We start from the raw sequence: 452,342 nt of genomic DNA on the forward strand, positions 1-452,342 counted from the left end.
TCGCCGGCGCGATGGTCCCGGCGCCTTTGGTCGATCGCGCGCAGAAATTCCGCCGCTGGTATCGCGCAAAGGTGCTCGAACTGTTCAAGTCGGTGGACGTGATTATCGCCCCGGCCACGCCCTGCATCGCGCCCAAGCTCGGTCAGGTGAATTTCGTGCTCGACGGCGTCGAACTCCCCGTGCGCGCCAATATCGGCATCCACACCCAGCCGATTTCGTTCATCGGCCTGCCCGTCGTCGCGGTGCCGGTGCCGCTGGAGCCGATGCCGATCGGCGTGCAGATTATCGCCGCGCCCTGGCGGGAGGATATCGCGTTGCGGGTTGCGCATGCGCTGGAACGTATGGGCGTTGCCGCGGCTCCAGCCCCGAGAGGATTATGACGATGAAGATCGATCTTCCCGACGTACTGGCCGAAGTCACCGCGCAATTCGCGCGCTACGAGAAGGCGCTGGTGTCGAACGACGTGGCCGTGCTCGACGAACTGTTCCGCAACGATTCCCGCACGCTGCGCTACGGCATTGGTGAAAATCTCTACGGCTACGAGGCGATCATGGCGTTCCGCGCCGCGCGCTCGCCGGTCGGGCTGATGCGGCGGACCGACAAGACCGTGATCACCACCTATGGCCGTGACGCGGCGGTCGCCTCGACGCTGTTCTATCGCGAGGGCGCGCCGGGCAAAGTCGGACGGCAGATGCAGACCTGGGTGCGTTTTCCGGAAGGCTGGAGGATTGTCGCGGCCCATGTCAGCATCATCAATGATCCCGACGCTCCCAAGGTGGATTCGAAGTCATGAGTCTTGACGATCTTCGCACGCCAACGCCGCCATCCGGCGCGGAGGCCGAGACGCCGGTCCGGCGCGTCGATCGGCCTTCGTCGCTGCGGGACAAGGTCACGCGCGCGGAAGAGCTGCGGCTGCAGTTGGCCGACGAGATCGTGCGCGGCGTGCTGGCGCCGGGATCGGCGCTCGACGAGACCGATATTGCGCGGCGCTTTTCGGTGTCGCGCACGCCGGTTCGCGAGGCGCTGCGGCAACTGGTGGCGAGCGGGCTGGTCGAAGCCCGCGCCCACCGCGGCGCCGTCGTCGCGCAGCCTTCGCTGGATCGTTTGACTGAAATGTTCGAGGCGATGGCGGAACTGGAAGCGCTGTGCGCCGGGCTCGCGGCGGAGCGGATGCCGCCGGGGGATCGCCAGAAGCTGGAAGCGGTCCACGAGGAATTGCGGGTGCTGAGCCACGCCGGCAATCCCGAACGCTTTCACGAGGTCAACGAGCGTTTCCACAACGCGATCTATGCCGGCTCGCAGAACAGCTATATCGCCGAGATGACGCTGGCGACGCGGGTGCGGGTGCAGCCGTTCCGCCGCGCCCAATTCCGCAACCTCGGGCGGCTGGCGAAATCGCACGCCGAGCACGACCGCGTCGTGGTCGCGATCATGCGCGGCGACAAGGCGGGTGCAGCGGCCGCGATGCGCGCCCATATCGAACTGGTGCGCGGGGAGTATGAGATTTACGCGGTGTCGGTGTAAGGCTTTCGCCGCTTGCCCACCCTACGAAACGACGGCTAGACGCCCGCTTTCTCCGCCATGAACGCGCGCCAGCCACCGTAGGCCGAAATATCGCGTGCGCCATTGATCGCGGCGGGTTCGACGACAAAGCCCTTCACACCTCTTCCATCTGCGAGCCGTACCGTCCCAATCCCGAGCGGCGGCGGGATCGCGGCGACGAACTTGCCGAAGGCTGCGGCCGACAGCGCCCATAGCTCCAGCTTGATCGAACTGCCCGCGCCTGTGCCCGCGCGCAGCATGCCAGGCTTTGGCGGCGTGGTGTCGAGCGCATAGAGTTTGTAATCGGGCGCGGTGGTGGCCTCTTCGAGCAGGCGTCCGCCGAGCACCTGCAGTTCGCCGTTGAGCGCCATGCCGGAGAGATGCGCGCCGACCACGGCGATGGTGATTTCATCGTTGCTGGTGCCGGCCGGCAATGGCGCGAGCGCGGGCTGCGTCAGGCCCTTGGCCCCCATCTTCAGTTTGGTGTCGGCATGAAACACCCGTCCGATGCTGGCGAGCGCTGCGTCGCGTCCGGCGGGCGCAAGCAGCGTGATGCCGAATGGAATGCCGTCCGCGCGCATCGCGGCCGGCAAGGCAAGGCCGCAGAGGTCGAGCAAATTCACAAAATTGGTGTAGGTGCCGAGCCTCGAGTTGAGCTCGACCGGATTGGCCAGCACCTGCGCGGTCGAATAGGCAGTCGGCGCCGTCGGCAGCACCATCGCGTCGAAATGGGCGAAGCTGCGCTCGGCGACACGTCGCAGCGCCTGCAGCCGGTAGAGCGAGGCAAAGGTGTCGGCGGCGGTCAGCCGAGCGCCGGCCGCCGTGATCTCGCGCGTCACCGGATGGATCGAATCCGGCGCGGATGCCAGCAGGTCGCGAATGACGAGATAACGTTCGGCGACCCACGGTCCCTCATAGAGCAGTCGCGCGGTCTCATAAAACGGCTCCAGATCGAATTCGACCAGCGTGGCGCCGAGCGATGTCCAGCGCGCAAGCGCTTCGCCATAGGCTTTCTCCGCGGCGCGGTCGCCGAAGAAGATCAGTTGGCCGTTGCGCGGCACGCCCAATCGCAATTGGCCGGGAAACGCGGACACTGCTCCCAGCGGCCGGTCGCGCGAAAACGGGTCGGCGCCATCAGGGCCGGCCATCGCCGCCAGTGCGGTCATCGCGTCGTCGACGGTGAGCGAGAACACCGAAATGCAGTCCAGCGTCCGGCACGCCGGAACGACCCCGGCGTTGGAGATCAGCCCGAGGCTCGGCTTAAGTCCAACGATGTTGTTGAGCATCGCCGGCACGCGGCCCGAACCGGCGGTATCGGTGCCGAGCGCGAGCGGCACCAGGCCTGCGGAAACCGCGACCGCCGATCCCGAACTCGATCCGCCTGGAATCAGATCGGCGCGGATCGGATTGACGGGAATGCCGTAGGGCGAGCGAACGCCGACCAGGCCGGTCGCGAACTGGTCGAGATTGGTCTTGCCGATGATGATGGCGCCGGCCGCCCGCAGTTTTGCGACCGCCGTCGAATCCTGCGCGGGCAAATAGGAGAAGGCCGGGCAGGCGGCCGTGGTCGGCAAACCCTGCGCGTCGATATTGTCTTTCACTGCGACCGGGACGCCGAGCAGCGGAAGCGATGCCGCATCCTTCGAGGCCAGCGCTTCGGCATCCGCCAGCGCCTCCTTCTCGTCGCGCAGGCTGATGAACACGGCCGGATCGTTATAGGCGCGGATGCGCTGATAGAAGCGGGCGATGGTTTGCGCCGGGGTCATGGTCGCGGCGCGGTGCGCGGCGACGATGGCGGCAACGGTTTCAGGCGCGTCAGACTCCATGGCGAGCAAAACTCCAGCGAGCAAAGGTTACCGCGAATGAAGCAAGCGATGTGCCATTGTGTACAATCGTTGGATGGCGCCAGCCTTAAACGATAGGTACGTAATATCAGGTGTTTAGGACACGAGCATGCACGCGCTGCGTGCCCGGCGCGGCCGAGTATATGCCTAAAATCTGAGCGGTGAGGCCTAAGGCGAGGCTGCGGCCCCGCTCAGGTGAACGCGGACAGGATTTGCAGCAGCCGCTCGCGGTTTTCCTTGCCGATTTTATCGGCCACATGGCGCTCATGTTCGGCGGCGAGCCGCCTGAACTGCGCCAGTGCGGTCCTGCCTCGCGCGGTCAGGTGCAGGGCGTGGGAGCGCCGGTCGGTGGCCGATTGGATGCGGCTGACGAGGTTGCGATGTTCGAGACTGTCCAGCAGATGCACCAGCCTGGCGCGCTCGATCCCGAGCCGCTTGGCGACCGCCATCTGGCTCAGGCCGGGATTGGCACCGATCACCGTCATGACGGAGTATTGCGTGGGACGGATGTCGACGGCGGCGAGCGTGCGGATAAAATCCTGAAAAATCCAGATCTGGAAGCGCCGTACCGCATAGCCGGCGTGGCCCGCCAGCGCGTCGAGGGCGATCCCGTCATTCATGACGTTGCTTTGCGTGCTGCCGTTTCCGGCTTGCTTGCGGCCGGAACGCGGTCGCGCGCTTGCGCGCGATTTGGCCGTTCTGGGCATGTGACTGTTTCCCGCCATCGCCTCTCCTTCTAACGCTTCGCGCACTTCAAGGGAAGATTGTTGTTGACGACAACAATTGTTGTGCTCAACATTAGGGCCAAGCAGCCCTTCGAGCTGCACGCCGGCATGACGCACGGCAATCCCGTAACCAGCCGGGACAGGAGGAAACCATGACCCTCGCCGCCGCAAGCGGTGACAATTCCCGCAGCCTGTTCGCGATGCCCGCGATTGTCGCCGACCGCCGCGCCGACGGCAGCATTCTGGTGCGGTCGACCGTGCCGCTGCAGCCGGGCGCGCGTTGCATCGGCGACTGGCTGGAGCATTGGGCGCGGCAGGCGCCGGAGCGGGTTTTTCTCGCCGATCGTACGAGCGCCGATACGCCGTGGTCGACGGTCACCTACCAGGACGCGCTGATGCAGGTTCGCGCGAGCGCCGCGTGGATCCTCGCGCAAGGGCTGAGCGCCGAGCGGCCGCTGGTGATCCTGTCCGACAACAGCGTCGAGCACGCGCTGTTCGCGCTCGCGGCCCAGCACGTCGGCGTGCCATCGGCCGCGATCTCGCCGGCCTATTCGCTGATGTCGAAAGACTTCGACAAGCTCCGGAGCATGATCACGCTGCTTCGGCCCGGCGCGATCTATGTTTCCGGCACGAAACCGTTCGCGGCGGCGCTGGCGGCGATCAAGCCGCTGCATTCGGCCGCGATCGTCAGCGGCAGCGCTGGGGACACCGACGCCATCTCGTTTCGCAACATTGCGGCCACGCCGGAAACGCCCGACGTCGAAAAAGCCTTTGCCGCGATCGCGCCCGACACGATCGCAAAATTCCTGTTCACGTCAGGCTCGACCGGCACGCCAAAGGCCGTCATCAACACCCAGCGCATGCTGACCTCGAGCCAAGAGGCCAAGGCGCAGACATGGACGTTCCTCGAAAATAGCGGCGAGGATCTCGTCATCCTCGACTGGCTGCCGTGGAGCCATACTTTCGGCGCCAACCACAATTTCAATCTGGTGCTGCGCAACGGCGGCACGCTCTATGTCGACGGCGGCAAGCCGGCGCCCGGGCTGTTCGCGACTTCGCTGGCCAACCTGCGCAGCGTGATGCCGACAGTCTATTTCAACGTGCCGCGCGGTTTTGACATGCTGATCGTGGCGCTGCGAAGCGATGAGGAGCTGCGGCAAAAATTCTTCAGCGAGGTAAAATTCGCCTTCTATGCGGGCGCGGCGCTGCCGCAGAATCTCTGGGACGCGTTGGAGGAGCTCTCGATCAAGACCGTCGGCCGCGCGATGCCGATGGTGTCGGCGTGGGGCTCGACCGAAACCTCGCCGCTCGCGACCGATTGTCACTTCCAGGCCAAGCGCTCCGGCAATATCGGCGTGCCGATCCCGGGGACTGAACTGAAGCTGGTGCCGTCGGGCGACAAGCTGGAGGTGCGCGTGCGCGGCCCGAACGTCACGCCCGGCTACTGGAAGGCGCCGGAATTGACCGCGCAGGCGTTCGACGCGGAAGGCTTTTACCTGATCGGCGACGCCGTGACTTTCGCCGATCCGGCGCGTCCCGAACTCGGCCTGTTTTTCGACGGCCGCGTCGCCGAGGACTTCAAGCTCAATTCCGGCACCTGGGTCAGCGTCGGAACGCTGCGCGTTGCGGGCATCGCCGCGCTGGCGCCGCTGGCGCAGGACATTGTCGTCACCGGCCATGGCGGCGATGAGGTCCGCTTTCTGGTATTTCCAAACATCGCGGCCTGCCGGGCCCATGCCGGCCTGCCTGATAATGCCGACGTGAACGGCGTGATCGGTCACGACAAGGTGCGGGCTACAATCGCGCAGGGCCTCGCCAAACTGAAGGCGCAGAGCGGCAATTCGTCCGGCCATGCCACGCGGGCGCTGCTGCTGGCCGAGTTCGCGTCCGTCGACGGTGGCGAGATCACCGACAAGGGCTACATCAACCAGCGCGCGGTGCTGACGCGGCGCGCGGCCGCGGTGGCGACGCTGGGCGATGATTCCTCGGCTGAATGGGTCGGCTGCGCCGGCTGAGACGCAGGCGCCTTAAAATCCGTTCTTGTGCGCTTCGACCAGCCGCACCAGCATCTGGAGAAAGGCGGTCTGCTCGGGCTTGCTGAGTGCGGAAAGCGTCTGTGCATTGAAACGTTCGCCGAGCCGGCTGGCCTCGTCGGCGCGCCGCTCGCCCGCCGCGCTGAGGCTGAGCTCGACCGCCCGCTTGTCCCGCGTGGACCGCTTGCGTTTCAAGACGCCGGTCTCCTCCATCCGCGACAGGATTTTTACCAAATTGGGCAGTTGCATTTTCAGCACGCCGGCAAGTTCGCTCTGCGTCACCGTCCTGTTGTCGCGCACCGCGACGAGGATGGCGTATTCGAGCGGCGAGAGTTTTAGCGCGTCGAAATACGGATAAAACGCCTCGAAGTTCTGCAACTGCAGGATCCGGATCATGAATCCCGGGGTCTGCCGTAGCGCGGTGAGATCGAGCTCTCGGCCCGCACCCGGCTCGGCCGGTCTGGCGGCCCCGTTGCCCTTGCGCGTCGAAACTTTGGCGATTCTTCCCATGGGCAATAGCTCGCACGGCACCACGTGAATTGACAATCCTCAAAATACTTATAAGTTATAAGTAATTTCGAAGTGGTCGCGAAGGCCGCCGTTTCCATAGAGGGAGGGAATGTATGCGACAGTTGTTTCGCACAGGAATGCTCGTTGCCGCGCTCGGCGGCATGCTTGCTAGTACGGCCCACGGCCAGGAGCGCGTCCGGATCGGCGTGCTCAACGACCAGTCGGGCGTGTTTTCGACCTATCAGGGCGTAGGCTCGGTCATATCAGCGCAAATGGCCGTGGAGGATTATGGCGGCAAGGCCGCCGGCAAGCCCGTCGAAGTCATCACCGCCGATCATCAGAACAAGACCGATGTCGGCGTCGGCATCGCGCGGCGCTGGTATGACACCGAAAGCATCGACGCCATTTTCGACCTGCCGAACTCGGCGATCGCGCTCGCGGTCGCCAATATGAGCGAGCAGAAGAACAAGGTCTTCATCGGTTCGGGCGCCGGAACCGCGCTTCTCACCGGCGAAAAGTGCACGCCGAATACCGTGCACTGGACCTACGACACCTACGCCTATGGCCGCGGCCTCGGCAAAGCCGTGGTCGCGCAGGGCGGCAAGAAATGGTTCTTCCTGACCGCCGATTACGCCTTCGGCCACGATCTGGAGAGGCAGGCCGCCGAAGGCGTCAAGGCCTCCGGGGGCGAAGTGCTCGGCGCCGTGCGCCATCCGCTCGGCACCGCCGACTATGCGTCCTTCCTGCTGCAGGCGCAGGCCTCGGGCGCCGATATCGTCGGAGTGGCCAATGCGGGCGACGACACCATCACCTCGATCAAGCAGGCGGCAGAGTTCGGGCTGACGAAGAAGCAGAAGCTGGTCGGGCTGATTCTCGGCATGAACGGCATTCCCGCGCTCGGCCTGAAGGCGGCGCAGGGCGCGCAGATCATGAATCCGTTCTACTGGGATTTGAACGACGGCACGCGCGCCTTCGCCAAGCGGTTCGCCGAACGCCATCCGCAGAAGAATTATCCGAACGACATGCAGGCCGGCGTCTACGCGTCCGTGCTGCATTACCTGAAAGCGGTCGACAAGATCGGCGGCGCCGCCGACGGCAAGGCCGTGGTCGCGGCGATGAAGGCGATGCCGACCGATGACCCGCTGTTCGGCAAGGGAACCATCCGGAGCGATGGCCGCAAGATTCACCCGTTCTATCTGCTGGAGGTGAAGAAGCCCGACGAGTCCACGTCGAAGTGGGACCTGCTCAAGGTCGTTGCGACAATTCCGGGCGATCAGGCGTTTCGCCCCGAAAGCGAGGGCAACTGCCCGCTGGTCAAGAAATGACCTGATCAGCCTGCTGCCGGCAGGAACCGGCGGCGGCCGAAAATCGATCGTCGAGGCCTGCCGTTTATGTTGCCAAGGCAACTAATTTGTGCGAGCCTGTTTTCGACAAGCGGCCGATCGCAGAGCGCAGAGAGTGCCGGGCCGCGCAGGGAGAAACGGATGTTTGGGCGTGTCGGATCGTCACGACACAGTGCGGTACTGCGCGCGCAGCACGATGGCGTCGTCGTCGTTCAGCGCGGCGTGGCCGACGCGTTCCGCTCAGTCCCGGTCGTTGATTTCGCCCGCGCCTTTTACGGCATCGAGATTGCCGTGAACCCGCAGCAGCAGCCCGATCAGGGTTTCCCGCTCCGGCTTGCTCAGGCAGGAGAGCAGGCGGCGTTCGCGCTCGAGCGCGACCGCGATGACCTGGTCGTGGGTGGTAAATCCCTTCGCGGTCAGCGAGATCGAATGGGTGCGTCCGTCCTGCCGGTCGGCCCTGATGCTGACCAGCCCGCGCTCCTCCATTCCTGCCAAGGTTCTGCTGACCGGTCCCTTGTCGAAACCGATGACGTGGCAGATGCGCGCCGCCGAAATTTCCGGCTCGATCGCCAGCAGCGACAGAATCCGCCATTCCGTGACGTTGACGCCAAAGCGCTTCTGATAGACCACGGTCGCGCTGCGCGACAATTTGTTGGCGATGAAGGTGATGAGCGCGGGAACGTAGCGGTCGAGGTCGAGCACCTGTTCGGCGCGTCCGCTCCTGCCTGCCGTGCCCGCGCGGGGCGCGCGCGCCTGTTTGTTCCTGCTCATGCTCTTCCGAAGCCGCTCCAGCATTCCAGACATAGAGACAGGGCACACCGTTCCGCAAGAACAATATGCAGGAGACCCACATGAGCGCGACCTCCCGCACAGATTCTGCAACCCCGGCGCGGGCGGCGCCGGCCGGTGTGCCAAGCCTGGACGTAGACCCGTTCTCGAACGAGTTTTTCGAGGATCCGCACGCGATCCACGACACCCTCCGCGAGGCCGGGCCGCTGGTATGGCTCGACAAATGGGGCGTCTATGGCGTGGCGCGTTATGCCGAGGTGCATGCCGTCCTCAACGATCCCCTGACGTTCTGTTCGAGCCGCGGCGTGGGCCTGAGCGATTTCGCCAAGGAAAAGCCGTGGCGCCCGCAGAGCATCATTCTTGAGGCCGACCCTCCGGCGCATACCAGGACGCGCACGGTGCTCGCCCAGGTGCTGTCGCCGACGGCGATGAAAGGGGTGCGCGAACATTTCACGGCGATGGCCGCCGCCAAGGTCGACGAATTGCTGGCGCGTGGAAGTTTCGACGCGGTTGCCGATCTTGCGGAGGCCTATCCGCTCTCGGTGTTTCCCGATGCGATGGGCCTGAAGCAGGAGGGGCGCGAGAACCTGCTGCCTTACGCGAGCCTGGTGTTCAACTCCTTCGGGCCGCCGAACCAGTTGCGCCAGGAGGCGATCGAACGCTCGGCGCCGCACCAGGCCTATGTCGCCGCGCAGTGCCAGCGCGAAAATCTCGCGCCCGGCGGATTCGGCGCCTGTGTCCATGCACGCGCCGATGCGGGCGACATCACCGCGGAAGAGGCGCCGCTGTTGGTGCGCTCGCTGCTTTCGGCGGGCCTCGACACGACCGTCAACGGCATCGGCGCCGCGATCTATTGCCTGGCGCGCTTTCCCGATCAACTCGCGCGGCTGCGCAGCGATCCGACGCTGGCGCGCAATGCGTTCGAGGAGGCGATCCGCTACGAAAGCCCGGTGCAGACCTTCTTCCGCACCACGACGCGGGAAGTCGAACTCACCGGCCACCGCATCGGTGAAGGCGAGAAGGTGCTGATGTTCCTCGGCGCCGCCAACCGCGATCCGCGGCGCTGGGAAAACCCTGATAGCTACGACGTCACCCGCCGTACCTCGGGCCATGTCGGGTTCGGTTCGGGCATCCATATGTGCGTCGGCCAGCTTCTCGCGCGTGTCGAAGGCGAGGTAATGCTGGCGGCGATTGCACGCAAAGTTGCGACCATCGCGATCACCGGTCCGGTGAAGCGCCGCTACAACAACACGCTGCGCGGCCTCGAAAGCCTCCCCATTACGATTTCTCCGGCCTGACGGACCGCTCATGCCAAGCATCACCTTCATCCATCCCGACGGCCGCCGGCAGAACATCGAGGCAAGCGCGGGCGAAAGCGCCATGCAGGCCGCGACGCGGCAGGACATCAACGGAATCCTGGCGGAATGCGGCGGCAACGCCATGTGCGCCACCTGCCACGTCTATGTCGACGAGGCCTGGCTTGCGCGCCTGCCGGCCATGGGTGGCGACGAGGACGCGCTGCTGGACGGCGCCGCCGCCGAACGGCGGACCAACAGCCGCCTGTCCTGCCAGATCAAGTTCGCCGCCGATCTCGATGGTTTGGTCCTCAGCCTGCCGGACCGGCAATTGTAACGGCGCCATCGTCCGATATCGCGCGGTGAAATCAAACCCGGCGAAGTCCGGGAAACTCAAAATCGAATTCCAAAGGGAGAGAACAATGAAGGTTTGCAGGTTCGGTCTGGCGCTTGCTTTGTCATGCGCGACGTGGGGCGCGGCGCGCGCGGAGATTTCCGACAACGTCGTGCGCGTCGGCGTGCTCAACGACATCTCCGGCATCTTCCAGGACACCAACGGCATGGGTTCGGTGGAAGCCGCGCGCATGGCGGCGGAGGATTTCAACGGCGGCGGAAAGAACATCAAGGTCGAGATCGTCTACGCCGATCACCAGAACAAGGCCGACGTGGGTTCGGCGATCGTGCGCAAATGGCTTGATGTTGACGGTGTCGACGCCGTGGTCGACGTGCCGAACTCGGCGGTCGGCCTCACCATCAATTCGCTGCTGCGCGACAGCCGCATGACGTTTCTGGCATCGTCGACCGCCAGCTCCGACCTGACCGGCAAGGCCTGTTCGCCCAACACCATCCAGTGGGTCAACGACGCCTGGGCGACCGGCAACTCCACCGCGGCGGCGATGATGGCGCGCGGCGGCAAGGAATGGTACTTCATCACGGTGAATTTCGCGCTCGGCCAGGGCATCGAGGCCGAGGCCACCAACTACATCGAAAAGCACGGCGGCAAGGTGCTGGGCTCGGCCAAGCATCCGCTCAACACGGCGGATTTTGCTTCGCTGTTGCTGCAGGCGCAGAATTCCAAGGCCAAGGTGATCGGGCTTGCTAATGCCGGCGGCGATACCGTCAACGCGGTGAAGCAGGCGGCGGAGTTCGGCCTCCAGCAAAGCGGCCAGACCATGGTGGCGTTCCTGCTGTTCATCAACGACGTCCACGGCATGGGGCTGAAGGTCGGCCAGGGCCTGCAATTGTTCGAGGCGTTCTACTGGGACATGGATGACGACACCCGCGCGTTTGCAAAACGCTTCGCGGCACGGCCGGGCGTGAACGGCAAGATGCCGAGCGGCAATCAGGCCGGTGTCTATGCTTCCACGCTCGCCTATCTCAACGCGGTGGCGGCCACCGGCAGCGACCATGCCAAGGATGCGGTGCCGCAGATGAAGAAGTTCAAGGGCAAGGACAAATTGTTCGGCGACGTCACCATCCGCCAGGACGGTCGCGTCATTCACCCGATGTATCTGTTCGAGGTGAAGAAGCCGGCAGAGTCGAGATATCCTTACGATTACTACAAGCTGGTCTCGACCATTCCGGCCGACCAGGCGTTCCGCCCGCTTGCGGACGGCGGCTGTTCGCTGGTGAAGTGAGGCTTATTTCGATTGACGTCTGCGTGGCGCAAACCATTGTAGGCCTGACGGCCGGCCAAAACGCGGCTGCAAGACGATAGCGGGGGAAACGATGCAACACTTCAAGTTCGATCTGCGCGCGTGGACTCAGTTGGCCTCGTTGCTCGTGGCGACATCGCTCATTAGTACGGATGCGATGGCCGCGAAGATGACCGGCGATCCGGCCGCGACCTGCAGCGGCCTCATCCGACCGGCCGATAATGCCGTCCGGATCGACTCCGCCTCCATGATCGCGCCTACTCCGCTCGCGGTCGCCGAAAGGGGGCCGACGCCGGCCGCGCGCGTCACGCCGGCCAATCCGGAATTCTGCAAGGTGCTCGGCCAGATCGCACCGTCCGATCCCAAGGCGCCGCCGATCAAATTCCAGGTAAACCTCCCGATCGAGTGGAACGGCCGCTCGCTGCAATATGGCGGCGGCGGCTTCAACGGCGTGCTGATCACCGGCCTCGCGTTACCGCCGGCCTATCCGTTCGGCACGCCTTCGCCGCTGGCGCGCGGCTTTGTCACCTACGGCACGGATTCCGGCCACGAGACCAAGCCGGGCGAGCCGCCGCAGGTGTTTGCGCTCAACGACGAGGCGTTCGAGAATTTCGCGCATCGATCCTACAAACGCGTGCGGGATGCCGCCGTCGCCCTGATGGTGCGCGCCTACGGCAACCCTCCCGCCAAACTGTACTTCATGGGATCGTCGGAAGGCGGCCGCGAGGCGCTGACGATGGCGCAGCGCTATCCCGATGATTTTGACGGCATCTTTGCCCGCGTGCCCGTCATCAATTGGGTTGGCTTGCAGCATGCCGGCACGCGGTCGGGCTTGGCGACGATGGGCGAAGGCTGGATCCGTCCTGCGCAAGTAGAACTCGTGGCCAAGGCGGTGCTGCAGGCTTGCGATAAGGCCGACGGCGTAGAGGATCTGCTTGTTCTGGATCCGGTCGGCTGCAAGGCGAAATTCCAGCCGGACTCACTGCACTGCACGGAGGGCAAAAACGGCGACCAGTGTTTGAGCGAGCCGCAGATCGCGGCGATCAAGACGCTGCATTCGACCTACAAGTTCTCCTTCCCGTTAGAGAACGGCCTTGATGATTATCCGGGCTGGGGCGTCTCAGGCGAAAACACCCCAGCCTTCGGTCCGACCGGCGGCTGGGGCGCCTGGTGGCTCGGCAAGGCGGCGCCGGCGCAGCCGCCAGTACCGGCCAACGGCATCGCCTGGATCTACGGTGCGGGCGGCATCCAGTATGTCTTCGCGCGCGACCCGAAACTCGACGTCACGACCTACAAGCCTGACGATCACAAGGAGCGGTTGCTTCAGGTATCCAAGCTGATGGACTCGACCAATCCGGACCTCAGCCGCTTTGCCGCGCGCGGCGGCAGGCTCGTGATTCTCGAGAACATGGCCGACTACGCCCAGAGCCCCTATGCGGGGATACGCTACTTCGAAAACGTGCAGCGCAAGCTGGGCAAGGAGAAGACGGCGGAGTTCGCCCGACTCTACACGGCGCCCGGCGTCGATCACGTCGGCTCCGGTGCGCCCGCCAATGTCGACATGCTGGCTGTGCTGGTCGACTGGGTCGAGAATGGCAAGGCGCCCGGCGATCTCGAGGTGACCGAGCAGAAGGTCGAAGCGCCGGGGTTCGAAACGATGCGCGCGCTTCCCTTGTGCCAGTGGCCGGCATGGCCGCATTACAAATCGGGAGAGGTCAATCGCGCGGCGAGTTTTGCCTGCGCGCCGTGAGCTTTATCCCGTGACCTTGCTCGAGCCTTGCGTGATCAGCCGGGCGGCGCGTTGATCGCGGGCGTGGATCCACAGCCAGCTCAGCGCGACGCTGAGCCGGTTGCGCAGGCCGATCAGGAAGTAGATGTGGGCGATGCCCCAGATCCACCAGGCGAGATTGCCACGCAGCTTGATACGGCCGAAATCGATCACCGCTTTTTTCTTGCCGATCTGCGCGAGGCTGCCGGCATGCTTGTAGCGGAACGGCGGCAGCGTGCCGCCGTTCAAGCGCGCCTTGATCAGCGCCGCCACGTAGCGTCCCTGCTGTTTCGCCGCCGGCGCGATACCCGGCACCGGATTGCCGTCGGGGCCGGCGATGGTCACGGTGTCGCCGACGGCAAAGATGTCGGGATGGCCGGGCACGGTCAAATCTGGCTCGACCTTCAAACGGTAGGCGCGGTCGGCGGGCGCGTTCAGCCATTCCGCCGCGCGCGAGGCCCGCACACCGGCGGCCCAGACGATGGTTCTGGCCTCCAGTCTGTTGCCGCCATAGACGACACCGTCGATCGCGCATTCGGTGACGGGCTGTCCCAGCACCACCTCGACGCCGAGCTCCTCCAGCGAACGCTGCGCATAGGCCGAGAGGTCCTCGGGAAAACCGGCGAGCACGCGTGGGCCGGCCTCGACCAAGACGACGCGGGTCTTGTGGGTGTCGATGTTGCGAAAATCCGGCGGCAGCGTGTCCCTGGCGAGGTCGGCGATGGTTCCGGCCATTTCGACGCCGGTCGGCCCGGCGCCGATGATGACGAAGGTCAATAGCGCCGCGCGCCGCACTGGGTCGGTCTCGCGCTCGGCGCGCTCGAAGGCGACCAGGATGCGCCGCCGCAGCGTGGTGGCGTCCTCCAGCGTTTTGAGGCCCGGCGCGAACGGCTCCCACTCGTCGTGGCCGAAATAGGCGTGGCGGGCGCCGGTGGCGAGCACCAGCGTGTCATAGGGCAGCGCATCGCCGTCATCGAGCAGCACGCGCTTTCCCGCGGCATCGACGCCGCTGACATTTGCGAACAGCGTCGTCACCTCCTTGCGTCCGCGCAGCAAATAGCGGATCGGCCAGGCGATTTCCGACGTCGCCAGCGAAGCGGTTGCGACCTGGTAGAGCAGCGGCTGGAACAGATGATGGTTGCGGCGGTCGATCAGCGTGATCCTGACCGGCGCACCGGCGAGGCCGAAGGCGGTCTCCAGGCCGCCGAAACCGGCGCCGACGATCACCGCGTGATGGGGCTGTTTCGGCGCTGTCGTCATGGCATGCAACCCCGGTTTCGGATGTCTCAACACATGGATTATGTAGCCATTTCTCTCACCGGTCCAAGGCGCCTTTGCTAATCGGTCGATAGCGAATGCGTATCGCGCGAAGGGGCGAAAAGATTTTTTCGGGACCGCATCCTTTGGCTGGTTCCAAACGTCCTTGGGATCGAAGCGCTGCCTTTGCAGCCGCCAACGAGGAGAAGCCCATGCGACGGACCGTGGTAAGATACAGGACAAAGCCGGAAATGACCAACAGGAATGCCGAACTGGTCGCGGCGGTGTTTGCGGAACTGAAGGCGGCGCAGCCGGAAGGCTTCCGTTATATGTCGCTGCGGCTGGAGGATGACACCTTCATCCATTTGGTCGAGAGCGCGGCCGATGACGGCTCCAGCCCGTTGCCGAAGCTGGCGGCATTCGCCGCGTTCCAGAGCAGCATTCGGGACCGTTGCGTCGAACCGCCGCTGCCCAAGGGCGCCGCCATCGTCGGCAACTATCGCATGCTGGGCGAGAACTGAACCCCGATTGCCGGAGGCAGAATGACAGTTGTGCCCGAGTCGTCCGCCGCCTTCGACCTCGAACGCCTGCTGGTAGCGATGCGGCCAAGGCTGCATCGCTATTGCGCGCGCATGGTCGGCTCTGTCATCGACGGCGAGGACGTGCTGCAGGACGCGCTGATCAAGGCGGTGGAGGCGCATGCCGCCGCCGGCAACATCGGCAATCCCGAGGGCTGGCTGTTCCGGATCGCGCACAACACGGCGCTGGATTTCCTGCGCCGGCGCAACCGCCAGGAGGCGCTGCGCTCGGGTGAGGAGGTGGAAATGATCGTTGACCAGCTCGATGCCGTGGAGAGCCGCCAGATCGCCGCCACCTCCTTGCGCACCTTCATGCGCCTGCCGGTGGCGCAGCGCTCAAGCGTGATCCTGATGGACGTGCTCGGCTGCTCGCTCAACGAGATCTGCGAGGTGATGGATTGCAGCCTGCCCGCAGCCAAGGCCGCGCTGCATCGCGGCCGCGCGCAGTTGCGGGAAATCGCCGATGAGCCGGACGACGCGCCGCAACAGCGATTATCGGATGCCGACCGCGCGCGGCTTGGCGCCTACGTCGCCCACTTCAACGCGCGCGATTTCGACGCGATCCGCGCCATGATCGCAGACGACGTCAGGCTCGATCTCGTCAGCAAGTCCCGCCTGAACGGCAAGGCCGAAGTGTCCCGCTATTTCGGCAATTACGCCAAGGTGAGCGACTGGCGTCTCGTGCCGGGTCTGGTGGAGGGACATCCCGCTATTCTGGTGTTCGACCCGAACGAGCTTGATGGGGCCCCGAAATACTTCATGCTGCTGGGATGGGCGGCCGGCAAGGTCGCGACCATCCGTGATTTCCGCCATGCGGCGTACGCGATCGACGGCGCGGAATATTCGGTCTGAACCGCTCGCCACGTGCGACAATTGTTGCCTCGGCAACCGGAACTATAGTTCTTGCCATCCCTACCATCCGCGAATTATGGTGCAGGCCATCGGCGGCATGAGCCGAAGGTCCAAAGCCGGGCCGGCGGTTCATGCTTGCCGCAGACCAGCGATTTCGCGCACAAAATACCTCACCTGATAATGAGGCGTGCGAGACAAGCCCGGTCGCCCGGTCGACCGGGTCTGGTTCGATAACGAGGAGGGGAGTGATTATGAAAAAGGCATTCTGGCTGGCGGGCGCAACCGTTTTGGCGCTGACGCAGACGGCGTTCGCAGGCGATACCATCAAGATCGGCTTTGTTTCGACCTTCAGTGGCCCGACCGCTGTAATCGGCAACGACATGCGCAACTCGTTCGAGCTGGCGCTGGACCATCTCGGCCGCAAGATGGGCGGCAAACCCGTCGAGGTGATCTATGAGGACGACGGCCAGAAGCCTGATGTGGGCAAGCAGAAGACCGAAAAGCTGATCCAGTCCGACAAGGTCGATTTCATCGCCGGCTATATCTGGTCGAACGTGCTGCTGGCCTCGCTCAAGACCGCGGTCGATTCAAAAACCTTCCTGATCTCGGCCAATGCCGGGCCCTCGCAGCTCGCCGGCGAACTCTGCTCGCCCTACGTGTTCTCGACCTCCTGGCAGAACGATCAGACCCCGCAGGCGGTCGGCACCTACATGAACCAGAAGGGCGTCAAGTCGGTGTTCCTGATCGGCCCGAACTACGCGGCGGGCAAGGACATGCTGGCCGGCGTGAAGAGCACGTTCAAGGGCCAGGTCGTGGGCGAGGAATACACGGTGTGGCCGAGCCAGCTCGACTTCTCCGCCGAACTCACCAAGGCCAAGAACTCCAAGGCCGAGTCGATCTTCGTGTTCTATCCGGGCGCTGCCGGCGTGCAGTTCCTCAATCAGTATGCGCAGGCCGGCATCAAGGCGCAGATCCCGCTCTATACGGCCTTCACCATCGACGAACTGTCATTGCCGCTGCAAAAGGAAAACGCGCTCGGCGTTCCCGGCGCGCAGCAATGGGTCAACGATTTGCCGAACGCCGAGAACAAGAAGTTCGTCGAAGACTATCGCAAGAAGTATACCGGCCTGCGCCCGACCTTCTACGGCGCGCAGTCCTATGACGCCGCGAACCTGATCAACAGCGCGATTATCGCCGTAAAGGGCGATACCTCGAAGAAGGACGAGATGAAGGCCGAGATGGAGAAGGCCAACTTCAAGTCGGTGCGCGGTCCGTTCAAGTACGGCAACAACCACATCCCGATCCAGAACTTCTACCTGCAGGACGTGGTCAAGGACGCCGACGGCCAGCTCGCGCTCAAGACGGTGGCGACCATCGTCAAGGACGACCAGGACCGTTTCGCCGACAAATGTCCGATGAAGAAGTGATGGTTGGCATGGCCGGTGCATGATCTCGCGGATACGCCCTCGGGCTTGACCCGGGGGTGGTTTGCGACAGATCATCCGCCCAAGAAGAAAATGGCGGCGGCGCAGATGTGCTGCCGCTGTTTTGTTAGGCCTAGAGTTTAAGGATCCATGCTCGTCCTCGTAGAACAATCGCTGAACGGCCTGCAGTTCGGCCTGCTGCTGTTTCTGCTGGCAGCCGGTCTGACGCTGGTGTTCGGCATCATGGATTTCGTCAATCTGGCGCACGGCTCGCTCTACATGATGGGCGCCTATTTCGCCGCCACCTTCGTGGCCTGGACGAACAGTTTTGTGCTCGGCATCCTGCTGGCGCTCGGCGCCACGTTGCTGCTGGGCATCGCGCTCGAATTCATCGCGCTCCGGCATCTCTACGGCCGCGACCATCTCGACCAGGTGCTGGCGACCTTCGGGCTGATTCTTTTCTTCAACGACGCGGTACGGCTGATCTGGGGCCCGGCCGGCCTGTCGCTGCCGCTGCCGGCCTGGCTGACCGTGCCGGTGCAGATCGTCCCCGGCGTGTTCTATCCGGCCTATCGGCTGTCGATCATCGTGGTCGCGCTGGCGGTCGCGGCGCTGCTTTATATCGTCGTAATGCGGACCCGCATCGGCATGCTGATCCGCGCCGGCGCCTCCAACCGCGAAATGATCGGCGCGCTCGGCATCAATATCAAGCTGCTGTTTACGCTGGTGTTCGGGCTCGGCGCGGCGCTCGCAGGCCTTGCCGGGTTGATGCAGGCGCCGATCCTCACCGTGCAGATCGGCATGGGCGAGAACATCCTCATCCTTGCCTTCGTCATCATCGTCATCGGCGGCATCGGCTCGATCCGCGGCGCCTTCCTTGCTGCGATCTTCGTCGGCATGATCGATACGCTCGGCCGCGCCTTCCTGCCTGATTTGCTGCGCATGGTGTTGAGTTCCGCCGCAGCCTCCACCGCGGCACCCGCATTGTCCTCGATGCTGATCTATCTGCTGATGGCGATTGTGCTCGTCGTGCGGCCGGAGGGGCTGTTTCCGGCCGCCAAGCGATGAAATCTCAACTCAACGTCCGTAACGTCGTCGTGGCGCTCGTCGCGCTTGGCTTGCTGCTGCTGCCGCTTTATTCCGCGCTGACCGGCAACATCTTCATCCTGACGCTGTTCACCCGCATCGTCATCTTTGCGCTCGCCGCCGCCAGCCTCAACCTCATCATGGGCTATGGCGGCATGATGAGCTTTGGCCATGCCGCCTATCTCGGCATCGGCGGCTATGCGGTGGGCATCCTCGCCTATGAGGGCATCGGCTCCGGCTTCATCCAGTGGCCAGTGGCGCTGGCGGCATCGGCGCTGTATGCGCTCGTGATCGGCGCGCTCAGTCTGCGTACCCGCGGCGTCTATTTCATCATGATCACGCTCGCCTTCGCGCAGATGGCCTATTACATCGCCTCGGGTCTTTCTCGATATGGCGGTGACGACGGCCTCACCATCTACAAGCGCAGCACTTTCGGCGGCCTGATCGACCTGTCGAACCGCGTGCAGTTCTATTACCTCTGCCTCGGCTGCCTGTTCGGCGGCGTCTACCTGATCTGGCGCATCATCAATTCCCGCTTCGGCATGGTGGTGCAGGGCGTGCGTTCCAACGAGCAGCGCATGCAGGCGATCGGCTTTCATGCCAACCGCTACCGGCTGGTCTGTTTCGTCATCTCCGGCACGATCTGCGGCCTCGCCGGCGCACTTCTTGCCAACAATACCGACTTCATCAGCCCGGCCGGGATGTACTGGACCCGCTCCGGCGAACTCATGGTGATGGTGGTGTTCGGCGGCATGGGCTCGCTGTTCGGTCCTGTCCTGGGCACCATCGTGTTTCTCCTGCTGGAAGAAGTCCTGTCGCAATTCACCGAATACTGGGCGTTGATCATGGGCCCGCTGTTGCTGCTGATCGTGCTGTTCGCGCGCGGCGGCATCATGGGCGTGCTCGGGAGGTTGAGCCGTGGCTGATTCTTTGGCTGATCCCTTGCTCCGCGTCGAAAACCTGGTCCGGCGCTTCGGCGGCATTCTTGCTACCGACAACCTGTCGCTCGACGTCGTGCCGGGCGAACTGCACGCCATCATCGGTCCAAACGGCGCCGGCAAGACCACGCTGATCAGCCAGTTGACCGGGCAATTGATGCCGAATTCCGGCACGGTTCATTTTGCCGGCCGCGACGTCACCCGGCTGCCGTCCTATCAACGTAGCCGGCTCGGCCTGGCGCGCTCGTTCCAGATCACCTCGCTGCTGCCGGACTTCACGGCCGCCGACAATGTTGCGCTCGCAGCCCAGGCGCACGACGGGCACTCGTTCCGATTCTGGGGCAGCGCGCGCAAGGAGAGGCATCTGCGCGACGCCGCGCAGGCGGCGCTAACGCGGGTAGGGCTTGCGAAACGGGCCGACGTGCCAGTGTCCGAATTAAGCCACGGCGAACAGCGCGAGCTGGAGCTCGCGGTGGCGCTTGCCACAAAACCGCAATTGCTGCTGCTCGACGAGCCGATGGCCGGCCTCGGCGTCACCGAATCCGCGCGCATGGTGGCGCTGTTGAAGGAACTGCGGAAGGAAGTCACCATCGTGCTGGTCGAGCACGACATGGAAGCGGTGTTCGCGCTCGCCGACCGCATCACCGTGCTGGTTTATGGCCGCGTGATCGCGTCCGGCGATCCCGACGCGATCCGGAGCAATGAGGAAGTGAAGCGCGCCTATCTCGGCGACCAGCATGTGGTGGTCGGTCATGGCTGAAACCTTGTTGGAAATCGACGGCATCGAGACCTGCTACGGCCTCAGCCAGGTGCTGTTCGGCCTCTCGCTGAAGGTCCAATCGGGCGAGATGGTTGCCCTGATGGGCCGCAACGGCATGGGCAAGACCACGACTATCCGCTCTATCATGGGCATGACGCCGGCCCGATCAGGCAAGGTCCGCTTCGCCGGCGAGGAAGTGCGCAGCCTGCCGTCGTATAAAATTGCAAAACTCGGCATCGGCCTGGTGCCGGAAGGCCGCCAGATCTTTCCGAACCTCACGGTGTACGAAAATCTGGTCGCAGCCTCCGGCAACCGTCAGGGCAATCCCGATCCCTGGACCATCGACAAAATCCATGCGCTGTTTCCGCGGCTCGCCGAGCGCAGCAGCAACATGGGCGTGACCCTGTCGGGCGGCGAGCAGCAGATGCTGGCGATCGGCCGCGCGCTGATGACCAATCCGAAGCTGTTGATCCTCGATGAAGCCACCGAAGGCCTCGCGCCCCTGATCCGCGAGGAAATCTGGAATTGCCTGTCGATGCTGAAGGGCCGCGGGCAGTCGGTGCTCGTGATCGACAAGAACGTCGCCAACCTCTCCCGCATCGCCGACCGCCACTACATCATCGAGCGCGGGCGGACGGTGTGGACGGGGACGAGCGAGCAGTTGATCGCCGAGCCGGATCTGCAGCACAGGTACCTGGGGATTTGAGGCATCTCTATCGTCGTCCCTGCGAACGCAGGGACCCATACCGCGTGATCTATCGATTTAAGGATGCTGTTCGACGACCTGTCGTAACCATAAAAATTTGTGGTTATGGGTCCCTGCGTTCGCAGGGACGACGAGAGAGCGCACCTTGCCTCCTCAAAACATCTCGAAATATTCGCGGTGCTCCCAGTCCGACACTTCGGCCTGAAACCGCTCGATCTCCGCGTTCTTGATATGCACGTAATAATCCACGAACTCCGCCCCCAGCGCCTGCCGAAAGAACGGATCGTCCTGCAGCGCGAACACCGCCTCGCGAAGACTCTTCGGCAGCAGCGCGGCCTTCGTCTCATACGGCGTATCCGCCGACGGACCGGGATCCAGCTTGCGGTCGACGCCATCAAGTCCTGAGAGAATCTGCGAGGCCATGTAGAGATAGGGATTGGCCGCGGGCTCGCCGATGCGGTTTTCCAGCCGCGTTGCGCTATCGCCCGGGCCGCCGAGCACGCGGATCATGACGCCGCGGTTGTCGCGGCCCCAGATCGCGCGGTCCGGCGCAAGCGAGTAGGAGCGGTAGCGCTTGTAGCCGTTGATGGTGGGTGTCGTGAACACGGTTGACGCACGCGCATGCTCCAGTAGTCCTGCGAGATAGAAACGGCCGAACGGGCTCAGCGCTTCGCCGTCGTCCCTGGTCATGAACGCGTTCTCGTCGTTTGCGCGCGACACCAGCGATTGATGCAGGTGCCAGCCGGAGGCAAATACATTCGGCAGTTTCGGCCGGCACATGAAAGTGGCGTGATAACCGTGGCGGCGGGCGATCTGCTTCACGGCGGACCGAAACAGCACCATGTTGTCGGCGGGCGTCAGCCCCTTGGTCGGCTGGAAGGTGAATTCGCACTGGCTTGGGCCGAACTCCACCTCGACCGACCGCAGGGGCAGGCCGAGCGCCAGCACGTCGCGGCGGATGATTTCCAGCGCCGGCTCCATCTGGTCGTAGCGCTGCTCGGTCAGGTATTGATAGCCGTGCGACAGCAGGCTGACCGATGGCGGCCGCCCGGGCTGGCCGGCATCTTCAGGGGCCATATGCGCGTCTTCGAGCTTGAAGAGGTGGAATTCGACCTCGAGCCCCGCGATGAAATCGTAACCACGGCTTTCCAGTTGATCGAGCACCTTGCGATAGAGGTGCCGCGTGGCGAACGGCACCGGACGGCCGTCGCTGAAGTAGAGGTCGCACAGCAGCCATCCCGTGGTCGGCGCCCAGGGCAGCGCGCGGAACGTCGTCGGGTCCGCGACCATCAGGACGTCGGCGGCGCCTTCCATCTCCTTCATGCCGAAGCCGCCGCCGGCCGTGAATACCGGGAACACCGTCTTGTGCGAGGTGTCCTTGGCCAGCATCGTCGTGGTGATGGAGCAGCCGCTTTCCAGCGAAGCAATTGCTTCGGCTGCGACCAGCGTCTTGCCGCGCAAAATGCCGTGCTGATCGGGGAATGAAAGCCTGATGACTTCGAGCTTCTGCTCTTCAACGATCTTGCGCAGGCGGCCGGCCGCTTCCTGCTGTTCTCCAGACCACAGCCCGTGACGTTCCACGAAACTCAACGCGTCACTCCCCGGTTCGAGGCCGAAGCGCAGCGGCTTACTTCTCCCTCGCCCCGCACTTGCGGGGAGAGGGTCGGGGTGAGGGGCTCTCTCCACCCAGTTGATGTCAGTTGATAGACCTGTACCCCCGGATCGCAGGCGCGATCCGACCTCTCCCCGCAAGCGGGGAGAGGTAACGCGAACATCGGTGCTCGGGAAAACATTCTTACTCCGCCGCCGACAAATGCCGGATCTTGCCGGCGATTTCCGTCGGCACCGGTGCCGCCCATGGCGCGCCGCGGCGGCGTTTGACGTCGACTTCCATCCAGTAGATTTCCCAGCCGCGCGTCGGCCCGATGCCGTCCATGGTCGCCGGGCCCTGGATGCTGCGGGCATGCGCGGCGTCCAGGAACATGAACGGCTTCTCGCCGCCGATCACCTTTTCGATCTCCTGCCGCAGCAGGCGGCGATACTGCACGATCGCCTTGTCCGAGGTGCCCAAATGCTCGTTGGTGCGGTCCTGGATCGCGCCCATCGATTCCACCGCCCACTGGTCGTGGACGTTGATGTCGGCCCCCATGCCGGTATAGGTCTCGGTCGCCTGTTCGTGCGGATCGAAACCGTAATCGTTGCTCTTGTTCTTGCGCGATTTGTAATCCGGCAGCTCGTACAATTCGAGCCGCTGGTCGCGCATCTTCTTCTTGTCGACCGGCGCGGAATAGCTCGTGAAGATCGCATACCAGTAGCAGTTCTCGTCATCGACCGGCACGTGCCACTGCGTGATCGTCATCTCCTGGCTCATCGGAATCACGAAGCCGTGCGGGAAGAGCTGGTTGGTGACGCGCACATGCGTCCGCTCTTCGTCGATCTCGCGCAGCGCGATCAGGCGCAGCCCGTATTCGGTGTGCTCGACATTGATGATCGGGTTGTCGTATTCGCGCAAAATCTTTGTCATCGGCATGTCGCTTCCGGCGGAAGCGCCGCGGAACTGCTTGCCATAGGCAGTGGAAGTGTCCTCGTCCTCGAAGAAGCGATGCAGGAACGAGGCGTGCGCCGGATCGATGCCGACTTCCAGCGCCTGCAGCCAGTTGCAATTGATGTGGCCCTTGAACGCAAAGGTATGGCTGTCGGGCGCGACGAAGCAGTCGATCTCCGGAAATGCCGGTGGTTCGCCTTCGCCCAGATAAGCCCAGAGGATGCCGCTCTTCTCGACCACCGGATAAGAGCGCTGCTTGATGCCCTGGCACAGTTTTGAGTCCTTCGGCTCCGCAGGCGTTTCCAGGCATTGGCCTGAGACGTCGAACAGCCAGCCATGAAAGGCACAACGCAGCCCGCCATTCTCCAGCCGGCCGAAGGCGAGGTCGGCGCCGCGATGCGCGCAGTGGCGATCGATCAGGCCGTAGTGGCCTCCCTCGTCGCGAAACAGCACGAGGTTTTCGCCGAGCAGTTTGACCGGCCGAACCGGCCGCGGACCCTGCAGCTCATCCACCAGCGCCGCCGGCTGCCAGTACATCCGCATCAGCTTGCCGCAGGGGTCCTTGCGCCCGGTGCGGGTAATCAGGTCGTTCGCTTCCTGGCTCATCATGGCGAGAGGTCTCCGGGAGATTGTTCGCCTATTGAACTTCTGTGCGATTTTAGCGTAGGCTGAGCGTTAGGCAAGCGGATTATGGAGGCAGCGATGCCGAAGCTTAAGCGCGTGGGGGACGCAGACAACCGCGGCGCGACCGATTTCATCGAAAGCCTCGACCGCGGCCTGCGCGTGCTGGAGGTGTTCGGCGGCAGCCGGCAGCCCATGACGCTGAGCGACCTTGCCAAGGCCGCCGACCTGCCGCGCGCGACGGCGCGGCGGATTCTCTTCACGCTCGAACGCGCCGGCTTTGTCGCCACCGACGGCAAGCTGTTCCGCCTGATGCCGCGCGTGCTGGTGCTGGCCTCCAGCTATCTCGCTTCCAACCATGTCGTCTCGGTGCTGCAGCCTGCGCTCGACCGGCTGTCGGGCGAGGCGCAGGAAATTTCGTCGATGGCTATCCTCGACGGCGACGACGTCGTCTTCATCGCGCGCGCCAGCCCGACGCGGATATTTTCCGCGGGCATCGATATCGGCTACCGGCTGCCGGCGTTCTGCACCTCGGTCGGCCGCGTGCTGCTGTCGCGATTGCCCGACGACGAACTGGCCGTGGCGCTCGACAAGATGGACCTTGCGCCGCTGACGCCTTTCACGGTGACCGACAAGAAGCTGCTGCTGAAAACGATCATTGCCGATCGTGCCCAGGGCTATTCGCTGGTCGATCGCGAAGCCGAGCCCGGATTCCGCTCGATCTCCGTCCCGGTCCGCCGCTATGACGGTACGATCGTCGCCGCCATCAACATGGGCGCGCATGTCGACCGCGTGTCATCCGCCGAGATGACCGAACGCTTCCTGCCGCGATTGCGCGAGGCGGCGGCCTCGGTGAAATCGATGCTGGTGTGACGGGATGATTATCCGGTCTGAAGCACAAGGCGATTTTGCGGCCATCCGTATTCCTCCAATCCGCCGTAGACGCCAGAACCGGCTGCCGTCAAGCCTTGAACCCTCCGCTACGCCGGGCGCTTCCATTCCGGTTTGAGCAAGGACATCAGGCACATGGACCGGAAGGTGCCCTCCGCGTCCCGGTGGATGTCCCGTACGACGCCTTCCTCGACGAAGCCGTTCTTCAGATAGGCGCGATGGGCCCGGTCGTTGTCTTCGAATACGAACAACTCGACGCGATGGGCGTCCAGCTCGTCGAAGCAGATTTTCAGGACAGAGCGCAGCAAGCGCGATCCGGTGCCGCGCCCGGCATGCTGGACGGCAATGCGGCGGAGCCGCACGCACCGATTCTCGCTTCCGACATTCTCCAGGATCGCAAATCCGGCAATATCGTCTTCCTCGCGCGCCAGATAATATCTGCAGGACGGGTTTTCGATCGCAGCCGCATGTTGCGCGGCCTCCCACCGGCCGACGAGGCGCGCATAGCCCTCGCCGCGCTCGATGCGCATCATGGCCGGGATGTCAGATTTGGACGCGGGTTCGATTTTCATATTCTCATCGCCATGCAGGGTGTGTCAGGGCAAAACGTCCAGCCTGAAATGACCGACGATGTTTTTCGCGGTCACTTCCGCCGGATTCACCCCGGTATCCAGCTTGATGCAATCGGGCCGCGGCACGGCGGTGAGGTCGTAGCGGTCGAGATCCCGGGTCAGGTGGTCCCCTGAAATTATCTTGCGCCGCGCCACCCGGTCGGGATTGCCGACCCTGCGCAAGGCTTCTTCGCGCGAACAGTGCAGGAAGACCGGAAGCAATTTTGCGCCGCGCCGTTGCACGATCTCCTCGAATTGCCCGAATTGCACACGGTCGTCAGGTTCGGCATAGCAGAAGGTTGTGACCAGCAGCGGCACGCGATGTTCGGCGGCAGCATCAATGGCCGAACATCTGACGTCATGGACAAGCTCCCAGAAGCCGGGCGCGCCGAAGTCGAAGATCGTGAGCGCCAGATCGATGGCGGCGTGATTGTCCATCAGCCGCCCCGGCACGATCCGGAGCAGCGCCTTTGCAACCGTCAGCTTGCCGACCGCGGGCGCCCCATGGAGAAAAAGCAGTTTCATGCGCCATCAGTATCGCGAAAGTCCGGTCCACGGGAACCGGTAATGAAAGATGCCGTGAAACAATTCTTGGGCGGTCATGAACGCGGCTACGGCGCGGGCAAGCGCTTGAGCGCGGCTTCGATTGCCTCGAACTGGGCGACGATCTGCGGGGTCACGGCATAGCGAAGGATGCCGGCGACCGACAGGCCGACGACCATCGTGACGATCGTGTACTGCGCCATCAACGCCAGCAATATCGAACGCAGCCGGCGCCGCCGGTCTTTCGGCGCGCTGGCGACGGCAAGGAGGAGGGCGTCTTCGCCTTCAACCGCACTCATGCGGTCCGACCGGACATGGCCGCACTCAGTATTCGGAAAGGAGCTGATCGAGGCGGGATTGGAGCCGCCTGTTGGCCCGCTCGCTGGCGCGCAGCTTGCGCGCCCAGGCCAGCGGAACGACGCCGCTGTCCTCATGCACATTGGCGAACACCAGGCCAGCCGCATCGTGGCTGCGCCAGACCATGCGCGCCGCACACGAGATTGCCTTGCGCTCGATTTCGAAGTCCACCTCGTCGGGGACGAGGGCCGCGCCCTCAAATTCGATCTTCGCGCCAAGCATGCTGAAGTTGCGCACGGCGCAGGCGATCGTCGAATTGCGGCCATTGAAGGTAACGAGGCCGCCGTAATAGACGCGGTTTCTGGGTAGTTGACGGCGCTCGAGCATGGTTCCTCTCCATTCGATTAACGGATTGGTAACACAATTCAAAGGTGTGTTGCTGCACGAAACCCCTACCGTGGTTAACCGCGGTCACGCGGTTACGAGCCGAGCCCGCCCCTACAGGCGGTAGTGTTATTGCAGGGAGATCAGGATGCCGCGCTGTGCAGGCCGAACGCGTGCTTGTCCCGCAGCACCGGCGCCACCGCATCGCTCAGCCGCGCCGCTGCCGCATCGACCGAAAGCCCTGCGGTATCGACCACGGCGGAGGCGCGGGCGTAGAGCGGCTCGCGGCTGACCAGGATGTTGCGCAGCTCCGCCATTGCGGAGCGATCATCCGCCATCGGGCGCAAATCGCCCTGGCCGCGGACGCGGGCCATGTGCTCTTCCGGCTCGGCCTTGAGCCAGATGGTGTAGAACGACGACAGGATCAGGTCGAACGTCAACGGCTCGGAGACGATGCCGCCGCCGGTCGCCAGCACCATCAGCTCTTTGCGCGCCAGTAGCTGCGTCAGCGCCGCCTGCTCCATGCGGCGAAAGCCTTCCTGGCCGTAGAGCGCGATGATCTCGGCGACGGATAGTCCGTTCTGCGCCTCGACCTCCTTGTTCAGTTCGACGAACTTCCAGCCGATCTTCTTCGCCAGCATCCGGCCGAGGGTGGATTTGCCGGCGCCGCGCAAGCCGATCAGGGCGATGCCGGCGAAGGAGATCCGCCGCTGTGCCGATATGCCGCCGCCGGCAAGCGCGTCCTTGGCCTGCGCGATCTGGGCGGGCGTCGCCTTGCGCAAGAGGTCGCGGATGATGGCCCAGTCGGGCGCCGGCTCGGTTGCGGGGATGAGGTCTTCGAGATGCGCGCCCATCGCGTTCGACACCCGCCGCAGCAGCACGATCGAGACATTGCCCTTGCCGCTTTCGAGCTGCGCGATATAGCGCTCGAGAAATTCCCGACACCTTGGCGAGCACTTTTCGCGACATGCCGCGTAGCGCCCGCATGGTGCGCACACGCTGGCCGAGCTGCTCGAGAAAGCCGGTTTCGGGGTCGCTGGCCTCGGTCATTTCCCTCGTTCGGCTTTACCTGCTGGTGAACGGATTTCGGAAACATAGTGCCGATGAGGATTGACAGCAAGCGCAGCCGGTGTCTTTGTATGAATTATAATTCTTAAAACATGGGGAGAAGCGTCGTGGGCGGCATGTCCGGTTCGTACAATGCGGTGACCTGGCTGCTCGATCGCAATATCGACGAGGGCCGCGGGGCCAAGCTCGCCTTTACCGATACCGTCTCCGAGCTCACCTATGGCGACCTGCAGCGGCAGACCCGCCGCGCAGCCAACATGCTGCGCCGGCTCGGTGTCCGCCGCGAAGAGCGCGTGGCGATGATCATGCTCGACACGGTGGATTTTCCTTCCGTGTTCCTCGGCGCGATCCGCGCCGGCATCGTGCCGGTGCCGCTCAACACGCTGCTGACCTCGGAGCAATATGCCTATGTGCTGGCCGATTGCCGCGCGCGCGTGCTGTTCATTTCAGAAGCGCTGCTGCCTGTGGTGAAGGACGTGATCGGGCGGCTGCCCGATCTCGAGCACGTCGTCGTGTCGGGCAGGGACGCGCACGGCCACAAGAAGCTCGCAGACGGGCTGGCGCGCGAGAGCGACACATTCGCGACCGCCGCGACGCATCCCGATGAGCCTGCGTTCTGGCTCTATTCATCCGGTTCGACCGGCATGCCGAAGGGCGTGCGCCACCTGCATTCCAATCTCGCTGCGACGGCGGATACCTACGCCAGACAGGTGCTCGGCATCCGCGAGAACGATGTCTGTCTCTCGGCGGCAAAGCTGTTCTTCGCCTATGGCCTCGGCAATGCGCTGACGTTTCCGATGTCGGTCGGCGCCACCACGGTCCTGCACAGCGACCGGCCGACGCCGGCGGCGATGTTCGGGCTGATACATATGAACAAATATAACCCGACCATCTTCTACGGCGTGCCGACGTTATTTGCCGCGATGCTCAACGACGAGACGATGAAGGACGCCCGCGCCGGCAACCGGCTTCGCATCTGCACCTCCGCCGGCGAAGCGCTGCCGGAATCGGTCGGCAATGCCTGGAAGGCGCGCTTCGGCGTCGACATTCTCGATGGCGTCGGCTCGACCGAGCTATTGCACATCTTCCTTTCCAACGCGCCCGGCGACATCAAATACGGCTGCTCCGGCCGCCCGGTGCCGGGCTACAAGGTGCGGCTGGTCAATGAAGCAGGCGTTGAGGTGTCTGACGGCGAGGTCGGCGAGTTGCTGGTCGATGCGCCCTCGGCCGGTGAGGGCTACTGGAACCAGCGCGCCAAGAGCCGTTCGACCTTCGAAGGCCACTGGACCCGCACCGGCGACAAATATATCCGCGACGCCGACGGCCGTTACACGTTCTGTGGCCGCAGCGATGACATGTTCAAGGTCTCCGGCATCTGGGTCTCGCCGTTCGAGGTCGAGAGCGCGCTGATCACCCACCCGGCCGTGCTCGAGGCCGCCGTCGTACCCGAAGCCGACCCGGAAGGGCTGTTGAAGCCGAAAGCCTTTGTCGTGCTGCGCGCCGACGCCAGGACCGATGATCTGCATGAGGCGCTGAAGGAGCACGTCAAGCAGAAGATCGGCCCGTGGAAATATCCGCGCTGGATCGACGTGGTCGACAGTCTGCCGAAGACGGCGACGGGAAAGATTCAGAGATTCAAGTTGCGGGATGGGGCATCGTAACCTCCGGGCGTCGTCCCTGCGAACGCAGGGACCCATACGCCGCGGCCTCTACTGATTAAAGAAGGTGTCGGCCATCCTGCCCATACGAGAAGCCGCGGAGTATGGGTCCCGGCGCAAGGCCGGGACGACCAGCTTGAGGATGCGATGTCTGGATCACTTTCGGAAAACCTAGAACATGACCACCCTTTCCCCTTCAGGCTTCCTCACCGTCGGCGCCTCGCATCTCGAATACCGCATGATCGGCCCGTCGCCCGAGAGCGCGCCTGTTATCGTGATGCTGCATGAAGGCCTTGGATCGACCGGGCTGTGGGGCGACTTTCCCGAAAAACTTCAGGACGCGACCGGCGCGGGCGTGTTCGTGTATTCACGCGCGGGCTACGGCGCATCGACACCGGTGAAACTGCCGCGGCCGCTCGACTACATGCATGTCGAAGCGCTCGACGTGCTGCCAAAGCTGCTCGACAAGATCGGCTTCCGCCGCGGCCTCCTGCTCGGACATTCCGACGGCGCCTCGATCGCGACGATCTATGCGGGCTCGCGTCAGGATCACCGCGTTGAAGGCCTCGCGCTGATCGCTCCGCATTTCATCGTCGAGGATATTTCCGTCGCCTCGATTGCGCAGATCCAGAACGCCTACGAGACCACGAACCTGAAGGGGAAGCTGTCGCGCTGGCACAGGGATGTCGACAATGCCTTCTATGGCTGGAACGGCGCCTGGCTCGATCCGGATTTCCGCAACTGGGACATTTCGGAATACCTCGCCTATATCCGCGTCCCGGTGGCGATCCTGCAGGGTGTGGACGACCAGTATGGAACCATGCGCCAGGTCGAGATCGCGCAGGAAGAGTGCTACTGTCCGGTCGATGTGACTGTGATTCCGGGAGCGGGACATCAGCCGCATCGCGAAGCCCCGGGGGCGACGCTCGATGCGATTTCGGAATTCGCAAACGCGGTGTTGCACGTCGATGACGGCTCGCACGGACGGGCCGCGTAACGCTTTTCTTTTTTCCGGGGCCGCGCTCCGATGACCACGCCGCCGCCAGCCACGGGCAATCTGCCGCTGCCGCGATGGGCCTATGTGCCCGGCGAGCCCGAGAAATCCAGCGCCGATTACGAAACGCTGGCGCAGATCACAGCTCTGGTGCCGCCGCGCTTTGGCGGCTACGTGCCGGCGCGCCATCCGGCGCTGCGCTACGGCCTCATGCTCAATGACCACGGCTACTTCTGGGAGGCGCAGGAGATCCTGGAGGCGGTGTGGGCGGCGGCGCCGCAGGGCGGCCGCGAGCGGATTCTGTTGCGCGCCTGTATCCGGATTGCGACCGCGAATCTGCGGCTGCGCATGCAGAAGGCGCACGTCGCGGCACGGTTGCTCGGCGAGGCGCTCAGCGAGCTCGAGGCGTTGGGCATGCGCAGTGCCGGCGGCGACGGTTTTGCCGACAGCTTTCCGGTCGGGGCGCTGGTGGCGCTCATTAAGGCCAAGCTGGCCCGCCAACCGCTTGGCAAGGCCGATTTGGTGGCTTTTGCGGCCGCCGGCCGAACATGAAACAAAATGCATGTTCTGGCGTTTTAGGCTAGACTTGCTCAAAAACATGCACTATTGTGCATCTAACGAACCAAGCAAATCCTGAGAAAACGACAGAGGGTGGCTCATGGCCGGTGAAGATCGCGTCCTCGCAGGCGGCGCGAAATACATCGATTTTCAAACCGATCCGCAGCGCTACCGGCACTGGAAGCTCGGCGTGGAGGGCGACGTCGCAACGCTGACCATGGACGTCGACGAGAATGGCGGCCTGTTCGAAGGCTATCAGCTCAAGCTGAACTCCTACGATCTCGGCGTCGACATCGAACTCGCCGATGCCGTGCAGCGGCTGCGCTTCGAGCATCCCGAAGTGAAGGCGGTGGTGATGCGATCGGCTAAGAACCGCGTGTTCTGCGCCGGCGCCAATATCCGCATGCTGGCGGGCGCCACCCACGCCCACAAGGTCAATTTCTGCAAATTCACCAACGAGACCCGTAACGGCCTGGAAGATTCATCGGAAAATTCCGGACAGCGCTTCATCACCGTCGTCAACGGCACCGCGGCCGGCGGCGGCTACGAACTGGCGCTGGCGACCGATCACATCATGTTGGCTGATGACGGCGCCGCCGCCGTGTCGCTGCCGGAAGTGCCGCTGCTCGCGGTGCTGCCGGGCACCGGCGGGCTAACGCGCGTGGTCGACAAGCGCAAGGTGCGGCGCGACCATGCCGACTTCTTCTGCACCATCGAGGAAGGCATCAAGGGCAAGCGCGCGGTCGCATGGCGGCTGGTCGACGAGATCGTGCCCAACAGCAAGCTCGAAGGCAAAGTCGCCGATCGCGCCAAAGAATTTGCCGCCGCCTCGAAGCGCAACGGCAACGGCAAGGGCATCACCCTTTCGCCGCTCACCCGCACCATCGACGACAGCGGCATCCGCTACGGTTTTGTCAATGTCGATATCGATCGCGCGGCGCGGATTGCCACTATTTCGATCCAGGCTCCGGAGTCCGCTCCGCCCGCCGATATCGACGGCCTGATCGCGCAAGGCGCGTCGTTCTGGCCGCTGCAGGTGGCGCGCGAGCTTGATGACGCGATCCTTCATCTGCGCATCAACGAGCTCGAAATCGCGATGCTGGTGTTCAAGTCGCATGGCGACGCCGCCAATGTGGTGGCCTGCGACACCTTCCTCGAAGCCAACAAGGCGCACTGGCTGGTCAACGAAATCAGGCACTACTGGAAGCGGGTGTTGAAGCGCATCGACGTCACCTCGCGCACGCTGGTGACGCTGGTCGAGCCCGGCTCCTGCTTCGCGGGCACGCTCGCCGAACTCGTGTTCGCCGCCGACCGCTCCTACATGCTGATCGGCTCGCGGCAGGGCGACAACCGCGCGCCTCCGGCGATCCAGCTCACCGCGATGAATTTCGGCCCCTATCCGATGTGCCACGGCCTGACCCGGCTGCAATCGCGCTTCCAGGCCGATCCGTCCGATCTGGAGCGCGCGGAAGCTACCATCGGCACGTCGCTCGATGCGGAGGGCGCCGAAGAGCTCGGCCTCGTCACCTTCGCGCTCGACGACATCGACTGGGACGACGAGGTGCGGGTGTTCCTGGAAGAACGCACGTCCTTCTCGCCTGACGGCCTCACCGGCATGGAAGCGAATTTGCGCTTCGTCGGCCCTGAGACCATGGAATCGAAAATCTTCTCGCGCCTCACGGCGTGGCAGAACTGGATCTTCCAGCGCCCCAACGCGGTCGGCGAAGACGGCGCGCTGCGCCGCTACGGCACCGGCCAGAAGGCGCAATTCGATATGACGCGGGTTTAGACAGGTATTGCTGCGTCATGGCCGGGCTCGTCCCGGCCATCCACGTCTTCTTTTCATCAGCAAGAAAAGACGTGGATGCCCGGCACAAGGCCGGGCATGACGGCAAATGTGCACAAAGGAGCACGGCCATGAACTTCATGAACGTCGACTATTCGACCAAGATTCCCAACAACGTGAATCTCAGCGAGGATCGCCAGGTGCTGAAAGCGCTGGAGGGCTGGCATCCCGGTTACATGGACTGGTGGGGCGACATGGGCCCGGAAGGCTTTCAGCAGTCGCTGGTATATTTGCGCACCGCCTATTCGGTTGATCCGCGCGGCTGGGCCAAGTTCGATTACGTCAAGATGCCGGAATATCGCTGGGGCATTCTTCTGGCGCCGCAGGAAGAGAACCGCGTCATTCCCTTCGGCGAGAATTACGGCAAGCCGGCCTGGCAGGAAGTCCCCGGCGAACACCGCGCCACGCTGCGCCGCCTGATCGTGATCCAGGGTGACACCGAGCCCGCTTCCGTGGAGCAGCAGCGCCATCTCGGCAAGACCGCGCCCTCGCTCTATGATTTGCGCAATTTGTTCCAGGTCAATGTCGAGGAAGGCCGCCATCTCTGGGCGATGGTCTATCTCTTGCAGAAATATTTCGGCCGCGACGGCCGCGAGGAGGCGGACGATTTGTTGCGCCGCCGCTCGGGCGACGCGGACTCGCCGCGCATGCTCGGCGCCTTCAACGAGGCGACGCCGGACTGGCTGTCGTTCTTCATGTTCACCTACTTCACCGACCGCGACGGCAAGATGCAGTTGCACTCGCTGGCGCAGTCCGGCTTCGATCCGCTGTCGCGCACCTGCCGCTTCATGCTGACCGAAGAGGCGCATCACATGTTCGTCGGCGAAACCGGCATCAGCCGCGTCGTGCAGCGCACCTGCGAGGCGATGAGGGAGGCCGGCATCACCGATCCCACCGATATCGCCAAGGTGCGTGCCTTGGGCGTGATCGACCTGCCGACCATCCAGAAGAAGCTGCATCTGCATTATTCGCTGTCGCTTGATCTGTTCGGTTCGGAAGTCTCGACCAACGCGGCGAATGCCTTCAACGCCGGCATCAAGGGCCGCTACAAAGAGACCCAGATCGACGACGACCACCAGCTCAAGAACGCCACCTATCCGGTGCTCAAGCTGGTCGACGGCGTGATCAAGCGCGTCGACGAGCCGGCGCTGACCGCGCTCAACATGCGCCTGCGCGACGACTACACGCAGGATTGCGTCAAGGGCATGCTGCGCTGGAACAAGATCATTTCGCTCGCCGGCTATCAGTACAAGCTGACGCTGCCGAACGTCGCGTTCCATCGGCACATCGGCGAGTTCAAGGATATCAATGCCACGCCGGAAGGCGTCCTGATCGACGACGCCACCTGGAACCAACGCAAGGGCGAATGGTTGCCTTCGACGCAGGACGGCGACTTCATCGCCTCGCTGATGAAGCCGGTGACCGACGTCGGCGTCTACGCCAACTGGATCTCGCCGCCGAAAGTCGGCATCGACAACAAGCCCGGCGATTTCGAGTACGTGAAAATCGAGACCTGAAACGCCCCGCAATCGGGGAGCAGTAACATGGACCCCGACCGCGACCTCGAAGCACTGAACCGCGACCAACTGGTCGCGGAGGTGAAGCGTCTCAGGGCGGGCATCCGCGCGCATCGCGACAGCACCGGTCACGACCTGTGCTGGCACCATCCCGATCTCTGGGGCCTGCTGCCCGAGCGGGTGACGCCCGAAGTGGCGGTGCCACCCTGGCCGAAATTTTTGCGCGGGTGTCTGCGATATCGCGAGGCGCTGGAGCGCGAGTTGCCTGACGCGCCCAGGGCGGATTTCGAATACGGGAAAGATTGACAAGTAAGAGGTCTTAACCTCGCCCCGCTTGCGGGGAGAGGTCGACGCGCTTCGCGCGGCGGGCGAGGGGGTACAGGTCTATCGTTAGATCACGCTGGTGGAGAGAGCCCCTCACCCTGACCCTCTAAGAGCGAGCTTCGCTCGTCTCGACCCCGCGAAGAGCGGGGCGAGGGAGCGCGCCACCGCCGCCGCACTACCCCGCGATCTCCAGCCCGGCGTTCGCGTAGACCACGCCGCCATCGACGGCGATGGTGTTGCCGACCACGTAATCGCCCGCGCGCGAGGCGAGGTAGATCGCCACCCCCGCCATATCCTCGTCGGTACCGATACGCTTCGCCGGAATGCGCTTTGCGACTTCGTCCGAGTGGTCGCGCGCGGCCCGGTTCATGTCCGACTTGAATGCCCCCGGCGCGATCGCAGTGACATTGATATTGTCCTTGACCAGCTTCGTCGCCATGCGCCGCGTCAGATGAATCACGGCGGCCTTGCTCGCGGCGTAGGAATAGGTCTCGCTCGGATTGACGAAAATGCCGTCGACGGACGCGATGTTGATGACCTTGGCCGGCCGTTCGTGCGAGGCCGCCGCGCGCAGCGGTTTCGCCAGCGCCTTGGTCAGGAAGAACAGCGACTTGACGTTGAGGTCCATGACCTTGTCCCAGCCGCTTTCGGGGAATTCGTCGAACTCCGCGCCCCAGGCCGCGCCTGCATTGTTGACGAGGATGTCGAGCTTCGGCTCCAGCTTGATGATTTCGCCTGCCAGCCTGTCGCAGCCTTTGACCGTGGAGATATCGATCGGCAGCGCGATGCATTCGCCGTCATAGGCGGCGGAGAGTTCTTTCGCGGTCGACTCGCAGGGCCCTGCCTTGCGTGCGGTGATGTAGACCTTCGCCGCGCCCTGCGCGAGAAAGCCGGCCGCGATCATCTTGCCGATGCCGCGCGAGCCGCCCGTCACCAGCGCGACGCGGCCGTTAAGCGAAAACAGATCCTTGAACATGCGTTCCTCCATTGGCTTTGCCGCCGGTTTTGAGCGGGGGAGGGCGGCAAGTCAAGGAAGCTCACCTTGGTCGTCCCTGCGAACGCAGGGACCCATACGCCGCGGCCGGCGTGACGGGGCGCGCGGGGAGACGGCTTCTCTGAACAAATTCACGGTCGCAGTTCGGCGACGCAAAGCGTCAAGCATCGCGCTTCACCGATAGATCACGCGGTATGGGTCCCTGCGTTCGCAGGGACAACTCGTGGAGAAACCCTACGCCGCGTCGATGCGGCGAAAGCCGCTCCACATGGCGGTGGCGGCGCCGGAGGTCAGGACCGGGAGGATGCGCGCATCCTGGTAATTGCCGTTGAGCGAAACCCGTTGCAGCGCGGTCATATGCTCGGCGCTTTCCGGAAAAATCATGCCCGGCCGCGTCGTGACCGCGGTCTTGAATCCGGCGGCCTTCGCCAGGGCAAATTCGCGCTGGCCCGCCGCGATCCGGTCGCCATAGGGATAGGCGAGATGAAGCACCGGCCGCTGCAACACAGCTTCGATTCGCGCGCGGCTGGTGGCCAGTTCGAACGAGGCGGTCTCCTCGCTCTGCCGCGCCAGATTGCAATGCGTGATCGTATGCGCGCCGATCGTCACCAGGGGATCATCAGCGAATCCCTTCAATTCCTCCCAGGACATGCAGAACTCGCGGGCGATCGGAGTCTCGTCCACGTCATACCGGGTGCATAGCGCGGAGATTTCACGCTGCATGTCGTGTTCGGTCGGCAGCGCGCGCAGCCATTCGTGCATGCGGTCGAAGGCCGCCTGCTTGGCGGCCGGCGTCGAGGTATCGAGGCGGGTAGCTGTGCCGCCGATCGGGATTTCGATCGAGGATGCCTTGGCGATCGCCCGCTCGAGCGCGACCCACCACAACCTCCCGGTGCCTTCGGCAAAATCGCTTGTCACGTAGACGGTGAGGGGCGCGTCAAATTCGCGCATCACCGGCAAAGCGAAATCGCGGTTGTCGCGATAGCCGTCGTCGAGGGTGAAGCAGGCGAAGCGCCGCGCGAATTTGCGCTGCTGGAGCCGCTGATGCACCTCGTCCAAGGTGACGATGTCGACGTCGAGGTTACGAAGATGCGCCAGCATCGCCCGCAAGAACTCTGGCTCGACCTCGAGATGATAATTGGGCTGAAACCCGTCGTCGCGGCCGGGGCGGACGTGATGCAGCATGAAAATGACGCCGACACCTGCGAAGATTGGTCGCAGCAGGTAATGCGCTCCGGAGAAGTACAGCGCTTCCAGTCCGGCGCGGATGACGGTGTTGCGAAGCAGTTTCATCGAGATGCAGGGCTGCCCGGTTATTTACGGAGCGAAATTAGCGAAAGACCGCTGAAGAAACAGTTAGCCTGACCAATTTCAGAGCGTTTCGGCCCTCACGACATTTCGGGTTTGACAGCCCCGCAAGGGTTTGTTTTCTCTCCGTTCCGGACCCCGGCGGGAACTCGAATGCACGGACTTTTCAGGTGGAGTGGCAAATGGTGGCCGGGCGTCATTCCTTTGGTCATGTTTTGGGCTATCGCGGGTTGGACGAGTACCGAACCGCTTGAAGCCGACCTGGCGCAGCGTTCGACCGCCGCCCTCAAGGACACCATCCTCGACAAACGGCGAATCTCGGTCGCAGGCCGCGACGTGAGCCTTGCGGCGGATGCTTTCTCGGAAGACGGCCGGCAGAGTGCGGTGGCGTCGGTGGAAACCGTGCCGGGTGTGCGCCTGGTTAACGATGAAACCCGGCTCGTTCCCGAAGCCAAGCCGTTTGTCTGGTCGGCCGAACGCGACGTCCTGCGGGTGACGCTGTCTGGCAGTTCGCCGCTGCCGGCGAGCAAGGGCCGCTTGATGGAGGCGGCCCGCGCCAGCCTCGGCGGCGTCGAAGTGGTCGACCGGATGAATCTGTCGCGTGGGGCGCCGCCGCGTTTCGACAATGCCGCGCTGTTGCTGCTCGAGCAGGTCGGCAAGCTGAAGGATGGCAAGATCACGCTGTCGGACACCAAGGTCAGCCTGTCCGGCATGGCGCGCGAACTCGGCGGCCGGGAAGCCATCGCCGCCGCGCTGAAAAATCTGCCCGAGGGCTTTTCGGTCGCGGCCAACGAGGTCAAGGCGCCGCCTTACATCTTGCAGGCCTACAAGGATCCGGTCGCGGTGACGCTGACGCTGACCGGCAACGTGCCTGACAACAACGCCCACACCGCGCTGGTGGCGGCGGCGGGACGCAAGTTCTTCAGCGAAAAGGTCGTCGACAACCTCAAGGCGAGCGTCGGCGCCCCCGTGGGCTTTGCCGCCGCGGTGGTGCCCGCGCTCGGCGCGCTGTCGCGGCTGTCGACCGGCACGCTCGTCATCTCCGACCGGGAGGTCAAGCTGTCGGGCGATGCGCTTTATGAAGCCGCCGCCGTTCAGATCCGCGCCGGCCTCGGCAAGGACTTTCCGCAGGGCTGGCAGTTCAAGCCGGAAATCTCCGTCAAGCCGCCCGCGGCGCCGGTGGATGCGACCGTCTGCCAGCAATTATTCTCCGAACTGCTCGGCAAGGCCCGGATCCGCTTCGAGCCCGGCAAGGCCGATATCGTCGCAGATTCCGCCGGCCTGCTCGACCGCCTGATCGAAACCGCGTTGCGCTGTCCGACCGCCAATATCGAGATATCAGGACATAGCGATACCAACGGCGAGGAGGCGGCCAACCAGGCCCTGTCCGAGAAGCGTGCCCAGGCGGTTGCCGACTATTTGGTCAAGGCGGGATTGCCGGCCAACCGGTTCAGCGCGGTCGGCTATGGTTCGACGCAGCCGATTGCGGCTAACGATACCGACCAGGGCAAGGCGCAGAACCGCCGCATCGATTTCGTGGTGAAGTGAGCATGGCCTATCTGACCACATTCTACTGGGGCTGGTTGCTGGCATCGGTGCTGCTCGGCTTCGCCATGGGCTGGATTTCAGTGGTTCAGCACGGCAAAGGTGTCCCGCGGAAGCTGCGCTGGGCGCTTTCCGCCCTGGTCGCGGCGCTGATTGGAGCTGCGCTGGCGCGCGTCGTGCCCGGCCGCTTCGGCTACTGGCTCGACCTCGGGCTGATCATGTTCGCGTTTTATCTCTGCGGCTGTGCGGTCGGGTCATGGTTGCGCGACTGGGTGGTCTCGCGCAGTGCGCCGTCGGCCTGACCGCAGCATGAGCCGGCCAGCTTCACCGCCGTCGTTGTCACAGGTTGTTGACCGGCGCCGGCTATGGTCCCGAATCGCCGTCGGGCGGCGGGATTGCTGCAAAACCGTACTTCTACCGTCGTCAACTGGCGCCTAATATGTTGAAGAAGCGTGTTTTATTCTCGTCAGGCGAATTCCACTCCGGCTCAAAACGCGCTACCAGAGGGGCAGGGGAGCAGCGTAGCGTAGGCGGGGTTCAGGCCATTGCCGTCGTCGCATAAGCGCAATTCGAGGTGTAGATGCTGGAAGCAATACGCAGGGCGATGTCGTTTCTGCGCCAGAAGCAGGTCCTGCACAAGCTCGGGGTCTTGATCAGCATCACGGTGATCGCCGTTGCGTGCTACGTGCTCTATCACATGCTTCGCGGCATCGACACCGATGAGGTGATCGACGCCATCAAAGGCACCGAGCCGCGCCAGATCGCGCTGGCGGCCCTGTTCGTGGCGGCGGGCTATTTCACGCTGACCTTCTATGACTGGTTCGCGGTCCGCGCGATCGGCCAGGGCCACATTCCCTACCGCGTCAACGCGCTGGCCGCCTTCACCTCCTATTCGATCGGACACAATGTCGGCGCCAGCGTCTTCACCGGCGGCGCCGTGCGCTACCGGATCTATTCGGCTTGGGGGCTGAACGCGATCGATGTCGCCAAGATCTGTTTCCTCGCCGGGCTGACCTTCTGGCTCGGCAATGCCGCGGTGCTGGGACTGGGCATCGCCTATCACCCGGAAGCCGCCGCCTCGATCGATCAGTTGCCGGTCTGGCTCAACCGCGTGGCGGCGTTCGGCATCCTGCTCGGACTGGTTGGCTATGTAGCCTGGGTCTGGGCCGCGCCGCGCGGCGTCGGCCGCGGGCCGTGGACGGTCACGCTGCCGGGCGGGCCGCTGACGCTGCTGCAGATCGCCATTGGCATTATCGACCTCGGCTTCTGTGCGCTGGCGATGTATGTGCTGGTGCCGGACGAACCCAATCTGGGCTTTGTCGTCGTCGCGGTGATCTTCGTCTCGGCCACGCTGCTGGGGTTCGCCAGCCATTCCCCGGGCGGGCTCGGCGTTTTCGATGCCGCCATGCTGGTCGGCCTCTGGCAGATGGACCGGGAGGAACTGCTCGCCGGCATGCTGCTGTTCCGCGTCCTCTATTATATCGGGCCGTTTGTCATATCTGTAATCTTGCTGACGCTTCGGGAGATTATCCTCGGCGCGCGATCGAAGCGCCTGCGCCAGTTGGCGGCGGGCGCCGACGCCGAGCCGACGAGGCATGAGGCCGCCGTCTATGTGCGCGAGCGTGGCGACACGGGCGCCTGATGATGCGGCGGGGGCTTCGCGAATAGAGGAAAAGCCTGCGCCATGGCGATCGACGATTCCAGCTCTGCCTCCTTCTTTGCACCGTGGCCAGACCGGTTGCGCCATTCGGCGATCATCCTGCTCGCCGCCGGGCTCGCGCTTTGCGCGCTGGTGGTGCTGGCCGATCTTTCGCTGGCGCGCGCCGTGGCCGTTTTCATCTGTATCGCCGCCGCAGCGCTGGTGCCGTGGCGGCTGCATCATGTGGCGGCCTCCCGTGACGACGTCCGCGCCGTCAGCCCGGTGGAGTCTGCCGCCGTCAGCGCCGTCGTTGCCGGCATGCCGGATCCGGCCGTGTTGCTCGACCGCGCCGGCCGCGTCATCCATCTCAACGCAGCGGCCGCCCAGCTCGCGCCTGCGCTGCGCAAGAACGAGCTCGCCCAGTTCGCGCTGCGCTCGCCCGAAATCATCACCGCGCTGCGCGAGGCGATCGCGACCACCGAACCGCGCCGGGCGAGCTACCACGACCAGGTGCCGGTCGACCGCTGGATGGAACTGATCATCACGCCGGTGCCGGTGCCGACGCTGTTCGGCGGCACCGAGAAATGCATGCTGATGACCTTCCACGACCAGACGCCGCTGCGGCGGGTCGAGGAAATGCGTGCCGATTTCGTCGCCAATGCCAGCCACGAACTGCGGACGCCGCTCGCGGCGCTGTCCGGCTTCATCGATACGCTGCAGGGTCCTGCCAAGGAGGACGCCAAGGCGCGCGAACGCTTCCTGTCGATCATGCATACGCAGGCGACGCGAATGGCGCGGCTGATCGACGATCTGCTTTCGCTGTCGCGGGTCGAATTGTCGGCCCATGTCCGGCCCGACGCGTCAGTCGATATCGTGCCGATTATTCGCCAGGTCGCCGACGGGCTGGAGCCGCTCGCCCGGGAGCGTCAGGTCGCGATCGAGATCGACCTGCCGGAAGCGCCGGTGACCATCGCGGGCGACCGCGAGGAACTGCTGCGGCTGTTCGAAAACCTGATCGAGAACGCGCTCAAATATGGCGCGTCCGGTGGGCGGGTGATCGTCTCCCTGACCCAGGCCACGTCCAGCGAGGGCGCGCCGGAAGTACGTATCATGGTCCGGGATTTCGGCCCCGGCATCGCCCCGGAACACCTGCCGCGGCTGACCGAGCGCTTCTACCGGGTCGATGTCGGCGACAGCCGCGCGCAGGGCGGAACCGGGCTCGGTTTATCCTTGGTGAAACATATTCTTAACCGTCATCGCGGCCGGCTTTTAATCGAAAGCGTGCCCAAAAACGGCGCGGTCTTTACCGCCTGTTTTCCCCAGACCAAGACCCCGTCAGCGTCATAAATCCAAGCAATTTCAATTGCTTGGTTGTGTCATCCAACTGTCATCGAACCTTCGTAAAAGCTCTATCGACTGCTCCTAGATGAGCGGCACGTGAGCGCGATCGGGCGCAACAGGCGCTTCGCTCACCAGATGGAGACCACCATGAATTTCCTCAGGACAATCGTCGCTGCCGGCCTGGTCGCCGCTTCGACGTCGGCCTTCGCTGCCGATATCACCGGCGCGGGCGCCACCTTCCCCTTCCCGATCTATTCGAAGTGGGCGGACGCCTACAAGAAGGAGACCGGCAACGGTCTGAACTACCAGTCGATCGGCTCCGGCGCCGGCATCAAGCAGATCCAGGCCAAGACCGTGACCTTCGGCGCTACCGACGCGCCGCTCAAGCATGAGCAGCTCGAGAAGGACGGCCTGGTGCAGTGGCCGATGGTGATGGGCGCTATCGTGCCGGTCGTGAACCTCGAAGGCATCAAGCCGGGCGAACTCGTGCTCTCGGGCGAAGTGCTCGGCGACATCTATCTCGGCAAGATCAAGAAGTGGGACGATGCTGCGATCGCAAAACTCAATCCGAAGCTGAAGCTGCCGGCTGACGCCATCACCGTGGTGCGCCGCTCCGACGGTTCGGGCACCACCTTCAACTTCACCGACTACCTCTCGAAGTCGAGCGCCGACTGGAAAGCCAAGGTCGGCATGGGCACCGCGGTCGAATGGCCGACCGGCGTCGGCGCCAAGGGCAATGAAGGCGTTGCCGGCAATGTCGGCCAGACCAAGAACGCGATCGGTTATGTCGAATATGCCTACGCCAAGCAGAACAAGCTGACCTATGCGGCGATGATCAACAAGGCCGGCAAGACCGTGCAGCCGACCATCGCAGCGTTCCAGGCGGCCGCCTCCAACGCCGACTGGGCCAAGGCGCCCGGCTACTACGTGATCCTTACCGACCAGCCCGGCGAAGCCTCCTGGCCGATCACCGCAGCGACCTTCATCCTGATGCACAAGGCTGCAACCGACAAGGCAGCGTCCCAGGAAGCCATCAAGTTCTTCAAATGGTCGTTCGAGAAGGGCGCCAAGATGGCCGAAGAACTCGACTACATCCCGATGCCGGAATCGGTCGTCAAGCTGATCGAAAAGACCTGGTCGGCCGAGATCAAGAGCTGATCGGGCCTGCGCCTCGCAACACGATCGCTCAACCCGGGGTGTCCGGGTTGAGCACCCCTCTCGGGACAGGAGAGGCAAGAACAATGCGCGAGCCGAAAAAGCCGTGCACCGAAGTCCGGGTCGTTGGGCTATAGTAAAGGGGATTGGGCGTGGCAGAAATGGCGGTTGATAGCGACGCAATGGAGGCTGCCGGACCTTATGATCGCGCAAGGGCTCTCAGCGCGTTCAAGCTCGGCGACGTCACCTTCTATTGGATCACGCGCGCCTGCGCGATCTCGGTTCTCCTCATCCTGGGCGGCATCATCATTTCGCTGATCGTCGGCGCTTGGCCCGCCATCCGCGAATATGGCGTAGCCTTCCTGTGGACGCAGCGCTGGGCGCCGTCGGCCGATCCGCCTGTTCTCGGCGCGCTCGGCCCGATCTACGGCACGCTGATCACCTCCGTGATCGCGATGATGATCGCCATTCCCGTCGGCCTCGGCATCGCGATTTTCCTCACCGAGATCTGCCCGATCTGGCTGCGCCGCCCCATTGGACTTGCGGTCGAACTGCTCGCCGGCATTCCCTCGATCATCTACGGCATGTGGGGCTTCTTCATATTGGGCCCGTTCCTGGCCAACACCTTCCAGCCCTTCATGATCAGCGTGTTCGACGGCGTCCCCGTGCTGGGCACGATCTTCGCGGGTCCCCCTTCCTATCTCAGCCTGTTCAACGCTGCGCTTATTCTCGCGATCATGGTGCTGCCCTTCATCACCGCAATCTCGGTCGACGTCTTCAAGACGGTGCCGCCGGTATTGAAGGAAGCGGCCTATGGCGTCGGCTGCACCACCTGGGAAGTCGTCCGCAACGTCGTCATCCCCTACACAAGGGTCGGCGTGATCGGCGGCATCATGCTGGCGCTTGGCCGCGCGCTCGGCGAGACGATGGCGGTCACCTTCATCATCGGCAACTCGTTCAAGATCCAGTCCTCGATCTTCGCGCCGGGCACCACGATCTCAGCCGCCATCGCGTCCGAATTCGCCGAGAGCGACGGGCTGCATCAATCCGGCCTGATCCTGCTTGGTCTCTTGCTGTTCGTTCTGACGTTCTTCGTGCTCGCAGCCGCGCGGCTGATGCTGATGCGGCTGGAAAAGAAGGCGGGGAACTAGCACCATGAACCCGATTTACGCATCCCGCCGCCGCAACAATATCATCATCAAGTTCCTGTGCCTGGGAGCTGCGCTGTTCGGCGTGACCTGGCTGGCGCTGATCCTGTTCACGCTGTTCTACAACGGCCTTGCCGGCTTGAATCTTGCCGTCTTCACCCAGGATACGCCGCCGCCGGGTTCGACCGATGGCGGCCTGCGCAACGCCATCATCGGCTCGATCATGATGACCGTGATCGGGGTCGGCATCGGCGCGCCGCTCGGCCTGTTCGCCGGCACGTACCTCGCCGAATACGGCAAGCACGACAGGCTCACCTCGGTGATCCGCTTCATCAACGACATCCTGCTGAGCGCGCCGTCGATCATTATCGGCCTGTTCATCTACGGCGCCATCGTGGTGCCGATGGGCGGCTTCTCGGCCTTTGCCGGCTGTCTGGCGCTCGCCGTGATCGTGATCCCCGTCGTGGTGCGCACCACCGAGGACATGCTGGGGCTGGTGCCCAATCCGCTGCGCGAGGCGGCCTCCGCGCTCGGCCTGCCGCGCTCGCTGGTGATCCGGCGGATCGCCTATCGTGCGGCCCGCTCAGGCCTGATCACCGGCGTGCTGCTCGCCACCGCCCGCGTCGCCGGTGAAACCGCGCCGCTGCTGTTCACCGCGCTTTCGAACCAGTTCTTCAGCCTGGACATGACCAAGACGATGGCCAACCTGCCGGTCACCATCAACAACTTCGTGCAGAGCCCCTATGTCTACTGGAAACAGCTCGCCTGGAGCGGGGCGCTCTTGATCACGCTCACCGTACTTGCCCTGAATATTGGCGCGCGCATTCTCGGCGCCGAGAGGACATCCAAATGACCGATCTCTCCGTATCCGTGAGTTCCGCGAGCGGGCCCGTTCCGCAGGTGGCGCTGCCCGAGGCCGCGCCCAAGGTGACCGCCCGCGGCCTGAACTTTTACTATGGCGACCATCACGCGCTGAAGAACATCAACCTGACGCTCGGCACCCACCGCGTCACCGCCTTCATCGGCCCGTCCGGCTGCGGCAAGTCCACGCTGCTGCGGATCTTCAACCGGATGTACGATCTCTATCCCGGCCAGAAGGCGACCGGGCAATTGATGCTCGACCAGACCAACATCCTCGACCCCAAGCTCGACCTCAATCTGCTGCGGGCCCGCGTCGGCATGGTGTTCCAGAAGCCGACGCCGTTCCCGATGACGATCTACGAAAACATCGCCTTCGGCATCCGCCTCTATGAGAAGATCTCCAAGTCCGAGATGGATGGCCGGGTCGAGAAGGCGCTGCGCGGCGGCGCGCTGTGGAACGAGGTCAAGGACAAGCTGAACGCCTCGGGCCTCTCACTGTCCGGCGGCCAGCAGCAGCGGCTCTGCATCGCGCGCACGGTCGCGGTGCGGCCCGAGGTGATTTTGTTTGACGAGCCGTGCTCGGCGCTGGACCCGATTTCGACCGCCAAGATCGAGGAATTGATCCAGGAGCTGGCGGAGGACTACACCATCGCCATCGTCACCCATAACATGCAGCAGGCGGCCCGCGTCTCGGACAAGACCGCCTTCATGTATCTCGGTGAGCTGATCGAGTTCGACGACACCAACAAGATTTTCACCTCGCCGAGCGATCGACGCACCCAGGACTACATCACCGGCCGGTTCGGTTGAGGAGATAACACATGGCTTCTGAACACACCGCCAAGGCATTTGACAGCGATCTTCAGGAATTGACCCGCCTGGTCGCCGAGATGGGCGGCCTGGTCGAACGCATGATCACCGAATCCGTCGATGCGCTGATCCGCCGCGACGTCGCGCTCGGCAAGCGCGTTGTCGCTGCCGACGTTGAAATCGACCGCCTGCAGCATGCAATCGAGGAACGCGCGGTGCTGACCATCGCGCGGCGCCAGCCGATGGCGATCGACCTGCGCGAAATCGTCGGCGCCATGCGGGTTGCCACCGATCTGGAGCGGATCGGCGACCTCGCCAAGAACATGGGCAAGCGGGTTGCCGCGCTGGAGAACGATTTCCAGCCACTGAAGCTGATCCGCGGCCTCGAGCACATGACCGATCTGGTGCAGTCGCAGGTCAAGTCGGTGCTGGATGCCTATGCGGCGCACGACCTGCCGGCGGCGATGGCGGTCTGGAAGGGCGACGAGGAAGTCGACGCCATCTGCACCTCGCTGTTCCGCGAACTTCTCACCTACATGATGGAAGATCCGCGCAACATCTCGTTCTGCATTCATTTGATGTTCTGCGCCAAGAACATCGAACGGATCGGCGACCACGCCACCAACATCGCCGAAACCGTATTCTACATGATCGAGGGACAGCAGATGCTCGACCAGCGCCCCAAGGGCGACATGACGACGTTTGCGACCACGATACCGAATAGCTGAGGGATACAAGAATGAGCGCGCGCATAATGGTGGTCGAGGACGAGGAAGCGCTGACCACGCTGTTGCGCTACAACCTCGACGCTGAAGGCTATGACGTCGAAACCGTCGCCCGCGGCGACGACGCCGATACGCGGCTGAAGGAGCGCGTGCCGGATCTCGTCGTGCTCGACTGGATGCTGCCGGGGCTGTCAGGCATCGAACTCTGCCGCCGCCTGCGCGCCCGGCCGGAGACCAAGCAATTGCCGATCATCATGCTCACGGCACGCGGCGAGGAGAGCGAGCGGGTGCGGGGCCTGGCGACCGGCGCCGACGATTACATCGTCAAGCCGTTCTCGGTGCCGGAGCTGCTGGCGCGGGTGAAGGGCCTGTTGCGGCGGGCAAGTCCCGAGCGGCTCGCCACCGTGCTCACCTATGGCGACATCGAACTCGACCGCGAAAAACGCCGCGTCGCGCGTTCGGGCCGCTCCATCGATCTCGGCCCGACCGAGTATCGCCTGCTGGAATTTTTTCTCGAGCATCCCGGCCGCGTCTTCAGCCGCGAGCAGTTGCTCGACAGCGTCTGGGGCCGCGACATCTATATCGACGAGCGCACCGTCGACGTCCACATCGGCCGCCTGCGCAAACTGCTCAACCCGGGCCGCGAACAGGACCCGATCCGCACCGTGCGCGGCGCGGGGTATGCGCTGGATGACAGGTTTGCGAAGGTGGAGTAGGGCGCGACCGAAGTCAGCCCCGCGCAAGAACGATATCGAAATTCAGAACGCGATGGTCTGCTCCATCTTCCGATGGAAGTGGCTCTGCAATCAGCAGATCGGGACGCAGCGCAGCGTTGAGCAGCCTGTCGCAGGCATTGAGCGGCTCGCCGGGAAAATACATCTGGGTGATCAGCCGCTCGAATCGGCCGTGAACTTCGAAGTGGATATGAGGCGGGCGCATCCAATCTGGACCTGCGGGATAAGCTCCAGGCTTGACGGTTTTGATCCGATAGACGCCGTCGTTATCAGATAGAATGCCGACGCAACCGACAAAGCGTGGATCGAGCGGCGCGGGATTGAGGTCGTTGGCATGCACGTAGCGGCCAAAAGTGTTGGCCTGCCAGATCGTGACGGGTACCCCGCGAACGGGTTCGCCGTCGAGATTGAGCACCCTCCCTGTGACCTCGATGATTTCTCCCTGCGCACACCCTTCGAAACCCCTGACCGAGGTCAGGTCGGCTTGTGAGGCTGGCGTCTGCCCGGTCGGGAAGTAGGGACCGAGAATCTGGTCCGGTGTCCGGTGCAGCCGCGTGCCCGTTGAGTTGTCCATGACCCCCTCAATCTTCTGGCGTAAAGCCGGAGGCCTGGACGATTGGGCCCCAGCGGTCGAAATCGGATTTGATCAGTTGCGCAAATTCCTTCGGCGTTTGGCCGGCGGGATCTACGGAAAGCTTGGCCAAGGCCGTTTTGAAGGCGTCGGTGTTCACCACCGCGCGGATCGCCTCATTGAGGCGGTTCACCGTTCCGGCAGGCGTATTTGCCGGAACGAAGACGCCAAACCACTCGTTGGCTTCCAGCGCGGAATATCCGGCCTCCCGAACCGTCGGCACATCGAGAAGCAGCGGGGATCGTTGCGATCCAGTTGTCGCCAGTGCCCTTATGGCGCCGGATTGCACATGCGGCAGTGCAGTGCCGATTGGATAGATCGTAGCGGCGATTTGACCGCCGATCAGATCCTGAATGCCGCCGGGGCCGCCATAGGGCAGATGCACGAATTCGAACCTGCCCGCTTTGGCCAGGCTCACGCCGGTGAAGTGCAGCATCGACCCGGCCGCCGCCGTACCGTAGGTGGCTTGCTTGGGATTAGCCGCGCACCATTTCACGAAATCGGCCAGCGTCCTGACGTCGGCAGGCACCATCGGACCGATGGTGATCAGAAATGGAAAGGAGCAGACTGTAGTGACGGGAGCGAAATCCTTGAACGCATCATAGCCCAGCGACTTGTAGACGTGGGGAAAAACGGCGAAGCTGGAGGCGGGCGTCAGGATCATCGCCGTGCCATCGGCCGGGCCGCTTTTCAGCGCGCCGAGCGCCAGACGCCCGCCGGCGCCGGGACGATTGTCGACGATGAATGAAAGTGATTGATCCTTCATTCCCTCAACGAGCCTCCTCGCAATCACGTCGATCGTGCCCCCCGCACCGAACCCCACCAGCATCCGCGAAGCTGTCTGGGCGCTCGCCATGCGGATCGCGTCGGGGACAATGGCGGCGAGGCCGCCCGCGCACGCCATCGATACGAATCTTCGCTTCGTGATCATGTGATCGTCCTTCTCCAGCGAATTTGTCCGGTCGGTCATCATCGAACCGCCGCCAACTCTGGTCCGCCGGGGCATTATCTGGTAGACCGAAAATTGCGGCATCCCTGTAACCGCTGGGTTAAGCCCGAATGGACTGGTCGGATCGAATTGGCCGCCGCATCAAGTTGCGGGACCTTCATATTGTGATGGCGGTTGCCGACACCGGCAGCATGGCGAAGGCGGCTGCCAGGCTCAGAATTTCACATCCTGCCGTCTCCAAGGCGGTATCCGAAATTGAAGGCACGCTCGGCGTGCGATTGTTCGATCGAGGCTCGCAGGGCGCCGAACTCACGGCCTATGGCGAGGTGTTGCTTCGATGCGGCATCAATGTCTTCGACGAGATGCAACAAGGCCTTCGCTCGCTCCAACATTTGTCCGATCCAAACTCGGGCGAGGTGAGGGTGGGATGCACCGACATCATTCTGCACAGCCTGGTGCCGGCTATCGTGCGGGAATTTTCCAAGGCACATCCCGGCGTTCAGCTTGACGTGAAGCTGACCAATCCGGGTGGACATCAAATTCAGGAACTGCGCGAGCGCAAAATTGATCTGCTGATTACGAGAGCCACGGGACAGCACGAGGACTTCCATTCCGAAGTCCTGTTCGATGAACCCTTTGTCTTCGTTGTGGGGGCGCAAAGTGAATTGGCGCGAAAGCGCCGAATTGACCTCACGGACATCATTAAGGGCAATTGGGTCCTGCCACCCTATGACAGCGCGCCAGGCGCGCTCGTTGGCGAGGTATTTCGAGCGAATGGCTTTTCGCCACCGAAGCCGTTGGTCAAAACGATAGCTATTCAGCTCACCGTGTCGCTTATTGCGAGCGGAGAATTTGTAGGAATTCTTCCCATGTCCGTCGCGGCATTAAGCGCGCATCAAGCCGCTTTGAGGGTTTTGCCGTTAAAATCGGCGGGCCCACGGATTTCGGCCGAAATCGTATTTTTGAAGAATCGAACGCTTGGCCCTGCGGTCGCGTCGTTTATCGATTGCACGCGGGAAGTCACGAAATCGCTTGTCCGCGTGCGGCGTTGATTGTTGAAACGGGCTGGCGCACCAGCCAAACCTGACCACGAACGTCTGTGGTTATGGGTCCCGGCTCAAGGCCGGGACGATAGCAACTACCGCGTCGGCTTCGGCTGCTGCCTGCGCCGGTCGGCAGCCGGCTGATACGCAACGCGCGAGTGATGCGCGCAATAGGGCAGGCCCGCGAGTGCCTTGCCGCCGCAGAAGAAAAATTCCGGGCTTGAGGGATCGCCGACCGGCCAGTGGCAGGTGGCTTCGTTCAGTTCGAGCAGCGACAGCCGCTGGCTCATAGGCACCACATTGTCGACGGCGATCGGATCCGGCTCCATCTCGACCTCGAAGGCATGCGCCAGCGCGGTGTTGCCGCGCGAGACCGGGCGCGACACCCGCATCATCTGCTGGGCCGGACGCGCCTTGCGCTGCCGCGGGGCGGCCGAGGAGGGGCTCTTGGCGCGGCCGGACAAGCCCAGCCGGTGCACTTTGCCGATCACTGCGTTTCGCGTCACATTTCCGAGTTCCGCGGCGATCTGGCTGGCCGATAATCCGGCTTCCCAGAGCTTTTTCAGCTGCTCGACGCGATCGTCGGACCAGGTCAATACCGTCATCGTATTCTTCCCTTCGCATCGCGCCGGCCGATCAGGGGCAGCGCTGGCGACGTCATTCGTCTCTAAAATCCCTGCGGTCAGAATCCCTTAGCCCTCGCCGGGCGCGGAAACCGGCCCGAACGTCTACGCTGTACAAAATGGACTCTTGGGATCAGAACTGCCGCACGAGATGTCGTACCCGACAGCCCAAAAGCTACAATATGGCGTGACTCCGGCGCAAGAGTCCGGGCCCGCGCGTCCACATGTTCCGACATCTAGGCATTGCACTGCGTGTTTTCCACCACACCGCAATCCTACGGATTCCCCCATCTTGCAGTGCAGGAAAGGCGGCTTCGTGGCGTGTTGACAGCGCCCCCCGCCCACATAGAATGCCTCCCACGTGCCGCCCTTAAGAGGCGGCACGTTTCGTTTTCGCAAGACCGGCCGTTGCCGCCTTCGCGCCACTGCACGCGTGTGCTCCGCGGCAGGTCTTGAAAGCGGGTCTCAAACCTTCAGTGCAAACCATTTGTGATCGCCATGACCAATAGCGCCACGTCGCATCTGCTCCCCGTCTTCGCCAGGGTCGATCTCGGCTTCGAACGCGGCGAGGGCTGCTGGCTGACCGCAACCAATGGCGAGCGCTATCTCGACTTCACCTCGGGCGTTGCGGTGAACGCGCTGGGTCATTGCCATCCGCACCTGATCAAGGCGCTGCAGGAACAGTCGACAAAACTCTGGCACATGTCGAACCTATTCAAGAGCCCGGATGGCGATAAGCTTGCCGCGCGGCTCTGCGAGCAGAGCTTTGCCGACCTGGTGTTCTTCTGCAATTCCGGCGCCGAGGCGATGGAAGGCGTGATCAAGGTCGTGCGCCGCTATCAATTCTCCAAGGGGCATCCCGAGCGCTATCGGCTCGTCACGTTCGAGGGCGCGTTCCATGGCCGCACGCTCGGCACGCTCGCCGCCACCGGCTCCGCCAAATATCTCGAAGGCTTTGGCCCGCCAATGGACGGCTTCGACCAGGTGCCGCATGGCGATCTCGAAGCGGTGAAGAAGGCGATCGGGCCGCACACCGCGGGTATCCTGATCGAGCCGGTGCAGGGCGAGGGCGGTGTGCGCTCCGCGCCGCAGGCTTTCTTCAAGGCGCTGCGCCAGCTCTGTGACGAGCACGGCCTGCTGCTGGCGTTCGACGAGGTGCAGACCGGCATGGGCCGCACCGGCGATCTCTTTGCCTACAAGCGCGTCGGCGTGACGCCGGACGTGATGTCCCTGGCGAAAGCGCTCGGCGGCGGCTTTCCGATCGGCGCGGTGCTGGCCACCGCCGAGGCCGCCTCCGGCATGACGCCGGGCTCGCACGGCTCGACCTTCGGCGGCAATCCGCTGGCGATCGCTGCCGCCAATGCCGTGCTCGACGTGATGCTGAAGCCCGGCTTCTTCGACCATGTACAGAAGATGTCGCTGCTGCTGAAACAGAAACTCGCCTCCGTGGTCGATCGCTATCCCGCCGTGCTCTCGGAAGTGCGCGGCGAGGGGCTCCTGGTCGGCGTCAAGGCCGTGGTGCCCTCAGGCGATCTCGTCAATGCGTTGCGCGGCGAGAAATTGCTCACCGTCGGCGCCGGCGACAATGTGGTGCGGTTCCTGGCGCCGCTGATCGTGACCGAGGCCGAGATCGACGAGTCCGTTCAGATGCTCGAGCGCGCCTGCGTCGCGCTGTCGAGTGCGCAGTTGAAGAAGGCGGCGGGATGATGAGCAAATCCGTCCGTCACTTCCTCGACATCAACGAATTGCCGCCGAAGGAGTTGCGCAACATGCTGGCGCTGAGCGCCGACATGAAGGCGAAGCTCAAGGCACATGACAAGGGCAAGAAGCCGCTCGAAGGCAAAACGCTGGCGATGATCTTCGAACGTCCCTCGACGCGCACGCGGGTGTCGTTCGACGTCGGCATGCGCCAACTCGGCGGCGAGTCGATCATGCTGACCGGGGCCGAAATGCAGCTCGGCCGCGGCGAGACCATCGCCGACACCGCGCGCGTGCTGTCGCGCTATGTCGATGCGATCATGATTCGCATCCTCAATCACGACGCGCTTTTGGAACTGGCCGCGCACGCCACCGTGCCCGTCATCAACGGGCTGACGCGGCGCTCGCATCCCTGCCAGGTGATGGCCGATCTGATGACCTTCGAGGAGCATCGCGGGCCGATCGAGGGCAAGACCGTGGCCTGGACCGGCGACGACAACAACGTGCTGGCGTCGTGGGCGCATGCGGCGGAGCGTTTCAAGTTCCAGCTCAATGTCGCGACCCCGCCGCAGCTCGCGCCGAACAAGGCGATGAAGGACTGGATCAAGGCGACGCAAGCGCCCATCGTGCTCGGCAACGATCCCGAGGCCGCCGTCCGCGGCGCCGACTGTGTCGTCACGGATACGTGGGTGTCGATGGGCGACAAGGACGGCGAACATCGCCACAACGTGCTCAAGCCCTATCAGGTCAATGAGAAGCTGATGTCGCTGGCGAAGAGTGATGCGATCTTCATGCATTGCCTGCCCGCGCATCGCGGCGAGGAAGTCACCGACGAAGTGATCGACGGTCCGCAATCGGTGGTGTTCGACGAAGCGGAAAATCGCCTGCACGCGCAAAAGGGCATATTGGCCTGGTGTTTTAACGAAGTGGCGTAGCTCTCTCCGTCGTCCCTGCCTAGTGCGCAATTGCGCAATAGGCGCAGCGACCTAGTTCGTAGCCCGGATGGAGCGAAGCGAAATCCGGGAAAGTGCAAGCGGCGTGAGCGGTCCCGGATTGCGCGGAGCCTGTCATCGGGCGCGCATTCGCGCGACCCGTTGGCTCCATCCGGGCTACGGACCTGCGGCCCAACGACGCCGGTGGTCATGGTCTGCGTTCGCAGGGACGACGTGTGGAGATAGTTTCGCCGCTCTTCAACCCCTTTCGTTTTGCATGTTCCGACCCCAGATAAGGCTCCATGGATTCACAATCAGATATCAAAATCACGACCGAGGCGCCCGTTCGCGCGCCCTCGTCCGTTCCCGTCGATGACGCGGTGCTGCCGTTCGAGGTCGCAGAACTCGATCTGCGCGGGCGGCTGACCCGGCTCGGCCCCGCGCTCGACGACATTCTGACCAAGCACGATTATCCGCCTGCTGTCGGCAAGCTGCTTGGGGAAGCGATCGTGCTGGCGACGCTGCTCGGCACGGCGCTGAAATTCGACGGCCGCTTCATCCTGCAGACCCAGACGGACGGCCCGGTCTCGTTCCTGATCGTGGATTTCCAGTCGCCGGATCGCCTGCGCGCCTATGCGCGCTATGACGCGAGGCGGCTGAAGGAAGGCCAGGATTCTGGCCAACTGCTCGGCAAGGGCCATCTGGCGATGACCATCGACCAAGGACAGGACATGAGCCGCTACCAGGGCCTGGTGGCGCTCGACGGTGGCAGTCTCGAGGACGCCGCGCATGAATATTTCCTGCGCTCCGAGCAGATCCCGACCCGCGTGCGGCTCGCGGTCGGCGAGGAATGGCGCGGCGGCGACGGTAGCGGCCCGAAGCACCGCTGGCGCGCCGGCGGCATGCTGCTGCAGTTTCTGCCCAAGGCGCCGGAGCGCGCGCGGCAGGCCGATTTGCATCCCGGCGATGCACCTGATGGCGCGGTGACGCATTCCGTTGCCGAGGATGATGCCTGGGTCGAGGGCCAGTCGCTGATCGGCACCGTCGAGGATGTCGAGCTGATCGATCCCGATCTGTCGGGCGAGCGCCTGCTGTATCGGCTGTTTCACGAACGCGGCGTGCGCGTGTTCACGCCGCTGCCGTTGCGCGCGCAATGCTCCTGCTCGCGCGAGGCGGTCTCTGCGATGCTGAAAAGCTTTGCGCCGAAAGACCGCGCCGAGATGGTGAAAGACGACAAGGTAGTGGTGACCTGCGAGTTCTGCTCCTCGGTCTACCAGTTCACCCCGCATGAAGCGGGCGTGGAGGAGTAGGCGACCGTTTCGCCGTCATTGCTGTCGATGTTCACTAATTCGCTGATTGGATCGCGGTGGCCTTGGTAGCGGCGAAGGCCTTGGGAGTTTGCCCTGCCAAGGCCTGATGGGGCCTGTGGTTGTTGTAGTAGATCAGGTACTCGAACAGTTCGTTGGCGAAGTGGTCGAGATTGTCGAAGGTGGCGCCCTCGATGACGTCCTCATCGAGGGCGCCAGAAGCGTTCGACCTTGCCGTTGGTCTGCGGCCGATAGGGCCTGGTGTAGCGGTGTTTGATGCCGAGCTCGAGCAGCATGGCCTCGAACGGATGCTCGTCCGGCTTGGTGCGGGCGGCGAACTCGGCGCCGTTGTCGGACAGGATTTCGGTAAAGACGAGCCCGTAGGTGACGTTGAGGGTGTTGATCATTTTCAGGGTCTTGAACATGACCGGCAGCGCCTTCTTGGAGGTCAGGACCTCGGCCCAGGCCAGCCGCGAGCAACTGTCGATCAGGCTGACGATGTAGGCCGTGGCCGGGGGTGGCGCGAGAAAACATATCGCGCGGCAATTGATGCAGATCGACGTGGCCGAGCTCTCCGAGCTTGTCCTTGATAATGCGGCGTTTCTCCTCGCGCATCGCCGGCGTGCGGCGGTTCAGCCCATAGCGTGTCAGCACCCGATAGATGGTCGAGGGCGAGGGTATCGTGTCGCGCCGCTCGCGCAAGACGGCATGGATCTCGTAGCGGTTCATACCCTTCTGCCGGCATGCAACGATCTCCGCCTCGATGCCCTCTGGCTCGCGCCGTTCCCGCCATTTGGGTCCACGGCGGCGCGGCAACAAATCTGCCTCATCGCCGCTCTGCAGATAGCGGTTGTAATACTTGCGGAACGTCTGCGAGCAGGTTCCGTGGTGGCGGTAGAAATCCCCAACCCGCTTGAACAGCTTCGACCGGCCCGCCTTTACCGCCTCGTACTCCGGGATCAGGAACCGCCACTTCTGCAGGTAATTGCGTTCAATCGTCCGGTCATAGCTGTTATCGCGCATTGGATCGTCCTCCAGAGGAGCGATCCAATCAGCGAATTAGTGAACATGCACAATTGCGAGCGAAGCGAAGCAATCCACGTCTCCGCAAGCCGCGCTATGGATTGCTTCGCTTCGCTCGCAATGAAGGGGCCGGAACGATGCCCCTGAAATCCGTCGGAATCCGTGGCCCGGATGGAGCCAACGGGTCGCGCGAATGCGCGCCCGATGACAGGCTCCGCGCAATCCGGGATTCTCACCGCCGGCCAAACCTGTCCCGGATTGCGCTGCGCTCCATCCGGGCTACGAAGGAAGGCACGTTGCCCCTAATTCAACACCCGCTTGTTATCCGGGCTATCCAGCGAGAACGTCGGCACATCGACCTCGAACCGCTCGCCGCTTGCGCTGACCATCTGGTAGCGCCCGGTCATGAAGCCCGACGCGGTCGGCAGCGGCACGCCGCTCGTGTATTCGAAGCGCTCGCCCGGCGCCAGCACAGGCTGCTCACCGACCACGCCTTCGCCGCGGACGTCCTGCTTGTGGCCGGTGGCGTCGGTGATGATCCAGTGCCGGGTGCGGAGCTGCACGGTCTCGGCGCCGGTATTGGTGATGACGATGGTGTAGGACCAGAAATATTGGCCGCGATCGACCGACGAGCGCTCGGGGAGGAAGTTCGGCTCGACGGTAACTTCGATCTGGCGGGTGACGGCGCGGTACATGCGGGCAAGCTTTCGGAAATCCTGTTCCGTATCATAGCCAAGAATGCCGGGGGAACAATCTCCGGTCAGCCGGGTTTGCCGCTTGTTTGATCGCGGTTTCAACATAGTTCCGTTCTAGAGCGCACCCGCGCGGTCCGGCTCCGTATCTGTTTGCGTATCTTGTGTGCAAGTTGCGGGCCGATATTATCTTTCCCGGACAGTGCACGCGTAAATCTCAATTAGCGGTGCCAGATGTCGTCCATTGCCGATCCAGTTGCCGGAAGGCCTATCAGCGATACCAAGGCCGCGGTGGCTTCTGCGCCGGCGATCACGCTGCCCGTTGCCGGCGAGCGCGAATTGCGGCTCGACCTGTTTCGCGGGTTGGCGCTGTGGCTGATCTTCATCGACCATCTGCCGACCAACATTCTGACCTGGTTCACCATCCGCAATTACGGATTTTCCGACGCCGCCGAGATCTTCATCTTCATCTCCGGCTACACCGCCGCCTTCGTCTACGGCCGCGCGATGCTGCAGGCCGGCTTCGTGGTGGCCACCGCGCGCATCATGCGCCGGGTCTGGCAGATCTACGTCGCCCATGTGTTCCTGTTCGTGATCTTCCTCGCCGAAATTTCCTACGTCGCCACCCGTTTCGAGAACCCGCTCTACAGCGAGGAAATGGGCATCATGGATTTTCTCAAGCAGCCGGATGTCACTATCATCCAGGCGCTGCTGTTGCGCTTCCGTCCCGTCAATATGGACGTGCTGCCGCTCTACATCGTGCTGATGCTGTTTCTGCCTGTCATCCTGTGGCTGATGAAGTGGCGGGCCGACGTCGCGCTCGGCCTGTCGGTGCTGCTGTATGCGTTGACCTGGCAGTTCGACTGGTATCTGACGGCCTATCCGAGCGGCTTCTGGATTTTCAATCCGTTCTGCTGGCAGTTGCTGTTCGTGTTCGGCGCGTGGTGCGCGCTGGGCGGCGCCGCACGGATGTCGCGAGTCCTGTCGTCGCCGGTGACGATGTGGATTTGCATTGTCTATGTCACGTTCGCATTCTTCGTCACCTTGACCTGGCACATCCCGCAGCTCAACTTCCTGATGCCGAAGCGGCTCGAACAGTGGATGTATCCGATCACCAAGACGGATCTGGACGTGCTGCGGTTTGCCCATTTCCTGGCGCTGGCTGCGCTCACCGTGCGCATCCTGCCCAAGGATTGGTCGGGTCTGAAATCGCGCTGGCTGCGACCATTGATCCTGTGTGGTCAGCATTCGCTTGAGATATTCTGCCTCGGCGTCTTCCTGGCCTTCGCAGGGCACTTCGTGCTGGCCGAAGTTGGCGGGGGTGCTGTCACGCACGCCCTGGTCAGCCTTGCCGGAATCCTCATCATGTGGGGCGTCGCGTGGGTGATTTCGTGGTACAAGCATTCGGCCGACAAAGATGCGTCCAGGACCAAGCGCACGGGCGGCAATGCCGATATGGCTGGAGGGAGCGTATGAGGCCCGGTTCTGGTGCCGTACTAGCCCTGTCCCTGCTCGCCGGCCTTGCGGTTACCGGTTTGGCGCGGGCCGAGGATGCCACCTGCGAGGTGCCGGCCTATCTGCTGAGCACCGAAAGCCTGCTGCCGAAGGTCACCGAGGCCGTCAAGAACGGCCGGCCGCTGACCATCCTCGTGGTGGGTAGTCGTTCCTCGACCATCGCCGCTTCGGCCGACAGCGCCTATCCCGCCCAACTGCAGGCCGCCCTCAAGGAGAAGCTGCCCTCGATCCAGATCAACCTATCCGTAGAACTACAGCCCGGGAAAACTGCGGAGGAGACTGACACCACCCTCGTTAAGCTGGTGGAAGCAAAAAGGCCTACTTTGGTCATCTGGCAGACCGGAACCGTCGATGCTATGCGATCCGTCGATCCCGACGATTTTCGCGGCGCCGTCGGGGACGGGGTTGCTGCGCTGCAAAATGCGGGAGCCGATGTGGTTCTGATTAATCCGCAATACAGCCCGCGCACGGAGACGATGATTTCTGCGCCGCCATACCTAGATAATATGCGCGTGGTGGCGCAGCAGCTTAATGTTCCGCTGTTTGACCGGTTTGCCATCATGCGTCACTGGAATGATGCCGGAGATTTCGACCTGTTCAGTACTTTTCACGGCACCGACATGGCCAAACGGGTTCATGGCTGCCTCGGCCGCGCGCTGTCGAAATTTGTGCTCGATGCGGCTCGCCTCGATCAGGCGCAGCAGAATTAGGGAACTAGCGTTAATGAGTCGTTACTACCCTTTTTGTTTGTCGACATTGCCGACCGTCTTTGCCGCGAGCCTGGCGCTATTGATGCCCGCCTCGGTGCTTCCGCTGCTTGCCCAGACGGCCCCGCAACAGACCGCCCAGCAGGCGGCGCTGTCCGATAACGCCAAAGCTGACAACAAGGCTGAAAAAAAGCCTTCGGCTGAAAGCGCCCCGCCGCAGGCCGTTCCCTCGGCCGCCGTCAATCCGGCGGCGCAGAAGGGCATCACCGGCAAGGCGATCGACAAGGTGAAGGAGGTTGCGAAATCGGCCGGTGACATCTTCAGCCGTGTTCCGTGCCTGCCGCCGAAGGGCGCCTCCAAATCGATGGGGTCGCTGCCGCGCGTCGCGAGCAAGCTCGTCGCGGGGCAGCCGGTGGTGATCGTCGCGTTCGGATCGTCGTCGACCGCCGGTTTTGGTGCGACCTCGCCGGATTTCAACTATCCCAACCGGCTCGCCGCGCAATTGCGCCGGCAATATCCGACGGCCGACATCTCCGTCATCAATGCCGGCAAGGGCGGCGAGGATGCGCCGGAAATGATGAAGCGGCTGCAGACCGCCGTCATCGACCTGCATCCGGACCTGGTGATCTGGCAGGTCGGCACCAATGCGGTGCTGCGCAATCTCGATCCGGCGGAGACCGCGAAACTCGTCGAAGATGGCATTACGCGCATTCAGGCGGTTGGCGCCGACGTCGTGCTGATCGATCCGCAATATTCGCCGCGGGTCAACGAACACGCCGAAAGCGCCGGCAAGATGATGACGCTGCTGAACAAGACCGCCGAGCTTCGCAAGGTCGGCTTGTTTCCGCGCTTCGCTGTCATGAAAGACTGGCACGAAAAGCAAGCGATCCCGATCGAGAACTTCGTGATCGCCGACGGCCTGCACATGAGCGACTGGGGCTACGCCTGCTTCGCCCAACTGCTCGGCGACGACATCATCAAGTCGGTCGGCCAGATCAAGCTCGGCGTCAACGTGCCCGCGGACGTGCGGGCGTATAGGCCGATGTGAGATGCTGCCGAGGCGCGCTCAGAGTTCGTAGGGTGGGCAAAGGCGCGCTAGCGTCGTGCCCACCATTCTAGCCGAATGCACGATGTGAGATGGTGGGCACGCTTCGCTTTGCCCACCCTACCATCGTCCGATCACGCCTTCTCCAGCGCCGCCGCAAAATCCTCGATCAGATCATCGGCATGCTCAAGCCCGGCCGAGAAACGAATGAAGCCTTCGCTGATGCCGAGCTCCGTGCGCGCCTCCGGCGTCAGCCGTTGATGCGTCGTCGTCGCGGGATGGGTGACGAGGCTCTTGGAGTCGCCGAGATTGTTGGAGATGCGCGCGATCCGCAGCGCGTTGAGGCAGCGGAATGCGGCCTGCTTGCCGCCCTTGACCTCGAAGCCGACCAGCGTCGAGCCGGCGCGCATCTGCTTCTTCACCAGCTCGGCCTGCGGGTGATCGGCGCGGCCGGGATAGATCAGCCGCGAAATCTTCGGGTGCGACGCCAGCGCGTCGGCGACCTTGCCTGCCGTCTCGGTCTGCGCGCGCACGCGCACGCCAAGCGTCTCCAGGCCCTTGAGCAGGGCCCAGGCGTTGAACGGCGAGAGCGATGGCCCGGTCTGGCGCATGAAGTTGTGGATGTGCTCGGCGATGAAAGCTTCCGACGACAGGATGATGCCGCCCAGGCAGCGGCCCTGGCCGTCGATATGCTTGGTCGCGGAGTAGACCACGACGTCGGCGCCAAGCGAAAGCGGGCTCTGCCAGATCGGCGTGGCGAAGACGTTATCGACGATCAGCCGTGCGCCGCCACTGTGCGCGATCTCGGCAATCGCCGGGATGTCGAGCACGTCGAGCGTCGGATTGGTCGGGCTCTCCAGGAAGAAGGACTTGGTGTTCGGCCGCAATGCGCGCTGCCACTGGTCGAGATCAAGACCGTCGACCAGCGTCGTCTCGATGCCGTAGCGCGGCAGGAGGTCCTGCACCACGTAAAGGCACGAGCCGAACAGAGCTCTCGAAGCAACCACGTGGTCGCCGGCCCGGAGCGGTGCGAGGATCGCGGTCGTTACCGCGGCCATGCCGGTCGCGGTCGAGCGCGCGGCTTCCGCACCCTCGAGTTCGATCATGCGGCGCTCGAACATATCAATCGTCGGATTGGAATAGCGCGAATAGATAAAGCCTGGCTCCTGGCCCTTGAATCGGGCCTCGCATTGCTCCGCGCTGTCGTAGACGTAGCCTTGGGTGAGGAACAACGCCTCCGACGTCTCGCCGAATTGCGAGCGCAGCGTGCCGCCATGGACAAGGCGGGTTTCGGGACGATAGCGCTTGGTAGAACCAGTCTCAGACATGTGACCTCCGTCGTGACCATCCTTGAAAATGGTCACAAAAAACCGGCCTGGAAAAATTTCCACAGGCCGGGATCACACGTGTCCCCGGCCTGTTTAGCGATTTATTTAACGTGGCTGCAAGCCGGCCGGCTCAAATCACCACGGGATAAGTCATGCTGATATTACCTCGCGCCCTTCCCGTCAAGGCGGCCATCGGATAACCCCTAAAAGCCCATATTTACGAGGTTGGGATGACATTTGGGCCGTATTGAGGATCGCGCCGTGCCGTTCACGCTTCCGCCCGACGCCAACGGAATTCTGCCCGACCGCATGATCGCGGCGATGGCGGATGCGGGCCTGATCCTGCCGGAATATCCCTTTGTCGAAAGCCAGATCCAGCCGGCAAGCCTCGATCTGCGGCTGGGTAACATCGCCTACCGGGTGCGCGCGAGCTTCCTGCCCGGTCCCGGCGCCACGGTTGCCGAGCGCATCGACGAGTTGAAGCTGCACGAAATCGACCTCTCCGACGGCGCGGTGCTGGAGACCAACTGCGTCTACATCGTGCCGCTGCTGGAGAGCCTCGCGCTGCCGCCGTCAATCGTGGCCGCCGCCAATCCAAAGAGCTCCACCGGGCGGCTCGACGTCTTCACGCGCGTGATCGCCGACGGCACCCGCCGCTTCGACATGATCGGCGCGGGCTATCACGGCCCGCTCTATGCCGAGATCAGCCCGAAGACGTTTCCCGTTCTGCTGCGCGAGGGCTCGCGGCTCAGCCAGGTGCGCTTCCGCACTGGAGATGCCATTCTCAACGCCGACGAACTCGACGCACTGCACGGCGCCGAGCGGCTGGTCGATATCGACGACGCAGATTTGGCCAATGGCGTGGCGCTGTCAGTCGATCTCTCCGGCGAAAACACATCAGGCTTCGTCGGCTACCGCGCCAAGCGCCACACCGGCGTGGTCGATATCGACCGCCGTGGCGGCTATGCCGTCGATGAGTTCTGGGAGCCGATCCCGGCCCGCCCGGACGGCAGCCTCATCCTCGATCCCGGCGAATTCTACATCCTAGCCTCGAAGGAAGCCGTGCAGGTGCCGCCGGATTACGCCGCCGAGATGGTGCCGTTCGATCCCTTGGTCGGCGAATTCCGCGTGCACTACGCGGGATTTTTCGATCCCGGCTTCGGCTATGCCGGCGCCGGCGGGCAGGGCGCGCGCGCCGTGCTCGAAGTGCGCTCGCGCGAGGTGCCGTTCATCCTCGAGCACGGCCAGATCGTCGGCCGCCTGGTCTATGAGAAAATGCTGTCGCGGCCCCACTCCTTGTACGGCCAGCGCATCGGCTCAAACTACCAGGCGCAGGGGTTGAAGCTAAGCAAGCATTTCCGGGTGTGACTCGTCATTGCGAGCGAAGCGAAGCAATCCATCGCGCCGCAAGCTGAGGAATGGATTGCTTCGCTTCGCTCGCAATGACGGTGCATCTACCGCGATGCTGACTTAGCCGCCGGCGTTACGCGCCAGATCGTGTTGCCGACGTCGTCGGCGACCAACAGCGCGCCCTGCTTGTCGAGCCGCACGCCGACGGGGCGGCCCTGCGCTTCGCCCTTGTCGTTGAGGAAACCGGTCAGCACGTCCTGCGGCGCCCCCGAAGGCTTGCCGTCCTTGAACGGAACGAAGATCACCTTGTAGCCGGCGCGAGGCTTGCGATTCCACGAACCGTGCTGGCCGATGAAGGCGCCGCCTTCCATCTCGGGCGGAAACAGATTGCCGGTGTTGAAGGCGAGCCCAAGCGAGGCCGTATGCGCGCCGAGCGCATAGTCCGGGGTCATCGCCTTCTGCACCAGGTCGGGCCGTTGCGGCTCGACGCGCGTGTCGACGTGATCGCCATAATAGCTGTACGGCCAGCCATAGAACGCGCCTGATTTCACCGAGGTCATGTAATCGGGAACGAGATCGTTGCCGAGTTCGTCGCGCTCGTTGACGACGACCCAGAGCTCGCCGGTCTTCGGATTCCAGGCCGGGCCGTTCGGATTGCGTAAGCCCGAGGCGAACACCCGCCATTGGCCGCTGGCGCGATCGACTTCCAGCACCGCGGCACGGTCCTTCTCGGCGTCCATGCCGTTCTCGCCAATGTTGCTGTTGGAGCCGACGGTCGCATAGAGCTTCGTGCCATCCGGGCTTGCCGTAAGATCCTTGGTCCAGTGGTGATTGAGCGTGCCCGCAGGCAAGTCCGCCAGCTTGACGCCGGGTGCGCTGATTTTGGTGTCTCCGGTCGAGTAAGGAAATTTCACGATCGCATCGGCATTGGCGACATAGAAATCTTCGCCGACCAGCACCATGCCGAACGGCGAATTCAGCCCGCTGAGGAATGTGCTTCTCGTTTCGGCAACGCCATCGCCATCGGCATCGCGCAGCAGTGTGATGCGGTTGGCGCTCGGAACCCCTGCGCCCGCCCGGCTCTGTGCCAACCCGTAGATGAAGCCCTTGATGCTCATGCCGCTCTGCTTCGGCGGCGCGTTGCTCTCGGCGACCAGCACGTCGCCGTTCGGCAGCACATAGACCGTGCGGGGATGATCGAGCCCGGTCGCGAAAGCACTGACCGCCATCCCGTTGGCGGCGATCGGCTTGGCGCCGTCGGGCCAGCGGTTGACGGACGCGATATCGACCGTCGGGATCCACGAATGTTCCGGCGGTGGCAGGTTGGGCGAAGGACCATAGCTCTGCGCCACGGTTGCGGTGTCCTTGGGGTCGTTACAGGCGGCCAGCGGCAGCGCCAGCGCGCCGATGCATACTGCCTGGAGAAGGAGGTTGTTACGCATGGCGGGTTCCTCGGCAGGTTGATCGTACAATGCGGTCCCCGCCGGAACGTTCGCGTGGTCCGGCATGAATTTCGCGTGAAATGGGCTGCCGGCGACGCCTCGCCTGCAATCGCGCAGGCCCCCATTGCGCCTTTCGCACGCGGAATCATCCCCTGCCATGCTAGGAAAGCCGCGCCGCGGCTACCCAAGTCCGCGCGCGGGGAGCAGAAATGTCCGATATCGGCGTTGCCGAAATTCCTGTCGACGAGAAGGAACGCCTGCTTCCGCCGCCTGAAGCGCCCGTGAAGAATGCGTTGCTTGACGGCCCGATCCTGCGCACGCTGCTCTGGCTGGCCTGGCCGAACGTGATCGCGCTGACCGCCGGCACCTGCGTCGTGATCGCGGAGACCTCCTATATCGGGCGTCTCGGCGTGGAATCGCTGGCGGCGATGGCGCTGGTGTTTCCGATCGTGATCCTGACCATGACCATGTCGGGCGGGGCCATGGGCGGCGGCGTGGCCTCGGCGATCGCGCGTGCGCTCGGCGCCGGCGATATCGACCGCGCCTCGACGCTGGCGGCGCATGCGCTCCTGATCGGGCTCTGCTTCGGCTTGACCTTCATGCTGGGCATGCTGATCTTCGGCCCTGCGCTGCTGGAATTGCTCGGCGGGCGCGGCAATGTGCTGGCGCAGGCGGTGGCCTATACGCAGATCTTCTTCGGCGGCGCGGTGGTGCCGTGGCTGATGAATACGATGTCGGGCATTTTGCGTGGCACCGGCAACATGAAGCTGCCGTCGCTCATGATGCTCTCGTCGGCCATTTGCCAGATCATTCTCGGCGGCACGCTGGGCTTGGGCCTCGGCCCGATCCCGCAATTCGGCATGCGCGGCGTCGCCGCCGGTTCGCTGATCGCCTACATGATCAGCATCTCCGTGATGTCCTGGTATCTGTTCTCGGGCCGCGCGCGCGTCATTCCCAAAATTCGCGGCCTTCGCATTCGCATGCCGATGTTCATCGACATTCTGAAAGTCGGCGCCATCTCCTGCTTCTCGCCGCTGCAATCGGTTTTGACCATCAGCATCTTCACCCACATGCTGGCGAGTTTCGGCACCGAAATCCTCGCCGGCTACGGCATCGGCGCGCGGCTCGAATTCATGCTGACGTCGATTTCATTTGCGGTTGGCATCGCCTCGGTGCCGATGGTCGGCATGGCGATCGGCGCGGAACGTATCGCGCGGGCCCGCAGGATCTGCTGGATCGCGGGGGTCGTTGCATTCGTTTCGCTCGGCGCGGTTGCGAGTGTCATTGCTGTATTCCCCGACATCTGGGTCAATCTCTTTACCGATGATGCGAGCGTACGCGCCGCCAGCCGGCAGTATTTGTCCACGGCGGCGCCGATGTATGCTTTCATCGGCCTTGCCACAACGTGTTATTTTTCATCGCAAGGTGCCGCCAAGATGATCGGCCCGGTGCTGGCGCAGACCGCGCGCCTGTTGTTTATCGGCACCGGCGGCTGGTGGCTGTCCGCGCACGATGCGACCGCGCAGGACTTCTTCAAGCTGGCGGCGGCCTCGATGGTGCTGCTCGGCGTGCTGTCGTGCGTCAGCGTGATGCTGACCCGCTGGGGGCCGAAGCAGCGTGCCGTCCCCACCGTGCGGCCGGCGCTGCCGTGATATCCGCTACTAACAAAGACCGTCATTCCGGGATGGTGCGTTAGCACCAGACCTCAGGTGTGCAATTGCACACCGGGGAATCTCGAGATTCGGGGTTCGATGCCTCGCATCGCCCCGGAATGACGGGATCCTTACCGCCGCCGGTGACGCCGGCCGTGGCGGCCGCCGCCAACATTGGCCATGCGCATCAGTTGCGGGACCATGCTCATCAGCTCGCCACCGCCGCCGCCGCCGAGCATGCCCATGACATCTCCGCCGCCCGTGCTGCCGAAATTCATGCCGCCGGTGCCCACGCCATAACCCTCGGGGACGTAGCCGCCGCCGGCTGAAATTCCGCCCATCATGCCACCAAAGCCACCGCCGCCGCCTTCCATCATGCGGCTCATCATCGGGCCCATGGTCTGCATCATCATGGCGAAGCGGCGCTTGCCCATTTTCGCCTTCATCATTTCAAGCATCGGCGCCATCTGCGTCATCATGTCTCCGCCGCCGCCGGCGAATTGCGCCTTGGCCGGCGTCGCAGTCAGGGTGAACAGCAAAAGCAGCGTGGCCGCCTGACAGACTACCTTGTCAGCTCCAGTCATGGTTCGACTCCTCATGCGCGGGCGGCCGCGGGCGCGGCGCCATTCGGACGCACGCGCCGAGGCTAGGAGCGGGCAGGGAACCGATCTGTGCGAAAGATCACGCTTTCCTGCGGCGGGCGGTGAACTCGGTGACGACGCGCCATGTTGCACCCGCATCCGCCGAGACTTCGCCGCGCCAGAGGAACGAGTTGGCGGTGATGTCTCTAAAACTCCAGCGGGCCAACTGGCCGTCCGGCCGCGTGCCCATCTGCTCGATGTCGCGGCCTTCCGCCCGGCCGATCATCTGCAGGAAAGTCCGCGTGACTGGATCGGTCCATTGAATCCGCCAGGCGTCGATATCAGGATCGTAGACCCGCAGCGTGGTGCCGTACGAATTGAAATTGGCCGCGGCATCGCGGTTGCGCAGTTCGCCGCGTGGCGGCACGATCCAGACATCCTGGATCGCGCGCCCCTCCAGCGCCCAGCCAAAATGCCATTCGCCGGCGCGGCGGCGTTCGCGGCCATCTTCGGAAAAATGCCTGACATCGAGATCCCAGGAACCGACGAAGCGGCCGTAGAGATCCATCTTGCCGGCGCGGTCGGCCGAGGGGCCGTCCGCGCCGAGGGCGTCGAGAAACGCTGACGTCATGCCGCGCTGCGTCCCAATGCCTTCTGCATGGCCTGTGTGCCGAGATTCATCTGCGCGTCCATATAGGGCGCGATCTCGTTCGGCAACACATCCGCAATCCACACGAAGCGGGTGCGGCCGTCGCTTTCGGCAAAAACCTGTGCCGAGGCGCTATGCTGCCTGATGCGCTCGCTGACGATGGCATAGACCAGTCGCCGCTTCGTGTCGTCGCAGTCAACCAGGATTTCGCGTGCGACCGTGCCGTTCGAAAACGTGACGATGCGCGCGTCGCCGTCGAGCTGGGTGTCGGTCACGAAGCCGGGCACCAGCCGCGTATGCAGTGCGCCGAAATCGCGCAGCGCGTCCCAGACGTCGTCGGGAGAGGCGTCGATGATGATTTCTTTCTGGATGGAGGCCATGTGTTTTCCCTTTTGCAGATCGGCGTAGGGTGGGAAAAGGCGCGTTAGCGCCGTGCCCACCATCCAACCGGGTTTTCAATTTTCATCGGTGGGCACGCTTCGCTTTGCCCACCCTACGGGTTCGTTCCTCGCGATGACGTTCCGGCACTACGTGCAAACCGCCTCGACATTGTTGCCGTCGGGATCGATCAAAAACGCCGCGTAATAGGTCGGGCTGTAATCGGCGCGCGGTCCGGCGCTGCCATTGTCGCGGCCGCCGGCCTTCATGCCCTCGGCATGGAATTGCTTGATCGCCGCATGATCCTTGGCGCGGAACGCGACATGCGCCGCTGACCCCGCCGATCCCTTGTGCAAATGCAGCCAGAGCGCGGGCGCGCCCTTCGGGCCGAAGCCTGCGCCGGCATCGTCGCGCGAGCACAGCACGAAGCCGAGCGGCGCGAGCACCGCCGTATAGAAGCGCACGCTGGCGTCGAGGTTGCCGACGCGTAATCCGATGTGGTCGTACATGAGTTTCTCCAGTTGGAAGCGCTGCGAAGTCGCGCGGCCTGGAGAAAGCCTAGTCAGTGGAGGGCCAGCCGTTCTTGGAAAATCTTGCGGTCACCCCGCGAGGCCTGGCGGAATTTTAGCGGCGAGGCGCCGGCGGCGCGGCCAAACGTGCGCACGAAACTTGGACAAGTCCGCAAAGCCGACATCATAGGCGATATCGGTGACCGGGCTGTCGTCATCGGCGAGCCGCCGCGCCGCATGGCGCAGCCGCGAGCGCAGCAGATATTGGTGGGGCGTCACGCCGAGCACATCCGAGAACAGCCGCAGGAAATGGAACGGGCTGATTCCGGCCTGATCGGCGGCGTCTTCCAGAGTGATTGGCCGGTGCGAATGGGCATCGATCCACAGCGCGGTTTCTACCGCGCGGCGGCGGTCGCGCGCCGCATCGGGGCCCTGTTTGCGCGGCTTGCCGGAAACCACCTCGACAAAGCGGCTCGCCAGCACCTGACCGATCTCGTCGAGCCCGATATCGCTGCTGCCATCTGCTGCCGATTGCGCCAGTTCCCCAAGCACCACCAGTTCCGGCAGCGGCGGTGCGGAGCCGATCTGCCAGGGGATCTGGCTGTCGCCTATCGCTTCCACCAGCTCGGGCGCGAGGAAGAACGACAGGCACTCGTCGCCGCAGACGTGCTCGTGGGTGCAGGTATATTCATCGCCGGGATGGCCGATCAAAACCGATCCCGCCACCAGTTCGCTGAACTTGCCGCGGCAATGCAAGCCGAAACTGCCCTTGCGCACATAGGAAATCGAATAACGGCTATGCTGCTCCGCAAACGGCTTGTCGCCGGGCCCCGCGGTGCAGCGAAAGTCGGAAACCGAAATGGATTTGCGTTCGAGAAGCGTGGTCGCCGTCATCCGGCAGATTTAGGGATGCGCGCGCGGCGGTGCAACCGGCAGCAGCACGTCGAACAGCGTCTTGCTGGCGGTCGGGCTCGCGCCCTCGATAGAGAGCAGCCGCCGCTTGGAGATCACCCCGCCGTGCGGCGAGATCTTGTCGGCATAGTTGCCGGCTTCGAGCACGCGGTGGCAGGGCACGATGATCATGAAAGGGTTGCGGCCGATCGCCTGCGCCACCGAATAGACCGCGCCGGATGCGCGCAAGGCCGAGGCTATTTCCGCATAGGTCCGGGTCTCCCCGCGCGGGATCTCGCGCGCATAGGCGTAGACGCGCTGGCTGAAGGCCGGAATGCCGGCCATATCCAGCGCGACCTCGGCGAAATCGCACGCCGCCCCGCGCAGCAGCGCTGTGATGCCTTCGATTGCAACCTGGACATTCGGGGGAGGGCGATGTTCGCGCGCATCCGGATAGAGCTGAAACAGCCGCCGCCGCGTATCGATCTCGCGCACCTCCGGAAGCTGCACGCCGATAATGCCCGACGGCCCCCACGCGATGCCGCAGCGACCGATTCCCGTGTCGAAAATAGTGTAGCCACGCCCCGTCATACACTCACCAAGCCCCGAAGGGATCATAACATCGGCCTGACGAAGTGCATCCAGAATTTCGGGGAAGTTAACAGTGACGCGAAACGGAGCACGGAACAGCTTGGCGGATCGCGCGAGGTCGGCTAATCATGGGGCGCGACCCGCGGGCGTAGTTCAATGGTAGAACGGCAGCTTCCCAAGCTGCATACGAGGGTTCGATTCCCTTCGCCCGCTCCAATGCTGTTCGCCGCGTGGGGCAGCTGGTTTCGCGACGGCGTGGGCCGTGGTCCGGGATCGACGGAACGGCCGGCTAGGGTCACGGCTGTGCGCTCACTGCCGCTTGACATAAACATACTCGATGGCGAGGAACTCGCTGCCGCCTGGCGGCGTCCAGAATTGACGTACGACGTTGCGACGATCGCCCTCGACGATGATCTCGCGCCGTTGTTTCATGGCCTGTCCGACGAACTCCGTTCCCCAACCAGGGTGGGTAAACGCTTCGATGAATACCTCAATGATGCGGTCGCGATGCGCGCGCTCGGCGTCGAAGCTCGTTTCATACATCGTCCTGGGATAGCGCGTATCGAGGCTCACATACTCATAGCGCCGATCGACATTGTTGAATGACAGGTAGGCATGGCGGGCGAATGGCTCCTGCTCGCTGCCGGGCGCCGGTTTCATGATCTCCTGAAGAAAGGCCTCGCCGATCAGCCGTCGCTCCGCAACCATGGGAGCCAAGGCAATAGGCTCTGCCCCCGGCCCAGGCCATACCCGCTGCTGCACACTCCAGTCGCCTTCCAGTGCGCGGATCAGGTCATACTCCGGACCAGGCACCATCATCCGAGCGATTGCAGACGGCGCATTCTGCTCCGCCGCCGCCCTATCCGCACCACTGAGCATCGCTGCAACCGCGAGCACAGCCGTTACCAGCAAGATCAGAGCGTTTCGCATGCGGAATAAGTCGCCGTCGACAATGACGTTCCCATGGCGCACGATCCTTTTGGTGCGGCGACGACAGGCGTGCGCGCGTGGTTCCATGGTAGAACGGCAGGTTCCCAAGCTGCATACGAGGGTTCGATTTCCTTCGCCCGCTCCACTCCATTGTGCATCCCTATCCCTGCATCGGTTTCATCGCCTCGACCGTTGTCTGTTGCAGAACCGCGCCGCATCACCCGCCTGAATGCGGATGCCGAAGACGGGGTCGCGTATCTGCTGTTGCCGCGCCTCACACTGTGCCTGCGTTTCAACGCGCACTTTGCCGGCGGCCTGCACGGATCCGCCCGATGGGGACCCGTCGGCCCTCGTTTGCGCCTGTGCGCCAATCGCAATGTAAGCGTGATTGCGACGATGAGTGCAGTCCGCATTTCAGCCCCCCGTGTTTCTACGGTTGAGAGCTCGCTCGACGGCCAACCGATGCCCTGACGAAGAACGCCGAAAGCTTCTTTGCTGCAGTGGCAGGACCTTCGACTTCGTTCCGCGCGAACAGGAAAGCAACAGTCTTGTCTGAAAAAGCTGGCCGCTCAGAAAATGGGCTCCCATTCTTTTTTGGAATCTGGCCTCCTTAATTGCCGGGAGTTCGTGTGATTCGCGAATTGATGACAGTCCACAATGGAGGCTGCCATGAAAGCATTCGGTCGCGTACTAACGATGTTCGGTATTCTCCTTCTGGCGTCCTTTCGTGCTGACGCTCACGATGCGTCGATGCCGCACCACGAGTGGTTCAACAGACAGGAAATGAACCCTGCCGCCCAACACCGGCTCGGTGTTCCCTGGAAATCGTGTTGCGACAACGGCGATGTATTCAAAACACGCTTTCGCGTCGCAGACGACCATTCGGACCAGTGGCAATACCTCAAAGACGGCCAATGGAAAGTCATCCCACCCGACATCATCAAGTCTGAAGACACGCCAGATCATTTGCCCGTGCTGTTCATAAACAGGAGGACCGGCGACGAGCTCTGCTTCTTCTTGCCGAAGGGTGGATTGTGATGCTTTAGGCCTGTCGCCAGCTCGACTCGTCGACTACGGGCAACAGAAGCCTATCTTTCGCTTTCGATCGCGCGTAGGGTCGCTTCGTCGCAAGACGATGGCGCTGAACCTTAGAGTGGACTGCGGGCAGACCCGGGGGCAGTACCCGGCGCCTCCACCTTAGCAGCTTGAGCTTAAAGGTCTCATCTCGGTGAGATCGATTCTGCCGAAAGGCCGAATCCCAGGGCTGCTAGGGCGGGGGCGAACCAGGATCGATGGTCGCAAAGAAGCTCTGAATTGTGCTCGGCATGATACCGCCGTTATCGGGTCAAAAACCTAAATGCAAACGATAACGTTGCATTGAACGAAGTGCGCCTCGCGGCGTAACCTGTTCGGGGTTGGTCCACCTGGCAACAGAACGGCCATCGCCGCGTCAGCCTTCGGGTTGGCGCGGCTTTTATTTGCGGCCCGGCCCGCTCCTCGCGCGTTGTCTTCAATTTCCGTCGCTGCCGTGTTAGGCATGAGGCGTGTCGCAAAAGAGGAGTGCGCGTTGACCCAGGCGATCACTTCCGCCGACACCTCCCGCAACAATCTGCTGATGGTCGTCGCCGGTGGCATCATCTCCGGCATCCTCACGCCGCTGTTGCCAGCGCTGATCGACAACATCGTCGGCTTGTCCGGCCAGCTTCGCATTTCGCTGATCGCGGTGCCGTTCGCCGTGCTCGTTTTGATACTGGTGCGGCGCTTCAGCGCCAATCCGCGGTGGGCCGCAGGGCTCGCGGCGATCATCACCATGATCGCGTTCGTCTGCGCGGTGAACGCGGCGATCTTTATCGAGGGACAGACCGCGGGCGCGGCCACGGTCATGCGCTATCTGCTCGCCGGATTGACCGGCGGCCTCGTCGGCACGGCAGTGATGGCGCTCGGAATCGCGCTGCTGCCGGCGGGGCCGCGCAATGCCGCCGCATGGTGGCCGATGCTGATCACGGGGACGCTCGCAGGTACGTTGCTGGCGCTCGACAATGCGCTCGGCCTCGACCGGACCTCGTTGCTCTATCCGGTCTGGCAGGCGGCGGTCGCGCTGCGGCTAGTGATGGTGCTGCGGTCGTGACGGCCCCGAGCCACGTGCAGCCCCGTAGTTCTACCGCCCTGCACTAAAGCCTGCATTAAGGCTGCCTTAGCCCAGTTCCGCCTACGTTGACCGCTCCCTCATGCAGCGGAATCACAACATGCGGATCGGTCGACTCTTTGCGGTATCGATGCTCTCGGTGACGGTCCTGGCGGTCATCCTTGGCGCCGGGGTTCTCGTCCCGCAATATCGTACCTTTGCCAGCAAGACCGAAGCGATCAAGGCGGTAGAGGCCTATGGCACGGTGCTTGCGGTTGGCCAGCAGGTTGCCGCCTACCGCGCGCCCTATGTCGGTCCGTTGTTTCAGGAAGGCGCCGCGACGCAGACCCAGCTCGATGTGGCGGCGAAGGCCGTGCAGACCGCAGATGCCGCGTTCGCAAAGGCGCGAACCGCCGTCGGCGCGCTCAGCGATGGCGCGGCGCTCGTCCAGGGCCTCAATCAGGCGGCGGCCAAACTGGCCGAGGTTCGCGCAGCGAGCGATCGCGCGATGGCCTTGCCAATGAGCGCGCGCGATCAGGCCGCGATCAAGGGCTTCCTTCCGGGCATTGCCGGGGTAGTCGGGATTCTCGAACCGCTGTTGAACCGCCTTGAAAATCAGGTCGCGATGGCGGACGCGTCGTTGACGGCGCTGCTAAATGTCGCCCGCACGTCGCAGGATCTGCGGATCTCGGCCGGCGGCCGGGCTGCTACGGTGTCGCTTGCGATCAGCACCCGCCGTGCGCTGACGGCGGCTGAAATTTCCAGCATGGACCGCGCCCAGGGCCGCGTCGATCTCGACCGCGAACGGATCGAGGCCGGCGTGGATCAGATCGGCAGCCCGCCGCGTCTTGCGAAAGCGATGAACGACGCGATCGAGGCCTATTTCGGAAAGGCCGCGCCATGGCTTGAAAAGGAAATGGCGGCCGGACGCAACGATGGCAAATACGCCATCGGCTCCGATCAACTCGCCAGCACGATCGTGCCGGCGGTGCAGGCCTTCTTCGCCGTGCGCGATGCCGCGTTGGCGGAAGCGGGAGAACGTGTGGGCGCCGCGCGCGACGTGGCTTTGACGATGCTGGCGCTGGCCGGCCTTGCCGTTATGGCGCTGCTCGGCGTGCTCGCCGGCGTCACCGTGATGCTGCGCCGGCGCGTGATCACGCCGCTGGCGACCTTGACCGGCGCGGTCGGCGATCTCGCCGCTGGCCGGCACGACGTCACGATCCCGACCGTCGAGCGTGCTGATGAAATCGGCGCGATGGCCGGCTCGCTGCAGGTTTTCAAGGACGCCCTGATCGCCAAGAAGGCTGCCGACGAGGCGGCAGCGGTGGAGGCCGACGCAAAGATCAGGCGCGGCCAGCGCGTCGACCGGATCACTGGCGATTTCGAAGCGATGATCGGCCAGATTGTCGAGATCGTGTCACAGGCCTCGACCGAGCTGGAAGCCTCCGCTGGCACGCTGACGGCGACCGCGGAGCGTTCGGAGGAGCTTGCCACCATGGTTGCGGCGGCATCCGAGGAAGCCTCCACCAATGTGCAGTCGGTCGCATCCGCCACCGAAGAGATGGCGTCGTCAGTCAACGAGATCAGCCGGCAGGTCCAGGGCTCGGCGCGGATCGCCGGTGAAGCGGTGGAGCAGGCGCAGAAGACCAACGACCGCGTCGCCGAACTCGCCAAGGCGGCCGCCCGGATCGGCGACGTGGTGGAGCTGATCAACACCATTGCGGGCCAAACCAACCTGCTGGCGCTCAACGCCACCATCGAGGCGGCGCGGGCCGGCGAGGCCGGGCGCGGCTTTGCGGTGGTCGCGTCCGAGGTGAAGGCGCTGGCCGAACAGACGGCCAAAGCAACGGGCGAGATCAGCCAGCAGATATCGGGCATCCAGGCCGCGACGCAGGAATCGGTCGGCGCCATCAAGGAGATCGGCGATACCATCGGACGGATGTCGGAGATCGCTTCCACCATCGCGGCCGCCGTCGAGGAGCAGGGCGCGGCGACCCAGGAAATTTCCCGCAACGTGCAGCAGGCCGCGCACGGCACGCAGCAGGTTTCCTCCAACATCGCCGACGTGCAGCGTGGCGCCAGCGAGACCGGGTCCGCCTCGGCCCAGGTGCTTGGCGCGGCAAAATCATTGTCCGGCGAAAGCGACCGGCTCAAGCGCGAGGTCGGCAAGTTCCTCAGCTCGGTGCGGGCGGCCTGAGCCGCCCCCATCGCAAAAGCGGACGCTGTTAGGGCGCGATCGTCAGCACCGCCTTCATGTTCGGATGGTACCGGCAGTAATACTCGACGACGCCGGCCTTCTTCAGCACTGACGTCACGGTCCTCTTCGGCGGCATGTTGACGTCGAAGTCGCCATTGCGGGCGGTCGCGGTGTGGACGAACACGTCCGTGTTGATCCATTCGATGGTATCGCCAACCTTGGCCGAAACTTCGGCCGGCGCGAACACCAGGTCGGTCGTCGTAATCTGGATCGTCGCCACCTGCGCCGGGACGGCCATGGCGCCGAACAGCAGGGCGGCCATGGCAAGTAGACAGCGTCCCGGACGCATGGCGGGCTCCCTACTTCAGCTTGGCGGCGACCTGTTCGGCGTGCTGCTGGTGGCCCTGAAAAATCTTCAGGCCGGTCTGCAGCAGGCTTTTCAACTCGGCATTGCTGGCCGACGGAATCAGCTGCGTCTCCAGCGCGCCGTTGACGGCCTTGTGGTAGGCGACCTCGTTGGCGACATAGGCCTTGTCGTATTCGGCGCCCTTCAGCCTGGCGAGTTCGTTAAGCTTCTCGGTGGCCTGCTTCGACAGCGCCTTGCTGGTGTCGTTGTCCTCCGGCGTCACGTTCAGCTTCTTGACGAGGTCGAGCGCCTGCTTGTTCACGGCCTCATGGTCGCGCACCATGTCCTGCGCGAACGCCTTGACGTCCTTGTTGCCGGCCTTTTCGATCGCCTGCTTGGCGGCAGCGATGTCGATGACCCCTGCGGTGTAGGCGATATGCGCGATCTGGGGATCGGTAGGTTTTGCGCCCTGCGCCAGCGCAGCGCTGCTTAGGATGCTCAATGCGGCGATCGCCGCACTCAATCGAACGAACATGTCTGACACTCCTGTGGCGCGGCGCTGAGGCCGCGCGTTGTTGATGCACAGGAGTTGGATGGTCGTGGAGTGCAGAGGTTCCCGGAAAAATTAACCGTACCCTAGTCGCTTCAGCACCGTGTCCGTCAGCCGCTCGCAGCGCTTGCCGGCAAATGGGAACGCTTCCATCACCACGGGACCAATTTTCTTCTCGACGATGTCGCGCAGCATCGTGCGGGCGCGGTGCAGCCGGCTCTTCACGGTCTCGGGCTTGAGCGAGAGGATCTCGGCAGTCTCTTCCACATTCATCCCTTCGATGACGCGGGTGATGAAGACGAGACGAAACGCTTCCGGCAATTCATCGATGGCATGTTCGACGACGGCTTGGATTTCACGTTGGGCCATTGATTTTTCCGGATCGGCGGCGGCGAGGGGGAACTGGATGATTTCGGCTTCGAGCGCGCCTTGCGGCAAGGAGTCCAGTTCCACCGCGGGCCGACGGCGGCGCAGCCGGCCCAGTGCCTCGTTGATCGCGATCCGCGACAGCCAGGTCGACAGGCTGCAATCGCCGCGAAAGCTTTCCAGATGTGTGAAGGCGCGGACGTAGGCTTCCTGCACCACATCCTCGGCCTCGCCATCGTTGCGCAGGATGCCGCGGGCGAGCCGGTAGAGCCGGCGGTTGTTCGCCTGCATGATCGCGCGCACCGCCGCCTCCTCGCGGGCCAGCGCACGCCGCACTAGCTCGATGTCGCCGGTGTCGAGCGGCGCGATATTCGGGACAGGGACCTGACGCATGATGTCCACCAATAACAGGGTATTGGGATTGGATGCGGGAGGATAAAAAGGTTCCTGGAATATTTCGGAGCCGTAGGGTGGGCAAAGGCGCGTCTGCGCCGTGCCCACCATCTCTCATTCGCGAAATGGATGGTGGGCACGCTTCGCTTTGCCCACCCTACATGTCCGTCAAGCCGCCGGCACCTGATCGAGGAACCCGATGATGCTGCGGATGCGTCCATCGCGGAGCACTGCGAAATCGGTTCCCTTGATCGGGCTGTCGCCGCCATCGGGTCCCAGTCCCCAGGAAAAGCGGACATGATCGCCAAAGCCATTGGGCTCGCCGATCAGCCTGAACCTGAAATCCGGAAACCGCTGCTGCACGCCCGATATCAGCGCGTCCACGCCGTCATGGCCGTCGCCCGACATTAGGGGGTCAACATATCGGGCGTCGCTGGTCCAGTTCGCAGCCAGCATTTCGCGGCGGCGGCCGGGCGTTCGCTCGTTCCACAGATCGATGTAGTTGCGGGCAATCTTGTTGATGTCGGTCATCGTGCTCTCCTTCGCATGTGCCGAATGGGCCGGCTGACCGACTATTGGAAATTCGCCCGCGCTAATCGATTACCTCCGAGGTCAAGGGTTTGACCTCGGAGGTCTGGGGATTCGAGGTGATGATCAATCGGGCTAGGGCCCGCGCCGGATTTGGCGTAAAAGCACGATCTCGACCTCGTTGGTTCCTGATCAGGAGCAAAGCTGGGCGTGACAGAGAAGACAAAGCCGGAGCAGCATGCGGGCGCCGACTGGGCGCAACAGGTATGGCTGTGGCCGCTGCAAGCCACGAAGCTGGCGCTCGACAGCTACGCGCAATGGTTCGCCGATCCCAAGCCCGCGCCTTCCCGTGCGCCCGAGCAAGCGCCGCTCGCCTGGACCACGCCAAATACGGTGACCCTGCAACTTCCATCGATGCGCTTACGGCAATTCTTGCAAGGGAAGGCGGAGCAACAGCCGGTTCTCGTCTGCGCGCCCTATGCGCTGCATAGCGCGCTGGTCGCGGACTTTGCGCCGGGCCACAGTTTGGTCGAGGCGCTGCACAAGGGCGGCATCGACCGCGTCTATGTCTCTGACTGGTGCTCGGCCACGGCCGACATGCGCCAGATGTCGATCGACAATTATCTTGCCGAGCTCAATGTGGCGATCGACGAGATCGGCGCCCCGGTCGATCTTGTCGGTCTGTGTCAGGGCGGATGGCTGTCGCTGATCTATGCCGCCCGTTTTCCGGGCAAGGTGCGGCGGCTGGTGCTCGCCGGCGCCCCGGTCGATGTTTCCACGCCGTCAGAACTCTCGAAGATGGTGGCCGCACTTCCGCAGTCGGCGTTCGAGCAGATGGTGCAGCAGGGCGACGGCGTCGTCAGCGGCGAGCACATGCTCCGGTTCTGGAACATTCCGTTCAGCCAGCACGACGTGGAAGCCGCGCTGCAACGGGGGCTTGGTGACGGATCGGACGAGGCGCTGATGCTGCTGGATCGCTTCGAGCGCTGGGATCGCGACACGCTGGATCTGCCGGGGACCTACTATCTCGAGGTGACCGAGCGGGTGTTTCGCCGGAATCAGATCGCGCGCGGGCGCTTCGTTGCGCTCGGCCGCAGGATCGATCTCGCCGAGGTGCATGTGCCGGTCTTCCTGCTGGCGGCAGAGAATGACATCGTCGTGCCGCGCGATCAGGCGTTCGCCACCGCACGGCTACTCGGCACGCAAGCCGCGTGGCTGGAACGCGCCTGCGAGCCGGGCGGTCATCTCGGCCTGTTCATGGGAAGCAAGGCGTTGAGCCACTCCTGGCGCCGGATCGCCCGCTGGCTTCAGGCCGACATCGGCGACGTCGCGGGTGCAAGGATCAGCGCGTGAGGCGCAGAATGAAAATGCCCCGGATCGCATCTGCAATCCGGGGCATTCGAAATATCGTGGAGCGATGGGGCCTTACTTTGCCGCGACCACCATGATCTCGACATTGTACTGCGGCGCGGCGAGCTTGGCCTCGACGGTGGCGCGCGCCGGCGTGTTGCCCGCCGACACCCAGCCGTCCCACGCCGCGTTCATTTCGGGAAACGTCTTCATGTCGGTGATGTAGATCGTGGCGGACAAGAGCTTCGACTTGTCGGTGCCGGCCTTGGCGAGATGGCCGTCGATGATCGCGAGGATGTCTTGCGTCTGCTCGGTCACGCTCTTGCCGGCCGCCTTGCCGGCGACGACGCCCGCGAGATAGACGGTGTTGCCGTGGACGACGACCTGGCTCATGCGAGGTCCGGTTTCGAAGCGCTGGATGGTCATGTTTTTCTCCTGATAAGGGGCGGCGGCTTCTTAGCGCGCTCACGCCTCGAGGACTACTGCGTTATTTGCATCGAACCTCGGCACAGGCGAGCGGAAGCGACGCCGTCCTTCAGGCGGCTATGCCAGGCCTTGACGGGAAGGCGTTTCACCCCGCCGCCTTTGCCGCCGCGCGTCCCGCATTTCGCCCTGAGAACAGGCATCCTCCCAGGAAAGTGCCTTCCAGCGAACGGTAGCCGTGCACGCCGCCGCCGCCGAAGCCGGCGGCTTCGCCTGCGGCATAAAGTCCCCGGATGACCTCGCCGCTCGTGCCGAACACGCGCGAGTCCAGATCGGTCTCGAAGCCGCCCAGCGTCTTGCGCGTCAGGATGTTGAGCTTGACCGCGATCAGCGGGCCGTGGTCGGGATCGAGAATACGATGCGGCTTCGCCGTGCGGATCAGTTTGTCGCCGATGTAACGGCGCGCATTGTGCAGGTTCATCACCTGCGCGTCCTTGACGTAGGGGTTGGTGATCTCGCGATCACGCGCCTCGATCTGCGCCTTGATGTGGTCGTGCTGGAGCAGGCCGTCACCTGAAAGCGCATTCATCGCGCTGACGAGGTCGGCGAGATTGTCGCGCACGATGAAATCCGCGCCGTTCTTCTTGAACGCTTCCACCGGCGCTGGTGCGCCCTTGTTGGTGGCGCGCTTGATGGTCATGCGCCAGCTCTTGCCGGTGAGGTCCGGATTCTGCTCGGAGCCGGAGAGCGCAAACTCTTTCTTGATGATGCTCTGGGTCAGGATGAACCAGGAATAATCGTATCCGGTCGACATGATGTAGTGCAGCTGGCCGAGCGTGTCGGAGCCGGGGAACAGCGGCGCGGGCAGCCGCTTGCCCGTGGCGTCGAACCACATCGACGACGGGCCGGGCAGGATGCGGATGCCGTGGCGCGGCCAGATCGGATTCCAGTTTCGGATGCCCTCGACGTAATGCCACATCCGGTCGCGGTTGATCAGCCGCGCGCCGGCGGCCTCGGTGATGCCGATCATGCGGCCGTCGACATGTTCGGGCACGCCGGAGATCATGAATTTCGGCGGCTCGCCCAGGCGCTTCGGCCAGTTCTGCCGGACGATGTCGTGATTGCCGCCGATGCCGCCGGAAGCGACGATCACGGCCTGCGCGCGCAAGCTGAAATCGCCCACGACCTTGCGCGAGGAGCTCTTGCCGCGCTCGACGCTGTCAGGTTCGAGCACCGAACCACTGATGCCCTCGACCGCGCCGTTCGCCATCACGAGTGTGTCGACGCGGTGGCGAAACCTGAACGTTAACCGGCCTTTTGTTTGCGCTTCGCGTGCGCGGCGTACGAACGGCTCGACAATGCCCGGGCCGGTGCCCCAGGTGACGTGAAAGCGCGGCACCGAATTGCCATGGCCCATCGCGTCATAGCCGCCGCGCTCGGCCCAGCCGACCACCGGAAAAATACGGTGGCCCATCGCGCGCAGCCAGTTGCGCTTCTCGCCGGCCGCGAACGCGACATAGGCTTCCGCCCATTGCTTGGGCCAATGGTCGTCGTCGCGGTCGAAGCCCGCGGTCCCCATCCAGTCCTGCAGTGCGAGGTCGTAGGAGTCCTTGATGCCGAGCCGGCGCTGCTCGGGAGAGTCCACCAGGAAGAGTCCGCCGAACGACCAAAAGGCTTGTCCGCCAAGGCTTTGTTCGCCTTCCTGATCGACGACGATGACGCGCTTGCCGGCGTCTGCGATTTCGGTCGCCGCGACCAGCCCCGCCAGTCCGCCGCCGACCACGATTACGTCTGTGACCTCAGTCATCGTTTCCTCCCCCGTGCCATTTATGATTCAAGCCCGCGTCCTCGCGCGCGGTCAACGGCAAAGCGTCTTGCCTGTGGCTGCGTCGCCACCCTCGGCGAGAGTCGTTTGTTCCAGTATGGGACCTTTTCGCGCGGAGGGTGCAGCGGCCCGGCAACACTTAATTTGAATTTGTTTTGACGGGCTGTGTCTGCCTAGACAAAATCACGATCTCAAACGACGCTACATCCTGTCTTGCATCACTAAGACAATCAGATTCGGTTTCGACATTTCTTCGACTGGGGCTGGGATATGAAGCTGGTGACGGGGTTGCTTGCAGCGGTGCTGCTGCTGGCGGGGGTAGGGGCGAGCCATGCTGTGGTGCGGATTGCCGACGACCGCGGCGGCCGGATCGGCACCTATGTCGACAAATACCAGGGCCTGCGCACCTCGGGCGAAACCGTCATCATCGATGGGCTCTGCGCCTCGGCCTGCACCATCGTGCTCGGCGCGGTTCCCCATGACCGTATCTGTGTGACGTCACACGCCAATCTCGGCTTTCATGCCGCTTGGGATTTCGGCGCCAACGGCCGCGCCGTCACCAACGCCGAAGCCACCCACATGCTGTATTCGATGTATCCGCCAGCGGTCCGGAAGTGGATTGCGGCGCGTGGCGGCCTGACCCAGCGCATGCTCTTCCTGCGCGGCAAGCAGCTGCAGTCGATGTACAAGCCCTGCTACCTCGACGCGCAAGCCTCCACCAACAAGCCGGCATCATCGCGCTGAACCAGGGCGGCCGTTTCGCCGAAAGGTGACGTCGTGGCCGGGTCTTCCGGCCATTTACTTTTCGTGCACCTCTCGGCCAGTCTGGCCCTCCGCATGACGTGATGTCCGGCGCGGCCATTCCGCTTGCCTGCCCCGGGAACTAGCCCTATCTGAAACGCATGGCTCAACCGATCTCCACCCAAGCCGGAATGATGACCGCGACCTCGCGTCAGGGCAGGGTGGCGTCCATGATCGTTTGGAGCGCAGCCGCCCTCGGCGCGCTGGCCGTGCTCGGCGCGGCGGCATTGTGGTTCCATTACGGCACCGCGGTGTTTTTCGAGATGATCGCCGCCGGCATCTCGGCCTGCTTCTGATACGGCGAAAAGGAAATCCACGATGGACCGGACGATCCGCCCGCTGGTGATTATCGCTGCCTTTGCCACGAGCCTCGTGGTCGGGCTGGTGATCATGCTGTGGGCGATGGGCGGCTTGCGCACCGTGACCGCGCCGGCTGCGATCGGCGGTCCGTTTCAATTGACCGACCAGGCCGGCCAGGCCGTCACCGAGCAGAATTTGAAGGGCAAGCCGACGCTGATCTTCTTCGGCTTCACCCATTGCCCGGATGTTTGCCCGACCTCGCTGTTCGAGATTTCCGAGGTCTTGAAGGCAATGGGCACGGACGCCGACAAGGTCAACGCCTGGTTCGTTTCCGTTGATCCCGAGCGCGACACGGCGGCCGCGATGAAGGACTATCTCTCCAGCTTCGATCCGCATTTGAAGGGGCTGACCGGGGAGCCTGCGGCGGTGGCCAAGGTGATTTCAGCCTATCGGGTCTATGCCAGAAAAGTCCCGCTCAAGGACGGCGACTACACCATGGACCATACCGCGCTGGTCTATCTGATGGACCGCGACGGCCATTTCGTAGCGCCCTTCAACCTGAAACGGACGCCAGCAGAAGCAGCCAAGGATTTGAAGCGCTATCTCTAAGCCGGCAGGGCTGGCCAAAAGCTCCAAAAACGGCCCTCGCATCGTGGGTCGGATGGTCTATAAGGCCGTGAATTCCGCAAGCATTGCCGAAGATGCCATATCTTAACGCACCGTTAACCAATGCAAGACTGCGTCGAAGCGTCCGCGCCTGGCTGGCCGGGCTATCGATTGCGTTCGCCTTGATGGCTGTTGGCGGTGCTGCGCAGGCGCAGACCCAACCCCGCCCGGCGGTCGAGGCGGCACCGCAGGCGGTGCCTGGTTTCTGGGACCCGCGGCGCCGTCCGGATCGGCCGGACATGTCGCGCCTCACCGTGATCCGGTTCCTGACCGAGACCGATTACCCGCCGTTCAACTTCACCGGTGCCGACGGCAATCCCGCCGGCTTCAATGTCGATCTGGCGCGCGCGCTGTGCGACGAGATCAAGATTTCCTGCACCGTCCAGATGCGCCGGTTCGAGACGCTGGTCGACGCCATTACCAGCAACCGCGGCGACGCCATCATCGCCTCCATGGCGGTGACGCCGGCCTTGCGCGCCAGGCTCGATTTCACCGATCCCTATTACCGCGCGCCGGCGCGCTTCGTGTCGCGGCGCGACGCTGTCATGCCGGAGATCCGCCCTGAATATCTCGAAGGCAAGAAGGTCGGCGTCATCGCCGGCACTTCGCACGAGGCCTATCTGAAGGCGATGTTCACCGACGCCGAGCTCAAATCCTATCCCAATGATGACGCGTTGCGGCTCGCCTTGCGGCGGAGCGAGGTCGATTTCATCTTCGGCGACGCGATCTCGCTGGCGTTCTGGATCAACGGCACCGATTCGGGCGAATGCTGCGCGTTCTCGGGCGGGCCCTTTGTCGAGAGCCGCTATTTCGGCGAGGGCATCGGCATCGCCGTCCGCAAGGGTAACGATCTGCTGCGGACGTCGCTGAACTGGGCGCTGTTCCGGATCTGGGAAAAAGGCCGCTTCACTGATTTGTGGCTGCGGTATTTTTCGATCAGTCCGTTTTAGGAGTTTGCTTCGTAGCTTCGTAGGGTGGGCAAAGCGAAGCGTGCCCACCATTGGAGACGCAGACCGGCGAGAGAGGGTGGGCACGGCGCAAGTGCGCCTTTGCCCACCCTCATATGAGGCCTTTTGAGTCAAGCATCCCAACCGGGGCTTGGATGTGATTTTTTGCATTCGGCGGAGCGGCGGCGCGCGGAGCCATGCGTAGCGCAGCGTGCCGCCGCGGTCGGTGCGCTCAGGAACTGGCTTCCGGCGATTTATGCAGCAGCTCACTGCATCACCTCATATCCGGTCGGGCGGTTACAGCCCGGTACCCACATTCCGCATGCTTGCGGCGAGGAAGCCACGAGGATGAGACCCATCTACGAAGCGGCCTGTTGATTTGGCCCAAGGGTGGCACGGTCATCATCCATTCCGCGCTGACCGCGGCTGGTGCCGCGACGCTGACGCGTTGCTTGAAACGGTTACGGCTTTGTGGCCTTGAGCAGGGCTCCTTCGGGGACCAGGCCGGTTGTGAGATAGCGCCAGAGCGCCACCATCAGCTTGCGCGCCAAGGCCACGATGGCGATGCGCTTGTTGCGCTTGCTGGCGTTGTTGTGGGTGCGGCTGCGGAACCATCGGGTGAGCGCACTCTCCGGCTGATGCCGCAGCCACAGCCAGGAAAGTTCGATCGCGGCGCAGCGGGCGCGCGGGTTGCCCGCCTTGCTGATGCCCTGGTCGCGGTCGATCCCGCCGCTCTGCCACGGACTGGGCGTCAGCCCGAAATAGCTCGCGACCTCACGCCGGTTGCGGAAGTCCTTGTAGAACACCTCGCTGGCCAGCGTCGTCGCGAACGCCGGGCCGAGGCATTTGAGCCGGAGCAACAGTTCGCTGCGCTCCGCCATCTGCGCCGCCGCAGGTGCCGGATCCGCTTGAGCCTGTGCCTGTGCGAGCCGCTCGAGCTGTTCGCGTACCAGCATCAGCCGCGCGTGCTCGTACTTGATCTCCGCCAGCATCCGTGGCGGCACCGCCTGGCCCTGCCAATCCCGCTGCGTCGCCAGCCAGTTCAGCCAGTCGCGCCGGCGCGGGTTCCCGACCGCCATGCCCAACAGCCGCAGCAGCGCCTTGATCCGGCTGGTGTGCGCGGTCTGTTCCTTGATCAGCCGGCCGCGTTCGCGGCTGGCGCGGCGGGCGTCCTCTTGCTCCGGCGCAGGTACCCGCACGATCCGTACCACCTGCGGCTCACCGCGCAGATACGCCATCAGCGTCCGCAGCATCTTCTCGCCGTCGATCCGGTCGGTCTTCACCCGACGCGCCCGCTGATCCACCGCAATGCTCGCAGGGTCAAACACGTAGTTCGTGATCCCGGCCGCCATCAGAAGCCGGTGCAGCCAGAACCCGTCGTAGCCGGCCTCGTAGCAGCTCACCACCGCCGGAATGGCTCCCAGCGCCCGAGCCGCCCGGTCGCGCTCCCGACCGATCAGTGCCAGCAACTCGGCATGATCTCCTCCCTCCAACTTATGGCGGGACATCTTGCCTTTGTCCGGGCTGTGCAGCGTCACCAGCCAGCTCTTCTGACTCAGTTCGATTGCAACGAAAATTGTGCCACAATGGTCGACGGTGGGCGTGTCTACGGTCGATGCTTGCATCTGACTCTCCGATGGTTCGAGTGTGGAAACCCAAACCTACCGGAAAGGCCACGCTCACCGCCCCATGGAATCTACGGAGTTTCGGCCGTCATTTTGCATTTTTGCGCGGAAGCGCTAGTTTCCGCGGCTTCCGGAGAGAGCCCTTACAAAATGTCCACGATCGACCATGCCTTTAGCCCGAGCGATTTGCGCGCGCTCGCCGAACAATCCAACGCCTGGCCGTTCGAGCAGGCCAAAGCGATTGTCGCGCGGCTGAAGAAAAACCCGAAGGACGAGGTGCTGTTCGAGACCGGTTACGGTCCATCGGGCCTGCCGCATATCGGCACGTTTGGCGAGGTCGCGCGCACCAGCATGGTGCGCCATGCCTTCCGCGTGCTGACCGAGGACAAGATCAAGACGCGGCTGCTGGCGTTTTCCGACGACATGGACGGCCTGCGCAAGGTGCCGGACAATGTGCCGAACAAGGAGCTGCTGGAAACCAATCTCGGCAAGCCGCTGACCAAGGTGCCCGATCCCTTCGGCACCCATCCAAGCTTCGGCCAGCACAACAACGCGCGGCTGCGCGCCTTCCTTGATCAGTTCGGATTCGACTACGAATTCGCAAGCGCGACCGACTACTACACCTCGGGCAAGTTCGACGCCGCGCTGCTGCGCATGCTGGAGCGGATCGAGAAGGTGATGGCGATCATGCTGCCGTCATTGCGCGAGGAGCGCGCGGCGAGCTATTCGCCGTTCTTGCCGATCTGCCCGCGCACGGGCCTCGTGCTCTACGTGCCGGTGACCGCGCATGACGCCAAGGCCGGTACGATCTCCTATGAAGATCCCGAGACCAGGGAGAGCGTCACCGTTCCCGTCACCGGCGGCCACTGCAAGCTGCAGTGGAAGCCGGATTGGGCGATGCGCTGGTTCGCGCTCGGCGTCGACTATGAAATGGCCGGCAAGGACCTGATCGACTCGGTGAAGCTTTCCGGCAAGATTTGTTCGGCGCTCGGCGGCACGCCGCCGGAGGGGTTCAATTTCGAACTGTTCCTCGACGAAAAGGGCCAGAAGATTTCGAAGTCGAAGGGCAACGGCCTCACCATCGACGAATGGCTGCGCTATGCGTCGCCGGAATCGCTGTCGCTGTTCATGTACCGCGAGCCAAAGGCGGCGAAGCGGCTCTATTTCGACGTCATCCCGCGCAACGTCGACGACTATCAGCAATTCCTCGACGGCTTCACGCGGCAGGATGCCAAGCAGCAGCTCGCCAATCCGGTCTGGCACATCCATGCCGGCAAGCCGCCGAAGGCCGACATGCCGGTCACGTTCCAGTTGTTGCTAACGCTGGTGTCGTCGTCGAATGCGGAGAATGCCGAGACGCTGTGGGGTTTCATCGGGCGCTATCGTCCCGGCGTGACGCCGCAGACCCATGCGAAGCTCGATGCGATGGTCGGCTACGCCATCAACTACTATCGCGACTTCGTGGCGCCGACCAAGCAGTTCCGCGAGCCGACCGAGGGCGAGCGCGCCGCGCTGCAGGACCTGCGCGATGCGCTGTCGAACATGCCGGCGGGATCATCGGCGGAAGACATCCAGAACGTGGTCTACGAAATCGGCCGCCGCGAGCCGTTCCTGGATCCGGTGAAGAAGGGCAAGGATGGCCGGCCCGGCGTCTCGCTCGACTGGTTCAACATGCTCTATCAGGTGCTGCTCGGCCAGGAGAAGGGCCCGCGCTTCGGCTCGTTCGTCGCGGTGTATGGCGTGACGAATGCGGTCAACATGATCGACGGAGCGCTGGCACGGAGCGCGTAGCTCTCTCCGTCGTCCCTGCCTAGTGCGCAATTGCGCACGGGCGCAGGGACCCAGTTCGTAGCCCGGATGGAGCGCAGCGAAATCCGGGAAAGTGCAAGCGGCGTGAGCGGTCCAGGATTGCGCTTCGCTCCATCCGGGCTACGCCTCGGTCCGAGGCAGAGCCCGCAAAGTCGGATGGCAGGCCCGCTGCAATTTCAGCCATGCCCGCGCCGGATTGCGCTACAATCTTCCCATAACAGCCGTCAAAGCCTCCGCCGAGGGGCAGGCATCACAGCGGATCAGGGAGAAAGCTGATGCAGTTCAGGGTTTCGCCAAAATCGCTTCAGGACAATGTCAGCACCGAGCAATGGCAGGCCCGGGTCGATCTCGCGGCCGCGCACCGGCTGGCGTTCATCCAGGGTTTTTCCGAAGGCATCTTCAACCATCTGACCTTCGTGGTGCCTGATAGCACCGATCGCTACTACCAGATCCCGTTCGGCACGCATTGGTCCGAGGTCACCGCTTCCTGCTTCATGGAAGTCGGCATCGACGACGGCGAGGTCAAGCGCGGCGAGGGCGAGGTGGAGCGTTCCTGCTATTGCATCCACGCGCCGATCCACAAGGCGCTGCCGCAGGCGAAGGCGGTGTTTCACACCCACATGCCGCACGCCAGCGCGCTGACGCGGCTCGAAGACCCCCACATCAAGGAAATCGGCCAGACCGAGGTCGGGCTGTCGGGCGCCATCGCCTATGACGACGAATATACCGGCCCGGCGCTCGATCCCGCCGAAGGCGCGCGGCTCGCAAGAGTCATCGGCGACAAGACCGTGCTGTTCATGGCCAATCACGGCATCTCCACCGTCGGCGCCACCGTCGCCGAAGCCTACGACATGCTCTACTACGTCGAGCGTGCGGCGCAGGTGCAGATCTACGCGATGTGGACCGGGCAGAGGTTGAAGCAGCTTCCGGCGCCCGTGGTGGAGAAAACCAAGCGCGACTATAAGGACGAGCATCTCTACAAGGGACCGACTCCGGCCCAGCGGCATTTCGATGCCTTGAAGCGGATGCTGGACCGCAAGGAGCCGGATTACGCGACGTAGTTTCTTTTTCCCTTCTCCCCTTGTGGGAGAAGGTGGCGCGAAGCGCCGGATGAGGGGTTCTCTCCGCGGAGACAGACCCCTCATCCGCCTTCGCTTCGCTACGGCACCTTCTCCCACAAGGGGAGAAGGGAAGGCAGTCAGCTCGCCGCTCTGACTTTATCCGCAAATCGGTGCCAGATTTCCGGCCGCCAGCTTCCATTGGCGGCGCCCGAGGTCGAAGGCAATATCCAGACCCTGGTATCGCCAATCAGCTCCAACTGCTCGCCATAGTCTCGCTTGCCGTCGAAGAATTTTTGTCCAGCCGTCTTGCTGGTGAAGGCGAGAAATCGCGGACGGAATGTCGCGATGGCATCGCTCAGCCGGGCACGGTCCGCCGTCGTCAGCTTCGGAAGCGTCGCACGGTCCATCCCCGCGCCCGCTTTCACCAGATCAGTCAGGCCGATCCCATATTGCAGCAGGTTGCGGAATTGACGCGGCTGCAGCGGCTCCGGCGTGAGTCTCGTTTCGTGCAAAATCTTCCAGAACTTGTTTTGCCGGTGCGCGTAGTACGCCCGCTCGGCGGCGGATGTGGTTCCGGCGGCGGTTCCGCACAACACGATGCGAAGGGAATGTTGCAGCAGGTCGCTCAGCACATCAGTCACGGAGCGACAAATCCTACTGGCTCGCCCACACGATCCTTGCGATCCACGCCACATCTTCGGCGTCGAGCGTGCGATCGGCCTGGGCCGGGTTGAGCGACTGCAGTTCCAGCGTCCTGGTGGTGCGGCGCTTCAATTCCTTGACCATCACTTCGCCGTCCGACGTCTTGAGCACGACGCGGTCGCCGCGGCGGATCGGCGTTCCCGGCGACACCACGATGATGTCGCCGTCGCGATAAGCGGGCTTCATCGAATCGCCCGAGATTTCCAGCGCGTAGGCATGCTCGTCAGAGGCCTGCGGCAGCGCCACCTCGTCCCAGCCGCGGCCGGCGGGAAGGCCGCTGTCGTCGAAATGGCCGCCGCTGCCGGCTTGCGCCAGCCCCAGCAGCGGCACCGATTGCAGGCTGCGCGCGCCATCGCCGATCAACTGCACAAAGGTGTCGATCGACGAATTGGTCGCGGCCAGCGCCTTGGAAACCGATTCGGTCGAAGGCCAGCGCTCGCGGCCGTCGGCGGTGATGCGCTTGGACTTGTTGAAGGTGGTGGGGTCGAGTCCGGACCGTTTGGCGAGGCCCGAGGGCGACATGCCGGCGCGTTCGGCCAGCCGGTCGAGCGCGGTCCAGACCTGGCTGTGGGTCAAAATGCGCTGCGCCTTGGAATGCCTGGCCATCGAAAATCCCGGAATCGCCTAGGAATTATTGCCTCATTCGGCTCGTTTTCGCAAATCTCGTGCCGCGCCCTGCTGCGCAGCGCTTGAGTTGGCGGCCTGCGGCCTTTACGGTCGGCCGCCACCCGGCCATTTCCGGGAAAATCCCAACCGTCTCAACGACAAGCCCGGAACGCCGTGCCGACGACCATCTATAAAATCACTCCCGCCTCGGCCTGGCGCGAGGCCGAACGGCAGGGCGTCTACCGGGGCAGCAGCGACGATCTGCGCGACGGCTTCATTCATTTCTCCACGGCGTCCCAGGTCGCCGAGACGGCGCGAAAGCATTATTTCGGCCAGACCGGCCTGTTCCTGGTCGCGGTCGACGCGGATGCGCTCGGCGATGCGTTGCGCTGGGAGCCTTCGCGCAACGACGAACTGTTCCCGCACCTCTACGGCGAACTCGATCTCGGCGCGGTGACCGACATCCTCGACATGCGCGCGCGGTCCGACGGCACTCACGACATTCCGGAGCTTCTCCCGTGATCCGCGCCTTCGACGCCTTTTCGCTGCCACTGCTGCGCTGGTTCGATCCGGAGGACGCGCATCGCATGGCGATCCATGGCCTGCGGCTGCTGCCGCCGGTCAAGCCGCGGGCCGACGACCACAAGCTGGCGGTGCGGGCCTTCGGCCTGAATTTTCCCAATCCGATCGGCATGGCCGCGGGCTTCGACAAGAGCGCGGAAGTGCCCGACGCGCTGTTGCGGCTCGGGTTTGGCTTTGTCGAAATCGGCACGGTGACGCCGAAGCCGCAGGGCGGCAATCCGCGGCCGCGGCTGTTTCGGCTGGAGCGGGATGAAGCCGTGATCAACCGCATGGGCTTCAACAATGACGGCGCCGAGGCCGCGCTGCGCCGGCTGGCGGCGCGCGCCCATCATGGCGGCATCGTCGGCGTCAACGTCGGGGCCAACAAGGATTCGTCCGACCGCGTCGCCGACTACGTCAAGCTGATCGAGACATTTGCGCCGGTGGCGAGCTATTTCACCGTCAACGTCTCCTCGCCGAACACGCCGGGCCTGCGCAATCTGCAGCAATCCGCGGCGCTTGACGACCTGCTCGCCAAGGTCATCGATGCACGCGAACGGGTGCGCAGGAATGCCGGCGATTCGCCGGTGCTGCTGAAGATCGCACCGGATCTGAGTTTGACGGAACTCGACGACGTCGTGCACATCGCGCGCTCGCGCCGGGTCGACGGCATGATCGTCGCCAACACTACGCTGGCGCGGCCCTCGTCCTTGCGCGAACAGGCCCGCGCGAAAGAGCAGGGCGGACTATCCGGACGGCCGCTGTTTCGATTATCGACGCGCATGGTGGCCGAGACCTATGTCCGCACCGAAGGCGCGTTTCCGCTGATCGGCGTCGGCGGTATCGATTCCGGCGGCGCGGCGCTGACGAAGATCCGCGCCGGCGCCAGCCTGATCCAGCTCTATTCGTCGCTGGTCTACAAGGGCCTCGGGCTGGTCGACGACATCAAGAACGATCTCGCCTCGACATTGCTGCGAACCGGGCGCGACTCGCTGTCGGAGATCGTCGGCGCCGACGCCGCGACGATCACGGCCGAGGATTGGCCGGTGGTGTAGTTTTTCGCGCGTGAGCGCGTTTGAAGTCACCTCGCCCCGCTCTTCGCGGGGAGAGGTCGGATTGCGAAGCAATCCGGGTGAGGGGCTCTATCCGCGAACGTATCTTTCACCGTCTTCGCGGAGAGAGCCCCTTACCCCGACCCTCTAAGAGCAAGCTTCGCTTGTCTCGACCCCGCAAGAGCGGGGCGAGGGAGCAGACCGCCATCGCAGCAGCCGTCACGTTCCAAACGACTTCCTCAACAGTGCCGGATATCTCAACGCCTCGAGCCCGCCGCGCGCCGCATAGTGCACCAGGAACGCCGCCCACAGCCCGGCATTTCCGAACGAACGCAACGCAAACCACGCGCCGAGAAAAATCAGAAGCGCCAGCACCATCAGGTTGCGCATGTCGCGCGCCCAGGTGGCGCCGATATAGACACCGTCATAGGCAAAGGCGAATACGCCGAGCAGCGGCGCAAAGATCACGAACGGCAGATAATCGCGCGCGATGCGCCGTACGTCCACGCTCGCCGTCATGATGTCGATCAGCGCCGGGCCAAACAGCAGAAAAGTTCCGGCTACCGCAAGGGCAAAGCCAAAGCCCCATATGACAACGAGCTTCACTGCGCCGGCAAAAGCATTCTTGTCGCGTGCGCCATAGGCGCGGCCACAAAGCTGCTCGGCGGCGTTCGCGAGACCGTCGAGGAAGAAGGCGCTGATCAGGAGAAAATTGTTCAGCACCGCGTTGGCGGCGAGCGTCATGTCGCCGGCGCGCGCACCCTGCGAGGTGAAGAACAGGAACGCCACGATCAGCGATGCCGTGCGGATCAGGATGTCACGATTGACCGAGAGCATTCGCATCAGCTTGGTGCTGTCAAACAGCGTGGCGCTGGATATCGCGAGTTGGCCTTGCGAGAGACGGTGTGCGATCAGGCCACCGAGCGCGAGGCCCGCCGCCTCCGCAATCAACGCGGCGATTGCAGCACCGGCAATGCCGAGGTCGAATACCAGCACCAGCAGCACCGTTGCCGCCATGTTGATCAGGTTGATGGTGACCTGCGTGCCGAGCGCCAGTTTGGCGCGAGCCTGTCCGATCAGCCATCCCAGCACGACATAGTTGCCGAGCGCCAGCGGCGCGGACCAGATCCGGATTGTAAAATAGGTCTTCGCGGCGCGCGTGACGCCTTCGCTGCCGCCCATCGCGCCGAGCAGCAGGGCCGCGAGCGGGATCTGCAAGGCGATGAGCGCCGTCCCTGTCAGCGCCGCGACGATCAGTCCGCGTAGCAGGATCGCGCGCAATTCCGAGGTCTCGCCTGATCCCAGCGACTGCGCCGCAAACGCTAACGTGCTCATGCGCAGGAAGCCGAACAGCCAGAACATGCAGTCGAACAGCACGGACGCCATCGCGACGCCGCCGAGCATCGCGGCATCGCCGAGCCGGCCGATCGCCGTGGTCGAGACGATGCCGATCAGCGGCGTGGTCAGGTTCGCGACCATCGCGGGGCCCGCGATCGCAAACACCTGCGCCGTCGTGACCCTGGATGGCGCTACGGGCGAATGCATGCCTAGAGCTCGACGGCCATGCCGTCACGGGCGGTCGTGTAGGGCAGTTCGCCCAGCCGGGCGAGCATGTCCTCGCTCATATGCGTCAGCACCAGCCGCTTGGCGTTGATCTCGGGAAGATGCGCTTCCAGCGTCTTCAGGCTGAGATGGTTCTTGACGATCTTGTCGTAGTAATAGGCTTCGGCAATGAACAGGTCGGCACCACGTGCCGCCGGGATCAGCGTCTCCGTCCATTCGGTGTCGGCGCTGTAGGTGATGACGCGCCCCTCGGCCTCGACGCGATAGGCCAGGAAGGGTCCGCCGGATTCGCCGTGGACCGCCGGATACGGCGTCACCTTGACTTCGCCAAACGTCCGGCTCTGCTCCGGTTCCAGCGCAACGACCGAGAGATCGAAGCGCGGCGTGGTTTTGGAGGAGTGCTCGAACAGCGCTTCCATCAAATTGGGGAGCTTCGCCTCGATGCCCTGTGGCCCGGCAATGACGAGCGGCCGGGAGCGGCGCGTGAACTGCGCGTCCAGCAGCAGGAACGGCAGGCCGCCAAAATGGTCACCGTGAAAATGCGTGATCAGGATCAGGTCGATGGCGTCGCGCGCGATGCCGAGGCGTTTCAGCGCCGGTAACGACGACGCGCCGCAATCGATCAGGAAATTGACGTTGGCGCCCGTGACGTGGAAGCAGGTGTTGAACCTGCCGCCGGAACCGAGCGCGTCGCCGCAGCCGACAAATAGCAATTGCATTGGCTGCTCACCGCCTGTTGCGTGATTATCGCCCGCGGGCGCTGCCGAACAGCCGCGACAACAGCCAGATCGGGATCACGATCACGGCCCCGAGCAGGAAGTAGCGCCACAGCCAGTTAACGGCGTCAAAACCGAGATCCCACAGCCGCCGGAACAGGGTCTGGATGCTGTGCAGGATATTCCAGGGATCGAAGCCGATGGCGGCGAGCACCACGCCGACCAGGATCGACAGCAGGATCAGCCGGAACGCCACCGACAGCGGCGAGCCACCGAGAAAACGGTACAGACCGTCATTGCTGGCCGACAGGTCTCTGACGTCGTTGGGCATCGCTCTCTCCTCGCGGGTCGCGCGCATTATAGGCACGGCGGGGCACATGGGGAACCCGCTCGTGTCAATCAATGGCCGCCATACGCCCACGGAATGTTAATTTGCCGTCACGTCCTTCAGCATCCGTTCCAGCCTCTCCAGCCGGTCGGCCTCGCGTGGCGGCTTGTCCCAGCGCAGCCGGCTGATGCGCGGAAACCGCATCGCGATGCCGGATTTGTGCCGTGGCGAGCGCGCCAATCCCTCGAACGCGACTTCCAGCACCAGGCCCTGCTCCGGCTCGTGCACCACATGCCGCACCGGCCCGAACTTCTCTGTCGTGTTGCGGCGCACGAAACGGTCGATCTGCAGGAGTTCCTCATCGGTGAAACCGAAATAGGCTTTTCCGACCGGCACGAGCTCTTCGCCGTCCTCGCCCGCGGTCCAGACGCCGAAGGTGTAGTCCGAATAATAGGACGAGCGCTTGCCGTGGCCGCGCTGCGCATACATCAGCACGGCATCGATGATGTGCGGATCGCGCTTCCATTTCCACCACTGGCCCCTGGGGCGGCCCGGCAGGTAGGGCGCGTCGCGCCGTTTCAGCATCACGCCTTCGACGGCTTCGGCATCCTCTCCCGCGCCGGCGCTTGAGGGATCGGCACGCGCCGCCATCAGCGCGTCCCAGCTATCGAAGGCAATGGTCGGCGACAGGTCGATGCGCGGATCGTCGAGCTTTCTGACGAAAGTTTCGAGATGGGCGCGGCGCTCGACAAACGGCAGTTCGCGAAGGTCGTTTTCGTCGTCGCCGAGCAGGTCGTAGGCGCGCAGGTGGATCGGAAAATCCTTGATCAATTTCGGCGAGACGACCTTTCGATTGAGCCGCTGCTGCAGAACGTTGAAGGTCTGCACGCGTCCCTCGCGCAGCACCAGCAATTCGCCATCGATGGCGCCGGGCAGATGCAGCGACGGCACCAGGTCGGGGAAGCTCTTGCTAATGTCCTCGCCGGTGCGCGAATAGAGCCGCGTCTGCAGCTGGCCGCGTTCATCGCGGCCGGAGACCACCTGCACGCGAATGCCGTCCCATTTCCATTCCGCGATGAAGTCCGCAGGATCGAGACTGGCAAAGTCCGTATCCTCGATTGCATGCGCCAGCATGACAGGCCGGAACGGCGCAGCATCGCGGTTGACCGGCTTCTCGCCGCGACCCTCCAGCCACGCGAACAGGTCGAGATAGGGCGGGGCCAGCCCCGGCCAGATCAGTTCGATCTCATGCGGGTCCTTGTCGCCAAGCGCAGCCGCCGCGGTTTTCGCCAGCCGCGCCGAAATCCCGATCCGCATTGCGCCGGTGACGAGTTTTAACAATGCCCAGCGACCGGTCTCGTCGAGCTCGTCGAGCCAGCGCGCGATCTGCTTTGGCAGGTCGGTCTTGCCGAGGGTGCGAAGGGTCGTGACGACCTCGGAGAGGGTGGGGGGCGGCGGGTTGTTATGGCCGGGCAGCTGGGTCTTCGGCCACATCAGCGCAACCGTCTCGGACAAATCACCGACATAATCATACGACAGCGCGAACAACACCGGATCGGTGCGATCGGCGATCAGATCGCGGATCAGCCCCGGTTTGGCGTGCTTGAACGACAGCGCGCCGGTCAGTGCCGCCAGCGCGTAGCCGCGGTCGGGATCGGGGGTGTCGCGGAAATAGGCCGTGATCAGCCGCAGCTTGTTGTTGCGGCCGGGCTCGTAGGCGAGGCGATCGAGCAGTTCGGCGAAACGGTTCATGCCTCGGCCCCGTTGGCCGCGACCACCTCGTGCTCTTCCTCGTCGCCATAGCCGACGAGATCCAGCGGCCGCGCGGCAAGCCCGCGCGACTTGCACCAATGCACCAGGGCGTCTTCCTGCCCGTGGGTGACCCAGACTTCGCCGGCGCCGGTGGCCGCGATGGTCGCGGTCAGGCCGTCCCAATCGGCGTGGTCCGAGATCACCAGCGGCAGTTCGACGCCGCGCTGGCGGGCGCGCGCCCGCACGCGCATCCAGCCCGAGGCAAATGCCGTGACCGGATCGGGAAAACGTCTGGTCCAGATGTCTGACGTGGCCGATGGCGGCGCCAGCGCGATGGTGCCGGCTAGATCGGCCTTCTTGACACCCTTGACCGGGCGAAGTTCGCCGAGGGTAGTGCCACGGCTTTGATAATAGTAGGTGATCTCTTCCATCGCGCCATGCAGATAGATCGGCGCGTCGTAGCCTTCCTGGCGCAGCAGTGCGATCACGCGCTGCGCCTTGCCGAGCGAATAGCCCCCGACCAGATGTGCGCGCTCCGGAAATAGCGCCACCGATGCCAGCAGCTTCCTCACCTCATCGGCCGCATCGCCATGGCGAAACACCGGCAGGCCAAACGTCGCCTCGGTGATGAAGACGTCGCACGGCACCACCTCGAACGGCGTGCAGGTCGGGTCGGCGGCGTCCTTGTAGTCGCCCGAGGCGACGATGCAGGTATCCTTGCAGGTCACGGCGATCTGCGCCGAGCCGAGCACGTGGCCCGCAGGGTGGAATTTGATGGTGACGTCGCCGAGCCGGATTTCTTCGCCATAACGAACGGCCTGCGTGGTCGAAGCAAAATTGTCGCCATAGCGCAGCCGCATCATGTCGAGCGTTTCCTGCGTGGCGAGCACCGCGCCATGGCCGGGCCGGGCATGATCGGAATGGCCGTGGGTGATCACGGCGCGCTCGACCGGGCGGACCGGGTCGATATGGAAGCCACCTGGCTTGCAGCAAAGGCCGGCCGGAGCGGGGATCAGGATGTCCTGCGGACGCATGCCTTCTATATAGGCGGTCTCCCTGCGATGTTTAGCCGTCATGCGCACGCTTGACCCGCGCCTCCATCTCGGAAGAATTGCTTTCTTGATGGATTGCCGGGTCGTCCCCGATCGAGGTCAGGTGGCTGGCAATGAAGAATTTGGTTCCTGAAATGCCTGCCCGCCTTTTTCTGTCTTCCGGCGATCTGATGGCCGACCGCCGGTTCGAATTCGCCCGCGACCTGCAATTGAAGGGCGATCTGCCGGCCGCCGCCGACCTGCTGATGCAGGCGATCGAACTGGTGCCGGATTTCACGTCCGCCTGGTTCACGCTCGCGGACATCCGCGAAGAACTCGGCGAGCATGACGCGGCGATCGCGGCGTTTCGCAGGGCTCAGGCCAGCGATGCCAATGACCGCCACGGCGCCGGACTTCGATTGATGCGGCTCGGCGCCGAGCCGGTGGCCGGCATGCCGCAGGCCTACGTGCAGACCCTGTTCGATCAATATGCGCCGCGGTTCGAAGCCTCGCTGGTGGATGACCTCGGCTATCGCGGCCCGGCGCTGCTGTTCAAGGCCGTGCTGTCGGTGCGATCGGCCGCCCGCAGGCCGGCGTACTTCAAGCGCGCGATCGATCTCGGCTGCGGCACCGGGCTGGCGGCGGCAGCCTTCGCCCGCACGGTCGATCATTTCATCGGCGTCGATCTGTCGCCACGCATGATCGAGCGCTCCCGCGCCACGGGCCTCTACGCCGAGCTTGATGTCGCCGACATGTTGCAGGGTCTGCGGGCGCGGCCGGATGCCAGCGCCGACCTCATTCTTGCGGCGGATGCAATGGTGTACGTCGCCGAACTCGCGCCGGTGCTCGCGGAAGCCGCTCGCGTTCTGGCCCCCGGCGGGCTGCTCGCCTTCACCACCGAAACCCATGACGGCGAAGGCGTCGTCATCGGCCAGGGGCTGCGCTACGCCCATGCGGCAGCCTATGTGCGCGTCGTGGTCGAATCCACCGGCCTCAAATTGCCCCTGCTGGAAGATCGCTCTGCCCGCAACGAGGACGGCGCCCCGGCGCCCGGCCTGGTCGCCGTCGCCGCGAAAACTTGAGTCTAGACGCTACGCACGCCGCGAATGGCGGCATTGCGTGCGACATGTCAGCTATTGCCAGTGCTGCCGGAATGGCTGATCAAGGCTTCCATCAGGGAGAAACAACAATGAAGAACAAGCAGACCCGGCGCGAATTCGGCGCCACCGCGCTCGCTACCGTCCTCGCATCCGCCATGCCCGCGCCATCAGTCTGGGCGGCGGAGAAGAAATACGATCCCGGCGCCAGCGACACCGAAATCAAGCTCGGACAGACCGTGCCGCATTCCGGTCCCGGCTCGCTCTATGGCGTACTGGGGCGGGTTGGCGAGGTTTATTTCCAGATGCTGAACGAGAAGGGCGGCATCAACGGGCGCAAGGTGAAATTCCTCTCCATGGACGACGCCTACAGCGCGCCGAAATGCGTCGAGGCGACGCGCCGGCTGGTCGAGCAGGAGGAAGTGCTGGCGCTGTACGGCTCGCTCGGCACCGCGCCGCAGGCCGCCGTGCACAAATATCTCAACGCGAAGGGCGTGCCGCAGCTCCTGCTCAATACCGGCGCGTCGAAATGGAACGATCCGAAAAACTTCAAATGGACCATGGCGGGCCTGCCGCTCTATCCGACCGAGGCGCGCATTCTCGCGAAGCATGTCGTGGGTGTGAAGCCGAACGCCAAGATCGGCATCCTGTACCAGAACGACGATTTCGGCCGCGATTTCCTCGCGCCCTTCAAGAAGGTGCTGGCGGATGCCGGCGGCACCGCCAAGGTGATCATGGAGCAGACCTACGATCTGACCGAACCGACGATCGATTCGCAGCTCATCAATCTCTCGAAATCCGGCGCGGATGTTTTCTACAATATCTCGACCGGCAAGGCGTCATCACAGTCGATACGGAAATTGGCCGAACTCGGCTGGAAGCCGCTGCATTTGCTGTCCGCCGGATCGACGGGCCGTTCGATTCTCAGCGCCGCCGGCCTCGAGAACTGCACCGGCATCGTCGCGATCCGCTACGCCAAGGAGGTCGGTGTGCCGCGCTTCGAAAAGGATCCCGACGTGATGGCGTTCGAGGAGCTGCGCAAAAAGTACCTGCCCAATGTCGACCCTGACAACACCATCGCCTTTGCCGGCTACGGCCAGGTGGTGGCGATGGCGGAGATCCTGCGCCGCTGCGGCGACGAACTCACCCGCGCCAACGTTCTGAAGCAGGCCACGACGCTGGCGGGCTTCCATTCCCCCTACATGCTGGACGGCGTCACCTACAGCTACACGCCCGACGACTACACACCGATGAAGACGCTCTACATCTCGATCTTCAACGGCAAGGACTGGGATATTTCCGACAAACCGGTGACGGAGTAGGGCGAGCTTACTTCGCCGCTGCATCTCCTCCCTCTCCCCCGTTCTTCACGGGGTCGAGACGAGCGAAGCTCGCTCTTAGAGGGTCGGGGTGAGGGGCTCTCTCCGCCAGGCGGTGCGAGTCGATAGACCTGTACCCCCTCACCCGGATCGCAAGGGCGATCCGACCTCTCCCCGCAAGCGGGGCGAGGTAAGGGCAGCCCCTCGACGAACCCGCCCGGACGGCTTACCTCTTCTCCGTGCCGTCGCCCGATCCCTTGCCCTTTACGCCGCTTGAAACGGCTGTGCTGCTGCCCGACCGCTTCCGGCGCTGGTTCGCCGCGCGCGGCTGGTCGCCGCGCGAGCATCAATTGGCGCTGCTGGCAAAAGCCAACGATGGCGCTTCCGCGCTGCTGATCGCGCCGACCGGCGCCGGCAAGACGCTGGCCGGATTTCTGCCGACGCTGGTGGAGCTTTCGTCTTCTTCCACGAAGAGCGTCGGCGAGAAGAACCTCATCTCCACCGGCCGCAGCGTGAAACGCACCGGCGGTCTCCACACCCTCTACATCTCGCCGCTGAAAGCGCTCGCGGTCGACATCGCGCGCAATCTGGAAACGCCGATCGCCGAGATGGGGCTGCCGATCAGGGTCGAGACCCGCACCGGCGACACGCCGGTTTCGCGGCGGCAGCGGCAGCGGCGCTATCCACCGGATATCCTGCTCACCACGCCCGAGCAACTGGCGCTGTTGCTGTCATCCGACGACGCACCGTTCTTGTTTTCCTCGCTCAAGCGCATCGTGCTCGACGAACTGCATGCGCTCGTCACCTCCAAACGCGGCGATCTGCTGTCGCTCGGCCTGGCGCGGCTGTGGCGGCTGGCGCCCGAGATGCGCGCGATCGGCCTTTCCGCGACGGTCGCCGAGCCGGAATCGCTGGCGCGGTTTCTGATGCCGCAGCTGGACGGTAAGGAAGTCGCCGCCGACATCGTCGTGGCCGGCGGCGCGGCGGCGCCTGTTGTCGAGATGCTCGACACCAAGGAGCGCCTGCCCTGGGCCGGCCATACCGCGCGCCATGCGCTCGGCGAAATGTACGAGCTGATCAAGCGCAACAAGACGACGCTCGTTTTCGTCAACACCCGCAGCCAGGCTGAAATGCTGTTCCAGGATTTCTGGCGCATGAACGACGACGGCCTCGCCATTGCCCTGCATCACGGCTCGCTCGATGTCGCTCAGCGCCGCAAGGTCGAGGATGCGATGGCGGCTGGAAAACTGCGCGGCGTGGTCTGCACGTCCTCGCTCGATCTCGGCATCGACTGGGGCGATATCGATCTCGTCGTCAATGTCGGCGCGCCCAAGGGCGCCTCGCGCCTGATGCAGCGGATCGGTCGCGCCAACCACCGGCTCGACGAGCCCTCGCGCGCCGTGCTGATTCCTGCGAACCGTTTCGAGGTGCTGGAATGCCGCGTCGCGATCGATGCGATCGCGGAGAATGCACAGGACACGCCGCCCTTGCGTACCGGCGCGCTCGACGTGCTGGCGCAGCACGTGCTCGGCTGCGCCTGCGGCGAGCCGTTTCTATCAGACGAGCTCTACGCGGAAGTGCTGACCTCGGCGCCTTACGCTTCGCTGACGCGAACCGACTTTGACGACGTGGTCGATTTCGTCGCCACCGGCGGCTACGCACTGAAGACCTATGAACGCTTCGCGCGCATCAAGCAGGACAAGCAGGGGCGCTGGCGCGTCACCAACCCAAAAGTGCGGCAGAGCTACCGCCTCAATGTCGGCACCATCGTCGAAGAGGCGATGCTGAAGGTGAGGCTGGTGCGCGGACGCGGTGGCGGCGCCGGCTCCACCGGCATGATCGGCCGCGGCGGCAGGATGCTGGGCGAGATCGAGGAATACTTTATCGAGGGACTGGTCGCCGGCGACACTTTTGTGTTCGGCGGCGAGATCGTGCGCTACGAGGCGCTGGTCGAGGATCAGGTCTACGTCTCCCGCGCCAACGACAAGGACGCCAAGGTGCCGTCCTACATGGGCGGCAAGTTTCCGCTCTCGACCTATCTGGCCGAACGGGTGCGAAAACTGCTGGACGACCGGCGGCAATGGAACGCGCTGCCGGAACAAGTGCGCGACTGGCTGTCGCTGCAAAAGAGCTTTTCACTTGTGCCGGCGGTGCGGGAACTGCTGGTCGAAACCTTTCCCCGCGGCAACAAGCATTACTTCGTCTGCTATCCTTTCGAGGGGCGGCTGGCGCACCAGACGCTCGGCATGCTGCTGACACGGCGCATGGAGCGCGCGCGGGTGCGGCCGCTCGGCTTCGTCGCCAATGAATATGCGCTGGCGGTGTGGGGCCTCGGCGACATGTCGTTCATGATCCGCCACGGCAAGCTCGATCTAGCCGCCTTGTTCGCAGCCGACATGCTCGGCGACGACCTCGAGGCGTGGCTGGCGGAATCCGCGCTGATGAAACGCACCTTCCGCAATTGCGCGCTGATCTCGGGCCTGATCCCGCGCCGCTTCACCGGCGAGGAGAAAAGCCGCCGCCAGGTGCTGTTCTCGACCGACCTCGTTTATGACGTCTTGCGCAAGCATCAGGCCGACCACGTGCTGCTTCGCGCCGCGCGCGCGGACGCCGCCGCCGGCCTGCTCGATCTCAAGCGCCTGGGTGATATGCTCTCGCGCATCCAGGGGCGAATCACCCATCGGGAACTCGAACATGTTTCGCCGCTCGCCGTTCCCGTGATGCTGGAAATCGGCCGCGAGTCAGTTTATGGCGAAGCGGGAGATGAGTTGCTGGCGGAAGCCGCCGATGAACTCGTCAAAGAGGCAATGGGATAGACGGGAAGGCACGTGACGGCAGGGGCGCAATCTTCGGGAGACGATCAAGAGATGCGCGCCTCGAAGGTCATGGTTGCCGACGTCACGTTCGTTGCCGACCTCTCCGGCGCGCTGTTCTGGCAGGAGCAGCGTCTGCTCGTCGTCTCCGACCTTCATCTCGAAAAAGGCTCCAGCTTCGCCGCGCGCGGCGTGCTGCTGCCGCCCTATGACACGGTGGCGACGCTCGGCCGTCTCGCCGCCGTGATCGCGCGGCATGATCCGCGCATGGTGATTGCGCTCGGCGACAGTTTTCACGATCGCGATGCGCATGAGCGGCTGTCGGCGTTCGACCGCGAGGCGCTCTCGGCGATGCAGGCGCGGCGCGACTGGATCTGGATATCAGGGAATCACGATCCGGCGCTGCCGTCTGATCTCGGCGGCGTGGTGGCGAGCGAAGTCGCGATCGGCCCGATTGCATTCCGCCACGAGCCGACAGGGGCGGCGGGTGAAATCGCCGGCCATCTGCACCCCAAGGCGCGCGTCGCGACTCGGGGACGATCGATGGAGCGGCGATGTTTTGCGAGCGACGGCGAGCGCGCCGTGATGCCCGCGTTCGGCGCCTATACGGGCGGCCTGAGCATTCGCGATGTGGCATTCGCGAAAATCTTCGGTTCGCCAGGATTCATGGCGCATGTGCTCGGCGACAACAGGGTGCACGCAATTGCGGCGTCCCGGTGTTATTGAGCGTTCGCGCCCGCACCTTGCCGCAGCGGCGTAGGGTGGACAAAGCACAAGCGTGCCCACCATCAAGAGCAAAGTGCGAGTCGGTGGGCACGCTTGCGCTTTGCCCACCCCACAATCCTTCGTACGGCTACGCCGCCTTCGCCTGCACCGTGCTGCAGAACTCGGCCAACCGATCCGCCAGTCGCAATGTCGCGGGGCTGGTACCGGGGGCTGCCACCAACGCCACTTCGGTCCGGTCGATCGGCGCAAAGCCATCCTTGGCGGTCAGTACGCGATGGTCGGCCTGGATTGCGATTTCCGAAAGAATGCTCAGGCCCATGCCGGCGGCGATCGCGGCCTGGATGCCGGCGAGGTTGGAGCTGGTGTAGGTCATGTGCCACGAACGCCCGGCACTTTCCAACGCATGGATCGCGCCTGCCCGGTAGAGGCAGCCGGTGGGAAATCCGATCAGCGGCACCGAGCCGGTGCGCGTATCGCGCGGATGGCTCTTGCTGGTGACCCAATGTACGCGCTCCGGCCATACGGCGATGCCGCCTTTCTCGCCGGCCGAGCGCTTGAACAGCGCCAGGTCGAGTTCGCCGCGTTCGAGATCGCGCTTCAGGTTGGCGCTTTGATCGGCGCGGACGTCGAGCCGTAGGCCGGGATGTGAGCGCGAGAATGCCGCCAGCAGCTTCGCCAGGCGATACGCGGCAAAATCCTCGGGCACACCAAGCCGCACCGCGCCCTCGCTCTCGGGGCGCGCCACCACGTCGCGCGCTTCTTCCGCAAGCGCCAGCAGGCGCCGCGCATAGGACAACAGCCGCTCGCCGGCTTCGGTCGGCGTCACATCCTTGCCGTTGCGGTTGAGCAGCGGCTGGCCGACATCGTCTTCCAGCCGTTTGATCTGCTGGCTGACCGTCGATTGGGTGCGGTGGACGCGCTCGCCGGCGCGGGTGAAGCCGCCGGAATCGACGACGCTGACAAAGCTGCGCAAAAGCTCCAGATCGAGCATGCGAATGCTCCATTTATAAAATCACTGCACATCAGTTTATCATTTAATTTCCAAATAGCAAGGCGTAGGCCTAGATCATGGGCAAAGGAGACTTCCCATGTCGCTCGCGCCCTCGGTGGCGGTTCCCCGCGCTGCCTTCAATCCGCTCCCGCTCTATATCGCGCTGTTCTGCCTGCTCTGGAGCTTCGCCTTCGTCGCCGGCAAGATCGGCGTGACCGATTGCCCCCCGCTGATTCTGCTCGCGGCGCGTTTCTCGCTGGCCGGTGTCCTGATCCTCGGCATTACGGTGCTGCGCGGCGAAGCGTGGTCCTCGCTCACCTGGCGCGACGCAGCCATTTTCGCGATCCTCGGCGTCGCCAATAACGCGCTCTATCTCGGCCTCGGCTACACCGGGCTGCAGACCGTATCCGCGGGCCTCGGCGGGCTGATCGTGAGCGCCAATCCGGTGTTCACCGCGGTGCTCGCGGCGGCCTTCCTGGGTGAGGCGCTGACCTGGCGCAAGGTGATGGGCCTTTTGCTCGGCATTGCCGGCGTCGGCTTCATCGTCTGGCACCGCATGTCGGTCGGGTCAGATGACTGGCACGGCATTCTGTTCACGTTGGCGTCATTGGCCTCGATCGTGGCCGGCACCATCCTGTTCAAGGTGCTGGCGCCGAAGGGCAGCCTCTGGGTCGGCAATGGCGTGCAGAATCTCGCAGCCGGCATCGTGCTGCTGCCGCTTGCGTTCACGTTCTCGAGCGTCGCCGACGTCGTGCCGAGCGCGCGGCTCGTGGGTGCGTTCACGTTCCTCGTGCTCGGCGGCTCGATTCTCGCTTATCTGCTCTGGTTTCATCTCCTGAAAGTGTGTGGCGCGACCGCCGCGAGCGCCTATCATTTCCTGATGCCGCCGCTCGGCATGCTGTTCGCCTTCCTCGTGCTCGGCGAGCACGTCGAATTCCGCGATCTGCTCGGCATCGTTCCGGTGGCCCTCGGCATTTATCTGGTGACCCGCCCCGCGGCGTCAGCGTTGAGCAAGAGGAGTGCGACATGAGCCTATCCATTACCCTGATCGGCGGCCCCACCGCCCTGATCGAGATCGACGGTTTTCGCCTTCTCACCGATCCGACCTTCGACCAACCCGGCGCCTATCAACTGCCGCATGTGAAGCTGGAGAAGTTGACCGGGCCCGCGTTGAGCGTGCGCGATGTCGGCGCGATCGACGCGGTGCTGCTGAGCCATGACCAGCACTCGGATAATCTCGACCATTCCGGCCGCGACTTTCTTAAGGAAGCGCAGCGCGTGCTGACGACGGAGGCGGGCGCAAAGCGGCTCGGCGGCAAGACCGAGGGTTTTGCGCCCTGGGCATCGACCGAGTTGAAGAAGGGCGGCCAGTCGTTGACCATCACCGCGACGCCAGCCCGTCACGGACCGGCCGGCATCGAGCCGCTGTCGGGCGACGTCATCGGCTTCGTGGTGGAATCAAGCAGAGCAGGCAGCCGCCCGATCTACATCAGCGGCGACACCACCTGGTTCGACGGCGTTGCGGAAGTCGCGCGCCGCTTCAACGCGGGCGTGGTGCTGCCGTTCGCCGGCGCGGCGCAAACCCGCGGTCCGTTCCATCTCACCATGGACACCAACGACACGATCGAGACCGCGCGCGCCTTTTCCGATGCGGTGGTCGTGCCCGTGCATACCGACGGCTGGGCGCATTTCCGCCAGAACGCCGGCGATTTACGCGCCACCTTCGACACGCTGGGTTTTGGATCGCGCTTGCGCATCCTGCAGCCCGGCGTGGCGACCGTCATCGAGCCGGCGCACGCCGCGTGACGGCATCGACGGCTGCCACGGCGTCCTCGGGCAAGGTCGCGGCCCGGAACCTGCTCCCGTCAGGTTCGTTATCGCCGCGGCTGGACCCGGCATGGCAGAGCGCAACAAATCCAATTCGAAGCATCACGCGAACAAGCCTACCGGCGGTGACGAGCCGGCCACGAAGGCCAAGCCGCCGCGGCCGTTTCGCTTCCGCGATGCGCTGAAGGCGCTCGGCCCCGGCCTGATCACCGGCGCGTCCGACGACGATCCGTCGGGCATCGGCACCTACAGCCAGGCCGGCGCGCAGCTCGGCTACGGTATCGGCTGGACCATGCTGCTGACGTTTCCCTTGATGGCGGCGATCCAGGAAATTTCCGCGCGCGTCGGCCGCGTCACCGGGCACGGCATAGCCGGAAATGTGTCCCGGCATTATTCGTTATGGCTGCTCAATGGCGTGATGGTGCTATTGTTCATCGCCAACACCATCAACATCGGCGCCGATCTCGGCGCCATGGCGGATGCGACCAAACTGCTGATCGGTGGCCACAGCATCTTCTATGTGTTGCTGTTCGGCGTGACGTCGGTGGTGGCGCAGATCTTCCTCGACTACAAGCGCTACGTCGCGGTGCTGAAATGGCTGACGCTTAGCCTGTTCGCCTATGTCGCCGCGCTGGCCTTTGCGAAGGTGTCGTGGGGAGAGGCATTGGTTGGCATCCTGCTTCCGCAACTGACCTGGAGTACGGAATATTTCACCACCATCGTTGCGATCCTCGGCACCACGATCTCGCCCTATCTGTTTTTCTGGCAGGCCTCGCAGGAGGCCGAGGACCAGCGCGTCGATACGCACAAGCGGCCCTTGGTCGAAAAGCATTACGGCGCGCGGAGGGAATTTTCCCGCATCCGCGCCGACACCATCATCGGCATGGCGTTCTCCAATCTGATTGCGCTGTCGATCATCGTCACCGCGGCGGCGGCGCTGCACGTTTCCGGCAAGACCGACATCCAGACCTCGGCGGAGGCCGCCGAAGCCCTGCGTCCGATCGCCGGCGCGTTCGCGGAAGTGATCTTTGCGCTCGGCATTGTCGGCACTGGCCTGCTGGCAATTCCGGTGCTCGCCGGCGCCGCGGCGTACGCCGTCGGCGAGGGGCGGCGATGGCCGGTTGGCCTCGCGCGCAAACCGAAGGAAGCCGCCGCCTTCTACGCCGTGCTGGCGCTGTCGGCTGGTATCGGAATCGCGCTGAACTTCACGCCGATCAACCCGATCTCGGCGCTGTACTGGAGCGCCGTCGTTAACGGCGTCCTCGCCGTGCCGGTGATGGTGCTCTTGATGTTGATGGCGCGGCGAAGGGACGTAATGGGTCGCTTCGTCATCAAGGGTCGGCTTTATTGGCTCGGCTGTCTGTCGACATCAGCGATGGTGCTCAGCGTCGTCGCGATGGGCGTGGGGTTTTTTGTTTGAGGTCATTCCGGGGCGATGCGAAGCATCGAACCCCAATGTGCAATTGCACATTGTGGAATCTCGAGATTCCCCGATGCGCAATTGCGCATCTGCGGTCTGGTCCTTCGGACCATCCGGGAATGACGAACGCCCCTCAATCCTTCCTGAACACGATCGACGCCATCCATCCCGTCATCAGCGCCATGAAGGCGGTGATCAGCCCGTAGACGAAGCCGTGCTGCTGCGCGGTAGTGGCGACGAACTGCTCGAAGCCGACCTTGACGATTTCGAACGCGGTGTCGGTCTTGGCCACCAGCGCGCCGTCGGCGAACAGCTTGATCTCGACGTTGTAGAGGCCGATCGGCACTTCCGCGGGCAGGGGAATGCTGGTGCGGAACAGGGTCGGCGTCAGGAACGTCACCGCCGAGGTCTCCTCGCGATAGAGGCCGTGCTGCTTTCGCAGCCGCACGAAGGCGCTGCGGAACGCGTCGTCCGGCACCACGTCGGCGTAATCGCCACCGACGCGCTGGGTCAGCAACACGTTGTTCAACCCAAGCTGCTGCCGCCGTTGCACCTCAGGGGAAGCGATGGCGTCGAACGGCCGGTTGGAGAACAGCGCCAGATAGGCCGGCACTTTCAGGAACTGCCGGGAGTCCGTATTGATCCAGATCCCGAACCGGCGCTCCTTGCGGCGGGTCACCATGTCGGCGCGCGGGCCGGCCACCGTCACCACGAGATCGTAAGTGCGATTGGCCGGCGTATTGGCGTCCTTCTCCACCGAGCCGAACAGCACGAGCTCCTCGCCGGAGTAATTCGGCGTCACGGTGACGCGGTGGTTCGACACCGACACGATCAGCCGTTCGGCCTGCGCGGGCGAGGCCGCGAATACGGCGCCCAGCGCGAGCCATCCGAGCATGAGGTTGAGGCGCCTGGTCATCCCGTCACCCCGGTTTCGCGGATGGTGAAGAGATCCTCGGGCCGGATCACCAGTTCGACGGCAAACCGGACGCCGACGGCGAGCACCAGCAGCCCGAGCAGCAGCCGCAAATGTTCGCCGCGGATTTTCTGCCCCGCGCGCGCGCCGAACTGCGCGCCGGTGACGCCGCCGACCATCAAAATCAGCGCCAGCACGGCATCGACCAGATGGTTGGTGACCGCGTGCAGCATGGTGGCGAACACCATCGTGACCAGGGTCAGCACCATCGAGGTGCCGATCACGGTCGAGGTCGGAACCCGCAGCACGTAGATCAACAGCGGCACCAGGATGAAGCCGCCGCCGATGCCCATCACGGCGCCGATGAAGCCGATGATCAGGCCGATCACCACGATGGGAATGACGGACAGATAGATTTTCGAACGCTTGAAGCGCATCTTCAGCGGCAAGCCATGGATCCAGACATGGCTGCCCGGGCGGCGCGTGGTGACCGGGCCGCCGCGGCGGGCCCGCAACAGCGCCCGCAGGCCTTCCCAGAACATCAGCGCGCCGACAGTGGTCAGCAGGATCACGTAGGACATCGCGATCATGAGATCGAGCTGACCCAGCGAGCGCAGCAGCGTGAAGGTCCAGACCCCGAGCGCGGTGCCCATACTGCCGCCGGTCAACAGCACCGCCGCCAGCAGCGGATCGATGGCGCGCCGTCGCCAATAGGACAGCGCGCCGGAAAACGAGGAGGCGGCGATGTGGCTGGCGACGGAGGCGACCGCGACCGCCGGCGCGATGCCGACGAAGATCAACAGCGGCGTCATCAGGAAGCCGCCGCCGATCCCGAACATGCCGGACACGAACCCAACCGCCGCGCCCATCGCCAGGATGAGGAAAACATTGACTGGAATGTCGGCGATCGGGAGGTAGAGCTGCACGCGCGTCTGCTTTTTGTGGCTTTGCCGCCAGAGACGGCCGGGCGGCCGCTCAGGGCATGGTTTCTGTTGTATTTGCCGGCAGTGGGGAATCCGGTTCGCGCATGCACCTTTGCGTGCGCAGGGCCGGTTCCCGCGTCTTTGCATAACTGAATTCGGGGGGAGGGGGGACTAAAAATCCCCGGGAAGGCAAATTTTTGCCTCACGTGGCCACGCGTCCGCCAGGACGTTTGAAACGCGTTACAAATCCGAAAGACAGGTCGGTTCGCGCAAGCTCGGCATCCGGCTGGCTCAGGGCTTTCCGAGCGGCTCGGTGACGAGGTTCATCGCCAGCGCCTGTTTGGGGCTGAGCCAGCGAATGTCCCGGGTCTCGGACATCGCTTCCACGATGGAGGACGAGACCCCCATTTTCGTCATGTAGCCCAGCACGGCGCCGGCAATCCGCTGGGTGTCTGCGACGGGGTCTTCCACGGGCCTGGTTGTGACAAACCGATGAACACCCAAGGCCGAGCCCAGGACGCCGAAGCGGGTCTTGCCCCCGGCATAGACCAGCACGCAGGCGCTGGCACAATAAGCCGGCTTGACGCGGCCCGAGGCGTCGGCCCCGCCGACCGCGGTCGCGAGCGAGCGCTGTCGGATGATCTCGCCCATGATCGTGGCCTGGTTCAGATCGCCGCCGGGGGAGGCCAGCAGGACGATGTCGCCCGCCGCAAGATTGACCTGGTCCAGTTTGTCGCGAAACAGCGTTGCGGCGGCGGGGCCGATGGTGCCGCTGACGAAGAGGGCGCGGCGGCCCTGCGCGGCGCCGTCGAGGTCGACCCTGTCGATCAGCGAAAAAGTCAGGCTCGGCGAGACGTACTGGTCTTTCCAGTAGTGCCAGGCCTCGGGCTGCGACAGGTCGCGGTAGGCGCGAATGCAGACGCCGGAGACCAGCAGGATGAAGATCGCGACCGACCAGAAATGCCGTCTGCGGCGGGGCGGTTGCACCGGCGGCGGGGCCTGACCGGCAGGTCCGCGCGGCGGCGCGACCGCGGGGCCGGTCGGCGACCTGCGGAAGCGATTATCCCCACTTTGGCTGTCTTCGGTCGACAATCGGTCCTCGTTGCGGTTCGGTTCTGATTCAATCAGAACCGATAAATGCTCTATAGCGTTTTCGAGCGAAGTGGGTACCGGTTCGCGTGAAGAAAACGCGTCAAAACAAGAATCTAGAGCTTCGGTTCTGATTCAATCAGAACCGATAATGCTCTAGCCCGAAGCATTATACGAATTTATGGCCGAGGATATGGCGGCGACGCGACCTGTCTATGCGACGGCGCGCATCGCGACTTTTGCTTAATGAACAGCGGCGGTGCGCTTGGTCGCAGCCGGCTTGGCGCCGGGCTTGCCGGTGGCCGGTGCGGGAGCTGAATCCCAGCCGCCGGCGGGCGACGCCACGTTGACGGCGTCGTCGGGTTGCGGCTCCGGCGTAAAGGTCTGGATCGCCAGCCTGGCCGCCGCCAGCGACTGGACGTCGAGGCGCTTGGCAATGTCGTCGCGCTTGCGCCCCGCATCCGCGTCGCCCTGGGCTGCCGCGAGGCTGAACCATTTGAAGGATTCGGCGAGGTTCTGTTCGACGCCGATGCCGCGGGCATAGAGAATGCCGAGGTTGAACTGGCTGTCGGCGACGCCGCGGTCGGCGGCCTTGCGGAACCAGATCGACGCGCTCTTGTAGTTGGCGCCCTTGCCGCCACCGTCAGCGTCGAGCACGGCCAGATTGTGCATCGCCTTGGCGCTGCCGCGCTCGGCCGCCTGCGCATAATAACGCCGCGCGATATCGACGTCCTTCTTCACGCTCAGGCCCTTTTCGTAGAAGGTGCCGAGCCGGAAGATCGCGGGCACCACGCCGGCCTGCGCCGCGCGGTCGTACCATTTGGCGGCCTGGTCGAGATCCGGGGCGACGCCCTTGCCTTCGGCAAAGCGCACGCCGACCTCGTAGGCCGCGGCCGGGTCGCCCTTCAGCGCGGCGGTGCGCAATACCGGGCCGCCGATGCCGTCAGGCAACCGCTCGGTCGGCGGCACGGCGATCATGGCAACCTTGCCGCCGGTGGCCGGCATCGTCGTGATCGCGCCGGTGACGTCGCTGGCTGCCGCCGGAGACGGCGCGGCCTGCGGCGGGACCGCGATCCGCGCGCTATCCAGCGTGTTCGGTGCGGAAGAATTGTTCGACTGCTTTTCGACCGGTGTCGGCGAGATCATCATGGGCGCCGGTGCGGCGGGCATTGCGGGCCTGGTGCTGCTCTCCGCCGGTGCGGGGGCCTGCGTTGGAGCGGCCGGCTGGTTGGATTCAAACATCGGCAGTTGCAGCACGCTGCCGGTATCGAGCAGCGTCATCGCCATCTTGAACGTGCCGAGCACGATCACGACCACGCTTGCGCCGACCAGCAGCGAGCGGATCTTGGAGGAAATGTTTGAGGGGTTCTTGTCGTCCGCCTTGGCTTTGTCGCCGCCCTTGTCCTTGGGCGCGGCCTTTGCCGGTGAACGTCCCGCCTTCTCGGGAGGCGGCGCGGCGGCTGCGGCCTGCGCGGCGCGGCGCGCGGCGGCAATGAAGCTCGACGAACTCACCGGCTCCTTGGGCCCGGAAGCGATCTCGCTGATCGCGTTTTCGGAAGCCGCGATCCGTTCCGACGGCGAGGACATGCGCACCATCGGCCGCGTCCCCGGCTCGAGCGGATGATCCGGCGGCAATTCCGGCGCGATCGCGGTGCGCGGCGCGGCGGCATGCGGTTCCAGGATTTCGCTGATCGCCCTCGGCGGCAAGGGCGGAGCGACCGGCGCGGCCGGGGCCGCCGGCTGCACGGCGTGGAATTCGCGCGGCGCGGCGGCAAAATGTTCTTGAGGGCTCGCTTGCAGCGCGGCGGGATTCGGCAATTCCGGTTTCGGTTGCTGCGGATAGGTCTGCAGCGGCGTCATCACGCGGGGCGCTTCCTCGCGCATTTCGGCGGCTGCAGGAGAAGAGGCGATCGCCGGCGGCGCGGTGCGAACCGTGCGCAGATCGCCTTCGATCGTCGACAGCCGATCGACCACGTGGCCGAGCGTGCTGTGAACGGTCTCGAGCGAGTCCTGCGTGCGGCGGTCGGTTTCCGACTGGCTGAAGCGGATGTCGGACAGCTCGCGCTTGACCAGATCAACGATGCCGGAGTCCACCGGCTGGGTCGTGTCGGTCGAATTGCGGTTGGAATCGGCGAGCGCGACCAGGCTGGCATGCTGGCGTTCGAGCGAACGCAGAATATCGTGCAGTCCTTCCTCGACCCGTCCGAGATCGATGGCAGGCGCAGCGGAACGATCGCCGGAGGCTTCCAGGCGCTCCAGCAGATAGGACACGCGCTGTTCGAGATGGGCAAACGCCGACGCATTGTCGTTGCCGGCCGGGATACGGTCGAGCCGCTCCGACAGCGTGCGCAACGCGTTTTCGAGATATTCCGAATTGTCGCTCGCCGCCGGCGCCTGCCTACTTTCCAGCGTCGAGGTCAGCGCGGCCAGGCGCTGCTCGAGCATGCCGAAGGCGTCGCTGTTGCCGTCAAAGCGGGAAAGCTGGTCGACCTTGGCCGACAGCGTGTGCACATCTTCGGCGAGCCGCGCCAGCGCATCGTTGGAGGCGACGTTGGAAACGATTCCGCGCAGTGCCGCGATCGCGCTTTCGAGCTGCTGCACGGTCGACGGATCGTCGTTCGAGCGCAGGATCAGATCGAGCTTGGCGCCTAGGTTGTGAATCGCCTCGTCGTAGCCGGTGAGCTGCTCGGCCGGCGTCAGCGAGCGCAGCACCTCGCGGATTTCGCCGAGCGCGCGTTCGATGCCGGTCAGCGTCTGGCCGTCGCTGCCGTGCTGCCTGTTTTCGTCGATGCGGCGGGACAGCGAGCGGATTTCGTTCTCGAGCGATTCGATCTCCCGGCGCGGCACCGCCTCGGTGATGGCCTGGCGGATTTCGGCGAGTTCGCTGCGGAACGCGGCAATCGATTCCTCGACGTGATCGGGACGCTGCAGCGCCTCGATCTGGCTTGTGATCTTGAGCAGGTGACGTTCGAGCGAGGAAAAGTCCGGACCGGCGGTCGCTGCCTGCATCATAGGTTGAGAAGAATTGGGCTGCGAAAAATTGGGCTGGGCCGTCGGCGCGGCATGGCGCGGCGGCATCTGGCGCGGCGGCGGACTGTCGAGTTCGTTCTGGCGCGCGGCGATTTCGGCGATCGCAAAATCCAGCGAGGCCGGATTGAGCGGCGGCGCGGGGCGATAGACCTGGGCTGCGGCCCGCTCGACCTGCTCGGTCTGACGCTGCTTTTCCTGCATCTGGGCCTGCCGGGTCGGCGCTGGGTTGGAAATCTGCGACAGCCGCGCGTCGAGGCGCGAAATGGCGTCGTTGAGCTGGCGGGCCACCGTCGGCTCGCCGCGCGCTGCTTCGCCACGCGGCGTCTCGCCGCGCGGCGCCGGCCGCGAAATCTGCTCGATCTGCTTTGTGATCGAATCCAGCCGCTGGTGAATGTCGGCAACGTCGCGGCTTTCCCGGCTCGGCATCGCCGGCCGCTGACTGGCAGGCGCGCTGAAGCTGGGCGGGAGCGGTTCGCCGATGGTCGAATTGAGCCAGTCGCTCAGCGACATGCCGGCGCGCCGCGCGGCCGCCTCAGCCCTTTCGCGGACGGATGGATCGATGCCGTCAACACTCCACGATACGCGCGAATTCATGCTTTCGTCCGGTTCCGCTTCGGCGCCCCACCTGCGCCATCAGCCTCCCCGCGCGTCCCACCAAAGAGACAATCGTATTTCCGCGCGGCTCGCCTGCCTCGGAACTGACTTTTTCGCGTTACGGTAAAGAACGGGTTAAGGAATGGGACGGACGGCCGCAAAAGTTACCGGGTGCCAGTTCGGCTTTGGATTTAAAGCGTTTTCCGGCGAAAGCCTGCCCCCGGACTTGATCCGCCGTGGCGGCCGGTTCGCGTCAGATAAAACGAGTCAGATCAGGAATCCGGAAGACGGTTCCGATTCGATCGGATCGGAACAGCCCTAGCCGCTATTTTCGCGCTGGCCGTTTTCGAGCGACACGACGTTGGTCCGCTCCGCACTGGGCGACAGGGCCGACAGCGCCTCGATCGCCTCTTCGCACCATTCCGCCACCGCCCGCTCATAGCTGAGGCCAACGCGAAGTCCGAGCAGTTTGCCGACATCGGCCGGCGCCGCGATGCCCTGGGGGAAACGTTTGTTGAGCAGGCGCTCGTAGCGGGCGAAACGGTCGCGGTGATGCTCCAGCCGCGCCATCAGGTCGGTGCGCAGCGGTTCGACGTCGACGCTGTCGAGCGCATAGAGCCGCACCAGCAGGTCGTCCTTGATCGAGGCCGGGACGCTCGGGCGGGCGGCCCAATGCCTGAGCGCGGCGCGGCCTTCCGGTGTGAGCGTATAGACCAGCTTGTTCGGCTTGCCGGACTGCACCACCTCGCGGCCCTGGATATGGCCGCGGTCGCGGAGTTTTGTCAGTTCCCGATAAATTTGCTGGTGGTCGGCCTTCCAGAAGAATCCAATGGAGTTGTCGAACGTCTTGGCGAGCTCATAGCCCGTCATCGGACGTTCGGTCAGGCAGGCAAGGATCGCGTCACCAAGCGCCAAGACGCCGGCCTCCGGTTTTCAGGATTGATTGACATTATGCATAAAGTTGCATATGCGTCAACGCGCATAAGCTCCGGAGAAACGCATTCCCCGGCGTCAGCCCGCCCGCCAGAGGAGACATGATGACCATGAGCGGCCTCGACAAGTGGTACGGCTACATGAAGTCGCATGACACGGCGGCGTTGTGGGACCTGCTGCACCCGGATGCGGTGTTCGAAAGCCCCGTCGTCCACACGCCGCAGCGCGGGCGCGACATCACCTTCAAATATCTGGCAAGCGCCGGAAAGGTCCTCGGTGGCCCCGGCTTCAAATACACCGGCGAATGGCGCAGCGCTGATGGCGCGGTCCTCGAATTCGAAAACGAGATCGAGGGCATCAAGATCAACGGCGTCGACATCATCACCTTCAGCGATGACGGTAAGATCACGCACTTCAAGGTGATGGTGCGTCCGCTGAAGGGAATCAATCTGCTGCACCGCTTGATGGGGGAGCAGCTCGCCAAAGGGTGAGGGAGCAAAGGCCGCGACCATCTCCGGCGCCGTTTACGCCGCAATGGCTGACGAGATATTTGCCGGCCTGCTCACTCCCTGGAATCTCCGGAACCGGATAAGGTCTACGTCCGGAACGTCACACGAATTTCATTTCAAGCGCCTTCGTCACATTCGCCGCTGCCGGGAGAACACCATGCCGATCTACAAAGCCCCCGTGGAAGACGTCACCTTCCTGCTCAACGACGTGTTCCAGATCGATCGCTACGACAATCTTCCCGGCTTCACCGACGCCTCCGCCGATGTGCGCGAGGCGATCATCGGCGAAGCCGCAAAACTCTCCGAAGAGGTATTGCAGCCGCTCAATCGTGTCGGCGATCTCGAAGGCTGCAAGCGGCATGACGACGGCTCGGTGACGACGCCGAAGGGCTTTAAGGAAGCCTTCAAGCAGGTCGCCGAAGGCGGCTGGCTCGGGCTGTCGGCGCCGGCGGAATATGGCGGGCAGGGGCTGCCGGTCACGCTGAGCCAGGTCGTCACCGAATTCCAGAGCGCGGCCAACATGGCGTTCTCGATGTATGGCGGCCTCACCATGGGCGCCACCGCGGCGCTGCTGGTGCATGGCAAGCCCGAGCAGAAGAAGATGTTCGTGCCGAAGATGGTGGCGGGCGAGTGGACCGGCACCATGAACCTCACCGAGCCGCAATGCGGCACCGATCTCGGCCTGTTGCGCACCAAGGCCGTCAAGCAGGCCGACGGCAGCTACAAGATATCAGGCACCAAGATATTCATCTCTGCGGGCGAGCACGATATCGCCGAGAACATCATCCATCTGGTGCTGGCGCGCATCGAAGGTGCGCCGGCCGGCATCAAGGGCGTGTCGCTGTTCGTGGTCCCGAAGGTGCTGGTCAATGCCGATGGTTCGCTCGGCGCGCGCAACGGCGTGTCCTGCGGCTCGATCGAGCACAAGATGGGCATTCACGGCAATTCCACCTGCGTGATGAACTACGACAACGCCACCGGCTGGCTGATCGGCGAAGAGAACAAGGGCATGCAGGGCATGTTCGTGATGATGAACGAGGCCCGCCTCGGCGTCGCCGTGCAGGGGCTGGCGCAGTCCGAGGTCGCCTATCAGAACGCTGTCAATTACGCGCGCGAGCGTCTGCAGGGCCGCTCCCTGACCGGCGCAAAGGAAGCAGACAAGCCGGCCGACCCGATCATCGTGCATCCCGACGTGCGCCGCGTGCTGCTCACCATCCGCGCCTTCAACGAAGCGGCGCGCGCCATGGTGGTGTGGACCGCGCTGAAGAGCGACGTCGCCCACCGCTCCTCCGACCCGAAGGACCGTCAGGAGGCTGACGACCATATGGGCCTGATGACGCCGGTCATGAAAGGCGTGATGACCGATGTCGGCTTCTCCAACGCGGTGCTGGCGCAGCAGATGTATGGCGGCCACGGCTATATCGCCGAGCACGGCATGGAGCAGTTCGTGCGCGATGCGCGCATCGCCATGCTCTATGAGGGCGCCAACGGCATCCAGGCGCTCGACCTTGTGGGGCGTAAATTGCCGCGCGACGGCGGCCGTGCCGTGATGGCGTTCTTTGCCGAAGTCGGCGCTTTCGCCAAGGAGCACGGCGCTGATGAGGCGATGAAGCCGTTCGTCACCCCGCTGTCGGCCGCGCTCGGCCATCTGCAGCAGGCCACCGGCTGGCTGATGCAGAACGCGCTGACCAAGCCCGACAATGCCGGCGCGGCCGCCACCGACTACATGCAATTGTTCGGGCTCGTCACCTTCGCCTATATGTGGGCGCGGATGGCCAAGGTCGCTCAGGACAAGATTGCGAGCAGTGGCGCCACGCCCTATCTGAGCACCAAGTTGGTGACCGGCCGCTTCTTCATGGAGCGCATGCTGCCGGAAACCCACGTCCATCTTGCGCGCATCCAGACCGGCTGCGCGACCACCATGGAATTGGCGGCGGAAGCGTTCTGAGATTTTCCGCCGTTTCCTGTCCTTATCGCCTATAATATTATGATCCTCATACCAGGAGGGCGTCATGCCTGAGGCATATATCTACGATCACGTTCGCACCCCGCGCGGCCGCGGCAAGGCCGATGGCGCGCTCCACGAGGTCACCGCGCTGGCGCTGGCGACGGTGCCGCTGCAGGCGCTGAAGGAGCGCAACAATCTGGCCGAAGACGTCGTCGACGACGTCATCCTCGGCGTGGTCGATCCAGTCGGCGAGGCGGGCTCAGACATCGCGCGCTTCGCGGCGCTGAAGGCAGGCCTCGGCGAATCCGTCCCCGGCGTGCAGATCAGCCGCTTCTGCGCCTCCGGCCTCGACGCCGTGAATTTCGCCGCCGCTCAGATCATGGCCGGCCAGCATGAGCTCGTGATCGGCGGCGGCGCCGAATCGATGAGCCGCGTCGGCATCGGCGCGTCCGGCGGCGCCTGGCCGATGGATCCCTCGATGGCGGTGCCTTCCTATTTCATGCCGCAGGGCGTCTCGGCTGATCTGATCGCGACCAAATACGGTTTCTCGCGCGATGACGTCGACGCCTACGCCGTGCAAAGCCAGCAGCGCGCCGCCAAGGCCTGGGACGAGGGCCGCTTCAACAAGTCGGTGGTGCCGGTGAAGGACGTCAACGGCCTCACCATCCTGGCCAAGGACGAGCACATGCGCCCGACCACGACCATGCAGTCGCTGGCGCAACTGCAGCCGGCGTTCACCGTGGTTGGCCAGATGGGCGGTTTCGATGCGGTGGCGATCCAGTCGCATCCGGAAATCGAGCGCGTCAATTACGTCCACCATGCCGGCAACTCCTCCGGCATCGTCGATGGCGCCGGCGCGGTGCTGCTTGGCAGCAAGGAAGCGGGTGCGAAACATGGCCTGAAGCCGCGTGCAAAGATCCGCGCCTTTGCCAATATCGGCTCGGAGCCCGCGATGATGCTGACCGGGCCGGTCGACGTCACCGAAAAGCTGTTCGAGCGGTCCGGCATGAAGAAGTCGGACATCGACCTGTTCGAGCTCAACGAAGCCTTTGCTTCCGTCGTGCTGCGCTACATCCAGGCGTTCGACATCGACAATGCGAAGATCAACGTCAATGGCGGCGCGATCGCGCTCGGCCATCCGCTCGGCGCGACCGGGGCCATGATCCTCGGCACCGTGCTCGACGAGCTCGAGCGCACCAACAAGTCCACCGCGCTGGTGACGCTGTGCATCGGCGGCGGCATGGGGACCGCGACGATCATCGAGCGGGTGTGACGCGACGCAATTCGTAGGGTGGGCAAAGCGAAGCGTGCCCACCATCACGAACTCCGCTGGGAATGGTGGGCACGCTGCGCTTTGCCCACCCTACGAAATCCAAGTCAACCGCCGCGCCTGACATCGGCTGCCGGCACCGAGGGAGCAACCAACATGGCCTTCAAGAATTTCAAGGTAGAGACCGACGCTGACGGCATTGCGCTCGTCACCTGGGACATCCCCGGACGTTCGATGAACGTGCTGGATGAGACCTCGACCACCGAGCTCGAAGAGATATTGAAGCAGACCACAGCCGATGCCGCGGTGAAGGGCGTCGTCATCACCTCGAGCAAGGAAGCGTTCTGCGCCGGCGCCGACCTTTCCATGCTCGAAGGTATGAACAAGGAGTACGCCAAGGTCTTCAAGGAAAAGGGTGAGGTCGCCGCCAACCAGATGCTGTTCGACCAGAGCCGGCGCTTTTCGCTGGTGCTGCGCGGCATCGAAACCTGCGGCAAGCCGTGGGCGGCCGCGATCAACGGGCTGGCGCTGGGCGGCGGCTTTGAGGTGACGCTGTCGTGCCATTACCGTGTTGCGGCTGAAAATCCCAAGACCCGCCTCGGCCTGCCCGAAGTGAAGGTCGGCCTGTTCCCCGGCGCCGGCGGCACCCAGCGCGTGCCGCGCCTCGTGCCGCCGCAGGATGCGATGACGATCCTGCTCAAGGGCGATCCGGTCACGGTCGACAAGGCCAAGGCGCTCAATTTGATCCACGCCATCGTGCCGGCTTCCGAACTGGTCAAGGCGGCCAAGGACTGGATCAAGGGCGGCGGCAAGGCCGTCGCGCCCTGGGACGAGAAGGGCTTCAAGCTGCCGGGCGGTCCGGTGTTCTCCAAGAACGGCATGATGATGTTCCCGGCCGGCAACGCCATCTATCGCCGCGAGACCTACGACAATTATCCGGCCGCGCGCGCCATCATGAGCTGCGTCTATGAGGGCCTGCAGTTGCCGATCGACGCCGCGCTGCGCGTCGAGTCGCGTTACTTCACGAAAGTCCTGCGTTCCAAGGAAGCCGCGGCGATGATCCGCAGCCTGTTCCTGTCGATGCAGGAGCTGAACAAGGGTGCCCGGCGTCCGCAAAGCGTGCCGCCGACCAGGATCAAGAAGGTCGCCGTGATCGGCGCCGGCTTCATGGGCGCCAGCGTCGGCTACGTCTCGGCCCGCGCCGGCCTCGACGTGGTCCTGATCGACCGCGACCAGGAGAGCGCCGACAAGGGCAAGGCGCATGCGCAGAAGGTGATCGACGAGCAGGTCGCCAAGGGCCGCGCCAAGGCCACTGACCGCGACGAGCTGCTGGCGCGCATCACGCCGACCGCTGACTACGCCACGCTCGGGGATTGCGACCTCGTCATCGAGGCCGTGTTCGAGGACCGCAAGGTCAAGGCGGATACCTTTGCCAAGGCGCAGCAATACCTCAGGGCGGATGCGATCTTCGCTTCCAACACCTCGACGCTGCCGATCACCTCGCTGGCGGAAAGCTTCAAGGAGCAGGGCAAGTTCGTCGGCATCCACTTCTTCTCGCCGGTCGAGAAGATGATGCTGGTCGAAATCATCCTCGGCAAGAACACCGGCGACGTCGCGCTCGCCGCCGCGCTCGACTATGTCCGGGTGATCGGCAAGACGCCGATCGTCGTCAATGATTCGCGCGGCTTCTACGCCAACCGCTGCGTCGGCCGTTATATCGCCGAAGGCAACGAGATGTTCCTCGAAGGCGTGCCGCCGGCGATGATCGAGAACTGCGCCAAGATGGCCGGCATGCCGGTCGGTCCGCTGTCGCTGTCCGATGAAGTCGCCCTCGACCTCGGCCTCAAGGTTATCAAGGCAACCGAAGCCGATCTTGGTCCCAATTCCATCAACCCGGATCAGAAGAAGCTGATGGTGGAACTGGTCGAAAAGCAGGGGCGCTTGGGGCGCAAGAACAGCAAGGGCTTTTACGACTATCCCGAGAAGGGCAAGGGCCAGAAGAGCCTGTGGCCGGGCCTGTCGGCGCTGCAGCCCAAGCAGCTCGATCCGGATACGCTCGATATCGAGGAGCTGAAGCAGCGTTTTCTGGTGGTGCAGGCGGTGGAAGCCGCGCGCACGGTCGAGGATCACGTCATCACCGATCCGCGCGAGGCCGATGTCGGCTCGATCTTAGGCTTCGGCTTTGCGCCGTTCACCGGCGGCACGCTGTCCTATATCGATTTCATGGGCACCCGGAAGTTCGTCGAGCTCTGCCATAAGCTCGAGGCCAAATACGGCTCGCGCTTCACCCCGCCAAAGCTGTTGGAAGACATGGCGGCCAGCGGCGAGACCTTCTACGGCCGCTTCCCGCCGAAGAAGGCGGCGTAAGGTGGCCAAGTAGCCAACCCCGTCATTGCCTGCGACAAACGCGAAGCGTTTGCGCAAGGGAGCGTAGCGACGAAGCAATCCATCCATCCGTTATGCCGCGATATGGATTGCTTCGCTTCGCTCGCAATGACGTAAACAAAAAGGGCCGGATCATCGATCCGGCCCTTTCGCATTCCATCGTTGAAAATCTCACGCCGCCTTCATCAGGCCTTCCTTGGTCAACGCTTCCTGCACTTTCGGGCGGGCGGCGACGCGGGCCTTGTAGGCCAGCAGGTTCGGCATGCCGGACAGGTCGAACTTCATCCCGTCCGCCCAGGACAGCATCGTGAACAGATAGCCGTCGGCGACGGTGAACTGGCTGCCCATCAAATAGTCGCGCCCCGCAAGCTGGCTCTCGACATACTTGAATTTGCCCATCACCCGGTCCTTGAAGAACGCCTTGGCCTCGTCGGCCAGCGCCGGCGAGAACATCGGGCCGAAACTCTTGTGCAGTTCCGTGGTGATGAAGTTGAGCCACTCCAGGAGCTTGTAGCGCTCGGCGCTATCGCGGGCGGGCGCGAGGTTCTTAGCCGCGGCCTTGTCGGCGATCATCTGGACGATGACCGGCCCCTCGGTGACCAGTTCGCCCGAATCGAGCGCCAGTACCGGCACCTGGCCCTTCGGGTTGACCTTCAAAAAGTCGTCACCGTTCTCCAGCTTCTTGGTGCGCAGGTCGACCTTGACCAGGTCATAGGGCAGACCGGCCTCGAGGAGCGCGATATGGGGGGATAGCGAGCAGGCGCCTGGCGTATAATACAGTTTCATCGGCTTTTCCTTCCCTCGATATTATCATTATCGGGTGGAGTGACTAAATGCATTTGCATGTAATAGTCAAGATTGATGCAGCTGCATTTAGTGCGGTACACTGATCTGTGACAGATACGGACTGGATGATGAAACGCAAACCATCGACCGAGGCGACCGCCGCCTGGATCCGCCTGATGCGGGTGCAGAGCCGGGTGCTCGATGCCGTCGAGCAGGATTTGAAGAAAGCGGGCTTTCCGCCGCTGGCCTGGTATGACGCGCTGCTGGAACTGTCGCGTGCGCCGTCCGGCGAGATGCGCCCGGTGGAACTGGAAAAGCAGATGCTGATCCCGCAATATTCGACCTCGCGGCTGATCGACCGCCTGGTGGACGAGGGCCTGGCGGCGCGGCGTGAATGCAAGATCGACAAGCGCGGCCAGTTCGTGGAGATCACGGAAGCCGGGCGCGAGCTGCAAAAGAAAATGTGGAACGCCTATTCGGCGGCGATCGAAAAGCACGTCGGCTCCAAACTGTCGGATGCCGACGCCATGAAGCTTTGCGGTCTGCTCGACCGGCTGGGCTGCTCCTGCTCCGACGTCAAGGCCGCCGCTGCCCGCGACGGCGTGCCGGCGCGATGACAACTCTGATATGTTTCGTTGTTGCGGACGATGCCGTCCGCATTCCCTTGGCCATAAGGCGCGTTCGGTCGAATCGCCAGATATCCGGATTTTTTCATGGCGCGTGACCAGATCGATATGACGCCGCTGCAATCGCGTGACGAACTCGTCACGTGGTTCGAGGCCGGCTGCAAGCCGCCGTCCGAGTTCCGCATCGGTACCGAACACGAGAAGACCCCGTTCACGCTGGAGGGCCGTCAGCCCGTGCCATACAAGGGCGCGCGCGGCATCGGCGCGCTGCTCGAAGGTATGCAGCTCCTGCTCGGCTGGGAGCCGATCATGGAGCGTGGCAACATCATCGGGCTCTACGACGTTACCGGCGGCGGCGCGATTTCGCTGGAGCCGGGCGGGCAGTTCGAGTTGTCGGGGGCGCCGGTCGAAAACGTGCACCAGACCCAGGCCGAGCTGATGGCGCATCTGGCGCAGGTGCGCGAGATCGCGACGCCCCTTGGGATCGGCTTTCTCGGGCTCGGCATGACGCCGTCGTGGTCGCGGGAGCAGATTCCCGTGATGCCCAAGGGCCGCTACAAGATCATGAGCAACTACATGCCGAAGGTCGGGCAATATGGCATCGACATGATGTACCGGACCTGCACGGTGCAGACCAATCTCGACTTCTCTTCGGAAGCCGACATGGTCAAGAAGCTGCGCGTGTCGATTGCGCTGCAGCCGGTGGCGACCGCCCTGTTTGCCAACTCGCCCTTCACCGAAGGCAAGTCCAATGGGTACCTGTCGTTCCGCTCCGAGATCTGGCGCGACACCGATAACGCGCGCTCCGGCATGTTGCCGTGGGTGTTCGAGGACGGCATGGGGTTCGAGCGCTGGGTCGACTATGCGCTCGACGTTCCCATGTACTTCGTCAAGCGCGGCGACACCTATATCGACGTCGCAGGTTCCTCGTTCCGCGCCTTCTTCGAGGGCCGCAACAACTCACTGCCTGGCGAGCGTCCGACCTTGTCGGACTGGGCCAACCATCTGTCGACGATTTTCCCGGAAGTCCGCCTCAAGCGTTACCTGGAAATGCGCGGTGCGGACGGCGTGCCATGGGGCCGGCTGCCGGCGCTGCCGGCGTTCTGGGTCGGGCTGCTGTATGACGACGAAAGCCTGAACGAGGCCTGGGAGCTGGTCAGTCACTGGACCGCGCCGGAGCGTCAGGCGCTACGCGACGACGTGCCGCGCTTCGGCTTCAAGGCCAGGATCAAGGACCGTTATCTGTTCGAAATCGCCCGGGAATGCCTGAAGCTGTCGCATGCCGGCTTGCGGCGGCGTGGCCGCGTCGATCATTCCGGCCGCGACGAGAGCCGTTACCTCGAACCGCTGGAGCGCATCCTCGAATCGGGCCGCACGCCGGCGGAAGAAATGCTCGACAAATTCAACGGCGAGTGGGGCGGTTCCGTGGAGCCCGTCTATCAGGAATACGCGTTTTAATTTAACGGGTTGCTTAACCTTTGGGCCGTTCATCCACCGTACAGGTTGATGGCGCTCAAATGACGGCCGGATGGAGCATGATCTCCGCGCAAACGCGTTTTTCGCGTTTGTCGCGAACGAAGACCGGTGCCGGTCTTCCAAGGAAATCATGCTCGAATCAAAGGGCTGGGGCGGGACGGCTTTTAGAAGAAAAGCCATCCCGCGCTGGAAGCGCATACTCGAAAGCAACGTACTCGAAAGCAACCTTGCATGGGGACTGTTCGCCTGCTCAGGGCGTGTATGGTGACGCTCGCCTTTTTGGCGGCGGCCGTAGGCGCGCGCCCGGCGCTGGCGCAGGCCAATTTCGACCGTCCCGGCGGCGATTATCTCAGCTCGCCCGTGATCTCGGGCGATCCGGCGGAATGCGCGCTGGTGTGCGAGCGCGACCGCCGCTGCCGTGCCTGGACCTTCAGCTATCCGACCGACCTGACCAAGGGCGCGGTATGCTGGCTCAAGAGCAACGTGCCGGCGCGGGTACAGAGCGATTGCTGCGTCTCGGGCGTGCGCGGCGCCGGCGTGGTCGAACGGCGCAACGAGACAACCGAAACCTCGATCGACCGCTTCGGCGGCGACTACAAGAGTTTTGATCTCAAGAGCGGCGACGGCGACGACGCCTGCAAGGCCGCCTGCGCCGCCGACAACAAATGCCGCGCCTGGACCTATGCCCGGCCCGGCTACGCCGGCAAGGAGGCGCACTGCTTCCTGAAGAAAGACATCAAGCCGCCGCGGCGGAAGGCGGGGTTTATTTCCGGGGTGGTGCGGTAACATTTCAGGCCCTGCGACGTAATTGGCATGCGCACTGGAACTGTTCGTTCCGGTCGAGCGCATCTGGCTGCGCGTATTCAGGGAGATCATGATGAAATTCTCGCGGAGGTTCTTTGGCGGTGCCGTTGTCGCGGCCGGTCTGGCGCTCGCCGGTTCGCTGTCGCCGGCTCTGGCCGGCACGCCCATTCCGTTCTCGGCGGAGGCCTTCAAGGCGGCCCAGGCCGCGGGCGGCCCGATCCTGGTCGAAATCCATGCCGACTGGTGCCCGACCTGCAAGGCGCAGGGACCTATCCTCGACAAGCTGACGGCGGATCCGAAGTTCAAGGACTTGAAGGTATTCCGGGTCGATTTCGACACGATGAAACCGGTGGTGAAGCAATTCGGCGCCCAGATGCAGTCGACGCTGATCGTGTTCAAGGGATCCGCCGAGAAGGGCCGTTCCGTCGGCGATACCAAGCAGCCCTCGATCGCGGCGCTGCTCGACAAGAGCCTCTGAGCTGCCGTGAGCGCCCTCGCGCTGGCCTTCGTGGCTGGACTGCTTTCGATCCTGTCGCCCTGTGTGTTGCCGCTGGTGCCGATCGTGCTCGGCGCTGCCGTCGCCGCGCACGCGTTCGGCGCGTTTGCGCTGGCAGCGGGCCTCGCAATCTCTTTTACCTTGCTTGGCTTGCTGCTTGCGCTGGTCGGATTCGGCCTCGGCATCGATGCCGGAATCTTCCGCATGGCTGCCGCAGCGATCATGATCGCGCTGGGTGCGGTGCTGCTCGTTCCCTCCTGGCAAGCGAGGCTCGCGGCGGCCGGCGGGCCGGTGGCCGGTTGGGCCGATCAGCGCCTCGGCGGTTTTGCCTCCTCGGGCCTCGCCGGACAGTTTGCCATCGGCCTCCTGCTCGGCGCCGTCTGGTCGCCTTGCGTTGGACCGACGCTTGGTGCGGCGTCGCTGCTGGCCTCGCAGGGCCGCGACCTGCCGCAGGTCGGATTGACGATGGCGGTCTTCGGCATCGGTGCCGGGGTGCCGCTGGTTTTGCTGGGATTGCTGTCGCGCGCCTCCCTGATGCGCGTCCGCTCCGGCCTGTTGTCAGCGGGAAAGCTCGGCAAGGGCTTGCTCGGAGCCGCATTTATTCTGATTGGCGCTGCGATCGTCAGCGGTACGGACAAGAAAATCGAGGCCGCGCTGGTCGATGCCTCACCGCAATGGCTGACGGATTTGACGACCTCGTTCTAGTGGCGCCGGTGATCAGGCCGAATCCGCCGGCAGCACCGTGATCTCCGGCCACAGCGCCTTCCATCGTTGCACCTTCGCTTCGTAATTCGCCGCGGAAAAATTCGCGCCGGGATTGGGCCGCACGATCAGTGCGGCGATATCGTCGCAGCCATTCGGCGCGTAGACCTCGTAAGCCTCGCGCGTGCGGCGGATTCCGATCTGCGTGTTCCTGGTCAGGAATCGGTCGATGCCTTGCGTCGAGCGACGCAGCGGCGGATAGGGCAGGCCATGTTTCTCGGGGTACCAGAGATGAACGCGCGCCTGGTTGCGCGCCTCGACCTTGATCCCGCGTGTGGCGAAACGCTCGGCCAGCGTGCGGATGACCTTGTCTTCCGCCTCCCACGACATATCGGGATCGAAATAGAACACGTCGTAATCGTTGATGCCATAATCGATCGCGCGCTTCGTCAGCACGTTCCACACCGTTTGCACCAGGCATCCGGAGACCAGCCATGCATCCGGCAGCGCCAGCCGAAACAGTTCCTCGGCAATGATTTCGTTGGCGCGATTTTGCAAGGCGGCGGTGAGGAATTGGTCTTTATCCATAGGCAAGCTGCCGTAGGGTGGGCAAAGGCGCGCTTGCGCCGTGCCCACCATCTTGTTTCGCGATTGGAAATTGGTGGGCACGCTTCGCTTTGCCCACCCTACAAATTCGCGTCGAATTCCTTCACCGCCTTCTTCGACGCCAGCGAGCGCCAGTGCCGGCGCAGGAACGGCTCGACGGTGGCGCGGCTGGCCTTCGACAGGCGGATCAACACGATCGGATAATCGCGGTAGTGATCAGTGAAGTAAAACACCTTCGGCTGGCTTTCCACCAGCATCTCGCGCTCGTCCCTTGGCACGCCCGGCATCACCAGGCTGTCGGCGTCTTCCCTCAGCCGCGCCAGCATCTTCTTGCGCACCTTCAAGGCCGGCGTGCCGTAAGAGGTGCCGTCTTCGACCTCAGGCCATGTCAGCGCGATTTTTCGGACATCGTCGAAAGTCATGGATTGTGCCGTAGGGTGGGCAAAAGCGAAGCGTGCCCACCATAAGCTTGATCGCTGGCGAGTTGGTGGGCACGGCGCAAATGCGCCTTTGCCCACCCTACTTCTACGCGCTCAATGCACGGACGTAAAAAACCGCGCCAGCCGAAAACCCGACAGCCAGGTCCACACCGGCTGGCTACGCATGCCGAGATCCCACGAGCCGACCACGGCATCAGCCCGGCCGATCAGATTGTCGATCGGCAGCAGCCCCACGCCGCCGTCGCGCACCGCGACACGGCTGTCGGCGGAATTGTCCCTGTTGTCGCCGAGCACGAACAGTTGGCCCGGCGGCACCGTCACCTCGGGCGTGTTGTCGAGCCTTCCATTGTCGCGCATCTTGAAGATCGCGTGGCTGACGCCGTTCGGCAGCGTCTCGACGAAGCGATAGGCCTGCTCCGTGTTGCCGCGATCGTCTTCCGCCTGGCCGACGCCTTCCGGCTTCAACGCCGCGGCGTGGTCGTTGATGAAGAGCTGGCCCTGACGCATCTGGATGCGGTCACCCGGCAATCCCACCACGCGCTTGACCCAGGCCTGCGAGCGGTCGCCCGGCCAGCGGAACACGACGACGTCGCCGCGCTTGGGCGTATCGCCGAACACGCGGCCGGTTTCCGGCAGCGTGATCTGGATCGGCAGCGACGCCGCGCCGTAGCCGTAGGGAAATTTCGAGGCCAGCAGCGCGTCGCCGATCAGAAGCGTCGGCTCCATCGAGCCGGACGGCACGTAAAACGGCTCGGCCAGCGCGCCCTTGGCAACGAACACGACGGCGACGATCGCAGCCAACTGCATGGCCTGCGCGCGCCAGCTCACCGGTTTGGCGATCGAGCTTTCCTTCCGGTCGCTCACCATCTTCTCGTCGCTCACTAGCCCGTTCCTCCAACCGTGATCTTTTCCATCCGCAGCGTCGGCTGGCCGACGCCGACAGGCACGCCCTGGCCGTTCTTGCCGCAGGTGCCGATGCCGGTATCGAGCGCCAGATCGTTGCCGACCATGGTGATCCGATGCAGGTCGGTCGGCCCGTTGCCGATCAGCATTGCGCCCTTCAGGGGCGCGCCGAGCTTGCCGTTCTCGATCTTGTAGGCCTCGGTGCACTGGAACACGTATTTGCCCGAGGTGATGTCGACCTGGCCGCCGCCGAAATTCGCGGCGTAGATGCCGTTCTTCACGGAGGCCAGAATTTCCGCCGGATCGCGCTGCCCTGCCAGCATGTAGGTGTTGGTCATGCGCGGCATCGGCACATGGGCGTAGCTCTGGCGACGGCCGTTGCCGGTCGGCTTCATGTTCATCAGCCGCGCGTTCTGCCGGTCCTGCATGTAGCCGACGAGGATGCCGTCCTCGATCAGCATGGTGCGGTTGGTCGGCGTGCCCTCGTCGTCGATGGAGAGAGAGCCACGCCGCGAGGCCATGGTGCCGTCGTCGACGACCGTGACGCCCTTGGCCGCGACCTGCTTGCCCATCAGGCCTGCAAAGGCCGAGGTCTGCTTGCGGTTGAAGTCGCCTTCGAGGCCATGACCGACGGCTTCATGCAGCATCACGCCGGGCCAGCCGGCGCCCAGCACCACGTCCATTTCACCGGCAGGCGCGGGGACCGATTCCAGATTGACCAGCGCCTCGCGGATCGCACCGTCGGCTGCCTCGCGCCACGCCTTGGTCTCGATGAACCGCGCATAGCCCTCGCGGCCGCCATAACCCTTGCTGCCGCTCTCCTGCCGGTCGCCTTGCCCTGCGACCACCGAAATATTGACCCGCACCAAGGGCCGGATGTCGCGATAGCTCTCGCCGTCGGGGCGCAGGATTTCCACCACCTGCCAGGTGGCGCCCAGGCTGATGGAAGCCTGCCGCACCCGCGGATCCTTGTCGCGCACATAGGCATCGATCTCGGCCAGCAGCTTTACCTTGGCCTCGAAGCCCGGCGCATCCAGCGGATTCTCGTCGCCATAGAGCTGCACATTGGTATGCGCCGGCGCCGCGGCAAAATTGCCGCTGTAGCCGCCGCGCACGGCGGCCACGGCGTCGGCGGCACGGATCAGCGCCGGCAGCGAGACGTCGGAGGAATGCGCGTAGCCGACCGCGTCGTCCTTGACCGCGCGGAGGCCAAACCCCTGGCTGGTGTCATAGGTCGCCTGCTTCAGACGGCCATTGTCGAAGCCCAGCGCTTCGGTCTGGCCATATTCCAGGAACAGCTCGCCGTCGTCGGCCCCCTCAAGCCCCCGCGTAATCTCACGTCGGACGGCATCGCGGTCGAGATTGGCGCGGTCGAGCAGGGAGGTTGTGGCGGGATTGGTCATGCAGACTCCGATTCAGCGAAAATGCTTCGTCGTCCCTGCGAAAGCAGGGACCATAACCACAAGCGCCGGCATTGTAAGCGCAGACGTGTGGCGAGTTCACATTACAACATGGACATCTGTGGTTATGGTTCGCAGGAACGACGATGGCTTGAAAGATAGTCATGACAGCCCCGAAAGGGGAGCCCCTTCACGGCAGCTTGTTGTCCGCCTTGCCGGCAACCTCCGCACCGGGCTCCGGCCTGGCGTGTGCATTGGCCCAGCGGAACAGTTCGTCGAATACTGGCCGCAACGCCCGAGCCGCCGGGGTCATCTCGTATTCCACGCGTGGCGGCACTTCGGGAAACACCGTGCGCTTCACCAGGCCCTCGCTTTCGAGGTCGCGGAGCTGGGTCGTCAGCATGTGCTGCGTCACGTCGGGGATAGCGCGCCGCAATTGGCCGAACCGCTGCTTGCCGTCGACAAGCTGCCAGAGGATTTCGCCCTTCCACTTGCCTGAGAGCAGACGAAGCGCCCGATGCAACTGCGCTCTGGCCCGCTCAGAGGGGCATTCTTGCCCTTCATTCTCATTAGTCTGCTTTTTCATGCTACCCCAGAAAAATCATCCTACTTGTCAATTTCATCTTAGTCCCGAATTTTGGGTTTGACAGCCCCTCAGGGCTTTCTCCGTCGGCGGACGGCACGGCTCTCCGCCGCTTTCACCATTCCAGGAGTTTTTCGATGTCGACAATTGTTGCGCCTGCCAGATCGCGCTGGACCTCTGCCGCCTTGTGGGTCGTCAGGGGATTGCTTGCGCTCGCCTTTGTGGCGGCCGGCGGGGCGAAGCTCTATGGCGTTCCGATGCTGGTCGACGAGTTCGAGCACATCGGGCTCGGACAATGGTTTCGCTATGTCACCGGCGGTCTCGAAATCATCGGCGCGATCCTGCTGCTCCTGCCGCGGAAGGCTGCCCTCGGCGCGTTGCTGCTGATCTGCATCATGACCGGCGCGGTGATCACCCATTTATTCGTCATCGGCGGCTCGGCGGTGCCGGCCATTGTTCTGCTGGCGCTGAACGCTGTGGTCGCCTATGCGGAGCGGAGTCAGATCGCATGGCTTGCCGAGACCGCATGAGGCTGCTGCGATGCGCCTTCCTCGCCGCGAGTTGACGATTGCCATGAGGCTGATCCTGGCCTTCGTGGCGCCGCTGACCGTGACCCTGTTGCTGACAGGATCGGGGGCCGCGGACTCAAAGCCGCAGCCGAAACCTGCCGCTTCGGTTCGGATGCATCGGCTGGTGCTGCCGATCAATACCGATGACCCTACCACGATGCGGGCGCTGATCTCGACCTCGCTCAACCTTCCAAAATACTATCAGGAGCGGAACGAAGCCTTCACGATCGAAGTCGTCGCCTACAACGCCGGCGTTCACATGCTTCGCGCCGATACTTCACCGGTGAAGGACATGCTGCGGATACTGAGAGGGGTCAATCCGAACATCCGTTTCGTGGTTTGCGAGGCGACCAAGCTTGGCATGGAGCGCCAGGAGGGGCATCCAATTACGCTGCTCGATAACGTCGACCTCGTGCCGAGCGGACCCGGGCGCATCATCGAATTGCAGGAAGCCGGCTGGTCCTACATCCGGTCGTGACAAATGGGCCAGAGCTGCATGGGCCCAGAGCTGCATAGCGGAACATCAGACATGACGTCGTATCGCAGGCCGAACCGCCGCACCGTCGTCGCCGGCATGATGGGTGCGGCCGCCTCGCTGGCGATGCCGGCGTTGCCGGATCGCGCCCGGGCCGGCGGACCGCCGCCATTCGCAACCGTCAGGCATCAGTTCACGGAGGTTCGTGGCGCCCGCCCGGTCCCGGCGGTGCCAATCCCGCGCCTCGGCGCAGCGGCGCTCAATCTGGCGTCCTTCCGCGGCAAGGTGGTGCTCGTCAATTTCTGGGCCACCTGGTGCCCGGCCTGCCGCACTGAACTGCCGATACTGGATCGGCTCGCGAGAAACGGCCGCGCCGACCTTGCGGTCGTGGCCATCGCGACCGATCGCGATCGATCGCTGGTCGCGCCCTTCGTGAAAAAACTGAAGCTTCGCAACCTCGCGATCGGCCTCGATCCCGGCGGACTGGTAGTGCGTGCCGGCGCAAGCGACGGCGTCGACACGCCGTTCGCGCTTTACGGCATGCCGATTTCCTTCCTGCTCGGCGTCACCGGGCAAGTCGAAGGCTACATTACCGGTGAAGCGGATTGGCTCTCGCAGGAAGCGGGCCGATTGTTCGATTACTACGCCAGTGCCGGGCGCGGGTGACCGAGACGAACCCGGCTTTGAGGCTGGAGTAGGAGGAGATTAGATTGGGCCGTGACGACGGACCATCTCGTGCCCCGGACGCGAGCGGCCTAAGTGCTGCGGGCGGGGCTCATTCTACTTTGCATGGGGTTGTTTTCGCGATTTTGTGTCCCGGCCCTGCGGTGTACCGCCGAAGAGTATCTGCACGGCGTCCGGGACACGGGATCGTGCTTCGCGCTAACGGCGAATCGATTCGACTCCAACCCATCTTGATCTAGCGTCGGCGGCTCACGGCAGCTTGTCATACCCCTCACCCAGCCCGTTCAGACTGAGCGGAAACCCAATTCCCTCTTCGGGCGTCTCAAAAATAATAAACGTCGCCGTCTTGGCGCTCCGAAGCTGCCCGAGCAGCTTCTCATCCATCACCACCTCAGCCACACATCCATTCGGCAGGCACCTGACAAACCCGGCCCGCCCAACGTCCTGGTTGTCGAGCTTCAGCCCAAGCCCGGAGGGCAGCAGTACGCCGAGGGGCGCCACCACCCGCATCAGCTTGCTCTTCTGGTCGGCGGTCTTGAGCACGATCACGGTGAGGCCGGCGTTGGAGCGGTCTTCGGCGACCACGCTCTGGATCAGGGCGCATTGCTCGCCTTGGGCGCCGGGCGGGGTGTCGCAGCGGATCTGCCAGTCGCCGTGGACCGACCGCACCGCGCCTTGGGCGCTGGCCGCCTGGGCCAGGCCGAGCAGGAACGCTGCGGCGAGCAGGCCGCCGAGCCAGCGGGCCGGTTCCAAGCCAAGTCTTGCCTGGCCAAGTCTTGCCTGGCCAAATCCCGTCTGATGCATTCCCGCCTGATGTTTCGAACGCCCCATCCGGGTCGGTCCTCTTGATCTTTATCTTTCCGGTAGCGCCGGCGACATTTCCGGCCCAAGCCGGCACCACATTGTGATTGAGCTTACCGGACTGATACGCAATGACGGCGCCTTGAAGGCAGTCCCGCAGCCAATCCACGCCGCCTGAGGACCGCCCCTGGCCTCACGCGAATCAGGCCGCTCGGGAGCGCCGTGACTGTGCCTACATCCGGCAACCGGGCTGTCAAGCGGCGAAGCCTTGCAAAATGGCGGGTTTTTGCTGATTCGCCGGGAAAATCCGACATCCGGCGAATAGCAGGTGACGCATGGCGTTGCGCCCCACTACTGCATTGCGAGAGCCTTAGAATTATGGTTTGAGAGGCGGGATTTCGACGCGTTCTAACGATCAGGCCAAGGGTACTGTAGCAATGCTGTTGCAGGTACTTTTGAAGGTGTACTTCCAAAAGTACCTCCGGTAGGCCGTTTGTGAGGGCGGATCGTGCGGCATTTCCGGCCATTCGGCTGAAATGCTTTGGGGACTTATTCAAGGGAGCGCGAGCGGCATGAAGATGTCGAGTGGCCTGATGGGCCGGCGATTGCTGGGGTTGACGGTGGCGGGCGTGGCGCTCGCAGCCGGCGGGGCGGCTTTTGGGGCGCAGCCCAAGCCGTGGGAAATGACGCTGCAGGAAGCCGCGACCCCCGTGATGGAAAACATCATCAGCTTCCATAACTTGCTGCTGGTGCTCATCACGCTGATCACCCTGTTCGTGCTGGTGCTGTTGGTCATCGTGGTGGTGAAGTTCAACGCCAAGGCCAATCCGGTCCCCTCCAGGACCACCCACCACACGCTGATCGAGGTGGCCTGGACGCTGATTCCGGTGCTGATCCTGGTCGCCATCGCGGTGCCGTCGTTCCGCCTCTTGTTCCAGCAGCTCGACATTCCCAAGGCTGACCTCACGGTAAAGGCCACCGGCAAGCAGTGGTACTGGAGCTACGCCTATCCGGATAACGGCAAGTTCGAATTCGATTCGCTGATGGCGGCCGACAAGCAGCCGCGCCTGCTCGGCGTCGACAACGAGATGGTGGTGCCGGTCAACAAGGTGATCCGGGTCCAGACCACCGGCGCGGACGTCATTCACGCGTTCGCGGTGCCGTCGTTCGGCATCAAGATCGACTCGATCCCCGGCCGTCTCAACGAGACCTGGTTCAAGGCCACCAAGGTCGGCATGTATTACGGCCAGTGCTCGGAACTGTGCGGCAAGGACCACGCCTTCATGCCGATCGCGGTGCGGGTGGTGACCGATCAGGAATTCGCTTCCTGGGTTGAGGCGGCGCAGAAGAAATATGCGACCAACCCGGCGAACACGTTCGCCTCGGCTGGTGGTCAGGCCGCGCAGTAAGGCGCGGCCAAGGGACAAGCACGGGACAAGGGCGACGGGACCTGAAAAGGTCCGAAAAGGGACTGCAAGGCAGGATTTCAAAATGGCAACGACCGCAGCGACACACCACGATCACGCCCATGATGACCACGCCCATGCCAATCCGACCGGATGGCGGCGCTGGGTCTATTCGACGAACCATAAGGACATCGGCACGATGTACCTTATCTTCGCGATCTTCGCGGGTGTCATCGGTGCGGCGATGTCGATCGCGATCCGCATCGAGCTGATGTATCCCGGCGTCCAGTTCTTCCACGAATCCCATACCTACAATGTGTTCGTGACCTCGCACGGCCTGATCATGATCTTCTTCATGGTGATGCCGGCGATGATCGGCGGCTTCGGCAACTGGTTCGTGCCGCTGATGATCGGCGCGCCCGACATGGCGTTCCCGCGCATGAACAACATTTCGTTCTGGCTGCTGCCGGCCTCCTTCGCGCTGCTCCTGATGTCGACCTTCGTCGAAGGTGAGCCGGGCGCCAATGGCGTCGGTGCGGGCTGGACCATCTACGCGCCATTGTCCACCTCGGGTCATCCGGGGCCGGCGGTGGATTTCGCGATCCTGTCGCTGCATCTGGCCGGCGCCTCCTCGATCCTCGGCGCCATCAACTTCATCACCACGATCTTCAACATGCGCGCGCCGGGCATGACCCTGCACAAGATGCCGCTGTTCGTCTGGTCGATCCTGGTGACGGTGTTCCTGCTGCTGTTGTCGCTGCCGGTGCTCGCCGGCGCCATCACCATGCTGCTCACCGACCGCAATTTCGGCACCACCTTCTTCTCCGCCGACGGCGGCGGCGACCCTCTGCTGTTCCAGCATCTGTTCTGGTTCTTCGGTCATCCCGAAGTGTACATCCTGATCCTGCCCGGCTTCGGCATGATCAGCCAGATCGTCTCGACCTTCTCAAAGAAGCCCGTGTTCGGCTATCTCGGCATGGCCTACGCCATGGTCGCGATCGGCGGCATCGGCTTCGTGGTGTGGGCGCACCACATGTACACCGTCGGCATGTCCTCGGCGACGCAGGCCTATTTCGTCGCCGCCACCATGGTGATCGCGGTGCCGACCGGCGTGAAGATCTTCTCCTGGATCGCCACGATGTGGGGCGGCTCGATCGAGTTCCGCACACCGATGTTGTGGGCGATCGGCTTCATCTTCCTGTTCACGGTCGGCGGCGTCACCGGCGTCGTGCTGGCCAATGCCGGCGTCGACCGCGTGCTGCAGGAAACCTACTACGTGGTTGCGCACTTCCACTACGTGCTGTCGCTTGGCGCCGTGTTCGCGATCTTCGCCGGCTGGTACTACTGGTTCCCGAAAATGTCGGGCTACATGTACTCGGAGACCATCGGCAAGCTGCACTTCTGGTTCACCTTCATCGGCGTGAATCTCGTGTTCTTCCCGCAGCACTTCCTCGGGCTGTCAGGCATGCCGCGCCGCTACGTCGACTATCCGGACGCGTTTGCGGGCTGGAACCTGGTGTCGTCGCTGGGTTCCTACGTTTCGGGCTTCGGCGTCTTGATCTTCATCTACGGCGTGGTCGATGCCTTTGCGAAGAAGCGCGCGGCCGAGGCCAATCCGTGGGGCGCCGGCGCCACCACGCTGGAATGGACGCTGCCGTCGCCGCCGCCCTTCCACCAGTTCGAAGTGCTGCCGCGCGTTCAGTAACCGGTCGTTCGCGGCGCCGCCGTTGCGCGCCGCGGCTTGAGTGAAGCGAGATAGATCTTGTCGGTAGTCGATCACAACGCCATCGATGCTCTGCCCCGGATTTCCGAGGCGGAGGTCGGTGATTACATCGCGCTGTTGAAGCCGCGGGTGATGTCGCTCGTGATCTTCACCGCGCTGGTCGGCCTCGTGATCGCGCCCGGCCATGTGCACCCCGTGCTGGCGTTCACCGCGATCCTCTGCATCGCGGTCGGGGCCGGCGCTTCGGGCGCGATGAACATGGCCTATGAGGGCGACATCGACGCATTGATGTCGCGCACCGCCAACCGCCCGATCCCGCGCGGACGCATCACGCAGGGCGAGGCGATGGCGTTCGGCCTGATCCTGGCGTTCTTCTCGGTGCTGACGCTCGGCATCCTCGTCAACTTGCTGGCCGGTGCGCTGCTGGCGTTCACGATCTTCTTCTATGTGGTGGTCTACACCATGTGGCTGAAGCGCTGGACCGCGCAGAACATCGTGATCGGCGGCGCCGCGGGCGCGCTGCCGCCTGTCGTGGCCTGGGCCGCGGCCACCGGCTCGCTGTCGATCGAGCCGCTGCTCCTGTTCCTGATCATCTTCTTCTGGACCCCGCCGCATTTCTGGGCGCTGGCGCTGTTTCGTTCGGACGACTATGCCCGCGCCGGCGTTCCGATGCTGCCCGTGGTCGCCGGACCCGATGCGACGCGGCTGCAGATCCTGCTCTATACCATCGTGCTGGTCGCGATCGCGGCCGCGCCCTGGCCGCTCGGCTATTTCGATGCGGTCTACGGCGTCACCTCGCTGGTGCTCGGTTCCGGCATGATGTGGCTGGCCATCGCGGTCTATCGCCGCCGCGAGGGCAGGGAAGCGCTGCGCGCCACGCGCCGGCTGTTTGCGTTCTCGATCCTGTATCTGTTTGCGCTGTTTGCGACCCTGCTGCTCGAAGTGGTCGTCCGCGCCGTCGTCCCTTTGTTCGGGTAGGGGGCGCATGGACGACAATCGAAAGCCAGATGGAATCGTCCTCACCGAGGCGCAGAAAAGAAGCCGCCGCCAGCGCTCGATCGCGATTGCGCTCGCACTCGGCGTCCTCGTCGTGCTGTTTTTCGCGGTCACCATGGTCAAGGGGCCGGCCGTTCTCGTCCGGCCCATGTGATCTTTGAATGTTAATATTTGAATGTAGTTGAGATGGAAAACAAACCGCAGATGCGCGAGGGAGTGACGGGGAGCGGCAAGACCGCTTCGCGCCGTACGCTCACGCGCGATGCGGCGGTCGCCTCGATCTGCGGCTTCGTGGTGGTGTTCATGGTCGGCGCGTCCTATGCCGCCGTGCCCTTCTACAACTGGTTCTGCCGCGCCACTGGCTTCAACGGTACCACCCAGGTCGCGACCTCGGCGCCATCAGACGCGCCGCTTCAGCGCAAGATCGCGGTGCGGTTCGATGCCAATGTCGGCCCCGGCCTGCCCTGGAAATTCGAGCCCGAGCAGAACGAGATCGAGGTCCGGATCGGCGAGGTCGTCACCGTGTTCTATACCGTGACCAACCAGGCCGCGCGTCCCACCACCGGCGTTGCGGCCTACAACGTCGCGCCGCTGACGGTCGGCGCCTATTTCCAGAAGATCAACTGCTTCTGCTTCACCGAACAGACCATGGGCCCGGGCGAGAAGCGCGAGATGCCAGTCGTGTTCTACGTCGATCCGCAGCTTGCGAAAGACAGCGAGAACGACACCCTGAAAACGATCACGCTATCCTACACCTTCTATCCCGTGCGCGATCCGGCGCCGAAGCCGGTCGCGGCCGGCGAAGGCGACAGGCGCAAAGGAAGCCTGTGACGGGAAACTTGTGAACCAGGAATCCCGTATCTAACGGGATTTCGGATTTGAAATTTGAGACGAATATGTGCCGAAGGGAACGGCACATCCAACGGAGAGACCGCAATGGCTACGGCGCACGCGAAGCACCACGACTACCACCTCGTCGATCCGAGCCCGTGGCCGGTCGTAGGCTCGATCTCGGCCTTCATCATGGCGGTGGGTGCGATCACCTGGATGCATCACATGTTCGCCGCGGCGCCGATCATCTTCGGCGTCGGCACCATCGGCGTGCTCTACACCATGGCGAGCTGGTGGGGCGATGTGATCCGCGAAGCCCAGTACAAGGGCGACCACACCCGCGTGGTGCAGATCAGCCACCGCTACGGCATGATCCTGTTCATCGCCTCCGAGGTGATGTTCTTCGTCGCCTGGTTCTGGGCCTTCTTCAATTCCGCGCTGTTCCCCGCCGACGCGGTCCACGCCACCCGCGATGCGGTGTTCGGCTGCGGTCCGGGAACGGCGATGGGCGCCTGCAGCGTGCCGGGCACCTGGCCGCCGAAGGGCATCGAGACCTTCGACCCCTGGCATCTGCCGCTGCTCAACACGCTCTTGCTGCTGACCTCGGGCACGACCGTCACCTGGGCGCATCACGCGCTGCTCGAGGACGACCGTCAGGGCCTGAAATACGGCCTGATCCTCACCGTGCTGCTCGGCGTCGCCTTCACCTGCGTGCAGGCCTATGAATACGCCCACGCCACCTTCCACTTCTCCGGCAACATCTACGGCGCGACCTTCTTCATGGCGACCGGCTTCCACGGTTTCCACGTGCTGGTCGGCACCGTGTTCCTGCTGGTCTGCCTGTTGCGCGCCTATGCCGGCCACTTCACGTCGAAGCAGCATCTCGGCTTCGAGTTCGCCGCCTGGTACTGGCACTTCGTCGACGTGGTGTGGCTGTTCCTGTTCATCTGCATCTACGTCTGGTTCCGCGGTGCGGGGCCGGTGGCCGGGCACTGATACAGGCTTGACGTGCTACAAGGGGGGCGGTCGGAAAGGCCGCCCCCTTTTTCTTTGCAAAATGAAGCCATGACAGATAACGCGGCAATCACCGTCACCCAGAGCGCACTCCGCGGCATCGCCTGCCGCTGCCCGCGTTGCGGCAAGGGCAAGCTCTATGCGGGCTTCCTCGACCTGCGCCCGAATTGCGAAGCGTGCGGGCTCGACTACGCCTTCATCGATGCCGGCGATGGGCCTGCGATCTTCATCATCATGCTGGCGGGCGCCATCGTCGTCACCGCGGCCCTGATCGTTGAAATCAAGTATCAGCCGCCGTTCTGGCTGCATGCGGCGCTGTGGCTGCCGCTGATCATAGCTACCACGCTGTTGCCGCTGCGCTCGATGAAGTCGTTGTTGATCGCGCTGCAGTTCCATCACAAGGCGGCGCCCGGCCGGCTGATCGACCGCGAGCCGAAATGACCGGGCCCTCGTCGCGGCGGCCGGCGGTTACCGGTTTTGCCATCTTCACGCTGCTGATGGTGATGGCCTTTACGGGCCTCGGGATTTGGCAATTGCAGCGCCGGGTCGAAAAGCACGCGCTGATCGCCTTGCTGAACGAGCGGCTCGCCGCCGCGCCCGAGGCGCTGCCGGCGTCGTCGCAATGGAATGCGCTGACGCCGGCCAGAGACGAATTCCGCCGTGTCAGCTTCACCGCCACCTACGCGCCGTTGCCGGATGCGATGGTCTACAGCGCGGGATCCGCGGTCCGTGACGACGTCTCCGGCCCCGGCACCTGGGCCTTCCTGCCGGCGCAGCTCGCCGGTGGCAACACCATCGTGGTCAACACCGGCTTCGTGCAGAACACGATGCAGGACCGCGCCCAGCAGGATCGCGCCGTAAGACGGCTCATCACCGGTGACCCGGTGCAGCTCAGCGGCTACATCCGTTTTCCCGAAAGCGCCGGCGCGCTGACGCCGCCGGAGAGCGCGGCAAAACGGCTCTGGTTCACCCGCGATCATCTCGCTATGTCCCGCGTGCTGGGCTGGGTGGAGGGCGGCAAGGCCGTCGCGCCGTTTTATGTCGATCTGGAAACGCCCGTGCCCGAGAGCGGCATTCCAAAACCCGGCCCGCTCTCCGTGCGTCTCAAGGACGATCACCTGCAATACGCCATCACCTGGTTCACACTGGCGTTTGCAGTCATCATCGCCTTCGGCGTCTGGTGGCGCGCCCAGCGCCGCGCCTGAGTTCCTCCCCGTATTCAACCGGACTAGCTTGTCGGAACGTTTGTTCCTCACAATCGTTTGAGTTCCACGGTGCGTACACGACAAGAGGCCGTTCAATGTCCATTCACGACGATCGCCATACTCCATCACCCGCGTCAGCACTTGGGACCAGGAATAGCGACGTGGATGGGATCGCGGATTTGGCGGATGATTTCGATCAGATAGCTCTGGTGGTCGACTGGCTCGATGCGTGCCGGAAGCGCGACCTGGCGGCGTTGCTTGACCTCTATGCCGACGACGCGAGGCTCGAATGCCAGTGCGGCGGGGGCAAGGTCAGCGAAGGCCGCGCCGAACTCGAATCCTATTGGCGGCCGCGCCTCGATGCGCTCGCACCCACCGCATTCGGGCTGGAGGAAATCACGCCGACCGCCGAGGGCGTCGTGCTCGATTATCTGAGCCATGAAGGCGAGCCGGTCCGTATCGCGTTCACCTTTTCGCGCGACGCCAAGATCCAGCGGGCCGCTTGCGCTCCCACGGGACAGGCGTTGCATCAGGAAGTTGCCAGCGTTGCCGATCAGGTTGGCTGACCGTTAGCCTGTTTCTCGCCTCGCGCATGGGCGGCGGAATCTCCTGCCGGAAGCCGGCAACGCACGCAGGTGCGTCCCTCTTCGCGCAGCAGTTCAAGCGTCCCGCTCAGCGCCCGAACGCGCTCCAGCATTCCCGTCAATCCCCGGCCGAACATCCGGTCCGCCGGAAAGCCGATGCCGTCGTCGGATACTTCCACGATCACCTCGCGGTCGTGGATGTCAGCCGCGACATGCATCGCGTTCGCCCTGGCATGACGAAGCACGTTTGTCACCGCCTCCTGGATCACGCGATAGATTGTCTGTGATAGCAAGCCGTCGACCTCGTTCAGCGTCGTGTCGATCTGCGACGTCACTTTGAGATCCGGCGCCTGTGCCTTCACGTTCTGCAGCAGCGTCTGGATGCTCCTCTCCAGGCCGAGCTCCTGGATGTAGAGCGGCCGCAGCCGGTCGAGTATGCGGCGGTTCGCCTGCTGCAATGTTTCGACCGACTGCACAATGCCCTCGGCGGCGCGCCTCAACTTCGCCTGGCCGGACGGGATGGATTCCAAAAGCGCCACCGTGTTGGCGCGGATCCCGAACAACAGCGGCCCGAGTTCGTCATGAAGCTCGCGCGCCATATCCTGCCGCTCATCGTCCTGCAGCGACACGATCCGGCGCAGCAGGCTGCGGTTATCCTGGCTGAGGCGATTGAGGGTGCGGGCGAGTTCGTTGGCTTCCTGCGCGCTCTTGCGGATCTCGGGCGGGCCGGCGGGAGCAATCGGCTGCTCGTAATCACCCGATCGCATTCGGGTCAGGCCGTCGCCCAGACTTTGCAGCGGTCGCAATGCGGAACGCGCGGCGAAATGGGCAATGGCCCACGTCAACAGCATCAAAGTAATTCCGGAGCAGACGATCGCCAGAAATCCGATCCACTTCTCGTAGATGTCGGCGGTCATGTCGGGCACAAATACGATGTCGCCGACCTGCCTTCCCTCGATCGTCACCGGGAAGGTGGCTTTGAATTCGGGTAGGGCGAGGAGGCGGACGAACCAGTCAGGCACCGTCCCCAAGGGGGTCTGCACCTCGGCAGCATTAACATCGAGGTCAGTCCCGAGGCGCCGAAACCGGATTGTTGCGGAGGCACCCAGCGGTTGCACGAACGCTTCGAGCGTCGCTTGCGGATTGCTGGAGGTCCGAAGCGCGTCGTTGAGCGCAGCCGCGACCGCCCTGGCCGAGCGAGCAGCCGGTTCGGTTTCCTCCATAAGTTGCGCCGTGGCGAAGATCCGGAGCGAAACGCCCCCGGCCAACAGAGCGGCCACGAACATCAGGCCGAGCAGCAGCAACAACCGCGTTCGAAGAGAAAGCCTGTTCCACATTTCGACTAATATAACTCCCGCAACCCAAGATTTCTCTTTTCAAATATCGCCAACCGCCTATTTAATCTTAAAGGGGATAGATGATGCAGAATTCTACCAGATCGGCAACGAAGGTCCTGATCGTCGACGACCACCCGGTGGTCCTGTCGGGTTGCCGGTTGCTGTTTGCGTCTGACAATTCCGTGAAGATCGACGAGGCCACCGACGCCAAGTCCGGGCATCGCGCCTACATGGCGAAGCGGCCTGACGTCACCGTGATCGATATCAAGCTTCCGGATGTGTCGGGTTTCGAACTGATGCGCCGCATCCGCAAGGACGATCCGGACGCGCGGATCATCATGTTCAGCATGAACGACGATCCGGCGTTTGTGGTTCGCGCCATCGAGATGGGCGCGCAGGGCTATGTCTCGAAGGGTGACGACCCCCGGATGCTGGTGAGGGCCGTCCGCAAGGTGGCCGCGGGAGACAATTTCATTTCACCGCAACTGGCGGAAGCGGTGACGTTTTCTGGCGCTTCGATCAAGGCCAATCCGGCGTCGCAAATGACCGCGCGCGAACTGGAAATCCTGCGGCTGCTCGGCCGCGGCGACAAGATCGTCGAAGTCGCCGACGCGCTGGAGATTTCCTACAAGACGGTGGCCAACACCACCTCGCTGCTCAAGCAGAAGCTCGGCGCCAAGAATCATTCGGACTTGATCCGGATCGCGGTGGAGATGGGGCTCGGCTGAGCGCTGTCTGCCGTTCGGTGACCGCTGAATCGGCCGCGCCACGTGGGCGCGACCCGTTCGCGTCGCTGCACTTCGCGTTTGCCCGGGCAATGGGATGGACGAAGGCGAATCCAGCGAAGGCTTAGCGGTAATGGCGATGCTTGTGATGACCGCGGCCCCTATGCCACCCGTAATGGTGTCCGCGTCCCCGGTGCATGTGTCCGTGGCCGCGCCCATGCTTGACCTCAATCACTCCGCTGTCCTGCGTGGCCAAGGGGGCGATGCCCAGCCGGGCGGAAGCGGATACGGTCATTGCCAGCAGCGCAAGACCAATCAGGCCGACACGTCTCATCCAGTGTCCTTCCGTTCTCAGGCATTGTTATGGCAATTGGCGGGAAAACTTGGCAGCATGCGCCTCGCTGGTCGATGGCAGGAGCGGTGCAGGAGTGGTGAATGGCTGACCCGGATATCGTGGAGATCGCCTGCGCACGGGCGTGGGGTGTCTACCTCCTGATCAACCGCGGCATCGATGAGAATGACGCGCGGCGAGGCAAATTGAGGCATTTTATTCGCAAGCGCTGGGAGGCGGGCGACAACGAGACGGAGTTTTTGGCGGTCGAGGGTCTCAAATATCTCAAGAGACTGGACGGGTCCCCGACCGGCTAGGCGTATGCCGTCGGCGGCCGGAGAGCCGAGCTTATCGTCGGGAAAAAAGGGAAGATGGTGTCAGCCCCGGTAACGCAGCGCCGCGACCAGCACGGCAAAGGCCGGGGTGAGCTGGCGGCGGCTCGGGTAATAGAGGTGATAGCCTGGAAACGGCGCGCACCAGTCGGCCAGCACGCGGATCAGGCGGCCGTCGGCAAGGTGCGCCTGCACCTGATCCTCCGGCAGATAGGCGAGCCCGAGCCCGGCCAGCACCGCGTTCATCCGTAGCGCCAAGTTGTTGAACACCAGCTGGCCGTCGACCCGGACTCTCAGGGCGCGTCCGCGCTTCTCGAACTCCCAGGCGTAGATCCCGCCATAGGTCGGCAATCGGATATTGATGCAGCTATGGGCCACGAGGTCCTGGGGCCTGGCGGGCTTGGGGTGAAGAGCGAAATAGCCTGATGTGCCGACCACCGCCATGCGGAAATCCGGCCCGATGCGCACCGCGATCATGTCCTTTGCCACCTGCTCGCCGAGGCGAACACCGGCGTCGTAACGCTCCGCGACGATGTCGGTGAAACCGTAGTCGACGCTCACCTCCACCTTGATGTCGGGATATCGCGGCAGCAGTTTTGCCAAAGCAGGCGAGAGGATCGTGACGGCCGAATGTTCGGCGGCGGTGATGCGGATGGTGCCGGCCGGCTTGTCGCGAAGCTCGGTCAGCGCGGAAAGCTCGGCGTCGATCTCTTCCAGCTTCGGCGCCACCGTCCGCAGCAGCCGCTCGCCGGCCTCCGTTGGTGCGACGCTGCGGGTGGTGCGGGTCAACAACCGCAGGCCGAGCCGCTCCTCCAGCCCGCGGATCGTATGAGAGAGCGCGGACTGCGAAACATCGAGCTGCGCCGCTGCCCGCGTGAAGCTTCGCTCCCGCGCGACCACCAGGAAGGCCAGGAGATCATTGATGTTCTGCCGCGCCATTCATGAATCCATCTCATGAGTATAAGCTGATTGTACCATCTAATCGAAACCCAGTGCAGCCGTTAGCTTGTTAAAGGCCGGCGAGTGCGGTCCTCCACGACAGCTCTTTCAAACGTGAACGCCGGCGAGGAACAGCCGAAACGCGGCGCCGTTACGGATGCTTGAGGCGGACGCCGGTCGCGCCGCACATCGTCAGAACGAGCAGAAAACGACAGCAGAATGGGAACACGACATGCAAGGTCCGAGCGACTTCGATCTATCGCGGCGGAAACTGTTGCTGGGAACCGCCGCATCGGTGGCTTTTAGCGCGGCGTCCCCGATGGCCAAGGCGCAAACGCCTGCGGCTCCTGCGCGGGCCGCCGCCGAGGCTGTTTCGATGTCGAAAGTTTCCTTCAGCGTGAATGGCAGGCCGCGCGAAATCGCGCTCGACACGCGAACCACGCTGCTCGATGCGCTGCGCGAACATTTGCATCTCACCGGGACCAAGAAGGGCTGCGATCACGGCCAGTGTGGCGCCTGCACGGTCATCGTTGGCGGACGGCGGATCAATTCCTGCCTGACGCTCGCGGTCATGCATGAGGGCGACGAGATCAAGACAATCGAGGGGCTGGGTACGCCTGAAAACCTTCACCCGATGCAGGCCGCATTCGTAAAACATGACGGCTATCAATGCGGCTATTGCACGCCGGGGCAGATCTGCTCGGCGGTCGCCGTGCTCGACGAAATCAAGGCCGGCATTCCGAGCCATGTCAGCGCCGACCTGAACGCGCCGGCACAACCGACCAATGCCGAACTCCGCGAGCGCATGAGCGGCAACATCTGCCGCTGCGGCGCCTATTCCAACATCGCCGAGGCGATATCAGAAGTGGCCGGGAGGCCCGCATGAGATCATTCACCTACGAGCGCGCCCGCAACCCCGCTGAGGCTGCAGCCTCCGCTATGCGCCAACCGGACGCCAAATTCATTGCCGGCGGCACCAATCTGCTCGATCTGATGAAACTCGAGATCGAGACGCCGGCGCATCTGATCGACGTCAACGGCCTTGCGCTCGACAAGATCGAGCCGACGGCGGAGGGCGGATTGCGGATCGGCGCGCTGGTGCGCAATACCGATCTTGCTGCGGATAGCCGCGTGCGGCGCGACTATGGCGTATTGTCGCGTGCGCTGCTGGCGGGTGCCTCAGGCCAGTTGCGCAACAGGGCGACGACCGCGGGCAATCTGCTGCAGCGGACGCGCTGTCCTTACTTCTATGACACCAACCAGCCCTGCAACAAGCGCCGCCCCGGCAGCGGCTGCGCGGCGATCGGCGGGTTCAGCCGCCAGCATGCCGTGGTGGGCGCCAGCGAAGCCTGCATCGCCACCCATCCGAGCGACATGGCGGTGGCGATGCGCGCGCTCGATGCGACGATCGAAACCGTGCGGCCGGACGGCGCGACGCGAACGATCCCGATCGCCGAATTCCACCGCCTGCCCGGCGACACGCCGCATATCGAAACCACACTGCAGCCGGGCGAACTGATTACCACCGTGACGCTGCCAAAGCCCGTCGGCGGCAGGCAGGTCTATCGCAAGGTGCGCGATCGCGCCTCTTACGCCTTCGCGCTGGTCTCGGTCGCCGCGATCGTGCAGCGCGACGGCACCGGGCGCATTGCGCTTGGCGGCGTCGCGCACAAGCCGTGGCGCATCGAGGCGGCGGAGGCCCAGATGCCGCGCGGCGCCAGGGCCGTCGTCGCGCGATTGCTCGCCGATGCGAAGCCGACGCGCGAGAACGCATTCAAGCTGTCGCTGGCCGAGCGCACGCTCGGCGCGGTGCTGACCGAAGCGAAGGGTTGAGCCATGAAATTCGATACCCCCGCCACGACCAATCCGATTGACCAGATGAAGGTCGTCGGCCAATCCTTCAGCCGCATCGATGGCCCGCTCAAGACCACCGGCACGGCGCCCTATGCCTACGAGCGGCACGACGTCGTTTCGAATCCGGCCTATGGCTACGTGGTCGGCTCGGCGATCGCGAAAGGACGGATCGCCGGCATCGACCTCGGCAAGGCCAAGGCCGCGCCCGGCGTGCTCGCGATCGTCACGGCCGACAATGCCGGCAAACTCGACAAGGGCAGGCTCAACACCGCAAAACTGCTCGGCGGCCCCGAGATCCAGCACTATCACCAGGCCATCGCCGTGGTCGTGGCGGAGACCTTTGAGCAGGCACGCGCCGCGGCGCAGCTCATCCGCGTCGATTACGTCAGGGAGCAGGGCGCGTTCGATCTCGCTTCGTTGCTGGACAAGGCAAAACCAAATCCGATCACCAACGGTCCCGGCGATACGGCGGTCGGCGACTTCGCCGCTGCGTTTGCGGCTGCGCCGGTCCGGCTCGATGCGCGCTACTCAACGCCCGATGAAGCGCACGCGATGATGGAGCCGCACGCGACGATCGCCGCATGGGAGGGTGACAAGCTCACGCTATGGACCTCCAACCAGATGATCGCCTGGAACAAGGCCGAGATGGCCAAGATCCTGGGCATGCAGGCGGAGAACGTTCGCCTCGACTCGCCGTTCATCGGCGGCGGTTTTGGCGGCAAGCTGTTCCCGCGCGCCGATGCTCTGCTGGCCGCGCTGGGCGCGCGTGCCGCCAAGCGGCCGGTGAAAGTGGCGCTGCAGCGTCCCCTGATGTTCAACAACACCACGCATCGGCCCGCAACGATCCAGCGCATCCGCATCGGCGCGACGCGGGACGGCAAGATCACGGCGATCGGTCATGAAAGCTGGTCGGGCGACCTGCCGGGCGGCAAGGCGGATGGCGCGGTCAGCCAGACGCGGCTGCTCTATGCCGGCGCACACCGCATGACCGCCACGCGGCTCGCGACACTCGATCTGGCCGAAGGCAATGCCATGCGCGCGCCGGGCGAGGCGACGGGCATGATGGCGCTGGAAATCGCCGTCGACGAAATGGCCGAGAAGCTCGGCATGGATCCGATCGAGTTTCGGATCGTCAACGATACCCAGGTCGATCCGGAAAAGCCGGAGCGGCCGTTCTCGCAGCGTCAGCTCGTCGAGTGCCTGCGTACCGGCGCCGAGCGCTTCGGCTGGAGCAGGCGTAACCCGCAGCCGGGCAGGGTCCGCGATGGACGCTGGCTGGTCGGCATCGGCGCCGCCGCGGCGTTTCGCAACAATCTGCTGACGAAATCAGCGGCGCGTGTCCGGCTCGACAACAAAGGTGTCGTCACCGTCGAGACCGACATGACCGACATCGGCACCGGCAGCTACACCATCGTCGCGCAGACCGCGGCCGAGATGATGGGCGTGCCGCTCGAGAAGGTGAAGGTACGCCTCGGCGACTCGGTCTTCCCGGTGTCGGCCGGCTCCGGCGGGCAATGGGGCGGCAACAACTCCACCGCCGGCGTCTATGCCGCCTGTGTCAAGCTGCGCGAGGCGGTCGCGCAGAAACTCGGCTTCAACTCCGCCGAGGCGGAATTCGCCGATGGCGAGGTGCGCGCGGGTAATCGCAGCGTGCCGCTGGCGCAGGCCGCGGCCGATGGCGGCATCACGGCCGAAGACGAAATCGAGTACGGCGATATCGCCAAGAAGTACCAGCAATCGACTTTCGGCGCGCATTTCGTTGAAGTCGGCGTCGATGCCGCGACCGCCGAGATCCGCGTGCGGCGGATGCTCGCGGTGTGCGCCGCCGGACGCATCCTCAATCCGAAGACGGCCCGCAGCCAGGTGATCGGGGCGATGACCATGGGCGTCGGCGCAGCACTGATGGAAGAACTCGTGGTCGACAAGCGCGCCGGCTTCTTCGTCAACCACGATCTCGCGGGCTACGAAGTGCCTGTTCATTCCGACATCCCGCATCAGGACATGTTCTTCCTCGACGAGACCGATCCGATGTCGTCGCCGATGAAGGCCAAGGGCGTCGCGGAGCTCGGCATCTGCGGCGTGGCGGCAGCCGTTGCCAACGCGGTTTACAACGCGACGGGCGTGCGCGTCCGCGATTATCCGATCACGCTCGACAAGCTCCTGGAACAAATGCCGGACGTGGGTTGAGCGCTGAAACGCGCGCGGCCGCGCGTATCCCGAAGCTCGACGCAAGCGCCTCTAGAGAAAGCATCATGATCACGCGAAGACGCCTGCTCGCCACCACTGGCCTTGCGGTGCTGGCGGCAGGCACCACGCTGGCTGTCCCGGCCAAGGCAAGGAATGGAACGATGGAAATCAAGCGAAGCGGTTCACGGCCGTCAGGCAAAGGGCCCGCGGAATACTTCACGGGCAATGTGCGCGTCGATCCGCTGATGCAGGCTCCCGATCCCGCGCGCGTCGCCGGCGCCAGCGTCACCTTCGAGCCCGGCGCGCGGACGGCATGGCATACCCATCCCCTGGGCCAGACCCTGATCGTCACCTCCGGCCGCGGCTGGGTGCAGGTCTGGGGCGGGCGCGTCGAGGAAATTCACCCGGGCGACGTCGTCTGGTTTCCGCCGGGCGAAAAGCACTGGCATGGCGCGACGCCGACGACGGCCATGACGCACATCGCGATCCAGGAGCGGCTCGACGGCAAGGCCGTCGACTGGATGGAGAAGGTGAGTGACGAACAATACCGGGCTTGATCGAACGCGGTTGTCTCGCGGGTTTGATCGGTGCGGTTTGATGGGATGTCCGCTCTGCCCCGATCGCGATCAAATTCCGCATCGCACCGAAATGTCATTGGCCGAGATTGCGCCATAGGCCCGGCATGTTCGGTTCACCCGTGTAAACGGACGTCGGCGGTTAGGCTCAAGATGTCCGGTAAGTGCCAGGGCGGTGATGCTGGCCGCGGTTGTTCAAACATGTGAACTCGTTCACAGCCACTTGCGCTCTTCCGGTACATAACGTGGCTGCGGAGGGCACACGCTATGACCCAACCTGCAAAGCGCATACCCACATGGCTGACGATTGACGTGCTGGTGATCGTCATATCGCTGGCGATTATCGGGATCGGCATCGGGATCGGGATTGCTCCCTAGCCACGAACCTGAACCGGATCGGTTCTGACAGCGGCCAACCGCTACCACCAAAATCGGTACATCCAGACTGCTGGCTTTCCGAACGCTTCAGTTTTCATAAGATCGCAAACCAGAGGAGCTCTCTTGTGTGCGCGCTCCGGCGAGAAAACCGCGTTGGCTCAATCCAGCCCCCTGTACCGCAGCCAAGGGCATGTATCTCGTCGGGGCGCGCAAGCAAGAATTGCCTGGCGCAACGCTTCTCGGGAACGGAAGCGGAACGGCGGTGAACATGCGTGGTCGTTTTTACGGATTAGTCGAGTGTTTGATATATCAAGCACCAAACGCCGCTGCCCGGGTTGCATCGGCTGCGAACAGACCGCTGCGCAACGCGACGGGCGGCCAAAAAACGCCTCGACGGACACGGGGCTTTCCGATGTGGACATTTCTTACGATCAGTCCCCGCGCGGGCAGGAACTCGCGGCGGTACCCGAGGAAATTTTCGAGCGCGAGGTGCAGTAAAAACCCACAGCGACCGGCGCGCGGTGAACTCCGATCGTCAGAGATGCCGCCGGGTCGCCGGGGTTGCCTGCCGGTTAGCGCTTGATGCGTGCAAAAAAGAATATTCCGGCGATCGGCGTGATCGCAATTTGATACGCCAGCCTAGCAATGGCGGCAGCGCCAAGTCCGCCTTGCTCCTGGAAGCGGACATCGGCAGCGCCGGCGGCCATGTCGGCTTTGTGCCCAACAGGCGACATCCTAGGCTCGGTTTCCTTCGATGCCGAAGATGTCATATTCTCGAACACGGAAGGTCGGCCGGCGCGATTGTTCTGAGACCGTAAATGGACGCCACCGTCGACGTCGTGCTTCATGCCGGCCGCAGCGCGGTCGATCATTGTCGCCATTGGCTCAATTCTACGCCCGCGTGTTCGCTGCGCCCGATCCGAAATGACGGGAATATGGCAGTGGATGAAGATTGTTCATCGAAGCGAGCGCTCGAATCGTACCAAAAACTCGCTAGAGTGGGGCCATGGAAAAATCCCCGCGCCCCCTGCCGTTCGCGGCGTTCGAATGGCTGGTGTCAGGGCGCTACTTGCGGGCGCGTCGCAAGGAAGGCTTCATTTCCGTTATTGCCGGTTTCTCGTTCCTCGGCATCATGCTCGGCGTTGCGACGCTGATTATCGTGATGGCCGTCATGAATGGCTTTCGCAAGGAACTGATCGACAAGATCGTCGGCATGAACGGTCATCTCGTGGTGCAGCCAATCGAACAGCCGCTGACGGATTGGCAGGACGTCACTGAGCGCATCAGCCAGGTTCCAGGCATTCGGCTTGCCGCTCCGGTGGTGGACGGTCCGGCGCTGGCATCATCGGCGCACAATGCCTCTGGCGTACTCGTTCGCGGTATTCGCCCTGATGATCTCAACAAGCTCGCCTCGATCGCCAGCAACATCCAGCAGGGTTCGCTGGATGCATTTGAGCAGGGACAAGGGGTCGCCATCGGACGCAGGCTTGCCGATCACTTGTCGCTGCGTGCCGGCGACAACATCACCCTGGTAGCACCCGGCGGAGCTGTGACGTCGAAGGCCATTGCGCCTCGTATCAAGCCTTACAAGGTCGCGGCGGTGTTCAGCATCGACATGTCGGAATATGATTCCGTGATGGTTTTTCTGCCGCTCGCCGAGGCGCAGGCCTATTTCAATCGCGCCGATGACGTGAGCGCGATCGAAATTTTCATCGAAGCCAGCCCCGACAAGGTCGACGGCTTCCGACGGCCGGTGGCCGACGCCGCCGGGCGGCCGGTGTTTCTTGTCGACTGGCGACGGCGTACCTCGGCCTTTTTCGCGGCACTTCAGGTCGAGCGCAACGTCATGTTTCTGATCCTGACCTTGATCGTGCTGGTCGCCGCGCTGAACATCGTTTCGGGCCTGATCATGCTCGTAAAAGACAAGGGCAGCGATATCGCCATTCTGCGCACCGTGGGCGCCTCGCGAGGATCGATCATGCGGGTGTTCCTGATCGCGGGCGCCGCAATCGGCGTTGCCGGCACGCTGACCGGTTTTCTCGTCGGCATGCTGATTTGCCTGAATATCGAATCGATCCGGCAATTCCTGTCCTGGCTCACCAACACCGAATTGTTTCCGCCAAAACTCTACTTTCTGTCGAAGCTGCCGGCGGAGATCGATGTTGGCGAGACCGCCGCCGTTGTGATCATGGCGCTGACGCTGTCATTCCTCGCGACACTCTATCCATCGTGGCGCGCGGCGCGGCTCGATCCGGTTGATGCGCTTCGATATGAGTAGCTGAGCACGCGCGGGGCCCGTGTCGCCCCGGAATGACGGTCCATCGTCGTCCCTGCCTAGTGCGCAATTGCGCACGGGCGCAGGGACCCATAACCACCGGCTTGCGTTGTTGAAGAAGACTGTCGACCAGCGCACCCAATAATTTCCGCCGCGGCGTATGGGTCCCTGCGGTTCGCAGGGACGACAGCGGTTGCTTGGCGAGACCCCACCCCTCATCTTTTCTCTCCCATGGCATTTCCCCTTCGCCCCAAAACGCTTTATGGTGCCGCTCGCTTCGCGCTTGGCGCGACAAAATACATGGTCAATATCAAAGGCTTGGCATAGGGCTTGCGCCTTTGGAGGGTGGTTTGACGCGCTATATTTCGACGCGGGGGGAGGGCCCCGTCCTGGGTTTCTGCGATGTGATGCTGACCGGGCTCGCCCGCGACGGCGGCCTCTATGTGCCCGAGGTCTGGCCGCAGCTCTCGCACGAGACCATCGCAGGATTTTTCGGCCGGCCTTACTGGGAAGTCGCGGTCGACGTGATCCGGCCGTTTGTCGCGGGTGAAATCTCCGACGCCGACCTTGGGCGCATGGCGAATGAAGCCTACGCCACGTTCCGCCATCCGGCCGTCGTGCCGCTGAACCAGGTCGGGCCCAATCAATTCGTGCTGGAGCTGTTCCACGGCCCGACGTTGGCGTTCAAGGACGTCGCGATGCAGTTGATCTCGCGGCTGATGGATCACGTGCTGGCCAAGCGCAACCAGCGCACCACCATCGTGGTCGCGACTTCAGGCGATACCGGCGGCGCCGCCGTCGATGCGTTTGCGGGTCTCGACAATGTCGATCTGGTCGTGCTGTTCCCGAACGGGCGCATCTCCGACGTGCAGCGGCGGATGATGACGACGACAGGCGCGTCGAACGTGCATGCGCTCGCGATCGAAGGCACTTTTGACGATTGCCAGGCAATCGTGAAGGCGATGTTCAACCATCACGGCTTTCGCGACGCGGTCTCGCTGTCCGGCGTCAACTCGATCAACTGGGCGCGGATCGTGGCCCAGGTCGTGTATTATTTCACTTCCGCTGTCGCCCTCGGCGCGCCCGCGCGCACGGTGGATTTCACCGTGCCGACGGGCAATTTCGGCGACATCTTTGCAGGCTATGTCGCCAAGAAGATGGGCCTGCCGGTCCGCTGGCTGCGCATCGCCTCCAACATCAACGACATCCTGCCGCGCACGCTCAAGACCGGCATCTATGAGGTGCGCGAGGTTCACGCCTCGGCTTCGCCCTCGATGGACATCCAGATCTCCTCGAATTTCGAGCGGCTGCTGTTCGAGGCGAGCCGCCGCGACGCCGACAGCGTTCGCCGGCTGATGGGCTCGCTGAAACAGTCCGGACGTTTCGTGCTGCCGGACGCCATGCTGGCCGCGATCCGCGAGGAGTTCGATGCCGGCCGCGCCGACGAGACCGAGACGGCGGCCGCGATCCGCGCCGCCTGGCGCGAGGCCGGCGACCTCGTCGATCCCCATACCGCGGTCGCGCTGGCGGTGGCCGACCGCGATACCTCGGATTTAGGGATACCCAACATCGTGCTGTCGACCGCGCATCCGGCCAAGTTTCCCGATGCGGTGGAAGCCGCCTGCGGCGTGCGGCCGCAATTGCCGGCGTGGCTCGACGGTCTCATGACCAAATCCGAGCACATCACGGTGATGAAAAACGATTCAGCTGAAGTGGAGCGATTCGTGCGCTCGGTGAGCCGTGCCGCGAAGCAGGGAGTTGCCGGATGAGCGTTGACGTAACCAAGTTGCCGTCCGGCCTGACCGTCGTTACCGATACCATGCCGCATCTGGAAACAGCGGCGCTCGGCGTCTGGGCCGGCGTCGGCGGCCGTGACGAGAAGCCGAACGAGCATGGCATCTCGCACCTTCTGGAACACATGGCCTTCAAGGGCACGACCAGGCGCTCGTCGCGGGAGATCGTGGAAGAAATCGAGGCGGTCGGCGGCGATCTCAACGCCGGCACTTCGACCGAAACCACTGCCTATTATGCGCGGGTGATGAAGGCCGACGTGCCGCTCGCGCTCGACGTGCTCTCCGACATCCTCGCCAATCCATCCTTCGTGCCCGATGAACTCGAGCGCGAGAAGAGCGTCATCGTGCAGGAAATCGGCGCGGCGCAGGATACCCCTGACGACGTCGTGTTCGAGCACCTCAACGAACTCTGCTTTCCGGACCAGCCGATGGGCCGTTCGCTGCTGGGTACCGCCAAGACCCTGAAGAAATTCGATCGCGACATGCTGCGCGGCTATCTCTCGACGCACTACCGCGGCCCCGACATGGTGGTGGCGGCCGCGGGCGCGGTCGACCACAAGCGCGTGGTGGAGGAAGCGGCGCAAAAATTTGCCAGCTTCGACGCCACGTCCGCGCCGAAGCCGGTGCCTGCGATGTTCGGCAAGGGCGGCTCGCGGGTGGTGCATCGTGACCTCGAACAGGCGCATCTGACGCTGGCGCTCGAAGGCGTGCCGCAGACGGATCTATCGCTGTTCTCGCTGCAGGTGTTCACCAATACGCTCGGCGGCGGAATGTCGTCGCGGCTGTTCCAGGAAGTGCGCGAAAAGCGCGGCCTGTGCTACTCGATCTACACCTTCCACGCGCCCTATTCCGACACCGGCTTTTTCGGCCTCTATACCGGCACCGACCCAGGCGACGCGCCGGAGATGATGGAAGTGATCGTCGACGTCATCAATGATGCGGTGGAAACCCTGACCGAAGCCGAGATCGCCCGCGCCAAGGCGCAGATGAAGGCAGGGCTTCTGATGGCGCTGGAAAGCTGCTCGTCCCGGGCCGAACAGCTGGCGCGGCATGTGCTGGCCTATGGACGGCCGCAGACGGTGGAAGAGCTGGTCGCCAGAATCGATGCGGTCAGCGTTGAATCGACCCGCAACGCCGCGCATGCGCTGCTGTCCCGCAGCCGGCCGGCGGTCGTGGCACTTGGCAGCGGCAGGGGGCTGGACACGGCGGTATCTTTTGCGGAAGGATTGACCAGGTCGAAGGCGAAGACGCTGCTGCATTAGAGCATGATCCCGGACCCGAGGGCCGCATTAGCGCAAAGTGGGTTCCGGATTCCGCAAGGATCATGCTCCGATAGTTAGAGGGCGGGGAGTAACGGGCATGGCCCTGTTTCGTTTGCCAACCAGCGGACCGGCCGCGCTCGTGCCGCGCGGCCACGGCCTCCTGCTGCGCGCGCCGCAAATGGCGGATTTCCTGCAATGGGCGCAATTGCGCGAGCAAAGCCGCGCCTACCTCACGCCGTGGGAGCCGATCTGGCCGTCGGACGATCTGACCCGCGCCGGCTTTCGCCGAAGGCTGCGCCGCTACGCCGAAGATATCGCCGCCGACCGCTCCTATCCGTTCATCATCTTCCGCCAGTCTGACGGGGCCATGATCGGCGGCATCACGCTCGCCAATGTTCGCCGCGGCATCGTGCAGGCCGGCACCATCGGCTATTGGGTCGGCGAGCCCCATGCCGGTCGCGGCTACATGACCGCGGCGCTGCGGGTGCTGCTGCCGACGCTGTTCGGCGAGCTCAATCTGCACCGCATCGAGGCCGCCTGCATTCCCTCCAATACGCCCTCGATCCGGGTGCTGGAGAAATGCGGCTTCACCCGCGAGGGGCTGGCGCGGCGCTATCTCTGCATCAATGGCGTCTGGCAGGACCATCTGCTGTTCGGCCTGCTGCATGAGGATTTCCGCGGCTGAACCGTTGATTTCCAAGCCTTTTGGGTGCCTTGGGTTCGCCGCCATTGGGCTGCTATAACGCCGCCCGGGAACAATGACGTGAGACGATGGGATTTCAGGGACGTCGCATGGGTAACAATCGTTTGGCCAGGGTGATGGCGGCAGCCGCAGTCGCGGGCGGGCTGACCTGCCTGATGGTGGCGCCGGCATCGGCGCAATCGATCACCGATCGTTTCAAGAGCCTGTTCGGCGGCAAGTCGGACGAGGAGCCGGCCGCGAATGCGGCGGTGCCCGAGGACACGGGCGATCTGACCTGTCCACCGGTCACGGTCAGGGCCGGCGCGGCCACCTACGCCGTGGCGGCCCCCGGCAAGCAGCCGGTCGGCAACGACCTGCGCTTTCAGGTGACGATCTCCAAAATGGCCCGCGAATGCAGCGTCAATGGCGGCGTGATCACGGCGCGGATCGGCATTCAGGGCCGCGTCATTGCCGGCCCCGCCGGCGCCCCGTCGTCGGTCCAGGTTCCGATTCGCGTCGCGGTGGTGCAGGGCGGCGTGTCTGAGAAGACCATCGCCACCAAGGCCTACCAGACCACCGTCGCCATGAAGGAAGGCGGCAGCGAGCCGTTTACGCTGGTGGCCGAAGATCTCGCTTATCCGGCGCCTCCCGGCGCCGTCGGCGACAGCTACATCTTCTATATCGGCTTCGACCCGCAGGCCCTGAAGCCCGAACGCCCGGCGCCGAAAAAGAAGAAGCAATAAAAAAGCCGGCGCGATCGTCTCGCGCCGGCTTTTGATGGATGGGTCGAAAGTGCTCAGTTCAGCTTGGCGCGAACCTCGGCAATGCCCTTGGTTAGCAGTTCGTCGGCGACCGAGCCCTTGACCGACTGCGACAGGATGGTCGAGGCGGCTTCGACCGCGGCGTTGGCGGCGGCGGCGCGGACGTCGGCCAGCGCCTGGGCTTCGGCGAGCGCGATCTTGCCCTCGGCGGTCTTGGTGCGGCGGGCGACGAAGTCTTCCATCTTGGCCTTGGCCTCGACCGCGATGCGCTCGGCTTCGGACTTGGCGTTGGCGATGATTTCCTCGGCCTCGCGCTCGGCGCTGGCGCGCCGGGTCTGGTACTCGCCGAGCAGCTTGGCGGCCTCCTCCTTGAGACGGCGGGCGTCGTCGAGTTCGGCCTTGATACGCTGGGCGCGATGATCGAGCGCCGTCAGCACGGTCTTGTGGATGCCGAGATAGGCAAACAGCGCCATCAGGATGACGAAGGCGATCGCGACCCAGGTTTCCGGTTCGGTGAACATCCGTCTATCCCTTCAACGTAGCATCGACGGCCTTGCTCACCGTCTTCTTGTCGGGCAGCACGCCGGTGAGGCGTTGCACGATCGCGCCGGCAGCATCCGCGGCGATGCCGCGGACATTGCTCATCGCGGTCTCGCGGGTCGCCGCGATCTGCTTCTCGGCGGCAGCAAGCCTGGTGGTCAGCTGGTCTTCCAGCTTCTTGCGTTCGGCTTCCGAGGCCGCGTTCAGCTTCTCGCGGGTCTCGTTGCCAATGGCTTGTGCGCGGGAACGCGCCGAAGCGAGTTCCGTCTCATACGCCTTCAGCGCAGCGTCGGACTCGTCCTTCAGCTTCTGCGCCGCGGCCAGATCGCCCTCGATCGCGTTCTGACGTGCGTCGATCACGCTTTCGACGCGCGGCAGCGCGATGCGGGATACGATCACATAGAGCGCGACGAATGCGATGACGAGCGACACCAGCTGCGAAGCAAACGTGCTCGACTCGAACGGAGGAAATCCTCCGCCGTGTCCGCCGTCTGCTCCGGTGTGGGCGCCGGTACCATGACTCTTTTCAGCCACGGAGTTCTCCTGTTGCTGTCAGCGCGCCGCCCGGACCGGGCGGCGCGATAGGGTGCAGCTCAGAGCGGAACGAACAGCAGCAGCAGCGCGATCAGCAGCGAGAAGATGCCGAGCGCTTCGGTCACGGCGAAGCCGAAGATCAGGTTGCCGAACTGGCCCTGGGCTGCGGAAGGATTGCGCACCGCTGCGGCGAGGTAGTTGCCGAAGATGATGCCCACACCGACGCCCGCGCCGCCCATGCCGATGCATGCGATGCCCGCGCCGATAAGTTTAGCTGCTGCCGGTTCCATTTCTAGAGCTCCTTGAGAGGGTAAGACAAAGTGTGGGTGGAAATTCCCCGGACCGCTTAGTGTCCCGGATGAATGGCGTCGTTGAGGTAGATGCAGGTCAGGATCGCAAACACATAGGCCTGCAGGAATGCGACCAGCAATTCGAGAGCGGTCAGCGCCACGGTGAGCGCCAGCGGCAGCATGCCGCCGACCCAGCCGAGCGCGCCGAGCGAGACGCCGAGCATGGCGACGAAGCCCGCGAACACCTTCAGCGCGATGTGACCGGCCAGCATGTTGGCGAACAGACGTACGCTGTGGGAGACCGGCCGCAGGAAGAACGACAGGATTTCAATGAACATGACCAGCGGCAGGATGTAGATCGGCACGCCGGAAGGCACGAAAATCTTGAAGAACTTGAAGCCGTTCTTGTAGATCCCGTAGATCAGGACCGTGAAGAAGACCAGGAAGGCCAGCGCCGCGGTGACGATGATGTGGCTCGAAACCGTGAACGTATAGGGGATGATGCCAATCAGGTTCGAAATGCAGATGAACATGAACAGCGAGAAGATCAGCGGGAAGAACTTCATGCCTTCCGAGCCGGCGGTAGAGCGGATCGTTGAGGCGACGAACTCGTAGGAGATTTCGGCGATCGACTGCAGCCTTCCCGGAACCAGCTGCCGTCCCGCCATGCCGCCGATCATCAATAGCGAGATCACCGCTACCGAGAGGAACATGTAGAGCGACGAGTTGGTGAAGGCGATCGTGTGGTTGCCGATATGGCCGATCGTGAAGAGGGGTTCGATATTGAACTGGTGGATCGGGTCGATTTTCATCCGCGCGGCTCTTTATCCACCGGCCTGGCCGGCAATCGAATTTCAAATGTCGTGACTTCCCGTCGACGCTCAGCGCCTGCCTGGACCTGCGCCTGCAGTTCTCACCACGTTGACCACACCGGCGACGAAGCCGAGCAGCAGAAACACGATGAAACCGAACGGCGATGTCGACAATAAACGGTCGAACCCCCAGCCAATCGCCGCTCCGACGACAACGCCCGCGACCAATTCCGAGGAAAGCCGGAAACCAAGCGCCATGGCAGAAGCTCTGGCAGCTCTGTCTCCGCTTTCAGTTCCGGGTTGATCAGTCCTGATTTTGCGGCTGTCCCGAATTTCGGACAACCGTTGATCCAGACTTCCGAGCCTTGCGGAAAGCGCAGCTTCGTCGGAGGACGGCTGATCGCGATTTCCACTTACGTTGTCGTTCTTGTCTTCGGCCATGCCCAAGACATTAAACGATGCCAACGGTTGATGGAAATTACGCCCGTCACCCTTGAAAGCCGCGCGGACCATACTTACCGCGTCTATTCAAGTCAAGATTAGGTCGTAACCAGCTATTTCATTGATTTGATTGAGTTTATTCGGTTGCCGCCTGCGACACTGTGGACCTGCGATCGCAGTGCAGCAGTATTGCCACACGGATCGATCTTGCACCCGTTTGAACGCTCTGTTGGGATGTCCAAAGCGAAACGAAAATCCCCGGCCCCGGAGCCCACATGCCGCGTCAGGTCGATTACTATTTCTCGCTCCAGTCGCCCTGGGCCTATATCGGGCATCAGTCCTTTAGGCGCCTAGTAAGTATTTATGATCTCAAGGTAAATCACAGGCCGGTGGTGCTGGTCGATCTGTTTTCGGAGACCGGCGGCCTGCCTTTGATGAAGCGCCACCCGGTCCGGCAGCGCTACCGGATGGTCGAACTGCAGCGCTGGCGCGACAAGCGCGGACTGAAATTTCATCTGCAGCCGGCGCACTGGCCATTCAATGCCCGCCTGGCCGATGGCGTCGTGATCGCGGCGCTCGAGGCCGGCCACGATCCCGACCGCTATTTGCGCCGGGCCTTTGCCGCCGTATGGGAAGATCAGCTCAATCTCGCCGATCCCGCAACGATCGAAAAACTCGCCGACGAATCGGGGCTGCCCGGCAAGCAATTGGTGGAGCGCTCCGGCGCGGAGGCAATCAGCGCGGCGTATGAGCAGAACCGGCAGGATGCGCTCGCGGCCGACGTATTCGGCTCGCCGGTCTATGTGCTCGAGGGCGAAGTGTTCTGGGGACAGGACCGCCTCGAATTGCTGGAAGATGCGTTGAAGTCCGGCCGGGCGCCCTATAGCTCAGTCGTGTAAGGGGTGCCTTGAAAGCGCCCCGGCGGTCGAGGAAACCGGTACTGTCCTGAGGCGGGAGCAAGCCCATGAGCACAGCGAAATCGTCCTCGAAATTCTTAAGGCCCGCCGTGCTGGCGCTTTGTCTCACAGTCGGCGGCCACGCGCTCGCGGGAGCCGCGCCCGATACCGAGAACGGCCGCTATGCGCTGTCACCGACGGGGGAGGGCGTGCTTCGGCTCGATACAAGAACCGGCGCGATTTCGACCTGCAACAATTCGGGCGCGGGCTGGGCCTGCTACGCCGTCCCCGACGAACGCGCGGCGATGGACACGGAAATCGGCCGTTTGCAAGCCGACATTGTCCGGCTGCAGGCCGAGAATGAAAGGTTCAAGGCGCAACTCGCCGAGCGCGAGCCGACCGTGCCCGGCAAGATCGAAGAGCCGCTGCCGAAATCGGATTCGCTGAAGAAGAGCGAGCCGAAGGTAGCCGAGGCCGAGCGCAAGATCGAGATTCCGCTGCCGAGCGACCGCGACATGGATCGCATGATGTCGTTCCTGGAGCGGGCCTGGCGGCGCTTGATCGAGATGGCCAACCGGGTGCAGAGGGACGTCAACGGCAAGATTTGACGGGTGGCTCGCGCTCTCGCGGGTCGTCCCTGCCTAGTGCGCAATTGCGCACGGGAGCAGGGACCCATAACCACCGCTGCTGGTTGTTTGAAAAGTATCAACTCCGATCGCCTGAAACCGAGAGGCCGCGGAGTATGGGTCCCTGCGCCCGTGGGCAATTGCGCACCAGGCAGGGACGACGTGTTGAGAGATCTAACCTATGACGGCGCCCAGATCCGTTTCTCGAACTGCTTCTTCGTCCGTGACCGCGTCCTCCATCGTGTCCTCGCTGCTGACCGTGCAGACCTCAGGCGCGGGCTTTACCGATCTCACGGCCGAGGTCGCGAAGTTCGCGCGAGAAGTGCATGCGCGCGAAGGCGCGGTGACGCTGTTTATTCGTCACACCTCGGCGTCTCTCACGATCCAGGAAAATGCCGATCCGACCGTGCTCATCGATTTGGCGACGGCGCTGAACCGGCTCGCGCCCGAGAATGCCGGCTGGCGCCACGACACCGAGGGGCCGGACGACATGCCGGCGCATATCAAGACCATGTTGACCGCGACCTCGCTGCACATCCCTGTGCTGCAGGGCGCGCTCGCCCTGGGCACGTGGCAGGCGATCTATCTGGTCGAGCACCGCGCGCGGCCGCACCGGCGCGAGATCGTGCTGCAGTTCATTGGCATGACCGGTTGAGGCTCCCACAAAAGCAAACCGGCCGCGGATCGCTCCGCGGCCGGTTCGTCGTTTCTTCGTCCGGCCACCGCCGAACGAAAGCGGTTACTTCGTGATGTCGACGTCCTTGGTTTCCGGCAGGAAGAAGAAGCCGACCACTGCCGTTATCGACGCGAAGATGATCGGATACCACAGACCCGCGTAGATATCGCCGGTCGAGGCTACGATCGCGAACGAGGTCGCCGGCAGCAAGCCGCCGAACCAGCCGTTGCCGATGTGATAGGGCAGCGACATCGAGGTGTAGCGGATCTTGGTCGGGAACAGTTCGACCAGCATCGCCGCAATCGGCCCGTACACCATGGTGACGTAGACCACCAGGATGAACAGCAGCCCGATCACAGCCGCGATCCGCGGCTGGAAGATATCGAATGGGTGCGACATCTTCACGATCTGGGCGTCGCCTGCTTTCGGATAACCTGCGCCCTGCACCGCCGTCAGCACTTGCGGGTTGGAGGCCTTGGCGTCGGTGTAAGGAACGTCCTTGCCGTTGACGACAACCTTCACGCCGGAGCCTGCCGCGCCGTAGCTGGTCGAATACTTGACCGACTGCTGCGCGAGGTAGGCGCGAGCGGTGTCGCAAGGTGCGGTGAAGACGCGAGTGCCGACCGGGTTGAACAGGTCGCCGCAGCCTGCCTTGTCTGCGACCACTTCCACCTTGACCGACTCGATGGCCTTCTCCAGCGCTGGGTTGGCGTTGGTCGTGATCATCCTGAAGATCGGGAAGAAGGTCAGCGCCGCGATCAGGCAGCCCGCCAGAATGATCGGCTTGCGGCCGATCTTGTCGGAGAGTGCGCCGAACACGACGAAGAAGCCGGTTCCGAACAACAGCGACCAGGCGATCAAGAGGTTGGCGGTGTAGCCGTCGACCTTGAGGATCGATTGCATGAAGAACAGCGCGTAGAACTGGCCCGTGTACCAGACCACGCCCTGACCCATCACGCCGCCGATCAGCGCCAGGATGACAATCTTGGCGTTGCTCCAGTTGGCGAAGGCTTCGGTCAGCGGCGCCTTGGAGCCCTTGCCCTCGTCCTTCATCTTCTGGAACACCGGCGATTCATTCAGCCGCAGCCGGATCCAGACCGAGATGCCGAGCAGCAGCACCGAGACCAGGAACGGAATGCGCCAGCCCCATTTCGCGAATTCGGTTTCGCCGAGTGCGGAACGGGTGAACAGGATCACCAGCAGCGACAGGAACAGGCCGAGCGTGGCCGTGGTCTGGATGAACGAGGTGTAGTAGCCGCGCTTGCCCATCGGGGCGTGCTCCGCGACGTAAGTCGCTGCACCGCCGTACTCGCCGCCGAGCGCGAGGCCCTGCAGCAGGCGCAATGCGATCAGAATGATCGGCGCCGCAATGCCGATGGTCGCCGCGTTGGGCAATATGCCGACGATGAAGGTCGACAGGCCCATGATCAGAATGGTGACCAGGAAGGTGTATTTGCGGCCGACGATGTCGCCGACGCGACCAAATACGATGGCGCCGAACGGGCGAACGATGAAGCCCGCGGCGAACGCCAGCAGCGCGAAGATGTCGCGGGTGGCCTGGTTGAACATCGGCTGATTCGTTGCGGGATCAATGACCCCGAAGAATTGCGCGCCGATCACGCTGGCAAGCGAGCCGAACAGGTAGAAGTCATACCATTCGAAGACAGTACCGAGCGAAGACGCGAGAATGACGAAACGTTCGTCCTTCGTCATCCCGGCGGCCTTGCCGGACGTGGCAGTCATTGTAGACATTTCCGATTCGCTCCCCTTTTTCACTCACAAACATGTGTGTTGCGTCAGATCGACGCTTAATTATTTGGGACTTCCTACATGCTCGGGGAGCTTGGCCCAATAGTACTTTCGGCTGGCGCTGAGCGCTTTCGTGCACGACAGAACCTCAGAGCCGGCTACCGCGCCCGCACGGTTCAAGCTGCATAATCAATGGGCAGTGCGATTTCCGGAACACAGAAGGTCTTGGCATTGCACGCCGTTCTCAATGCTTTGACCGTTCTGCATTCGCCAACAGCAAGCAGAGACCTGACGGCCGCGGCGTTCCGTCGGAAGGCGGCTCGAACTAAAGTCCAATAACAGAAAAAAGAAGCGCAATGCTCCACAGCAGGATGGAGATGAGCGCAGTCCAGCGCGCGAACATCAAATAGGTCTCGCGCATGATCGTCGAAATCACCCTCTGCGCGGAGGCCAGGGGCGGACGGCTCTCCTTGGGGAGATAGAGCCACATCTCGGTCCGGCGATGATCTTTGGTCAGGGCTTCACGGGCTTTCAGCACCAGAACGAGCGTCATCACAATGCTGAGGAAACCTCCCGCCTGAAAGGCCGAGCGCGGCAGAAACGACAGTCCGATCATGATGCAGAAGATGGCCAGCGACGCGAATCCGCATGCGCGAAGCACGGTCTCATAGGCAATACGGCGCATCTCTTCCATGATCCGCCATTCCGTCAATGGAAGGAATTATGTCGGATTCAATTTGGGCCGGAGCGTAGCGGCAGCAAGGCTTGTCCTCAACACCGCCTATCGACGATTAGAGCCCGATCTTGAGAAAGTTACCGGCGGCGGGAAGCGCGAGAATGGCGGTTCCAGCAAGCCATATCCAGAGCGACGCGTTGGTTGATTCCGATGCGCCGGTGGCCCGCTCGTAGAGCGCCGCCGGAATTCCACCCAGGATGACGGTGGCGGTCGAGACCATCAGCGATGCGAACATCAGCGTCAGGGACAGGCTGCCAAACAGCAGCGGGCCGGCGAGCAACTGGACATACAGCAGCGTGAAAATCAGCGCGAGCTGGTTGAAGATGCCGTTGATCATTCCGAAAAACGCAATCCCGATGAAATAGAAATTGCGGTTCATGACGCTGCTCCGCCGAACCTGGGCGCGAGATTCAGCAACAGCAACGTGTAGTGAAGCACGACGCGCAGCCAGAACAGCCAGACGAAGCCGAACAGCCAAAGCAGCACCGGAGGGGTCACCTTCGGCGTCACGATCGCGACAGCGGCGACGACGGGATCAGTGATTCGGCAAAAGAACCGCCAGATGTAATTCGGCGAGTCTGCATCCACCATCAAACCAAGCAGGACACGGCCAAGCAGCGTGTACATCAATACTGCAAGAACAAAGTTGGGCAGATGGAAGTACCAATATGCGGAGAGCGAGCTTGCGAAATCCAAGGGAGTTTCTCCTCGCTGCCTGACACCATCTGATGAGACAAAGGCCGATTATTGCAATCCGCCGTTCTCTAACAATGGCAAGGGCAGGATGTCCGGGCAAGGCAGATATGATGCGACAAACAAAGACGGGGCCCTGAAAGGCCCCGTCTGTCGATATCCAGTTTTGAGAAGCGTCAGGTCGTCCTCTCCTCGAGCACCGTCCTGCCTCGCGGCTTGCGGATGTCGTCGACATAGGCTTGCATTTCCGCAGACGGCTCCTTGCCGAGCTTGCTGACGATGTAGATGACCGCGAAGCCGAGTGGCGTTCCCAACAATCCGCAGTTGATGTTGTTGAGGTCGAACCAGCCGACCTTGTTGGCCATCGGGTGGGCGAGGGTGGGGAAGCTTTCCATGGCATTGGGCAATGCCATGGCTTTCGCGATGTCGACCAGCGGCGCCCCGGTCAGCGGGTTGGTCAGCGAGGTCATGCCGAAATACTTGACGCCTGCGCCCGGGAAGTACCGCGTTGTCACGAGATAGAACAGGCACAATCCGAACCCGGCAATGATGCCGCAGACAGCGCCCGTCGCTGTCGTGCGTTTCCACCAGACGCCCATTACGAGGGCCGGGAAGTTGCCGGCCATCGCCAGCGAGAACGCCCAGCCAACCATGGCCAGGATGTCGCCGGGTTTGGTTGCCGCCGTCGCGGCCGCGATCACGGCGACGACCACAAGGAGAGCGCGAGCCACCGTGAGCCGACGCATGGTCGGCGCGTTGGGGTCGATCATCTTGTAGTAAACGTCGTGCGACAGCGCGTTTGCGATGGCGAGCAGCAGCCCGTCAGCGGTGGACAGCGCGGCGGCGAGACCGCCGGCGGCGACCAGACCCGAGATCACATACGGAAGTCCCGCGATCTCAGGCGTGGAGAGCACGATCACGTCGGTGTTGATCACGAAGTCCTGCAGTCTGACGACACCGGGATGTCCGGCAATCGCCTTGCACGCTGCGACAATCGCATCGATGCTGCCTGCGTTCTTGCCGCAGATCTGGATCAACCCCAGCTCACCCCAGCTGAACAGCCAAGGGCGAATGGCCGTCAGGTCGCGTCCAATGATGTTGGTATAAACTTCCAGCTTGGAGAACGCCGCGTAGGCCGGCGCCGAGAAGTACAGCAGGAAGATGAACAGCAACGACCACGCCACGGACTGGCGCGCTTCACGCACCGACGGGGTGGTGAAGTAACGCATCAGGATGTGCGGCAACGAAGCCGTGCCGACCATCATGCACATGATGATCCCAAAGAAGTTGAGCGGGCTATAGTTGATGAAGGGCTGGATGTGCGGCTTCAGCGCTGCGGCTGTCGTCAGACCCGTCGCCAGCATTTGTTGCTCGCGCGCGGTAATATCCACAATCGCCTGTCCGTAAGTGAGTTGAGGGATCGGAATTCCGTACTGCGTGGTGGACAGGATAACGATCGGGGTCAGATAGGCGATGATCAGCACGATGTATTGCGCGATCTGCGTCCAGGTCACCGCCCGCATGCCGCCCAGCATCGCGCAGAGCAGGATGCCGACAAGTCCGGCGAAAACGGCAAGCTCGAACTGCATCCCGAGGAATCGCGAGGCGATCAGGCCGGTGCCGTAGATTTGCGCCGTCACATAGGTGAAGGAGCAGGCAACCAGCACGATCACGCCGAGCGCGCGGGCGAAATTGCCGCCGTACCGGAACGACAGGAAGTCGGGCACGGTATAGGCGCCGAACTTGCGCAGGTATGGTCCGATCAGGATCGACACCAGCACAAATCCGCCGGTCCACCCGAGCACCCATGCCAGCCCGTCATAGCCGAGGAGGAACAAGGTGCCGGCCATGCCGACAAAGGAGGCCGCCGACATCCAGTCGGCGCCGGTGGCCATGCCGTTATAGAAAGCCGGGACACGCCGTCCGGCGACGTAATACTCCGAGACCTCCGCTGTCCGCGTCATCACGCCGATGATGGCGTAGACGGCGAGCGTGAAGAAAACGAACAGGTAGCCAAGGATCTTGTTCGGAACACCGACTTGCTCGAGAACCGCGAGGAAGAGGATGAATCCGATGAAGCCGCCGGTATAAGTACCGTACATCTTCCCCAGATTCTTGATGAAGTCTGAGGTGCTGGCAGTGCCTTGTGTAGCCATGGTCGATCCCCCTCAATCTTCCTCGGCAAAGCCGAATTCGCGGTCAATCTTGTCCTGCTGCTTCGCGAACATGAACAGCATGACCACGAACACGATGAGCGAGCCTTGCGCGGCCATGTAGAAGCCGAGCGGGAAACCGAGGATCGGAATGATGATATTGTTGAGCGGCTTCACGAACATGTGGATGATGAAGCCGAAGAAGAACCAGACGGCCAGGTGCGTGTACATCAGGCGCGATGTCTTCGCCCAATGTGCTTCTTCTTTCGCTTTCAGATCAGCGGAGTTAGCCATGAGCTGCAAATCCTCCCTCAAGACCCCGGTCAGCGCCGGGATCGAATGATCGAGGGGAATGCAATCCCTTCAGTGCGGCGCCCCCCATGCCGCGGCTTCAACCGGTCTGGCGCCGGTTTGGAGTCAACGAAGGCTAACACCAGCGGCGGTTCCAACTCGATAATACTTTGGGGGAATAAGACGTATGCTGCAGCTGCTAAGAGCGGCAATGCAGCACTTGAGCGTGCGAGCTTGGCAAATGCCGGATAGACTGGCGAACCGGTCTGGTCCACTTGGCAGGAAAGAGTGCGATGAAGCTGTTCGAAAAGTTGTTTCGTCCACGTCCGCCGATTCGCGACCGTGAGGAGCTTGCCGACTTCATCAACGCGCAATCGGCCTTCATCGTGCAGAAGGGTATCTACGAATACTCGCGTGCGCGGGCAGGTCACTACGCCAAGGTTCTGTTTGCCGAAGAGGGGTTTGCGCAATCCGTCGAGCACGCTCGCTGGCAGGCCTTTCCGCTGGGCCTCTCGATGGTCGGCGAAATGATCGAAGGGGTGCTCGCTTCCCAATCCGGGATGCCGCGCCGCCAAATGCTCGACCAGCTGATATCAGTCGTTCTTTCGGTTTTCGACCGCTATCCCGTTCCGCCGTCGATTGGAGAAGAGGCATGGCTGGCCGCGCGCAGCAACCTGGCGCATCGGCTTGATCTCGTCGGAGGGCACGCCCCCAAACGGGTGATGGACATTCCCGAGCCGCTGGCGGAAGCCTATTTTGCAATGATGCCGATCCACGAGAAGCTGCGCGGCCGGGATTTCAAGACCACGCGGAATTATCTCCGGGTCAGCCTGTGCAACATCCACGACGAATTGATCTCGCGCATGGACAGGGCGGCGCTGGAGCGGGCAATGACCACGGCTGCCGTGGCATAGTTCTTCGATCATCACCCCGCGTGCGGCTGCCGGCAGGGAGAGGCGATGGACAGGACAGGTGGCGTCGTCCCGCTTTTGTCGCTCGACGCCGTTGTCATCGATACCGAGACCACCGGGCTCGATCCACGCAAGGCGCGGGTGATCGAGCTGGCCGCGGTGCGATTGTCGGCCGGAAAGCTGGTGGCTGGCGACAAGTTCCGTCAGTTGCTGCGGCCGGCCGGTCAATCGATCCCCGCCGAGACGACCCGCATTCACGGCATCGACGATGCCATGGTCGCCGGCTCGCCATTGTTCTCCGATGTCTGGCCGCGGTTCACCGCGTTTCTCGGTCAGGCCGTCGTAATCGGGCATTCGGTCGGATTCGATCTTGCGGTGCTGAGGCGGGAATGCGACCTCGCCGGTCTGCCGTGGACACGGCCACGCACGCTGGACACGCGGCTGCTGGCGCAGATTGCCGCACCGGAACTGGTCGGCTATTCGCTGGAGGAGCTCGCCGCATGGCTCGGTGTCGACGTCGCAGGCAGGCATTCCGCGCTCGGTGACGCCACGACGGCGTCGCGGATGTTTCTGGCGCTGGTGCCGAAGTTGCGCGATCACGGGATCCGCACCATCGCCGAGGCCGAACGGGCCTGCCTCGCTCTCACCTCCGTACTCGACGATCAGGCGCGGAGCGGCTGGATCGAGGCCGTCGCAGCTCCGGAACGCGCCGATGCGGAACGCACCCTGAAGCGCTTCGACAGCTACGCCTATCGGCATCGCAATCGCGACATCATGCGGACGCCTCCGGTCTTTGTGGAGGCCGACATTTCAGTTCATGACGTGCTCGCGCGGCTTGCGAGCGAAAGAATATCGGCTGTCTTCGTGGCGCCGCATGCGGTTGCCGGCGTCGTCAAGGCGGCGGAAGCGGGCATTGTCACGGAACGCGACCTGCTATCTGCGATCGACCGGTTCGGCGCCGCCGCGCTCGATCTGCCGGTCGAACAAATCACGAGCCGGCCGCTGGCTGCGGTTCTCGATGACGCGTTCGTCTATCGAGCAATCGGCCGCATGAACCGTCTCAAGACCCGCCACCTCGGCGTCGTCGATGAGGCTGGCCACGTGGTCGGGGCATTGTCCGCGCGTGACCTGCTCCGCCTGCGCGCCGGGGAGGCTATTTCGCTCGGCGAGGAGATCGATGATGCGGTGGACGCACACGGCCTGGCGGTTGCCTGGGCCAAGCTGCCGGGGGTCGCGGAAGCGCTGCTGGCCGAGGGACTCTCCGGCCGGGATATAGCGGAAGTGATTTCCCGCGAACTCGGTGGGCTCACCGGACAGGCCGCCGCGATCGCCGAGCGAATCATGCGGGAACGCGGCGAGGGCGGCGCGCCATGCCGCTACGCAACGATCGTTCTTGGATCGGCCGGTCGCGGCGAAAGCCTGCTGGCGATGGACCAGGACAATGCCGTCATTTTCGAACAGGGCGAGCCGGAGGGTCGCGAGGATCGTTGGTTCGCGGCCCTGGGGACGCTGGTCGCGGATGTCCTGCACGAGGCCGGCGTGCCCTACTGCAAGGGCGGTGTCATGGCAAAGAATCCGCCCTGGCGCGGCTCGGTCGCGACCTGGCAGAGCCGCATCGACCACTGGATCGCGCGATCCGACCCCAAGGACCTGCTGTCCGTGGATATTTTCTTCGACCTGCGCGCCGTCCACGGCGACGGCAGTCTTGCAGTCGCCGTGCGGCGGGCTGCCTTCGCCGCAGCCGAGGGTCAGGTCGCGTTCGCCAAGCTTCTGGTCGAGGGGATCAGCGTTCCCCGGAGCCTGAGATTTCTTGGCGGCATCCGCACCGAAGAGGGCCGCATCGATCTAAAGAGGGCAGGACTGTTCGGGGTCGTTTCCGCAGCGCGCGCCATGGCGATCCGCTATCACGTGATGGATCGATCGACGCCGGCTCGATTAGCCGGCGTAAAGGCGTTGCTCCGAGTCAGCGAAACGGATCTGGACGCGCTTGCCGAAGCGCATGGCGTATTTCTCGATCTGATCGTGTCGCAGCAGGTTGACGATGTCACTCACGGCATACCGCCCTCCAATGCCGTCTCGGTGAATCGGCTGTCAACTCACGACAGGGATCGGTTGCGGGCGGCGCTTGAAGCGGTGGCATCCGTCGACGAATTGCTTCGCGACGTCCCGTTCAAGGGCTGATGGCTTGTCTTACCAATCGCCAATCAAGGACCGTGCGGAGATTGACGGCCAATACCCGCGCCCTGCCGACCTGCGTGACCGCCGGCCAGGTCATTGTGCGATGCACAAGGGGGCGGTTAACCGCTTCTGCGCAGGGCGATATTTGCGCCTTGCATGCGGCCGCCCGGCGGAGGACAATTGAATTCACGCAGCGGGCCTGTTCCCGTCCGTGCCGTTGCAACCTCGCGCAAGAACTGAATGACCGCCGCTGCCAATACCCATCTCGTCATTGCCGATGACCACCCGCTATTCCGCGATGCTTTGCGGCAGGCGGTGGGCAGTGTGGTGGCGTCGGCCGTCGTCAGCGAGGCCGGATCGTTCGACGATCTCACCGCGCTGCTGGAACGGGATTCCGACGTCGATTTGATCCTGCTCGATCTCACCATGCCGGGGATCTCGGGATTCTCCGGCCTGATCTATCTGCGCGCGCAGTATCCGGCTATTCCGGTGGTGATCGTGTCCGCGAGCGACGATGCCGGCACGATCCGACGCTCGCTGGATTTCGGCGCCTCCGGCTTCATTCCCAAGCGCTTCGGCGTCGAAACCCTGCGCGACGCCATCTTGAAGGTGATGGAAGGCGACGTCTGGGTTCCGCCGGACACCGATCTCACCTCGGCCGACGATCCCGACATGGCGCGGCTGCGCGACCGGCTGGTGACGCTGACGCCACAACAGGTGCGGGTGCTGATGATGCTGTCGGAGGGCCTGCTCAACAAGCAGATCGCCTATGAGCTCGGGGTGTCGGAAGCGACCATCAAGGCGCATGTCTCGGCGATCCTGCAGAAGCTCGGCGTCGAGAGCCGCACGCAGGCCGTGATCGCGGCGGCGAAGATCTCCGGCGGCCAGTGGCGCCAGGGCACGCCGACGACGTAGCAGCACGCATGCCGGGATTCGGGAAAGCGCTGCTGTTCGACATTGATGGCACATTGGCCGACACCGATGCGCTTCATCTGGAAGCGTTCAATCAAGTGTTCGCGTCGCACGGCCATGTGTTCGATCGCGACCGAGCGTCGAAAGAGCTGATGGGGTTTTCCAATACTTCGATCAGCGAACGGTTTCTGCCGGGTCATTCGCCGGAGCGCCAGGCGGCTATCATGGCGGAAAAGGAAGAGGCCTTCCGCAAGCTCGCATCGGGCAAATTCAGCCGTTACCGGGTCTGATGAAACTGCTCGACCGCGCGGATCGTGCAAGCGTCCCCATGGTGGCGGTGACGAACGCACCTCGCCTGAATGCGGAAATGATGCTTTCCGGGCTGGGGATCATGCACCGGTTCAAGGCTGTCATCCTTGGCGACGAACTTGCGCACGGCAAGCCGCATCCGATGCCTTATCTGGAAGGCCTGCGCGCGGTAAGCGCCGCGCCCGACCTGTCTCTTGCGTTCGAGGATTCCCGCTCCGGGATTCAGTCAGCCTCCGGCGCAGGCATTGCGACGATTGGAATGCGAACGAGCCTTGGACATGGCGATCTGGTCGCTGCGGGCGCTGTCTGCACGGCCAAAACCTTCGACGACCCGGAATTGATCAGGCTGGTCGAAGGGACAATGAGCTGGTGACGTCCAGCGAAGGCGGAACAGCTACTCCGCCGCCACCAGCTGTTGCGCCCGCCACTGGCCGAGCAAAGCGCGCAGCGACGCCGGCTTGACCGGCTTGTTGAGGATCGCGATGTTCTCCTCGCGCGCGGCCGCCCGCACATTGGGGCTGCGATCCGCGGTAATCAGGATCGCGGGAATGTTTTCGCCGAAGCGGCGGCGGATCTCGCGGATCGCGGCGACGCCGTTGCCGCGGTCGAGATGGTAGTCGACCAGAAGGCCGGTCACGCTGCTGCCGGAGGATTCGATCGCCGCGATCGCGGCCTCGGGGTCGGTCACCGCGATCACCTCGGCATCCCACGCCGTCAGCAGCGTCTTCATGCCGTCGAGGATCGCCGGGTCGTTCTCGATGCAGACGACCAGCGCGCCGCTTATCGGCGTTTTGGAGAGCGGCGTCGCGCTGGTGACCGCGGCGGTGTGGTCGATCGCCTTGGCGACCGGCACGGTCACCGAAAACACCGAGCCGCCGCTGACATTGGCATCGATCGCGATCCCGTGGTTGAGCACGCGCGCCAGCCGCTCGACGATCGACAGGCCGAGGCCGAGGCCGCGGGCGATCCGCGCGCCCTGCTCGAGGCGATGGAATTCCTTGAAGATCTCGCTGCGCTTGGTCACGGGAATGCCGACACCGGTGTCGTAGACCGCGATCTGAAGCGATTTTCCGTGGCGGCGGCAGCCGACCAGCACGCGCCCGCGCGGGGTGTATTTGATGGCGTTCGAGATGAAATTCTGCAGCAGCCTGCGCAGCAGCGAGCGGTCGGATTGCACCGGCAGCGAGCAGGGCACGAAGGTCAGCTCCAGCCCCTTGGCGCGGGCGATCGGCGCGAACTCAATCTCGAGCGAGCGCATCAGGTCGGCCATCTTGAAGCTTGAGATCGAGGTCGTCATCGCGCCCGCATCGAGTCGCGAGATGTCCAGTAGCGCGCCGAGGATTTCCTCGATCGCCTCCAGCGAGTCGTCGATGTTCTCCACCAGGCGCGAATCCTCGCCGCCATTCTGCCGCTCGACGAGGCTCGTCACATAGAGCCGCGCCGCGTTGAGCGGCTGCAGGATGTCGTGGCTGGCGGCTGCCAGGAATCGCGTTTTCGAGATGTTGGCGTCCTCGGCGGTGCTTTTGGCTTGCGCCAGTTCGGAATTCAGGCGGGTGAGCTCCTCGGTGCGGTCGCGGACACGCTTTTCCAGCGTCGCATTGGCGCGTTCCAACGCTTCGGCGGCCTCGAAGCTCGGCGTGACGTCGGAGAAGGTAACGACGAAGCCACCGCCCGGCATCCGGTTGGAGCGGACCTCGATCACCATGTGGCGGTCGGGCAGGCGCTCCAGATAGGGCTCGCCCTCGGTGGTGTAGGCATCCAGCCGCCGCTGCAGCAACCCGTCGGGGTCGCCGAAGTCGGCCGGGCTGACGGCGCCCATGAATTCGAGGATTTCCTGCAAGGGGATGCCGAGCTGAACGAGATGCGGCGGCAGCGCCAGAATTTCACCGAACTGGGCGTTCGAGCAGATCAACTGCAAATCCGCATCGAACACCGCGATGCCCTGGCGCACATGGTTCAGCGCGGTCTGCAGGATCTCGCGGTTGAAATGCAGCGCGGCGTGGGAATCGTCGAGCAGCTTCAGCGCGGCCTTGGCGGAGACGGTTCGCTTGCGCAGCAACAGCGACATCACGAGGCGCGAGGAGGCGGCCCCGATCGAGGAGGCGATCAGGCGTTCGGCGTGTTGCAGCAATTCGAAATCGGCGGGCGCGGCCAGATCGAGATTGCCGGGACGGCCGGCGGCAAAGGCCTCGAAGGCCTGGGCAGCGCGCTCGGGGCCGAGATATTGCGCCACCGTGGTCTGGATGTCCTGCACGGTAACGGTCGTCCGCCAGCGCCGGAACGTCGGCGCGATCGGCGTCAGCGTGTTGGGTACGAACAGATCCGCCTGCAGCCGTTCGATCGACGACGGCCGTTGCGCGATCGACATCACGATGTAGGTCAGGATGTTGAGCGAGAGCGACCAGAGCACGCCGTGCATCAGCGGCGGCAGATCGGCGCCGAACAATGCCCGCGGACGCAGCGCCTCGATGCCGAACGGTCCGTGTTGCAGCAGCAGCAGGCCGGTGGGATTGCCCTCGAGGAAGCTCGGCAGGAACAGCGTATAGGCCCACACCGCGAAGCCGACCAGCATGCCGGTCATGGCGCCGCGGGCGGTTCCCTTGCGCCAGAACAGGCCGCCGAAGAAGGCCGGCGCCAGCTGGGCGAGCGCTGCGAACGACAATAGGCCGATCGCCGCCAGCTGCGCATTGCCGAGCGCGCGATAGTAGAAATACGCCATCACCATGATGGCGAAGATCGCAAAGCGCCGGATCCTGAGCAGGAAGTCGCCGAAATCCTTGCTGCCGTCGCGCGTCGCCGGGCTGCGCTGCAGCACGAGCGGCAAGACGATGTCGTTGGAGACCATGATGGAGAGCGCGACGCACTCCACGATCACCATCGCGGTCGCGGCCGACAGACCGCCGACGAAGACAGCAATGCTCAGCAGCGGGGAATCCGCCTCGATCGGCAGCGCCAATACGTACATGTCGCTGTCCACGGCGCCGAACGGGAAGGTGACGAGGCCGGCGAGCGCGATCGGAATCACGAACAGGTTGATGGCGATCAGATAGAGCGGAAACAGCCAGCGGGCGCGGCTGACTTCCTCGGGGCTGGAGTTCTCGACCACGCTAACGTGAAACTGCCGCGGCAGCAGCATGATCGCGCAGAACGACAGCAGCGTCATGGTGAGGAAATTGCCGATCGACGGCACATAGTTGATGGCGCGCACCGCCTCCGGGGTCTTCATTGCGCGTTCGATCAGCTCGACGGGCGTGAACATCCAGAAGGTGACAAAGGCGCCGGCGGCGAGGAAGGCCACCAGCTTGACGATGGATTCGGTGGCGATCGCCAGCATCAGGCCGTGCTGGTGCTCGGTGGCGTCGGTCTGGCGGGTGCCGAACAGCACCGCGAATGCCGCCATCGCCAGTGTCACGACCAGCGCGATGTCGCCGATGATTGGCATCGAGGAGAACAGCTTGTCCTCGCTCAGGATCGTTTCCAGCGAGGACGCCACCGCCTTGAGCTGCAGCGCGATGTAAGGCACCGATCCGAAGATCGCGATGACAGCCACCGTGGCGGCGACAGCCTGGCTCTTGCCGTAGCGCGCCGCGATGAAGTCGGCGATCGAGGTGATGTTTTGCGACTTGGCGAGTTGGATCACGCGCCGCAACAACGGCGTGCATAGCCCGATCATCAGGATCGGGCCGACATAGATCGCGAGGAAGTCGATGCTGGTGCGGGTGGCGAAACCGACCGAGCCAAAGAAGGTCCAGGAGGTGCAGTAGATTGCCAGCGACAGCGGATAGATCAGCATGCCGGCGCGGCCGCGCTGGCCCGGCGACAGCCGGTCGCCATAGCTGGCGACGCCAAACAACAGGCCGATATAGGCGAACGCGGCGGCGATTACGCCCCAGTCGTGCAGCATCGCTGCTTGTCTCCCTTCCCGGCCTTGGGGCGTTCGAAACCGCCGGGGCCGGAAGAGGCGAGTATAAGCGCTTTGGGCCGGCAGCGCACCGCGCTACCGGCCCAATTTGCGAAGGTTTGGAGGGGTAGGGTTACTCGGCCGCCAGCGATTGCTGCTTCAGCGGCAGGCCGAGGCGGTCCCAGACCTGCAGCAGCGCTTCCGCGAGCCCGTCGACCAGGCCGTCGTCGTGGTAGGGCGAGGGCGTGATCCTTAAGCGCTCGGTGCCCTTGGCCACCGTCGGATAGTTGATCGGCTGGATATAGATGCCGTGCTCCTCCAGCAGCATGTCGGAGGCCCGCTTGCACTTCTCGGGATCGCCGACGAACAGCGGCACGATGTGGGTTTCGTTCGACATCACGGGGAGCCCCGCGGCGTTGAGGATCGCCTTGACCCGGGCGGCGCGGTCCTGGTGGCGCTCGCGCTCCCAGTTCGAGGTCTTGAGGTGGCGGATCGCGGCCGTTGCGGCCGAACAGATCGCGGGCGGCAGCGCCGTCGTGAAGATGAAGCCCGGTGCGTAGGAGCGGACCGCGTCGATGATCTCGGCATTGCCGGCGATGTAGCCGCCGAGGCAGCCGAAGGCCTTGGCGAGCGTGCCTTCCAGCACGTCGATGCGATGCATGACGCCGTCGCGCTCGGCAATGCCGCCGCCGCGCGGGCCGTACATGCCGACCGCATGGACCTCGTCGACGTAGGTCATGGCGCCGTATTTCTCGGCGAGATCGCAGATCTTTGCGAGCGGGGCTACGTCGCCGTCCATCGAATACAGGCTCTCGCAGGCGATCAGCTTGGGCCGCCCGGGACCCGCCGCCATCAGCAGCTCTTCGAGATGCGCGAGGTCATTGTGGCGGAAGATCTGCCGCTCGCAGCCGGCCTGGCGCACGCCTTCGATCATCGAATTGTGGTTCAGCGCGTCAGACAGAATGAGGCAGTTCGGAATGAGTTTTGCGATCGTCGAGATGCCGGTCTGGTTCGAGACGTAGCCGGAAGTGAACAGCAGCGAAGCCTGCTTGCCGTGCAGGTCGGCCAGTTCCTGTTCGAGTTGCACCAGCGGATGATGGGTGCCCGCGATGTTGCGGGTGCCGCCGGCGCCGGTGCCGACGCGGGTCGCGGTCTCGACCATGGCGCCGACCACTTTCGGGTGCTGGCCCATGCCGAGATAGTCGTTGGAACACCAGATCACGACATTGCGCGGACCCTTCGGCGAGTGCCAGACCGCATGCGGGAAGCGGCCCGCGATCCGTTCGAGGTCGGCGAAAACGCGGTAGCGCCGCTCGTCATGCAGGCGGTTGAGGGCGGCACTGAAAAATTTGCTGTAATCCATCACAAGGACCTGGAACCGGAACCGGCCGGATTGGCTTCGCGCCTTTTTAGAGCCTTTCCAGCTTTGGTGTCTATGCGAATTCCCACATTTCGGCGCGGCTCCGGGATGCTACCAGCGCAGCGCAAATGTTGATCGGGATCAAGGCGCTAGTTGCGCTTCCTGGTCCTGCGAACGGGTTGCTCTGCAACCGGCGCCAGAGATGCCAGCGTTGCCGCCAGTGCCGCCGCCGCGGCCGCGGGCCGATCCCGTTCAAAGATCGCGAATTCGAGATCGGGAAGGCGCGGCAGGCCCTCTGCGGCGCCGAGGACGCGTAAGCCGCCGACGATGGCACTCACCGGCAGCGGTGTAACGGCAAGGCCGGCCAGGCCCGCGGCGCGGACACCGGTCAGGCTGGGGCTGGTGTAGACGATCTCCCAGGAAAGATCGCTGGTGCGCAGCGCTTGAAGTGCGGCCTCGCGCGACACCGAATGCTCGCGATACAGCGCCAGCGGCAACGGCGCGCCAGCAGCGAATTCAAAGGTGTCTGCGGCGGTCCACAACAGCGGCTCGCGCCATGCAAGACGTCCGCGTGATGTGCCGAGCGGACGCTTGGCCAGCACCACGTCGAGCCGCCCGGCGTCGAGCTCTCCGATCAGTTCGGAACTGACGCCGATCTGCACCTCGAGCTTCACGTGCGGATGCAATTTGGCGAAGCGGCCGAGCGCGGGCGGCAGCGAACCGCTGGCAACTTCCTCGACCGCGCCCAGGCGCACCATGCCGGATAGTTGCGGGGCGTGGAGGCGACGCCGCGCCGCTTCTTCGAGCTGCAGCAGCCGCCGCGCGTCATCCAGCAGCATCTCGCCGTCGTCGGTCAGCGCGACCGTCCGCGTAGTGCGGCGGAACAGCGGCCGCCTGGTCTCGAGTTCGAGGCGCTTGATTTGCTGGCTTACCGTCGACTGCGTGAGGTGGAGCTGCTCGGCCGCACGGTGGAAGCCGCCGCAATCGGCGACTGCGACGAAGGTGCGGAGGAGGTCGAATTCGAGCATGGTCAACTGATTATGCTTTGCGATCAATCATATTATAAAATATCGTTTCTATAATCAATATCCCGCCCCTACCTTCGGTCATCGGTATCCCGGACCATGGAAGGGCTCACGATGTCACAACAACCAACCCCGAGATCGACAAACCGCGGCGATCGCTTGCGCAGGGCTCAATCGGTCTGCGGCGACGGAAAAGTCTGTCCGCCCGATCGCGCCACGACGCTGCTCGAGGCCGTCATCGAGCCCTTCGACCGCGTCGCGGTCGAAGGGGATAATCAGAAGCAGGCCGATTTTCTCGCTGCCGCACTCGCCAAGGCCGATCCTGCGCGGCTGCATGATCTTCACATGGTGCAGTCGGTGCTGGCCTTGCCCGATCACCTTGCGGTGTTTGAGCGCGGCATCGCCAACCGGCTCGACTTTGCCTTTGCCGGCCCGCAAAGCCGCAAGCTCGCCGAACTGGTCGCGACGGGTTCGCTGAAGATCGGCGCGATCCACACCTATCTCGAACTTTACGGGCGGATGCTGGTCGACCTGACGCCGCGCGTTGCGTTGATCGTGGCCGACAAGGCGGACCGCGACGGCAACCTCTACACCGGTCCGAATACCGAGGACACGCCTGTCATCACGGAGGCGACCGCCTTCCGCGGCGGGATCGTGGTGGCGCAGGTCAATGAGATCGTCGACCGCTTGCCGCGGGTCGACATTCCCGGCGATTGGGTCGACTTCGTCGTCCCGGGCCCAAAGCCTTACCTCATCGAGCCGCTGTTCACGCGTGATCCCGCAAAGGTTCGCGATGAGAACATCCTGATGGCGATGATGGCGATTGCCGCCGTCTATGAGCCCTACGAAGTACAGCGGCTCAATCACGGCATCGGCTACGCCACGGCGGCGATCGAATTGATCCTCCCGACTTTCGCAGCAGAGCGCGGATTAAAGGGGAAGGTCGCACGACACTTCGTGCTCAATCCGCACCCGACGCTGATCCCTGCGATCGAGGCCGGCTTCGTCGACAACGTCTATTGCTTCGGCTCCGAGCTCGGCATGGAGCGATACATATCGGCGCGTGCCGACGTGTTTCCGGTGGGGAGTGACGGCAATTTGCGCTCGAACCGCGCGCTGGCCCAGGTCGCCGGGCAATATGCCTGCGACCTCTTCATCGGCGGCACCCTGCAGATCGACGCTGAGGGTAACAGCTCCACCGCAACCAAGGACCGGATCACCGGTTTCGGCGGCGCGCCGAATATGGGCGCCGATGCGCGCGGCCGACGGCACGACAGTCCGGCCTGGTTGCGCGCGGGCAGGGAGGCCGGCGAAACCATCCGCGGGCGCAAGCTTGTCGTGCAGATGGTCCAGACCCGGCAGCCGAATGGCGCGCCGAGCTTTGTCGAACGGCTGGATGCGTTCGACCTGGCGGCGGCCGCAGGCTTCGCATTGCCGCCGGTGATGATCTACGGCGATGACGTCACCCATGTGATCACCGAAGAAGGCGTCGCAAATCTCCTGCTTTGCCGCTCAGTGGCGGAACGCGCGGCAGCGCTGCGCGCCATTGCCGGTGACACCGAATTCGGGCGCGCGCGTTCGGCTGACGTGACCGAGGATTTGCGCAGGCGCGGCATCGTGATGCGGCCGTCCGATCTCGGCATCGACGCCACGACGGCAACGCGCGATCTGCTCGCCGCGCAGACGCTCGGCGATCTCGTCGCCTGCTCCGGCGGTCTTTACGCGCCGCCGGCGAAATTCCTTCGGCCGTCAGTCGCAACGCCCGCAAGGGCCGACGTCCAGGCGAAGCCGGCGCTCCATTCCGCAGAAGGATAAACGTCATGAAGAACGCCCGAACCAGCCATTTTCGCGACGCACAGTCAGGGTCGTCCTGGCTGGAGCGGCTTCGGATTTCGCTCGGTCTGCGCGGCAGCGCCGACGCCGGATCGGCGCCCGATGCCATCGCGCCGCTCGATCAGGCGAAGCGGCTCGCGGCAGCCTTGCTGTCCGAACGCGGCGAAGCTTCCGGCGCGGTGGTCGCGCGCGAGCTGCACGACGTCCTACGCGGCCTCGACGCCGACGATCGTAGCCGCTTCCACCGCCATCTCGCCACCAACTTCCTGCCCGACGCGGCCGCGTTGCGGGCGGCCGCGCAAGCCTATCTTGCCGGCGCCACGGCCGAGAGCGCGGCGCGGTTGGCGCAAGCAGCCGATCCGCCGCGGCAGGAGCTGTTGCGGCGAATGAACATGGCAACCGGCGGCACCGGCGCGCTGGTCGCCATGCGCAAGGAGCTGACGGCGCATCTCCGCGACGAGCCGGCCCTGAAGTCGCTGGACGGCGATCTCAAGCATCTGTTTGCATCCTGGTTCAACCGCGGCTTTCTCGAACTGCGGCGGATCGACTGGCAGTCGTCGGCAGCACTGCTCGACAAGCTGATCGCCTATGAGGCGGTGCACGAGATTCAGGGCTGGGATGATCTGCGCCGACGCCTCGCGCCCGATCGGCGCTGCTTTGCCTTCTTTCATCCGGCACTGCCGGGCGAACCGCTGATCTTTGTTGAAGTCGCGCTGGTGCAGGGGCTCGCCGGAGCGGTGCAGCCGCTGCTGGTCCAGGACGGCGACGACGATGCCGCGCGGCAGCGGGCGCAGCGCGCGGACACGGCGATCTTTTATTCGATCTCGAACTGCCAGGAGGGCCTGCGCGGCGTTTCGTTCGGCAATTTCCTGATCAAGCAGGTGGTGGAGGAATTAAAGGCCGAGCTGCCGCATTTGACCCGCTTCTCCACCCTGTCGCCGGTGCCGGGCTTTCGACGCTGGCTGACGGGCACGCTGGCGGATGCGAGCGAGGCCGATGCTGCTTCATTGGCCGAACTCAAGATCGACGGGTGGTGGCGCGACGCGTCGCGGAGCGAGGCGCTGCGTCCCTGGCTGATGCACCATTGCGCGACCTATCTGACGCGCGAGGTCTCATCGAAGCCGCCGATCGATCCGGTGGCGCGCTTCCATCTCGGCAATGGCGCGCGGCTGGAGCGCATCAACTGGCTCGGCAATGCCGCGCCGCGCGGCATCGAGGAATCCTTCGGCATCATGGTCAATTACCTCTACGACCCCGGCACGATCGAGGCCAACCACGAGACCTTCGCCCATGACGGGACGGTGGTGCGGTCGCCTGACGTCGACGCGCTGATCATGGCCCGGCAACGCCGAGAAGCGTCCGCTCTCAACTAGCTGCCCAAGGCGGCAGCGCAGGCCGGGCCGTTCAGGTGGTGCGGAACCGCAATATGCCGTCGCTGACCTCGCAGGTCAGCCGGCCCTCGACCAGCATGTAATTGACATGCGCGACCAGTTCGCCTGCGGCAAAGCCCATCTGGTGCTCGTCGAGCACATGCTTGTGGAACACCACCGGCACGAGTTCCTTGGAAGTCTGCGGCACTTCCCGGCAGGCTTCGGCGATCAGGCGGCAGCGGTCCTCGTGATGGTCGGCGAGCTGCTTGATGCGGGTCTTCAGCCCGTAGAACGGCACGCCGTGACCGGGCAGCACCATGACGTCGTAGGGCAGCGTGGTGGTCAGGCTCGCCAGCGAGGCCAGATATTCGCCGAGCGAGTTCTGGTCGGGCTCGACCGCCCAGACGCTGACATTAGGCGAGATCTTGCTCAGCACCTGGTCGGCGGAGAGGAACAATTTGTCGGCGGCGCAATACAGCATCACCTGGTCGAGCGCGTGGCCGCCGCCGGTGATCACCTTGAAGCGGCGGGCGCCGATCACGACCTCGTCGCCATGCGAGATGCGGCGATAGGACGGCGGCAGCACCGAAACCCGCTTCAAATAATCCTGGCCGCGGCCGAGCAATCGGTCGGTCAGGCTTTCATCCATGCCGTGCCGGCGGAAGAACAGCCGCTGCGCGTTGCGGCGCTCCTCGGTGCCGCGGTTCTGGTGATAGACCGATTGCAGGTATTCGACCTGCGACATCTGCAGCGGGCAGTCGAAACGCTCCGTGATCCAGCCGGCAAGGCCGACGTGATCGGGATGCGAATGGGTGACGATCAGCCGCGTCACCTTCACATGCCGGAGCGGCCCCTCGAACAGGGTGGTCCAGGCCGCAATGGATTCCTCATTGCCGAATCCGGAATCGATCATCGCCCAGCCGTCGCCATCGGCCAGCAGATAGATGTTCACGTGATTGAGCCGGAACGGCAGCTTCAGGCGGACCCAAAGCACGCCGGGCACTACCTCGACGACCTGATCGTGGCCGGGGTGGTTTTCGAAGGGGTATCGCAGTGCCTCGGCCGAGGACTGCGCGATGTCGGTTTTCGAATGCATGCTACCGGCTTAGCGGCAGAGGCGTCGCCGCGCCAGCCGAAAAAAGCGGGTGGCCGTCATTCCGGGGCGCATCGAAGATGCGAACCTCAGGTGTGCAGCTGCACACCGGGAATCTCGAGATTCCGGGTTCTATGCTTCGCATAGCCCCGGAATGACGTTGTTTTTCTACGCTGCCCGGATGTTCGACAGGAACGCGTCGATTTCCTCACGCAGCACGTCGGCCTCGCGGCGCAGCGCGCCGGAGGCGGTCAGCACCTGGCCGGCCGCGGTTCCGGCCTGCGACGAGGCGCTGGAGACGCCGACGATGTTGGTGGAGACTTCGCTGGTGCCGCCGGCGGCGTGCTGGATGTTGCGCGCGATTTCGCGCGTCGCCGCACCCTGCTCCTCGACCGCGGCGGCGATCGCGGTGGTCACTTCGTTGATCTCGGCGATCGTGGTGCTGATGTTCCTGATCGCGGAGACTGCCGTCGTCGTCACCGTCTGCATGCTGACGATCTGCTGACGGATCTCGTCGGTGGCCTTCGCGGTCTGGTTGGCGAGGCTCTTCACCTCGGAAGCGACCACGGCGAAGCCGCGGCCGGCGTCGCCGGCGCGTGCCGCCTCGATGGTGGCGTTCAGCGCCAAGAGGTTGGTCTGCGAGGCGATGGTCTGGATCAGATCGACCACCACGCTGATCCGGGCGGCGTTGTCCGCAAGCCCCTGCATGGTGGCATCGGTCGCGCCGGCGTCGTCGACCGCCTTGCGGGCGATCTCCGCCGAGGTGATGACCTGGCGGCCGATTTCCTCGATCGAGGAGGACAATTCCTCGGTGCCCGACGACACGGTCTGCACGTTGGCCGAAGTCTGCTCGGCGGCGGTCGCCACCGCGGTCACCAGTGCGCTCGATTGATCAGCGGTCGCCGACATGCTTTGCGCGGTCGATTGCATCGAGCCAGCCGCGGACGACAGGCTGTCGAGCGCGGTGCGAACGGTGGATTCGAACTCGACGATGCGCGCTTCCATGCGGTTGGCGCGCTCGGCCTTGGCGATGCGATCCTTGTCCTGCTCGGCGGAGAGCGCGCGGGTCTGGATCATGCTCTCGCGGAACACCTGCAGCGAATCCACCATGGCGCCGATCTCGTCCTCCTGGTGGCTTTGATAGACCTCCGATTCGAGGTCGCCGCTGGACAGCAATTGCATCGAGCGCTGCAGGTTGCTGATCCGGCGCAGGATGTTGCGGCCGACATAGAGCCAGACGAACAGGATCGAACCGACCAGCGTCATGACGCCGAGGGCGAGCATGACCATGGTCCCGAACGAGATCTCCTGACGCGCCTGCCAGGCCGCGGCGTCGGTTTCCTTCTGCACGGCGTCGACCAGCTGCTGCACGCTGATGCCAAGGCCGACATTGAGCTTGCGGGTTTCCTCCAGAATGGTCTGGCCGAAATCGTCCGCATCCAGTTCCTGCTGGCGGACCTTGAAGACGCCCATCTTGCCGTCGGCAAGCGCCAGCAGGCTCAAGGTTGTGTTTTGAACGGACCGCATCGCCGTGGTTTTGGGCAGCGCTTCGAGATTCGACTTCACGCGCGCCTGCGCGGTGCGGAAGTCCCGGGCGGTGGCTTCGAGCACATCGCCGCTGGTGGTCGAAAGCGCGGCGATCATGTCGAACGCCATGAGATTGCCGCTGGCGGCGATATCGGCGAGCTGGTCGGCGGTTTTGTGTGCCCGGATGGCTTCGGCCTGCGAGAAGTTGGGGGCCGCGTAGATGCTGTAGAGCTCGGTCTGCGCGTCGATGGCTGCAGGGCCGGCCGCGGCCACGAAGCGCCGCTGGGCCTTGCGCACCGCGTCGTAGAGCTTTTCGTGCTGGGCGCCCAGTTCGAGCCGCGCGCGCGCGGCCGAGCCGAGGCTCTTGATCACCTCATCGATGTTCTTCATGTTCTCGGTGAGCGCCGCAACGACCGCCTTGTCGGCACCGAGTTCGACGATCTCGCCGAGCTTCTGCAGCGCGACTGCCTGGGTTTCCTTCATTTTCCTGGTGCGATCGTTCAGCGCCTCCTCGCTGCGCGCAGCCAGCAGCGCCGGCCCCTGGCTGGCGAGGCTCGCGCTCTGCGCGGATAGCTGCAGGCTGGCGGCGAGACGGGGGATATCCCGTCCGCTCAGATCGACCATGGTCCCGCCGAGCCGCCCGAGCATCAGGCCGGCGCCGGCGGAGATGACGATCGCCATGCCGGCGATGACGGCGAAGGCGGCAAACAGACTGCCCCTGACGCCGAAGCGAAAACCCTTGAGCCGTGATTTGGATCGTGCCGACATTTTCCCGCTGTCCCGTCTACGCTACCTTGAGGTGTTTCCTCGCGCGGCAGTATCACGGTACCCGGTTAACAAGTTTGGAACCGGAAGGGGCTTTCGCCGCATTTTTGACAGCAGATTGCTCGTTTTGATGGATTTGTTCCGTGAACCGGAAAACGGTGGCCAAAAACAAAAAGGCCGGCGTGAAAGCCGGCCTTCCGCAATTCGCAGTTGAATGCGTTCAGTAGCGTGCAACCACCGGGCTTGCGAAGTTGAAGCGATAATTAACGCCGAGCTTCAGCGTGTGGTCGTCGGTGTGGAAGCTTCCGAACGGCGCCAGCGCGGCGGGGGTCACGAAGCGGGTGCTGCCGAAGTCGTAATACATGTACTCGCCTTTGACCGACCAGTTCGGGGCGACCATGTACTCGAGGCCGGTGCCGACGGTCCAGCCGTTGCTGTGGTTGCCATTGAGCAGGAAGGCGGTCGGAACGCCGCCCAGCGTCACCCTCTCATTGTTGTCGGAATAGGCGTAACCGCCTTTGACATAGACCAGGCCCGGACCCCAAGTGTAGCCGATGCGGGCCGTGATCGAGCCGAGGCCGCGCTGATCGTTGGTATAGACGTAGCCGCCGGGGAAGGTGGCGGTAAGATTGCTCTTGCCGAGCCAGGAATACTGGCCCTCGGTGCCGAGCACCCAGTTCTGCGCGAACTGCCAATCCAGGCCGGCCTGAATGCCGCCGAGCACGCGGGCGCTGGAATCGCTCAGAACGGCGCCGTTGAAGTCGTTGCTGCCGCTGAAGGCGCCGCCAACATGGCCGCCGATGTAGAAGCCGGTCCAGTTGTAGAGCGGCGCCGCATAGACCGGTGCCTTGTTGTAGTAGGGGCGCGCGCCGAGATCGGCGCCAGTGGCGGGCGCGGCGGCGGTGAGGGCTGCGAAGGCCACGAGGGCTGCGAGGATCTTCTTCATTATGTTGGTCTCCGAAAACCGTTCGGCGACACCCTCGTGCGGGGCGCCTTCCATGCCCACGCACATAGACGGCATTTGACTAAAATGCTGTCACTTGGAAGCGACAGCGGATACGAACCCAACCCATTGGCAGACAAACGTTTTTTGTACTTAATGAAGGCCTAATCAAAGGTTAGGAAAGGCTTAATTTTCAGGCCCGTTCGGGCCTCCCGGCAAGCTTTGCTTAACCAATGCGGCGTCGCACGTCGCCGCGCATCTGTTCGCGGAAGGCCTGCCGGCGGGCGGGGCGGTCCTTCACCGGGACGTCGTGGCGGTCGAACACGTTGAACATTTCGAGGATCGGATAGTGGTCGCTGGCCATCGCCAGGATGCGCAGCAGCTCCGCCACAGGCCCGGTCGGCCCGGTGACCTCCCATCGGCGGATGGTGTCGGCGCCATCGGCAGCCGGCAGCCCGCAGAGTTTGGCCATGTCGGCCACCGACAGCGGCTGGCCGATGGCCTCACCAAGATGCTGGCGAAGTTTCTTCAATTCCGCTCCGGTCACGGCTTCTCCGTCTCAAATCGACATCTGTGAAGTACGTCACATACGGCTTCCAGGGTCGGGGCTATACGCAATGCATAAGGTTTCCTGATGAGGAGGCAACCATGCGCCAGTTACTCGAGAGCCTTACCCCCGAGGCCCGCCAAATCTACTGGAAATGGGTCGGCGGCATGTTCGCACTTTATGTCGTGCTGCTGTTCGCCGCGGCAGGTGTATTCATGGGTCACGAATCATCGCGCAAGCTGGCGCAGCAACCGGTCACGACTGTGGCCATCGACGGCAAGTCGCGCTCCATCGGCGAGATCGCGGCGCCGCTGCGGCAAGCCGCGCGGTATTGAAGTATTCAGACGCCGATCGCATTCCGCGCCACCACGTCGCGATAGAAGGCGACGCTCAGTTTCGGCGTCCGGCGCTGCGTCTCGAAGTCGACGTGGTAAAGCCCGAAGCGCTGCTTATAGCCGAAGATCCATTCGAAATTATCCATCAGGCTCCAGAGGAAATAGCCGCGGACCGGCACGCCCTCCGACGTCGCGCGCTGCAACTGCCTGAGATAGTTGCGCAGGTACATGATGCGATCGAGGTCGTAGACCTGGCCGTCGGCGCGCAGCTTGTCCTCCGACGAGGTGCCGTTCTCGCTGATGTAGATCGTCTCGATGTTCCAGACCTTCGCCGCCAGCCGCGGCGCCCAGTAGATCGTCTCCGGTCCGACGCGCAGCCATTCCGAATCCATATGCGGGAACGAGGCCGGGAACGGCAGCACGTGCCAGCCCGGCGCCTTGTCGGAAGCGGCGATGTAGAACTGCGGCGCGTAGATGTTGAGGCCGACGAAATCATTGGGTGAGGAAATGATCTTGAGTTCTTCGGCGGTAAATTTCGGCGCATTGTTGCCCGCGAACTGAAGAAATCCGTCGGTGTATCTGCCCTCCAGGATGACGCCGAGGAGGCCTGAGTTCAATTCGCGCGTCGCCGTCTCGGCGGCGCGAACGTTCTCCGGCGTGTCGAATGCCGGCACGCAAGCCGCGATGTTTTCGGCCGGACCCACTCTGGTGCCCGCGCGCCCGTGCGCGCGGATCGCCTGCACGGCGAGGCCGTGCGCCAGCGCCACATGGTGACGGACCTGGTTGACGTCTGCGTCCGGCAGTTTGAGGCCGGGGGCATCGATGCCCCATCCATAGCCGAAATTCACGAACCTTCCGGCTTCGTTGATCGTGAAGATCGACCTGACGCGATCAGTGATACGCGCTGCCACGTGGGCGGCATAATCGCCGAATGCCTTTGACGTTTCGCTGGATCGCCAGCCGCCCACTTTGTCCTCGAGCGCTTGCGGCAGATCCCAGTGATACAGCGTCGCGTATGGCTCGATGCCCTGCTTCAGTAACTCGTCGATGAGGCGGTCGTAGAAGTCGAGGCCCTTGGGGTTCGGCTTGCCCGTTCCGTCCGGAAACACCCGCGGCCACGCGATCGAAAACCGGTAGGCCTTTGCGCCGAGCTCGCGGATCAGGCCGACGTCTTCCTTGTAGCGGTGGTAGTGATCGTTGGCGAAATCGCCCGTGGTACCGTCCCCGATCTTGCCGGGAGTATGCGCGAACGTGTCCCAGATCGAGCGGCCGCGGCCGTCTTCGCTCACGGCGCCCTCGATCTGGTAGGCCGAGGTGGCGGTGCCCCACAAGAAGTCTTTTGGAAAACTCGCAGGCCCCGGCCGCTCGGGTGCCGCTTGCGCGGCGACGTCGGCCGGCGCCGCGGCGATGCCGAGCGCAGACAAGCCTGCAAGCTTTGCAAAATGCCGACGCGAGAATTTTCCGAACATCGTCATCTCCGGTCAGCGTTCGTCGATTTGATAGGCGGATATCCGGTCGATCTCGAATGCGACAATATTGGGAGATTCGCCATCGACGAATCCCACGCCCTCGAGAGTCTTCGTGCCCATCGCAAGGTTCACGATCATGTACATGGGGTCGTGGAAGCCGACCGGGACCTTGATCTCGGAGACCGGCTGGCGGTCGATGAAATAGGTGATGCGATCCGGCTGCCACAGCACGCCGTAGTCGTGGAACGCGGTCGGAGCGTCCGGCACAATGAAGTCAAACCCGCAGCGTTCCACGCGCTGCGTCTCCGGTATTCGCCAATGCGTCGTCATCACGATGTCACCGGGCCGTTGCCCGCGGCCCTCCATGATATCGACTTCCGGCGGCCAGCCACCGTCATCGGCGAGCATCCAGAACGCCGGCCACACGCCGACGCCGACCGGTATCTTGGCGCGCATTTCGAAGTAGCCGAACTTCTGGGAAAACCGGCTCTGCGTCGTCAGGATGCCCGAGATATATTCATTGTCGAACAGCACGGTCTTGAGCGAAGGCGGGGTGCGGCTGGCTGTGATCGAGAGAATGCCGTCTTTGACATTGAACGGATCGAGGCCGAGCGGCGTGGTTTCCCGCCCGCCATAACGCGGATCGACATAGATCTGCTGTTCGCCGTTGTAGGTGCTCTTGCGCCTGAAATCAGAGCCCTCGCCGCCCCAATAGCGCGCTTCCGGCCAGGCAGCGCCGCCGGCGTAGTACGGCGCCCATCTGGCGTCCAGCAGCGGATGCGCGTCGAAATCGTCGTGGAAGGTCCGGTGCAGCGATACCGATGCGAACGATGCGGGGTTCGGCGCCTCGACGCGGCGGCATTTTTCGCCGAGGATGTCGGTTGCGACCTGCAGCGTGAGTTTGACTGTCGCGCCGGCGAGATCGACCTGTGCGAACGCCGGGCCGGCGAACAGGCAGCCGATCGAAACCAAAGGGTACAGCACCGGGGCGTACAGCGCCAATCTCTCTGTTCCCGGCTCGCTTCGGCACGACAGGCGATCATTCACGGACGTTGCCCTCGGTCTGACGATCCTTCGGAACACGACCGACGTACTCACCTGTTTGAGGTACGTAGTTATACGTGGTGGCTGCTTAACGGCAAGGTAGCCAAGTTTGATGTTGATTAAAATGCTTGAGATGCGATGGCGCCGAGTGCGGAACTCGGTCGTCCGAACCAATAGTAAAAGAGTTCATTTTCTTTTCAATGCTTCAATTTTAAAGGGTAGATACCTCAATAGCACCGGGTACGGAAGTTTTTGGATGCTCGTCTATTTTGTCACAGACGAACCGACGAAGTTACCGGCGATTCGCGCGATGCTCGAACCGCAACACGCCGTGGTTCCCTGGGTGCTGGGCGGCGACGGCACCGGGATCAGGTCGCATGGCGTGCTGATGGTCGACATCGACCTGCGGCAGATGACGCGCGTCGATCAGCTCAGGTTCATTTTGCAAAACCTCGCCCGCATTCCCGAGAAGCTGTTCGTCGTTCACAATCTCTCCCGCTCGATGGTTGCGCAGGCCTATGCCCTCGGCGCGACCGCGATCATTTCACGCCCCAAGGAAGCCATTCTCAAGGTCACGCAGATCGAGGCGGCGGAAGCCGCCGAGGAAGATAAGGCTGCGGATCCGACATTGCAGATGGACGAAGGCGTGGCAGCCTTCGCCTCGATGTTTTCGGATGTGCGCCGTGGCAGGCCGCTGAAGCTTGTCGATGCGAAGCGTGCGACGTCGAAGATCATCGCCCGTGTCGGGCAGGATGGACTCTCGACATGGCTCGACGAGGTGCGGCGCTATCACGAGGGTACGTTTCAGCACTGCCTGCTGGTGACCGGTGTTGCGGTCGCCTTTGGCCTGGATGTCGGATTCTCCGGCGGCGACGTCTCGCGGCTCGGAATCGCTGCGACCCTCCACGACATCGGGAAGGCGCGCATCCCGCTGTCGATCCTGGACAAGCCGGGCCGCCTCGACCCCGAGGAGGAGGAGATCATCCGGCGTCATCCCGTGATCGGACATGATCTGCTAAAGGGCGTAGCGGGCATCAGTCCGGAAATTCTGGATGGCGTGAGGCATCATCACGAATATCTGGATGGCTCAGGCTATCCGGATGGACTGGCGGGCTCGCAGATTTCCGATCTGGTCAGGTTGCTGACGATCTCGGATATCTTCGCAGCACTTGTCGAGTCCAGGCCATACCGGCCGCCAATGGCCCGGCAGGATGCCTACCAGATCCTCTGCGGCATGGAGGGCAAGCTGGAGGGCGCGCTGGTCAGGGCGTTCCGGAAAGTGGCGCTGGCGGGGTGAACGGCACCTGCCGACGCTCCATGCGGAGGTGATCGCGAACTCGGGCAGGTTTCCCAACTGAGGCGGGCCATTTCATTGGAAGGGGACGGCGCTGCCAGACAGGGTTGAGGGGCAACCCTTCCGCTGAAATCGTTGAGTTTTTTCGCTTCGCGGCGCCGCATTAAGGGGTCGCCTTACCTTTACTGGCGCGGCGCGTTAGGGTACTCAGCAAGTGTCGTATCCAAGAACGCCGTTCAAAGCCGGCACGATGAAAGTGGAGTTGGTGTCGGCGCAACGCAGAAGACATTCCTGCCAAAGACATTCCAGCAAAGCTGCGTCGTCTGAGGGAGGAAGTTTCTCGTGATGGGAGTTCCGGCGAGCGCCGGTAATCGTCTTCTCAACGCGTTGCCGCCGGCAGACCTCGCGCTGCTCGCCCCTCATCTTCAGAAGGTGTCGCTCGAACAGAACGCCGTGGTGATACGAGCGGGAGATCGACGCGACCATGTTTACTTTCCCCATAGCGGTGCCATCTCCTTCATGCTCGGCCTTCCGAACGGAGAAACGATCGCAACTGCGGTAATCGGGCGCGAGGGAGCGATCGGCGCATTATCGGTGCTGGGGCCCTCTTTCATGTCGTCGGTGACCGCGGTCGTGCGGGTGGGCGGCACCGCATCGCAAATCTCCGTGTCGCGGTTTCATGCAGCCTACATGAAGAGCGGCGCCATCAGACATGTGGTCGAGGCGCACACGAGGTCGATACTCATGCAGTTCCAGCACGTCTCAGCCTGCAACGGACTGCACTCGGTCGAGGCCCGCATGGCCCACTGGCTGCTTCACCTGCACGATCGAACCGAGGACAACAACATCCTACCATTAACGCAAGAGACGCTTTCGCAGTTGCTCGGGGTCCGACGAACGACCGTGACGCAGGTGATTGCCAAACTCCGCGCCTTAGGTGCCATCAGATCCGCTCGACGGGGCTTGGTCGAAATCGACAGGGCGCGGCTCGAGGAAGCAACCTGTGAATGCTACGACATCATACGCGGTGCAACAGATCGGATCGTCCCGCATGAAGTCGTGGGGGCGCATCCGCATTTTGCGTCGGCCGACAAACTCCACCGTGCATGATGGTTTTCAACCTTACATAAGCTCCTGCAGACGGCCACGACGACGCTCAAGAAATCGCAACGTTTTCGAGGGAAGCGAATGACCACCGCAAACCCGACGCGCCGAGGCCTTGTGGCTGATGGTCAAGAGGAAAAACTGGTGCTGCCAGACAGGATTGAACTGTCGACCTCTCCATTACCAATGGAGTGCTCTACCACTGAGCTACGGCAGCATGCCCGGTATCGGGAATCGACCCAAATGGCCGCCCACTAGGCGGCCGGTTCTTGCCACAAGGGCCCCTCTGGCGCAAGCGCGCGGGCGGGCCGGAAAGGGCTCAAAATCGTCAAAAACCGGCGCTGAGGATAGCGACATCAGGCAATTCGACAAGTTTGGGCCTTACTCTGGTTCCCGATCTCGTCCGGACTGCGGGTCGCGCAGGCCGTCGAATATTTGTGGCGTAAGCCGCCTGGTCTCCAACTCGCTCCAATTTCTCGTGATGCCCGGTCCAATCCCGGGCATGCTGTCCTCTCATGAGTCCACGCCCTACCAGGTCTTGCGTTTTCGGATGACGTAAGGCCCATTCCTACTTTGCATGGGGTTGTTTTCGCAATTTTGAGTCCGGTGCAGCGATGCACCTACCACCGCATTCCGGGGAATTCGAGGGCATCGATCAGCTCGATCCGGCCTCGGTGAAAGAGCTGTTCGGCCGAATCGCCCGATGTGCCGGGCGCATGATTGCGGTATGGATGGTCGAACCCCGCCATCTTCCGGCGACGGCCTCCGCTGACGTCGTTTCGATCAAGGCGTGTTCGACGGACTGACGATGAAGGACAATCAAGACAGGGCTGCGGGAAAAAGCGACTCGGGTGTGAAGGATTCACGACGGGACCGGCTGAAGCTGGCGTTGCGCGAAAATCTCAAGCGGCGAAAGTCGCAGGCCCGCGGGCGCAGCGATGGCGGTGCATCTTCCGAAAACGCCGACGACTCCCTAGATGACGCCAGCGGAGAAAAGCCTTAGCCAGCAGCGCAGAGGGAAAATCCTGATCGCTCGCCGCGTTGCATGGCTCGTCTCTGCACGGTTCTGTTTCTTTTTTAGGCGGCGATAATGAGTGCAGACATCACGGCCGGTCCGGCGACCGGCGCCAATTCTTTCGCGTTTCCACGTCACGAGCAGACATTCCCGACACTGACGCCGCTTGAAATCGAGCGGATGCGCCGGTTTGGGGAATTGCGAGCCTACAAGGACGGCGAAGCCCTGTTTGAGACCGGCAAGGTAGGCCCCGGCATGTTCGTGGTGCTGTCTGGCACGGTCGCGATCACCCAGCGCGATGGCCTCGGCCATGTCACCCCGGTCATCGACCAGGGGGTGGGGCAGTTTCTGGCCGAGATCGGCCAGCTCTCCGGGCGCGTCGCGCTGGTCGACGGCCATGCCGAGGGCGACGTCGAAACGCTGCTGATTCCACCGGATCAATTGCGCGCGCTTCTGGTCGCGGAAGCCGAACTCGGCGAGCGCATCATGCGCGCGCTGATCCTGCGCCGGGTCAGCCTGATCCAGGGCGGCGTCGGCGGTCCTGTGCTGATCGGACCGAGCTCGCTCGGCGACACGGCGCGGCTGCAGAATTTCCTGGTGCGCAACGGCCAGCCGCACCACGTGCTCGATCCCGCAACCGACAAGGACGCCGCCGACCTCATCGCGCGCTATTTGCCCTCGCGCGCCGATCTGCCGCTGGTGGTATGCCCCGACGGCACCGTGCTGCGCAATCCGTCCGAGACGTCGCTGGCGCTGGCGGTGGGGATGATCACCAACCAGGCGCATGAGAAGCTCTACGACGTGGCCGTCGTCGGCAGCGGTCCCGCTGGTCTGGCCACCGCGGTCTATGCCGCGTCCGAAGGATTGTCGGTCGCGGTGTTCGATGCGCGGGCGTTCGGCGGCCAGGCCGGCGCCAGCGCGCGCATTGAAAACTATCTGGGATTTCCGACCGGCATTTCCGGGCAGGCGCTCACCGGCCGCGCCTACACCCAGGCGCAAAAATTCGGCGCGGACATGCTGATTCCGGTTTGTGTCAGGTCGCTGGATTGTTCGCAGCGCGACGGCGTGTTTGCGCTGGCGACCGAATGCGGGCAGTCGTTGCGCGCCAAATCCATCGTGGTGGCGAGCGGGGCGCGTTACCGGCGGCCCGAGATCGAGAATCTCGATAAATTCGAAGGCCGCGGCGTCTGGTACTGGGCCTCGCCGATCGAGGCCAAGCTGTGCGTGGGCCAGGACGTCGTATTGGTCGGCGGCGGCAATTCCGCAGGCCAGGCCGCAGTGTTTCTGTCCGGCCACGCGCGCAAGGTCCATATGATCATCCGCGGCGGCGGGCTGGGGGCCAGCATGTCGCGCTATCTGATCGAGCGCATCGAGGCGGCCCCCAATATCGAACTGATCTTCAACGCCGAGGTGGTTGCGGTCGAGGGCAGCGAGGATGGCTCGCTCGAACGCGTGCGCTGGAAGAGCCGCCTGGCGCCCGAACAGCACCATTTCGATGTCCGCAGCCTGTTTCTGTTCGTCGGCGCCGACCCGGCGACCCATTGGCTGAACGGCTGCGGCGTAACGCTCGACCGCGCGGGTTTTGTGGTGACGGGGGCGCAGTCCGAGCAGAATCTCGGCCGCCCGGTGCCGACGCTGGAAACGTCGGTGCCCGGCGTGTTCGCGGTCGGTGACGTGCGCGCCGGCTCGGTCAAACGCGTCGGCGGCGCGATCGGCGAGGGCGCGCAGGTGGTGGCCGCGCTGCACGGCTATCTCGCCGACGCCGTGAAACCGTCGCTATGATGCGGCGTATGGGCGGGCCCCAATATCTAGAGACGCGCGAGGTGTGAAGCGGTGACGAAAAAGGGCTGCAGCCATATCGCCGGCATTCAAACGGTGACCCCGAGCGCGCTCGGTTGCGAGGAGTGCCTGAAAAGCGGAAGCGAGTGGCTGCATCTGCGGATCTGCCGCACCTGCGGCCATGTCGGCTGCTGCGACGATTCGCCGAACAAGCACGCCACCGCGCATTTCCACGCCACCGGCCATCCCGTGATCGAAGGCTACGATCCGCCGGAAGGCTGGGGTTGGTGCTATGTCGACGAAGTACTGTTCGACCTGTCACACCGAAAAACTCCACACAACGGACCGATACCGCGCTACTACTGATTCCTCTTTCAACGAAGAATGAGGAATCTCACATGCAATGCGTACCGAGAACGCTGCGCGCCATCGCGTCGAGCATCTGGATGGCATTATCGGTCGCATTGATCCCTTCGAGCGGTTCGTTCGCAGAGTCGCCTCAGAGCAAATTTGCCGACGTCAACGGTGCCAAGCTGCACTATCTGGTGGCCGGCAAGGGCGATCCCGTCGTGCTGCTGCATGGCTTTGCCCAAACCAGCCGGTCCGTTCCTGATCGAGCAAGGCAAGATGGTCGCGACCAATGTCGAGGGCGTGCTGGTGAAGGGTCGGGGACATTGGCTGATGGAGGAGGTGCCTGACCAGGTGATTCCCAAGCTGGTCGAATTTCTCGATCGCTAAAATTCGACCGACGCTTTTGCCGTCATTTGTGACGGCAGTGCAAATATTTCGTGCATCATACAACTTTCGTTGATGTGTCTTCATTCACGCACATGCCTGCATTGCCGGCGCCGCACGCGATGCGTGTGGAAATTTCGTGTGCTGCGTCGTAACCTTTAGAAGGTTTCCAACGGAGGGGGCGCATCATGATTTTGGGTATGAGTGTGGCGACGTTTGTTCTCGTGCATGTCGTCATCAGTTTGATCGCAATCGTCGCGGGCCTGATCGTGATGTTCGGAATGCTCGGCTCGAAGCGGATGCCGGGCCTGACGGCGATCTTCCTTTTGTTCACGATTCTGACCAGCGCCACCGGCTTTCTGATTCCACCTCTGCTCTCCGAAAAGCTGTTGCCGTCGCACATGATCGGCATTCTGTCGCTGGTGCTGCTGGCGATCGCCTGCATTGCGCTATACGCCATGAAGCTGGCCGGGCCGTGGCGCTGGATCTATGCGCTGACCGCGCTGCTGTCGCTGTATTTCAACGTGTTCGTGCTTGTCATCCAGAGCTTCCTCAAGATACCCGCGCTGACGGCGCTGGCGCCGGGCAACCCGCCCGCGGGGCCGATATTCGCGGTGGCCCAGGGCATCGCACTGGTGTTTTTCGCTGTCATGATCATCGGCGTGTGGCGGCGCTTCCGCCCCGCGTGATCGAACTTCGCGCAATCTCGCATGCCGTCCGATCAACACCAGTTTGCCGGACGGTGTGCCGTTGACTGCAACCAAGCAAGAGGAGAATTCCCATGCCCACCATCACCACCAAAGACGGCGTCGAGATCTTCTACAAGGATTGGGGCAAGGGCCAACCCATCGTCTTCAGCCATGGCTGGCCGCTGTCGGCCGATGACTGGGACACGCAGATGATCTTCTTCGTCAACAACGGCTTCCGCGTCATCGCGCATGACCGGCGCGGCCATGGCCGGTCCAGCCAGGTGGCCGACGGCCACGACATGGATCATTATGCGGATGATCTCGCGGCCGTGACGGCGCATCTCGACCTGAAGAGCGCCGTTCATGTCGGTCATTCCACCGGCGGCGGCGAGGTGGTGCACTATATCGCCCGCCACGGCGAGAGCCGGGTGGCGAAGGCGGCGATCCTCTCCGCCGTGCCGCCGCTGATGGTGCAGACCCCGGCCAATCCCGGCGGCTTGCCCAAATCGGTGTTCGACGACCTGCAGGCGCAGCTTGCCGCCAACCGCTCGGAATTCTATCGCGCGCTGCCGTCGGGTCCGTTCTATGGCTACAACCGGCCGGGCGCCAAATCCTCGGAAGCGATCATTCAGAACTGGTGGCGCCAGGGCATGATGGGCGGCGCCAAGGCGCATTACGACGGGATCGTTGCCTTCTCGCAGACCGACTTCACCGAAGACCTCAAGAAGATCACCGTGCCGGTGCTGGTGATGCATGGCGACGACGACCAGATCGTTCCTTACGAGGACTCCGCGCCATTGTCGGCAAAGCTTCTGAAGAACGGCACGCTGAAGACCTACAAGGGCTTTCCGCACGGCATGCCGACCACCGAAGCGGCCACCATCAACGCCGATCTGTTAGCGTTCATCAAGGGATGAGCGGAGCTCACCCTGACATGAAGGCGATTTTGTTTGGCGCCACCGGCATGGTCGGGCAGGGCGTGCTCCGCGAATGCCTGATCGATGCCGGCGTCGAGCGCGTGCTCGCGGTCGGGCGTAGCCCGACCCGGGTGCAGCACGCCAAGCTGCATGAAGTCCTGCACGACAATTTCACGGATTTCTCCGCGATCGAATCGCAGCTTTCGGGATACGACGCCTGCTTCTTCTGCCTCGGCGTCTCCTCGATCGGCATGGATCCGGAGCGCTACCGGCATCCAGCCGCTGCACGGCGTAAGGTCGAAGACTGGCTGGGTGAACGCGATCTATGTCGTGACCGCGCCGCTGTTGTCGTATCTCGCCCGCACCGCGCCGCAATACATGACCACCAGCGAGCGGCTCGGCCGCGTCATGATCAAGGTCGCGCGCGATGGCTATCCGAAGCCGATACTTGAGAGCAAAGATATCAACGCGATTTAGTCCGCTGTCATCCGGGGCAGCCCGCAGGGCTGAGCTTTGATGTGCATTTGCATATCAAAGCTCGCGCTTCGCGCGCCCTGGAACCGACTGTGTTGAGTCTTGACCCCATCAAATCGCCGCAAATGTCACGGCTTCTGCCCTGGGGGCGCAGACTCCATAAAATTGCGCATCGCAAGGGGGGTCGCATGGACCGCATCCGTATCGTCGGCGGCAGCAAGCTCAACGGCACCATTGCCATCTCGGGCGCGAAAAATGCCGCGCTTCCCCTGATGATCGCAGCGCTCCTGACGGAGGAAACACTTATCCTCGACAATGTGCCGCGGCTCGCCGACGTCGCGCAGTTGCAGCGCATCCTCGGCAACCACGGCGTCGACATCATGTCCGCCGGCAAGCGGCCCGGCGACCACCAATATCAGGGCCAGACCCTGCACATCTCGGCAGCCAACATCATCGACACCACGGCGCCTTACGACCTGGTGTCGCGGATGCGCGCCAGCTTCTGGGTGATCGCGCCGCTTTTGGCGCGGATGCGCGAGGCAAAAGTCTCGCTGCCGGGCGGCTGCGCCATCGGCACGCGGCCGGTTGACCTTCTGATTATGGCGCTCGAAAAACTCGGCGCCGAGCTCACCATCGACGGCGGCTACGTGGTCGCGAAGGCGCCCGGCGGCCTGCGCGGCGCGGGAATCGATTTCCCCAAGGTGACGGTGAGCGGCACCCATGTAGCCCTGATGGCGGCGACGCTTGCGAAGGGCACGACCATCATTACCCACGCGGCTTGCGAACCTGAAATCGCAGATGTCGCCGATTGCCTGAACAAGATGGGCGCGCGCATCACCGGCGCCGGCACGCCGCGGATCGTGGTCGAGGGCGTCGAGAAGCTGCACGGCGCGCGGCACACCGTATTGCCTGACCGGATCGAGGCCGGAACCTATGCGATGGCCGTCGCCATGACCGGCGGCGACGTGCAGCTTTCCGGCGCCCGTCCCGAGCTGCTGCAGTCGGCGCTCGACGTGCTGACGGAGGCGGGTGCCCTCATCACCGTCAACAATGACGGTATCCGGGTTGCCCGAAACGGCGCCGGGATCCGGCCGGTGACGGTGTCGACCGCGCCGTTCCCGGGTTTCCCGACCGACCTGCAGGCGCAATTGATGGCGCTGATGACCTGCGCCGGCGGTTCCTCGCGGATCACCGAGACGATTTTCGAGAACCGTTTCATGCATGTCCAGGAACTGGCGCGGTTCGGCGCGCGTATATCACTGGATGGCGAAACCGCGACCATCGACGGCACCGCAAAACTGCGCGGCGCGCCTGTCATGGCGACCGATTTGCGGGCGTCTGTGTCGCTGGTCATCGCGGGGCTTGCCGCCGAGGGTGAAACCATGGTCAACCGGATCTATCATCTGGACCGCGGCTTCGAACGGCTTGAGGAAAAGCTCTCGGCCTGCGGCGCGTCGATCCAGCGCATCAGCGAATAAATATCGAGGATTTTATGCCGGGGCCCGACCCGCTCAAACTGATAGCGCTCGATGCCGATGATCTCGCCGTCATATCGGCCCATGTGCAGGACGCCCGCGTCCAGGCGTCCGACATCGTCTGGCGGCAGGACGAAAAGCGGCTGGTGGTCGGCATCGACCGGCTGGACTGGGAGCAGACGCTGTCAGGCGGAACCGAGCCGCGCCGTTCGATCGCGGCGCTGCGTTTCGACCGTGTTCTGGCCTGCAAGTCGCGCAACATCGATCTGGCGCAGCCGAGAGCGGTGCTGGAACTGGTCGGGATCGAATTCCACCCCGGCGAAGCTCCCGGCGGCAGCGCGCTTCTCCTGTTCAGCCACGGCGAGGCGCTGCGGCTGGACGTCGAATGCCTGGAGTGCGAGCTGACCGACCTCGGCACCGACGACCTCGGCACCAGCGACCTCGCCATGGCCCCCCTGGGGCCGGAGGGGTGAGGGGCTGCCGCTCTATCGTCGTCCCCGCGAACGCGGGGACCCATAACCACAAATGTGGGCTGTGAAACGGGATTCTGGACAAAGCTCGGCTAAACGCGAACATCGGTGGTTATGGGTCCCGGCTCGCGCTTCGCTTGGCCGGGACGACGAGATTTTGGGGTATGGCAAGGGTTGACGGCCCTTGGCCGCCGCGCCATTGAGCAGGGGCCTTCGCTGTCTCTCAGAAAGCCGCCATGCCCGTTCGCCTGGATACCAGCAGCGCCGATTTCGACCCACGCTTCAAGCAATTCCTCGCCGCCAAGCGCGAGGTTTCGGCCGATGTCGAGCGCGCCACCCGCGCCATTGTCGATGACGTGGCCGCGCGCGGTGACGCGGCCCTGCTCGAGGCGACCAGGAAATTCGACCGGCTCGACATCGACGCCGCCGGTCTGCGCGTGACCGCGGCCGAGGTCGATGCCGCGGTCAAGGCCTGCGACGCCGCAACCGTCGATGCCCTGAAATTCGCCCGCGACCGGATCGAATTGTTCCACCAGCGGCAATTGCCGAAGGACGAGCGCTTCACGGATGCGCTCGGCGTCGAGCTCGGCTGGCGCTGGAGCGCGGTCGATGCGGTCGGGCTCTACGTACCCGGCGGCACGGCGGCCTATCCGTCGTCGGTGCTGATGAATGCGGTGCCGGCCAAGGTCGCCGGCGTGCCGCGGGTCGTCATGGTGGTGCCCTCGCCCGACGGCAAGCTCAATCCGCTGGTGCTGGCGGCAGCACACCTTGGCGGTGTGTCCGAGATCTATCGCGTCGGCGGCGCGCAGGCGGTGGCGGCGCTCGCCTATGGCACCGCGACGATCGCGCCGGTGGCGAAAATCGTCGGCCCCGGCAATGCCTATGTTGCCGCCGCCAAGCGACAGGTGTTCGGCAAGGTCGGCATCGACATGATCGCCGGTCCCTCGGAGGTGCTCGTGATATCAGACGACACCGGCAACGCCGGCTGGATCGCCGCCGATCTGTTGGCGCAGGCCGAGCATGATGCGAGCGCGCAGTCGATCCTGATCACGGACAGCGCGGCGTTGGCCACTGAGGTCGAACGCGCGGTGGAATCGCAACTCGCCACGCTGCCCCGCGCCGACATCGCGCGGGCCTCGTGGAACGATTTCGGCGCCATCATCATGGTCAAACAGCTCGACGAGGCGGTGGAGCTTGCGAATGCCATCGCCGCCGAACATCTGGAAATCATGACCGCGGATGCGGAAGGCTTGTCGGCAAAAGTTCGCAATGCCGGCGCGATCTTTCTTGGGCCCCATACGCCGGAGGCGATCGGCGATTACGTCGGCGGCTCCAATCACGTGCTGCCGACGGCGCGTTCGGCGCGGTTTTCGTCGGGGCTCGGCGTGCTAGACTTCATGAAGCGCACCTCGATTCTCAAATGCGGGCCGGATCAGTTGCGCGCGCTGGGGCCTGCCGCGATGACCTTGGGCAAGGCCGAGGGTTTGGACGCCCATTCACGCTCCGTCGGATTGCGCCTCAATTTGCCATGAACAAGCCGCCACCAGACGATGACCAGCACAACCGCATCGTCGCGGTGACGCTCGACGAGGAATCGATCGGGCGTTCCGGGCCCGATATCGAGCATGAGCGGGCGATTGCGATCTACGATTTGATCGAGCAGAACCTGTTCGCGCCGGAAGGGGCGGGCGAGGGCCCGTTCACGCTGCACCTCGCGATCACCGGCAACCGCCTGATGTTCGACATCCGCCGCGAGGACGGCACGCCGGTGGTCGCGCATTTGCTGTCGCTGACGCCGTTCCGCCGGATCGTGAAGGATTATTTCATGATCTGCGACAGCTACTACCAGGCGATCCGCACCGCCACGACCGACAAGATCGAGGCGATCGACATGGGCCGCCGCGGCATCCACGACGAAGGCTCGCGCACGCTGCAGGAGCGGCTGAAGGGCAAGGTGCGGATCGATTTCGAAACTTCCCGGCGGCTGTTTACGCTGATCTGCGTCCTGCACTGGAAGGGGCAGGACGCATGACGCCGAGAGAAGCCTGACCGCATGGATGCGCCCCGCGCGCGCAACCCGCAGGCCGTGCTGTTCGCATGCGGCCTGAACAGCGTGCGTTCGCCGATGGCGGCGAGCCTGCTGCAGCAGATGTTTCCGCAAGCGCTCTACGTGAAATCCGCCGGCGTCAGGAAGGGCGAGCTTGATCCGTTCGCCGTCGCCGTGATGGCGGAGCTCGGCCAGGATATTTCCGGCCACAAGCCCACGACATTCGAGGAGCTCGAGGACTGGGAAGGGCTCAATTTCGATCTCATCATCACGCTGTCGCCGGAAGCCCATCACAAGGCGCTGGAGCTGACGCGCACCATGGCCGCCGATGTCGAATACTGGCCGACACCTGACCCGACCGGCGCCGAAGGCAATCGCGAGCAGAAGCTGCAAGCCTATCGTGAGGTCTGCGACGGGCTGTCGATGCGCATCCGCCGCAGGTTTGCCAAGGCAGGCGCGGCGAGCGGGTAGCTTCCCGTCGTTCCTGCGAAACTAGGAACCCCTGGCGTGAGCGCAATTGCGCTCATCGCGGCGCCGCGGCCGTGCGATTTTAGGAAGCGCCAGTCGCCGATTGTCGTTTCAATGACATCGGGCTGTGGTTATGGGTCCCTGCGCCCGTGCGCGATTGCGCACTAGGCAGGGACGACGAAAGATTCGCAGTTCCGTCAACCACTTGTTCCCCGGTTGTGGAATGGAGTGCCTTCCGATAGGTTCCGCGCGCGCATCCCCATCCGAATCCAATCCCCGACACATCCCGCATGCTTGGCCGCCCCAAAATCGTTCTCGCTTCCGGTTCGCCGCGACGGCTCAGCCTGCTCAATCAGGCCGGCATCGAGCCCGACGCGCTGCGCCCGGCCGATGTCGACGAGACCCCGAAGCGGGGCGAGCTGCCGCGCGCCTGCGCCAACCGCCTGGCCCGCGCCAAGGCCGACGCCGCGCTGAAATCCGTCCAACTCGACGACGAGCTGCGCGGCTCCTTCATCCTCGCCGCCGATACCGTGGTCGCGGTCGGCCGCCGCATTCTCCCGAAGGCCAATCTGGTGGATGAAGCCGCGCAGTGCCTGCGGCTGCTGTCGGGGCGCAATCACCGCGTCTACACCGCCATTTGCCTGGTGACGCCGAAGGAGGCGTTCCGCCAGCGCCTGATCGAAACCCGCGTCCGCTTCAAGCGCTTAAGCGAGGACGACATCCAAGCCTATATCGGCTCCGGCGAATGGCGCGGCAAAGCCGGCGGCTACGCCGTGCAGGGCATCGCCGGATCGTTTGTGGTCAAGATGGTCGGCTCCTACACCAACGTCGTCGGCCTGCCGCTCTACGAATCGGTCACGCTATTGGGCGGCGAGGGTTTTCCGATCCGCTTCGGCTGGTTGAATGCCACCTGATCCGCCCAAGGATACTGCCAAGCATGCCGGCGGGCCCAAGGACGCCGGCGGGGCCAAGGATGCTGGCGGAAAGCCGCCGCCAAAGCCCTGCCCGGAATGCGGCAAGCCGGCCAACCCCGCCACGCTGCCCTTCTGTTCCCCCCGCTGCCGCGACGTCGACCTGAACCGCTGGCTATCCGGCAAGTACGTCATCCCCGGCCGCGACACCGACCCCGAAGACGCCGAATAGCCGTGTTTTACCAAATATTTGGGGACGAGCTCGAAGGCGGGCCGCGCCCAGCGAAGCCGAAGGCGAAGCTGGGTGGACATGACCGCCCGACCTCTCTATAAACCGCCCGCTCGCTAAGGCCTTCTGGGCCCTCGAGTATGCCCAGGTAGCTCAGTTGGTAGAGCATGCGACTGAAAATCGCAGTGTCGGTGGTTCGATCCCGCCCCTGGGCACCATGAAACCAAGCAGCTGATCTCATTGCGATTTTGGTCCAAAGGTCCCAATCGTCCTGAAAGTGGGACCACGCCAGGATTCATCATCAAAGCAGCGATAGCTTCGCGTAGTCGCGTCGGCGCTCCCGGTGGCGCCAATCGGATCGAACGCGACCATCTTCACATCCCGTTCGCGGACGGCTGCAGCGAGGGCGGTTAACTGCGCGGGCGCGAAACCTCCCGCGCTCGCGACCAAGGCCCGGATAATCGCCCTTGGCGCATCCGGAGCGCTCCTGAAATTTCCACATCTGCTCGAGCGCGGCGCACGCAGCCGCAATCTCACTCGTGATTAGGTCGTCTCCTCGATGTCGGGCGGCAGCGGGTTGCCACATGGTTGGTGTTGCCAATTGCCGGGTCATCCGACGTTCCTCACACCAGGACTAATCAGGCCGCCGAGCAACTGCCCGGTTGATCCGAATTGCGCGCCACGCTTTCGAATGCGACATCGTGATCGCGGACAAAAGCTGCAGGTTGGAACCGAACACAAGTTCCAGCGTCGGCAACCGGACATTGCATCGATCACAATGTGTCGATCGCTATAAACAAATCACAATGACGCCCGGTCGATGGCCTACAGCGGCGGACCTGGGTTGGCGCGATCCAGCGATCCCTTGTTCTCGGCCGAAATACCGCGAGAAGGACCAAGCGCCGATTCCGCGATAGCGGAGCGACGCGGCGCCTAATCCATGCCGGCGCGAGCCGGTGCAACATCTGCCACATGTGCAGGCCGGCGTCGCTGGCCGCCGACCTGCTGAGCAAACAGCAGAGGAGGCTCTCATGTCCACAGCGTTCCGCGTGGTTCTCGAAGGCACTCAGGAAGTCCCCCCGAACAACTCGACCGCAAGCGGTCTCGGCACTGTCATCTTTGACAGCACGGAAGTTGCCGCGAGCTATACGTTTCGGATCGAGGGCGTCGATTACGGCCTAGTTACGGGTGGTTCGGCGCAGACGCCATCGACCGACGACGACGTCACCTCCACGCATTTTCACAATCAAGTGCGAGGAGCAAACGGGCCCGTTGTCTTCGGGCAGATCAACCCGGCACAGGACAACGATGATCTTAACATCGCCCTGAATATGGATGGCTCCTGGACGGTTAGTGGTCGATGGGAGACGACTGACCCCGCCAACGTTTCAATCGCCAACTTCGCCGACGAATTCGGTTCAGCTCCGGTGGGATCGGAGATCCCGATCTATTTCAACGTCCATACGAACGAATTTATGGGGGGCGAGATCCGCGGTCAGTTGATCGCAATCGCAGACGATAACGACAACGTTGTCGTCGGAACGCCCGGCGACGATTTCCTTCCCGGGCTCGGCGGCAACGACATCATCCGTGGCCTTGCCGGGAACGACAGACTTGAAGGCGGCGACGGCGACGACATTATCAGGGGCGGCCAGGGAGACGATGACATCAATACAGGCGCTGGCAATGACCTGGTTTTCGGCGGTCGCGGCAACGACGACGTTGGCGGCATGGCTGGAAAGGATACAGTCTTCGGCGGTGCCGGCGATGATTCCATTATCTGGAACGACCCTACGGGCGATGTCGTGTTTGGGGACGCCGGGAATGACACGCTGCGCGGCGGCGACGTTGCCGCCGATACGATCTTTGGTGGTAACGGTGACGACCTCATCCGGGCGGTCGCCAACCAGCAGTTGGCGGATCACGCGCCCGACCGTCTCTTCGGAGACCGCGGGAACGACACCATCTTCGGCGGCAATGCTGCTGATACGATCGAAGGCGGCGCCGGCGACGACACCCTCGCCGGTTTCGGTGGGGCCGATCAGTTCGTCTTTCGCGAGTCTGCAGGAGGCAATGATACCATTACCGACTTCGACGTAACGCAGGACCTCGTAGTGTTGGAAGGCTTTGGAGCCGACTTCGACCCGCTGGACAATCTGAGCGCGGGAGCTTCGGGTACCACCCTTGATCTCGGCGGGGCTGATCAGGTGCTGTTCTTGGGTCTTCTTCCGACCGAGTTGAACGCTGCGAATTTCCTCGTGACCGCTTGAAGCAAGCGTGCCCGGATGAGCGCAGCGATATCCGGGTTTTGGTTAGTGCCGATTCCCGCATATCGCTTCGCTCATGCGGGCTATTTGCAGGTTTTCACTTCTGCTCTTGCGCACGCATCTCTTCCGCCAGAGGTCGCAAGGTTTGCGACATGTCGTCGAGACGCTTTTGCCATTCGGCGCCGGGCATGAAGGCAATAACGGGGGCATCGCCGGGCGAGCTCTTGATGTATTCCGGATCGCGCAAGCCATCCGCAATGGCAGCTTCAAGCTTTTTGGCTACCTCGTCCGAAATGGCCTTCGGTGCGGCGAAGCCGCGTTCCGCGGTCATCGTGACCGGGATGCCTGTTTCCTCTGCCGTCGGAACATCGGGCAGTGACGGCGAACGCTGCTTCGACAGGATGGCAATGGCGCGGAGTGGTCCCTTGTTGGTGCCGTGCATTTCAGGAACTTCGCTGAGGCTGACCATTCCAACCTCCAGATGGCCACCCAGGAGATCAGTCCTCTGCGCGGCCGTTCCGCGATAGGAAATTTCGTTGGGCTCAATTTTGGCGGCGCTTGCCAACATGCGGATCGCCAGATGTCCATTCGTGCCCGCACCATTATGACCGAGCGTTACCGAACCCGGCTTGCTGCGCAGCGCAGCCAGAACGTCGGCAAGCGTTGCGAACTTGCTTTCCGCAGGCACCACGATCACGCTCGGGTCGTCCACCACGCGCGCGATCAAACGGATCTCATCCATGCCGTACTGGGTCTTTCTCGTCATCGGGATGAAATTGTAGCCGGGCACGTTGACGACGCCGATCGAGTAAGCATCCGGCGCCGCGCGAGCAATCGCGGCAAACGCGATCTCTCCACCGGCGCCAGGCTTGTTCAGCACGACAAACTTGGCCTTTCCGCCCAATCTCTGCTCGACGAACGGCAGCAGCTTGCGTGCCATGACGTCGGTTCCGCCGCCCGGCGCAAAGCCGATGACGACTTCGATTGGCTTGTCGTCCGGCCATCCCGCCCAGGCTGGTCCGCAAGCTGCGAAACCGACTACTGCTGCAACCAGTGTGACGACCTTACGATGCATGACATTCCACCCTTTTCTTGTTGTTAGCCGGTCACCCCGCCGCCAGGACAGTGCGACCGACGATTTACGCGTATCGCCTTGTAACTGCTCGGCTCGGCGAAGAACAGCGAACAGCAAGCATAGCCGCATGAGCCAACGGGTCGCGGGCGGCCGTTCGCGCGACCCGTTGGCTCATGCAGGCTACTTGCTGAGCCTTTATCGTCGCCGACGTGGTTTGTGTTTCGGAGGGTCTATTCCGGTAATTGCCCGATACCACGCGGCGTCTGATTGCGCGAGCGCTCTGGCCGCGGCAAGATCCGATTGCGCACGATAGAGCTGACTTAGGCCGAGATAGCAATCGGTGCGCGCCGGTCCGCGAGGTATCGCCTCGCAATTCGATTGCGCGTCCGCAACGGCAGGCGAGGCCACCAGCAAGACTGCGACGAGACTTGCGGTCCAGCGTGTCATACTGCCTCCAAGCGCGCCCGCACGGGCAAGCCATCGGATTCAGTAATAACTATACCGGCGCATGTTCGCGTTGATCATGCATTTGATCACTTGGCGGTCGCAGCGCCAACATTTGTCCAGGCGTCCCCAGTCGCTTATCCCTGCTACCCTGTCGGTACACCTGCCCAAGCAATTCGCGGCTCTGTCTTCACATCGCCAATGCTGTGCTTCGGAAGGTGAGTTGAGGAGCACTCCGGTGCCTATGAGCGCAATCGCGAAAAAAAGGTGCCGTGTCATGGTCGGACCTCCTGAGAAAGGCGCGGGCCGCTCTAAACTCTAACCTCTCGCCGAGGCCAAATCCAGCAAGGCCATCGCTTCGGCCAGCGGCACTTGCATCGGCGGTATGTAGCATGGGTGTGCGTGCCGGTCTGGCGGAAAAACTGGAAATTACGGTGCACTCAATGCACGCTCGATTGAAGGCGTTGATCGAGCGCAATTCTATGGCCACACTCGACTACGCCAACGCCTTTTGACGACGCACCATCTCAGCAATCCAGACTGGCGCATAAGGCGGCGTACAGCCCGGCGACGCCGGATAGTCGATGAGCACCTGAAGCTTTTCGCCAATGCCGATGGCGCGAGCGCGGTACTTGGGGTGATGGATGCCAATTTCGGCAAGGCAGTGGTTCATCGACCACTGCTTGGGTGCAGGCGCATCCTTCATTTCCATCTCGATCTGGTCCAGCAGGCTGTCCAGGTCCAACCCGGCAGCGCTCTTGACCACGCGATCAGTCGTCAAGCTCCAGCCGGCGCGTCCGACCAGATCCGTGCCGTCCTTCCAGCGTTGACGCAGCTCTTCGGCGTGCTTCCCGGGCTTGACGATGTTGGTGATAAACCAGTCCAGAAGCTTTGGCGCGCGAATGTCGTGGATCATCGTGTCGAGCTCATCGGCGGAGAAGGCTTTTGGCCTGGCGATCAGGGTCGCCAGCAGCCGTGCAGCCGTGTCACCGGTGGTCCAGAGTTCTTTTGCCAACTCATGCTGGATCTTCAGGCGCTTGGCGACCGCACGCACGGCAGACAGATTGACGCCATGATCGTCGCCGCGTTCTTCATTGGCTGCCCGCAGCTTTGGATTTTCCAGTAAGGCCAGTTCGGCCATGACGTCAGTAGCTGCGGACATGCAGTTCCTCCATGATCGCCTAACGATAGAGTAATCCTCGGTCGCTCGCAGAGCTAGATAGCAGCTCGTGGTCCCCGACGAGCGCGCAGATCAGCCAAGGCGCAGGATCGCAGCTAGCTCCGTGATCTTACGGGGCTTTAAACATAAACATTGCGCCGGCGCGAAACCAAAACTTAAGGCTGCCGACCCTACGTTTCGAGGATTGCAAGATCTCGGCAGCGCCCGGCCGCGCGCCCCGCGGACCTCGGTGGTTTCAGGCGGAGATAGTCGGTGTCATATTTGACGGCGTTGCCATGCTCCGAGAGCGTCACTCTGCGGTTCCGGCTTGCGCGGGGTCGCGCGCCGTGATTCACGCCCGCAGATTGGTCCGCAAAGCCGCAAAAGCGATCCTGCGAAATGCCCCGCTGCAGATCGCGCTGTTCTTCTTGCCGCTTGTGTGGATCGGCTACTTCGCGATCACGTCTTCGGAACGGGCGGAAGCGCTGCAACAGGCGCGGGCTCACGGAAACAGTGTCGCCGAATTGTTTGAGGAAAATACCGAGCGGATATTCGAAAGGGTGGATCAGTCACTGCGGGTCGCGCGGGCGCTTTACGTGCAGAATCCGGACACCTTCAGCCTGAAATTCTGGGCCGATAAAGCCCAGATGGCCAGCGGCGACGTGGTTCAGTTCGCGCTGATCGGACGGGACGGCTATTTGTTCGATACGACGACCGGCTACTCCGGCCCGCCGCTCTATCTCGGGGATCGGGAGCACTTCATCAAGGTGATGGAGATGGCCGAAGATCGGCTTTATGTCGCAAAGCCGGTGCTCGGGCGGGCATCGAACAAATGGACCATCCAGCTCGCAAGAAAGTTGTTCGACAACGACAAAAATCCGGCGGGCGTCGTTGTAGGCTCGATCAGTGTGGACCTGATTGGCAGGTTCTACGACACCGCAAAGCTCGGTATCGGAGGAACCCTCGTTCTCAGAAATGCCGACTACATCGTGCTCGCCGCGCGGGGAATAGACCAAAGCACCGTGCTGGCACAGCGCAGTCCCGGCCACGTTGAAGGCGAGTTAGGGGACGGCTCCCATAGCCAATATTGGAATTGGAGCCGGAGCGAAGGTCGCCCGAACCGGAGCAACAGATTGGTCACCGCGCGCAGATCGCGCGCTTTTCCGCTGATCTTTACCGCCGGCATTTCGGAGCAGGAGATCTATTCGCGCGCTCAAGCCAGGCAGAAAATCTATCTCGGCGGAGCGCTTCTGCTCACCTTCATCATCCTGGGGGCGACCGCGCTCCACTGGCGAAGGCAGAAGGCTCTCTACGCCGCGCAGCGCGAATTGCGCGACTCCGTGAGCAAGTTCGAGGATGCGCTGCGAAACCTGCCGCAAGGGCTGAGCATGTTCGATGGTCAGGATCGCCTGATCGCGTTCAATCGACAATGGCTCGACGCCTATGGGCTTTCGCCGGAGGATGTCCGGATCGGCATGAATTTCCGGGAGGTGTTTGCAAAGCAGGACGCTGTGCGCGATCTCGACGCCTATCTGGCTGACCTGAACGAGCGGCTCGCCAAATCGGAACAGACCTCGAACACGGTGCAGTTTCCGGACGGCCGCGTCATCTATATTTCCTATGGACGGCGCGAGAGCGGTGGCTGGGTCGCGACCCATGAAGACATCACCGAACGCAAGGCTTCCGAGGACCGGATCGAGCGGCTGGCTCACTATGACAGCCTGACCGGCCTTGCCAATCGTAACCTGTTCAAGGGGTCGCTTGACGAAGCGCTGGACAAGTATCTTCTGCAGCATACGCCGTTCGCCGTGCTCCTGCTGGATCTCGACAGGTTCAAGTCCGTCAACGACGCGCTCGGCCACCAATGCGGCGATGCGCTTCTCAAAGAGGTCGCTGGTCGAATCAAGGCGCAGGTCCGGGAGGTCGATACGGCGGCCCGGATCGGCGGTGACGAGTTTGCGCTGGTCGTGGTATCGGGGTCGTCCGCGCTGCAGGACAGCGCCGCGACACTCGCCGCGCGGTTGGTCCAGGCAATTGCCGAACCCTATGAAATAGACGGCCACCCGGTCGTGATCGGATGCAGCATCGGCGTCGCCGTGGTGCCCGAGCATGGCACGCGCACCGATGAAATTCTTCGCAATGCCGATCTTGCGCTCTACAAGTCGAAGAATGCCGGTCGAAATTGTTTCAATCTCTACTCGCCGGAGCTCAAGGCCGAAGCCGACCAGCGCGACATCCTTGAAATCGAGCTGCGCGAGGCGATCTGGCGCGAAGAGATTGAGGTCTTCTATCAGCCTGTGTTCAAGCTCTCTACGGGCCGCGCGACGTCGGTTGAGGCCCTGGCGCGCTGGCGCCACAAGACCCGAGGCTTGATCCCTCCCGCTGAATTCATTCCGGTGGCGGAAGAGAGTGGACTGATCGGCGAGCTCGGCAATCTGGTGCTCGCCAAGGCGTGTCGCCACGCCGTGATGCTGCCTGATGATATCAAGGTTGCCGTCAACCTGTCTGCTCTGCAATTTGCGAGCGGCAATCTCGTCGATTGCGTGATGGTCGCGTTGACAGACAGCGGACTTGCCGAAACACGGCTCGAGCTCGAGATCACCGAGAGCGTCTTTCTGGCTGACAGCCAGGAAAATCTCAAGACGCTCGAGCGCCTGAAGAGGCTTGGCGTTTCCATTGCGCTCGACGATTTCGGCGTCGGCTATTCGTCACTGTCCTATCTGACCGCCTTTCCGTTCAACAAGGTCAAGATCGACAAGTCCTTCATCGACAAGATCGGTCGCTCCGAGACCCTCGCGGTCCTCGGATCGATCGTCCAGCTTGCGAAGACATTGAACCTCTCGATCGTCGCTGAAGGCGTCGAGACACACGAACAGGTCGAAAAGATCCGCTCGCTCGGAATTGCCATGTGCCAGGGGTATTTCTTCAGCAAGCCCGTGCCGTTCGGCGAATTGCTGCCGCAAGTCCTTTCCGAGCAAGTCCTTTCCGAGAGCGAGCGGCAAGCCGTAGCCTAGCTTAAGCAAAGTTCGGGCGCTTGATGCCGCGAGCGATGCGGCGGGCAGGGCTGCTGTTCGATGCCGGACGGCTGGCTCTGGCGAATTCATGACCGGCAATTCCCTGAAGCGATGATGCGGATTCTGTCGTCGCGGGGCCGGAAAGGGTTCAACCCTTCTTGCCGAGCACGAGATCGACCGTATGCGCGGCGATCTTCTGAAGCTGGGCCTCATCGCCGAAGGCGCGTTCGAGCACGGCCAATCCGCGTGTCACGGTGACGATGTGTAATGCAGCGCTCCCGGGGTCTCCGTTGAACTCGCCGCGCTCGACGCCCTCGGACAAGGCGTCCTGAACCAGGCCGGTGATGCGCGCCACCAGATCCGCGAAGGTTTTGCGGGCGTTCTCGTCCGGCCCTTCACCTTCGACCGACGTCAGCTCCATCAGTCCCCGTGTGGTCGGACATCCGCGGGGCGGCGAGCCGGAACGGAAATTCTTGATCGTCAGATCGAAAAACGCGGTGAGGCGCTCGCGCAAGGTCCCCGCGCCGAGGGTCTTTTGAAGAGCGCTCACATATTCGCCCGCATAGCGCTCATAGGCGCAGAGAAACAGCGCTTCCTTGCTGCCAAAGGCATTGTAGAGACTGCCGCGCTGGACGCCCGCGTCACGCGCGATGTCCGAGAGCTGTGTGCCCCGCACCCCCTTGCGCCAGAATTGATCGAAGGCGATCCGCAGGACGTCGTCGTGGTCAAACTCTCGCGGCCTCACGTTTCCCTCCGCTGTGCGCCATCGGTTCAATCCAATCGCCTGACGCCGGCCAAAAAGTATTTGACACAGCGTCGAGAATGCGGGTATCGTTTTTCGACAGCGTGTCAAAAACTATTGATAGCTCATTTCGTCGATGGGGTGAACCACCCGTGCGGGAGCCGCCATGGCGCGCGTCCGCGTTACCGGCTCGAGATAAGGACCCGCGATGCCGCTCATCCACATTTCACTGCGTGCCGGAAAGCCGGAAGCCTACCGGCAGGCGATCTTCGACGGCCTTTACCGCGCGATGCGGGAGACGCTCAACGTGCCCGAAGACGACCAGTTCATGACCATCAGCGAGCATGACGCTGCGAACTTCCGCTACAGCGCGTCCTGTTATGGTGTCAGCCGAAGCGAAGACGTCGTGTACATCCAGATCACCGTGTTCAACACCCGCACGACAGAACAGAAGAAAGCGTTGTTCCGGCGCACCGCGGAGTTGCTCGGCAAAAACCCCGGCATCCGGCCGGAGAACGTGTTCGTGAACGTTCTCGAGTCCGCGAAAGAGAATTGGTCCGTCGGCCACGGCCTCGCGCAATTCGCATGAGGCGACACTACATCTGAATATCGGGCCTGAAGAGGGCGCGAACCGTCCATTTCATCCGCGGCTGACTTTGTCTGATGCAGAAACGGCCGTCGATAACGGGCACCTTGATAATCGAAGAAGGCTTGTTGCCGCAGCAATGCTGGAGGCTGTCCGAGAAACCCGGCTGGTAGATGTAGAAGCGCGCATAGAAGGGTTCGACGGTGACCATCAGGTCGATCGAATTCAGGCCGCGCGGAATCTTGTCGCGCAGGTCAACCAGGCGGTCGCCGGGATTGCAGGCCAAGGCGGCCGTGACCAGGAGCCAGTTCATCCCGACAGAGTAGACCATTTCGTGCTGAGCAAAAGACCGCCCAAGGCGGTCTCTGTGCGGTTCTGTCAGAGAACGCTCAGGCTACATGGATCGCAGTGTTGCAGGCTCTAGATTCTTGGTTTGACGTTTGACGCGTTTTCTTGACGCGAACCGGCCTCCACTTCGCTGGAAAACGCTTTAGCCGGCAATCACGCCGCCAGCGCGTCCGGATTGACTTCGCCCTTGGCGATATCGGTGAGAAGGGCGTCGGCCTCTTTCTCTTCCAAGAGGCTGTCGTGCAACAGCATCTGGTCGTCACGCAGGTCGAGCTGGCCGGCAAGTGCTGCGGCCGAGCCGTAAGCGGCGATCTCGTAGTGCTCGAGCTTCTGGACGGATGCGATCAGGCCCGCATCGCGAAGATCGTCTCCCTCCAGGATGCCGAGCATCTTGCGGGTTTCGCCGATGAGGGCCTGCATGGCCTGATCGATATGCGCCGTCGGGTCGGCGCCATGCTTGCGAAGGATACTGATAAGGCGTTCCTTCTGCCTCATTGTCTCCGCATGATGGTCCACCAGGGCATCCTTCAACGCCGGATGCGACGCGGCCGCCGCCATGCGCAGCAGCGCTTCCGCAAGCTGGTCCTCGACACTCACCAGTTCCTGCAGCTCGGCGAGGTACATGTCCTTGAAATTGCTGATTTCCATGACGAAATCCTTATCGCAGGAGTGTACGGGACTTTCCCGAGGCGTCGCTGAATTCCGGAAAGCAGCCGGCACGCGCCGATCGGCCTTATCGTGTTCGAGGCCGACAATGTCTCTCAACGAGGCTACGACGCATCTGGTTCCCGACCAGGCGCCAGGAGGAGGTGTACCGATGACGGAATGGTATTTTGTTTGGGTCGAAGGTCTGCGCGGGCCCATGCCGCAGAAATGGTCATCGGATGGGCTCTGGGGCCAGGTCGGGCGTCAGGATGTCATTGTCCGTTTCGCGCTGAGCGATGCGGAGGCGCATCTGCCGCTCGACGAACTGGCGAGGCTGCATCCCATTCCTGACGGGAGATAGCCGGGCCGCGGTTGGCGGCCGTCACAAGATTTTCACACTTGGTTTTTGTCTGGAACATTTGGCTTTGTTCGGAACATTGCGAATTTGATTTCGTTGCCGGGTTGAACGGGCGCCAGGAGGCACCACTGTTCCGAACTCAATTCGCCCTGCGGCGGATTTGAAAGCGAACTTGCGAACCAGCGCGCGGTGCTGGTGGGACGAGCGATCAGGATCCGACACCCTTGACGCTTGATCCTCCGCAAGGAGCGGCCGCGTGTGGTCTTGGCCGTTGCGCGGTCCTCAACCAACCAGAAGCCGGAAAACCAACCAAAGCTAGTTAAGGAGTCGTGCATGAAATTGAACTCGGCACAGGTGGAACGCGCTCTTATGCAATTCGAAGCCCAGGCGCTGCCGGATGATCATCCGGTGGTCCCGCAACTGGCCAGCATGTTTGGCGATCACACCTTCTTCATCGACAGCGGCGGGCTCAACGTCCTGGAACCGACCGAGGCTTCCCAGCCGGAAGCGCCCGTCGGCATGATCGTAAACCTTGCCTATTGGAGCGATGAGACCCTGACGAAACTGTCGCCGCACGAGCCCGAGCCCACAGGCGTTATCGTCAGCCTCGAATCCAGACACTGACGCCTGCAGGAGCGATCATTTCGCGGCGGGTCCGGTCACGACGTATCGGGCCGGACCGGCTGCGATCTGCAGGTCCGCCTGTGCTGCGTCGGCGTCGGTCAGGTTTCGAAATGAACCCCGATCCGCTTCTCTTTCCGCCAGACGACGCGGCACGGCAGATGGAGGTGGTCGGCTTCGATCACCAGCGTGAAGCGTTCGGGAATGCCGACGGGCGAGATCACCTCGAGTGCGGCGCCGGTTTCGGAAAGGTTGCGGACCGTGCAATCGAAAGCAGCGCCGCCGCCAAACGAAATCTTGCCCGCCTTCAACAGCCGCCGCCGCGGTGCTATTCTGTGCTCGTCCACCACCTGGACCTCCGCTTGAACAGGCTAGTTTTTGAACAGGGTAGTTTTCGGCCTCTGAGGTTACTATCCCGTTACCGTACATACCAGCGCTGATGCAACGAAAGGTAGTAGGCCACCAGAGGGCCATTCTGTCAGCTCATCGGGCCTGACCATCCGTCCGCGCCCGCCGTCCCTCGATCGGATAGGCCGGATCGTTGAACCCCGGCGTCGAGGGATGGCCGCTCACCACCAGGCGGTCGATCAGCGCCTCGTCCTCGGCCGTGAAGCGATAGTCGAGCGCCTTCAGGTAATCGTCCCATTGTTCCTCGGTGCGGGGACCTGCGATGACAGCCGAGACGAACGATGAATTCAGCACCCATGAAACCGCGAACTGTCCGGCGGTGATGCCGCGGGCCTCGGCATGCCGCTTGATCTCCTGGGCGAGCTGCAGCGATTCCGGCCGCCATTCGGTCTGCATCATGCGCTTGTCGGCGCGCCCCGCACGGGTGTCCTTGTCGGGCGCAGCATCCGGTCTGTACTTGCCGGTCAGCACGCCGCGCGCCAGCGGGCTATAGGGCACGATGCCGAGGCCGTAATAGCCGCAAGCGGGAAAATGCTCGACTTCCGGCATGCGGTTCATGGCGTTGTAATAGGGCTGGCTGACGATCGGGCGGTCGATGCCGTTGTTGTCGCAGATGTTGCAGATCTCGGCGACGCGCCAGGCGCGGTAGTTCGACACGCCGAAATAGCGGATCTTGCCCTGGCGCATCAGGTCGCCGATGGCGCGCACCGTCTCCTCCAGCGGCGTCGCGTGGTCCTCCTTGTGCAAATAGTAGATGTCGATGAAATCAGTGCCGAGCCGTTTCAGGCTTTCTTCCGCCGCCTGCAGCACCCAGCGCCGCGACAGCCCGCCGCGATTGGGATCGTCGCCGATCTGGTTGGCGAGCTTTGTCGCCAGAATCCAGTTGTGCCTGTTGTTGGAGATGGCGCGGCCGACCACCTGCTCGGACTGGCCGCCATTATAGGCGTCGGCAGAATCGATGAAGTTGATGCCGGCCTCGCGCGCCTTTGCGACGATGCGCGACGACGTCGCCTCGTCGGTGGGGCCGCCGAACATCATGGTGCCCAGACAGATCGGCGAAATCTTCAAGCCGCTGCGGCCAAGTTGGCGGTATTGCATTGGGTGGGTCCTCGTGCGTGTACGCTACAAACATAACCGCTGGGGATCGTCATTGCGAGCGAAGCGAAGCAATCCATCTCACCCGGAAAAGAAAGAATGGATTGCTTCGTCGCTTCGCTCCCTTGCGCAAACGCTTCGCGTTTGTCGCAGGCAATGACGTGGAAAGGGCGCGGCTTCAACTCTCATTCTTCAATATCTTGAACACGCCGCTCGCCATCGCGATACAGCGTTTGTCGACGGTCACTTCCGTTGTGATGAAAATGAGGCTGCGGGTCGAGCGCACCACATGCGGCTTCGACACCAAAACCTCGCCGATCTTGCCGGCTTCGACAAAGTGCGTATCGAGCTGCACCGTTGCCAGCGTCGGCTTGCCCGAGACGAAGCGGGCGGTCATGCCGCAGGTACGGTCGGCGAAAGTCATGATCACGCCGCCCTGCACCAGGCCGCGGCGGTTGTGATGCTTGTCCTCGGTAGCAAGTGCGTATTCGTGCGTGCCGTCGACCACGCGCTGCCATAGCGGGCCGATCAGGTGCAGGAAGCCTGACGTTTCGACGATCTTCCAGCCGTCGGATTTGAGTTTGTCCGCGGCCTTGGCTGTCATGTCGTGCTTTCCGTTTCCTGCGGGCTGTCATGCTGTCCGGGGTCATTTCATCTGATGCGCGGCTGTTGTAGTCAAGCGGGATGGTCCGATCATTCGACGATACCACAAGGCGGAATATCGCAGGGCGCTGCGCGGCATTTGCGCGGGCGTCGTCCGGCGAGGCGGTGGCCGGGCTGAAACGCGCTGCCGTGGCGATTGCGCTGGCGGAAGCCGAGGCCGGCGGGGGAACGACGTTTCTGCTGACCCGCCGCGCCGCGACCTTGCGTTCGCACGCCGCCCAATGGGCGCTGCCGGGCGGGCGCTGCGACCACGGCGAGACGCAGGCGCAGGCCGCGCTCCGCGAGCTTCACGAGGAACTCGGCGTTGGCCTCCGCGAGAGCGATGTGCTCGGCCTGCTCGACGATTACCCGACGCGATCAGGCTATCTCATTACGCCTGTGGTGGTCTGGGTGAGCACCAGCGCAGATCTCGTGCCCAACCCCGCGGAGGTCGCCTCGGTGCATCGCGTAGCCCTCGCCGATATCGAACGCAACGACGCCTTCAGCTTCACCACGATCCCAGAAAGCACGCGGCGCGTGATCCGTTTCCGCCATGCCGGTCAGCACATCCACGCGCCGACGGCGGCGCTGATCTATCAATTTGCCGAAGTGCTGGCGGGAAGAAGCACCCGCGTCGCGGAACTGGAACAGCCGGTGTTCGCGTGGAGGTAGAACTGCGCATCCACCTCACGATGTGAGATGCGATGGTCGCAATGACGATGTAAGCACCTCATTCGGAAGTCAGCTTGCGAATGCCGGTTGTTTCAGCAACGATGGCCGCGCCAATAAGAACAGTCCTGGGAGCGCGCTCATCATGTCCACGTGGATCAAGAGCTTTTGTGTCGTCGCCGCATTGCTCGGCCCGAGCGTAGCCATCGATTCAGCGCGAGCACAAAACTATCCCGCCCGCGCCATCACGCTCGTCATTCCATTCGCGCCCGGCGGCAGCACCTCGATTGTCGGTCGCGCCATTGCCGACAAGATCAGCGAACTGCTCGGCGAGAAGGTCGTGGTCGACAATCGTCCTGGCGCCGGCGGCACGGTCGGCACCAAGGCGGTCGCCAAAAGCGATCCCGATGGCTACACGCTGCTGCTGGGTTACACCGGCACGCTGGCGATCGGCCCCTCGCTCTACAAGAACCCCGGGTACGATCCGCGCAAGGATTTTGCGCCGATCGGCCTGATCGGCAACGCGCCGAATTCGCTGGTGGTGCATCCGTCATTCCCGGCGAAAAGCGTCGCCGAACTGGTCGCCTATGCGAAGGCCAATCCCGACAAGGTCAATTTCGGCTCGGCTGGTGCCGGTACCGCCAGCCACATCACCGGCGAATATTTTGCCCGTGCCGCCGGCATCAAGCTGGTGCACATTCCCTACAAGGGCACCGGCCCGGCGCTGACCGATCTCCTCGGCGGCCACATCCCGATGGCGTTCGCGCCGATCCCGGCCTCGCATCCCAATGTCTCCGCCGGCAAGCTGCGCGCGCTCGCAGTCACCAGCATCACCCGTTCGGGCCTGCTGCCCGACGTGCCGACGATGATCGAAGCGGGCCTGTCCGGTTTCGACGCCTCGCTCTATTACGGCCTCGTCGCGCCCGCTGGCACGCCGCGGCCGATCATCGACAAGCTCAACAAGGCGCTGCGAGATGCGCTCGCTTACGACGAGGTAAAGAAGCAGTTGGGCAATGACGGCACCGATATCACGCCCGGCACACCGGAAGACTATGCCGCCTTCATCGACAAGGATGAGAAGAAATGGTCGCAGCTCGTGAGGGCCAGCGGTGTCGAGCAGGAGTGAGTGGCGAGATGGGACTCTTCCCTTCTCCCATCGAAGTGGGATGTATCCGACTTCGACCAAATTTAATGCTCAACTCGGGTAAACCCGAGTTGAGGTGGGAGAAGGTGGCATAGGCAGCCTATGGCCGCCGTCTCTTAGAACGCCGATGCTTCGCATCGGCGTCCTATTTTAGTACAGCAATGGCCGCCTATGCCACCTTCTCCCCACAAGGGAGAAGGAAGAAAGAGCGCCGCGGAAGTTCGGGCCGTTTCGGGGCTGACTTCACGGGCACGCTTGCTACAACGAGGCCATGCGCCAGCCATTGATTCGCATGGGTTCCGGATTTGTCGCGCTCGCGCTGTTCGCGGGCGTGCCTGCAATCGCAATGGACGCCGGTATATTCCCTCCCTCGACCGCAGACGCGATGGCGCAAGCAGCTTCGCCGCAGGCGATCGCCGAATATCGCCGCAAGCTGAAAGAATATCAGGAAGCGCGCGCCGCGTTCGAGGAGGAGGCGGGGGCCTATTGGTCTTCGATCTCGGAGAAACGAAAGGGCCGCAACGCCAAGCGCCGGGAACGCCAGGCCATTGCGCTTGACGATTATGTGCTGACGCAGCCGCCGGTCTACAGCGGTCCGAAGCAGCCGGTTAGTCCGGAGCTGGAGGAAGAGAAGCCGCCGCGCGAGCGCAAGCCCATTCCCGTCGTCGCCGATTTTCTCAAGGCCGCCGCCGAGCAGTTCCAGTTCACGCCGCAACGACCGGCCGCCGAAGTCGACTTCAAGCGCGCCTATGCCCGCTACGCGGTGGCTGCCGGCCTGACGCGCGAGCAGGCGGTGCGGGTCTATTCGTTCGAGACCGGCGGCAACGGCAATTATGACATGCAGTCGGGCCTGAGCGCCTCGCGGCCGGGCTCCCGCGCGATCTCGACCGCGATCGGCTACAACCAGTTGCTCACTACCAACAGCGTCGAATTATTGGCCGAACAGGGCCACGAATTAATCAGGGAATTGACGGCAAGGGCCGCGACGCTCTCGGGCGCGCCGCGGAAAGCAATGGATCACAAGCTTGCCGTGCTGAAAAAGATGGTGGCGTTCACGCGCACCGTGCCGGACACGTGGTCCGAGCATGAGAAGCTCGCCAATACGCCACAAGGCTGGGCCGTGCACGCCATGGTGCTCGATATCGACGTCGGGCCGATGCTGCAGACCCACAAGCTGCTGACATCGGTGATCTTCGCGCGCGCCAAGGGCTACAATCGCCCGCTCTCGGCCGCCGAACTCGAAATGATGAACCTGACCGGCGACGGCACCGGCCTCGACATGGTGACCATGCCGCAGGCGATGCGCGAACGGGTGCCGACCTCGAATTTCTTCCAGCGCGGAGGTTACGAACGCAACCCTGTCGCGATCCGCCACAACACGGTGGCGAAATTGCTCGCGGTCACCGACGAGCGCATGGATTTCAACTCCGGCAAGCCGGGCGCGAAGGAATTGGCGGCAGCGTTTTAGTTTTCACCCTCCAGGGGAGGGTAAGTAGCGCGAGCGCCGTACCTCAATCCGACCCGAACATGAACTTGCCGTCGCCCTCCAGATAGGGCCCGGAGCGCATATAGAGCTGCCCGTTCTGGCCGATGAAGAACAACGTCCCTTTCGGCACCTTCTTGGCGCCTTTCAGCAGCGTGCCGGCATTGTTGGTGCCCATCTTGTAGGAGACCGTCTTGCCGTCCTTGCCGTAGGCATAGCCCATGTCAGACTTAAGCTCCCAGGGTGTCGGCGCGGCGGCTTGCGCAAATGCGCAGGTCGAGAACCCCGCCAGGACGGCCACCGTCAAAACCGTCTTCGTTGAAACACTCGTCATCATCCATCCTCGCCACAGCCATTCGGCCTCGTGCCCCACGTTTTGAACAAATCACGAACGGCATTGTGCCGTCAATTGGCACCTTCGACGCATCACACCTTACCTTGAGACTTTGTGATTTCCCGCGTTCGACTTCGCGACTATGTTCGCTTTTCCAGCTAAAAGCATGCATTGCGAAAAACGTCTTAGGGATGGTCAGATGAAACACGTCATGAAGATCGGTCTTGGTGTTGCGCTGTCGTTCATGACGCTGGCTCAAGCGGCAGAGGCCGACAATTTCAAGCTCTCCAACAACCAGCGGATCGCCTGCAGCCGGGGATTGAGCGCGGGCAAGCTCAACACCTCGACCTGCAAATCCTATGCTTACGTGTTCAACACCAAGACGACGGAATATTTCCGCTGCCAGGTTTCGCTGGCGCTGACGCGGGACAACAAGGAAGTCATCAACGTCCAGGCCGACGGAAGCTGCGCCAGGAAGCCCCGCATCTTCGATGCCGATTCGAGCTATTCGTTCGATGCCACCGAAACCGAGCCGCCGAACACCAATTCGTTCTTCGGTCCCGGCGGCTATGCGGTATGGGCCAGCGACAACAATACGCTGAAGGTGCGTGGTTGCATCATCATCTCGTCCGGCCTCGGCTCCGACATCTCCAAATGCATCGACATGAAGTTCGATTGAGGCGCGCTCATTGCGTCTTGTCGGAGCTGGCTGCGAGTTGGGGGCGTGACGACCGGGCAAATTTCCGCACCGCCACCGGCTTGCCGAACAGGTAGCCCTGGACCAGATCGAACCCCATGTCGTGAGCGGCGAGAAAATCGGCGCGGGTCTCGATGCCCTGGGCGATGGCGCGGGCGCCGTTGTCCCGGGCCAGTTCGATAATGCGCCGGCATACCGTCTGCTTCAGCCGGTCGTCCGCGCAGCCGTTGATGTATTGCTGGTCGACCTTCAGCTCGACGAACGGGAAGCTCCGGAGTTCCAGGAGGGAAGGCCATTCCGCGCCGACATTGTCGATGGCGATCGCGATATTGTGCAGGCGCAGACGTCTTGCGGCGTCCACCGCCAGGTCCGGCTGGTCGATCACCTCGCTGCTGTTGATTTCGATTAAAAGTCCAGCGAATGCCGGGTGGGCGGGCATGGCGCGGCACAGATCGCGCACCGCCGCGGCATTGCCGAAGAACGATACCGGCAGGTTGATCGAAAGGTCGACCGGGCCCTGGCTCTCCAGCAGATAGCGCCAGTCCTCGATGGCGCGGCCGACCACGAATTCGGACAGGCTGCGAAAATGCGGATCCTTGTCGTCGGGAATGAAATAGGCCGGCGGGACCACGCCCCAGGCGGGATGCCGCATCCGGACCAGCGCCTCCGCTCCGCTGGGCACCAGCGTGCGGGTGTTGATCTTCTGCTGGTACCACAATTCGAGCCAGCCGGCCTTCAAGGCCTCGGCGACATCGACGGCGGGGCTTGGCGCCGGCTCCGCCGGCAGCAGCGCCGCGACGCTTGCGCGCAGGCTCGCCGCGCCGAACGGCGTCTGCAGCGAGGGCAGCATGGCGATGCCGTATTCGTCGCCAATTTGCCGGACGGCCTTTACCATAATCGAGTCGGGTTGACCGATGACGAGGACCTTGCCGCCGAAATTCTTGCGGACGATTGCCTCGAGGATTTCGCCGACATTGATCCCGTCGACGCATACGCTGAGCACGATCAGGTCAGGCTGCTCCGCCTGCAATACGCCCGCCAAATCGCCGGCCTGACCGCATTCGCAGGTCACGAAGCCGAGATCCTCGAGAGCGTCGGAAAGGAACAATCGCAGGTGCTTTTTGCTGTCGACGACGCAGGCCCTGGGCGTCAGCTTCCGATGCCCGAAGTGCGCTGCGCGCGAGTGCTCGCCAATATTGATTTGCTCCATGCCGCCCTCCCAACAGATACCCCGGCGCCAGTGGTACATCCGCGTTGAGGTCGCAATAATGGAATTTTCCGGGAGGTCACAGGATTACTTCAGTAGGGTTAAAGCCGCCGACAAGAATAAAACTTTAGGAAGCCTTCATGGCTCAACTGTCCGCTGCCGAGGGCCGGATAAGCCCATCCATTTCATGGGCTTCGGTGAGCTGATGCTTTGCCTGGGCAATATTTGATCAGCCCCGCGCGTTAACGCCTGTGGTCGCTTGTCGGCGCCGCGATATCAGCGGCTTGCGTATCGTCTTCCGCTTTTTCTTCGCAGGAGCAGCAATGACGCAGCGCACAACTCTTCTTCCGGCAAAAAAATGACCGCGGTCTTCGGCAGACCGCGGTCACTGTAACCAGTGTCCGGACAGCGCTTCCGCGTTGTCCGAACGGCGAATGTCGAAGCCTAGCCGCCGATACCCTTTTCCTTGAAGTATTTCAGCGCGCCGGGATGGAACGGGATCGGCGAACGTTCCTGCACCTGGTTGTCGAGCGAAAAACTCTCGGCTTCCTTGTGCACGGCGACGATATCGGCCTTCTTCTCCACCAGCGTCTTGACGATGGCGTAGGCGTCCTCATTGCTCATCTTGTCGCCGGTGACGATCAGGTTCCAGACCTCGGTGATCGAATTGTCCTTGTCGTAGCCGGGATACGAGCCTGCCTTGATCTTGCTCGGCGAATAGAGCTTGCCGTATTTGGCGTTCATCTTCTCGGCCAGGTCGCCATGGTCGATCAGTTTCATCTTGATGCCGGGAGTCGCTGCGAGATCGGTCACCGCGGCGGTCGGGATGCCGCCGACCCAGAAGAACGCGTCGATCTTGCGGTCCTTGACCGCGTTGACGGATTCGGCAACGCCGAGCCGTTCGCGCTTCATGTCCTTGTCCTTGTCGAGGCCGGCGGCCTCGATGACGCGGAACGCCATCACTTCGGTGGCGCTGCCGGGCGACCCGGTCGAGACACGCTTGCCCTTCAGGTCGGCCATGGTCTGGATGCCGGTGCCTTCCACCGTCACCACATGCATGCGGTTCGGATAGACCACGAGCAGCGCCTGCAACGGCAGCTTGCCGCTCTTGAACTTGTCCTCGCCCTTCAGCGCATCGAGCGCGGCGTCGGCCATGGTGAAGCCAAGCTCGCTCTTGCCGGCGCCGATCAGCTTGAGATTGTCGACCGAGCCGCCGGTGACTTCGGCGGTGGCCTGCATGTTGGGAAGGTTCTTCGACAGCACGTTGGCAACGGCGCCGCCGAGCGGATAGTAGACGCCGCCGGTGCCGCCGGTTCCGATCGACATGGTCTTCTGCTGGGCGTGGGCTGCGCCCGCTAAGGCGAGACCTGCGGAAATCGTCATGGCCAGTATGGCTACGGTCTTCTTCATTCTTTTCATCCTCAATCGTTTCCTGACTAAGTAGTGAGCGCCGGTCGCGTTGGCGACCGCGTTCTGGCCTGCCAGAATACCACGCCGAGACCGATGATCAGGCCCGGCACATAGGTGTAGCTGATATCGCGGCCGATGATCCATTCGACGATCGCCTCGATCAGGCTCGGGAACACCAGCAGCAATCCGGATAGCAGAAGCAGGCCGCGCTCGACCGCTGTATTTTGTCGCAGCGCCCAGTTCTGGGCAAACGCGGCCAGCGCCAGCAGGCCCAGGCTGGTCTTGATCGTGATTTCGAGAATGTCGACCCACGATCCGCCCTTGGGGATCGATAGCAGCAAGCCGACACCCTGCGGGTCGAGCACGAACACGAACGGCACCAGGAACGCCGGCAGCGTGTATTTCCAGGATTGCAGCGTGGTCTTGTAGGGATCGCCGCCGGTAATCGCAGCCGCTGCAAACGGCGACAGCGCCGTCGGCGGCGATACCTCGGACAGCACCGCGTAATAGAAGATGAACATGTGCGCGGCGTAATCGGGCACGCCGAGCTTGATCAGCGCGGGCGCGGCGATGACCGCGCAGATGATGTAGGACGCGGTCACCGGCACGGCGAGGCCAATGATCCAGACGATCAGCGAGGTGTAGATCGCGGTCAGCAAGAGGCTGCCGCCGGCATAGGCAATGACAATCGACGAGAATTTGAGGCCGAGACCGGTCAGCGTCACGATGCCGACGACGATGCCGGCGCAGGCGCAGGTGGTCGCGGCATTGAGCGCGCCGATCGAGCCGTCGGCCAGTGCCTTCACCAGCTTGGTCGGCATCAGCGCGGTTTCCGGACGCAGGAAGCTCAGCGCGAAAGTGACGACGATGGCGTAAAACACCGACAGCGATGGCGAGTAGCCGATGATCATGAACACGACGACGGCGAGCAGCGAGATGAAGTGGAAGCCGTACCGCCTGGCCATCTGGCCGAGCGACATCTCGGGCGTGAAGGTCACGTTCTTGGCGTGGAATTTCTTGGCGTCCAGTTCGACCATGAACAGCAGCGACATGTAGTAAAGACAGGTCGGGATGGTTGCCATCCAGATCACGTCGAGATAGCTGATCTTGAGAAATTCGGCGATCAGGAACGCGGCTGCCCCCAGCACCGGCGGCGACAGGATCGCGCCCAGCCCGCCCGCGGCCAGCAAGCCACCCGCGGCGTTCTTCTCGAAGCCCGCCTTGGCCATCATCGGATAGGCCACGGTACCGATCATGACGGTCGTGGCGACACCCGATCCGGAGGGACCGCCGAGCAGGAATGACGACAGCACGACCGTGCGGCCGGCGCTGTTGGGTTTGCCGCCCATCAGCGCCAGCGAGAAATCGATAAAGAATTTTCCCGCGCCGGATTGCTGCAGGAATGCGCCATAGATGGTGAACAGGATGATCAGCGTCGCCGATACGTCGACGGCTACGCCGAAAATGCCCTCCAGCGTAATGAAGAGGTGACCGACCAGCCGCGCCACGTCGTAGCCGCGATGGGTCCACGGCGCCGGCAGATACGGACCCAACATGGCGTAAGCGACGAACAGCAGCGACACCACGGGCATGATCGCCCCCGTCGTGCGCCGCGTCGCTTCCAGCAGCAGCACGATGAAGACGATGCCGACGATCACGTCCCAGCGGTCGGGCGCGGTGGCGCGGTCGGTGAAATCCTCGCCGCCCCACAGCGCATAGACGATGGTCGCGACCGCGACGATCCCGGGGACGACGTCCCACCAGCGCACGCGGTTGCGGAATCGCGTGGCCAGCGGAAACAGCAGGAAGCTCAGCACCAGCGTGAAGGCGACGTGGGTGTAGCGCAGTTCCTGGGTCGGAACGATGGCATAGGCCGCATAGAGGTGAAACAGGCTCATGACCACGGCAATCGTGGTCGAGATTTTCCCCGCCCAGCCCATCAGGCGGTTGGCCGCGCCTTCCTCTGCCTCGACGTAGGCTTCTGCCTTGTGCAAGGCTTCGTCGGATACCGCAACGACCTCGTCGTTGGTCGGCGTTGTCTTGTCTGCTGCCATGCTTTCCCCGGGGACCCCGTTAACTCCCAGACCCGGTGTCCCCCGGGTCTTTCGCGGGCGCATTCAGTCCAATTTGGGTAACCGTGGCAAGGGCCTTGTGGGCGTATGCCGGGGGCATCTTTTTAGCTTATCGGACGGCTTGACCCGGAGCCGCTGCCCGTCCAATTTCCCGGCCAAAATAATTGGAGAATGGCTTTCATGAACTCCAGATTGATTGCAGCCGCCGTTGCCACGGCGGCCATATTTTTTGCCCCCGGCGCGCATGCGCAGTCATTTATCAACATCCTGACCGGCGGAACATCCGGCGTGTACTACCCGCTCGGCGTCGCTATCGGAAAGATCTACGGCGACAAGATTGCGAACGTGAAGACCCAGGTGCAGGCCACCAAGGCCTCGGTCGAGAACCTGATTCTGCTGCAGCAGGGGCGCGGCGAACTCGCCTTCACGCTCGGCGACTCGCTCAAGGCGGCATGGGAAGGCGACGAGGAGGCCGGCTTCAAGTCCAGGCTGGACAAGCTGCGCACGATCGGCGCGATCTATCCGAATTACATCCAGATCGTCGCGACATCGGACAGCGGCATCAAGACGCTTTCCGACCTCAAGGGCAAGAGCCTCTCGGTAGGCGCCCCGAAGTCCGGCACGGAGCTGAACTCGCGCGCCATTCTTTCCGCCGCCGGCATGACCTACAAGAATATGGGCAAGGTCGAATATCTCCCCTTCGCCGAATCCGTCGACCTGATGAAGAACCGCCAGCTCAACGCAACGCTGCAGTCGGCCGGCCTCGGCGTCGCCTCGCTGAAGGATCTCTCGACTTCGACCGAAATCACCGTGGTGTCGGTGCCGAAGGCCATCGTCGACAAGATCGGACCGCCCTTCGTGCCGGCCATGATCCCCGCCAACACCTATACCGGCCAGGACAAGGACGTCCCGACCGCTGCGGTGGTCAACTATCTCGTGACGAATTCGGCGGTCTCCGACGATCTGGCCTATCAGATGACCAGGCTGATCTTCGAATCGCTCCCCGAACTCGTCACGGCGCACGCCGCCGGCAAGGAGATCAAGCTCGAGACGGCCGCGGCCGGCAGCCCGGTGCCGCTGCACCCCGGCGCGATCCGCTACTACAGGGAAAAGGGCGTGATGAAGTAGGGCGCGCGCACCCTTTTCGCCGTCATGCCCGGCCTTGTGCCGGGCATCCACGTCCTTGACGAGACCGCAGTAAGACGTGGATGGCCGGGACACGCCCAGCCATGACGTATCCAGTGACGGAGCTGGTGATATAACCAGCGCGGGCAGGGAATCACGGACATGCGGCAAGCCGAGGGGACGGAAGAGCCCGTCAAGGTCGAGTTCGATAATTTCGAGCATGGTTTTCCGGCGGGCTTCGGCCCCGGCGGCTGGGGCTATCTCGCCTATGCCATCGGCATCGTCTTTGCGGCCTTCCAGCTTTACGTCGCCGCGTTCAACTATCTGCCGAGCCAGGTGGTGCGCGGCGTTCACGTCGGCTTCCTGCTGCTGATGACCTTCGGCCTGATCGGCAACTTCAACGCCAAGAGCGATTTCGGCCGCGCGCTCGGCTGGCTGATTGGCGGTGCGGGCTTGCTGTGCGGGCTGTACCAGTGGATCTTCTACGCCGACCTGATCGCCCGCGACGGCGATCCGACGCGCGCCGATCTTGCGGTTGGTACGCTGCTTGCCGTGCTGATCTTCGAAGGCACGCGGCGGCTGATGGGGCTGGCGCTGCCGCTGATGTGCGGCGTGTGTTTGCTTTACTGGTTGTTCGGCCAGTATTTGCCGCAGCCATTCAACCATCGCGGCTATGATTTCGATCAGATCATCACCCATTTGTCGTTCGGCACCGAAGGATTCTACGGCGTGCCGATCTATGTCTCGGCGACCTACATCTTCCTGTTCGTTCTGTTCGGCTCGTTCCTCGAACGCGCCGGCATGATCCAGCTCTTCACCGACGTCTCGCTCGGCCTGTTCGGCCGCGCCCGCGGCGGACCGGCCAAGGTCGCGGTGTTCGCCTCGGGGATGATGGGAACGATCTCCGGCTCCGGCGTCGCCAATGTCGTCACCGTCGGCCAGTTCACGATTCCGCTGATGATCAAGTTCGGCTACCGCCGCGCGTTCGCCGCCGGCGTCGAGGCCACCGCCTCGATGGGCGGACAGATCATGCCGCCGGTGATGGGCGCGGTCGCCTTCATCATGGCCGAAACGTTAGGGGTGCAATATTCCGAGATCGTCAAGGCCGCGGTGATTCCGGCCATCCTCTATTTCGCGTCCGCGTTCTGGATGGTGCATCTGGAAGCCGGCAAGCACGGCCTCGTCGGCATGAAGCGTTCGGACATCCCGAACGCGTGGAAGGCGCTGGTGGCGCGCTGGTACCTGGTGTTGCCGCTGGTCGCGCTGGTCTACATGCTGTTCGAAGGTTTTACGCCGCTTTACGCCGGCAGCATGGGGCTCGCGCTGACGGTCGCCCTGATCCTCGGCGCCAGCATCACGCTCGGGCTCTCCCACATCGTGGTGCGCTACATCTTCTGGATCGGGCTCGCGCTGGTAGCCGCAGCGGTATCGCGCAGCGGCCTCGAGATCATACCGATCGCATGCGTCGTCGGCGGGCTGGTCCTGATTGCCGCGATCACGCGCGGCGGCCGGGCAACGCTCGCGACCTGCCGCGATTCACTCGCCGACAGCGCCAAATCGGCGCTCACTGTGGGCATGGCCTGCGCCGTCGTCGGCACCATCATCGGCATGATGACGCAGACCGGCGTCGGCACCATCTTCGGCGGCTGGATCATCGGGCTCGGCGCCAAGAGCCTGTTCCTGGCGCTGGTCATGACCATGCTGCTGTCGATCCTGCTCGGCACCGGCATCCCGACGATCCCGACCTACATTATCACCGCAGCACTTGCAGCACCCGCGCTCGCCAAGCTCGGCGTGCCGCCGATCGCCAGCCACATGTTCGCGTTCTATTTCGGCATCATGGCCGACCTCTCGCCGCCGGTGGCGCTGGCCGCGCTCGCGGCGGCGCCGATTGCGAAGGAAAACCCCGATAGGATCGGGTGGGAGGCGATGCGGATCGCGCTCGCGGGTTATGTCATTCCGTTCATCTTCGTCTACTCACCGGCCCTGATGCTGCAGGCGGGCGATCCCATGGCGGCCCAACTCGGTTTTTACGGCGCGGTGGCGCTGGCGATGCTCAAGGCACTGGTTGCGATCGGCCTGTTCGGCATCGTCGCCATCGGTTTCCTGTTTACGCGGCTGACCCGGCTTGAGATCGCGGTCGCTTTCGTTGCGGCGCTGTGCCTGCTCGGCGAGTTCGCCTTCAGCGACACCATCGGCTTCGCGCTGGCGGCGGCCGTCGTGGTCTGGCAATGGCGGCAGCGTTCGCGCAACGCGGTGGCAGCGGCTTGAGCGTCTGCCTCGCCTCAGCCGGTGTCGTGAAGACCCTGTCGATTGCGGCGTTCACGCTGGCGTGGACGCACTCGATCGAGAAGACCGACTGGCAGGAAGACTGGCGTGTCACGCCGCAGGCGCTGGAGCTGGTGCAGGCGCGCGTCAAGGGCAGCGGTGCGGGCATGGAGCCGCCGCCGGAGGCGCGATTGATCGATGGCTGGTTTCGATGGCAGCCGAAGCGCGCAGCGTTGCCGGAAGTGGTGCTGGGCAATTCCGGCGCCGCCGGCGAATGGCGGTTGTGCAGTGATGGCAAATGCCGAACATTGTCTGACATATTCGGTCATCCGGTCGGAACCGATGTGACGATCATGCGCGCCTGCAATCCGTAGATCCTATGGGGTGGCAGGTGGTCAGGGGTAAGCTGAGTTTGCGAGCACCCAACCACCCGGAGGATCAACGATGCGCACTGATCACACTGACACACCCGCCGGCTGCGAGTATGGCACGGTTTACATTGCTTTCGAACTGAGCAAGGCGAAATGGCAGCTGGGCATAATGATGCCTGGCGGCGAGAAGATGAGCCGTTACCGGATTGATGGGGGCGACCTGGCGGCGCTGTCGGGTTTGCTGGTCAAGGCTCGGGCGAAAGCGGCGCAGGCGGGGAAGCCGGTTCGTATTCTGTCCTGCTATGAAGCGGGTCTCGACGGTCATTGGCTGCACCGCTGGCTGGCCGACAACGAGGTACTCAATTACGAGATCGATGCGTCGAGCATCGAGGTGAACCGGCGGGCCCGGCGTGCCAAGACCGATCGGATCGACCTGGCGCAGTTGATGCGCTCGTTTCTGGCGTACCTGCGGGGCGAACCGCGGGTTTGCAGCATGGTTCGGGTTCCCACGCCTGAGGATGAGGATCGCAAACGGCGTACGCGCGAGCGCGAGCGGCTGCTGAAGGAGCGCACCGGACACAGCAACCGGATCAAGGGGCTGCTGCATGGCCAGGGCATCCGCGATGTCATGCCCCTGAAGCCGGGCTTCTTGTCGGGTCTGGACGAGATGCGTACCGGCGATGGGCGCGTTCTGCCGCCACGGCTGAAGGATGAGATCCGCCGCGAGCATGAGCGGCTGGTATTGGTGCACACGCAGATCAGGGCGCTCGAGGCGGCGAATGCGGCCGCGCATCGGGCACCGGCAAAGGACTCGGTCGAGGCGAAGGCGGTTCAGCTTGCCCAACTCAAGGCGATCGGCCCGCACATCGCCCAGCTCCTGGCCAACGAGGTCTTCTACCGTGACTTTAAGAACCGGCGTCAGGTCGGCAGTTGCGTCGGACTGACCGACATGCCCTACGACAGCGGCGCCCGCCGTCGACAACAGGGCATCAGCAAGGCGGGCAATCGCCGGGCGCGAACGACCGCAATCGAGCTCGCCTGGCTGTGGCTGAGCCATCAGCCCGACAGCGAGCTGAGCCGCTGGTTCCGCGCGCGGGTTGGCAACCTCAAGGGCCGCATCCGCAAGATCGCCATCGTAGCGCTGGCGCGCAAGCTGATGGTGGCACTGTGGCGCTATCTGGAAACCGGCCTCGTGCCAACCGGCGCGGCGCTGCGCCCAAGCCTCTAACGAACGCCGGTGCGCCAATGACGGCCGACGTGACCCAGGACAGACGTGTGACCGAACCCGGGTTTGGGTCTTCGGATTCCGCTTTCGTAGATGGGTCCCGTCTCTTCTGGGCCTTACCTTCACCCGTGCATGAAAGATCAGGGTCCGGGTCACCACACCCGACCGGATACAAGTTGATGCGGTGTCTGCCGCATAACAACGTCACGGCCCAGTCCAGGATGTCGCGTCAACCCGCTCACCGCGCGCACCAAAACGTTCCGATCCGAAAGCTTCGCGCCAGCCTTGCCGCCGTCAAGGTCGCTACGCGCCGCCTCCGGCGGTGGCCTGCGGCCAACCTTGACCGCGGCCGCGCCTGGCGCAGCGATCAACCATCGGAACGAAACAGCCACTGCGAGCGCAGCGCGCTCCACGACAACGACCGGGAGCAACACATGCCCTGATCAATCATTCCCCTTGACAACCACAACCCCATACAAGCCCGGATGGAGCCAACGGGTCGCGCGAATGCGCGCCCGATGACAGGCTCCGCGCAATCCGGGGCAAGTGCCAAACAAGAATCCCGGGTTGCGCTGCGCTTCACCCGAGCTACAAGAAGACGAGAACTCACAAGGGAGAAGAGGTCGATGGAACGGCTCAAGGGCAAGACAGCGATGGTGGTGGGGGCGGGATCGATCGGTCCCGGCTGGGGCAATGGCAAGGCAACTGCGGTGACCTTCGCGCGCGAGGGGGCGCAGGTGTTTTGCGTCGACCGCAATGCGGCGGCGGCAAAGGAGACGGTAGAGATCATTACGGGCGAGGGCGGCAAGGCGGCGGCTTTCACCGCCGACGTCTCGCGTGAAACCGAGGTCGAGGCGATGGTTTCGGCGTGCCGCAAGACCTATGGCCGCATCGACGTGCTCGACAATAATGTCGGCATCGCCGAAATGGGAAATGTCGTCGAGGTGAACGAGGCAAGCTGGGATCACGTCTTCGCCGTCAATCTCAAGAGCGCCTATTTCGCCATGAAGCATGTCATCCCCGTGATGCAGAAGCAGGGCGGCGGCTCGATCATCAACATCTCGTCGATTGCATCCATCCGCCATCTCGGTATTTCCTACGTCACCTACGGCGCCTCGAAGGCGGCGATGAACCAGATGACGCGCACCACCGCCGTGCAGTTCGCGCGCGACCATGTCCGGGTGAACTGCATCCTGCCGGGTCTGATGAAGACACCGATGGTCGAGCACTCCGCGGGGCTGGCAGCCAGCTATTCGGCCGGCGATGTCGAGGCGATGTGGCGGGCGCGCGACGCACAGGTGCCGATGGGGCACATGGGCGACGCCTGGGATGTCGCCAACGCCGCGCTGTTTCTGGCGTCCGATGAATCGAAATATGTCACCGGCATCGAGCTCGTGGTCGATGGCGGTATCACGAGCAAATCGGGCGCGTGACGCGCTATTGCCCCGTTATGCCTGCGCGCCCAATTCGGCGCGGTCGAGTTCTTCTTCCACCTGGTGGAAGGCGTCGTCGCCGATCTCCTCGAAACGACGCATCCGCAGCAGCGCTTCCCGTGCCGCGCCGATGGCGCGGCGGCGCAGCGGATCGGCCGGCAGCTCGCTGGTCGCGATGCCGAGTTCGGGTTCGGTTTCGGCACGCAGCAGCACGGCGCGGTATTCCAGCCGCAGGATTTCGGCCTCCTCGGACGGATCGGACTCGATCGCCTCGAGCGCGGCGCGATAGGCGATGCAGCGGGCTTGAGCGGCCTCGCGCGCGACCGGATCGTCCTTCTCGAATTTCAGCGCGAGGATCACCGGCCGCAGTGTGAGGCCCTGGATCACGAGCGTCCCCAGCACCACGGCAAAGGCCGTCAGCAGGATGAGATCGCGATACGGGAAGCTCTCCGGCAGCGCGAAGGCGGCCGCCAGCGTAACGATGCCGCGCATCCCGCACCAGGACACGATGATGCCGCGTTCCACCGTCGGTACCGCGGGAGACACACGGGAAGGAAGCAGGCCGTGCGCGTTCAAGGCGCGCAGCAATGCGCCATATGGCATCACCCAGGCGATGCGGGCGAGGATCACGACGGCGAGGATCGCGGCGGCAAAGCTGCAGTACTTGAACCGCACCTCGTCGTCGAGCCCGGACCAGATCGGATTGAGCTGCATGCCGATCAGAATGAACGCCAGCACGTTGAGCACGAACACGACGGTTTCCCACACCGCATAGGAGGCCACGCGCAGCCGCGCCGGGGTACGCTCGGGTGCGGTGCGGGCGATCGTGATCGCATAGGCGACGATGGTGAGAATGCCGGACAGCCCGATATGCTCGGCGACGATCCACACCATAAAGGTGCCGGCGAATTGCGTGATGATTGCGCTCGGGGCCTCGGTGATGCGGCGCGTGATCTTCGTCCAGACCCGCGCGAACAGGAAGCCGGCAATGAGGCTCCCGAACAGCGCCAGCGCAACGGACGGCACGAACTCGTGCACCTTCATGTGCTCGGCGGCAACCAGGCCGACCGCGACGCGGTAGATCAGGAGCGCGCTGGCATCGTTGAGCAGGCTTTCGCCTTCGAGGATCTTCTGGATGCGGTAAGGCAGGTTGACCTGGCGCAGGATCGCAGTGGCCGCCGCGGCGTCGGGCGGTGCCACGATGGCGCCGAGCGCGATCGCGACCGCCCATGGCATGTCGGGGCGCAGCCAGTGCGCGACCACAGCGACGGCGGCGGTCGTGACCCCAACCGCGACCAGCACCAGTGTCGAGACCGGCAGCCAGTTGTTGCGAAGGTCGCGCAGCGAGGTGTCGAAAGCCGCATCCAGCAATACCGGCGCCACGAACAGCGCCAGCGCCAGATCAGGCTCCAGCGTCCACTTTGGACCTGATGGCGCGAAGGCCAGCAACATGCCGCCGATCGCAAGAAATGTCGGATACGGCACCTTCAGCCGCCGCGCCAGCGCGGACAGCAGGACCGCGCCAAGCAGCAGCCCGATAATCCATTCGAATGCTAGCAAATCTGGGATTCCCGCCGGCCGAGATCGATGTCGCCATCAATCTAGCATAAAAGCCGGCGGGTCTTCCTGATTGGAAGAATCGGACAGTCGCCCAATTCGGCTACTGCGCCATCGCCAATATGCCGCCGGCGAAGGAATGCCAGAGCGGCGTAGCACTGATCGGCCAGTTCAGGAGCTTGACGGCGATCAGCGCGAGGCCGCCGTAGACATAGACCGGATGCGGCCGGCCGCGCGTGCGCCAGTCGTGGACGATCGCGGCGACCAGCAGGAGGTAGGCGACGAAGGCGGGCGGGATGGTCACCGGCACCGGCGGAGGGCCGAGGGGGCCGGGAGGCGCCAGGAAGGTCAGAAACCAGCGCGCGACCGCGGCGTCCAATAGCGAGATGCCGGCAAGCAGCATCAGCCGCTTGTGCATTTCAGGCTTGCGGATAGCCGCAATGGCGAGCACGAAAACCACGGCAAAGAACAGAATTCCGCTTAGCGGAACAATCGCAAACGCGATTCCGTCGTCGGTCAGTCCGGCCGCCGCGGAGCGCTTCATGGCGTTGACCGCGACCAGGAAGCCGAAGATCGTCATCGCGGTCGCCAGCGAGACGCCGATCATGCCGATGGTGCGGTGCCGGGCGACCCTGCCAGACGCGGCAAGCCAGCTCTGGAATACGAAATAGAGCGACCAGGCGAAAAATAATAGGCCGTGAAAATGCACAACGGGCGAGGCCGAAAACGATCGCTTCGCCAGTGGCAGCCAGTAGGTCGGTGCAAAGCCGAGAAAGGCGACGGCCATGCAGGCCAGCGCCATGTAGAAAAAGAAGTAACCTGATTGGGATTGCGCGATGGCGCGCGGCGGATTGAAGTCGGTCAATGTGGTCATGGTTGTTGAGTCCGCTAGAACTGCAAAAGGTTCACAGCAGATTTTCTCACGGATTGTATTCTTCCGTCTGTGAAGAGAATTACGTTTCCCGCGGGTCACGTTTCTGCCAAAATCAGTTCTTGTGCGAACGGGAAATTTGCAGGTTGCTTGTCGAAAACGCAGGTCGCTTGCTAGGATCGCGCCGCAATCGACAGCGCTTTCCGGATCAATTGATGCGAGGCTATCCCGATATCCGCAACCTGGTCGTGGCCTCTCTGCTGTGGATTGTGTTTGCACATGATGTGTGGGCGACCGGCGCCGAGCCGGTCAAGGATCTGAAGATCGACCCGGCGCCGTGCCTTGCTGCTGCCCATGCAAAGGACGACGACAAGACGCTCAGCACGTGCGGCGCGCTGATCGACAATGCAAAGACCGAAAAGGCCGACCGCATCAAGGCGCTGATTGCGCGCGCCTCCGCCTATGAACGCAAGGATATGATCGACCGCGCGATCGCCGACTATGACGGCGTGTTGCGGCTCGATCCCGGATACGCCGATGCTCACAATGCGCGCGGTGAACTCTGGCGTAAGAAAGGTGATCTGCCCAAGGCGGTGGCCGATTTTGCCGCGGCGATCAAGCTGAATCCGGATCACGTCGTCGCAAGGGCCAACCACCGGGCGCTAGCGCAGGAGGCGGAGCGACAGGGCGTGCTGAAGGCGATCGCCGGCAAGCCGAGCTTCAACTGCGCAACTGCCCGCCGCAAGGTGGAGAAGGCGATCTGCGCCAATCCCGAACTTGCCGATCTCGATCGCGAAGTCCACGCGGCCTATGTCAAGGCGGCCGCCGCAAAGATGACCCCGCAGCAAGCCCGCACGCTGCGGCGGGAGCAGCAGGAATACCTTGCCCGGCGCGATGCGGAATACGGCCGCCGGCCCGACTACGATCTGAAAAAGGCCATGCGCGACCGCCTGCAAAAGATCAACGGGATCGTCGGCTACTAGACTACAACATGAACAGCCCGAGGCCTTCGACAACTTCCCGCTTCGTTGTCTCGGTCCGGCTCCTCGCCTTTTCCGTACCGCGTCGAATCACGTCGAGGACATAAGCCGGATCTTTGGCCAGTTGCGTCCTTCGTTCCCGCGTCGGTGCAATCAGCGCCTGCAAGATGTCTTCGAGGCGGCGCTTGATCTTGCTGTCGCCTATTCCTCCCCGCCGATACTGCGCCTTCAGCTCTTCCAGCGTAGTGCGATCCTCGTCAAAAGCATCCAGATAGGTGAAGACGACATTGCCTTCGACTCGTCCGGGATCTTCGACGCGCAGATGATTGGGGTCGGTGAACATCGCCTTCACTGCCGCCGCGATCTCGTCCGGCGAGGCCGAAAGGGCGATGGCATTGCCGCCGGATTTCGACATTTTCGCCTTCCCGTCCACGCCCGGTAGCCGCCCCGCCTGTGGAATGACGGCCTGCGCTTCCGGCAGGACTGCCCGTCCGGCCGTGGTGTTGATACGGCGCACGATCTCGTTGGTTTGTTCGATCAGCGGCGCCTGATCCTCACCCACCGGCACTACAGTTGCCTTGAACGCGGTAATGTCCGCCGCCTGCGCCGCAGGATAGCAAAGGAAGCCTGCCGGGATGTCGCGTCCGAAGCCGCGGCCGCGGATCTCGTCCTTGATCGTGGGGTTGCGTTCCAATCTGGCGACGGTCACGAAGTTCAAATAGAGCATCGACAGTTCGGCCAGCGCGGGCAGGTGGGATTGTAGGCAGATCGTGGTCTTGGCTGGGTCGATCCCTATGGCAAGATAGTCGAGCGCCACCTCCATCACACCGAGCCGCACCTTGTCGGGGGTGTGCGCATTGTCGGTCAGGGCTTGCGTATCAGCCAGGAGGAGAAACTGCTCGTGGGTGTCCTGATATCGCAGACGGTTGAGCAACGATCCGGCATAGTGGCCAATGTGCAGCGGGCCGGTGGTGCGGTCGCCTGTCAGAACAACGGGTCTGGTCATGAGGTGTCCTCGTGAGATGAGGGGAACACCGCATGGGGGATCATCAAAACAAAAGGCCGCCCTTGCGGCGGCCCCAGATGTAATGAAACGTCCGGCCGCCCTGTCAGCAGGCCAGCCACCAAAGTTTGACAATGATCATCGTGCGTTTCATGGAAGTTTCCCTCGGCTATGCACGGATGCGGGTCAACACATAGCGTTGCGTGAATAACGACAAGGGGCTCGGACCTGGATTTATTAATGGTCCTGAACCTGCGCCATATTGGTCCGATCAGGGGGAGATGCCCCGAGTTTTCGAACCTTGGGAAGATCAGCGGCGACCAAGTGATCGGGCGCGGCATAACCGCGCGTACTTCATTTATTTTGAAGAGCCGATAATGCGACCATTTGTTTCGCCATTTGCCGCAAGCGCGGCCTTTGCCATTGCAATCCTGACCTCCTTGGGCGCCCCGGCTCAGCCGGCCGCCGAGCCGCCGGTCATCTGTGCGGCGCTTTCGGCCGCCGAGCCCGCGAAGGTGATCGAGGTTTGCACCGCGCTGATCGACAATCCGGCGACGCCGGAGGGCGACCGGCTCGACGCCACGATTACCCGCGCCGCCGCGTTGCATAACAGCGGCCAGACCGGCAAGGCCCTGGCCGAAATCGATACCGTCATATCCAGGGATCCCAACCGGGCCCGGGCCTTCCGCGCCCGCGGTGAAATCCTGCGTCAGACCGGCAAAATGGAGGCTGCGCTCGAGGCGCTGAACCAGGCCATCCGGCTCGAGCCGGACAATGCCAATGGTTACGCCAACCGTGGCAACGCTTTCAACAACGCCAAAAAATACGACCGCGCCATCGAGGACTATAACGAAGCGCTGCGGCTCCAGCCGGATTTCGCGCAGGTGTTTTCGGATCGCGGCGCCGCCTGGTACTTCAAGGGCGAGTATCAGAAGGCGATCGCCGATTACGACGAGGCGCTGCGTCTTGAGCCGCACCGCGCGCGCACCTACAGCAACCGTTCCGCAGCTTACCGCAAGCTGGGCCGTGCGGAAAAAGCGATTGAGGACGTCACCGCGGCGATCCGGATCGATCCGACGCAGCCGGAATTCTTCGACAATCGAGGCCTCGACCTCGCCGGCAACGGCGACTACGCCCGCGCGATCGCCGACTACGACGAGGCGATCAAGATCCGCCCCGAAGCGAAATTCCTCACCAACCGCGGCGACGCCTACCAGGCCAGGAAGGATTACGACCGTGCCATCGCGGACTACGACGCGGCATTGAAGCTCGATCCAAAATTCCAGCGCGCCTACAACAACCGCGGCGCGGCCTGGGTCAAGAAGGGCGACCGCCGCCGCGCGCTGCAGGATTATGCGGAAGCCGTCCGTCTCAACCCTTCCGACAGCACCGCCGCCGCCAATCACAAGGATAGCGCAGGAGATCGAACGGCTGGGCTCGCTGAGCTACCAGAAGAATCTGCCGAGCTTCAATTGCACCACCGCGAAACGTCAGGTTGAAAAGGCGATCTGCGCCGATCCCGGTCTCGCCCAGCTCGACCGCAACATCAACGACGTGTTTCTGCGGGTGATCGCCAATGCGGAATCCGACAGCCATCGCGCGGCGCTGGCGCTGACCCGGCAGCAGCGCGATTTCATCGAGAAGCGCAACGCCTCGTTCGGCAAGCGCGGCTATGACCTCCGTCAGGCGATGGAGGACCGGTTGGAGAAGCTCAATACGATCGCTCGGCAATAGGCTTTTGCAGAACGGCTGGTCTGTTCCGGCTTGATCTCCCACCGCTTCCCGTGACAATGCGTTCAAGAAATGCGGCCTGAATTTGATCCTGGTCAATGGCAGGGTGCCCGGCACTCGCCCATGTCAGGGCTTCCAGAGCTGCCCCAAGAACGCGTTGAGCGGGAGTGCGCCATGAACATTCAAAACAACAGCCGCTATCACGAGGTCCATGCCCGTTCGCTCAGCGACCCCGAGGGCTTTTGGGCCGAGGCCGCACGCGAGATCGACTGGATCGAGCCGGCCAAAAAGATCTTCGATCCCTCGATGGGGACTTACGGCCGCTGGTTCGCCGGCGCTGTGGTCAACACCTGCTACAACGCGCTTGACCGCCATGTCGCGGGCGGACGCGCGGATCAAGTCGCGCTGATCCACGATTCGCCGCTCACCAACTCCATCTCGAAATTCACCTATGCCGAGATGCTCAAGGAGGTGCAGACGCTCGCCGCCGTGATGGCCGATTTCGGCGTCGCCAAGGGCGACCGCGTCATCCTCTATATGCCGCTGGTGCCGGAAGCGGTGTTTGCGATGCTGGCCTGCGCGCGGATCGGCGCGGTGCATTCGGTGGTGTTCGGCGGCTTTGCTGCGAAAGAGCTTGCAACCCGGATCGAGGACGCCAAGCCGAAACTGATTTTTTCGGCAAGTTGCGGCATCGAGCCCGGCCGCATCGTGCAGTACAAGCCGCTGCTCGACGAGGCGATCAAGCTCTCGAGCGTCAAGCCCGAGAACTGCGTCATCCTGCAGCGGGCGCAGCATCCTTGCGAACTCACGGCCGGCCGCGATCACGACTGGGCAGCGTTGCGCCGTGCTGCGCTCGCTGCCGGCAAGGCCGCGCCGTGCACGCCGGTGCTGGCGACCGATCCGCTCTATATTCTCTACACGTCAGGCACCACGGGAATCCCGAAGGGCGTCGTGCGCGACAATGGCGGGCATCTGGTCGCGCTGAAATGGTCGATGTTCAACCTCTACGGCGTCAAGCCCGGCGAGGTCTGGTGGTGCGGCTCCGACATCGGCTGGGTGGTCGGCCACAGCTACATCGTCTACGGGCCGCTGATTCATGGCGCCACGTCCATCATGTATGAGGGCAAGCCGATCGGCACGCCGGATGCCGGCGCGTTCTGGCGCGTGATCTCGGAACACAAGGCGGTCGCCCTGTTCACCGCGCCGACCGCGTTCCGCGCCATCCGCAAGGAGGACCCGGACGGCGCGTTCATCCGCAAATACGACCTGTCGAAATTCCGCACGCTGTTCCTGGCCGGCGAGCGCGCCGATCCGCCGACGGTGGAATGGGCGGAAGCGCAGTTGAAGGTGCCGGTCATCGATCACTGGTGGCAGACCGAAACCGGCTGGTGCATCGCCGGCAATCCGGTGGGGCTCGGTATGCTGCCGGTCAAGCACGGCTCGCCGACGGTGCCGATGCCGGGCTACCAGGTCGACGTGGTCGACGAGGCATCCAGGCCGGTGCCCGCGGGCACCATGGGCTCGATCGTGATCAAGCTGCCGATGCCGCCGGCCTGCCTGCCGACCTTGTGGGAGCAGGATGCGCGCTTTAAGGAAGCCTACCTCACGGAGTTTCCCGGCTACTACAAGACATCCGACGCCGGCTACAAGGATGGCGACGGCTATGTCTGGGTGATGGGCCGCACCGACGACATCATCAATGTCGCCGGCCACCGGCTCTCCACCGGCGGCATGGAGGAAATCCTGGCCTCGCATCCCGACGTCGCCGAATGCGCTGTCCTCGGCATCAAGGACGCGATCAAGGGCGAAGCGCCCTGCGGCTTCCTGGTGCTGAAAGCCGGCGTGACGCGCGCGCCTGCCGAGATCGAAAAGGAGATCGTGGCGCTGGTGCGCGACAAGCTCGGGCCTGTCGCGGCGTTCAAGCTCGCGATCACGGTTGGGCGATTGCCGAAGACGCGCTCGGGAAAAATCCTGCGCGGCACCATCAAGAAGATCGCCGACGGCGAGAGCTGGACCATGCCGGCCACCATCGAGGATCCCAAGGTGCTCGACGAAATCGGCGACGCGCTGAAGGGCAGGGTGTAGGGCTTCGGGGTCAAGCCAATCGCTTGAACCCGGCCATGGCCAGCCTGGCGCACGTGCGGCTAGCCCAGCAGCTCTTCAGTGACTTCGTCGGAGAACCGCTTTCTGATTCCTGCAATGAGGACGCATTCGGGATCATCCGGGACCACCGTTGCGTGCGGCATGCCGTGATCAAGCAGGGCGCGCGCGCAACCAACCCAGTCTCCGCCTTCGACCGGCTCGTTAAGGGATGCCCATCCGAGTGTGCCGCTGGCGTTGTCGCCATAGCCGTGCTGTTCCGTCCAGCTCGCACCGTGTTCGAGCAGGAAGCGAGTCAGCCCGGCATTGCCGCTGAACACTGCGAGATTGAGAGCAGAGGCGTCCCAGTCGCCGCCGCGCACCGCAATCGGCCAGCCCAGCCTGACCATCAGCTTGACGGCGTCGTCGGCGCCTGCTGCTGTCATATCAGGCAGCAATCGCAATTGTGCCGGCGACAGCGAGGCCGGCAGGTCGGGGCGCCGCGAAGCCATCGCGCGTGCGTCGGCTTCGTCGCCGCGTGCGCACGCGGCAATAAAGCGTTCCTCGTCGGAAATATCAGGCGCGTCAGTTTGCGCCCGCAGCAGGGCGGCAGCGTCAGTAAGCCCGAATTGCAGCGCCAGCCGGTACGGGCTGACGCCTTCCGCCGTCGGTCGCGATGGATCGGCGCCCGCATCCAGCAGGGCCTTCACATGGCGTGGCCGTCGGCGATAGATCGCCCATGTGAGCGGCGAACCCCAATCGGTCAGCGGCGGATTTCGCGCCGGCTCGTTCGGATCGCCGCCGTGCTGCAGCAGCAGCTTCAGCGCAGTGTCGTCATCGAGATCGACCGAGCGATAGATCGCATTGCTTTCTGCGATGCGCGCGCCGTGCTCCAGCAGCAGACGCGTGCACGCCGGGTTCTCCAAGGAATGATAGAGCGATTCGCCGTCATTGGGGTCCGCACCGGCTTCGAGCAATAGTTTGGTCAATACCGGGTCGTGGTTGCTACCCGCGGCGCCGTAGAGCGTCGAGAGCGGACAGCGCTGATCCGGCTCGCTCAGGGATCCCGGCGGCCAGCGGCTGTGGATATGCTGGTTGACGTCGGCGCCTGCCGCGATGAGCCGCTGCACGCTGCGATGCAGGCGCTCGCGAAATTCCTCCACGCGTAGCAGGCTCGAATGTGCGGCAGCGCAAAGCGCTGGCAATCGCAACGGGCCACCAGGCCGGTTGACCCATGACGGATCGGCCTGAATCGCCTGCTGCAGCACGCGTTCGTCGCCGATCGCGCAGGCAAGATAAGGATCGCCTGCGACGAGGTCGGGGGCATCGGCCAGAATCCGTAAAGCAACGCGCGGGTTTGCGCGGTTGACGGTGCCGCTGACGTCGCCGGAATAAAGCAGCTGAGCCCAGTGCAGCACGCGAACGGCGCGCGCCTCTCGCGCGACCGCCTGCACCTCGACGTAACGCTTCAAGTCAGGCCAGGATGCAAAACCGAGCTCGCGCGCGATGCATGATTGCGCATCGTGCAGGCGAAATCCCCGGGACGAAAGGTCTTCATCGCTGAGGCCCGCCGTTGCCGGCAGCGCGTGCCGAAACCGCGCCATCGCCGCCGCATCGCGGCTTCGATAGCGGCGGATCAATTCCTTTGCTTGTTTCTTCAGATGATCGAGGTTCAATCGATCGGGAGACCGGTTCATCAAACACCTCCGTGCACGACGTCGCCGACGGCCCGCAATACCGGCTGCACAAAGGCTCTAGATGTCGCTCGAAAGCTGCAAGTGGGTTCAACCCTTCCCGCGGGCCCGGGAGCGGCTTGCACCGCATCCGCTACAATATGGCCAGCGCAGGCGATGGTCAAATTGGCCGGACACGGCACGATTCCAGCCGAAAAATCCCGGCCGCGCGGTACGCGGCCGGGATCTTATCGCAAGGGATGTTCGATCAGTAGGCGCAGACGTTCACGGTGCGCAGGCGCATGCCGCGGCGGGTTTCGACCCAGCGCTGTTGCAGGCAGCCGTTCAAACCGGTGTCGACATAGACGCCGCCGAAGCCGACGCCGATGGCGGGACCCCAGCCGTGGCCCCAATGATGATGGCCGTGGTAAAAGCCGCCGGCGGAAGCGGGCGCTGCAGCGGCAATGGTGAGCGCGGCGGTGGCGATCAGTCCGAGGGTCATCTTGCGAAACATTTTAAATACTCTCCAATTGATTGGCACGAGGCCGTTGTTGCGTCCCTGCCCATCAGTCGGGCCGACAACGTTCTGCGTTCACGTACGAAGGGGAGAATCGTGTTTCAGGAGTGTTTCGTGGCGCGAGATCCGCGGAAATCCTTGTCATCCTGGTAACCATCCTGCGCCGTCCGGTAGCGTGCGGCCATGGCCTGGGTGAGTTCGGCCATCCTGTCGCGCAGCTCGGCCGGTGCCAGCACCTCCGCCTCCGCGCCGAGACGCAGCAGCTCGGCGGCTGCATGCCACACCGTTTTTCCGATCGGCACGACAGCGATCCGCCAGCCGGCGGCATCTGCGGCCTCCTCGATACGGGTGCGCGTCCTCACGTAAGGCTGGCTCAAGGCGTTGAGCAGTTTTATGCCGAACGGCGACAGCCGCACGGTGGCGTAGTTCGGATGCATCTCGGCTTCGAGCCGGATCGTTGCGGCTTGCCAGTATGCGGCGAGATCGAAACCGGCGGGCCGGACGCAGCGCTCGTCCAGAACGTTGCAGTCGAGAACGCGTGCCACGCGATAGGTGCGCACGCTGCCATCGACGCTTCCGGCGAGATACCAGCTGCCGCCTTTCAGCACGAGACCGAGCGGCGCGACGCGACGGCGCTTCTCTGCCCTCCAGCTCTGGTAGCGGATTTCGATCAGGTTTTCGCGCAGCAGCGCGCTCGCAATGGCGCGCAGATGCTTCGGCTGCTCGGTTTCGCCGAACCAGCTTGGGGCATCGAGATGAAAGCGTTCCTGCATCCGGCCGGCGTCCGGACGCAGGTTGGCCGGCAGTGCCGCCATCAGCTTGGTCTGCGCCGTCAGCATCGCAGCATCGAGGCCAAGCGCGGCCGCGGGACCCGGCAGTCCCGTCATGAACAGCGCCTCCGCCTCCGGTTGTGACAGTCCGTTCAGCCGCACGCGATAACCATCGAGCAGGCGGTAGCCGCCTTCCGCGCCGCGCTCGGCATAGATGGGAATGCCTGCCGCGGCGAGCGCATCGATGTCGCGATAGATGGTGCGCACCGAAACCTCGCAGGCCTCCGCGAGTTCGGGCGCGGTGACCTGTCCCCGCGCCTGCAGGGTGGTGAGGATCGAAAGCAGCCGGCTCGCGCGCATGGTCCCTTAAACCATACCTGACACAGGATGTCAGGTATGGTCAGGCATACAAGGCCCGTTGCCCGAGAGGCCCAATGGAGATTGCCAATGACCAGCCAGGACCGCATCACGCTTTATTATTCGCCGCAGACCCGCGCGACGGGCACGCGGGTGCTGCTGGAGGAACTGGGAGCTCCCTATGATCTCCATGTCCTGAACATGAAGGCGGACGAGCAACGCCAGCCGGCCTATCTTGCCATCAACCCGCTGGGCAAGGTGCCGGTGATTCGCCACGGCGAGGCGCTGGTGACCGAGCAGGTGGCCATCTACATCTATCTCGCCGACCTGTTTCCGGAAGCCGGGCTGACACCCGCGCTCAACGATCCCAGCCGCGGCCCGTATCTGCGCTGGATCGCCTATTATGGTTCGTCCTTCGAGCCTGCCTTGATTGACAAGTTCATGAAGCGCGAGCCCGCTTCGCAGATGCAGTCGCCATATTCCGATTACGACTCCATGCTCGGCGCCTTGGAGACGCAAATTTCCAGGGGACCCTATCTGCTCGGAGAACGCATGACGGCAGCCGACATTCTCTGGGGTGTGGCGTTCAGCTGGACGATGATGTTTGGCCTCGTGCCGCGAAAGGACGTATTTGTGGCCTATGCCGAACGCATCACGTCGCGGCCCGCCTTCCAGCGGATCACCGCTGATGATGCCGAGATAGCGGCGCAGCACGCCGCGGCTTGCGGCGGGTGAGCGGCACCACGGGGTCCCCGATGACAAAGACAGTTCACACGACCAACTGCTTCGACACTTTCATCCAGGTCGCGGAAGATTGCCCCGCGCGGGCCGGCGAGGAGCCGCCGGCCCGCGCGGGGAATCCGACGGTCGCTGGCCTGCAATACAGGATGATTTCTGAAGCGCCCTACAAGTACACCTCCGACGACGTCATATTCGCGACCTCCGCCCACGGCCGGCAACTCGATGCGAAGGCGACGAAGAAGGCGCGAAGCCTTGCCCGCGACGAATTCTTCTCCAGGGGGCAGGCGTGCCTGCGGGCATCAGGGCTCGGCAAGCGCTTCGGCTGGGGCGTGCATGCCGATGCCGAGGGGCGCGTCGCGATCTATTCGGTCGACAGCAAGCGCTACCAGGCACTTGCGCGCGATCCCGATATAAAGCAGGTCCGGGCGATGCGGACGAAGCGGGCCTGAGCTTTCCCGCTTAGAATTTCGGCGGGCGCTTTTCCGCAAACGCCTTGATGCCTTCCTTGATCTCGGCGCTGCGCATGCTCTCGCGATGGCGGAGGTCGGCGGCTTCCTCGTCGAGTTTGCCGCGGGCGAATTCATTGATGGCGCGCTTCATGCCGCGCATTGCGAGCGGCGCGTTGCCGGCCAGAATGGTGGCGAGCCGGTCGACTTCCTCGTCGAGCGCTTCCGCCGGCACCATGGCGGTGAGGTAGCCGATCCGCAGCATTTCGGGTGCTGAGATTTTCTGCGCGGTGAGAAACAGCATTTTGGCGTTGTCGACGCCGAGCCGCGACACATAGCGGGCGATGCCGCTCTTGTAATAGTGCAGGCCGAGCCGCGCCGCCGGCATGAACATTTCAGCCGTATCGACGCCGATGCGGAAATCGCAGGCCAGTGCCAGGTCGGTCGCGCCGCCATAGACGCCGCCATTGAGCCGGCAGATCGTCGGCACGCCAAGGTCCTCCAGACGGTCGACCACCGCTTCGAATGCCGATCCCGCGCTCGGCTGCGCGTTCGCGCTTGTTGCGCGGTCGGCCACTGAATTGAGATCGTAGCCGGCGCTGAAAGCGCGGCCGGTGCCGGTCAGCACCAGCACGCGGATCGCGGGATCGGCTTCGATCCGGTCGAACAGCTTTACGAGGTCGCCGAGATCCTCGCTCTGCAGCCGGTTCAGATGTTTCGGCCGGTTGAGGCGGATGGTGGCGCGCGCGCCTGTGACTTCAAGTATCGGCGCGCTTGCTGTGTCGGCTGCTTCACGCATGCTGTTCTCCATTGTTAAGTCGTCATTGAGAGCGAAGCGAAGCAATCCATCTGCCGCGCGAAGGAAGAATGGATTGCTTCGTCGCTTCGCTCCTCGCAATGACGGCCCGGGGTTTTGATCATTTGTTTTCTTGCGCGCGCCGTTGGGCCTCGGCATCGATGGTTTCGGCCAGATCAGGATGCCGCGCCATCAGCAGGCGAAAATCCACGAGATCGAGCACCAGCAGCCGCGTCACCTTGGTGGTCGTGACATTGGCGCCGCGCACATTGTTGCCGAGCAGCGCCATCTCGCCGAAGAACGCGCCCTCGCCGAGCGCCACTTTCTTGCCGGGCAATTCGACCTCGGCCTCGCCATTGGCGATGAAATACATGCAGTCGCCCTGCTGGCCCTTGCGGATGATCATGGTGCGCGCCGGCAGGTCCATCGTTCGCAGCATGTGCGTGACGTCGGCGATCGCGGCCGGGCCGAGGGTAGCGAAGAACGGCACCTTGCTGACGGTCTCCCACGTCTTCAGGAAATTGTCGCGGCGGGTCTCGGCGGCAAAGCCGGTCGCCAGAATACCGGTCCAGAGCCCGAACACGCCGAGGCCGGAGATCATCACCAGCGCCGCGACCATGCGGCCGAGCGGGGTGATCGGCACCACGTCGCCATAGCCGGTCGTGGTCAGCGTCACCACCGCCCACCACAGCGCCGCCGGCACGCTGCCGAAGGTCGCCGGCTGTACGTCGCGCTCCAGGAAATATTCCGCGACCGACGCCAGAAACACCACCATCAGGAAGATCACGAGCACGCTGAGCAGCGGTCCTGATTCGAGCACCAGCACGCGCCGCAGCTGCCGCAGCCCCGGAATGCCCGGAACGACCTTGAGCACCCAGAGGATGCTGAGCAGCCACGCCGTCCTGGGCTCGATGCCCGCGAGGAGCGCTGCCGGCACGGCCAGGGCGCCGATCGCGTCGACGACCCCGCTGCCGGAAAGCGCGTAGAGCGATAGCCGCCCTTGCCAGGCCATGTGGCGCAGCCGCACCAGCCATTCGAACACGAAATAGACGAGGCACGTCCACAGCACCGCGTCGACCCAATGGTGCGCCGCCTCGTAGGCGGGGGCCACGGTGAGCACCACCATCGCAGCGACGCCGGCCGCGACGGCGGCATAGGCCGCCTTGGTCATGTTGCGGCCGGCCGTCTTGGCGGTGAACCGAGCCAGTGCCGAGAGAACGAGCCGCTTGGACATCGGTGAGGAGGGGCCTGATGGGTGCGATGAGAGCTGGATAACAGTCAAGCCGCAGCGTGACCAATGTCCGCAAACTGCCTGCCAGCGGGGAGGCCGTCAACGACGGCCTTCACACGGCGCCATGCGTCCTTAGGACAGCCGGCCCGGCCGCGACCGGGAGCCGGGGTGAGGGGTGAATTTTACCCGGGAATCGTGAGAAACCCGACAAATCGTCGTTCTTTCCTCGTATATCAAAATGGCCCCGCGGACATTACGATAGCGGGCACTGCAGCAGAATCGTGAAAACACGTTTAGATATTGGTTGGTTTCCGATGGATACGTCTCATCTGGCACAACACGCAGGAACCGCCGGCGCGCTGTTTGCGACAATTTTCGTGGTCGCCACCACCACGATGAAGACCATGATCCCGTTGCGGGTATTCGGCATTCTCGCCAACGTGATCCTGATCCTGACCGCGATCCCGGCCCGCAACTACCTGGTGATCGTGGTGCAGCTCGCCATGCTGTTCGTCAATTCCTATCGCCTGCACCAGATGCTGCAGCTGGTGCGCGACGTGAAGAAGTCCGTCAACAGCGACCTGTCGATGGAATGGCTGAAGCCGTTCATGACCGAGCGCCAATGCGCGGCCGGCGAGATCCTGTTCTACAAGGACGAAAAAGCCGAGGACATGCTCTATATCGTCAGCGGCAAGTTCAAACTGGTCGAGTCGGGCATCGTGCTGCCGGTCGGCGCCATCGTCGGCGAAATGGGCATGCTGTCGCCGTCGAACACGCGAACCCAGACGCTGGAATGCGTGGAAGCCGGCCTCGTCCTGAGCGTCAGCTACACCAAGGTCGAGGAGCTCTACGTGCAGAACCCGGCTTTCGGCTTCTATTTCCTTCGCCTGATCAGCGCGCGGCTGTTTCAGAACCTCGAGACGCTGCAGCAGCAGTTGAACCAGCAAACGGCGTCCGCCGCCGCGCCGAAGCCTGCATAGAGGCCGGGAGCCCAGGGGAGTGTCAGACCGCGGTATCCTGTCGTCGTTGCGTTATCTGTTCGCGGATTTCATCGGCGAGGATGATGACACGCCGCCGTTTTTGCCCGAGGGATTGCCGGAGCCGGTGATGGCGGCGGCGAGCGACGCCATCCATCTCCTGATCGACTATCAAGGAACCAGCTACGCCGAGCTTTACGTCCATCGGCTGCGGCGGTTCGTCGGCAAGCAGGGCGTCGACGAGATGATGCTGACCGAAATTGCACGGCTGATGGCGGTGCGCATGACCTATGAAGATCCGATCCGGATCGCGCAGCTCAAGCTTGCCGAACTCGACGGCCGACCCGGCGCGCCGGCCGGATCCGTCGACGTCAAGAAATTCCGGTTAGAAGAATTGATCGGCGCGCTACCCGCTGTTATCGCCGAGTATCTGCTCGACGCACTCGAATGGGCGGGCTGGTTGCACAAGCGGGTCTCCATCCGGTTCAGTACGGCAAGCCGGTTCGGAATCCGCCGCCTCAAGATCGAGGCGGGGCTGCGGCGCTGGCGGCTGCTTTCGGTGCGTTACGCCAAGGAGCGGGTCTGGGTCGAACGCTGGCTGCACATGATCGACCGCAGCCTGACCAAGCAGCCCCAGGCCGCGCCCGCGATCGTGCAGACCGCGACCATGATCGAGGGATATGGCGACGTCTATCGTCAGGGCCTGGCGGACTGGAATGCGATCATCGACGGCCTGGTCAAGCCGACCTTCGATGGCGTGCTGGCGCTGCCCGATCTGGGGAGCGCGGTGACCGAGGCGCGCGCCGCCGCATTGCCTGACCCGCGGCAGGCGGCGCTCAAGCGCAAGATCGCTGAAATCCGGGCGCGGGTGCCGGCCGGCTCGAACGCGGCCTGATTTTACGCGCTCTGCGCGGTCTTCACAGCCACCACCTTGTCGTCCTGGGACGGCGGGTGCCGCTTGAGATGTTCACGGCGCAAGCCGATCTCGTCGCGCACGAATTCATAGCCGAGCTTGAAGGTATCCAGCCCGTCGCTACTGATGGTGCCGTCGCGCAACCCGATGACCACGCCGCGCAGGATCGTTTCCAGCTCGTCCTGAAGTTCGTCAAGGGCGTCCAGCGATTTGGCGTATTCCATGCGCTCGCCGATATCGAGAATGGCGGTTGCGAGCTGGCTGGCCTTCTCCGGCGCGATCCGGGTGACCTTGGTGTAGATGGCGGCAAAGATCGAGCCGATGATGCTGAGCGCGGCGAGCGCAACATACATCAGGTCGCTGTAGCGCTCGACAAAGGACTTGATCTCGTCGTTGATGTATTCGGCAGCGCCCGGATGCGCCACGATGAAGGCATCCTTGTCGGTCGCGGCCGGCTCGATCTTGGAGGCGAAGCCGTCGGTGAGCGCGAGCTCGGCCTTGTTCTCGTAGATGATCCGCGCCAGGTCGCTCACGGTCGTCGTCGAGAGCTTGGATTGGGCAACCAATAGCCATTCCAGCCCGATCGTGTCGACGTCTTCCGCAGGGACGGCGGGCGAGGCGGACAGCATTCCGGTCGCCACCGTTTCTTCTGAAATCGCCGGGTATTTCCTGGCGATCGCTTTCGCCGAATCGATCGCATTCAGGGTGAAACCGCCGCGCCTGGTATACTGCTCGTAGCTCTTGTCCTTCACGATCTGCGAGGCGTGCGCGATCTTGACCACGGCGCCGAATCCTGCGGCGAACAGCTGCTCGAAGGTCGCGCCCGGCGGCGCCATCTGGACCCGTGCCGCATCCGGGGTGTCGGAGAATTCGAGAATATTGCGCACCAGCGCAGCCCCGATCTCGCTGTCGGCTACGACCGCGATCTTCTTTTTCTTCAGCTCGGCAATGGATTTGATCTTCTTGCCGTTCGGGCTGATCAAGAGAAGCAAGTCGTGTTCGAGGATCGCCAGCGCGCGGGCGCGGGGCGGAATCCTGGCGTCGGTGCGCAGTATCGCGAGGTTGGCCTCCTTGCGGTCGAACTGCGACAGCGCCTTTGCATTGTCGCCGTTGGGCACGATCTTGAGTTGCAGCCGCGAGGAATTATTCTTCAGCACGGCCGCCAGCCGGGCGGCAAAGCGCGCCTCGGGGCCGTTGGCCTCGCCGACGGCAAACACCAGCGTCTCGGAATTGCGAACCCACGCCCGGCCACCCCACACCACGGCGGCGGTCAGGATCAGGGTCAGGATGGAAAACAGCAGGATCTGGGTCCGGTTGCTCTTGACGACCCGCGAACGGCGACGCGGCATTTCCGGATGCGGCGTTGGGGCTTCAGCACTCATGGCTCGTACCCGGAGGTCAGGGACGTGTCGCCGCCGAGCGGGCCGCAGGCCGTCCAAATGAATTCGTAAATGCCTAGAAAAGAACGATAATTTGCCCGACGGCCAATGATAGCCCGCTCCTATGGGATTGCAAACCGCGCCGGCCGGTAACCTTACCCCGCGAACCACGCTGCGCGCCGCGCCGCAGTATCGCAGTTCCGCCACACCGTGCGATTTTCAGACTACCCACAGGTGCATTCCGGCCCGGGAGATGTCATAAATAAAGGCAACGTTCGAACAGTCCGGGTTTGACAACAACATTGCGCTGACAGCCTAGGTCCCGGTTTTTCGCTACCTCTCCAGTCCCAGAAAAGGGCGTCAGCTTTGTTGTTTCCTTCGATGTCGTCTTCGGTCCCGGTAGGTGCGCTGATAGGATGGATGCTGCTTCTGACCGTGAAGCACATCATTGCCGATTTCATGCTGCAGAATTCCTGGATGGCGATCGGCAAGGATCAAAAGACCGGCTGGGCCCTGCCGCTATTGGCGCATTGCCTCGTCCACCTCGCGGTGGGGATGGCGCTGATCCTGATCGTCGCGCCGCGATTCTGGTTCGTCGCCTTCATCGACTTCGCGATTCACATCACCATCGATCGTATCAAGGGGATATTCGCTTCCCGCTACGGCGTGACGATGGAGAACGAGCATCCGTGGTTCTGGACGCTGATCGGCGTCGATCAGGCGCTGCACCACCTCACCGGTTTCGGCCTGTCGATCTTCATGGCGGCGAACTGATCCCGCGCGGCCGGCGGCAGCGGCCTCCCTGTTTCAATCCTGTTCCGGTATCGGAAGGCTAAGCATTCGCTCTGGTGCGAATCATGCTCCGATTTTCGATTCGGGTGTGTCTGACAAGACACCCGGAGCACTACTGATGCGCGTGGTTAACCTTTCATTAGAGTATTGCACTGCATCTTCCGCAAAGGGAGAACCCGCAATGTTTTCAAGCCGCGACGCCTTCGAGAACGACTTCTGTCCGGTCCGCGACGAGCTGCTTGGCGAGATGTATCGCGCCAATGCAAACGGCCTGCCGCTTCTGGTGGAGAGCGTTTCGTCCGAGGTCCGTGCCATGCTGGCGCTATTCTGCTACCGCCGCAGCCACCTCCACGCGCTGGCTGTTGCGATTGCAGCAAGCTGCACCGAACGCGAGCTGATTCATTTCGGCGGCCGGGTCGGTTCAACGCTCTATGCGCTGTCGCGCGAACCCGCCGCGCGTTCCGCCTCATCGTCATCCCACGGCGGCCGCAAGCCGATCACCCTTTCGACAAAGCCGCTCTCGACCTTCAAGCCGATCGAGGACGAAATCGACGACGAAGATGTTGCGCAAGCGGTGACGGCGTAATCTCTCCGCCCGTCGTCCCTGCAAACGCTAGTGCGAACGCAGGGACCCATAACCACCGGCCTGGATGGTTACGGAAGGCGTCAGCCAAACTACCTTATCGATAGATCACGCGGTATGGGTCCCTGCGTCCGCAGGGACGACGGGGAGCACCGGCAATCCGTGGCGCTTCCGCGCCATCGCGCATTCGACATCGCCGGGCATGCAGGTGCGGCACACTTCGGGCCGCACCGCATAGACCAGGCACGCCGTCTTCTCGCCGACCTTGCCTGACAGCGCCGAACAGCGGTCGCCGTCGCAGCGCATTCCCGACAATCTTTCGTTGACCAGCCCTTCCGGGATCAGGTCGAGCGCCGCATCGTCCTCGGTGGTGAAACGCGGCCAGTTCTGCGAGTAGCTGCAGCAGGCGCCGCAGGCCTGGCAGGGGTTTTCGGCGGTTCCTTGCATGCCTGCGTTTAGCCCGGAACGACGGCCGCGGCCAGCCACCCGCGTCAGGTATCCTTTTCAGGTATCCGTTTCAGGTGTCCTTGGGCGCTTCCCAGACCAGGCTGCGCCGCCATTTCGCCCGCAGGATGTCGCGCCGCTCCGGATATTTTTCGTCGTGGTAGACCGCGTCGACGACGCGGTCGGTGCGGAAACTGCGGAAATCCTTGCGCAGTTCACACCACGCCGCGAGTATCCGCACCGCCTCGTGATAGCCGACTGCGATCGGCCAGATCGTACGCTGGCTGCCGCGCCCGTGCTCGTCGCGATAGTTCAGCGTGATCTTTTTGCCCTCGTGAATCTGCGCGCGTGTCCGCACCATGTCGATGCGGTCGGGCTCCCGGTTCCATGCCGATCGGGCGCGGCTCGCGGGCTCCAGCACGAATGGCCGCAGGCGCTCCGGCACGGTTTCGGCGACTTTCGCCATCAGGTCCTGTGCGGCGCGCGCCAGCGCGGGATCGGCGTGGCCGACCACCCATTGCGCGCCGAGCACGCAGGCCTCGATTTCATCGGGCGTAAGCATCAAAGGTGGCAGATCGAATCCCTTTTCCAGGATGTAGCCCACGCCGGCTTCACCGCGGATCGGCACGCGCTGTTCGATCAACGTCGTTATATCGCGGTAGATGGTTCGCTTTGAGGTTTCCAGCTCGGCGGCGATGGCATCCGCCGTCAAAGGCTTCCTTGTGCGCCGAAGCACCTGAATGATCTGGAACAGCCGGTCGGCCCGTCGCATGGCGCGTTCTCTTTTCTAAAAAAGCACTCTTTTCTAAAAGCACCTGCCCGATGCTGACAGCATGTTGGCAGCAGGGGGTGGGTATATCGGGACAACACCTCAAGTGAAGGGAATTTGTCCATGACGATTTTCAGCGAATTCGGCTTCCGGGGAAGCCGCGGACCCCTCGAAAATGCCCAGGGATTTGCGTTGGAACAGCTGGTTTCCATCCAGTGCGTCACCACCGATCTGCGCTGGGCGATGGTTGAGCTGGCGTGGCGCTCATTGACAGCAATGTGCGCCTTTGCGCAAGGGCAGCTTGTCTCGTGGGTGCGCAAGGCCCGCACGCCGCGGCCAGAGGAGGGCCGTGGCCGGCATTGCTGCTGCTGACACCATGGTGGCAGCAGGGGGCCGCTAGCTTTGGGGCACGTTTTTGAAGGATCGGGAGACCAGCATGATTACCCTTTATGGCTTCGGCGCCGGTTTCGGCCTGCCGGAGATCAGCCCCTTTGTGACCAAAACCGAGGTCCAGCTGAAGATGGCCGGTCTTGCCTATCGCAAGGAGAAGGCCAAGCCGCCGGCTTCGCCGAAGGGGCAGTTGCCCTATATCGTCGATGAGGCCGAGACAATCGCCGATTCCACCTTCATTCGCGCGCATCTGGAAGCCAAATACGGTTTCGATTTCGATGCCCCGCTCAGCCTGCAGGCGCGTGCACAGGCCTGGGCGTTCGAGCGGATGATCGAACACCACGTCTATTGGGCGCTGGTTGGCGCGCGCTGGGTCGATGGCGACAATTTTGCCAAGGGACCCTCGCATTTCTTCGACAGCGCGCCGCTGCACTTACGCGAAAAACTGCGCGAGGACGCGCAGTTCCGCGTCGCCGAGAATTATCTGCTCAGCGGCCTCGGACGTCACGGCCCCGACGAGGACGTCGATCTCGCCGTTCGCTCGCTGTTTGCGTTGTCGGTGCAGCTTGGCGACAAGCCGTTTATGATGAGCGAAACGCCATGCGGCATGGACGCCACTGCCTTCGGCGCGCTCGCCGGAATCCTGACGCCGTTCTTCGAATCGCCGCTGCGGCAGCGGACCGAGCAGTTCGCCAACCTCACCGCCTATGTCGACCGGATGATGCTGCTGTACTACCCGGAATTCGCCTGGGCGCCGGTGCAGCAAGAGCAAGCCGCCTGATTACGGCATCGCCGGCGCGGGCTGGCCCTTCATTGCGGCCAGCTCCGCTTCGAGTTCGGCGATACGGGCATCGCGCAAGGCAAGCGCCTGCGCGACGTCAGCGGCGTCGAACTTCTGCGGGATATGCTGCGGGCAATTGGTGTCCCACGCTGCGATCCGAAACAGGATCACTTGCTCCGGGCGCGCCTTGTAGCCCTGCGGCATCAGCGATTTCGTCAGAGCGGGATCGTCTTCCACCACGCGCGCCTCGCCCCAGATCTTCACGCGGCGGCGATGCGCATAGTCCATCACGAAGATATGCGCCTTCGGATTCTCCGACAGATTGCCTTGGGTGATGTACTGCCGGTTGCCGCTGTAATCGGCAAACGCGATGGTGTTCTTGTCGAGAATCTTGATGAAGCCCTTCGGCCCGCCGCGGTGCTGGATATAGGGCTGGCCGTCCGCGGCAGCCGTCGCGAGGTAGAAGCTGTTGGTCTCGGCGAGGAAGCTGGCGAGATTTTCGTCGATCTCGGTGCGCCAGCCGCCGCGCGCCTCGACATTTGCATAGGCCTCGCGCGAGCCCTTGCGGGTCTGGATCGCCTTCACCGCCGGGGTAAAGGCGACGTCGCTGGAATAGGTGTGAACGTCAGACATCTGAGCCTCCCGTGGGGCGCCAAAACGGTCGTCCTTCCGCTTCAAGATGGATGTTCAAATAACTAAAACAATCTTTGGAATTGACACTTCACTATTGCGGATTATTCAATAGTTGAATGGACCGGATCGATGCCATGCAGGCTTTTGTCGCCGTGGCCGACCTGCAGGGTTTTGCCCCCGCGGCCCGGAAGCTCCGCCTGTCGCCATCTGCTGTCACGCGGCTGGTTGCGGCTCTGGAGGATCGTCTCGGCGCGCGGCTTTTGCAGCGGACCACGCGGCAGGTGACGCTGACCGACGCCGGCGCGCGTTACCTGGAGCGCGCGCGGCGGATTTTGGCCGATATCGGGGAGGCCGAAGGTGCCATCGAGGGCGAGCGCACGCGGCCGGAGGGGCAGCTCGTCATCTCGGCGCCGGTCGGGTTCGGCCGGCTGCACGTCGGCGGAATCGTGACCGCCTACCTGAAGCGCTATGGCGACGTCGGCGTCGATCTCCGTTTGTCGGATCGCATGATCAACCTCGTCGAGGACGGTGTCGATCTCGCGGTCCGGATCGGCCATCTCCCCGATTCCACCCTGGTAGCCCGCCATGTCGGCGAGATGCGGCGGATCGTGGTGGCCTCGCACGATTATCTTAGCGCGCGCGGCGAGCCGACGCGGCCGCAGGAGATTTCCGCGCATGATACGATCCAGTTCGGCGCCATGACGGCGGCGCTCGACTGGCGCTTCGTCGAGGACGGCGAAGAGATCCGCGTCGCCGGCACGCCGCGCTTCGCCACCAACAGCTCGGACGCCGCGATCCAGTATGCCGAAGCGGACGGCGGGCTGACGCGGGTGATGGCCTATCAAGCCGCCGAATCGCTCAAAGCAGGGCGGCTCAGGATCGTTTTGGCGTCGTTCGAACAGCCGGCGATGCCGATCCAGATCGTCTATCCGACGTCGCGGCTCTTGTCGGCCAAGGTGCGTACGTTCATCGATCTCGTGACCGAGATGGCCGACTGGCATTTTGGCTAGCTCACCGGTTCCTTCTTCGGCACCACGCGAAACGTCGCGTTGGCCCGCGCGATCACGACACCGTCGGCCTTAATCAAACTCTGCGCAAAACAGATCGTCTTGCCGGTCTTGACGACATCGCTCTCGACCGCGAGCCATTGCCCGACCTCGGCGGTCCCGACGAAATCGACCGCGAGCCCGATCGTCACCAGCGACGACACCCCGCCCATCACATGGGCGCAGCTATGGCCCATGGCGCCGTCGGCAAGCGCGGCAATCAAGCCGCCATGGATCATGCCGCGGCCGTTGGTGTGCGGCTTTGCCAGCCGCAGCCCGAGGATCACGGCTTTGCCGGTCCGCTTTGAATACAGCGGCTCCCAGGGATCGGTCAGTGGGCTCTTGCGGGTGTGGCGCTCAAAACCTTCGGGGATGTCGGGTGCGGTCATGTGCGGCTCGCGGGTTGACGATGTTTCTCGTCATTGAACGCTATCGGGGTGTGCAGCGCATCACCTACAAAGTTTTAAACGGGATTTGGGCGGGTGTTTGAAATGGGATGACGGTGGCACGCTAAGCGCGAAGACTTCGTAGGGTGGGGCAAAGCGAAGCGTGCCCACCATTCTTGCGGAGTGCTTGATGGTGGGCACGGCGCAAACGCGCCTTTGCCCACCCTACAGGTTCAAAACGGCAGCCCCACATAATTCTCCGACAGCGAAGCCGAAGCCGCTTTCGAACTGACGACATATTCCAGCTCCGCAAGCTGAATCCGCGCGCCGAATTCGCCCTCGTCGGGGAATTTGTGCAGCATCGAGGTCATCCACCAGGAGAAGCGTACCGCCTTCCAGACCCGCGCCAGCGCTTTCGCCGAGTAACCGTCGATGCCGGCGGAGGATTTCTCGTCATAATATTCGCGGAGCGCCTGCGAGAGGTAATGCACGTCGCTGGCGGCCAGGTTCAGCCCCTTGGCGCCGGTCGGTGGCACGATGTGGGAGGCGTCGCCGGCCAAAAACATCCGGCCGAACCGCATCGGCTCGGCGACGAAGCTGCGCAGCGGCGCGATGCTCTTTTCGATCGAGGGGCCGGTGACGAGTTCGTCCGCCGCCTTCTGGTCGATCCGGCGCTTCAGTTCGTCCCAGAACCGCTCGTCCGACCACTGGTCGATATGATCGTCGAGCGGACACTGCACGTAATAGCGGCTGCGGCGCGTCGAGCGCATGGTGCAGAGCGCAAATCCGCGTGCGTGGTTGGAATAGATCAGCTCAGAGCTGACCGGCGGGGTCTCCGACAGGATGCCGAGCCAGCCGAACGGATAGATCCGCTCATAGGTCTGGATCGCCGACGGTTTTACGCTGGCGCGGCTGACGCCGTGGAAGCCGTCGCACCCGGCGATGAAGTCGCATTCGATCTCGTGCGTGAGGCCGTCCTTGACATAGGTGACGCGCGGGCGGTCGGTATCGAAATCGAGCGGTTTGACGTCGGCGGCCTGGTAGACCGTGGTGAGGCCGGCCGCCTTGCGGGCGTTCATCAGGTCGAGCGTTACTTCCGTCTGGCCGTAGATCATGACGGTCTTGCCGGTGGCGGCGTGCATATCGATGCGGTGGCGGGCGCCGCCGAACGCGAGCTCCACGCCATGGTGGACCAGCCCCTCGCGATGGGCGCGCGCGCCGGCGCCGACCTCGTCGAGCAGCGCCACCGTGCCTTCTTCGAGCAGGCCGGCGCGGATCCGGCCGAGCACATATTCGCCCGTCTGGCGCTCGAGAATGATGTTTTCGATGCCGTAAAGGTGTAATAGTTGCCCAAGCAACAATCCTGCCGGACCTGCACCTATGATTGCTACTTTTGTCCTCAATACCCGCTCCTCCCGGTATTATAGGTTAGGGTCCGCAGGTAGCGGTCCCCAGACTAGCAGTGGTAGTTATATCATATAACGGTTTTGGCAAAGGACATTGGCGCAAAACAATACGGGTGTATTTCGCGGCGGTGCACCTATAGCAAAACAGCGGGGAGAGCAGGCGCCGCGGCCGAATGTCCGCCTTGAAAACACCGGCGACTTAGATAACATGTTAACTAACAACATCGGGCATCGAAAAGAGCCCACGTGCCAAGGGAGAAAATGTCGATGAGGAAAACATTTCTGGCGCTGCTGCTGGCCGCCAGCGTGACGCCTGCGGTGGCGCAGGAGAAGAATATCGACCTCAAGATTTCGCACTGGGTGCCGGCTTCGCATCCGCTGCAGAAGTCGCTGGAAGACTGGGCGGCCGCGGTCGAGAAGGATTCCGGCGGCACCATCAAGTCAAAAGTGTTTCCGGCCCAGCAACTCGGCAAGGCGTTCGATCATTACGACATGGCGCGCGATGGCATCGCCGACGTCACCTACGTCAACCCCGGCTATCAGCCCGGCCGCTTCCCGATCATCGGCGCGGGCGAGCTGCCGTTCCTGATGTCGGATGCCAAGGGTGGCTCGATGGCGCTGGACGAATGGTACCGCAAATATGCCGAGAAGGAGATGAAGGACGTCAAGTTCTGTCTCGCCTTCATCCATTCGCCGTCGTCGTTCCATTCGCGCACCAAGAAGATCGTGGTGCCTGACGACGTCAAGGGCATGAAGATCCGCCCGGCGCACGCCACCATGGCCAACTTCGTCACGTCGCTCGGCGGCACCAATGTGCAATCGTCGGCGCCGGAAGTGCGCGACATCATCGAACGAGGCGTGGCCGACGCGGTCACCTTCCCCTGGGGCTCGCTGCTTCTGTTCGGCATCGACAAGGTGACGAAGTACGACATGGAGGCGCCGCTCTACGTCACGACCTTCGCCTTCGTCATCAACAAGGACAAGTACAACCAGATGTCCGACAAGCAGAAGAAGGCGATCGACAACAATTGCAACACCGAGGCCTCCGGCCGTGTCGGCGAGTACTGGGGCAAGATGGAAGATGCCGGCATCGCGAAGATCAAGGCGGACACCAGCCATGAGGTCTACAAGCTCACGCCCGAGCAGATCGCGCTGTGGAAGAAGGCTTCCGAACCACTGACCAAGACCTGGGGCGACGGCGTCAAGAAGAACGGCGTCGATCCCGATCCGGCAATGACGGAGCTGCGCACGGCGCTGAAGAAGCACAATGCGCTCGCGGAATAGCCTGATCCCGTAACCCCGGCGCGGCGGGATCTCGGCCGCGCCTTTTCCTTACCCCCTGGAGCATGATCCGGAAAAGTGGATACCGGTTTTCCGAAAGAGATCATGCTCAAACAGAAAACAGTCAGCCTCTCGGAGCCGCCATGAGTCGCGCGTGGATGGACCGATTCATCGACACGATCGAATGGATCGCAGCCGCCTTTGTCGGCATCGTTGCGCTGAACATTTTCCTGGCCGTGATCCTGCGCAACACGCTCAGCTACAACATTCCGGACTCGTTCGATATCGGGCGCATGCTGCTAGGCATTTTGATTTTCTGGGGCATTGCCGCCACCAGCTATCGCGGCGGCCACATCACCGTCGATCTGGTCTGGGCCAATGTCGGTCCGAAATACCAGCGCATGATCGACGTGTTCGCAACCCTGGTGCTGTTGTTCGTGGTGTCGGTGCAGACCTGGACGCTGTTCGACAAGGTGCGCGGCACCTATAACGACAACGTCCTCACCTTCGACCTGCACATGCCGACCTGGCCGTTCTTTGCCGTTGCCTGGGCCGGCGATGGCGCTGCGGTGCTGCTGATCGCGATCCGCACCTATCGCCTGATCTTCCATCCGGAAGAGATGCAGGAAGAACCCAAGATCAAGGCCGTGGAGTAGGCGATGAGCACAGACGCGGTCGCCGTCCTGGGATTTGTCGCGCTGTTTGCGCTGATGCTGCTGCGCGTGCCCGTGGGCATGGCGATGGGGCTCGTCGGTGTCTGCGGTTTTGGTTACCTCGTCGGCTTCGCGCCGGCGCTGAAACTGGTCGGCCAGACCTCGATGCGCACGGTGACCGACTACACTTTTGGCGTCATCCCGATGTTCCTGCTGATGGGCACCTTCGTCAGCAATTCCGGCATGAGTCAGGAGCTGTTCCGCGCCGCCAACGGCTTTGTCGGTCATCTGCGCGGCGGGCTCGGCATTGCCACCGTCGGCGCCTGCGGCGGCTTTGCCGCGATCTGCGGCTCGTCGGTCGCGACCGCCGCAACCTTCTCGGCCGTGGCCTATCCGGAAATGCGCCGCTTCGGCTATCCGCAATCCTTCGCCACTGGCGTGATCGCGGCCGGCGGCACGTTGGGCGCCATGCTGCCGCCGTCCACGGTGCTTGCGGTCTACGGCATCATCACCGAGCAGGACATCGGAAAACTGTTCATCGCCGGCATCATTCCCGGCATACTCGCGATGACCATGTACATGCTGACCATCGCGCTGATCGGCTGGTTTCGGCCTGATTTCCTGCCGAGGGGCACGCCGATCCCGTGGCGCGAGCGCTTTGCGGGCCTGAAGAGCATCTGGGCCCCGGTACTGCTGTTCATCTTCGTCATTGGCGGACTTTACGGCTTGCCGTTTCTGCCGCGCTTTACGCCGACCGAGGCCGGCGGCGTTGGCGCCACTGGCGCGTTCCTGATTGGCCTGCTCACCGGACGGCTGAACAAGGAAAAGATCCTCGCGTCGCTCTTGCAAGCCACCCGCACGGCGGCTGCCGTCTTCACCGTGCTGATCGGCGCGCTGATCTTCGGCTATTTTCTGACGGTGACGCAGACCCCGCAGAAGGTCACGGAACTTCTCACCGGCCTTGGGCTCGGTCCCTACGGCATTCTTGCTCTCATCATGGTGATGTATCTGGTGCTGGGCTGCCTGATGGACGCCATGGCCATGATCATCCTCACCGTGCCGATCATCTTCCCGGTCATCACCCATCTCGGCTTCGACCCGATCTGGTTCGGCATCATCATCGTCATGACGGTCGAACTCGGCCTGATCCATCCGCCCGTCGGCATGAACGTCTTTGTCATCAAGAGCGTGGTGAAAGACGTGTCATTCTCGACGATCTTCCGCGGCGTGATCCCGTTCGTCGTGACCGACCTGATCCGGCTGGTGATCCTGATCGCATTTCCGATGCTGGCGCTTTGGTTGCCGACCCGCATGGCGGGATAGGGTTTGCGCCATGACCCCGCAGCTTTCGACCAAATACGTCTTCACCATCACCGTGCGGATCGGCGAGGTAACCTCGGCGGGTGATATCGGCACGGGCGTGCGCCGGATCATTCCGATAACAGGCGGCGAGGTGAAGGGCGAGGGGATCAACGGCGAGGTCTGCGCCTTCGGCGCCGACTTCCAGATCATCCGCCCGAACGAGCTGATCGAGCTGGAAGCCAAATACGCCTTCGAGACCGACGATGGCGCGGTCATCTATGTCGAGAACAAGGGCCTGCGCTTCGGCCCGGTCGAACTCCTGCTGAAGCTCAAGCGGGGCGAGCCGGTCGATCCCAAACTGATCTATTTCCGCACCGTGCCGAAATTCGAGACCGGAGCGGAAAAATATCGCTGGCTGATGCAAAACCTGTTCATCGGCTCCGCCGCCCGCCACGCCGACCGAGTGGTGATCGACGTGCATCAGGTGTTGTGACGCTTTCTTACCCTCCCCTGGAGGGGGAGGGTCGGCTCACATTGAGCGCAGCGAAAACGTGAGACGGGGAGGGGTGATCTCTCAACTCGGGCGCTGTTGGATGTGGAAAGACCGTCACCCCACCCCGCTACGCATTCCGCTTCGCTACATGCGTAGCGACCCTCCCCCTCCAGGGGAGGGTGAGCAGCTGCGCCGTATTGACTCTCGCCAAGATCGTTATAAAATATAACTATTCTGCACAGGAAGTAATACAGGCCCATGGGAAACGCCACCACCGCCGCTGCGGGTCAATCCGACCTGCTCAAGATCGAGCAGACGGGCGCGGTGCTGACCGTTGGCCTCAACCGCCCGGCCAAGCGCAATGCGCTGAACGACGGCATCATCCTCGCGATCCAGGATTGCTTCTCCAATCTTCCAGAGGGGACAGGCGCCGTGGTCATCCATGGCGTCGGCGATCATTTCTCCTCCGGCCTCGATCTGTCCGAACTGACCGAGCATGACGCGACCGAGGGCCTGCGGCACTCCCAGATGTGGCACCGGGTGTTCGACCGCATCCAGTATAGCCGCATCCCCGTGATCGCGGCGCTGAAGGGCGCGGTGATCGGCGGCGGGCTGGAACTCGCCTGCGCGGCGCATATCCGCGTCGCCGAACCATCGGCCTATTTCGCGCTGCCCGAGGGCCAGCGCGGCATTTTCGTCGGCGGCGGCGGCTCGGTGCGGCTGCCGCGGCTGATCGGCGTGGCGCGGATGATCGACATGATGCTCACGGGGCGGGTCTATTCGGCCACCGAAGGCTCGGCCTATGGTTTCTCGCAATATCTCACCGAAGCCGGCGGCGCGCTGCCGAAGGCGCTGGAACTGGCCGAACGCGTGGCTGCGAACGCGCCGCTGACCAATTTCGCCGTGCTGCAGGCATTGCCGATGATCGCGGAGGCCAATCCACAAACGGGCCTTTTGATGGAATCCCTGATGGCGACGGTGGCGCAGAGCGACAAAGAGGCAAAGCGCCGCATTCGCGCGTTTCTCGACCACAAGACCGCAAAGGTGAAGCCGACCTGACATGAGCGCCAGGCCCAACATGTCCGCCTTGACCGATTCAGCCGCGCGCGCCGATCATCCGCTGCGCCCGATCTCGTTCGGCACGCCCGCGGTGGATGTCGAGCGCCGTGACGATGGCACTATTTATCTGCGCCCGAAAGCGCAACTGCGCGACTATCCCGTGCGCATCACCGACCGCCTGCATCATTGGGCCGCGGCTGCGCCCGATCGGATCTTCATGGCGGAGCGGAACGCCGCCCGGGGCTGGCGGCAGATCAGCTATGCGGAACTGCTCGTCTCCTCGCGGCATATCGCGTCTGCGCTGCTCGCGCGCGGCCTTTCGGCCGAGCGGCCGGTCGTCATTCTCTCCGGCAACTCGATCGATCATGCACTTATTGCGTTCGGCGCGCTCTATGCCGGCATTCCCTTCTGCCCGGTATCGCCGGCCTATTCGCTGGTGTCGCGGGACTACGGCAAGCTCGGCTATCTGATGAAACTGTTGACGCCCGGCCTCGTGTTCGCCGACGACGCCACGAAATTCGCCGATGCGCTGGCCGCCAACGTATCCTTCGGCACCGAGATCGCGGCCTCGCGCGGCGCCGTGCCCGGCCGCGACGTCACCGCGCTGGCGAACCTGATGAGCACGCCGTTGCATCCGCGCCTCGACGCGGTGCATGAGGCGATCGGTCCGGATACGATCGCAAAATTCCTGCTGACATCCGGCTCGACAGGCAATCCGAAGGCGGTCATCAACACCCAGCGCATGATCTGCGCCAACCAGGTGATGCTGCGCGAGACGCTGGCGTTCCTGAAGGACGAGCCGCCGGTCATCGTCGACTGGCTGCCGTGGAATCACACCTTTGGCGGCAATCACAATATCGGGCTGACGCTGTACAATGGCGGTTCGATGTATCTCGACGAGGGCAAGCCGATGCCCGGAGGCATCGAGGAAACCGTGCGCAATCTGCAGGAGATTTCGCCGACGGTCTATTTCAACGTGCCCAAGGGCTATGAATCGCTGCTGCCCTATCTGCGCGACGATTCCGCCTTGCGGAAGAAATTCTTTGCTCGCCTGCATGCGATGTTCTTCTCGGGCGCCGCGCTGTCGGCCTTTGTCTGGAATAGCCTCGACGAACTTTCCGTTAAGGAAACCGGCTATCGCGTGCCGATGCTGACCGGCCTCGGCGCCACCGAGACCGCGCCATTCTTCATGTCGGTCAATCCGATGACGAGCCGCTCCGGCCATGTCGGCCTGCCGGTACTGGGCAATGATGCGAAACTCGTGCCCAACAATGGCAAGCTGGAGGTTCGGGCCAAGGGGCCGAACGTCATGCCCGGCTACTGGCGCCAGCCTGACATGACTGCGAAGGCCTTCGACGAAGAAGGCTTCTACAAAATGGGCGATGCGCTGAAACCGGTCGATCCCGAAAATTTCGACGCCGGGTTCGATTTCGACGGCCGTACCGGCGAAGACTTCAAGCTGGCCAGCGGCACCTGGGTCAGCGTTGGCCCGTTGCGCGCGCGCTTCGTCGCGGCCTGTGCACCCCTGGTGCGTGACGTCGTCATTGCCGGCATTAACCGCGACGAAATATCGGCGCTGGTGGTGCTCGACCTCGACGGCTGCCGCCTGATCAATCCGACGCTTCCATCAGACGATCTCGCCGCTGCGGCGTCCGATCCGCTGATTGTTGCGGCCTTCCGCGAACGCTTCCAGCAGCTGGTGGCCGGTGCCACGGGCTCGTCAACCCGGATCACCCGCGCGGTGCTGCTCGATACGCCGCTGTCGATCGATCGCGGCGAGGTGACCGACAAGGGGTCGATCAACCAGCGCGCTGTTCTGGAGAACCGCAGCGCGCTGATCGAGGAGATTTACTCGCCCGCGCCGCCGGCGCAGGTGATCACGCTGTAGCCGAATTCGCAGAAGAGCTTGTCAGGGAGAACACCATGCAGTTGAAGGACCAGGCCGCTATCGTCACCGGCGGCGCATCAGGATTGGGCGCCGCAACCGCACGCCGGCTCGCGGCGCAGGGCGCCAAGGTCGCAGTCTGCGATCTCAACGCCAACCTTGCTGAGGCCGTCGCTGCCGAGATCGGCGGCGTCGCCGTGATCTGCGACGTCTCTGACGCAGCGTCGGCGGAAGCCGCGATCGCCAAGGCGGCGGCGGCCCATGGCCCGGCGCGCGTGCTGGTGAATTGCGCCGGCATCGGCGTCGCCAAGCGTGTTATCGGCAAGGACGGCCCGATGGCGCTCGGCGATTTCGACAAGGTGATCAAGGTCAACCTGATCGGCTCCTTTAACATGCTGCGGCTGGCGACGGCTCCGATGTCGAAGCTGGAGCCGCTTGCAACCGGCGAGCGCGGCGTGGTGATTTCCACGGCTTCCGTCGCGGCCTATGACGGCCAGATCGGCCAATCAGCCTACTCGGCCTCGAAGGGCGGCATCGTCGCCATGACGCTGCCGATCGCGCGTGAGCTGGCGCAGTTCGGCATTCGCGTGCTGACGATCGCGCCGGGCCTGTTCCTCACGCCGCTGCTCGCCAATCTGCCGCAGGAGGCGCAGGACTCGCTTGCCGCCTCGATCCCGTTCCCGCGCCGGCTCGGTCAAGCCGACGAGTTTGCCTCGCTGGCGCTGCATATGATCGACAATCCTTACTTGAACGGCGAAGTGGTGCGGCTCGATGCCGCGCTTCGCATGGCGCCGCGCTAGGATATTTCATCCCATGTTCGTCAACCGGCGCGACGTGCAGATCCAGTGGGGCGACTGCGACCCCGCCAACATCGTTTACTATCCGCGCTATTTCGCGATGTTCGACGATTCGACGTCGATCATGTTCGAAGCGGCTGGTTATTCGAAGCAGGACCTCATCCACAAATATGGCCTGGTCGGCATCCCCATGGTCGACACGCGGGCCAAATTCCACATCCCCTCGACCCATGGCGACTGGATCAGAATCGAAAGCCGGATCGAGAGCTTCAAGCGATCCTCTTTCGAGGTGGTCCACAACGTGTTCAAGGCCGAGGCGTTGGCGATCGAGGCGTTCGAGACCCGCGTGCTGGTCGGCAAGCATCCGGACGACCCCGCGAAGCTGAAATCGGCGCCGATGCCGCAGGAGATCATCGAGCGGTTCATGCGGGGCTGACTCAGGCCTGCGCATGACCTAAAGAAGGGGCTGAATAGCCCACGAGATTTTGCTTAAAGCGATAAATAGATAATCCAGGGAGGAATGAATGAATAAGACTTTTCTGTCCGCTGCTTCCGTCGCGGCGGCGCTTGCTCTGACGGGCTTGCCGGCGATGGCGCAAACCAACGAGATCGTAGTCGGCATTTCCATCACCACGACCGGCCCTGCGGCGGCGCTCGGCATTCCCGAACGCAACTCGCTCGACTTCGTGCCGAAGGAAATCGGCGGCGTGCCGATCAAGATCATCACGCTCGACGACGGCGGCGATCCGACCACGGCGACAACAAACACGCGGCGCTTCGTCACCGAGTCCAAGGCCGACATCATCATGGGCTCCTCGACGACGCCTTCGACGGTCGCGGTCGCAACCGTGGCGAACGAGGCGGGCATTCCGCATATCGGTCTCGCGCCGTTCCCGATCAACGAGGCGCGCATCAAGTGGTCGGTCGCCATGCCGCAGCCGATCCCGATCATGGGCAAGGTGCTGTACGAGCACATGAAGGCGCACGGCATCAAGTCCGTCGGCTATATCGGTTACTCCGATTCCTACGGCGATCTCTGGTTCAACGATTTCAAGGCCCAGGCTATACCGATGGGAATGACGCTCGCCACCGAGGAGCGTTTTGCGCGGCCGGATACGTCGGTCGCAGGACAGGTTCTGAAACTCCTCGCCGCCAATCCGGACGCGATTCTCGTCGGCGCCTCCGGCACCGCCGCGGCGCTGCCGCAGACCACGCTGCGCGAGCGCGGCTACAAGGGCCTGATCTACCAGACCCACGGCGCTGCCAGCATGGACTTCATCCGCATCGCGGGTCCCGCGGCCGAAGGCGTGATCATGGCGTCGGGTCCGGTGATGTCGCCGGAGACGCAACCCGACAGCGCGCTGACCAAGAAGCCGGGCCTTGCGCTCAATACCGCCTATGAAGCCAAGTACGGCGCCAACAGCCGCAGCCAGTTCGCCGGCCACTCCTACGACGCCTTCGAGGTGCTCAAGCGCGTGGTGCCGGTGGCGCTGAAGACGGCAAAACCGGGAACGCCGGAATTCCGCGAGGCGATCCGCCTGGCGCTGATGTCCGAGAAGGAAATCGTCGCCAGCCAGGGTGTCTACAACTTCACCGAAAAGGATCGCTACGGCCTCGACGACCGCTCGCGCATCATTTTGACGGTGAAGGACGGAAAATACGTCCCGGCGAAGTGAGGGCGCGCGGTCTGTAGGGTGGGCAAAGCGCAGCGTGCCCACCATAGATCGGCGAACATGAAAGATGGTGGGCACGGCGCAAGTGCGCCTTTGCCCACCCTACTTTTTGTGGAATCAGCTCTCTATCCCCCCGTGGAAGCGACCAGCAGCGACGGCGTCGGCTGCGAACGGGCCTCGTCGACGCATCTGCGCATCGTCAGCGCCTGCTCGGCGACATGGTCGAGCAGCCATCGCTCGAATGCTTCGGGCGACATCGCAGGCGCGTAGAGATATCCCTGCACGACGTCGCATCCGAGCCCGGCCAGCAGCTTGCGTTGTCCCTCGGTTTCGACGCCCTCGGCGACCACGGCCATTTTCAGGCTCTGGCCGACACGGACAACGGCGGTGGCGATCGCAAGCGCGCTGGCATCACGCTCGATGTTGCGCATAAAACTGCGGTCGATCTTCAATTCGCGGATCGGCAAGTGCGCCAGCCGGCTCAGGCTTGAATAACCGGTTCCGAAATCGTCCAGCGACAGGCCGACGCCGAGCTTGCGGATCGCATTCATGGTGTCGATCGCGGCCGAACGCTCGTTCACGAGCACGCCTTCGGTGATCTCGAGCATCAATGTCTGGGGTGGGAGGTCGTTGGCTGCGAGGGTCTCCGCCACCACGGCGGCAAGCTTCGCATTCTGGAAATTGAGCGGCGACAGGTTGACCGCCACGCAGGGGACGTCCAGTCCGGCTTGGCGCCACGCGGCCATTTGCCGGCACGCCTCGCGGATCGACCACAGGCCGATCTGCTCGATCAGGCCGACTTCCTCGGCCAGCGGAATGAATTTCGAAGGCGGGACTTCGCCAAGATCAGGATCGTGCCAGCGGGACAGCGCTTCGACGCCGTAGAGGGCGCCGTCGACGGTTCGGGTCTGCGGTTGATAGACGAGCCTCAACCGGTCATTGGCGATGGCCTGGCGGAGTGCCGCGCTGAAGACGAGCCGCTGCTCGGCAAGCCGGTTCATGTCGGCGCTGAAGAAGCGGTGGGTGGAGCGGCCCGCCTGCTTGGCCTTGTACATCGCCGCATCGGCCTGCTGTATCAGCGTATCGATATCGGTAGCATTGTCGGGATAGATGCTGATGCCCATGCTGGCGGAAATCGGCACCTGCCTGTTGTCGATCCATAGCGGCGACGTCAACGCTTCGGTGATGTTGGAGGCGACCAGCGAGGCGCGGGCCGGATCGCAATTCGGTAGCGCGATGACGAACTCGTCGCCGCTCAGGCGTCCCAGCAGGTCGGACGGCTGGATACGGGCGCGCAGCCGTTTTGTAAATTCGATCAGCAGGGCGTCGCCCGCCGAATGTCCGAGGGTGTCGTTGACGTCCTTGAAGTGATCGAGATCCAGGAACACCAGCGCGAGCTGCTTCTGCGGCGCGCAGTCTTCGATGGCCTGGTTGATCAGCTCACGCAACTGCGCACGGTTCGGCAGCCCGGTCAGCATGTCATGGTAGGCGAGCCGGGCGATCTGGGCGCGGGCTTCCTTTCGCTCGATCGCCAGCGCGCCGAGGTGAACGCAGGCGTCGACGATCCGCTGATGCCAGCGGCTCGGCGCGCGACATTCCCTGAAATAGAAGGCGAAAGTGCCGATCACGCGGCCGTCCTTGGCCTTGATCGGCGTCGACCAGCAGGCCTTCAGGCCGACCTCGAGCGGCCGTGTCTTGTACGGCTGCCAGCGCGGATCGGTGTCGATATCTTCGGCCAGTACAGGCTTGCCAAAATACGCCGCCGACCCGCACGAGCCGACAGCCGGACCAATGGCGATGCCTTCAAGCGCGCGGGAGTAATCTTCAGGCAGGCTCGGTCCACCCAGCGGATGCACCAGCCCGTCGGAATCGACGTGCAGCACCGAAGCCACGACATCAGGTGCAATGGCTTCAACGCGCCGGCAAAGCTGGTCGGCAATCTCGGTGATCGGGAGTTCGTCGGCCAACGCGCTCATGATCAATTGCTGCAGCGACCGCAACTGCTTGTTCTCGGAGATATCGGTCAACAGGGCGAAGATGTACTTGACGCGCCCGCGGGCGCTGCGGAACGGCTTGACCATGGCCGAGACCCAGACTTCATCGCCGTTCTTGTCGTAGGCCAGGATTTCGTCTTCAGTGCCGCTCTCATCGTAGATTCGGCGGCGTAGCTTCGGCAGCGTCTTGCGATTGGTGAAGCGGCCGGCAAGCAAATGGCTCGCCTGCCGTCCTTGTGCTTCTTCAGGTGAGTATCCGAACATTCCGGAGAACGCGGCGTTGGTATAGACGACCTGCAGCTTGCGGTCGGTGACGACGACCGCGCGGTTGGTCTTGTCGGCCACCAGGTTGAGCAGCGCGATCCTCTCGCGTCGTTCGACCTCGGCGGTGATGTCACGAACGAAGACCATGTAGTTAGCTCGGCCACCGATCTCGACACGCGACACCGATAGCTGAGCCCGGGTCCGGCTGCCGTCGTTGCGCCGGATCGTGATCTCGGAACCGGCGCCATTTTGCAGGTCATTGAAGCCGAGGCAGCGTGCATCGCAGCCGAGAATCTCCGTGCGCGGCACGCCCCAGATCAATTCGGCCGCGGCGTTGAAATGGCTTACATGCATGTGGCCGTCGATGATGACGACAGCCTCACTCGCCTGCTCGAGCGCCGCCAGCAGGAATTCGGGAGTGTCGACCGTAGGGCAATCGGAGGCGCGCATCGTCTGACCTTGTAACCCGGCAGCCATCGTCGACGCCCGGCGTCGGACGGAAAATGGTTGCTGCATCGCAAGGTTAGAAGGCCGCGCGTGGTCAGGAAGTTGTGCAACTCACAACGAGCAGGTTGGAACTCGCATCATGATTAAGGCTTCGTTAATAGGGGCCGGCGCGAAATCCGCCTTCGGGAGCCCACATGGCGGGACTTAACGCGGACCTCGTCCAGGTCGAAAATGATCCATGGGCGAAAATATCCGGCCATGATCCGTTTGGTGGTAACCGGTCAGACTTGCTGCGCAAAACGATCCGTCGCTTTGATCAGCGCATCAAGAATGCCTGGTTCATCGTAGGCGTGGCCGGCGCCCTCGATCAGATGAAAGTCGGCTTGAGGCCAGGCCTCGTGTAACTGATACGCAAAGCGTGCCGGACATGGCATGTCGTAACGGCCATGCACAAGCGCGCCTTTCCATGCAGCTATCGTCGTCGAGATAGACGTCCAGCGGATGCAGAAAGACCCGGCATCGCTGCCGGGCCTTTCTTATTGTTGTGCTCTGAATGGTTGGACTTAGAAGTCCATGCCGCCCATACCACCCATGCCGCCGCCACCCGCAGGCATACCGGCGCCGCCCTGGTTTTTCTTCGGCACTTCGGCCACCATGGCTTCCGTGGTGACCAGGAGCGCGGCAACCGAGGCTGCATTCTGGATCGCCACGCGAACGACCTTGGTCGGGTCGATGATGCCCTTCGAGATCAGGTTGACATATTCGCCGGTCTGCGAGTCGAAGCCGTAGGCATACTGGTCCTTTTCGAGGATCTTGCCGAGGATGACGGAACCGTCTTCGCCCGCGTTGATCGCGATCTGGCGGGCCGGCCAAGACAGCGCCTTGCGCACGATCTCGACGCCGGTCTTCTGGTCGTCGTTCTTGGTGCGCAGGCCCTTGAGATGCAGGGAGGCTCGGAGCAAGGCGACGCCCCCGCCCGGCACGATGCCTTCTTCAACCGCCGCACGGGTCGCATGCATCGCGTCATCCACGCGATCCTTACGCTCCCTTACCTCGACCTCGGTCGCGCCACCGACGCGGATCACCGCGACGCCGCCCGCGAGCTTGGCCAGACGCTCCTGCAGCTTCTCACGGTCGTAGTCCGAGGTGGTTTCCTCGATCTGCGCCTTGATCTGGGCCACGCGGGCTTCGATATCGGCCTTCTTGCCGGCCCCGCTGACGATGGTGGTGTTCTCCTTGTCGATCATCACCTTCTTGGCGCGACCGAGCATCTGCAGGGTGACGTTCTCGAGCTTGATGCCGAGATCTTCCGAGATCGCCTGACCAGCGGTCAGAACGGCGATGTCCTGCAGCATGGCCTTGCGGCGATCGCCGAAGCCCGGAGCCTTGACGGCAGCAACCTTGAGGCCGCCGCGCAGGCGGTTGACGACAAGGGTGGCGAGCGCTTCGCCTTCAACGTCTTCGGCGATAATCAGAAGCGGCTTGCCGCTCTGCACCACGGCTTCGAGCAGCGGCAGCAGCTCGTTCAGCGAGGAGAGCTTCTTCTCGTTGATCAGGACATAGGCGTCTTCCATCTCAACGCGCATCTTGTCGGCGTTGGTGATGAAGTAGGGCGAGATGTAGCCGCGGTCGAACTGCATGCCTTCGACGACTTCAAGCTCGGTCTGGAGCGACTTGGCTTCCTCGACCGTGATGACGCCCTCGTTGCCGACCTTCTTCATGGCGTCCGCCAGGAACTTGCCGATTTCGGCGTCGCCGTTGGCGGAGATGGTACCGACCTGGGCGATTTCCTCGTTCGAGGTGACCTTCTTGGAGTTCTTCTCGAGGTCGGCGACCACGGCTTCCACCGCCATGTCGATACCGCGCTTCAGATCCATCGGGTTCATGCCGGCGGCAACCGACTTGGCGCCTTCACGGACGATCGCAGCCGCCAGAACGGTCGCGGTGGTGGTGCCGTCGCCGGCCGCGTCGGCCGACTTGGAGGCGACTTCGCGCACCATCTGCGCGCCCATGTTCTCGAACTTGTCCTCAAGCTCGATTTCCTTGGCGACGGTGACGCCGTCCTTGGTCATGCGGGGAGCGCCGAATGACTTATCGAGTACAACGTTGCGGCCCTTCGGACCGAGCGTCACCTTGACGGCATTGTGGAGAATGTCGACACCGCGCAGCATGCGGTCGCGGGCATCTACGCCGAATTTGACTTCCTTGGCTGACATGATGACCTCCGTATTTCCAGATCCCAAGGTCCACGCGATTGGGCGGATTCCTGAGGGATGAGATTTGGATTGCAGGGCCTCTTCCTTCGAGACGCCGGCTGCGCCGGCTCCTCAGGATGAGGGAACGGACTAAAGCGCTTAAGCGGCCTTCTTCCTGGCGGTGGGAACGTCGGTGAGGACGCCCATGATGTCGCTTTCCTTCATGATCAGAAGTTCCTGACCATCGAGCTTGACCTCGGTGCCCGACCACTTGCCGAACAACACGCGGTCGCCGGCCTTTAGGTCGATCGGGATCAGCTTGCCGGCTTCGTCACGGCCGCCCGAACCAACGGCGATGATCTCGCCCTGCGAGGGCTTTTCCTTGGCACTGTCCGGAATGAGGATGCCGCCAGCGGTCTTATCTTCGGCATCGATGCGTTTGACCACGACGCGGTCGTGGAGCGGACGGAACTTCATGCGATCCTCTATGGCTTTTGTGATTATTTCTGGATTGGCAGTCGCAATGAGCGAGTGCTAGCCGCCCCTGACATAAGCCTGTGACACTGTGGCGCAAGGGCTTCGGCCCACGATGTTTGACCGCGACTTGAGGAGGGGCGACTGCTGGCAGGTGAAGTAACATGCTGGTAGCGCGTTGATTGCTATGACCTATTGAACGTTTTCGTTTTTGGCGAATTGAGAAAGCACGCATTACTCTTCAGTTGGGCTGGAGGTTGGCATGGTCGAGAAAGATACGGTTTCCAGGGATTTCAGGAAGCAGGTCTTAGGCTACGGACTGACAACAGCGGAAATCGTTTATCGCCGTCCGGATCGGCGCTGGTTGCTGCAAACTTACGTCTGGCAGGACTACGATATGTTTCCGGATTTCCCGGCGTTGAAGGATTTCCTCGCGTTCTGGGAAACAAGGCTCGAAGGTCCGCTGTTCGCGGTTACCGTCGCGCACTCCAAACTGATCAAGCCTGCCGAACTACGCGCCGTGGACGGAGTCCTCCGGCTGCATTAACGCCGGCGCTACGAAAATCGCAAAGGCATTTGAATCGCACTCCGGGTGCGACAAAAGTAAAAGCGCATATGCATATGTTGGATGTGCTGCTTAGCGCGAGGGGGGTAACTGAAGGCAAAGGTCGCGATAATTAACAAGTGGTCCGCCACGTCCACACTTCCCATCCTCCATTCTTAAGCGCACGATGCGCTTCGGTCCATGCCCTCAGAGGAGGTAGCTATGGAACATCAATTTTTCATTCGCCGGCAAAACCTTAAGCTCTATCGCAGTCTCGTGGCTGCATCGGAAGCGGCGGCAGCGAAAGCTGACGCGCGGCAGAAGAAGCTTTTAAAGCTACTGGCAGAGGAAGTAGCGAGCGAACCGCCGCCCAGAAAGAACTAAGGCGCTTGATGCCGGCATGAGTGGCTTAACCTGTCAAAGCAATTAGCAGCGGCTACGGCGAATCCATCGCTAGTGGCAAGTTTGGTTTGCCGTCTTTCCGGACTTCGGCAATTCCCTTCGCGGCAATTGCCGAACATACAGGACATTGTTGGCGCCGCGATCGCGGACATTGCGATATCAATCAGGGGGCGCATTGCGGGCGCTAGCCCTTCAAGTATTACAAAATCCGCCGGTTCACTTCGACCCGCCTTACCTGGGCGGGTGCAAATCGCCTTGAAGCCAGCGTCCAAGGGACTTGGACTTCATAGGGTCTTCATACGCGGCAAGGGTCGCATGTGCGTGGTTGCAGATAGCGCATTCAAAGGTATGCAAGTCGACGCCCGGGCGTGCTGGCTCGATACTGACGAGCATCATCGGGGCCTTGCACTTCGGACAAGCGGGGCGCTCAATTGCAACGAATGGAATGACGGACGACAGGCGTTGAGACTGGGGCATGATGCTTCCCTCGAATAGGCGGGAGCGCAACACTCTCTGTCACCGGTAATGCCCAGGAGGCGGAGCGATGATTGTCTGAGTATACGCCTCCAGGGAACTCAAAAGCGAGTTAATTCGCGGATATTTGGAAGGAAGATAAGCACGCACCACCCCATAGTCCGGGCCCGCCGGCTCACCCCCCGCGGGTTTTGGTTGCCTTCCACATCGGCATGAGGTTGTCTTAGGTCCTATCGGATATGGGAGACGATCAAGGTGGCAACTGGAACGGTGAAGTGGTTCAACGCGACAAAGGGCTATGGATTCATTCAGCCCGATAACGGCAGCAAGGATGTTTTCGTGCACATCTCCGCGGTCGAGAAAGCTGGGCTCAGCACACTCAATGAGGGTGCAAAGGTCAGCTATGAGGAAGTGCCCAACAAGGGGAAGACTTCGGCGGAGAATTTGAGAGTCGGGTGACTTCGGAAGGGCATGGCCCGCCGGCTCCCGTCGAAGGGGGCGCGCGGTTCGCTGCGCCGGGTTCGGACATCACGCGATTTCCAACTTGAGTCCGGAAATGCGCACCAAAGCGGACGTCCACCGACCACCCTGAACTTATGGGGTCGCGCCCTATATCCCGCTCGCGCCGTCGTGCTGGAAGCCGAGATAGCTTGCCGCGACGCGCTGGTTGGACGCGATATCCCTTGCCGATCCGGACAGGATGAATTCGCCGAGCTCCATGACATAGGCGCGGTCGGCGATTTTCAGCGCGGCTTGCGCGTTCTGTTCGACCAGCAGCACCGAGACGCCAGCGGCGCGCAGTTCGCCGATGGTGCGGAAGATGTCGGCGACGATAATCGGCGCCAGCCCGAGGCTCGGTTCGTCCAGCATCAACAGTTTTGGCGTGCCCATCAACGCGCGGCCCATCGCCAGCATCTGCTGCTCGCCGCCGGAGAGCGTGCCGGCCAGCTGCTTGCGCCGCTCCTTCAGTCGCGGAAACAGCGTATAGACGCGCTCGAACGATTTTGCTGCGGTAGCCTTCGGAATCCGGAAGGCGCCGAGCTCCAGATTGTCCTCTACATTCATGGTGCCGAACAATTCGCGATGCTCGGGCACGAGACACAGGCCCGCCGCGACGCGATCCTCGATGTCGAGCGCGGCCATGTCGGCGCCTGCAAAGGCGGTGGCGCCCTTGAGCGGCAGCACGCCCATGATGGCGTTCAAGAGCGTGGTCTTGCCGGCGCCGTTGGCGCCGATGATGGTGACGATCTCGTTGTCGGCGACGTCGAGCGAAACCGAACGCACGGCTTCGACCTTGCCGTAGGAAACATGGGCGTCGGAGACCGATAACAGCGCGCTCATGCGGTAGCTCCGAGATAGGCCTTGATCACGTCGGGATTGGTCTTGATCGCGGCCGGCGTGCCCTCGGCGATCTTGGTGCCGAAATCGAGCACCACGATGCGGTCGGCGAGGTCCATCACAAAACCCATGTCGTGCTCGACCAGCAGCACCGACATGCCGCCGTCGCGCAACTGACGGAGCAGCGCGGCGAGCCGTTGCTTCTCCATGTGGCGCAATCCCGCGGCAGGCTCGTCGAGCAAGAGCAGCAACGGATCGACGCACAGCGCACGCGCGATCTCGACGATGCGCTGCTGGCCGAGCGACAGGCTTCCCGCCAACTGGTCGATCTGGTCGCCGAGGCCGACGCGCTCGATCTGGCGCGCGGCTTCCGCCAGCAGCTTTGCTTCATCGGCCCGGTCCAGCCGGAGCATGCTGGAAATTGCGCCGGCGTGCCCGCGCAGATGCGCGCCGATCGCGACGTTCTCCAGCACGGTCATGTCCGGCACCAGCTTGACGTGCTGGAAGGTGCGCGCGACGCCGAGTTTTACCACCTCCTGCGGCGGGGCGTTGTCGACCTTGCGGCCGAGCACCGAGATAGTGCCGCCGGTCGTGGTCAGCACGCCCGTGATCAGGTTGAAGGTCGTGCTCTTGCCGGCGCCGTTGGGACCGATCAGGGCTACGATCTCGCGGGCCTGGACGTCGAAGGAAACGTCGTTGACGGCAATCACGCCGCCGAACTGCTTGCGCGCTTTCTCGATCTGGAGCAGCGCGGCAGCAGAGGCCGGCGCGCGCTCGCGCTTGGCGAGGGGAAGCGACGTATCGGGTATCTTGCGGCCCGGCTTGAACGGCAGCCGCGCCATCAGCCACGGCCAGACGCCGGTCGGCGCCAGTTGCAGCAGGACGACCAGCAGGATTCCGAACACGATAGTCTCGAGCTGGCTCTGGCCGCCGAACACCAGCGGCAGATAGCTCTGCAGGATTTCTTTCAGGATCACGACGATGCCGGCGCCCAGCACCGCGCCCCAGACATAGCCGGCACCGCCGACCACAGCGATGAACAGATATTCGATGCCGGCCTGCGCGCCGAACGGCGTCGGATTGGCGGCGCGCTGGAAATGCGCATAGAGCCAGCCGGACAGGCCCGCCAGCACCGCCGCATAGATGAACACCAGAAGCTTGGCGCGCGGCGTCTGCACGCCGAACGCTTCGCCGGCGATATGCCCGCGCCGCAGCGCGCGGATCGCGCGGCCGGTGCGGGAGTCCAAGAGGTTCATGGTCAGCAATGCCGAGATCAGTACCCCGATCCAGATCGCGAAATAGATCGTGCCGGGATCGAGCATCCGGAAGCTGCCGATCGAGAGCGGCGGAATGCCTGAGATGCCGTCATTGCGGCCGAGAAATTCAAGCTTGCTGAACAAATAAAACAGCCCGATGCCCCAGGCGATGGTGCCGAGCGGCAGATAGTGGCCCGACAGCCGCACCGTGACGATGCCGAGCACGACGGCGGCGATGCCGCTGACCAGCAGCGAGAGCGGCAGCGTCAGCCACGGCGAGAAGCCATAGGCGGTGGTCAATACCGCCGTGGTGTAAGCGCCGAAGCCGCAGAACGCTGCCTGGCCGAACGAGGTGAGGCCGCCGACGCCGGTGAGCAGCACGAGGCCCATGGCCACCAGCGCGGCGAGGCCGATATTGTTGAGCAGCACGATCCAGAACGGCGGCACGCCGGGGATGAACGGGATCGCCGCCATGACAGCTGCGAAGATGATGAGGGGAAGCCGCTGATTCATCGCCGTCAGTCCTTCTCTTCCTCGACCGCGGGCGCTGCGAGCGAACGCAGCACCAGCACGGGAAGGATCAGCGTAAAGACGATGACCTCCTTGAAATTACTGGCGTAGAACGAGGAGAACGCCTCGACGCTGCCGACGATCAGGGCCGCCACTGCCGTCAGCGGATAGCTCACCAGCCCGCCGATGATCGCGGCAATGAAACCTTTCAGGCCGATCAGGAATCCAGTGTCGTAATAGAGCGTGGTGATCGGCACGATCAGGATGCCGGAAATGGCGCCGATCAGGGACGCCAGCAGGAAAGCGATCTGTCCCGACAGCGTGGTGCGGATGCCGACGAGGCGGGCGCCGAGCCGGTTGACGGCGGTGGCGCGCAGCGCCTTGCCCATCCGCGTGAAGCCGAAGAACAGCCAGAGAGCGACGATGAAGGCAATCGTCAGCCCATAGACCGCAAGGCTCTGGCCGGTGAAGCGCAGCGGGCCGATCGTCAATGCGGTGTTGGACAGCGCCGGTCCGCGCAGACCTTCGGCGCCGAAGAACACCAGGCCCAGGCCCTGCAAGGCGAGATGGCAGCCGACGGAGGCGATCAGCAGCACCAGCACCGAGGTGTGGGCGATCGGCTGGAACGCGATGCGGTAGAGGAACAGTCCGATCGCCGCGACGATCAAAAGCGACAGCGCGATGTTGACCGCGATCGGCGTCTTGGGCCCGGCAAGCGCGTAAGCGAGGGCCAGGATCGCCGCCGGCAGGACGATGTTGAGGGCAAAGGAGCGCGCGACCCGCGTGAGCCGCAGCGATCGCCGTGCGCCGAACAGATCGAGCGCGAAGGCGACCACGCCCATCGCCATGGCGAGCCAGGCGGTGCCCGGCACCTTGCCGGTCGCCAGCACGGCGTAGCTGAGCGCGCCGAACGTGACGAATTCGCCCTGCGGGATCAGGATGACGCGGGTGACGGCAAACACCAGCACCAGCGCCAGCCCGAGCAGCGCATAGATCGCGCCATTGGTGATGCCGTCCTGCAGCAGGAACAGCATGATCGTCGTATTCAAGACTGGCGCTCCCCCTAAAAGCGTCGCCGGTCCTGACCTCACGCGGTCCGCCGGCCGTCCGATATCTCGGCAGTTGAAAGGCGCCGATATTTGATATATTCAATAACAATTATCAAATATAACATCAAGGGCCCGGCCGCCGGCCAAGCCCTTTTTCGGGTGCGAGCCTCACGCCATGACAGTTTCCAAGGCAGCGACCGATGCCGTCAAGCCGTCGCGCAACAACGGCAAGGAAATTGCGGGCGGCGCTGCGGATGGCGCCGCCGAGCATGCCGGGCTGCAACTGGGCGAATTGGCCGAACTGCTCGGCTATTCGCTCAAGCGCGCGCAGCTCAAGGTGTTCGAGGATTTTCTGCGCTGCGTCGCGCCGCTGCAACTGACACCGGCGCAATTCTCGGTGCTGCTGCTGCTCGACCGCAACCCCGGACGTAACCAGACCGAAATCGCCAACACGCTCGGCATCCTCAGGCCGAATTTCGTATCGATGCTGGATGCGCTGGAGAGCCGCGGCCTGTGCGCCCGGATGCGCTCGACCAACGACCGGCGCTCGCACATCCTGGTTCTGACCGACAAGGGAAGGGCGGTGCTGGCGCGCGCCAAGAAGCTGGTTGCCAGCAAGCACGAGGCGCGACTCAACGAATTGCTGGGCCCCGCCAACCGCGTAGCCCTGCTCGAAATGCTGTCGAAGATCGCGGCGGAGCTTTGAGTATCCGTCATTCCGGGACGCATCGAAGATGCGAACTATGGTGCGCAATTGCGCACCTGAGAATCTCGAGATTCCCCGATGCGCAATTGCGCATCTGAGGTCTGGTCCTTCGGACCATCCCGGAATGACAGCGTGCGGATCACGCCACCGCGATACGGCCTTGAACCCCGCGTGCCCCGCGCTCCGATAGAAACTGCCGCTCGATCTCGGCGGCGGGTAGCGGCTTGCTGAACAGAAAACCCTGCATCTCCGTGCATCCTTCGGAAGCGATGCTGTGGAGTTGTTCGGCGGTTTCCACGCCCTCGGCGGTCGCCGTCATGCCCATGCCATTGGCGAGCGCGGCAACCGCACGCACGATGGTGAGCGAGCTCGAATCCTCGGTGATGTTCTTGACGAAGGAACGGTCGATCTTGATCTTGTCGAACGGAAAGCTCTGCAAATACGTCAGCGACGAATATCCGGTGCCGAAATCGTCCATTGCGATCCGGATCCCGAGCGCCCGCAACTGATGCAGCACCGCGAGCGTCGCCTCCTTGTTGTGGAGCAACACGCTCTCGGTGATCTCGATTTCCAGCCGCGTGGCCGCGAGGCCGGAGGCGGCAAGCGCGCTGATGATCACCTGCATCAAGCCGGGACTGCGAAACTGGATCGCTGAAATATTGACGGCGACGTGAAGGTTGTCGGGCCATTGGGCGGCGGTGGCGCAGGCCTGCCGGATGACCCACTCGCCCAGCGGGACGATAAAGCCGATCTCTTCGGCCAGCGGAATGAAGGTGGCCGGCGAGATCAATCCCTTGGCCGGATGATTCCAGCGTATCAAGGCTTCAAAGCCGCTGATTTCCTTGCTCGCCAGGTTGACGACCGGCTGGTAGTGCAGCACGAATTCGCCTGCCGGCAGCGCTTTGCGCAGGTCCTGCTCCATGACGCGGCGGGTCTGCATCTGCAAATCCATCGCGGGCTCGAAGAAGCGGAACGTGCCGCGGCCGTCGCTCTTGGCGCGGTAGAGCGCGAGGTCGGCGTTGCGCAACAATTTGTCGGGATTCGATCCGTCACCGGGACCGACCGAAATGCCGATGCTGACGCCGATCACGGCCTGTTGGCCGTCGATGTCATAGGGCTCGCTCAGCGCATCGATGACGCCCTGCGCCAGCGAAGTAGCTGCGGCGGGGTCCGCGATCGTGGCCTGCACGATCACGAATTCATCGCCGCCCGTCCGCGCGATGGTATCGGCGTCGCCAACGAGCCCGCGTAACCGCTCGGCGACGATCCTCAGCAGCTTGTCGCCGCAGGGATGGCCGAACGTATCGTTGACGGCCTTGAATTGATCGAGGTCGAGATGATGGACGGCCACCATTTCGCCGTGCTGAATCCTGCCCAGTACGTATTCGAGCCGGTCGTTCAACAGCACCCGGTTGGCCAGATCGGTCAGCGCGTCGTGGTGCGCCATGTATTCGATCTTGACCTCAGACTGGCGCTGCTCGGTGATGTCTTCATGCGTCGCAACCCAGCCGCCGCCGGGCATCGGGCGGTGCCGGATCTTGAACGTGCGTCCGTTCATCAATTCGACGATGCTGTCTTTCGGCTCGTTGGAAACCGCGACGTTGGTGCGCCATTGAAGATATTCATCGCGCGTCATGGCGGGAAAGCTGCCGGCTTCGAAGCGCAGGTCGACGATCTCGATCAGCGACATGCCGGGGCTGACGCGCTCGGGCGCAATATCATACATCTCGACAAAGCGATCGTTGCAGACGATCAGCCGGTGGTTGGAATCGAAGAAGCAGAGCCCCTGCGACATGTTGTTGATGGCGGTGTCGAACTGGAAGTTCCTGACGCGCAGCGTCTCTTCCTGCGCCTTGCCGAGTTCGTATTGTTTCTTCAGCCGGGCATTGAGCTCTTCGCGCTCGGTGATGTCCTCGTGGGTCGCCATTCCGCCGCCGCCGGGTATCGGGTAGACGGTGTAGGCGATGATCCGGCCGTCAGTGAATTCCTGGATCGTGGTGTCGAGTGCGATGTCGCGGCCGACGCGCTCACGGATGTAGTCATCGACTGCGACCTGCACCTTCAGGCCGAGATTCAGCCGGTGCCGGATCAGTTCATGGGTCGGCGTCCCCGGCTTCACCTGTTCGGGCGAGAGGCCGTACATTTCCCTGTAACGCTCGTTGCAGAAAACGACCTCGCGTTTCTCGTCAAAAATGGCGATGCCGAGCGATAAATGGTTGATCGCCTCTTCGAGCCGCGCACTCAGGGGCGCTGACCGCGGGGCGGTTATCTGGCCGTGATCCGTCATATAGCGTTTCCCCAGCCGCTATCGGCGGCGCTCCTCCTCCAGGAGAACGGCCATTAGAAGCCCAGGCTGGTGAATTGCAGCTTCGAGACCGGCCAATGCGCGCCGGTTCCTCGCAACTTGCTCAACAGAGCGTTAACGCCGTTCTAACACCTACAGGATGCCGGCAACGGTTCGGAAAACCTGGGCGGGGTCCACCAAAATCACCCTGACGTCATTGACGTTGGTGAGCGTCGGGCCGGTCAGCAGCAGATCGCCGGTGGCGGAAAAGAACGCGGTGGCATCGTTGTTGGCGAGATAGGCCGCGGGGTAGAGCCCGAGCGACTTCATCTTGGCAAACGTGGTTTGATCGATCACGGCGCCGGCCGGATCGGTTGCGCTGCCGGCGCCGCCATCGGCACCGTCGGTGTCCGCCGCCAGCGCCACAATACCTGACGTGTCCTTCAGAAGATCCGCCAGCGCCAGCGCATATTCCTGGTTGGGGCCGCCGCGGCCATTGCCGCGCACGGTCACCGTGAGTTCGCCGCCCGAAAGGATCGCGATGCGTTTGCCTTCGCTGTGTGCCTTCAGCGCCAGGCGCGCATGATCGGCCGCAACATCGCGCGCCTCGCCTTCGAGATCGGCGCCGAGGCCGATGACCTCATAGCCGGCGTCCTTTGCGACCTTGGTGGCCGCGTCGAGCGAAGCCTTCGGTTTCGCAATCATCTCGAATTGCGCGCGGGCAAACGCGCCATCGCCGGGCTTGCAGCTTTCGTTGCGGGGATCTTCGAGGGCGCGCCTGATGGCATCGTCGACCGTGAGATTGTACCTCGCCACCAGCGCGCGGGCGTCCGCCAGCGTGCTCGGATCCGGCACCGTCGGTCCCGATGCAATCGCGGACGGATCGTCATGCGGCACATCCGAGATCGCCAGCGTAACGATTTCGGCGGCGCGCTGTCCGGCGCGGGCCAGCCGGCCGCCCTTGATCCGCGACAGATGCTTGCGAACGATATTCATCTCGCCGATCGGCGCGCCCGAACGCAACAGTGCGCGGTTCACCTGCTGCTTCTGTGCAAACGAGACGCCGTCGGCCGGCGCGATCCAGTTCGCGGAACCACCGCCGGACAACAGCACCAGCAGCAGGTCGTCGGCGGTTGCTTCCGCAGCGAGGCGCAGCGTTTCGTCGGCGGCTTTCAACCCGGCTTCGTCGGGCACGGGATGGCCGGCCTCGACGACCCTGATGCGGCGCGTCGGCACGCCGTGGCCGTGGCGCGTGGTGGCAATGCCGGTCAGTCGCGATGGATCGAGCCTCAGCGTGTCGAGATAGTGCCGCTCGGCCGCAGCGGCCATCGCGGCCGCGCCCTTGCCGGCGGCGAGGCAGATCACTTTACCCTTCGGCGCCGGGCGCAGATGGGCCGCGAGCACGACATCGGGATGCGCGGCCGCAACGGCCGCGTCAAAGATCGCACGCAAGAGGGGACGCCGGTCGGTCATGTCTGCTCGGGGACGAAGAGGGACGGGAAGTCAGGTTATCCATCCAATCGCCGCAAAAGAAAACCCCCGCAGGGTGCCTGCGGGGGCATTACTGGCTAACAATCGGTCGATAGCATTTTGCGATTAGCCGCCGACCTCGGCATCAATCACTTCGCCGAAGCGTTCCCAGGTCTCGCCTTTGAACTTCTGAAGCTGGACCGCCGAAATCGGGGCAAAGTCGGTAGCGCTGGTGTTGACCTTGATACCTGGCAGCAAGCTGCCGATCTCGAGATTCCTGATGTTGGCTGCCTGCTTCATGACGTTCTCGCGGGTGAGATTGTCGCCGCTGGCTTTGAGCACATGCACAAGGCCCTGCGCGACTGTGTACCCATACATCACAAAGCTATCGATCCTGTTGGCCTCGGGGTAGTATTTGGCCAGAAATTCATCGAAAGCTTTCATGCCGGGGTCGTTCTTCCACTCCGGATCAGACGTATCCTTAAGGTAATTGGACGAGATGATGTCCTGCGCATTCTCGAAGCCGGCCGGTTTCATCACGCTGCCAATCGAGGCCGAGACGTTATTGAGAAAGTGCAGCGGCTTCCAGCCGATCTCGGCGTTCTTCTTGATCGCCTGCGCCGCGAATTTGGGCGTGGTGATGTTGATGAACACATCGGCGCCACTTGCCTTCAGCTTGACGAGGTGGGAATCGATCGTCGGCTCGGAGACTTCGTAGCTTTCCTCCAGGACGATCATCGATGCGGCCTTGGCGCCGAGTCCGTCCTTGAAGCCCTTCAGATAGTCCTTACCGTAGTCGTCGTTCTGATAAAGGATCCCGACCTTGGCGTCCGGCTTGTTCTTCAGAATGTACTTGGCATAGATCTGCGTTTCGCTCTGGTAGTTGGGCTGCCAGCCCATCGTCCACGGGAAGTTTTTCGGATCGTTCCACTTGGTGGCGCCGGTGGCGACGAACAGTTGCGGCACCTTCTTGCTGTTGAGGTATTTCTGGATCGCCGTGTTCGGCGGCGTGCCGAGCGGATTGAAGACGATCAGCGCTTCGTCGCTCTCGACCAGCTTGCGCGCCTGCTCCACCGTCTTCGGCGGGCTATAGGCGTCGTCATAGCTGATGAAGTTGATCTTGCGGCCGTTGATGCCGCCCTCGGTGTTGATCTTCTTGAAATAGGCTTCCTCGGTCTTGGCGATCACGCCATAGGCGGAAGCCGGTCCGCTGTAGGGCATGATGTTGCCGATCTTGATTTCGGTATCGCTCGCGCCGGGGTCGTATTTCTTCTGTGCGAGAACGCCGCTCGAAGTTGCCGCGAGTAGTCCAAACGCGGTCGAAACAACCGCAAGTTTTTTCATTGTGGACATTTCTGTCTCTCCCTTTTCATTCTAACAAAGCCAGTCGTCAGGCTTCCTTGAAGGAAGCTCTTTTAGCGTCGCGTGCTTACCATCTTGCCTGAGGCCTCACAACAAAAAGCCCCCGCGGCAACGCCGCGGGGGCTGCTTTAGTAGACGGTCCCGGCGCGCTAGCCGCCGACGTCATCAGAGAGAATTTCGCCGAAGCGTTCCCAGGTCTCGCCCTTTACCCTCATCAGTTGGACTTGGGAGATGGGAGCAAAGTCGGTAGGCGATGTGTTGACCTTGATGCCCGGCAGCAAACCTCCGAGTTCGAGGTTCTTGATGCTCGCGGCCTGCTTCATGACGTTCTCGCGTGTGAGATTGTCGCCACTGGATTTCAACACATGCTCGAGGCCCTGTGCCACCGTATAGGCATACATCACAAAGATGTCGGAACGATTTGCTTCCGGATAGTATTTGTCCAGGAACTCGTTCCAGGCCTTCATGCCTGCATCGTTCTTCCATTCCGCATCCGTCGGATCCTTGAGGTAGTTCGAGGAGATGATGTCCTGCGAATTCTCAAAGCCGGCAGGCTTGATGACGCTGCCGATCGAGGAGGAGACGCCGTTGAGGAAGTGCATTGGCTTCCAGCCGATCTCATTCATCTTCTTGATCGCCTGGGCGGCGAACTTCGGCGTGGAGACGTTGAAGAACACGTCGGCATTCAGCGACTTCAGCTTGACGATGTTCGAATCGATGGTTGGCTGCGATACTTCGTAGCTTTCCTCAACGATGATCATCGAGGCTGCCTTGTCGCCGAGGCCGTCCTTGAAGCCCTTGAGATAGTCCTTGCCGTAGTCGTCGTTCTGATAGAGCACCGCGATCTTGGCGTCGGGCTTGTTCTTCAGAATGTACTTCGCGTAGATCGCGGATTCGCTCTGGTAGTTGGGCTGCCAGCCGATGGTCCAGGGGAAGTTCTTCGGATCGTTCCACTTGGTGGCGCCGGTGGCGACAAACAGTTGCGGCACCTTCTTCGAATTCAGGTACTTCTGGATCGCCGTGTTCGGCGGGGTGCCCAGCGGATTGAAGACCAGCAGGACTTCGTCGCTCTCGACCAGCTTGCGCGCCTGCTCCACCGTCTTCGGCGGGCTGTAGGCGTCGTCATAGCTGATGAAGTTGATCTTGCGGCCGTTGATGCCGCCCTCGGCGTTGACCTTCCTGAAATAGGCCTCTGCGGTTTTGCCGATCACGCCGTAGGCCGAGGCAGGCCCGCTGTAGGGCATGATGTTGCCGATCTTGATCTCGGTGTCGCTCGCGCCGGTGTCGTATTTCTTTTGTGCCAATGCGCCGCTGCTGGTCGCGGCAAGCAATGCGAGGGCAGCCGCAAAGGCTCCCAGTCGCAAGTTGATAACGGACATTTTTTGATCTCCCTGGGATCGATGACTGTGTCACTGTTTTTGATTGGAGCGCTTGGCGGCCCTTTGCGAACATTGAATACCTTTCGGTCTCGTCCAGCAACAAAAAGCCCCCCGCGACGGCGTCGCGGGAGGCGATATTTAGTCTGATCACCGGGAAACTACCGTCCGGCGGAATATCAGTTAATGGTCTCCTCGCCGCTGATGACCTCCCCGAACAACTCCCACTTCTCGCCCTTGAAGCGCATCATCCAGCGAAAGTGATGAGCGCCGTCCAGAAGGCGGCGCTTCTTATTGTTGCGGAACGCATTGCTACTCCTGAGTGAGGGCTACCTTTTCAGCTTTCCTATGAGTTGCTGGGCAACCATCGCGACCTGCCTGGCGCCGTGCGGTACCAGGAAGATGACAAGGAACAGAAGCACGCCGAATACGGCACCGGAGAGGCCTTTGGAGATGCCTTCGGCGATATTCGGCACGAAGATGATGAAGGCGCTTCCGACGATCGAGCCCGGCAGCCAGCCGACGCCGCCGACGACCATGCCGAGGAACAGCGAGATCGCGAGCGTGATGGTGTAGCCGTCCGGGGCCACGAACTGCACTGCGATGGCGCCGAGACCACCGGCGACGCCGGTGATGCCGGCCGAGACGCCGAACGCCAGCGTCTTGTACAGCGCGACATCGACGCCCATGGCGGAGGCCGCGATCTCGTTGTCGCGGATTGCCATGAAGGCGCGGCCCGAGCGCGAGCGCAGCAGGTTGACCGAGGCGATATAGATACCGATCGTGATCACGAGCGTGAAGTAATACAGCCACATGTCCTGCCCCATCGGCAGGCCGAACGGCGCATCGGGCTTGGTCACGACCAGTCCCTGCACGCCGCCGGTCCAATGCTCGAAGAAGCCGAGCTTCAGGAGTTGCGGCATGGCGACCGCAAGCGCAAAGGTCGCCAGCGCCAGGTAGACGCCGGAGAGCCGCAGCGCGGGCTGGCCGAACACGAAACCGAAGGCAAAGCAGATGATGCCTGCGATCGGCAGCGTCAGCGCGTAGTTCATCCCGACATGTTCCATCAGGATCGCCGACGTATAGGCGCCGACCGCGTAGAACGCGCTTTGGCCTAGCGAGAACTGGCCGCTGCCGCCGGTCAGGATGTTCAGCGCCAGAACGGCAAGGCCGTAGATCAGGAGCATCGTCATCTGGAAGATGATGAAGTTCTTGACGAACAGCGGCGCGAGGGCCAGCGCGGCCAGCACCACCAGCGAGGTGCCCAGGCCGAGCGTCATCGCTCGCTTCGGAACGGCATCGACGGCCGGTGCTTCTGTGACGACTTCTTCGACTGCGCTCATGATCAAACTCGCTTCACGATGGGCCGGCCCAGCAGTCCAGCCGGTTTGACAACCAGGACGGTGATGATCAGCGCAAGCGCGATCGGCAGTTTCAGTTCGTTACCGACGCCGGGAATGTAGGTCCCGGCGAGATTTTCAAACACGCCGACTAGGAAGCCGCCGAGCACGGCGCCAAGCGGTGAGGTCAGGCCGCCGAGGACGGCCGCGGCAAATCCGTAGATCAGCACGCCGCCCATCATGTTCGGCTCCAGGAACACGACAGGTGCGATCAGGATGCCGGCGATCGCGCCGATGGCGGAAGCCATGCCCCAGCCCAGTGCGATCATCCACGATGTGTTGATGCCGACCAGGCGGGCCGATTCCGGCAGCGAGGCGGCAGCGCGCATCGCAAGCCCGATCCGTGTGAACTGAAAGAAGAAATAAAGTGCGATCAGCAGTCCCAGCGTGACGCCGATCATGCCGGCCTGGTGGGTCGAGATCAGCTGGCTGCCGAGGAAGGGTGAGGATCCGAACGGCGACGGATACTGCTTGATGGTGAAGTCCCAGATCAGGCCGGCCACGGAGTTGACGATCGCAAACAATGCGATGAAGCCCGCGACGTTGGTCAGGATCGGAGCCTTGGCGAGCGGCTTGAACAGCAGCCGCTCGATGGCGATGCCGCCGGCAAAGGAGATGATCAGCGTGGCGAGGAAGGCCCACCAGTACGGGATGCCCCACTGCATCAGCTGCCAGGAAATGAAGGTCGAAAACATCGCCATTTCGCCCTGGGCGAAATTAAGATGGTCGATCGCCTGGTAGATCATCACGACGGCAAGCGCCATACAGGCATAAATCGCGCCCGTGGCGATACCGGCCAGGACTTGGTTGGTAAAAAGCTCCATTGTCCTGCTCCTCAGTAGCCGAGATAGGATTTACGGACGTCTTCGTTGGTCGCGATGTCCTTGGCGTTGCCCGACATCACGATCCGTCCGGTTTCGATCACATAGGCCTGGTCGGCGAGCTCCAGCGCCAGTTGCGCGTTCTGCTCCACCACCAGGATGGTGACCTTGTCCTCGCGGTTGATCTTGCCGAGGATCTTGAACAGCTCGCGCACGATCAAGGGCGCCAGGCCGAACGACGGCTCGTCCAGCAGCATCAGCCGCGGCCGCAGCATCAGCGCCCGCGCGACCGCGAGCATCTGCTGCTCGCCGCCCGACAGCGTGCCCGCCTGCTGGGTATGCCGTTCTTTCAGCACCGGGAAGTGCTCGTACATGCGCTCGATATCGGCGACGATGTTCTTCTTGTCGGTGCGGGTGATGGCGCCGAGCTGCAGGTTTTCCTCCACCGTCATGGTGGTGAAGGTGCCGCGCCCCTGCGGCACATGGGCAATGCCGAGGCGGACGACGTTTTCGGTCGACTTGCCGGAGAGCGGCTTGCCCTCGAACTCGATCGCGCCGGTCGAACGCACCATGTTGCAGATCGCGCGCAGGGTGGTGGTCTTGCCGGCGCCGTTGGCGCCGAGCAGGGTGGTCAGCGAGCCCTCGTTGAGCGCGAAGGAGAGGCCATGAAGCGCCTGGACCTGCCCGTAATAGGCGCGGAGATCCTTGACGTTAAGCATCGAGGTCATTGGTCTTTGCTCCCCAGATAGGCTTTGATGACATCCGGGTCGGCCTGGACCTGGGCCGGTGTTCCCTCGGCGAGTTTGCGGCCGAAGTTGAGGGCGACGACATGGTCGGCGATCGACATCACCAGACCCATGTGATGCTCGACCAGCAGCACGGTCATGTGGCGCTCGTCGCGAATGCGGCGGATCAGATCGCCGAGCACGTGGACTTCTTCGTGGTTGAGGCCGCCGGCGGGCTCGTCGAGCAGCAGGATCTTTGGATCGGCGGCAAGCGCGCGCGCCAGCTCGACGCGCTTCTGTGTGCCGAACGGCAGGCCGGAGACCACCGTGTGGGCGACGTCGTTGAGATCCAGATAATCGAGGATCTCGTGGACCTTCTTGTTGACGTCGGCTTCGGTGCGGCGAACCCAGGCGAGCTTCAGCGAGTCCGAGATGATGTCGCTTGAAGTGCGCGCGTGGGTGCCGACGCGAACGTTGTCGAGCACCGACAGATTGGGAAACAGCGCGACGTTCTGGAAGGTGCGGCCGATGCCGATTTCGGCGATCCGGTGCGGCGGACGCGTCAGAATGCTCACGCCCTCCATCAGAATATCGCCGGAGCTCGGCTGATAGAGTCGGGAGAGACAGTTGAACAACGTCGTCTTGCCGGCGCCGTTCGGGCCGATCAGCCCAAGGATATTTCCCTTGTGCATGTTAAACGACACGCCGTTCAACGCGATGATGCCGCCGAACACGACGCTGACGTCGCGAACCGCGAGCAGGGGAGCATTTCCCTGCGCGAGCTGGGCCTGCGTCATCGGGTCTCGCCCGCGCTGATCACAGGGCGGGAATGACCACGCGAAGATTTTCGCCAGTCGTGATGAAGGCTATCTGATCCCCTCGGACACACGTGCAACTTTTCCTCCTGCTTTCAACTTCTTATTTTCTGTTTTTTGGATTGCGGGGCCGCGCCGCCCAACGCTGCCTCGATGTTCCTTACCATCGTCACAAGACGAGGTCCAATGTCGTTGATCAAGCGATCTTCCGTGAAACGGAAAGCGGGCGCGCCGCAATTAAAGGCATACGGTCCGGTTCCGTCGTTGAGCTTCAGCGGCACACCTACGGCGTGCACATCCTCCTGCCATTCACCTGCGGAGATGGTGAAGCCGTAACGCGCGAGCATTTCGCCCGCGCGTTCGATGCCGTCGCGCATTTTGGGCCAGCGATTGCCGTAGTGATCGCGCAGTTCGCGCAACAAGGTGGCGCGCTCATCCTCGGGCAGCGCCCAGATATAGGCGCGCCCCATCGCGGTGGTCGCGATCGGTACGCGCGAACCGACGTCGAGCTGTACGCCGAGCAGCCCGGTACGGCTTTGCCCGAAATAGATCATGCTGTGACGGTCGCGTCCGCCGACCGCGACGGCGCCGCCGGTCTCGCGCATCAGTTCTTCACGATAAGGTTCGGACAAATGCCGAACGCCGAGATTGGCAAGGGCGGCATACCCCAGCGCCATGGCTGATGGCGCGAGCTGATACTTCTCGAAGCGCGGAACGGGTGTAAGATAACCCAGCTTGGTCAGGGTGTAGGTCAGCCGGGAAATGGTTGGCTTCGGCAAATTGGTACGGGCGGCGAGTTCTTGATTGCCGAGAAGCCCGTCGTTGGGATGAAATGCGCGCAACACATCAAGTCCGCGGGAAAGCGCGACGACGAAGCTGCGATCAGTCGCCACCTTTTTCCCTGGACGCTTCATTACCCGCTACTGCTGATGAGCTCGTTGACAACGGACGTGCTTCAAAATAACCCTCCGTGTCAAGATGTGGAATTAAATTTCGCAGTGCGAAATTAGCGAAAATCGACCGTAGCCACTCAACGCAAGTCGAGCGGCATCCAAGAACAAACGATCCAGAGAACAAACGATCCAGGGAGAGTCCCGTGAGCGAAGTGGTAAAACTCGAACGTCATGACGTCATCGCCATCGTCACGGTCAACAGCCCGCCGGTAAATGCGCTCAGCGCCGCGGTGCGCGGCGGTATTTTCGAATGCATGAAGAGCGCGATTGCGGACACGGAAGTTAAGGCCATCGTGCTGACCTGCGGCGGTCGCACCTTCATCGCCGGCGCCGACATCACCGAATTCGGCAAGCCGCCGAAGCCGCCCGGCCTCGCCGAAGTGCTTGTGCTGATGGAAAACTCGCCGAAGCCGATCATTGCGGCCATTCACGGCACGGCGCTTGGCGGCGGTCTCGAAGTCGCTCTGGCATGCCACTATCGCGTCGCGACCAAGGAAGCCAAGCTCGGCCTGCCCGAAGTGAAACTCGGCCTGTTGCCGGGTGCCGGCGGCACCCAGCGGCTGCCGCGCGCGGTCGGCCCGGAACTCGCGGTCAAGATGATCGTCAGCGGCGATCCGATCGGCGCGGCGGAAGCGCTCAAGAACGGCCTGATCGAGGAGATTGTCGAAGGTCCGGCTTCGGGCGGCGAGGCTTTTGCGCTCAAGGTGCTGGCGGAGAAGCGCCCGCTGCGCAAGCTGCGCGACGACGACTCCAAGCTCGCGGCGGCCAAGGCCGACATTTCGATCTTCACCAATGCGGTCGCAGCCCTGACCAAGAAGGCGCGCGGGCTGGAAGCGCCGTTCGCGGCCGCGGATGCCGTGCGCGCCGCGATCGAACTGCCGTTCGACGAAGGCCTGAAGAAGGAGCGCGAGGGCTTTCTCAAGCTCGTCGCCAGCGACCAGTCCAAGGCGCAGCGCTACGCTTTCTTCTCCGAGCGGGAAGCCGCCAAGATCGCCGGCGTGCCCGAGGGCACCAAGCCGCGTCCGGTGGAACGCGTCGCCATTATCGGCGCCGGCACCATGGGCGGCGGTATCGCGATGTCGTTCGCCAATGCCGGTATCCCGGTGACGCTGATCGAGACCGGCGAAGAGCAGCTCAAGCGCGGCATGGGCGTGATGCAGAAGAATTACGAGGCCACCGCGGCCCGCGGCGGCATCCCGGCGGATGCGCCCGCCAAGCGCATGGGCCTGATCAATGGCGTCGTTGGCCTGGAGAACGTCAAGGACGCTGACCTGGTGATCGAGGCCGTGTTCGAAACCATGGCGGTGAAGAAGGAAGTGTTCGAGGCGCTCGACAAGCACGCCAAGCCGGGCGCGGTGCTGGCCAGCAACACCTCGTATCTCAACATCGACGAGATCGCGAAGGTGACAAAGCGTCCGCAGGACGTGCTCGGCATGCACTTCTTCTCGCCGGCCAACGTCATGAAGCTGTGCGAGATCGTCCGCGCCGACAAGACAGCGCCGGATGCGCTGACGACGGCGGTTTCGATCGCGCGCAAGATCGCAAAAGTGCCGGCCGTGGTCGGCGTCTGCGACGGGTTCGTCGGCAACCGCATGCTGGCCCAGCGCGGCAAGCAGTCGGAAAAGCTGCTGTTCGAAGGCGCATTGCCGCAGAAGGTCGACGCCGTGGTGACGAAATTCGGCATGCCGATGGGCCCGTTCGCGATGAGCGATCTCGCCGGCCTCGATATCGGCTGGCGTTCGCGCAAGGACCGCGGCATCAAGTCGGAAATCGCCGACGCGCTGTGCGAAGCCGGGCGCTTCGGCCAGAAGACCGGCAAGGGCTACTACAAATATGAAGGCGGTTCGCGCGCGCCGCTGCCCGACCCGGAAGTCGAAAAACTGATCGATGAGACGTTGCAGCGTCTCGGGCGCAAGAAGCGCGTTGTCAGTGATGACGAGATCCTCGAGCGCATGATGTACCCGATGATCAACGAGGGTGCGCGCATCCTTGAAGAGAACATCGCGGCGCGTCCGAGCGACATCGACGTGATCTGGCTCTACGGCTATGGCTGGCCGATCTATCGCGGCGGCCCCATGTTCTACGCCGACCAGGTCGGTCTCAAGCACATCGCCGATCGTCTCTCCTATTACGCCAAGGAGACCAACGATCCCTCGCTCGAACCGGCCCCGCTGCTCAAGCGCCTCGCCGATGAAGGCAAGACCTTTGCGTCGCTGGCCGCGCAGTCGAAGGCGGCTTGATGGGGCATCCCGGAGAGCAGTTCTATCCGGAAGGCGTCCGCTGGGACGATCCGATCGCGTGCGGCACGCTGCCCGACCTGTTGTCGGCAGCTGTTGCCGAATTCGGATCGCGGCCGGCGATCGAGTTTCGCGACCGGCCGATCAGCTACAGCGAACTCGAAGCGCTGGTGGAGACGGCGGCCAGCGCCTTCCTTCGCGCCGGTTATGGCAAGAACAAATCGGTCGCATTGTTCCTCGGCAATTCGCCGGATCATCCGATCAATTTCTTCGGCGCGCTGAAAGCCGGCGGCCGCGTCGTGCATCTGTCGCCGCTCGACGGCGAGATCGCACTGTCGCACAAGCTCACTGACTCCGGCGCGCGGGTGCTGGTCACCAGCAATCTGTCGGCGCTATTGCCGACCGCGCTGAAATTTCTCGATAAGGGCCTGCTGGACCGCCTGATCGTCTGCGAGGACGATCATTGGGGCAGGATCGGAGCGCCGCAGACGGGGCTGCCGGAAAACCCTGCGGTCATCACTTACAGGCAATTTGTCGACGGCGCGGCAAAACCTTCGCAGTGGCCGGCGATATCGGCCGATGACGTTGCGCTGCTGCAATATACCGGCGGCACCACCGGCTTGCCAAAAGGCGCGATGCTGAGCCACGGCAACCTGACCTCGGCGGTGTCGGTCTACGACGTCTGGGGCAGGCCGGCGCGCGCCGAGCGCAACGCGATCGAACGCGTGATCTGCGTGCTGCCGCTGTTCCACATCTACGCGCTGACAGTGGTGCTGCTCTCCGCAATCCGGCGCGGCCACCTGATCTCGCTGCATCAGCGTTTCGACGTCGAGGCTGTCATGCGCGACATCGAGGTCAAGCGCGCAACGGTATTTCCGGGCGTGCCGACGATGTGGATCGCGATCGCAGCACTTCCCGATCTCGACAAGCGCGACCTGTCCTCGCTGGTGTCCTGCGGCTCCGGCGGCGCGCCGCTGCCGGTCGAGGTCGCAAAAATCTTCGAGCGCCGGGTCGGCATGAAGCTGAAGAGCGGCTGGGGCATGACCGAGACCTGCTCGCCCGGCACCGCTCATCCCAAGGAAGGGCCGGACAAACCAGGCTCGATCGGCCTGATGCTGCCCGGCATCGAGATGGACGTGGTGTCGCTGGAAGACCCGAAAAAGCTGATGCCGGTCGGCGAGGCCGGCGAAATCAGAATCCGCGGCCCGAACGTCACCAAAGGCTACTGGAACAGACCGAAGGAAACCGCGGACGCTTTTGTTGGCGACCGCTTCCTCACCGGCGATATCGGCTACATGGACGCCGACGGCTATTTCTATCTGGTCGACCGCAAGAAGGACATGATCATCTCCGGCGGCTTCAACGTCTATCCGCAGATGATCGAGCAGGCGATCTACACCCATCCTGCCGTGCAGGAAGTGATCGTGATCGGAATTCCCGACGACTACCGCGGCGAGGCTGCGAAGGCTTTCATCAAGCTGCGCGACGGCGCCAAGCCGTTCACGCTGGACGAATTGCGTACCTTCCTGACCGGCAAGATCGGAAGGCACGAGATTCCGGCGGCGGTCGATTTCGTCGACGAACTGCCGCGCACCCCGGTCGGAAAATTGTCGCGCCACGAATTGCGGATGCAGCAACAGCCTTCGCAGGCCACCATCAAGAAAGACGTCGCGTAACCGGAATCTGGAATTATTCGTTCACAGGAGGATCCGATGGATCTCGCTTTCAGCAAGGAAGAAATCGCGTTTCGTGAGGAGGTGAGGGCCTTCTTCCGGGACAACGTGCCGCCGGAAACGCGACGCAAGATGGTGGAGGGGCGTCACCTCTCCAAGGACGAGATGGTCGCCTGGTGGCGCATCCTGAACAAGAAGGGCTGGGGCGTCTCGCACTGGCCGAAGGAGCATGGCGGCACGGGGTGGAGCTCGGTGCAGCAATATATCTTCAATGAAGAGCTGCAGATGCACCCCGCACCCGCGCCGCTCGCCTTCGGCGTCAGCATGGTCGGCCCCGTCATCTACACCTTTGGCAACGAAAAGCAGAAGAAGCAGTATCTGCCGCGCATCGCCAATGTCGACGACTGGTGGTGCCAGGGCTTTTCCGAGCCCGGCTCCGGCTCCGATCTTGCATCGCTCAAGACCAAGGCCGAGCGCAAGGGCGACAAGTACATCATCAACGGCCAGAAGACCTGGACCACACTCGCCCAGCACGCCGACATGATCTTCTGCCTGTGCCGCACCGACACATCAGCGAAGAAGCAGATGGGCATCTCCTTCATCGTGTTCGACATGAAGTCGAAGGGCGTCACCGTGCGCCCGATCGAGACCATCGACGGCGGCCATGAGGTCAACGAAGTGTTCTTCGACGACGTCGAGGTGCCGGTCGAGAATCTGATCGGCGAAGAGAACAAGGGCTGGGACTACGCAAAATTCCTGCTCGGCAACGAGCGCACCGGTATCGCCCGGGTCGGCGTCTCCAAGGAGCGGCTGCGCCGCATCAAGGATCTCGCCTCCAAGGTCGAACAGAACGGCAAGCCGGTGATCGAGGACCAGGGTTTCCGCGAAAAACTCGCCGCCTGCGAGATCGAGCTGAAGGCGCTCGAGCTCACGCAGCTCCGCGTCGTCGCGGATGAAGGCAAGCACGGCAAGGGCAAGCCCAACCCGGCGTCTTCGGTGCTGAAGATCAAGGGTTCGGAAATCCAGCAGACCACCACCGAACTGTTGATGGAAGTGATCGGCCCGTTCGCGGCTCCTTACGACGTGCATGGCGACGACGGCTCGAACGAGACCATGGACTGGACCGCCCAGATCGCGCCGAGCTACTTCAACAACCGCAAGGTCTCGATCTACGGCGGCTCCAACGAGATCCAGCGCAACATCATCACCAAGGCGGTGCTGGGGCTTTAGTCCTGCCACAACAACACATGTCGTCCCCCGCGAAGGCGGGGGACCCAGTACGCCGCGGTGGTCGTGATTCACGAAATGCGGCTGCGATTACTGGATCCCCGCCTTCGCGGGGATGACGATAGAGAGCTCGGCAACGGCGTTGCCCGAATTGAATTCTGGAGAAAGTAACGAACATGGATTTTGATTTGTCCGAGGAGCAGCGCCTTCTCAAGGAAAGCATCGACGGTCTGTTGACCGACTCCTACGATTTCGATGCGCGCAAGAAGTACCAGAAGGAGAAGGGCGGCTGGAGCAAGGCCGTCTGGGGCAAGCTCGCCGAGCAGGGCCTGCTGGGCCTGCCGTTCGCCGAAGCCGATGGCGGCTTTGGCGCCGGCGCGGTCGAAACCATGATCGTGATGGAGGCGCTCGGCAAGGCGCTGGTGCTGGAGCCGTATCTGGCGACGGTGGTGATCGGCGGCGGCTTCCTGCGCCATGGCGGCTCGGCCGAGCAGAAAGCCGCGCACATCCCCGGCATCATCGACGGCAGCAAGACCTTTGCGTTCGCGCAGCTCGAGAAGAACTCGCGCTACGACCTCGGCGATGTCGCAACATCAGCCAAGAAGAAGGGCGCGGGCTGGGTCATCGACGGCGAAAAATTCGTCGTGCTCAACGGCGAGAACGCCGACACCCTGATCGTGACCGCGCGCACCAAGGGCGCACAGCGCGATCGCAGCGGCATCGGCGTGTTCCTGGTGCCGGCAAACGCCAAGGGCGTCACCCGCAAGGGCTATCCGACCCAGGACGGCCTGCATGCTGCCGACATCACGCTGACCGGCGTCGAAGTCGGCGCCGATGCCGCGATCGGCGATCCCGAGAACGCTCTGGCGCTGATCGAGCGCGTGGTGGACGAAGCCCGCACTGCGATGTGCGCGGAAGCCGTCGGCGCGATGGATGAATCGCTGAAGAGCACGGTCGAATATCTCAAGACGCGAAAACAATTCGGCGTGCCGATCGGCAGCTTCCAGACCCTGCAGCACCGCGCCGCCGACATGTTCGTGGCCCTTGAACAGGCCCGCAGCATGTCGATGTTCGCGACCATGGCGGCCGATTTCGACAGCGCCAAGGAGCGCGCGACCGCGGTCGCCGCCGCCAAGGTGCAGATCGGCAAATCAGGCAAGTTCATCGGCCAGCAGTCGATCCAGCTTCACGGCGGCATCGGCATGACCCAGGAAGCCAAGATCGGCCACTACTTCAAGCGGCTGACCATGATCGAAAACACCTTTGGCGACACCGACTACCACCTCCGCCGCGTCACCGACGCGGGCGGGTTGGTGTAGGACGGATCGTCATTGCGGGGCGACAATGTTGCCCCGTCATTGCGAGCGAAGCGAAGCAATCCATAGCGCCGCACAGGGATAGATGGATTGCTTCGTCGCTTCGCTCCTCGCAATGACGCGGAGGTAGCGAGCAAGGAACAATCAACAATGAAAAACACCCCGTTCGATCTCACCGGAAAAGTCGCTGTCATCACCGGCTCCAGCCGCGGCATCGGCCGCTCCTCCGCCGAACTGCTGGCAAAGCTCGGTGCAAAAGTCGTGATCTCCAGCCGCAAGGCTGACGCCTGTCAGGAAGTCGCCGACGGCATCAACAAGGCCGGCGGCGACGCCCATGTCATTGCCTGCAACATCTCCCGCCGCGAGGAAGTCGAGGCGCTGGTCACGGGCACGACAAAGCATTACGGCAAGGTCGACATCCTCGTCTGCAACGCCGCGGTGAATCCGTATTACGGCCCGCTGCTCGACATCAAGGACGAGGCCTTCGACAAGATCATGGGCAGTAACGTCAAGAGCAACATCTGGCTCTGCGCGCTGGCGATCCCGCAGATGGCCGAGCGAGGCAACGGCTCGGTGGTGATCATCTCGTCCATCGGCGGCATGCGCGGCTCGACCGTGATCGGCGCCTACGGCATCTCCAAGGCCGCGGATTTCGCGCTCTGCCGCAGCCTCGCCGGCGAATGGGGTCCGAAAGGCGTCCGCGTCAATTGCGTGGCACCGGGTCTGGTGAAAACCGATTTCGCCAAGGCGCTGTGGGAAGATCCGGAAATGCTCAAGCGCCGCACCGCCGGCACCCCGCTCCGCCGCATCGGCGAGCCCGACGAAATCGCCGGCGCGGTAGCGTATCTGGCCTCGGATGCCTCGACCTTCATGACCGGCCAGACCATCGTGGTCGATGGCGGCGTGACCACGGCGGCGACGTAGTTTCTTTCTTACCCTCCCCTGGAGGGGGAGGGTCGACGCGCAGCGGCGGGGTGGGGTGACGGTCTACCCACATCCAACAGTGCCCGAGTTGAGAGATCACCCCACCCCGGCTCACATTTCGCTGCGCTCAATGTGAGCCGACCCTCCCCCTCCAGGGGAGGGTGAAGCGAAGCGCCATCCCATATTGACCTTGGCCTTCCAATCCGCTCCCTTGGGCCGAACATCACCTCCCGGGGAAGCAGCGTCATGTCCTTTGTACTGGCCATCGATCAGGGCACCACGTCCTCGCGCGCCATGGTGTTCCGCAGCGACATCTCGATCGCCGCGACGGCGCAGCAGGAATTTCCGCAGCATTTTCCGGCGTCCGGCTGGGTCGAGCACGAGCCCGAGGATATCTGGACCTCGACGGTCGCGGTCTGCCACGAGGCGCTGGAAAAGGCCGGCCTGACGGCAAAGGACATCGCCGCGATCGGCATCACCAACCAGCGCGAGACCACGGTCGTGTGGGACCGCGCGACGGGGCAGGCCGTGCACCGCGCCATCGTCTGGCAGGACCGCCGCACATCAGACATCTGCGCCAAATTGAAGAGCGAAGGCCACGAGCCGAATATTTCCGCCAGGACCGGCCTGATCATCGATCCCTATTTTTCGGGCACCAAAGTCGCCTGGATCCTCGACCACGTGCCGGGCGCGCGCGAACGCGCCGGCCGCGGCGAACTGATGTTCGGCACTGTCGATTGTTATCTGCTGTGGCGGCTGACCGCTGGCCGTGTGCATGCGACCGACGCCACCAATGCCTCGCGCACGCTGCTGTTCAACATCCACACCGGCGAGTGGGACGATGAGCTCTTGAAACTCCTGCGCGTGCCGCGCTCGATGCTCCCAGAGGTAAAAGATTCCTCCGCCAAATTCGGCGACAGCGACCCAAGCCTGTTCGGCGGCGCGATCGCCATTTCAGGCATCGCCGGCGACCAGCAGGCCGCCACCATCGGCCAGGCCTGCTTCACGCCCGGCATGATCAAGTCGACCTACGGCACCGGCTGTTTTGCGCTGCTCAACACCGGCACCACGCCGGTCGCCTCGAAGAACAAGCTGCTCACCACCATCGCCTATCAACTCAACGGAAGGCGCACCTACGCCCTCGAAGGCTCGATCTTCGTCGCAGGTTCCGCTGTGCAGTGGCTGCGCGATGGCCTCGGCATCATCAAGCAGGCGTCCGAAACCGGCCCGCTCGCCGACAAATCCGATTCCATGCAGAGCGTCTATCTGGTGCCGGCCTTCGTCGGCCTCGGCGCACCCCACTGGAATCCCCGCGTCCGCGGCGCGCTGTTCGGCCTCACCCGCAACACCGGCCCCGCCGAACTCGCTCACGCCGCGCTGGAAAGCGTCTGCTACCAGACGTTTGACCTCTGGGCCGCGATGCGATCCGACTGGCCGGATGCGAACGCCGCCAACATCGTGCTCCGCGTCGACGGCGGCATGACCGCCTCGGACTGGACCATGCAGCGCCTCGCCGATCTGCTCGACGCGCCCGTCGACCGCCCGATGATCCAAGAAACCACGGCGCTGGGAGCGGCCTATCTCGCCGGGCTACAGGCCGGCGTCTATCCCGAGCCCGCAAAATTCGCCGACAACTGGCGGCTGGAGCATCGCTTCAAGCCGGCGATGAGCGCGGCGACACGCGAGCGGAAGCTTAAGGGCTGGGCGCGGGCGGTGAAGGGCGTGCTGGCGAGCGATGAGGGGGAGTAGCACCGGATGATATTACCCGACGGCTACTCCGACGTTCCCGCCGGCAAGATCGCTGCGGTCGTCACGCACCTGGAGATGACCGCGCGCCCCGGGCCGCGTCCCGATCCCGCGGGTGCATGGACGCTGCGGCGGGTTGAGATGCCGCCGCTCGACTGGTTTCGCGATCTCTATCGCCGCGTCGGCGAGGAGTGGCTGTGGATTTCAAGGATACGGATGCCTGACGCGCAATTGGCCGCGATCATTCAATCGCCGCTGATGGAGATCTACGCACTGGCGCATGAGGGGTGCGACGAAGGTTTGCTCGAGCTGGATTTTCGCGAGCCCGGGCAATGCGAAGTCGTCTCTTTCGGAGTCGCCGAAAAACTTGTCGGAACCGGCGCCGGACGCTGGCTGATGAATCGCGCGCTGGAGCTCGCATGGTCGCGGCCGGTTACGCGCGTCTGGCTGCACACCTGCACCTTCGATCATCCCGCCGCGCTCGCCTTCTACCAACGCTCAGGCTTTCGTCCATTCCGGCGGCAGGTCGAAATGGTCAATGATCCGAGGCTCGATGGGACAGTGCCGCGCGACGTGGCGCGGCATGTGCCGGTTATTGAGTGATTAAGTAGGGCGGCGCGGGCGTGTATCCAAGCCGGCAAAGTTCGCCGACAACTGGCGGCTGGGGCACCGCTTCAAGCCCGCGATGAGCGCGGCCACGCGCGAGCGGAAGCTGGCGGGCTGGGCGAGGGCGGTGAAGGGCGTGCTGGCGAGCGACGAAGGGAAGTAACGTCATTCTAAACTGTCGTCGGTGAAGAATTCCCAAGTGACTGATATGGAATCTGAAAACGCGACATTTGGGCAGTCGAATTTGCCGGAAACCTGGCGTGCGGAAGGGGATTCCTTGCAAACTTGATTCGTGATTCTCTCGCCTGGGAATGATTTGGCGGGGGCGCGATGCGGCCACGGGAACGGCGAGAAACGGGTGAGCAGGATCTGTTCCGGTCCCGGCTCGATCAGATCATCGACATGAAGCATCCACTGGTGACGCTGGGGCGCACGGTGGATTGGGGGTTCCTGGAAGGGCGCCTCGGCGAGGTCTACACGGACGGCCCCGGCCAGCCGCCGCTGCCGACGCGATTGATGGCGGGGCTGGCGATCCTCAAGCACAGCTATGACCTCTCCGATGAGGTGCTGTGCGAGCGTTGGGTCGAGAACCCCTATTACCAATACTTCTGCGGCGAGGAATTCTTCCAGCACCGGCTGGTGTTCGACCGCTCGTCGCTGACGCGCTGGCGAAGCCGCATGGGCGAGGAGCGGCTGGCTGCGCTGATCCAGGAAAGCCTGTCGGTTGCCACCAGGACCAAGGCGATCAAGCCATCCGAACTGTCACGGGTGATCGTCGATACCACGGTTCAGCCCAAAAACGTGACGTTCCCCACCGATGCGAAGCTTCTGAACCGGGCGCGCGAGAAATTGGTGCGGCTGGCGAAGCTGCGCGGGGTGGATTTGCGCCAATCCTATGCGCGGGTGGGCAAGCTCGCGCTGATCCAGCATCAGCGCTATGCCCACGCCAAGCAGTTCAAGCGCGCCAACCGGATGCTCAAGAAACTGCGCACCTATCTCGGCCGCGTCATCCGTGACATCGCCCGCAAGATCGAGGGCGACGGCGGGCTCGAAGCGGCGTTTACAAAGCTGCTGGCGCTGGCTCGGCGGGTGCGCGAGCAGAAACAGCATCAGCGCGGGCCGAAGATCTATTCCCTGCACGCGCCGGAAGTCGAATGCATCGGCAAAGGCAAGGCGCATCGGCCTTACGAGTTCGGCGTCAAGGTGAGCGTCGCCACCACCCTCAAGCACTGCAAGGGCGGCCAGTTCGTCGCCCATGTGAAAGCGCTGCCCGGCAACCCTTACGACGGTCACACCCTGGCAAGCGTGATCCCGGACATGGAGGCGCTCGTCGGCAGCACCATCGCGCGCATCCTCGCGGACAAGGGATACCGCGGCCACAATGCGCCGCCCGACTACAGGTTCAGGGTCTTCATCTCTGGCCAGAAGCGTGGGGTGACGCCCAAGATCAAGCGCGAATTGCGCCGCAGGTCCGCCGTCGAGCCCGTCATCGGCCATCTCAAGGCCGAGCACCGCATGGGTCGCAACTATCTCTGGTTCCGCCGCGGCGACGCTGCCAACGCCGTCCTCGCCGCCGTCGGCTACAACTTCCGCCGTCTGATCCGCTGGCTCACACTCTTGTTGCGCCAAATCCTGACGGCACTCTTCCCGGAGCCGTCGATCAATCAAACCTGAGATCAGGATTCTTCACGGGCGACTAAACTGCCAGGCAGTGAACGATGCGGTATCGGTCGAGGCTTGGGATCAGATCCGCGATTTCAATAGTTCGAGCTCGACTTTTTTGATTCCGAGAGGAGAAATGCGAACCCGACCATTGCCCTTGTCGTACTCCAAAAGACGTTGAGCATGGAACGGCTCAATGACTTGTGATCTAAAATTGCCAATCGTGCTGTACTCCACCCAACCGAACAAATCCGCCACAGAAATCCAAGCTGGCTTCTGATGCAGCAAGAGCAGAGCTTGCCCCTTCTTGTCCATCTTCGGATCAAGCACTCTTCGAATCTGGTCGATTTCCCAAATCAAAGGATGTTTGCGTTCGATCAATGCGTCGACAGCCTCCTGCGCTTCGCTGGTTGAAGTCTGGTGGAAAATTCGAACAAGTTCGGCCAACACCCAACTGGACATGCTGTACACCGCCGAAGCATCAAGAAAATTCGGATCAACGTCCCCGCCGACGTGTCCAACACCTCGATTGTTTCTGATCTCGTAGAGAGCGGGCAACATACGGGGTATCAATACACGCAAGCTCCGATCCCCCACTCGCATGGGGTCACTCGGCACGCCTTCCAAGGCTCGACAGGCACTAACCATGTTTGGCGGCTTGGAAGGATTGTTAGCAAATGCCCCAGATAAAGCACCTTCGACGATCGTGTAGACGACTTCCGAAAACTTTCCGCCATTTAGTTCCGAAGACTCCCACCTATGCTCTACGTAGTTTGACGCGATCTCCCGAAAGCTTTTGAGCAGGGGTGCTCGCAAGCCGACAGGCAGTCCTGCAAGCAGCGTTGTCTCATCGATCATCGGATTTGCTCAATTCGTTGACGAGCAAAGCGGCGGCTTTCAGGCCGGGCGCTGTAAGCATCCAGCCCCGGCTCTGCGAACCCGTTAACTCGTTCACTCCTTTGAACGCTTCAACGTGGTGCCTGTTGTTATAGCAGCCAAAAGTTTGGCAAAGCGATCGCCCGCTCGCATCGTTAAAATCCGAAATCCCAACCTCAAGAAATTTAGATAAGCCAACCAACAAATATGCGTTCAGAACTTTCTCCTTATTGCCCTTGCCAGGGATATGGGTGGCGATGATCTCAAATTTTCCTTCAGACGCATGAAACAGATGCGATAATTGTTCGACAGTAATGCTGTTCTGCTTCGCCCAAAGATTTGCTTTGTTTGAGAGCGGAAACTCATCACTATTGGCCAAGAGTGCCGTATTGTTCGTTGCAGTCAGCGGCGTTTTCGGTTCGTGAATTGGATCAGTGGCTTCACCCAGCAATGCAAGCGATGCTTTGATTATTCGGCCTCGCTGCTCCGACGACAAAGGCGTCAATAGGTCAACGATATCGGCCACGATCTTTGCGGACTGTTGCGGCATAGAATCACCTGTCCATGTTGGCATGAGCTGACGAATTCAGAGATCAGCGAGCGTCTTGGCTAAGTCCTGCCGTTCCTTGCTCGACAGTGCATAAGTATCCGTTGATACGAGGCGGAGACGATCTGCCCTAGTCAGTCCGTTTAGGTAAGTCGTGAGGTTATTGACAAAGGTTTCCTTGAAATGGGCCGGTGCGGTCCTCATTTCCGCGGTCAATTCCTGACGTGTAAATTTTGGTTTGCCCTGAACAAAATGAAGATTGGCGGCGGCCGCAATCACAACATCGGATCCTGACTTGGCACCGAGAGCATTTGCGATTGTGTCCGTAGAGTGATCGAACGACTGTTCGGTTGTCGCGCTTCCGAGTCGGTGCTTGGCCAAGTCGGGTGCCTTTACTTCCACTCCAAACTTTTGCGATGCCCAGCTTAGGACCCGACCTCTCTCCTCTGAGCTAAGGTTTTCCATAGCATCCAATAATTTCCCCATGGCTATTAGCTCCTGATCTTCGGCCATCTCTTCAAGTCCTTTAAGAATTTCTGATGAGTCGAAAGATAGTAATAGCATGCACGTTCGCAAGAATTTTTTGCGAAATTCGCACAGAATATTCTGATTTGAATTGGAGTTGGTCTTAGAAGTATGGCTGATGCAATTAGAATATTGAGTGTTTTTGCATAACAAAAATATGAAATATATACGTTATATCAGTATGTTAACAACATATCCTAGGGTGGAATAAGTTTCTCATATGGAATACGACATATGAGGAGGGTGGCGGTCAAAACACCTCTTGCTTCGCCCGCGCCAGCGAGAATCCGCGACGGTCGGCATTGAAACAGGTGATTCCCGCCTGCTCGGACTTGCACGTAAATCCGCCGCGCTGCCACACCTCGCCGTAAGCGAGCACCGGCAACGAATTGTCCATCACGGTGTCGCCGCGGCAGATGCGCGCGGCGGGGCCTTTGGCGTTCATCTCGAAAGCGCTGCCGTAGTCGAGTTCGCAATCGGCGGGGCGTCGCGGCTTGGTTTCTATCGCACTGATGTCGCAGCGGAGGCTGTTCTGCTTGTCGTAGTCGAAATATTGGCAGGCGATGTTTTTGGATGGGGACTGAAAGCCGGCGGGCGCGGATTGGGCGTGGGCTGTGGCGGCAAGTGTCAGCACGGAAAGCGCGGAGAGCATGGCCAAGGTACGCATCATCATGTCACTCGCCGGTTGCAATATGAGGCAGGGTATCTAGGATAACGCTGAGCGCAACCCCAACCCCTCATGTCATGTCCGGACTTGATCCGGGCATCCATCAATCTTCGGAAGATTCTCTCCGAAGAAGATGGATTGCCGGGTCGAGTATGGGTGGGCGCGCTTCGCGCTTTTGCCCGGCAATGACGAGTGAAACTCCATGATCCTGATCGGCCAATACGACTCCCCCTTCGTCCGCCGCGTCGCCATCGCCATGCGGCTCTATGATCTGCCCTTCGAGCACAAGCCGTGGTCGACCTTCGGCGATGCCGACAAGATCGCGCCCTATAATCCGCTGCGGCGGGTGCCGACGCTGGTGCTCGATGACGGCGAGGCGCTGATCGAGAGCGCGATGATCCTGGATCATCTCGACGATGTCGTTGGCCCCGACAAGGCGATGATCGCACGCAGCGGCGAGACGCGGCGACGGCATTTGCGGATCGGCGCGCTGGCGATGGGGCTGGGCGACAAGGGCGTCAGCCTGCTGTACGAGCGTGTGCTACGGAAGGAGAAGCAGCTTGATCTTTGGGTCGAGCGCTGCAAGTCGCAGATATCGGGCGTGCTCGACGTACTGGAAAAGGAGCGCGCGGCGGTCAAGACACCGTATTGGTCCGGCGAGAAGATCGGCCACGCCGACATCGCGGTCGCCTGCGTGCTGCGCTTCACCGGCGAGGCGCATCCCGCACTGTTCGACGCGCGCTATCCCGCATTGAAGGCGCATTCCGAGGGCTGCGAGGCGCTGCCGCCGTTCAAGGAAATCGTCCAGCCGCTGGCGCCGCCGAGCGGCGATTGAGCTGGACGGGGCCGAGCCCGGCCACGGCCGCGGAGGCAGGCCCAATCCTACTTTGCATGGGGTTGTTTTCGCGATTTTTGTCAGGCCGGGTGCGGCGTGTCCGGGGAGTCGCGCCGCCGGGCCGCCAGCCTCGCTTTCAGGCCTTCGGCCGCATCGCCTCCGGCGTGTCCGGCTGCGCCAGCGGATGCGCCTTCGCAAATTCCGGCAGCGCCATCGCGGTCTCGAAGATGCGCTTCACCGTCGGATAGATTTTCAGGTCGATCTGCTGCGTCACGGCGACGGTGACGTGGCCGACCATGCAGATATCCGCCAGCGTTGGCGCGTCGCCATGACAAAACCGGCCAGTGTCCTTGTGCCCCGCCAGATGCCCCTCCAGCGCGGCCAGCGTTTCCACGATCCAGTGCCGCCGCCACGCCGCCTGCTGCGTGTCGCGCAGGTTGAGTTCGTGGTCGAGATAGCGCCGCACCCGCGGCACCAAGAGCGGATGGCCTTCGCAGGCAACCATCAGCGCCAGCGCGCGGACACGGGCGCGGCCGGCTGAGTCGGCGGGCAGCAGCGGCGGAGATGGGTATTTCTCGTCGAGATATTCCAGGATCGCGAGCGACTGGAACAGCGTGGTGCCGTCATCCTCGACCAGCGCCGGCAACGCCATCTGCGGATTGATCTTGCGATACTCGGGGTCACGATGCGCGTTGGCGTCGAGGTCGACGAAGATCACCTCGGCCGGGACGTTCTTCAGATTGAGCGCGATGCGGACGCGAAAGCTCGCCAGCGATCGCCAGAAGGAGAAGAATTTCATGGGGGAAGCCTCGGGCACCACGTCATGCCCGGATTGATCCGGGCATCCATCACCTCGCAAGATTCTCGTGAAGATGGATCACCGGGTCAAGCCCGGTGATGACGAGTTACGCCCCCACCGCCTTCCTGCGCCAGGCCAGATGCACCGCGCAGGCGCAGCCGGGCGGATGCGAGGCCAAATCCTTGGAGGTAACGTCGTTGGCGGGGACGGTCACCATCGGCACCGGCTCTTTCGCGGGCTGTTCCTGCGCGGGAATGTAGTTCAGCACCGGCGCCAGCCAGCGTTCGGTCTCGGCGACGCTCATGCCCTTGCGCGCGGCATAGTCCTCGACCTGATCGCGCTCGATCTTGCCGACGCCGAAATAGAAGCTCTCGGGATGAGAGAAATAAAGCCCCGACACCGACGAGCCCGGCCACATCGCAAAGCTCTCGGTCAGCCTCACGCCTGCGGTGTTCTCGGCATCGAGCAGGCGGAACAGCGTCGCCTTCTCGGTGTGATCGGGCTGCGCGGGATAGCCGGGCGCCGGGCGGATGCCGGCATATTGTTCGAGGATCAATTGATCGGAAGCCAGCGCCTCGTCCGGCGCGTAGCCCCAGAATTCCTTGCGCACGCGCTGATGCATCCGCTCGGCGAATGCTTCGGCCAGACGATCGGCCAGCGCTTTGCATAGGATCGAGGAGTAATCGTCATTGGCGTTCTTGAAGCGGTCGGCGACCGCGTCCTCGCCGATCCCGGCGGTGACCACGAAGGCGCCGACATAATCGGGCACGCCGGACGAGGCGGGGGCGATGAAATCCGACAGCGCGGCATTGAAGCGGCCTTCGCGCTTCTCCAGTTGCTGGCGCAGCGTGTGGAAGGTCGCGATCTTTCTGGCTCGCGCATCGTCGGCATAGACGGCGATATCGTCGCCGTCGGCATTGGCCGGCCAGAAGCCGATGGTGGCGCGGGCCTTGAACCATTTCTCCCTGACGATGAGATCGAGCATCTTGCGCGCGTCGTCATAGAGCGAACGCGCGACTTCGCCGATCTTGGGATCGTCGAGGATGGCCGGGAAGCGTCCGGTCAATTCCCAGGTCTGGAAGAACGGCGTCCAATCGATGTATTCGGCGAGCTCCGCGAGATCGTAGGCGTCAAAACTCCTGATGCCCAAAAACGCCGGCCTCTTCGGCGGCGTCTTGGCGAAGTCGGCCTTGACCGCGTTGGCGCGGGCGTCGGCGAGCTTCAGCCGCTTCTTGTCGGCCTGGGCGCGGAAATGCGCCGCGGAAATTTTGGCGTATTCGGCGCGGATGTCGGCGGCATAGGCCTCGCGCCGCTCGGGCGAGAGCAGTGACGACGCCACGCCGACGGCGCGGCTGGCGTCGTTGACGTGCACCACCGGTCCACCCTTGTAGTTCGGGTCGATCTTCACGGCTGTGTGGACACGGCTGGTGGTGGCTCCACCGATCAACAGCGGCATCTTCATGCCCTGCCGCTCCATTTCGCCGGCCAGAAAACTCATCTCGTCGAGCGAGGGCGTGATCAGGCCGGACAGCCCGATGATATCGGCATCTTCCGCCTTGGCGGTCTCGATGATCTTGGCGGCGGGCACCATCACGCCGAGGTCGATCACCTCGAAATTGTTACATTGCAGCACGATGCCGACGATGTTCTTGCCGATGTCGTGGACGTCGCCCTTGACGGTGGCGAGCACGATCTTGCCGGCGGCGTTGCGGCCGTCGCCGGTCACGCCGTTGGCGAGGTTGCGCGCCTTCTCCTCTTCCATGAATGGCATCAGATAGGCGACCGCCTGCTTCATCACGCGCGCCGACTTCACCACCTGCGGCAGGAACATTTTTCCGTCGCCAAAGAGGTCGCCGACGATGTTCATGCCGGCCATCAGCGGGCCTTCGATCACGTTTAGCGGCCGCTCCACCGTTTTGCGGACGGCTTCGGTGTCTGCTTCGATGAATTCGGTAATGCCGTGCACCAGCGCGTGGCTCAGCCGTTTCTCGACCGGCCACTCGCGCCAGGCGAGGTCCTGCTCCTTGGTCTGCTTCTCCTTGCCGCGGAATTTCTCCGCCAGCGCCAAAAGCCGCTCGGAAGCGCCGGGGTCGCGGTTGAGGATGACGTCTTCGCACACCTGGCGCAGTTCGGGATCGATGTCGTCATAGACGATCATCTGCCCGGCATTGACGATGCCCATGTCCATGCCGGCATGAATGGCATGATAGAGAAACACCGAATGCATGGCCTCGCGCACCGGCTCGTTGCCGCGGAACGAGAACGAGAGGTTCGAGACGCCGCCGGAGATGTGCGCATGCGGCAGGTTCTGGCGGATCCAGCGCGTCGCCTCGATGAAGTCGACGCCGTAATTGTTGTGCTCTTCAAGTCCGGTCGCGATCGCAAAAATATTCGGGTCGAAGATGATGTCTTCAGGGGGAAAGCCGACTTCGTTGACCAGGATGTCATAGGCGCGCTTGCAGATTTCGGTCTTGCGCGCAAACGTATCTGCCTGTCCGACCTCATCGAACGCCATCACCACGACCGCAGCGCCATGGCGGCGCGCGATGCGGGCCTCGTGGATGAATTTCTCCACGCCTTCCTTCATCGAGATCGAATTCACCACCGGCTTGCCCTGAACGCATTTCAGGCCGGCCTCGATCACGTTGAATTTCGAGGAGTCGACCATCACGGGGACGCGGGCAATGTCGGGCTCGGCGGCGACGAGGTTGAGGAAGGTCACCATCGCGGCTTCGGAATCGAGCAGGCCCTCGTCCATGTTGACGTCGATGATCTGGGCGCCGTTCTCGACCTGGTCGCGCGCCACCTGAAGCGCCGCGGTGTAATCGCCCGCCGTGATCAGCTTGCGGAATTTCGCAGATCCCGTGACGTTGGTGCGCTCGCCGACATTCACGAACGGGATCGCCGGCGTCAGTTCGAACGGCTCGAGGCCCGAGAGCCGCAGCCGCGGCTCGATCGTAGGAACCGCGCGCGGCTTGTGCGGGGCAACCGCTGCCGCAATCGCGGCGATATGGTCCGGCGTGGTACCGCAGCAGCCGCCGACGATGTTGACAAGGCCGGCCTCGGCGAACTCGCCGATCAGGCGGGCCATGTATTCCGGGCTCTCGTCATACTGGCCGAACTCGTTGGGCAGGCCGGCGTTCGGATAGGCGCAAACCAGCGTGTCGGCGACGCGGCCGATGTCCGCGATGTGCGCGCGGAGATCTTCGGCGCCGAGCGCGCAGTTGAAGCCGATGGTGATCGGTTTGGCGTGCCGCACCGAATTCCAGAACGCTTCCGGCAATTGTCCCGACAGCAGGCGGCCGGATTTGTCGGTGATGGTGCCCGAGATCATCACGGGTACGTCGATGCCGCGCGCTTCGGTGATCTCGGAGATGGCGTAGAGCGCCGCCTTGGCGTTCAGCGTGTCGAAGATGGTTTCGACCAGCAGCAGATCGGCGCCGCCGTCGAGCAGGCCGTTGATCTGTTCGCCATAGGCCTTGCGCAAATCATCGAAGGTGACGGCGCGGTAGCCGGGGTTGGAAACGTCGGGCGAGATCGACGCGGTGCGATTGGTCGGCCCCAATGCGCCGGCGACGAAGCGCGGCTTGCCGTCCTCGGCGCTGACGCGCATCGCTGCGGCGCGGGCGAGTTTTGCGCCGTCGCGGTTCAGTTCGTAGGCGAGGTCCGACATGTCGTAGTCGGCCTGCGCGATCGAGGTCGAGGAGAACGTATTGGTCGCGACGATGTCGGCGCCCGCGCGCAGGTAAGCCGCGTGGATGTCCTCGATCGCCTGCGGCTGCGTCAGGATCAAAAGGTCGTTGTTCCCGCGGACATCGCGATGAAAATCCGCGAAACGCGCGCCGCGAAACGCGGCTTCGTCATACTGCAGGCCCTGAATCATGGTGCCCATGGCGCCGTCGAGCACCAGGATGCGCTCGCGGGCGGCGGCGAGCAGGGCGGTTCGCTTGGGCGAAATCTTGGCACTCATCGGATCAAGCGGCCTTCTGTGCGCCATTGGGACGGATGCCCAGGAGATGGCTGATCGCAAACACGAGGTCCGCGCGATTCATGGTGTAGAAGTGAAAGGTGTCGACGCCATGCTTGGCGAGTTTTTGCACCTGGCCGGCGGCGACGGTCGCGGCGACCAGCTTGCGCGTCTCGGCGTCGTCGTCGAGGCCATCGAACTTATCCGCCAGCCAGGTCGGCACCGTCGTGCCCGCGCGGGTCACGAAGCTGCGCGCCTGCTTGAAATTGTGCATCGGCATGATGCCGGGGACGACCGGAATATCGATGCCGCGGGCGCGGACGCGATCGAGGTAGCGGAAGTAGAGGTCGTTATCGAAGAACACCTGCGTGATGGCGCGCGCCGCGCCGGCGTCGACCTTTGCCTTGAGCGTGTCGATATCGGCATCGATCGTCGGGCTCTCCGGATGCTTTTCGGGATAGGCCGAAACCGAGATTTCGATATCGGGATAGCGCTTCTTGATGCCTTCGATCAGATCGGGCGAGCTCTGATAGCCGTCCGGGTGGGCATGATAGGCGGTGCCGATGCCGCTGGTCGGGTCGCCGCGCAGCGCCACGATGTGGCGGACGCCGATCTCGTGATAGCGCGCCACCACCTCGTCGATCTCGCCCTTCGGCGCGCCGACGCAGGTCAGATGCGCCGCTGGCGTCAGGCGGGTCTCTTTCAGGATGCGCGCGATGGTCGAATGGGTGCGCTCCCGGGTCGATCCCCCGGCGCCATAGGTCACGGACACGAAATTCGGCGTCAGCGGCGCCAGCCGGTTGATGGTCTCCCACAGGCTCCGCTCCATCTCTTCCGTCTTGGGCGGGAAGAACTCGAAGGAGATCCTGGGCGAATGCAGCGCGCGATGGCCGTCGAAAGCGGGGGGCGTAACCTCGGTCATGGCACTTCACTAAGCTCCGAAAGGATGGGCCGGCATCAAGCCCTAGCGGCAGTCAGCTAAAATAGGCCAAACGAGCCTGGCCAAACAGCCCATCGTTGATGGGAAATAGCCCAATTACTGTACGAATATGCGAAATATTGACTTTATAGAAATGACGGTGGGCAACAAGGAGCTTGGCTATTAGTTAGTATAAACATATAGTTATGCAGAAATCGGCTTTCCATAGGAGGCGTTCTGGATTGTGGGCAGGTTACCAATGTGGTCAACTTGTCACGTATTGTCCCACTTATGGTCCGCGTCCCGCCGCTGCTTTCCCCACAAGCGCGGGCCTGATCTGCGCCGACCGGGCCTTTGTCGCCCTCGCTTACCACATTAGTTTAGCGCCATGATCCCGCTTTCAGTCCTTGACCTCTCCGTCGTCACCACAAGCACCCGTCCGGCCCACGCGCTGCAGAACAGCATCGATCTGGCGCGCCATGTCGACGGCCTCGGCTATGTCCGCTACTGGCTCGCCGAGCACCACAATCTGGCCTCGGTGGCGAGCCCCGCGCCCGACCTGATGATCGGCCAGATCGCCGCGGTAACGAACAACATCCGCGTCGGCTCCGGCGGCGTGATGCTGCCCAACCATGCGCCGCTGGTGGTGGCCGAGCGCTTCAAGATGCTGGAGGCGCTGTTCCCCGGCCGCATCGATCTCGGCCTTGGCCGCGCGCCCGGCACCGATGGCGCCACCGCGCACGCGCTGCGTAGCCGGCTCGACCGCCGCGAGGGCGATGACTTCCTCGAACGCTTAAGTGAACTGGTGTTGTGGGAGACCCGCGATTTCCCGGCCGGCCATCCCTACAACAACGTGGTGGCGATGCCCGACGACACGCCGCTGCCGCCGATCTGGCTGCTCGGTTCGAGCGATTACAGTTCGGAGCTGGCGGCGCAAGTCGGCATGGGCTTCGCGTTCGCGCATCATTTTGCGTCTTATGACGCGATCGCGGCGATGACCAACTACCGCGACCATTTCAAGCCATCCGGCTGGCGCCCCACGCCGCACGGCATCCTCGCCATCGCAGCGGTCGCCGCCGAAACCGATGCGGAAGCCGAACAGCTCGCCTCCTCGATGGACCTCAACCGCCTGCGCCGCGACCGCGGACAATACCTGCCGCTGCCGAGCGTCGAGGAAGCGCTGGCCTACAATTACAGCGACGCCGAGCGCGCCTCTGTCATGCGCAACCGCTCGCGCTTGTTCGTCGGCAGTCCCGCGACGATCCTGTCGAAGCTTGAGCCGATGATCGCGGCAAGCAAGCCGGATGAACTCATGATCATCACCGCTGTCTACGATCACGACGCGCGCAAGAAGTCGTACAGTCTGCTGGCGGATGCCTTTGGGCTGAGCAAGAAAGCTGCCGCCTAGATCGTGATGACTTTTCTGCAAATCATTATCTCATTCTCTTCTTAGCATTCTCTTAGCATTCCTGCCTTTCAGCATTCCTGATCTGCATGCCTGCGTTTGTTCAAGCCTGGAAGCAACCAAGCGTTGTCAACGAAGTTGTTGAAGTCTCCAACCAAGGAGACAAGCAATGGAACTGAAATCTGCTGTTGTCGGGTTGGCCGCCCTAGGCGGCGTTGTACTCGCTGCCGGCTCGGCTAATGCCGCAATGCCGAATGGGCTTCCGCTTGCCAATCAGATCTCGCGACCAGTCGCGAATGCCGAGCAGGTCCGCTGGGTCTGCAACGCCTGGGGTCGCTGCGTGTGGCGTCCGGGTCCGAGATGGGTCGCCGGCGGTTGGGGCCCGCGCCCCGTGTGGCGTCCGGGATGGCGTGGCGCTTATGCTTGGGGCGGGCCAGTTTGGCGCCCGCGGCCCGTGTGGGGTCCGCGCCCCGTGTGGGGTCCGCGTCCAGGCTGGGGTCCGCGTCCAGGGTGGGGCTGGTAACGGCCGGTGGTGATCGGAGAGGGGGCGTACATCGGCTGATAACGCCGCGAGTACCGCTTTCATAATATCCGTATCCGCTGCACCGTTAATGCCGCGCAACTCGCCGCTCGCCGGTAAGGGTCCGGCTGTAGCACGTCACGAATCTGCGCTCTCCGCGCCCACGGCAGCAGTCGTGCGCCGGGAGACGCGAACAGATGCGTGTGCGTCCCTTAATCCTGCTTCTCGCTAAACGTCGCGCGGAACGGATGCGCCGGATAGACGCCGACGATGCGAAATTCGCGCGAGAAGAATTTCAGTTCTTCCAGCGCAAAGGCGAGGCCCCTATCATCGGGGTGGCCGTCAACATCGGCATAAAACTGCGTCGCAAAGAAATTGCCGTCGACCATGTAGCTTTCCAATTTCGTCATGTTGACGCTATTGGTGGCGAAGCCGCCGAGCGCCTTGTAGAGCGCGGCCGGCAGGTTGCGTACCCGGAAAACAAAAGTGGTAACCAGCGGGCCAGAGTTTGGCTTGGCCCAATCGGCTTCGCGCGCCAGCACCACGAAGCGCGTAGTGTTGTGGGCTTCGTCCTCGACGTCTTCGGCGAGGATATCGAGGCCGTAGATTTGCGCCGCCAGGCGGGACGCGATCGCGGCCACGCTCTTGTCCTTGCGTTCGGAAACGTCGCGCGCGCTGCCGGCGGTATCGGCCGCAACGATCGGCTTGATGCCGAGCTTGCGGATGATGCGGCGGCATTGCCCGAGCGCGTGGACGTGGCTCTCCACCGTCTTGATGTCCGAGAGCTTTGTGCCCTTCGGTGCCATCAATTGATGGCGGATCGGCAAAAACCATTCACCGACGATGAACAGGCCGGAGGCCGGCAGCAGATGATGGATATCGGCGACCCGGCCGGCGACCGAATTCTCGATCGGGATCATGCCGAGGTCAGCCTCGCCGGAGGAGATCGCGGACAGCGCGTCCTCAAAAGTCGCGCACGGCAACGGCTCGGCGTCGGGATAGGCCTCGACGATGGCGATATGGGAATTGGCGCCAGGCTCGCCCTGGAATGCGATTTTGAGCTTCTTGGTCATGCGGGGCCTTTTAGCAGCGGCTCAGGTTTTTGCCAGCATGCGCCGGGCGGTTTCGAGGTCGGCCGGGGTGTCGACCCCGCGGGGAACGCTGTCGACGATGGTGATGTCGATCCGCATCCCGGCCTCCAGCGCGCGGAGCTGCTCGAGCTTCTCCTGCTGTTCCAGCGGAGACGGCGGCAGCGCCACGAACCGTTCCAGCGCGGCGCGGCGGTAGGCGTAGAGGCCGATATGGTGGTAGCGCGGGCCGTCGCCATGGGGCGCCGTGGCGCGGGTGAAATAGAGCGCACGAAGCCGGTTTGGGCCGATCGGCGAGCCGACCGCCTTCACCACGCTGGGGGCCTGGTCCTCTTCTTCGGTATGGATCTGCGAGGCCAGCGTCGCGATGTCGACGGTGGGGTCGTCGAGCGGTGGCAACGCGGCCCGGATGGTTTCCGGCGCGATCGTGGGAAAGTCGCCCTGCAGGTTGACCACAATCTCAGCCCGCCCATCAGGATCGATCGTCCGCATGGCCTCGTGGATCCGGTCGGAGCCGGAGGGATGATCGGCACGGGTCATCACCACCTCGCCGCCGGCGGCTTTCACGGCGGCCGCGATCTCGGGCGTGTCGGTGGCGACCGCCACCCGGCCGATTTGGGCCTCCTCGGCCCGCCGCAGCACGTGGACGATCATCGGCAGGCCGCCAATGTCGAGCAGCGGCTTGCCGGGCAGGCGGGTTGCCGCCATGCGGGCGGGAATCAGCACCAGGATGCGGATATCGGTCATCGGAACGAGGGTCTGGGGCCTTGCGAAAACAGGCCGGAAATAATGGGGATTGGCGGAAAGTCGGCGCGTTTATACGGGTTGCCAGAGCCCGGGCAAACCGATATCTCAACCTCTGCTGAGGGTGCGGCGCGAAAGGCTGATTCCTGATGCGCACCCGCGGCCGTTTTGCCGGCCTTCAGTCGACCTTCCCGGCCTGGAGCCTGATCCCACTATGGACTCCTTCGAACTCAACAAAATTCTCGGTGCCATCCTCGGTACCTGCCTCGTTATCCTGGTGACGAGCTTTGCCGCTCATGCGATTTTCGCGCCCGTGAAACCGGAAAAGCCGGGCTTTGAGATCGCCGTGAAGGAAGACGCCTCTCACGGTGGAGCCAAGGAAGCCGCAGCTCCCTCCGAGCCGATCGAGAAGCTTTTGCAGACCGCCTCCGTCGAGAAGGGCACCGCCGCCGCGAAGAAGTGCGCCGCTTGCCACACCTTCGAGAAGGGGGGCCCGAACCGCGTCGGCCCGAACCTCTATAATGTCCTGAACGAGCCGAAGGGCGCGGGACGTGGCGGGTTCAATTTCTCGGCCGCCATGAAGGGCAAGGGCGGCACCTGGACCTATGACGATCTCAACAAGTTCCTTGCCAATCCCAAGGCCTTTGTTCCGGGCACCGCGATGGGCTTTGCCGGCATTCCGAAGGACAGCGAGCGCGCCGACGTGATCGCCTATCTGCGCAGCCTTTCGGAAAGCCCGGCCCCGCTGCCGACCGCGGCAAAGTAAGATTTCGACAGTCCTGCAGGGACTTCCGCGCGACATTGCGGCCAGGCATTGCCTGGCCGTTTCGCTATGAGGGATCGCACTGTTGTTGTCGGAGTTGTTACCGGGACTTTTCGCCGCAGCGGCGGTGTTCCCAAGCTGCTATCATGAGGAAAAAGCAACGTAATCTGTCGAACCCTTGCCTTATATTGGGTCCTCACTAGCTCGGCCTCGTTGTTATCGTTGTTCGTGGCAGGGACGGCGAACTTCAAAAGCAACGGATACTGGCGTCAGCAACAGGAATTCTGCATTTGGCCATTACCCGACGACATCTTCTCCAGGGCGGCGCGGTTGCCGCCATGACCCCCGCGCTGGGGCTTGCTCCCGGAATCTCGGCGATTACGCCAGCCTACGCCCAATCGGCGTCCGGCGAACTCACGTGGCAGCATGCGCTGTCGCTGTTCGGCGAAGTCAAGTACCCGGCCGGCTTCAAGCGCTTCGACTACGTCAATCCGGAGGCCCCTAAGGGCGGCACCGTACGTCAGATCCAGATCGGGACGTTTGATAACTTCAACCTTGTGGTTGCCGGCGTCAAAGGATCGCTCGCAGGCGGCGTTCAGTTGATCTACGAATCTCTGATGACGCAGTCGCTGGATGAGGTTTCGACCGAGTACGGCGAATTGGCCGAAGCCGTCAGCCATCCCGAGGATTTCTCCTGGGTCACGTACCGTCTCAGGCAAGAGGCGAAATGGCACGACGGAAAGCCTGTCACGCCTGACGATGTGATCTTCTCACTTGACGCGTTCAAGAAAAATCATCCGCAGTATTCGGCTTACTATCGCCATGTGGTGAAAGCTGAAAAAGTCGGTGATCGCGAGATAAAGTTCAGCTTCGATGCGCCTGGCAATCGCGAGCTCCCGCAGATCGTTGGACAGCTCACGATCTTGCCGAAGCATTGGTGGGAGGGCGCTGACAGCGAGGGCCGCAAGCGCGACATCTCCGCGACGACGCTGGAGAAGCCGCTGGGTTCGGGCCCCTATCGCATCAAGGAGTTTGTCCCAGGAAGGACGCTGACGCTGGAGCGTGTGAAGGACCATTGGGGGCGCGATTCCAGCACGAATGTCGGACGTAACAATTTCGACGAGCTGCGCCTGGAATATTTCCGGGACTCGACGGTCGCACTCGAGGCGTTCAAGGGCGACCAGGTCGATTGGCGCACCGAAAACAGCGCCAAGAACTGGGCGACGGCCTACGACTTCCCGGCCGTCAATGACAAGCGCGTGCTGCTCGAGGAGTTTCCAAACCGCAGTTCCGGAATCATGCAGGCATTCGCGCTGAATATCCGGCGTGAGCAGTTTAGGGATCCGCGCGTGCGCCGCGCGCTGAATTTTGCGTTCGATTTCGAGGAAACGAACAAGCAGATGTTCTTCGGTCAGTACAAGCGCATCAGCAGCTACTTCGATGGCACTGAACTGGCTTCAAGCGGCGTGCCGGAAGGCAGGGAGTTGGAAATACTTGAAGCCGTCCGCGCCGAAGTGCCGCCCGAGGTATTCACGAAGCCCTATACCAATCCGACCGGCGGCAATCCCGAAGCGGTTCGCGAAAATCTACGTGAGGCGCTGCGCTTGCTGAAGGAAGCTGGGTACGAGGTGCGCGAGCGCAAGCTTGTCGATAGCAAGACGGGAGCACAATTTGCGCTCGAATTGCTCGGTGCAGACCCGACCTTCGAACGGGTGATGCTGTTCTTCAAGCCGTCGCTGGAGAGGCTTGGCATCGCCGTCAGCGTGCGCACAATCGATCCGACACAGTATGAGAACCGGCTTCGCAACTGGGATTTCGACGTGGTCGTCTCGTCGTGGGCGGAATCGTTGTCACCCGGAAATGAACAGCGCGAATATTGGGGTTCGCAGGCGGCGGAGATGGCGGGTTCGCGCAATGTCATCGGCATCAAGAATCCGGCCATCGACAAATTGATCGAGCGGCTGATCTATGCCAAGGGTCGGGATGACCTTGTTGCCGCGACCAGGGCACTCGACCGCGTGCTGCTGTGGAATCACTATGTCGTGCCGCAGTGGAATTATCCCAAGGTCCGGACCGCACGCTGGGATCGCTTCGGCAGGCCGTCCGAATTGCCCAAATACGGCCTGTCGGGCTTCCCGTCGCTGTGGTGGTGGGACGCCGACAAGGCAGCCAAGATCGGAAAGCGCAGTTGAAGGGATCGCGCATGGCGCTACTCAATCGCCGGCACGTGCTGGGTCTCGGTGTCGGCGCGCTGAGCGCTGTCGGCCTCAGACCGGCAGCCACCGCTTCCGAGGTGGGCACTGAAACCCACGGCATGTCGGTGTTCGGCGACCTGAAATACCCCGCCGACTTCAAGCATTTCGACTACGTCAATCCGCAAGCGCCGAAAGGCGGATTGTTTTCCACGATCCCGTCGACCCGTGCCTATAATCAGTCCTTCCAGACATTCAATTCCTTCAACGCCTTCATCCTCAAGGGCGAAGGCGCGAAGGGCATGGAGCTGACCTTTGACTCGCTGATGGCGCGCGCCAACGACGAGCCTGACGCGATGTACGGTCTCGCCGCAAAGTCGGTGTGGATCTCGCCTGACAAGTTGACCTACCGTTTCACGATGCGCCCCGAGGCGCGTTTTCATGACGGCTCGAAGATGACGGCGCATGACGTCGTCTTCTCGCTCAACACGCTGAAGGAAAAGGGTCATCCGCTGATCCTGGTACAGCTGCGCGACTTCGTGAAGGCCGAGGCGCTCGACGATGCGATGGTGGCCGTGATCTTCGCGCCAAACCGCGCCCGCGACGTCCCGCTCTATGTTGCAGGCCTGCCGATCTTCTCCAAAGCCTATTACGCGAAGCGCCCGTTCGAGGAATCGACCACCGAGATCCCGCTCGGCTCAGGGCCGTACAAGGTGGGAAAATATGAAATCAACCGCTACGTCGAATACGAACGGGTGAAGGATTGGTGGGCAGCCGATCTTCCCGTCAACCGCGGCAGCCACAATTTCGATACCGTGCGCTATGAGTTCTATCGCGACCGCGACGTGGCGTTCGAAGGCTTTACCGGCAAGAACTATCTCTACCGCGAGGAGTTCACCGCGCGCATCTGGGCGACGCGTTACGACTTTCCGGCGATCAAGGACGGCCGCGTCAAGCGCGAGACGCTACCGGATGAACTGCCGTCGGGTGGACAAGGCTGGTTCTTCAACACCCGCCGCGACAAGTTCAAAGACCCCAAAGTGCGCGAAGCGGTCATCAATGCGTTCGATTTCGAGTGGACCAACAAGACCGTGATGTACGGCGCCTATGCGCGCACGGTGTCGCCGTTCCAGAATTCGGACATGGTGGCGACCGGGCTGCCCTCCCCCGAAGAGCTGAAGCTGCTCGAGCCGTTCCGCGGGCAGGTGCCGAACGAGGTGTTCGGCGAGCCGTTCGTGCCACCGGTATCGGATGGATCGGGCCAGGATCGGCAATTGCTGCGCAAGGCGCAGCAATTGCTGCAGGAGGCAAAGCTTCCCGTCAAGGACGGCAAGCGGCTGATGCCGAACGGTGAGATCTTTGCGATCGAATTCCTGCTCGACGAGCCGTCGTTCCAGCCTCATCACGCGACCTTCATCAAGAATCTCGGTCAGCTCGGCATCGAAGCCAGCATCCGGTTGATTGACGCCGTGCAGTATCGCGCGCGGGTGGAGGCCTTCGATTTCGACGTCGCGATTATGCGCCTGAGCATGTCGCCCACGCCGGGCGACAGCCTGCGGCCGTACTTCACATCGCACGCGGCTGCCACAAAGGGATCGTACAATCTGGCGGGAGTGGCCAATCCCGCGATCGATGCGCTGGTCGACAAGGCCATCGGCGCCGAAACGCGCGCCGATTTGACGATCGCGTGCCGCGCGCTCGATCGTGTGTTCCGGGCCGGCCGCTATTGGGTGCCGCAATGGTATCGCACCAACCACCCGATCGCCTATTGGGACCTGTTCGCGCATCCGCCAAAGCCGGCACGCTACACGCAAGGCACCGGTGCGCCCGACAATTGGTGGTATGACGCCGCCAAGGCCGCGAAGCTCGAACAGGCGAAGTAATTCATGACGGCCTATATCGCCCGCCGCATTCTCCTGATGATCCCGACGCTTCTGGGAATCCTGTTCGTCTCCTTTGTGGTCGTGCAGTTCGCGCCCGGAGGCCCGGTTGAACGGGTCATCGCGCAGCTCTCGGGCGCCGACACTGGCGGCACGTCGCGGGTATCGGGCGGCGGTGGCGATTTCGGCGCGCGCGGCAACCAGGCCGGCGCGGCGGCGGACGCCGTCGGTTCGAAATATCGCGGCGCGCAGGGGCTCGATCCTGACTTTATCAAGAAGCTCGAAGTCCAGTTTGGCTTCGACAAGCCGGCGCCCGAGCGTTTTGCGCTGATGTTGTGGAATTTCGCACGCTTCGATTTCGGCAAGAGCTATTTCCGCGATGTCAGCGTGATCCAGCTCATCAAGGAGAAGCTGCCGGTCTCGATGTCGCTCGGCATCTGGATGACGCTCCTGACCTACCTGATCTCGATCCCGCTCGGCATCCGAAAGGCTGTGCAGGACGGATCAAAGTTCGACACCTGGACCTCGGGCGTGATCATCATCGGCTTTGCGATCCCGGGATTTCTGTTCGCTATTCTCCTGATCGTGCTGTTCGCCGGCGGTTCGTTTTTCAACGTGTTTCCGCTGCGCGGCCTGACCTCGGACGGCTGGGCGCAGTTTCCCTGGTATTGGAAGATCATCGACTATTTCTGGCACATCACGCTGCCGCTGCTCTCGATGGCGCTCGGCGCCTTCGCCACCATGTCGCTGCTCACCAAGAACTCGTTCCTCGATGAGATCCGCAAGCAATATGTCATGACCGCGCGCGCCAAGGGCTGCAGCGAGCGGCAGGTCCTCTACAATCACATCTTCCGCAATGCGATGCTGATCGTGATCGCCGGCTTCCCGAGTGCGTTCATCCACGCCTTTTTCTCCGGCTCGCTGTTGATCGAAACCATCTTCTCGCTCGACGGCCTCGGCCTGCTCGGATTCGAAAGCGTGCTGAACCGCGATTACCCCGTGGTATTTGGAACACTGTTCATCTTTTCGCTGGTCGGTCTCGTGGTCAACCTGATCTCCGACCTCGCTTATATGTGGATCGATCCGAGGATCGATTTTGAGGCGAGGGAAGTCTGATGGCGATGCTCGCGCCCCAGCCGGTCGAAACCACCACGCAGTCACCGCTCGGCGAAGTCGTGCCGCCGGTGCGCCACGCCTTCCAGCCTTCGCCGCTCAATCGTCGCCGCTGGCATAATTTCAAGGCAAACCGCCGCGGCTACTGGTCGTTCTGGGTATTTGCGGTCCTGTTCGTGGTCTCGCTGTTTGCAGAGTTGATCGCCAACGACCGGCCGTTCCTGATCAAATATGACGGGCATCTCTACTGGCCCGCCTTCGTCACCTATTCCGAAACCACTTTCGGTGGCGACTTCGAGACCGCTGCCGACTATCGCGATCCCTACTTGCAGAAGCAGATCGCGGAAAAGGGTGGCACCGTCATCTGGCCGCTGATTCGCTTTTCCTACCACACCCATAATCTCGACCTGCCGACGCCGGCGCCGTCGCCGCCGACCTGGATGCTCACCGAAGCGCAGTGCAAGGAGGTCGTGCAGAAAAAGGGCCTCAAGGGCTGCAGCGACCTCGAATACAACTGGCTCGGCACCGACGACCAGGGCCGCGACGTCGTGGCGCGGCTGATCTATGGTTTTCGCATTTCGGTGCTGTTCGGCCTGACGCTGACGATTGTCTCCTCGATCATCGGCATCGCGGCCGGCGGCGTGCAGGGCTATTTCGGCGGCTGGATCGATCTGACCTTCCAGCGGCTGATCGAGGTCTGGACTGCCATTCCTTCGCTGTATCTGCTGCTGATTCTGTCCTCGGTGCTGGTGCCGGGCTTCTTTGTCCTGCTCGGCATCTTGCTGTTGTTCTCCTGGGTGTCCCTGGTCGGGCTGGTGCGCGCCGAGTTCCTGCGCGGACGAAATTTTGAATATATCCAGGCGGCGCGGGCGCTCGGCGTTTCAAATCCGGTGATCATGTTCCGTCACCTGTTGCCGAACGCGATGGTCGCGACGATGACGTTCCTGCCCTTCATTGTGTCGTCCTCGGTGATGACGCTGACGGCGCTGGATTTTCTCGGCTTCGGCCTGCCGCCCGGTTCGCCGTCGCTCGGCGAATTGCTGTCGCAAGCAAAGGCAAACGTGCAGGCGCCCTGGCTCGGTTTCACCGGCTTCTTCTCGGTCGCAATCATGCTGTCGCTTTTGATCTTCATCGGCGAAGCCGCGCGCGACGCCTTCGATCCGCGCAAGACGTTCAGGTAGGGGCCACGGGCATGGACGCTATCAATCAGCCCCTGCTCGATGTCCGCGACCTCTCGGTGGCGTTCGGCAACACGCTCGCGGTCGATCAGGTCTCGTTTTCCGTCAAGCGCGGCGAATGCGTGGCCCTCGTCGGCGAGTCCGGCTCCGGAAAGTCCGTCAGCGCATTGTCGATCCTGAAGCTGTTGCCGTATCCGGGCGCCTCGCATCCCTCTGGCAACATCCGCTTCCGCGGCCGCGAGCTATTGACCGCGGCGGAAAGCGAGATGCGCGAGATCCGCGGCAACGACATCTCGATCATCTTTCAGGAGCCGATGACCTCGCTCAATCCGCTGCACACGATCGAGGCGCAGATTGGCGAGATTCTGCTCCTGCACAGCGGCATTAGCGGACAGACGGCGCGGGCGCGGACGCTGGAGCTCCTGACGCAGGTCGGCATTCCCGATCCCGAAACCCGGCTGAAGAGCTATCCGCATCAACTGTCCGGCGGCCAGCGCCAGCGCGTCATGATCGCGATGGCGCTCGCCAACGAGCCGGACCTTTTGATCGCGGACGAGCCCACCACCGCGCTCGATGTCACCGTGCAGGCCCAGATCCTGGCGCTGCTCGCCGAAATCAGGTCGCGGCTCGGCATGAGCATGCTGTTCATCACCCATGACCTCGGCATCGTCCGCCGCATCGCCGACGTCGTCTGCGTGATGAATTCGGGCAAGATCGTCGAGCAGGGACCGGTCGAAGAGGTCTTCACCGCGCCGAAACATGCCTATACCCGCGCGCTGCTTGCGGCAGAGCCGAAGCCGGATCCGGCGCCGCCGCGGCCCAACGAGCCGGTGGTGATGTCGGCCGACAATCTCAAGGTCTGGTTTCCGATCAAGCGCGGACTGTTGCGCTCGACCGTCGGTCATATCAAGGCGGTGGATGGCGTCAGCATCGCGGTGCGCAAGGGCGAGACGCTCGGCGTCGTCGGCGAATCCGGCTCGGGCAAGACCACGCTGGGGCTGGCGCTGCTCCGGCTGATTTCCTCTGATGGCCCGATCGTGTTCCTCGGCAACAACATCCAGGGCCTGCGCTTCAAGGCTATGCTGCCGTTCCGTCGCGACATGCAGATCGTGTTTCAGGACCCGTTCGGCGCGCTGAGCCCGCGCATGTCGGTCGGCGATATCGTCGCCGAGGGATTGAGCGTGCATCAGAAGTCGCTGTCGTATGAGGAGCGCGAGACGCGCGTCGTCAAGGCGCTGCGAGACGTCGGCCTCGATCCGGAAACGCGCTTCCGCTATCCGCATGAATTCTCCGGCGGCCAGCGCCAGCGTATCTCGATCGCGCGCGCGGTGGTGCTGGAGCCGAATTTCGTCGTGCTGGACGAGCCGACCTCAGCGCTCGACATGCTGTTCCAGGCGCAGATGGTCGACCTGTTGCGCGAGTTGCAGCGCAAGCGCGACCTGACCTACATGTTCATCTCGCACGATCTGCGCGTCGTGGCTTCGCTGGCGAGCCACCTGATCGTGATGCGCCACGGCAAGGTGGTGGAGGAGGGGGCCGCCGCGGAGCTCTTCAAGAATCCGAAGAGCGACTACACCCGCGCCCTGTTCGCCGCCGCGTTCCGGATCGAGGCCGTGCCGGAGGCGTAGTAGAGGTCGTCATTCATACGCCGCGGCTTCTCGGCTCAATCGCCAGTTCTCTGGAATACCGTCATCACCTGCAGGCGGGTGATGACGGTGAAGCTTGCGGCTACAACCGCTTGATCGCCGTGACCTCGCTGCCGACCGCCTTGATCCGCGCAATTGCCTCTCGGGTGTTCTCGATCACGGTCGCCATGTGATGCGCGTTGGCGTGCACGATGGTGTCGGCGTCGCGGACGATGGCGACGTGCCCTTTCCAGAAAATCAGGTCGCCGCGTTGTAATCGCTTCGCCTCGGCTGCGTCGAGCGTTCGACCGAGCCCATCCTGCTGCATATCGCTGTCGCGCGGGCAGCCGGTGCCGGCGGCGTTCAGCGAAACCTGGACGAGGCCGGAGCAATCGATGCCGAGCGAGCTCTTGCCGCCCCACAGATAGGGCGTGCCGACGAAACGTTCGGCGACCGCGACGAAATCCTTTTCCATCGCGTCGAGGCTGCCGACATGCCGTCGCGGCAGATACCAGCCTTCGTTCGTGACGGCGAACGCGCCGTCTTCACGGGCAACCGTTACGCGCGCACCCAAAGAAAGCGTCTCGACCGGCGACAGCTTGATCGACGGGCCCGGGAACGCGAACGTCCGCAAAGCGGTGATCTTGTGCGTCGGCGCGGCCGCAGGCTTTGTCAGCGCCGCATCCGGAATCCAGCCGACATAGCCGTCGCTGTTCAGTTGCCCCCAGGCAAAGCCCTCGCCGTTGTGGTCGTAGATGGTGACGCGCTCGCCCTTCAGCGCTTGCGTCGACAGCATGGCATCCGCAGCAGGTCCCTCGCGCATTGGCGCGATGGCATCGCGCACGCCAAATTCCTCGCCCACGACGAAGCGCGCGGCCTTCACCTTGCCTTCGAGATATTTCGCGGCGACTTCGGGCCGTGCCGGCGTCAGGCGCGGATCATCCATAGCGTTCGCTCAGCAGTTTGTAGATCGCGCGAGCGGCCTGGCATTCACCGCCTTCGGGACGCGCGGGTTTTGCCGAAGGCGTCCAGCCGTAGATATCGACATGCAGCCAGCTCTTTGCATCGGTGACGAAGCGCTGCAGGAACAGCGCGCAGGTGATCGAGCCGGCAAAGCCGCCGGACGGTGCGTTGTTGATGTCGGCCACTTTGGAGTCGAGCCAGGAATCGTAAGGCGGCCACAGCGGCATTCGCCACAACGGATCGTTCTCCCCTTTTGCGTGGGCGGCAACGGCTTCGGCCAGTGTCTCATCATGGGTGTAAAAGGGCGGTAAATCCGGCCCCAACGCCACCCGCGCCGCTCCCGTCAGGGTGCCGAGGTCCACCAGTAGATCCGGCTTCTCTTCGTCCGCCAGCGCCAATGCATCCGCCAGCACCAGCCGTCCCTCGGCGTCGGTGTTGCCGATCTCCACCGTCGGTCCCTTGCGCGATTGGAAGATGTCGAGCGGGCGGAAGGCGTTGCCGGCCACCGCGTTCTCGACCGCGGGGATCAGCACGCGTAGCCGGACCTTCAGCTTCGCATCCATCACCATCTGCGCCAGCGCCAGCACGTTGGCGGCGCCGCCCATGTCCTTTTTCATGATCAACATGCCGCTCGACGGCTTCAGGTCGAGGCCGCCGGTGTCGAAACAGACGCCCTTGCCGACCAGCGTCACTTTGGGATGGGCGGGATCGCCCCAGCTCAGATCGATCAGGCGCGGGGCGCGCGTCGAGGCCATGCCGACGGCGTGGATCAGCGGAAAGTTCTGCTTCACGAGCTCATCGCCGATGATGCAGTTGAACGTGGCGCCGAATCGCGTCGCCAACGCTTGCGCCGCCTGCGCCAGTTCTTCCGGGCCCATATCGTTCGACGGCGTATTGATCAGGTCGCGCGCAAGTGCTGCCGCCTCCGCCATCCGCGCGATATCGGTGACATCGATGCCGTCGGGCGGCACCAGCCGGACGTCGGGCCGTTCCGCCTTGCGATAGCGGCCGAACCGATAGGTGCCGAGCGCAAAGGCCAGCGTCGCGAGCCGCACATCATGCGGCGCATTGGCAAAGCGATAGACGCCCGGCGGCAGCAGGCCCGGCAGGGCGCCGGGCCTGAACAGATCGCGGGATTTGCTGCTCTCTTCCTCGATGCCGAAAACGACCTGTGCGATCTTCCCGTCGGGCGCGGGCAACGTCAGGCATTTGCCGGGCTTGGCGGTGAAGTCATTGGCCGCCGCAAACTGCCGGGCCTGCTCGGGAAGCTCCCTGGCGATCGCGGCCCAATTCGTTTTGGTGGCGAAAATGATCGGAATGGCAGCGGCGTCGGGCGCGGTCTCGAACGGGGATTGCATGCGGGTCTCGCGGAAGGGGACGGGTGGGTGGTGCCGATGGCATAGCACGGCCAATTAACCGGTCGTTAGGGTTAACAGTCTATTGCTGGCTCGTTCGGCTCCATTCGTCAGCCATTTCCCCGTGAGTTGAAGTGCCATGCGTCGACAGTCCAGCCATTCCCGGTCTCTTGCCGGGTCTCTCGCTCGGTTCCTCTCCTCCGCGGCCGTGACGGCGGTTCTCGCCGCAGGCCTTGGCGGCTGCCAGACCATGTCCGACATAACGGGGTCGCTGACCTCATCGTCATCGTCCTCCAAGGCGCAAGCCGCTCCCGACGATCCGCGCCGCGCGGTCGAGGTTTACGGCGAGCGATATCGCGCCAATCCCAAGGATGCGGAGGCGGCCTTGGGATACGGCCAGGCGCTGCGCGCCACCGGCCAGCGGGCGCAGGCCGCCGCCGTGCTCGAACAGGCCACCATCGCCAATTCCGGCAACAAGGCGCTGCTTGCCGCTTACGGCCGCGCGCTCGCCGATAACGGCAATTCGCAGGCGGCCTTCGACGTGCTCAGCCGCGCCCATTCACCCGCCAATCCCGACTGGCGCATTCTTTCAGTGCAGGGCACCACGCTCGACAAGATGGGCAAGCACGAGGAGGCCCGGGGCTATTATGCGAGCGCGCTGAAGATCGTGCCGGAAGAGCCGTCGGTGCTGTCCAATCTCGGTCTCTCCTACATGCTGACGCGGGAATTGCCGAAAGCCGAGGAGACGCTGCGGCGCGCCCATTCCAATCCCCGCGCCGACGCAAGGGTGCGGCAGAACCTGGCGCTCGTGGTCGGCCTGCAGGGCCGCTTCGCGGAAGCCGAGACCATCGCCAAGGGCGACCTGCCGGCCGACGAGGCGACCGCCAACGTGGCCTATTTGCGGGAAATGCTGAGCCGCAAGGATAGCCCGCGCAATGGCGGCAAGACCGTGCCGGTCGCAGCCCTCAATCGGCCCGACTGATTATCGCAGTCGTCAACGCCCGCCAAGGCGGGGATCCAGTATTCCAGAGCTGTTCGTAATCGCGCCCGGCGGCGCGGCGTACCGCCACGCCTTGTCCTCGCGTCGCCCAAACTGCGGCACCCCAACACTTCTGCGTCAAGACTTCTGTGTCAAGATTTTGCCGGGGCCTTTCCGTGCTGGCTTGCCGAAGTCCTGGCGAGGCAGCAAGCCCGCGCGACGACGACGGTCGAAGGCGCGGCGTCCGCCGCGCCCGCTGTTCGCGTTACGGCATCATCTGGATCTTGATGTAGGTCGGTCCGAGAATGACGATGAACAGGCACGGCAGGAAGAACAGGATCATCGGCACGGTGAGCTTCGGCGGCAGCGCGGCCGCCTTCTTCTCGGCCTCGTTCATCCGCATGTCGCGGTTTTCCTGCGCCATCACGCGCAGGCTCTGGCCGAGCGGAGTGCCGTAGCGTTCCGACTGCATCAGCGCCAGGCAGACCGACTTCACGCCCTCAAGGCCGGTGCGCTTGGCCAGGTTCTCGTAAGCCACCTTGCGGTCTTGCAGGTAGGACAATTCGGCCGTGGTCAGCGAGAATTCCTCCGACAGCGCGATCGACTGCGATGTAATTTCGGTGGCGACCTTGCGGAAGGCGACTTCGACCGACATGCCGGACTCGATGCAGATCAGCAGCAGGTCGAGTGCGTCGGGAAAGGCGCGGCGGATCGAGAGCTGGCGCTTGCTGATGGCATTCTTCAGGAACAGCATCGGGGCCTGCAGCCCGAGATAGGCGGCGGCGACGCAGATGCCGAGCTTGACCGTCAGCGATTTGTCCATCTGCGTGATCACGAACACATAGAGGGCCGCGCCGATAAACAGTACGATCGGTGTCACCGCGCGGGCAAACAGGAACGTGACGTAGGGCGCGTGGCCGCGATATCCGGCCATGATCAGCTTGTCGCGCGCGGCTTCCTGCGCCAGCCATTTGGTCAGGTTGAAATCTTCCACCACCTTGGAAACGAGTTGCTTCGGGGTTTGCCGCAGCGACACCTTCTCCGATTTGACAAGGCGCTCGCGCTCGCGCTGCCGGAGCCGTTCGCGCTCGCTGGCAACCGCCTTCATGCGCTTGGCGAGGCCTTCGCCGGCAAACAGCGGCATGATCAGCGTATAGGCGGTCGCGCTCGCCGCGATGGCGGCAAGCAGCATCGTCATGAACCGCGCGTCGTGCATCTTGGCGATCAGAAAATCAATCATGGCTGCACCGTCAGAAGTCGAAATTGATCATTTTTTGCATCACCAGGACGCCGATCGTCATCCAGACGACGCAGCACACCAGCATGAGCTGACCGATTTGATGGGTCCAGAGCAGCGCGATGTAGTCGGGCGTCGACATCCAGACCAGCAGCATCACGATCGGCGGCAGCGAGCCGATGATGCTCGCGGAGGCCTTGGCTTCCGTCGACATCGCCTTGATCTTCTCCCCCATCTTCTTGCGGTCGCGCAGCACCTTGGAGAGGTTGCCGAGCGCTTCCGACAGGTTGCCGCCCGACTTCTGCTGGATCGCGACCACGATGCCGAAGAAGTTTGCCTCCGGTAGCGGCATCCGCTCATATAGCCGCGCGCAGGCCTCGCCGAGCGGCATGCCGATGGTCTGGGTTTCGATGATGGCGCTGAATTCGCTCCTGAGCGGCTCGGGTGAATCGGCTGCCACCACCTTGATCGATTCGAACAGCGGCAGACCGGCCTTGATGCCTCGCACGATGACGTCGACGGCGTCGGGCAGCGCCTTCAGGAACGCCTTCTCGCGGCGCTTCTTGAGAAAGCCCAGGACCCAGCGCGGCAGGCCGAGGCCGGTGCCGAAAGCCATCACGGCGGCGCCCAGCAGGCCGCCGCCGATCACAAAGGCGAGCACGAATCCGACCGCGCCGGAAATGCCTGACACGATCCAGAATTTCTGGGGTGTCCAGGATCCCAAACCCGCCTGTGCTAGGCGGGTGGTGAGCGGGACGGACTTCTCCTTCTTGCGTCGCGCGTCGAGTTCCTTCAGCGATCCCTCGACCTGCTCACGGCGCGAACGCTGGGTTTTCTCGGCCTGACGCGCCGGAGCGTCGGAACGCGCGATCGAGGCGCGGCGAGATTCGGCCTTCCTCTGGCCCGACAGCGATGGATAGATGAATACCCAGGCCAGGCCGCCAATGGCGGTAGCGGCGAGAAACGCCAGTGCGAGCGTCTGTATGCTCATGGACTCCTCACGTCGTTTCGGTGACTTCGGCGGCGTCGAGCGCGGCCGCAAGCCGCTTCTCTTCGCCGTAATATCGCGCCCGTTCCCAGAACCGCGGACGTCCGATGCCGGTCGAGCGGTGCCGCCCGATGATCTTGCCGTTCGCGTCTTCGCCGACCATGTCGTACAGGAACACATCCTGGGTGATGATGGTGTCGCCCTCCATGCCCATCACCTCGGTGATGTGGGTGATGCGGCGCGAGCCATCACGCAGGCGCGCAGCCTGCACGATGACATCGATCGAGGCGCAGATCATCTCGCGGATGGTGCGCGAGGGCAGCGAGAAGCCGCCCATCGTGATCATCGATTCGCAGCGTGACAGGGCTTCGCGCGGGTTGTTGGCGTGCAGCGTTCCCATCGAACCGTCGTGGCCGGTGTTCATGGCCTGCAGCAGGTCGAATGCCTCGGGTCCGCGGACTTCGCCGACGATGATGCGTTCGGGGCGCATACGCAGGCAGTTGCGGACCAGTTCGCGCATCGTGACCTGGCCTTCGCCTTCGATGTTGGGCGGCCTGGTTTCCAGCCGCACCACGTGAGGCTGCTGCAGCTGAAGTTCGGCGGCGTCTTCGCAGGTGATGACGCGCTCGTCCTCCTCGATGAATTGGGTCAGGCAGTTCAGCAGCGTGGTCTTGCCCGAGCCGGTGCCGCCCGAGATCAGAACGTTGCAGCGAACGCGGCCGATGATCTGCAGGATCTGCGCGCCTTCCGGCGAGATCGCGCCGAACTTGACCAGCTGGTCGAGCGTCAGCTTGTCCTTCTTGAACTTACGAATGGTGAGGGCGGGCCCGTCGATCGCCAGCGGTGGCACGATGGCGTTGACGCGGGAGCCGTCGGCCAAGCGGGCGTCGCAGATCGGAGAGGATTCGTCGACGCGCCGGCCGACCTGGCTGACGATGCGCTGGCAGATGTTGAGCAGCTGCTGGTTGTCGCGGAAGCGGATGCCGGTCTTCTGGATCTTGCCGGCGACTTCGATGAACACCGTGCCGGCGCCGTTGACCATGATGTCGGCGATGTCGTCGCGCGACAACAGCGGCTCCAGCGGGCCGTAGCCGAGCACGTCGTTGCAGATATCGTCGAGCAGCTCTTCCTGCTCGGCGATCGACATCACGATGTTCTTGATCGCGATGATCTCGTTGACGATGTCGCGGATTTCCTCGCGCGCGGACTCGCCGTCGAGCTTGGCGAGCTGGGCAAGGTCGATCGCCTCGATCAGGGCGCCGAAGATGGTCGCCTTGACCTGGTAGTAATTGTCGGATCGCCGCGCCTCCATGGCGGGGGCGGGCGGCGCCTTGGCGGGGGCGATCGGCGGCGAAGCCACGGTCGGCGCGGCGACCTCGCGCGTTGCTACCGCGGCGGCAACCGGCTCCGGCGCCTGGATGGCGGGCCTCAGCGCCCGCGTATCGCTATCATTTCCACTACGCTTACCGAACACGATGGCACTCCACGCAGGCGACCTACTTCTTGGCCCGCAACTTCTCGATCAAAGGTGACAGCAACGAACTCTTCGGCTTCTTGGTCTCGCCGCGGCCGGTGAGCCGCTGCGCGATCTGCAGGAACATCTCGGTGGTACGATGGGTTGCGGAGATTTCCGCGATCATCTGGCCGTTGTTGGCGGCCGAACCGAAGATTTGCGGCTCGAACGGTATCGTGGCGATAGGGTGGTTTTCGATCGCCTTGGCGAACTCGGCGGCGGGGATCTCCGGACGCTTCGGGATGCCGACCTGATTGAGGCAATAGAGCGGGGCGCGATCGTTCGGCCGGGATGCCTTCAAGAGGTCGAAGATGTTCTTGGTGTTGCGCAGATTGGCGAGATCGGGCGCCGCGACGATCAGGATGTCGTCGGCTGCGATCAAGGCGCGCTTGGTCCATCCCGACCATTGATGGGGGACGTCGAGCACGATGCAGGGCATCGTGGTGCGAAGCGTATCGAAGATCGAATCGAACGCCTCCGCACCGAAATCGTAGACCCGGTCGAGCGTTGCCGGCGCCGCCAGCAGGCTGAGGTGGTCGGTGCATTTCGACAGCAGGCGGTCGAGGAACGCGGTATCGACCCGGTCGGGCGAGAACACCGCATCCGCGATGCCCTGCGGCGGGTCCTGATTGTAGTCGAGGCCGGCGGTGCCGAAAGCGAGGTCGAGATCGGCGACCACGGAATCCAGCGCCAGATCGCGCGCGATCGCCCAGGCGACGTTGTGGGCGACGGTGGACGCGCCGACGCCGCCCTTGGCGCCGACGATGGCAATGATGCGGCCGACGGCCTTGGCTTCCGGCGACGAGAACAGGTTGCAGACCGAGCGCACGACGTCGATGGCGCTGACCGGGGCGATGACGTAGTCGCTGACGCCGCGGCGCACCAGTTCGCGATAGAGCATGACGTCGTTGATGCGTCCGATCACGATCACGCGGGTTCCGGCGTCGCAGACGGTGGCGAGCTGGTCGAGGCCGAGGAGAATGTCGTTGCGGTTTTCGGTTTCCAGGATGATGACGTTCGGGGTCGGGGCCGAGCGGTAGGCCTCGACCGCGGCGGCCATGCCAGCCCATCTGAATCTTGAGGTGAGCCTTGCCGAGGCGGCGGTCTTCGCCCGCCGACTGCACGGCGGCCGCGGTTTCCACCGTCTCGCAGAAAGCCTGCACCGACACCCGCGGCGCCGGCGCGATGTGATCCTCGGTGGACGGCGCCGTGATTTCCGGCTGCTGTTCTGTATTCTGGCGCGAGTAAGTGATCATTTGCCGGTATCGCTGAGTTTGGCCTTTTCGCTCTCGGAGTAAGTGGTCGCGGTGGAGATGCCCTTGCGATATTTGTCGAAGGCTACACCACGGCGCGGCGCGAAGGCTGGGGTTTCGGGACGCGGCTGCACGAGATCCGACGGGTTGTCGACCATCGCCGCCAGATTGCGCTGATTGGAGCAGCCGAAATTGTAATACGGCTTGTTTTCGAAATAGCTCCTGTTGTTGATCGACGGTCCGAGGTCCTCCGGCCACAGCCCGCATGGGCCGGCCACCGCCGAAATCTTCGGATAGTTGAGGCGGATCGCAGCCATGTGCCTGGGATCTTCGGGGCGATACTGGCGGACATTGGTCGCGCGCGGCGGCACGCCGGCGGCGGCAAGTGTCGCCTGGATCTCGCGCAATGAATCTTCGGCCGCCCGCGCGTTCGGCGTATTGACGGGCACGTCGATGCTGATGATGCCGGTGCCTTCCCGCATCCAGGTCTGGCCCAGATACATCACGTCGGCGCGCTGGGAGGCGGAAAGGCCGCCGCGTCCACGGCCGACGAAAACCACGATCGAGCGGTCGGCTTCCTGCACCGCGATCGGATGGCGCTGGCGATAGTCGTCGGGCACGCCCGCCGTCGTCACCACATCGGTGCTGTGCTTGCAGGCACTGAGCGCCACGGAAAGACCGATCAGCGCTCCCGCCAGGCAGAGGGCGCGCCTGGGATCGGCGGGCTTTTTTGATTTCATCCTCGGTGTCATCGTCCCGCCTCAGTCCGTAATAAAGCCGTAGGTGCCGCGATAATTCCGAGCCTTCTCGACACGGCCCGGAACGCCGTAGATGCGATTGATGCTGCCGAGCAGGTCGGCCTGCGGGTCCGAGGTGGCGGCAAAGCCGTCATCGGGCCGCGACAGGTCCTTCTGCGCCACCGCGCGCACCACATAGGGCGTGACCAGAACCATCAGTTCGCTCTGGTTGTTGACGAAGTCGCGGCTGCGGAACAGCGTGCCGAGAACCGGCAGTTGCGCCAGGCCCGGCAGACCGTTGATCGCCTGCTTGGTCTGTTCCTGGATCAGGCCGGCCATCGCCATCGCGCCGCCGGACGGAATTTCCAGCGTCGTCTCGGCGCGGCGGGTCTTGATCGAGGGAATGGTCGTTCCACCGGCACCGCCGGTCAGAGCGTTTTCGGTCGAGACTTCCGACACTTCGGTCATCACCCGAAGGCTGATCCGTCCCTCCGTCAGCACGACCGGCGTGAAGTTGAGTGAGATGCCGAATTTCTTGAAGCTGACGGTCTGGACGCATTGTCCGATGGTGCCGCCCGTGGTCGTTTGGCAGGTCACGCCGGCCGGAATGGGAAATTCACCGCCCGAGATAAAGGTTGCGGACTCGCCGGAAATGGCTGTGAGGTTAGGCTCGGCAATGGTTCGCACGACACCGGCACTTTCCATCGCGCGCAGCGTCGCCTGCACAGATGGCGTCGAGCCGAAACTCCCGGTAAGGGCGTTGCCGGCGACGAGCGGCGCACTGTTTGCGGTGAATGGGGTGTTGTTGGTGAACTTAACAACGGATGTGCCGTAGGTCATGCTGGCGCTGAGATCGATGCCGAGTTGCTTGATGACCGAGCGCTGGACTTCGGCGACCGTGACCTTCAGCATCACCTGGTCACGGCCGCGAACGGCGATCGAGTTGACGACCTTCTCGGTGCCGTTCACCAGGCGGGCGGCGATATCGGCGGCCTGCTGCGCCTCGATCGGGCTCGCCGCGGTGCCGCTCAATACCACGCCGTCGCCGACGCCCTCGATCAGGATGTCCGAATTCGGCAGCGACTGCTTCAGCGCGGCGCGCACGCCGTTGAGGTCGCGCTTGACCGCGATGTCGTAGGCCGCGATCTGCGCGCCTGTGGAATCGAAGAAGACGATGTTGGTCTGGCCGACCGCGGCGCCGATGATATAGGCGCGCTGGGTCGAGCGGACGACGGCGTTGGCGATCTTCGGATCGGCGACCAGTACGTCCTTGATCTCCCGCGGCAGGTCGATCACGAACGATTTGCCGATCCCGAGCGAAACGAACCGTGCGTTCATCTGTCCGTCGGTGGTGGCCGGCGCAGCAACGCGATAGTCGCTCGCCAGCACCGGCGTCAGCGCCGGATTGAGCGTGAGAGCAGCCACAGCCGAAAACGACAGGGCGCGGACGATGAACGTTCGCATCATCGGCTGAATTTCCCTGCACTTCATATCGTGCGTCCTTTCGGTCACTTCTGCATCGTCTGCTGGCTGGCAACGCCGTAACGAATGACGTTGAGGCTTTCGCCGCGCTTGTTGAGTTGTTGGTCGTCCGGCTTCTCGACCGCGTTGACGTCGGCAATGCTGCGCAGCGCCAGCGTCAGCGAGCCGCTCTGGCGCGATCGCGCCAGCGTCTCGGCCTGCTCGGGCTTCAATTCGAGGGTGACCGTCCTGCCGACCAGCGAGCTGCTGCCTTCTTTTTCCTTCGGCGCCTGGTCGATGGCCAGAACGCGGACATTGGCGAGGATGACCTCTGAACCGGGGATATCCGGGCCTTTGCCGTCTGGACTCTTGTCGCGCTTGGTAAGAATCACGTCGACGCGGTCATTCGGCAGGATGAAGCCGCCGGCGCCGGTTTCCGGTGAAATTTCGGTGGAGATGGCCCGGTAGCCGGCGGGCAGGATCGCCGCCATGAAGCCGGAGCCGTCGGCCTTCACCAGCTTCTGTTCGCGAATCGGTTCGCCCGCGATGAACGGCGCGCGCGCGATCGAGCCCGTGATTTCCTTGATGGCGTCGGCCTTGCTGGCGCGGCTGATGAAGCTGCTGCTGGCGGTCGCGGCCGGCCAGGTCTGCCATTGCAGATCGTCCGGCTTGACCGAGCGGCCAAGGGCGATATCCGATTTGGCGACGAGAATATCGACGGTCTGCAGCTGCGTGACCGGCTGGGCCGGCGCTGGCTTGTCGTCGGACCCGCTGGCGAGATATGCGGCAATGCCGCCGGCGCCGATGGCGATGGCCAGGACCACAATGCGTGCGGTATTCATTACGCTTCACTTTCCACATTACGCTGCGACGCTTCCGCCGCCGTGATGGGAGTTGACCAGCTATTCGTCAAAGCATGGTTAATGAGGCGTGTGTAAATTGCCTTAACGGAAAGTTAGCGACGTTTGATCAGCGCATCGCGAGGTGAGCGAGGTCGATAGCCTTGATCCATTCGGTCTGCGGATAGACGATCAGCGCGCCGATGGCGAGCGCGATGCCGTAGGGAATCCCGCTCTGTTTGTCGTGCAGCCGGTTCAGCCATGGCTGTCCCGCAAGCAGGGAAGGCAGCGGCCATTGCCGGAACTGAATCAGCAGCACCGTCAACGCCCCGCCGAGCAGCGAGACATAGAGCAGATAATTGAGGAGATGGTCGAAACCGAACCAGAGTGCCACGCTGGCCGCGACCTTGGCGTCGCCGCCGCCGACCCATCCCATCGCGAAGCAGCCAAAGGCCACCACCAGAACGGCCGCGCCGGCGCCGAAATGCAGGAGGATGTCGTGCAGGCCCATGCCGCCCAGCACCGCGAGCGCCACAAAGCCGGCGATCAGCGCCAGCGACACCCGGTTCGAAATCGTCATCGTGAACAGGTCGCTCGCGGCTGCGAATGCCATCAGAGCCGGAAACAGCAGGAGGCGGGCGGTATCGAGGATCATGAATTCACGCAGGCTGCAAGTTGACCCGAGATCCGGGCTCTGGCCGAGCCTAGCTACGAGAAGTGAAAAATCGGGAAACGGCGGAAGATCGCAGGACGTGCGAGGCTCGACGGCTTTGTCAGATCGGCGCGCCTTAGAAGCAGCAAAGGCCCCGGCTTGCCGGGGCCTTTGCGTTAGTTAGCTCGCAACCGTCGCTTACTTCAGCGAGGTCGAGATCGTGTTGAAGTTGGTCTTCAGCTGGGTGCCGACGCCCTGAACGGCGGTGATGATCGCGATCGCGATGCCGGCGGCAATCAGGCCGTATTCGATGGCGGTGGCGCCGGACTCATCCTTCACGAAACGCGAAACGAGATTCTTCATCTATGTAACTCCTGTGTACACGTGGCTGGTCGAACTTAAGTTTGGTCTTGCCGGCGTTCTCAGCACCGTGACCATGTCGTGACCCTAGGGTGCGACAATTTCGACGCAGTTAATTCGATCACGCAAAAATGCTTGGAACTCGCTGTTCTTGAGCACGGTAAACACTGCATTAAGGCATCAGATGAAATGCAAGCGCGGCTTCGCGAGCGTTCGCTTGCTCATGCGCCACCTGTTTCCGGGTCGCGCGTCCTCCGCCAGTAACAGCCGAGCATCGAAAAGGCTTCGATGCTTTGATTCACGGCTCCTTAAGCGCGAGCGGATACCTCTTGATCTCTCCGATCGAATGAGGCCGTCATGTCCAGTTTGCCATTTGAAGTCATCGAGATGCTGGGCCAGACGTTGGCGAAGGTCGCTCCGGTGACGACCGCGCTCGCCGTGGTATTTACGGTGCTCTCGCATTTCTGGGCCTGCAACCCGGGCAAACCGTGGTGGCGCAAGCGCGAGCTCATTACTGACATCTGCTACTGGTTCTTCGTGCCGGTATTTGCGCGCGTCTTCCGCATCGGCTTGCTGGTGCTCGGCGCTGCGGTCGTCTTCAACATTCACGAGGCGGACGAGCTGATCGCATTCTACGACAATGGCCATGGACCGCTGTCGCAGCTTCCGCTCTGGGTGCAGGCGCTATTGTTCCTCGTTGCGTCGGACTTCATGCTGTACTGGCTGCACCGCATGTTTCACGGCGGCGGGTTCTGGAAATACCATGCCATCCATCATTCCTCGGAGGATCTCGAATGGATCTCCGCGGCGCGGTTTCACCCCGTCAACCTGTTCATCGGGACAATCCTGGTCGACGTCATCCTCTTGATGGCCGGCATCTCGCCCAACATCATGCTGTGGGTCGGGCCGTTCACGACCTTCCACTCCGCCTTCGTCCACGCCAACCTGAACTGGACGCTCGGGCCGTTCAAATACGTGCTCGCCACGCCGGTCTTCCATCGTTGGCATCACACCTCGCTCGAAGAAGGCGGCAATACCAATTTCGCGGGTACCTTCCCGCTCTGGGACATCCTGTTCGGAACGTTCCGGATGCCGGAGAACCGGCTGCCCGACAATTACGGCGTGGACGACCAGGAGGTCCCCACCGAGATCGGCGGGCAATTGGCCTATCCATTCCGCCACTAGGGCCTGGGCGGAGTCTTCATGACCACTGACACTGGAGCGATCCGTCGGGACAACGCCTTGAGCCTTGGCGACGTTCCGGCATGGCTCTGGGTCGGGATCGTCGTCTATGCGCTGCTGTTGATCAACGGCAGCCAGCTTCTGGGCGATTCCGATACCTATTGGCAGACCGCCGTGGGTCAGTGGATCCTCGAACACAACGCCTTGCCGCGCGTCGACATCTACTCCTTCACCAAGGCAGGCGAGCCGTGGACATCATCGTCCTGGCTGGCGCAGGTGCTGTACGCAACGAGCTACAACCTGGTAGGCTGGATCGGACCGGTGGTTCTCGCCGCCGGCTGCATCGCCGCAACCTTCGCACTATTCATTCACATTCTCGGCCGCCGCGTTCCCGCGGTCTATGCGGTCGCCGTCGCGATGGTGGCGCTGGCTCTTTCGATGGGGCATTTTCTGGCGCGCCCGCATGTGCTGGTGCTGCCGATCATGCTCGCGTGGGCGAACGGGTTGATATCGGCGAGCGAGCGCGGCCAGGCGCCGTCGCCATGGCTGCTGCCGTTGATCGCGGTGTGGGCGAACCTGCACGGCGGATTCGTGTTCGGCCTCGTGCTGGTCGGCGCGTTTGCGCTCGATGCGCTGTGGAATGCTGATCGCGCGCAGCAAAGGTCTGTGGTGCTGCGCTGGGCGGCGTTCGGTATTGGCGCGCTGGTGGCCTGCTGCGCCACGCCTTACGGGTGGGGATCAATCCTTGCCGCACGCAAGATCCTCGATCTCGGCGAACTCCTGCATCTGATCTATGAATGGATGCCGGCGGATTTCAGCAAATTCAGCATGTTCGAGCTGGCGATCCTCGCGCCGATCGCCGGCGCGCTCTACGCCGGCGTCAAGCTCACGCCGCCGCGGATTGCGCTGGTGCTGGGCCTGCTGCATATGGCGCTGTCGCATGTCAGGAATGTCGAGATCTTCGCGCTGCTGCTGCCGATCGTGGTGCTCGCGCCGGTGGCATCGCAGTTCGCGCTGCGGCCGGCCTGGCTCGCCCGCACCGGCGCCCCGATGTCCGTGATGGCGGTGGTGTTGGCCCTGCTCGGCGGCTGGACGTGGCTGCTCGCAGCCAACACCACCTTCGCACCGCCCGAAAACCAGTCGCCGGCGGCGGCTGTCGATGCGCTGAAGGCGCATAATCCGAGGCGGGTTCTCAACGATCTTCCGTTTGCCGGCTATCTGATATGGCGGCAGATGCCCGTGTTCATCGACGGGCGCGCCGAGCTCTACGGTGAAGCGTTCGAGATGGCCTATTACCGCGCGATGCAGCTCAAGGACGTCAACCAGTTTCTCGACATTCTCAAGAAGTGGGACATCGAGGCCGTGCTGCTGACGCCGGGTACGCCTGCGGTGGGCCTGCTCGATCATATTGGCGGCTGGCGGCGCGCCTACGCTGACAAGAACGCCGTACTGCACGTTCGTACGGCCAACTGATCAATCAGAACCGGACTCTAGACCCGAACTGGCGGGCGGACCGGGATTCTGATACGCGGGCCGGATGAACCTGCCGACCGAAGTCGTCGAGATGCTCGGCCAGACCTTGGCCAAGGTGGTGCCGGTCACGATCGCGCTGGCGCTCGTGTTCTCGGTGCTGGCGCATTTCTGGGCCTGCAATCCCGGCAAGCCCTGGTGGCGCAAGCGCGAGCTCGTCACCGACATCTGTTACTGGTTCCTGGTGCCGCTGTTCGCGCGCGTGTTCCGCATCGGGCTGTTGGTGCTCGGCGCGGCCCTGGTGTTTGGAATTCACGACGCCGACGAGCTGATCGCCTTCTACGACAACGGCCATGGCCCGCTGTCGAGGCTGCCACTATGGCTGCAGGCGATCCTGTTCCTGATCGCGGCCGATTTCATGATGTACTGGCTGCACCGCATGTTCCATGGCGGCGGGTTCTGGAAATACCACGCCATCCACCACTCGTCGGAGGATGTGGACTGGATCTCGGCGGCGCGCTTTCACCCCGTCAACCTGCTGTTAGGTACCATCGGGGTCGATGTGGTGCTGCTGATGGCCGGCATTTCGCCGGGTGTGATGCTCTGGCTCGGGCCGTTCAACATCTTCCATTCGGCGTTCGTTCACGCCAACCTCAACTGGACACTCGGCCCGTTTAGATATGTCGTGGCGACGCCGGTGTTTCACCGCTGGCACCACACCCCCCGCGAGGAGGGCGGCGACACCAATTTCGCGGGCACCTTTCCGCTCTGGGACATCCTGTTCGGGACCTTCCGGATGCCGAAAGGCACGCTGCCGGTCCAATATGGCGTGGACGATCAGTCCTCGTTTCCCCGCGAAATCATCGGGCAGCTGGCCTATCCGTTCCGCAAATAGCACATGATCTCCGCGCAAACGCGGAGCGCGTTTGTCGCAAGGGAAACGCGGTTGCCGGTTTTCCAAACCCGGAACGCGTTTGCGCGGAGATCATGATCTATTAATCACGCTTGCCGCGGATTTCTTGCCCCGTTTCGGGGCCTATTTGCCCTTTGTTCATGAATTGTCGTCAGATTCACCGTTGTCGGGCGCCGGTTCCGCTGCGTATCGCCATTGCCGGCTTGTTGATGCCCCGGGGTAAAGTATGTCGTTCAAGTCCCAGCGTATTCGCGCGCGCGCGCGTTTTGGATTGCGTTCCCTCGCCGCAGGTCTCCTGCTGTGGCCGGCCGTCTGCCTGGCCGCGCCCGATCCCGACCGCATCGCCGTCTATGTCGATCAGGCAAAGCTCGTGAAGCTTCCTGCCAAGGTCTCCACCATCGTGGTCGGAAACCCGCTGATTGCCGACGTGACCCTGCAGAGCGGCGGCATCGTCGTCGTCACCGGCAAGGGCTACGGCGCGACCAATTTCATCGCCATGGACCGCAACGGCGAGGTGCTGGTGGACCGCCAGATCCAGGTCGAAGGCCCGACCGATCAACTCGTCACCGTCTACCGCGGCGTCGAGCGGGAATCCTATAGCTGCATGCCGATCTGCCAGCGCCGCGTCACCCTTGGCGACGGCGAGACCTACTTCAGATCGGCGATCGACCAGGCCGGTTCTCTCAGCGGTCAAGCCGCCAGCGCCGGGACCAAATAGGCAAACTGAGTGCTTTCGGTTCTGATCGAATCAGAACCGAAGCTCCGGTTTTTGCTCCGACGTATTTCTGCACCCGAACCATTTTCCGCCTTGCTCTAGACACCCAGCCGGTTCTTCCCGACGGCTCGGCGCAAGCTTGTCGGCGCGTCAGCACATCATCCTGTCCGCGAATCGATCCCGCCTGTGTGAGCCCCTCTGAAGACAGTTAACGGCCGGTTAGCGGGCCGGGCCGCTCTGCTTCGGTTCGACGAAACACTTCCACAATCACTTTCAGATAGTTCTTGCAGGCGGATAACCGCTGCCGTCTGGGGATTTTCGATGTCGTCACCCGCTGTTGCAACCGTTCCTGTAAGAAATGCGCTGGACCGATTTCGCCGCAACCGACGGGGCTCGGCCGCCGTCGAGTTCGCGCTGGTTGCGCCGTTGTTCTTCTGCATGCTGTTTGCGATTCTCGAGACGGCGATTGTATTTTTCGCAGGCCAGCTTCTGGAGCAGGGAACGCAGGACGCCGCGCGGCTGATGCTCACGCATGAGGCTCAGGACAGTGCCATGACCGAAGATACGTTCAAGACCAAACTCTGCGATCGCATCAAGGTGATGTTCAACTGTGTAGGAGGCAATCTGGGGAACATTACTGTGGATGTGAAGGTCTTTGCCCCAGGCACCACGATTACGATTACCGATCCGATCGTCAGTGGAAACTTTACCGGAACTTTCGCATATTCTCTGCCGCCAGCCGGCTCTCCCAATACCGTCGTGATTCGCGCCTTCTATCAATGGCCGCTGTTCGTGACCAAACTCGGCTACAACATTGGAAATCTCAACGGCAGCAAGCGGCTGCTCTCTGCGACCGCCGCTTTTCATGTAGAGCCGTGATGCGATGATGGTATCCCCGATGCGGAAGATGTCGCTTCGCGTGCGCAGTCTGTTGGATGATCGCAGCGGTCTCGCGGCCGTCGAGTTCGCCTTCGTCTTTCCAATCATGGTGGTGATGTACTTCGGGGTGGTCGAGATATCGTCGGCTATTGCCGTGGATCGCAAGGCCACCCAGGTGGCGCGAACGCTTTCCGATCTGACGTCTCAGATGGCGAGTGTGGCGGATGCCGATATCATCAGTTTTGGTGAAGTGGCAAAGGCGATCATGACACCCTATTCGCCATCGCCGTTGATATCCTCGGTCACGGAGGTTTACGTCGATAAAACCTCGGGAGTCGCTCGGGTTCAGTGGAGCAAGGGTTTGACGATCAGTACAGCAGGCGTTGTCACGATCGCGCCGACGCCGCCTCATAATCCAGGTGATATTGTGGTGTTGCCGCCAGGTCTCGTCGTGGCCAAGGGGACATTTGTGATTTGGAGCGAGGTCGGCTACAGGTATGTACCGGCCATCGGTTATATGGTGGCGAAGACTGGCATCCTCTTTAACGATACCGCTTACACGCGTCCGCGGCAGGTGCTCTGCGTCTTAAATCCGACGGCTGGCTTCTCCGACTGTGCGACGCCGCTGTGACGGCAGGTAGTCTCGGATAACCTTCGCAACTTGCACCGTTCGCCGCGACCTTCTCCTGGAGGAGGATCGGCGCTGTATTCGTGGCGCTGCATTTGTTCAGGCTTCGGTAAGCGCCCGCGTAATCCGCTGCATTGGAAAGCGGCCCCGTATAGCAGCGTTACATCCAAGGCGGGATGAGTCCAGACTCTCCACTAGAACATGATCCGGAAAAGTGGGTACCGGTTTTCCCTCGCGACAAACGCGGAACGTTTGCGCGGAGATCATGCTCAAATCAAGAGATGGAGCGGGATGACGATTCGAAGAAAAGTCATCACGCTCTAATGACACAAGGGACCTCTGCCCAACGCCATCGTGGGACTTTGGCTGCCAGAGCATGATCGGACCCGCAGGGCCGCGTTGGCGCAAAGCGGGAACCGTTTTCGCTCGGGACAAACGCGAAGCGTTTGCCGGCAGATCATCCACAAAGACATCCGTGATCCAATTCAATCCGATCGGATCATGATCTATTGCGCGCGAGCAACCCGGAATTCCCCGATTCATCGCCTGCTTGTGCCGGCTACGGAACGGACAACCGATCTCATCGTGATCCTTCTGCACACCTGCCGCCGTAAGACAGAACGCGAAGAAGAAAACGCCGGCCTCGTGGGTCATCCGTAATCCTGGCCGATTTTTTTAAGACGAGCCCCGCGGCCAAACGGCCCATTGGAGGTCTGATGGCCGGCCCACATCAACGGCCCAAATCAACGCTTGGCGTCTCCGTGGTTCGTCCGATGGCCTTGCCGCTCCACGCCATCGAGCCGCGCGCAATCACGGTATCCACCCTGTGCGGCCGATCAATAAAAAGCCCCGGATCGCTCCGGGGCTTTCTGAGGCTCGGTGTTTACTTCAAGGCGTCGTCGGCACCGCCTTCTGCCAGGTCAGTTCGTAAGATGCGCGGTCTGCAGCGCGTGATTGAACATGGCGTTCAGCGACGCGGCGATTTCAGTGGGCGTGTTCGCGGTGTAGAAGAAGCCAGGCGACGCGCATTTCCGCAGGCTGGCCGGAATATACTGAATATTGTTGTTGGCATAGGTGTCTTCGTCGAGGGCAAAGGTCGTAACCACGGGTGAGACCGGTTGATAGGGAATATAGAGCACGGAAACGATGACGCCGCGGCCCTTGAGGGTTTCGCATTGGGGAACGGTCGCCAGGGTGCCCTGTTTATCAATCGTGGTGGCGCGGTTGCTGTCGTGCCAGCCGCCGGGAACGGAGGGAGTGGGAATGTCTTTGTATTGGTTGTCTTGTGCGCCGTCGGTGACGAGGAAGACGTAAGGCTGCGGGGTGGTCGGCGTGCTGCCGTCGCCGACGGCGCCCGAGCCGCCGGAGATGAGGCCGTTGACCGTAGTAAGCGCGGTAGTGATATGCGTGCCGCCGGAGCCAAGGTCTGCATTCATATTGGTGTCAAGCAGCGTGGCAAGGTTTGCGGCGGCGTAGTTGATGGTGCCGGGGGTGGTGTCAGAGCCATTGATGTCTTTGGTCAGCGGAAAATAGGCATAGAGTTTTTGAATGAACGGGTAGAGACCGATCCGGAACTGGTCGTCTACCTTCTTGGAGGCGTTCGCGGTTTCGAACAACTTGGTCACGGCGTAGCCGACCGCGTCGAGGCGCAACTGGATGCAGGCGTCGGTGCCATCGGTCGGGCAGGATGAAACCGCCGTCAGGCTATACGTTTTGCTCTTGGAGTTGCCTTTAATCAGCGAATTCGGCGCGCCAGGAGTAACCGTATTATTCAGGTCGGCAAGCATCGCCACCGGCAAGCCAGGCTTCTGCTTCGGTACGGACGAGGTCGACGTCTGGTTGATGAGGTTATTGAGCGCGGTCTGTTCGAGGCGCGAATATATATAGCCCATGCAATGATTATTCGTGTGGTACTGCTGGGTATACCTATTTTCACTGGTAGGGGGGTTGGCAGGCGGATTGGTCGGGGGGGTGACAAGGGGATCTTTGCACGCGCTTTTTGTCAGGTCAATTTTCGGGTCAAAATGGCAGGCCAGGGTACAACTGATGCCGGTGGAGTTGTGGTATTGGACCCAGTTATCCGGGTTGATCCTGCCCAACCGCTTCTGCTCTTCGGGCGTCGACGGCAGGCCCATCGACCCCGAGACGTCCAGCGTCAGATAAAAATCGAGGTACGGCGGCAACGTGGCGGCCGAACTTGAAACGCCCGTTACCGTCAGTTTCTGAAACCCAATCACTTTCAGGAAAGTTACCGGTACGTCGGCCGTGAACGTGACGCTGGCAGCGAGCTTGATTCCGGTCTTCGTAACGACGCTGGTGCGATCCACAAGTTGATAGCCGGTGATCCCGGTCATGTTGGCGTCAAAGACATTGTTGGCATCCGTAACGCCGGCGGTGACCGAGCCGTTGCCTGTCATTGTCGAGGCCGCGATAAAGCCGGGCGACTTCTGCGAAAGCGCAGCAATGCTCGCGGCGTCGGCCGCGGTTTGCAGCTTGGCCTTCATTCTGGTCGCCTGCGAGTAATCCACCGCGCAACCAATCGCCGATATCAGTGGGATCGCCGCGACCGTAAAAATGATCGCGACGTTGCCGCGTCGATCGCGGCAGAAACGGGAAACATACTGCTGAAGATGAAATGGCACGAGCGCCCCCTGGCTATCCAAAAGCGCGCAATCGTAGCCCGGCCTCCCCTAAGTGCCCCTTAATCCGATCATCGAAAAACAGGCTGATTTCGGATGCGACCGATTTCAGGACCCGGATATCAGGACATGGGTTACGATCTGTTTACTACGAGGGCTCAGTGAAGCCACAGCGCTTGCGAGTTCTTCGTCGGGAGCCAATCGCCCGCATCGCCGAACGAAAAAGGCCGCGCCAGGGGCGCGGCCTTTCGCTTCATTCAGAGGCGATTTTCCATGGCGCGCGCGCCCTGGAAAATCGCTTTATCCGGCGGCGCGCAGATTGTCGGCCGAAGATTTGCCAGAGCGGCGATCTGCCACGATTTCGTAGGAGATCTTCTGGCCTTCGCGCAGCGTTCCAAGACCGGCACGCTCGACAGCGCTGATGTGCACGAACACGTCATTGCCGCCGTCATCCGGCTGGATGAAGCCATAGCCCTTGGTTGCGTTAAACCACTTCACGGTTCCCATGCTCACGGGGGTAGTCCCTTCTCAGATATACAAGTCGTAGCCCACCCTTCGATGGGCTGGTGAGATCGAATTTTTGGAAGGGTCGTCAGCGTCTAAACCGGCTGTACCGGTGGATAGCTAATGTCGTCCGGCCGAAAATCGATGGCTAATATTATTCGATAGTAGTGGTCAAAACAATCCTGACGTGCACGTTTTTTTGATTCGGCCGGCCAGCCGGCCGCGACCGCGCACGATATGGGCGTATCGGGCGCGTTTTCGCTGACGTCGGGGTACGCTTACCGGCGGCGGAACTGACCGCCGCGCGGCGGCCCGCCACGCGGGGCACCGGTGCTCGGGCGCTCGTCCTTGTGACGGAAGATCAGGCGGCCCTTCTCCAGATCATAGGGTGACATTTCGATCGTGACCCGATCGCCTGCCAGCGTCTTGATCCGGTTCTTCTTCATCTTGCCGGCGGTGTAGGCAACAATTTCGTGCCCGGCGTCGAGCTGCACGCGGTAGCGCGCGTCGGGGAGGATTTCGGTCACCAGTCCTTCGAACTGGATCAGCTCTTCTTTAGCCATGGTGGTCTCCAGGTCGATCGAAGCTAGCGCTGCGGTCGGTGGGTACGGTTGGGTTGAGTATTCGGACGGCTCTCGCGATGCAAGAAGGCGACGCCCTGAATGCCCTCACTTTTCCCGCCTTGGCTCTTGCCGGCCTGCTGCGCCGGACGCGGCTGTTCGTGCCGGTTCGGCTGCGGCGCGGCATTATTACCACCACCGCGGCGGGGTCGGCGAGGGCCTTTTGATCCCGGTGCCGATTCATGTCCACGGGATTCGTGCCCACGGGATTCATGACCTCTGGAGTCATGTCCTCGGGAGTCCTGGGACCGGGCGGTGTGGGCTCGCGGGGCGGATCGTCCACCCCGGTGCTGCTGTGCAGGGCGCTGCGAGGGGGCCGGCGCGGCATCGCGGCTGCCGGGCGTGCGACGGTCTTCCCGCGGCAGCGTGATACGGATCAGCCGCTCGATGTCGCGCAGATAGCCCATCTCCTCGGCGCCCGCGATCAGCGAGATCGCAACGCCTTCGGCGCCGGCGCGCGCGGTGCGGCCGATGCGGTGGACATAGGTTTCCGGGATATTGGGCAGATCGAAATTCACCACATGGCTGATGCCGTCGACGTCGATGCCGCGGGCGGCAATGTCGGTGGCGACCAGGGTGCGGATCTCGCCGGTGCGGAACGCGGCCAGCACGCGCTCCCGGTGGTTCTGCGACTTGTTGCCGTGAATGGCGTTGGCTGAGATGCCGGCCTTGGCCAGCGTTTTCACGACCTTGTCGGCGCCGTGCTTGGTGCGGGTAAAGATCAGCGCGCGGTCAACCGGTTCCTGCTTCAGAAGCTGCGCCAGCACCCCTGACTTGGCCGAGAAATCGACCTGGATGATGCGCTGAGCGATGCGTTCGACGGTCGAGGCCACCGGCGTCACCGCCACGCGGGCGGGGTCGCGCAGCATGGCTTCGGCGAGTTCCGCGATATCCTTCGGCATGGTGGCCGAGAAGAACAGCGTCTGCCGCTTGATCGGCAGCTTGGCGACGACTTTGCGGATGTCGTTGATGAAACCCATGTCGAGCATGCGGTCGGCTTCGTCGAGCACGAGGAACTCGACCTGGCCGAGCTTCAGCCCGTTGCTCTGGACGAGATCGAGCAGGCGGCCGGGGGTCGCCACCATGACTTCGACGCCCTGCATCACCGAGCGGACCTGACGGCCCATCGGCACGCCGCCGATCGCCAGCGCCGAGCTCAGGCGGATGTGGCGGCCATAGGCGTTGAAGCTGTCGAGGATCTGGCCGGACAATTCGCGGGTCGGCGAGAGCACCAGCACGCGGCAGGTCTTGGGCTGCGGCCGGATGCGGTTTTCCAGGATCCGATGCAGGATCGGCAGCGCAAAGGCCGCCGTCTTGCCGGTGCCGGTCTGGGCGATGCCGACGACGTCACGGCCGGTCATTGCGAGAGGGATGGTCTGGGCCTGGATGGGTGTGGGCGTGTGGTAATTTTCTTCCTGGAGTGCACGCGAGATGGGATCGGCGAGGCCGAAATCCTGAAAGGAGGTCAAAAGAGGGTTCTTTCCATCAAAAAAGGCAGGCGCCCGGCTTCGATGGCCAGGAGCGCGCGAGTGTGTCTGAGACACCCGCGTGTTTGGGGCGTCGGTTGTGCTAGCTGAAAAGGGGCAAGCCAGAAACCGTTGAACGGGCTCAGAACACGCGGCTCGCAAGGACCTGATGATTCTCTAGGTCACGCAGATCATATGGAGCACCCGTGCGGCGCTTTCAAGGTGAATTCCGCGCGTGTCGTCCGCGCGGTTAAGGAAACCAGTCAGCCAGACCACGCTGTTGCGCCCGTCAGCAATCCAAACGACCAAAATTCGTGCAAGAAATTTAGCCAAATTGCCGCTTTTGCACAAAAAATAGATAGTTTGCCGCCAAAGCATACATTTTTGCAGTCTAAAAAATAAGCAAATTTGTCGCCGCTGGTTTCCGCAGGCCCCGAATTCCAGAGCGATTATATGGGCTTATCCGGTCTTCAGCCGATGGCATGGTTCTTGCGATTCCGTTAACGCAGGCGGCCGTGGGGCCGTTCGCAGCGTTTAACGCGACTGCGTCAGGGAGATGACACCTCATGCTTACTCAATTGACTCACGATATAACGACGATGAGCCGCCGTCGCTGGCTGGCGGCGACCGCCGGCCTGGTTTTGGGCCTGGCCGCATTTTCAAATGCCAAGGCGCAGGAAACCATCAAGGTCGGCGTCCTGCACTCGCTATCCGGCACCATGGCCATCAGCGAAACCACGCTGAAGGACACCGTGCTCTTCCTGATCGACGAGCAGAACAAGAAGGGCGGCGTGCTTGGCAAGAAGCTTGAGGCCGTCGTCGTCGACCCCGCTTCGAACTGGCCGCTGTTCGCTGAAAAGGCGCGCGAGCTGATCACCAAGGACAAGGTCTCGGTCGTATTCGGCTGCTGGACCTCGGTGTCGCGCAAGTCCGTGCTCCCGGTATTCAAGGAGCTGAACTCGATCCTGTTCTACCCCGTGCAGTACGAGGGCGAGGAGAGCGAGCGCAACGTGTTCTACACCGGTGCTGCGCCGAACCAGCAGGCGATCCCGGCGGTCGACTACCTGATGAAGGACGAGAAGGTGAAGCGCTGGGTGCTGGCCGGCACCGACTACGTCTATCCGCGCACCACCAACAAGATCCTCGAAGCCTACTTGAAGTCGAAGGGCGTCAAGCAGGAAGACATCATGATCAACTATACGCCGTTCGGTCACAGCGACTGGCAGACGATCGTGGCCGACATCAAGAAGTTCGGCTCGGCCGGCAAGAAGACGGCTGTTGTCTCCACCATCAACGGCGACGCCAACGTTCCCTTCTACAAGGAACTGGGCAACCAGGGCATCAAGGCGACCGACATTCCGGTTGTCGCGTTCTCGGTCGGTGAAGAAGAGCTCGCCGGCATCGACACCAAGCCGCTGCTCGGCCATCTCGCCGCCTGGAACTACTTCCAGTCGATCAAGGACCCGGCCAACGAGAAGTTCATCAAGGCCTGGCAGGCCTACACCAAGAATCCGAAGCGCGTGACCAACGATCCGATGGAAGCACACGTCATCGGCTTCGACATGTGGGTCAAGGCAGTCGAGAAGGTGAAGTCGACCGATCCGGACAAGGTGATCGACGCGCTGCCCGGCATTGAAGCCAAGAACCTGACCGGCGGCACCTCCAAGATGCTGCCGAACCATCACATCACCAAGCCGGTGTTCATTGGCGAAATCAAAGCCAACGGCCAGTTCGACGTGGTGTGGAAGACCCCGGGTCTTGTCGCTGGCGACGCCTGGTCGAAGGAGCTCGACGGTTCCAAGGACCTGATCGGCGACTGGGTCGGCAAGAAGTGCGGCAACTACAACACCAAGACCAACAAGTGCGGCGGTCAGGGCTCCTGATTTCCCGCTAGCTTGCAAGAATAACTTCCAAGAGAACTACCAAGAGAGACCGGAGAAGGCGGCGGTGCCGCCGCCTTCTCCCCACACTCCTGCCGGGGTCGTATTGTGTCTGCCAATTTCCTCGACCGTATTCGCGCGGTTTTGCTCGCAATCCTCCTGACCGCAGCCTTCGCCGTGCCGGCGCTGGCGGGTCCGTTCGAGGATGCGGTCGCCAAATTCGCCAATGACGATTTTTCCGACACCGACGAGGCGATCGGCGCGGTCGCTGTCTCGGGCAATCCGCTGGCCTTTCCCATCATCAGCGCGCTGCAGGAAGGCCGGTTGTCGGCCGATCCTGATACCAAGAAGGTTTTCGTAACCGGAAGCGACGGCAAGATCATCGATGCCGCCACCGGCGCCGCCGTCGACAAGCTGCCCGACAATGCCGCCGCCGTCCGCCTCAACAACCGCCTCCGCCGCGCCGTGGAGGCCGCGCTCGGCGGCCTGACGCTGCTGTCGCCCGATCCCGCCAAGCGGATCGCGGCCGCGCAGTCGGTCTTCAAGAGCCATGAGGAGAGCGCACTGGCCGTGATCGACGGCGCGCTCGCCAAGGAAACCGACAAGGGCGCCAAGGCGGCCTTCACCGAGGCCCGCGCTGCGATCCTGCTCTACAAGGGCGACGCGACCGAGGTGGAAAAGCTCGAAGCCGTTGCCATCGTCAAGGCGCGCGGCGACCAGGAAGCGATGGCGCTGCTGACGGGCCTAGGCACCGACCTGCCGCCCAGCGTCGCGCGCGCCGCAGCCAGCGCGATCGCTTCGATCCAGAGCAATCTGGCGATGTGGTCGATGGTGCAGAACGCCTGGTACGGCCTGTCGCTGGGCTCGGTGCTGCTGCTCGCCGCGATCGGGCTTGCCATCACCTTCGGCGTCATGGGCGTCATCAACATGGCCCATGGCGAGATGGTGATGTTAGGGGCCTACACCACCTTCGTGGTGCAGGAGGTCATTCGCACCCGCTATCCCGGACTGTTCGACTACTCGCTGTTGATCGCGGTGCCGCTGGCGTTTCTTGTCGCCGGCGCGATCGGCGTCCTGATCGAGCGCGGCATCATCCGCTTCCTCTATGGCCGCCCGCTGGAAACGCTGCTCGCGACCTGGGGCCTCTCGCTGGTGCTGCAGCAGGCGGTGCGCACCATGTTCGGTCCCACCAACCGCGAGGTCGGCAATCCCTCCTGGATGAGCGGCGCGTTCGAACTCGGGCAGATCACCATCACCTATAACCGGCTCTGGATCCTCTGCTTCACGCTGGCCGTCTTCGTCATCCTGCTCGCCATGCTGCGCTACACGGCGCTCGGACTCGAGATGCGCGCGGTCACTCAAAATCGCCGCATGGCGGCCTCGATGGGGATTGCCACCTCGCGCGTCGACGCGCTGACCTTTGGCCTCGGCTCCGGGATTGCCGGCATCGCCGGCGTGGCGCTGTCGCAGATCGACAATGTCAGCCCCAACCTCGGGCAGAGCTACATCATCGACAGCTTCATGGTCGTCGTGTTCGGCGGCGTCGGCAATCTCTGGGGCACGCTGGTCGGCGCCTTCACGCTCGGCATCGCCAACAAGTTTCTGGAGCCGGTCGCGGGCGCGGTGCTCGGCAAGATCGCCATTCTGGTGCTGATCATCCTGTTCATCCAGAAGCGGCCGCGCGGCTTGTTCGCGCTCAAGGGCCGGGCGGTGGAAGCATGACGCCGCACGTGCTGACGCGTTCGCTCGATCGCAGCGCCACCATCTTCCTCGTCGTCGTCGCAGCCCTCGGCGTGCTGATCCCGCTGTCGAACCTGTTGTTGCCGGCAGGCTCGATGTTCCAGGTGCCGACCTATCTGGTCGCGCTGTTCGGGAAATACGCCTGCTACGCCATTCTCGCGCTGTCGATCGATCTGATCTGGGGCTATTGCGGCATTCTCTCGCTCGGCCACGGCGCGTTCTTCGCGCTCGGCGGCTACGCGATGGGCATGTACCTGATGCGCCAGATCGGCAGCCGCGGCGTCTACGGCAATCCGATATTGCCCGACTTCATGGTGTTCCTGAACTATCCAAGCCTGCCATGGTACTGGTACGGATTTGACATGTTCTGGTTCGCGGCGCTGATGGTGCTGGTGGTGCCGGGCCTGCTGGCGTTCTGCTTCGGCTGGCTTGCGTTCCGCTCCCGCGTCACCGGCGTCTATCTGTCGATCATTACGCAGGCGATGACCTACGCGCTGCTGCTGGCGTTCTTCCGCAACGATTTCGGTTTCGGCGGCAACAACGGCCTGACCGACTTCAAGGATATTTTGGGCTTCAACGTGCAGGCCGACGGCACCCGCGCCGCCCTGTTCGCGCTGAGTTGTCTGGCGCTGATCCTGGCCTTCCTGATCTGCCGGGCGGTGGTGACCTCGAAACTCGGCAAGGTCCTGATCGCGATCCGCGACGCCGAATCTCGCACGCGCTTCCTCGGCTATCGCGTGGAGTCCTACAAGCTGTTCGTGTTCACGCTGTCGGCCTGCATGGCCGGCGTTGCCGGCGCGCTCTATGTCCCGCAGGTCGGCATCATCAACCCGAGCGAATTCGCACCGGGCAATTCCATCGAGGCGGTGATCTGGGTCGCCGTCGGTGGCCGCGGCACGCTGGTGGGCGCAGCCCTCGGCGCCGTCGTCGTCAACTACGCAAAAACCTACTTCACGTCGGGCCCGCTGGCGCCCTACTGGCTGTTCATGCTGGGCGCGCTGTTCATCCTGGTGACGCTGCTGCTGCCGAAGGGCATCGTCGGCACCTTCACCGCCTGGCGCGAGTCCCGGAAAGCAACGGAAAAGGCCAATGCCGAAAGCGCCGGTCTCGAAGACGGCGTCGGCGAACCGAAGCCGGCGGAGTGAGCGCATGAGTGTCATGGAGGGAAGGACCACTTCCGCGCTGCTCTATCTCGACGGTGTGCATGTCTCGTTCGACGGCTTTCACGCCATCAACAATCTGTCGCTGACGCTCGAGCCCGGCGAGATGCGCGCCATCATCGGCCCGAACGGCGCCGGCAAGACCACGATGATGGACATCATCACCGGCAAGACCAAGCCGGACGAAGGCACGGTGCTGTTCGACGGCATCACCGACCTGACGCGGCTTGATGAGACCCGCATCGCCGAACTCGGCATCGGCCGCAAGTTCCAGAAGCCGACGGTGTTCGAGAGCCAGACCATCGAGGACAATCTCCTGCTCGCGCTCAACGTCGATCACAGCGTCAAGGGCACGCTGTTCTGGCGCGGCAGCAGGGACGAAGCCGAGCGGATCGACCGGGTGCTGGAAACCATCCGCCTGACCGATGCGCGCAACAGATTGGCAGGGAGCCTGTCGCACGGCCAGAAGCAATGGCTCGAGATCGGCATGCTGCTGGCGCAGGATCCAAAGCTGCTTTTGGTCGATGAACCCGTCGCCGGAATGACCGACGTCGAGACGCATCAGACCGCGGAGCTGCTGAAGGAAATCAACAGGGAAAAGACGGTCATGGTCGTCGAGCACGACATGACCTTCGTCCGCGAACTCGGCGTCAAGGTCACCTGCCTGCACGAAGGCACGGTGCTGGCGGAGGGGACCATCGATCAGGTCTCGTCGAACGAGCGGGTGATCGAAGTGTATCTGGGGCGCTGATCCATGCTGAAGGTCGACAATATCAGCCTTTACTACGGCGCGGCGCAGGCGCTGCGCGGCGTCTCATTGTCCGCAGAGCCGGGCAAGGTGACATGCGTGCTCGGCCGCAACGGCGTCGGCAAGACCTCATTGCTCCGCGCGATGGTCGGCCAATACCCGATCGCGGGCGGGTCGATCACGCTCGACGGCAACGACATCACCGGCCTCAAACCCTACGAGCGCGCACGGCGCGGCATCGGCTTCGTGCCGCAGGGCCGTGAGATATTTCCGCTGCTGACGGTGGAGGAAAATCTCAAGACCGGTTTTGGCCCGCTCAAGCGCGACGACCGCCATATCCCCGACGACGTGTTCTCGCTGTTTCCGGTGCTGAACACGATGCTGGGCCGGCGCGGCGGCGACCTCTCCGGTGGGCAGCAGCAACAATTGGCGATCGGTCGCGCCCTGGTGATGCGGCCGAAACTGTTGCTATTGGACGAGCCGACCGAAGGTATCCAGCCCTCGATCATCAAGGATATCGGCCGCGCCATCACCTATCTGCGCAGTCTTGGCAACATCGCGATCGTGCTGGTCGAACAATATCTCGACTTTGCCTGCGAGCTCGGCGACAATTTTGCGGTCATGGATCGCGGCGCGGTGAAATATGCCTGCGACCGCGCCAACCTCGATCCCGCCGAGATCAGCCGCCAGATGGCGCTGTAAGGCGTATCGGGCGTTGCGTTTGGGGGACGGATGCGGACCGATAGCACGCGCGCGACTTCAGCGACGTTCGCGGCCAACCGCGCCCAGGGCGCGGTGCGGTTTGGCGTGCATGTCCAGGACGGCGCCACTCGCCGGGGCGATTTGCATGAATCCGGCTCGCTGCGCGTGCGCTTTCCTTCGCCCGAGGCCGAAGGCCTGTCGGGCGTGTTCGTCAACACCGCCGGCGGCATTGCCGGCGGCGACCGTTTTGATATCGATATCGCGGCAGGCGAGGGATCGCGGCTGACGCTGACGACGGCGGCGGCTGAAAAGGTCTATCGCGCGGCCGGTCCCGCCGCCCAGCTCAATATCGCCTTGAAAGCGGAGGCGGGCGCGCGCCTCGCCTGGCTGCCGCAGGAGACCATCCTGTTCGACCGGGCGCGAATTGTCAGGCGCATCGACATCGACCTGGCCGAAGACGCCTCGCTTCTGCTCTGCGAAATCGTGGTGTTCGGCCGCGCCGCGATGGGCGAAAAGATGCTGCACGGCGAGTTCATCGACCGCTGGCACCTGCGCCGTGGCGGTCGCCTCGTGTTTGCGGAGACCATCCGGCTCGACGGCGACATCGGCGAAAAACTGGCGCGGCCGGCCGTTGCGAAGGGCGGCGTCGCCATCGGCACCGCGCTGATCGTGCCGGGCGACGAGGCGCTGGTGGAGCGGATCCGCGAGGCCTCTGAAACGTTCGGCGGCGAGGTCGGCATCTCCTGCTGGAATGGATTTGCAATGGCCCGTTTCTGTGCCCAAGATGCGGCCCGGCTCCGCGCCGATATGATGGCAGTGCTCGGCCGCGCCAGCGGCGTGGCGCTCCCAAGGCTTTGGATAAATTAGGTCTTCAATCACCCGAGTGCCCGCATGAATCTCTCCCCCCGCGAAAAGGACAAGCTCTTGATCTCGATGGCGGCCATAGTGGCACGCCGCAGGCTCGAGCGCGGCGTCAAGCTCAACCATCCCGAAGCGATTGCCATCATCTCCGACTTCATCGTCGAGGGCGCGCGCGACGGCCGCACCGTGGCCGAACTGATGCAATCGGGCGCGCAGGTCATTACCCGCGCCCAATGCATGGACGGCATCCCGGAGATGATCCACGACATCCAGGTCGAGGCGACGTTTCCGGACGGGACAAAGCTCGTCACCGTGCATGAGCCGATCAGGTAGGAGCACCAAGATGATCCCCGGCGAACTCTTCATCAAGGACGGCGAGATCGAACTCAATGCCGGCCGCAAGACGGTAACGCTCACCGTCGCCAACACCGGCGACCGTCCGATCCAGGTCGGCTCGCACTACCATTTCTTCGAAACCAACCCGGCGCTGAAATTCGAGCGCAGGAAAGCCCGCGGCATGCGGCTCGATATCGCCGCCGGCACCGCGGTGCGCTTCGAGCCCGGCCAGACCCGCGACGTGCAGCTCGTTGCGCTTGCCGGCAAACGCGTCATCTACGGTTTTCGCGGCGACGTCCAGGGGAAACTATGAGCGTCAGAATCAAACGTTCCGTCTATGCCGACATGTTCGGGCCCACCACCGGCGACAAGGTGCGGCTGGCCGACACCGATCTCATCATCGAGGTCGAGAAGGATTTCACCATTTATGGCGAGGAGGTGAAGTTCGGCGGCGGCAAGGTGATCCGCGACGGCATGGGGCAGTCGCAGGTGACGAACAAGCAGGGCGCGGCCGATACCGTCATCACCAATGCGCTGATCGTCGATCACTGGGGCATCGTCAAAGCCGACGTCGCGATCAAGGAAGGCATGATCGCTGCCATCGGCAAGGCCGGCAACCCCGACATCCAGCCCGGCGTCACCATCGTGATCGGCCCCGGCACGGACATCATTGCGGGCGAAGGCAAGATCCTCACCGCCGGCGGTTTCGACAGCCACATCCATTTCATCTGCCCGCAGCAGATCGAGCACGCGCTGATGAGTGGCGTCACCTCGATGCTCGGTGGCGGCACCGGGCCCTCGCACGGCACGTTTGCGACCACCTGCACGCCCGGCCCCTGGCACATGGGGCGGATGATCCAGTCATTCGATGCGTTCCCGGTCAATCTCGGCATTTCCGGCAAGGGTAATGCCGCGCGACCGGCGGCGCTGGTCGAGATGATCAAGGGCGGCGCCTGCGCGCTGAAGCTGCACGAGGACTGGGGCACCACGCCGGCCGCGATCGACAATTGCCTCGCCGTCGCTGACGATTACGACGTGCAGGTGATGCTGCATTCCGACACGCTGAACGAGTCAGGTTTCGTCGAGGATACTATAAAAGCTTTCAAGGGCCGCACCATCCATGCCTTCCACACCGAGGGCGCCGGTGGCGGCCATGCGCCTGACATCATCAAGATCGCCGGCTTGAAGAACGTGCTGCCGTCCTCGACCAATCCGACGCGGCCGTTCACGCGCAATACCATCGACGAGCATCTGGACATGCTGATGGTGTGCCACCATCTGGATCCGTCGATCGCGGAAGATCTGGCGTTTGCCGAAAGCCGCATCCGGAAAGAAACCATCGCGGCGGAAGACATTTTGCATGATCTCGGCGCGCTCTCGATGATGTCGTCGGACTCGCAGGCGATGGGCCGGCTCGGCGAAGTCATCATCCGCACCTGGCAGACCGCCGACAAGATGAAAAAACAACGCGGCGCGTTGCCCGAGGACAAGGGCAACGACAACGACAATTTCCGCGTCAAGCGTTACATTTCGAAATACACCATCAACCCATCGATCGCGCATGGCGTGTCGAAGCTGATAGGGTCAGTAGAGAAAGGCAAGCTTGCCGATCTCGTGCTGTGGTCGCCGGCCTTCTTCGGCGTGAAACCCGATTGCATCATCAAGGGTGGCTCGATCGTGGCGGCGCCGATGGGCGATCCCAATGCCTCCATTCCCACGCCGCAGCCGGTGCATTACCAGCCGATGTTCGCCGCCTACGGCAAGTCGCTGACGGCGTCTTCGGTGGTGTTCACCTCGAGGGCTGCCATCACGGGCGGACTGGCGCGCAGGCTCGGGATCGAAAAGAAACTCTACCCCGTGAAAAACACCCGCGGCGGCATCTCCAAAAAGAGCATGATCCATAACGGCGCCACGCCCAAAATCGAGGTCGACGCCGAGACCTATGAGGTGCGCGCAGACGGCGAGCTTCTGACATGCGCGCCGGCCGAGGTCCTGCCCATGGCGCAGAGGTATTTCATGTACTAGGGTTTCTCCCGGGCGGCGATCAAAGCCAGAACAAACGTCCGGGAGGATCTAGTGATTTACGTCGTTGCCACGCTGACCGTGAAGCCTGAAACGCGCGCCGAATTCATCGCGGCTGCCGCGGCCTGCATCAAGGAAACCCGGAAAGAGCCGGGCAACATCGCCTATGACCTGCATGAAAGCGTCACCGATCCCTCGAAAATGGTGTTCGTCGAGCAGTGGGAAAACGCCGAAGCGCTGGTGCCGCATCGTGGCGCCGAGCACATGAAGACATTTGGCCGCGTCGCCGTGAAATGCATGTCGGCGCCACCGAAGATCGAAGTGATCACGCCGGAAAAGGTCGACGTTCGCTAATCAAGAAAAACAAGGGATAAACTCATGATCTACGTCATTGCCACCACACCGATGAAGCCGGAAAACAAGGACGACTTCATCAAGGGGCACAAGGCCTGTACCGCCGAAACGCTCAAGGAGAAGGGCTGCATCTCCTATGACGGCCACGTCAGCGTGAACGATCCCAATCTGTATGTGGTGGTGGAGCGCTGGGAGACCCGCGACGACCTCAACGCGCATGGCCGCGCGCCCCATATGAAGGTGTGGCGGGAGTATTCCTCGCAGATGAAGACGGCGCCGACGGTGATCGAGATCATCAGCGACGGCAGGGTGGAGAAATTCTGACGTGTCTTTGAGCAGGCTGCCATGATCCGCGCGACAAAAGTCCTGGGCCAGCATCGCTGGACGAACGACGCCGCCGATACCGTCGTGCTCGATTTCGACGACCGGCACCGGCGGCGGATAGCGATGATGGGGACGCGCGGGCTGGAATTCCTGCTCGATCTGGAGAACGCGGTCGCGCTGCGCGGCGGCGATGCACTGGTACTGGAAGACGGCCGGCTGATCGAGGTGGTCGCGGCCGCCGAGCCGCTGGTCGAAATCCGTGGCGCCGATCCCCTGCATCTGGTCCGGGTCGCCTGGCATCTCGGCAACCGCCATCTGCCGACGCAGATCATGCCAAAAGGCCTGCGCATCCGCAGGGATCACGTCATCGAGGCGATGGTGAAGGGGCTCGGCGCGCGCATCATCGAGATCGAGGCGCCGTTCGATCCCGAGGGCGGGGCGTATGCGCAGGCGGCTCACGATCATGCCGCGCATGATCATGGCCATCATCACCACGGTGATCACCATCACCACGATGATCACCATCACCACGACGAACATTGCGACCACGATCATCACCACCACGATCACTCCCATGCTCATGACCACAAGTGAGCCCGCGCCGGCCGACGCGGGCAGCGGAATGAATGCGGATGAGGCGGCGGCGCTGTACCGACTGATGACCTGGCTGTCGCCCTCCTTTCCGGTCGGCGCGTTTTCCTATTCCAGCGGCATCGAATGGGCGGTGGAGGCGGGTGACATCACGGATGCCGCATCGCTGCGCGACTGGCTGGCCGCGATGCTCGGTGACGGCTCGGGCTTCTGCGACGCGGTGTTTCTGGCGCAAGCGCATCGCGCCGCATCCGCGCAGGACGATTCTGGATTGCGCGAGATCGCCGAACTGGCCGCCGCGTTCGTACCCTCGCGCGAGCGCCAGCTCGAGACCTCGACACAGGGCCGCGCCTTCATCGAGATCGCGCGCTCAGCCTGGGCCTGCGACGGGCTCGACGGCATGGTGGCTGCTTGCGGCGGCACGGTCTATCCCGTCGCAGTCGGAATCGTCAGCGCGGCGCACGCCGTGCCGCTGGCGCCGGCGATGCACGCTTTCCTGCATGCCGTGGTGTCGAACTGGATTTCCGCCGGCGCCCGCCTGGTGCCGCTCGGACAAACCGACAGCCAGCGCATTCTGGCAAGCCTCGAAGCCGATGTCGCGGCCACGGCAAAGCGCGCACTGGAAGCTTCCATCGATGATCTCGGCAGCGCCACCTTCCGCGCCGATCTCGCCAGCCTGCGCCACGAAACGCAATATACGCGGTTGTTCCGGTCATGATGCGGCACACTCTTTCGTCGTCCCTGCCTAGTGCGCAATTGCGCACGGGCGCAGGGACCCATAGCCACCGGCCTCGGTTGTTACAAACGGTGTCGGCCGTTCTGCCTTATTGATAGATCACGCGGTATGGGTCCCTGCGTTCGCAGGGACGACGATAGAGGAGGGAATGTTCGACATGTCTAAATCTCACGGTCCCCTCCGCATCGGCGTCGGCGGTCCCGTCGGCTCCGGCAAGACTGCGCTGATGGACCTGCTCTGCAAGTCGATGCGCCAGCGCTACGACATCGCCGCGATCACCAACGATATCTACACCAAATGGGATGCGGAGTTTCTGGTGCGCTCGGGTTCGCTGACACCGGATCGCATCGCCGGTGTCGAGACCGGCGGCTGCCCGCACACCGCGATCCGCGAGGACGCCTCGATGAATCTCGCCGCGGTGGCCGACATGCGCGCGAAATTTCCCGATCTCGATATGGTGCTGATCGAATCCGGCGGCGACAATCTCGCCGCAACGTTTTCGCCCGAACTCGCCGATCTGACGATCTACGTGATCGACGTCGCCGCCGGCGACAAGATCCCCTCCAAGGGCGGACCCGGCATCACCCGCTCGGACCTGTTGGTGATCAACAAGATCGACCTCGCGCCGCATGTCGGTGCGTCGCTTGAGAAGATGGAGCTTGATACGAAAAGGATGCGGGGCGAGCGGCCGTTCGTGATGACCAATCTGAAGAAGAGCGAGGGGCTCGATCGCATCATCGGCTTCATCGAGACCAAGGGCGGCCTGCGCCCGGCCGGGAAGGCCAAGGCTGGGTAGGTCAAAGTCTTGGTAGGTCAAAGCCGGGTAGGCGGATCAGCGGCCGGACAAGCGCCGGGACGGGCGGTGCATTAACATTAACACTCGGTCCGTCGCCGCAGCCAAGCGGATTTGTCCGTCCTCGCCGGAACCAAATCCGCGCTGTCAGATTATCAACCTCTGGCCCCGCCAAATCAGCGTTAACGGCGGCCGTGTTGTTTACCTCGCTGCCACCTGTCAGTTGCGTGCTGATGAACGCTCCGTCATATTCGCCGCGGTTGGCCTTCGCGCTATTGCCATGTGCCTCTGCCCCGGCAGACCTCAAGTTGTTTCCGATACGTCTTCGCCAACACGTCATTCCTGAGTAAGCGAGTGGTTCGGCTGGGCTTCATTATCGGCTTTATCGCGCTGATCGGAGTTCTGCTCTCCGGTCTCGCGGCCTATCGCGTCCACGACCAGGAACTGGCGATCGACGGCATCGCGCTTTCGCGCGCGATCGACGTCCATGCCAGCCTGGTGCAGGACCGGCTGACCGAGCGCGAATTGCTCGCTCGCGTTGCATCCGGATTGTTTCGCGCGCCGTCGGCGGTGAAGGCCAATATGCTGCAGCCGCTGCGCTCGGCGATCTACGCCTTCAAGACCGATTTCGTGATCGCGAACTGGATCGCGCGGCTCAAGCCAAGCGATCTGGCCGTGGCGCAGGCGGAGCTGAAGAGCGCCGGTTTCACCAACCCGACGATCCGCGATTACGACGACCGGCCGCTCGACATCAAGACGATCGACAAGCCGCTCGACGTCCTGATGGACCTCGAACCGCGCAGCGCGGATACGTTGGGCTTTCCGGGCCGCGCCTACGACCGGCATTCGGTGATCGGGCCGATGCTGGCGCAGGCGGCGGCCTCCGGCAAGCCGGTGGCGTCTGACCCTATACCGCTGCTGCGGAAGAACGGACCGATCGGCATCGTGCTGGCCTCCGCCATCCTGAAGGAGGGCACCGCCGAGCCCGTGGGCTTCGTCACCTTTTCCTACGAGCTGGCGCCGCTGATGCTGACCAACGACGACCGCTCGCTGTTTTCGGTGGTGCTGAAGGATCCCAATGACGCCAGCGACGAATATGTCGCCAACGACCAGGGCGTGATCTCCTTGCGGGAGGTCAAGCAGGGCGATCCGTTGCCGTCGGTGGTGCGGACGGTGACGTTCGGCGGCCGCGACTGGTCGCTGGGCTATTATGCCAAGAACAATGCCATACAGCGCGCGCAGCAGACGGCGATCATCGTCGCGGCCATCGGCTTCGCGCTCACCGGCATCGTCTGCGGCCTGTTCGGCTATGTCGCCTACAACAATCTGCGGCTCAGCCGCGAGATCCAGGTCCGGATCGGTTTCGAGCGGCGGTTGACCGCCGTCATCGACGAGCTCAACCACCGGGTCAAGAACATCCTCGCCGTGATCCAGTCGATCGTGACGCGCACGCTGCGCCACGGCTCCGACATGGACGTGTCGCGCGAGCTCCTGATCGGCCGTATCCATGCGATGTCGAACGTGGTGACGCTGCTCAGCGAAAGCCAGTGGCAGGGCGTCAAGCTCAAGGGCCTGTTCGAGTCGCGCGCCATCCCGCATGCCGACCGCATCGTCGTCAACGGCCCGGATATCGCCGTCAGCGCGCGCGCCGCGCAGTCGCTGTCGCTGTTGCTCTTCGAATTGGCCTCGCATTCCGACGAGGGCCTGTCGCTGGTCGGCAAGCACCCGCACATCGTGGCGAATTGGGAAGTCTCGGGCGAGGAGCCGGACACGATCTTTCATTTCCGGTGGGAAGAGTTCAACACCAGCGCGGCGACGCGGCGGGAAGACAGTGATTTCGGCCTCATCCTGCTCGACCGCGTCGCGCCGGAGGCAATGGGCGGCACCGCGAAGCGCTACTTCACCGACGTCAGCTACGTCTACGAACTCACCGCGCCGATGGTCACCGTCGTCGACATGACCGAGCGCGACAGGACGGAGCAGATTTCCGCACCGCTGCGGTAGGGCAAGTTCGGCGGCCTGCACTGAATTCGCAAACTGGCGTAGCCCGGATGGAGCGAAGCGCAATCCGGGGCCGGTCTATGCGGGTGGAGGCGTCGGAAGTGAATCCCGGGTTGCGCTGCGCTTCGCCCGGGCTACGACATCGACAACAAAAAAGGCGGCCACGCGGGCCGCCTTTTCCATGTCATTTCGATAGCGTCATCAGCCGCCGTTGCCGCCGATCACCGCGCGCACGGTCTCGTCGGGTCCGAAGTCCTCGGCGCCATCGACATAGAGCAGCGCGGAGAGTTTCGAGCGCGCGCGGTTGACGCGGCTCTTGATGGTGCCGACCGCGCAGCCGCAGATGGCAGCTGCGTCCTCATAGGAGAAGCCGGAGGCGCCGACCAAGATCAACGCTTCGCGCTGGTCCTGCGGCAGCTTGTCGAGCGCGGTGCGAAACTCCTCGAACTCCAGGTGCGCATTTTGCGCCGGCTGGGTCTTCAGGGTTTTCGCGTAATTGCCCTCGGCGTCCTCCACCTCGCGCCGCCGCTTCCGATAGTCCGAGCGGAAAAGGTTGCGCAGGATGGTGAACAGCCAGGCCGGCAGGTTCGAGCCGGGCTGGAACGAGTCAATGTTGGCAATGGCGCGCAGTAGCGTTTCCTGAACCAGGTCGTCCGCACGGTCGCCATTACCTGAGAGCGAGATCGCGAACGCGCGCAGGCTGGGTACCGACGCCAAAATGTCGTCGCGAAGAGAGTCTGTGAGAGGCATTAGTCCCTCCCGTCGTTTTTTGCTGGGTCGTCGATCTGGGCCGCCGCCGCCTCCGGCCCATCGAGCTTCCGGATCAGCTCCGCAAAGCGGTCCGGCACACCCTGTCGGACCACGTCGTCGTACATGGCGCGAAGCTGGTGCCCGATCCTGGATTGAATCTCGGCGTTAAGCCCGCCCTGCTTCTTTACTTCCTTCATGGTCTGATCCACGCTTCCCCGAGAGTTAAGTCTCTGTGGTTTCAAGAGGTTACCTCGAAATTGGGCCCTAGGCTGCCGCGTTGTAGGTTGAAGGCTAATGCGAATACGTGCGGAAGGTTCCGAAATCTCGGAACTTTTTCTGGAACTTTTTTGCCCTACGTGAGTAGTCGGGGGGTGACAGGGGAACCGGGGTCCCCCCGCCGAAACTTAAATTGACGCCCGATCGGGCGCTTAAGGTTACGTCCGCCCGGCTGAGACCCTAAGTATGGCCAAGGATACGGCCCAGGATAAGGATGGAATGGGGATGTCCCGATCACAGCTCGTTGCTGAACATCTGCCGCTGTTGCGGCGCTATGCCCGTGCGCTGACCGGAAACCAGGCCTCGGGCGATGCCTATGTGGCCGCCATGCTGGAGGCCCTGCTGCAGGACGGCTCGCTGCTCGACGAACGGCATGGCCCGCGCGCCGGGCTGTTCAAGCTGTTCACCCAGATATGGAATTCGGTCTCGCTCAACGACAACCCCGACGTCGCGACGCTGGCATTGCCGCCGGAGCGCAGGCTGTCGAATATCACGCCGCTGCCGCGGCAGGCGTTCCTGCTGCTCTCCCTCGAAGGCTTCTCCGAGGAGGAGGTGGCGTTCATTCTCAATACCGACATCCCCGAGACGCGCGCGTTGACGGATGCCGCCGGCCGCGAGATGGCGGCGGAAATCGCCACCGACGTCCTGATCATCGAGGACGAGACCTTCATCGCGATGGACCTCGAGAGCCTCGTGAAGAATCTCGGCCACAACGTGATCGGCGTCGCCCGCACCCATGCCGATGCGGTGGCGCTCGCCAAGAACAAGAAGCCCGGCCTGATCCTCGCCGACATCCAGCTCGCCGACGGCTCGTCGGGCCTCGATGCGGTCAACGAGTTGTTGAAGGTGTTCGAGGTGCCGGTGGTGTTCATCACCGCTTACCCCGAGCGCTTCCTGACCGGCGAACGCCCCGAGCCGGCGTTCCTGATCTCGAAACCGTTCCAGCCCGCGATGGTCTCCGCGGTTGCGAGCCAGGCGCTGTTCTTCCAGCGCAACTCGCGCAACCGCGCGCCGCGCGCCGCCACGGGCTGATCGAAGCTTGTTAGCGTAGAGTTTGGAATGATCCGGCGCGCTCCCCACTGCGCGCCGGATTTTTGTTGGGCCAATCTGCTACGGTCCTCCCGGCGACGACCCTCCTGATGATGTGGAGTAGGGATCGATGAGTGTCGGGCTGATCGGCCTTCTCGACGATATCGCTGGTATCGCCAAGGTGGCTGCAGCTTCCCTCGATGATGTGGCCAGCCAGGCTGCCAAGCGGGTGCAAAGGCGGCAGGTGTCGTCATCGACGATACCGCCGTCACGCCCGGTTACGTGATCGGGTTCGAGCCGAAGCGCGAACTTCCCATTGTCGGGAAGATCGCAACGGGTTCGCTGCGCAACAAGCTCCTGGTCCTGCTCCCCGCGGCCCTGGTGCTCAGCTACTTCCTTCCCTGGACGATTACGCCGCTGCTGATGCTGGGCGGCGCCTATCTCTGCTACGAAGGGGTGGAGAAGGTGCTCGAGGCCGTCATGCCCCATCAGGCGCACCAGCACGAAGCCCAGCTCGGCACGGTCTCGTTGAACGCGCAGTCGGTCGAAGACGAGAAGGTCGCAAGCGCGATCAAGACCGACTTCATCCTCTCGGCCGAGATCATGGCGATCACGCTGGCGGCCCTCCCGGTGGGGAGCATCTGGAAGCAGGCACTTGTGCTGGCGGTCGTGGCGATCGGAATCACCGTCGCCGTGTATGGCGTGGTGGCGCTGATCGTGAAAGCCGACGATGTCGGTGTTGCGCTGGCGCGGAACGATCACGCCTCGGCCATGGGCCGCGCGTTCGGACGCGGCATCGTTCGCGGCATGCCCGTGCTTCTGAAGATTCTCAGCGTGGTCGGCACTGCCGCCATGATCTGGGTTGGCGGCGGCATCATCCTGCATGGCGTCGAGGTCTACGGTCCGCCGGCAATCCACCATGCCGTCAAGGCCGCTGCGGAGGCAGTGGCCCACGCATTCCCGCCGCTTGCTGCGATCCTCGAATGGGCGGTCGAGGCAGCCATGTCCGGCGCGATAGGCCTGCTGGTCGGTGCCGCATCGATTCCGGTCGTCGGATTTGTCTTCGCGCCTGCATGGAAAACGCTGAAACGCTTTTTGCATCGCCGTCGGAATACGTCCGCTCAGTGAAGGGCCGCCTGTTTCGCCGCCACTGTGCCCCCTCTGCCGCTTGCGAGTGGGCTGGGTGGCAGCGACACGCATTGTTGCGGAGCGAATTTCCTCCACGCCTGCGCCGTGTCGAGCGTACCGGTTCCGCTGCGCAAAGCCGGGCTCATAAACCTTCGTATAGCCGGTTCATCCGTTTCGATATGGGCCACTTACCTCGGTACAATTGAGCATGGCGCGCGCGGATCCTAATGTCGTCACGTCGAGGCAGGATGTATGTTACGAATTGCCTGCGCATCGTCGATCTTTCCTCCCGGTCGTCGGCGCCACCTGCCTCGTCACCTCGGTCGCCGCAATTTTCGTTCGCACGCGACGATCAGGTGACCTCGCGAAATGATTTCTGATTGAGCGTGCCATGTGAACCAGTTCACCTCGGGTTCACTGAGCCGGCGTTATGATCCTTTCTCCTGATTCAGCGCCAATCCCGGCGACTTCACCTGGGACTGGCGATTGTGGACGACACCCGTGTTCGCGGCCAGGCACCTCCCCCTGGCTCGGGCCACCAGCCTCGATTTGAAAGCTGGTCGGACTGATCCGGCGTGCCCCACTTGCGCGCCGGATTTTTTTACGCGCACCAACAGCGTTGACGCCCGCCGGCGTGGTGTTGGCTTTGCGGAAGGCGCGATGGACCGGATTGCTTGTTGAACTGCGCCCCACGCCCGCATAGGCTCGCTGCAGCAACAAGAAAATAGACGGGAAACGGCCCTTTAACCGATGCAGTCCGCCGAGCGGCCTTTGCCCTACCGCCGGGGCCTGATCATCGTCGCTACATTGGCCACCGCCTATGTCGCCAGCCATTTTTTCCGCGCCTCCAACGTCACCATCGGCCTCGATTTGATGCGCGATCTGGCCATCGGGCCGGAAGCCTTGGGCGCGCTGACCGGCGCGTTCTTCTTCGGTTTTGCCGCGATGCAGATTCCTTGCGGCTTCTTCTTCGATCGCTTCGGGCCGCGCTATACCGTGGTCGGCATGCTCGTCGTCGCGAGCCTCGGCGGCGCCCTGTTCACGCTGGCGCCGAGCTGGCCGGTGCTGTTGACCGGCCGCGCCCTGATGGGCGCCGGCTGCGGGGTGATGCTGATCGGCAGCATGGTGGTGATCTCGCGCTGGTTTCCGCCGGACCGCTTCTCCACGATGACGGCCATGGTGCTGTCCATCGGCCTGCTCGGCAACCTTGCCGCCACCACGCCGCTCGCCTGGGCATCGGAGGCGGTCGGCTGGCGGGCGGTGTTCGGCGCCGTCGTCGTCTTCACGGCGCTTGCAACGATCGCGATCTGGCTGGTGGTGCGCGACGCGCCATCAGGTCATCCCTTCCTGAGCCGCAAGGTCGAGCCGCCCGGCGAGATGCTCAACGGCCTGATCGAGGTGCTGCGCAACCCGCGCCTGAAGCCGATCCTGGCGCTGAACTTCTGCAACTATGCCTGCACCTTCACCGTGCAGGGTCTGTGGGGCGGCGCATTCCTGCGCGAGGTGCATGGGTTGAGCCCGATCGCGGCCGGCAACGTCCTGCTCTGCGCCGTGATCGCCTACCAGGCCGGCATGCTCGCTTTCGGCCCGCTCGACCGCCGGCTCGACACCCGCAAGGGCATCGCGATCGGGGGCACGCTGGTGATCATTGTCCTGCTCGCGATGCTGGCGCTGTTTTCGCACCCGCCAGTCTGGCTGCCCGTTACCGTCATCATCGCCATGGGCTTCTTCTCGGCCTCCAGCACCATGGTGATGACGCACGGCCGCGGCATCTTCCCGGACAGGCTGATCGGCCGCGGCATCTCGACCATGAACACGGCAGTGATGCTCGGCGTCGCCTGCATGCAGACGCTGTCCGGCATCATCATCGGCGCGTTCGAGCCGCTGGCCAGCGGCGCGCGGACGGAAGATGCCTATCGCGCGCTGTTCGGGACGCTGACGCTGGTGCTGATCGTGGCGGTCGCGATCTACAGCCGCTCGCAGGATGTGAAGCCGAGCGAGGAGATGCGGGCGGCGAGGCGGTAGTCAATCGCCGGTAAAGTTGCCCGCCGTACCGCCTGGCCCGAGCGCCAAGCCGCTTTAATTCCGGTTGCAGTGCACGATTGCCATTCCGTCCCAGCGGGAGGATGCTTGAGCATCGGCACAAGGGAGAGCGGCATGAGCAAGGCAGTTCCCGACAACCACAAGCAGGATGGTGAAATCAGCCACAAGCACGGCGCCACCCTGGTCGGCACCTTGCGCAAGATTTACGGACAAGGTTTTGCTGCCGGTTATCCCCCAACCGACAAACTGAGCGAGGTTATGCTTCACCTGAACGAGACATCGCTGAGTCAGCTTCGCCGCGATTACAAGACCGGTCATCTCGATCACAAGATCACGAACGCCTTGCACTGAAGGCGGTCTGCCATGAGTATGCTGGCATATGCTCGCAAGGTTCGCTTGCGTGACGTCCGCCTGCATGGAAAAACCTCGGATTATGCCGGTTACCATCGACTACTACCTGTCGCTCAACTCGCCATGGACCTACCTCGGCAGCGCGCCGTTCGCCGAGATTGCGGAGCGCAACGGCGCGATCGTCAACATCAAGCCCTGCAAGTTCGGACCGATCTTTGAGCAGACCGGCGGATTGCCCCTGCCGAAGCGCTCGCCGCAGCGGCGCGCTTACCGGATGATGGAGTTGAAGCGCTGGCGCGAGGTGCGGAGCGCTCCCATTAATCTCGAGCCGAAACATTTCCCCTGCGACGACGCCGCGGCGGTCCGCCTGGTCATCGCAGCTAAGCTGCAGGGCAAGAATGCCCACAGGCTGTCGCTCGAGCTCGGGCGTGCGCTGTGGGAACGCGAGGAAACGCTCGCTGATGCCACAACGATCGCGCTGGCCGCCGAGCGCGCCGGTCTCGACGCGGCGGAGTTGCGCGCGAGCGGGCCTTCAGACGCTGAACTCGACGCGCTGTATGAGAAGTTCACGCAGGAGGCCCTGAGCGCGGGCGTCTTCGGTGCGCCGAGCTACGTGCTGCCCTCGGGCGAGATTTTCTGGGGCCAGGACCGGCTGGACCAGCTGGAACACGCTTTGAAAAAGCTGGCGCCTTGAGAATTTGAGAAGCTGACTCATCAAAAAAGCAGGGTGCGACCGGCATCACCACGGTCGCACCCTACGTCGCCGGTCAATGGGGCAGGGGGAATAACCGGCTGCCGGGATGACTCCGAGCCCCCCGGAGTCGTTCCATGGTGCCGCAAATTTTTTTCGTACACGGTTAAGTGATCAACAAGCGCCGGACCCCCTTTGGCTCGGTTCGGGTTGTGTCCGTGATCGCCATAGGGCGAGGGAAAAACCGGCATGTCACAGATTTTCAAAGCAATTTTAGCTGCTCTCGCCATTACCGCGACATTTGGCGCCTTCCAGCTCGCGTCAGGCCATGACCTCACCGGCCGTCGGCAACTCGCCGCGACTGCACCCGCAACCGACATCAACCGCGCCGCCAAGGCCGACCGCGCGGCGCCCAGAGCCGCGTCAGGCCAGAGCGACACGATTACGATCCGTAGCGTCGGCCTCGACGATACGTCGGTGGTGGTACGGGTTCCCGTGGTCCAGGCGCCCGTGACTCAGGAGCCCGTGGTCCAGGACGAGGCGCGGAACCGCCCGTCGGCACCGGCGCCGGCCAAGCCCGGCTCGACGAAGAAGATGACGGTAGCCTGCGAACCGCCGGTCAGCGTTTTGACCGAGGTCGCAAAACTGCTTCAGCCTGGCCGCTGCGTGACCTGATCGCGCCACGGTGTTGTGAAGCCGTTACCCCATCTACGGACTGCGAACTGATTTGCTTTGCGCAAGCACAATCTCGACGCTCACTTGCGACTCGCAATGACGTTGATGGGCTGCAGCGCGGACCGCCTACTCCGCCGGTGCTTCGCTGGTACTGCCGCTCGTGTTGGCGCGGCTGGCGAGAAATCCCAGTGCCAGCCCGCCGACCGCAAGGATCGGGATCAGCTTCTTGACGCCGACGGCGCGGATCACCTGGATGCCGGCCGCAACCAGCATCGGATCGGACAGCACGGTCTGCGCGGTGGATTTTGCCATCTTCGCCGCCAGTTCGGCGCGCGCCTCGATCTGCTTCTTGCGGACCATGTAGCAACCGGCCGCGATCAGAGTGACTACGAAGAAGAAGCCAGCGCCGGTCAGGCAGGCCTGCACCGGGCCGTAATTTTGCAGAACGAACACGAAGGCGGCGGCGCACAGAAATGCGGCGGTGATGAGCAACGCCATCGCCGCGGCTGCCGCCAGCGATGTCAGCCGCAGCGTGCTGCTGGCCGAATTCTTGAAATCGTCAATCCATCGCTGAAACATGGCCAAGCCTCGATCTGAAACACCTCGATCTGAAAACAACAGCGCAACAAACCATAGGGCGCACCATCATTACCGACGCGAGAACGATCTGCGCCCGGATCCAAGACTATCTGCCCCAAAACCTACCTGCGCCACGTCAAGCCGATCAGCAAGCCTATGCCGAGCGCGAGGCCCACGGCTGCCAGCGGACGCTGCGTAATGGCGTCTTCCAGCGTCTCCTCGATGGACGAAGCTGCGTCTTGAGCGGCATCTATCATCGCGCTGCCGCGTTCGGACACATCCTCCACAGCCTGTTCCGCATTGGCGCGCGCCTGCTTGTAGCCGCGCCGCGCCTGCTTGCCGGCGGTGCCGGCAAAATTGTTCAACGCATCGGTGATCTGCTCGGTCAGGGCTGCGATATCGTTTTTCACGGCGATTACATCCTTCTGCAGGCGTTCATAGGTCGCTTTGTCGGTCGGATTTTTCGCCGCGGCTTCACCGTTCGTCATCGACATCGAAAGCTCCCAGGTACTGAAATCAGGTGCGGAACAAACGCCCCGTCGAAGGGGAAGTTCCCGATGCGGAGTTTGCTATTCCTCCGGCAGTTGCGGCGAAGCCGGCGGCATCAGATGCTCCTTCACGATCAGCGCGACGATCAGAAGCGGCGACGACAGGAACGCGCCCATCGGCCCCCACAGCCAGGTCCAGAACGCCAGCGCCAGGAACACGGCGAGCGCGTTGAGCGCCAGCCGGCGTCCGACGATCATCGGCGTCAGGAAATGGCCTTCCAGGAAGGTCATGACCGCAAATATCGCCGACGCCAGCAGGCCGGCGCTGATGGTGGGGAGCGCGACGAGACCGACCACGACCAGGACGGCGAACATCGCGACCGGGCCGATGATCGGGATGAAATTCAGGATCGCGGCCAGTGCGCCGAGACTGGCCGGATTGGGCATGCCCGTAACCGCGCAGATCAGGCCGGTGGCAATGCCGACACCGACATTGATCATGGTCACCATCAGGAGGTAGCCGCCGAGATGGTCCTCGATCTCGTTGAGGATCCGCAGCGCCCGCAGCCGCCACGCGCGCTCGCCGAAATTCATGATCAAGGCCCGGCGCAGGTCCCGCCAGCTCGCGATGAACAGGATCAGCGTCGCAATGAACAGCAGGAATTCGGCAAAGGTCGGCGACAGGAACTCCAATGTCGGCTGCACCCAGTCGATCTTCGGCAGATGCAATGTCGTGAGCGTGTCGGGACCGCCGAGCATGCTCTGCAACTCCTGCCAGAGCGCGAGCGGCCGGTCGAACACGTGCAGCTTCTCCTTCAGCAGCGACCCCAGCTCAGGAAGCTTGCCGCTCCATTCGACCGCGGGCGATGCGATCAGGCTGACCATGAAGGCCGAGGCGGCACTGACGACCGCCACGATCAGTACAGCCGCGACCGGGCGCGGGATGCGATAGCGCTCCAGGAGATTGGCGGCCGGCGAGAGCATAGTGCCGACGATGAAGGCCATCGTGATCGGCAGAAAGAACGCCTTGGCAAGGTAAAGGCCGGCGATGATGCAGATGATCAGCAGGCCAACGAGGGCGGTGGCCACCACTTCCGTGCGGCGGATGACCGGCGGCAATTCGGTCTTGCTGTCGGGGACCGGCGCGCCTTCCTGCTCGTGGGGGAGCTGGCGTTCACGGGGCAACGGCTTTGTCGGCGGAGATTTGGAAGCCAAGGGCTTGGCAGTCGAAGGCTTGGTGGGAATGACGCTCACAATGGCTTTCCCTCGCCCGAAGCGGCGATGACACGGCAAAGGCGACGTTGCAAACCGGACTGCGATCATAACGTGACGCGAACGTGCGGGTTCCAATCGCGCAGGCGTGAGCGGTGTTGCATAAGGCGCGTTGTGGCGTGGCGTCGGCCGCACGGAACCGCCGGCCCGCAGCCGCGTTTGTTGGTGCAGAGCATCCAATGATGCACACATCCAGCGGGGCAGGCCCATGACACAGTCCACCGATCGCCGGCTTTCGTCGCGCGTGGCAAGCGCGCTCGTCCTCGTCAGCGCCGTCTTGCTGACGCCGTTAGTGATATCGAGCGCGAACGCGCAGACGCTCGGCTACGCTTCGACCCAGCCGAATGGATATCCCGCCGATGAGGTGATCGCGTCCGACGAGGGCGCGACGCCGGAACGGCTTCGCCGCGCTGTCGTCGCCTTTGGCACGACGGAGGCGCCCGGCACCATCATCATCGATACCGGCAACACGACGCTCTACTACGTGCTCGGCCAGGGCCGTGCCATCAGGTACGGCGTCGGCGTCGGCCGCGAAGGCTTTACCTGGTCCGGCGTGCAGACCATCAGCCGCAAGGCGGAATGGCCGGACTGGCATCCGCCGGCCCAGATGATCGCGCGCCAGCCCTATCTGCCGCGCTTCATGGCCGGCGGTCCCGGCAATCCGCTCGGCGCGCGGGCGATGTATCTCGGCACCAGCCAGTACCGCATTCACGGCACCAACGATCCCTCGACGATCGGGAAATTCGTCTCATCGGGCTGCGTCCGCCTGACCAATGAGGACGTCATCGATCTGTTCAGCCGGGTCGATGTCGGCACCAGGGTCGTGGTGCTGCCGAAGAATGCGCCGGTGATGGCGCGAGGCGGGGATAGCAGGACTGGCATCACAGCCCGTCCGGCCGGCGTGCATCCGCGCCCGGTCGCGACCGCACCCTCGGGCCGCCAGGCGCTGAACCTGACGGCGCCGCAAGTAAACTGAACGGACGCGTCGTGTTGCGTGACAGGAGAAGCTTGATGCGATCGGGAAAACTCACAGCATGGGGGGCAGCCGCACTGATGTGCGCCTCGATGCTGGCGCCGGCCGCGCAGGCCCAGGACTTTTTCTCGCAACTGTTCGGCGGCTTCGGCCGCCCGCGCCATCAGCCCTTTATCCAGATGCCGTTCGGCAACGACGACGGCCAGGTCTACGCGCCGCGCGGCGAGGGGCGTGGCCGCTACGGCGGAGGCGGTGGCCAGGCCTATTGCGTGCGGACCTGCGACGGGCGCTATTTCCCGGTGCCTGCATCTGATAATGCGAGCCGGGCGGCCGCCTGCAACAAACTGTGTCCGGCGAGCGAGACCAAATTGTTTTACGGCAGCAGCATCGACAACGCCGCCGCCGACAACGGCAAGCCCTACTCGGAATTGCCGAACGCATTCCGTTATCGCAACGAACTCGTCGCCGGCTGCACCTGCAACGGCAAGGATCAGGTCGGGCTGGCGCCGGTCAAGATCGAGGACGATCCGACGCTACGCAGGGGCGACATCGTCGCCGGCGAGAACGGCCTTCTGGTCGCAGGCCGCAGCGGTGACAGGCGTGGCGCGGAGCTGAATTTCTCGCCTGCATCCGAGAAGGTCCGCGCCAAGTATGGGCGTGTGCCGGTGGTTGCGAGGGAGTGAGGATGATTGCCGGCTGTCATGGCCGGGCTTGACCCGGCCATCCATCGCCTTCGCACGAATCTTCTGAAGATGGATGGATGCCCGGGTCAAGCCCGGGCATGACGAGTCTTTACGCCGCGCGGATCTTGCCGAGGAAATCAGTGACCTGATTGCCGAGTTGCTGGCTCTGCGTCTCCAGCGTCTGGGAAGCCTGCTTCACATCCTCGGCGGCGGCGGCTGCCGCGTCCGCATCGGCCTTCACGCCGGTGATGTTGTCGGACACATTCTTGGTGCCCTGCGCGGCGAATTGCGTCGAGCGCGTGATCTCCTGGGTGGCGGCGCCCTGTTGCTGCACGGCTGTGGCAATCGCAGTCGCTACCTCATTGACCTCGCCGATGATGCTGCCGATGCCCTTGATGGCGTCGATGGCCTCGCCCGCGACCCGCTGGATGTCAGAGATCTGCTCGGAGATTTCCTCCGTCGCCTTCGCCGTCTGGCTCGCCAGCGATTTGACTTCGGAGGCGACCACCGCGAAGCCGCGGCCGGCCTCGCCGGCGCGCGCGGCCTCGATGGTGGCGTTGAGCGCCAGGAGGTTGGTCTGGGCGGCGATGGTGTTGATGAGACCTACGACTTCGCCGATCCGTCCCGCCGATTGGGCGAGCCCCTGGACCGTGCCGTCGGTGTCGCGCGCCTGGCCGACCGCGCGGCTGGCGATACCGGCGGCGTGCACCGCCTGCTGGCTGATGTCGTTGATCGAGGCGCTGAGCTCTTCGGAAGCCGCGGCCACGGTCTCGACGCTCATCGAGGCATCGCCGGAAGCCTTCTCGGCGACCTGGACCCGCTCGTTGGTCTGGCGCGAAATCGTCGACAGGCCGGCCGAGGTGGTTCGCATCTGGCCGGAAGCATCGCCGAGCTGGTTGAGCGTCTGGCGCACCAAGCTCTCGAACTCGCCGACATAGCTCTCGATCGCCTGCTGCCGCGCCATGGCGCCGGCGTTGCGTTCGCGCTCTTGCGCCTCGATCCGGGCCTTGTCGGTGGCCTGCTGCTTGAAGGTCTCCAGCGCGCCGGCCAGCGCGCCGATTTCGTCGTGGCGCGCGGCGTAGCCGGTATCGATGTGGAGGTCGCCGGCTGCGACCTTCAGCATGGCGTCGCGCATGGTGTGGAGCGGCTTGATGACGCGGCGCGTGACGATCGCCATGGCGCCGAACGCCAATGTGAGCGCGCCGGTCAGCAGGGCGAGCTGCATGACCAGCGAGCGCTGGGCCGTGGAGCGCAGCAGCGTGGCATGATCCCTGGCGGCGTCGAGCGCGCCTTCGGCGACAGTGACGGCGGCACCGAGACGCCCGACCGTGACCGGGGTCCACTGGTTGGCAGTCAGCTCCGGCTTCTCGCCGGCCGCAATCTGCGTCAGCAGCCGGTCGCGCAGGTTGAGATAGGACGGCTCGAAATAGGCGGTCTTGGTCGCGGCGATCGCGCTTGAGATCGCCGGCGGCAACGCCATCCCCGACGCAGTCAGCTGCAGCGCGCCCCACGCGGCGTCGATGCCGCCGGCATATTTCGTGTAGGCATGGTTCGCCTCCGGCGAGACCTTCCCGGAGCTGAGGCCGGTCGAGACGATCAGCGAGGCTTCGCCGGCGGTGTTACGCAACAGCCAGGCGATCTGCTTGATCGCCAGCAACTGGTCGATGGTCGCGTCCTGGTGATTGACGGCGGCGGAAAGGGCGCCGGAAAGCTTCTCGAGCACCTCCAGCATCGCGTTCGCCGCAGCCATGTATTCCTTGGCCAGTTCGGGACGGCGCAGCGCCTTCGGCTTGGCCACCGCTTCCCAGAACTCCTTCTGCAGCGTGCCCATCGTCTTGAACACGCGGTCGAATTCCGGCACGAGCGTCTGTTGCTGCGCGAATTCCAGGCTGCCGAGCAGGCCGAGCGCGCTGCCCATCGCCGGCATTTCGGTGTCGCGGATGTTGCGCAGATACTTCTCGATATCGGGGTCCATCGGCGCATCGGAATTCAGCAACCGGTTGGTCGTGGAGCGGTCGGTGCGCAGATTGTGCATCGCCTTGAAGATGTTCGCCGAGGCATCGGCGATCACCGCAATGCGGCTCGCCGCCTGCAAACGGCCCCAGGAGTCCCAGGCGTTGAGCGAAAATCCAACCACCACGCAGAAGGAGGTGACGAGGATGACGGTCTTCAGCAGCGCGGATACGGTCAGACGATTCAACATGATGCTCCCCCAAGACGCCCGGCCATTTGGGGGAAGAACCGTAAAAACTTAACGAGGACGGCTTGGTAGAACTACGAGGGTTCCTGGAAATGATTGCAGGTATTTCGATCATTCAATGTTCCGCCGGATGGAACCGGCAGCTTTCGCATGCTTGTCAGTATCCTCATGACCTTCCTGGTCGTTATTCTCGTTCTCTATCTCATCAACCTGCTGCCGCTCGACGGCCGCGCCAAGCAGATTGCCCGTGTCGTCGTGTGATCTCGCTGCTGAGATACATCACCGTTTAGGGCGCGCGGTGGACGTTATCTCGGGCCGCGTGCCGCGATGACCGACAGAGCGATCGCTGCGGTAGCGAGCAGAATCTGATGCAGTGATTGAGGCCGCAACGAAAGAAGCCCCGGCGTCGAGCCGGAGCTTTCGATTCAAGTACGCTCTATTTCAAGCTTTTGAACCAGTCGTCCACGTCCTTGTGGATCTGGTCCTTGGCAAAGCCGTAGCGCTGCTGCAGCTTGCCTTCGAGTTGTTCGCGACGGCCCTCGATCACGTCGAGATCGTCATCGGTGAGCTTGCCCCACTTCTCCTTGGCGGCGCCCTTGAATTGTTTCCAGTTCCCTTCGACCCTGTTCCAATCCATCGTCATCTCCTCCTGTATTGAGATGATGATCAACGGCAATCCGCGCCGGACGTTCCTGCCGGATCCGCGGCATCATGACATGGTTCAGCCTGCCGCCTTCGCCTCGCGGCGGCGCGCGGTGAGGATGTATTCGGTGTAGCCGTTCGGTTGCTCGCGTCCCTTGAAGACGAGGTCGCAGGCGGCCTGGAAGGCGACACCGTCGAACGAAGGCGCCATCGGCTTGTAGAGCGGATCGCCGGCATTCTGCTTGTCGACCACGACCGCCATCCGCTTCAGCGATTCCATCACCTGGTCCTTGCTGACGACGCCATGCGCCAGCCAGTTCGCCAGATGCTGGCTCGAGATGCGCAACGTCGCACGATCTTCCATCAGGCCGACGTCGTGGATGTCGGGCACCTTGGAGCAGCCGACGCCCTGGTCGATCCAGCGCACGACATAGCCCAAAATGCCCTGGCAGTTGTTGTCGATCTCCTGCTTGACGTCGTCGGGCGCCCAGTTCGACTGCGACATCGGGATAGTGAGGATGTCGGAGAGCTTTGCGCGCTGGCCGCCCTTGGCGAGTTCCTGCTGGCGCGCGATCACGTTGACCTGATGATAATGCAGCGCGTGCAGCGTGGCCGCGGTCGGCGACGGCACCCACGCGGTGGTCGCGCCGGCCTGCGGATGGCCGAGCTTCTGGGTGAGCATGTCGGCCATCTTGTCGGGCGCCGCCCACATACCCTTGCCGATCTGGGCATGGCCGGGCAGGCCGTCGATCAGGCCCATGTCGACGTTCCAGTCTTCATAGGCCTTGATCCAGGGCTGCGCCTTCATGTCGTTCTTGCGGATCATCGGGCCCGCTTCCATCGAGGTGTGGATTTCGTCGCCGGTACGGTCGAGGAAGCCGGTATTGATGAAGCAGATGCGCTTTGACGCGTTCTGGATGCAGGCCTTGAGGTTGACCGTGGTGCGGCGCTCCTCGTCCATGATGCCGACCTTCATGGTGTTTTCCGGCAGGCCGAGCAGCTTCTCAACTTCGCCGAAAAGCTCACACGTCAGCGCGACTTCGTCGGGGCCGTGCATCTTCGGCTTGACGATGTAGACCGAACCGGTGCGGCTGTTTTTGGTCTTCGAAGAACCCTTGAGGTCGTGGATCGCGAGCAGCCCGGCGACGGCGGCATCGAGCAGGCCTTCCGGAATCTCCTCGCCCTTTTCGTCGAGTACGGCGTCGGTGAACATGTGATGGCCGACATTGCGCATCAGCAAGAGGCTGCGGCCGTGCAGCGTGAGTTGCTTGCCGTCGGGCGTCTTGTAGACGCGGTCGGGATTGAGCGCGCGCTTCAGCGTCTTGCCGCCCTTCTCGAAATCCGCCGAGAGCGTGCCGTCCATCAGGCCGAGTGTGTTGCGATAGACCAGCACCTTGTCTTCGGCATCGACGGCGGCGACCGAGTCTTCCATGTCGAGAATGGTCGACACCGCCGATTCCAGGATCATGTCGGCGACGCCTGCGGGATCGTCCTTGCCGATGACGTGGCTGCGGTCGACCTTCACTTCGACATGCATGCCGTTGTTGACCAGCAGGATCGCAGTCGGTGCGGCAGCATCGCCCTGATATCCGGCGAACTGCGAAGCAGACTTCAATGCGGTGGCATTGCCGCTCTTGAGTTTCACGGCGAGCTGGCCGGCGATGACGCTGTAGGACGTCACGTCGGTATGGCTGCCGGTCGCGAGCGGCACAGCCGCATCGAGGAAGGCTTTTGCCTTGGCGATCACCTTGTCGCCGCGCGCCTTGTTGTAGCCGCGGCCAGCCTCGCTCGGATCGTGCGGGATCGCGTCGGTGCCGTAGAAGGCGTCATAGAGTGAACCCCAGCGCGCATTCGCCGCGTTCAGCGCGTAGCGGGCGTTGGTGAGGGGAACGACGAGCTGCGGTCCGCAGATCTTGCCGATTTCCTCGTCGACGTTGGCGGTCTCAACTGCCTTTGTCGCCGGCTCCGGCAGCAGATAGCCGATCTCCTTGAGGAAAGCCGTATAGGCGTTCATGTCGAACGGCTTGCCCTTGTTGGCGCGATGCCAGCCGTCGATCTTGGTCTGCAGCGCGTCGCGGAAGGCGAGCAGCTCGCGGTTTTTCGGCCCCAGCTTCTTGATGATATCAGCGACACCGGCCCAGAACGCGTCGGGGGAAATCCCGGTCTTGGGGGTCGCCTCCTTGGCGATGAAATCGAACAGGACGGGGGCGATCTTCAATCCGTGGGCGTCGACACGATTCATGACGGGCTTTCTCAAAAGGAATGGCGCTTACACGCTGTTTTCGGGCGAAAAGCAGCAAAAAACGCGCCAAAGGGGCAGCGTTGGCCGCCCTTTTAGCCCTAAAGCCGGGTCGATGAGAAGTGCCTAAAAGGCCTAGATATTGGCCGCCAGATCCACCAATTCGTCGAACAGAATGCCGGTTTCCGCCAGCATCCGCTCGATCTCGTCGGTCGCATCCGAAACCGTCTTGGCCGAGGTGTCGATGCTGAGCTCCGCGCGGGCCGGCGGCTGGTAGTCGTTGCCGATCCCGGTGAAGGCCTGCAGCGTGCCGGCGCGCGCCTTGGCGTAATGGCCCTTGGGGTCACGGCTCTCGCAGATCTCGGCCGGCGTTGCGACATAGATCTCGCGGAACGTCGTGTCGGCGATGCGGCGGGCGGCGGCGCGATCATCCGCCGACGGTGACACCGCGGCGACAACCGCAATGTGTCCGTTGCGCGCCAGATGCGTTGCGACTTCCGCCAAGCGGCGGATGTTTTCGGTGCGGTCTTGCGGCGAAAAGCCGAGATCGCCGTTGAGGCCCGCGCGCAAGGTGTCGCCGTCGAGCAGGATCGGCGAACCGCCACGCGAAAACAGTCGCCGCTCCAGCGCGCGCGCCAGCGTCGATTTTCCCGAGCCCGGCAGGCCGGTCAGCCAGATCACCGCGCCGTTGTGGCGATAGCGCGCCGAGCGTTCCTCGGGGCGCAATGCGCTTTCGACCGGCACGATGTCGATCGGGACGGCGCGCTGTCCGGCGTCGACCGACAGCACGAGGCCGCCGCCGGCGATGCGGCCGTTGACCTCGATCACCAGCCGCCCGGTGCGCGGATTATCCTGATAGGGATCGGCCGCGATCGGCTGCGCCAGCGAAATATCGATTTCGCCAACATGATTGCGCGCGATCGCCTTGGTCTCCTCATTGGAGAGTTCGCCGGGATCGACTGCCTTCTCGATAGCGACGACACTGGCGCGCGATTCCCGCGTGCCGAGGCGGATCAGGATCTGATCGCCCTTCGACAGCGGCTTGTCGTGCAGCCAGAAGATTCGGGCACGAATCCGCCTTGTGTCGCGCGGGGTGGCACCGGCATGGGCGATGACGTCGCCGCGTTCGATAAACAATTCACGGTCGAGAGTGATGCCGACCGAACGGCCGGCGCCATGGCTACCCGTGAGCGGCGTCACCGGCCAGCTCTCGACGGACTTGATCTTCGCAATCTTGCCGGCCGGCATGATGACGATTTCATCGCCGGCGCTCAAGCTGCCGGATTCGATGCGACCCGCCACGATGCGGCGGTCGTCGAATTTATAGATCGCCTGCACCGGCAAGCGCAGCGCCAGTTGCTCCAGCGGCCGGGCCGGTTCGAGCGCATCGAGCGCTTCGACCACGGTCGGTCCCTGATACCAGCCGATCCGCGGCGTGTGTTCGGCAACGCCGTCGCCGTCGCGGGCGGAAATCGGAATCACGGCTGTGGGCGTCACGCCGAGGCCAATCAGGTGCGCCGAAATCTCGTCGCTGATTTCCTTGAAACGATCCGCGCTGAAATCGACGCGGTCCATCTTGTTGACGACGATCGCGACCTGCTTGATGCCCAATAGATGCAGCAGATAGCCGTGCCGTCTGGTCTGGTCGCGCACGCCTTCCAGCGCGTCGATGATCAGCACCGCGCCATCGGCCTGCGAGGCGCCGGTGATCATGTTGCGGAGGAATTCGGCATGGCCGGGCGCGTCGATCAGCACGACGTCGCGCGAGCGGGTGCGGAAGCGGATCTGCGTGGTGTCGATGGTGATGCCCTGGTCGCGCTCGGTCTGCAGCGCGTCCAGGAGGAACGACCATTCGAACGGCATGCCGCGCCGCGCGCTGACCGCCTTCAGCATTTCAAGCTTGCCTTCGGGAAGGCTGCCGGTTTCATGCAGCAAGCGACCGACCAAGGTGGATTTGCCGTGATCGACATGGCCGACGATGACGATGCGAACCTGCGGTCGCGTCGTGCCATTTGGCATCGACGTGGTGCCGTTCGGCGTGGCCGAGACGCTTGCGGGGAGGATCATGTTCATTGCGACGCTCACACCAAATGTCTGTCAGAGATAGCCGGCGACACGCAGCCGCTCGAATGCATCTTCGGTTTCGTGATCGAGTGCGCGGCCGGCGCGCTCCGGCACCTTGGTGCCGTCGAGTTCGGTCAGGATCTCATCGATGCTGGAAGCGGTCGAAGCCACCGGGTTGGTGATGTCCTGGTCACCCAGCGAGCGATAGCGCTTGCCGTCGTTCGACAGATACAGCGGGATGATCGGAATGTTCTCGCGCTTGGTGTAGGCCCAGATGTCGGCTTCGGTCCAATGCAGGATCGGATGGATGCGCAAATGCGCGCCTGTTGGCGGCGACGCGTTGAACTGGTCCCAGAATTCCGGGGGCTGATCGCGCACGTCCCAGCCGCCTTCGAGTCCACGCGGCGAGAACACGCGCTCCTTGGCGCGTGTGGCTTCTTCATCGCGGCGAATGCCGGCGATCAAGCCGTCGAAACCATATTTGGTCAGCGCCCATTTGAGCCCCTCGGTCTTGCGCGCGGCGGAACGTGCGGCCGGCGGCAGGGTCGGGTCGACGGCGTCGATCGGCGGGCAGGGCTCGATCTTGAGATCGAGCTCCCATTCCTTGCCGAAGCGATCGCGGAACGCATACATCTCCGGAAATTTCTTGCCGGTGTCGACGTGAAGCGCCGGAAACGGCACGCGGCCGAAGAAGGCCTTGCGCGCCAGCCAGATCATCACGTTGGAATCTTTCCCCAGCGACCACAGCAACGCGAGCTTCTTCAGCCGCGCGAACGCCTCCCGGAGAATGTAGATGCTCTGCGCCTCGAGTTCGTCGAGATGGTCCATCGAGGGCGGCGGCAGCCGTCCGTCGGCCAAAATTTTCGGCACGGATGATGCTTTGGTGAAGGCTGCGGGCCGCAACCCGTGTCCGCCGGATTCATTGTCGAGAAGATGCATCTCTGGGCCTTGGACTTCGGAGTGGAAAAATTCTAAAGTTGCGCCGCAATAGAGAAGAAATAATTTTCTCTTTGCGGGCGTTGAACGACACATATATAGAAAATAATTCCAGTCAACCCCGAAGTGGGGGAAGCGAGTTTCGCATGCGATTCCTGCCCGTGTTTCTCGATCTGCAAAGCGGCGTGGTGCTGCTCGTCGGAGCCGGCGAACTCGTGCGCGCGAAGTTGCGCCTGCTGGCGTCAGCCGGAGCGAGTGTCCGCTGGTATGCGACCGACGGCAGCCATGACGTTTCGGGGCTCGATGCGGCCGTTGATGCCCGGATCGAACGCGCCACCGGCGATCCGCTCACTTCCGATCTGTCCGGCGTGATCGCAATCCTTTGCGCCGGCGCCGGCGATATCGGTGTTGCGATGTCGGCGCACGCGAAAGCGGTCGGGCTGCCCATCAATGTGATGGACGATCTCGCGCATTCCACTTTCATCTTTCCCGCGATCGTCGATCGCGGCGACGTCGTCGTCGCCGTCGGCACCGGCGGCGCGTCGCCGGTGGTCGCGCGCCGCGTGCGCGAGCGCATCGAAGCGGTGCTGCCGGCACGCATCGGCGATCTCGCCGCCTTCATCGGCAGCTTTCGCAAATCGATGCATGCGCGCATTCCCGAATTCCCGTTGCGCCGCCGCTTCTGGGAGCGCGTGATCGACGGCCCGATCGGCGCACTGGTGCTCGCCGGCCGCAAGGACGAGGCCGAAAAAGCCTTGAACGAAATCGCCGACCCCTCCGCCTTCGCCGGCGCGAGCAAGGACGGCAAGGCGGAAGGCCGTGTGACGCTGGTCGGCGCCGGACCGGGCGATCCGGATTTGCTCACCATCAAGGCGCTGCGCGCGCTGCAGGATGCGGATATCGTTTTCTACGACGAACTGGTCTCGCCGGAAATTCTCGATCGCATCCGCCGCGACGCCGCGCGCATTCCGGTCGGCCGCCGTGTCGGCAAACCCGGCATCGGCCAGGATGCGATCAACAAATTGCTGATTGATGCTGCGAAGGCAGGACAGCGCGCGGTGCGGCTGAAGGGCGGCGATCCCTTCATCTTCGGCCGCGGCGGCGAGGAGATCGAAGTGCTGCGCGAAGCCGGCGTCGCCTATTCGGTGGTGCCCGGCATTACCGCAGGCCTCGGTGCCGCCGCGCAGTTCGAGGCGCCACTGACCTACCGTCACGAAGCGCTGCGCATCACTTTCCTGACCGCGCACAAGGCAAAGGACGCCGAGACGGTCGACTGGTCGGTGCTGACCGACAAGAAGATGACCATCGTGGTCTACATGGGCATGACGGCCGCGCCGTCGGTGCGCGCGGGTCTTTTGGCCGCCGGCCGGTTGCCGCAAACGCCCGTCGGCGTGTTCGCGCGGGTGACGCGGGCGGATGCGCAGGCCGTGGTCGGCACGCTCGAGAATCTTCCTGCGCTGGTCGAAAAAATCGATGGCGGTCCTGCCATCCTCATCATCGGCGACGTCGTCGCGCATTCCGCGCCGTGGCGCCAGTCCAACCTCAATCAAGTCATCTCCAAACTGCTGGATGCTGCTGAATGACCTCTCCGCTTCAACAAAAAATCAAGATCACGGGCCCCTCGATGGTGACCGCCAACCGCACCTCGGATGGCATCGTGATCTATCGCACCGCGCAGCAGGGCTGGTCGGCAAGCTTGTCGGACGCTGCGATCGTCCACACTTCCGATGAGGCGCGGGTGCTGCTCAACGAAGCCAATGCCGACGACGTCGGCGCGATCGGCGCCTATATCGCGCCAGTCGAGCTCAAGGACAGCGGCGAAATCAAACCCGGCAATTTGCGCGAACGCATCCGGTCGAAGGGTCTCACCATTGACCTGCTTCCGGCTTGAAACGACGTATCAAGGCTGATCCATCATGTACGCATATGACGAACTCGATCGCACGCTGATCAATGAACGCGTGTCCGAATTCCGGGACCAGGTGAAGCGCCGTCTCACCGGCGAACTCACCGAGGATGAATTCAAGATGCTGCGGCTGCAGAACGGCGTCTATCTGCAACTGCACGCCTACATGTTCCGCGTCGCCATTCCCTACGGCACGCTGTCGTCGAAGCAGTTGCGGCGGCTCGCCCACGTCGCGCGCCGCTACGACCGCGGCTACGGCCATTTCACGACCCGGCAGAACATCCAGTTCAACTGGATCAAGCTTTCCGATCTGCCCGATGCGCTCGCTGAACTCGCCGAGGTCGGCATCCACGCGATGCAGACGTCCGGCAACAACATGCGCAACGTCACCTCGGACCAGTGGGCCGGCGTCGCGCCGGGCGAGGTCGAGGATCCCCGTATCTGGTCGGAAATCCTGCGCCAGCACACCACGCTGCATCCGGAATTCTCGTTCCTGCCGCGCAAGTTCAAGATCGCGATCACTGCGTCCGAGCATGACCGCGCCGCGATCAAGGTCCACGACATCGGCCTGCGCCTGCACAGGAACGCCGACGGCGAGACCGGCTTCGAGGTACTGGTCGGCGGCGGCCTCGGCCGCACGCCGTTCATCGGCAAGACGATCAAGCCGTTCGTGCACGGCCGCGATATCCTGAGTTACGTCGAGGCGATCCTGCGCGTCTACAACCAGTACGGCCGCCGCGACAACATCTACAAGGCGCGCATCAAGATTCTGGTGCATGAGCTCGGCATCGAAAAGTTCGCCAAGGAGGTCGATGAGGAATGGAAGCAGATGGGTCACAGCGCCCTGACGCTCGACCATTCCGTCATTGAGGAAGTGCGCTCGCGTTTCTCCTATCCGGTCTATGAGAAGCTGCCGCACATGCCGGACGAGCTGAAGCAGGCCGCGCATGATCCGTTGTTCGAGCGCTGGCGCAAGAACTCTGTGGCCCCGCACAGGGTGCAGGGCTATTCGATCGTGACGCTGTCATTGAAGCCGGTGGGCGGCCCGCCCGGCGACGCCACCGCCGACCAGATGGATGCGGTCGCCGATCTCGCCGACAAGTATTCCTTCGGCGAAATCCGTGTCGGTCACGAGCAGAACCTGGTGCTGCCCCATGTCGCCAAGCGCGACCTGCCGCAGCTATGGAAGGCGCTCGACCGGATCGGGCTCGCTACCCCGAACGTCAATCTGGTCACCGACATCATCGCGTGCCCGGGGCTGGACTACTGCTCGCTGGCCAATGCGCGCTCGATTCCGATCGCGCAGGAACTGACCCGGCGTTTCGCCAATCATGACACCGCCGAGATGATCGGCCGTCTGCACATCAACATCTCCGGCTGCATCAACGCCTGCGGCCATCACCATGTCGGCCACATCGGTATTCTCGGCGTCGAGAAGAACGGTGAGGAGTTTTACCAGATCACGATCGGCGGCCGCGCCGACGAGAACGCGCAGATGGGCGCGCTGATCGGCCCGGCCGTTCCCTATGCGGAAGTTGCCGATGTGATCGAAGACATTGTCGAAGCCTATCTCGCGCTGCGCGACCGTCCCGAGGAACTGTTCGTCGATACGGTGAAGCGTCTGGGCGTCGAGCCATTCAAGGAGCGGGTTTATGCCACTCGTTAAGAACGGAAGAATTACCACCGACCTGTTCGTCCATATTGCCGAAGGCGCCGAATTGCCGGGCGATGGAGCGATCCTCGTTCCAGCGGCGCGGTTTCTCGAAGATCCGGAAGCCATGCTGCGGCGCCCGGGCAAGCTTGGGGTGATCTGGCCGAATAATCGAAATCTGGACGATCTCGTACCATATCTCGATCGTCTCGCCGCGGTAGCGCTGGTGTTCCCGTCCTTCCGCGACGGCCGCGCTTACAGCCAGGCGCGCCTGTTGCGCGAACGCCACGGCTATGACGGCGAATTGCGCGCCACCGGCCAAGTGCTGCGCGATCAGTTCGTGTTCATGTCGCGCGCCGGCTTCGACGCGTTCGAGGTGAAGAAGGATGCCGACGCCGATGCCTTCGCCGAGACCATGAAACGCTATTCGGTGTTCTACCAGCCGACCGGCGATGGCCGCGTCACCGCGCTCAATCGGCGGATGCAGTTGCGTCATTCGGAGAGTGCCGGCCAGTGAGCATGATCGTACAGCAGGCCCTGACCACGGATGCGGCGAATGTTTCGCCGGCGCAGGCGCTCGACCGCGCGTTGCGCGATGCGTCTCCGGCGGAAATTATTGAAACTGCACTGAAGACCGTCGGCCGCGAACAGCTTGCACTGGTGTCGTCGTTCGGCACGGAATCGGCGGCGCTGCTCAAGGTGATGGCAGATGTCGATCCCGCCATTCCCGTGATCTTCCTCGATACCGGATGGCTGTTTGAGGAGACGCTCGCCTATCGCGACACGCTGATCGCAGCCCTCGGCCTTCGTGACGTTCGCTCGATCAAGCCGCTGGAAGAGGCGCTGTCACGCCAGGATCCCGATCGCGAATTGTGGTTCTCCGATCCTGACGCCTGCTGCCGTATCCGTAAAGTGGAGCCGCTGGCGCGGGCGCTGAAGCCGTTCGCGGCGTGGATCAATGGACGCAAGCGGTTCCAGGGTGGGGCGCGCGCCGAAATACCCGTTGTCGAAGACGACGGTGCGAAACTGAAGTTCAACCCGTTCGCCAACGTTTCACGCGAAGAGATCGAAGCGATCTACAAAATGGCAAAATTGCCTCCGCATCCGCTGGTCGCCTCGGGCTATCTGTCGGTTGGATGCATGCCCTGCTCGAGCCGGACGGCGCCCGGTGAAGATGCGCGGGCCGGCCGCTGGCGCGGCCAGGCCAAGAGAGAATGCGGCATCCATACGACGAAGGCTTCTTAGGACAACGAGGCTGCGGAACCGCAAACAATGAAATGCGGTTTCGTTGACGAAGCGGCCTTTCGTCGCGACTTATACCTTCGTGTTTGATGATATGTTTGATCAAGCCGAATGGAGATCAACGATGATCCGTCGCATTCTGCCGCTCGTCGCCGGATTGCTCTGGGCGAGCTCGGCCTTCGCTGCCGATCATACCCTGCTCAACGTGTCCTACGATCCGACGCGCGAACTCTACGCCGATTTCAACAAGGCGTTCGCGGCGGCCTATCAGAAGGAAACCGGCAAGAGCGTCGAGATCAAGCAGTCGCATGGCGGCTCGGGCTCGCAGGCGCGCGCGGTGATCGACGGCCTGCAGGCGGACGTGGTCACGCTGGCGCTGGCCTATGACATCGACGCCATCGCCGCCAAGGGTCTGGTGGCGCCGGACTGGCAGAAGCGCCTGTCGCTGAATGCGTCGCCTTATACGTCAACGATCGTGTTCCTGGTGCGCAAGGGTAATCCCAAGGCGATCAAGGATTGGGACGATCTGATCAAGCCCGGCGTGCAGGTGATCACGCCGAACCCGAAGACCTCGGGCGGTGCGCGCTGGAATTATCTGGCGGCGTGGGGCTTTGCGGAAAAGAAATTCGGCTCCGCCGACAAGGCAAAGAAGTTCGTCGCCGACCTCTTCAAGAACGTGCCGGTGCTGGATACCGGCGCGCGCGGCTCGACGGTGACCTTCGTCGAGCGCGGCGTCGGCGACGTGCTGCTGGCGTGGGAGAACGAGGCGTTCTTGGCGCAGCGCGAGTTCGGCAAGGACAAGTTCGAGATCGTCGCGCCGCCATTGTCGATTCTCGCCGAGCCGCCGGTCGCGGTCGTCGACAAGGTTGCCGACAAAAAAGGCACCCGCGCCGTCGCCGAGGCCTACCTGAAGTATTGGTATACCAAGGAAGGTCAGGAAATTGCCGCACGCAATTCCTATCGTCCGCGCGATTCGGAAATTGCGAGGGAGTACGAAAAATCCTTCGCCAAGGTCGAACTTTTCACGATTGACGACGTTTTTGGTGGTTGGACCAAGGCGCAGAAGGATCACTTCGGCGAAGGCGGCATTTTCGACCAGATTTACAAGAATTGATCTGGCCAACAGTCAGCCAAAGCGGAAGCAGGGGGATTTGTGAGCACAGCGGTCGCACGGCGGACGAGCTTGCCCGGGTTCGGGCTCACCATGGGCCTGACCCTGACATGGCTCTCCGTTATCATCCTCATCCCGCTCGCCGGCCTGTTCCTCAAGACGCTCGAGCTTTCGCCCGGACAGTTCTGGGAAATCCTCACCAGCCGCCGCACTTTGAACGCGCTGAAAATTTCATTCGGCCTTTCGTTTGCCGCAGCCTGCGTCAATCTGGTGATGGGGACGATCATCGTGTGGGCGCTGGTGCGGTATCGCTTTCCGGGCCGGCGGCTGTTCGACGCCATTGTCGACATTCCCTTTGCGCTGCCGACCGCGGTCGCGGGCGTGGCGCTGACGCAATTGTTCGCGCAAAAGGGCTGGCTCGGCGCGCCGCTCGCCGAACTTGGCATCAAGGTGGCATTCACGCCGATCGGAATTTTCATTGCGATGGTCTTCATCGGCATTCCGTTCGTGGTGCGGACGGTTCAGCCGGTGCTGATCGATCTCGATCCTGAAATCGAGGAGGCGGCCGCGAGCCTGGGGGCCAACCGCTGGCACACGGTGTTCCGGGTGATCCTGCCGAGTCTTATTCCGGCGCTGCTGACAGGGTTTGCGCTGGCATTCGCGCGCGCCGTCGGTGAATACGGTTCGGTCATTTTCATTGCCGGCAATCTGCCGAACGTGTCGGAGATCGCGCCGCTCCTGATCGTGATCAGGTTATCCGAATTTCGTTATGCCGATGCGACGGCCATCGCCGTCATCATGCTGCTGGCTTCGTTCCTGATCATCCTCGTCGTCAATCGCCTGCAACGCTGGGCGCAAACCCGCATTCCCGCGCATTGAGGACCTGACGATGTCGACGCAAACGAGCTTCGTGACTCCGGCGGCGCCGCTAAGGGCCTATACGTCGACGGCGGACCTCGCGATCTCCCCGCCGTCGCACCGCGAGGCGAGCGACCGGGCACGCGCGGTTGCTTCACCAAAAGACCTGCGGACCGAGCCGGCACCCGTCCGCTTTATCATCATCGCGCTTGCCGTCACCTTCCTCACCGTCTTTGTCGTGCTGCCGCTGGTCGTGGTGTTCGCATCGGCCTTTTCGAAAGGCATCAGCGCCTATTTTGCTGCGCTCGCCGAGCCGGAGGCGCTTTCGGCGATCAGGCTGACGCTGCTGGTTGCGGCGATCTCGGTCACTCTCAACCTTGTGTTCGGCGTGATCGCGGCCTGGGCGATCGCGAAATTCGAATTCCGCGGCAAGACCTTTCTGATCACGCTGATCGACCTGCCGTTCTCGGTTAGCCCGGTCATTTCGGGTCTCGTCTTCGTGCTCCTGTTCGGCGCGCAGGGCTATTGGGGCACGTGGCTGCAGGCGAACAACGTCCACATCCTGTTCGCGGTGCCGGGCATTGCGCTCGCCACCATCTTCGTGACGTTCCCGTTTGTCGCCCGCTCGCTGATCCCCTTGATGCAGGAGCAGGGCACGCAGGAGGAGGAAGCGGCGACCTCGCTCGGAGCGTCAGGCCTGCAGACCTTCTTCCGCGTCACTCTGCCCAATATCAAATGGGGCCTGTTGTATGGCGTACTGCTGTGCAACGCGCGCGCCATGGGCGAGTTCGGCGCGGTGTCTGTTGTGTCGGGCCATATCCGCGGCGAGACCAACACCATGCCGCTGCTGGTCGAAATTCTCTATAATGAGTATCAATTCGTGGCGTCGTTTGCGATCGCCTCGCTCTTGGCGATGCTGGCCCTGATCACGCTGGTCGTAAAGACCGTGCTCGAACAGCGTCTGGACGAAGGGCAAAGCCCAAGCGACTATTCAAGCGACTATTCAAGGGACCATCCAAGTGACCATTGAAGTCAAAAATATCGTCAAGAAGTTCGGCGCGTTTGCTGCGCTGGATAACGTCGATCTGAAGGTCGGCAAGGGCGAATTGCTGGCGCTGCTCGGTCCGTCCGGTTCGGGCAAGACGACGCTGTTGAGGATCATTGCAGGCCTCGACTGGCCCGATGCCGGCGAGGTGCGGATCGACGGCGAGGATGCGCTGGGACACGGCGCCAGCGAGCGCCATGTCGGCTTCGTGTTCCAACATTACGCGCTGTTCCGCCACATGACGGTGTTCGAAAACGTCGCCTTTGGCCTGCGCGTACAGCCGCGCGCCATCCGCAAGGACGAGGCCACCATCCGCGCCCGCGTCAAGGAATTGCTTGATCTAGTGCAACTCGACTGGCTGGCCAACCGCTATCCCAGCCAGTTGTCCGGCGGCCAGCGGCAGCGCATTGCGCTTGCCCGCGCGCTGGCGATCGAGCCGCGCATCCTGCTGCTCGACGAACCGTTCGGCGCGCTCGATGCCAAGGTGCGCAAGGAGCTGCGGCAATGGCTGCGCTCGCTGCATTCCGAAATTCACGTCACCTCGATCTTCGTCACTCATGACCAGGAAGAGGCGCTCGAAGTCGCCAACCGCGTGGTTGTCATGGACAAGGGCCGGATCGAGCAGATCGGGACGCCGGGCGATGTCTACGACAATCCCGCCACCGCCTTCGTCCATGGCTTCATCGGTGAATCCATCGTGCTGCCGGTGGAGGTTCTCGGCGGTTCGGTGCGGCTCGGCGGCCAGCCGCTCAACATCGCCGCCGATGGCGCGGCCTCCGGCGCCTCAAAACTGTTCGTCCGCCGCCACGATATGCAGATCGGGCCGGCGGGAACCGGCTCGCTGGAGGGCGCGGTGCGCCATGTCCGCTCGTTCGGCCCGATCCAGCGGGCGGAGGTCGCGCTCTCGGGCGGTGAGGGCAAGACCGTGATCGAGATCGACGCCCCCCGGGACCGGGAACTCCAGGCCGGCGAGATCATCGGCCTGCAGCCCCGCCGTTACCGGATCTTTGCCGCGCAGGATTGATGTTGGCTGTCATTCCGGGGCGATGCGCATGCATCGAACCCGGAATCTCGAGATTCTCAGGTGCGCAATTGCGCACCATCGTTCGCTTCGCGCCCCGGAATGACCGCGGATTTGCTCCCCCGTTCACCATTCAGCCACGGTTGGTATGCAACAACGGCCGCATCCAGCCTTCGGGGATTCTTTGGGGGATTCTTTCAGTGAAACGGGCGACTACCGCGATTATCGGGCTCTTGCTGCTTGCCGGCTGCTCGGCAGACGTCAAAATCCCGGATCAGCCAGCCATGTATCTCGACATGGCCCAACCCGGCGCCACGCTCGATCCGGTCGCGGCGGCGATCATGATCTCGCAATACCGCCAGAACAACGGCCTCGGCACCGTGGTGGTCGATCCGGAGCTGACCAGGCTCGCCGAGCAGCAGTCGCAGGCGATGGCGGCGCGCAACAAGATGGACCACAATGTGAAGGGCCCTCTGGAAAAGCGGCTGGGAGCCTCCGGCTATCCGGCGAAGCTCGCCGTCGAAAATGTCTCGGCCGGATATCACACCCTGGCGGAAGCCTTCTCCGGCTGGCGCGACTCGCCGCCGCACAAGGCCAATATGCTCAAGAACGGTGTCACAAAATTGGGCATCGCGGCGGCCTATGCTCCAAACACCAAATACAAGGTGTTCTGGACGCTCATCCTTGCATCAACCTGAAGCAGGTCCGGTTACGGGCTTCGATGCCTCACGAGGCGGTAAACTCGGCGTGATCCTTGCTTCGATCTCGCCGATTGACGCGGTGGCGAACTGTCGCCACGGTGCCACTGTCTTTGTCCACTAGTCGACGGTTCACGATGGATCTTTCCGACTCTGTGCCGGCCACCACGCCCGCCAAAGCGCAGCGTGTGCTGGTGCTGCAAGGCGGTGGCGCGCTCGGCTCCTATCAGGCCGGCGCCTTTCAGGCATTGTGTCGCTCGGGTTTCGAGCCGGAATGGGTCGCGGGCATTTCGATCGGCGCCATCAATGCCGCGATCATTGCCGGCAACGGACCGGAAACGCGCGTCGATCGTTTGAAGGAATTCTGGGAGATGGTGTCATCTCCGGTGTCGTGGAATCCGGTGACACCAGGTGAGCGCGCACGCTCGCTGTTCAACGAAACCTCAGCCGCGCTGATCGCGACCTTCGGCGTGCCCGGCTTCTTCACGCCGCGGATTCCGCCTGCACCGTTGTGGCCGCCCGGCAGCCCGCAGTCGCAGAGCTATTACGACACCGCGCCGCTGAAGAAAACGCTCGAGCGGCTGGTGGATTTCGACCGCATCAACGATCTGAAGATGAGGTTCAGCGTCGGCGCGGTCGGCGTCACCTCGGGCAATTTCAGATATTTCGACAATGTCGAGTTCAGGAAGGCCGGCAAGAAGATCGGCCCCGAGCACGTCATGGCCTCCGGCGCGCTGCCACCCGGTTTTCCGTCCGTTGTCATCGAAGGTGAGCATTACTGGGACGGCGGCATCGCCTCGAACACGCCGCTCGATTTCGTGCTGGAAGAAGAGTTCAACCGCGATCTCCTGATCTTCCAGGTCGACCTGTTCAGCGCGCGCGGCGACCTGCCGACGTCGCTGCTCGAAGCCGCCGAGCGGGAAAAGGACATCCGTTACTCCAGCCGCACCCGCACGAGTACCGACAAGAACAAGCAGATCCACAACGCGCGGAAGGCGGTGCGCGATCTGCTCAGCAAATTGCCGGATCATTTGAACAACGATCCGTCGGTCGAATTTCTGCGCAAGGCCTCGAAGGAAAACACCGTCACGGTCGTGCACCTGATCTACAAGAGCAAGAATTACGAGACAAATTCCAAGGACTACGACTTCTCGCATGTCGCCATGGTCGAACATTGGGAAGCGGGTGTTCGCGATGTGCATTTGTCGATGCGTAACAAAGAACGGCTGGAGCGGCCGCAACCCGGGCAGACCATGGCGACTTACGATCTCACGGGGAAGGGCTCAAACCCAGCCGAAGGCAAACAGGAGTGAATTGATATGGGTACGTTAAAGGGCAAAACCGCCGTCGTGACCGGCTCGACCAGCGGCATCGGATTGGCTTATGCGCGCGCTTTCGCCGGCGCCGGCGCCAATATCGTTCTCAATGGCATGGGCGTCCCGGCCGATATCGAGCGCGAGCGTTCCGGCATCGAGACCGATTTCAAAGTCCGCGCGGTGCATTCGCCTGCCGACATGACCAAGCCCGCCGAAATCGCCGAAATGGTCGCGCTCGGCGAGAAGACCTTCGGCTCGGTCGATATCCTCGTCAACAATGCCGGCATCCAGTTCGTCGCCCCGATCGAGGAGTTTCCGATCGAGAAATGGGACGCGATCATTGCAATCAATCTGTCATCGGCATTTCATGCCATCCGCGCCGCCGTACCCGGCATGAAGAAGCGCGGCTGGGGCCGCATCATCAACACCGCTTCCGCGCATTCGCTGGTGGCTTCGCCATTCAAGTCGGCCTATGTCTCGGCCAAGCACGGCATCGCCGGGCTGACAAAAACGGTGGCGCTGGAGGTTGCGACCTTCAAGATCACCTGCAACTGCATCAGCCCGGGCTATGTCTGGACGCCGCTGGTCGAGCACCAGATCCCCGAGACCATGAAGGCGCGCAACATGACCAAGGAGCAGGTCATCAAGGACGTGCTTCTTGACGCCCAGCCGACCAAGGAGTTCGTGACGTCAGAGCAGGTTGCTGCGCTGGCGCTGTTCCTGTGCAGCGACGATGCAGCCCAAATCACCGGGTCCAACTACTCCATCGACGGCGGCTGGACCGCGGAGTAGGAATTGCGAGCGGCTCCCGGGAGCGCACAGCCACAATCCTAATGGGTGGCGCTCCCGGCAACGGCCGCGACACTTTCGGCCGAGAGGTGCAGTTCACTGAAGCCAAGCTTGCTGGCGACCAGAATCAGAACCAAGGCCAGCACCAGCCTCAGCACCGTCTCCGGTACGCGAACCGCACAGTAACTGCCGATCACGATGCCGGGCAGCGAGCCTATCAGCAGCACACCCATCAGCGCCCAATCGACCGAGCCCAGCGCCCAGTGGCCTATGCCGGCGACCAGCGTCAGCGGCACGGCGTGTGCAATGTCGGAGCCGACGATGCTTGCCATCGGCAGGCGCGGATAGAGCAGCAACAGCGCGGTGACGCCGACCGCGCCGGCACCGACCGACGAAATCGAAACCAGTACACCGAGCGCCACGCCGACCAGCACAGTCGCGTTGCCGGTCGTCGAGGCGCCGAGCCGTTCCATGCGCTGGCGGTATCGATCCATGATCGCCTTGCGGAAGATCAACGACGTCGCCGTGAGGATGAGCGCAAAGCACAGCACCAGATTGACCAGGCTGCGCGCGGAATCCCCTTTGAGTTCGAGCTGCCACAGCACGAGCAAGGTGACGAAGCTGGCCGGGATGCTGCCGCTGGCGAGACGTATCACCGCCGGCCAGTGAATGCTCTGAGACCAGCCATGCACCAGGCTGCCGCCGGTCTTGGTCGCCGCGGCATAGAGCAGGTCGGTGCCCACGGCGGTCGACGGATGGATGCCGAACAGCAGGATCAACAATGGCGTCATCAGCGAGCCGCCGCCGACGCCCGTCATCCCGACCAGCAGGCCGACGCCGAATCCGGACGCCACGTAGAGGGGATCAATCATATCGGGGAGATAGTTCCATTTGCATGCTCGACATATAGCAGCGCCGCCGCAGGGGGCCTAACAATCGTGCCGGTTTGACTGAAATAAGAATGTTTCTTGCGCACATCGGAGTTCGCTGGTTTTTTTCCCCATTATGCCAGCGCCTGACGATAACGACGTCCTGCCGCCTCACATGAGGCAACCGTTCAGGCGCCAGCGGCCAGCGCACTCGGGATCGTCTGTTTCCAGGGGGCAGGCTGGCGCCAGTGCGCCGCACATCAATGCCAGTTCGGCTGCCCGGATCAGCGTTTGCCGAACGCCAGCACGTGCAGTCCGAGCCGCCGGCGCACGATCCAGAACAGCAGCACCGTCTCGAACGCCAGCGAGATCGACGTCGCGGCCGCAGCACCATGGCCGCCGAAGCGCGGCACCAGCATCACGCACAGCACGAGGTTCATGGCGAAGGCGAGCGCATAGGCCAGCGCGCAGATATGCTGATGGCCGAGCATGTTGAGCAGCCGCTCGACCGGGCCGATGGCGGATCGCACCACGAGGCCAACAGCGGCAATGAACATGATGTCGTAGCCCACCACGAATTGCGGGCCGAACAGCCACAGCAGCGGCTTGCCCAGCGCCAGCAGCAAAATGGTCGCGGCCAGCGATGGCCAGAACGTCCACTGGATCGCATGCGCCACATAGGCCGACAGCCGCGGCTTGTCGCCTAGCGCGTGATACTCGGCAAAGCGATGCGCCGTCGTCGCCGCCATCGCATAGTGAATGAAGGAAACCAGCGCCAGCGTCTTCACCACGGCGAAATAGACGCCGACTTCTTCGGAGGAGCGGAATTGCTGCAGCACCAGCACGTCGGTGTAGGACAGCAGCAGGTAAAATCCCTCGACCATCAGGATCGGCAGCGAGACCGCGAGCCAGCCGCGGAAATCATAGGCCTTGGGGCCAGGCGCGATGTGGCCGCCGAGCCTGCGGTTCAGCACGATCATCTGGCCGATCATCGCGATCCATACCGCAGCAGTGCTAGCCCACATCGCAGCTGTAGCGCCGAGATTGAAGCCGAGCACGAAGGCGCCGGCGGTCAAGCCGATGATCAGCGACTGCCGCACGATGAATTGCGGCATCAGGCCGAGCCGCATCCAGTCGTGCGAGCGGGCGATGCCGTCCTGGGTGTTGGCGACGACAAACGCCGGCAGCGTCAGGCAGCCGATATAGAGGGGAACGATCGCGTTGGCGTCGATCCAGGGCGACAATCCCTTCACCACGCCCGCCAGCAGCAGCGAGACGATGGAGGAGACGGCGAACGTGATCCAGCGGCTGCCGGAGAGGAAGCCGCGCAGCAGGGCATGTTCGCCGCGGGTTCGATACTCCGGAATGATCTTCTGCGCGGATGCCGAGATGCCGAAATCCATCATGCTGCCGAGCAGCAGCACCCAGGTCCAGACATAGACATAGACGCCGTAATCCGAGCCGCCCATCCAGCGCGCCAGCAGGATCTGCGCGAAATAGGCGAGCGCTGCGCTGAAGACGCGGATGATGAAGATGGTGCCGGCCAGCCGTCTGGTGACAGAGGCCTCGCTGGAGCCGCCAAGCAGCGCGCGCAGGCGCGCGATCACGCCGTCAGGCGAGGCGGTTGCGGATTGCGTATCCATCACGGCCACAAGAGTGCATTCCCGAAACGCGCCGCGAGGCGGCGGCGATGGTTGGATGTATCAACCATTCGTTAAGATTCGGTTGGGTGGGATGGGCTTCTTTGCCTCAGTCATTCCGGGGCGATGCGCAGCATCGAACCCGGAATCTCGAGATTCCGGGTTCGCGCTGCGTGCGCCCCGGAATGACCCTGCGGCTCAATTCAAACTGACGTTGAACTCATAGGCCCGGTCGCCGCCGACCAGCGTCAGCTTGAGCGCGGCGCCGTCAGCGCTGGCGCCGGGCGGCAGGCCGTCGAGTTCGAAGGCAAAGCGTTTGACGCCGGGCGGGCTTTGCTCGACGAGCCTGGGAACCGGCAGCGCCCAGTCCGGCGTCGGCCCCTCGACGAACAGGCTGACCTCCTTGGCTTCGGGCGCGGTGACGTCGACCAGCACGTTGTTCTTTCCCTCGCGCTTGACGTCGCGGATGGTCAGCGGATTTGGGTCGCCGACATTGGCGGGCTTCGGCACGGTATTGAGCGCATCGGACAGGTTGCCGTCCTCGGTGCTTGCCACGCTGGCAAAGGCGAGTTCGGCATGGGCTTCGACCGGAATGCAGAGCTTGTCGCAGACGGCATAATTGATGTGGGCGCGCAACGTCACCGGCTTGTCGGCATTCTTGGCGACGATCCGCAACGGCAGCACGACCTGCTGCTTGTATCCCAGCGCGGTGCCGCCGGCGCCGTCGTCAAACTTCTTCGGTGCCGGCCACAGCACGGTCACGGCTTCGACATTATCCGATTTTGAGAAATCGAAGCGGGGCGGGACGCCGGAATCGCCGGGCGTCCGCCAATAGGTCTTCCATCCGGGCTGCAACTGGATGGCTACGCCGCCGAGCAGCACCGGGCCGCTGCGCGATCCCGCCAGCAGCCGCACCGCGGAATGCGCGTCGCGTTGCCACGGCGAGGCATCCTCGGCGCGAACCTCCGACGTCGCACACGCAACACACAAAGCGGCGACGCCGAGCGCGGCGCGCAGGGGAACCATCACGATCATGGGACGTCTTTACAGGCAAGTTGCGGCGCAAACCATTGAATTGCGTGTGATCGGCCGCCGAATGATGCCGGAAGCTTGATTGACAGAAACCGCACCCGATATCAGGATATGAGTCAGCAAGAGAGGCCTTTGCGGATGAGCCCTGAAGGCAAGACACCGAAGCCCGTTCGCCGCAAAGCCGCCGGTATTGGCGACAATTCGTCCGGCGAGGGCTACCTGGACGGCCGGCTGCTGATCGCCATGCCGGTCATGGGCGATCCGCGGTTCGAGCGCTCCGTCATCTACATGTGCGCGCATTCCTCGGAAGGGGCGATGGGCATCATCGTCAACCGCCCGGCCGGCAGCATCGATTTTCCCGGCCTATTGGTGCAGCTCGACATCATCCAGAAGGCCGACCAGATCAAGCTGCCGGAAACCGCCGAGACCATGCAGGTGCTGAAGGGCGGCCCGGTCGATACCGGCCGCGGCTTCGTGCTGCATTCGAGCGATTTCTTCATCAAGGATGCGACGCTCAATATCGACGAGGGCATCTGCCTGACCGCGACGGTGGACATCCTCAAGGCGATCGCCAAGGGCACCGGGCCGAAGCACGCGATCCTGGCGCTGGGCTATGCCGGCTGGGCGCCGGGCCAGCTCGAGAACGAGATCCAGCACAATGGCTGGCTGCATTGCGACGCTGACCCGGATTTGATCTTCGGCGACGACGTCGACGACAAATACCTGCGCGCGCTGCGCAAAATCGGCATCGACCCCGGCATGCTGTCGAACGAGGCCGGGCACGCGTAGGCTCCCGATTAGTAGGGTGGGCAAAGGCGCGCTTGCGCCGTGCCCACCATCTATCAACATGCCGGTTCTTGGATGGTGGGCACGCTTCGCTTTGCCCACCCTACGGCTGCGTGCGCAGCGACGACGATGGTTCTGTGCCAATCTACTCCGCCGCCTGCTGCTGCACCGTCGGTTCGGTCCCCGCAACGGTCGCACGCCGCATGTCGCGGGGCTGCGACTGGTCGTAGCGGCGGACGCGGTGCATGGTCTGGCGGTTGTCCCACATCACGAGGTCATGCACGGTCCATTTGTGGACGTGGACGAATTCCGGCTGCGTGGCGTGCTCGGTGAGGTCGCGCAGCAACAGCCGAGCCTCGGGCATGCTCATGCCTTTGATGGCGCCGGCATGCGATGACAGATACAGCGATTTGCGGCGGTGCACCGGATGCGTCCGCACCAAGCGCTGCAATACCGGCTTGAACATCGCTTTCTCTTCGTCGCTGTAATCCAGGAAGCCGAGCGAGCCGCGCGAATACATCAGCGAGTGCTCGCAGATCATGTCCTCGATCTCGGCCTTGGTGTCGTCGTCGAGCGCGTCATAGGCCGCGCGCATGTCGGCGAATTCGGTGTTGCCGCCCTTGGGGTTCACCACCCGCGCCGACAGCAGCGAAAACTTTGCCGGAATCGGGCGGAACGAGCTGTCGGAATGCCACAGGCAATTTCCGAGATTGAACAGATGGGTGCGGTGATCCTTCGGCAGCGGCTTGCCGTCCTTGCCGAGGTTGGACACGTCATTCAGCCCCGACGTCAGGCGGTAGTCTTCCTTCTTGGTGATGGTGCCGCCCCGTGCCTTCTCGCGCTCGCCGAAATTCAGTGCGAAGGCCAGTTGCTGTTCGTCCGTGATGTCCTGGTTGCGAAACAGCAGCACGGCGTATTTGTCCATGCCGGCTTCGATATCGGCCGCTTCCTGCGGGGTGAGGGGATTACGCAGATCAACGCCCGAAACCTCGCCGAAAAAATGCGGATGAAGCTGCCGGATCGTGACCGTCATGGCGTCTCTCCTGAATGCGGCGGGCGGGTTAACCCGCTTCGTTTGAGTGAAAAATTACTCCCGGACGTGTCCAAGTCAACGCTGCGGGCGCATGCCCGCTACGCGTTTCTCGCCATCAACCCGCCGTCCACGGGAATCACGGCGCCGGTCAGGAACGAGGCCGCCGGCAGGCACAGGCTCAGCGTCATGTGCGCGACTTCCTCGGGGTCGCCGTAGCGGCCGAGGGCGGTGCGGCGCTTGGCGTAGATCGCCTTGTGCTCGGCGGCGATCCACGCGGTCATGCCGGTGAGGATCGGCCCCGGACAGATGCAGTTCACCGTGATGCCGTCGCGGCCGAGCTCGACCGCAAGCGAACGGGTCAGGCCGACGACGCCGGCCTTGGCGGCGGAGTAGGGGCTGTGCAATGCGGTGGCGCCGAGCGCCTCGGTGGAGGCGATATTGACGATCCGCGGCGATTTCGATTTGCGCAAATAGGGTAACGCGGCGCGGATGATGCGTTGATGCGCGGTCAGCATCACCGCCAACCCTTTTGCCCAGGCCTCGTCATAGCCCTCGTCGTCGATTGCGACGCGCACCGAGATGCCGGCATTGTTGACGACGATATCGAGCCCGCCGAAATGCGCCGCGACCTCGTTGACGACGGCGGTGATGTTGTAGCGGTCGGCGACGTCGAGCGTCCACGCTTTTGCGGCGCCGCCGCTTGCCGCGATCTCACCGGCCACGGCCTGCGTGGCCTCGGCGCTGATGTCGGTGACGGCGACGTTGGCGCCGTCGGTGGCGAACACCCGCGCGGTGGCGCGGCCCATGCCGCTCGCGGCGCCGGTGACGAGGACGGTCAGGCCTTTGACCGAGCGGCTGAGCCGTTTGAAGTCTGACATGATGGGTCCGGACGGAAGGTGCAGGATTGACAAGGCTGGCACCGATCCGCAGACAGGTCAAACGACGCCGAGCGAGATGCAAACATGACCACTATTCGTGACCTGCAGATCCGACGCCTGGAGCCTTCGGATGCTGCCCTGTACAGGGAGATCCGGCTGGAAGGTCTTCGGATAAGTCCCGAAGCATTCGGCAGCACGTTTGAGAAGGAAAACGCGCAGCCGCAGTCGTGGTTCGAAGCCGTCCTTGGCCGCGCCGACGTCTTCGGCGCTTTCCTCGATGGGACGCTTGCGGGCGTGGCGGCATATGCTGCGCAGGAAGGTTCGAAGCAAGCGCATAAGGCGACGCTTTGGGGCATGTACGTGCGAAACACCGCAAGAAATCTAGGGCTTGGGAAGAAGCTTGTCGCGGCGGTTCTCAACCATGCACGCGAACGCGTCGAGATGATTCAACTGACCGTGGTAAGCGAGAACGACGACGCGCGCCGGCTTTACAGCGCCTCGGGCTTTGTCGAGTACGGCTATGAAAAGAGGGGTCTCAAGCGGGACGGGCGATATTACGATCGTGTCCTGATGGTCAATTACCTCGGCGAAGGCCTGAACTAGAGCCCAACAAATCGACAAAGAAGGATCGCGAGCGATGAACGAACTGGATTTCAGCGGCAGGCAGGTGCTGGTGGTCGGCGGCTCCAGCGGCATCGGTAACGGCATCGCGCAGGCCTTCCGCGCCAAGGGCGCGCGTGTCGCCGTCTGCGGTACCCGCGCAAGTGCAGCGGACTATTCGCCTGACGAAGGATCACATCTCGAAGGTCTCAATTACCTCCGGCTCGACGTCAGCGACCCGAAGGCGATCGAAGCCTTGAAGCCGCCATTTGCAAAACTCGACGTGCTGGTGCTGGCGCAGGGCGCGGTGATCTACCGCCGCGGCGAATTCGAAATGGATGGCTTTCGCAAGGTGCTGGAGGTCAATTTGATGAGCCTGATGGCGTGCGCGACCAAATTTCACGCGATGCTGAGCGCCAGCCAAGGCTCGCTCATCATTGTCAGTTCGACCGCCGCCTATCATTCCACCATGGGTAATCCGGCGTACAACGCCTCGAAGACCGGCGCGATGGGCTTGACGCGCACGCTCGGCGAGGCGTGGGCCGAGAACGGCATCCGCGTCAACGGCATCGCGCCCGGCCTGGTCGACACCAAGATGACCAAGGCGACGACATCAAATCCGAAACGCCTCGAAGGCGCGCTGGAGCGGATCCCGCTGAAGCGGCTCGGTACGCCCGCCGACATGGCCGGTGCGGCACTGTTCCTGGCCTCGCCGCTTTCGTCCTACATCATCGGCCAGACCATCGTGGTAGATGGCGGGCTTATACTTTGAGCCAGGCGTTCTGAACCGGGGCATTTCGAGCGCTTTAGGAACCCGAACGGATCTCGCCGGTTACTTCCTCTGAAAAGCAGGAGTAATCGCGATGGACAAGGATCGGATTGCCGGCTCGGCCCAGGATTTTGCGGGTAAGGTCGAAAGCACTGTCGGGGACATGGCTGGCGATGCGAAGACACAAGCCGAAGGCCGCGCGCGCGAGGCAGCCGGCACGGTGCAAAATCTCTACGGCCAGGCCAAGGATGCGGCCCGCGACGCCACCGACGCCGCCGTCAACTATGCCAAGGACGCCTATGAAAACAGCGGCGACACCGTTCGCAGCAGTCAGCAAGCGGTGGCGAAGACCGTGCGGGAAAATCCGCTCGGCGCGCTGTTGGTCGCAGGTGGAATTGGATTTGCGCTGGCACTGTTGATGACACGCCCGCCGCGCCGTCCGCCGCCGCGCTGGCGCTATTACGGATAGAACGGTCTTCATTGGTTTGCCGGGCGATGCGATGCATCGTTCGGCCCCGGTGATGCGATGCATCGCCCGCGTCTCACCGTGAGGCGTCAGAATCGCGTGAGATTGCCCGGCGGGACCTCAGCCGATCGTCCGACATTACCCGGCGGGCGCGGCACGCCCGGGGCCATGGGTCCCGGGGCCATGGGTCCACGCGGCGGTGCGGCCGCAGGCGGCGCGGGCTGACGCGGCGCCGCGCCGAACCCGCCGAAGAAATCGCGCAGCGACGGCCCGTTGTTTGGCGGGGGTCGGATCTGCATCGGCTGCTGTGGCTGCTTCTTCTGTTGCTGTAACGTTTGCTGCGGCGGCGGAAGCAAAAGCTGCCTCTGTCCGGGCACCGCCGCCACCGTTCCGCTCGGCGATACGGCTGCTACCGGCGTATCGCCCTTGGCCTGCTCGCGGCCGATTTCCCGGCGCGGCCAGGCGTAATCGTCGGCGCGGCCGGCCGGTGCTGCCAGCGCTTCACCCTTCACCAGCGTACGCGCTGCCAGTGCATCCACCCCGGCCGGACGCGAGCCGGGACCACCGAGCAACTGATCGGTGCCGACGGAAGAGGCCACCAGCGGCATGACCGGTCCGGCCAGCGGACGCGGCGCCGGCTGGCCGGGCGCGACATTGGCCTCCGGGGTTGCCGGCTCGATCGGCACGGCGATCGGCCCGGAGCGGGCGGCAAGCAGGCGCGTCACCTCGCGCTCGACGTAATGCGCTAGCTTGCGCGCGCCGGGCTTGGTGAAGAAGACGCCGTCGGCGGTGCGCAACTGGCGGATCTGGCCTTCGAAGTCGGGACCTTTTTGCAGGAAGCGGCCGGCTTCATCGACGAAGCCATCCCAGACATCGACATAGGTGATGCCGGCCTTGCCTGCGCCATCGCGATACAGCGCGTCGAGGAACAGCATGTCGGACGTTCCCTTCTGGCCGCGGATGGCGGGCAGCCCGACCCACAACACCGGCACACCCTTGGATTTCAGTACGCCGATCAGCTCTTCGATCTTCTTGGCGTAGTGCTCGACCCAGCGCTCGTCGCGAAACTCGTAAAGCCCGCCGCCCGCGCGCGCGCTCTTTTCGGGGGCGGCGATTTGTGCCGCATCATCGTCCTCGGCATCGTCAGCCTTCGCGGTATCAGCCTTGGTAGTGTCAGCCTTGGTAGTATCAGCCTTGGCGGTGTCTGCCTTGGTTCCATCAGCCTTGCCGGCATCGGCCTTGGCAGTATCAGTCGAGCCTTCGGGCTTGGGCTTTGCATCGCCCGGCTTGGCGCGCGCGTCCTTCTTGTCGTCTTTCTTGTCGCTCTTCTTCTCAGGCGCCGCCTCACGGATGGCCACGCGGTCGTGGATGCCGAGCATGACGACGATGGCATCAGGCTTTTCGGTGGCGAGGATGGCCTTGGCGGCCGCGGCCCAATCGGCGGGCTCGCCGCGCGGCTGATACTTGATCAGGCCGGAGACGGTCTTGTGCTTGCGGATCACGCCCATGTCGGGCTGCTCGGTATAGGTGTCTTCCAGGCCATAGCCGAGCCAGTCCGCCATGGCGTCGCCCAGCACCAGTACGTTACGTTCCGGCACGGTGTCGCGCTTGGCGGGCCCAGGCGCGCGGGAAAAATCCTGGCGCGGCGCTTGTTGCGGGGCCTGCTGCTGGAATGGCGCAAAGAAATCGCCCCCGAACCAGCTGCCGCCGCTGCGCGAGGCGGGTCGGGTGGGCCCTCCGAAATTGAAAAACTGCGCCGAGGCAGGGCCACACGATCCCGATCAGCAACGCGATCGCAACCGCCAGCGCGACCAGCGGGCCGGTGTCGGTGAACACGTGCAAGAAGGACTTTGGCTTTCGCATTCCGGCTCGGTCGCAATGGGTCGTGGATGTGTCAAATATAATAGCGAAATCGGGCCGCAAGCGGGCAGATTTTCCCCATAAACCGGGGTTCCGGCCTGACCGTCAAGGCTCAAGCCGAATCGTGGTTTTCAGGGTTACTTTAGCGCGATTTAACGCCCCCGCAGCCGCTCCAGCACGTCGGACGAGGCAAATCCGTCCGCCGGCGCCCCGATCGAGGCCTGGAAGCTGCGCAGCGCCTCCCGGGTCTGGCCGCCGAACTGGCCGTCCGGTGTGCCCTTGTAAAAGCCGCGCTGGGCCAAAAGCTGCTGCAGTTCCAGCCGTTCGGCGCGCGACAGCACCCGTTCCTGCCGTGGCCAGGGCTGCACGAAGGCGGGTCCGCCGCGCAGGCGGTCGGCAAAATGGCCGATCGCCAGCGCATAGGCCTCCGCCGGGTTGTATTTCATGATTACCCGGAAGTTCTGCAGCATCAGGAAGCCGGGCCCCTGCGCGCCGGCGGGCGCCAGCAGATAGGCCTTCTCAGTCGTGTCAGGCAACGGCTTGCCGTCGGCCCGCTTCAGTCCCTGGCTCTGCCACTGCGCGATCGTCATCGGCTTGGCCTTGTCCGCCAGCATGAAATTAAAGCCTTCCGGCAGCACCACCTCGTAGCCCCAGCTCCGCCCGGTCTGCCAGCCGTCCTTCTTGAGGTTGTTGGCGGTGGAGGCGATCAAGTCCGCGGCGTTGTCGACGACGTCGCGGCGGCCGTCGCCGTCAGCATCGACGGCGTAGCGCTTGAAGGCGGTCGGCATGAACTGCGTCGGCCCGAACGCGCCGGCCCAGGAGCCGCGCATCTGTTCGGGACGCAGATCGCCGCGGTTGAGGATTTCCAGCGCAGTGAGGAATTCGTCCTTGAAATAGGCCTGCCGGCGGCCGACGCAGGCCAGCGTCGCCGTCGACTGCACCACGTTGCGGTCGCCCATCTGCGTCGAGTAGTTCGACTCGATGCCCCAGATCGAGGCGATCGCGTAGCGGTCGACGCCGTAGGCTTTCTCCACCGCGTCGAACTGCGGCTTGTATTTGGCGAGGATCTCGCGCCCCTTGGCGAGACGGTTGTCGTTCACGAGGATGTCGAGATAGTCCCAGATCGCCTTGGTAAATTCGGGCTGCGAATCCATCAGGTCCATGATGCGCAGATCAGGCGCGAGACCTGCGGTGAAGCGCTCGAAATTCGCTTGCGTGATGTTGCGCCGTGCGGCATCAGGCCACATCGCGGCGACGCAATTTTGAAAGTTCGCAGCCGCCTCCCGGATCGCGGAAGCCGTCATCAGCGGATGGCCGGAGGCGCCGTCCTCGCCGCTCCAGGGCGGCGGGCCGCCGTCGGGGCCGGGCGCGGCCTGCGGCGCCGGGCCGGATTTCGGACCTTGGAAGATGTTGTCCAGAAAGTTCGAAATCCCGTTGCCGGAAGATTGAGCGTGGGACTGGCTGACAAAAACGGCCTGGCTGGAACACACCAGCGCGGCCGCGATTAGAATCGCGCCGGCTCGATTGGTCATCGCTCGTTCAGGCAAACCCATCCAGTGTCCGTCCGTTGCTTCTCACCCCGGTTCAGAAGGCCTTGCCACGGTTTCCAACAGCTTAACAGAGGCGGAATTTCGTTGTCGCCCCCGGTCGGCGCAAGGGCAGGCGAAACAATTGGCACCATACATCCGCCTTTGTTGGGGGATGCAAACCGGCTAGCAACGTGCAATCAAAGCACTTTCCCCGTTCCATAGATTCCTCATTTCCAAGGCCCGCGACATCCCATGAAAATCCGCAAAGCCGTCTTCCCGGTCGCCGGTCTCGGCACCCGCGTCCTGCCCGCCACCAAGGCGATGCCGAAGGAAATGCTGACCATCGTCGACAAGCCGTTGATCCAGTACGTGGTCGACGAGGCCAAGGAAGCCGGCATCGAGCATTTCGTCTTCGTCACCGGGCGCAACAAGGGCGTGATCGAGGATCATTTCGACCGAATGTTCGAACTCGACACCACGCTGGCTGCGCGCGGCAACAAGAAGGCCGAGCAGGACATTTTGGCGCGCGACCAGCCGGAAGCCGGCGCTACCAGCTTCACCCGCCAGCAGGCGCCGCTCGGTCTCGGGCACGCGGTCTGGTGCGCGCGCGACATCGTCGGTGACGAGCCGTTCGCGGTGGTGCTGCCGGACGAGCTGGTGCTGAACAGCCCGGGTTGCCTGAAGCAGATGATCGAGGCTGCGGCCAAGCTCGGCGGCAAGTCCAATCTGCTAGCGGTGGAAGCGGTGCCCGACGATCTCACCCACCAATACGGCATCTGTGGCGTCGGCAAGCGGCTCGCGAAAAACATGTTCGAGGTCGACGGCATGGTGGAGAAGCCGCCGAAGGGCACGGCGCCGTCAAATCTCTCGATCACCGGGCGCTACATCCTGCAGCCGGAAATCTTCAAGATCCTGGAGACCCAGGAGCGCGGCGCCGGCAACGAGATCCAGCTCACCGATGCGATGAAAACCCTCGCCAAAACGCAAAGGTTCTACGGCGTGGAGTTCGAGGGCGAGCGGCACGATTGCGGCTCGAAGTCGGGTTTCCTGCGCGCCAACATCGCCTACGGCATGACGCGCGACGACCTGCGCGACGGCCTGCGCGCGGAGATGAAGAAGTATCTGGAGAAGTGAGGACGTGCTCAGTCCGCGTTCTCCGCTGTCATCATCCGCGAAGGCGGATGATCCAGTACTCCGCGGCATTTGATGATTGATCCAGGCAGCGCGGCGTACTGGATGCCCGCCTTCGCGGGCATGACGAGGCTGCGTGTTACGCCACCAGCGCGAGTTGCGGGATCGCGGCGAGCACTGACTGGTTGCGGCCGTTGGCCTTGGCCGCGTAGAGCGCCTTGTCGGCCGCTTCTATGAGATAGGACCAGTCGATGGCTGCCGTGGGCGTCATGCTCGCCACACCGATACTGACGGTCGTCACGCTGGGGTCTTCCGCCCATTGTTCGACCTTCAGGCGGATGGTCTCGGCGACGGTGAACGCTTCCACCGCCGAGAGGCCCGGCAGGAGTATCGCGAATTCCTCGCCGCCGTAGCGCGCCGGACAGTCGCCCGACCGCCGCACCGAGTCCGAAATGCAGATAGCAATGCCGACCAGCACCTGATCGCCGGCCTGGTGTCCGTAGGTATCGTTGTAGGCCTTGAAGTGGTCCGCATCGATCATCAGCACCGCGACAGGGGTCTTGTTGCGCGCTGCCCGCCGCCACTCCAGATCGATCTCGATATCGAATTTGCGCCGGTTCTTCAGCCCCGTCAGCGCGTCCGTCGTCGCGAGTTCCTCGAGCTTCTCTTCCGCCTCGGCGCGGCGGCCGATCTCGCGGGCGAGGAACAGCGTGGTGCCGACCACGAACAGGATCAGCGTCATCATGACCGCCCCGATCCGCAGCACCTCCCGGTGCCAAAGGTTCAGGATGCTCGCCAGTGGCTTTCCGACCACGACAAAGAACAAGTTCGTGCTGCCGCTTCGAACGTAAAGCCGCGGTGTCGGATCGACCGGTCCGACGCCGGCATAGGCGATGCCCTCCTTCAAATTGTCCGCGCGCCATTTTGGCCGCTCCGCCAGGTTCTTCCCGATGACATCCAGGTCGAACGGCGTCCGCATGATGATCGTTCGATCGCGGCGCAACACGGTGATCGTATCGCCGGGGTTAAGGGTGAGCCGGCCGAACAAGTCATGGAAATAAGTGAAGCGGATCGAGCCCACCACGACGCCGAGGAAACCACCATCGGTGTCGTTGATGCGCCGGCTGAGCACGATCGAATAGGCGCTGCGGCGCAGCATCGGTCGGCTCATGTACAGGCCTACGTCGGGATTGGCGCGATGGACCTGGAAATACTCCTCGTCGCCGCGATCTTCCGGCGCCGGATCGAGGCTGGCCGCGTCGTGCGTCAGCTTGCCCTGCGCGTCGAACACCTGGATCACGCCGAAATGTTTGGCGGTGGCGGCATGATCGAACAGGATCAGATGCTGGATCTCCTTGCTGACGCTCATGATCTCCGGCATCACCAGATTGCTGGCGACGTTGCGTAGCGAGAGGTCATAGAGTTCGATGTTCCGGCTGATGTCGGCATCGATGCCCGCGGCGAGATTTTCGAGAGTCTGGCGCGCGAGCTCTTCCTCGCCGCGGCGCATGTCGAGCATGACGCTGGCGCAAATCGTGGAGAAGCCGATCACGGTCGCGATCGACGACGCGATCAACAGCTTCGCCGACAACCGCCAGGGCCGGCGGCCGGAATCTCTCCTGAACCAGCCAATTCTGGTCCCATCGCTTTGCCGTCCAAATGGCATAAACCGCTCCAATCCTTCCGGTATGCGGCCGGAAATGTTGTTGCGGCCTTAAACGGCGACAGCGATAGGATAATCAGTTAACGCTTGGTTGCCGGGAGCGACGGTTTTATGCAAATCGCCATTTGGAGACACGGGTGAACGACTACGACCTGCTGAGGGACTATCTGAAGAAGCAGAAACTTCCTGAATTCGTGCTGAGCTTCGAACAGATCGAGGAGATCATCGACGCGGCCCTGCCGCGCGCCGCGCAGCGCGCGTCCTGGTGGGAGACGTTGCGCAGCCCGCAGGAGAAGATGCCGCAGCGCGAAGCCTGTCTCGAAGCAGGCTACATCGCAACGCGGCAAGCGGATGGGAAGAGCGTGAAGTTCAAGAAGATACCCGCGAGGCGGTGAGCGCGCGTGGCTCACGCCGGCGCATGCAGCGCCGGTCTTCCGTGCCGGATATCGATTGGTATGGAATACGGTGGACCAGCTGCCGTTGGAATCATTTTCCAAACACCGGCCCTACCGTCGCCTCAATTTGGGATGATTTGGTTCTCTCTGGGGCGCAAGTAAAAAGACAAGAAGAATCGATCTGGGAGGATGGCGCCGATGATTCCGACGACAGGGTCGTTTGGGCGTCCCACGCCTGTAAATCTCTGATGGCCGCGGCGATAGCCGATGACCGCCATAGCGACATCGAGCTTTGATGGTGCTCTTGATCGGGCAGGGTGGGCTGCGCTGCCCGACAGATCCCGGTTTCTCGCGCTCGGACTGGTTGCCGGCCTTGGTGCCGGCCTTGGGCTGACGCCCGGTTTCGCTGCTGCCGGCGACGCACTGCAGGTGACGAGCGCGCGGGTGGCCGCGTCCGACGAGATTGGTATCGATCTCCCGCTGCTGATGACGATCAGAAACGATGCGGCCGAAGCCGACGCGATCCTGCGCGTCCGCTGTCCGTTTGCGAATTTCGCTGTAAAGCACACCGTCGATCGCGGCGAAGGCGCGCCCGCCATGCGCGAGATCAAGTCCATTCCGATCCCGGAGAGCAAGACGATCGAACTCAAGCACGACGGATATCACGTGATGCTGCTGCAGACGCGGCAGAAGCTTGTCGACGGCGAGACGTTTACATGCGCCGTCGTTTTCCAGAAAGCCGGAACCAGGGAAACGGAGGTGCAGGTTTCACGAACGCCGTGATCGCGACAGCGGACTGGTGAAGCCCGCTGAATGGGGCCCGACAGCGAAACGCCCGGATATGCCGGACGTTCAATCCAACATGAACTGCCACAAGAACTTGCCAACGAGGGAGGGCATTACTCATGGAGCGATCTTCAGGTCACACAAGATTGTTGACGCGAGCCTGTCTGCTTGCCGTAGCAGGTGCTGCCGCAAGCGTGATGGGCACACTACCTGTCTCCGCTGCAGACCAGGTCAATCAGGAACGGCTGCTCAACGTCGACAAGGAGCCGGGCAACTGGCTTCATCATCATCAGAATTACGCGGCTCACCGGTTCTCCACGCTGAAGGAGGTCAACCGCGATAACGTGAAGAACCTGAAGGTCGCCTGGACCATGCATCTCGGCGGCATCGAAGGCGGCGGCATCTGGAGCCATGGCGGGCTGGAAGGCACGCCGATTGCCGAGAACGGCTTCCTCTACGTCACCGATGGATGGGGTTCGGTCTACAAGATCGACGCGCATGGCGGCCGCGGCTTGCTGGTCTGGAAGATGGATCCCAAGACGGACCGCGACTGGGCTGGTGCGGTGGCGTGTTGCGGCGTCGATAACCGCGGCGTCGCATTGTGGGGCGATCTCGTCATTTCCCACACGCTGGATGGACGGCTGATCGCGACCAACAAGGAAACCGGCCAGGTCGCGTGGCAGCGCAATGTGGCCGATCCGGACAAGGGTGAGGTCATCACCGGCGCGCCATTGATCGTCAAGAACATGGCGATAACAGGCGTGGCCGGCGCGGAGTACGGCATCCGTGGCTGGATCGCCGCAACTGATCTGGCAACCCAGAAGGAGGTCTGGCGCACCCACACGATCCCGGGCAAGGGCGAGCCCGGCAGCGAAACCTGGAAAGACAGCAACAACGCCGCTGCGGCCGGCGGCGGTTCGACCTGGGTGACCGGCACCTACGATCCCGCAACCGACACCATCATCTGGGGCATCGGCAATCCCGGACCGGATTGGGATAACGCGTATCGGCCGGGCGACAACCTTTACACCGACAGCTCGCTGGCGCTCGATGCCACGACCGGCAAGATCAAGTGGCACTATCAGCACACGCCGAACGACCCCTACGACTATGACAGCGTGGCGGAAAACGTGCTGGTCGATATCCCCGGGCCCAATGGTCCGCGGAAGCTCGCGCTCGAAGCCGACCGCAACGGCTTCGCCTATGCGATCGATCGCACCAACGGCAAGTTCGTCTGGGGCCTTCCGTTCGTGAAGAAAGTCACATGGACCAAGGGGCTCGACCCGGAGAGCGGCAAGCCGATCGAGTATGACCCGAACAAGTCCGTGCAGACCTATATCGCGTCGGTGACGCCAAGCCGCACCAACATGGAAACCGATATCTGCCCCGGCAACATGGGTGGCAAGAACTGGCCGCCGACGGCCTACAATCCGGATCTGAAGCTCTGGTACATTCCGGTAATCGAGAGCTGCAATCGCATCAAGGTTGAGGTGATGACGCCGGACAAACTGAAACCACGGGAGTTCTGGACCGGCGGTGGCCCGAGCCAGCCGTTCAAGATCACCGGCAGCGTGACGGCGATCGATGTAACGACCGGCAAGATAGCCGGCAAAATGGAAACGCCGTTCCCCAATCTGGGCGGCATGCTTGCGACTCCCGACCTCGTCTTCACCGGCCAGCCATCCGGCGAAGTCCATGCGCTTGACGCCAAGTCATTGCAGAAGCTCTGGGAGTTCAACACGGGCGGCGGCGTCAACGCACCGCCGATGACCTTTTCGGTCGATGGCAAGCAGTACATCGCCATTCTGGTCGGCCTGGGCGGCGCCTGGGACAAGTGGTTCATCGATTCAACGCCCGAACTGAAGAAGATACAGCCGGGATCGATGCTCTACGTATTCTCGCTCTGACATTCTCGAAAGTGGAGGCCCGTCAACCGCGGGCCTCCGCTTCCTCGACAAGAGACGCAATGATGATCTTCAACAGACTAGCGGCGCGAGCGGGCGTGCTGCTCGCGAGCGTCGTCGCCCTGAATTTTTCGATGCTAGCCGCGGCCTGCGGTCAGTCGGCGCCGCCGCCGGCCTCGGACCCGACCAATGCCGGCAAGGCGGTGTTCAGTCGCGCAAACTGCGTGGGCTGTCACAAGTGGCACGGCAATGGTGGCGGCGGCTATGGCGGCGATGCGCTGTCGCTGCGCAAGACCGAGCTGACGCGGGATCAGATCATTGAAACCATCGGCTGCGGGCGGCCGGGCACGGGGATGCCGTTCTTTATACGCGGCGGCTACGATGAGGTGAAATGCCACGGCATGAACCGCCAGGATGCGGGGGCACAGATACCGCCCGAGGGCGCAACGTTCCTGCGGCCGAAAGATATCGAAGCCGTCGCCGATTACGTGATAGCCCACATCAAGGGAACCGGCGAACCCACTTACGCGGAATGCGTCGCTTTCTTCTCGAGCACGTCGCGGGTCTGCGACGTCTACAAGACTCAGCAGCCGGATCATGCGACCGCCAGCACGGGGAAGGGCCAGTGATGGACAGACTGACGCTATCGGGAGTTCTTGCCGCAGGCCTGCTTGCCTGGCAGGCCGTCGCACTTGCGCACTCTCCGGCACGGGCGGAAGAGTTCGGCGGCAACGATCTGCGCGACATTCGCCTCGGAATGGCCGCGGCCGAATTGGCGGAGTCGGGCTATGTCGACTTCTCTTGCGCGGCGGACGAGAAGCGAACGTTGGCTGGCTGGAAGAACTGGCGCGACTGTCCTGCCGACGCGAGCGGAACGAGGGCGATCCGATTTGGCTACGATCCATCGACCAGCCGCGACGGCACGATGGTGGCGGGTCATCCCGCGATCCTGACCTTGCTGATCGACGATACCGGCCATGTCGCCGGTTTGCAGATCGAGACCGATCCGAAGGCGCGGCTCTATATCCGGAAGAAGGCGTTTCTCCTGGGGCTACAGGCCAAATCGCGCTACGGCTCGGACGGCTGGGCATGCACCGAGGGCCAGCCGGGTGCAGGAGACCAGCCAGTGGGAGGCATCTACCTCAGGGAACGCTGCACCAAGACGATCAGCGGCCGTTCGCTCATTGTCGAACGCAGTCTGTTCCGCCGGCCCGATCAGGACATCAAGAGTTTCGTCGATGAAACGCGGATCAGCATATTGCGAGCCAAGGATTAGAGCCGCGTCAGCGCGCGTGTTCGGAGTAATGTATGCTCGCTCTGGAAAAAGCCTCCAGGAGTTGGGACCTTGCCTCCGACGTTCATATATTTTGTAGCGTTGTTGGTCTGGATACCCCTTGCGTGTCTGGTTTGGTTCTTGGCCGGAGTGATGGCGCTCAACCGAGGTACCCGCCGCAAAGGATTGGCACTTGCTCTAGCAATGGCTGCGACTTTTCCGTCTGTTTTCCTCTTCCAAGCTGCCGCCGCACCTTTGATAGCAGCAATGGTTGTCGGCGTAGCATGGCTGTCAGGCATTCTGGACCCCGCATCCACGGTCACACACGTCACGACTAACGGACTGGTGGTCGCCACGATCTCTGGGATAACGCTGCTCGCCTTCGTCACAATGCTAACCGTGTCCATCGTTGGATTCTTTGAAGGCTGGCTGCTGGGGTGGCGCTGCGCCCATGGGGAGCGTTTCCGCGATGTGATCAAGCGTGGACCGACGGCTCGTCTCCTTCGGCGAGTAGGGTTCAGACAGCTGCACCACGGTTCATAGACGTGTCCGTTCCGGGTCATTTCGGAAGTCGGGCATTATGGCCAGGGACGTCGCTTTCCCTCTAGAGCAGACGTCGTCTCGCTCCATGCTGCACGTCCTAAAAGTGCCTATTTCAGCCGCGACCCTTCCTGCTACGCGGGCTGTCGTATATGAGAGAATGGCCAACGGAACGTGCCGCTAGTCTTAAGGAGCGAATTGGCGGCGTGGATGGTGGCGGCGGTTAGTCAATCCAAAGTCGCGATCTGACATTCGATCGACGGAAAGCGCGGACAGTTCAACCGGGGCCTGGCATGGTGAATCGATTTATGACGGCGCGATCCACCGTGGCGATGCGGCGTTGGGGTTCCCCCGCCATTGTGACGCTCGCGGTGATGGCCGCACTGACGGCGCTGACCGCCGACGCCGCGGCGAATCAGGCGCGCCGCCCCAAGCCTCCCACCGAGGCGACGGCGCCGCGCGATGCAGGCGAGCCGATCATGGCGATCGTGTCGATCAAGACCCAGCAGGTCACTATCTACGACGCCGACGGCTGGATCCTGCGCGCGCCGGTATCGACCGGCACCACGGGACGCGAGACGCCCGCCGGCGTGTTCGCCATCCTCGAGAAGAACAAGGACCACCGCTCGAGCCTCTATGACGATGCCGAGATGCCGAACATGCAGCGCATCACCTGGAACGGCATCGCGCTCCACGGCGGACCGCTGCCCGGATATGCGGCCTCGCACGGCTGCGTGCGGATGCCCTTTGGCTTCGCCGAGAAGCTGTTCGACAAGACGCGGATCGGGATGCGGGTAATCGTCTCGCCTGATAACGCCGAGCCGGTCGAGTTCTCCCATCCGGCGCTGTTGGTGCCGAAGGCGGAGGCCATCGCGGCCGCGCCGGCCAGGGCCGAGGCGCTCCTCCGCGAGGCGGCCGAGGCAGCCAGGATGGCCGACGAGGCGAAGAAAGCCGCAGCGTCGGCAGCGCGCGAGACGGCGTCGCTGTCGGCGGCGTTACGCAAGCTGCAGGGGCTCAAGACCCGCGCCGACGCCGAGCTCACCTACGCCGACAAGGCGCTCGCCGCCGCCAAGACGGACGAGGCCAAGGCGCGGGCCGAGGACCTCAAGCAAAAGGCCGCCGCCAAGGCCGCGGAACTGGGGAACCAGCTCGACACCGCCAAGGCCGATACGAAATCGAAGCTCGACGCGGCCGCCGTCGCAAAGGAAGCCGCCAAGACGGCGCAGACACGGAAGGCCGACACCGCCAAAGCCGCGAGCGAGACGAAGCTCGCGGTCGAGCCGGTCTCGATCTACATCAGCCGCGCGACGCAGAAGCTCTACGTGCGCCGCCCGACGCATAAGCCGGCACCTGACGGCGGCGGTATCGTGTTCGATGCGACGATTGAGGTTCCGGTCACGATCCGCAATCCCGAAAGGCCGATCGGCACGCATGTGTTCACGGCGGTGGCGCGCAACGAGGCGGGCCTGCGCTGGACCGCGGTCACGATCGACGACGGCGACAACGCCAAGGCCGCGCTCGACCGCATCACGATTCCGCAGGAGGTGCTCGATCGCATCGCGCCGACCGCGTTGCCGCGATCCTCGATCGTCATCTCGGACGAGCCGTTGAGCAGCGAGACCAACTATCGCACCGAGTTCGTCGCGGTGCTGAGCACCGAGCCGCAGGGCGGCTTTATAACGCGCCGGCCGACGGCCGATGTCCTTGTTGCGAGCGACGACTTCCAGGGCGACAACGGTTTCGGCTTCTTCAATTTCCCGCGCGATCCGGCCCCCCAAACCGGCAATACGCGCCGCCGCGGCGGCGGCCAGTACTATCGTCCGATGCAACCGGGCTGGTGGTAAGACGCGGCACGTCGCGCGTAGGGAAGGCGGGGGCCCATCACCACAGGGCGTTATCGCCTCACAGAAAAGCTGCGGCTATGGGTCGCCGCCTTCGCCGGGACAACAGTTAACTCGCCGCTTCCAGCCGCTCTTCGGTCAATAGCCGCATCGCGGCATCCGCATCCATCGGCTCGCCGAAAGCAAAGCCCTGCGCGTATTCGCAGCCGAGTTGATAGAGCTCGACCGCATCCGAATCCGTCTCGGCGCCTTCCGCCACCACGTCCATGCCGAGGTCGTGCGCCAGCGCGATGATCGATTTCAGGATCACGGGGCGCGTACCGCGGCTGGTGGTGCGCACGAAGGACTGGTCGATCTTGATGGTGTCGAACGGAAAACGCTGCAGATAGGCCAGCGAGGAATGGCCGGTGCCGAAATCGTCGAGCGACAGCCCGGTGCCGAGCTCGCGGATGCGCGTCAGCATCTGCGCCGCGTGCTCCGGATTCTCCATGACAAGCGATTCCGTCAGTTCGAGCTTGAGCGTGCCACGCGCCACCGACGAGCGTGACAGCACGGTGCGGATATCGTGGATCAGATCGTGGCGCAGCAACTGCCGGGAGGAGACGTTGACGGAGGCAAAGATCGGTTCGCGCGAGCGCATCGCGCGCTGCCACACCGAAAGCTGCCGCGCGGTCTGGTCGAGCACGAACATGCCGAGATCGACGATCAGGCCGATTTCCTCGGCAATCGTGATGAATTCCGACGGCGACATCCGGCCGAGTTTTGGATGGTCCCAGCGCGCCAGCGCCTCGAAGCCGGCAATGGAGCGGTCTTCCAGCCGCACGATCGGCTGGTACAGAATGGTGATTTCCTGCCGCTCGATGGCGCGGCGCAATTCGCTTTCCAGCGTCAGGCGATCGGTCTTGCGGGCGCGCATCGCCGGCTTGTAGACGTCGATGCGGTCGCCGCCGATGCGCTTGGAGTGATACATCGCAAGCTCGGCGTCCTTGATGATTTCGTCGGACAATTGCGTCTGCGGATCGGATAGCGCGAGCCCGATGGAGGCGGTCAGGAAGATCTCGCGGTCGTTGAAGGCGATCGGCGCGCGGATGGTCTTGCGGATGGTCTCGGCGAACGCGGTGATGCGCGCCGGGTCCTGCTCCGATATCAGGATCAGGCCGAACTGGTCGCCGGCCAGCCGCGCCAGCGTGTCCTGCGGTTTCAGGATGCGCGTCAGCCGCCGCGCCAGCGTCAGCAGGATGGAGTCGCCGACCGCGATGCCGACGGAATCATTGACCTGCTTGAAGCGGTCGAGGTCGATCACCATCAGCGTCGGCCGTAGCGTCGGCATGCTCTTGGTGAAATTGGCGACCGCGCCGAGGCGGTCCATGAACAATTTGCGGTTCGGAAGACCCGTGAGGTTGTCATGCACGGAGTCGTGGAGCATGCGCTCTTCGGCGTTCTTGATGTCGGTGACGTCGGTGAGCGTTCCGACCACGCGCGAGACCTCGCCGTCGGAGCCGACCACCGGGCGCGCCTTCAGCGCGAACCACATGAAATGGCCGTCGGGCGTGCGCAGGCGGAAATCCTGTACCAGCCGGCCGCGGCGCTGGTCGAGCACACTGTCCAGCGCTGCGCGAAAGCGATCCTGGTCGAGCGGGTGCAGCACCTCGAGCCATTTTGCGGCGGGGCCTTCCAGCGTGCCGCGCTTCAGCCCGAGCAGGCTTTCGGTCTCCGGGCTGGTGAAAACCTTGTCGGCGGAGACGTCCCAATCCCAGATCAGGTCGCCGGAGCCGGTCAGCGCCAGCGCGCGGCGCTCGATGTCTGAGACGATGCCGGTGGTCGCGCCGCCGCCGGCGAACGCGTGCTGCATGACCGTAAATCCGATCAGCATCACGATCAGCACGAGGCCGCCGAGCAAAGCCGGGCCCACGATGTCGTTGGTGACCGAGCCCCCCACGGTCATGCCGGCCGCGATCACCCAGACCACCAGCAGGAACCAGGTCGGAATCAACAGCACCGCGCGGTCGAAGCCATGCGTCGAGAGATAGACGATCAGCGTGAAGCCGGCGAAGGCGATCAGCACCAGCGAGATCCGCGCAATGCCGGAAGCGACCGCCGGATCGAACAGCGCCAGCGCCACCAGCGAGCCGAGGAAGGCCAGCCAGCCGACGGTGATGTGGGAATAGCGCACATGCCAGCGGCTGAGATTGAGATAGGCAAACAGGAACACGAGCAGCGTCGCCGCGAGGATCGCTTCGCCCGCCGCGCGCCAGACGCGCTCGGCGTTGTTCGACATGTCAAGCACCTTACCCCAGAAGCCGAAATCGACGCCGATATAGACCAGCACCGCCCACGCCAGCGCGGCGGCGGCGGGGAACATGATGCTGCCCTTGACCACGAACAGAATGGTGAGCACGAGGGCCAGGAGGCCGGAGATGCCGATCACGATGCCTTGGTAGAGCGTGAACGAGTTCACCTTGTCCTTGTAGGCGTCGGGTTCCCACAGATAGAGCTGCGGCAGCTTGTCGGTGCGCAATTCCGCCACGAAGGTGACGACGGCGCCGGGATCGAGCGTGATGCGGAAGATGTCGGCGGTCGCGCTTTCCTGACGCTCGGGACGATCGCCGACCGACGGCGTGATGGTCGCGATGCGCGACAGGCCAAGATCGGGCCACAGCAGGCCGGACGACACGATGCGATAGTGCGGGGCGACGATCAGGCGGTCGAGCTGGTCGTCGGTGTTGTTGGCCAGCGCGAACACCACCCAGTTCTGTCCGCCTTCGCGGGCGCGGACCTCGATGCGGCGGACGATGCCGTCGGTTCCCGGCGCCGTCGAAACCTGGATGCGGTCGGTTTCGCTGCGCTGGTGGTCGAGGACGGCGGTGAGATCGATGGCAGGCGCGTCGCTGCGGACGCTGACAGCGTCAATGGCGTGCGCCGGAGGCGCCGCCGCAACAATCATGAGGCCCAGCGCAAACTGCGCAAGGCACCTGATCAGACGCAATGTCAGTACTCCGCGACCAACGATTCTCCCGGCCCAGCGAACGGGTCGGCGTTGCCGCGATAAATGACATGAAAGCGAAGTAAATCAAAGGGTTTCCACCCTGTGCTTCACTGGTGATCGTTAAACCGCCAACACAATTTTGCCAATATGTGCGCTGGTCTCCATCCGCCGATGTGCGTCAGCGGCTTTTTCCAGCGGGAATGAGCTGTCCATCAGCGGTTTTACCCGTCCTTCGCGCAATAGTGGCATGACCTTGGCTTCGATTGCCGCGACCATCGCGGCCTTATCCGCATTAGTACGGGGGCGCAGCGTGGAGCCGGTGTGGGTCAGCCGCTTCACCATCACCTTGGCAATGTTGACAGTGACCTTGGGTCCGTTGAGGGTTGCGATCTGCACGATACGGCCATCGACCGCAGCGGCGTCATAGTTACGATCGACATAGTCGCCGGCAACCATGTCGAGGATCAGGTTGGCGCCCGCATTGTTGGTCTCCGCCTTGACCACGGCGACGAAGTCCTCGGTCTTGTAGTTGATCGCGCGGTCAGCGCCGAGTTTCAGGCAGGCGTCGATCTTGTCCTGCGAGCCGACGGTCACGATCACTTTCGAGCCGAACGCTTTCGCAAGCTGGATCGCCATGGTGCCGATGCCGGATGAGCCGCCATGGATCAGCAAGGTTTCGCCCGGCTTCAGCGCGCCGCGCTCGAACACATTGTGCCAGACCGTCATCAGCGTTTCCGGGAGCGCGCCGGCTTCCTGGATCGAGAGCGACGGCGGCACCGCCATCGCCTGCGCGTCTTGCGCGATGCAATATTGAGCGTAGCCGCCGCCCGCCACCAGCGACATCACCTTGTCGCCGAGCTTGTGCTTGGCCGCGCCCGCGCCGAGCGCAACCACTTCGCCGGCGATTTCAAGGCCGGGCAGGTCGCTGGCGCCGGGCGGCGGCGGGTAGGCGCCGGAACGCTGGGCAACGTCGGGACGGTTGACGCCGGCGGCCATCACCTTGACCAGGATTTCGCCCGGACCGGGCAGGGGCACGGCGCGGGTTTCGGGCAACAGCACCTCGGGGCCGCCGGGCTTGCTGATGCCGACGACGGTCATTTGCGCGGGCAGCTTTTCCATGATTTGTCCTTGCGAAAGGCTGAGAATTGAGGCGGCCCCTGATTAGCCAGCCCGGCCCCGGCTGGCAACCGCTCCAGCGGCCGCCGAGCACAAGGAGAAACGCATGGCGATCGAGGATGACGACAAGCCGCGGAAGAAAATCACCCACGAGATCGGCCAGGATCTGTCGCTGCTGTCGGTCGAGGAATTGACCGAACGGATCGCGCTGATGAATTCGGAGATCGAACGGCTGCAAGCAGCCGTCACGAAAAAGCGCGCGTCAAAGGATGCGGCGAACAGTTTTTTCAAGACGTAGGATTTCTAGAACTCGATCTCTCACCATGTCGTCCCTGCGAAAGCATGCGAAAGCAGGGACCCATACGCCGCGGCCTATCTTGTGGCAGGCCGTTGGCCGACTTCCCTCAATCACATCCGCCGGCGGTTATGGATCCCTGCGTTCGCGGGGACGACCAGCAGTTGGAGTCAACATCAAACTCGGCCAATGGCCGACATGGCAAATAATCCCTAAAGAAAATCGTTCGTTTACGGTCCGTTAAGCTTTCTCCTTTATGACTGGCATCGTCCTCGTTTGGACACCGAGTGGCTCCTGTCCACTCTGTTTGACGCCTCCCTGTTATCAACTTCAAAAGCCGCCGGAAACGGCGGCTCTTTTTTGTGCGCAACGCGGCTATTTTGTGCCCCCATACGCTGGAAACCATAAATCCGGTTGCCGCTGGACTCTCGATCTCGCCCGAGCAATGATTTGTTCATCATAAGCCGGTGGTTCACAGCCGGTGGGGCAAATAGTGGCGTGAGGGCGTTAACCATGGCGGACCGTTCGCAAAGCGAATCCGCGCTCGTTCTGTTCAGCGAGCGGCTCACCAATTCCGCGGCGTTCGGAACCCTGTTCCGGGAAGGCATGGATCTGGTCGAGGAAACCGCTGCCTATCTCGACGGCGACGGCCGTAATGAGGCCAAGGCGCTCGAACGCTCCGTCAGCCTCACTTACGCAACCGAAAGCATGCGCCTCACCACCCGCCTGATGCAGCTCGCGTCCTGGCTGTTGCTGCATCGCGCGGTCAAGGAAGGCGAGATGACGCTGACCCAGGCCAATCGGGAAAAGACCAAGGTCAAGCTCACGGCCGCCGATCCCGGCACTGAGGAGATGATCGCAAAGCTGCCGCAGCAATTGCAGGATCTGATTGCGCGCTCGATGAGCCTGCAGACGCGGGTCCGCCGCCTCGACACCTCGATCCACGCGCCCGTCGCTGAACGGGCCCCGATCGGCAATCCGCTGGTGCCGCAGCTCAACCGCCTGAAAGCGGCGTTCGAGCAGTAAATCTCTCCGCCGTCATTGCGAGCGAAGCGAAGCAATCCATAGCGCCGCAAGTGGAGGGCTGGATTGCTTCGCTGCGCTCGCAATGACGGTGAGAGACAAAAAAACGCCCCAGTAAACCGGGGCGTTTTTGCATGTCTGAGGCGAGGAGGGGTCCGAAAACCCTCAGTCCTTCTTGAGGAAGCCCGAAAACTTCTTCTGGAAGCGCGACACACGGCCGCCCCGGTCGAGGAGCTGCTGCGAGCCGCCGGTCCAGGCCGGATGCGACTTGGGATCGATATCGAGGTTCAGCTTGTCGCCTTCCTTGCCCCAGGTGGAGCGGGTCTGGTACTCGGTCCCGTCGGTCATCACGACCGTAATCGTATGATAATTCGGATGAATTTCGGCTTTCATGGCATATCCTTCGGCGCGCCGGCGCCCGTCGCAAAAGTCAGGGGATACGGGATTTGGCGGCTCTATAACGTAAGCCGCCCGCCAAAACAAGCTACGTGTAAGCCCTGATTGGGAATCCCCCGGATTTGCCAGAGGGGGCTGCGAGGCCTATCTGGGGGCGGCAAAACCGGTCGGATTTCATGAGCGCAGCGGAACAGTTTGAAGCCCCCCCTGGCACGCCTCCACGGCGCGACGCCCTGCTCGAGGAAGAGGCCTTTATCGAGGTCCAGCTGACGCAGTCGCCGGCCAAGACGAGCGCCAAGCTCCGCCCGCTGCTGGCGCTGGCGCCTTACGTCGCGCGCTACCGTGGACGGGCGGCTCTCGCCTTCATCTCGCTGACGGTCGCGGCGATCACCACGCTGGTGGTGCCGATCGCGGTCAGGCGCATGATCGATTTCGGCTTCAGCCCCGAAGGCATAGCCCTGATCAACAGCTATTTCAGCGTCATGATCGCCATTGTCGCGGTGCTGGCCGCGGCAAGCGCGTCGCGCTACTACCTCGTCATGACGATCGGCGAACGCATCGTCGCTGATATCAGGCGCGACGTGTTCGCGCATCTGGTCTCGCTGTCGCCCGCGTTCTTCGATTCCGCGCGCTCAGGCGAACTGGTGTCGCGGCTGACCGCCGATACCACCCAGATCAAATCCGCCGTCGGCGCTTCAGTATCGATCGCGCTGCGCAACATGATGCTGTTCATCGGCGCCACCGCCATGATGGTGATCACGAGCCCGAAATTGTCCGGCTTCGTGCTGCTGGCGATCCCGCTGATCGTGATTCCGCTGGTCGCGTTCGGGCGCTGGGTGCGGCGGCTGTCGCGCAACGCCCAGGATACGCTGGCGGATGCCAGCGCCTACGCCTCCGAACTGATCGGCGCGATCCGGACCGTGCAGGCCTATACCAGCGAGCGGATGGCAACCAACCGCTTCGGCGGCGAGGTCGAGCAGGCCTATGAGGCGGCGCGCAGCTCGACGCGGGCGCGCGCGGTACTGACGCTGATCATCATCTTCATCGTGTTCTCCAGCGTCGTCGCGATCCTCTGGGTCGGCTCGCACGACGTGCTGACCGGGCAGATCACGCCCGGCCGGCTTGGCCAGTTCGTGCTGTATGCGGCATTCGCCGCCAGCGGTCTCGGGCAACTCAGCGAGGTCTGGGGCGAGGTCTCGGCGGCGTCCGGCGCCGCCGAGCGGCTGTTCGAGATCCTGCGCGTAAAACCGCAGATCACGGCGCCGCCCAAGCCGGTCGCGCTGCCGCATCCAGCGCGCGGCGACGTCGGTTTCGAGAATGTCAGCTTCGCCTATCCAACGCGGCCGGACGTGCTCGCGATCGACAACGTTTCGCTCGCGGTCAAGGCCGGCGAGAAGGTCGCGATCGTAGGCCCGTCAGGGGCGGGCAAGAGCACGCTGTTTCACCTCCTGCTGCGCTTCTACGATCCGGCACGCGGCACGATTTCGCTCGACGGCGTGCCGGTCAGATCGGCCGATCCGGTTGACGTGCGTTCGCGCATCGCGCTGGTGCCGCAGGACTCGGTCGTGTTCGCGGCCTCCGCACGCGAAAACATCCGCTTTGGCCGGCCTGATGCGAGCGATGCCGAAGTCGAGCGCGCCGCCGATCTCGCCCATGCCACCGAATTCCTCCGCCGGCTGCCGGGTGGTTTTGAGGCGCAGCTCGGCGAGCGCGGCGTGACGCTGTCCGGCGGCCAGCGCCAGCGCATCGCGATCGCGCGCGCGATCCTGCGCGACGCGCCGTTGCTGTTGCTCGACGAAGCCACTTCCGCGCTCGATGCGGAAAGCGAGACGCTGGTGCAGACCGCGCTGGAAGAATTGATGCGCCACCGCACCACGCTCGTGATCGCCCATCGCCTTGCCACCGTGCTGTCCTGCGACCGCATCATGGTGATGGACCAGGGCCGGATCGTCGAACAGGGCACGCATGCGGAGCTGGTTGCAGCGAACGGTTTGTACGCGCGGTTGGCGCGATTGCAGTTCGAGGGCGTGTAGCCGATTGGCGGGAACTTAAAGGGTCGCGTTGTTGTTGCTAGGCCGTGCTTCTTGCCCGGCCAGCTAAACAGGAGACGGTTATGCCCTTTCGCCGCGGTGGTTTTGCCCTGACGCCTCCCTCGGTTGCTATCTTCCTGATTTCGGTCATCCTGGCAGTTTGCGCGCTGCTCGTTCGCTATGCCCATATCTCGATACCCATCATCACCCCATCGCGCGCGTTCGACGTGCTGGCCATCGCCTATGTCGTGTTGACGGCGGGAGTACTGATCCGGGGCGTATGACAGCGTCGGACCGGGTTACGCCTTCCAGCGCATCTTCAACACCGCCCGGCCCGATGTCGGATTCATGTCCTCGCCGGCATGCGCAAAGCCGTTGCGTTCGTAGAAGCGGATAGCGCGGGCGTTGTCCTTGTTGACCAGAAGCGTGACGCCATTGGGCGACAGGCGCTTGGCTTCATCGACCAATGCGGTGGCCAGTTTCGAGCCCCAATGATCCGGGCTGACCACGAGCTGGTCGAGATAGCCTGATCCGTCGATGGTCACGAACCCGATCAGCGCGTCCGCGTGTTCGGCGACGATGATCGAAGCATTCGGCACCAGCTCGTTGCGCCAGCGCTCGCGCCACCACGGCACGCGTGCGGTGAAATCGATTCCCGGATAGGCCTGCTGCCAGGTCAGCCGCCACAGCTCGATCGCCGCGTCTTCGTCCTCGGCACGATAGGGACGGAGTGTGAAGGATGGGGTCAAGCCGATACCCAAGTCGTCATGGCCGGGCTTGTCCCGGGCACCCACGTCTTTCTTTTAGCCGATCCACAAGACGTGGATGGCCGGGACAAGCCCGGCCATGACGACGTGGTGTGCGTGAAGATCACCCTCAGCGTTCCGTCAGCTTCAGTTCGATGCGGCGGTTGCGCTTGTAGGCGTCTTCGTTGGGTGCTGGATCGAGCGGCTGGAACTCGGCAAAGCCGGCGGCGACCAGCCGCTGCGCGGGGACGCCGAGGAAAACCAGGTATTGCACCACGGAGATGGCGCGCGCCGACGACAATTCCCAGTTCGACTTGAACAGCGGCGAGTTGATCGGCCGCATGTCGGTGTGGCCGTCGACCCGCAGCACCCAGGCGATCTCGCTTGGAATCTGCTTGTCCAGGTCGATCAGCGCGGTGGCGAGCTTGTCGAGCTCGGCGCGGCCCTCGGGCAGCAGCAATGCCTGACCGGTGTCAAAAAATACTTCCGACTGAAAGACAAAACGGTCACCGACGATCCGGATATCGGGGCGATTGCCCAGAATGGCGCGCAGGCGGCCGAAGAATTCCGAACGGTAGCGCGACAATTCCTGCACGCGCTGCGCCAGCGCGACGTTCAGGCGCTGGCCGAGATCGGCAATCCGCCCCTGCGATTCCTTGTCGCGCTTTTCGGACGCTTCCAGCGCTTCCTCCAGCGCCGCGAGCTGGCGGCGCAGCGCGCTGATCTGCTGGTTCAGCACCTCGATCTGGGCGAGCGCGCGCGAGGACACTGACTTTTCGGATTCCAGCGCCTTGTTGAGCTCGGTGGTGCGGCCCTGAGCGTCGCTGCCGGCGCCGGCCAGCCCCTCGTAAAGCCCCTTGATACGGTCGCGCTCGCCTTCCGCGGCGGCGAGGCCGGCGCGCAATTGCCCGACCTGGTCGTCGAGCGCAATCTTGCCGAGCTTTTCCAGTGACAGCAGCTCGTTGAGCTGCGCGATCTTGGCGTTGAGTTGCTCCAGCGCCTTGTCCTTGCCGGTGACCTCCTGCGACAGGAAGAACTGCACCACCAAAAACACCGACAGCAGGAACACGATCGACAGCACCAGTGTCGACAGGGCGTCGACGAACCCCGGCCAGTAGTTGAAACCGGAATCATTGCGGCGTGCACGGGCGAGGGCCATCGGCTTCTCTCTTGCTAATTGAGGTTGGTCAGCTCTTCTCGGGCTGCTTGGCGATCCGCTCCAGCAGCTTCTTGATCTCGCGGTTCTGCTCGCCCTGGCCGTCGGCCCATTCGCGGATCATCTGCTGCTCGGTGCGCATATGTGCGACCAGGCCCTGGATGGCCTCGGCGAGGTTGGCCATCGCCGCCGTGGTGCTGCGGCCACTGCCGCTCTCTTCAACCACCGCGCGCATCCGTTCCATCGCATGTTGCAATTCGCCGCCGAGGCCGGACGCGCCATCGCCATATTCGCGCACGGTGGAGGCGAGCCAGTCTTCGAGGTCGGTGTAGAAGCGGTTCTGCGCCTGGCTCGACTGCAGGTCGAGAAAGCCCAGGATCAGCGAGCCGGCGAGGCCGAACAGCGAGGACGAGAACGAAATGCCCATGCCGCCGAGCGGCGCGGCCAGCCCGTCCTTCAGGGTGTCGAACAGGGCGCCGGAATCGCCGCCGACCTTCAAGCCGTCGATCACCTTGCCGACGGAACCTACGGTTTCGATCAGGCCCCAGAAGGTGCCGAGCAGGCCGAGAAACACCAGCAAGCCCGTCATGTAGCGGGAAATGTCGCGCGCTTCATCCAGCCGCGTCGCGATCGAATCCAGCAGGTGCCGCATGGTCTGCTGCGAAATCGTCATCCGCCCCGAGCGCTCACCGCCAAGGATCGCCGCCATCGGCGCCAGCAGTCTCGGGCGCCGGTCGATCGCGAGACCCGGATCGGCGATGCGGAAATTGTTGACCCAGGAGACCTCGGGATAGAGCCGGATCACCTGCCGGAACGACAGGATGATGCCGATCAGAAGCACCGCGCCGATCAGGGCGTTGAGGCCGGGATTGGCAAAGAACGCCGCGATGATCTGCTTGTAGAGCACGACCGTCACCAGCGCACACAGCACCAGGAACACCAGCATCCGCACCAGAAAAATCCGGGGCGAGGACAGTTTGCTCAGTTCGATCTCCATTTCGGAGCGGGAGGAGTGGCCTGAGGGCATTTGCGGGTGTCATCCGTTACGAAAAGCCGCGCTGGGGAACCAATATGGCACAGCGGGCTGGAGAAAAAAGCTGCGAAGCCGCGATTTCGAGTGGACGATGGTGGAACCTCTTCCCGAAACCCGGCTTTGACATCAGCGTATTTTGGAACGTTTCGATGTCCAACCGGGATTTTTCATGACGGCCTTATATCTTGAGGGACCGCCGGCCGTCCCCGCATCGCTTTCGGCTGCGATGGAGGGCCCTGGTGGGCCGGCCGCCCCGTCCAGCGGCTATTCGAAGGGAGCACTTGTTGCGGGATAGACCAGCCGCAGCAGCCCGTTCTCTGCCGAAGGGAGTGGTCACATGAGCTTCGTCTCCGCGATCATGGGAACCGCCGAGCGCGTGCCGCTGCCCGACGCCATTATCCGGGCCGCAATCCACCAGCTCTGCTCGCGCGCCGCCACGCGGCTCGCCACCGGGAATGCGGAAAGCGATGCCTGGCTCGCCGACGAAATGGCGGCACGCGCCATCGCCGAATATAGCGACGAGCCCGATGTCCGCGGCCACGAGGTGCCGGCCGAGTTCTTTGCCCGCGTGCTCGGTCCCAATCGCAAATATTCCTGTTGCTTCTACCGGGAGGCGGCCTCGACCCTGCAGGAGGCCGAGGAGGAAGCGCTGCGCCAGACTGTCGAGCATGCCGACCTGGCCGACGGGCAATCGATCCTCGAACTTGGCTCCGGCTGGGGTTCGCTGTCGCTTTGGATGGCGCGGCAATTTCCGCATTCGCAGGTCACGGTGGTCTCCAACTCGAACGCGCAGCGCGAATACATCGAGGGCGAAGCCGCCCAGCGAGGTCTGGCCAATTTGCGCGTCATCACGCAGGACATGAACGTGTTCGCGCCCGACACGCAGTTCGACCGTGTCGTCTCCGTCGAGATGTTCGAGCACATGATGAACTGGCGCGAAATGATGACGCGTCTGCGTACATGGCTGGAACCCGATGGCCGCTTCTTCCTGCACATCTTCACCCACCGCTCCGGCGCCTATCTGTTCGATCGCGCCGATGGCGAGGACTGGATCGCGCAACGTTTCTTTGCCGGCGGCGTGATGCCGAGCCATCATCTGATCCGGCAATATGCCGATCTGTTCGGGGTCGAAAAGGAATGGCGCTGGAGCGGCGTGCACTATCAGCGCACCGCGCAGGATTGGCTGGAGAACTTCGACACGCATCGCTACGAAATCGAGCGCGTGCTTCGCAAGGTCCATGGCGGCGAGACCGCGTTGTGGATGCGGCGCTGGCGCTGGTTCCTGCTCGCCACCGCAGGCCTGTTCGGTTACGCCGGCGGCAGCGAGTGGGGCGTCAGCCATTACCGGCTGAAGGCGGCTGCCGGTTAACCCATCTACGCCTGCGAATGAGTAGATGGAACCCGGCTCACAATCGAGTGAGTCCGGAAAAACCGACGTTAATTCAGTGCGATAGCATTGTGTGACATTGGGCCGCCACGAAACCGTATTGCGTCGCAGCAGGCTCTCCCTATCCTATGTTCCATCAACCGTGAGTTCCAAGGACCCTTACGACGTCTTCCGACGATAACGTCGCGGATGCTCAATTCGCGCTCTCCAACCTGAACTGGGGCAATGCTTTCAATGTCCGGACTACAAACGCGATCGGCATGCATCGTTTTGATGTTGACTGCGATGGCGCCGCTTTTGGCTGGCTGCAATGAACCGATCGCCGCTACCGCCGCGGCAAAACCGCAAGAGCCTGAAGTAGGCACCTTCACCGTGCGGCCTCAGTCCCGCGCCCTCGTGCGTGAATTGCCCGGCCGGATCGCGCCCACGCGGGTTTCGGAAGTTCGCACGCGCGTCTCCGGGATTATCGTCGAGCGTTTGTTCCAGCAGGGAACCGAGGTGAACGCCGGCGATCCGCTGTACCGGATCGACCCCAAGCCGTTCGAGGTCGAACTGCAGGCGAGCGAAGCCGCACTGGACAAGGCTATCGCCGCGTTCGATCTCGCCTCGCAGCATGCTCGGCGCATCGGGACACTGACCAGCCAGCGCGCGGCGCCCGAGGCTGAGAATGAAAAGGCCATCGGGGCCCAGCGCCAGGCCGAGGCCGAGGTCGGCAGCCGCAAGGCCGAAGTCGCGCGCGCCAAGCTGAACCTTGATTATGCAACGATCCGTGCGCCGATCAGCGGCGTCGTCGGCGCCGCGCTGGTAAGCGAAGGCGCGCTGGTGGTGCAGAACGAGACCACCAGTCTCGCCACGATCCAGCAACTCGACCCGATCTATGCCGACTTCACCCAGTCGGTCTCGGAGATGCACAAGCTGCGCCGTGCCTTTGACAATGGCGATCTCGACCGGATTGCGCCCGACGCAGCCAAGGTCCGCCTCGTGCTGGACGACGGAACGGTCTATCCGATTCCCGGCAAGTTGCTGTTTTCCGAAGCCAAGGTGGATGCCTATACCGGACAGGTCACGCTGCGCGGACAGTTCCCGAATCCTAGTCGCGAACTGCTCCCCGGCATGTATGTCCGCGTCCTGATCGAACAGGGTATCGACTCCGACGCCATCGCGGTGCCGCAGCAGGCGATCCAGCGCGACGCCGGTGGCGGCAGCGAGGTGTTCGTGGTCAAGGATGACGGCCGTATCGCAACGCAGCCGGTCCGCACCGGCGCGGTGCAGGACGGCCTGTGGCTGGTCAGCGAGGGCCTCAAGGACGGCGACCGTGTCGTCGTCGACGGGTTCCAGAAATTCGTGCCCGGCGACAAGGTCAAGGCGAAGGCGTGGATCGATGCGGATGCCTCGGTGGGTACCATACCGAGTGCGCCGGCGACGCAAGCCGCCCGCTGAGATCGGGATATGCCTAGTTTCTTCATCGACAGGCCGATCTTCGCCTGGGTGGTTGCGCTTTTCATCTGTTTGATCGGCGCAATTTCGATTCCGTTGCTGGCGGTCGCGCAATATCCGATCATCGCGCCGCCCTCGATCTCGATCTCGACCAGCTATCCCGGCGCGTCGCCCGAAAATCTCTACAACAGCGTCACGCGCCTGATCGAGGAGGAGCTCAATGGCGCCTCCGGCATCCTCAATTTCGAATCCACCTCTGACTCGCTGGGGCAGGTCGAAATCATCGCCAACTTCGTGCCTGGTACCGAAACCGGCGCGGCTTCGGTCGAAGTGCAGAACCGCCTCAAGCGCGTCGAGGCGCGGCTGCCGCGCGCGGTGATCCAGCAGGGCATCCTGGTCGAGGAGGCCTCCTCCGCCGTGCTGCAGATCATCACGCTGAACTCCACCGACGGCTCGCTCGACGAAATCGGCCTCGGCGATTTCATGATCCGCAACGTGCTCGGCGAAATCAGGCGCATTCCCGGCGTCGGCCGTGCCACGCTCTACTCCACCGAACGTTCGTTGCGGATCTGGGTCGATCCGGCAAAACTCGTCGGCTACGGCCTGACCGCCGACGACGTCAACAAGGCCATTACAGCCCAGAACGCGCAGGTCGCCTCCGGCAGCATCGGCGCCGAGCCGAGCACGCCGGAACAGAAGATTTCGGCGCTGGTGCTGGTCAAGGGCCAGCTCGCCTCGCCCGACGAATTCGGCGCGATCACGCTGCGCGCCAATCCGGACGGATCGACCGTGCGGTTGCGCGATGTCGCGCGCATCGAGATCGGCGGCCTGAGCTATCAGTTCAACACGCGGCTGAACGGCAAGCCGACCGCAGGTCTCTCGGTGCTGCTGTCGCCGACCGGCAACGCGCTGCAGACTGCCAGCGCCGTCGAAGCCAAGATGAAAGAACTGTCAAAGTTCTTCCCCGCCAATATCGGCTACGAAATCCCCTACAACATCACCCCCGTCGTCAAGGCCTCGATCAACAAGGTGCTGATGACGCTGGTCGAGGCGGTGGTGCTGGTCTTCATCGTGATGTTCCTGTTCCTGCAGAACATCCGCTACACCATCATCCCGACCATCGTGGTGCCGGTGGCGCTGCTCGGCACCTGCGCGATGCTGATGGCCGCCGGCTATTCCATCAACATGCTGACGATGTTCGGCATGGTGCTGGCGGTCGGCATTCTCGTCGACGACGCCATCGTCGTGGTCGAGAACGTCGAGCGCATCATGGCGGAGGAGGGCCTGCCGCCGAAGGAAGCCACCCGCAAGGCGATGTCGCAGATCACCAGCGCCATCATCGGCATCACGCTGGTGCTGATGGCGGTGTTCGTGCCGATGGCGTTCTTCCCGGGATCGGTCGGCATCATCTACCGCCAGTTCTCCGTCACCATGGTTTCCGCGATCGCTTTCTCCGCGCTGCTGGCGCTGTCGTTAACGCCGGCGCTGTGCGCGACGCTCTTGAAGCCGGTCGAAGCCGGTCACGGCCATGCGCGCAAGGGCGTGTTCGGCTGGTTCAACCGCGTGCTCGATTCCGGCCGCGGCGGCTATACGCGCACCGTCAAGGGTTCGCTGAAGCGCACCGGGCGCTTGATGCTGATCTACGCCGCGCTGCTGATTGGCCTCGGCTGGGGCTTCGTCCGGCTGCCGGGCGGCTTCCTGCCGGTCGACGACCAGGGCTTTATCACGACCGACGTGCAGACGCCGTCCGACTCCTCCTATGCCCGTACCGAGGCTGCCGTCGAAGCCGTGGAGAAGTACCTGCTCAATCGTGCAGGTGTCGAGGACGTCACCTTTCTGACCGGCTTCAGCTTCCTCGGCCAGGGCATGAACACCGCGCAGGCCTTCATCTCGCTGAAGGACTGGTCGGAGCGGGGTCCTAAGGATTCCGCCGCCGCCATCGTAGCCGACATCAACCGCGAACTGTCGTTGATCCGCGATGCCAAAATTTCGGCGCTGCAGCCGCCGCCGATCGACAACCTTGGCAACTCCTCAGGCTTCTCGTTCCGCCTGCAGGACCGTGGCCAGAAAGGCTATCCGGCGCTGGTCGCCGCCGCGGACCGGCTGATCACCGAAGCCAATGCCAGCCCAGTGCTGCAAAAGGTCTATGTCGAGGGCCTGCCGCCGGCGCCGCAGGTCAATCTGATGATCGACCGCGAAAAGGCCGGCGCGTTCGGCGTCACCTTCGAGGACATCAACCAGACGATTTCGACCAATCTCGGCTCGAACTACATCAACGACTTCCCGAACCGCGGCCGGATGCAGCGCGTGATCGTGCAGGCCGACCGCGCCAGCCGCATGAACGCGGACGACATCCTCAATTACAACGTCAAGAACAGCCGCGGGCAATTGGTGCCGTTCTCCGCCTTTGCCACGGTGCAGTGGTCGAGGGGGCCGACCCAGATCGCGGGTTTCAACTACTATCCCGCCGTGCGCATCTCCGGCGAAGCCAAGCCCGGCTTTACGTCCGGCAACGCCATCGCCGAGATGGAGCGGCTGGCGAACAAGCTGCCACGCGGCTTCGGTTTCGAATGGACCGGGCAGTCGCTGCAGGAAAAGCTGTCGGGCTCGCAGGCACCGTTCCTGCTCGGCCTCTCGGTGCTGGTGGTGTTCCTCTTGCTCGCCGCCCTCTATGAGAGCTGGACCATTCCGCTCGCGGTGCTGCTGACGGTGCCGCTCGGCATCTGCGGCGCCGTCATTGCCGCCACGATGCGGGGGCTACCGAACGACGTCTATTTCACCGTCGGCCTGATCACCATCATCGGCCTGGCGGCAAAAGACGCCATCCTCATCATCGAGTTCGCCAAGGATTTGCGCGCGCAGGGCAAGCCGCTGGTCGAGGCAACGATCGAAGCGTGCAGCTTGCGCTTCCGCCCGATCCTGATGACAGGCCTGGCCTTCGTCTGCGGCGTGCTGCCGATGGCGATCGCGACCGGCGCCGGCGGTGCCAGCCAGCAGGCGCTCGGCACCAGCGTCATGGGCGGCATGATCGCGGTGGTGATCCTGGCACTGTTGATGGTGCCGGTGTTCTTCGTCTCCGTGCAGCGCGTGCTGGCGGGGGACCGGGAGAAGGTGGAGGAGGCGGCGGGAGCCGAGGTGGCTGGCCCGCCGGCGCCGGTGAAGTCATAGACGCTGTCATGCTCCGTGCCCCCGACTTGCGGTCTCGGGCCGTCGAGAAGCCTTGGCGGAGGCGGCGGCCGATGCATCCAGTCCGTGAACTCATAAAGTTGCCGGGCTGACGCCGCGCCAGCGTCCGCCATGCCCCGATATCCGACGTGCCGCTCCATAGCAGCGAAACGACGCTATGTGCCAAATCCGGAAGTCGCTTCCTCCTGTTGCCAGCAGTTTGGCCTTGGTGAATGATATCGGAATGAAGTTGCGAAAGCGCTGCAGATTGATCGATTACAGCGTAACACGAATGCTGCTTTAGATGGTGAGCGACCAAAGCAATGGGTGGTGGCGACCGGATGCTCTGCTGCCTGCAGTTTTTATCATCGGACCTTTCTTCTTCAACAAGCTGATTTACATCTATTTCCCGGGCTACCCGGCCTTTGTTGCTGCGGACTATGCCTGCCGGATATTTAGCCTCGCGTTTCTCTATCTGCTGTTACGTAACGAGCCGACTTCGCTTCCCATACCTTGGCGTCTCGCCATGCCGTCTACAAAAAAACTTCTGACGGCTCTTATTGGGACGGTCACTTTGATCAGCGCCAACGTCGTCGGCGCAACATTCATCCAATATCTGAACGCTCATAGCTGGCGAGTAACAAGATTTCCTTTACCAACCAATTCTGCGCTCCAATATTTTGACGGCACAGTTGGCATGGTCTTTGTGGGACTGAGCGAGGAAGTTGTTTTTCGTTTCTATCTTATCAATCTGCTGCTCTTGCGAGGCATGTCGCCCGCGATGGCAATCATCGCATCGACATTGATTTTCGGAGGTATCCATTGGTCGTATGGTGCCGGCGCCGTGGTCTTTGCCACGCTTGCCGGTTTGGTACTTTCGATAATTTTTATGTCTACGCGCAACCTGATCGCGCCGATCATCGCACACGCTGCGTATGACGCGTTCTACTTTGCCGGAGGCGTTGCCTTTCTTTGGCGCATCTACAGCCGTGCTTGGTAGGTTGATCATAGGAATGGCGACTTCCGAAACGGGTCAATCGCTACACGGCGACCCAGCGGCAAGTCCGGCCATGTCGGCTAGCCTGCCACGAACGGACATTCATGTGATGGTTAGGCTACGCTCACGCCTCGAAAACCAATCGAGTTCCGGTGTACGAGCGTAAGAGCTTTGTCGGCATCGCAGCTCGCGCGGTTTCGTAAAAAGGCTCCCCCGTGCAATGCAGCGGAATCACGAAAGTCGGATCGATTTCCTGCAGTGCCTTGACCGTATCTCGAACGTAGTCCTCTTGATAGGGCGCAAGATGAAAGCCCCCGATCACCGCATGAATTTTTTCCACGCCGGAGGCGGCTTGAGCTTGCTTGATCGCGTTGACCACGCCGCGATGGCTGCATGAAGTTAGGACGACAAGCCCCCGTCTTTTCAGATTGAACGCCGTTGCGATCTCGTGCTGAAACTGATCCGGTACGACGGGCGCAGTACGTTCCGCCTCGCTGAGGCGCTCGGGATAACAGCCGATGCCGCGGTCGAAACCAATGGTCATTGCGCTCGGTGACAACACCTTCTCGAAGGTCTTCTGACTGATCTGCCCCGTAGCCACGGCGTGATCCGCAACCAGAGCAGGTTTGTCCGCGACGGTAACGGCGATGTCGGCCGCCTCGAGTGCTTTGCGGTCGATGACGCCGAAGCTGCCCCGCACCGGCGGGCCAGTCCACTCGCGCGCGCAGAAGCATCCTTCGCCGCCGACAAACAACGGCAGTTTGGGTTTTAGCTTGCCACTGTGCGCCTGCAAGAAACCAACGAGACCGCCAAAATGGTCCTGGTGCCCGTGGCTGAGCACAAGTGCGTCGATGGCCGCGGGATCAATGCCAAGAAGATTCGTGTTGTTGAGAAGTGCCTCCGGCGTGAAACCGAAATCGACCAGGATATTGCGCGTCTCGTTGCCGCGTCGCGACTCGACCTGCATCGCAAGGCCGAATTCGCTGACCAACGTTCTGCGCGGCGGCTTCTCGCTAAGACCCCAGCCAAAGTGCTGGATATCGAGGTTGGGCAGCTTTCTGCTCGGGGCGACAGCGAACTGATAGCTATCGATCACGATTCGAACCGCCACGCGGTCGAGTTCGGGCAATGACCCAGTGACGGCCTGCGCCCTGACCGGCTTCGAGCCACCGAGTATTGTAGCAAGTATCAGGCTAAAGAGACTGGCGCCTCCGCCGCAGACAAATTCTCGCCGCGCAACCTCGTCGCAGAAAAACTGCCGCCGAGGCGCCTGAGCAGCACCTGTTTGTGATAGCGCGATTGAAGCTGAGGTGTAATCGATCGCCATTGCTAACCTCCCGTTCTGCCAACCACGAGGCCATAAACAGAAGGCGCGGGACCGCACGGGTTCGTTCCGGAAGGTCGGGCGTCTCAAGTCAAATATGATCCTACCGACTAACTGCTTCGTCAAGAAAAATGCCGACCTGAGCTCTGACTTCTCGATCTGGCAAAGCTACTTCCCTTTCCGACGGGTCGATTCGAGTAGCGGCTCGCGACATGTCCGGTTGGGGTCAATAGGCGACATGCTTGCAAAGGCACGGATCCGGGCTAATGCGCAATGGTCGTTCGTCTGTGTCCGCAAGAGGCCGTCGGCGGTGAACCTTTCGCGGGCGGCCCGCGACAAACAAGCCGCCATCGTCGCGACGGCGGCGCGTGCCGCGCCGATCGCGCGACGCCAATTGAGGTTTCCCATGCCGATCGTCCTCCTGGTCCTTCTCGCGCTCGCTTCGCCGCTGTCGATGGCGGGAGGCGCTGTTGCGGGGCCGTTTGAGGATGCGCAGGCGGCGCATAGCAGACGCGACTACGCAACCGCGCTACGGCTCTGGCGTCCGCTGGCCGACCAAGGCAATGCCGAGGCGCAGTACGCACTCGGGTTCATGTACGACGGCGGCCAAGGTGTGCCGAAAAATTACGCTAGGGCTGCAAAGTGGTGGCGCCTCGCAGCCGATCAAGGCCATACCTTCGCCCAGTACAACCTGGGGACCTTGTACGACAACGGCAATGGGGTGCCTCAGAACAAAGCTGAAGCATTGAAGTGGTATCACCTTGCCGCCGAGCGCGGTAACGATGGTGCGCAGTTCAACGTCGGGGTCCTGCATTTCGCGGGCGTGGCCGTGTCCGAGAACCGGATCGAGGCTGCGAAGTGGTTTCGCCGCGCTGCAGACCAAGGTCATATTGGAGCGCAGGTATATCTTGGCCTCTGTTACGCTACGGGACTAGGCGTGCCGCAAGACAATATTCAAGCATACATGTGGCTCAGTTTGGCGGCTGCGCGAAGTGACCAAGATGCGATCAGCAATCGAAATCGCGTCGCGCAGCAGATGACCCCGGCACAGATCGCCGAAGCGCAGAAGCTGGCGGTTGAGTGGAAGTCGAAACCGGAACGGTAGTATTCCCGTGCGTCGCGGAAGCAATGTCTGCTGTGGGTCGCTCGCGTCGGTTTGACCGGATGACGGCGACTTCCGGTCTACCCCGGCGAACGGACATTCTCAGGATAGGCGGACATGTCTCAAAGGTGCCAGGAGCAGCTATCAAGCATTTATTGGGGCTCCAAGCCAGCTGACCAAAACCTTGTCTATGCGCCTGCCGTCGAGGTCGACAATTTCGAATCGCCATCCCTTAACATCAATTCTATCGCCAATGGTAGGGATGGTACCGAACTCCTGAAGCAAAAAACCCAGCAAACGTCTGGTCTGATAGGACCGCGATGGAGGAAGGGAAATCCCGATCAATTCTGCAATTCGAGCGCAGGCACGTAGCGCCTGGGAAAGCGCCCGATAGCATGCCGATCAGCATGATGCTCCTACCGTGCGGAGAGGGAACCCGGCCCTAGTCAGCGGGGTTATCAATGGGCCTCGGGCGGGGAACCGAAACGACGGAGGCCCCTCATGAAGCACCGTAGCAGGCCCTCGACCTCGATTGAAGAGAGCCTTCTCCGAGAAGCCGAGCAGGTCAGAGGGCAAGCCGAGCGTCTGCCGCCGGGAGAGGATCGAGACCTTCTTTTAGAGGATCGAGACTTTCTTTTGAAGAAGGCGCGCGATGCCGCTCATATCGATGAATGGCTGACTTCGCCGGGGTTGCAGCCGCCTGGATGAGACTATCGGAATGATTGCGGCGACCGTTCGTTTTGAGAGGGATCGCGCTAGGTCATCGCCGCTGTTGTTGCAATGTTGAAGCGCGCTCGCAGGTGCGTGACCGTTTGCCTCTCGAGACGAATTTGAAGGACATCCGCCACCTTTCGTCGCGAGCGCGCGATGAATTGGAGGAGTTCTTTTTCGCCACGAATGCGCTCAGGGACAAGGGCTGAAGTTTCTGGCGCGGCGCGGGCCGGCACGCAGTCAAAGACAATCAACCGATTGTCCACCTCACGTCGCCAGGAAGCGTTTGTCCTGCTCTTTCGCACGCCTTGTGCTGCCGCCCGGCCGTTCGCGCCGAATCGTTCAATTCGGAACTCAAAGGAACTTCCACGATGCGCGCCGATTAGTATTCAGGAACCAAATGGAGTGATCAGTGCACGCGCGAGATCGCCCAGCGCCGGGTACGGAACGTTCGACAGGTGTCGATGCGTTCAAGCTCGCGTCTCTTACCCATACGGAGCAGTTCTATTCAAGTGTCCTGAGGGATCTCCTCGAATCGGACCTTCCGTTCATGATCGGAGGCGGGTACGCCGTAAATCTTTATACCCACGCGCGGTGCCCGACAAAGGACCTAGACATTTTTACGACTGCCGCGGAATTCCCTCGCCTGCTCTCTCACCTACAGCGGAACAATCGGGTATCGGCGGATGAGAGTTGGCTGGGAAAAGTTCACTGCGGTCGCGATTTCGTTGACGTCATCTTTGGTTCCAGCAATGGCGCCGTGCCGGTTCAGGAAGAGTGGTTTCAGTATGCAGCACAGGCTCAAGTGCTCGGGCATTGCGTGCCTGTGATCAACCCCACCGAGCTGATCTGGACCAAGGCGTTCATCCAGAAGCGGAACCGTCATGATGGCGTCGATATCGTCCATCTCATTCTTAAGCAGCGAGAGGCAATCGATTGGCAGCGCCTGATCATGTACATGAACCCACATTGGGAAATACTGCTTTGTCATCTGCTCATGTTTCGTTGGATCTATCCGAGTGAGCGAGATGCCATTCCGGATTGGCTGCTTGACGATCTTCTTGAACGATTGAGTCGGCAGCGGGAAGGTCCGCCACCGGCGACGAAACTCTGCCGCGGTCGGTTGCTTTCCAGCTCCGATTATCGAAGTGCGACCGAGAAATGGGGCTTCCTGAACGTCGAAGACGAGTGCGGCAATGACCGATGATGCAAGTTCATTCACATTTGCAAGCATCGGCGATCTTCATGTGAAGGATGGGCAGTCGGGCTCGCTCCGCGAATTGTTTCAAGCAATCTCGAAGAATGCCGGCGCCCTGGTCCTTTGCGGCGACCTCACCGATACGGGAACTCCGGCACAGGCCGAAATCCTCGCTAAAGAGCTGCGTGTCTGCTCTGTCCCAGTAATCGGCGTCCTTGGGAACCACGATTACGAGTCGGGACATGCCGACGAGGTGAAACGAATCCTTTGTGACGCGGGCGTACACCTGCTCGATGGCCAGGCAGCCGAAGTTAATGGCGTGGCATTTATTGGCGTGAAGGGCTTTGCCGGCGGATTTGGTCCACGAATGCTAAGCTCTTTCGGCGAGCCGGCGATCAAGACGTTTGTTGCCGAAGCGATGAATGAAGCGATGCGGCTGGAGAACATCATGCGCACGGTGAACAGCCGGCGCGCCGTCGTGGTCCTTCACTATGCCCCGATTGTCGACACGGTGGAGGGTGAACCTCTCGAAATTTATCCCTTTCTCGGGTGCTCGCGCCTTGCAGAGACCATTGACCGCTTCAAAGTATGCGCCGTCGTGCATGGTCATGCGCATCGCGGGAAGTATGAGGGCCGCACGCCCGCCGGAGCGCGGGTGTACAACGTCGCCATGGGCGTGCAGAAGCCTTCAGGGTTGCCCTATGCGCTCATTTCCGTCTGACGGTGGGAGTCACCTGAAAGCCCCTTGCATCGAGCGAGTCGTCTCTGGGCAGTCACCCAAGTCCACGCGTACTTTCGGATTCGCGCCAGGCCGAGCAGGCCTTCGGTCGCAATCCGAAGAGTACTTTGCATCCTGCGAGGCCAGGGCTGCGTCAGACCAGTGTTAATGGTGGAGCGGCGGTGGGAAGGAGGAGCACTCAGCCACGCAATACCAATCCGCGCGTCAGTGAACGTAGCGATTCAGCGAACATGAGTGGACCGCCATTAAGCCGATGTTGCCGAACCGCGCGGCGTTCGGCGAGTAGATGACCGCCGCGTGCTCGATGGCATCGTTTGGGTCCTGCGTTCAGGTGCGGCCATGGCGCGACCTGCCGGCGACCTATGGTCCCCGCACGACCTGTTACAATCGCTTCGTTCGGTGGATGTTGGACTTATCTCGCTGATTTGCCCGACGTGTCAAATGTCTACTTCGGCACTCGACGAGCGCCGGCTACTGTGCATGGGGTTGTTTTCAATATTTTGGCTGGGAGCGCCGAGGCCCCTCCGTGTCCTTCCGCCGCCTCCGGAAGGCTGCATCACCCGATCGCGGATGATGCGACGGCGCGTGGTTTGGGACCGTCGCCCTATTTTCCCAGCGGCCCGAGTATCTTCACCAGCTCGCCGTGCACGAACTCGTTGCCGCACACTACGTGCCCCGTCTTCAGCGCATCATCCTTGCCGTCGATGCCCGTCACCGTCCCGCCCGCTTCCCGCACCATGATCTGCCCCGCCGCGATATCCCAAGGCGAGAGATTGCGTTCCCAGTAGCCGTCGAGGCGGCCGGCGGCGACGAAGGCAAGGTCGAGGGAGGCGGCGCCGAAGCGGCGGAAGCCGGCGACCTTGTTCTGCAGCGCGGCCATTTCGTTCAGTGCCAGTTGGTGGTCGCCGCGGCCGATATGCGGCAGGCCGCAGGCGACCACACATTCATCGAGCCTGCGGCGGCCGGCGACGCGCAGCCGCTGGTCGTTGAGGAACGCGCCCTTGCCGCGCTCGGCGATGTACAATTCGTCATTGGCGGGATTGTAGATCACGCCGGCGATGATGGTATCTTCACGGCGCAAGCCGATCGAGATCGCAAATTGCGGGATGCCGTGCAGGAAGTTGGTGGTGCCGTCCAGGGGATCGACGATCCAGGTGTGGGTCTTGTCGGCGCCTTCGCGGCTGCCGCCTTCCTCGCCGATGAAACCGTAGCCCGGCCGCGCCTTGGCGAGCTCCTCATACAGCATTTCCTCGGCGCGCTTGTCGGCCTTGGTGACGAAGTTCGCCGGCCCCTTCAGCGACACCTGCAGATGCTCGATCTCGCCGAGGTCGCGCTTGAGGCTGCGGCCGGCGCGGCGCGCGGCTTTCACCATGACGTTGATAAGGGCTGAGTAGAGCATGATGTGAGCTTATGGTGTGAGGGAACGGCGCAATGCCGTCAGGGTTTAGGGACTGGGTGCCCTGCTGATATGCCGCCGTCAAGGCGTGATTTGTCGGCGGTTCCGGTCCATTTGCGCGCCGCCGCCTCGGCCTTGGCGCGATCCTCGGGGCTGAGCTCGGCAAGCAATTCGTCCAGCTTGGGGTCGCCCTTGCCGGCAGTCTTGGCGACGAGATGCCATTTGAAGCCCTCGACCTTGTCCGGGGGGGTGCCCACGCCGTAGATCAGCAGCCAGGCCAGCCGGTTTTGCGCGACCGGGCTGTTTTGCCGGGCGGCTTTGCGCAAGAGCGCGACCGCGGCCGGCTGGTTCTTCGGCGTGCCTGTGCCGTTGAACAGCGCGATGGCGTATTCGACCTCGGCATCGACATTGTCGGCCAGCGCAGCCGCCTGCAGCAGCCGCACCGCCCGCTCGATGTCCTTCGGCACGCCGGTGCCCTCCTTGTAGAAGGTCGCCAGCGCGTATTGCGCTTCCGGGTTGCCGGCGTCGGCTGCGGCGCGCAGCAGCTCGGCGGCGCGCCGGGTGTCCTGCGGCAGCGTGTTGCCGTCGAGATAGAGCAGCGCCAGATTGTAGGCCGCCTTGGGGTTGCCGAGCTTGGCCGCGGACGCCAATAGCTTGACCGCCTGTTCGCGATTGGTGGGGCCGCCGCGGCCCGCCAGCCGCATCATGGCGAGCGCGAACATGCCCTCGCGGTCGCCGGCGTCCGCCGCGCGCTGGTACCACTCGGTGGCCTTCGCATAGTTGCGCTTGATCCCGAGCCCGTTGGCATAGAGTTCGCCCAGCATCGTCATCGCCTTGGCGTCGCCGTTATATTGCGCACGCGTGGTCGCGAGGTCGAAGGCCGTCTTGTAGAGGCCGCGCTGGTAGGCGCCGTAGACGCTGTCGACGTTCGGGTCCTCGAAAGCGGCCGTCGGCGAGGGCGAGGGCACAGGCGTTGCTGCGGGCTTGGTCGTTACCGCAGGCTTGAGCGGCGCCGACGGCGTCGGCGTCGGTGTCGCAGCAGGCCTTTTCGCAGCCGTCGGAGCATTGGGTTTGGGCGCCTCCTTTTTCGCGGCGCTCGCAGGCGGCTGCGCGGCAGGCGGCGTGAGCGAGATCTGCGCCGTGGCGCCGGTCGTCGTCATCAAGAGGCCCGCAAGCAGCGATATGGGTCGCAGGAGTTTCATGGTCCGGCGTTATCCGTGCCCGGTCTTGTCCGTGCCGGTCTTCTCAGTGCCGGTCTTCTCAGCGCCGGTCCTGGCTTTTCCGAACGCCGCTTCGTACGCTTGCGCGATCGCCTGTCCGGCATCGGTCAGCGCCGCCTTGGCGCCGCGCGGGTCGGCCCAGATGAAATCGCCGACCAGCACGAAATCCGCGCCGGCGGCTGCGAATTCGAAAGCCTCCTCGCGCGAGGCGGCAAAGCCGATGCAAGGCGGCTCGAACAGTTCGTCCCACCATTGCAGGCGCTCGGCAATCGCGTCCACCGAGGGCCGCTGGCCCTCGGCGTCGGGTTCGCCGAACAGCACGTAGTCCGCGCCCCGTTCGCCCGCGGCCATCGAATCGTGCCGCGTAGCAAGGCCGCCGACGCCGGCAATGCGGTCCGGCTTCAGCGACGGCAAGGCATCCTCCAGCGCGGCGATGCCGTTCAGATGCGCGCCGTCGGCGCCCGCGCGCGCCACCAGTTCGACATGGCCGTCGAGCAGCAGCGCCGCGCCGGCATTCTGGATCACGGGCGCCAGTGTCTTCACACGCGAAATCATGGTGCGCTGGTCGGTCGGCTTCAGCCGCAGCAGCACCGCCGCGATGTCGGCCGCTGCCAACAGCTCCGGAAGCATGCTTGCGAGCTGCGACGGATCGTCCACCTCTGATGTCGCGAGATAGAGGCGCGGCGCCGGGCGCGGCGGAACAGGTTTATTAGCCAAGTCTAGGCGACCTTCTTTTCAAGGCCGGTTTCCCACTCGCCCTTGCTCGCCAGCGCATTCATCCGCGCACGGTGCGTGAAGGCGCGCTGGCCCGCGGCGATGTTCTCGGCCTTACCCGACCACGCCTTTTGCGGCGCCGCCTGCAACGCCCGGCCATAGGAGAAGGTCAGTCTCCAAGGCAAACTGGAAGGGAGGCCGCCGATCCGGTTCATCGCGTTCAGATGCGCGGTCGCATCCTCATCGGATTGTCCGCCGGAAAGGAAGGCGATGCCCGGCACGGCTGCGGGAACACACGCCTTCAGGAGACGAACAGTCTTCTCGGCGACTTCCTCGGCGGAAGCCTGCTTCGCGCACTTCTTGCCTGAAACGGCCATGTTGGGCTTCAGCACCATGCCTTCGAGTTCGACGCGCTGGACCCGCAATTCCTGGAACGTCTCGTTCAGCACACGCTGGGTGACGTCATAGCAGCGGTCGATGTCGTGATCGCCATCCATCAGCACTTCCGGCTCCACGATCGGCACGATCTGCGCCGCCTGGCACAGCGCGGCATAGCGCGCCAGCGCGTGCGCGTTGACGCTGATCGCGGTCATGGAGGGGATGCCCGCGCCGATGTCGATCACTGCGCGCCATTTGGCGAAGCGCGCGCCGCGTTCGTAATATTTCTTCAGGCGCTCGGCGAGCTTGTCGAGACCGACGGTGACCAGTTCGCCCGGACATTGCGGCAGCGCTTGCGTCCCCTCATCGACCTTGATGCCGGGGATCGCGCCGGACTGCTCGATCAGCTTGACCAGCGGCGTGCCGTCCTTCGCGTTCTGCCAGATCGTCTCGTCGTACAGGATCACGCCCGAGACGTACTTGCTCATCGCCTCGGTGGACCGGAACAGCATCTCGCGATAGTCGCGGCGGTTCTCCTCGGTCGATTCGACCTTGATGGCGTCAAAACGCTTCTTGATCGTGCCCGAGGATTCGTCGGCGGCGAGAATGCCCTTGCCCGGGGTGACCATGGCGAGGGCAACCTTGTTGAGGTCAGCAAGATTCATCGAAGTTCTCCAGAAACATCATGCCCTTGCGCACCAAAATAGGCGGTTCTCGGGCAATTGCCTAGAAAACGTTCGTCGCAGCGGGGGTGTTTGCGAGGCGCGGGCGGACTGCTAGGGCGATCTTGTCAGGCGATCTTGGGGTCCAGCTCACCCTTACTGTACCGCTTGGCCATTTCGGCCGTCGTCAGCACCTTCTTGATCTTGCTGGCCTGGCCTGCGGTATTGAATTCCTGCAGCCGCTGCTTGCACAGCTTGGCCATGGCTTCCATCGCGGGCTTGAGGTATTTGCGCGGATCGAACTCTTCCGGATTGTCCTTCAGCACCTTGCGGATCTGCCCGGTCATCGCCATGCGGTTGTCGGTGTCGATGTTGATCTTGCGTACGCCATTCTTGATGCCGCGCTGAATTTCGGACACCGGCACGCCCCAGGTCGGTTTCATCTTGCCGCCATTGGCGTTGATGATTTCCTGCAGGTCCTGCGGCACCGAGGACGAACCATGCATCACCAGATGCGTGTTCGGCAGCTTGCGATGGATCTCCTCGATCACCTTCATGGCGAGGATGTCGCCGTCCGGCTTGCGGGTGAACTTGTAGGCGCCGTGTGAAGTGCCCATCGCGATCGCCAGCGCGTCGACTTTTGTCTCCTTGACGAACTTCACGGCTTCATCGGGATTGGTGAGCAACTGGTCGTGCGACAGCTTGCCTTCCGCGCCGTGGCCGTCTTCCTTGTCGCCCATGCCGGTCTCGAGCGAGCCGAGCACGCCGAGCTCGCCTTCCACCGAGATGCCGCCGAGATGGGCCATGTCGGTGACGGTCTTGGTCACGCCGACATTGTAGTCCCAGTCGCCGGGCGTTTTGCCGTCGGCCTTCAGCGAGCCGTCCATCATGACGGAGGTGAAGCCGGCCTGGATCGCGGTCATGCAGGTCGCAGGTTCGTTGCCGTGATCGAGGTGCACGCAGACCGGAATCTGCGGATAGATTTCGGTGACAGCGTCCATCATGTGGCGGAGCATGACGTCATTGGCGTAGGAGCGCGCGCCGCGCGAGGCCTGGATGATGACGGGAGCATCGAGCGAAGAGGCGGCCTCCATGATGGCAAGCGCCTGCTCCATATTGTTGATGTTGAAAGCCGGCACCCCGTAATCGTGCTCTGCCGCATGATCGAGCAGTTGACGCAAGGTAATGCGAGCCATTCAAATTCTCCTGTATTTGCCGCGCCTTTGGCGCTCCATTAAATCTTGGTTTAACGCTGCTTCAGAACTTCCACGCCAGGCAGCGGTTTGCCTTCCATCCATTCGAGAAACGCGCCGCCGGCCGTCGAAACATAGGAAAAATCGCCTGATACGCCGGCCTGGTTCAGCGCCGCAACGGTGTCGCCGCCACCCGCAACCGAAATCAGTTTCTTCGCCTTGGTCCGCTCTGCCGCGTGCTTGGCCGCAACCACCGTGCCGCGGTCGAACGGCGTCATTTCGAATGCGCCGAGCGGGCCGTTCCAGACCAGCGTCTTGGCGTCGTCGATCGCGGCGTGAATCCGCGCGGTCGATTGCGGGCCGACGTCGAGGATCATGCCGTCGGCCGGAATGGCGTCGAGCCCATAGGCGTGCGAGGGCGAGTTGGCCGCGAAGTGATAGGCGACCACGGCGTCGACGGGCAGGATGATCGCGCAGTTCGCGGCACTGGCCTTTTCCACGATACGCAGCACGGTGGCGGCCAGATCCTTTTCCGCCAGCGACTTGCCGACGCCGACGCCCTGCGCATGCAGGAAGGTGTTGGCCATACCGCCGCCGATGACGAGGGCATCGACCTTGCTGACGAGGTTTTCCAAGAGGTCGATTTTGGTCGATACCTTGGCGCCGCCGATGATCGCGATGACCGGCTTGGTCGGCGCTTCCAGCGCCTTCTCAAGCGCAGTGAGTTCGGCCTGCATGGTGCGGCCGGCATAGGCGGGTAGCTTGTGGCCAAGGCCTTCGGTCGTAGCATGCGCGCGGTGCGCGGCCGAGAACGCGTCGTTGACCCAGATGTCGCCGAGCTTGGCGAGTTCGGCTACGAACGCGGGATCGTTCTTCTCTTCCTCTTTATGGAAGCGGGTGTTTTCCAGGCAGAGGATGTCGCCATCCTTCATGGCGGCCACGGCCTTGGCGGCCGCCTCACCGATGCAGTCGTCGGCGAAGGCGACCGGCTTCTTGATCACCTGCCCAAGCGCCGCGGCGACGGGTTTGAGCGAATCCTTGGCGTCGCGTCCCTTTGGCCGGCCGAAATGGGCGAGCAGGACGACCTTGCCGCCCTTGTCCGAAATTTCGGTGATGGTCGGCGCGACGCGCTCGAGCCTGGTCGCGTCGGAAACGCGGCCGTTCTCCATGGGCACGTTGAGGTCGACGCGCAGCAGCACGCGCTTGCCCTTCACGTCGACGTCATCGAGGGTGCGGAATGTTTTCGACATTGGCGCTCTCTTGTCCCGGGCGCACGGCGGCGCGAAGTGCCGCTGTGCTGAACCGGGACCTACACTGGATGGGTCCCGGCTCTGCGTCGCGCCACTTCGTGCCGCGCCGCGTCCGGGACACGAGACTTACAGCAGCTTCCCCATCGCCACGGCGGTGTCGGCCATGCGGTTGGAGAAGCCCCATTCATTGTCGTACCAGGACATCACGCGCACCAGCGTGCCGTTTTGCACCTTGGTCTGGTCCTCGTGGAACGTCGACGAGTGGGGATCGTGGTTGAAGTCGATCGAGACGTTCGGCGCGGTGGTATAGCCCAAGATCCCTTTGAGCTGCTGCTCGGAGGCGCGCTTCATCGCCGCGTTGATTTCCTTGACGTCGGTGGCGCGCTTGGCGACGATCTTGAGATCGACCACCGAGACGTTCGGGGTCGGCACGCGGATCGCGACGCCGTCGAGCTTGCCCTTCAGTTCAGGCAGCACGAGGCCGATCGCCTTTGCAGCACCGGTCGAAGTCGGGATCATCGACATCGCCGCTGCGCGGCCGCGATAGAGATCCTTGTGCAGGGTATCGAGCGTCGGCTGGTCGCCGGTATAGGCGTGGATCGTGGTCATGAAGCCGGTCTCGATGCCCACGGTGTCGTTCAGCACCTTGGCGACCGGCGCGAGGCAGTTGGTTGTGCAGGAGCCGTTGGAGACGATCAAATGATCCTTGGTCAGGGTGTCATGGTTGACGCCGTAGACGATGGTCGCATCGGCGTTCTCGCCAGGCGCCGATATCAGGACGCGCTTGGCGCCGGCGGTCAGATGCGCGGAGGCCTTGTCCTTGGCGGTGAAGATGCCGGTGCATTCCAGCGCGATATCGACGCCGAGGGCCTTCCACGGCAGCTTGGAGGGATCGCGCTCGGCGGAAACCTTGATCTTGCCGTTGCCGAGGTTGAGCGAGTCGCCGTCGACGGTCACGGTGCCGGGGAAGCGGCCATGCACGGAATCGAAGCGCAGCAGGTGGGCGTTGGTCTCGACCGGGCCAAGATCGTTGATCCCGACCACCTCGATATCCTTGCGGCCGGATTCGGCGATGGCTCGCAAGATATTGCGGCCGATGCGGCCAAATCCGTTGATCCCGACGCGGATTGCCATGCTCGTTTCTCCTCTAATAGCCGGTGCCGGCCCCGCGGAGACGTTCCACGGAGGTGCTTACGGCGGAACGCCCGGTTCGGCCGGGCGGGAACGGTCAAGATGGGGGTCTAGGTAGTCCTTTTTCCCAGCAATCTCAACCGTCAGCCCAAGCGCTTCAGGGCAGCGTTAACGACGGTCTCGGCGGTAATTCCGAAGTGCTTGAAAAGGTCCTTGGCGGGCGCGCTGGCACCGAAACCGTGCATGCCCACGAATTCACCATCCTGGCCGATCACGGCATCCCAGCCCCAGCGCACCGCGGCCTCGATGGCGATTTTGACCGGGGCGTTGCCGATGATGGCCTTCCGCCGGTCCGCCGGCTGTGAAAGCAGCAATTCGAGCGAGGGCACCGAAACCACCCGCGACGCGATGCCGCGTTCCGCCAGCTGCTTCTGGGCGGCCACCGCGATTTCGACCTCGGAGCCCGAGGCGAACAGAGACACCTTGGCCTCGCCCTGGGCTGCCACCAGTTCATAGGCGCCATGCGCACAGGGGTTATCGTTCGGCGCTGAGGTGCGCAGTTGCGGCAGGTTCTGGCGGGTTAGCGCCAGCACCGTCGGACCGTCGACACGGTTCAGCGCCAGCTCCCAGCATTCGGCGACCTCGACCGCATCGCAGGGCCGGAACACGCGCATGTTGGGAATCGCACGAAGCGCCGCGAGATGCTCGACCGGCTGATGCGTCGGTCCATCCTCGCCGAGCCCGATCGAATCATGGGTCATCACATAGACGACACCGTTGCCCATCAGCGCGGCGAGCCGCATCGCAGGCCGTGCGTAGTCCGTGAACACCAGGAAGGTGGCGCCGTTCGGCGCAAAACCGCCATGCAGGAAGATGCCGTTCATGCATGCAGCCATGCCGTGCTCGCGGATGCCGTAATGGATGAAGCGGCCCTTCGGCGTCTTGGCGGAGAACGCCACCGCCGACTTCGCCTTGTTGTTGTTGGAGCCGGTGAGGTCGGCGGAGCCGGCCAAAAATTCCATCGGCATCGCTGCTGCGATCGCCTCGATGGCGGATTCGGATGATTTCCGCGTGGCGACATTCTGCGGCGTTTCCAGCAGCGCCTTCTTGTGCGCGCGCAGCGCCTTCGCGAGCGAAGCCGGCCGTTCGTGCCGCATCCGCCGCTCGAACTCGGCGCGCTTGCGGCTGCCGAGTTCGTCGAAGCGGGCCTGCCATTCCTCGCGCGCGGCAGCGCCGCGGCTGCCGGCCGCACGCCATGCTTTCAAGACATCGTCGGGTACGGAGAACGGCTCAAGCGAGATGCCGAGCTTTTCCTTGGCGCCCTTGAGTTCGTCAGCGCCGAGCGCCTCGCCATGCGCTTTCGCCGTGCCGGCCCGGGTCGGCGCGCCGTAGCCGATGGTGGTCTTGCAGGCGATCAGCGACGGCTTGTTGGATTTCTGCGCGCGGGTGATCGCGGCTGCAATCGCCTTCGGATCTTGGCCGTCGATCAGCTCGGCCGCCCAGCCCGCGGACTTGAATCGCTTCACCTGGTCGACAGAATCGGCGAGCGAGGTCGGACCGTCGATCGAGATGCCGTTGTCATCGTACATCACGATCAGCTTGTTCAGCTTCCAGTGTCCGGCCATCGCGATCGCTTCCTGCGACACGCCTTCCATGAGGTCGCCGTCGGAGGCGAGCACGTAAGTATGATGCCCGACCACCTTCTTGCCGAACTCGGCTGCGAGCATCTTTTCCGCCAGCGCCATGCCGACCGCGGTGGCGATGCCCTGGCCGAGCGGGCCGGTGGTGGTCTCGACGCCGCTGGTCTCGAAGTTTTCCGGGTGCCCCGGCGTCTTGGAGCCGAGCTGGCGGAAATTCCTGATCTGGTCGAGCGTCATGTCCTTGTTGCCGGTCAGGTACAGCAAGGCATAGAGCAGCATCGAGCCGTGTCCGGCCGAGAGCACGAAGCGGTCGCGGTCCGGCCAGTTCGGATCAGTTGCGTCGAATTTGAGGAACTGTGTGAACAGCACGGTCGCGACGTCGGCGGCGCCCATCGGCAAGCCCGGGTGGCCGGATTTCGCCTTTTCGACGGCATCCATGGCAAGCCCGCGAATCGCATTGGCCATACGGGTATGATCGACCTGCGTCATGATGAAAATCCGCCTGAAATGAGGTGCTTGGTTGCGGTACGTACCGGGCGAAAGGCCGCAATACGGGCGTGGATTAGGGGAAAGTCGGGGCTGGATAGCACCTCAATCCCCGTGAGTCCAAGGCGAGGAAACGCCCTTTTGGTGCGAAAAGTTGCTTAGCAGTGCATAGCTTCGCGCGGGCGTTGCGATTCGCTCGCTTGCCACGTAAATTTCGTGCTCTAACCGCTTGCCGAACCGCGGATTTTGCTGCCGTGCGGCGGGCTCACGCGAAGGTGCGCGCTGTCTCTCATGAGCGATCGTCACACTAACGGTGTCGGCAATGCCGAGCCGGTCCAAGTCGACATCGACGCCGCCACACGGCGCCTGATGCTGGCGCTCGATGCGCTCGAGGCGGCGGCGGAACGGCGACGCGACGCCGACCGCGACGAGAACGAGCTGGCGAGCCGGATCCAGGCGCTCGGCGCCGATCGCTCGCGGCTCGCCGACGAACTCGACGGCTCGCTGGTGAAGACGCGGCGGCTGGAGCGCACCAACCGCGAGGTATCAGAAAAACTGGATGTCGCGATCGGCACCATCCGTGCGGTGCTCGATGCCGGAGAGGATGAATGAGCCACATCAACGTCACCATCAACGGCCGGCAGTATCGCATGGCCTGCGAGGAAGGGCAGGAAGTGCGGCTCCTAAAACTCGCCGAGAGCCTGGAAACGCGGGTCGGCGAGTTGCGCGGCAAGTTCGGCGAGATCGGCGATGCGCGCCTCACGGTGATGGCGGCGCTCACCGTGTGCGACGAACTGCTGGATGCCAACGCGCGCATCCGCGCGCTGGAGGGCGAACTCGAAACCCTGCGCAACGTTCGCGTCGCCGCCGCCGACCGCGCCAAGGCCACCCAGGTCGCGGTCGCCAACGCACTCAACGCCGCCGCCGACCGCATCGAGAAGACCACGCAGATGCTCAACCGCACCATCGGCAGCGGCGTCGCGATCGGGTGAGGTGCTGGGTTCTTACCCTCCCCTGGGGGAGGGTCGCCGCGCAGCGGCGGGGCGGGGTGACAGTCTATCGTCGTCGGTGGTGTTTCAGTGGAAAGGTATCTGCTTCACGCGAGCCATACAATTCCACGTAAATCCGTTCGAGCACCGCATTCAGATCACCGGTTACATCGGAGTTCCAGAAGCGGATAACGCGGTATCCTTCCTGTTCGAGCCACGCTTGACGTTCTCTGTCGTGCTTGGCAGTTGCGTCGTCGTTGTGATGCCCGCCATCGAGCTCAATGACCAGACGCTTTGCCGGACAGAAAAAGTCTACGACGTAGCGGCCGATCGGTGCTTGCCGCCGGAAATGTGTGCCTTCGATCGGCAGTTCTTTTAGCGCACGCCAGAGCGTGCGCTCGTGCGGCGTCGTATTGGCCCGCAGTTTCTTGGCTGCTGCGCGGCGGATTGCGGTTGAAATCATTGCCTGTCGTGCTCGCGGATAGATCACCCCACCCCGCTCGCATTGGCGCTGCTGCGCATCGCCAATGCGAGCGACCCTCCCCTTCCAGGGGAGGGTGAAGCAGAGCGCAATCTAAAGGAGAATTACAAATATCTCCACCTCGAGATCGCTCGTTCGTATCGAGCCTTGCGCCTCACGCGCCCGGGGATGACGAAGAAGGCCTATCGGTAACCGCTGGCGGTTTCGGTCCGTAACCCCTACATTGGTTCCGCGAAGCTGCGTCGTGCGTCAGGAGCCATATATCCCCGGGGCCTTATCGATCCTTTAGGGAACTGTCCCTGGCCGGGTCCGTGGATCCGGGCATATGGTGCCCACCTACTTTCGTAGGGAACTCCGGGATCGAGTGCTTCAACGGCGTTCGCGGCTTCGCACTTTGATTTTGTCGGTCGGTTCGATTCCACGTTTTTCTGTGCATTGCCGTCTGCTGCGGCGTGCCGAGCCGTAGCTCGGATGGAGCGAAGCGCAATCCGGGACAGGGTTTGTTTGGTTGCGAGATGGTCCCCCGGATTTCGCTTCGCTCCATCCGGGCTACGATTGCTCTGGAATCGGTTCATTCATCGCATGACCGCAACTCCGTCGAAAGCCGACCTCCGCTCCGCCGCGCTGGCGAAACGCGATGCGTTGAGCGATGAACAGCGCGCGACCTCGGCACAAGCCATGGCCAAGCGCGGCGTGCCGTTCACGATTCTGCCCGGCATGGTCGTGTCAGGCTATTCGCCGATCCGCAGCGAGATCGATCCCGCGCCCTTGATGCGCAAGCTTGCGGAACAAGGCGCGAAGCTGGCGCTGCCGGCGGTGATGGCGCGCGGAAAATCGCTGGCGTTTCGCGCATGGTCGCCCGACGACCGGCTGATGATGGGGCCGCTCGGCATCCTCGAGCCGTCGCCGGCCGCCGCCGAACTCATTCCCGATATCATGCTGGTGCCGCTGGCGGCGTTCGATCGCGAGGGCCACCGCATCGGCTATGGCGCAGGCCATTATGACTTCACGCTCGCCCATTTGCGTAAAGTGAAGGCCATCACGGCTGTCGGCATCGCCTTCTCGTTGCAGGAAATAAAAGCTGTTCCCGCGCTGCCGCACGACGTGGCGCTGGATTATGTGCTAACGGAAAAGAAAGTGTTCGATTTCCGGAGCTGAACTTTGCGTATTCTCTTCGTTGGCGACGTGGTCGGCCGGGCAGGCCGCGCCGCGATCGCGGAATATCTGCCTGGCATGGTCCGTGACTGGGCCCTCGACCTCGTCGTCGTCAATGGCGAGAATTCCGCCGGCGGTTTCGGCATCACCGAGGCGATCTATCAGGAATTCCTCGACGCCGGCGCCGATGCCATCACGCTCGGCAATCACGCCTGGGATCAGCGCGAGGCGCTGGTGTTCATCGAGCGCGCGCCGAAGCTGATCCGCCCCGCGAACTATCCAAGGGGCACGCCGGGCCGCGGCGCGGCGCTGGTCGATACCAAGAACGGCAAGCGCGCGCTTGTTATCAACGCCATCGGTCGCGTCTTCATGACGCCGTTCGACGATCCCTTCGCGGTGCTCAACCGTGAACTCGAGGCCTGTCCGCTGCGCGAGGCGGCGGACGCGATCGTGGTCGACTTCCACGGCGAGGCGTCGAGCGAGAAGCAAGGCATCGGCTTTTTCTGCGACGGCCGCGCCAGCCTCGTCGTCGGTACCCACACCCATGTGCCGACCGCCGATCATCAGATCCTTTCCGGTGGCACCGCCTACATGACCGATGCCGGCATGACCGGCGATTATGATTCCATCATCGGCATGCAGAAGGAAGAGCCGCTGCGGCGCTTCACGACCGGCATTCCCTCAGGCCGCTTCGAACCGGCGGCTGGAGTTGCGACACTCAGTGGCGTTGCGGTCGAGACCGATGATGCCACCGGCCTTGCGCTACGCGTCGCGCCGGTGCGGATCGGTGGCAGGCTGGAGCCGGCGGTGCCGGGATTCTGGGTCTGATAAATACGAACGGAGAGAACGTCGATGCGCGGCGTGCTGATAGTTGCACCGGCTCTTTTCATTTCCACCACCAGCCGCGACCGCTTCAATCGAACTGAACCACTTTGTCGAGGGTGATTGGCAGGTCGCGCACGCGCTTTCCGGTCGCATGATGGACTGCGTTGGCGACCGCCGCCGCCACGCCGACGATGCCGATCTCGCCAAGGCCCTTGATGCCGAGCGGGTTGACCATCTCGTCCGGCTCGTCGACGAAGATGACCTTGATGTCATGGATGTCGGCATTCACGGGCACATGGTATTCGGCAATATTGGCGTTCATCACCCGCCCGAAGCGATGGTCGTAGAGCGTTTCCTCGTGCAGCGCCATGCCGATCCCCCAGACCACGCCACCCATCACCTGGCTGTGGGCCGTCTTTGGGTTGAGGATGCGGCCTGCGGCGACGGCTTTGACCACGCGCGTCACGCGGATCACTCCGAGTTCCTCGTCCACCTTGACCTCTGCGAAGATCGCGGAGTGAACATTGCGCGCGTGAGACTTGTCTTCGGCGGGCATGTTGGTTTCCTCGCGCGTGATGCGCTCGGCCTTGCCCGACTGCATCGCGCTCGCGATCGAGACCGCACGGTTCGCATCGCGCTTGCTGGCGATCCTGCCATCCACCAGCGCGACGTCGTCTACGCCGGCGCCCGAGAGCGGCGAATCCTTCGTCGCCTTCGCAAGCTCCAGCACGTCGCCGCGAACCGCGCGGGCCGTGTTCGCGATGGCGTTGCACACCGATGACGCTATCCACGAGCCGCCTTCCACCGGACATTGCGGCAGGGTCGAATCGCCGAGCTTGACGCTGATATTGTCGATGGGAAGGCCGAGCATGTCGGCGGCCATCTGCGCCATGATCGTGTAGGTGCCCGTGCCGATATCGGAGGCGGCCGTCGCGACTTCCGCGTGACCGTTAGCCGTCAGCACGATGCGGACTGTTGCCGGCATCTGCAGCGCTTCCCATACGCCCGATGCCATGCCCCAGCCGACCAACTCGCTGCCGTCCCGCATCGAGCGTGGCTCCGCGTTGCGCTTGTCCCAGCCAAACGCCTCCGCGCCCTGCCGGTAGCATTCGCGCAGTTGCTTGCTGGTGTAGGGAAGGTCCTCGCCCTGATGGCGGTCGGAGTAGCATTGCAGCCGCAGTTGCACCGGATCGGTCTTCAGCGCGATGGCGAGTTCGTCCATCGCGCATTCCAGCGCGTAGACGCCGGTCGCCGCGCCCGGCGCCCGCATGTCGCAGGACGTCGGCAGATCGAGCTTGACGAGCTTGTGCTCGAATTTCGCGTTAGGACTTTTGTAAAGCAGGTTGCCCCAGCCAGTATCGTTGCGCGCGAATTCCTCGAACTGCGACGTCACGGCGATGGCTTCATGCTGCATTGAATCGAGCGTGCCGCTGCTGCTCGCGCCGAGCGCAAGCCGTTCGATGCTCGCCGGCCGGTAGCCGAGCGCGTACATCTGCGCCCTCGTCAGCATGACGCGCACCGGGCGTCTGAGCGCGTTCGCTCCCAGCACCGCCAGCACGACCTGGTATTGCGGACGCAGTCCCGCGCCGAAACCGCCGCCCATATAGGGCGACATGACTCGAACTGCACCCGGTTGCAGCTTGAACACTTTGCAAAGGTACTGCTGGACGTTCTGGACGCCTTGCGTCTTGTCATAGACGGTGAGCTGGCCGGCTTCCCATATCGCGGTCGAGGCAAACAATTCCATCGGATTGTGGTGCTCGGTTGGAATGGAGTATTCGGCCGCGTGGCGCACGGCGGCGGACGCAAATGCCTTTTCGGCATCGCCGCGCGGCTTCTCCGGCACGTCGATGGCGAACGCCCTGCTGCGCTCTGCTTGCAGGTCGGTGACGTGTGGATCCTTTTGGTATTCGATCCTCACCTGCGAGGCGGCGACACGCGCGGTTTCCCAGTCTTCCGCCAGCACCAGCGCGACCGGCTGTCCGGTGAATTGGATCCTGTCGTCGTAGAGCGGGCGGTAGGGCGAACCCTTCTCGGGCGCGACGTCGTCCTTGTAGGCGTCATCCTTGTCAGCCATTGGCGGTCGATTGCGATGGGTGAGCACGTCGATCACACCGGCAATGCCCAGCGCGCCGCTGGTATCGATCCGCACGATCCGCCCCTTCGGGATGGTCGAATCGACGACGTAGCCGTGGACGAGACCGGGAACGCTGAACTCGCCGGCGTATTTGGCTTCGCCGGTGACCTTGGCCCGGCCGTCGACGCGGGAGGTCGCTGTTCCGATATAGCTTGCCATGGCGCTCACCGTATTTTCTTGTCGGAGATCGACTGCGGCGTTCCCCGCGCAGCCTGACCAAGCGTTCGCACGATGGCGCGCCGCGCCAGGCCGATCTTGAAGTCGTTGTGTCCGTAGCCTCTGGCGCCGTGCAGCAGCCAATCGGCGGCTTGCGCAAATGCAGCCGCGTCGGCGCGTTGTCCGAGCAGGGCCGCTTCAGCCGCGGAACTGCGCCATGGTTTGTGCGCAACGCCCCCGAGCGCCAAGCGTGCCTCCTTGATCGTGTCGCCGTCAAGTTCGAGCGCTGCTGCCACCGATACGAGTGCGAACGCGTAGGACAGGCGATCGCGGATCTTCAGGTAGGAGTAGTTCGTGCTGAAACCTTTTGCCGGAAGCTCGATCGCCGTGATGATCTCATCGGGCTCCAGATTGGTGTCAAGCTGCGGCGTGTTATCGGGCAGCCGGTGAAAATCCGCAAACGCAATGGTGCGCGTCCCGGCCGGGCCTGTGACATGCACGGTCGCTTCGAGCGCTGCGAGCGCCACGCACATGTCGGACGGATGCGTCGCGATGCAGGAGCCGCTTGTTCCAAGGATCGCATTGATGCGGTTGACGCCGTCGATCGCCGAGCAGCCGCTGCCCGGTTCGCGTTTGTTGCAGGGCGTTGTGGCGTCGTAGAAATAGAAGCAGCGCGTGCGCTGCACGAGGTTGCCGCCGGTCGAGGCCATGTTGCGCAGCTGCTGCGACGCGCCAGCCAGGATCGACCGTGACAGTAGCGGATAGCGCTGTTCGATCAGGGGATGGTAGGCGAGGTCGGTATTCGGCACCATCGCCCCGATCAGAACGCCGCCGGAGGCGGTCTCCTCGACATTCCTGAGCGGCAGACGCGAGATGTCGATGAGCCGTGTGGGCGTCGCGATATCGTATTTGATCAGATCGATCAGATTGGTGCCGCCCGCAATGAATTTTGCGGAAGGATCTGTCGCGATCTGCTTGATGGCATCGGCGACGTCGGTTGCGCGCGTGTACTGAAACGGGGTCATGATCGCTCCATCGCCTGCTGGATTGCTGCCACGATGTTCGGATAGGCGCCGCAGCGGCAGATGTTGCCGCTCATCAGTTCGCGAATCTCGTCGGCCGTTCTTGCCTTGCCCTCCGCGATCAGCCCGGCCGCCGAGCAGATCTGTCCCGACGTGCAATAGCCGCACTGAAACGCGTCGTGATCGATGAAGGCCTGCTGCAGCGGATGTAGCTCGCCGTCGCGCGCGAGGCCCTCGACGGTGGTGATTTCGCTGTCTTCCTGCATCACGGCGAGCGTCAGGCAGGAATTGATCCGCCGTCCCCCGACGAGAACGGTGCATGCACCGCACTGGCCGTGGTCACAGCCTTTCTTGGTACCTGTCAGATCGAGATGGTCGCGTAGAGCATCCAGGAGCGTTGTCCATGGTGCGACCAGAAGTTTGACCGACTTGCCGTTGACACTCAGCGTTACCGGAATTTTCTCGGGCACTGCGGTGATGCGCCTTGCGGGCGCTGCTGTCCCAGAATGCGTCATTTTCTTCTCCGCCTGCTTTACCGTCTGGGGATGTCATATCCGCGCGTCAGTTCGATGACTTTCACCGCTCCGCTTGTCGTGCGCAAAGAAGAGGCTGGATTTCTCAAGCCGGGTTCTCAGCCAATCTACAACCAGCCAAGGCGACGAAGGTTCAAGGAGAGAGAGCGATATGCCAACCCCCCGGAGCCCGGTGGCATCTCCGATAATCGTGCCATTACGAAAAATCGGACGGGTCTTGCACGAGGGCCGTTGGGGCTGCGCATTTTCCATGCAGCCAGCGACGGGCGAAGCGACGCGCGCAATTAGATGAAATGTTTGATTACAACTTGTAGGCCGTGCGGAAGCCGCCCCAGTGACGGCTCTCGCACCTCGAGGCCAAGCCACGACAACCGATCATGGGTTAGCTCTGCCGAAAGCCCATCCGGAATGCGCCCCAGTGGCGGCCGCGAATGAAGATCGGCGACGACAGGTCCTTCATCAGCACGAAATTACCGCCGCCCATGTCGCGCCGGTAGGTCTGCAGCAGAAACGGTTTTGTGTTCGCCGCCACCTTCTTCACCGCGCGGTCGTTGAACAGGCGGCGGTTGCGGCAATTGGCGTTGTTCCAGACCGGGTCCTTGCCCTGCGGCAGGCGGTAGTTCGGATTGTGGGTCGGCAGATAACCGCCTTTGGCCCAGGCGACGCAGAACACGATGCGCGGATCGCTGTTCTGGATCGGGTCCTGGATCGAGGGAAGAACGCGGTCGGTGAAGGCGACATAGTCGGTCAGATATTGCTTCGGATCGGTGCCGGCGATCTCGCGATACTTTTCGTCCATCAACTGGTCGGCCGTGATCTCGCCGCGGTCGATCGCGGCCTCGAACTCGGCAGAGATGCGCTTCGCGGTGTCGACGACGACGCGGATCAGCGGTGCATCCGAGGTCTCGACGCCGCTGTCGGCGATCAGCGCGATCAGGCCTTCGGAGGTCTCGAGCAGCTTTGCCACCTGGTCGTCCGCGTGCTTGAGATCGCGCGAGGAGAGGTCGACGCCCTTGGCGAGCTCGCTGAGCTCGGTGATAACGGTGTCGCAATGGCCGAGATTGGACGTCGCGGCCCTGGCGACGCCGTCAATCTCCTGGCCTACGGACGTGACGCCCTGGTGCACGCGCGCGATGATGCCGCTGATCTGCTGTGCGCCTTCACCGGCGCTCTTGGCGCGGAGTGAGGCGTCGCTGCTCTCACTGATCAGGCTGCCGATCTGGCCGTCGAGATCGCGCATGGTATCGGAAATCTGCTGCGTGGCCTGGCGAGTCCCCTCCGCCAGGCTCTTCACTTCGCTCGCGACCACGGCAAAGCCGCGGCCGGCGGTTCCGGCACGCGCCGCCTCGATCGTGGCATTGAGCGCCAGCAGGTTAGTCTGCTTCGCAATCGCCTCGATCGAGCCGGAAACTTTTGCAACCTGCGACAGGGCCGAGCCGACGGCGCTGAGCCGGGCCTCGATGCGGCCGACCGCTTCGACGAGTTCGGCGATGTGCCTGACGGCCGTATTCACCGCGCTGTGCGACTGAACGATTTCTTCGACAGCTGCGGACGTGGTCGATTGCACCGCTTGCGATGCGTTAGCGATGCCGCGGTTGGCCGAGACCATCGTCTCGGCCGTCTTCTGTAAGTGGTGGAACCGCTCCGACTGGTTCGCGACGCGGCTTGCGACCTCCCGGACGTTGCCGGCGATATCGGCAAGTTCCACGCCGAGCCCGCCGATGCGGTCGGCAAGCTGGTCAATGAGTCGTTCGGCCAGTGTCTGGTTGGAATGAGTGTCCAGCACTGCACGCTGCACAACGGACATATCAGAGCTTTCTCCAGTCAGAGCCGACGATCGGCACGCCGCGGCGATCGCATTCCAATTCCAGGTTTAGAGCGTGATTCGCGCCTTGGCGTCTTGCCTGAGAGCGCACTAGAGCCGATAGGCCGTGCGGAAGCCGCCCCAGTGACGGCCTTTGACGCGGATCGGCACGTCGATCTCGCGCATCATCACCGTGTTGCCGTTGCCCATGTCGCGTGCGTAGCTTTGGATCAGATAGGCGCGCTGGTTGCGCCCGGCGGCAAGGCCTGCCGGATCGTTGAAGATGCGGCGGTTGCGGCTGTTGGCGGTGTTCCAGGTGACGTCGCCCGGCCGCTGCGGATGCGAATAGATCTTGTTGTGCACCGGCAGGTAGCCGTTGGTGTCGATCATGGCGCAGAATGCCATCCGCTTGTCCCTGGCGAGGAACGCTTCCTGAAACGGCGGCAGCGCGCGGTCGGCCCAGTCCAGGATTTTGGTGCGGTACTGCACCGGGTTACTGCCTGCGATCTCGACATAGTTGGTGTCGAACATGTCTTCCATCGAGATGGCGCCGCTATCGACGCCGTTCTCGAATATCTTCTTCAGCGCCGCGCCGGCTTCCATCGCGCGGGTCACGGCCTCGGTATTGTCGTCCTGGATCGACCATAATTTGTCTTCGATCTTCTCGGTCAGCGCCGCATCCGGCCTTTCGAACTGCGCGTGCGTGCCGGCCTTCGACCGCTGGACGATGCGAATCCGGCAGGCGCCGATATCCTGCAGCGTCGCGTTGAAGCTCTGGCCCTGCGCCAGCGCTTCCGCGTCTGCCCCGCTGACCAGAAGGCCACCCATGGAAATTTCGTAGACCGGTGCTGATATCGTCCCGCGCGGGGCGGCAATTTCGATCTTGAGGCTGCAGGGCAGCCTTTGGTCCTTGCGGCGGTCCTGGCGGTCGCCTTCTTTCTCTCCCTGGCGCAGCAGCACCGCGCAGCGCGACTTGAGCTTCTGCGCGAATGTGGTGACGGCCCGTCCCGCTTGGGCGACGCTTTCGCCATGCGCCTCGGCTTCCTTGGTCGCGTGATCGATCTCGGTGGCGCTGTCGCCGACCGAGCCGATGAAACTGGAAGCGGAAGCCGCATTGTCAGCCATTTCGCCGGTGGTCGCGTTCTGCTCGGCAACCGCGCCGTTGACGTTGTCGAACACCGGGCGGATCGCCTCGATCGCCTGCGAGATGCGATGCACGGCGTCGACCGAGCCCGCGGCGTCGCGCTGCAGCGCCTCGATCTTCTTGGTGATCTCTTCAGTCGCGTTCTGGGTCTGCACCGCGAGCGCCTTCACCTCGGTCGCGACCACCGCGAAGCCGCGCCCGGCCTCGCCGGCGCGTGCGGCCTCGATGGTGGAATTGAGCGCCAAGAGCGTGGTCTGCCGCGCGATCTGCGCGATCAGATTGACGACATTGCCGATCGCCGCTGAAGACTCCCGTAAGCGGTCGACATTGGCGCTGGCTTCGCGGGCGGCCTCGCTGGCCTGGTCGGCAAGCTTGCTGGCGTCGCGCACCTGGGAACCGATGCCCTGCGCCGATTGGGTGAACTTGTCGGCGGCGTGCGAAAACGTGGTCGCGGTGCCCTGGGCGGCGTTGGTCCGGTTCGTCAGGGCATCGGTGCGCTGGCGGATGGTCGACAGCGTCGCAGCCGTCGCCTCGGCGCCCCCGGCCACCGAGTTGGCCGCGCGTTCGAGCTGGCGGATCATCGCGCCAAGTTCGAGCTCCAGCAGTTCAAGGACTGCCTTGGCAGAATCGCCATCGGCAATGACGGCCTCAGTCCCGGCCATGGCCTGTGGAACCTTGGCTTCAGCGGCAGGCGCAGCCGGTTCCGGCACCCGCTTTTTGAACAAACCGAACGCCATGACGTCTCTTGAAAGTTGAGGACAGGTGCGAAATCCTCTCATCCGAGCATGAAATCATGGTTAACGACTGCCTGACATTCCGGCAGGCGGCAGTACTTACATACCCTCATGGGTTCGCAAATCTTTGATTTCGGCCGATTAGCGGCCTATAAGGCCGCGCTTCACCCGCATCCCTCCCGGACGAATCCAAGAGACCCCTGCATGGCCGGCCATTCCCAGTTCAAGAACATCATGCACCGCAAGGGCAAGCAGGATGCCCAGAAGTCGAAACTGTTCGGCAAGCTGGCGCGGGAAATCACGGTGGCGGCCAAATTGGGGACCCCGGACCCGGCCATGAATCCGCGGCTGCGCGCGGCCGTGATCGCGGCACGCCAGGAGAATATGCCGAAGGACAATATCGAGCGCGCCATCAAGAAGGCGACCGGCGGCGACAGTGAGAGCTACGACGAAATCCGCTACGAGGGCTACGGCCCCGGCGGCGTCGCCGTGATCGTCGAGGCGCTGACCGACAACCGCAACCGCACCGCCTCAGATGTCCGCACCTTCTTCACCAAGTCCGGCGGCAATCTCGGCGAAACCGGCTCGGTTGCTTTCATGTTCGATCGCACCGGCGTCATCGAATATGACGCCAGCAAAGCTTCCGACGACGCGATGCTGGATGCCGCGATCGAGGCCGGCGCCGACGACGTGGTCTCCAGCGAAAGCGGCCACGAGATCTACGCCTCGCAGGAAACCTTTCGCGAGGTTGCCAAGGCCCTGGAAGCGAAGTTCGGCGAAGCCCGCAAGGCGGCGCTGACCTGGAAGCCGCAGAACACGGTCGCGGTCGACGACGAGACCGGCGAGAAGCTGTTGAAGCTGATGG

The 452,342-nt window shown here is 63.2% G+C and carries 422 protein-coding genes, 3 tRNA genes, 2 other RNA genes, 14 pseudogenes and 1 riboswitch (2 of these 442 cut by a window edge); of the genes and pseudogenes, 253 read left to right on the top strand and 188 right to left on the bottom strand.

Annotated features, from left to right (window positions below; genetic code table 11):
- The 3 genes in view from V1294_RS05865 to V1294_RS05875 are tightly spaced (at most 2 nt apart) and all read left to right on the top strand, a layout consistent with a single transcriptional unit that may run on beyond the window.
- On the top strand, positions 1-380 hold the 3' portion of the coding sequence (locus tag V1294_RS05865) for an AtzE family amidohydrolase (protein ID WP_334495757.1). It extends 1,018 nt beyond the left edge of the window; 380 of the gene's 1,398 nt are visible here — the last part of the coding sequence; its start codon lies beyond the left edge, outside the window; it ends in the stop codon at positions 378-380.
- Positions 381-382: 2 nt separating this feature from the next.
- On the top strand, positions 383-793 hold the full coding sequence (gene hpxZ, locus V1294_RS05870) for an oxalurate catabolism protein HpxZ (RefSeq protein ID WP_334495759.1): 411 nt from the start codon (positions 383-385) through the stop codon (positions 791-793).
- A complete protein-coding gene (locus V1294_RS05875; RefSeq protein WP_108519601.1) occupies positions 790-1,524 on the top strand; it encodes a GntR family transcriptional regulator in 735 nt (244 codons plus the stop codon). Before hpxZ ends, V1294_RS05875 begins: the two co-directional genes overlap by 4 nt.
- A gap of 35 nt (positions 1,525-1,559) precedes the next feature.
- On the opposite strand, the gene atzF is transcribed toward V1294_RS05875, so the two are convergent.
- Both atzF and V1294_RS05885 read right to left on the bottom strand, forming a co-directional pair.
- Positions 1,560-3,368 (bottom strand): allophanate hydrolase, encoded by a 1,809-nt coding sequence (gene atzF / locus V1294_RS05880; RefSeq protein ID WP_334495762.1) that lies wholly within the window; start codon positions 3,366-3,368, stop codon positions 1,560-1,562.
- A 209-nt stretch (positions 3,369-3,577) separates the two neighbouring features.
- Complete coding sequence (locus V1294_RS05885) at positions 3,578-4,093, bottom strand: MarR family winged helix-turn-helix transcriptional regulator (protein WP_334504508.1); 516 nt, start codon at positions 4,091-4,093, stop codon at positions 3,578-3,580.
- Positions 4,094-4,263: 170 nt separating this feature from the next.
- On the opposite strand from V1294_RS05885, the gene V1294_RS05890 reads away from it, so the two are divergent.
- Complete coding sequence (locus tag V1294_RS05890; protein ID WP_334495764.1) at positions 4,264-6,126, top strand: feruloyl-CoA synthase; 1,863 nt, start codon at positions 4,264-4,266, stop codon at positions 6,124-6,126.
- Between the two features lie 12 nt (positions 6,127-6,138).
- Here the strand turns inward: V1294_RS05890 and V1294_RS05895 are convergent, their stop codons facing one another.
- A complete protein-coding gene (locus V1294_RS05895) occupies positions 6,139-6,654 on the bottom strand; it encodes a MarR family winged helix-turn-helix transcriptional regulator (RefSeq protein WP_334495766.1) in 516 nt (171 codons plus the stop codon).
- Positions 6,655-6,791: 137 nt separating this feature from the next.
- Between V1294_RS05895 and V1294_RS05900 the strand changes: the two genes are divergently transcribed.
- Complete coding sequence (locus V1294_RS05900) at positions 6,792-7,979, top strand: ABC transporter substrate-binding protein (protein ID WP_334504511.1); 1,188 nt, start codon at positions 6,792-6,794, stop codon at positions 7,977-7,979.
- A 258-nt stretch (positions 7,980-8,237) separates the two neighbouring features.
- Here V1294_RS05900 and V1294_RS05905 read toward each other — a convergent pair whose 3' ends face one another.
- On the bottom strand, positions 8,238-8,768 hold the full coding sequence (locus V1294_RS05905; RefSeq protein ID WP_334488711.1) for a MarR family winged helix-turn-helix transcriptional regulator: 531 nt from the start codon (positions 8,766-8,768) through the stop codon (positions 8,238-8,240).
- Positions 8,769-8,848: 80 nt separating this feature from the next.
- Here V1294_RS05905 and V1294_RS05910 point away from each other — a divergent pair, with 80 nt between their 5' ends.
- From V1294_RS05910 to V1294_RS05925, 4 genes are all read left to right on the top strand, one after another.
- Positions 8,849-10,084 carry a cytochrome P450 gene (locus V1294_RS05910; protein WP_334495768.1) on the top strand — a complete coding sequence of 412 codons (1,236 nt, stop codon included), beginning with the start codon at positions 8,849-8,851 and terminating at the stop codon, positions 10,082-10,084.
- Positions 10,085-10,094: 10 nt separating this feature from the next.
- On the top strand, positions 10,095-10,418 hold the full coding sequence (locus V1294_RS05915) for a 2Fe-2S iron-sulfur cluster-binding protein (RefSeq protein ID WP_108519592.1): 324 nt from the start codon (positions 10,095-10,097) through the stop codon (positions 10,416-10,418).
- Between the two features lie 85 nt (positions 10,419-10,503).
- Positions 10,504-11,718: an ABC transporter substrate-binding protein gene (locus V1294_RS05920; RefSeq protein ID WP_334495770.1), complete on the top strand. Its 1,215-nt coding sequence runs from the start codon at positions 10,504-10,506 to the stop codon at positions 11,716-11,718.
- Between the two features lie 187 nt (positions 11,719-11,905).
- The gene (locus V1294_RS05925) at positions 11,906-13,486 is read left to right on the top strand and encodes a tannase/feruloyl esterase family alpha/beta hydrolase (RefSeq protein WP_442895427.1); all 1,581 of its coding nucleotides are present in this window, start codon (positions 11,906-11,908) and stop codon (positions 13,484-13,486) included.
- A 3-nt stretch (positions 13,487-13,489) separates the two neighbouring features.
- Here the strand turns inward: V1294_RS05925 and V1294_RS05930 are convergent, their stop codons facing one another.
- Entirely contained in the window at positions 13,490-14,764 is a 1,275-nt protein-coding gene (locus V1294_RS05930) for an NAD(P)/FAD-dependent oxidoreductase (protein ID WP_334495772.1), read from the bottom strand.
- A gap of 209 nt (positions 14,765-14,973) precedes the next feature.
- Here V1294_RS05930 and V1294_RS05935 point away from each other — a divergent pair, with 209 nt between their 5' ends.
- From V1294_RS05935 to V1294_RS05965, 7 genes are all read left to right on the top strand, one after another.
- Positions 14,974-15,282 (top strand): hypothetical protein, encoded by a 309-nt coding sequence (locus V1294_RS05935; protein WP_334495774.1) that lies wholly within the window; start codon positions 14,974-14,976, stop codon positions 15,280-15,282.
- Between the two features lie 21 nt (positions 15,283-15,303).
- Positions 15,304-16,191 carry a sigma-70 family RNA polymerase sigma factor gene (locus V1294_RS05940; protein ID WP_334495776.1) on the top strand — a complete coding sequence of 296 codons (888 nt, stop codon included), beginning with the start codon at positions 15,304-15,306 and terminating at the stop codon, positions 16,189-16,191.
- 251 nt (positions 16,192-16,442) lie between these two features.
- Positions 16,443-17,618 (top strand): ABC transporter substrate-binding protein, encoded by a 1,176-nt coding sequence (locus V1294_RS05945; protein WP_334495777.1) that lies wholly within the window; start codon positions 16,443-16,445, stop codon positions 17,616-17,618.
- Between the two features lie 147 nt (positions 17,619-17,765).
- Positions 17,766-18,683 (top strand): branched-chain amino acid ABC transporter permease, encoded by a 918-nt coding sequence (locus V1294_RS05950; protein WP_334488733.1) that lies wholly within the window; start codon positions 17,766-17,768, stop codon positions 18,681-18,683.
- Complete coding sequence (locus V1294_RS05955; protein ID WP_108519585.1) at positions 18,680-19,627, top strand: branched-chain amino acid ABC transporter permease; 948 nt, start codon at positions 18,680-18,682, stop codon at positions 19,625-19,627. Before V1294_RS05950 ends, V1294_RS05955 begins: the two co-directional genes overlap by 4 nt.
- Before the next feature lie 4 nt (positions 19,628-19,631).
- The gene (locus V1294_RS05960; RefSeq protein ID WP_334490183.1) at positions 19,632-20,399 is read left to right on the top strand and encodes an ABC transporter ATP-binding protein; all 768 of its coding nucleotides are present in this window, start codon (positions 19,632-19,634) and stop codon (positions 20,397-20,399) included.
- Positions 20,392-21,105 (top strand): ABC transporter ATP-binding protein, encoded by a 714-nt coding sequence (locus V1294_RS05965; RefSeq protein ID WP_334495779.1) that lies wholly within the window; start codon positions 20,392-20,394, stop codon positions 21,103-21,105. The genes V1294_RS05960 and V1294_RS05965 overlap by 8 nt, the downstream gene beginning before the upstream one ends.
- A 153-nt stretch (positions 21,106-21,258) precedes the next feature.
- On the opposite strand, the gene V1294_RS05970 is transcribed toward V1294_RS05965, so the two are convergent.
- Entirely contained in the window at positions 21,259-22,695 is a 1,437-nt protein-coding gene (locus V1294_RS05970; RefSeq protein WP_334495780.1) for a glutamine synthetase family protein, read from the bottom strand.
- A gap of 205 nt (positions 22,696-22,900) precedes the next feature.
- Positions 22,901-24,259, bottom strand: coding sequence for an aromatic ring-hydroxylating dioxygenase subunit alpha (locus V1294_RS05975; RefSeq protein WP_334495781.1), 1,359 nt, complete (start codon positions 24,257-24,259; stop codon positions 22,901-22,903).
- A 93-nt stretch (positions 24,260-24,352) separates the two neighbouring features.
- Between V1294_RS05975 and V1294_RS05980 the strand changes: the two genes are divergently transcribed.
- Positions 24,353-25,144, top strand: a complete 792-nt coding sequence (locus tag V1294_RS05980; protein ID WP_334488746.1) for an IclR family transcriptional regulator domain-containing protein — start codon at positions 24,353-24,355, stop codon at positions 25,142-25,144.
- A gap of 107 nt (positions 25,145-25,251) precedes the next feature.
- Here V1294_RS05980 and V1294_RS05985 read toward each other — a convergent pair whose 3' ends face one another.
- From V1294_RS05985 to V1294_RS06005, 5 genes and pseudogenes are all read right to left on the bottom strand, one after another.
- Positions 25,252-25,734 (bottom strand): GNAT family N-acetyltransferase, encoded by a 483-nt coding sequence (locus tag V1294_RS05985; protein WP_334495783.1) that lies wholly within the window; start codon positions 25,732-25,734, stop codon positions 25,252-25,254.
- Positions 25,735-25,758: 24 nt separating this feature from the next.
- Entirely contained in the window at positions 25,759-26,226 is a 468-nt protein-coding gene (locus V1294_RS05990; protein WP_334495784.1) for a hypothetical protein, read from the bottom strand.
- 158 nt (positions 26,227-26,384) lie between these two features.
- Positions 26,385-26,615, bottom strand: a complete 231-nt coding sequence (locus tag V1294_RS05995) for a hypothetical protein (RefSeq protein WP_334495786.1) — start codon at positions 26,613-26,615, stop codon at positions 26,385-26,387.
- A gap of 25 nt (positions 26,616-26,640) precedes the next feature.
- On the bottom strand, positions 26,641-27,000 hold the full coding sequence (locus V1294_RS06000) for a PilZ domain-containing protein (protein WP_334495788.1): 360 nt from the start codon (positions 26,998-27,000) through the stop codon (positions 26,641-26,643).
- Positions 27,001-27,140: 140 nt separating this feature from the next.
- Positions 27,141-28,047: pseudogene (locus tag V1294_RS06005) on the bottom strand (helix-turn-helix transcriptional regulator).
- 134 nt (positions 28,048-28,181) lie between these two features.
- Here V1294_RS06005 and V1294_RS06010 point away from each other — a divergent pair.
- From V1294_RS06010 to V1294_RS06035, 6 genes are all read left to right on the top strand, one after another.
- Complete coding sequence (locus tag V1294_RS06010; RefSeq protein ID WP_334504515.1) at positions 28,182-29,726, top strand: benzoate-CoA ligase family protein; 1,545 nt, start codon at positions 28,182-28,184, stop codon at positions 29,724-29,726.
- Between the two features lie 175 nt (positions 29,727-29,901).
- Positions 29,902-30,720: an alpha/beta fold hydrolase gene (locus V1294_RS06015; RefSeq protein ID WP_334495790.1), complete on the top strand. Its 819-nt coding sequence runs from the start codon at positions 29,902-29,904 to the stop codon at positions 30,718-30,720.
- Between the two features lie 30 nt (positions 30,721-30,750).
- Entirely contained in the window at positions 30,751-31,269 is a 519-nt protein-coding gene (locus tag V1294_RS06020; protein WP_334488765.1) for a DUF309 domain-containing protein, read from the top strand.
- A gap of 106 nt (positions 31,270-31,375) precedes the next feature.
- Complete coding sequence (gene boxC, locus V1294_RS06025) at positions 31,376-33,064, top strand: 2,3-epoxybenzoyl-CoA dihydrolase (protein ID WP_334488768.1); 1,689 nt, start codon at positions 31,376-31,378, stop codon at positions 33,062-33,064.
- A gap of 137 nt (positions 33,065-33,201) precedes the next feature.
- A complete protein-coding gene (gene boxB, locus V1294_RS06030) occupies positions 33,202-34,638 on the top strand; it encodes a benzoyl-CoA 2,3-epoxidase subunit BoxB (RefSeq protein WP_334504516.1) in 1,437 nt (478 codons plus the stop codon).
- A gap of 27 nt (positions 34,639-34,665) precedes the next feature.
- On the top strand, positions 34,666-34,944 hold the full coding sequence (locus V1294_RS06035) for a hypothetical protein (RefSeq protein ID WP_334488771.1): 279 nt from the start codon (positions 34,666-34,668) through the stop codon (positions 34,942-34,944).
- A 193-nt stretch (positions 34,945-35,137) separates the two neighbouring features.
- Here the strand turns inward: V1294_RS06035 and V1294_RS06040 are convergent, their stop codons facing one another.
- A complete protein-coding gene (locus V1294_RS06040) occupies positions 35,138-35,938 on the bottom strand; it encodes an SDR family oxidoreductase (RefSeq protein ID WP_334495792.1) in 801 nt (266 codons plus the stop codon).
- A 252-nt stretch (positions 35,939-36,190) separates the two neighbouring features.
- Positions 36,191-37,249, bottom strand: coding sequence for a polysaccharide deacetylase family protein (locus V1294_RS06045; RefSeq protein ID WP_334495794.1), 1,059 nt, complete (start codon positions 37,247-37,249; stop codon positions 36,191-36,193).
- A gap of 168 nt (positions 37,250-37,417) precedes the next feature.
- Between V1294_RS06045 and V1294_RS06050 the strand changes: the two genes are divergently transcribed.
- The 10 genes from V1294_RS06050 to phoB all read left to right on the top strand — a co-directional run bounded on the left by V1294_RS06050 (position 37,418) and on the right by phoB (position 47,204).
- Complete coding sequence (locus V1294_RS06050; RefSeq protein WP_334495796.1) at positions 37,418-38,812, top strand: OmpA family protein; 1,395 nt, start codon at positions 37,418-37,420, stop codon at positions 38,810-38,812.
- A 2-nt stretch (positions 38,813-38,814) separates the two neighbouring features.
- A complete protein-coding gene (locus tag V1294_RS06055) occupies positions 38,815-39,111 on the top strand; it encodes a hypothetical protein (RefSeq protein ID WP_108519571.1) in 297 nt (98 codons plus the stop codon).
- Between the two features lie 278 nt (positions 39,112-39,389).
- Entirely contained in the window at positions 39,390-40,451 is a 1,062-nt protein-coding gene (locus tag V1294_RS06060) for a lysylphosphatidylglycerol synthase domain-containing protein (protein WP_334495799.1), read from the top strand.
- A gap of 42 nt (positions 40,452-40,493) precedes the next feature.
- On the top strand, positions 40,494-41,795 hold the full coding sequence (locus V1294_RS06065; RefSeq protein WP_334495801.1) for an ATP-binding protein: 1,302 nt from the start codon (positions 40,494-40,496) through the stop codon (positions 41,793-41,795).
- Between the two features lie 141 nt (positions 41,796-41,936).
- Positions 41,937-42,947 (top strand): phosphate ABC transporter substrate-binding protein PstS, encoded by a 1,011-nt coding sequence (gene pstS, locus V1294_RS06070; RefSeq protein ID WP_334495802.1) that lies wholly within the window; start codon positions 41,937-41,939, stop codon positions 42,945-42,947.
- 149 nt (positions 42,948-43,096) lie between these two features.
- Positions 43,097-44,095, top strand: a complete 999-nt coding sequence (gene pstC / locus V1294_RS06075) for a phosphate ABC transporter permease subunit PstC (protein WP_334488790.1) — start codon at positions 43,097-43,099, stop codon at positions 44,093-44,095.
- Positions 44,096-44,099: 4 nt separating this feature from the next.
- Positions 44,100-44,945 carry a phosphate ABC transporter permease PstA gene (gene pstA, locus V1294_RS06080; protein WP_108519558.1) on the top strand — a complete coding sequence of 282 codons (846 nt, stop codon included), beginning with the start codon at positions 44,100-44,102 and terminating at the stop codon, positions 44,943-44,945.
- The gene (gene pstB, locus V1294_RS06085; protein WP_334495804.1) at positions 44,942-45,763 is read left to right on the top strand and encodes a phosphate ABC transporter ATP-binding protein PstB; all 822 of its coding nucleotides are present in this window, start codon (positions 44,942-44,944) and stop codon (positions 45,761-45,763) included. Before pstA ends, pstB begins: the two co-directional genes overlap by 4 nt.
- An 11-nt stretch (positions 45,764-45,774) precedes the next feature.
- Entirely contained in the window at positions 45,775-46,491 is a 717-nt protein-coding gene (gene phoU, locus V1294_RS06090) for a phosphate signaling complex protein PhoU (protein ID WP_334488798.1), read from the top strand.
- Between the two features lie 11 nt (positions 46,492-46,502).
- Entirely contained in the window at positions 46,503-47,204 is a 702-nt protein-coding gene (phoB, locus tag V1294_RS06095; RefSeq protein ID WP_108519555.1) for a phosphate regulon transcriptional regulator PhoB, read from the top strand.
- Between the two features lie 13 nt (positions 47,205-47,217).
- Here the strand turns inward: phoB and V1294_RS06100 are convergent, their stop codons facing one another.
- Together V1294_RS06100 and V1294_RS06105 are read right to left on the bottom strand one after the other, a co-directional pair.
- Entirely contained in the window at positions 47,218-47,796 is a 579-nt protein-coding gene (locus tag V1294_RS06100; protein WP_334495806.1) for a protocatechuate 3,4-dioxygenase, read from the bottom strand.
- A gap of 7 nt (positions 47,797-47,803) precedes the next feature.
- Positions 47,804-48,823: a tripartite tricarboxylate transporter substrate-binding protein gene (locus tag V1294_RS06105; protein ID WP_334495809.1), complete on the bottom strand. Its 1,020-nt coding sequence runs from the start codon at positions 48,821-48,823 to the stop codon at positions 47,804-47,806.
- A gap of 89 nt (positions 48,824-48,912) precedes the next feature.
- Between V1294_RS06105 and V1294_RS06110 the strand changes: the two genes are divergently transcribed.
- Positions 48,913-49,854 carry a LysR family transcriptional regulator gene (locus V1294_RS06110; protein WP_334495811.1) on the top strand — a complete coding sequence of 314 codons (942 nt, stop codon included), beginning with the start codon at positions 48,913-48,915 and terminating at the stop codon, positions 49,852-49,854.
- An 86-nt stretch (positions 49,855-49,940) separates the two neighbouring features.
- Here the strand turns inward: V1294_RS06110 and V1294_RS06115 are convergent, their stop codons facing one another.
- Positions 49,941-50,450 carry a GcrA family cell cycle regulator gene (locus V1294_RS06115; protein ID WP_108519551.1) on the bottom strand — a complete coding sequence of 170 codons (510 nt, stop codon included), beginning with the start codon at positions 50,448-50,450 and terminating at the stop codon, positions 49,941-49,943.
- A 516-nt stretch (positions 50,451-50,966) separates the two neighbouring features.
- Between V1294_RS06115 and V1294_RS06120 the strand changes: the two genes are divergently transcribed.
- From V1294_RS06120 to V1294_RS06130, 3 genes are all read left to right on the top strand, one after another.
- Positions 50,967-52,175, top strand: a complete 1,209-nt coding sequence (locus tag V1294_RS06120) for an aspartate aminotransferase family protein (RefSeq protein ID WP_334495813.1) — start codon at positions 50,967-50,969, stop codon at positions 52,173-52,175.
- Entirely contained in the window at positions 52,175-53,101 is a 927-nt protein-coding gene (argF, locus tag V1294_RS06125; protein WP_334488818.1) for an ornithine carbamoyltransferase, read from the top strand. Before V1294_RS06120 ends, argF begins: the two co-directional genes overlap by 1 nt.
- A 299-nt stretch (positions 53,102-53,400) precedes the next feature.
- Positions 53,401-54,408 (top strand): Hsp33 family molecular chaperone, encoded by a 1,008-nt coding sequence (locus V1294_RS06130; protein ID WP_334488822.1) that lies wholly within the window; start codon positions 53,401-53,403, stop codon positions 54,406-54,408.
- Between the two features lie 34 nt (positions 54,409-54,442).
- On the opposite strand, the gene V1294_RS37895 is transcribed toward V1294_RS06130, so the two are convergent.
- From V1294_RS37895 to apaG, 4 genes and pseudogenes are all read right to left on the bottom strand, one after another.
- Complete coding sequence (locus V1294_RS37895; protein ID WP_442895428.1) at positions 54,443-54,715, bottom strand: IS3 family transposase; 273 nt, start codon at positions 54,713-54,715, stop codon at positions 54,443-54,445.
- Positions 54,609-54,962, bottom strand: a complete 354-nt coding sequence (locus V1294_RS06135; RefSeq protein WP_334504518.1) for a DDE-type integrase/transposase/recombinase — start codon at positions 54,960-54,962, stop codon at positions 54,609-54,611. Before V1294_RS06135 ends, V1294_RS37895 begins: the two co-directional genes overlap by 107 nt.
- A gap of 151 nt (positions 54,963-55,113) precedes the next feature.
- Positions 55,114-55,428: pseudogene (locus tag V1294_RS37900) on the bottom strand (hypothetical protein); the annotation flags it as partial.
- 302 nt (positions 55,429-55,730) lie between these two features.
- Positions 55,731-56,123 carry a Co2+/Mg2+ efflux protein ApaG gene (gene apaG / locus V1294_RS06145; RefSeq protein ID WP_334490187.1) on the bottom strand — a complete coding sequence of 131 codons (393 nt, stop codon included), beginning with the start codon at positions 56,121-56,123 and terminating at the stop codon, positions 55,731-55,733.
- 231 nt (positions 56,124-56,354) lie between these two features.
- Between apaG and V1294_RS06150 the strand changes: the two genes are divergently transcribed.
- From V1294_RS06150 to V1294_RS06160, 3 genes are read left to right on the top strand one after another with little or no spacing between them, the layout of a single operon-like run.
- Positions 56,355-57,596 (top strand): OpgC domain-containing protein, encoded by a 1,242-nt coding sequence (locus V1294_RS06150; protein WP_334495816.1) that lies wholly within the window; start codon positions 56,355-56,357, stop codon positions 57,594-57,596.
- On the top strand, positions 57,593-58,345 hold the full coding sequence (locus V1294_RS06155) for an SGNH/GDSL hydrolase family protein (RefSeq protein ID WP_334488827.1): 753 nt from the start codon (positions 57,593-57,595) through the stop codon (positions 58,343-58,345). Before V1294_RS06150 ends, V1294_RS06155 begins: the two co-directional genes overlap by 4 nt.
- A gap of 13 nt (positions 58,346-58,358) precedes the next feature.
- Complete coding sequence (locus V1294_RS06160; protein WP_334495817.1) at positions 58,359-59,390, top strand: SGNH/GDSL hydrolase family protein; 1,032 nt, start codon at positions 58,359-58,361, stop codon at positions 59,388-59,390.
- Between the two features lie 131 nt (positions 59,391-59,521).
- Here the strand turns inward: V1294_RS06160 and V1294_RS06165 are convergent, their stop codons facing one another.
- Complete coding sequence (locus V1294_RS06165) at positions 59,522-60,715, bottom strand: O-succinylhomoserine sulfhydrylase (RefSeq protein WP_334495819.1); 1,194 nt, start codon at positions 60,713-60,715, stop codon at positions 59,522-59,524.
- 72 nt (positions 60,716-60,787) lie between these two features.
- Positions 60,788-60,867, bottom strand: a riboswitch (SAM riboswitch).
- A 109-nt stretch (positions 60,868-60,976) separates the two neighbouring features.
- Here V1294_RS06165 and V1294_RS06170 point away from each other — a divergent pair.
- Positions 60,977-62,083: a 2'-deoxycytidine 5'-triphosphate deaminase gene (locus V1294_RS06170; protein WP_108519670.1), complete on the top strand. Its 1,107-nt coding sequence runs from the start codon at positions 60,977-60,979 to the stop codon at positions 62,081-62,083.
- Positions 62,084-62,169: 86 nt separating this feature from the next.
- Here V1294_RS06170 and V1294_RS06175 read toward each other — a convergent pair whose 3' ends face one another.
- Positions 62,170-63,507, bottom strand: coding sequence for a PQQ-dependent sugar dehydrogenase (locus V1294_RS06175; protein ID WP_334495820.1), 1,338 nt, complete (start codon positions 63,505-63,507; stop codon positions 62,170-62,172).
- A gap of 209 nt (positions 63,508-63,716) precedes the next feature.
- Here V1294_RS06175 and V1294_RS06180 point away from each other — a divergent pair, with 209 nt between their 5' ends.
- The gene (locus tag V1294_RS06180) at positions 63,717-65,159 is read left to right on the top strand and encodes an MATE family efflux transporter (protein ID WP_334495822.1); all 1,443 of its coding nucleotides are present in this window, start codon (positions 63,717-63,719) and stop codon (positions 65,157-65,159) included.
- A gap of 131 nt (positions 65,160-65,290) precedes the next feature.
- Here V1294_RS06180 and V1294_RS06185 read toward each other — a convergent pair whose 3' ends face one another.
- The 6 genes and pseudogenes from V1294_RS06185 to V1294_RS06210 form a co-directional block, all read right to left on the bottom strand.
- Positions 65,291-65,743 (bottom strand): hypothetical protein, encoded by a 453-nt coding sequence (locus V1294_RS06185; RefSeq protein ID WP_334495823.1) that lies wholly within the window; start codon positions 65,741-65,743, stop codon positions 65,291-65,293.
- Between the two features lie 97 nt (positions 65,744-65,840).
- A complete protein-coding gene (locus tag V1294_RS06190; RefSeq protein WP_334488844.1) occupies positions 65,841-66,371 on the bottom strand; it encodes a hypothetical protein in 531 nt (176 codons plus the stop codon).
- Positions 66,368-66,769, bottom strand: coding sequence for an SRPBCC family protein (locus V1294_RS06195; protein WP_334488846.1), 402 nt, complete (start codon positions 66,767-66,769; stop codon positions 66,368-66,370). Before V1294_RS06195 ends, V1294_RS06190 begins: the two co-directional genes overlap by 4 nt.
- A gap of 147 nt (positions 66,770-66,916) precedes the next feature.
- Positions 66,917-67,276, bottom strand: a complete 360-nt coding sequence (locus tag V1294_RS06200) for a VOC family protein (RefSeq protein WP_334495825.1) — start codon at positions 67,274-67,276, stop codon at positions 66,917-66,919.
- Between the two features lie 53 nt (positions 67,277-67,329).
- Positions 67,330-68,170: pseudogene (locus tag V1294_RS06205) on the bottom strand (helix-turn-helix transcriptional regulator).
- A gap of 9 nt (positions 68,171-68,179) precedes the next feature.
- Entirely contained in the window at positions 68,180-68,758 is a 579-nt protein-coding gene (locus V1294_RS06210; protein ID WP_334495827.1) for a methylated-DNA--[protein]-cysteine S-methyltransferase, read from the bottom strand.
- Positions 68,759-68,900: 142 nt separating this feature from the next.
- Between V1294_RS06210 and V1294_RS06215 the strand changes: the two genes are divergently transcribed.
- Positions 68,901-68,974 (top strand) — tRNA-Gly (locus V1294_RS06215).
- Between the two features lie 93 nt (positions 68,975-69,067).
- On the opposite strand, the gene V1294_RS06220 is transcribed toward V1294_RS06215, so the two are convergent.
- Positions 69,068-69,775, bottom strand: a complete 708-nt coding sequence (locus tag V1294_RS06220) for a DUF1579 family protein (protein ID WP_334495828.1) — start codon at positions 69,773-69,775, stop codon at positions 69,068-69,070.
- 582 nt (positions 69,776-70,357) lie between these two features.
- Here V1294_RS06220 and V1294_RS06225 point away from each other — a divergent pair.
- From V1294_RS06225 to V1294_RS06240, 4 genes are all read left to right on the top strand, one after another.
- Complete coding sequence (locus tag V1294_RS06225) at positions 70,358-70,726, top strand: hypothetical protein (RefSeq protein WP_334495830.1); 369 nt, start codon at positions 70,358-70,360, stop codon at positions 70,724-70,726.
- Between the two features lie 47 nt (positions 70,727-70,773).
- Positions 70,774-71,135, top strand: a transfer-messenger RNA (tmRNA) gene (ssrA, locus tag V1294_RS06230).
- 120 nt (positions 71,136-71,255) lie between these two features.
- On the top strand, positions 71,256-71,816 hold the full coding sequence (locus V1294_RS06235; protein WP_334495832.1) for a hypothetical protein: 561 nt from the start codon (positions 71,256-71,258) through the stop codon (positions 71,814-71,816).
- Between the two features lie 118 nt (positions 71,817-71,934).
- A complete protein-coding gene (locus tag V1294_RS06240; protein WP_334495834.1) occupies positions 71,935-74,010 on the top strand; it encodes a methyl-accepting chemotaxis protein in 2,076 nt (691 codons plus the stop codon).
- Between the two features lie 28 nt (positions 74,011-74,038).
- On the opposite strand, the gene V1294_RS06245 is transcribed toward V1294_RS06240, so the two are convergent.
- From V1294_RS06245 to V1294_RS06260, 4 genes are all read right to left on the bottom strand, one after another.
- Positions 74,039-74,359 carry a cupredoxin domain-containing protein gene (locus V1294_RS06245; RefSeq protein WP_334495836.1) on the bottom strand — a complete coding sequence of 107 codons (321 nt, stop codon included), beginning with the start codon at positions 74,357-74,359 and terminating at the stop codon, positions 74,039-74,041.
- Positions 74,360-74,369: 10 nt separating this feature from the next.
- On the bottom strand, positions 74,370-74,891 hold the full coding sequence (locus V1294_RS06250; RefSeq protein WP_334489211.1) for a DUF4142 domain-containing protein: 522 nt from the start codon (positions 74,889-74,891) through the stop codon (positions 74,370-74,372).
- A 90-nt stretch (positions 74,892-74,981) separates the two neighbouring features.
- Positions 74,982-75,665 carry an RNA polymerase sigma factor gene (locus V1294_RS06255; RefSeq protein ID WP_334504520.1) on the bottom strand — a complete coding sequence of 228 codons (684 nt, stop codon included), beginning with the start codon at positions 75,663-75,665 and terminating at the stop codon, positions 74,982-74,984.
- 168 nt (positions 75,666-75,833) lie between these two features.
- On the bottom strand, positions 75,834-76,196 hold the full coding sequence (locus V1294_RS06260; protein ID WP_334495837.1) for a nuclear transport factor 2 family protein: 363 nt from the start codon (positions 76,194-76,196) through the stop codon (positions 75,834-75,836).
- Between the two features lie 207 nt (positions 76,197-76,403).
- Between V1294_RS06260 and V1294_RS06265 the strand changes: the two genes are divergently transcribed.
- Positions 76,404-77,546, top strand: a complete 1,143-nt coding sequence (locus V1294_RS06265) for an alpha/beta fold hydrolase (protein ID WP_442895320.1) — start codon at positions 76,404-76,406, stop codon at positions 77,544-77,546.
- Between the two features lie 72 nt (positions 77,547-77,618).
- Here the strand turns inward: V1294_RS06265 and V1294_RS06270 are convergent, their stop codons facing one another.
- Both V1294_RS06270 and V1294_RS06275 read right to left on the bottom strand, forming a co-directional pair.
- A complete protein-coding gene (locus V1294_RS06270; RefSeq protein WP_247782935.1) occupies positions 77,619-77,969 on the bottom strand; it encodes a RidA family protein in 351 nt (116 codons plus the stop codon).
- Between the two features lie 145 nt (positions 77,970-78,114).
- A complete protein-coding gene (locus tag V1294_RS06275; RefSeq protein WP_334495838.1) occupies positions 78,115-79,773 on the bottom strand; it encodes an FAD-binding dehydrogenase in 1,659 nt (552 codons plus the stop codon).
- Positions 79,774-80,061: 288 nt separating this feature from the next.
- On the opposite strand from V1294_RS06275, the gene V1294_RS06280 reads away from it, so the two are divergent.
- The 4 genes from V1294_RS06280 (at position 80,062) to V1294_RS06295 (ending at position 82,508) form a co-directional block, all read left to right on the top strand.
- Positions 80,062-80,535: a hypothetical protein gene (locus V1294_RS06280; protein WP_108522173.1), complete on the top strand. Its 474-nt coding sequence runs from the start codon at positions 80,062-80,064 to the stop codon at positions 80,533-80,535.
- A 227-nt stretch (positions 80,536-80,762) separates the two neighbouring features.
- Positions 80,763-80,888, top strand: coding sequence for a hypothetical protein (locus V1294_RS06285; protein ID WP_274542300.1), 126 nt, complete (start codon positions 80,763-80,765; stop codon positions 80,886-80,888).
- A 22-nt stretch (positions 80,889-80,910) separates the two neighbouring features.
- Positions 80,911-81,501, top strand: coding sequence for an SCO family protein (locus V1294_RS06290; protein WP_108522175.1), 591 nt, complete (start codon positions 80,911-80,913; stop codon positions 81,499-81,501).
- A gap of 92 nt (positions 81,502-81,593) precedes the next feature.
- Positions 81,594-82,508: a transporter substrate-binding domain-containing protein gene (locus V1294_RS06295; protein ID WP_417021228.1), complete on the top strand. Its 915-nt coding sequence runs from the start codon at positions 81,594-81,596 to the stop codon at positions 82,506-82,508.
- 458 nt (positions 82,509-82,966) lie between these two features.
- Here V1294_RS06295 and V1294_RS06300 read toward each other — a convergent pair whose 3' ends face one another.
- Positions 82,967-84,130: an IS110 family transposase gene (locus V1294_RS06300; RefSeq protein WP_334495839.1), complete on the bottom strand. Its 1,164-nt coding sequence runs from the start codon at positions 84,128-84,130 to the stop codon at positions 82,967-82,969.
- A gap of 150 nt (positions 84,131-84,280) precedes the next feature.
- Between V1294_RS06300 and V1294_RS06305 the strand changes: the two genes are divergently transcribed.
- Together V1294_RS06305 and V1294_RS06310 are read left to right on the top strand one after the other, a co-directional pair.
- Positions 84,281-85,921 carry a lysine--tRNA ligase gene (locus V1294_RS06305; RefSeq protein ID WP_334495841.1) on the top strand — a complete coding sequence of 547 codons (1,641 nt, stop codon included), beginning with the start codon at positions 84,281-84,283 and terminating at the stop codon, positions 85,919-85,921.
- Between the two features lie 293 nt (positions 85,922-86,214).
- On the top strand, positions 86,215-87,000 hold the full coding sequence (locus V1294_RS06310; protein ID WP_334495842.1) for a class II aldolase/adducin family protein: 786 nt from the start codon (positions 86,215-86,217) through the stop codon (positions 86,998-87,000).
- 137 nt (positions 87,001-87,137) lie between these two features.
- On the opposite strand, the gene V1294_RS06315 is transcribed toward V1294_RS06310, so the two are convergent.
- Both V1294_RS06315 and V1294_RS06320 read right to left on the bottom strand, forming a co-directional pair.
- The gene (locus V1294_RS06315) at positions 87,138-87,641 is read right to left on the bottom strand and encodes a mismatch-specific DNA-glycosylase (RefSeq protein WP_334489232.1); all 504 of its coding nucleotides are present in this window, start codon (positions 87,639-87,641) and stop codon (positions 87,138-87,140) included.
- A 13-nt stretch (positions 87,642-87,654) separates the two neighbouring features.
- A complete protein-coding gene (locus V1294_RS06320; RefSeq protein ID WP_334495844.1) occupies positions 87,655-88,308 on the bottom strand; it encodes a helix-turn-helix transcriptional regulator in 654 nt (217 codons plus the stop codon).
- Positions 88,309-88,482: 174 nt separating this feature from the next.
- Between V1294_RS06320 and V1294_RS06325 the strand changes: the two genes are divergently transcribed.
- On the top strand, positions 88,483-88,830 hold the full coding sequence (locus V1294_RS06325; RefSeq protein WP_334495846.1) for a DUF952 domain-containing protein: 348 nt from the start codon (positions 88,483-88,485) through the stop codon (positions 88,828-88,830).
- A complete protein-coding gene (locus V1294_RS06330; RefSeq protein WP_108522182.1) occupies positions 88,827-89,924 on the top strand; it encodes a quinone-dependent dihydroorotate dehydrogenase in 1,098 nt (365 codons plus the stop codon). The genes V1294_RS06325 and V1294_RS06330 overlap by 4 nt, the downstream gene beginning before the upstream one ends.
- A gap of 216 nt (positions 89,925-90,140) precedes the next feature.
- Here the strand turns inward: V1294_RS06330 and V1294_RS06335 are convergent, their stop codons facing one another.
- From V1294_RS06335 to V1294_RS06355, 5 genes are all read right to left on the bottom strand, one after another.
- Positions 90,141-91,466 (bottom strand): MATE family efflux transporter, encoded by a 1,326-nt coding sequence (locus V1294_RS06335; RefSeq protein ID WP_334495850.1) that lies wholly within the window; start codon positions 91,464-91,466, stop codon positions 90,141-90,143.
- A 2-nt stretch (positions 91,467-91,468) separates the two neighbouring features.
- The gene (locus V1294_RS06340; RefSeq protein WP_334495852.1) at positions 91,469-92,203 is read right to left on the bottom strand and encodes an MBL fold metallo-hydrolase; all 735 of its coding nucleotides are present in this window, start codon (positions 92,201-92,203) and stop codon (positions 91,469-91,471) included.
- 25 nt (positions 92,204-92,228) lie between these two features.
- A complete protein-coding gene (locus V1294_RS06345) occupies positions 92,229-92,531 on the bottom strand; it encodes a DUF6460 domain-containing protein (RefSeq protein ID WP_334489248.1) in 303 nt (100 codons plus the stop codon).
- A 96-nt stretch (positions 92,532-92,627) separates the two neighbouring features.
- On the bottom strand, positions 92,628-94,280 hold the full coding sequence (locus tag V1294_RS06350) for a cisplatin damage response ATP-dependent DNA ligase (protein ID WP_334495854.1): 1,653 nt from the start codon (positions 94,278-94,280) through the stop codon (positions 92,628-92,630).
- A complete protein-coding gene (locus V1294_RS06355; protein WP_334504524.1) occupies positions 94,277-95,314 on the bottom strand; it encodes a ligase-associated DNA damage response exonuclease in 1,038 nt (345 codons plus the stop codon). Before V1294_RS06355 ends, V1294_RS06350 begins: the two co-directional genes overlap by 4 nt.
- A gap of 152 nt (positions 95,315-95,466) precedes the next feature.
- Here V1294_RS06355 and V1294_RS06360 point away from each other — a divergent pair, with 152 nt between their 5' ends.
- From V1294_RS06360 to pdeM, 4 genes are all read left to right on the top strand, one after another.
- Positions 95,467-96,393 carry a class I SAM-dependent DNA methyltransferase gene (locus tag V1294_RS06360; RefSeq protein ID WP_334504526.1) on the top strand — a complete coding sequence of 309 codons (927 nt, stop codon included), beginning with the start codon at positions 95,467-95,469 and terminating at the stop codon, positions 96,391-96,393.
- A gap of 107 nt (positions 96,394-96,500) precedes the next feature.
- A complete protein-coding gene (locus tag V1294_RS06365; protein ID WP_334495856.1) occupies positions 96,501-97,730 on the top strand; it encodes an ABC transporter substrate-binding protein in 1,230 nt (409 codons plus the stop codon).
- A gap of 236 nt (positions 97,731-97,966) precedes the next feature.
- Positions 97,967-100,543 carry a ligase-associated DNA damage response DEXH box helicase gene (locus tag V1294_RS06370; RefSeq protein WP_334495858.1) on the top strand — a complete coding sequence of 859 codons (2,577 nt, stop codon included), beginning with the start codon at positions 97,967-97,969 and terminating at the stop codon, positions 100,541-100,543.
- A gap of 51 nt (positions 100,544-100,594) precedes the next feature.
- The gene (gene pdeM, locus V1294_RS06375; protein ID WP_334489260.1) at positions 100,595-101,266 is read left to right on the top strand and encodes a ligase-associated DNA damage response endonuclease PdeM; all 672 of its coding nucleotides are present in this window, start codon (positions 100,595-100,597) and stop codon (positions 101,264-101,266) included.
- Positions 101,267-101,393: 127 nt separating this feature from the next.
- Here the strand turns inward: pdeM and V1294_RS06380 are convergent, their stop codons facing one another.
- On the bottom strand, positions 101,394-102,257 hold the full coding sequence (locus V1294_RS06380; RefSeq protein ID WP_334489262.1) for a LysR family transcriptional regulator: 864 nt from the start codon (positions 102,255-102,257) through the stop codon (positions 101,394-101,396).
- A 97-nt stretch (positions 102,258-102,354) separates the two neighbouring features.
- On the opposite strand from V1294_RS06380, the gene V1294_RS06385 reads away from it, so the two are divergent.
- From V1294_RS06385 to V1294_RS06395, 3 genes are all read left to right on the top strand, one after another.
- Complete coding sequence (locus V1294_RS06385; RefSeq protein ID WP_334495860.1) at positions 102,355-103,287, top strand: DMT family transporter; 933 nt, start codon at positions 102,355-102,357, stop codon at positions 103,285-103,287.
- Entirely contained in the window at positions 103,284-104,063 is a 780-nt protein-coding gene (locus V1294_RS06390; protein WP_334495862.1) for an MBL fold metallo-hydrolase, read from the top strand. The genes V1294_RS06385 and V1294_RS06390 overlap by 4 nt, the downstream gene beginning before the upstream one ends.
- Positions 104,064-104,154: 91 nt before the next feature.
- Entirely contained in the window at positions 104,155-105,504 is a 1,350-nt protein-coding gene (locus V1294_RS06395; protein WP_334495864.1) for an NRAMP family divalent metal transporter, read from the top strand.
- A gap of 133 nt (positions 105,505-105,637) precedes the next feature.
- Here the strand turns inward: V1294_RS06395 and V1294_RS06400 are convergent, their stop codons facing one another.
- From V1294_RS06400 to V1294_RS06420, 5 genes are all read right to left on the bottom strand, one after another.
- Entirely contained in the window at positions 105,638-106,420 is a 783-nt protein-coding gene (locus V1294_RS06400; RefSeq protein WP_442895321.1) for a TIGR02186 family protein, read from the bottom strand.
- Complete coding sequence (locus V1294_RS06405; RefSeq protein WP_334489274.1) at positions 106,417-107,343, bottom strand: sulfite exporter TauE/SafE family protein; 927 nt, start codon at positions 107,341-107,343, stop codon at positions 106,417-106,419. Before V1294_RS06405 ends, V1294_RS06400 begins: the two co-directional genes overlap by 4 nt.
- A gap of 288 nt (positions 107,344-107,631) precedes the next feature.
- Positions 107,632-108,432 (bottom strand): hypothetical protein, encoded by an 801-nt coding sequence (locus V1294_RS06410; protein WP_334495866.1) that lies wholly within the window; start codon positions 108,430-108,432, stop codon positions 107,632-107,634.
- 240 nt (positions 108,433-108,672) lie between these two features.
- The gene (locus V1294_RS06415) at positions 108,673-112,053 is read right to left on the bottom strand and encodes a hypothetical protein (RefSeq protein ID WP_334495868.1); all 3,381 of its coding nucleotides are present in this window, start codon (positions 112,051-112,053) and stop codon (positions 108,673-108,675) included.
- A 318-nt stretch (positions 112,054-112,371) separates the two neighbouring features.
- Complete coding sequence (locus V1294_RS06420) at positions 112,372-112,968, bottom strand: PadR family transcriptional regulator (RefSeq protein WP_334495870.1); 597 nt, start codon at positions 112,966-112,968, stop codon at positions 112,372-112,374.
- Positions 112,969-113,090: 122 nt separating this feature from the next.
- Between V1294_RS06420 and V1294_RS06425 the strand changes: the two genes are divergently transcribed.
- From V1294_RS06425 to V1294_RS06440, 4 genes are all read left to right on the top strand, one after another.
- Positions 113,091-113,477 (top strand): nuclear transport factor 2 family protein, encoded by a 387-nt coding sequence (locus tag V1294_RS06425; protein WP_334495872.1) that lies wholly within the window; start codon positions 113,091-113,093, stop codon positions 113,475-113,477.
- A gap of 175 nt (positions 113,478-113,652) precedes the next feature.
- Complete coding sequence (locus V1294_RS06430; protein WP_334495874.1) at positions 113,653-115,443, top strand: acyl-CoA dehydrogenase C-terminal domain-containing protein; 1,791 nt, start codon at positions 113,653-113,655, stop codon at positions 115,441-115,443.
- Positions 115,444-115,507: 64 nt separating this feature from the next.
- A complete protein-coding gene (locus V1294_RS06435; protein ID WP_334495876.1) occupies positions 115,508-116,716 on the top strand; it encodes an acetyl-CoA C-acetyltransferase in 1,209 nt (402 codons plus the stop codon).
- A 153-nt stretch (positions 116,717-116,869) separates the two neighbouring features.
- On the top strand, positions 116,870-119,080 hold the full coding sequence (locus tag V1294_RS06440; RefSeq protein ID WP_334495878.1) for an FAD-dependent oxidoreductase: 2,211 nt from the start codon (positions 116,870-116,872) through the stop codon (positions 119,078-119,080).
- A 189-nt stretch (positions 119,081-119,269) separates the two neighbouring features.
- Here the strand turns inward: V1294_RS06440 and gstA are convergent, their stop codons facing one another.
- Positions 119,270-119,884: a glutathione transferase GstA gene (gstA, locus tag V1294_RS06445; protein ID WP_334495880.1), complete on the bottom strand. Its 615-nt coding sequence runs from the start codon at positions 119,882-119,884 to the stop codon at positions 119,270-119,272.
- A 128-nt stretch (positions 119,885-120,012) separates the two neighbouring features.
- Here gstA and V1294_RS06450 point away from each other — a divergent pair, with 128 nt between their 5' ends.
- The 5 genes from V1294_RS06450 to V1294_RS06470 all read left to right on the top strand — a co-directional run bounded on the left by V1294_RS06450 (position 120,013) and on the right by V1294_RS06470 (position 123,991).
- Complete coding sequence (locus tag V1294_RS06450) at positions 120,013-120,501, top strand: MarR family winged helix-turn-helix transcriptional regulator (protein ID WP_334495883.1); 489 nt, start codon at positions 120,013-120,015, stop codon at positions 120,499-120,501.
- A 96-nt stretch (positions 120,502-120,597) separates the two neighbouring features.
- Positions 120,598-121,968, top strand: coding sequence for a glutamate--cysteine ligase (locus V1294_RS06455; RefSeq protein WP_334495885.1), 1,371 nt, complete (start codon positions 120,598-120,600; stop codon positions 121,966-121,968).
- Positions 121,969-122,247: 279 nt separating this feature from the next.
- Positions 122,248-122,772, top strand: a complete 525-nt coding sequence (locus tag V1294_RS06460; protein WP_442895429.1) for a PAN domain-containing protein — start codon at positions 122,248-122,250, stop codon at positions 122,770-122,772.
- A gap of 91 nt (positions 122,773-122,863) precedes the next feature.
- Positions 122,864-123,268: a thioredoxin family protein gene (locus tag V1294_RS06465; protein WP_334504527.1), complete on the top strand. Its 405-nt coding sequence runs from the start codon at positions 122,864-122,866 to the stop codon at positions 123,266-123,268.
- A 6-nt stretch (positions 123,269-123,274) separates the two neighbouring features.
- Complete coding sequence (locus tag V1294_RS06470) at positions 123,275-123,991, top strand: cytochrome c biogenesis CcdA family protein (RefSeq protein WP_334495889.1); 717 nt, start codon at positions 123,275-123,277, stop codon at positions 123,989-123,991.
- Between the two features lie 12 nt (positions 123,992-124,003).
- Here V1294_RS06470 and V1294_RS06475 read toward each other — a convergent pair whose 3' ends face one another.
- The 5 genes from V1294_RS06475 to V1294_RS06495 all read right to left on the bottom strand — a co-directional run bounded on the left by V1294_RS06475 (position 124,004) and on the right by V1294_RS06495 (position 127,923).
- On the bottom strand, positions 124,004-124,576 hold the full coding sequence (locus V1294_RS06475; protein ID WP_334495891.1) for a nucleotidyltransferase family protein: 573 nt from the start codon (positions 124,574-124,576) through the stop codon (positions 124,004-124,006).
- Positions 124,577-124,674: 98 nt separating this feature from the next.
- A complete protein-coding gene (locus V1294_RS06480) occupies positions 124,675-125,016 on the bottom strand; it encodes an MmcQ/YjbR family DNA-binding protein (RefSeq protein WP_334495893.1) in 342 nt (113 codons plus the stop codon).
- A gap of 111 nt (positions 125,017-125,127) precedes the next feature.
- Positions 125,128-125,901, bottom strand: a complete 774-nt coding sequence (lepB, locus tag V1294_RS06485; protein ID WP_442895430.1) for a signal peptidase I — start codon at positions 125,899-125,901, stop codon at positions 125,128-125,130.
- Between the two features lie 14 nt (positions 125,902-125,915).
- Entirely contained in the window at positions 125,916-127,340 is a 1,425-nt protein-coding gene (tldD, locus tag V1294_RS06490; protein ID WP_334495896.1) for a metalloprotease TldD, read from the bottom strand.
- A 187-nt stretch (positions 127,341-127,527) separates the two neighbouring features.
- A complete protein-coding gene (locus V1294_RS06495) occupies positions 127,528-127,923 on the bottom strand; it encodes a winged helix-turn-helix transcriptional regulator (protein ID WP_334495897.1) in 396 nt (131 codons plus the stop codon).
- A 134-nt stretch (positions 127,924-128,057) separates the two neighbouring features.
- Here V1294_RS06495 and V1294_RS06500 point away from each other — a divergent pair, with 134 nt between their 5' ends.
- From V1294_RS06500 to V1294_RS06510, 3 genes are read left to right on the top strand one after another with little or no spacing between them, the layout of a single operon-like run.
- Complete coding sequence (locus tag V1294_RS06500) at positions 128,058-128,450, top strand: DoxX family protein (protein ID WP_334495899.1); 393 nt, start codon at positions 128,058-128,060, stop codon at positions 128,448-128,450.
- A gap of 10 nt (positions 128,451-128,460) precedes the next feature.
- Entirely contained in the window at positions 128,461-128,967 is a 507-nt protein-coding gene (locus V1294_RS06505; protein WP_334495901.1) for a DsrE family protein, read from the top strand.
- A gap of 51 nt (positions 128,968-129,018) precedes the next feature.
- On the top strand, positions 129,019-129,630 hold the full coding sequence (locus V1294_RS06510) for a TlpA family protein disulfide reductase (RefSeq protein WP_334495903.1): 612 nt from the start codon (positions 129,019-129,021) through the stop codon (positions 129,628-129,630).
- 267 nt (positions 129,631-129,897) lie between these two features.
- Here V1294_RS06510 and V1294_RS06515 read toward each other — a convergent pair whose 3' ends face one another.
- Entirely contained in the window at positions 129,898-130,401 is a 504-nt protein-coding gene (locus V1294_RS06515; protein ID WP_442895322.1) for an invasion associated locus B family protein, read from the bottom strand.
- 620 nt (positions 130,402-131,021) lie between these two features.
- Here V1294_RS06515 and coxB point away from each other — a divergent pair.
- From coxB to V1294_RS06560, 9 genes are all read left to right on the top strand, one after another.
- Positions 131,022-131,858, top strand: a complete 837-nt coding sequence (gene coxB, locus V1294_RS06520; RefSeq protein ID WP_334495905.1) for a cytochrome c oxidase subunit II — start codon at positions 131,022-131,024, stop codon at positions 131,856-131,858.
- 82 nt (positions 131,859-131,940) lie between these two features.
- A complete protein-coding gene (ctaD, locus tag V1294_RS06525) occupies positions 131,941-133,560 on the top strand; it encodes a cytochrome c oxidase subunit I (protein WP_334495907.1) in 1,620 nt (539 codons plus the stop codon).
- A 57-nt stretch (positions 133,561-133,617) separates the two neighbouring features.
- On the top strand, positions 133,618-134,556 hold the full coding sequence (locus V1294_RS06530; protein WP_334489327.1) for a heme o synthase: 939 nt from the start codon (positions 133,618-133,620) through the stop codon (positions 134,554-134,556).
- 7 nt (positions 134,557-134,563) lie between these two features.
- Entirely contained in the window at positions 134,564-134,728 is a 165-nt protein-coding gene (locus V1294_RS06535; RefSeq protein WP_108522215.1) for a CoxF protein, read from the top strand.
- Between the two features lie 50 nt (positions 134,729-134,778).
- On the top strand, positions 134,779-135,405 hold the full coding sequence (locus V1294_RS06540) for a cytochrome c oxidase assembly protein (protein WP_417021307.1): 627 nt from the start codon (positions 134,779-134,781) through the stop codon (positions 135,403-135,405).
- Between the two features lie 105 nt (positions 135,406-135,510).
- The gene (locus V1294_RS06545; protein WP_334489331.1) at positions 135,511-136,401 is read left to right on the top strand and encodes a cytochrome c oxidase subunit 3; all 891 of its coding nucleotides are present in this window, start codon (positions 135,511-135,513) and stop codon (positions 136,399-136,401) included.
- A 69-nt stretch (positions 136,402-136,470) separates the two neighbouring features.
- Positions 136,471-136,860, top strand: coding sequence for a DUF983 domain-containing protein (locus V1294_RS06550; RefSeq protein WP_334495909.1), 390 nt, complete (start codon positions 136,471-136,473; stop codon positions 136,858-136,860).
- Positions 136,857-137,624 carry an SURF1 family protein gene (locus V1294_RS06555; protein ID WP_334495910.1) on the top strand — a complete coding sequence of 256 codons (768 nt, stop codon included), beginning with the start codon at positions 136,857-136,859 and terminating at the stop codon, positions 137,622-137,624. Before V1294_RS06550 ends, V1294_RS06555 begins: the two co-directional genes overlap by 4 nt.
- A gap of 161 nt (positions 137,625-137,785) precedes the next feature.
- Entirely contained in the window at positions 137,786-138,190 is a 405-nt protein-coding gene (locus V1294_RS06560; protein ID WP_334489336.1) for a nuclear transport factor 2 family protein, read from the top strand.
- Here V1294_RS06560 and V1294_RS06565 read toward each other — a convergent pair.
- Complete coding sequence (locus tag V1294_RS06565) at positions 138,178-139,515, bottom strand: histidine kinase (RefSeq protein ID WP_334489338.1); 1,338 nt, start codon at positions 139,513-139,515, stop codon at positions 138,178-138,180. The genes V1294_RS06560 and V1294_RS06565 overlap by 13 nt on opposite strands.
- 113 nt (positions 139,516-139,628) lie before the next feature.
- On the opposite strand from V1294_RS06565, the gene V1294_RS06570 reads away from it, so the two are divergent.
- Together V1294_RS06570 and V1294_RS06575 are read left to right on the top strand one after the other, a co-directional pair.
- Entirely contained in the window at positions 139,629-140,273 is a 645-nt protein-coding gene (locus tag V1294_RS06570) for a response regulator transcription factor (RefSeq protein ID WP_334489339.1), read from the top strand.
- 432 nt (positions 140,274-140,705) lie between these two features.
- Complete coding sequence (locus V1294_RS06575; RefSeq protein ID WP_334489340.1) at positions 140,706-140,918, top strand: hypothetical protein; 213 nt, start codon at positions 140,706-140,708, stop codon at positions 140,916-140,918.
- Between the two features lie 60 nt (positions 140,919-140,978).
- Here V1294_RS06575 and V1294_RS06580 read toward each other — a convergent pair whose 3' ends face one another.
- Positions 140,979-141,872 (bottom strand): LysR family transcriptional regulator, encoded by an 894-nt coding sequence (locus tag V1294_RS06580; RefSeq protein ID WP_334495911.1) that lies wholly within the window; start codon positions 141,870-141,872, stop codon positions 140,979-140,981.
- 232 nt (positions 141,873-142,104) lie between these two features.
- On the opposite strand from V1294_RS06580, the gene paoA reads away from it, so the two are divergent.
- The 4 genes from paoA (at position 142,105) to V1294_RS06600 (ending at position 146,470) form a co-directional block, all read left to right on the top strand.
- Positions 142,105-142,758: an aldehyde dehydrogenase iron-sulfur subunit PaoA gene (paoA, locus tag V1294_RS06585; RefSeq protein ID WP_334489342.1), complete on the top strand. Its 654-nt coding sequence runs from the start codon at positions 142,105-142,107 to the stop codon at positions 142,756-142,758.
- Entirely contained in the window at positions 142,755-143,705 is a 951-nt protein-coding gene (locus tag V1294_RS06590) for an FAD binding domain-containing protein (protein WP_334495912.1), read from the top strand. The genes paoA and V1294_RS06590 overlap by 4 nt, the downstream gene beginning before the upstream one ends.
- Positions 143,706-143,708: 3 nt before the next feature.
- Positions 143,709-145,913, top strand: coding sequence for an aldehyde oxidoreductase molybdenum-binding subunit PaoC (gene paoC, locus V1294_RS06595; RefSeq protein ID WP_334495914.1), 2,205 nt, complete (start codon positions 143,709-143,711; stop codon positions 145,911-145,913).
- Positions 145,914-146,074: 161 nt separating this feature from the next.
- Complete coding sequence (locus tag V1294_RS06600; RefSeq protein ID WP_334504531.1) at positions 146,075-146,470, top strand: (R)-mandelonitrile lyase; 396 nt, start codon at positions 146,075-146,077, stop codon at positions 146,468-146,470.
- A 968-nt stretch (positions 146,471-147,438) separates the two neighbouring features.
- Here the strand turns inward: V1294_RS06600 and V1294_RS06605 are convergent.
- A complete protein-coding gene (locus V1294_RS06605; RefSeq protein WP_334495915.1) occupies positions 147,439-147,738 on the bottom strand; it encodes a hypothetical protein in 300 nt (99 codons plus the stop codon).
- A gap of 134 nt (positions 147,739-147,872) precedes the next feature.
- Here V1294_RS06605 and V1294_RS06610 point away from each other — a divergent pair, with 134 nt between their 5' ends.
- The 5 genes from V1294_RS06610 (at position 147,873) to V1294_RS06630 (ending at position 153,621) form a co-directional block, all read left to right on the top strand.
- Positions 147,873-149,144 carry a lipoprotein-releasing ABC transporter permease subunit gene (locus V1294_RS06610; protein WP_334495917.1) on the top strand — a complete coding sequence of 424 codons (1,272 nt, stop codon included), beginning with the start codon at positions 147,873-147,875 and terminating at the stop codon, positions 149,142-149,144.
- A 347-nt stretch (positions 149,145-149,491) separates the two neighbouring features.
- Positions 149,492-150,910: a threonine synthase gene (gene thrC, locus V1294_RS06615; RefSeq protein WP_334495919.1), complete on the top strand. Its 1,419-nt coding sequence runs from the start codon at positions 149,492-149,494 to the stop codon at positions 150,908-150,910.
- Positions 150,907-152,196: a M16 family metallopeptidase gene (locus V1294_RS06620; protein WP_334495921.1), complete on the top strand. Its 1,290-nt coding sequence runs from the start codon at positions 150,907-150,909 to the stop codon at positions 152,194-152,196. The genes thrC and V1294_RS06620 overlap by 4 nt, the downstream gene beginning before the upstream one ends.
- Positions 152,197-152,293: 97 nt before the next feature.
- Entirely contained in the window at positions 152,294-152,881 is a 588-nt protein-coding gene (locus V1294_RS06625) for a GNAT family N-acetyltransferase (RefSeq protein WP_334489357.1), read from the top strand.
- Between the two features lie 134 nt (positions 152,882-153,015).
- Complete coding sequence (locus V1294_RS06630; protein WP_334504533.1) at positions 153,016-153,621, top strand: hypothetical protein; 606 nt, start codon at positions 153,016-153,018, stop codon at positions 153,619-153,621.
- Between the two features lie 53 nt (positions 153,622-153,674).
- Here V1294_RS06630 and V1294_RS06635 read toward each other — a convergent pair whose 3' ends face one another.
- From V1294_RS06635 to V1294_RS06655, 5 genes are all read right to left on the bottom strand, one after another.
- Complete coding sequence (locus tag V1294_RS06635) at positions 153,675-154,160, bottom strand: F0F1 ATP synthase subunit B family protein (RefSeq protein WP_334495923.1); 486 nt, start codon at positions 154,158-154,160, stop codon at positions 153,675-153,677.
- A gap of 4 nt (positions 154,161-154,164) precedes the next feature.
- Positions 154,165-154,713: a F0F1 ATP synthase subunit B family protein gene (locus tag V1294_RS06640; RefSeq protein ID WP_108514455.1), complete on the bottom strand. Its 549-nt coding sequence runs from the start codon at positions 154,711-154,713 to the stop codon at positions 154,165-154,167.
- 59 nt (positions 154,714-154,772) lie between these two features.
- The gene (locus tag V1294_RS06645) at positions 154,773-155,003 is read right to left on the bottom strand and encodes a F0F1 ATP synthase subunit C (protein ID WP_016847054.1); all 231 of its coding nucleotides are present in this window, start codon (positions 155,001-155,003) and stop codon (positions 154,773-154,775) included.
- Between the two features lie 56 nt (positions 155,004-155,059).
- Entirely contained in the window at positions 155,060-155,815 is a 756-nt protein-coding gene (locus tag V1294_RS06650) for a F0F1 ATP synthase subunit A (RefSeq protein WP_334495925.1), read from the bottom strand.
- A 69-nt stretch (positions 155,816-155,884) separates the two neighbouring features.
- Complete coding sequence (locus tag V1294_RS06655; protein WP_334504534.1) at positions 155,885-156,256, bottom strand: AtpZ/AtpI family protein; 372 nt, start codon at positions 156,254-156,256, stop codon at positions 155,885-155,887.
- 275 nt (positions 156,257-156,531) lie between these two features.
- On the opposite strand from V1294_RS06655, the gene V1294_RS06660 reads away from it, so the two are divergent.
- From V1294_RS06660 to V1294_RS06670, 3 genes are all read left to right on the top strand, one after another.
- Positions 156,532-157,155 carry a 2-hydroxychromene-2-carboxylate isomerase gene (locus V1294_RS06660; protein WP_334495927.1) on the top strand — a complete coding sequence of 208 codons (624 nt, stop codon included), beginning with the start codon at positions 156,532-156,534 and terminating at the stop codon, positions 157,153-157,155.
- A gap of 65 nt (positions 157,156-157,220) precedes the next feature.
- Complete coding sequence (locus V1294_RS06665; RefSeq protein ID WP_108514451.1) at positions 157,221-157,760, top strand: hypothetical protein; 540 nt, start codon at positions 157,221-157,223, stop codon at positions 157,758-157,760.
- Positions 157,761-157,959: 199 nt separating this feature from the next.
- Positions 157,960-158,433, top strand: coding sequence for a secondary thiamine-phosphate synthase enzyme YjbQ (locus V1294_RS06670; protein ID WP_334495929.1), 474 nt, complete (start codon positions 157,960-157,962; stop codon positions 158,431-158,433).
- A gap of 84 nt (positions 158,434-158,517) precedes the next feature.
- Here V1294_RS06670 and V1294_RS06675 read toward each other — a convergent pair whose 3' ends face one another.
- From V1294_RS06675 to V1294_RS06700, 6 genes are all read right to left on the bottom strand, one after another.
- Positions 158,518-160,167 carry an MFS transporter gene (locus V1294_RS06675; RefSeq protein WP_442895431.1) on the bottom strand — a complete coding sequence of 550 codons (1,650 nt, stop codon included), beginning with the start codon at positions 160,165-160,167 and terminating at the stop codon, positions 158,518-158,520.
- 361 nt (positions 160,168-160,528) lie between these two features.
- Positions 160,529-160,897, bottom strand: coding sequence for a hypothetical protein (locus V1294_RS06680; protein WP_334495933.1), 369 nt, complete (start codon positions 160,895-160,897; stop codon positions 160,529-160,531).
- A gap of 97 nt (positions 160,898-160,994) precedes the next feature.
- Complete coding sequence (locus V1294_RS06685) at positions 160,995-161,318, bottom strand: hypothetical protein (RefSeq protein WP_108514447.1); 324 nt, start codon at positions 161,316-161,318, stop codon at positions 160,995-160,997.
- Complete coding sequence (locus V1294_RS06690; RefSeq protein WP_334495936.1) at positions 161,315-161,635, bottom strand: hypothetical protein; 321 nt, start codon at positions 161,633-161,635, stop codon at positions 161,315-161,317. The genes V1294_RS06685 and V1294_RS06690 overlap by 4 nt, the downstream gene beginning before the upstream one ends.
- Positions 161,636-161,808: 173 nt before the next feature.
- Entirely contained in the window at positions 161,809-163,788 is a 1,980-nt protein-coding gene (locus V1294_RS06695; RefSeq protein WP_334489378.1) for a sodium:solute symporter family protein, read from the bottom strand.
- 12 nt (positions 163,789-163,800) lie between these two features.
- The gene (locus V1294_RS06700; protein WP_334495937.1) at positions 163,801-164,079 is read right to left on the bottom strand and encodes a DUF4212 domain-containing protein; all 279 of its coding nucleotides are present in this window, start codon (positions 164,077-164,079) and stop codon (positions 163,801-163,803) included.
- A 290-nt stretch (positions 164,080-164,369) separates the two neighbouring features.
- On the opposite strand from V1294_RS06700, the gene V1294_RS06705 reads away from it, so the two are divergent.
- The 4 genes and pseudogenes from V1294_RS06705 (at position 164,370) to V1294_RS06720 (ending at position 168,759) form a co-directional block, all read left to right on the top strand.
- A complete protein-coding gene (locus V1294_RS06705) occupies positions 164,370-164,990 on the top strand; it encodes a hypothetical protein (protein WP_334495940.1) in 621 nt (206 codons plus the stop codon).
- Positions 164,991-165,035: 45 nt separating this feature from the next.
- The gene (locus tag V1294_RS06710) at positions 165,036-167,168 is read left to right on the top strand and encodes a DUF294 nucleotidyltransferase-like domain-containing protein (protein ID WP_334495942.1); all 2,133 of its coding nucleotides are present in this window, start codon (positions 165,036-165,038) and stop codon (positions 167,166-167,168) included.
- Positions 167,169-167,405: 237 nt separating this feature from the next.
- Positions 167,406-168,080, top strand: coding sequence for a response regulator (locus tag V1294_RS06715; protein WP_108514441.1), 675 nt, complete (start codon positions 167,406-167,408; stop codon positions 168,078-168,080).
- An 8-nt stretch (positions 168,081-168,088) separates the two neighbouring features.
- Positions 168,089-168,759: pseudogene (locus V1294_RS06720) on the top strand (HAD family hydrolase).
- 21 nt (positions 168,760-168,780) lie between these two features.
- Here V1294_RS06720 and V1294_RS06725 read toward each other — a convergent pair.
- The 3 genes from V1294_RS06725 to V1294_RS06735 all read right to left on the bottom strand — a co-directional run bounded on the left by V1294_RS06725 (position 168,781) and on the right by V1294_RS06735 (position 174,675).
- Positions 168,781-172,290: a PAS domain-containing hybrid sensor histidine kinase/response regulator gene (locus V1294_RS06725; protein WP_334495945.1), complete on the bottom strand. Its 3,510-nt coding sequence runs from the start codon at positions 172,288-172,290 to the stop codon at positions 168,781-168,783.
- A 130-nt stretch (positions 172,291-172,420) separates the two neighbouring features.
- Complete coding sequence (gene hemA / locus V1294_RS06730) at positions 172,421-173,650, bottom strand: 5-aminolevulinate synthase (protein ID WP_334495947.1); 1,230 nt, start codon at positions 173,648-173,650, stop codon at positions 172,421-172,423.
- 146 nt (positions 173,651-173,796) lie between these two features.
- The gene (locus tag V1294_RS06735; protein ID WP_334504536.1) at positions 173,797-174,675 is read right to left on the bottom strand and encodes a LysR substrate-binding domain-containing protein; all 879 of its coding nucleotides are present in this window, start codon (positions 174,673-174,675) and stop codon (positions 173,797-173,799) included.
- 111 nt (positions 174,676-174,786) lie between these two features.
- Between V1294_RS06735 and mdcA the strand changes: the two genes are divergently transcribed.
- Both mdcA and V1294_RS06745 read left to right on the top strand, forming a co-directional pair.
- On the top strand, positions 174,787-176,487 hold the full coding sequence (mdcA, locus tag V1294_RS06740) for a malonate decarboxylase subunit alpha (protein WP_334495949.1): 1,701 nt from the start codon (positions 174,787-174,789) through the stop codon (positions 176,485-176,487).
- Between the two features lie 5 nt (positions 176,488-176,492).
- Positions 176,493-177,878 carry a malonyl-CoA decarboxylase gene (locus tag V1294_RS06745; RefSeq protein WP_334495951.1) on the top strand — a complete coding sequence of 462 codons (1,386 nt, stop codon included), beginning with the start codon at positions 176,493-176,495 and terminating at the stop codon, positions 177,876-177,878.
- 31 nt (positions 177,879-177,909) lie between these two features.
- On the opposite strand, the gene V1294_RS06750 is transcribed toward V1294_RS06745, so the two are convergent.
- The 4 genes from V1294_RS06750 to V1294_RS06765 form a co-directional block, all read right to left on the bottom strand.
- The gene (locus V1294_RS06750; RefSeq protein WP_334489405.1) at positions 177,910-178,971 is read right to left on the bottom strand and encodes an MBL fold metallo-hydrolase; all 1,062 of its coding nucleotides are present in this window, start codon (positions 178,969-178,971) and stop codon (positions 177,910-177,912) included.
- Between the two features lie 165 nt (positions 178,972-179,136).
- Entirely contained in the window at positions 179,137-181,263 is a 2,127-nt protein-coding gene (locus V1294_RS06755) for a methyl-accepting chemotaxis protein (RefSeq protein WP_334495953.1), read from the bottom strand.
- A gap of 217 nt (positions 181,264-181,480) precedes the next feature.
- Entirely contained in the window at positions 181,481-182,206 is a 726-nt protein-coding gene (locus V1294_RS06760; protein ID WP_334489411.1) for an outer membrane protein, read from the bottom strand.
- 223 nt (positions 182,207-182,429) lie between these two features.
- Entirely contained in the window at positions 182,430-182,750 is a 321-nt protein-coding gene (locus V1294_RS06765) for a helix-turn-helix domain-containing protein (protein ID WP_108514432.1), read from the bottom strand.
- A gap of 101 nt (positions 182,751-182,851) precedes the next feature.
- Between V1294_RS06765 and V1294_RS06770 the strand changes: the two genes are divergently transcribed.
- Positions 182,852-183,085, top strand: coding sequence for a hypothetical protein (locus tag V1294_RS06770; RefSeq protein ID WP_334489415.1), 234 nt, complete (start codon positions 182,852-182,854; stop codon positions 183,083-183,085).
- A 5-nt stretch (positions 183,086-183,090) separates the two neighbouring features.
- Here the strand turns inward: V1294_RS06770 and V1294_RS06775 are convergent, their stop codons facing one another.
- Together V1294_RS06775 and V1294_RS06780 are read right to left on the bottom strand one after the other, a co-directional pair.
- Positions 183,091-184,554: a GH1 family beta-glucosidase gene (locus V1294_RS06775; RefSeq protein ID WP_334495955.1), complete on the bottom strand. Its 1,464-nt coding sequence runs from the start codon at positions 184,552-184,554 to the stop codon at positions 183,091-183,093.
- A 12-nt stretch (positions 184,555-184,566) separates the two neighbouring features.
- Positions 184,567-185,550 (bottom strand): glycoside hydrolase family 16 protein, encoded by a 984-nt coding sequence (locus V1294_RS06780; RefSeq protein ID WP_442895432.1) that lies wholly within the window; start codon positions 185,548-185,550, stop codon positions 184,567-184,569.
- A gap of 304 nt (positions 185,551-185,854) precedes the next feature.
- On the opposite strand from V1294_RS06780, the gene V1294_RS06785 reads away from it, so the two are divergent.
- Positions 185,855-186,895: an HD-GYP domain-containing protein gene (locus V1294_RS06785; protein ID WP_334495957.1), complete on the top strand. Its 1,041-nt coding sequence runs from the start codon at positions 185,855-185,857 to the stop codon at positions 186,893-186,895.
- Positions 186,896-187,237: 342 nt separating this feature from the next.
- The gene (locus tag V1294_RS06790) at positions 187,238-188,002 is read left to right on the top strand and encodes a Crp/Fnr family transcriptional regulator (RefSeq protein ID WP_334504540.1); all 765 of its coding nucleotides are present in this window, start codon (positions 187,238-187,240) and stop codon (positions 188,000-188,002) included.
- A 136-nt stretch (positions 188,003-188,138) separates the two neighbouring features.
- On the opposite strand, the gene V1294_RS06795 is transcribed toward V1294_RS06790, so the two are convergent.
- Positions 188,139-188,213 (bottom strand) — tRNA-Thr (locus V1294_RS06795).
- Positions 188,214-188,625: 412 nt separating this feature from the next.
- Here V1294_RS06795 and V1294_RS37905 point away from each other — a divergent pair.
- From V1294_RS37905 to V1294_RS06875, 17 genes and pseudogenes are all read left to right on the top strand, one after another.
- Positions 188,626-188,712: pseudogene (locus V1294_RS37905) on the top strand (TIGR01459 family HAD-type hydrolase); the annotation flags it as partial.
- Between the two features lie 74 nt (positions 188,713-188,786).
- Positions 188,787-188,999, top strand: coding sequence for a hypothetical protein (locus V1294_RS06800; protein WP_442895323.1), 213 nt, complete (start codon positions 188,787-188,789; stop codon positions 188,997-188,999).
- A gap of 87 nt (positions 189,000-189,086) precedes the next feature.
- Positions 189,087-190,793 carry an FAD-dependent oxidoreductase gene (locus V1294_RS06805; protein ID WP_334495959.1) on the top strand — a complete coding sequence of 569 codons (1,707 nt, stop codon included), beginning with the start codon at positions 189,087-189,089 and terminating at the stop codon, positions 190,791-190,793.
- Between the two features lie 51 nt (positions 190,794-190,844).
- On the top strand, positions 190,845-191,156 hold the full coding sequence (locus V1294_RS06810; protein ID WP_334495961.1) for a UBP-type zinc finger domain-containing protein: 312 nt from the start codon (positions 190,845-190,847) through the stop codon (positions 191,154-191,156).
- A 213-nt stretch (positions 191,157-191,369) separates the two neighbouring features.
- Entirely contained in the window at positions 191,370-191,528 is a 159-nt protein-coding gene (locus V1294_RS06815; RefSeq protein ID WP_334495963.1) for an alpha/beta fold hydrolase, read from the top strand.
- A gap of 185 nt (positions 191,529-191,713) precedes the next feature.
- On the top strand, positions 191,714-192,214 hold the full coding sequence (locus tag V1294_RS06820; RefSeq protein WP_334495965.1) for a hypothetical protein: 501 nt from the start codon (positions 191,714-191,716) through the stop codon (positions 192,212-192,214).
- Between the two features lie 92 nt (positions 192,215-192,306).
- On the top strand, positions 192,307-193,131 hold the full coding sequence (locus tag V1294_RS06825; RefSeq protein WP_334495967.1) for an alpha/beta fold hydrolase: 825 nt from the start codon (positions 192,307-192,309) through the stop codon (positions 193,129-193,131).
- Between the two features lie 17 nt (positions 193,132-193,148).
- Positions 193,149-193,608, top strand: a pseudogene (locus V1294_RS06830) (NAD(P)H-binding protein).
- Between the two features lie 185 nt (positions 193,609-193,793).
- Complete coding sequence (murA, locus tag V1294_RS06835; RefSeq protein WP_334489435.1) at positions 193,794-195,083, top strand: UDP-N-acetylglucosamine 1-carboxyvinyltransferase; 1,290 nt, start codon at positions 193,794-193,796, stop codon at positions 195,081-195,083.
- Between the two features lie 14 nt (positions 195,084-195,097).
- Positions 195,098-195,553 (top strand): DUF2948 family protein, encoded by a 456-nt coding sequence (locus V1294_RS06840; RefSeq protein WP_334489437.1) that lies wholly within the window; start codon positions 195,098-195,100, stop codon positions 195,551-195,553.
- A gap of 233 nt (positions 195,554-195,786) precedes the next feature.
- Positions 195,787-197,082 (top strand): histidinol dehydrogenase, encoded by a 1,296-nt coding sequence (gene hisD / locus V1294_RS06845; protein WP_334495969.1) that lies wholly within the window; start codon positions 195,787-195,789, stop codon positions 197,080-197,082.
- On the top strand, positions 197,079-197,582 hold the full coding sequence (locus V1294_RS06850) for a UPF0262 family protein (protein ID WP_108514416.1): 504 nt from the start codon (positions 197,079-197,081) through the stop codon (positions 197,580-197,582). The genes hisD and V1294_RS06850 overlap by 4 nt, the downstream gene beginning before the upstream one ends.
- A gap of 21 nt (positions 197,583-197,603) precedes the next feature.
- Positions 197,604-198,068: an arsenate-mycothiol transferase ArsC gene (locus V1294_RS06855; protein ID WP_334495973.1), complete on the top strand. Its 465-nt coding sequence runs from the start codon at positions 197,604-197,606 to the stop codon at positions 198,066-198,068.
- Between the two features lie 287 nt (positions 198,069-198,355).
- The gene (locus V1294_RS06860) at positions 198,356-198,979 is read left to right on the top strand and encodes a Maf-like protein (protein ID WP_334489446.1); all 624 of its coding nucleotides are present in this window, start codon (positions 198,356-198,358) and stop codon (positions 198,977-198,979) included.
- Complete coding sequence (yacG, locus tag V1294_RS06865; protein WP_334489448.1) at positions 198,969-199,208, top strand: DNA gyrase inhibitor YacG; 240 nt, start codon at positions 198,969-198,971, stop codon at positions 199,206-199,208. Before V1294_RS06860 ends, yacG begins: the two co-directional genes overlap by 11 nt.
- Before the next feature lie 139 nt (positions 199,209-199,347).
- Positions 199,348-199,423: transfer RNA gene (locus V1294_RS06870), tRNA-Phe, on the top strand.
- Between the two features lie 813 nt (positions 199,424-200,236).
- Positions 200,237-201,475, top strand: coding sequence for a CHRD domain-containing protein (locus V1294_RS06875; RefSeq protein ID WP_334495975.1), 1,239 nt, complete (start codon positions 200,237-200,239; stop codon positions 201,473-201,475).
- A gap of 94 nt (positions 201,476-201,569) precedes the next feature.
- On the opposite strand, the gene V1294_RS06880 is transcribed toward V1294_RS06875, so the two are convergent.
- Both V1294_RS06880 and V1294_RS06885 read right to left on the bottom strand, forming a co-directional pair.
- The gene (locus V1294_RS06880) at positions 201,570-202,664 is read right to left on the bottom strand and encodes a tripartite tricarboxylate transporter substrate binding protein (protein WP_334495976.1); all 1,095 of its coding nucleotides are present in this window, start codon (positions 202,662-202,664) and stop codon (positions 201,570-201,572) included.
- 823 nt (positions 202,665-203,487) lie between these two features.
- Positions 203,488-204,153, bottom strand: a complete 666-nt coding sequence (locus V1294_RS06885; RefSeq protein WP_334495977.1) for a DNA alkylation repair protein — start codon at positions 204,151-204,153, stop codon at positions 203,488-203,490.
- Positions 204,154-204,497: 344 nt separating this feature from the next.
- On the opposite strand from V1294_RS06885, the gene V1294_RS06890 reads away from it, so the two are divergent.
- Positions 204,498-207,164 (top strand): bifunctional diguanylate cyclase/phosphodiesterase, encoded by a 2,667-nt coding sequence (locus V1294_RS06890; RefSeq protein ID WP_334495979.1) that lies wholly within the window; start codon positions 204,498-204,500, stop codon positions 207,162-207,164.
- 148 nt (positions 207,165-207,312) lie between these two features.
- On the opposite strand, the gene V1294_RS06895 is transcribed toward V1294_RS06890, so the two are convergent.
- Positions 207,313-207,909: a TetR/AcrR family transcriptional regulator gene (locus V1294_RS06895; RefSeq protein WP_334495981.1), complete on the bottom strand. Its 597-nt coding sequence runs from the start codon at positions 207,907-207,909 to the stop codon at positions 207,313-207,315.
- 205 nt (positions 207,910-208,114) lie between these two features.
- Here V1294_RS06895 and V1294_RS06900 point away from each other — a divergent pair, with 205 nt between their 5' ends.
- The gene (locus tag V1294_RS06900) at positions 208,115-208,495 is read left to right on the top strand and encodes a tautomerase family protein (protein WP_334476696.1); all 381 of its coding nucleotides are present in this window, start codon (positions 208,115-208,117) and stop codon (positions 208,493-208,495) included.
- 7 nt (positions 208,496-208,502) lie between these two features.
- On the opposite strand, the gene V1294_RS06905 is transcribed toward V1294_RS06900, so the two are convergent.
- Together V1294_RS06905 and V1294_RS06910 are read right to left on the bottom strand one after the other, a co-directional pair.
- Positions 208,503-208,778, bottom strand: coding sequence for a hypothetical protein (locus V1294_RS06905; protein ID WP_334495982.1), 276 nt, complete (start codon positions 208,776-208,778; stop codon positions 208,503-208,505).
- Between the two features lie 215 nt (positions 208,779-208,993).
- Positions 208,994-209,488 (bottom strand): YciE/YciF ferroxidase family protein, encoded by a 495-nt coding sequence (locus V1294_RS06910; RefSeq protein WP_334495984.1) that lies wholly within the window; start codon positions 209,486-209,488, stop codon positions 208,994-208,996.
- Between the two features lie 106 nt (positions 209,489-209,594).
- On the opposite strand from V1294_RS06910, the gene V1294_RS06915 reads away from it, so the two are divergent.
- Together V1294_RS06915 and V1294_RS06920 are read left to right on the top strand one after the other, a co-directional pair.
- Positions 209,595-209,846, top strand: coding sequence for a hypothetical protein (locus tag V1294_RS06915; protein WP_334476700.1), 252 nt, complete (start codon positions 209,595-209,597; stop codon positions 209,844-209,846).
- 330 nt (positions 209,847-210,176) lie between these two features.
- A complete protein-coding gene (locus tag V1294_RS06920; RefSeq protein ID WP_108514399.1) occupies positions 210,177-210,467 on the top strand; it encodes a hypothetical protein in 291 nt (96 codons plus the stop codon).
- Between the two features lie 98 nt (positions 210,468-210,565).
- On the opposite strand, the gene V1294_RS06925 is transcribed toward V1294_RS06920, so the two are convergent.
- From V1294_RS06925 to V1294_RS06935, 3 genes are all read right to left on the bottom strand, one after another.
- Positions 210,566-210,811, bottom strand: a complete 246-nt coding sequence (locus V1294_RS06925) for a PilZ domain-containing protein (protein ID WP_334504542.1) — start codon at positions 210,809-210,811, stop codon at positions 210,566-210,568.
- Positions 210,812-210,947: 136 nt separating this feature from the next.
- The gene (locus V1294_RS06930; protein ID WP_108514398.1) at positions 210,948-211,970 is read right to left on the bottom strand and encodes an aldo/keto reductase; all 1,023 of its coding nucleotides are present in this window, start codon (positions 211,968-211,970) and stop codon (positions 210,948-210,950) included.
- A 175-nt stretch (positions 211,971-212,145) separates the two neighbouring features.
- Positions 212,146-212,571, bottom strand: coding sequence for a PaaI family thioesterase (locus V1294_RS06935; protein WP_334495985.1), 426 nt, complete (start codon positions 212,569-212,571; stop codon positions 212,146-212,148).
- 80 nt (positions 212,572-212,651) lie between these two features.
- On the opposite strand from V1294_RS06935, the gene V1294_RS06940 reads away from it, so the two are divergent.
- From V1294_RS06940 to V1294_RS06950, 3 genes are all read left to right on the top strand, one after another.
- Positions 212,652-213,281: an NUDIX hydrolase gene (locus V1294_RS06940; protein ID WP_334495986.1), complete on the top strand. Its 630-nt coding sequence runs from the start codon at positions 212,652-212,654 to the stop codon at positions 213,279-213,281.
- A gap of 142 nt (positions 213,282-213,423) precedes the next feature.
- A complete protein-coding gene (locus tag V1294_RS06945) occupies positions 213,424-214,404 on the top strand; it encodes a Bug family tripartite tricarboxylate transporter substrate binding protein (RefSeq protein ID WP_334495987.1) in 981 nt (326 codons plus the stop codon).
- A 289-nt stretch (positions 214,405-214,693) separates the two neighbouring features.
- The gene (locus tag V1294_RS06950; RefSeq protein ID WP_442895324.1) at positions 214,694-215,890 is read left to right on the top strand and encodes a hypothetical protein; all 1,197 of its coding nucleotides are present in this window, start codon (positions 214,694-214,696) and stop codon (positions 215,888-215,890) included.
- Positions 215,891-215,933: 43 nt separating this feature from the next.
- Here V1294_RS06950 and V1294_RS06955 read toward each other — a convergent pair whose 3' ends face one another.
- Complete coding sequence (locus V1294_RS06955) at positions 215,934-216,239, bottom strand: hypothetical protein (RefSeq protein ID WP_334476707.1); 306 nt, start codon at positions 216,237-216,239, stop codon at positions 215,934-215,936.
- A 199-nt stretch (positions 216,240-216,438) separates the two neighbouring features.
- Between V1294_RS06955 and V1294_RS06960 the strand changes: the two genes are divergently transcribed.
- A complete protein-coding gene (locus tag V1294_RS06960) occupies positions 216,439-216,918 on the top strand; it encodes a hypothetical protein (protein ID WP_334476708.1) in 480 nt (159 codons plus the stop codon).
- 7 nt (positions 216,919-216,925) lie between these two features.
- On the opposite strand, the gene V1294_RS06965 is transcribed toward V1294_RS06960, so the two are convergent.
- From V1294_RS06965 to V1294_RS06975, 3 genes are all read right to left on the bottom strand, one after another.
- Complete coding sequence (locus V1294_RS06965) at positions 216,926-218,146, bottom strand: EAL domain-containing response regulator (protein WP_334476709.1); 1,221 nt, start codon at positions 218,144-218,146, stop codon at positions 216,926-216,928.
- A 441-nt stretch (positions 218,147-218,587) separates the two neighbouring features.
- Complete coding sequence (locus tag V1294_RS06970; protein ID WP_334495989.1) at positions 218,588-219,553, bottom strand: TAXI family TRAP transporter solute-binding subunit; 966 nt, start codon at positions 219,551-219,553, stop codon at positions 218,588-218,590.
- A 26-nt stretch (positions 219,554-219,579) separates the two neighbouring features.
- Positions 219,580-221,607, bottom strand: a complete 2,028-nt coding sequence (locus tag V1294_RS06975) for a TRAP transporter permease (RefSeq protein WP_334495991.1) — start codon at positions 221,605-221,607, stop codon at positions 219,580-219,582.
- A 198-nt stretch (positions 221,608-221,805) separates the two neighbouring features.
- Here V1294_RS06975 and V1294_RS06980 point away from each other — a divergent pair, with 198 nt between their 5' ends.
- From V1294_RS06980 to V1294_RS07000, 5 genes are all read left to right on the top strand, one after another.
- A complete protein-coding gene (locus V1294_RS06980) occupies positions 221,806-222,753 on the top strand; it encodes a TAXI family TRAP transporter solute-binding subunit (protein WP_334495992.1) in 948 nt (315 codons plus the stop codon).
- Positions 222,754-222,912: 159 nt separating this feature from the next.
- The gene (locus tag V1294_RS06985) at positions 222,913-225,021 is read left to right on the top strand and encodes a TRAP transporter permease (RefSeq protein ID WP_334495993.1); all 2,109 of its coding nucleotides are present in this window, start codon (positions 222,913-222,915) and stop codon (positions 225,019-225,021) included.
- A complete protein-coding gene (locus V1294_RS06990) occupies positions 224,982-225,392 on the top strand; it encodes a DUF1850 domain-containing protein (protein ID WP_334476718.1) in 411 nt (136 codons plus the stop codon). The genes V1294_RS06985 and V1294_RS06990 overlap by 40 nt, the downstream gene beginning before the upstream one ends.
- 70 nt (positions 225,393-225,462) lie before the next feature.
- On the top strand, positions 225,463-226,617 hold the full coding sequence (locus V1294_RS06995; protein WP_334495995.1) for an IS110 family transposase: 1,155 nt from the start codon (positions 225,463-225,465) through the stop codon (positions 226,615-226,617).
- Positions 226,618-227,240: 623 nt separating this feature from the next.
- Positions 227,241-228,047, top strand: a complete 807-nt coding sequence (locus V1294_RS07000; protein WP_334476719.1) for an SDR family NAD(P)-dependent oxidoreductase — start codon at positions 227,241-227,243, stop codon at positions 228,045-228,047.
- Between the two features lie 15 nt (positions 228,048-228,062).
- On the opposite strand, the gene V1294_RS07005 is transcribed toward V1294_RS07000, so the two are convergent.
- A complete protein-coding gene (locus V1294_RS07005; RefSeq protein WP_334495997.1) occupies positions 228,063-229,607 on the bottom strand; it encodes a cation:proton antiporter in 1,545 nt (514 codons plus the stop codon).
- A gap of 100 nt (positions 229,608-229,707) precedes the next feature.
- Positions 229,708-230,478: a hypothetical protein gene (locus tag V1294_RS07010; protein ID WP_334495999.1), complete on the bottom strand. Its 771-nt coding sequence runs from the start codon at positions 230,476-230,478 to the stop codon at positions 229,708-229,710.
- Between the two features lie 212 nt (positions 230,479-230,690).
- On the opposite strand from V1294_RS07010, the gene V1294_RS07015 reads away from it, so the two are divergent.
- On the top strand, positions 230,691-231,458 hold the full coding sequence (locus V1294_RS07015) for a tetratricopeptide repeat protein (protein ID WP_334496000.1): 768 nt from the start codon (positions 230,691-230,693) through the stop codon (positions 231,456-231,458).
- Position 231,459: 1 nt separating this feature from the next.
- Here the strand turns inward: V1294_RS07015 and trpS are convergent, their stop codons facing one another.
- The gene (gene trpS, locus V1294_RS07020; RefSeq protein WP_334496002.1) at positions 231,460-232,461 is read right to left on the bottom strand and encodes a tryptophan--tRNA ligase; all 1,002 of its coding nucleotides are present in this window, start codon (positions 232,459-232,461) and stop codon (positions 231,460-231,462) included.
- Positions 232,462-232,835: 374 nt separating this feature from the next.
- On the opposite strand from trpS, the gene V1294_RS07025 reads away from it, so the two are divergent.
- The 3 genes from V1294_RS07025 to V1294_RS07035 all read left to right on the top strand — a co-directional run bounded on the left by V1294_RS07025 (position 232,836) and on the right by V1294_RS07035 (position 236,274).
- Positions 232,836-233,957 carry a tetratricopeptide repeat protein gene (locus V1294_RS07025; RefSeq protein ID WP_334496004.1) on the top strand — a complete coding sequence of 374 codons (1,122 nt, stop codon included), beginning with the start codon at positions 232,836-232,838 and terminating at the stop codon, positions 233,955-233,957.
- A gap of 7 nt (positions 233,958-233,964) precedes the next feature.
- Positions 233,965-234,192: a hypothetical protein gene (locus V1294_RS07030; protein WP_334504544.1), complete on the top strand. Its 228-nt coding sequence runs from the start codon at positions 233,965-233,967 to the stop codon at positions 234,190-234,192.
- Positions 234,193-234,363: 171 nt separating this feature from the next.
- Positions 234,364-236,274: a propionyl-CoA synthetase gene (locus tag V1294_RS07035; RefSeq protein WP_334496006.1), complete on the top strand. Its 1,911-nt coding sequence runs from the start codon at positions 234,364-234,366 to the stop codon at positions 236,272-236,274.
- A gap of 59 nt (positions 236,275-236,333) precedes the next feature.
- Here the strand turns inward: V1294_RS07035 and V1294_RS07040 are convergent, their stop codons facing one another.
- The 3 genes from V1294_RS07040 to V1294_RS07050 form a co-directional block, all read right to left on the bottom strand.
- The gene (locus V1294_RS07040; protein WP_334496008.1) at positions 236,334-237,965 is read right to left on the bottom strand and encodes a hypothetical protein; all 1,632 of its coding nucleotides are present in this window, start codon (positions 237,963-237,965) and stop codon (positions 236,334-236,336) included.
- Between the two features lie 244 nt (positions 237,966-238,209).
- Positions 238,210-238,455, bottom strand: a complete 246-nt coding sequence (locus V1294_RS07045) for a hypothetical protein (protein WP_334476727.1) — start codon at positions 238,453-238,455, stop codon at positions 238,210-238,212.
- Between the two features lie 104 nt (positions 238,456-238,559).
- Positions 238,560-239,588, bottom strand: a complete 1,029-nt coding sequence (locus V1294_RS07050; RefSeq protein ID WP_334496009.1) for a helix-turn-helix transcriptional regulator — start codon at positions 239,586-239,588, stop codon at positions 238,560-238,562.
- Positions 239,589-239,675: 87 nt separating this feature from the next.
- On the opposite strand from V1294_RS07050, the gene V1294_RS07055 reads away from it, so the two are divergent.
- Together V1294_RS07055 and V1294_RS07060 are read left to right on the top strand one after the other, a co-directional pair.
- Positions 239,676-240,320, top strand: coding sequence for a glutathione S-transferase family protein (locus V1294_RS07055; protein WP_334496010.1), 645 nt, complete (start codon positions 239,676-239,678; stop codon positions 240,318-240,320).
- Between the two features lie 20 nt (positions 240,321-240,340).
- Complete coding sequence (locus V1294_RS07060) at positions 240,341-240,775, top strand: DUF6157 family protein (RefSeq protein ID WP_334496011.1); 435 nt, start codon at positions 240,341-240,343, stop codon at positions 240,773-240,775.
- A 10-nt stretch (positions 240,776-240,785) separates the two neighbouring features.
- Here V1294_RS07060 and V1294_RS07065 read toward each other — a convergent pair whose 3' ends face one another.
- Entirely contained in the window at positions 240,786-241,571 is a 786-nt protein-coding gene (locus tag V1294_RS07065; RefSeq protein ID WP_334496013.1) for an enoyl-CoA hydratase/isomerase family protein, read from the bottom strand.
- Between the two features lie 118 nt (positions 241,572-241,689).
- A complete protein-coding gene (locus V1294_RS07070) occupies positions 241,690-242,802 on the bottom strand; it encodes a cyclic nucleotide-gated ion channel (RefSeq protein WP_334496015.1) in 1,113 nt (370 codons plus the stop codon).
- Between the two features lie 311 nt (positions 242,803-243,113).
- On the opposite strand from V1294_RS07070, the gene V1294_RS07075 reads away from it, so the two are divergent.
- The gene (locus tag V1294_RS07075) at positions 243,114-243,779 is read left to right on the top strand and encodes a Crp/Fnr family transcriptional regulator (protein WP_334476737.1); all 666 of its coding nucleotides are present in this window, start codon (positions 243,114-243,116) and stop codon (positions 243,777-243,779) included.
- Between the two features lie 19 nt (positions 243,780-243,798).
- Positions 243,799-244,671 (top strand): DUF6537 domain-containing protein, encoded by an 873-nt coding sequence (locus V1294_RS07080; RefSeq protein ID WP_334496017.1) that lies wholly within the window; start codon positions 243,799-243,801, stop codon positions 244,669-244,671.
- A gap of 2 nt (positions 244,672-244,673) precedes the next feature.
- Here V1294_RS07080 and V1294_RS07085 read toward each other — a convergent pair whose 3' ends face one another.
- Complete coding sequence (locus V1294_RS07085) at positions 244,674-246,071, bottom strand: TAXI family TRAP transporter solute-binding subunit (protein ID WP_334476742.1); 1,398 nt, start codon at positions 246,069-246,071, stop codon at positions 244,674-244,676.
- Positions 246,072-246,488: 417 nt separating this feature from the next.
- Here V1294_RS07085 and V1294_RS07090 point away from each other — a divergent pair, with 417 nt between their 5' ends.
- A complete protein-coding gene (locus V1294_RS07090) occupies positions 246,489-246,842 on the top strand; it encodes a DUF3307 domain-containing protein (protein WP_334476744.1) in 354 nt (117 codons plus the stop codon).
- A gap of 199 nt (positions 246,843-247,041) precedes the next feature.
- On the top strand, positions 247,042-247,446 hold the full coding sequence (locus tag V1294_RS07095; RefSeq protein ID WP_334496020.1) for a hypothetical protein: 405 nt from the start codon (positions 247,042-247,044) through the stop codon (positions 247,444-247,446).
- 105 nt (positions 247,447-247,551) lie between these two features.
- Here the strand turns inward: V1294_RS07095 and V1294_RS07100 are convergent, their stop codons facing one another.
- Both V1294_RS07100 and V1294_RS07105 read right to left on the bottom strand, forming a co-directional pair.
- Positions 247,552-247,890, bottom strand: coding sequence for a YkgJ family cysteine cluster protein (locus tag V1294_RS07100; RefSeq protein WP_334496022.1), 339 nt, complete (start codon positions 247,888-247,890; stop codon positions 247,552-247,554).
- Between the two features lie 70 nt (positions 247,891-247,960).
- Positions 247,961-248,659, bottom strand: a complete 699-nt coding sequence (locus V1294_RS07105) for a helix-turn-helix transcriptional regulator (RefSeq protein WP_334476750.1) — start codon at positions 248,657-248,659, stop codon at positions 247,961-247,963.
- A 120-nt stretch (positions 248,660-248,779) separates the two neighbouring features.
- On the opposite strand from V1294_RS07105, the gene V1294_RS07110 reads away from it, so the two are divergent.
- Positions 248,780-249,028: a hypothetical protein gene (locus tag V1294_RS07110; protein WP_334476752.1), complete on the top strand. Its 249-nt coding sequence runs from the start codon at positions 248,780-248,782 to the stop codon at positions 249,026-249,028.
- Between the two features lie 64 nt (positions 249,029-249,092).
- Positions 249,093-249,827, top strand: a complete 735-nt coding sequence (locus V1294_RS07115; protein WP_334496024.1) for a glutathione S-transferase family protein — start codon at positions 249,093-249,095, stop codon at positions 249,825-249,827.
- Here the strand turns inward: V1294_RS07115 and V1294_RS07120 are convergent, their stop codons facing one another.
- Complete coding sequence (locus tag V1294_RS07120; protein WP_334496026.1) at positions 249,828-250,460, bottom strand: pyridoxamine 5'-phosphate oxidase family protein; 633 nt, start codon at positions 250,458-250,460, stop codon at positions 249,828-249,830. It abuts the gene before it with no gap.
- A 116-nt stretch (positions 250,461-250,576) separates the two neighbouring features.
- Here V1294_RS07120 and V1294_RS07125 point away from each other — a divergent pair, with 116 nt between their 5' ends.
- Positions 250,577-251,470, top strand: a complete 894-nt coding sequence (locus V1294_RS07125; RefSeq protein ID WP_334496028.1) for a LysR family transcriptional regulator — start codon at positions 250,577-250,579, stop codon at positions 251,468-251,470.
- Here V1294_RS07125 and V1294_RS07130 read toward each other — a convergent pair.
- Positions 251,467-251,895, bottom strand: coding sequence for a PaaI family thioesterase (locus V1294_RS07130; protein WP_334496030.1), 429 nt, complete (start codon positions 251,893-251,895; stop codon positions 251,467-251,469). The two genes, V1294_RS07125 and V1294_RS07130, sit on opposite strands and share 4 nt — an antisense overlap.
- Positions 251,896-252,125: 230 nt before the next feature.
- The gene (pobA, locus tag V1294_RS07135; RefSeq protein ID WP_334496032.1) at positions 252,126-253,295 is read right to left on the bottom strand and encodes a 4-hydroxybenzoate 3-monooxygenase; all 1,170 of its coding nucleotides are present in this window, start codon (positions 253,293-253,295) and stop codon (positions 252,126-252,128) included.
- Between the two features lie 270 nt (positions 253,296-253,565).
- On the opposite strand from pobA, the gene V1294_RS07140 reads away from it, so the two are divergent.
- From V1294_RS07140 to V1294_RS07180, 9 genes are all read left to right on the top strand, one after another.
- On the top strand, positions 253,566-254,582 hold the full coding sequence (locus V1294_RS07140; RefSeq protein ID WP_334496034.1) for a TRAP transporter substrate-binding protein: 1,017 nt from the start codon (positions 253,566-253,568) through the stop codon (positions 254,580-254,582).
- Between the two features lie 140 nt (positions 254,583-254,722).
- On the top strand, positions 254,723-255,235 hold the full coding sequence (locus V1294_RS07145; RefSeq protein ID WP_334496036.1) for a TRAP transporter small permease: 513 nt from the start codon (positions 254,723-254,725) through the stop codon (positions 255,233-255,235).
- A 3-nt stretch (positions 255,236-255,238) separates the two neighbouring features.
- The gene (locus V1294_RS07150) at positions 255,239-256,555 is read left to right on the top strand and encodes a TRAP transporter large permease (RefSeq protein ID WP_334496038.1); all 1,317 of its coding nucleotides are present in this window, start codon (positions 255,239-255,241) and stop codon (positions 256,553-256,555) included.
- Positions 256,556-256,565: 10 nt separating this feature from the next.
- On the top strand, positions 256,566-257,027 hold the full coding sequence (locus tag V1294_RS07155) for a DUF3237 domain-containing protein (RefSeq protein ID WP_334496040.1): 462 nt from the start codon (positions 256,566-256,568) through the stop codon (positions 257,025-257,027).
- A 258-nt stretch (positions 257,028-257,285) separates the two neighbouring features.
- Positions 257,286-258,086 (top strand): crotonase/enoyl-CoA hydratase family protein, encoded by an 801-nt coding sequence (locus V1294_RS07160; protein ID WP_334496042.1) that lies wholly within the window; start codon positions 257,286-257,288, stop codon positions 258,084-258,086.
- 1 nt (position 258,087) lies between these two features.
- Positions 258,088-259,974: a feruloyl-CoA synthase gene (locus V1294_RS07165; protein ID WP_334496044.1), complete on the top strand. Its 1,887-nt coding sequence runs from the start codon at positions 258,088-258,090 to the stop codon at positions 259,972-259,974.
- A 35-nt stretch (positions 259,975-260,009) separates the two neighbouring features.
- Positions 260,010-260,771, top strand: coding sequence for an SDR family NAD(P)-dependent oxidoreductase (locus tag V1294_RS07170; protein ID WP_057841108.1), 762 nt, complete (start codon positions 260,010-260,012; stop codon positions 260,769-260,771).
- A 13-nt stretch (positions 260,772-260,784) separates the two neighbouring features.
- Positions 260,785-261,204, top strand: coding sequence for an acyl-CoA thioesterase (locus V1294_RS07175; RefSeq protein ID WP_334476779.1), 420 nt, complete (start codon positions 260,785-260,787; stop codon positions 261,202-261,204).
- An 88-nt stretch (positions 261,205-261,292) separates the two neighbouring features.
- Complete coding sequence (locus tag V1294_RS07180; RefSeq protein WP_334496046.1) at positions 261,293-262,444, top strand: ABC transporter substrate-binding protein; 1,152 nt, start codon at positions 261,293-261,295, stop codon at positions 262,442-262,444.
- 122 nt (positions 262,445-262,566) lie between these two features.
- Here the strand turns inward: V1294_RS07180 and V1294_RS07185 are convergent, their stop codons facing one another.
- From V1294_RS07185 to V1294_RS07200, 4 genes and pseudogenes are all read right to left on the bottom strand, one after another.
- The gene (locus V1294_RS07185; RefSeq protein WP_334496048.1) at positions 262,567-265,149 is read right to left on the bottom strand and encodes an EAL domain-containing protein; all 2,583 of its coding nucleotides are present in this window, start codon (positions 265,147-265,149) and stop codon (positions 262,567-262,569) included.
- A gap of 278 nt (positions 265,150-265,427) precedes the next feature.
- Positions 265,428-265,607, bottom strand: a pseudogene (locus V1294_RS07190) (prolyl aminopeptidase); the annotation flags it as partial.
- A gap of 102 nt (positions 265,608-265,709) precedes the next feature.
- Positions 265,710-267,362 (bottom strand): chaperonin GroEL, encoded by a 1,653-nt coding sequence (groL, locus tag V1294_RS07195; RefSeq protein WP_334476785.1) that lies wholly within the window; start codon positions 267,360-267,362, stop codon positions 265,710-265,712.
- Between the two features lie 138 nt (positions 267,363-267,500).
- Positions 267,501-267,818, bottom strand: a complete 318-nt coding sequence (locus V1294_RS07200) for a co-chaperone GroES (protein WP_334496050.1) — start codon at positions 267,816-267,818, stop codon at positions 267,501-267,503.
- Between the two features lie 259 nt (positions 267,819-268,077).
- On the opposite strand from V1294_RS07200, the gene V1294_RS07205 reads away from it, so the two are divergent.
- From V1294_RS07205 to V1294_RS07215, 3 genes are all read left to right on the top strand, one after another.
- The gene (locus tag V1294_RS07205) at positions 268,078-268,362 is read left to right on the top strand and encodes an usg protein (RefSeq protein ID WP_334496051.1); all 285 of its coding nucleotides are present in this window, start codon (positions 268,078-268,080) and stop codon (positions 268,360-268,362) included.
- Positions 268,363-268,581: 219 nt separating this feature from the next.
- The gene (locus V1294_RS07210; RefSeq protein WP_334496052.1) at positions 268,582-268,743 is read left to right on the top strand and encodes a hypothetical protein; all 162 of its coding nucleotides are present in this window, start codon (positions 268,582-268,584) and stop codon (positions 268,741-268,743) included.
- A gap of 747 nt (positions 268,744-269,490) precedes the next feature.
- Positions 269,491-269,694 (top strand): cold-shock protein, encoded by a 204-nt coding sequence (locus V1294_RS07215; RefSeq protein ID WP_074278830.1) that lies wholly within the window; start codon positions 269,491-269,493, stop codon positions 269,692-269,694.
- A gap of 150 nt (positions 269,695-269,844) precedes the next feature.
- On the opposite strand, the gene V1294_RS07220 is transcribed toward V1294_RS07215, so the two are convergent.
- Genes V1294_RS07220 through V1294_RS07230 form a run of 3 tightly spaced genes read right to left on the bottom strand, consistent with a single transcriptional unit; the run spans position 269,845 to position 273,388 of the window.
- Positions 269,845-270,576, bottom strand: coding sequence for an ABC transporter ATP-binding protein (locus tag V1294_RS07220; RefSeq protein WP_334496055.1), 732 nt, complete (start codon positions 270,574-270,576; stop codon positions 269,845-269,847).
- Positions 270,573-272,342: a branched-chain amino acid ABC transporter ATP-binding protein/permease gene (locus V1294_RS07225; RefSeq protein ID WP_334496056.1), complete on the bottom strand. Its 1,770-nt coding sequence runs from the start codon at positions 272,340-272,342 to the stop codon at positions 270,573-270,575. The genes V1294_RS07220 and V1294_RS07225 overlap by 4 nt, the downstream gene beginning before the upstream one ends.
- A 5-nt stretch (positions 272,343-272,347) precedes the next feature.
- Positions 272,348-273,388: a branched-chain amino acid ABC transporter permease gene (locus tag V1294_RS07230; protein WP_334496058.1), complete on the bottom strand. Its 1,041-nt coding sequence runs from the start codon at positions 273,386-273,388 to the stop codon at positions 272,348-272,350.
- A gap of 175 nt (positions 273,389-273,563) precedes the next feature.
- On the opposite strand from V1294_RS07230, the gene V1294_RS07235 reads away from it, so the two are divergent.
- Complete coding sequence (locus tag V1294_RS07235; protein ID WP_334496060.1) at positions 273,564-274,094, top strand: MarR family winged helix-turn-helix transcriptional regulator; 531 nt, start codon at positions 273,564-273,566, stop codon at positions 274,092-274,094.
- A 139-nt stretch (positions 274,095-274,233) separates the two neighbouring features.
- Here the strand turns inward: V1294_RS07235 and V1294_RS07240 are convergent, their stop codons facing one another.
- The 9 genes and pseudogenes from V1294_RS07240 to V1294_RS07280 all read right to left on the bottom strand — a co-directional run bounded on the left by V1294_RS07240 (position 274,234) and on the right by V1294_RS07280 (position 285,261).
- A complete protein-coding gene (locus V1294_RS07240) occupies positions 274,234-276,381 on the bottom strand; it encodes a sensor domain-containing protein (protein WP_334496062.1) in 2,148 nt (715 codons plus the stop codon).
- Between the two features lie 150 nt (positions 276,382-276,531).
- Positions 276,532-277,851 (bottom strand): glycerate kinase type-2 family protein, encoded by a 1,320-nt coding sequence (locus V1294_RS07245; protein WP_334496063.1) that lies wholly within the window; start codon positions 277,849-277,851, stop codon positions 276,532-276,534.
- 123 nt (positions 277,852-277,974) lie between these two features.
- On the bottom strand, positions 277,975-279,201 hold the full coding sequence (locus V1294_RS07250) for an ABC transporter substrate-binding protein (protein WP_334496064.1): 1,227 nt from the start codon (positions 279,199-279,201) through the stop codon (positions 277,975-277,977).
- 158 nt (positions 279,202-279,359) lie between these two features.
- Positions 279,360-280,589, bottom strand: coding sequence for an ABC transporter substrate-binding protein (locus V1294_RS07255; RefSeq protein ID WP_334496065.1), 1,230 nt, complete (start codon positions 280,587-280,589; stop codon positions 279,360-279,362).
- Positions 280,590-280,915: 326 nt separating this feature from the next.
- A complete protein-coding gene (locus V1294_RS07260) occupies positions 280,916-281,929 on the bottom strand; it encodes a branched-chain amino acid ABC transporter permease (RefSeq protein ID WP_334496066.1) in 1,014 nt (337 codons plus the stop codon).
- Between the two features lie 2 nt (positions 281,930-281,931).
- Positions 281,932-282,810 (bottom strand): branched-chain amino acid ABC transporter permease, encoded by an 879-nt coding sequence (locus V1294_RS07265; protein ID WP_108514348.1) that lies wholly within the window; start codon positions 282,808-282,810, stop codon positions 281,932-281,934.
- 11 nt (positions 282,811-282,821) lie between these two features.
- A complete protein-coding gene (locus V1294_RS07270; RefSeq protein ID WP_334476811.1) occupies positions 282,822-283,535 on the bottom strand; it encodes an ABC transporter ATP-binding protein in 714 nt (237 codons plus the stop codon).
- Positions 283,532-284,329, bottom strand: coding sequence for an ABC transporter ATP-binding protein (locus V1294_RS07275; protein WP_247783107.1), 798 nt, complete (start codon positions 284,327-284,329; stop codon positions 283,532-283,534). The genes V1294_RS07270 and V1294_RS07275 overlap by 4 nt, the downstream gene beginning before the upstream one ends.
- A gap of 69 nt (positions 284,330-284,398) precedes the next feature.
- Positions 284,399-285,261 (bottom strand): annotated as a pseudogene (locus tag V1294_RS07280) (IclR family transcriptional regulator).
- A gap of 182 nt (positions 285,262-285,443) precedes the next feature.
- Here V1294_RS07280 and V1294_RS07285 point away from each other — a divergent pair.
- The 9 genes and pseudogenes from V1294_RS07285 to V1294_RS07320 all read left to right on the top strand — a co-directional run bounded on the left by V1294_RS07285 (position 285,444) and on the right by V1294_RS07320 (position 296,703).
- Positions 285,444-287,540 (top strand): 3-hydroxyacyl-CoA dehydrogenase NAD-binding domain-containing protein, encoded by a 2,097-nt coding sequence (locus V1294_RS07285; protein ID WP_334496068.1) that lies wholly within the window; start codon positions 285,444-285,446, stop codon positions 287,538-287,540.
- Entirely contained in the window at positions 287,540-289,213 is a 1,674-nt protein-coding gene (gene pimA, locus V1294_RS07290; RefSeq protein ID WP_334496070.1) for a dicarboxylate--CoA ligase PimA, read from the top strand. Before V1294_RS07285 ends, pimA begins: the two co-directional genes overlap by 1 nt.
- Before the next feature lie 36 nt (positions 289,214-289,249).
- Positions 289,250-290,440 carry a pimeloyl-CoA dehydrogenase large subunit gene (gene pimC, locus V1294_RS07295; RefSeq protein ID WP_334496072.1) on the top strand — a complete coding sequence of 397 codons (1,191 nt, stop codon included), beginning with the start codon at positions 289,250-289,252 and terminating at the stop codon, positions 290,438-290,440.
- A gap of 173 nt (positions 290,441-290,613) precedes the next feature.
- Complete coding sequence (gene pimD / locus V1294_RS07300; protein WP_334496073.1) at positions 290,614-291,756, top strand: pimeloyl-CoA dehydrogenase small subunit; 1,143 nt, start codon at positions 290,614-290,616, stop codon at positions 291,754-291,756.
- Between the two features lie 147 nt (positions 291,757-291,903).
- A complete protein-coding gene (locus V1294_RS07305) occupies positions 291,904-292,677 on the top strand; it encodes an SDR family NAD(P)-dependent oxidoreductase (RefSeq protein ID WP_334496075.1) in 774 nt (257 codons plus the stop codon).
- A gap of 246 nt (positions 292,678-292,923) precedes the next feature.
- On the top strand, positions 292,924-294,426 hold the full coding sequence (gene glpK / locus V1294_RS07310; RefSeq protein WP_334496076.1) for a glycerol kinase GlpK: 1,503 nt from the start codon (positions 292,924-292,926) through the stop codon (positions 294,424-294,426).
- A gap of 6 nt (positions 294,427-294,432) precedes the next feature.
- Complete coding sequence (locus V1294_RS07315) at positions 294,433-295,026, top strand: GNAT family N-acetyltransferase (protein ID WP_334496078.1); 594 nt, start codon at positions 294,433-294,435, stop codon at positions 295,024-295,026.
- A gap of 14 nt (positions 295,027-295,040) precedes the next feature.
- Positions 295,041-295,192: pseudogene (locus V1294_RS37910) on the top strand (glycerol kinase); the annotation flags it as partial.
- Positions 295,193-295,359: 167 nt separating this feature from the next.
- Positions 295,360-296,703 carry an IS5 family transposase gene (locus V1294_RS07320; RefSeq protein WP_334481944.1) on the top strand — a complete coding sequence of 448 codons (1,344 nt, stop codon included), beginning with the start codon at positions 295,360-295,362 and terminating at the stop codon, positions 296,701-296,703.
- 69 nt (positions 296,704-296,772) lie between these two features.
- Here the strand turns inward: V1294_RS07320 and V1294_RS07325 are convergent, their stop codons facing one another.
- The 4 genes from V1294_RS07325 to V1294_RS07340 form a co-directional block, all read right to left on the bottom strand.
- Positions 296,773-297,549 carry a hypothetical protein gene (locus V1294_RS07325; RefSeq protein ID WP_334496079.1) on the bottom strand — a complete coding sequence of 259 codons (777 nt, stop codon included), beginning with the start codon at positions 297,547-297,549 and terminating at the stop codon, positions 296,773-296,775.
- Positions 297,539-298,093, bottom strand: coding sequence for a hypothetical protein (locus V1294_RS07330; protein WP_334496080.1), 555 nt, complete (start codon positions 298,091-298,093; stop codon positions 297,539-297,541). Before V1294_RS07330 ends, V1294_RS07325 begins: the two co-directional genes overlap by 11 nt.
- A gap of 60 nt (positions 298,094-298,153) precedes the next feature.
- A complete protein-coding gene (locus tag V1294_RS07335; RefSeq protein ID WP_334496082.1) occupies positions 298,154-298,678 on the bottom strand; it encodes a hypothetical protein in 525 nt (174 codons plus the stop codon).
- 211 nt (positions 298,679-298,889) lie between these two features.
- The gene (locus V1294_RS07340; protein WP_334496083.1) at positions 298,890-299,312 is read right to left on the bottom strand and encodes a DUF6636 domain-containing protein; all 423 of its coding nucleotides are present in this window, start codon (positions 299,310-299,312) and stop codon (positions 298,890-298,892) included.
- Positions 299,313-299,508: 196 nt separating this feature from the next.
- Here V1294_RS07340 and V1294_RS07345 point away from each other — a divergent pair, with 196 nt between their 5' ends.
- Positions 299,509-300,141 carry a glutathione S-transferase family protein gene (locus tag V1294_RS07345; RefSeq protein WP_334496085.1) on the top strand — a complete coding sequence of 211 codons (633 nt, stop codon included), beginning with the start codon at positions 299,509-299,511 and terminating at the stop codon, positions 300,139-300,141.
- Positions 300,142-300,277: 136 nt separating this feature from the next.
- On the opposite strand, the gene maiA is transcribed toward V1294_RS07345, so the two are convergent.
- The 3 genes from maiA to metF form a co-directional block, all read right to left on the bottom strand.
- Positions 300,278-300,940, bottom strand: a complete 663-nt coding sequence (gene maiA, locus V1294_RS07350) for a maleylacetoacetate isomerase (RefSeq protein WP_334496086.1) — start codon at positions 300,938-300,940, stop codon at positions 300,278-300,280.
- Positions 300,941-301,046: 106 nt separating this feature from the next.
- Positions 301,047-304,910 carry a methionine synthase gene (metH, locus tag V1294_RS07355; protein ID WP_334496088.1) on the bottom strand — a complete coding sequence of 1,288 codons (3,864 nt, stop codon included), beginning with the start codon at positions 304,908-304,910 and terminating at the stop codon, positions 301,047-301,049.
- Positions 304,911-304,914: 4 nt separating this feature from the next.
- Positions 304,915-305,829, bottom strand: a complete 915-nt coding sequence (metF, locus tag V1294_RS07360; RefSeq protein WP_334496090.1) for a methylenetetrahydrofolate reductase [NAD(P)H] — start codon at positions 305,827-305,829, stop codon at positions 304,915-304,917.
- A gap of 385 nt (positions 305,830-306,214) precedes the next feature.
- Here metF and V1294_RS07365 point away from each other — a divergent pair, with 385 nt between their 5' ends.
- On the top strand, positions 306,215-307,234 hold the full coding sequence (locus V1294_RS07365; protein WP_334496092.1) for an LLM class flavin-dependent oxidoreductase: 1,020 nt from the start codon (positions 306,215-306,217) through the stop codon (positions 307,232-307,234).
- Between the two features lie 729 nt (positions 307,235-307,963).
- Here the strand turns inward: V1294_RS07365 and V1294_RS07370 are convergent.
- A complete protein-coding gene (locus tag V1294_RS07370; protein WP_334496093.1) occupies positions 307,964-308,824 on the bottom strand; it encodes a prephenate dehydratase in 861 nt (286 codons plus the stop codon).
- 21 nt (positions 308,825-308,845) lie between these two features.
- Entirely contained in the window at positions 308,846-309,586 is a 741-nt protein-coding gene (locus tag V1294_RS07375; RefSeq protein ID WP_334496094.1) for a 3-deoxy-manno-octulosonate cytidylyltransferase, read from the bottom strand.
- 211 nt (positions 309,587-309,797) lie between these two features.
- Between V1294_RS07375 and V1294_RS07380 the strand changes: the two genes are divergently transcribed.
- The 6 genes from V1294_RS07380 to V1294_RS07405 all read left to right on the top strand — a co-directional run bounded on the left by V1294_RS07380 (position 309,798) and on the right by V1294_RS07405 (position 318,337).
- Positions 309,798-310,349, top strand: coding sequence for a c-type cytochrome (locus V1294_RS07380; RefSeq protein ID WP_334496096.1), 552 nt, complete (start codon positions 309,798-309,800; stop codon positions 310,347-310,349).
- Between the two features lie 287 nt (positions 310,350-310,636).
- Positions 310,637-312,538, top strand: coding sequence for an extracellular solute-binding protein (locus V1294_RS07385; RefSeq protein ID WP_334496098.1), 1,902 nt, complete (start codon positions 310,637-310,639; stop codon positions 312,536-312,538).
- Between the two features lie 11 nt (positions 312,539-312,549).
- Complete coding sequence (locus V1294_RS07390; protein ID WP_334496100.1) at positions 312,550-314,421, top strand: extracellular solute-binding protein; 1,872 nt, start codon at positions 312,550-312,552, stop codon at positions 314,419-314,421.
- Between the two features lie 3 nt (positions 314,422-314,424).
- Complete coding sequence (locus V1294_RS07395; protein ID WP_334476860.1) at positions 314,425-315,534, top strand: microcin C ABC transporter permease YejB; 1,110 nt, start codon at positions 314,425-314,427, stop codon at positions 315,532-315,534.
- Positions 315,534-316,712 carry an ABC transporter permease gene (locus tag V1294_RS07400; protein ID WP_334476862.1) on the top strand — a complete coding sequence of 393 codons (1,179 nt, stop codon included), beginning with the start codon at positions 315,534-315,536 and terminating at the stop codon, positions 316,710-316,712. Before V1294_RS07395 ends, V1294_RS07400 begins: the two co-directional genes overlap by 1 nt.
- A gap of 11 nt (positions 316,713-316,723) precedes the next feature.
- Positions 316,724-318,337, top strand: a complete 1,614-nt coding sequence (locus V1294_RS07405; RefSeq protein WP_334496101.1) for an ABC transporter ATP-binding protein — start codon at positions 316,724-316,726, stop codon at positions 318,335-318,337.
- A 100-nt stretch (positions 318,338-318,437) separates the two neighbouring features.
- On the opposite strand, the gene V1294_RS07410 is transcribed toward V1294_RS07405, so the two are convergent.
- Both V1294_RS07410 and V1294_RS07415 read right to left on the bottom strand, forming a co-directional pair.
- Positions 318,438-319,280 carry a C40 family peptidase gene (locus V1294_RS07410; protein WP_334496103.1) on the bottom strand — a complete coding sequence of 281 codons (843 nt, stop codon included), beginning with the start codon at positions 319,278-319,280 and terminating at the stop codon, positions 318,438-318,440.
- Positions 319,273-320,655, bottom strand: a complete 1,383-nt coding sequence (locus V1294_RS07415) for a leucyl aminopeptidase family protein (protein ID WP_334496105.1) — start codon at positions 320,653-320,655, stop codon at positions 319,273-319,275. The genes V1294_RS07410 and V1294_RS07415 overlap by 8 nt, the downstream gene beginning before the upstream one ends.
- 136 nt (positions 320,656-320,791) lie before the next feature.
- Here V1294_RS07415 and V1294_RS07420 point away from each other — a divergent pair, with 136 nt between their 5' ends.
- Entirely contained in the window at positions 320,792-321,634 is an 843-nt protein-coding gene (locus tag V1294_RS07420; RefSeq protein WP_334496107.1) for a tetratricopeptide repeat protein, read from the top strand.
- A 262-nt stretch (positions 321,635-321,896) separates the two neighbouring features.
- Here the strand turns inward: V1294_RS07420 and V1294_RS07425 are convergent, their stop codons facing one another.
- From V1294_RS07425 to V1294_RS07465, 9 genes and pseudogenes are all read right to left on the bottom strand, one after another.
- On the bottom strand, positions 321,897-322,871 hold the full coding sequence (locus V1294_RS07425; RefSeq protein ID WP_334476873.1) for a type II secretion system F family protein: 975 nt from the start codon (positions 322,869-322,871) through the stop codon (positions 321,897-321,899).
- 10 nt (positions 322,872-322,881) lie between these two features.
- Positions 322,882-323,859, bottom strand: coding sequence for a type II secretion system F family protein (locus V1294_RS07430; protein WP_334496109.1), 978 nt, complete (start codon positions 323,857-323,859; stop codon positions 322,882-322,884).
- Between the two features lie 7 nt (positions 323,860-323,866).
- Positions 323,867-325,330 carry a CpaF family protein gene (locus V1294_RS07435; RefSeq protein WP_334476875.1) on the bottom strand — a complete coding sequence of 488 codons (1,464 nt, stop codon included), beginning with the start codon at positions 325,328-325,330 and terminating at the stop codon, positions 323,867-323,869.
- A gap of 22 nt (positions 325,331-325,352) precedes the next feature.
- Positions 325,353-326,625, bottom strand: a pseudogene (locus V1294_RS07440) (AAA family ATPase).
- Positions 326,622-327,362 carry a CpaD family pilus assembly protein gene (locus V1294_RS07445; protein ID WP_334496111.1) on the bottom strand — a complete coding sequence of 247 codons (741 nt, stop codon included), beginning with the start codon at positions 327,360-327,362 and terminating at the stop codon, positions 326,622-326,624. The pseudogene V1294_RS07440 and the gene V1294_RS07445 overlap by 4 nt, the downstream one beginning before the upstream one ends.
- A 21-nt stretch (positions 327,363-327,383) precedes the next feature.
- Positions 327,384-328,850, bottom strand: a complete 1,467-nt coding sequence (locus V1294_RS07450) for a type II and III secretion system protein family protein (protein WP_334476881.1) — start codon at positions 328,848-328,850, stop codon at positions 327,384-327,386.
- A gap of 17 nt (positions 328,851-328,867) precedes the next feature.
- A complete protein-coding gene (cpaB, locus tag V1294_RS07455) occupies positions 328,868-329,662 on the bottom strand; it encodes a Flp pilus assembly protein CpaB (RefSeq protein ID WP_334476883.1) in 795 nt (264 codons plus the stop codon).
- 127 nt (positions 329,663-329,789) lie between these two features.
- Positions 329,790-330,314 (bottom strand): A24 family peptidase, encoded by a 525-nt coding sequence (locus V1294_RS07460; protein ID WP_334496113.1) that lies wholly within the window; start codon positions 330,312-330,314, stop codon positions 329,790-329,792.
- A gap of 195 nt (positions 330,315-330,509) precedes the next feature.
- Entirely contained in the window at positions 330,510-330,674 is a 165-nt protein-coding gene (locus V1294_RS07465; protein WP_334476887.1) for a Flp family type IVb pilin, read from the bottom strand.
- Between the two features lie 354 nt (positions 330,675-331,028).
- Here V1294_RS07465 and V1294_RS07470 point away from each other — a divergent pair, with 354 nt between their 5' ends.
- The 6 genes from V1294_RS07470 to V1294_RS07495 all read left to right on the top strand — a co-directional run bounded on the left by V1294_RS07470 (position 331,029) and on the right by V1294_RS07495 (position 336,461).
- Entirely contained in the window at positions 331,029-331,856 is an 828-nt protein-coding gene (locus V1294_RS07470; protein WP_334496115.1) for a sterol desaturase family protein, read from the top strand.
- An 18-nt stretch (positions 331,857-331,874) separates the two neighbouring features.
- Entirely contained in the window at positions 331,875-333,326 is a 1,452-nt protein-coding gene (locus V1294_RS07475) for a hypothetical protein (RefSeq protein WP_334496116.1), read from the top strand.
- 64 nt (positions 333,327-333,390) lie between these two features.
- Positions 333,391-334,218, top strand: coding sequence for a sterol desaturase family protein (locus V1294_RS07480; RefSeq protein ID WP_334496118.1), 828 nt, complete (start codon positions 333,391-333,393; stop codon positions 334,216-334,218).
- Between the two features lie 244 nt (positions 334,219-334,462).
- Positions 334,463-334,954 (top strand): pilus assembly protein N-terminal domain-containing protein, encoded by a 492-nt coding sequence (locus V1294_RS07485; protein ID WP_334476895.1) that lies wholly within the window; start codon positions 334,463-334,465, stop codon positions 334,952-334,954.
- A gap of 318 nt (positions 334,955-335,272) precedes the next feature.
- Complete coding sequence (locus tag V1294_RS07490; RefSeq protein WP_334476897.1) at positions 335,273-335,830, top strand: TadE/TadG family type IV pilus assembly protein; 558 nt, start codon at positions 335,273-335,275, stop codon at positions 335,828-335,830.
- 28 nt (positions 335,831-335,858) lie between these two features.
- Complete coding sequence (locus V1294_RS07495) at positions 335,859-336,461, top strand: TadE/TadG family type IV pilus assembly protein (RefSeq protein ID WP_334496120.1); 603 nt, start codon at positions 335,859-335,861, stop codon at positions 336,459-336,461.
- A gap of 917 nt (positions 336,462-337,378) precedes the next feature.
- On the opposite strand, the gene V1294_RS07500 is transcribed toward V1294_RS07495, so the two are convergent.
- The 4 genes from V1294_RS07500 to V1294_RS07515 form a co-directional block, all read right to left on the bottom strand.
- Positions 337,379-339,100, bottom strand: coding sequence for a TadE/TadG family type IV pilus assembly protein (locus tag V1294_RS07500; protein ID WP_334496122.1), 1,722 nt, complete (start codon positions 339,098-339,100; stop codon positions 337,379-337,381).
- A gap of 297 nt (positions 339,101-339,397) precedes the next feature.
- Positions 339,398-339,610 carry a cold-shock protein gene (locus V1294_RS07505; protein WP_002714433.1) on the bottom strand — a complete coding sequence of 71 codons (213 nt, stop codon included), beginning with the start codon at positions 339,608-339,610 and terminating at the stop codon, positions 339,398-339,400.
- 269 nt (positions 339,611-339,879) lie between these two features.
- Positions 339,880-340,164, bottom strand: a complete 285-nt coding sequence (infA, locus tag V1294_RS07510; protein ID WP_074819689.1) for a translation initiation factor IF-1 — start codon at positions 340,162-340,164, stop codon at positions 339,880-339,882.
- A gap of 23 nt (positions 340,165-340,187) precedes the next feature.
- On the bottom strand, positions 340,188-341,690 hold the full coding sequence (locus V1294_RS07515) for a DEAD/DEAH box helicase (protein ID WP_334496124.1): 1,503 nt from the start codon (positions 341,688-341,690) through the stop codon (positions 340,188-340,190).
- Between the two features lie 596 nt (positions 341,691-342,286).
- On the opposite strand from V1294_RS07515, the gene urtA reads away from it, so the two are divergent.
- The 15 genes from urtA to V1294_RS07590 all read left to right on the top strand — a co-directional run bounded on the left by urtA (position 342,287) and on the right by V1294_RS07590 (position 355,938).
- Positions 342,287-343,570: an urea ABC transporter substrate-binding protein gene (gene urtA / locus V1294_RS07520; RefSeq protein WP_108514304.1), complete on the top strand. Its 1,284-nt coding sequence runs from the start codon at positions 342,287-342,289 to the stop codon at positions 343,568-343,570.
- Between the two features lie 129 nt (positions 343,571-343,699).
- Positions 343,700-345,289 carry an urea ABC transporter permease subunit UrtB gene (gene urtB, locus V1294_RS07525; protein WP_442895433.1) on the top strand — a complete coding sequence of 530 codons (1,590 nt, stop codon included), beginning with the start codon at positions 343,700-343,702 and terminating at the stop codon, positions 345,287-345,289.
- Entirely contained in the window at positions 345,286-346,452 is a 1,167-nt protein-coding gene (urtC, locus tag V1294_RS07530) for an urea ABC transporter permease subunit UrtC (protein ID WP_334496127.1), read from the top strand. The genes urtB and urtC overlap by 4 nt, the downstream gene beginning before the upstream one ends.
- A 4-nt stretch (positions 346,453-346,456) precedes the next feature.
- Positions 346,457-347,218 carry an urea ABC transporter ATP-binding protein UrtD gene (urtD, locus tag V1294_RS07535; protein WP_334496129.1) on the top strand — a complete coding sequence of 254 codons (762 nt, stop codon included), beginning with the start codon at positions 346,457-346,459 and terminating at the stop codon, positions 347,216-347,218.
- A 3-nt stretch (positions 347,219-347,221) separates the two neighbouring features.
- Positions 347,222-347,917, top strand: coding sequence for an urea ABC transporter ATP-binding subunit UrtE (urtE, locus tag V1294_RS07540; protein WP_334476914.1), 696 nt, complete (start codon positions 347,222-347,224; stop codon positions 347,915-347,917).
- 30 nt (positions 347,918-347,947) lie between these two features.
- Entirely contained in the window at positions 347,948-348,784 is an 837-nt protein-coding gene (locus V1294_RS07545) for an urease accessory protein UreD (protein WP_334496131.1), read from the top strand.
- A 24-nt stretch (positions 348,785-348,808) separates the two neighbouring features.
- Positions 348,809-349,111, top strand: coding sequence for an urease subunit gamma (locus V1294_RS07550; protein ID WP_334476918.1), 303 nt, complete (start codon positions 348,809-348,811; stop codon positions 349,109-349,111).
- A 10-nt stretch (positions 349,112-349,121) separates the two neighbouring features.
- A complete protein-coding gene (locus V1294_RS07555) occupies positions 349,122-349,427 on the top strand; it encodes an urease subunit beta (RefSeq protein WP_334476920.1) in 306 nt (101 codons plus the stop codon).
- A complete protein-coding gene (gene ureC / locus V1294_RS07560; RefSeq protein ID WP_334496134.1) occupies positions 349,424-351,139 on the top strand; it encodes an urease subunit alpha in 1,716 nt (571 codons plus the stop codon). Before V1294_RS07555 ends, ureC begins: the two co-directional genes overlap by 4 nt.
- 51 nt (positions 351,140-351,190) lie before the next feature.
- Positions 351,191-351,490 (top strand): putative quinol monooxygenase, encoded by a 300-nt coding sequence (locus V1294_RS07565; protein WP_108514295.1) that lies wholly within the window; start codon positions 351,191-351,193, stop codon positions 351,488-351,490.
- Positions 351,491-351,514: 24 nt separating this feature from the next.
- Positions 351,515-351,814, top strand: coding sequence for a putative quinol monooxygenase (locus V1294_RS07570; RefSeq protein ID WP_334496136.1), 300 nt, complete (start codon positions 351,515-351,517; stop codon positions 351,812-351,814).
- 21 nt (positions 351,815-351,835) lie between these two features.
- Complete coding sequence (locus tag V1294_RS07575; RefSeq protein WP_334496137.1) at positions 351,836-352,408, top strand: urease accessory protein UreE; 573 nt, start codon at positions 351,836-351,838, stop codon at positions 352,406-352,408.
- Positions 352,389-353,123, top strand: coding sequence for an urease accessory protein UreF (locus V1294_RS07580; RefSeq protein ID WP_334504545.1), 735 nt, complete (start codon positions 352,389-352,391; stop codon positions 353,121-353,123). Before V1294_RS07575 ends, V1294_RS07580 begins: the two co-directional genes overlap by 20 nt.
- A 175-nt stretch (positions 353,124-353,298) precedes the next feature.
- The gene (gene ureG, locus V1294_RS07585) at positions 353,299-353,937 is read left to right on the top strand and encodes an urease accessory protein UreG (protein WP_334476928.1); all 639 of its coding nucleotides are present in this window, start codon (positions 353,299-353,301) and stop codon (positions 353,935-353,937) included.
- Between the two features lie 351 nt (positions 353,938-354,288).
- Positions 354,289-355,938: a CHASE domain-containing protein gene (locus V1294_RS07590; protein WP_334476930.1), complete on the top strand. Its 1,650-nt coding sequence runs from the start codon at positions 354,289-354,291 to the stop codon at positions 355,936-355,938.
- Between the two features lie 198 nt (positions 355,939-356,136).
- Here V1294_RS07590 and V1294_RS07595 read toward each other — a convergent pair whose 3' ends face one another.
- Positions 356,137-356,685: a sigma-70 family RNA polymerase sigma factor gene (locus V1294_RS07595; RefSeq protein ID WP_108514290.1), complete on the bottom strand. Its 549-nt coding sequence runs from the start codon at positions 356,683-356,685 to the stop codon at positions 356,137-356,139.
- Positions 356,685-356,882, bottom strand: coding sequence for a NepR family anti-sigma factor (locus V1294_RS07600; protein ID WP_108514289.1), 198 nt, complete (start codon positions 356,880-356,882; stop codon positions 356,685-356,687). The genes V1294_RS07595 and V1294_RS07600 overlap by 1 nt, the downstream gene beginning before the upstream one ends.
- A gap of 304 nt (positions 356,883-357,186) precedes the next feature.
- Between V1294_RS07600 and V1294_RS07605 the strand changes: the two genes are divergently transcribed.
- The 6 genes and pseudogenes from V1294_RS07605 to V1294_RS07630 all read left to right on the top strand — a co-directional run bounded on the left by V1294_RS07605 (position 357,187) and on the right by V1294_RS07630 (position 362,878).
- Positions 357,187-357,993, top strand: a complete 807-nt coding sequence (locus tag V1294_RS07605) for a response regulator (RefSeq protein WP_334476934.1) — start codon at positions 357,187-357,189, stop codon at positions 357,991-357,993.
- 127 nt (positions 357,994-358,120) lie between these two features.
- Positions 358,121-359,118 (top strand): annotated as a pseudogene (locus V1294_RS07610) (DUF808 domain-containing protein).
- Positions 359,119-359,868: 750 nt separating this feature from the next.
- A complete protein-coding gene (locus V1294_RS07615; RefSeq protein WP_334496139.1) occupies positions 359,869-361,143 on the top strand; it encodes an MFS transporter in 1,275 nt (424 codons plus the stop codon).
- 132 nt (positions 361,144-361,275) lie between these two features.
- Positions 361,276-361,512: a hypothetical protein gene (locus tag V1294_RS07620; RefSeq protein ID WP_334496140.1), complete on the top strand. Its 237-nt coding sequence runs from the start codon at positions 361,276-361,278 to the stop codon at positions 361,510-361,512.
- Positions 361,513-361,594: 82 nt separating this feature from the next.
- Positions 361,595-362,206 carry a 2-hydroxychromene-2-carboxylate isomerase gene (locus V1294_RS07625; protein ID WP_334496142.1) on the top strand — a complete coding sequence of 204 codons (612 nt, stop codon included), beginning with the start codon at positions 361,595-361,597 and terminating at the stop codon, positions 362,204-362,206.
- A 246-nt stretch (positions 362,207-362,452) separates the two neighbouring features.
- Complete coding sequence (locus tag V1294_RS07630; RefSeq protein WP_334496143.1) at positions 362,453-362,878, top strand: hypothetical protein; 426 nt, start codon at positions 362,453-362,455, stop codon at positions 362,876-362,878.
- A 126-nt stretch (positions 362,879-363,004) separates the two neighbouring features.
- Here the strand turns inward: V1294_RS07630 and V1294_RS07635 are convergent, their stop codons facing one another.
- The 3 genes from V1294_RS07635 to V1294_RS07645 form a co-directional block, all read right to left on the bottom strand.
- Positions 363,005-363,457 carry a hypothetical protein gene (locus V1294_RS07635; protein WP_334496145.1) on the bottom strand — a complete coding sequence of 151 codons (453 nt, stop codon included), beginning with the start codon at positions 363,455-363,457 and terminating at the stop codon, positions 363,005-363,007.
- 122 nt (positions 363,458-363,579) lie between these two features.
- Positions 363,580-363,951: a DUF883 family protein gene (locus tag V1294_RS07640; RefSeq protein ID WP_334496147.1), complete on the bottom strand. Its 372-nt coding sequence runs from the start codon at positions 363,949-363,951 to the stop codon at positions 363,580-363,582.
- A 75-nt stretch (positions 363,952-364,026) separates the two neighbouring features.
- On the bottom strand, positions 364,027-365,130 hold the full coding sequence (locus tag V1294_RS07645; protein ID WP_334504547.1) for an AI-2E family transporter: 1,104 nt from the start codon (positions 365,128-365,130) through the stop codon (positions 364,027-364,029).
- Positions 365,131-365,425: 295 nt separating this feature from the next.
- Here V1294_RS07645 and V1294_RS07650 point away from each other — a divergent pair, with 295 nt between their 5' ends.
- Both V1294_RS07650 and V1294_RS07655 read left to right on the top strand, forming a co-directional pair.
- Entirely contained in the window at positions 365,426-366,193 is a 768-nt protein-coding gene (locus tag V1294_RS07650) for a L,D-transpeptidase (protein ID WP_334496148.1), read from the top strand.
- 35 nt (positions 366,194-366,228) lie between these two features.
- Positions 366,229-366,873, top strand: a complete 645-nt coding sequence (locus V1294_RS07655; RefSeq protein WP_334496150.1) for a DUF2865 domain-containing protein — start codon at positions 366,229-366,231, stop codon at positions 366,871-366,873.
- A 109-nt stretch (positions 366,874-366,982) separates the two neighbouring features.
- On the opposite strand, the gene V1294_RS07660 is transcribed toward V1294_RS07655, so the two are convergent.
- Complete coding sequence (locus V1294_RS07660; protein ID WP_334496151.1) at positions 366,983-369,076, bottom strand: methyl-accepting chemotaxis protein; 2,094 nt, start codon at positions 369,074-369,076, stop codon at positions 366,983-366,985.
- Positions 369,077-369,223: 147 nt separating this feature from the next.
- Between V1294_RS07660 and V1294_RS07665 the strand changes: the two are divergent.
- Positions 369,224-369,331, top strand: a pseudogene (locus tag V1294_RS07665) (Thivi_2564 family membrane protein); the annotation flags it as partial.
- A gap of 178 nt (positions 369,332-369,509) precedes the next feature.
- Here V1294_RS07665 and V1294_RS07670 read toward each other — a convergent pair.
- The 4 genes from V1294_RS07670 to cysD form a co-directional block, all read right to left on the bottom strand.
- Positions 369,510-369,710 carry a CsbD family protein gene (locus tag V1294_RS07670; protein ID WP_190241775.1) on the bottom strand — a complete coding sequence of 67 codons (201 nt, stop codon included), beginning with the start codon at positions 369,708-369,710 and terminating at the stop codon, positions 369,510-369,512.
- 84 nt (positions 369,711-369,794) lie between these two features.
- A complete protein-coding gene (locus tag V1294_RS07675; RefSeq protein WP_334496153.1) occupies positions 369,795-371,957 on the bottom strand; it encodes a malate synthase G in 2,163 nt (720 codons plus the stop codon).
- Positions 371,958-372,089: 132 nt separating this feature from the next.
- Positions 372,090-374,027: an adenylyl-sulfate kinase gene (gene cysC / locus V1294_RS07680; RefSeq protein ID WP_334496155.1), complete on the bottom strand. Its 1,938-nt coding sequence runs from the start codon at positions 374,025-374,027 to the stop codon at positions 372,090-372,092.
- A 24-nt stretch (positions 374,028-374,051) separates the two neighbouring features.
- Positions 374,052-374,846 (bottom strand): sulfate adenylyltransferase subunit CysD, encoded by a 795-nt coding sequence (gene cysD / locus V1294_RS07685; RefSeq protein ID WP_334489468.1) that lies wholly within the window; start codon positions 374,844-374,846, stop codon positions 374,052-374,054.
- A gap of 254 nt (positions 374,847-375,100) precedes the next feature.
- On the opposite strand from cysD, the gene cysG reads away from it, so the two are divergent.
- The 12 genes from cysG to V1294_RS07745 all read left to right on the top strand — a co-directional run bounded on the left by cysG (position 375,101) and on the right by V1294_RS07745 (position 386,594).
- Positions 375,101-376,537: a siroheme synthase CysG gene (gene cysG / locus V1294_RS07690; protein WP_334496157.1), complete on the top strand. Its 1,437-nt coding sequence runs from the start codon at positions 375,101-375,103 to the stop codon at positions 376,535-376,537.
- Positions 376,534-376,845 carry a DUF2849 domain-containing protein gene (locus V1294_RS07695; protein WP_108514273.1) on the top strand — a complete coding sequence of 104 codons (312 nt, stop codon included), beginning with the start codon at positions 376,534-376,536 and terminating at the stop codon, positions 376,843-376,845. Before cysG ends, V1294_RS07695 begins: the two co-directional genes overlap by 4 nt.
- Positions 376,846-376,870: 25 nt before the next feature.
- Complete coding sequence (locus V1294_RS07700) at positions 376,871-378,526, top strand: nitrite/sulfite reductase (RefSeq protein WP_334496159.1); 1,656 nt, start codon at positions 376,871-376,873, stop codon at positions 378,524-378,526.
- Positions 378,513-379,028 carry a DUF934 domain-containing protein gene (locus V1294_RS07705; protein WP_334476966.1) on the top strand — a complete coding sequence of 172 codons (516 nt, stop codon included), beginning with the start codon at positions 378,513-378,515 and terminating at the stop codon, positions 379,026-379,028. Before V1294_RS07700 ends, V1294_RS07705 begins: the two co-directional genes overlap by 14 nt.
- 2 nt (positions 379,029-379,030) lie before the next feature.
- Positions 379,031-379,756, top strand: a complete 726-nt coding sequence (locus V1294_RS07710; RefSeq protein ID WP_334504549.1) for a phosphoadenylyl-sulfate reductase — start codon at positions 379,031-379,033, stop codon at positions 379,754-379,756.
- 121 nt (positions 379,757-379,877) lie between these two features.
- Positions 379,878-380,867, top strand: a complete 990-nt coding sequence (locus tag V1294_RS07715) for a sulfate ABC transporter substrate-binding protein (protein WP_334496160.1) — start codon at positions 379,878-379,880, stop codon at positions 380,865-380,867.
- A gap of 69 nt (positions 380,868-380,936) precedes the next feature.
- A complete protein-coding gene (gene cysT / locus V1294_RS07720) occupies positions 380,937-381,743 on the top strand; it encodes a sulfate ABC transporter permease subunit CysT (RefSeq protein WP_334489473.1) in 807 nt (268 codons plus the stop codon).
- Positions 381,744-381,753: 10 nt separating this feature from the next.
- On the top strand, positions 381,754-382,752 hold the full coding sequence (gene cysW / locus V1294_RS07725) for a sulfate ABC transporter permease subunit CysW (protein WP_334476970.1): 999 nt from the start codon (positions 381,754-381,756) through the stop codon (positions 382,750-382,752).
- A complete protein-coding gene (locus V1294_RS07730; RefSeq protein ID WP_334476971.1) occupies positions 382,742-383,791 on the top strand; it encodes a sulfate/molybdate ABC transporter ATP-binding protein in 1,050 nt (349 codons plus the stop codon). The genes cysW and V1294_RS07730 overlap by 11 nt, the downstream gene beginning before the upstream one ends.
- A 197-nt stretch (positions 383,792-383,988) precedes the next feature.
- Positions 383,989-384,486: a CAP domain-containing protein gene (locus V1294_RS07735; protein WP_334496161.1), complete on the top strand. Its 498-nt coding sequence runs from the start codon at positions 383,989-383,991 to the stop codon at positions 384,484-384,486.
- A gap of 137 nt (positions 384,487-384,623) precedes the next feature.
- Positions 384,624-385,799, top strand: a complete 1,176-nt coding sequence (locus V1294_RS07740) for a DUF3734 domain-containing protein (RefSeq protein WP_108514264.1) — start codon at positions 384,624-384,626, stop codon at positions 385,797-385,799.
- A gap of 6 nt (positions 385,800-385,805) precedes the next feature.
- Entirely contained in the window at positions 385,806-386,594 is a 789-nt protein-coding gene (locus tag V1294_RS07745) for a 3-hydroxybutyrate dehydrogenase (RefSeq protein ID WP_334476977.1), read from the top strand.
- Between the two features lie 38 nt (positions 386,595-386,632).
- On the opposite strand, the gene V1294_RS07750 is transcribed toward V1294_RS07745, so the two are convergent.
- The 3 genes from V1294_RS07750 to V1294_RS07760 form a co-directional block, all read right to left on the bottom strand.
- Positions 386,633-387,463: a sulfite exporter TauE/SafE family protein gene (locus V1294_RS07750; protein ID WP_334496163.1), complete on the bottom strand. Its 831-nt coding sequence runs from the start codon at positions 387,461-387,463 to the stop codon at positions 386,633-386,635.
- A 281-nt stretch (positions 387,464-387,744) separates the two neighbouring features.
- Positions 387,745-389,103 carry an oligosaccharide flippase family protein gene (locus tag V1294_RS07755; RefSeq protein WP_334496165.1) on the bottom strand — a complete coding sequence of 453 codons (1,359 nt, stop codon included), beginning with the start codon at positions 389,101-389,103 and terminating at the stop codon, positions 387,745-387,747.
- A 195-nt stretch (positions 389,104-389,298) separates the two neighbouring features.
- On the bottom strand, positions 389,299-390,135 hold the full coding sequence (locus V1294_RS07760; protein ID WP_334476983.1) for a protein-disulfide reductase DsbD domain-containing protein: 837 nt from the start codon (positions 390,133-390,135) through the stop codon (positions 389,299-389,301).
- A gap of 135 nt (positions 390,136-390,270) precedes the next feature.
- Here V1294_RS07760 and V1294_RS07765 point away from each other — a divergent pair, with 135 nt between their 5' ends.
- Positions 390,271-390,921, top strand: a complete 651-nt coding sequence (locus V1294_RS07765) for a YqgE/AlgH family protein (RefSeq protein ID WP_334496166.1) — start codon at positions 390,271-390,273, stop codon at positions 390,919-390,921.
- Between the two features lie 142 nt (positions 390,922-391,063).
- On the opposite strand, the gene V1294_RS07770 is transcribed toward V1294_RS07765, so the two are convergent.
- Together V1294_RS07770 and V1294_RS07775 are read right to left on the bottom strand one after the other, a co-directional pair.
- Positions 391,064-391,951: a TauD/TfdA dioxygenase family protein gene (locus V1294_RS07770; protein ID WP_334496168.1), complete on the bottom strand. Its 888-nt coding sequence runs from the start codon at positions 391,949-391,951 to the stop codon at positions 391,064-391,066.
- A gap of 98 nt (positions 391,952-392,049) precedes the next feature.
- Positions 392,050-392,829 (bottom strand): SDR family NAD(P)-dependent oxidoreductase, encoded by a 780-nt coding sequence (locus tag V1294_RS07775; protein ID WP_334496170.1) that lies wholly within the window; start codon positions 392,827-392,829, stop codon positions 392,050-392,052.
- Positions 392,830-392,913: 84 nt separating this feature from the next.
- On the opposite strand from V1294_RS07775, the gene V1294_RS07780 reads away from it, so the two are divergent.
- From V1294_RS07780 to V1294_RS07790, 3 genes are all read left to right on the top strand, one after another.
- Entirely contained in the window at positions 392,914-393,432 is a 519-nt protein-coding gene (locus V1294_RS07780; protein WP_334496172.1) for a GNAT family N-acetyltransferase, read from the top strand.
- Between the two features lie 34 nt (positions 393,433-393,466).
- Positions 393,467-394,201, top strand: a complete 735-nt coding sequence (locus tag V1294_RS07785) for an SDR family NAD(P)-dependent oxidoreductase (RefSeq protein ID WP_334496174.1) — start codon at positions 393,467-393,469, stop codon at positions 394,199-394,201.
- 91 nt (positions 394,202-394,292) lie between these two features.
- Positions 394,293-394,667, top strand: coding sequence for a CsbD family protein (locus V1294_RS07790; RefSeq protein WP_334476992.1), 375 nt, complete (start codon positions 394,293-394,295; stop codon positions 394,665-394,667).
- An 86-nt stretch (positions 394,668-394,753) separates the two neighbouring features.
- Here V1294_RS07790 and V1294_RS07795 read toward each other — a convergent pair.
- Both V1294_RS07795 and V1294_RS07800 read right to left on the bottom strand, forming a co-directional pair.
- Positions 394,754-396,527 (bottom strand): annotated as a pseudogene (locus V1294_RS07795) (DUF459 domain-containing protein).
- Positions 396,528-396,676: 149 nt separating this feature from the next.
- Positions 396,677-398,056, bottom strand: coding sequence for a lytic murein transglycosylase (locus V1294_RS07800; RefSeq protein WP_334496175.1), 1,380 nt, complete (start codon positions 398,054-398,056; stop codon positions 396,677-396,679).
- 249 nt (positions 398,057-398,305) lie between these two features.
- Here V1294_RS07800 and galU point away from each other — a divergent pair, with 249 nt between their 5' ends.
- Positions 398,306-399,187, top strand: coding sequence for a UTP--glucose-1-phosphate uridylyltransferase GalU (gene galU / locus V1294_RS07805; RefSeq protein WP_334496177.1), 882 nt, complete (start codon positions 398,306-398,308; stop codon positions 399,185-399,187).
- Positions 399,188-399,323: 136 nt separating this feature from the next.
- On the opposite strand, the gene V1294_RS07810 is transcribed toward galU, so the two are convergent.
- On the bottom strand, positions 399,324-400,850 hold the full coding sequence (locus V1294_RS07810; RefSeq protein ID WP_334496179.1) for a GGDEF domain-containing protein: 1,527 nt from the start codon (positions 400,848-400,850) through the stop codon (positions 399,324-399,326).
- A gap of 134 nt (positions 400,851-400,984) precedes the next feature.
- Between V1294_RS07810 and V1294_RS07815 the strand changes: the two genes are divergently transcribed.
- From V1294_RS07815 to V1294_RS07840, 6 genes are all read left to right on the top strand, one after another.
- A complete protein-coding gene (locus V1294_RS07815; RefSeq protein ID WP_190241774.1) occupies positions 400,985-401,242 on the top strand; it encodes a DUF7662 domain-containing protein in 258 nt (85 codons plus the stop codon).
- 267 nt (positions 401,243-401,509) lie between these two features.
- The gene (locus tag V1294_RS07820; RefSeq protein WP_334476997.1) at positions 401,510-402,025 is read left to right on the top strand and encodes a copper chaperone PCu(A)C; all 516 of its coding nucleotides are present in this window, start codon (positions 401,510-401,512) and stop codon (positions 402,023-402,025) included.
- A gap of 200 nt (positions 402,026-402,225) precedes the next feature.
- The gene (locus V1294_RS07825; protein ID WP_334476998.1) at positions 402,226-403,935 is read left to right on the top strand and encodes a PQQ-dependent dehydrogenase, methanol/ethanol family; all 1,710 of its coding nucleotides are present in this window, start codon (positions 402,226-402,228) and stop codon (positions 403,933-403,935) included.
- 131 nt (positions 403,936-404,066) lie between these two features.
- Positions 404,067-404,561: a c-type cytochrome gene (locus V1294_RS07830; RefSeq protein ID WP_334489475.1), complete on the top strand. Its 495-nt coding sequence runs from the start codon at positions 404,067-404,069 to the stop codon at positions 404,559-404,561.
- On the top strand, positions 404,561-405,208 hold the full coding sequence (locus V1294_RS07835; protein WP_334489477.1) for a hypothetical protein: 648 nt from the start codon (positions 404,561-404,563) through the stop codon (positions 405,206-405,208). Before V1294_RS07830 ends, V1294_RS07835 begins: the two co-directional genes overlap by 1 nt.
- Before the next feature lie 830 nt (positions 405,209-406,038).
- Positions 406,039-407,589 carry a L,D-transpeptidase gene (locus V1294_RS07840; RefSeq protein WP_334496181.1) on the top strand — a complete coding sequence of 517 codons (1,551 nt, stop codon included), beginning with the start codon at positions 406,039-406,041 and terminating at the stop codon, positions 407,587-407,589.
- Between the two features lie 106 nt (positions 407,590-407,695).
- Here V1294_RS07840 and V1294_RS07845 read toward each other — a convergent pair whose 3' ends face one another.
- Both V1294_RS07845 and V1294_RS07850 read right to left on the bottom strand, forming a co-directional pair.
- Positions 407,696-410,572 (bottom strand): EAL domain-containing protein, encoded by a 2,877-nt coding sequence (locus V1294_RS07845; protein WP_334496183.1) that lies wholly within the window; start codon positions 410,570-410,572, stop codon positions 407,696-407,698.
- A gap of 120 nt (positions 410,573-410,692) precedes the next feature.
- Positions 410,693-411,691, bottom strand: a complete 999-nt coding sequence (locus tag V1294_RS07850; RefSeq protein ID WP_334496184.1) for an NAD(P)H-quinone oxidoreductase — start codon at positions 411,689-411,691, stop codon at positions 410,693-410,695.
- 103 nt (positions 411,692-411,794) lie between these two features.
- On the opposite strand from V1294_RS07850, the gene V1294_RS07855 reads away from it, so the two are divergent.
- Both V1294_RS07855 and rcdA read left to right on the top strand, forming a co-directional pair.
- Positions 411,795-411,986 (top strand): DUF1192 domain-containing protein, encoded by a 192-nt coding sequence (locus V1294_RS07855; protein ID WP_334496185.1) that lies wholly within the window; start codon positions 411,795-411,797, stop codon positions 411,984-411,986.
- 510 nt (positions 411,987-412,496) lie between these two features.
- Positions 412,497-413,009 (top strand): protease adaptor protein RcdA, encoded by a 513-nt coding sequence (gene rcdA / locus V1294_RS07860; RefSeq protein WP_108514242.1) that lies wholly within the window; start codon positions 412,497-412,499, stop codon positions 413,007-413,009.
- A gap of 162 nt (positions 413,010-413,171) precedes the next feature.
- On the opposite strand, the gene rpmE is transcribed toward rcdA, so the two are convergent.
- On the bottom strand, positions 413,172-413,399 hold the full coding sequence (gene rpmE / locus V1294_RS07865) for a 50S ribosomal protein L31 (RefSeq protein WP_108514241.1): 228 nt from the start codon (positions 413,397-413,399) through the stop codon (positions 413,172-413,174).
- A 179-nt stretch (positions 413,400-413,578) separates the two neighbouring features.
- On the opposite strand from rpmE, the gene V1294_RS07870 reads away from it, so the two are divergent.
- Together V1294_RS07870 and V1294_RS07875 are read left to right on the top strand one after the other, a co-directional pair.
- Positions 413,579-415,435: an ABC transporter ATP-binding protein/permease gene (locus V1294_RS07870; RefSeq protein WP_334496186.1), complete on the top strand. Its 1,857-nt coding sequence runs from the start codon at positions 413,579-413,581 to the stop codon at positions 415,433-415,435.
- Between the two features lie 80 nt (positions 415,436-415,515).
- On the top strand, positions 415,516-415,716 hold the full coding sequence (locus V1294_RS07875; RefSeq protein ID WP_334477006.1) for a hypothetical protein: 201 nt from the start codon (positions 415,516-415,518) through the stop codon (positions 415,714-415,716).
- A 15-nt stretch (positions 415,717-415,731) separates the two neighbouring features.
- On the opposite strand, the gene V1294_RS07880 is transcribed toward V1294_RS07875, so the two are convergent.
- The 3 genes from V1294_RS07880 to V1294_RS07890 form a co-directional block, all read right to left on the bottom strand.
- On the bottom strand, positions 415,732-416,181 hold the full coding sequence (locus V1294_RS07880; protein WP_334477007.1) for a GNAT family N-acetyltransferase: 450 nt from the start codon (positions 416,179-416,181) through the stop codon (positions 415,732-415,734).
- A 127-nt stretch (positions 416,182-416,308) separates the two neighbouring features.
- Positions 416,309-417,337 carry a peptidoglycan -binding protein gene (locus V1294_RS07885; RefSeq protein WP_334496187.1) on the bottom strand — a complete coding sequence of 343 codons (1,029 nt, stop codon included), beginning with the start codon at positions 417,335-417,337 and terminating at the stop codon, positions 416,309-416,311.
- 28 nt (positions 417,338-417,365) lie between these two features.
- Entirely contained in the window at positions 417,366-418,361 is a 996-nt protein-coding gene (locus V1294_RS07890) for a flagellar motor protein MotA (RefSeq protein ID WP_334496188.1), read from the bottom strand.
- Positions 418,362-418,704: 343 nt separating this feature from the next.
- Between V1294_RS07890 and V1294_RS07895 the strand changes: the two genes are divergently transcribed.
- From V1294_RS07895 to V1294_RS07910, 4 genes are all read left to right on the top strand, one after another.
- Positions 418,705-419,736, top strand: coding sequence for an SAM-dependent methyltransferase (locus V1294_RS07895; RefSeq protein WP_334496190.1), 1,032 nt, complete (start codon positions 418,705-418,707; stop codon positions 419,734-419,736).
- 252 nt (positions 419,737-419,988) lie between these two features.
- Complete coding sequence (locus V1294_RS07900) at positions 419,989-421,194, top strand: efflux RND transporter periplasmic adaptor subunit (RefSeq protein ID WP_334477011.1); 1,206 nt, start codon at positions 419,989-419,991, stop codon at positions 421,192-421,194.
- 9 nt (positions 421,195-421,203) lie between these two features.
- Positions 421,204-424,359 carry a multidrug efflux RND transporter permease subunit gene (locus tag V1294_RS07905; RefSeq protein ID WP_334496192.1) on the top strand — a complete coding sequence of 1,052 codons (3,156 nt, stop codon included), beginning with the start codon at positions 421,204-421,206 and terminating at the stop codon, positions 424,357-424,359.
- 301 nt (positions 424,360-424,660) lie between these two features.
- Positions 424,661-425,356, top strand: a complete 696-nt coding sequence (locus V1294_RS07910) for a CPBP family intramembrane glutamic endopeptidase (protein WP_334496193.1) — start codon at positions 424,661-424,663, stop codon at positions 425,354-425,356.
- A gap of 121 nt (positions 425,357-425,477) precedes the next feature.
- Here the strand turns inward: V1294_RS07910 and V1294_RS07915 are convergent, their stop codons facing one another.
- A complete protein-coding gene (locus V1294_RS07915; protein ID WP_334496195.1) occupies positions 425,478-426,680 on the bottom strand; it encodes an MBL fold metallo-hydrolase in 1,203 nt (400 codons plus the stop codon).
- Positions 426,681-426,774: 94 nt separating this feature from the next.
- Here V1294_RS07915 and V1294_RS07920 point away from each other — a divergent pair, with 94 nt between their 5' ends.
- Complete coding sequence (locus tag V1294_RS07920) at positions 426,775-427,782, top strand: tetratricopeptide repeat protein (protein WP_334496197.1); 1,008 nt, start codon at positions 426,775-426,777, stop codon at positions 427,780-427,782.
- A 141-nt stretch (positions 427,783-427,923) separates the two neighbouring features.
- On the opposite strand, the gene V1294_RS07925 is transcribed toward V1294_RS07920, so the two are convergent.
- Positions 427,924-428,124, bottom strand: coding sequence for a transporter associated domain-containing protein (locus tag V1294_RS07925; protein WP_334496199.1), 201 nt, complete (start codon positions 428,122-428,124; stop codon positions 427,924-427,926).
- Positions 428,125-428,280: 156 nt separating this feature from the next.
- On the opposite strand from V1294_RS07925, the gene V1294_RS07930 reads away from it, so the two are divergent.
- On the top strand, positions 428,281-428,487 hold the full coding sequence (locus V1294_RS07930; protein WP_334496201.1) for a hypothetical protein: 207 nt from the start codon (positions 428,281-428,283) through the stop codon (positions 428,485-428,487).
- A 47-nt stretch (positions 428,488-428,534) separates the two neighbouring features.
- Here the strand turns inward: V1294_RS07930 and V1294_RS07935 are convergent, their stop codons facing one another.
- Positions 428,535-428,756 carry a hypothetical protein gene (locus V1294_RS07935; protein ID WP_334496203.1) on the bottom strand — a complete coding sequence of 74 codons (222 nt, stop codon included), beginning with the start codon at positions 428,754-428,756 and terminating at the stop codon, positions 428,535-428,537.
- A 146-nt stretch (positions 428,757-428,902) separates the two neighbouring features.
- On the opposite strand from V1294_RS07935, the gene V1294_RS07940 reads away from it, so the two are divergent.
- From V1294_RS07940 to V1294_RS07950, 3 genes and pseudogenes are all read left to right on the top strand, one after another.
- Complete coding sequence (locus V1294_RS07940; RefSeq protein ID WP_334496205.1) at positions 428,903-429,697, top strand: hypothetical protein; 795 nt, start codon at positions 428,903-428,905, stop codon at positions 429,695-429,697.
- A complete protein-coding gene (locus V1294_RS07945) occupies positions 429,687-430,409 on the top strand; it encodes a metallophosphoesterase family protein (protein WP_334496207.1) in 723 nt (240 codons plus the stop codon). The genes V1294_RS07940 and V1294_RS07945 overlap by 11 nt, the downstream gene beginning before the upstream one ends.
- Before the next feature lie 271 nt (positions 430,410-430,680).
- Positions 430,681-430,830: pseudogene (locus V1294_RS07950) on the top strand (transposase); the annotation flags it as partial.
- A gap of 201 nt (positions 430,831-431,031) precedes the next feature.
- Here V1294_RS07950 and V1294_RS07955 read toward each other — a convergent pair.
- From V1294_RS07955 to tkt, 8 genes are all read right to left on the bottom strand, one after another.
- Positions 431,032-431,826, bottom strand: a complete 795-nt coding sequence (locus V1294_RS07955) for an inositol monophosphatase family protein (RefSeq protein WP_334496209.1) — start codon at positions 431,824-431,826, stop codon at positions 431,032-431,034.
- 38 nt (positions 431,827-431,864) lie between these two features.
- Positions 431,865-433,025 (bottom strand): tetratricopeptide repeat protein, encoded by a 1,161-nt coding sequence (locus V1294_RS07960; RefSeq protein ID WP_334496211.1) that lies wholly within the window; start codon positions 433,023-433,025, stop codon positions 431,865-431,867.
- 9 nt (positions 433,026-433,034) lie between these two features.
- Complete coding sequence (locus tag V1294_RS07965) at positions 433,035-433,760, bottom strand: thiamine phosphate synthase (protein WP_334496214.1); 726 nt, start codon at positions 433,758-433,760, stop codon at positions 433,035-433,037.
- A gap of 2 nt (positions 433,761-433,762) precedes the next feature.
- On the bottom strand, positions 433,763-434,800 hold the full coding sequence (locus V1294_RS07970) for a class I fructose-bisphosphate aldolase (RefSeq protein ID WP_334477020.1): 1,038 nt from the start codon (positions 434,798-434,800) through the stop codon (positions 433,763-433,765).
- 125 nt (positions 434,801-434,925) lie between these two features.
- The gene (gene fba / locus V1294_RS07975; protein ID WP_334477021.1) at positions 434,926-435,993 is read right to left on the bottom strand and encodes a class II fructose-bisphosphate aldolase; all 1,068 of its coding nucleotides are present in this window, start codon (positions 435,991-435,993) and stop codon (positions 434,926-434,928) included.
- A 50-nt stretch (positions 435,994-436,043) separates the two neighbouring features.
- Positions 436,044-437,240: a phosphoglycerate kinase gene (locus tag V1294_RS07980; protein WP_334496217.1), complete on the bottom strand. Its 1,197-nt coding sequence runs from the start codon at positions 437,238-437,240 to the stop codon at positions 436,044-436,046.
- A gap of 126 nt (positions 437,241-437,366) precedes the next feature.
- Positions 437,367-438,374 carry a type I glyceraldehyde-3-phosphate dehydrogenase gene (gap, locus tag V1294_RS07985; protein ID WP_334496219.1) on the bottom strand — a complete coding sequence of 336 codons (1,008 nt, stop codon included), beginning with the start codon at positions 438,372-438,374 and terminating at the stop codon, positions 437,367-437,369.
- Positions 438,375-438,514: 140 nt separating this feature from the next.
- Positions 438,515-440,500 carry a transketolase gene (tkt, locus tag V1294_RS07990; RefSeq protein WP_334496221.1) on the bottom strand — a complete coding sequence of 662 codons (1,986 nt, stop codon included), beginning with the start codon at positions 440,498-440,500 and terminating at the stop codon, positions 438,515-438,517.
- A gap of 288 nt (positions 440,501-440,788) precedes the next feature.
- Here tkt and V1294_RS07995 point away from each other — a divergent pair, with 288 nt between their 5' ends.
- Positions 440,789-441,109: a DUF4164 domain-containing protein gene (locus V1294_RS07995; protein ID WP_334477023.1), complete on the top strand. Its 321-nt coding sequence runs from the start codon at positions 440,789-440,791 to the stop codon at positions 441,107-441,109.
- Entirely contained in the window at positions 441,106-441,489 is a 384-nt protein-coding gene (locus V1294_RS08000) for a cell division protein ZapA (protein WP_247518535.1), read from the top strand. The genes V1294_RS07995 and V1294_RS08000 overlap by 4 nt, the downstream gene beginning before the upstream one ends.
- 64 nt (positions 441,490-441,553) lie before the next feature.
- On the opposite strand, the gene V1294_RS08005 is transcribed toward V1294_RS08000, so the two are convergent.
- Positions 441,554-441,949: an endonuclease domain-containing protein gene (locus V1294_RS08005; RefSeq protein WP_334496223.1), complete on the bottom strand. Its 396-nt coding sequence runs from the start codon at positions 441,947-441,949 to the stop codon at positions 441,554-441,556.
- A gap of 249 nt (positions 441,950-442,198) precedes the next feature.
- Between V1294_RS08005 and ssrS the strand changes: the two genes are divergently transcribed.
- The 3 genes from ssrS to V1294_RS08020 all read left to right on the top strand — a co-directional run bounded on the left by ssrS (position 442,199) and on the right by V1294_RS08020 (position 443,950).
- A non-coding RNA gene (ssrS, locus tag V1294_RS08010) (6S RNA) lies at positions 442,199-442,359 on the top strand.
- Positions 442,360-442,549: 190 nt separating this feature from the next.
- Positions 442,550-443,125, top strand: coding sequence for a 5-formyltetrahydrofolate cyclo-ligase (locus tag V1294_RS08015; RefSeq protein ID WP_334496225.1), 576 nt, complete (start codon positions 442,550-442,552; stop codon positions 443,123-443,125).
- Between the two features lie 3 nt (positions 443,126-443,128).
- Complete coding sequence (locus V1294_RS08020) at positions 443,129-443,950, top strand: TIGR00282 family metallophosphoesterase (protein ID WP_334496227.1); 822 nt, start codon at positions 443,129-443,131, stop codon at positions 443,948-443,950.
- 85 nt (positions 443,951-444,035) lie between these two features.
- Here V1294_RS08020 and V1294_RS08025 read toward each other — a convergent pair whose 3' ends face one another.
- From V1294_RS08025 to V1294_RS08045, 5 genes are all read right to left on the bottom strand, one after another.
- On the bottom strand, positions 444,036-446,243 hold the full coding sequence (locus V1294_RS08025) for a xanthine dehydrogenase family protein molybdopterin-binding subunit (RefSeq protein ID WP_334496229.1): 2,208 nt from the start codon (positions 446,241-446,243) through the stop codon (positions 444,036-444,038).
- A gap of 5 nt (positions 446,244-446,248) precedes the next feature.
- Positions 446,249-447,265 (bottom strand): FAD binding domain-containing protein, encoded by a 1,017-nt coding sequence (locus tag V1294_RS08030; protein WP_334496231.1) that lies wholly within the window; start codon positions 447,263-447,265, stop codon positions 446,249-446,251.
- Entirely contained in the window at positions 447,262-447,777 is a 516-nt protein-coding gene (locus V1294_RS08035; protein ID WP_334496232.1) for a (2Fe-2S)-binding protein, read from the bottom strand. Before V1294_RS08035 ends, V1294_RS08030 begins: the two co-directional genes overlap by 4 nt.
- A gap of 400 nt (positions 447,778-448,177) precedes the next feature.
- Positions 448,178-449,602, bottom strand: a complete 1,425-nt coding sequence (locus V1294_RS08040) for a methyl-accepting chemotaxis protein (RefSeq protein WP_334496234.1) — start codon at positions 449,600-449,602, stop codon at positions 448,178-448,180.
- Between the two features lie 108 nt (positions 449,603-449,710).
- Positions 449,711-451,480 (bottom strand): methyl-accepting chemotaxis protein, encoded by a 1,770-nt coding sequence (locus V1294_RS08045; RefSeq protein ID WP_334496236.1) that lies wholly within the window; start codon positions 451,478-451,480, stop codon positions 449,711-449,713.
- A 201-nt stretch (positions 451,481-451,681) separates the two neighbouring features.
- On the opposite strand from V1294_RS08045, the gene V1294_RS08050 reads away from it, so the two are divergent.
- Positions 451,682-452,342: the 5' portion of a YebC/PmpR family DNA-binding transcriptional regulator gene (locus V1294_RS08050; RefSeq protein WP_334496237.1), read on the top strand. The gene runs 86 nt beyond the window's last position; only the first 661 of its 747 coding nucleotides appear in the window; it begins with the start codon at positions 451,682-451,684; its stop codon lies beyond the right edge, outside the window.

The sequence above is a fragment of the Bradyrhizobium sp. AZCC 1678 genome (assembly GCF_036924765.1).
Lineage (GTDB): Bacteria > Pseudomonadota > Alphaproteobacteria > Rhizobiales > Xanthobacteraceae > Bradyrhizobium > Bradyrhizobium algeriense.

What these genes read in the sequence shown, in the direction of transcription:
- hpxZ (WP_334495759.1), top strand. Translation starts at nt 383, where the DNA reads ATGAAGATCGATCTTCCCGACGTACTGGCCGAAGTCACCGCGCAATTC.
- V1294_RS05875 (WP_108519601.1), top strand. Translation starts at nt 790, where the DNA reads ATGAGTCTTGACGATCTTCGCACGCCAACGCCGCCATCCGGCGCGGAG.
- atzF (WP_334495762.1), bottom strand. Translation starts at nt 3,368, where the DNA reads ATGGAGTCTGACGCGCCTGAAACCGTTGCCGCCATCGTCGCCGCGCAC.
- V1294_RS05885 (WP_334504508.1), bottom strand. Translation starts at nt 4,093, where the DNA reads ATGCCCAGAACGGCCAAATCGCGCGCAAGCGCGCGACCGCGTTCCGGC.
- V1294_RS05890 (WP_334495764.1), top strand. Translation starts at nt 4,264, where the DNA reads ATGACCCTCGCCGCCGCAAGCGGTGACAATTCCCGCAGCCTGTTCGCG.
- V1294_RS05895 (WP_334495766.1), bottom strand. Translation starts at nt 6,654, where the DNA reads ATGGGAAGAATCGCCAAAGTTTCGACGCGCAAGGGCAACGGGGCCGCC.
- V1294_RS05900 (WP_334504511.1), top strand. Translation starts at nt 6,792, where the DNA reads ATGCTCGTTGCCGCGCTCGGCGGCATGCTTGCTAGTACGGCCCACGGC.
- V1294_RS05905 (WP_334488711.1), bottom strand. Translation starts at nt 8,768, where the DNA reads ATGAGCAGGAACAAACAGGCGCGCGCGCCCCGCGCGGGCACGGCAGGC.
- V1294_RS05910 (WP_334495768.1), top strand. Translation starts at nt 8,849, where the DNA reads ATGAGCGCGACCTCCCGCACAGATTCTGCAACCCCGGCGCGGGCGGCG.
- V1294_RS05915 (WP_108519592.1), top strand. Translation starts at nt 10,095, where the DNA reads ATGCCAAGCATCACCTTCATCCATCCCGACGGCCGCCGGCAGAACATC.
- V1294_RS05920 (WP_334495770.1), top strand. Translation starts at nt 10,504, where the DNA reads ATGAAGGTTTGCAGGTTCGGTCTGGCGCTTGCTTTGTCATGCGCGACG.
- V1294_RS05925 (WP_442895427.1), top strand. Translation starts at nt 11,906, where the DNA reads ATGACCGGCGATCCGGCCGCGACCTGCAGCGGCCTCATCCGACCGGCC.
- V1294_RS05930 (WP_334495772.1), bottom strand. Translation starts at nt 14,764, where the DNA reads ATGACGACAGCGCCGAAACAGCCCCATCACGCGGTGATCGTCGGCGCC.
- V1294_RS05935 (WP_334495774.1), top strand. Translation starts at nt 14,974, where the DNA reads ATGCGACGGACCGTGGTAAGATACAGGACAAAGCCGGAAATGACCAAC.
- V1294_RS05940 (WP_334495776.1), top strand. Translation starts at nt 15,304, where the DNA reads ATGACAGTTGTGCCCGAGTCGTCCGCCGCCTTCGACCTCGAACGCCTG.
- V1294_RS05945 (WP_334495777.1), top strand. Translation starts at nt 16,443, where the DNA reads ATGAAAAAGGCATTCTGGCTGGCGGGCGCAACCGTTTTGGCGCTGACG.
- V1294_RS05950 (WP_334488733.1), top strand. Translation starts at nt 17,766, where the DNA reads ATGCTCGTCCTCGTAGAACAATCGCTGAACGGCCTGCAGTTCGGCCTG.
- V1294_RS05955 (WP_108519585.1), top strand. Translation starts at nt 18,680, where the DNA reads ATGAAATCTCAACTCAACGTCCGTAACGTCGTCGTGGCGCTCGTCGCG.
- V1294_RS05965 (WP_334495779.1), top strand. Translation starts at nt 20,392, where the DNA reads ATGGCTGAAACCTTGTTGGAAATCGACGGCATCGAGACCTGCTACGGC.
- V1294_RS05975 (WP_334495781.1), bottom strand. Translation starts at nt 24,259, where the DNA reads ATGATGAGCCAGGAAGCGAACGACCTGATTACCCGCACCGGGCGCAAG.
- V1294_RS05980 (WP_334488746.1), top strand. Translation starts at nt 24,353, where the DNA reads ATGCCGAAGCTTAAGCGCGTGGGGGACGCAGACAACCGCGGCGCGACC.
- V1294_RS05985 (WP_334495783.1), bottom strand. Translation starts at nt 25,734, where the DNA reads ATGAAAATCGAACCCGCGTCCAAATCTGACATCCCGGCCATGATGCGC.
- V1294_RS05995 (WP_334495786.1), bottom strand. Translation starts at nt 26,615, where the DNA reads ATGAGTGCGGTTGAAGGCGAAGACGCCCTCCTCCTTGCCGTCGCCAGC.
- V1294_RS06000 (WP_334495788.1), bottom strand. Translation starts at nt 27,000, where the DNA reads ATGCTCGAGCGCCGTCAACTACCCAGAAACCGCGTCTATTACGGCGGC.
- V1294_RS06010 (WP_334504515.1), top strand. Translation starts at nt 28,182, where the DNA reads ATGTCCGGTTCGTACAATGCGGTGACCTGGCTGCTCGATCGCAATATC.
- V1294_RS06015 (WP_334495790.1), top strand. Translation starts at nt 29,902, where the DNA reads ATGACCACCCTTTCCCCTTCAGGCTTCCTCACCGTCGGCGCCTCGCAT.
- V1294_RS06020 (WP_334488765.1), top strand. Translation starts at nt 30,751, where the DNA reads ATGACCACGCCGCCGCCAGCCACGGGCAATCTGCCGCTGCCGCGATGG.
- boxC (WP_334488768.1), top strand. Translation starts at nt 31,376, where the DNA reads ATGGCCGGTGAAGATCGCGTCCTCGCAGGCGGCGCGAAATACATCGAT.
- boxB (WP_334504516.1), top strand. Translation starts at nt 33,202, where the DNA reads ATGAACGTCGACTATTCGACCAAGATTCCCAACAACGTGAATCTCAGC.
- V1294_RS06035 (WP_334488771.1), top strand. Translation starts at nt 34,666, where the DNA reads ATGGACCCCGACCGCGACCTCGAAGCACTGAACCGCGACCAACTGGTC.
- V1294_RS06040 (WP_334495792.1), bottom strand. Translation starts at nt 35,938, where the DNA reads ATGTTCAAGGATCTGTTTTCGCTTAACGGCCGCGTCGCGCTGGTGACG.
- V1294_RS06045 (WP_334495794.1), bottom strand. Translation starts at nt 37,249, where the DNA reads ATGAAACTGCTTCGCAACACCGTCATCCGCGCCGGACTGGAAGCGCTG.
- V1294_RS06050 (WP_334495796.1), top strand. Translation starts at nt 37,418, where the DNA reads ATGCACGGACTTTTCAGGTGGAGTGGCAAATGGTGGCCGGGCGTCATT.
- V1294_RS06055 (WP_108519571.1), top strand. Translation starts at nt 38,815, where the DNA reads ATGGCCTATCTGACCACATTCTACTGGGGCTGGTTGCTGGCATCGGTG.
- V1294_RS06060 (WP_334495799.1), top strand. Translation starts at nt 39,390, where the DNA reads ATGCTGGAAGCAATACGCAGGGCGATGTCGTTTCTGCGCCAGAAGCAG.
- V1294_RS06065 (WP_334495801.1), top strand. Translation starts at nt 40,494, where the DNA reads ATGGCGATCGACGATTCCAGCTCTGCCTCCTTCTTTGCACCGTGGCCA.
- pstS (WP_334495802.1), top strand. Translation starts at nt 41,937, where the DNA reads ATGAATTTCCTCAGGACAATCGTCGCTGCCGGCCTGGTCGCCGCTTCG.
- pstA (WP_108519558.1), top strand. Translation starts at nt 44,100, where the DNA reads ATGAACCCGATTTACGCATCCCGCCGCCGCAACAATATCATCATCAAG.
- pstB (WP_334495804.1), top strand. Translation starts at nt 44,942, where the DNA reads ATGACCGATCTCTCCGTATCCGTGAGTTCCGCGAGCGGGCCCGTTCCG.
- phoU (WP_334488798.1), top strand. Translation starts at nt 45,775, where the DNA reads ATGGCTTCTGAACACACCGCCAAGGCATTTGACAGCGATCTTCAGGAA.
- phoB (WP_108519555.1), top strand. Translation starts at nt 46,503, where the DNA reads ATGAGCGCGCGCATAATGGTGGTCGAGGACGAGGAAGCGCTGACCACG.
- V1294_RS06100 (WP_334495806.1), bottom strand. Translation starts at nt 47,796, where the DNA reads ATGGACAACTCAACGGGCACGCGGCTGCACCGGACACCGGACCAGATT.
- V1294_RS06105 (WP_334495809.1), bottom strand. Translation starts at nt 48,823, where the DNA reads ATGACCGACCGGACAAATTCGCTGGAGAAGGACGATCACATGATCACG.
- V1294_RS06110 (WP_334495811.1), top strand. Translation starts at nt 48,913, where the DNA reads ATGGACTGGTCGGATCGAATTGGCCGCCGCATCAAGTTGCGGGACCTT.
- V1294_RS06115 (WP_108519551.1), bottom strand. Translation starts at nt 50,450, where the DNA reads ATGACGGTATTGACCTGGTCCGACGATCGCGTCGAGCAGCTGAAAAAG.
- V1294_RS06120 (WP_334495813.1), top strand. Translation starts at nt 50,967, where the DNA reads ATGACCAATAGCGCCACGTCGCATCTGCTCCCCGTCTTCGCCAGGGTC.
- argF (WP_334488818.1), top strand. Translation starts at nt 52,175, where the DNA reads ATGAGCAAATCCGTCCGTCACTTCCTCGACATCAACGAATTGCCGCCG.
- V1294_RS06130 (WP_334488822.1), top strand. Translation starts at nt 53,401, where the DNA reads ATGGATTCACAATCAGATATCAAAATCACGACCGAGGCGCCCGTTCGC.
- apaG (WP_334490187.1), bottom strand. Translation starts at nt 56,123, where the DNA reads ATGTACCGCGCCGTCACCCGCCAGATCGAAGTTACCGTCGAGCCGAAC.
- V1294_RS06150 (WP_334495816.1), top strand. Translation starts at nt 56,355, where the DNA reads ATGTCGTCCATTGCCGATCCAGTTGCCGGAAGGCCTATCAGCGATACC.
- V1294_RS06155 (WP_334488827.1), top strand. Translation starts at nt 57,593, where the DNA reads ATGAGGCCCGGTTCTGGTGCCGTACTAGCCCTGTCCCTGCTCGCCGGC.
- V1294_RS06160 (WP_334495817.1), top strand. Translation starts at nt 58,359, where the DNA reads ATGAGTCGTTACTACCCTTTTTGTTTGTCGACATTGCCGACCGTCTTT.
- V1294_RS06165 (WP_334495819.1), bottom strand. Translation starts at nt 60,715, where the DNA reads ATGTCTGAGACTGGTTCTACCAAGCGCTATCGTCCCGAAACCCGCCTT.
- V1294_RS06175 (WP_334495820.1), bottom strand. Translation starts at nt 63,507, where the DNA reads ATGCGTAACAACCTCCTTCTCCAGGCAGTATGCATCGGCGCGCTGGCG.
- V1294_RS06180 (WP_334495822.1), top strand. Translation starts at nt 63,717, where the DNA reads ATGTCCGATATCGGCGTTGCCGAAATTCCTGTCGACGAGAAGGAACGC.
- V1294_RS06185 (WP_334495823.1), bottom strand. Translation starts at nt 65,743, where the DNA reads ATGACTGGAGCTGACAAGGTAGTCTGTCAGGCGGCCACGCTGCTTTTG.
- V1294_RS06190 (WP_334488844.1), bottom strand. Translation starts at nt 66,371, where the DNA reads ATGACGTCAGCGTTTCTCGACGCCCTCGGCGCGGACGGCCCCTCGGCC.
- V1294_RS06195 (WP_334488846.1), bottom strand. Translation starts at nt 66,769, where the DNA reads ATGGCCTCCATCCAGAAAGAAATCATCATCGACGCCTCTCCCGACGAC.
- V1294_RS06200 (WP_334495825.1), bottom strand. Translation starts at nt 67,276, where the DNA reads ATGTACGACCACATCGGATTACGCGTCGGCAACCTCGACGCCAGCGTG.
- V1294_RS06210 (WP_334495827.1), bottom strand. Translation starts at nt 68,758, where the DNA reads ATGACGGGGCGTGGCTACACTATTTTCGACACGGGAATCGGTCGCTGC.
- V1294_RS06220 (WP_334495828.1), bottom strand. Translation starts at nt 69,775, where the DNA reads ATGGAACCACGCGCGCACGCCTGTCGTCGCCGCACCAAAAGGATCGTG.
- V1294_RS06225 (WP_334495830.1), top strand. Translation starts at nt 70,358, where the DNA reads ATGAAAGCATTCGGTCGCGTACTAACGATGTTCGGTATTCTCCTTCTG.
- V1294_RS06240 (WP_334495834.1), top strand. Translation starts at nt 71,935, where the DNA reads ATGCGGATCGGTCGACTCTTTGCGGTATCGATGCTCTCGGTGACGGTC.
- V1294_RS06245 (WP_334495836.1), bottom strand. Translation starts at nt 74,359, where the DNA reads ATGCGTCCGGGACGCTGTCTACTTGCCATGGCCGCCCTGCTGTTCGGC.
- V1294_RS06250 (WP_334489211.1), bottom strand. Translation starts at nt 74,891, where the DNA reads ATGTTCGTTCGATTGAGTGCGGCGATCGCCGCATTGAGCATCCTAAGC.
- V1294_RS06255 (WP_334504520.1), bottom strand. Translation starts at nt 75,665, where the DNA reads ATGCGTCAGGTCCCTGTCCCGAATATCGCGCCGCTCGACACCGGCGAC.
- V1294_RS06260 (WP_334495837.1), bottom strand. Translation starts at nt 76,196, where the DNA reads ATGACCGACATCAACAAGATTGCCCGCAACTACATCGATCTGTGGAAC.
- V1294_RS06270 (WP_247782935.1), bottom strand. Translation starts at nt 77,969, where the DNA reads ATGACCATCCAGCGCTTCGAAACCGGACCTCGCATGAGCCAGGTCGTC.
- V1294_RS06275 (WP_334495838.1), bottom strand. Translation starts at nt 79,773, where the DNA reads ATGACTGAGGTCACAGACGTAATCGTGGTCGGCGGCGGACTGGCGGGG.
- V1294_RS06280 (WP_108522173.1), top strand. Translation starts at nt 80,062, where the DNA reads ATGAAGCTGGTGACGGGGTTGCTTGCAGCGGTGCTGCTGCTGGCGGGG.
- V1294_RS06285 (WP_274542300.1), top strand. Translation starts at nt 80,763, where the DNA reads ATGATCGTTTGGAGCGCAGCCGCCCTCGGCGCGCTGGCCGTGCTCGGC.
- V1294_RS06290 (WP_108522175.1), top strand. Translation starts at nt 80,911, where the DNA reads ATGGACCGGACGATCCGCCCGCTGGTGATTATCGCTGCCTTTGCCACG.
- V1294_RS06295 (WP_417021228.1), top strand. Translation starts at nt 81,594, where the DNA reads ATGCCATATCTTAACGCACCGTTAACCAATGCAAGACTGCGTCGAAGC.
- V1294_RS06300 (WP_334495839.1), bottom strand. Translation starts at nt 84,130, where the DNA reads ATGCAAGCATCGACCGTAGACACGCCCACCGTCGACCATTGTGGCACA.
- V1294_RS06305 (WP_334495841.1), top strand. Translation starts at nt 84,281, where the DNA reads ATGTCCACGATCGACCATGCCTTTAGCCCGAGCGATTTGCGCGCGCTC.
- V1294_RS06310 (WP_334495842.1), top strand. Translation starts at nt 86,215, where the DNA reads ATGCAGTTCAGGGTTTCGCCAAAATCGCTTCAGGACAATGTCAGCACC.
- V1294_RS06320 (WP_334495844.1), bottom strand. Translation starts at nt 88,308, where the DNA reads ATGGCCAGGCATTCCAAGGCGCAGCGCATTTTGACCCACAGCCAGGTC.
- V1294_RS06335 (WP_334495850.1), bottom strand. Translation starts at nt 91,466, where the DNA reads ATGCATTCGCCCGTAGCGCCATCCAGGGTCACGACGGCGCAGGTGTTT.
- V1294_RS06340 (WP_334495852.1), bottom strand. Translation starts at nt 92,203, where the DNA reads ATGCAATTGCTATTTGTCGGCTGCGGCGACGCGCTCGGTTCCGGCGGC.
- V1294_RS06345 (WP_334489248.1), bottom strand. Translation starts at nt 92,531, where the DNA reads ATGCCCAACGACGTCAGAGACCTGTCGGCCAGCAATGACGGTCTGTAC.
- V1294_RS06350 (WP_334495854.1), bottom strand. Translation starts at nt 94,280, where the DNA reads ATGAACCGTTTCGCCGAACTGCTCGATCGCCTCGCCTACGAGCCCGGC.
- V1294_RS06355 (WP_334504524.1), bottom strand. Translation starts at nt 95,314, where the DNA reads ATGCGTCCGCAGGACATCCTGATCCCCGCTCCGGCCGGCCTTTGCTGC.
- V1294_RS06360 (WP_334504526.1), top strand. Translation starts at nt 95,467, where the DNA reads ATGCCTGCCCGCCTTTTTCTGTCTTCCGGCGATCTGATGGCCGACCGC.
- V1294_RS06365 (WP_334495856.1), top strand. Translation starts at nt 96,501, where the DNA reads ATGAAGAACAAGCAGACCCGGCGCGAATTCGGCGCCACCGCGCTCGCT.
- pdeM (WP_334489260.1), top strand. Translation starts at nt 100,595, where the DNA reads ATGCGCGCCTCGAAGGTCATGGTTGCCGACGTCACGTTCGTTGCCGAC.
- V1294_RS06380 (WP_334489262.1), bottom strand. Translation starts at nt 102,257, where the DNA reads ATGCTCGATCTGGAGCTTTTGCGCAGCTTTGTCAGCGTCGTCGATTCC.
- V1294_RS06385 (WP_334495860.1), top strand. Translation starts at nt 102,355, where the DNA reads ATGTCGCTCGCGCCCTCGGTGGCGGTTCCCCGCGCTGCCTTCAATCCG.
- V1294_RS06390 (WP_334495862.1), top strand. Translation starts at nt 103,284, where the DNA reads ATGAGCCTATCCATTACCCTGATCGGCGGCCCCACCGCCCTGATCGAG.
- V1294_RS06395 (WP_334495864.1), top strand. Translation starts at nt 104,155, where the DNA reads ATGGCAGAGCGCAACAAATCCAATTCGAAGCATCACGCGAACAAGCCT.
- V1294_RS06400 (WP_442895321.1), bottom strand. Translation starts at nt 106,420, where the DNA reads ATGACCAGGCGCCTCAACCTCATGCTCGGATGGCTCGCGCTGGGCGCC.
- V1294_RS06415 (WP_334495868.1), bottom strand. Translation starts at nt 112,053, where the DNA reads ATGAATTCGCGCGTATCGTGGAGTGTTGACGGCATCGATCCATCCGTC.
- V1294_RS06425 (WP_334495872.1), top strand. Translation starts at nt 113,091, where the DNA reads ATGACCATGAGCGGCCTCGACAAGTGGTACGGCTACATGAAGTCGCAT.
- V1294_RS06430 (WP_334495874.1), top strand. Translation starts at nt 113,653, where the DNA reads ATGCCGATCTACAAAGCCCCCGTGGAAGACGTCACCTTCCTGCTCAAC.
- V1294_RS06435 (WP_334495876.1), top strand. Translation starts at nt 115,508, where the DNA reads ATGCCTGAGGCATATATCTACGATCACGTTCGCACCCCGCGCGGCCGC.
- V1294_RS06440 (WP_334495878.1), top strand. Translation starts at nt 116,870, where the DNA reads ATGGCCTTCAAGAATTTCAAGGTAGAGACCGACGCTGACGGCATTGCG.
- gstA (WP_334495880.1), bottom strand. Translation starts at nt 119,884, where the DNA reads ATGAAACTGTATTATACGCCAGGCGCCTGCTCGCTATCCCCCCATATC.
- V1294_RS06450 (WP_334495883.1), top strand. Translation starts at nt 120,013, where the DNA reads ATGAAACGCAAACCATCGACCGAGGCGACCGCCGCCTGGATCCGCCTG.
- V1294_RS06455 (WP_334495885.1), top strand. Translation starts at nt 120,598, where the DNA reads ATGGCGCGTGACCAGATCGATATGACGCCGCTGCAATCGCGTGACGAA.
- V1294_RS06460 (WP_442895429.1), top strand. Translation starts at nt 122,248, where the DNA reads ATGGTGACGCTCGCCTTTTTGGCGGCGGCCGTAGGCGCGCGCCCGGCG.
- V1294_RS06465 (WP_334504527.1), top strand. Translation starts at nt 122,864, where the DNA reads ATGAAATTCTCGCGGAGGTTCTTTGGCGGTGCCGTTGTCGCGGCCGGT.
- V1294_RS06475 (WP_334495891.1), bottom strand. Translation starts at nt 124,576, where the DNA reads ATGGATAAAGACCAATTCCTCACCGCCGCCTTGCAAAATCGCGCCAAC.
- V1294_RS06480 (WP_334495893.1), bottom strand. Translation starts at nt 125,016, where the DNA reads ATGACTTTCGACGATGTCCGAAAAATCGCGCTGACATGGCCTGAGGTC.
- lepB (WP_442895430.1), bottom strand. Translation starts at nt 125,901, where the DNA reads ATGGTGAGCGACCGGAAGGAAAGCTCGATCGCCAAACCGGTGAGCTGG.
- tldD (WP_334495896.1), bottom strand. Translation starts at nt 127,340, where the DNA reads ATGACCAATCCCGCCACAACCTCCCTGCTCGACCGCGCCAATCTCGAC.
- V1294_RS06495 (WP_334495897.1), bottom strand. Translation starts at nt 127,923, where the DNA reads ATGAAAAAGCAGACTAATGAGAATGAAGGGCAAGAATGCCCCTCTGAG.
- V1294_RS06500 (WP_334495899.1), top strand. Translation starts at nt 128,058, where the DNA reads ATGTCGACAATTGTTGCGCCTGCCAGATCGCGCTGGACCTCTGCCGCC.
- V1294_RS06505 (WP_334495901.1), top strand. Translation starts at nt 128,461, where the DNA reads ATGCGCCTTCCTCGCCGCGAGTTGACGATTGCCATGAGGCTGATCCTG.
- V1294_RS06510 (WP_334495903.1), top strand. Translation starts at nt 129,019, where the DNA reads ATGACGTCGTATCGCAGGCCGAACCGCCGCACCGTCGTCGCCGGCATG.
- coxB (WP_334495905.1), top strand. Translation starts at nt 131,022, where the DNA reads ATGAAGATGTCGAGTGGCCTGATGGGCCGGCGATTGCTGGGGTTGACG.
- ctaD (WP_334495907.1), top strand. Translation starts at nt 131,941, where the DNA reads ATGGCAACGACCGCAGCGACACACCACGATCACGCCCATGATGACCAC.
- V1294_RS06535 (WP_108522215.1), top strand. Translation starts at nt 134,564, where the DNA reads ATGGACGACAATCGAAAGCCAGATGGAATCGTCCTCACCGAGGCGCAG.
- V1294_RS06540 (WP_417021307.1), top strand. Translation starts at nt 134,779, where the DNA reads ATGCGCGAGGGAGTGACGGGGAGCGGCAAGACCGCTTCGCGCCGTACG.
- V1294_RS06545 (WP_334489331.1), top strand. Translation starts at nt 135,511, where the DNA reads ATGGCTACGGCGCACGCGAAGCACCACGACTACCACCTCGTCGATCCG.
- V1294_RS06550 (WP_334495909.1), top strand. Translation starts at nt 136,471, where the DNA reads ATGACAGATAACGCGGCAATCACCGTCACCCAGAGCGCACTCCGCGGC.
- V1294_RS06555 (WP_334495910.1), top strand. Translation starts at nt 136,857, where the DNA reads ATGACCGGGCCCTCGTCGCGGCGGCCGGCGGTTACCGGTTTTGCCATC.
- V1294_RS06570 (WP_334489339.1), top strand. Translation starts at nt 139,629, where the DNA reads ATGCAGAATTCTACCAGATCGGCAACGAAGGTCCTGATCGTCGACGAC.
- V1294_RS06575 (WP_334489340.1), top strand. Translation starts at nt 140,706, where the DNA reads ATGGCTGACCCGGATATCGTGGAGATCGCCTGCGCACGGGCGTGGGGT.
- V1294_RS06580 (WP_334495911.1), bottom strand. Translation starts at nt 141,872, where the DNA reads ATGGCGCGGCAGAACATCAATGATCTCCTGGCCTTCCTGGTGGTCGCG.
- paoA (WP_334489342.1), top strand. Translation starts at nt 142,105, where the DNA reads ATGCAAGGTCCGAGCGACTTCGATCTATCGCGGCGGAAACTGTTGCTG.
- V1294_RS06590 (WP_334495912.1), top strand. Translation starts at nt 142,755, where the DNA reads ATGAGATCATTCACCTACGAGCGCGCCCGCAACCCCGCTGAGGCTGCA.
- paoC (WP_334495914.1), top strand. Translation starts at nt 143,709, where the DNA reads ATGAAATTCGATACCCCCGCCACGACCAATCCGATTGACCAGATGAAG.
- V1294_RS06600 (WP_334504531.1), top strand. Translation starts at nt 146,075, where the DNA reads ATGGAAATCAAGCGAAGCGGTTCACGGCCGTCAGGCAAAGGGCCCGCG.
- V1294_RS06605 (WP_334495915.1), bottom strand. Translation starts at nt 147,738, where the DNA reads ATGATCGACCGCGCTGCGGCCGGCATGAAGCACGACGTCGACGGTGGC.
- V1294_RS06610 (WP_334495917.1), top strand. Translation starts at nt 147,873, where the DNA reads ATGGAAAAATCCCCGCGCCCCCTGCCGTTCGCGGCGTTCGAATGGCTG.
- V1294_RS06620 (WP_334495921.1), top strand. Translation starts at nt 150,907, where the DNA reads ATGAGCGTTGACGTAACCAAGTTGCCGTCCGGCCTGACCGTCGTTACC.
- V1294_RS06625 (WP_334489357.1), top strand. Translation starts at nt 152,294, where the DNA reads ATGGCCCTGTTTCGTTTGCCAACCAGCGGACCGGCCGCGCTCGTGCCG.
- V1294_RS06630 (WP_334504533.1), top strand. Translation starts at nt 153,016, where the DNA reads ATGGCGGCAGCCGCAGTCGCGGGCGGGCTGACCTGCCTGATGGTGGCG.
- V1294_RS06635 (WP_334495923.1), bottom strand. Translation starts at nt 154,160, where the DNA reads ATGTTCACCGAACCGGAAACCTGGGTCGCGATCGCCTTCGTCATCCTG.
- V1294_RS06645 (WP_016847054.1), bottom strand. Translation starts at nt 155,003, where the DNA reads ATGGAACCGGCAGCAGCTAAACTTATCGGCGCGGGCATCGCATGCATC.
- V1294_RS06650 (WP_334495925.1), bottom strand. Translation starts at nt 155,815, where the DNA reads ATGAAAATCGACCCGATCCACCAGTTCAATATCGAACCCCTCTTCACG.
- V1294_RS06655 (WP_334504534.1), bottom strand. Translation starts at nt 156,256, where the DNA reads ATGGCCGAAGACAAGAACGACAACGTAAGTGGAAATCGCGATCAGCCG.
- V1294_RS06660 (WP_334495927.1), top strand. Translation starts at nt 156,532, where the DNA reads ATGCCGCGTCAGGTCGATTACTATTTCTCGCTCCAGTCGCCCTGGGCC.
- V1294_RS06665 (WP_108514451.1), top strand. Translation starts at nt 157,221, where the DNA reads ATGAGCACAGCGAAATCGTCCTCGAAATTCTTAAGGCCCGCCGTGCTG.
- V1294_RS06670 (WP_334495929.1), top strand. Translation starts at nt 157,960, where the DNA reads ATGACGGCGCCCAGATCCGTTTCTCGAACTGCTTCTTCGTCCGTGACC.
- V1294_RS06675 (WP_442895431.1), bottom strand. Translation starts at nt 160,167, where the DNA reads ATGACGAAGGACGAACGTTTCGTCATTCTCGCGTCTTCGCTCGGTACT.
- V1294_RS06680 (WP_334495933.1), bottom strand. Translation starts at nt 160,897, where the DNA reads ATGGAAGAGATGCGCCGTATTGCCTATGAGACCGTGCTTCGCGCATGC.
- V1294_RS06685 (WP_108514447.1), bottom strand. Translation starts at nt 161,318, where the DNA reads ATGAACCGCAATTTCTATTTCATCGGGATTGCGTTTTTCGGAATGATC.
- V1294_RS06695 (WP_334489378.1), bottom strand. Translation starts at nt 163,788, where the DNA reads ATGGCTACACAAGGCACTGCCAGCACCTCAGACTTCATCAAGAATCTG.
- V1294_RS06700 (WP_334495937.1), bottom strand. Translation starts at nt 164,079, where the DNA reads ATGGCTAACTCCGCTGATCTGAAAGCGAAAGAAGAAGCACATTGGGCG.
- V1294_RS06705 (WP_334495940.1), top strand. Translation starts at nt 164,370, where the DNA reads ATGAAGCTGTTCGAAAAGTTGTTTCGTCCACGTCCGCCGATTCGCGAC.
- V1294_RS06710 (WP_334495942.1), top strand. Translation starts at nt 165,036, where the DNA reads ATGGACAGGACAGGTGGCGTCGTCCCGCTTTTGTCGCTCGACGCCGTT.
- V1294_RS06715 (WP_108514441.1), top strand. Translation starts at nt 167,406, where the DNA reads ATGACCGCCGCTGCCAATACCCATCTCGTCATTGCCGATGACCACCCG.
- V1294_RS06725 (WP_334495945.1), bottom strand. Translation starts at nt 172,290, where the DNA reads ATGCTGCACGACTGGGGCGTAATCGCCGCCGCGTTCGCCTATATCGGC.
- hemA (WP_334495947.1), bottom strand. Translation starts at nt 173,650, where the DNA reads ATGGATTACAGCAAATTTTTCAGTGCCGCCCTCAACCGCCTGCATGAC.
- V1294_RS06735 (WP_334504536.1), bottom strand. Translation starts at nt 174,675, where the DNA reads ATGCTCGAATTCGACCTCCTCCGCACCTTCGTCGCAGTCGCCGATTGC.
- mdcA (WP_334495949.1), top strand. Translation starts at nt 174,787, where the DNA reads ATGTCACAACAACCAACCCCGAGATCGACAAACCGCGGCGATCGCTTG.
- V1294_RS06745 (WP_334495951.1), top strand. Translation starts at nt 176,493, where the DNA reads ATGAAGAACGCCCGAACCAGCCATTTTCGCGACGCACAGTCAGGGTCG.
- V1294_RS06750 (WP_334489405.1), bottom strand. Translation starts at nt 178,971, where the DNA reads ATGCATTCGAAAACCGACATCGCGCAGTCCTCGGCCGAGGCACTGCGA.
- V1294_RS06755 (WP_334495953.1), bottom strand. Translation starts at nt 181,263, where the DNA reads ATGTCGGCACGATCCAAATCACGGCTCAAGGGTTTTCGCTTCGGCGTC.
- V1294_RS06760 (WP_334489411.1), bottom strand. Translation starts at nt 182,206, where the DNA reads ATGAAGAAGATCCTCGCAGCCCTCGTGGCCTTCGCAGCCCTCACCGCC.
- V1294_RS06770 (WP_334489415.1), top strand. Translation starts at nt 182,852, where the DNA reads ATGCGCCAGTTACTCGAGAGCCTTACCCCCGAGGCCCGCCAAATCTAC.
- V1294_RS06775 (WP_334495955.1), bottom strand. Translation starts at nt 184,554, where the DNA reads ATGTTCGGAAAATTCTCGCGTCGGCATTTTGCAAAGCTTGCAGGCTTG.
- V1294_RS06785 (WP_334495957.1), top strand. Translation starts at nt 185,855, where the DNA reads ATGCTCGTCTATTTTGTCACAGACGAACCGACGAAGTTACCGGCGATT.
- V1294_RS06790 (WP_334504540.1), top strand. Translation starts at nt 187,238, where the DNA reads ATGGGAGTTCCGGCGAGCGCCGGTAATCGTCTTCTCAACGCGTTGCCG.
- V1294_RS06805 (WP_334495959.1), top strand. Translation starts at nt 189,087, where the DNA reads ATGAGTGCAGACATCACGGCCGGTCCGGCGACCGGCGCCAATTCTTTC.
- V1294_RS06815 (WP_334495963.1), top strand. Translation starts at nt 191,370, where the DNA reads ATGGCTTTGCCCAAACCAGCCGGTCCGTTCCTGATCGAGCAAGGCAAG.
- V1294_RS06820 (WP_334495965.1), top strand. Translation starts at nt 191,714, where the DNA reads ATGATTTTGGGTATGAGTGTGGCGACGTTTGTTCTCGTGCATGTCGTC.
- V1294_RS06825 (WP_334495967.1), top strand. Translation starts at nt 192,307, where the DNA reads ATGCCCACCATCACCACCAAAGACGGCGTCGAGATCTTCTACAAGGAT.
- murA (WP_334489435.1), top strand. Translation starts at nt 193,794, where the DNA reads ATGGACCGCATCCGTATCGTCGGCGGCAGCAAGCTCAACGGCACCATT.
- V1294_RS06840 (WP_334489437.1), top strand. Translation starts at nt 195,098, where the DNA reads ATGCCGGGGCCCGACCCGCTCAAACTGATAGCGCTCGATGCCGATGAT.
- hisD (WP_334495969.1), top strand. Translation starts at nt 195,787, where the DNA reads ATGCCCGTTCGCCTGGATACCAGCAGCGCCGATTTCGACCCACGCTTC.
- V1294_RS06850 (WP_108514416.1), top strand. Translation starts at nt 197,079, where the DNA reads ATGAACAAGCCGCCACCAGACGATGACCAGCACAACCGCATCGTCGCG.
- V1294_RS06855 (WP_334495973.1), top strand. Translation starts at nt 197,604, where the DNA reads ATGGATGCGCCCCGCGCGCGCAACCCGCAGGCCGTGCTGTTCGCATGC.
- V1294_RS06860 (WP_334489446.1), top strand. Translation starts at nt 198,356, where the DNA reads ATGCTTGGCCGCCCCAAAATCGTTCTCGCTTCCGGTTCGCCGCGACGG.
- yacG (WP_334489448.1), top strand. Translation starts at nt 198,969, where the DNA reads ATGCCACCTGATCCGCCCAAGGATACTGCCAAGCATGCCGGCGGGCCC.
- V1294_RS06875 (WP_334495975.1), top strand. Translation starts at nt 200,237, where the DNA reads ATGTCCACAGCGTTCCGCGTGGTTCTCGAAGGCACTCAGGAAGTCCCC.
- V1294_RS06885 (WP_334495977.1), bottom strand. Translation starts at nt 204,153, where the DNA reads ATGTCCGCAGCTACTGACGTCATGGCCGAACTGGCCTTACTGGAAAAT.
- V1294_RS06900 (WP_334476696.1), top strand. Translation starts at nt 208,115, where the DNA reads ATGCCGCTCATCCACATTTCACTGCGTGCCGGAAAGCCGGAAGCCTAC.
- V1294_RS06910 (WP_334495984.1), bottom strand. Translation starts at nt 209,488, where the DNA reads ATGGAAATCAGCAATTTCAAGGACATGTACCTCGCCGAGCTGCAGGAA.
- V1294_RS06915 (WP_334476700.1), top strand. Translation starts at nt 209,595, where the DNA reads ATGTCTCTCAACGAGGCTACGACGCATCTGGTTCCCGACCAGGCGCCA.
- V1294_RS06920 (WP_108514399.1), top strand. Translation starts at nt 210,177, where the DNA reads ATGAAATTGAACTCGGCACAGGTGGAACGCGCTCTTATGCAATTCGAA.
- V1294_RS06930 (WP_108514398.1), bottom strand. Translation starts at nt 211,970, where the DNA reads ATGCAATACCGCCAACTTGGCCGCAGCGGCTTGAAGATTTCGCCGATC.
- V1294_RS06935 (WP_334495985.1), bottom strand. Translation starts at nt 212,571, where the DNA reads ATGACAGCCAAGGCCGCGGACAAACTCAAATCCGACGGCTGGAAGATC.
- V1294_RS06940 (WP_334495986.1), top strand. Translation starts at nt 212,652, where the DNA reads ATGGTCCGATCATTCGACGATACCACAAGGCGGAATATCGCAGGGCGC.
- V1294_RS06945 (WP_334495987.1), top strand. Translation starts at nt 213,424, where the DNA reads ATGTCCACGTGGATCAAGAGCTTTTGTGTCGTCGCCGCATTGCTCGGC.
- V1294_RS06950 (WP_442895324.1), top strand. Translation starts at nt 214,694, where the DNA reads ATGCGCCAGCCATTGATTCGCATGGGTTCCGGATTTGTCGCGCTCGCG.
- V1294_RS06955 (WP_334476707.1), bottom strand. Translation starts at nt 216,239, where the DNA reads ATGACGAGTGTTTCAACGAAGACGGTTTTGACGGTGGCCGTCCTGGCG.
- V1294_RS06960 (WP_334476708.1), top strand. Translation starts at nt 216,439, where the DNA reads ATGAAACACGTCATGAAGATCGGTCTTGGTGTTGCGCTGTCGTTCATG.
- V1294_RS06965 (WP_334476709.1), bottom strand. Translation starts at nt 218,146, where the DNA reads ATGGAGCAAATCAATATTGGCGAGCACTCGCGCGCAGCGCACTTCGGG.
- V1294_RS06970 (WP_334495989.1), bottom strand. Translation starts at nt 219,553, where the DNA reads ATGAAGAAGACCGTAGCCATACTGGCCATGACGATTTCCGCAGGTCTC.
- V1294_RS06975 (WP_334495991.1), bottom strand. Translation starts at nt 221,607, where the DNA reads ATGGCAGCAGACAAGACAACGCCGACCAACGACGAGGTCGTTGCGGTA.
- V1294_RS06980 (WP_334495992.1), top strand. Translation starts at nt 221,806, where the DNA reads ATGAACTCCAGATTGATTGCAGCCGCCGTTGCCACGGCGGCCATATTT.
- V1294_RS06985 (WP_334495993.1), top strand. Translation starts at nt 222,913, where the DNA reads ATGCGGCAAGCCGAGGGGACGGAAGAGCCCGTCAAGGTCGAGTTCGAT.
- V1294_RS06990 (WP_334476718.1), top strand. Translation starts at nt 224,982, where the DNA reads ATGGCGGCAGCGTTCGCGCAACGCGGTGGCAGCGGCTTGAGCGTCTGC.
- V1294_RS06995 (WP_334495995.1), top strand. Translation starts at nt 225,463, where the DNA reads ATGCGCACTGATCACACTGACACACCCGCCGGCTGCGAGTATGGCACG.
- V1294_RS07000 (WP_334476719.1), top strand. Translation starts at nt 227,241, where the DNA reads ATGGAACGGCTCAAGGGCAAGACAGCGATGGTGGTGGGGGCGGGATCG.
- V1294_RS07010 (WP_334495999.1), bottom strand. Translation starts at nt 230,478, where the DNA reads ATGACCACATTGACCGACTTCAATCCGCCGCGCGCCATCGCGCAATCC.
- V1294_RS07015 (WP_334496000.1), top strand. Translation starts at nt 230,691, where the DNA reads ATGCGAGGCTATCCCGATATCCGCAACCTGGTCGTGGCCTCTCTGCTG.
- trpS (WP_334496002.1), bottom strand. Translation starts at nt 232,461, where the DNA reads ATGACCAGACCCGTTGTTCTGACAGGCGACCGCACCACCGGCCCGCTG.
- V1294_RS07025 (WP_334496004.1), top strand. Translation starts at nt 232,836, where the DNA reads ATGCGACCATTTGTTTCGCCATTTGCCGCAAGCGCGGCCTTTGCCATT.
- V1294_RS07035 (WP_334496006.1), top strand. Translation starts at nt 234,364, where the DNA reads ATGAACATTCAAAACAACAGCCGCTATCACGAGGTCCATGCCCGTTCG.
- V1294_RS07040 (WP_334496008.1), bottom strand. Translation starts at nt 237,965, where the DNA reads ATGAACCGGTCTCCCGATCGATTGAACCTCGATCATCTGAAGAAACAA.
- V1294_RS07045 (WP_334476727.1), bottom strand. Translation starts at nt 238,455, where the DNA reads ATGTTTCGCAAGATGACCCTCGGACTGATCGCCACCGCCGCGCTCACC.
- V1294_RS07050 (WP_334496009.1), bottom strand. Translation starts at nt 239,588, where the DNA reads ATGCGCGCGAGCCGGCTGCTTTCGATCCTCACCACCCTGCAGGCGCGG.
- V1294_RS07055 (WP_334496010.1), top strand. Translation starts at nt 239,676, where the DNA reads ATGACCAGCCAGGACCGCATCACGCTTTATTATTCGCCGCAGACCCGC.
- V1294_RS07060 (WP_334496011.1), top strand. Translation starts at nt 240,341, where the DNA reads ATGACAAAGACAGTTCACACGACCAACTGCTTCGACACTTTCATCCAG.
- V1294_RS07065 (WP_334496013.1), bottom strand. Translation starts at nt 241,571, where the DNA reads ATGCGTGAAGCAGCCGACACAGCAAGCGCGCCGATACTTGAAGTCACA.
- V1294_RS07070 (WP_334496015.1), bottom strand. Translation starts at nt 242,802, where the DNA reads ATGTCCAAGCGGCTCGTTCTCTCGGCACTGGCTCGGTTCACCGCCAAG.
- V1294_RS07075 (WP_334476737.1), top strand. Translation starts at nt 243,114, where the DNA reads ATGGATACGTCTCATCTGGCACAACACGCAGGAACCGCCGGCGCGCTG.
- V1294_RS07085 (WP_334476742.1), bottom strand. Translation starts at nt 246,071, where the DNA reads ATGAGTGCTGAAGCCCCAACGCCGCATCCGGAAATGCCGCGTCGCCGT.
- V1294_RS07090 (WP_334476744.1), top strand. Translation starts at nt 246,489, where the DNA reads ATGCTGCTTCTGACCGTGAAGCACATCATTGCCGATTTCATGCTGCAG.
- V1294_RS07095 (WP_334496020.1), top strand. Translation starts at nt 247,042, where the DNA reads ATGTTTTCAAGCCGCGACGCCTTCGAGAACGACTTCTGTCCGGTCCGC.
- V1294_RS07100 (WP_334496022.1), bottom strand. Translation starts at nt 247,890, where the DNA reads ATGCAAGGAACCGCCGAAAACCCCTGCCAGGCCTGCGGCGCCTGCTGC.
- V1294_RS07105 (WP_334476750.1), bottom strand. Translation starts at nt 248,659, where the DNA reads ATGCGACGGGCCGACCGGCTGTTCCAGATCATTCAGGTGCTTCGGCGC.
- V1294_RS07110 (WP_334476752.1), top strand. Translation starts at nt 248,780, where the DNA reads ATGACGATTTTCAGCGAATTCGGCTTCCGGGGAAGCCGCGGACCCCTC.
- V1294_RS07115 (WP_334496024.1), top strand. Translation starts at nt 249,093, where the DNA reads ATGATTACCCTTTATGGCTTCGGCGCCGGTTTCGGCCTGCCGGAGATC.
- V1294_RS07120 (WP_334496026.1), bottom strand. Translation starts at nt 250,460, where the DNA reads ATGTCTGACGTTCACACCTATTCCAGCGACGTCGCCTTTACCCCGGCG.
- V1294_RS07125 (WP_334496028.1), top strand. Translation starts at nt 250,577, where the DNA reads ATGGACCGGATCGATGCCATGCAGGCTTTTGTCGCCGTGGCCGACCTG.
- V1294_RS07130 (WP_334496030.1), bottom strand. Translation starts at nt 251,895, where the DNA reads ATGACCGCACCCGACATCCCCGAAGGTTTTGAGCGCCACACCCGCAAG.
- V1294_RS07140 (WP_334496034.1), top strand. Translation starts at nt 253,566, where the DNA reads ATGAGGAAAACATTTCTGGCGCTGCTGCTGGCCGCCAGCGTGACGCCT.
- V1294_RS07145 (WP_334496036.1), top strand. Translation starts at nt 254,723, where the DNA reads ATGAGTCGCGCGTGGATGGACCGATTCATCGACACGATCGAATGGATC.
- V1294_RS07150 (WP_334496038.1), top strand. Translation starts at nt 255,239, where the DNA reads ATGAGCACAGACGCGGTCGCCGTCCTGGGATTTGTCGCGCTGTTTGCG.
- V1294_RS07155 (WP_334496040.1), top strand. Translation starts at nt 256,566, where the DNA reads ATGACCCCGCAGCTTTCGACCAAATACGTCTTCACCATCACCGTGCGG.
- V1294_RS07160 (WP_334496042.1), top strand. Translation starts at nt 257,286, where the DNA reads ATGGGAAACGCCACCACCGCCGCTGCGGGTCAATCCGACCTGCTCAAG.
- V1294_RS07165 (WP_334496044.1), top strand. Translation starts at nt 258,088, where the DNA reads ATGAGCGCCAGGCCCAACATGTCCGCCTTGACCGATTCAGCCGCGCGC.
- V1294_RS07170 (WP_057841108.1), top strand. Translation starts at nt 260,010, where the DNA reads ATGCAGTTGAAGGACCAGGCCGCTATCGTCACCGGCGGCGCATCAGGA.
- V1294_RS07175 (WP_334476779.1), top strand. Translation starts at nt 260,785, where the DNA reads ATGTTCGTCAACCGGCGCGACGTGCAGATCCAGTGGGGCGACTGCGAC.
- V1294_RS07180 (WP_334496046.1), top strand. Translation starts at nt 261,293, where the DNA reads ATGAATAAGACTTTTCTGTCCGCTGCTTCCGTCGCGGCGGCGCTTGCT.
- V1294_RS07185 (WP_334496048.1), bottom strand. Translation starts at nt 265,149, where the DNA reads ATGCGCGCCTCCGATTGCCCTACGGTCGACACTCCCGAATTCCTGCTG.
- groL (WP_334476785.1), bottom strand. Translation starts at nt 267,362, where the DNA reads ATGTCAGCCAAGGAAGTCAAATTCGGCGTAGATGCCCGCGACCGCATG.
- V1294_RS07200 (WP_334496050.1), bottom strand. Translation starts at nt 267,818, where the DNA reads ATGAAGTTCCGTCCGCTCCACGACCGCGTCGTGGTCAAACGCATCGAT.
- V1294_RS07205 (WP_334496051.1), top strand. Translation starts at nt 268,078, where the DNA reads ATGGTCGAGAAAGATACGGTTTCCAGGGATTTCAGGAAGCAGGTCTTA.
- V1294_RS07210 (WP_334496052.1), top strand. Translation starts at nt 268,582, where the DNA reads ATGGAACATCAATTTTTCATTCGCCGGCAAAACCTTAAGCTCTATCGC.
- V1294_RS07220 (WP_334496055.1), bottom strand. Translation starts at nt 270,576, where the DNA reads ATGAGCGCGCTGTTATCGGTCTCCGACGCCCATGTTTCCTACGGCAAG.
- V1294_RS07225 (WP_334496056.1), bottom strand. Translation starts at nt 272,342, where the DNA reads ATGAATCAGCGGCTTCCCCTCATCATCTTCGCAGCTGTCATGGCGGCG.
- V1294_RS07235 (WP_334496060.1), top strand. Translation starts at nt 273,564, where the DNA reads ATGACAGTTTCCAAGGCAGCGACCGATGCCGTCAAGCCGTCGCGCAAC.
- V1294_RS07240 (WP_334496062.1), bottom strand. Translation starts at nt 276,381, where the DNA reads ATGACGGATCACGGCCAGATAACCGCCCCGCGGTCAGCGCCCCTGAGT.
- V1294_RS07245 (WP_334496063.1), bottom strand. Translation starts at nt 277,851, where the DNA reads ATGACCGACCGGCGTCCCCTCTTGCGTGCGATCTTTGACGCGGCCGTT.
- V1294_RS07250 (WP_334496064.1), bottom strand. Translation starts at nt 279,201, where the DNA reads ATGTCCACAATGAAAAAACTTGCGGTTGTTTCGACCGCGTTTGGACTA.
- V1294_RS07255 (WP_334496065.1), bottom strand. Translation starts at nt 280,589, where the DNA reads ATGTCCGTTATCAACTTGCGACTGGGAGCCTTTGCGGCTGCCCTCGCA.
- V1294_RS07260 (WP_334496066.1), bottom strand. Translation starts at nt 281,929, where the DNA reads ATGAGCGCAGTCGAAGAAGTCGTCACAGAAGCACCGGCCGTCGATGCC.
- V1294_RS07265 (WP_108514348.1), bottom strand. Translation starts at nt 282,810, where the DNA reads ATGGAGCTTTTTACCAACCAAGTCCTGGCCGGTATCGCCACGGGCGCG.
- V1294_RS07270 (WP_334476811.1), bottom strand. Translation starts at nt 283,535, where the DNA reads ATGACCTCGATGCTTAACGTCAAGGATCTCCGCGCCTATTACGGGCAG.
- V1294_RS07275 (WP_247783107.1), bottom strand. Translation starts at nt 284,329, where the DNA reads ATGACGCAGGCCCAGCTCGCGCAGGGAAATGCTCCCCTGCTCGCGGTT.
- pimA (WP_334496070.1), top strand. Translation starts at nt 287,540, where the DNA reads ATGGGGCATCCCGGAGAGCAGTTCTATCCGGAAGGCGTCCGCTGGGAC.
- pimC (WP_334496072.1), top strand. Translation starts at nt 289,250, where the DNA reads ATGGATCTCGCTTTCAGCAAGGAAGAAATCGCGTTTCGTGAGGAGGTG.
- pimD (WP_334496073.1), top strand. Translation starts at nt 290,614, where the DNA reads ATGGATTTTGATTTGTCCGAGGAGCAGCGCCTTCTCAAGGAAAGCATC.
- V1294_RS07305 (WP_334496075.1), top strand. Translation starts at nt 291,904, where the DNA reads ATGAAAAACACCCCGTTCGATCTCACCGGAAAAGTCGCTGTCATCACC.
- glpK (WP_334496076.1), top strand. Translation starts at nt 292,924, where the DNA reads ATGTCCTTTGTACTGGCCATCGATCAGGGCACCACGTCCTCGCGCGCC.
- V1294_RS07315 (WP_334496078.1), top strand. Translation starts at nt 294,433, where the DNA reads ATGATATTACCCGACGGCTACTCCGACGTTCCCGCCGGCAAGATCGCT.
- V1294_RS07320 (WP_334481944.1), top strand. Translation starts at nt 295,360, where the DNA reads ATGCGGCCACGGGAACGGCGAGAAACGGGTGAGCAGGATCTGTTCCGG.
- V1294_RS07325 (WP_334496079.1), bottom strand. Translation starts at nt 297,549, where the DNA reads ATGATCGATGAGACAACGCTGCTTGCAGGACTGCCTGTCGGCTTGCGA.
- V1294_RS07335 (WP_334496082.1), bottom strand. Translation starts at nt 298,678, where the DNA reads ATGCTATTACTATCTTTCGACTCATCAGAAATTCTTAAAGGACTTGAA.
- V1294_RS07340 (WP_334496083.1), bottom strand. Translation starts at nt 299,312, where the DNA reads ATGATGATGCGTACCTTGGCCATGCTCTCCGCGCTTTCCGTGCTGACA.
- V1294_RS07345 (WP_334496085.1), top strand. Translation starts at nt 299,509, where the DNA reads ATGATCCTGATCGGCCAATACGACTCCCCCTTCGTCCGCCGCGTCGCC.
- maiA (WP_334496086.1), bottom strand. Translation starts at nt 300,940, where the DNA reads ATGAAATTCTTCTCCTTCTGGCGATCGCTGGCGAGCTTTCGCGTCCGC.
- metH (WP_334496088.1), bottom strand. Translation starts at nt 304,910, where the DNA reads ATGAGTGCCAAGATTTCGCCCAAGCGAACCGCCCTGCTCGCCGCCGCC.
- metF (WP_334496090.1), bottom strand. Translation starts at nt 305,829, where the DNA reads ATGACCGAGGTTACGCCCCCCGCTTTCGACGGCCATCGCGCGCTGCAT.
- V1294_RS07365 (WP_334496092.1), top strand. Translation starts at nt 306,215, where the DNA reads ATGATCCCGCTTTCAGTCCTTGACCTCTCCGTCGTCACCACAAGCACC.
- V1294_RS07370 (WP_334496093.1), bottom strand. Translation starts at nt 308,824, where the DNA reads ATGACCAAGAAGCTCAAAATCGCATTCCAGGGCGAGCCTGGCGCCAAT.
- V1294_RS07375 (WP_334496094.1), bottom strand. Translation starts at nt 309,586, where the DNA reads ATGACCGATATCCGCATCCTGGTGCTGATTCCCGCCCGCATGGCGGCA.
- V1294_RS07380 (WP_334496096.1), top strand. Translation starts at nt 309,798, where the DNA reads ATGGACTCCTTCGAACTCAACAAAATTCTCGGTGCCATCCTCGGTACC.
- V1294_RS07390 (WP_334496100.1), top strand. Translation starts at nt 312,550, where the DNA reads ATGGCGCTACTCAATCGCCGGCACGTGCTGGGTCTCGGTGTCGGCGCG.
- V1294_RS07395 (WP_334476860.1), top strand. Translation starts at nt 314,425, where the DNA reads ATGACGGCCTATATCGCCCGCCGCATTCTCCTGATGATCCCGACGCTT.
- V1294_RS07400 (WP_334476862.1), top strand. Translation starts at nt 315,534, where the DNA reads ATGGCGATGCTCGCGCCCCAGCCGGTCGAAACCACCACGCAGTCACCG.
- V1294_RS07405 (WP_334496101.1), top strand. Translation starts at nt 316,724, where the DNA reads ATGGACGCTATCAATCAGCCCCTGCTCGATGTCCGCGACCTCTCGGTG.
- V1294_RS07410 (WP_334496103.1), bottom strand. Translation starts at nt 319,280, where the DNA reads ATGGATGATCCGCGCCTGACGCCGGCACGGCCCGAAGTCGCCGCGAAA.
- V1294_RS07415 (WP_334496105.1), bottom strand. Translation starts at nt 320,655, where the DNA reads ATGCAATCCCCGTTCGAGACCGCGCCCGACGCCGCTGCCATTCCGATC.
- V1294_RS07420 (WP_334496107.1), top strand. Translation starts at nt 320,792, where the DNA reads ATGCGTCGACAGTCCAGCCATTCCCGGTCTCTTGCCGGGTCTCTCGCT.
- V1294_RS07425 (WP_334476873.1), bottom strand. Translation starts at nt 322,871, where the DNA reads ATGATTGATTTTCTGATCGCCAAGATGCACGACGCGCGGTTCATGACG.
- V1294_RS07430 (WP_334496109.1), bottom strand. Translation starts at nt 323,859, where the DNA reads ATGAGCATACAGACGCTCGCACTGGCGTTTCTCGCCGCTACCGCCATT.
- V1294_RS07445 (WP_334496111.1), bottom strand. Translation starts at nt 327,362, where the DNA reads ATGAAATCAAAAAAGCCCGCCGATCCCAGGCGCGCCCTCTGCCTGGCG.
- V1294_RS07450 (WP_334476881.1), bottom strand. Translation starts at nt 328,850, where the DNA reads ATGAAGTGCAGGGAAATTCAGCCGATGATGCGAACGTTCATCGTCCGC.
- cpaB (WP_334476883.1), bottom strand. Translation starts at nt 329,662, where the DNA reads ATGAATACCGCACGCATTGTGGTCCTGGCCATCGCCATCGGCGCCGGC.
- V1294_RS07460 (WP_334496113.1), bottom strand. Translation starts at nt 330,314, where the DNA reads ATGATCCTCGATACCGCCCGCCTCCTGCTGTTTCCGGCTCTGATGGCA.
- V1294_RS07465 (WP_334476887.1), bottom strand. Translation starts at nt 330,674, where the DNA reads ATGAAGAATCTCGTTTCGCGTTTCGTGAAGGATGAGTCCGGCGCCACC.
- V1294_RS07470 (WP_334496115.1), top strand. Translation starts at nt 331,029, where the DNA reads ATGTCCAGTTTGCCATTTGAAGTCATCGAGATGCTGGGCCAGACGTTG.
- V1294_RS07475 (WP_334496116.1), top strand. Translation starts at nt 331,875, where the DNA reads ATGACCACTGACACTGGAGCGATCCGTCGGGACAACGCCTTGAGCCTT.
- V1294_RS07480 (WP_334496118.1), top strand. Translation starts at nt 333,391, where the DNA reads ATGAACCTGCCGACCGAAGTCGTCGAGATGCTCGGCCAGACCTTGGCC.
- V1294_RS07485 (WP_334476895.1), top strand. Translation starts at nt 334,463, where the DNA reads ATGTCGTTCAAGTCCCAGCGTATTCGCGCGCGCGCGCGTTTTGGATTG.
- V1294_RS07490 (WP_334476897.1), top strand. Translation starts at nt 335,273, where the DNA reads ATGTCGTCACCCGCTGTTGCAACCGTTCCTGTAAGAAATGCGCTGGAC.
- V1294_RS07495 (WP_334496120.1), top strand. Translation starts at nt 335,859, where the DNA reads ATGTCGCTTCGCGTGCGCAGTCTGTTGGATGATCGCAGCGGTCTCGCG.
- infA (WP_074819689.1), bottom strand. Translation starts at nt 340,164, where the DNA reads ATGGCTAAAGAAGAGCTGATCCAGTTCGAAGGACTGGTGACCGAAATC.
- urtA (WP_108514304.1), top strand. Translation starts at nt 342,287, where the DNA reads ATGAGCCGCCGTCGCTGGCTGGCGGCGACCGCCGGCCTGGTTTTGGGC.
- urtC (WP_334496127.1), top strand. Translation starts at nt 345,286, where the DNA reads ATGACGCCGCACGTGCTGACGCGTTCGCTCGATCGCAGCGCCACCATC.
- urtD (WP_334496129.1), top strand. Translation starts at nt 346,457, where the DNA reads ATGAGTGTCATGGAGGGAAGGACCACTTCCGCGCTGCTCTATCTCGAC.
- urtE (WP_334476914.1), top strand. Translation starts at nt 347,222, where the DNA reads ATGCTGAAGGTCGACAATATCAGCCTTTACTACGGCGCGGCGCAGGCG.
- V1294_RS07545 (WP_334496131.1), top strand. Translation starts at nt 347,948, where the DNA reads ATGCGGACCGATAGCACGCGCGCGACTTCAGCGACGTTCGCGGCCAAC.
- V1294_RS07550 (WP_334476918.1), top strand. Translation starts at nt 348,809, where the DNA reads ATGAATCTCTCCCCCCGCGAAAAGGACAAGCTCTTGATCTCGATGGCG.
- V1294_RS07555 (WP_334476920.1), top strand. Translation starts at nt 349,122, where the DNA reads ATGATCCCCGGCGAACTCTTCATCAAGGACGGCGAGATCGAACTCAAT.
- ureC (WP_334496134.1), top strand. Translation starts at nt 349,424, where the DNA reads ATGAGCGTCAGAATCAAACGTTCCGTCTATGCCGACATGTTCGGGCCC.
- V1294_RS07570 (WP_334496136.1), top strand. Translation starts at nt 351,515, where the DNA reads ATGATCTACGTCATTGCCACCACACCGATGAAGCCGGAAAACAAGGAC.
- V1294_RS07575 (WP_334496137.1), top strand. Translation starts at nt 351,836, where the DNA reads ATGATCCGCGCGACAAAAGTCCTGGGCCAGCATCGCTGGACGAACGAC.
- V1294_RS07580 (WP_334504545.1), top strand. Translation starts at nt 352,389, where the DNA reads ATGCTCATGACCACAAGTGAGCCCGCGCCGGCCGACGCGGGCAGCGGA.
- ureG (WP_334476928.1), top strand. Translation starts at nt 353,299, where the DNA reads ATGTCTAAATCTCACGGTCCCCTCCGCATCGGCGTCGGCGGTCCCGTC.
- V1294_RS07595 (WP_108514290.1), bottom strand. Translation starts at nt 356,685, where the DNA reads ATGCCTCTCACAGACTCTCTTCGCGACGACATTTTGGCGTCGGTACCC.
- V1294_RS07600 (WP_108514289.1), bottom strand. Translation starts at nt 356,882, where the DNA reads ATGAAGGAAGTAAAGAAGCAGGGCGGGCTTAACGCCGAGATTCAATCC.
- V1294_RS07605 (WP_334476934.1), top strand. Translation starts at nt 357,187, where the DNA reads ATGTCCCGATCACAGCTCGTTGCTGAACATCTGCCGCTGTTGCGGCGC.
- V1294_RS07615 (WP_334496139.1), top strand. Translation starts at nt 359,869, where the DNA reads ATGCAGTCCGCCGAGCGGCCTTTGCCCTACCGCCGGGGCCTGATCATC.
- V1294_RS07620 (WP_334496140.1), top strand. Translation starts at nt 361,276, where the DNA reads ATGAGCAAGGCAGTTCCCGACAACCACAAGCAGGATGGTGAAATCAGC.
- V1294_RS07625 (WP_334496142.1), top strand. Translation starts at nt 361,595, where the DNA reads ATGCCGGTTACCATCGACTACTACCTGTCGCTCAACTCGCCATGGACC.
- V1294_RS07630 (WP_334496143.1), top strand. Translation starts at nt 362,453, where the DNA reads ATGTCACAGATTTTCAAAGCAATTTTAGCTGCTCTCGCCATTACCGCG.
- V1294_RS07635 (WP_334496145.1), bottom strand. Translation starts at nt 363,457, where the DNA reads ATGTTTCAGCGATGGATTGACGATTTCAAGAATTCGGCCAGCAGCACG.
- V1294_RS07640 (WP_334496147.1), bottom strand. Translation starts at nt 363,951, where the DNA reads ATGTCGATGACGAACGGTGAAGCCGCGGCGAAAAATCCGACCGACAAA.
- V1294_RS07650 (WP_334496148.1), top strand. Translation starts at nt 365,426, where the DNA reads ATGACACAGTCCACCGATCGCCGGCTTTCGTCGCGCGTGGCAAGCGCG.
- V1294_RS07655 (WP_334496150.1), top strand. Translation starts at nt 366,229, where the DNA reads ATGCGATCGGGAAAACTCACAGCATGGGGGGCAGCCGCACTGATGTGC.
- V1294_RS07660 (WP_334496151.1), bottom strand. Translation starts at nt 369,076, where the DNA reads ATGTTGAATCGTCTGACCGTATCCGCGCTGCTGAAGACCGTCATCCTC.
- V1294_RS07670 (WP_190241775.1), bottom strand. Translation starts at nt 369,710, where the DNA reads ATGGATTGGAACAGGGTCGAAGGGAACTGGAAACAATTCAAGGGCGCC.
- V1294_RS07675 (WP_334496153.1), bottom strand. Translation starts at nt 371,957, where the DNA reads ATGAATCGTGTCGACGCCCACGGATTGAAGATCGCCCCCGTCCTGTTC.
- cysC (WP_334496155.1), bottom strand. Translation starts at nt 374,027, where the DNA reads ATGAACATGATCCTCCCCGCAAGCGTCTCGGCCACGCCGAACGGCACC.
- cysD (WP_334489468.1), bottom strand. Translation starts at nt 374,846, where the DNA reads ATGGACCATCTCGACGAACTCGAGGCGCAGAGCATCTACATTCTCCGG.
- cysG (WP_334496157.1), top strand. Translation starts at nt 375,101, where the DNA reads ATGCGATTCCTGCCCGTGTTTCTCGATCTGCAAAGCGGCGTGGTGCTG.
- V1294_RS07695 (WP_108514273.1), top strand. Translation starts at nt 376,534, where the DNA reads ATGACCTCTCCGCTTCAACAAAAAATCAAGATCACGGGCCCCTCGATG.
- V1294_RS07700 (WP_334496159.1), top strand. Translation starts at nt 376,871, where the DNA reads ATGTACGCATATGACGAACTCGATCGCACGCTGATCAATGAACGCGTG.
- V1294_RS07705 (WP_334476966.1), top strand. Translation starts at nt 378,513, where the DNA reads ATGCCACTCGTTAAGAACGGAAGAATTACCACCGACCTGTTCGTCCAT.
- V1294_RS07710 (WP_334504549.1), top strand. Translation starts at nt 379,031, where the DNA reads ATGATCGTACAGCAGGCCCTGACCACGGATGCGGCGAATGTTTCGCCG.
- V1294_RS07715 (WP_334496160.1), top strand. Translation starts at nt 379,878, where the DNA reads ATGATCCGTCGCATTCTGCCGCTCGTCGCCGGATTGCTCTGGGCGAGC.
- cysW (WP_334476970.1), top strand. Translation starts at nt 381,754, where the DNA reads ATGTCGACGCAAACGAGCTTCGTGACTCCGGCGGCGCCGCTAAGGGCC.
- V1294_RS07740 (WP_108514264.1), top strand. Translation starts at nt 384,624, where the DNA reads ATGGATCTTTCCGACTCTGTGCCGGCCACCACGCCCGCCAAAGCGCAG.
- V1294_RS07745 (WP_334476977.1), top strand. Translation starts at nt 385,806, where the DNA reads ATGGGTACGTTAAAGGGCAAAACCGCCGTCGTGACCGGCTCGACCAGC.
- V1294_RS07750 (WP_334496163.1), bottom strand. Translation starts at nt 387,463, where the DNA reads ATGATTGATCCCCTCTACGTGGCGTCCGGATTCGGCGTCGGCCTGCTG.
- V1294_RS07755 (WP_334496165.1), bottom strand. Translation starts at nt 389,103, where the DNA reads ATGGATACGCAATCCGCAACCGCCTCGCCTGACGGCGTGATCGCGCGC.
- V1294_RS07760 (WP_334476983.1), bottom strand. Translation starts at nt 390,135, where the DNA reads ATGATCGTGATGGTTCCCCTGCGCGCCGCGCTCGGCGTCGCCGCTTTG.
- V1294_RS07765 (WP_334496166.1), top strand. Translation starts at nt 390,271, where the DNA reads ATGAGCCCTGAAGGCAAGACACCGAAGCCCGTTCGCCGCAAAGCCGCC.
- V1294_RS07770 (WP_334496168.1), bottom strand. Translation starts at nt 391,951, where the DNA reads ATGACGGTCACGATCCGGCAGCTTCATCCGCATTTTTTCGGCGAGGTT.
- V1294_RS07775 (WP_334496170.1), bottom strand. Translation starts at nt 392,829, where the DNA reads ATGTCAGACTTCAAACGGCTCAGCCGCTCGGTCAAAGGCCTGACCGTC.
- V1294_RS07780 (WP_334496172.1), top strand. Translation starts at nt 392,914, where the DNA reads ATGACCACTATTCGTGACCTGCAGATCCGACGCCTGGAGCCTTCGGAT.
- V1294_RS07785 (WP_334496174.1), top strand. Translation starts at nt 393,467, where the DNA reads ATGAACGAACTGGATTTCAGCGGCAGGCAGGTGCTGGTGGTCGGCGGC.
- V1294_RS07790 (WP_334476992.1), top strand. Translation starts at nt 394,293, where the DNA reads ATGGACAAGGATCGGATTGCCGGCTCGGCCCAGGATTTTGCGGGTAAG.
- V1294_RS07800 (WP_334496175.1), bottom strand. Translation starts at nt 398,056, where the DNA reads ATGACCAATCGAGCCGGCGCGATTCTAATCGCGGCCGCGCTGGTGTGT.
- galU (WP_334496177.1), top strand. Translation starts at nt 398,306, where the DNA reads ATGAAAATCCGCAAAGCCGTCTTCCCGGTCGCCGGTCTCGGCACCCGC.
- V1294_RS07810 (WP_334496179.1), bottom strand. Translation starts at nt 400,850, where the DNA reads ATGCCATTTGGACGGCAAAGCGATGGGACCAGAATTGGCTGGTTCAGG.
- V1294_RS07820 (WP_334476997.1), top strand. Translation starts at nt 401,510, where the DNA reads ATGACCGCCATAGCGACATCGAGCTTTGATGGTGCTCTTGATCGGGCA.
- V1294_RS07825 (WP_334476998.1), top strand. Translation starts at nt 402,226, where the DNA reads ATGGGCACACTACCTGTCTCCGCTGCAGACCAGGTCAATCAGGAACGG.
- V1294_RS07830 (WP_334489475.1), top strand. Translation starts at nt 404,067, where the DNA reads ATGCTAGCCGCGGCCTGCGGTCAGTCGGCGCCGCCGCCGGCCTCGGAC.
- V1294_RS07835 (WP_334489477.1), top strand. Translation starts at nt 404,561, where the DNA reads ATGGACAGACTGACGCTATCGGGAGTTCTTGCCGCAGGCCTGCTTGCC.
- V1294_RS07840 (WP_334496181.1), top strand. Translation starts at nt 406,039, where the DNA reads ATGGTGAATCGATTTATGACGGCGCGATCCACCGTGGCGATGCGGCGT.
- V1294_RS07850 (WP_334496184.1), bottom strand. Translation starts at nt 411,691, where the DNA reads ATGGAAAAGCTGCCCGCGCAAATGACCGTCGTCGGCATCAGCAAGCCC.
- V1294_RS07855 (WP_334496185.1), top strand. Translation starts at nt 411,795, where the DNA reads ATGGCGATCGAGGATGACGACAAGCCGCGGAAGAAAATCACCCACGAG.
- rcdA (WP_108514242.1), top strand. Translation starts at nt 412,497, where the DNA reads ATGGCGGACCGTTCGCAAAGCGAATCCGCGCTCGTTCTGTTCAGCGAG.
- rpmE (WP_108514241.1), bottom strand. Translation starts at nt 413,399, where the DNA reads ATGAAAGCCGAAATTCATCCGAATTATCATACGATTACGGTCGTGATG.
- V1294_RS07870 (WP_334496186.1), top strand. Translation starts at nt 413,579, where the DNA reads ATGAGCGCAGCGGAACAGTTTGAAGCCCCCCCTGGCACGCCTCCACGG.
- V1294_RS07875 (WP_334477006.1), top strand. Translation starts at nt 415,516, where the DNA reads ATGCCCTTTCGCCGCGGTGGTTTTGCCCTGACGCCTCCCTCGGTTGCT.
- V1294_RS07885 (WP_334496187.1), bottom strand. Translation starts at nt 417,337, where the DNA reads ATGGCCCTCGCCCGTGCACGCCGCAATGATTCCGGTTTCAACTACTGG.
- V1294_RS07890 (WP_334496188.1), bottom strand. Translation starts at nt 418,361, where the DNA reads ATGCCCTCAGGCCACTCCTCCCGCTCCGAAATGGAGATCGAACTGAGC.
- V1294_RS07895 (WP_334496190.1), top strand. Translation starts at nt 418,705, where the DNA reads ATGAGCTTCGTCTCCGCGATCATGGGAACCGCCGAGCGCGTGCCGCTG.
- V1294_RS07900 (WP_334477011.1), top strand. Translation starts at nt 419,989, where the DNA reads ATGTCCGGACTACAAACGCGATCGGCATGCATCGTTTTGATGTTGACT.
- V1294_RS07905 (WP_334496192.1), top strand. Translation starts at nt 421,204, where the DNA reads ATGCCTAGTTTCTTCATCGACAGGCCGATCTTCGCCTGGGTGGTTGCG.
- V1294_RS07910 (WP_334496193.1), top strand. Translation starts at nt 424,661, where the DNA reads ATGGTGAGCGACCAAAGCAATGGGTGGTGGCGACCGGATGCTCTGCTG.
- V1294_RS07915 (WP_334496195.1), bottom strand. Translation starts at nt 426,680, where the DNA reads ATGGCGATCGATTACACCTCAGCTTCAATCGCGCTATCACAAACAGGT.
- V1294_RS07920 (WP_334496197.1), top strand. Translation starts at nt 426,775, where the DNA reads ATGATCCTACCGACTAACTGCTTCGTCAAGAAAAATGCCGACCTGAGC.
- V1294_RS07930 (WP_334496201.1), top strand. Translation starts at nt 428,281, where the DNA reads ATGAAGCACCGTAGCAGGCCCTCGACCTCGATTGAAGAGAGCCTTCTC.
- V1294_RS07945 (WP_334496207.1), top strand. Translation starts at nt 429,687, where the DNA reads ATGACCGATGATGCAAGTTCATTCACATTTGCAAGCATCGGCGATCTT.
- V1294_RS07955 (WP_334496209.1), bottom strand. Translation starts at nt 431,826, where the DNA reads ATGCTCTACTCAGCCCTTATCAACGTCATGGTGAAAGCCGCGCGCCGC.
- V1294_RS07960 (WP_334496211.1), bottom strand. Translation starts at nt 433,025, where the DNA reads ATGAAACTCCTGCGACCCATATCGCTGCTTGCGGGCCTCTTGATGACG.
- V1294_RS07970 (WP_334477020.1), bottom strand. Translation starts at nt 434,800, where the DNA reads ATGAATCTTGCTGACCTCAACAAGGTTGCCCTCGCCATGGTCACCCCG.
- fba (WP_334477021.1), bottom strand. Translation starts at nt 435,993, where the DNA reads ATGGCTCGCATTACCTTGCGTCAACTGCTCGATCATGCGGCAGAGCAC.
- V1294_RS07980 (WP_334496217.1), bottom strand. Translation starts at nt 437,240, where the DNA reads ATGTCGAAAACATTCCGCACCCTCGATGACGTCGACGTGAAGGGCAAG.
- gap (WP_334496219.1), bottom strand. Translation starts at nt 438,374, where the DNA reads ATGGCAATCCGCGTCGGGATCAACGGATTTGGCCGCATCGGCCGCAAT.
- tkt (WP_334496221.1), bottom strand. Translation starts at nt 440,500, where the DNA reads ATGACGCAGGTCGATCATACCCGTATGGCCAATGCGATTCGCGGGCTT.
- V1294_RS07995 (WP_334477023.1), top strand. Translation starts at nt 440,789, where the DNA reads ATGAGCGATCGTCACACTAACGGTGTCGGCAATGCCGAGCCGGTCCAA.
- V1294_RS08000 (WP_247518535.1), top strand. Translation starts at nt 441,106, where the DNA reads ATGAGCCACATCAACGTCACCATCAACGGCCGGCAGTATCGCATGGCC.
- V1294_RS08005 (WP_334496223.1), bottom strand. Translation starts at nt 441,949, where the DNA reads ATGATTTCAACCGCAATCCGCCGCGCAGCAGCCAAGAAACTGCGGGCC.
- V1294_RS08015 (WP_334496225.1), top strand. Translation starts at nt 442,550, where the DNA reads ATGACCGCAACTCCGTCGAAAGCCGACCTCCGCTCCGCCGCGCTGGCG.
- V1294_RS08025 (WP_334496229.1), bottom strand. Translation starts at nt 446,243, where the DNA reads ATGGCAAGCTATATCGGAACAGCGACCTCCCGCGTCGACGGCCGGGCC.
- V1294_RS08030 (WP_334496231.1), bottom strand. Translation starts at nt 447,265, where the DNA reads ATGACCCCGTTTCAGTACACGCGCGCAACCGACGTCGCCGATGCCATC.
- V1294_RS08035 (WP_334496232.1), bottom strand. Translation starts at nt 447,777, where the DNA reads ATGACGCATTCTGGGACAGCAGCGCCCGCAAGGCGCATCACCGCAGTG.
- V1294_RS08040 (WP_334496234.1), bottom strand. Translation starts at nt 449,602, where the DNA reads ATGTCCGTTGTGCAGCGTGCAGTGCTGGACACTCATTCCAACCAGACA.
- V1294_RS08045 (WP_334496236.1), bottom strand. Translation starts at nt 451,480, where the DNA reads ATGGCGTTCGGTTTGTTCAAAAAGCGGGTGCCGGAACCGGCTGCGCCT.